Consider the following 456,831-nt stretch of genomic DNA (forward strand, 5'->3'; position numbering starts at 1 on the left):
CGATGGACAGGGTGTAGTTCTGCCGTACGACGCGCAGGGTGTGCCGGCTGAGTTCCACGACGGCGGCGACATTGCGCAGGTCGTTGCCGGCCAGGGCGATGTCGGCGGTCTCCAGGGCGACGTGGGAGGAGTGGGCGCCCATGACGATGCCGACGTCGGCGAGCGCCAGGGCGGGGGCGTCGTTGGTGCCGTCGCCGACCATCGCCACGCTGTGCCCCTCGGCCTGGAGGTCGCGGATCAGCTGGAGTTTGGCCTCGGGCAGGGCGTGGGCGTGCACCTCCGTGATGCCGAGTGCGTCGGCCACGGCCTGGGCGGTCTCGGGCGCGTCGCCGGTCAGCAGCACGATGCGGGTCACTCCGAGGTCCGTGAGCTGGCGGACGACGGTGTCGGCGCCACCGCGAACCGCGTCGGACAGGCCGAGCATGCCGATCAGCTTGTCGTCGTGGGCGAGGCAGATGACGGTCTCGCCGCCGGCGCGCAGTCGGCTCGTCCACTCCAGGGCCACCTCGGACAGCTCCAGACCGTGGCGGCGCAGCAGGGCGGGACTGCCCACCAGCAGGCGGGTGCCGTCGAGTTCGGCGCGTACGCCCATACCGAGGACGACCTCGCAGGCTTGGTGGATGGGGATGTGCAGGTGCTGTTCCTCGGTGCGCCGGACGATGGCTTCGGCGAGCGGGTGGCGTGCGTGCAGCTCGCCGGAGGCGGCCAGGCTGAGCACCTCGTCGGCGGTGACCGTCTCGTCGAGCGTGACGACGCTGGTGACCAGGGGGCGGCCGAGGGTGAGGGTGCCGGTCTTGTCGAAGACGACGGCGGTGACGCGGCCGATTCCTTCCAGGTGGGTGCCGCCTTTGATGAGGGTGCCCCTGCGGGCGCCGTTGCCGATGGCGGCGCTGATCGCGGTCGGGGTGGCGAGGCCCGCGGCGCAGGGGCAGGCGATCAGCAGCATGGTCATCGCCCGCCTGGCGTCCCGGGTCAGCACATAGGTGATCCCGGCCAGCGCGAACGAGACGGGCACGAAGCGGCGGGTGAAGGCGGTGGCGACGGTCTGGATCGGGGCCCGGTCGGCCTGCGCCTCCTCGACCCGGGTGATGATCCGGCCGACGACCGTCTCCTGTCCGACCGAGGTGGCCCGGATGGTCAGGGATCCGTTGGTGATCAGGGTGCCCGCGTACACCTCGCTGCCGGGCTGGACGTACACCGGGAGCGCCTCGCCGGTGATCGCGGCCTGGTCCACGAGGGCCTCGCCGGAGGCGGCGGTGCCGTCGACGGGGACGCGGTGGTGTTCGTACACCGCGACGACGTCCCCGGCCCGGACCTCGGCGAGGTCGACCTCCACCTCGACGCCGTCGCGGACCAGCCAGACGCGCTCCTCGCCGATGGAGAGCAGTTCCTCGATGGCGCGCCGGGTCCGCCGCAGGGTGATGGCCTGCAGGAACTCACCGATGTTGAGCAGCCACAGCACCATGAGGGCGACCACGTTCTCGCGCAGCACGAGTGAGATCACGGTCGCTGTCGTCACCAGCAGATCGGTGCCCGCGTGGCGTCGGCCGCCGAGGGTGCGTGCGGCGCCACGGAAGAACGGCAACCCGGTGAAGACGGTGACCGCGCCGAGGAAGCCCGCCGAGCCGGCCGGCGTCCACGGGGGCCGGCCGAGCAGGCGCCGTACTCCCACCAGGGCGAGCACCGCACCGCCGACCACCAGCCGCGCGACCTCCCCCGTGGAGGAGTCGGGCACGGACCGGCTGGCCCTGGCGGGCACCCCGGGCGGCGGTGCCTCGTCGAGGGCGGCGACCAGCCGGTCCACGTCGAGCAGATCGGGCTGCACCCAGACGATCACGGCACCGGTGCGCGGGAAGATACGCAGGGCCCGGAAACCCGGAAGATCGGTGAACCGCTCATCGACGATCCCGGCGCAGCCGGGCCGCGCCCGCAGCCAGGGCACCGTCAGCCTGACGCGGCCCGCTGCGGCGGAGCGCACCACCACGCCGGAATCGGAGGCCGGGCCTGGAACCGGGCTACGTGCAGGACCTGCGGGGGAGCCGGAACCGGGCACGGGAACGTCGCCGGGTGCGGACATGGCGATCGCCTCTCAGCGCTCGTGACCTGTCAGTGCTCGTGATCGTGGTCGTGTCCCTCGACCCCGACCGCCGAGGGGGGCCGTGCCTCCTCGCCCAGCTGCTCCCTGGCCTCCGCCAGCAGGTCTCCGGCCTTCAGGCGGGCTTCCTCGGCGGCCTCCCCGAGCCGTCGCCCGGTCGTGATGCCACCAGCGATGCCGCTGACCAGAAGCCTGCGGGCGGCCGGTTTCGCCCTGGGCGCAGCTTTGGCGGCCCCGCGCAGAACCAGGACGCCGGCGGTTCCGGACAAGGCGTAGTGCGCGATACGGCCCACGACCGCACCTGCGAGAGCGGCGGGATGCATCGTGGTCTCCTTCCGCGGAGCGGATCAGCCGTCTTCGACGCGGTAAGTCCATTGTCGTCCCACGGCGGGCATGGTGCACCAGCCACGGGAGGCGGCTCGACTCCGAGGGCGGCCCGTCGGAGCGACGAACGGGCAAGACTCGGCAATGATTGTCATATGAAATGGCTGGAAGGTGTTATTGACATTCGTTTCCACCTAGCGTGATGCCGAGGCCGGGCAGGTCGAGCCCGGCGGACAACCCACCTCGTCGTGGAGGGATCCATGCGTGCGTCCTCGCGCCGACTTCCGGCGTCGCTTACAGTCGGTGTCTTCCTGGTCTTCCTTGCGGGGTGCGGCGACTCGTCCGACCCCGGAGGCGGCGGCGCTGCGCAGAACCCCGCCGCCTCGTCCACTGTTCCGGTGGTGGCCTCGACGAACGTCTACGGGGACATCGCCGAGCAGATAGGCGGCGGGAAGGTTCAGGTCACGTCGATCATCAGCAACCCCGACCAGGACCCGCACTCCTTCGAGGCCAACACCCAGAACCAGTTGGCGCTGTCCAAGGCGAAGGTCGTCATCGAAAACGGCGGCGGTTACGACGACTTCATCGGTCGGATGCTGAAGAGCAGCGACAACTCCTCCGCCGAGGTGATCAACGCCGTCGAGGTCTCCGGGAAGACCGCTCCGGCGGGCGGGGAGCTCAACGAGCACGTCTGGTACGACTTCCCCACCGCCGCCAAGCTTGCCGACCGGATCGCCACGGCCCTGGGCAAGGCGGCCCCCGACGACGCGGCCACCTTCACGAAGAACGCCGAGACCTTCAAGGCGAAGCTCGAACCGCTTCAGACGAAGGAAGCACGGATCAAGGCCGACCACGGAGGTGATCCGGTGGCCATCACCGAGCCCGTGCCGCTGTACATGACGGAGGCGAGTGGCCTGGTCAACAAGACACCGGAAGAGTTCAGCGAGGCCATCGAGGAAGGCGACGACGTCTCCCCGAGGGCCCTGCGCGAAACGCTGGCACTGTTCACCGGCAAGAAGGTCGACGCGCTGGTCTACAACGAGCAGACCTCCGGCCCGCAGACCGAGCAGGTCGAGCAGGCGGCCAGGACCGCCGGGATCCCTGTCGTCCCCGTCACCGAGACCCTGCCCGAGGGCAAGGACTACATCGGCTGGATGACCGCGAACGTCGACGCGCTCGCGAGCGCGCTGGGCAAGTGAGGCCACCGTGGCTTCCCTGCCCCGTGCCCGCGAGGTCGGCGTCGAGGATCGTGGCGCGGACGCTGCGGTGATCAGCCTGCGCGGCGCGGCGCTCGCCTACGGCGACCGTGTGCTGTGGCGGGACCTCGACCTCGACGTGCGGCCCGGGGAGTTCCTGGCCGTGCTCGGCCCGAACGGATCCGGCAAGACCAGCTTCGTCCGCGCCCTGCTGGGCCAACGGCAGCTGGCCACCGGCACCTTGACGGTTCTCGGACACCTGCCCCGCAAGGGCAGCCGGCACATCGGATACGTCCCCCAGCAGGCCACGCTGCCCGCCCACGCGATGCTGCGCGCCCGCGACCTGGTCCGGTTCGGCATCGACGGCCACGCCTTCGGACCCCGGCTGCGAACGAGCGCGGTACGCCGCCAGGTCGACGAAGTCCTCGAGTCCGTGGGAGCCGCCGCGTACGCGGACGTCCCCGTCGGCCTGCTCTCCGGCGGTGAGCAGCAGCGGGTGCGCATCGCGCAGGCCCTCGCGACCGACCCCCGGATCCTGCTCTGCGACGAACCGCTGCTCTCCCTCGACCTCCACCACCAGCGAGCCGTCACGGAACTCGTGGACGCACGGCGCCGCTCCCACGGCACCGCCGTGGTCTTCGTGACCCACGAGATCAACCCCGTCCTGGGACTGGTGGACCGCGTGCTCTACCTCGCCCGCGGCAGCTTCCGGGTCGGTACCCCGGACGAGGTACTGACCTCCGAATCGCTGTCCCAGCTGTACGGCACACAGGTCGACGTCGTCCGCGTACGGGACCGGATCACCGTCGTGGGCGTCCCCGACGAAGCGGCGGAGCCACCGCACCACCCCGAACCGCCGCACGGAGCACGGCCATGACTGTCGCCGAGGGGATCTGGCAGCAGATCTTCAACTTCGACAACTACGGAGAACTGCTCGCCCTGGTCCGCAACTCCCTCATCGCCGGCGCCGCGCTCGGCCTGGTCGGCGGCCTGGTAGGGGTCTTCGTGATCATGCGGGACCTGCCGTTCGCGGTGCACGGCATCAGCGAGCTGTCGTTCGCCGGCGCCTCGGCCGCGCTGCTGCTGGGCGCGAACATCGTGGCCGGCTCGATCGTCGGCTCGCTGATCGCGGCCGGGGCGATCGGCCTGCTCGGCTCCCGTGCCCGGGACCGCAATGCGGTGATCGGCACCCTCATGCCGTTCGGACTCGGGCTGGGCGTGCTGTTCCTCGCCCTGTACAAGGGCCGGGCGGCGAACAAGTTCGGCATCCTCACCGGACAGATCGTCGCCGTCGACACCCCGCAGATGTCCTGGCTGCTCGGCACGTCCGCCGTGGTGCTCGTGGCGCTGGCCGTCATGTGGCGGCCGCTCGCCTTCGCCAGCGCCGACCCGGAGGTGGCCGAGGCACGTGGCGTGCCGACACGGGCGTTGTCGTTCGCCTTCATGATCGTGCTGGGCCTCGCGGTCGCCCTGTCGGTGCAGATCGTCGGGGCACTGCTGGTCCTCACCCTGCTCGTCACCCCCGCGGCAGCGGCGGCCCGGATCACCGCATCCCCCGTGCTGCTGCCCGTACTGAGCATGATCTTCGCGATGGCCTCGATCGAGGGCGGGATACTGCTCGCCCTCGGCAGCAGCATCCCCATCAGCCCCTACGTCACCACCATCTCGTTCACGATCTACATCGTCTGCCGCCTGGCGGGCACACACCGGACCCGGCGGTGGAACGGCTACTCCTCGTCCGCAGTCGTGGGCCGCGTCCGACCGGGCTCCGGTGGTGCGCCGGCACGCAGGTGAAGGACGTCACCGATGAACAGGTCGTACACCAGCACTCCGATGACGCCGCCGACGAGCGGACCGACGATGGGGATCCAGAAATAGTTACTGAAGGCACCGGACGAGGTGCCCGGCATCGCCAGATCCTGCCAGCCCGCGGCCCAGGTGAGCAGGCGCGGGCCGAGGTCACGGGCGGGATTGATGGCGTAGCCGGCGTTCGCACCGTAGGACATGCCGATCGCGCCGACGGCGAACCCGATGATCAGTGGACCGAGGTTGGCTCTCACCGCGGTGTTGCGCAGGTCGATGACGGCAACCACGAACATCACCAGGAACGCGGTGCCGACGATCTGGTCGAACAGCGGTCCCCAGATGCCACCGTGGAAGTACGGCGCCGGGAATGTGGCGAAGATGGAGAAGGACGCGAGCGTGTGACCATTCGTCTTCGGGCCTTCCGCGGCGGCGTCGTACGTGTTGATCGCGTCGTGGTACACCCCGTACACCAGAGCGGCCCCGGCGAACGCTCCCACCACCTGCGACGCCATGTACGGGAGGACTTTGGCCCAGGGGAACTTCCGGCGTACCGCGAACGCCAGTGTCACGGCCGGGTTGATATGAGCCCCGCTGACCCCGCCGGCCACGTACACGCCGAAGACCACCGCCATGGCCCAGCCCCAGGTGATCAGCAGCCAGTCTCCGGCACCCAGGAAGAACGTGGTGGGCCCGGAGGTGCGACCCGAACCCGGCAGGCCCGCGACCGCCATCGCGACCACACCACACCCGAAGCTGATGAGAACGAAGGTTCCGAGAAACTCTGAGAGGCATTCACCCAACAGACCTGCCCGGCGCCTGAGCCGCGAGGGCTTGAGGAGGGGCTGGATTTCTACGGCCATCTGGTCCTCCCAGACTCTCGTCCGGCTGCGTCAAAGCGCAGTCGATACCGTCGTGACGCGAGCGAGGGCCTTGGCAAGCACCAAGAGAACCCTGGTTGTGGCCCTACTGTCCGGTCGGCCCGCCGCTGCACGTTCTCTCGGCCAGTGCTTGGCACGCTACCGTGACCAGTCGACTACCGCGCGTCACGTTCACCCTTCGAACCTGCCACAGGGAGATGGCGGCCGTGGCACTCACCGGGCGCCGCGGGCGAGTGGACGGCGCGCGAGAGCAACGGCCCAAGTACTCCATACGGGTCCGTCGCCGCGGGGCCGGCGACGACCGTGGCGCCATGCGGTGCTCATCCGGCCCCGTTCCTGCGCAGTCGGCGGCGCTGGGTGAGGCGGACGATGTCGTGTGCGGTGATGATGCCCGTGAGGTGGCGGCCGTCCAGGACGAGGATCGGCAGGCCGCCCGGTGGGCGGAGCTGCTTGAGGGCCTCCTCCAGGAGGTCGCCCGGCGCACAGGTGGTGCACTGGGACAGGGGAGTTGCCACGTCGCGCAGGCGCAGTGTCTCCCGTTGGGGCACCGGGATCCGGGTCAGCTGCGACAGCTGGAGCACGCCGCTGGGGCTGCCGTCGAAGTCCAGGAGGGGCAGCGCCGAGTGGCGGGCGTCGATCGCGGGGTCGTCGATGAAGCGCTGGACGGTGATCCAGTCGTGGGCGGTCTCGACGGGGCTGGACATGGCGTCGGCGGCTCGCAGCCCCCTCAGTGCGGAGGTCAGGGACGTCTGTTGCAGCTCGGCCTTGGCGGCGATCATGACGAAGAAGCCGATGAGGGCCAGCCACAGTCCGCTCCAGGCGCCGCGCAGGAACAGCAGCCAGCCGAGGACGATCAGCAGGATGCCGAGGATCTGTCCGCTGCGGCCGGCCGTCCGTTCGGCCCGCTCGCGGTCCCCGGTGCGCCACCACATCACGGCCTGCACGACCCGTCCGCCGTCGAGCGGGGCGGCGGGCAGGAGGTTGAAGACTCCCAGCAGAAGGTTTGCCCAGCCCAGCCACACCAGCACGGCCGCGGGCAGTTGCCAGCCCGGTCCCGCGCTCAGTCCCGCGCCTGCGCCGAGCGCCGCGCCACCGGCGATCAGGCTGGTGAGCGGTCCGCTCACGGCCACGAGGAAGGCCGCCCCCGGGGCGGCTGGTTTCTCCATCTCCGTCATGCCCCCGAGTGCCCAGAGCGTGACGCTGTGGACGGGGATGCCCTTGCGCCGGGCCGCGACGGCGTGCGCCGACTCGTGCGCCAGCAGGCTCAGCAGGAGCAACAGGGCGCCGACGAGCCCGGCGACCGTGTAGGCGGTCGTGGACCGTCCCGGGAGCCAGGCGGGCAGCGTCCCGCCCGCCAGGCCGTAGCCGAACAGGAACACCAGCAGCGGTACCGTCCAGTGGATCCGCAGAGGGACCCCGGAAACCCGTCCGACGGGTAGTGAGTTCTTCATGACTGTCTCCTGCCGACCTGTCATCCGTCGGCCTTTGAGGGACTGCCGGGTCTGCCGCTCCGGTGCGGGCGGTTCGCGTGCGGGTTTTCGGGAGAGGGGTCGCCGCCGTGCAGTGCGGCGTCTTCGGACTGGTAGATGTCGGGTATGCCGTCGGCGTCCTTGTCGGCGGTCTCCTCCTCGTACAGCCGCCGGTACTTGTTGTTCCGCAGCCTCAGCAGGAGGCATGCCACGAGGGCGGCGGTGAGTGATCCGAGCAGGACCGCGGTCTTGATCTGTTCCTGTTCCGCCGGGTCCGGGTAGGCCAGTTCGCCGATCAGCAGCGAGACGGTGAAGCCGATTCCGGCCAGCATGGCCAGGGCGAGTACGTCCGCCAACGCGAGGCCGGGACCGAGCTCGGCACGGGTGAAACGGATGGCGAGGTACGTACCGCCGAAGACGCCCAGGACCTTCCCCGCCGCCAGCCCCAGCGCCACACCCAGCGGCTCCGGGCTCATGATCACTGCTTCGAGCGTGTCGCCGGACACGCTCACTCCGGCCGCGAACAGAGCGAAGAGCGGCACGGCCACTCCCGCGGAGATCGGCCGGACCAGGTGGGCGATGTGTTCGGCCGGGCGGTGTCCCACCTCTCCGTCCTTGGCCACGCGCAGCAGCAGCCCCATCGCGACCCCGGCCACCGTGGCGTGGACGCCGCTGGCGTGGGTCAGGCCCCAGATGACCAGAGCCAATGGGACGTACCAGTACCAGCCGCGTATGTGTTTTCGCGTGTGCAGGAAGAAGAAGAGGCCGAGCCCGACGAGGGCGCCCAGAAGAGCCGGGAGGTTGATGGATGACGTGTAGAAGAGCGCGATGACGATGATGGCGCCCAGATCGTCGACGATCGCGAGGACAGCAGGAAGGCGCGCAGCGCGGAGGGCAGATGGGTGTCGATCACGGCGAGTACGCCCAGGGCGAAGGCGATGTCCGTGGCCATGGGGACGGCCCACCCGTTCCAGGTGCCGCCTCTGGCCGTGGCGACGATTCCGTAGAGGAGGGCGGGTACGGCCATACCGCTGAGTGCCGCGACGACCGGCACGGTCGCCGTCCTGGGATCGCGCAGTTCCCCGACGACCAGTTCACGTTTGAGCTCGGCCCCGGCCACGAAGAAGAAGAGCGCCAGGAGCCCGTCCGCCGTCCAGTGCGCCACGGAGAGGTCCAGGCCCAGCGCTCCGATGCCGAAGTGGAAGTCCCGCACCGCCTCGTAGGAGTTCCGCAACGGGGTGTTCACCCAGACCAGCGCCGCAGCCGCCGCAGCGAGCAACACGATGCCTCCGACGGTCTCCGTGCGGAGAGCGTCTGCCACGAAGGTGCGCTCCGGCAGCGGAAGACGGCCGAGGAATGTCCGGGGCTTGCCGTTGCGGTGGGGCATGCGGTCGCTTGCCTTTCGGGCGGTGCGTGCGGTCAGACGGTCTTGAGCAGGTGTTCGAGGAGGCTGGTGGCCGTGACGACGCCGAGGAGTCGTGCGGGCTCCCCGGTCGGCCGTTCGACCATCGCGACGAGGGGGCTTCGGCTGCGGGCCATCAACTCCGCGAGTTCGACGGCCGTCCAGTCGGGGTCGGCGGTCGGCAGGAAGGGCCGACCCACGAGGAGACAGTCGGCGACCGTACGCCCGCGAAGGGCGTGGCAGAGCCGGTCGGCGTGCGGCTCGTCGATCACGCCGGCGGGCAGGGCGGCGTACGGCTGCCCCGCGCAGTCCGTCACCACAAGCCCGGGCAGGCGCCGATCCACCGGCAGGCGTACCGCCTCGATGGCATCGGACTCCGTGCTGACCGAGACGTATGACTCTGCGAGATCACGTGCGCGCACGAGTTCCCCCTGGGTATGCCGCCGGTAGGTCGGTGGGCAGTCGTCCACCGCCCGGCTCCGGGCGGCACCGGCGGGGCGCTGTCCTCGTTGGGGCGCGGCGCTGGGTGTGTACCGAGCCCGGCACCAGGCCCTTCTGGGGCGGCGGGTCCTTGTCGACCGGTTGCGGATTGGTGCTGAGCACCGCGGTGAGCAAGAGACCCAGGAAGGCGATGACGGCGCAGACCGTGACGGCGGTTCGCCGCCAATGGCGCTGTTTCTCCCTCACCTCTTCGCTGTCGGCGGGCTGTGCTTCGGGCTCGTCGGGGAACTGCTCGTTGAGCGCGTCCATGGTCGCGGCCAGGACGGGATCGTCCTGGGCGAGGCGTCTTTCGAGCTGTGCGAGGACGCGCTCCTCGTCCATCTCGGGGTTCATGCCAACCTCCTCGAAGCCTTGAGGGAGCGGGCTGGGAACGGGCCGACGGGGTTCGAGGGCGCTACGACTTGTCCATGGCGAGCCTCTCTGCGTCCGTCTTCTCGGTGCCGGCGGGGGTCTGGGGTCGGCGGAGCATGTCCACGAGGCGGAAGATCTCCATCGGCAGCGGGAAGATCAGGGTGGAGTTCCGCTCGGCGGAGATCTCGGCCATGGTGGACAGGATCCGCAGGTGGAGAGCGGCGGGGTGGCCCTCCAGCCGGTCCGCGGCGTCCGCCAGTGTCTCGGCGGCCTCGTACTCGCCCTTGGCGTGGATGACCTTGGCGCGCCGATCGCGCTCGGCCTCGGCCTGGCGGGCCATGGCGCGTCGCATGGCCTCGGGCAGTTCGACGTCCTTGACCTCGACGAGGGTGACCTTGACGCCCCACGGGTTGGTGACCTCGTCGATGATGCGCTGGAGCCGCTGGTTGATCTCGTCGCGTTTGATGAGCAGTTCGTCGAGGTCGACCTGTCCGAGGATGCTGCGCAGCGTGGTCTGGGCGATCTGCGAGGTGCCCTTGATGTGGTCCTCGATGGCCACGACGGAGCGGTTGGGGTCGACGACGTTGAAGTAGGTCACGGCGTTGACCCGTACGGTGACGTTGTCCTTGGTGATGACGTCCTGCGGCGGGATGTCCATGGTCACGGTCCGCAGGGAGACGCGGATCATGCGGTCGACGACGGGAATGATGACGAACAGCCCCGGTCCCTTGGCGCCGATGATCCGGCCGAGACGGAAGATCACTCCGCGCTCGTACTCGGGCACGATCTTCACCGCGGCCATCAGGAGCATGAGCAGGACGGCTGCTCCGATGACGATGCCGATGAGTCCTGAATTCATGATCCGTCCTCCGGTGTGGTGTGCGGTCCGTCGTCGGCTGCCTCGGCGCTCTCGACGATCAGGTCGAGGCCGTCGAGGCCCACGACGCGGACGTGCTGTCCTTCGGCGACGAGGGCCGCGCGGCCGCGGACGGCCCACCACGCGCCGTCGAGCAGCACCTGGCCCCGCTCGCCGTCCACCCGGCGTACGACTGCCTCGCGGCCGAGCAGTCCTTCGTGCCCGGTGGTCGGTGGAGCCTTCCGGGCCCGCCAGGCAAGTCGCCCGGCGAGCACCGAGCCGCCGCCCACCACCACGGCGGTCGGCCACATCACCGCCGGATCGACGCCCAGCTCACCGCGGAAGAGCAGGATCCCGGCGAACACCAGGGCCACCGTCCCGCCCGCGGCGAAGACGCCGACCCCGGGCGTGAGCACCTCCGCGGCGAACAGGGCTCCGGCCAGGATCAGCAGGAGCAGACCGCCGACATGGAAGGGCAGCACGCTCAGCGCGACGAACCCGAGCACGAGCAGGACCACCCCGATGACGCCGCCGACGCCCACGCCCGGGGACGCGAGTTCGTAGATCACGGCGAGGGTTCCGACGGAGAGGAACAGGAACGCCAGCTCGGGGCTGGCCAGCAACTGCCGGACCTCTCCGAAGAAGCCGAGATCGTGCTCCACGAACCGGGCGCCCGCCGTGTGCAGGACGACCTCACGCGGCTCGCCCTGCGAGCCGACGACGACGCGGCGGCCGTCCACCTCGGTGAGCAGGGCCTCGCGCGACGGTGCCACGAGATCGACCACGTCGGCGCGCACGGCCTCCCGGTCGGACACCGACGTGCCCTCGCGCACCATGTCCCGGGCGAAGTCTGTGCTGCGGCCCCGCTGCTCGGCGATGGACACGGCGAACGCGACCGCGTCGTTGACCACCTTGTCGCCGGCTTCCTCTCCCTGACCGGTCACGGGCGTGCCGGCGCCGATGTGCGTGCCGGGCGCCATGGCGGCGACGTGCGCGGACATCGCGATGTAGGCGCCGGCCGACGCCGCTCGGGCGCCGGGCGGAGTGACGTACACGACGACGGGCACGTCGGAGGCCAGGAACTCCTGCACGATCTCCCGCGTCGACTGCAGCAGCCCGCCCGGGGTGTCCATCTCGATCACGTAGGCCGCGTGGCGTTCCTGCTCGGCGAGGCGCAGTCCGTCCTCCAGGTGGTCGGCGACGACCGGGGTGATGGTTCCGTCGACCCGCGTGAGCAGCACGCTCGGCGTCTGGGCCGCGCTCATCGCCGGGGCAGCGAGCAGGCAGCCGAGCGCTGTCAGGAGGACTGCGGCAAGCCTCCGGACGGGACCGGTGGAGCGGGTTCGGGGCACGGGTGTGGTACCCCCTGGTTCCTGACGCTGGGACCCTACATTGCGGATTACCCAGCTGACCTGCGCGGATACGGGTCCCACTGAGACATCGGCGGACATCTGGAGGTCCGCCACCTTGCCGGGGGTCGGCAAAGGGAAGGTAAGCTCGAAGCTCCGCGAGCGGACAAAAGGGGTGGACCCGATGGCTGCCGGCAGCGGTTTCTCCGCAGGGACACGGGGCGGACCGCCCCATGAGGAGCTGCTGGCCCGGACCCTGGTGCGGACAGGCGATCTGGACGCCGAGGACCGCGCCCGACTGATTGAAGCTGCGGCTCACGCCGCTGACAACGGCATCCCGCTGCGGGAACTCATCGACACGTACCTGGGCGCTTTGTGCCGTACCTGCTCACCGTCCGCGGCACGGGATCGCCCCGCCTCTGCGCCGATCCCCGCGGACGTACTACGGCCCATCCGGGACGTCGCGATCACGCTCACCGAGGGCTACGAGGCCGCTCACCGGGCGGCCATCCGGCGGGAAGAGGAGATCAGGCACGCTTTCCTCGACGAACTGTTGCACGGCGCCGGCGACCTCGGCCGGATGGCGGAGCAGGCCCACCGCATCGGCTTCCGGTTCGTCGGTCCGCACCGCGTCGTCGTGGCGCGGGCCGAGGCGCCCTTCCGCGCGGCAGACCCTGCCACCCGGTACGTCGAAGAGGCCATGGCCTCGGGGCGCGGCGCCTGGGAGAGCCTGGTCGCCGCCAAGGACGGAAGGCTGATCTGCATCTGTGCCGGAAGCAGCACGACTGCCGCCTACCACTTCGCTGAGCACGTTCAGCGTTCGGTCGCCCGGCAGCCACAGATCGCCGTCAGCCGCTCCCGGCCGGGAGCGAACGGTGTCGTCCGCTCCTACCGAGAAGCCCGCGAGACCCTCGACCTCGCCCACCGCCTCGCCGTCACCCGCCCCGTCATCCACGCGTCCGACCTGCTGGTGTTCCAGGTGCTCGGCCGGGACAGAGCGGCGATCACCGACCTGGTGGCCACGGTGCTCGGGGGTCTTGAGCAGGCCCGTGGCGGGCCGGACCCGCTCCTGCGCACCTTGACCACGTACTTCGACAGCGGCTGTACCAACACCGTCACCGCACGACGCCTCGGCATCAGCGTCCGGACCGTGGCCTACCGAATCGCCCGCGTCCGCGCCCTGACGGGTTACGACCCCACCATTCCCGACCAGCGCTACTCCCTGCAGACCGCCACGCTGGGAGCGCGCCTGCTCAACTGGCCCGCAGTCCCCTTGCAGCCTTCCGACTGAGGTGAGACGGACATGGAGTGGCCGAAGTGTCGGCGCTCGCCGTGACCGCCAGGCGTGGCTGAACCGCCTCAGAGTTTCTTGGCGGGCCAGTCAAGCAGACGGGCGCCGATTACTGCCGTCTGGAGCATGTACCGGTGCGCGGGGTCGGACGGATCGGCGCCGGTGAGCTTGTGGATGCGTTCGAGCCGGTAGGTCAGGGCGCGCACGCTGAGCGACAGGCGTCGGGCGGCCTCGGCAGCCACGCAGCCGGCATCAAAGTAGGCGGTGAGGGTGTCGAGGAGGGGCTGGGCGCCGCCGCGGGCCGTGGTGAGCGGGCCTAGGGTGTCGACGACCAGGTCGGCCATGGCCTGCCGGTCACGGGTGAGCACGGGGTAGACGAGCAGATCGGCGGCGCGCAGCACCGGGTCGCCCAGGCCCAGGCGTTCGGCCAGCTCCAGGGCGTTGAGTGCCTCTTCGTACGAGTGGACGACGCCGCCGGGGCCGGGCTGGGGTCGGCCGATGGCGACCCGGCCGCCGTCGGTGGCGGCGTGAGCCTGCTTGGCGAAGTGGGCGAGGACCTCGTCCTGGTGGCCGGGGGCGATGCACAACAGCCGGCCGTCCTTGGTGGTGAGCAGTATGCTGCGGTCGCCGAAACGGGCGATGAGAGCGCGCTCCACCTGCCGGGGCACCGGGTCGCCCTCGTCGTAGGCGGCCGGGCCCTGGGCGACGGCGACCGCGTGGGCGTGCGACAGGCGCAGGCCGAAGCGTTCGGCGCGCTCGGCCAGGCGGCCCAGGTCGCTGCGGCCGTAGAGGAGGTCGTCGATGAACTCCCGGCGCGCTGCCTCCTCCTGGCGCACCGCCAGGCGCTGGGCGCGCTCGTAGCCCTCGGCGAAGGCGTCGACGACCTGCTGCACGGCGGTGAGTGCGCCGTCGGCGGTGCCGGGGGTGGCCGGCCAGGCCGCGCGCGCCGCCGACAGATGCGCGCTGATCAGAGCACGCAGGCCGTAACCGGCGTCAGCGGCCTGTTCGCCCAGGACACGCCGGGAGGCGATCTCGTCACGGGTGAGACGCCTGCCGGTGACCGCGACCTCGGCCAGGATGCGGGCATATCCGTCCAGATACTGCTCCGGTATCTCCCGGTCCGTCATGTCGTCCCCCGCATTCTTGACGCGCCGGTGATGGTTTCTTAGCGGCCCACCGGCACGCAGACACTAGTAAACGCTGCCAGGTACCGGCAATGCGCGGGAGTGGCCTGTCCGTGCAGCATGGCTCGTGGGGAGCACGGCGGATGGTTCCGGTGCCGAACACCGGCAGGTGCCCGGCACCGGAACCTGTGGAGCGGTGCGTCACCGATCACGACTCGTGCAGGTCGATGACGAAAGAAGGGGGCCGGGTCATGCGGACGTTTCTGGACGCCGCCACCGGCCTGCCCACCTGCTGACGCTCGTGGCCTGGGCCCTGAGCGTGGGGGCGACGATCACGCCGGCGGCGTACCTGTCACCCGCGCCGTCGACCCGCTGCGGGCACGCCCCTTGTGATCCGCCGGGGCCACCGGCAGTCCTGTCCTTGCCGGGAACCGGCAACGACGGTTCGCCTCGAGTGCGCGTCAACGACCTGTCAAAGGCGCATCAAGAACATGTAAGGTGCCCAGCGGTGTGCCGGGAAGCCTGGTCGGCGAGCAGGGATTGATCTCTCTTACAATCGGGGGTTCCCGTCATGGTGCTGGTCGCGGTGTTCGGTGTCGCGCTGCTGGTGGCGGTGCTGTTGTCCGGCCTGGCGGCCCGGACCGTACTGTCCACCTCGTTCCTCTTCCTGGCCGGTGGCGCGCTCGTCAGTGACGGGTTCCTCGGCCTGATCCACATCACGCCGGACAGTGAACTGGTGTCCGTGACGGCCGACCTGGCGCTCTTCGCCGTGCTGTTCACCGACGGCATGCACGTCTCACTGCCCAAGCTGCGCGCCAACTGGCGCAACCCGACGCGCGCCCTGGGCCTGGGCATGCCGCTCGCGTTCGTGTTCATGGCGCTGGTGACCCACTTCCTGGTCGGTCTGGACTGGACGACGTCCTTCCTTGTCGGAGCCGTGTTGGCGCCGACCGACCCGGTGTTCGCCTCGGCCATCGTCGGTCGCAGGGAAGTCCCCGCGAAGCTGCGCCAGTTGCTGAATGTGGAGAGCGGCATCAACGACGGTCTCGCCCTCCCGGTGGTCCTCGTCCTGATCGCCGCCGCGGGCCCGGCCGCCGACAGTGCCGAAGCCTCCCCGGGGACGATCGCTCTGGAGCTGCTGCTCGGCCTGGTCTTCGGCATCGCCCTGCCGCTGCTGGTCAACTGGCTGGTGCGTTTCAAACTGCTGGGCGCGGAGCCGAAGTTGCAGCCCCTGCTGCCGCTGGCCACGGGCATCATCCTCTACGCGGCCTGCCACCTCACCCACGCCAACCCCTACCTGGCCGCCTTCTCGGCGGGCGCCGCCGTCGTGCACCTCTCGCCAGAGGCGAAGGCCGCCTTCGAGCCGCTGGGCGAGGCGCTCGCCGAGCTGGCGAAGTTCGCGGCGCTGCTGGTCTTCGGCGCCCTGCTGACTCCGCAGCTCTTCGGTGACCTGTCCTTCGGTGGCTATGCGGCGGTCGTCCTGGCGATCGTCCTGATCCGCCCGGCCTCTCTGCTGCTCTCCCTGGTCGGCACGTCGTTCTCCCGCAAGGAGAGGCTGGTGGCGGCCTGGTTCGGGCCCAAGGGCTTCGCCTCCGTGGTCTACGGCCTGCTGGTACTGCAGTCCGGCATCCCGCAGGCCGAGGAGGCGTTCACCCTGATCGCGGTGTGCATCGCCTTCTCGATCGTCGCCCACAGCTCCACCGACGTGCCCATCGCCCGCGCCTTCGACGTGGACGACCTCGCCGGCATCCCGGACAAGCAGCCGAGCTCGGTCCCGCAGCAGCGGGAGGACCACGTCGAGGCGCGCAGTTGACGGGGGCGACGACACAACGCACCGCACCCGCATCTTTTGCATAGTCTGGAAATGGGGAGGGGTGCCTGGGGAAGGCGGCTCTCAAGTGTTGCGACACCGTGGGAGCAGGCATGGCCGCAGAGAGACCGCAGACCAGTTTCGCGGTGCTGTCCTGGTTGCCGGTCGGGGTGATGGCGGTGGTGGCCGTCGTGGACGTCGTCGCCGGACCCGAGGTCGGCTTCGTGCCGCTGGTGTCGCTGGGACCCGCGTTCGCCGGACTGGTCGGCGGGTGGCGGCGTACGGCTCTGATCGGTCTGGCGGCGCTGGTGCTGTGCGTCGGACTCGGGCTGTACGACGGACTGTTCGACAGCCGCCGGGGCTTGACGGCGATGGCGTCCGTGGCCGGAGTGACGGCCGCGGGCGTCGCCGCCGCCGTGATGCGCGGCCGCCGGGAGGCCGAGCTGGCCAGCGTGCGCTCGATCGCGGAGGTGGCCCAGCGGGTCCTGCTCCGGCCGGTGCCACTGACCGCGGGGCCGCTGCAGGCCGCGGTGTCGTACACGTCGGCGGTCGCCGAAGCCCGGATCGGCGGCGATCTGTACGAGTTGGTCGCCTCACCGCACGGGATCCGGGTCATCGTGGGCGATGTGCAGGGCAAGGGGCTGGCCGCGGTGGAGACCGCGGCCGTGGTGCTCGGCGCGTTCCGGGAGGCCGCACACGACGAGCCCGACCTGGTGGCGCTCGGCGAACGACTGGAGCGCAGCGTCGCCCGGGAGTTGGAGGGCGAGAAGTTCGTGACCGCGATCCTCGTCGAGGTGGGTCGGGCCCATGAGACGGTCTTCCTCAACTACGGGCATCCAGCACCCATGTTGGTACGCCGCGACGGCACGGTCGAATTTCCCAAGCCCCCTGCCTACGCGCTGCCGTTGGGGCTGGCCGCGCACGGTGGCGAGGGGCCGAAGCCGTACCGGGTGCCGTTCGTGCCCGGGGAGCAGCTGCTGTTGTACACCGACGGTGTCACCGAGGCCCGGGACGCCAGTGGCGCCTTCTACCCGCTGGGTGAGCGGGCGCACCTGCTGAAGGACGTCGATGCCCGGAGCGCGCTGGACGCCCTGCGCGAGGACCTGGTCCGGCATGCCGCCGGGCCGCCCCACGACGATGCGGCGATGCTGCTGTTGCGGTACCACGGTCATGGGGACGGCGGCCCGGGGGCACCGGTATCGGCAGGGTGGTGACGGAGGAAGATCTGCGCCGGACATCTGCGGAGGCAGGTGGCCGCGATCCCCGCTCGCCCGCCGCCTGAGGGGTCATTGACCGCCGGACGCGTCCGGCGAGGACGCTGACACGCTCTGCGGGTTCCGGCGCTGATAGATGTCGGGGATGCCGTCGGCGTCCTCGTCGCGGGTCTCTTCCTCGTACAGCCGGCGGTAGATCCCGTTGCGGCGTCTGACGAGCAGCGCGGCGAGGCCGGCCGCGGCCACCGAGCCCACAAGGACGGCGGCCTTGATCCGTTCGGCGTCCGCCGGGCTGGGGAAGGCGAGTTCGCCGATGAGCAGGGCGACGGTGAAGCCGATGCCCGCCAGGACGGCGAGGGCGAAGACATCGGCCCAGGCCAGGTCCGGGTTGAGCCGAGCCTTGGTGAAGCGGGCCGCGAGGTAGGTGCCGGCGAAGATGCCGATGGTCTTGCCGACGACCAGCCCCAGCGTCACGCCAAGCGGTTCGGGGCGTGTCAGTACCTCGCCCAGGGCCGGGATCGACACGCTCACCCCGGCAGCGAAGAGAGCGAAGAGCGGGACGGCGACACCGGCCGAGACCGGCCGCAGCAGGTGCGCGGTGCGTTCGCCGGGCGGGGCGTCTTCTCCCTTGTCCCGGGTGGTCCGCAGGATCAGGCCCATCGCCACGCCCGCGACCGTCGCGTGGACACCGCCGTTGTACATCAGTGCCCAGATCGCGATGCCCAGGGGGACGTACCACCACCAGCCGCGCACCCGGAGCCGCTGAAGGACGTAGAAGACGATCAGTCCGGCGAAGGCGCCCGCGAGGGCCGCCAGGTTCAGGTCGCTGGTGAAGAAGATCGCGATGATGAGGATGGCACCGAGGTCGTCGACGACGGCGAGGGTCAGCAGGAAGGCCCGGAGTGCGGCGGGGAGATGCGTGCTCAGGACCGCGAGGACCGCGAGGGCGAAGGCGATGTCGGTGGCCATCGGCACGGCCCAGCCGTGGAAGCTGCCCGCTCCGGCCGCGTTCGTGGCCACGTAGACGAGCGCAGGCACTGCCATGCCACTCAGAGCGGCGACGACGGGGAGCGCGGCCGTCGCCGGAGTCTTCAACTCGCCCACGACCAGTTCGCGCTTGAGCTCGATTCCCGCGACGAGGAAGAAGATCGTGAGCAGCCCGTCCGCCGTCCAGTGCCGCACCGACAGATCCAGCCCCAGCGCGGATATCCCGAAGTGGAAGTCGCTGACCTGCTCGTACAGGCCGCGCCATGGACTGTTCGCCCACACCAGCGCGACCAGGGCTGCCGCCAGGAGCACCATGCCGCCCACGGTTTCGGTCCGCAGGGCCTCGGTCACGGCGGTGCGCTCGGGCAGGGGCAGCAGGCCGAGGAAGGTGCGGCGTTGACGCGGGGCGTCGGACATGGGGCCTCCGGGGCTTCGAACCGTGCGGACAGACGTGTCCCTTGATCGCCGACCAGACTTCCCGGCACACCTTGCGTTCGCCTTGGGGCGCTCGCCGCGCCGTAACTCGCCGCGCCGTAAGGGGCGTCCCGCGATGTCGCAGGAGCCCTTTCCCACCCGCTGGTTCGCAGGCGAGAGGGTCCGCATACGCAAGGCGCGGAGCGTATGCGGACCCTCACCCGGCCGTTGGCCGGGTTACCCCCGAGGAGCCGGACCGTGGGAGGCGGTCAGACGGTCGTCTTCACCGGCTCCGGGTCTTCGTCGGCCTCGCCGCTTTCACCGGTCTTGCGGGCGCGGACGAACTCCAGGAAGGAGTTCAGCTCGCGCTTGACGACCGGGGCGAGGAGGTAGAGGCCGATGATGTTGATGACGGCGAGCATGAAGAGCACGGCGTCGGCCATGTCGATCAGGGTCTGCAGCGTGAGCAGGGAGCCCGCGACGGCGAACAGCGTGTAGAAAACCTTGAAGGTCAGTTCGCTGGCCCTGCTGCGGCCGAACAGGTGCGTCCATGCCTTGAGGCAGTAGTAGCCCCACGTCAGCACCGTCGAGATGGCGAACAGCATCACCGCGACGGTGAGGATGTACGGGAACCAGGGCAGCACCGTGCCGAAGGCGTCGGAGGTGATCGTGACGCCGCCGATGGACTCGCCCGCGCGCGCCTCGGCCCAGCTGGCCGGGTTGGCGATCACGATCGTGAGGGCGGTCATGGTGCAGATGATGACGGTGTCGATGAACGGCTCCAGCAGGGCGACCAGGCCCTCGCTGGCGGGGTGCTTGGTCTTGACCGCGGAGTGCGCGATCGGCGCGGAGCCGAGACCGGCCTCGTTGGAGAACGCGGCCCGCTTGAAGCCGATGATCAGCGCGCCGAGGACACCACCGGCGACGCCCTCGGGGTTGAAGGCGCCCTCGACGATCGAGGCCACGGCGTCGGGCACGGCCGTGACGTTCGCCAGGATGACGACCAGGCAGGCGGCGATGTAGATGCCGGCCATGGCCGGGACCAGCCTGCTGGTGACGTTGGCGATGGAGCGGATGCCGCCCAGCAGCACGATGCCGACGAGCGCGGCGATCAGGATGCCGAAGAACAGGGCGCCGGTCGAGGAGCCGATCGCGCCGTCCTCACCGCCGGCCACGGAGACCAGCTGCGCGTAGGACTGGTTGACCTGGAAGAGGTTGCCGCCGAAGAGGCCGAAGAACAGGACCATGAAGGAGGCGAGGACCGCGAGGACCTTGCCGAGGGTCTTGCCGTTCTTGCCGAAGCGGTCGGCGAGGCCCTTGGGCAGGTAGTGCATCGGACCGCCGGAGACGGTGCCGTCGGCGTGCACCTCGCGGTACTTCACGCCGAGCGTGACCTCGACGAACTTGGTGGCCATGCCGAGCAGACCGCAGAGGATCATCCAGAAGGTCGCCCCGGGGCCACCGATGGAGACCGCGACGGCGACACCGGCGATGTTGCCGAGTCCGACGGTGCCGGAGACGGCCGCTGTCAGGGCCTGGAAGTGGTTGACCTCGCCGGCCGACCCCTTCTCGTCGTACTTGCCTCGCACCACGTCGACGGCGAGCCGGAACTTGCGGATCTGCACGAACCCGAACCAGCCGGTGAAGACCAGACCGGCGACGACGAGCCAGGCAACGATGAGGGGCAGATCCGTCCCACCGACGGGGACTGCGTAGAAGACGACTTCGCCGAGCCAGGTGGCTATGGGTTCGAAGAAGGAGCTGACTGCTTTGTCGACGGAGTCAGTGAATGCGTCGAGAGACACTATGGCTACCTCGGTGGCGCAGGACCGGCGCTCGGGGAGGATGCGCCGGTAGAGTGTGCGGTCTTTGAGCGAACGCCGTTGTCCGATCGGCGACCCGCGGTGGCACGGGCCGCGGACTCGGACCGTGATCACGTTGGTCGTGCTGCCGGCGCGTGCCGGCACTCCGCAGAGGGGCAGAGGGGCAAGCCCGTGCGGGGTTGCGCAGTTTTAACACGTCCTTTACGGATTCTTTGGTGACCCAGATCACATAACCGTGAGTGGCAGTGGAAAGTCCCAGCAGGCGTGACCAGACCGTTATCCGGAGTGGGGTCTCCGCTGAGCGGAACGATCGGAATTCGGCCATGTACGCCGACCGGGACGATGGCGCCGCGAACGGCCGGGGCAGACGGGGAGCAGTCAGGAGATGGTGCGATCCACGGCCCGGCTGGTGCCCTGCCGGTATGGGCCGTGACCGGCCCGCGCGATGAGCAGGGCTACGTCGTCCTGGTCACTTCCGGCGCGCAGGGTGCGCAGAAGCAGGTCGCATGTGGCGTCCAGTGAGCGATCGGGGTCGTCGAGGATGTCGAGGAGTGTGGCCAGACGCTCGTCGATCGGCTGGTCTCGGGTCTCGATGAGCCCGTCGGTGTAGAGGACGAGCTGGTCGCCCGGCTCGAAGTCGATGGAGGTGGAGTCGAAGGATATGCCGCAGCCGCCCAGGGGCGCGCCGGTGGGCAGGTCGAGGAGCTCGCTGGTGCCGTCGCGGTGGAGCAGGACGGGCGGCAGGTGCCCGGCGACGGAGACGTGGCATTGTGCGGTGTCGGGATCGAAGACGGCGTAGACGCAGGTCGCGATGGTGTCGAGCCCGTCGGTGATGTGGTCGAGGTGGTGCAGAACCTGGGCGGGATTCAGATCGAGTTCGGCCAGGGTTCTCGTGGCGGTGCGCAACTGTCCCATGGTCGCCGCGGCTGAGACGCCACTGCCCATGACGTCGCCGACGACGAGCGCAGTCCTGTTGCCGGTCAGGGGTACGACGTCGTACCAGTCGCCACCGATTTCAATGGTGTCCTGAGCGGGACGGTAGCGGAAGGCGATGTCGAGGCCGGGGCGCTGTCGAGGGGGTTGGGGCAGCAGGCTGCGCTGGAGGGTGAGGGCGGTGCGGCGTTGCTCTTCCACGGCACGGTGCCGGTCGGTGACGTCGACGCTGGAGGTGGCCACTCCCAGGACGTTCCCGTTGGGGGCTTCGAGCCGGTAGAAGGAGATCGACCAGGCGTGATCGTTGGCCGGGTCGGCCGCCGTGCGTCCCACGGTGTACTGGTCCAGGATCGGAGTTCCGGTTGCCAGGACCTTGCGCATGGCTGCTTCGAAGGACTGGTCCACGAACGGGAGCACCTCATGGACGTGCCGGCCGACATGCTCGTCAGCCGGCACGCCGTTCATCCGTTCCTCCGCGGGATTGACGGAGATGTACCGGAGATCGGTGTCCAGCATGGCGAGTCCGATCGGTGACTGGGACACCAGCTGGGCGGACAGGGACAGGTTCCGCTCGACCCCCCGCAGCGTCGCCTGGTCGGTCGCCAGACCCAGGGCCCAGTACTCGCGCTGGTCGTCCTGCAACCGCATGTTGCGGAACTCCACCAGGCGGGTGCTGCCGTCCTTGTGCCGCACCGGAAAGACCCCGGCCCAGCTCTCGCCGTCCTGCATGACCCGGGCGAACAGCTCCAGCACCGTCTCCAGGTGCTCCTCGTCGATCAGCAGGTGTCCGGCGTACTGTCCCAGGGCCTCCTCGGCGCTGTAGCCGAAGAGGATCTCGGCCTGCGGGCTCCAGAGATCGATCTTGCCGGCGGAGTCGAGCAGGACGGCGGCCACGTTCAGCACATCCAGCAGGCCACCCGGGCCGGACGGCACCGCACCCATCGTGCGGGGATCGCCGTGCCAGGGTTCGGTGGCACCCATACCGAGGCTCCTTCCGGCCGCCGATCGGCCACTCCATCGTCTCTCTTCGAGACCTACGCGGACACCCCACCGCTGGGCGAGGAGATGGCACGAAGAGCGACTGCGTTCCGAGTGCACCCCCCCCGGCGGGCCGATCGCTCTTGACCATGCCGTCGACGAGGCCTTCGGCCACGGCCGCTGTTGGTGACCACGCAGCCGGCCTCTTCCGGGGCGACCCTGGCGCCGTCGTCCTCGACGGTCGGGTGCTCGCCGATACGTTGTATCGTACGATGACTCGCATGCCCCGCCACTCTCCCTCACTGGACCGCGCAACCCCTGACCGCATCGCCGAAACCGCCCTCCTCCTGATCGACGAGGGCGGCCGTGAGGCGTTGACCTTCCGGGCGCTCGCCACGCGACTGGAGATCTCCCTGGCCTCGCTCCAACGCCGCTGCACCGACCTGGCCGGGTTGCTGGACCTCTGCCTCGACCACGTGGCGGCCCGGCTGCCCGAGGTGGGGCGGGAGACCGACTGGGCCACCGCCACCGAGGCCCGGTTCATCGGGCTCTACCGGCTTCTGGCGGCGCATCCGGGACTGCTCGCCCTGCGCGGCACCCGGCCCTGGCTCGGCCCGAACCTGCTGGCCCGCCTGGTCGAGCCGCAGCTCGCGGACAGCCTCGCCGCCGGAATGACCCCCGAGGAGGCCATCACCGCCTACCGGCGGATGTACCTGCTCACCCTCGGCAGCGCCGGCTTCGTCGACCACCGCGATCCCAGGGCCGCCCAGGCGGCCACCCGCTCCGCGCTCGCCGCCCTCGACCCGGAGGAGTACCCGGCACTGACCGGCAACCTGGCCGCGATCGTGCCCGCCGTGACCGACCACGAGGTCTACTACGGCGCGCTGCGCCAGCTCGTCCGAGCGGCGGCCCCGGCACCGGCGCCCGCCCCGCCCACGGGCGCCGCGGCACCGCCGGACCACCGCGACATCTGACCCGCCCCGACGCCGAACCAACCACGACAGGGACCCGATCATGAGCGTCACCACTCCCACCGCACGCATCTTCAGCAGCGACAACACCGCCGGCGCCTCACCGGAGATCGTCGACGCCGTGACCCGGGCGGCCGCCGGCCAGGCCCAGCCCTACGGTGCCGACAGCATCACCGGCGATGTCCGGCGCCGTCTGTGCGAGATCTTCGAGTGCGACGTCGACGTGCTGATCGTCTCCACCGGCTCCGCCGCCAACGCCCTGAGCCTGGCCGCGCTGACCCCGCCCTGGGGCAGCGTGCTGTGCCATCGCGACAGCCACATCAACAACGACGAGTGCGGGGCACCCGAGTTCTACACCGCGGGCGCGAAACTGGTCCCGCTCGGGGGAGACGACGCCAAGATCGACCCCGACGAACTGCGAGCCGCTGCACGGCACAAGGCCGGGGACGTGCACAGCGTGGAGCCGTCCGTGGTGAGCGTCACCCAGGCCACCGAGACCGGAGCCGTCTACACCCTCGACGAGATCCGCACCCTCGGGTCGATCGCCGAGGAGGCGGGCCTGCGCCTGCACATGGACGGCGCCCGGTTCGCCGGGGCCGTCGCCGCGCTCGGCCGCACCCCCGCCGAGCTGACCTGGCAGGCCGGGGTCGACCTGCTGTCCTTCGGTGCCACGAAGAACGGCACGATGACCGCCGACGCCATCGTCGTCTTCGACCGCTCGCTCACCGCCGAACTGGCCTTCCGTGCCAAGCGCGCCGGTCAACTCGCCGCCAAGATGCGCTTCCACGCCGCCCAGCTCGACGCCTACCTCGCCGACGGCCTGTGGCTGCGCAACGCCGCCCACGCCAACGCCATGGCCGCCCGCCTCCAGGAGGGGCTGAAGGCGATACCGGGGATCGGTCTGCTCGGCGCCGCCGACGCCAACATCCTCTTCTGCCGTCTGCCGCAGCAGGTGACCGACGGCCTGCTGGCCGACGGCTACGTCTTCTACCACGACCGCTGGGAGCCGGGCGTCGTCCGCTTCGTCACCTCCTTCGCCACCACGGAGCAGGACGTGGACGGTCTGCTCCACGCGGTCCGCCGACACTCCGCGTGAGCCCCCCGGCTCCTGCCCACCTGCTCCGGCCTGCGGATTCAAGGTTTACCGAAGGACGCCGCAAGGCCGGCCGCGCACAGTGGTCCCGGTTCGGACAACCGACCTCCAGAGAGGGGACAGTCATGCGTAACCGGATCGGAACGCTCTCCGATCGACTGCTGAACGCCGTGGCGCCGAAGCGGACCGCCTCGGCGATCAACTGCTGGCAGTTCGAAGCCTGCTACCAGAACGCCTGCTCCGGCGGACGCGACCTGCTGTACGAGGTCGACCCGTGCAACGACGGACAGCGGTACTCCTGCGTCCGCAGCTGCTGAGAAACCGGCACACGGGGTGTCCGCGGTGGCGGGCACCCCGTTGGCCGGCCAGGAGGGTCCGGTGGACTACGTCATCGAAAGTGGCCGGATATTCCTCGGCCTTGTCTTTCTCTGTTCGGTCATCGGCAAGTCGCGAGGCTCTTCCTTCCGAGCGTTTCGCGCAGCGGTGGCCCAGTTCGCTCCCGCGCTGCGGCGCAGGACGATGCCCGTGGCCATCGGGGTGGTCACCACGGAGGCGGTGATCGTCGTGGCCCTTGCCGTTCCGGCGACGGTGGCCGTGGGCTTCGGGATCGCCGTGCTGCTGCTGTCGGCGTTCACGGCCGGGCTCGTCGGGGTGCTGCGCCGGGGGACGCGGGAGTCCTGCCACTGCTTCGGCGGCGGGAGCAGCCCTGTCACACCTCGGCACGTCGTGCGCAACGCGATCCTCATCGCCGCCGCCCTCGTCGGCCTGCTGGCGCCGGACGGAGGGGATTCGGCGCCGGCGGGCCTGCTGCTGGCGGCGGGCGTGGCGGTGATCCTCGCCGCGGTCACCGTGGCTCTCGACGACCTCGCGGAGCTGTTCGCCACGGCTGACGCCCGGGTGCCGCGATGACGCCGGTGGCCGCGTCGCTGCTCATCGGCCTCGGCCTGGCCGGTGTGGCCGTCGTCGCGCTGATCCGCCGCACCTGTGTCGTGGTGACGGTCGAGGGCACGAGCATGATCCCCACCTTCCACCCCGGCGACCGGGTTCTCGTCCGCCGGGTCGGCCCGGCGGGTGTCAGCGCGGGCCGACTCGTGGTGACCGAACCGCCGGCGGAGGGGCGTTGGGACACTCGGCGCCGATCCGGGTGGCTCATCAAACGCGTGGCAGCGGTCCCCGGGGATCCGGTCCCCCGGGAGGGGGCGCCCGCACTGCGGTCCCGCCCCGAGGAACGCGTGCCCGACGGCCGGCTCGTGCTCCTGGGGGACAACCCGGCGGAGAGCCTCGACTCCCGCTTCCACGGCTACTTCCGCGCCGACCGCATCGTCGGCGTCGTCATCCGTCAGCTCCCGCATGCCGCGCGCCTGACCGGCCCGGCACCCTCCACCGGAAAGGACTTCCCAATCGTGATGTCAAGCCGCAGCCGTGATGGGAGGTGAACCTTGATAGCACTGTCCGTCACGGATCATCGCCCACAGCACGTTGAGCCTGCGGCGGGCGAGCGCGAGCAGAGCCTGCTTGTGCCCCTTCCCCTCACTCCTCTTGCGCTGGTAGTACGCCTTGGAGGCGGGGCAGGTTGTGATGCTGACCATCGCCGAGAGGTACATGCTCCGCAGCAGGCCGCGGTGATAGCGCCTGGGCCTGCGCAGGTTGCCGCTCACGCGGCCGGAGTCACGGGGTCTGGGGGCCAGGCCGGCGAAGCCGGCCAGCCGGTCCGCACTGCCGAAGGCGTCCATGTCACCGCCGGTCGCGGCGATGAACTCGGCGCCGAGCTTGGTGCCCATGCCGGGCATACTGCGGATCACCTCGGCGTGCGGGTGCTCGCGAAACTTGGCCTCGATCAGAGCGTCGAGCTCGGCGATTTCCTCATCGAGGGCCATCACCCCCTTCGCCAGGCGGGCCACCATGGCGGCAGCCAGCTTCTCGCCCGGCAGCGCGGTCTGCTGGGCCTGGGCGGCCTCCACGGCCGTCCTCGCGAGTGTGGCGGCGCCGCGCACCTTGCGGTTCTTCAGCCAGCTCTCGATCCTCTTGGCGCCCGCGCGGCGGATCGCGGCCGGGGTCTGGTAGCCGGTCAGCAGCATCACCGGGCCCTTGTTGACCAGGTCCAGCGACCGCTCCAACGCGGGGAAGATCTCCAGCAGCTGAGCCCGCAGGCGGTTGATCTGCCGGGTGCGGTCGAACACCACGTCCAAGCGGCGGGTGGTCAGGGTGCGCAGGTCGACGGCGATCTCGTCGCCCGGCCGCAGGAGGCCGAGGTCGCGGCGGACACGGGCCTGGTCGGCGATGACGAACGCGTCCCTGGCATCCGTCTTGCCTTCGCCCTTGTAGGTCGCCGAGGCGCGGTGGACCGCCAGGCCGGTGAGGTAGGCCATGGGCTGGCCATGACTGAGCAACAGGCCGATGAGCAGGGCGGCGCCACCGTGGTTGAGGTCGACGGCCCACAGCACGTCGGTGGATATCTCCAACACGTCGCCGATGAGCTGGAGCAGCTCGGTCTCGTCGTTCAGGACCCGGCGGGACAGCAGCCGCTGACCGTCCGCGTCGATCACCACGCAGTGGTGGTGTTCCTTGCCGATGTCCACCCCGGCCCAGATCTCGGGCACGTTCCCTCCGCCAGCTCGCCGTCACGTCCATCCCGCAGACGACCTCGCCGACGTTGTCCTACAGCAGCGATCAAGTCGCGTCTCCCAATTGGCGGTCGAGTCGTCGCGGGGCTCCGGGCGGCCAAGTCCTTTGAGCCATCGAGCGGTCTCTCCCGTGACAGCCATACCCAGAACCCCTGGGCCCTCCGATCTTACGAATGACCAGATCAGACCCACGACTTGAAAGGTAGGACTCACCGTGATGACGTACCTGACCGTGTCCGTCGTGCTCGTCGTACTGCTCTGCCTGCTCAACCTGACACTGACGATCGGTGTCATCCGCCGACTGCGGGAGCGGGCAGGGGACTTGGCCGGGAGCGGCCTGAGCGTCCCCGCCCTGGTGGTGGGTCCCGGCGGCTCCGTCGGCTCCTTCTCGGCCGTCGACACCGAGGGCGAGCGCCTGAGCCAGGACAGTCTGGCCGAAGGATCGATGGTCCTGTTCATGTCGCCCGGATGCCCGGCGTGCGAGGACCTCCTGCCGCTGGTCGCGGAACGGGCGGGTGAGTACGGCCGTGACCGGGTGCTGGCGGTCGTCACGCGGGACGAGGAGAAGGACGCCCTTCTCGGCGAGTACCTGAAGCGGCTGTCACCGGTGGCCCGAGTGGTCGTCACCGAGTTCGGCGACGAACTGACCGAGGCGTTCGCGCTCAAGGGCCTGCCCGCCTACGTCGAAATGGGCGCCGCGGGACGGGTCGCGAGCAGCGGCCGGACCCTCCCGCACCGGACGGAGCCGGCCAGGGCGGGGGCATGAAACCCGCCAAGGAGAAACTGTCCCTGCGGGAGGCGCTCGGGTCGACCCGCGTGGCCGTCGCGTACGCCTGCCGCGCGGCGCCCGGCAGCACTACCGTCCTGGTGTTGATCACGCTGGCCGCGGCCGGGGCGCCCGTCGCCGCGGCCTGGCTGACCAGGCTGGTGCTCGATCGGCTCGTCGGGGCCGGCAACGCGGCGCTGCTCAGCCTCGCACTCGGCCTCGCGGGCATCGGCCTGGTGTCGGCGCTGCTGCCGTCCCTCACCACGTACGCGGGGAACCAGCTCGGGCGACAGACCAGTTTCCACGCCGTGGGACGGCTGTACACGGTGGTCAATTCGTTCAGCGGGCTGGCCAGGCTGGAGAGCCCGCCCTTCCAGGACCGGCTGCGCATGGCACAGTCGGCCGGCAGCCAGGCCATCGGCGGCATCGTGCAGAGTGCTCTGCGCATCGCCGGTGGAACGCTCACCTCAGTCGGCTTCGTCGCTGCCCTCTGCGTGGTGAGCCCGGCGATGACGGCCCTGGTCGTGGCGTGCACGGCACCTGTCCTGGCAGCCCAACTGCGGCTCTCCCGCCACCGGGCGCTGAGCGACTGGCGCATCAGCTCGGTCCGGCGCAGGGAGCTGTTCTACCAGACGCTGCTGTCCAGCCTGGACGCCGCCAAGGAGATCCGGCTCTACGCCGCCGGTGACCACCTCCGGGACCGGATGCTCACCGAACGACGCACCGCCGACACCGAGCACCGTGCCATGGACCGGCGTCAGTTGGTGACGCAGGGCGGTCTGGCGCTGCTCGGCGCGCTCGTCGGCGGAGTCGGCCTCGTCTGGGCGGCACTCGCGGCCCGGCGTGGCGTGCTCACGGTCGGTGACGTGTCGATGTTCGTCGCCTCCGTCGCCGGAGTCCAGGCCGCCCTGGCCGGCCTGGTGAAGTCCCTCGCCGACCTGCACCACCTGCTGTTGATGATGCGGCACTATCTGGCGATCGTAGGGTCCACTTCGGACTCGGCACTGCCCGTGGACCACGACGAGCTGCCCCCGCTGCGCCGCGGCATCGAGTTCCGGGACGTGTGGTTCCGCTATGCCGAGGACCATCCGTGGGTGCTGCGCGGGGCGAACCTGTTCATCCCGCACGGCGAGGCCGTCGCTCTGGTCGGGGCCAACGGGGCGGGCAAGAGCACTCTGGTCAAACTGCTGTGCCGGTTCTACGAGCCGACGCGCGGCGCCGTGTTGTGGGACGGCGTCGACATCCGCCGGGTGCCCGCGCAGGAGCTGCGCCGTCGGCTCGGCGCGGTGTTCCAGGACTACATGCACTACGACCTCAGCGCGGCGGAGAACATCGCCATCGGTGACATACAGGCGCTCGGCGACCGCGCGAGGCTGGTGGCCGCGGCCCGGGAGGCAGGCATCGACAGGGAGCTGTCCGCACTGCCCGAGGGCTACGACACCATGCTGAGCAGGATCTTCACCAGCCACGAGGAGGCGGGACCGGGCGCGCTGCTGTCCGGTGGGCAGTGGCAACGCCTCGCACTGGCCAGGGCGTTCCTGCGGAGGGATCCGGATCTGCTGATCCTGGACGAGCCGAACTCCGGTCTGGACGCCGAGGCCGAGCACGACGTGCACCTGCGGCTCGTCCGGCATCGCAAGGGCCGGACCAGTCTGCTGATCTCCCATCGGCTCGGCGCCATCCGCGACGCCGACAGGATCGTCGTACTCGCCGACGGCCGGATCACGGAGGAGGGCGGCCACGAGGACCTGCTCGCAAGGAACGGTACCTACGCCCGGCTGTTCACCCTTCAGGCGAGCGGCTACCAGGCGGCCGACCGCTGACCACACCTTCCGGCCCTGGCAGTAAAAGCCGGGTGAGTCCGCGGACGGTCAGTAGTTCTGCCACTCGTGCCGCGTGTACTCCAGTACCGCGGGATCCATCAGGGTGCTCGCCCGGACGTCCAGGGGGCGGCGGTCGACGGGGAAGACGGAGGCGGCCTCCAGGACGGCGTCGTCCAGGAAGCGCAGCGGCGGGGCGTCCTCGGCCAGGCGTGGCGTCGGCGGCGGCCCGTCGGTGCCGGGGGTGGCGAGGACGTAACCCCAGTTGCCGAAGCTGGGGACATCGACCTGGTACTCGGTGGTGCGGTAGCCGGCCTGCCCGACCGTGGTGGCGATGGACCAGTACGACTTGGGGGCGAAGAACGGGGACCCGGCCTGCACCACGACCCGGCTCCCGGGGTTCAGGACGTGCCGGAGCAGATGGTAGAACTCGACGCTGTAGAGCTTGGCCAGCGTGGCGGTGTCCGGGTCCGGAAAGTCGATGACGACCGCGTCATGGCGTCGGCCGGCGTCCCGCAGCCAGTTGAAGGCGTCCGCGTGGACGACGTCGACCCGAGGGTCGTCGAACGCGTCGCCGTTGAGGTCGGCCAACGGCCCGAAGGTACGAGCGAGCCGTGTCATCGCCGGGTCGAGATCGACCAGCGTGACCTCCTCGACGTCGTCGTAGCGCAGCACCTCCCGCAGGGCGAGCCCGTCGCCGCCGCCCAGGATCAGCACGGAGGAACGCTTCCCCGACAGCGCCGGATGCACGAGGGCCTCGTGGTAGCGGTACTCGTCGACGGACGAGAACTGCAGGTCCCCGTTGAGGAACAACCGGGTGTCGGCACTGCCCGTGAACGCGGTGGACCGGGTGATGACGATGTCCTGGTACGGCGTCGTCTCGGCGTGGATGATCGGGTCCCGGTACAGCTGCTGACGTGCCGTCACCTCGATGTCGTCCGCCAGGACGTAGACCGTGCCCAGAACGGCCAGTACGGCGGCGGATCCGGCCAGCAGTGCCACGCGCACCGCGCGTCGCGTCTCCCGGCGGAAGATCCACAGGACGACGACGACACCGGCCACGGCATTGACCGCGCCCACCACCAGCGCTCCCTTGAGCTGCCCGAAGGTGGGCAGGAGCAGCAGCGGGAAGCACAGCCCGCCGACCAGCGCCCCCACGTAGTCCGCGGCGAACATGTCGGCGACCGCGCTGCCCGCCTCCTGCCGCCGGATCCGCTGGAGCAGCGTCATCAGCAGCGGTATCTCCGCCCCGATGAGGAGTCCGACGACGAACGACATCGCCACCATGGCCGGCATGTAGATCCGCAGCCAGGCGAACGTCACGTACAGGACGAGCACCGACAGGCCGCCGACGAGCGCCAGCACGCCCTCCAGCAGGGCGAAGGCCCCGACCGCGCGTCGCTGCAGCGGCTTCGCGGCCAGGGAACCGATGCCCATGGCGAACACCATGACGGAGATGACCACGGAGGTCTGTGTCACGGAGTTGCCGATGAGGTAACTGCCCAGCGCGGTCAGCGCCAGCTCGTAGACCAGACCGCAGGCCGCACACACGAACACCGCGAGCAGGAGCAGGAAACGCGCCGCCCGAGAGTGCCTCGCGGGCGGCACCGCGACGGTGGGATCGGTGCGATCCAGTGCGGTGGTACTCACTGCGCGGGTCTCAGGAGACCGCGGCGCCGACCATGAAGGCCGTACCGATGTAGATGGCCGCCTGGACCCAGGCGGCGGGGTGGGGACGGCCGTCCTGGTCGTCGAGGACGGCGTGACCGAGGCGCCCGGGGGTCAGCAGCCCCATGACGCACGCGATCAGGGTCATCACGACGACCCCGGCCAGGCCGTACAGCAGGGTGCTGAACAGGCCGTATCCCAGGCCCTGTTCGGACTCGCTGGCCCGGATGGACTGGTCGATGACGAGGCCGATCGCGACCGTCTGGCCGGCGAGGAGGACGGCCGCGCCCCGGTTGCGCTCCGTCCACACCACATGGACCAGCTTGCCGGGGTGACGAGGTCGAGGGCGATGAACCCGACCGCCATCACCACGAAGCCGACCAGGCCGTAGAGCAGGGCAGTGCCTGCCGACTCGAAGATCTCTGCCACGGGGTGCCTTTCGAGGACTTCGGATGGGTGTACTGCGGTGGGCAGTGGTGTGGTGGGTGGCGGTCGGTCACTTGCCGGAGCCCGGGCCGCCGCCACGGAACGAGTCGCTGTCGGGATCCGGCCACACCGAGCTCAGATGCGACCGCCAGCGGTAGTAGCCGCCGCGGTAGTCGTCGACCTCGATCCGGCTGCCGCCCTGGTAGGGGCTGACCGCGACGATGTCGTCCCCGTAGCGGAGGAAGACCATGGTGCCGCTGCTGGTGCGGTCCTGCGCCGAGGCGTGCTTGTCGATCTCGTTCGCGACCGTGGTCACCGGGTCGGTCCGGTCGACGTAGCCCCCGCCGCCGGGCCGGTACTCCTTGCGGATCCAGCTCGACGGTACGGCGTTGGTGCCGGAGCCACCGGAACAGGCGGCGAGCGCCGCCGTGGCGAGGAACAGGACGCCGATGCGTCGGGCGGTCTTCAACGGACCTCCAGCCGGGTGTGCGTCGCCACGATCGTGCGGCTCTGCGGATAGGTGTGCCAGGTACGCCAGCTCGGTCCGGTGTCGCGCCACTCGACGGTCAGCGCGGTGACCGCTTCCGGCGAGCCGGGGAAGACGCCGCACAGCGCCTGCGGGTGTGCCTCCGCTCGACCGCGTATCCCCGCCACCCGAGTGCTGAACTCGCCTGCGGGGAAACTCCGGACGCGGGCGCCGAAGCGGTAGTTCCAGCCGTCGACCTCGTGCTCCGCCGTGTCCGGCAGGCCTCCCTCGACGCCGGGCAGACAGGCCACGGTCTCCCGGACCGGCCCCGCGAAGACCTGATGCGAGGCACCCAGGAGCCGGAGCTGCACATCGAGCCCTCCGACGGTCAGATCCCGTACGGCCAGCGCGGTGTACGGGGGATGACCGAGCGCGAACGAGAGCTGGTCGGCGTCGGTGTCGAGATAGGGCGTGGCGAGTGCTATGCCGCTCATCCGGCGCGGCCCCAGCACATCCCCCGCGCGCCCACGACGGAACGCGCACACCGCAGCTTCAACGAACTTCCCCCGAGTTGGACCATGCAGAACGCCGCTGAGTATGGCATACGGGTGATGGGCTGCGAGGCGGGGGCAGCGGCCCGGGGATTACGGCACGAGCGAGCGCGTGCGCGGGTTCTGCGGCGCGCTCGCGTCGCTCGTTCAGGAAACCGGTTCCGTGGCGGTGGCGGTGTCCGGTACGGGGTCAGGTGCGGTGGTGAGAGTCGTCAGCCGTCTCGCCGCTTCGGCGTTGAGGCGCCGGAAGTCCGCGGCCTGCGTGGGGTGGCGTTCGATCCAGTCGACGGTGGCCTGCTCATACAGACTTCGATGGGTTTCCGATCGGCCCACCTGACGGTCGCACACGGCCGTGGCGACGGCGAGCGCGATGGCCTGGTCCCGGGACAGGGCGCTCGCCCGGGCGCGGGCGTCCTCGGGAGTGGCGAAGGCGTGGCCCCGGCCCTTTACGCAAGTGCTCCAGCGGGCGGTGGCCTCCCTGTACTCGGGGCTCCCCGTGACCGCCTGCTCCACGGGGCGGAAGCGGGCGTGTACGAAGGTGTCGGCGCGGAGCCATTTCTCGTAGTCGCCGAACAGTCTGGTGCGGGCCTGCGCGAAGCACCCGGCCGTGGGGTGCTCCATGATGCCCACTCCGGGGACGTCGACCTTGATCCTGTCCTGTCCGGACGGCCCCATCAGGGCGTCGGCCCAGGCGGCTCGCCGCTGTGGGGGCAGTTGGGCGAGGTAGGCCTGCTCCTGGCGCTCCGCACGGGAGGCCGGCAGCGGGGCGGAGTCGGCGGCCGGGCCGAAGCCCTCCCGCCGGGAGCGGGGCACGTCATCCAGTGTCAGGTCCCAGTACCTCCTCGCAGTCTCGGCCCGCAGTTCGGCCGGGTCGGTGGAGTCGTAGAAGAAGGAGAAGCCCTGGCGGGCCATGCAGTCCTGCACCAGGGCCCGTTCCGCGTCGGCGAGCAGCGCCCTTGTCCCGGCGGGCAGTTCGAGGTCGCCCGGCCGCACGGACGCCTGGTCGGGGCTGGGCGCGGGGGCCGGCGGGGAGGAGCAGGCGACGGCCGTGAGGACGAGTGGGGCGGCTGCGAGGAGGCGGATCAGGGCTCGGGCGGTACCGCTGCGCGTCATGGGGTCCTTCCAGTACCCGTGGCGGACGTGCGGGCGGCGCGAAGACACGGCTCGCGCCGCCCGCATCTGAACACCGCGTCTCTCAGCAGGCGGACACCTTGCTGAGAGACGCCAGTTGCTCGGCCGGGCGGTGCTGGTACCACAGAGTGCCGGGCCGGGAGCAGGCGTAGACGGAGCTACTGGTCCGGTTGGGCTGGTAGTGGAGCTTCATGGCGTACGACGACATGCGGTTGAAGGAGGAGTTGTCGGCCTGGTACACGGTCCCGGGCACGAGGTTGGAGTGCCAGCTGAACTTCTCCCAGAACCCTGTGTGGTTGGGGCCGGTCCAGACGCAGTAGTTGCCGGACGGGCAGTCGTGCGGGACCGCCTGTGCGGGGGCGGCGGTGAGGACGCCGCCGGCGAGCAGCGCGGCGACGACGGACGCCACGGAAACAGCTTTCTTGATCATGGGTCACCTCGGTTGACGCAGAAACGGAAAGGCCCGGCGGCTGGGCGTCGGGCGAGATCGATGGTGGGACCCGTTCTTCCGGGGTGGCAACGGCCGCCGGCTGTCCCGGACAGGACTTTCGACGTCCGCGCTGTTCGGACGCGCGTCCGGACGCTGTCCCGGACAGGCCGACTGAGCCGCCACCCGGCAAAGACCCGCCCGGGTGGCGGCTGTCCGTGTGGGTCAGGCTGTCAGGCGGTGCTTGGCCGAGGGCTGTTGGCCGACGCGGTCGACCACCGCGCGCCGGAGGACCGCGCTGGTGTGGAAGAGGACGCCGGGCCGGCCGTTGCGATCGGCAGGTACTACCGCCCGGTTCCGTGCGCATCCGCCTCCTCGCTCGGCGCGCGCAGCCGGGCACGGGCCCGGGGCAGGCGGGAGCGCACGGTGCCGACCGACACGCCCAGGGCCTTGGCCGCCTGACGGTGATCCAGGCCCTCGCACCCGCACAGCGCCGGCACCTCGCGGTCCTGCCGCCGCAGCCGCCGGGCGTCGTCCACGCGGGTGGCGGCCGTCACATGTGGCGCTTCCCCGCCGAGTATGTTGAGGGCATGTACTCGACGCGGGTTTCAGGGCGGGTCAACGCCTCGCGTGCGGCGGTGTACCGGGCGCTGGTGGACGCGCAGGCCATCGCTCAGTGGCGGGTGCCGGACGGAATGCGCAGCGAGGTGCACGAGTTCGAGGCCCGTGAGGGTGGCAGGTTCCGTGTGTCGCTCACGTACGACATGCCGGGCGCGGCCGGCAAGACGAGCCGCCACACCGACACTTACCACGGCCACTTCGCGAAGCTCGTGCCCGATGAGCAGGTGGTGGAGGTCCTCGAGTTCGAGACGGCGGACCCCGCCCTGCGCGGCACGATGACGATGACCACCACGCTCACCGACGCGGACGGTGGCACGGACGTCGTCGTGGTGCACGAGGGGATTCCCGACGCCGTACCCGCCGCGGACAACGAGACGGGCACGCGCATGGCGCTGGCGAAGCTCGCCAGGCTGGTGGAGTCGGGCGAGCTTCGTGCGGGCTGAGGGATTCGGGCCGAGAGATTTGGGCTGAGAGGGATTGGGCTGAGGGATTCGGGCTGACGGACCGTCCGGCGGCTTGTCGGTCCTGCGGGACCGGTCCGGCGGCGCGTCGGTCCTCAGCGGGCCCCGGTCCAGTTGTGCGCCACGTCCACCACGATGCGGTCCGTCAGCACCAGTACCCGGAAGGGCAGCCGCGCCCGCACTCCGAGTCCGACCTGCGTCTCGCCCTCGAAGCTGGCCGCGAAGCGCGCGTCCCGGAAGGTGCGGTATCCCGTGAGATCCACGCCCGGCAGCGGGCGGCCCGCCCGACCGGGGTACGTCGGCTCGCCGGTTTCGGGGTCGTAGGCGGGTGCGGTCACCCGTACTTCGAGGATGGCTCCGCCGCTCACCGGAATCGGGTGGCCCGATCCGTCCTGGTGGAGCTGGTCGACGTACCTGACCGAGTAGCCGAGCCCGCTGGTGCCCGCGCCGGGGATGTCGACGACCATCCGGTCATAGCAGGCCTGGCGGCCGGTCCTGATGTTCGTGACCGGCTCGGTCGTGCTGACGGTGCGGGTCTTGGCCGTGCTGCCCCAGCCCGTCGGACACGCCGTGGCCGGCGCGGTGGCGGCGCGGGCCGAGGTGGCCTGTGCCGGGGCGGCCTGGGCCGGAGTGGCCGCGACCGCCGACGTGGCGCCCATGAGCGCGAGCGCCACCCACACCGTCCCCTTCACTGTTCCTTTTCGCGCCATTGCATCCCCAAGGTGTGCATGTTGGTGATATCTGCTGAGACAACCGGGATAGCCGAAAGGTTGCACTTGGTGATCACGCGTTGTCATGCCTCGGGGGCAGGCGCAAACCCCCGAGGATGCTCGCGCCGAGAGAGGGACGAGCTCTCGGGGGTTGTGCCGGTCGGGGTCAGGACGGTCCGGGCTTGATGCGTCCGCGCCACCCTCCGGTTTCGCCTCCACGCTGCTCGATGAAGTCCTTGAACCGCCGCATGTCGCCCTTGATGCGCCGGTCGATAACCCCTGCCATGTCCGCGGTCTTCTCCGCGGCGCCCGTGGGTTCGACGTCCATCACCAGTTCCACGCGGGTGTGCGTGTCGTCCACGCGCTGGAAGCGAACGGAGCCCTTCTGCTGGGTCTCACCCGAGGTGGTACGCCAGGTGATCCGCTCGTCGGGGAGCTGGTCGACGATCTCGGTGTCGAACTCCCGGCGTACTCCGCCGATCTTGGTGGTCCAGTGGTTGTGGCGGTCGTCGAGCTGCCTGACCTCCTCGACGCCCTCCATGAAGTTGGGGAACTCCTCGAACTGGGTCCACTGGTTGTAGGCGGTGTGCAGGGGGACCTCGACCTCTACTGCTTCCTTGACCGTGCTCATGTCCGACCTCCTTGGCGATCGAGTGCGGCGGGCCGCGGGCCCGCCGTGCGGATCTCGGAACAGTGCAGCGAGTACCCGGGGAGCGCGACTTGACAGCAGGGAACCTGAACGAGTCGCTGTACGTGGTGGCGGCCGCACCGGGCGTTGCGGTCGCCCTGCCCTTTCATGCGTGCGGTGCCATTTGGCTCGGCGTATCGGTGTGTACGACGCTGTATTCCGTGCGCACACCGCGCCACTCGTCGGCTCCGTGCCGACCGACGTCGTTCCGGGAGGGAATGTCCGCATGATCATCTTCGGCACCAAGGGATACCTGTACCAGATCGCGATACTGACGCTGCTGTGCGGCAGTTGCGGCAACCCCGCCGCACACACGCTCAGGAAGCGCGTCACGAAGTTCACGCTGTTCTTCGTGCCGCTGTTCCCCTTCTCGACGAAGTACTCGACCCAGTGCACCTTCTGCGGTGCGGAACAGAGGGTGACCAAGGAGCAGGCGGAGCAGTTGCAGGCGCAGGCGGCGGGCGGGCAGGGTGGTCGGCCGTACGGGCAGCCGCAGCAGCAGCCGTACCAGTCCTGAAGCCAGAGGCCTCCGCCCCGCCGGGAGGCACGGCGTCGGCCGAGGCGCCGCCGAGCGGGTCAGGCCCCGGTCGACTCCCGGGCGATGGCGTCGAAGCGGGCGCCCATCTGCTCGGCCAGGGCCTTGGCGGCCGACAGCGGGCGGACCATGACCATGAGCTCCGCGATCCTCCCGTCCTCGTTCATGCGCAGGAAGTCGCAGCCCTGGAGCTGCTTCCCGGCGACCGTCGCGGTGAAGACCAGGGCGTGGTCGCGGGCGTCGGGGGCGCCGATCTCCCGCTCGTAGGAGAAGTCCTCGAAGACCTCGGAGACGGCGCGCAGGATCGCCGTCGTGATGGCCTTGCCGGTGTACGGCTTGAAGACGACGGGGCTGGTGAAGACGACGTCGTCGGCCAGCAGGGCCTCCACGGCGTCGATGTCCTTGTTCTCGACCGCCTGACGGAACGGATGCATCCGGCTCACCTCGGGCATTCGGATAGTCAACGAATTGAATAGGTGCGAGGTTAGGGGTGGGGGTCCGGCATGTCCAGGGTTTGGTACTCAACTCGTTGAGTAGTCAACGCGGTGCTAGCGTGGCGCGATGGCATTGCGCAACGCGGTGATGGCCGCACTGCTGGAGGGCGAGGCGTCCGGGTACGACCTCGCGAAGGCGTTCGACGCCTCCGTCGCCAACTTCTGGACGGCCACCCCTCAGCAGCTCTACCGGGAGCTGGAACGCATGGAGGGCGAGGGCCTCGTCGCCGCCCGTGTGGTCGAGCAGGAGCGGCGGCCCAACAAGCGGCTGTTCTCCCTCACCGAGGCCGGCCTCGCGGCCGTACGGACCTACGTCGCCGAGCCGCCCGCCCGGCCGACCGCCATCCGGGACGAGCTGATGGTCAAGGTCCAGTGCGCCGATGTCGGCGACATCGAGGCCGTGCGCGCGGCGATCGCCGAGCGCGGGGAGTGGGCCGCCGCCAAGCTGGCCCGCTACGAACGGCTCCGGGAGCGGATGCTGGGCGGGCGCACGGAGGACGAGTACTTCGCGCAGGCCGAGCGGATCGGCCCGTATCTCACGCTGCTGCGGGGGATGTCCTTCGAGCGGGAGAACCTGCGCTGGTGCGAGCTGGCGTTGGTGCGGTTGGAGGAGCGCGCGGGCGTGCGCTAGACGTCGGCGTCCCCGGGGCGTCCGCACACGTGCGTGCCGTCGCTTGGAGCCTGTCGACGTACCTGCGCCCCCTCCTGCTGCACGACCTGCGCGAGGTCCACGTCAGGGCGTCTGAGGTCTCCCTGGACTGGGAGCTGGTCGCCCGGGCGGCCCAGGCGACCGCCGACGAACGGCTCCTGGACCTCGTACGCCAGTGCCACCCCGACACCCTGCGCCAGCTGCGCTGGGCGAACGCCAGCCTCAAGGGCAACGCGCCCCAGGTGCTGACGAGTTGAGGCCGACGCTCACCCCTGGTGCACCCGGTCCACCAGGATGTCGATCACCAGGGGGGTGCGCGGGCCGAAGCTCAGCAGGACGCCGTCTTCGAGGGTCACGACACGGCGGTTCAGGCCGGCCGGCGTCTCACGGATGCCCGGCACGTCGAGCAGGCCCTCGACGCCGCCGACCGACTCCAGGCCCTTGCTCATCATCAGGATCACGTCCGGCTGGGCCTTGATGAGGGCCTCGCTGGTCAGGGGCGTGAACGGCTTGTCCAGGCCGGACTCGACGCCCGCGTCCACCGCGCCGGCGGCGTCGATCAGCGAGTCGGCCCCGGAGCCCTTGCCGCCCATGAGGTACACGGCCGCACTGCCGCGCATGTAGAGGAAGGCCACCGTCGGCCGGCTGCCCTCGGGGACCGCCGCACGGGCCGCCGCGAGGTCCTTGTCGATCCGGGAGTTGAGGGCCCTGCCCGCCTCCGGGACGCCGAGGGCCTCGGCGACGCGGGTGGTGCGCGTCGAGACGTCGGCCAGTTCGGTGGCCGGATCGAGCACGACGACGGGGACACCGGCGGCACGGATCTGGTCGATCGCCTCCTTCGGGCCGGTGTCCGTGTCGGCGAGCACGACGGTGGGACGCAGGGACAGCACGCTCTCCGCGCTCACGTCGTGCGCCTTGGTGACCAGGGGGAGGTCCTTCGCCTCCTCGAACGTGGCCGTGATGTCGCGGCCGACGACCCGGTCGCCCAGTCCGAGGGTGAAGACGGTCTCCGCCACACCGCCGTTGAGCGGCAGGATCCGGGAGGCGTCCTCGACGGTCACCTCCCGTCCGTCGGAGGACTCGACCGTGACGGGCAACTCCGGTGTCGGCGGCTCCCCCTGGAGCGGCACGAGGGAGTTCTTCGCGAGCTGCTTCTGCGCCGCCACGGCACGCTCGCTCGCGGAGCCCGGGGACGTGTCCGCCCCCGTGGAACCGGCACCGCCCCCGCAGGCCGCCGTCAGCAGCGCGAGGGCCAGGGCGAGGACGACGGCGCCCCGCCGGTGCGACGGGCGGCGACGGGGTCTTCCGGAAGTGCGCATGGAATCGGCCTTTCCTCTCTGCCGGCTCTCTCAGTTGAGCAATAGTTTAGGTTAGGCTCTCCTAAGTTATCGTGTGGTGGGGGTGTTCCATGACATGGCCAAGTGACCTGCGGAATCGGCGAGTTGGGCGGTTCGGCGTGGCCGCCGCATCGGTCGCGGTGCTGACAGCGACCTCCCCGGCGGTCGCCGCCGGGACGTCGGCCACCGGGCCCGAGGGGCAGAAACTCACCGTCTCCAAGGCGTCCGGCCTCGATCCGGCGGGCGAGACGGTGACCGTGTCCGGCTCCGGCTACAACACCGAGAAGGGCATCTACGTCGCCTTCTGCGTGGACAACGGAGCCGGCAGGACCCCCACGCCCTGCGTGGGCGGAGTGGACATGTCCGGCGAGTCCGGGGCGTCCGCGTGGGTCTCCTCCAACCCGCCGTCGTACGGGGAGGGGCTCGCGAAGCCGTACCAGGGCAGCGGGCACAAGGGCTCGTTCTCCGTGCGGATCAAGGTGCGGGCGAAGGACGCGAACACCGACTGCACCAAGTCCGGCATCACCTGCGCGGTCATCACCCGCAACGACCACACGCGGGGCGGTGACCAGAGCCAGACGGTACGGGTTCCGGTCACGTTCGGCGGAAGTGGCGGGGGTGCGGCTGCCGGTGACGCGCCGTCGGCCACGCCGAGTGCGTCCACCACCACCGGCGGCGGCGAGAAGACGTCGAAGGGCCCGCTGGCCAGTACCGGCTCGGACCTCGCGGTGCCGCTCGGGCTCACCGCCGCCGGGCTGGTCGCCGCCGGGACCGGCACCTGGTTCTGGGCGCGGCGGCGGCGCACGGGACATGCGGGCTGACGTCGACATCAGCGGCGTACTGCACAGAGAGGCATGGATGTGAAGGCGAAGAGATCCGGTGCCGTCGTCCTGACCGGCGCTGCCCTGTTCGGGCTGCTGGGTCCGGGCGTGGCGGTCGCGCGGGACGGGGACGTGTTCTCGCGTACGGTGTCCGGCGGCTACGCGAGCTGGGCGACGACCGCCACCGCGCTCACGGACCACGGCGTGTCCCTGGTCGCCGGTGAGGGAGCGCGGGGTTCCGCGCACCGGACCTGGTTCCCGGCCGCCGGTGGGGGAGCGGACCCGGAAACCGGCGTCGCGGACGTCGAGTTCGACGGCACGGCCCGGCTCGCGCGATCGACGGATCCCGACGACCAGTTGGTTCTCGGAGGCCTGCGGCTGCGGCTGGCGGACGGTGGGGGAGCGCTGTACGCCCGTACCGAACTCGACGGCGAGAGGCGCGAGATCGCCCTGGCGGACGTGGAGCCGGGCGCCGCCGCACCCGCCGTACGTGACGGCGGCGTCACGTGGACCGGACTGCGGGCCGCCCTCACGGACGAGGGTGCCCGGCTGCTGGCCGCCTGGAGCGGGCGGGAGTTCGCGGCGGGGGACGCCTTGGGCCTGTTGGACCTGACGGTGGGTACGGGCGGCGGGGCCACGCCGTCACCCGCACGGCCGGACACCCCGGCGGAGAGCCCCGCGCCGCAGCCTGCCCCGACGGCCACCGCGACGCCCGTCGGCCCGGACGAGGGGCACCACAACCGGCCCACTGCGGCGGTGGCGCACCGGACGCTGACCGCCGGTGGCGAACAGGAGGTCACCGGTGAGGGCTTCGCGCCCGGTGCGGTGGTCCTCGTCGCGATCGACGGCGACACCCGGTACCAGGCGGTCGCCGACGAACGGGGCCGGGTCGGCCGGACCTTCCCCGTGTACGCCAGTGCCGCCGAGGGTGAGCACGCCGCCGAGCTGTACACCGTGACCGGCGAACAGGGCAGAGCTGTCGCTCGGTTCGACGTACGCGGAGTGGACTGACCGCGTGTTACCGGACTTACCCCCGCAAGGAGCGGGCCCGTGCACGGGTCCGCTCCTCGGCATGCCCAAATGCCCTGAGACAAGCGCGAGTTGGGTTTCTTTGCCGCCCATTGACAGAAGCCTGAACCGTCTACTTAGGTTTGCCTTGCCTAAGTTGGGCCTTCCCATCGAGAAAGGTGCTCGCACCCCATGAGATCTGTTCTCTCCGCCCGTACCACAGCCCGTGCCGGTCTCGCCGTCGCCGCCTCCGCCGCCCTCACCCTGGGCCTGGCCACCTCGGCCTCCGCCGCCACCGCCACCCGCACCGTCGTCGACGGCGGCACCACCTACAACCTGTCGCTGACCAGCCCCGGCACGGCCGCGGCCGCCGGTCAGGTCATCACCGTCTCCGGCTCCGGCTACAACACCGGCCAGGGCATCTACGTCGGCCTGTGCGTGGTCGACGGCGCGCCCGGCGTGAACAAGCCGACCCCGTGCCTGGGCGGCCAGGACGAGACCGGCTCGACGGGTGCCTCGCACTGGGTGAACAACACCTTCGGCGGCATGTTCGCCAACAGCTCCAAGTTCGGCACCGGCGGCACCTTCAGCGTGCAGATCTACGTCAAGGCCACCCTCGACGACGGCAGCGTCTGCGGCGAGGACGTCACGTGCGCCGTGGTCACCCGCGCCGACCACTTCGACAGCGGCGACCGCAAGTACGACGTCCACGTCCCCATCACCTTCCAGTAACCGCCGACCGGCCGGGCCCGCGGGCCCGGGCCCGGCCTTCGGCGTCCCCCGGGGTGCCGATCACGCCCCACACGCGAGGAACTCCCCATGACTGACGACACGACGGACCGGAACCGGGCGGACACACCGGCCAGACCCCGGCTCAGACGCCCCGCCGCGCTCCTCGGTGCCGCCGCCCTGGTGGCCGCCGGCGCGACGGCCGTGACGGTCGGCTCGCCCGCACAGGCCGCCGACACCCCGAGGACGGCCCTCGGCAAGGACGGCCAGAAGCTCACGGTCTCCGCCTCCGCGAACCTGGACCCGGACGGCGAGACGCTCCGCGTCACCGGCGAGGGCTACGACGCGACCAAGGGCATCTACGTCGCCCTGTGCAAGGACAACGGCGACAACCGCATCCCCACCCCCTGCCTCGGCGGCGCCGACCAGACCGGTGGCAGCGGCGCGTCGAAGTGGATCGTGCCCGAGGGCGACCCCAACGAGGGTGAGCTCACCGAGACCTACGGCGACGGCGGCACCTTCGACGTCGAGATCGAGGTCAAGGCCGAGGACGGCGGCCTCGACTGCACGCAGGTCGCCTGCTCGGTCGTCACCCGCGTCGACCACCGTGCCGCCGGCGACCGCTCCCAGGACGTCCGCGTTCCCGTCGCCTTCGAGGGCCAGGACCCCGGCGACGGCGACGGGGGCGACGGCGTGGACGTACCCGCCGGCACCGTCAGCTACGTACAGTCCGCCGAGTACACCACCGCGGGCCAGCCGCTCGACGTGCTGCTGCACCCCGACTCCGGGAAGCTGTACGTCGGTTCCGAGAACGTCCCCGACACCTCGGACGTCAACGAGGCGGGCCTGTACGTCCTCGACCCCGCCGACGGCACAGTGCGCGGCCACATCGCCCAGGCGCCGGGATCCACCGGCACGATGGCCGCCCGCCCGGTCCACCGGATCATCGCGCCGCTCGCCGGCGACGGCGTCGTCTTCCAGTACCCGGTGCGCGGCATCGGCACCGCCAAGGACGGCGACACCGCGGCGAAGGGCGTCTGGCCGCCCGGCGGCACCGTCACGGCCGTCGGCCCCGGCACCGAGGCGTCCACCGTGCTCATCGCCCAGGGCGCCGCCCTGTCCGAGGTCGAGTACGCCACCGGTACGGTCCGCCGCACCCTCACCCTCGACGGCGCGAGCGCCGGGCTCGGCGTGGACGGCGCCCGCGGTGTCGTCTGGTCCGGCGACGCGACGGGCGGTCAGCTGCGCCGCGTCGACACCCGCTCCTTCACCGTCACCGCCACCGCCGACCTCCCCGCGGACATCCTCACCTTCGTCGAGGTGGACCCGCAGACCGGCAACGTGTGGGTCGGCACCGGGTACGCCGTGCTCGTCTTCGACAAGGACGGCAAGCGGCTCGCCGAGTTGAAGGGCCGCGACCGGCCCATGGCGGTCGCCTTCGACGCGACCACCGGGGCGGCCTTCGTCCTGCGGGGCGACTACGGCTCCGGGGAGGACGGCTCGGACAACGTGGGCTCCCTCGACGTGTACGGCACCGCGACGTTCGAGCAGACCGCGCAGCCCGTCGCACTGCCCGGCACCCGCTACACCAACCGGGCGGGCGTCGCCGTCACCCCGGGAGCAGCCTCCGTCTATCTCACCAACTGGGCGGAGAGCGAGGTCGTCAGGCTCGACCGCCGGATGTCCCCGAAGCTGACCCAGGCCCCCACCGACCAGTCCGTCACCGCCGGTGACAAGGTGACGCTGGTCGCCGCAGCCGACGGCACGCCGAAGCCGACCCCGCGCTGGCAGGTCAGCCCCGACGGCGGCCAGACCTGGTCCACCGTCGAGGGGGCGACGGAGAACGCCTACTCCTTCACCGCCAAGGAAGCGCACGACGGCTACCGCTATCGCGCCGAGTTCACCAACTCCGTCGGCACGACCCGGACTTCGCCCATCACTCTGACGGTCGCGGCGGCCGGTGGCGGCGACGACGGCGGTGACGGCGGGCAGGAGACCAAGCCGTCCGGCACCAAGACCGTGACCGGCCCCGAGGGCCAGAAGCTCACCGTGACCCCGGTGAACAACCTGGCCACCGCGGACCAGACCCTGACGGTCACCGGCTCCGGCTACGACGTCGACAAGGGCATCTACGTCGCCCTGTGTGTCGACAACGGCGCCGGCGAACTGCCCACGCCGTGCGTCGGCGGCGTCGACATGACCGGCACCTCGCACTCCTCGGCATGGATCTCGTCCAACCCGCCGGACTACGGCGAGGACCTGGCGATCCCGTACGGCGAGGGCGGCACGTTCCAGGTGGAGCTGACCGTCGACGCGAAGGACGAGTTCACCGACTGCTTCAAGGCGAAGTGCGTGCTCGCCACCCGCGCCGACCACACTCTCTCCGGTGACCGCTCCCAGGACGTGAAGGTCCCGGTCAGCTTCGTCGGCCAGGACCCCGTCGACACCGACGACGGCACCGGCGACGGCGGCGGCACGGGCGGCACCGACTCCGGCGGTGGCGCGTCCGGCGGCAGCACCACCGGCGGGACGGGCACGGGCGGCACCGGCACGACCACCACCTCCGGCGGCAGCCTCGCCTCCACCGGTACGACGGTCGGCACCGCGGCCGCCCTCGCCGCGCTGCTCACGGCAACCGGCTGGTACGTGCACCGGCGCGCCCGGGGGAGGGGAGCGGCGGTCGAGTCACGGGCCGACTGACCGCGAGGCACATCGAGATGGCGCCCCGCACTCCGTTTCCGGCGGGGCGCCACCGCCGTCACCAGCTCTCGTAACCGGGCGAGGCCCCCTCCGGGACCCGCGCCTGCCCACGTGCCGTGCGCAACCGGAGCGCCAGCAGCGGAAAGGCCAGCACGGAGATCATCGCCGCGCCGACGAGCGCGGCCGCCTCGCCCGCCTCCACGACCCGCTCCTCCAGCCCGATGGTGGTGATGGCCACGACGAGGGGCAGACACGTCGAGGAGTACAAGGACAGCGCGGCACGCTCGCTCCGCCCCTGGTCGCGCGGCGCGAGCAGGTACACCGGCAGCCCGCGCACGACGAGAAACAGCAGCAGGAAGACCGGCAGCAGCGCCAGCGCCCGGCCGCCGTCGAGCAGCGAGGCGAGGTCGAACTCGACACCGGTGACGACGAAGAACAGCGGCACGAGGAAGCCAAAACCCATCGCCTCGACCCTGCCGAGGATCTCCTCGCCACTGTCGGGTGCCGCCCCCTGCAGAAACAGGCGGGTGAGCATCCCCGCCGCGAAGGCGCCGAGCAGGCTGTCCAGGCCGAACGCGTATGCCAGAGCGAGCATCGCGGCCAGCAGCAGCATCACGAAGCGCACCGCGAACTGACCGCTGCTGTGCAGGGTTGCCGCGATGACATGCGAGAACCACGGCGGCCGTGGCCGCAGCGCCCAGAACACCGCCGCGGCCGTGACGGCGGCGAAGCCCACGAGCAGCACGGCGGACTCACCGGGCCCGCTTCCGCCGAGCAGCAGCGCCATGGCGATCACGGGGCCGAACTCGCCGACCGCCCCGAACGCCATCACCACCGTGCCGAACCGGCCGTGCAGATCGCCGCTGTCACGCAGGATCGGCAGGATCGTGCCGAGCGCGGTGCTGGTCAGCGCCGTACCGATGACGAAGCTCTTGTCGGCGTCCGCGCCGCTGAGGGCGAACGCCAGGCCCAGGCCCAGCGCCAGCGAGACCACCCAGGCCCACATCGAGCGGCGCAGCGTGTCCCCGCGTACCGCCGCGAACTCGATCTCGTAGCCGGCCAGAAAGATCAGCATGCACAGGCCGAGATCCGCCAGCGTGTCGATCACCCGCTCCTCTTGGACCCAGCCGAGCAGGTCCGGTCCGATGAGGATGCCGAGCACGATCTCGAAGATGACCAGGGGCACGCGGATCCAGCGGCCCAGACCATAGGCGAGCAGCGGAGCGAGCACGGCGACGGCCATGATCAGGACGAGGGTCCCCGGGTGTGACATAACGGGCATTCTTTATGACGTGCCGTCGTCCTTTCGTGGCGACTCGCGCCCGCGCACGACCTGGGTGACGACGAAGGACACGACCGCAGAGGCGATGATCAGCGGCATCTGGTTGTACGCGTCGTCGCCCATCAGCAGGACGGTGAGCACCGCGCTGGACAGCGGCAGCCCCATGATCGCGGCCGACCCGGCCGCCATCCCGAGCGCCAGGGCCGGAGTCACGCCGAGCCCCGGCAGCCCGGAGCACGCCATCGCCGTCGCCGCGCCCAGCAGGACCGCCGGGAAGACCGGACCGCCGCGCAGGCTGCCCAACGCGATGCCCCACGCCAGCCCTTTGCACAGCACGAGCACGACGAGGCCGGCCACCGGAAAGTCGTGCGGCTGCGCGGCCAGTTGCCCGAGCTCGGCCTGGCCGGACAGCGCCGCCTCCTGCGGCGGGCGGCCGGTGATCAAGGCGTACGCGGTCAGACACACACCGACCGCGGTGGCGCACACGACGGTGCGCACGGCGGTGTGCCGGCCGGTCCAGCGCAGGGTCCGGTACCCCAGCCCGCGCGCCAGCGCGACGACCACGGCGACCAGCGCCGCCGCCGGCAGGCCCCACAGGAAGTCGCCCGCGTCCGGGTTGACGTCCGCCGGCACGGTGGGCAGGGAGAGCGCACCGGTCTCCAGACCGGTCCAGTGGCCGAAACCGGTGAAGACCAGCGCCCCCGCCGCGCTCGCGACCAGACAGGGCAGCAGCACCATCACCAGCCGGGGCCCGCCGAGCCCGGCCGCCTCGATCACGAGTACGGCGGCCACCACCGGCCCGCCCAGGATGGTGGAGATCGCGGCCGTGGAACCCGCGCCGGCGCATACCGCCGTCGACCTGGGATCCGTGACCTGGCCGGTCCACCGCAGGGTGAGCAGGGCGAGCCCGCTGCCGACCGCCATCAGCGGTGCCTCCGGGCCGAGGACCACACCGAGCGGGAGCGTCGTGAGCGTCGCCAGCACCACACCGGGCAGCGCGCGCGGACCGATCGGCGGGCCGCCGCCGAATCCGTGCACCGGAATGTGCCCACCCCCGCCCGGCAGCCGGGTCACGATCGGTGCCACGATCAACCCGGCGAGCAGCAGCGCGGGCAACGGCCACCACCACGGCGCACCGTCGTATCCGACCGCATCGGGCAGCGTCTCCCACACCCAGCGCTGGAGTTTGTGCTGAGCGGCGACGAAGAAGAAACAGGCGACCGAGACCGGAACACCGAGCACCGCGCTGCGCAGCAGCAGACTCAGGTAACCGCGGCTCAGCAGGGTCTGCCGGAGGTTGGGCTCGGCCTCGGCCGCGGCGGACGATGTCGAAGCGGAGCCGGGGCCGGAGGCCGGCTCGGGGGCCGCACCGTCAGACGCCACGACGCGCGGCACCTCGGTCGGCCATGGCGACCGGCGTATGGACGGCCGCCCTGATCCGCAGAGCGGGAGGGGCGGCGACCGGGGCCGGAACACCTACGGTCCCGTACGACATCTGCTCGGGGCCGGGGGACTGGTTCGGGGGCTGCACGATCGGCCTCCTCGGGGCTGGCGGCTGCGCTATCCGTACCCCCCGACGGATGCGCCGCTGCCGCGCACTGGCCCGTTCGGGGCACGACGGCCACAACCGGGTTGGTACCGTGCGCCCTTGGACGAGGGGGAGTGGGCGGCGTATGACAGCGGACGTGTTCCACATCGGCGGGGACCTGACCGTGGGACGGCTGGGCTTCGGGGCGATGCGGCTGCCGACGGAGCCGGCCGCCGAGCGGCAGACCGGCCTCGCGGTGGCCCGCCGGGCGGTCGAACTGGGCGTCACCCTCATCGACACCGCCCACCTCTACGGCGGCGGCGCCAACGAGGAACTCCTCGCCGAAGCGCTGCACCCCTACCCGGCCGACCTGCTGATCACCACGAAGGTCGGCGTCGCCCGCACCGGCCCCGACGGCGACTGGCGCCTCGACGGCCGTCCGGCCGTCCTGCGCGACCAGGTCGACCAGGCCCTGTGCCGACTGCGCGTCGAACGGCTCGAACTGCTCCAACTGCACCGCATCGACCCGGACACCCCACTGGCCGAACAGCTCGGCACACTGCGGGAGTTGCAGACCGAGGGCAAGATCGCCCGGATCGGCCTGTCGGAGGTCACCGTCGACCAGCTCGACCAGGCGCGCGCCGTCGTCGACGTCGTGAGCGTGCAGAACCGGTACAGCCTCCTCGACCGGGAGTACGAACCGGTGCTCCGGGCCTGCGCGGCGGCGGGCATCGCGTTCCTGCCCTGGCGGCCGGTCGCGCACGGCACGTCCGGCGCGCACACGGAGATCGCCGCCGTCGCGGACGAACTCGCCGCCACGCCGACCCAGGTGGCGCTCGCCTGGCTGCTCGCCCACTCCCCGGTGATCTGCCCCATCCCCGGCACCGCCCGCATCGACCACCTCGAAGAGAACGTCGCCGCGGCCGGCCTCGATCTGTCCCCGGCCCAGCTCGCCCGCCTGGACAGCCTGAGCGAAGCGGCCTGACGGAGTCGGTGGGCGTGCGGCCGACGGCCCCTGAGCATGCGGGTGCCCCCGAGGACTGGGATCCTGAATCTGGCAGCGCTGCACCCGACCGCCTGAGGAACGACGGTGGTGATCGCCGTGACAGTGAGCCACTCCGAAGAGCGGGAGCCCGCGTGTTCGGGCGTGGACCCCGCCGGGGTCCCGTTTCTGCGTACCCGGCTGGCCCTGCCGACGAGGCCGCCCACGTTCCTGCGCCGCGAGCGCCTGGTCAAGCGCCTTGACCAGGCGTCACCGATGCCGTTGACCATGGTCAACGGCCCGGCCGGCGCCGGCAAGACCCTGCTGGTGGCCGACTGGGCCGCCGGCCTGGAGCAGCCGCCCGCCTGGCTGACCTGCGACCCGGCGGACCGCAATCCCGGCGTGTTCTGGGCCTACGTGCTGGAGGCGCTGCGCGCCGCCGGGGTGCCGGTGCCGTCCGAGGTCGGCCGTCCCGCGGGGGCGAGCCGCTTGGATCCCGGGCTGCCGGCCCGCCTCGCGGCAGGCCTTGCCGGCTCCGACCGCCGTGTGGTCCTCGTCCTCGACGAGTACGACCGTGTGACCACCCCCGAGATCGCGGAACAGCTGCGCTTCGTCCTCGACCACGCAGGCGCCGGACTCAGGCTGGTGCTCGTCACCCGCACCGAGCCGCTGCTGCCGCTGCACCGGTACCGGGTGTCGGGCCGGATGACGGAGATACGGAACGCGGATCTCGCCTTCACGCCCGAGGAAGCCGCGGAACTTCTGACCCGGCACGGTCTGTCCCTACCCGCGGGCGCCGTGCCCGCGCTGGTGCGGCGCACCCAGGGCTGGGCCGCCGGTCTGCGGCTGTGCGCCCTGGCGGCCCGGCAGAGCCCGGACCCCGAGACGTATCTCAAGGAGTTCGAGGCCGGTCGCAGCACGGTGGCCGACTTCCTGCTCGCCGAGGTGCTGGACAGGCAGGCGCCCGAGAGACAGGACCTGCTGCTGCGCGTCAGCGTCCTGGACCGGTTCTGCCCCGACCTCGTGAACGCGCTGACGCTGCGGTCCGACGCGGAGCGGGCGCTGGCGGAGCTGCACCGAGAGAACGTGTTCCTTCAGCACCTGGGCCATTCCTGGTACTGCCTGCACCCGCTGTTCGCGGAAATCCTCCGGGCCCATCTGCGCGAGCGTGCGCCCGGCCTGGCGGTCGAAACGGCGTCCACCCGAGGAAGATGTCGCTGGACGTCTGGAGGCCGGTCGCGATGACGGCCCCCCGGAGGAACACCATCGCCGCCACCCGCCGACCGGGACGCGGCGACGTGCTCATCTTCGCTCCGTTCCGCCGCAACCGGTGAACCGATGCGAGACCACCTCAGCGCGACGGCGACGCCCGCGGATCACCCTTCGTGGGTGATCCGGAGCCGTGCGGCGGGCGCGACGCTGGCCCGGTGGGCAGCGGATGGGCACCGCACACCGTTTCCGCCGGCGGTCCGGAAACGCCCCGGCCGGACCGCGCGAGGAGGAGCCATGACCGTTCCGCGTGGTCCGGCACCACAGGCCGGACCGGGACCCCCGGCCGACGCAACGGGTCCCGCCCGGGGCAGCGACCCCGCGGAAGTGCTGGGGCGCCTGGGCGGCTCGTGGACGTGGCTGCTCGGCTCGGCGCTGGCGACCCTGGTGCCGGGCGTCATCGTGCTGGTCTGGCCGGACGGGACGCTGCACGTGCTGTCCGTTCTCATCGGGCTGTACCTGCTCGTGATCGGGGCCTTCCGGTTCGTCGCCGTCTTCGCCGCGGAGCGCGGCGAGCGGTTGCCGGGGCTGCTGCTCGCGGTGCTGTACGTGCTGGCCGGGGTGCTGTGCCTGAGGCATCCACTGCAGACCATCGCCGCTCTGTCGCTGATCGTCGGGATCGTCTGGCTCGTCACGGGACTGCTGACCGCCTACGCGGCCGTCGCCGCCGAGTTCCTGCCCCACCGCGGCGTCGTCCTCGGCGCCGGGGTGCTGGGCGTCGTCGCCGGCATCGTCGTGCCGGCCCTGCCGGCCGAGTCGGCCGTCGCGCTGACCCGGCTGCTCGGCCTGTGGCTGGTGCTGCTCGGTCTGACCGAGCTGGCGGTCGCCTTCGCCTGGCGGGCCGCTTCGCGCAAGGCGGCCGAAGACGCCCGCGCGGATACGCCCACGGCGGCATGAGGTCCCCGGCCGGCGGCGGGCGCCCCGTCCGCCACACGGAGCCCCCGTCATCAGTCCGGCGGCCGCCGACCATTGAGGAGACCCCATGGCTCCGACACAGCCACCAGCACCCGCGCCCTCGGGTGGTGACGCGGGCAGCCGGATCGGCGTGACCGCCGAGGAGCACGCCGAATACCGCCGGCTGCGCCGTGCCGCCGACATGCGCCACCGCAAGGCCCGCTACGTCGGTGCGTCCGTCCTGCTTCTGGTCGCCCTGCTGCTGTCCCCGCTCGCCGTGGTCGCGACCTGGGTGCACGACGAGGTCGCCGACACCGACAGGTACGTGCGGACCGTGGCGCCGCTGGGCGCGGACCCGGCGGTGCAGTCGGCCGTCACCGACCGGCTGACCAACCGTGTCGTTGCCAATGTCGACGTGGAGGCGGTGACGAGGTGGCTGGGCGAGGCACTCGCGGATGCCGGGGCTCCGCCGGCCGTCGTGGACCGCTCCGAGGCGCTCGCCGGGCCGCTGCGTGCCGCCGTGACCAATGTCGTGCACCGCGTCGTGAACCGCGTGGTCACCAGCGACGTCTTCGAGGACGCGTGGGTGGCCGCCAACCGGCGCGCCCACACGGCGGTGGTGAACGTACTGACCGGAAGCCGGAGCGGAGCTGTGCGCGCCGAGCAGGACAAGGTCGTCCTGGACCTCGGCACCGTGGTCGACGAGGTCAAGAAGCGGCTCGTCGACGCGGGCTTCGAGAAGGCCTCGGCCATCCCCGGCCCCGACCGGCAGATCACCCTGTTCGAGAGCGACGAACTGTCCAAGGCGCAGGCCGGCATGCGGCTGCTGGACATCGTCGGCACGTGGCTGCCGGCGCTGACCGTCGTGCTCGCCGCCCTCGCCGTGTGGACCGCCCCGGCACACCGTGTGATGCTGCTGGTCACGGCCGTCGGCATCGCCGTGATGATGGCGCTGCTGCTGGTCACGCTGGCCGTCGTGCGCCGGGTCTACCTGGACGCCGTGCCCGCGGCGACGCTGCCTGCCGATGCCGCGACGGCGATCTACGACACCCTCGTGCGCTTCCTGCGGGACAGCACCCGCACCCTCCTGGTCGTCGCCGTGATCACCGCGCTCGCCGCCTACTTGTACGGCCCCGGGACCGTGGCCCGCGGTGTACGCGGCCTCGCGGGGCGCGGCACCACCGTGGCCGGCCATGGACTGCGGCGCGTGGGGCTGCGCACCGGTGCGGCCGGGCAGTGGCTGGACGCCCACCGGTCGTGGACCACCGGCATTGTCATCGCGGGCGGGGTGCTCGCCCTCGTGCTGTGGAACTACCCCACGGTCGCGGCCGTGGCCCTGGTCCTGGGGCTGGTCCTGCTGGTTCTGGTCGTCCTGGCGGTCCTGGCCGCGGCGGGCGGGCCGGCCGCCCGGGACGGCCAACCGGGCCGGACCGGACCGTGAGACACGCGCCGGTCCGGTCGACTGTCTCACCCCCACCGGGTGAGGCCGCTCGGCGCCGACGTGCACAGCCTGAGATCAGCGGGCAAGCGCCCGTCGGGCCCTGCTCCGAACCCCGTCGGGCCCTGCTCCGAAGGGAGATGACAGATGAGTGCTCAGATGTATCTCGCCTACGACTATCCGCTGCTGAGCATGTTCTGGACCCTGCTCTGGTTCTTCCTGTGGATCATGTGGTTCATCCTGCTCTTCCGCATCATCGGCGACATCTTCCGGGACGACAGTCTCAGCGGCTGGGGCAAGACGGGCTGGGTGCTGCTCGTCATCGTGCTGCCGTTCCTCGGCGTGTTCATCTACCTCATCGCCCGGGGCAAGGAGATGGGCCGCCGGGAGGTGTCCCACGCCCGGGCGCAGCAGGAGGTCTTCGACGCCTACATCCGTGAGACGGCAGGCGGCACCGGCCGTTCCAGCAGCGCCGACGAACTCGCCAAGCTGTCCGAGATCCGCGCCCGCGGTGACATCACGGACGAGGAGTTCCGCCGCGCGAAGGAACTCGTCCTGAGCGACTACGGCCCGCCGGCTCGTCCCGGCGCCGCCACTGATCCCAACCGCCACTGAGTGCAGGACCTGAGAACGAGGCACGAACATGACCGCCACACACCCGCCCCGAACACATACGGCACGGCACGAGTGGGCCGCGGGCCTGATGGTCTTCGGCGCCATCATGCTCATGCTGGCCGGAGTGCTCGCCATCTTCCGCGGCATCATGGCCATCGCCGAGGACGACGTCTTCGTCACCACACCCAACTACGTCTTCGAGTTCGACCTCACCGGCTGGGGCTGGATCCATCTCGTCCTCGGCGCGGTCGCCGTGCTCGTCAGCGTGGGGCTGTTCCAGGCGGCGACGTGGGCGCGCGTCGCCGGCGTGGCGATCGCCGGGCTCATCATCATCGCCAACTTCCTCTCGCTGCCGTACTACCCGGTGTGGTCGGTGCTCATGATCGCGTTCTCCGGGTTCATCATCCGGGCCCTGTGCGTGGCACGGAAGGAAGACCTGGGCGGCTCGTTCGACAGCGCGCCGCGTGATATGTGAGGACCGACAACTCCACATCGACCTCCGGTGGTTACGGGGAACCGGCCCCGCCGCCCCGACAGCCCGCAAGGCGCACGCGAGGGGGCGGACGGCGCAGAGGCGGGAGCAGGCGGCGGGCGTGTGTGCGCCCTGTTATGGCGTTCCGCCGTGCGCCTACAGTGTGGCGCCCCGGTCCGCGCCGGGCGTTCGGCACGGCTCAGCCCCGCAGCGGCGGCCGCCGACGACCGCCCGCGCGACCGACACCACCTTGTGAGTTCGCTCGGGCCGCGCGACCGAGGGTGCGCGGCACCGTTGCGCGTCGAGAACCGCTGGAGGTCGACGTGTCCCGACCGTGCATCGCCCTGATCACCGACCCCACCTCGCCCGAGGGCTGCGCCGAGTTCCTCGCCCGGGCGGTGGAACTGCTCACCGGCGCCGCGCCGGTCCCCATCGACTCCCGGCACTTCGCGACCGGCGGCACCGGGCGCGGCCTCCCGGCCGGGGACGGCTTACGGCTGCACGTCCCCGACGAGCAACTGGACCTCGTACCCGACGTCGTCGTGCTCTACGAGATCCCCCCGCACCACCGCCACGAACTCGCCGCCTTCCAGCGCCTCCTGGAACACCACGACGTGGTGACCCTCGCCACCGGCGTCGCCGCCTGGCGCACCGCCACCGAGAAGGACCTCACCGTCGAGCGCTTCCGGCGGGACGGCATCGCGCACATGGAGACCGTCGTGCTGTCCCGGCCCGCCGTCGCCGAGGCACTGGCCGCCTTCGACAAGCTCGGCCGGGACACCTGGGCCAGGCCCGTCATCGGCACCGGCGGCGGCGACACCTTCCACGTCACCACCGAGGACGGCGTTGAGCGGGCCACCGCCTTCTACGCCGAACGCGGCACCGACTGGCTGCTGTCCCGGGACGCCGGCAACGTCACCGCCGACGGCTCCCGCCACCAGTTCCGCGTCTTCGTCCTCGGCGGCCGGGTCATCCACGCCCGTGAACACCTCCAGCCCGAGCCCGACACCCCCTGCAACACCTGCCAGGGCGCCACACCCGTCCCCATCGCCCCGCCCGACCTGCCGCCGCGCCTCGCCCAGCTGGCGATCGCGGCCACCGCGTCGGTCGGGCTGCCCTTCGCCGGCGTCGACCTCGCCATCGAGAACGGCGGAGTCGTCTTCGAGGTGAACGTGCAGCCCGCCTTCGTCGACGGCGAGGTCGAGACGGTCGCCGTGCCGTACATCGAGGCCCATCTCAACGCCCTGGCGGCGGCGCGCAGGGCGCGCCCGGTACGGCGGTTGCCCGCGTGAGGATCCTCACGCCTGGGTTACGAAACGCTCAACCACTGGTATCGGTGGGGTGATGCGGTGACGATGGAGACATGACTCTGGCCCAGCGCGCCCTGGAGCAACTGCAGGCCTGGCCCGACCTCACGGCGGGACCGGCCAGTTGCGGCACGGGGCGGGCAGTTCGCTCCGCCCGCAGCGAGATCGCCCACTTCCACACGGCCCACGACGTGGACCTGCACCTGACCAGCCGGGCCATCCGGCGGTTCGCCCAGGACCTCACCGTCTCCACGGCGATCCGACTGGTGCCCGGCTCCCGGTGGGTGACCGTCCACCTCGACTGCGACACGGACGTCGACCTGCTGCTGAGCCTGGTGAGCGTGGCCCTGCAGGCCCACCAGGACGAGCCCCCGGCGGAGCCCGCCCCGCCCGGCGGCTGCAACTTCCACCGGGTCACGGTGCTGCGCCCCGACCCGGCCGGCGTGGCACCCTTGGCCCCGTAGGGCCGCTCCGGCGCGGTTCCCGCTCGTCACCGGCGTGGGCCGCACCCCCCGGCAGGGCGTCGGGGAGAGACTGCTTCCGCACGGGTGCCGAGCGAGCCGTACCGGAACTCGGCGAGCCGCCTGCGGCGGGAGGAGCACCGAGGTGACGGGCTGGACCTGGGAGTACGAGGGCTACGAGCCGGCCGACGAGCGGCTGCGCGAGTCGCTGTGCACGCTCGGCAACGGTTACTTCGCCACCCGCGGCGCACTGCCGGAGTGCTCCGCGGACGACGTGCACTACCCCGGGACCTATGTGGCCGGCTGCTACAACCGGCTCACCTCCGACGTGGCCGGCCGCAGGGTCGAGAACGAGGACATGGTCAACATGCCCAACTGGCTGCCGCTGCGCTTCCGGCTGCGCGGCCGCCCCTGGCTCACCCCCGACACCGCGACCGTCCTCGAACACCGCCTGGTGCTGCACCTGTCCTCGGGCGTGCTGGAGCGGCTGACCAGCTACGCGCTGGGCAACGGGCGGGCGCTGACGGTACGCCAGCAGCGGCTGGTGCACATGGCCGACCCGCACCTGGCGGCGCTGCGCACCGAGTTCACCGCCGACGGCTTCTCCGGCGAACTGCACGTCGAGGCCGCCCTCGACGGCGGCGTCACCAACGCCGGAGTGGAGCGCTACCGGGACCTGGACGGCCATCACCTCACCCACGAGCACGCGGGAACCGCCGAGCACGACACGGTGTGGCTGCGCTGCCGCACCCGCACCTCCGACATCCGCGTCGGCATGGCGTCCCGCCTCACCGCCGACGCGCCCGTCACCATCCGGCACGCCCGCCCCCGCACCACCCAGCGCACCCGGCTGCAGCTGGTGCCCGGCCGCTCCGCCACCGTCGACAAGACCGTCGCCGTGCACACCTCGCGCGACCCCGCGATCAGCGACCCGCTGTACGCCGCCGTCGCCCGCGTCGGCCGCGCCCCCGGCTTTGACGAGCTGCTGCGCAGCCACCGCACCGCCTGGGCCCAGCTGTGGCGCCGCTCCGACCTCGACGTCGCCGGAGAGGCCGGCAGCATCCTGCGGCTGCACCTGTTCCACGTGCTGCAGACGCTCTCCCCGCACACCGCCGACCTCGACGTCGGCGTACCCGCCCGTGGACTGCACGGGGAGGCCTACCGCGGCCATGTCTTCTGGGACGAGCTGTTCGTCCTGCCCTTCCTCAACATGCACTTCCCCGAGGTCTCCCGGGCCCTGCTGCGCTACCGCCACCGCCGCCTCGAACAGGCCTGCACCGCCGCCCTGCACGCCGGCCGCCGGGGCGCGATGTACCCCTGGCAGAGCGGCAGCGACGGCCGTGAGGAGACCCAGCAGCTGCACCTCAACCCGCGCTCGGGCCGCTGGCTGCCGGACCACTCCCACCTCCAGCACCACGTCGGCTCGGCGATCGCGTACAACGTGTGGCAGTACTGCGAGGCCAGCGGCGACACCGAGTTCCGGCACACCAAGGCCGCCGAGATGCTGCTCCAGATCGCCCGCTTCTGGGCCGACGCGGCCAGGTACGACGAGGCCCTCGGCCGGTACCGCATCCGGGGCGTGGTCGGCCCCGACGAGTACCACGACGCCTACCCCGGCGCCCAGCAGCCCGGCCTGAACGACAACGCCTACACCAACGTCACCGCCTCCTGGGTGCTCTCCCGCACCCTGGAGCTGCTGCACGGCCTGCCCGAGCCGCGGCGCCGCGAACTTGCCGAGCGCACCGGCCTGGACGACGACGAACTCGGCCAGTGGGAGGAGACCTCCCGCACCCTGCACGTGCCCTTCCACGAGGGCGTCATCAGCCAGTTCGACGGCTACGGCGACCTCGCCGAACTCGACTGGCACCGCTACCGGCAGGAGTACGGAGACATCCGCCGACTGGACCGGATCCTGGAGGCCGAGGGCGACACTGTCAACCGCTATCAGGCCTCCAAGCAGGCCGACGTCCTGATGCTCGGCTACCTGTTCTCACCGGCCGAACTACAGGGCCTGTTCGCCCGATTGGGGCTGCGGCTGGACGAGGAGACCTGGCGGCGCACCGTCGACTACTACCTCCATCGCACCAGCCACGGCTCCACCCTCAGCGGCCTGGTGCACGGCTGGATCCTCACCCGGGCCCGGCGCGCCGAGGCCTGGCAGTTCGTGCAGGAGGCGCTGCGCGGCGACATCGCCGACGTGCAGGGCGGCACCACAGGCGAGGGCATCCACCTCGGCGCCATGGCCGGCACCCTCGACCTCGTCCAGCGCGGCCTCACCGGCCTGGAGACCCGGGACGGCGCCCTCTGGCTGGACCCGGTCCCGCTGCCGGAGCTGTCCTCGTACGGCTTCTCCCTGCGCTACCAGGGCAACTGGGGGGTCCGCCTGCGCCTGCGCCACGGCCGCATGGAGATCACCGTGCCGTCGTCCGACGAGACCCCCATCGACGTCCGCCTGCCGGACCGGGCCGTGCGCCTGGAGCCGGGGGAGACGGGGCGACTGGTGCTGCCCGAGTGAGCGGCCCGAACGTACCTCCGCGCGCGGGATGTGACCGAGGAGTGGCATCGTCGAAACCGACGGTCCGAACTGAGCAGCGATCACCGTATCGATCAGGAAGTTGACGCATGAGCGACACACTCACCGTGAGTGTCCTGGGCACCGGCATCATGGGCGCCGCGATGGCCCGCAACCTCGCCCGCGCCGGACACACCGTCCGCGCCTGGAACCGAAGCCGCGACAAGGCCGAGCCGCTCGCCACCGACGGCGTACACATCGCCGGCACGCCGGCCGAGGCCGTCGAGGGCTCCGACGTCGTCCTCACCATGCTCTACGACGGGCCCGCCGCCATGGACGTCATGCGCCGGGCCGCGCCCGCCCTGCGCCCCGGCACCGCCTGGGCCCAGTCGACGACCGCGGGCCTGGACTCGGTCGCCGAACTGGCCGCCTTCGCCGAGGAACAGGGCCTGGTCTTCTACGACGCTCCCGTGCTCGGCACCCGCCAGCCCGCCGAGGCCGGACAACTGCTCGTGCTCGCCGCCGGTCCGAGCCGGGGCCGGGAAGCGGTCACGCCCGTCTTCGACGCGGTCGGCAACCGCACGGTGTGGACCGGCGAGGACGGGGCCGCCGGCACCGCGACCCGGCTGAAGCTGGTCGCCAACAGCTGGGTCCTCGCCGCCACCAACGCGGCCGGTGAGGCCCTCGCCCTGGCGCAGGCGCTCGGGGCGGACCCGCAGAGCTTCTTCGACGCCATCGCCGGCGGCCCCCTCGACATGGGCTACCTGCACGTCAAGAGCGGGCTCATCCTCGACGGCCGGCTCTCCCCGCCCCAGTTCGCGGTGACCACGGCCGCGAAGGACGCCCGGCTGATCGTCGAGGCGGGCGAGCACCACGGCGTACGGCTCGACGTCGCCGCCGCGGGCGCCCAGCGGCTGGCCCGGGCGGCCGCGCAGGGCCACGGCGACGAGGACATGGCCGCCGCGTACTTCGCCAGCTTCGACGAGACTCCGCCCGCCTGACCCCCTGCACCGCGACCCAGGAGACATCCCCATGTCCAAGCCCCCGCTTCCGCCCGAGGCCGACGCACTGCTGGCCCGCCCCAACCCCTGCGTGATGGCCACGCTGCGCCCCGACGGCACGCCCGTCTCCACGCCCACCTGGTACCTGTGGGAGGACGGGCGCGTGCTGATCAGCCTGGACGAGGGCCGGGTCCGGCTGAAGCACCTGCGGCGCGACCCGCGCGTCACCCTGACCGTCCTGGACGAGGACGACTGGTACACCCACGCCACCCTCATCGGGCGCGTCACGAAGATGTACGACGACAAGGATCTGGCCGACATCGACCGGCTCGCCCAGCAGTACACCGGCAACCCCTACCCGCAACGGGGGCGCGCCCGGGTCAGCGCCTGGATCGAGGTCGAGCGCTGGCACGGCTGGGGCGCCCTGAAGGACAGCGACCAGTCCTCCACCTGAACCGGCGCTGACGTAGGCTCCGAGGCATGCGCATCTCCGTTTCCTCGGACATGGACGAACCCGTCGCCCGCCTGCTCGTCACGGAACTGCGCGACCGCGGCCACGAGGTGCTCACCCATGGCGCGCTGCGCACCGGTGACGACCCGCAGTGGGCGGCGTGCTCGTCGGCGGCCGCCCGGGACGTGGCCGACGGCACGTCGGCGATGGCGGTCGTGTGCTGCTGGACCGGCACCGGCGCGTCAATCGCCGCGAACAAGGTGCCGGGCGTACGGGCGGCCCTGTGCGCCGACGCCTACACGGCCGACGGCGCCCGCCGCTGGAACGACGCCAACGTGCTGGCGCTGAGCCTGCGGCTGACCTCCGAGCCGGTCCTGAAGGAGATCCTCGACGCCTGGTTCGCGGGGGAGGCCAGCGAGGACCCCGAGGATCGCGGCAACGTGACCCGCATCGAACAGCTGGACGACAGTCGGGCCATGCCCTGAGGGCGACACCGGGGCTCAGTGTGCGCCGAGCCCACCGCCGCCGAACGAACCCGTGGTGCCCTTGCCCCAGCGGGGCCGGTCCTTCGACGCGCTCGGCCGGGTCCGCATGTTGGTCAGCTCGTACGGCGTGAGCGGGCGACCGCCCTTGGGGATCCTGGGCACCTCGTCGGGCTCCCGGTTCTCCCTGACCTCGTGCACCGCGCCGCCGGGCGGCAGGTGCGGCTGATCCTCGGGGCGCGGGCGCGGCGGTTCACCGAGCTTGATGCGGTTGCCCATCCAGAAGCTCCCCCACAGCACCACGAGAACGGCGACGGCGACCACGATCGGTATGAGCAGGAGCAGTCCGCTCGGCGCGGCCAGCTGCATGGATGCGGTGTTCATAATCGGACGAATACCCCCTAAATCGACAGTGAACCGGGTTGCTCGTCGCGGGCGGCGCGCGTCCTGGACCGGTTGGCCTTGCGGATCGAGTCGAGCATTCCGGGTGCCCGCGAGCGATGGCGGAAAACGGACCGTACCCTTCCTCTCCGGGGTTTGACGGGGGCTGCCATGGCTACCCGCGCGGTGTGACTTCGACGAGTTCGCAGCAGGACGTCTTCCGGTTCCTGGAAGACCGCTTCGCCTGCGCGCAGGCGTGCACGGAATGTGCGCGGGCGTGCGCGCTGCGCGCGAGCCTGGTCGATCCGGACGGAACCGAGGACCAGGAGCTGCTGCGTCGCAAAGGGATCATGTGTGCGGAGGTCTGCGACGCGACCTGTCGGATGCTGTCCGAGCAGACCCTCGTCGAGGAGGACGGACTGCGCGTCCAGCTGGAGTGGTGCCGCACCGTGTGCCTGGAGTCCGCGCACATCTTCGACGGCCACCCCGGCGCCGAGGACGCCGCGGGGGCCTGCCGTGCCTCCGCCCGGGCCTGCACGGAATTCCTGGGGACGCTGGGCTGAGCCACCGGCACTGCGCCGGGCTGACCCGCGCGCGACTTCCGCCACCGCCGCCATTCCCAATTTCTGGAACACGTTCTACGGTGTGCGCCGTCAGGCAGGACCGGCCCTGGGGAGCCTGGAGGCGCCGTGCACCTCGAATACACGCCCGAGCAGCAGCGGCTGCGCACCGAACTGCGCGCCTACTTCGCCGAGTTGGTGCCGAACGACGCCCATCAGCGGCACGCCGAACCGGCCGCGCAGAAGCGGTTCTACCGCGACACCATCCGGCGGCTCGGCGCCGACGGCCGGCTCGGCGTGGGCTGGCCCGAGGAGTACGGCGGGCGCGGGCTGACCGCGATGGAGCAGTTCATCTTCTTCGACGAGGCCGCCCAGGCCGGCGTACCGCTGCCGCTGATGGCGCTGAACACCGTCGGCCCGACGATCATGCAGTACGGCACCGAGGAGCAGAAGGCGTACTTCCTGCCGCGCATCCTCTCCGGCGAGATCGACTTCGCGATCGGCTACAGCGAGCCCGACGCGGGCACCGACCTGGCCTCCCTCAAGACCCGCGCAGTGCGGGAGGGCGACGAGTACGTCGTCAACGGCCACAAGATCTGGACCACCAACGGCGACACCGCCGACTGGGTCTGGCTGGCCGTGCGCACCGACCCCGACGCCCCACCGCACCGGGGCATCACCATGCTCCTGGTGCCGACCTCCGACCCCGGCTACTCCTGCACCCTCATCAACACCCTCGCCGGGCACGACACCACCGCAAGCTACTACGAGAACATCCGCGTCCCCGTCTCCCGCCGGGTCGGCGAGGAGAACCAGGGCTGGCGGCTGATCACCAACCAGCTCAACCACGAACGCGTCACCCTCGCCGCGCACGGCACCATGGCGATCCGCGCCCTGCACGACGTCCGGCGCTGGGCGAGCCGCACCAAGCTGACCGACGGCCGCCGCGTCATCGACCTGCCCTGGGTACGCCGCCGCCTCGCGCAGACCCACACCCGCCTGGACGCCCTGAAACTCCTCAACTGGCAGATGGTCAGCGCCGTCCAGCACGGCACGCTCACCCCGCAGGACGCCTCCGCCGTCAAGGTCTACGGCTCCGAGGCGCGCCGCGACGCCTACGCCTGGCTCATGGAAGTCGTGGGCGCGACGGGCGCGTTGCAGGAGGGCTCGGCCGGTGCGGTGCTGCACGGCGAACTGGAGCGCGGCTACCGCTCCGCGGTGATCTTCACCTTCGGCGGCGGCAACAACGAGATCCAGCGCGAGATCATCTCGTGGATCGGCCTGGGCATGCCCCGGGTGCGGCGTTAGCCTGCCCGCATGGCAGGTGATCCGGGGCTGTTCACCCCACGGTCCGTGACCTGGCAGCTGCACGGCGACCCGATGATGTGGGTCGCCGGCATCCGCGCGCTGCACCTCCAGGCCCTGCACCCGCGCGCGGTGCGCGGCGTGATGCAGAACAGCGACTTCCGGCGCGACGCCTGGGGCCGGCTGATGCGCACCGCGAACTTCGTCGGCACCACGACGTACGGCACCACCGAGGCCGCCGAGCGCGCGGGCGCCCGCGTCCGCAAGATCCACAGCATGCTGCGGGCCACCGACCCGCAGACCGGCGAGGAGTACCGGATCGACGATCCCGACCTGCTGCTGTGGGTGCACTGCGCCGAGATCGACTCCTATCTGCACGTGCTGCGCCGCTCCGGCTACCCGCTCACCGACGCCCAGGCCGACCGCTACGTACGCGAACAGCGCACCAGCGCCCGCCTGGTCGGCCTCGACCCGGACGCCGTACCCGCCGACCGGGCCGAACTGGCCGCCTACTTCGAGAAGGTACGGCCGGAACTCGACGCCGGACCCGAGGCCAGGGACGTCGACGACTTCCTGCGCCGCCCGCCGACACCCCCGGCGCTGGCCCCCCTGCGCGAGCTGCTGTGGCGCCGGGTCGCCGCCTTGTCGTACGCCTCCCTGCCGTCGTACGCCCACGACTTGTACGGCCGTCCCGCGCCCGAACCCGACGTCGTCACCCGCCGCCTGCGCCGCACCGGCGCTGTCCTGCGGGCCGTCCCCGCACATGTGCGCCGGCAACTTCCGCCCAAGCACATCCTGCGCGCGATGGCCCGACTCGGTCCGGCCGCCCGCCCGGCACCGTACAAACTCGAACCGTAGGTCGCCATACTGGACGGGCCAGGGGAGGGCGCGGTTCACAGCGACGGGGGCGACGGCACGCGATGGGCGAGACCAGGCTGATCCAGGGCCGGTACCGGCTGCTGGACCTGATCGGGCGCGGCGGCATGGGCGAGGTGTGGCGGGCCCGCGACGAGTCGCTCGGCCGGCACGTCGCCGTGAAGTGCCTCAGGCCCCTCGGCCCGCACCACGACCAGTCCTTCACCCGCGTGCTGCGGGAAAGGTTTCGCCGCGAGGCCCGGGTGGCCGCCGCGCTGCAGCACCGCGGGGTGACCGTCGTCCACGACTTCGGCGAGTCCGACGGGGTGCTGTTCCTGGTGATGGAGCTGCTCCAGGGCCGCAACCTCAGTCAGGTGCTGGAGGACAACAAGCACCATCCGCTGCCGGTCCCGGACATAGTCGACATCGCCGAGCAGGTCTCCGCGGCCCTCGCCTACACCCACCGGCAGGGCATCGTGCACCGGGACCTGAAGCCCGCCAACATCGTGCGGCTGACCGACGGCACGGTGAAGATCTGCGACTTCGGCATCGCCCGCCTCGGCGCCGACATCGGCTTCACCTCCCGGCTGACCGGAACCGGCGTCGCCATGGGCACCCCGCACTACATGTCGCCCGAGCAGATCGGCGGGGACGAGGTCGACCAGCGCAGCGACCTGTACTCGCTCGGGTGCGTGCTGTACGAACTCGCCACCGGGGTGCCGCCGTTCGACCTGGGCGACGCGTGGGCGATCCTCGTCGGCCACCGCGACACCCCGCCCGAGCCGCCGCGCAGCCACCGCGCCGACCTGCCCGCCTACCTGGAGCAGATCATCCTGGACCTGCTCGCCAAGCTGCCCGACCAACGGCCGCGCGACGCCACCGAGCTGGGCCGCAGAATCGGCGCGGGCCGGATCGCGCCGGCGTATGTGCCGACCGTGATCGGCGCCGAGCCGACCGCCCGTGAGGAGCGGCTGCCGTCCTGGACCCACGGCATGACCACCGGCCACAAGGCGGCCGGCGCCGCGCTGCGCACTCCGCCGCCGGAGGTCGGCGCCGGACTCACCGGTGAGTGGATCGCCCGCCCCACCACCGGCCCCGAGCCCCTCCCGGTGCCCGACACCCCTCCCGCCCCGCCCGAGGAGGCGCTCACCACTCTCGCCGGACGCCACAACGCCGGCCTCAGCCTGGGGCGCCTCGGCCGCTGGGCGGAGGCGGGCGAGGTGCACCGCGCGGTCGCCGCCGAACGCGAGCACCTCCTCGGCCCCGACCATCCCGACACCCTCGCCAGCCGCTACGAAATCGCCTTCACCCTCAGCCGCACCGGCCGCGCCGCCGACGCGCTGCGCGAGTACACGCACGTCGCCCGCGTCCGCGAGCAGGTGCTGGGCGCCGAGCACCCGGACGCCCTCGCCGCCCGGCAGGAGACGGCGTACGTGCTGGGCCAGTTGGGCCGTCCCCTCGAGGCGCACCAGGTCTACAGCTCGGTGCTCGCCGTGCGGGAACGCACCATGGGCGCCGACCACCCCGACACGTTGCGCTGCCGCCACAACCTCGCCTTCAACCTCAGCAGACTCGGCCGCCTGGAGGACTCGTACCGCCTGGCCTCCGACGTGGCCGAGGCCCGCGCCCGGGTGCTCGGGCCCACTCATCCCGACACCCTGGTCACGCGGTACGAAGTCGCCTACGCGCTCGGTCAGCTGGGCCGCTGGCCGGAGGCGCTGGACACCTACCGTGAGGTCGCCGAGGCCCGCGCCCGGGCGCTCGGCCCCGACCACCCCGACACCCTCGCCGCCCGCTACGAGATCGGCATCAGCCTCGGCCGGCTCGGCTGCGGCGCCGAGGCGCTCAAGCTGTACCGGGACCTGATCGACGACCGCACCCGCGTCCACGGCGCCGACCATCCCGAGACCCTGCGCGCCCGGCACGGCCTCGGCGTCAACCTCGGCCGCCTCGGCCGCTGGGAGGAGGCCCTCGTCGAGTCCCGTGACGTGTGCGCGATCCGCGAGCGTGTCCTCGGCCCCGACCACCCCGACACCCTGGTCAGCCGCCGCGAGGTCGCCGTCGGCCTCGGCTGGCTCGGCCGCTGGACCGACGCGCTCACCGAGTACCGCACGGTCGCCGGCACCCGCGAACGCGTCCTGGGCGCCGACCACCCCGACACCCTCGCCGCCCGCAACGACGAGGCCCACTGCCTGGAGCAACTCGGCCGCGGCCAGGAGGCCGCGGAGCTGCACCGCAGGCTCGCGGAACTGCGCCGACAGCGGGACGCGCACAGGGACTGAACGGGCCGGGGCGTGCGTCTCACGGGGGCTGACCGGGCCGGGGCGTCGGAGTCCCACGGGCCTGCCCCCGGGCAGGGTGCGCGCGACACTCACGCGGGCTGGGACGGGCGGGGTGCCTGGGACTGTCACGGCGGCGGACCCTGGGCGGGGTGCGTGGGACTGTCACGGCAGCGGACCCGGGCGGGTGCCTGGGACTCCCACAGAGCCTGACCGGCGGGGCCCGCTCTGGCCGACCCGGAACACCGCGTGTTACCAAGAACCATGCCTGCACACGAGGGATCCCGCGCGTACGACGCCGTCATCGTCGGCGGCGGCCACAACGGCCTGGTCGCCGCCGCCTACCTGGCCCGCGCCGGACGGTCGGTACTGGTGCTGGAACGGCTGGACCACACCGGCGGCGCCGCCGTCTCCACCCGCCCCTTCCCCGGCGTCGACGCCCGCCTCTCGCGCTACTCCTACCTGGTCAGCCTGCTGCCGCAGAAGATCGTGCGCGACCTCGGCCTGGACTTCCGCCTGCGCACCCGCACCATCTCGTCGTACACCCCCGTCGAACGCGACGGCCGGCCGACCGGACTGCTCGTCGGCGGTGGCGAGCAGCGCACCAGGGAGGCCTTCGCGCGGCTGACGGGCGGGGAACGCGAGTACGAGGCCTGGCAGCGCTTCTACGGCATGACCGGCCGGGTCGCCCAGCGGGTGTTCCCGACGCTGACGGAGCCGCTCCCCACGCGCGACGAGCTGCGCCGCCGCGTCGACGACGAGGACGCCTGGCGGATGCTCTTCGAGGAACCGATCGGCGTCGCCGTGGAGGACCGGTTCGCCGACGACCTGGTGCGGGGTGTGGTCCTGACCGACGCGCTGATCGGGACGTTCGCCGACGCGCACGACGCGGATCTGCGCCAGAACCGCTGCTTCCTCTACCACGTGATCGGCGGCGGCACCGGCGCCTGGGACGTCCCCGTCGGCGGCATGGGCGCCCTGACCGGCGCGCTCACCACCGCGGCCCGCGAGGCGGGCGCCGCCATCGCCACCGGCCACGAGGCCCTGCGGATCGACACCGACGGCCGTACCGCCGAGGTCGCCTACCGCACCCACGAGGGCGAGGGCGTCGCCGTCGCCCGGCACGTCCTCGTGGGCGCCTCCCCACAGGCGCTGGCCGCCCTCACCGGCGACACCCCGCCCGCACCCGCCGAGGGCGCCCAACTCAAGGTCAACATGCTGCTCAAGCGGCTGCCGAGGCTGCGCGACAGCTCGGTCGACCCGCGCGAGGCGTTCGCCGGCACCTTCCACATCGCCGAGGGGTACGAGCAGCTCGCCACCGCCTACGCGCAGGCCGCCGCCGGCGACCTGCCCAGCGCCCCGCCGTCCGAGATCTACTGCCACTCCCTGACCGACCCGTCGATCCTCGCCCCCGACCTGGTCGAGCGGGGCTACCAGACCCTCACCCTGTTCGGCCTGCACACCCCCGCCCGGCTCTTCGCACCGGACAACGACGCCGCCCGCGACGCCCTGCTGAAACCGACCCTCGCCCAGCTCGACGCCCACCTCGCCGAACCCCTCGCCGACTGCCTGGCCACCGACGCCGAGGGACGGCCCTGCATCGAGGCCAGGACGCCGCTCGACCTGGAGCGCGACCTGCGGCTGCCCGGCGGCAACATCTTCCACCGCGAGCTGTCCTGGCCGTACGCCCAGGACGGCACCGGCCGCTGGGGCGTGGAGACCCGGCACGCCAACGTGCTGCTGTGCGGGGCGGGCGCCGTGCGCGGCGGCGGGGTGAGCGGGGTGCCGGGGCACAACGCGGCGATGGCGGTCCTGGAGGGGGACGACAGCTCGTCCCGGTGACCCCACCCCCCGGGGGCGACCCGGCTTGATGCCGGTCGAAGGGCGCGCGATCCTCGTACACATGGTGACGTCGCCGCCCGACGACGCGGCACGAGCGACCACAGCCGGGGACGCCATGGCCGTGGTTGACGCGCGCGGCGTCGTCACGGGCTGGAGCGACGGGGCGCGCCTGCTCACCGGCCACCCGGCCGAGGAGGTGACCGGCCGCCCGGCCGCCGGCCTGGTGGACGGCGACGCCGACACCGCCTGGCGTGCCCTGCGGGAGACGGGCGCCGCCGTGGTGCCCGTACGGCGGCGGGACGGGCGCCGCGCCGACCTGGCCCTGCGCGCCTGCCCGCTGGCGGGCGCCGACGGGCGGGCACAGGCCTACGTGGTCACCGCGAGCCACGACGCCCGGACGCGGACGCTGGGCGAGCTGGCGTTCCAGCAGGCGTCGATGTCGATGTCCGTCTTCGACACCGGGCAGCGCTATCTGCGGATGAACGAGGCGAGCTGCCAGGTCATGGGCCGCCCCGAAGCGGAGTTCCTGCACCGCCACTACCCGGACACCGTGGAGGACGCCGAGCACAGCCGCGGCTTCCTGCGCCATCTGCAGAAGGTCGTGGAGACCGGGCGGCCGGTGCACTACGAGAGCTGGACCCGCTCCCCGTCCGGCCGCCGCATGCACGCCTGGAACGTCGAGATGTGGCCGGTGCGGGATCCGTCCGGCGAGCTGATCGGCACCGCGCTGGCCGCGTTCGACAGCAGCGAGCAGCACTGGGCCCGGCAGCGGCTGGCGATGCTGAACGAGGCCGCCGAGGGCATCGGCACCAAACTCGACGTCGCCCACACGGCCCGCGAACTGGCCGAGCTGGTGGTACCGCGGCTGGCCGACTTCGCCAGCGTGGACCTGCTGGAATCGGTCCTCCTCGGCGAGGAGCCGGGCTTCGGCGCGGCGGAGGCCGACGTGACGCTGCGCCGGGCCGCCCACCACTCCCTCACCCCAGGCGTGCCGGAAGCCGCGATCACCCTCGGCGCGGCGGACGTCTACCCACCCGAGTCGCCGCCCGCCCGCGCCCTGGCCACCGGCACTCCCGTGATCACCCGCACCGGCGAGACCGACCTCGACACCTGGCTCGCCGGCCACGAGGCCCGCACCGCCGTGCTGGCCGACGCCGAGCGGCCGGAGTTCGCACTGATGGCCGTCCCCCTGATCGCCCGGGGCACGACACTGGGCGTGGCCGTCTTCGTCCGCAACCTCACTCCCGCGGCCCCCGACGCCTTCGACCGCGACGACGTCGCCCTGGCCCAGGAGCTGGCCAGCCGCGCCGCCGTGTGCGTCGACAACGCCCGCCGCTACACCCGCGAACGGACCACCGCCCTCGCCCTGCAACGCAGTCTGCTGCCGCAGGCGGTGACCGCACAGGCCGCGGTCGAGTGTGCCTCCCGCTACCTGCCGGCGCTGTCCCAGGCGGGCGTCGGCGGCGACTGGTTCGACGTGATCCCGCTGTCCGGGACGCGGGTGGCGCTCGTCGTCGGTGACGTCGTCGGCCACGGCATCCACGCCTCCGTGACCATGGGGCGGCTCCGTACGGCGGTGTGGACGCTGGCCGACGTCGACCTGCCGCCCGACGAACTCCTCACCCACCTGGACGACCTGGTCGGCCACCTCGCCGGCGACGACACCCAGTCGGTCGGCGAGTTCGGCGCGACCTGCCTGTACGCGGTGTACGACCCCGTGTCCCGGCATTGCACCATGGCCGCGGCCGGCCATCCGCCGCCCGCCGTGCTGCTGCCGGACGGAACGGCCGAGGCGGTCGCGATGACCCCCGGACCGATGCTCGGCGTCGGCGGACTGCCGTTCGAGGCCACCGACCTGGAGCTGCCGGAAGGCGCCGTGCTGGCCCTCTACACGGACGGTCTGATCGAGGCCCGCGACTACGACGTGGACGCGGGAACGCAGGCCCTGCGCACGGCCCTCGCCGCACCCGCGGAGAGCCTGGAGGACATGTGCGACACGGTCCTCAAGTCCCTGCTCCCCGACAACCCGGCCGACGACGTGGCCCTCCTGATCGCCCGCACCCGCGCCCTGGACGCCGGCCAGGTGGCCGTGTGGGACCTGCCCGCCGACCCTGCGATGGTCGCCACCGCGCGGCAGTACGCCACCGAGCAGCTGACCCGCTGGGGGCTCGACGAGGCCGCCTTCGTCACCGAACTCGTGGTCAGCGAACTGGTCACCAACGCCATCCGCTACGGCGGCGCCCCCATCCAGCTCCGGCTCATCCGCGACCGCACCCTGATCTGCGAGGTCTCCGACGCCAGCAGCACCTCACCCCATCTGCGCCGGGCCCGCACCTACGACGAGGGCGGCCGCGGCCTGCTGCTGGTCGCCCAGCTGACCGAGCGGTGGGGGACGCGGCCGAGCGGGACGGGGAAGACCATCTGGGCGGAACAGCCGCTGCCGGTGACGTGAGGTACCGGATCGCCGGTCAGTCGGCCGAAACCGCCCACCCCGTCGCCGTGATCCGCGCCGCGTCGGCGGGCCGCGCCTCGTCGAAGAGGACGGTACGGCCCGCCTCGACGCGCAGGCCGTCGACGTACGCCCCACGGCCGACGTACAGCCGGTCGGTGGTGTACCGCCAGCGCAGGGTGAGCCCAGGGTCCGCCGGGAGAGCCGCCGTCAGCCGGTGCCAGGTGCGGCCCGACCAGCCGGTGACCCGGCCGGACGGGTGCTCCTCCGGGGCGTCGCCACGCCGGTCGGTGGTGAACGGGACCGGCTGCCAGGTCGCGCCGCCGTCCGTCGAGGACTCCAGGACCAGGCCGTCGGCCGCCGGTTCGGTGTCCCACCACAGCGCGCAGCGCAGCCGCGCAGCGCCGGACGTCGTGTCGAGCGGGGGCAGCGCGAGCGTCGCGGTCGCCGAGCTCGCCATCCCGGAGAACCAGGCGGTGCGACCGCGCGCGGGCCGTACGGGTACGGCCCGCGCCAGATGGTTCGCGGCGGCGACCCGGGGCGCGGAACCGGAGCGCCAACTGCGCATCGGGTGGACGGAGTTGCCGAGCACGACGAGGAAGGAGTCGGTGGTCGGGTCGAGGACCAGGGAGGTGCCGGTGAAGCCGGTGTGCCCGGCGGTGCGCGGGGTGGCCATCGCGCCCATGTACCAGTGCTGGTAGAGCTCGAAACCGAGGCCGTGCTCGTCGCCGGGGAAGGCGGTGTTGAAGTCGGTGAACATCAGCTCCACCGACTCCGGCCGCAGGATGCGCGCCCGGCCGTAGTCGCCGCCGTTGAGCAGCGTGCGGCCGAGCACGGCGAGGTCCCACGCGCAGGAGAACACACCGGCGTGCCCGGCGACGCCGCCGAGGCTGTACGCGTTCTCGTCGTGCACCTCGCCCCACACCAGCCCCCGCTCCAGCCCCGACCACGGCTTGCGGGCGTCCTCGGTGGCCGCGATCCTCGGCCGCCAGGAGGCCGGCGGATTGAAACGAGTGCGGTGCATCCCGAGTGGAGCGGTGATCTCCTTCCGGAGCAGGGCATCCAAACGGAGAGCGGTGATCTTCTCCAGCACCAGCTGAAGCGAGATCAGATTGAGGTCCGAGTACAGATACCTGCTCCCCGGCGCGCCGACCGGCGCCTCGTCCCAGATGAGCCGCAGCTTCTCCTCGTACGTCGGCGCGTTGTACAGCGGAATCCACGCCCGGAACCCCGAGGTGTGCGTCAGCAGCTGCCGCACCGTGATGCCCTGCTTGCCCGCGCCCCCGAACTCCGGCAGGTACGAGGCGACCGTCGCCTCCAGCTCCAGCGCCCCCCGCTCGATCTGCTGCACGGCCAGGATCGAGGTGAACAGCTTGGACACCGAGGCCAGGTCGAAGACGGTGTCCTCGGCCATCGGGATCTGCTCCTCGGCGGGCAGCTCGACGCCGGTGTCGCTCTTCTCGTCGTACGCCGCGTACCGCACCGCCATCCCGATCGGCTCGTGCAACGCCACGGTCCCGCCCCGCCCGGCCAGCAGCACGGCCCCCGCGTACCACGGGTACTTGGGGGAGGGCCCGAGGAAGGCCTTCGCGTCGATGACGAGTTGGCGCAGATGCGGGGCGAGCAGCCCGGCGCGCTCCGGGGAGCCGTGGCGCAGCGTGGGGTGTCCGTGTCCGGGGGTGGCGGCCGCGGCCGGTCCCGCGGGCAAGGGGGCGAGGGTCAGGGCGCCGCCCAGGGCCACCGCCGCCCTGCCGAGCTGACGACGCGTCATCGCTCTGTCTGCCATGCCGTCGGTCATCGAGGATCCTCCCGAACGTGGGTCGGTCGCGGCCGTACCCGAAAGCATGTCCAGCACGCCCACCCGATAAATCTGACGCTCTGTCAGGAAACCTCTTCCGTCGTCCGGAGTACTGCGGCATCCTGCGCCCATGCAGACGGAGCTGAGCAAGCAACTGGGAATCGAGCACGCCCTCTTCGGCTTCACGCCGTTCCCCGCCGTCGCCGCGGCCATCAGCCGGGCCGGCGGCTTCGGAGTGCTCGGCGCGGTCCGCTACACCGCCCCCGACGACCTCAAGCGCGACCTCGACTGGATCGAGGCGCACGCCGAGGGCCGACCCTACGGCCTGGACGTCGTGATGCCCGCGAAGAAGGTGGAGGGCGTCACGGAGGCCGACGTGGAGGCGATGATCCCCGACGGGCACCGGCAGTTCGTCCAGGACACCCTCGCCAAGTACGGCGTACCCGAACTCCCCGAGGGCGAGGCGTCCGGGTGGCGTATCACCGGCTGGATGGAGCAGGTCGCCCGCACCCAGCTCGACGTCGCCTTCGACTACCCGATCCGGCTGCTGGCGAACGCCCTCGGCTCACCGCCCGCCGATGTCGTTCAGCGCGCCCACGACCGGGGCGTCCTGGTCGCCGCGCTCGCGGGCAGCGCCCGGCATGCGAAGAAGCACAAGGACGCCGGGATCGACATCGTCGTGGCCCAGGGCTACGAGGCGGGCGGACACACCGGCGAGATCGCCTCCATGGTGCTCACCCCCGAGGTCGTCGAGGCCGTCGACCCGCTGCCTGTGCTGGCCGCCGGAGGTATCGGCAGCGGACAGCAGGTGGCCGCCGCGCTGGCCCTCGGCGCGCAGGGCGTGTGGACGGGCTCCATCTGGCTGACCACCACCGAGGCCGACCTCCACTCCCCGGCCCTGACCCGCAGACTCCTCGCGGCCGGTTCCGGCGACACCGTCCGCTCCCGCGCCCTGACCGGCAAGCCCGCCCGCCAGCTGCGCACCGAGTGGACCGACGCCTGGGACGACCCCGCCGGACCGGGCACCCTCCCCATGCCCCTGCAGGGCCTCCTCGTCGCCGAGGCCGTCTCGCGCATCCAGAAGTACGAGGTCGAACCCCTGCTCGGCACGCCCGTCGGCCAGATCGTCGGCCGGATGACCAGCGAACGCAGCGTGCGGGCCGTCTTCGACGACCTCACACGCGGCTTCGAGCGGGCCGTCGACCGCATCAACCGCATCGCCGGAAGGAGCGGCCAGTCATGAACCACCCCACCGGCTTCTGGGCCCAGGCCACCGCCGACCCCGACCGCCCGGTCCTCGTCGCACCCGATGGAGAGGAGTGGACCGCCGGACGCCTGCACGGTGCCGCCAACCGCCTCGTGCACGGCCTGCGCGCGGCGGGCCTGGAGCGCGGCGACGCCTTCGCGGTCGTGCTGCCCAACGGGCCCGAGTTCCTCACGGCGTATCTGGCCGCCACCCAGGCCGGGTTCTACCTGGTCCCGGTCAACCACCACCTCGTCGGCCCCGAGATCGCCTGGATCGTCGCCGACTCCGGTGCCAAGGTGCTCGTCGCCCATGGACGGTTCGCCGACGCGGCCCGCCAAGCCGCCGACGAGGCGGGCCTTGCGGCCACGCACCGGTACGCGGTCGGCACAGCCGAGGGCTTCCGGCCGTACGCCGAACTCCTCGACGGGCAACCGGAGTCACCGCCCGCCGACCGCACCCTGGGCTGGGTCATGAACTACACCTCGGGCACCACCGGCCGCCCCCGCGGCATCCGCCGCCCCCTGCCCGGCAAGCTCCCGGAGGAGTCCTACCTCGGCGGCTTCCTCGGCATCTTCGGCATCAAGCCGTACGACGACAACGTCCACCTCGTCTGCTCGCCGCTCTACCACACGGCCGTACTCCAGTTCGCCGGCGCCTCGCTCCACATCGGCCACCGACTGGTCGTGATGGACAAGTGGACGCCCGAGGAGATGCTCCGGCTGATCGACCGGCACAGGTGCACACACACCCACATGGTCCCGACCCAGTTCCACCGGCTGCTGGCCCTCCCGGAGGACGTCCGGCGGTCGTACGACGTCTCCGCCATGCGGCACGCCATCCACGGCGCCGCCCCCTGCCCCGACCACGTCAAACGCGCCATGATCGACTGGTGGGGCCACTGTGTCGAGGAGTACTACGCGGCCAGCGAGGGCGGCGGCGCCTTCGCCACCGCCGAGGACTGGCTGAAGAAACCCGGCACCGTCGGCAAGGCCTGGCCCATCAGCGAACTCGCGATCTTCGACGACGACGGCAACCGGCTGCCGCCCGGCGAACTCGGCACCGTCTACATGAAGATGAGCACCGGCGGCTTCGCCTACCACAAGGACGACGACAAGACCCGGAAGAACCGCATCGGCGACTTCTTCACCGTCGGCGACCTCGGCTGTCTCGACGAGGACGGCTATCTGTTCCTCCGGGACCGCAAGATCGACCTGATCATCTCCGGCGGCGTCAACATCTACCCGGCCGAGATCGAGTCCGTGCTGCTCGCCCACCCCGCCGTCGCCGACGCCGCCGCCTTCGGCATCCCGCACGACGACTGGGGCGAGGAGGTGAAGGCGGTCGTCGAACCGGCCCCCGGCCACGAACCCGGCCCCCACCTCGCCGCCGCCCTCCTCGCCCACTGCGCCGACCGGCTCGCCGGCTACAAGCGCCCCAAGAGCGTCGACTTCACCGCCGAGATGCCCCGCGACCCCAACGGCAAGCTGTACAAACGGCGGCTGCGGGAGCCGTACTGGGAGGGGCGGACCCGGGCGATGTGACGCGGCGCCTTTGGTCAGGCCCGTGCAGCGGACGTCATCCTTTGGTCGGCGTCCGCGCGACCTTCGGCCGATGCCCGGCGATGCCCCGCCTTTCTAACGTGGCCGTATGACGACCACGACCACGCAGGGCCGCCTGCGGCGCGGGGGCGTACAGCCCGGGGAACGCGCGCTCGCCCCCGATCTCGCCCGCGGCATCATGCTGCTGGGCATCGTCCTGTCCAACACCGCCTTCCATCTCTGGGCGGCCCGGCGCGGCCCCTCCGGATGGCAGCCCGTCGACGGCTCGTGGCTCGACCACGCGGTGCAGTTCACCATGATCACCGTGCTCGACCTGCGGGTCTACCCGCTCTTCGCGTTCCTCTTCGGCTACGGCATGATGCAGCTCTACCTCCGGCAGACCACCGCCGGCACGGCGGAGCGCGACGCCGTGAGGATTCTGCGCCGGCGCAGTCTGTGGCTGATCGTCATCGGCCTGGCCCATTCCGGTCTGCTCATGGCCGGCGACATCATCGGCTTCTACGGGGTGCTGAGCCTCGTCCTGGGCCTGGCCTTCCTCCGGCGCGGCGAACGCGCCCTGAAATGGTGGATCGGGATCGGCGTCGCCCTGCTGCTGTTCAGCTCCGCCGAGCCCGTCGTGTCGGCGTTGCTGCGGGGCGAGTTGGGCACGCTCGGCAACGCGGGCGCCGAGCCCGGCTTCAAGGCGTACGCGCCGGACGAGGAGAGCTGGCTCACCGCCGCGGGCATCCGGCTGGAGACCGGCCTGTTCGTCACCTTCGTCGCCGCGCCGCTGTCCCTCGTCGGCGGTGGGTTCGTGCTCTTCCTGCTCGGTTTCCTGGCCGCGCGGCACCGCGTCCTGGAGGAGCCCGGCCGCCGTCGCACCCTGCTGCGGTGGACCGCCGTCATCGGCATCGCGGTCGGCTGGCTCGGCGCGCTGCCGGCAGCGCTCGCCCACGTCGGCGCCCTGGACGTACCGGCCGACGCGCAGAGCGAGTCCGGGGCGCTCACCATCCTCAGGGACGCCACCGGCAACGCCGCCGGACTCGGCTACGTCGCCGCCGTCGCCCTCTTCGCGCACTGGTGGACCACCCGTGAGCCCCGACGCGGCGCCACGGCGGTCAAGGCGGTCACCGCCGTGGGGAAGCGCTCGTTGTCCTGCTACCTCGCCCACTCGCTGCTCTTCGCCCCCGTGCTGGCCGCATGGGGCCTCGGACTCGGCGAACATCTCGGCAGCGCCACCATGGCCCTGTTCGCGGTCGCCGTCTGGCTGGTCACCGTGGCCGGAGCACACGCCCTGGAGCGCGCGGGCCGCCGCGGCCCCGCCGAAGCGGTGCTGCGGCGGCTGATGTACGGGTCGGTCGCAGGCCGCGCGCGATGAGCGTTGCCGCAGCCCACTTCGAGAGGTTCACCGACGAGCCCACCGGACCATGCACCCTCGACCCGCCCAGATGCTGATGGGGTCCGCGCCGGTCCCCGCGTGGTAGTCGGCGGCTCTGCCGTCCTCCGGCCAGGACGCGCGGTCTGCTTGTATCGAACCCACATTCTGCAGCCGTTCTTCGCTGTCCTCCGGGCAGCTCCCGTTACCGTACTCGTCGCTGTCGAGGCGACGGGACGCTGACGCCATACTGAGCAGGGCGACGGCCGTGAGGGTGAACCGTCTCAGGCGGATGCGCATCGTGCCTTCCAACGTCATTGAGGGAAGGAGCGGTTGAGCGTACCAACGGGTATGTCCGTTGCGGCCGGGTCACTTGACCTCGTCCGGACACGGACCGAGGATCAACAGTCATGACGCCCGGACATGGCAGCACAGTTGACGGCGTGCTGCGGCGCAGCGCCCGCCGCACCCCGGCGCGCGTCGCGGTCGAGTACCGCGACCGCCGCTGGACGTACGAGGAACTCGACGACGCCGTCTCCCGGGCGGCGAGCCTCCTGCTCGGCGAGGGCCTCGCCCCCGGCGACCGCGTCGGCGCCTACGGTCACAACTCCGACGCCTACCTCATCGGCTTCCTCGCCTGCGCCCGAGCGGGCCTGGTGCACGTGCCGGTCAACCAGAACCTGACGGGCGACGACCTGACGTACATCATCGAGCAGTCGGGCAGCGGGCTGGTCCTCGCCGACCCGGATCTGGCCGATCGACTGCCGGACGGCGTAAGGGTGTTGCCGTTGCGCGACGACCACGACTCGCTGCTCGCGCGGCTGCCGTCCTTCGACCCGTACGACGGTCCGGAGCCGCGTGCCGAGGACCTGACGCAGCTGCTCTACACCTCGGGCACGACGGCCCTGCCCAAGGGCGCGATGATGACGCACCGGGCGCTGGTGCACGAGTACCTCAGCGCGATCACCGCCCTCGACCTCGGCGCGGGCGACCGGCCGGTGCACGCGCTGCCGCTGTACCACTCGGCCCAGATGCATGTCTTCCTGCTGCCGTACCTCGCGGTCGGGGCGACGAACATCATCCTCGACGCACCGGACGGCGACCGGCTCTTCGACCTGATCGAGGCCGGGCGCGTGGACAGCCTGTTCGCACCGCCCACCGTGTGGATCGGCCTGTCGAACCGGGCCGACTTCGCGACCCGCGACCTGAGCGGACTGCGCAAGGCGTACTACGGGGCGTCGATCATGCCGGTGCCGGTCCTGGAACGGCTGCGGGAGCGGTTGCCGAAACTGGCGTTCTACAACTGCTTCGGCCAGAGCGAGATCGGCCCCCTGGCCACCGTCCTCGCACCCGACGAGCACAAGGGCCGGATGGACTCCTGCGGCCGGCCGGTGCTGTTCGTGGACGCCCGGGTCGTCGACGCCGACGGCAAGGACGCGCCCGACGGCACACCCGGCGAGATCGTCTACCGTTCCCCGCAGCTGTGCGAGGGCTACTGGAACAAGCCCGAGGAGACCGCCGAGGCCTTCCGCGACGGCTGGTTCCACTCCGGCGACCTCGCGGTGCGGGACGCGCACGGCTACTTCACGATCGTCGACCGGGTGAAGGACGTCATCAACTCCGGTGCTGTGCTGGTGGCCTCACGGCAGGTCGAGGACGCCCTCTACACCCACGAGTCCGTCGCCGAGGTCGCCGTCGTCGGGCTGCCCGACGAGAAGTGGATCGAGGTCATCACCGCCGTCGTCGTCCCGCGCGGCGAGGTGACGGAGGCGGAGTTGATCGCCCACGCGCGGGAGAAACTGCCCCACTTCAAGGCGCCGAAGCGGGTGGTGTTCGTGGACGCGCTGCCCCGCAACGCCAGCGGCAAGATCCTCAAGCGGGAGCTGCGGGACCGGTTCGGCGACGGCTGAAGTCAGCTCGGACGCAGGTCCACGATCCGCCTGATCTTCCCCACGGACCGCTCCAGCGACTCCGGTTCGACGATCTCCACCGCCACCGACACGCCGATGCCGTCCTTCACGGCCGCCGCGATGGCCCGCGCCGCGTCGTCCCGCGTCTCGGCCGTCGCGTCGGGGCGGGCCTCGGCCCGGACGGTGAGAGCGTCCAGCCGGCCCTCGCGGGTCAGACGCAGCTGGAAGTGCGGGGCCACGCCGGGGGTACGGAGCACGATCTCCTCGATCTGGGTGGGGAACAGGTTCACGCCGCGCAGGATCACCATGTCGTCGCTGCGGCCGGTGATCTTCTCCATCCGGCGGAAGGTGCGGGCCGTGCCCGGCAACAGCCGTGTCAGGTCCCGCGTCCGGTACCGGATCACGGGCATGGCCTCCTTGGTGAGCGAGGTGAACACCAGCTCGCCCCGCTCGCCGTCGGGCAGCACCTCACCGGTGATCGGGTCGACGATCTCCGGGTAGAAGTGGTCCTCGTACACATGCAGACCGTCCTTGGTCTCCACGCACTCCTGGGCGACACCCGGGCCGATCACCTCCGACAGGCCGTATATGTCCACCGCGTCGATCGCGAACCGCTCCTCGATCTCCCGCCGCATGCCCTCCGTCCAGGGCTCGGCCCCGAAGATCCCCACCCGCAGCGAGGTGCTCCTCGGATCGACGCCCTGGCGTTCGAACTCGTCGAGCAGCGTGAGCATGTAGGACGGCGTCACCATGATGATGCCGGGCTTGAGGTCCTGGATCAGCTGCACCTGACGGGCTGTCATGCCGCCGGACGCGGGGATCACCGTACAGCCGAGGCGCTCGGCGCCGTAGTGGGCGCCCAGGCCGCCGGTGAACAGCCCGTACCTGTACGCCACATGCACCGTGTCGCCGGGCCGCCCGCCCGCCGCCCGGATCGAACGCGCCACCATGTCGGCCCACATCGACAGGTCGTCGTCCGTGTATCCGACGACCGTCGGGCGCCCGGTGGTGCCGCTCGACGCGTGGATCCGGCGGATGCGCTCCCGGGGCACGGCGAACATCCCGTACGGGTAGTGCTCGCGCAGGTCGGCCTTGGTGGTGAAGGGGAAGCGGGCGAGATCGGCGAGGGAGCGGCAGTCGTCCGGGTGGACTCCGGCCTTGTCGAAGGACTCCCGGTAGAAGGGCACGTTGGCGTAGGCGTGCCCCAGCTGTGCCCGTAGCCGCTCCAGCTGCAGTGCCCGCAGCTCCTGCGCGCCCAGCCGTTCCCCCGCGTCCAGCAGGTCCGTCGTCTCCGCCATGAGACCTCTCCCTCACCAACCGCGGCAATCCGGGCGACCGATCATTCGGTCGAGGTGTTGTGGATCAGTAATCCAGCCCGGCGCGGTGGAGGCAAGTGGTCTGCCCGCACTTTCTGCGGCGGCCGGAACTCCGTTGCGCGGGGGCTCCCGGTCGTTGAGGATGACCGCCATGCCCACCTTCAGCGCCCCCGACGGAACCCGGCTCGCCTACCATCTGCGCGGCGACGGCGACCCCCTGCTCGTCCTGCCCGGCGGCCCCATGCGGCCCTCCGCCTACCTCGGTGACCTGGGCGGACTCTCCGCCCGCCGCCGACTGGTCCTGCTCGACCTGCGCGGCACCGGCGACTCCGCGGTGCCGGCGGATCCGGCGACGTACCGCTGCGACCGGCTCGTGGACGACGTGGAGGCGCTGCGGGCCCACCTGGGCCTGGAGCGGATGGACCTGCTCGGCCACTCGGCGGGCGGCAGCCTGGCCATGCTGTACGCCGCCCGCCATCCCGAACGGGTGGCGCGGCTCGCGCTGATCACCGCGACGCCCTGGGCCCTGGGTATGCCGGCGACGACCGAGGACCGGCTGGCCGCCGCCCGGCTGCGGGAGGGCGAGTCGTGGTTCGCGGAGGCGTTCCCGGCGTTCGAGCGGTGGCTGCGGGAGGGCGGCGAATTCGATCCGCGGTTCATCCCGTTCTTCTACGGGCGCTGGGACGAGGCGGCCGCAGCGCATGCCAGGCGGGACGAGGAGGAGGGCAACGCGGAGGCCGCCGAACGGTACGGCTCCGAGGGCGCCTACGACCCGCCCGCGACCCGCGCCGCACTGGCCGCGCTGGCCGCCCCGGTCCTCGTGTACGCCGGCGAACTCGACGGCGGGCCCCGCCCCGACCTCGCCCGCCGCACGGCCGAGGCCTTCCCCAACGCCGAGGTGGCCGTGCAGCCGGGCGCGGGGCACTACCCGTGGGTGGACGACCCCGAGTGGTTCGTGGGACGCACCGCGGACTTCTTCGCAGGGAAAGGGAAGGGGACGGGCGAGTAGCCGGCGGTCTACTTCAGGGCCTGTCGGCCGCGGCGGCCACTTCCCTGGCCCACCGGTAGTCCGCCTTGCCGCTCGGGGAGCGGCGGATGGACTCGGTGATGACGAGCTGGCGCGGGATCTTGTACCCCGCCAGCCGGTCCCGGCAGTGGGTCTGGAGGTCCGCCAAAGTCAGCTTTCGGGCGCCCTCCCGCACCTGCACGACCGCCGCGACATGGTTGCCCCACTTCGCGTCCGGCACCCCGGCCACCAGCGCGTCGTACACGTCCGGATGGGACTTCAGGGCCTGCTCGACCTCCTCCGGGTACACCTTCTCGCCCCCGGTGTTGATGCACTGCGAGCCACGGCCGAGGACGGTGACCACGCCCTGCTCGTCGACGGTGGCCATGTCGCCGAGCAGCACCCACCGCTCGTCGTCCCGCTCGAAGAAGGTCTCGGCGGTCTTCGCCGGGTCGTTGTAGTAGCCGAGCGGTACGTGGCCGCACTGGGCGATCCGGCCCACCTCGCCGACGGCCACCGGCTCGCGCGTCGCCGGATCCACCACCCGCGTACGGGAGTTGACGCGTATGCGGAAGCCCCGCTCGGGGCCGGAGTCGTCCGTCGCCGTGCCGTTGAAGCCGGACTCGGAGGAGCCGAAGTTGTTCAGCAGCATCACATGCGGGACGAGCGCGAGGAACTGCTCCCGCACCGTCTCCGACATGATCGCGCCGGACGAGGACACGCTGAACATCGAGGAGCAGTCCGTGCCCTTCAGCGGCCCGGAGAGGGCGTCGATCAGCGGGCGCAGCATCGCGTCGCCGACCAGCGACATGCTGGTGACCTTCTCCTTCTCGACGGTCCGCAGCACCTCCTCGGGCACGAACTTGCGGTGCAGTACGACGCGTTGCCCGAAGTTGAAGCCGATGAACGCCGTGAGCGTGGACGTGCCGTGCATCAGCGGGGGAGTGGGGAAGAAGGTGATGCCCGATCCGCCCGCCGCGACCCGCTCGGCCAGCTCCTCGGGCTTCCTCACCGGCTCACCGGTCGGCGCCCCACCGCCCAGCCCGGAGAAGAACAGATCCTCCTGCCGCCACATCACGCCCTTGGGCATCCCGGTCGTACCGCCGGTGTAGATGATGAACTGGTCGTCCCCGGAACGGGCCGGGAATCCGCGCTCCGGAGAGCCACCGTTCTCGGCCTCCGTGAACGGCACCCCCAGCGAGCCCCGCGCCCCCACCCGCACCAGATGCCGCACCTTCTCCGCCCGGGGAAGCGCCGCCGCCACCCGGTCCGTGAACTCCGCGTCGAACGCCACGGCCACCAGATCGGCGTCCCGGTAGAGATAGACCAGCTCCTCCTCGACATAGCGGTAGTTGACGTTCACCGGCACGATCCGCGCCTTCAGGCAGCCGAGCACCGTCTGGAGGTACTCGACGCCGTTGTACAGGTGCAGCCCGAGGTGCTCACCGGGGCGGATGTCGCTGTCGAGCAGGTGGTGACCGATGCGGTTGGCGGCCGCGTCCAACTCGGCGTACGTCAGCCGGCGCTCCGCGCCCGTGCCCGGGTGGTCGAGGTACACCAGCGCCTCACGGTCCGGCACCACGTCCACGACCGACTCGAACAGGTCGGCAAGGTTGTACTCCACCGCTCCTCCTGACCTCGCTGTCCCTCGGGTTGCCGGTCATCAGAGCAAAGGGCGACACAACTGTGAAGGGTCCGCGCAGCAGAAATCTGACTGACTGTCAGAAAACTCTTGAAGTGCCCACCCTCCTCCTGCAACCTGTTCTCGTTCCCGCGGACGGAGGACACCCATGGGTGGCACCGAACACCTCACCGTGCAGCGCGAAGGCGCCACACTGGTGCTCACGCTCAACCGGCCCGAGGCCAAGAACGCGCTCTCGCTGCCGATGCTCGTAGGCCTGTACGACGGCTGGATCGAGGCCGACGAGGACGAGGCGATCCGCTCGATCGTGCTGACCGGCGCGGGCGGCGCCTTCTGCGCGGGCATGGACCTGAAGGCCCTGGCGGGCAAGGGGATGGCCGGTGAGCAGTACCGGGACCGGCTCAAGGCCGACCCCGACCTGCACTGGAAGGCCATGCTGCGCCACCACCGCCCACGCAAACCCGTGATCGCCGCCGTCGAGGGCCCGTGCGTCGCGGGCGGCACCGAGATCCTCCAGGGCACCGACATCCGCGTCGCGGCCGAGTCCGCGACCTTCGGGCTGTTCGAGGTCCGGCGCGGACTCTTCCCCATCGGCGGCTCGACCGTCCGGCTGCAACGCCAGATCCCCCGCACCCACGCCCTCGAAATGCTGCTCACCGGACGGCCGTACGGCGCCCGGGAGGCGGCGGACATCGGCCTGGTCGGCCATGTCGTCCCCGACGGCACCGCGCTCGCCGAGGCGCTGAAGATCGCCGAACGGATCAACGCCTGCGGCCCGCTCGCCGTCGAGGCCGTCAAGGCGTCGGTGTACGAGACCGCCGAGATGACCGAGACCGACGGCCTGGCCGCCGAACTCGCCCGTGGCTGGCCGATCTTCGACACCGCGGACGCCAAGGAGGGCGCCCGCGCCTTCGCGGAGAAGCGACCGTCTCACTACAAGCGCGCCTGACCTCCAAGGAGTTCCCGCGATGCCCGAAGTCCTCAAAGCCCCCCTCGTCGTCGAGTTCCCCTTCACCCGCTCCCTCGGCCCCGTCCAGAGCGCCTTCCTCACCGGCCTGCGCGAACGCGTCGTCCTGGGCGTGCACACCGGCGACGGCCGCACCCTCGTCCCACCGGTCGAGTACGACCCCGTCACCGCCGAGGAGATCCGCGACCTCGTCGAGATCGCCCCCACCGGCACCGTCACCACCTGGGCCTGGAACCACGCCCCCCGCCGCGGTCAGCCCCTCGACACCCCCTTCGCCTGGGCCCTGGTCCGCCTCGACGGCGCCGACACGGCCCTGCTGCACGCCCTGGACGCCCCGGGACCGGAGGCGGTCCACACCGGCATGCGGGTCCGCGTCCGCTGGGCGGAGCAACGCACCGGCGCCATCACCGACATCGCCTGCTTCGAGCCGTACGACGGCGAAGACGCCCAACCGACCGGCCACACCGGCGAGTTCGAGGACCCGGTCACCGGCATCGTCGCGCACGCCCGGCTCGACTACTCCTACAGCCCCGGCCGCGCCCAGTCCGCCTACATCAGGGCGCTCTCCGACCGGCGGACCGTCGGCGAACGCTGCCCGTCCTGCCGCAAGGTGTACGTGCCGCCCCGGGGCGCCTGCCCCACCTGCGGCATCGCCACCGGCGAACAGGTCGAGGTCGGCCCGCGCGGCACGGTCACCACGTTCTGCATCGTCAACATCAAAGCGAAGAACCTGGACATCGAAGTCCCGTACGTCTACGCCCACATCGCCCTCGACGGAGCCGGCCTCGCCCTGCACGGACGCATCGGCGGCATCCCGTACGACCAGGTCCGGATGGGCCTGCGGGTCGAACCCGTGTGGACCGAGGACAGCCGCTACCCCGACCACTACCGGCCGACCGGCGAACCCGACGCGGACTACGACACGTACAAGGAGCTGCTGTGACCCGCGACATCGCCGTCGTCGCCTTCGCCCAGACCGACCATCGGCGCACCAGCGACGAGCTCTCCGAGGTCGAGATGCTCATGCCGGTCCTGCACGAGGTGCTGGACCGCACCGGCCTGAAGACCGCCGACATCGGCTTCACCTGCTCCGGCTCCAGCGACTACCTCGCCGGCCGCGCCTTCTCCTTCACCCTCGCCCTGGACGGCGTGGGCGCCTGGCCGCCGATCTCCGAGTCGCACGTCGAGATGGACGGCGCCTGGGCGCTGTACGAGGCGTGGACCAAGCTGCTCACGGGGGAGGCGGACACCGCCCTCGTGTACGCGTACGGCAAGTCCTCGCCGGGCTCGGTGCGGGACGTCCTCACCCGCCAGCTCGACCCGTACTACGTCGCCCCGCTGTGGCCCGACTCCGTCGCCCTCGCCGCCCTCCAGGCCCAGGCGCTCATCGACGCGGGCGAGACCGACGAGCCCGCCCTCGCCGCCGTCGCCGCCCGCAGCCGCGCGGCGGCCGAGGACAACCCCCACGCCCAACTGCGGGGTCCGGTGCCGCACGGGGAGTACGTGGTACGGCCCCTGCGCACCGGCGACTGCCCGCCCATCGGCGACGGCGCCGCAGCCGTGATCCTCGCCGCCGGGGAACGCGCCCGCGAGCTGTGCGCACGCCCCGCCTGGATCCGCGGCATCGACCACCGCATCGAGGCGCACGGCCTCGGCGTCCGCGACCTCACCGACTCGCCCTCCACCCGCCTGGCCGCCGAGCGCGCCGGAGCCTTCGAACGGCCCGTCGACACCGCCGAGCTGCACGCGCCGTTCACCGCCCAGGAGGTCGTCCTGCGCAAGGCCCTGCGCTTCGACGACACGGTGTCCGTCAACCCGTCCGGCGGGGCGCTCGCCGCCCACCCGATCATGGCCGCCGGCCTGATCCGTATCGGTGAGGCGGCGGCACGCATCCACCGGGGCGAGTCCGACCGGGCCCTCGCCCACGCCACGTCCGGCCCCTGTCTGCAACAGAACCTGGTCGCCGTACTCGAAGGGGATCCCCGATGAGCAAGGAGCCCGTGGCCGTCGTAGGCGTCGGCCAGACCAAGCACGTGGCGGCACGCCGGGACGTCTCCCTCGCCGGGCTCGTCCGGGAGGCGGCCCGACGCGCCCTCGACGACGCCGAGCTGACCTGGGCCGACATCGACGCCGTCGTCATCGGCAAGGCGCCCGACTTCTTCGAGGGCGTGATGATGCCGGAGCTGTACCTGGCGGACGCGCTCGGCGCGGTCGGCAAGCCGATGCTGCGCGTGCACACCGCCGGCTCCGTCGGCGGCTCCACCGCCCTGGTCGCGGCCCAGCTCGTCGCCGCCCGCGTGCACGCCACCGTCCTCACCCTCGCCTTCGAAAAGCAGTCCGAGTCCAACGCCATGTGGGGCTTGTCCCTGCCGATCCCGTTCCAGCAGCCGCTGCTGGCCGGGGCGGGCGGCTTCTTCGCCCCGCACGTGCGGGCGTACATGCGCCGCAGCGGCGCGCCCGACACGATCGGCTCGCTCGTGGCGTACAAGGACCGGCGCAACGCCCTGAAGAACCCCTACGCCCACCTCCACGAGCACGACATCACCCTGGAGAAGGTCCAGGCCTCGCCCATGCTCTGGGACCCGATCCGCTACTCGGAGACCTGCCCGTCCTCCGACGGCGCCTGCGCCATGATCCTCACCGACCGCGCCGGAGCCGCCCGGGCGCCCCGCCCGCCCGCCTGGATGCTCGGCGGCGCGATGCGCAGCGAACCCACCCTCTTCGCCGGGAAGGACTTCGTCTCGCCACGGGCCGGCCGGGACTGCGCCGCCGACGTGTACCGGCAGGCGGGGATCGCCGACCCGCGCCGGGACATCGACGCCGCCGAGATCTACGTACCGTTCTCCTGGTACGAGCCGATGTGGCTGGAGAACCTCGGCTTCGCCGCCGAGGGCGAGGGCTGGAAGCTCACCGAGTCCGGGGTGACCGAACTGGACGGGGACCTGCCGGTCAACATGTCGGGCGGCGTGCTGTCCACCAACCCCATCGGCGCCTCCGGCATGATCCGCTTCGCGGAGGCGGCCCTCCAGGTGCGCGGGCTGGCGGGAGACCATCAGGTCGACGGCGCCCGGAAGGTGCTCGGACACGCCTACGGCGGCGGCTCGCAGTTCTTCTCGATGTGGCTCGTGGGAGCGCGTCCGCCGGACGCCTGAAAGGTCCTCCTCACGTGGCCTGTTGGCTCCGGGGACCGATCGCTAGGCTGGCCGCGGACGACGAGTCGGGAGGAGCACGGACGTGGCCGAGACCACCACCCAGCAGCAGCCGCTCAAGGGCTGGGACAAGCCGGAACTGGACCTGAGCAACGCCGAATGGCAGTCCAGCAGCCGCGGCCTGGGGGATGTGCAGATCGCCTTTGTCGAGGGTTTCATCGCCATGCGCAACAGCGGCCGCCCGGAGAGCCCCTCCCTGATCTTCACCCCCGCCGAGTGGGGAGCGTTCGTGTCGGGCGCCCGGGAGGGTGAGTTCGACCTGACCTGAGGCCACCCGGGTGAACCGGGGTGGACGGGCCGATCCGGGGGTGTTCCGCCCGGTTTTCGGGACACGCGATCCTGTGAGACCTCCCGGGGCGGAGGCCTGAGCGAGGCTGGCCCCGGGAAGTAGGTCGGTCGCCACTTCCGGAGGTGAGGAACATGAGCACCCTGCCGGTCATCGCCGCGTTCGACGGTTCGGACGACAGTCTGCGGGCCCTGGACTGGGCCCTCGACGCCGCCCGCAGGCGCAGCGCGCCGCTGCGGGTGGTGCATGTGCGGCAGTACGCCGTGCGGGTGCCCGCCGGTGTGGAGGTCGCCCGGCTGCCGGAGCCGGAGGACGATCCGGTACTCGTCCGGGCCCGCACGTACCTCGCCGAGCGCGCCGAGGGACTGGTCGTGGACTACCTCGGCCCGGAGGGCACCCCGGCCGCCGTACTCCCCGAAATGGGCGCCGAAGCGCAGCTGTTGGTGCTCGGCTCCCGGGGGCGCGGCGGTTTCGCGAGGCTCCTGCTCGGCTCCAACGGCCTCGCGGCGGCCCGGGACGCCGAGTGCCCGGTCGTCGTGGTGCCCCGGCCCGGCCGCGAGGTCGACGACGCCCCGCCGCAGGAACCGGGACCCCGGGTGGTCGTCGGCCTCAACGTGGACGGCCCGGACGACGCCGCCCTCGCCTTCGCCTTCGAGGAGGCCGCGCGGCGCGACGCCCGCCTCCAGGTGGTCGCCGCGTACCCGTGGCCCGTGCAGCTCTGGGCGGGCTCCACGGGCGAGCTGCTGACGACCGGTATCGACCAGGACGCCGTCGAGAGCGAGACCCGTGCCCTCGCGGAGGGCTTCCTCGCCCCGCACCGCCGCCGTCACCCCGACGTCCGGGCGGAGGTGTACCTGGCCCCCGGAGACGCCGCCGCCCAGCTGGTCGCGAACTCGCGGGACGCCGACCTGGTCGTCGTCGGCCGTCACCGACGCCGCCTGCTCGCCCCCGCCCGCATGATGGGCTCGGTCACCCACGCCGTACTGCTGCACGCGGCGAGCCCGGTGGCGGTGGTGCCGCCCGCGCCGCCGGAGGAGTGAAACGCGCTGACGGTCGCTCCCCGCCTTCATCGTCAGCGCCATACAGGACCCGACCAGCACGGACGCTCGACTTGCGCTCGACCTCGCCCTGACCGTCCGGCACGACGGACACGGCGGTGTCGCCGACGACCTGAGCGATCCCGAAGGGCTCACCGCGTGGGTGCGCTCCCACCCCGGCGCCCTGCCCGATGCCGGCGCCCACACCGCTGACGCGGAGGCCCTCACCGCCGTCCGCGAGCTGCGCGCGGCCGTCCGCGCCCTCTTCGCCCGAGCGGTACGGCCGGCCGCCCCGAGCCCCGCCGACGCCTCCCGTCCGCTGCCCGTCCCCGAAGCCCTGACCTGCCTCAACGCCGCGACCGCCCGGACCCCCACCGTCCCCGTCCTGCACGGGCCCGACGACGCCGAACCCGTCGTACACCACCGGTCCGCGCACGGGGACGAAGAACTCACCGCGGTGCTCGCGCCGGCCGCCATCGCCTTCCTCGCGAGCCCCGACCGCGACCGGCTCCGTGCCTGCCACGCACCGCGCCGCGCGCGCTACTTCCTCAAGGAGCACCCCCGGCAGGAGTGGTGCACACCGTCCTGCGGCAACCGCGCCCGAGTGGCCCGCCACCACGAACGGCACAAGAAGCCCACCCGGGGCCCGTCGTCGCCGCAACGGAGACCGCCCGCCCGGCGCCGACGACCTGCGGGCACGTACCATTGGCGGCATGTCGTTCCTCCGCCGCCGCAGTGCCACCCCCGCCGGGCCCGACTTCGACGTGCTGGCCATGGACCCGGGCGACTGGCCCGGCAATCTGGGCGCGGGCCTGCTGCCCGCCCCCGACGGCACCTGCCAGGGCGTCTTCCTGCGCTACGACCTGTTCGGCGGCCGCGGCCCCGCGATGATCATCGGCAACCTGCCCGAGGGCTCCCCGGCCCGCGAGGTCGCCGAGGGGCAGATCCCGTTCGAGGTGGCCCAGCTGCTGCTGGCCCTGGAGAACGACGAGGAAGTGACGGTCGTCGGCACCGAGGACGTGCCGGTGATGCAGGGCGACAACCTGCTCATCGTGCGCCGCCTGAAGCTCTCCGAGAGCCGGATCTCCTGCGTGCAGTTCGACCGCAGCGACAACGTCCTGGTCACCATCGCCGCCTGGGACCGTCCCATCACCGACGACCTGTACGCCCTGCTGAAGCCGCTCCCGGCGGAGCTGTTCCAGCAGGGCTGAGGCGCTACGACGACACCTTCACGTCGGCCGCCCGGACGAACGCGACGCGGTGGCCGAACTGGATCTCGTAGTACAGGTCCTTGCCCACCACAACCTTGTGCCCGTCGGTGGCGAAGGTGACGGCGTAGTAGTACTCGCCGGGCACCTTGTCACCGACGACGTACTTCTGGCCCCTGAGCAGCTCGTACGGCAGCGGGGACACCGGCTGGGCGGGTACCCCCACCGGGTAGGCGGACGCCTCCGGGTAGGCGCGGCCGTACACCGGAACGCTGTCCAGGCCGTTCTTCGGCGTGACGACCAGGCCTTTCGCGGGCACCGCGGTCGGGGCTTTCGCCGGGTTGCGGAACCAGGCCTTCTGCCCCAGGTACCAGATCGCCGTCCAGTCGCCCTGGCGTCCGGCCACCGCGTACTGCTGACCCGTGGAGACCCGCGAGCCGATGTCGTTGACGCCGGTCGTCGAGTCCCCGCCGCCCGGGCGCAGACCGATGTCCTTGATCAGCGGGTACGTCTCACCGGGCCCGGAGTACAGCCGTACCGCGCTCGAACCGTGCACCGCGCACGGCTCGCCAGGGGAGGTGCAGCCCGTGTACTCCGGCCGGTTCGAGGCGTAGTCCGGCAGGATCGTCACCATGGCGCTGCCCGCGCGGGCGGTGGGACCGAAGGGGCGGCCGAGCAGGGTGAAGTAGTGCTGCCAGTCCCAGTACGGGCCAGGGTCCGTGTGCATGCCACTGACCGTCGACGTGGTCGGGCCGGGCACGTTGTCGTGGCCGAGGATGTGCTGCCGGTCCAGCGGGACCCCGTACTTCTTGGCGAGGTACCGCACCAGACGCGCCGACGAGCGGTACATCGCCTCCGTGTACCAGGCGTCGGGCGCGGCCAGGAAACCCTCGTGCTCCAGGCCGATCGACTTGGCGTTGACGTACCAGTTGCCCGCGTGCCAGGCCACGTCCTTCGCCTTGACGTGCTGGGCGATGTGGCCGTCCGTGGAGCGCAGCGAGTAGTTCCAGGACACGTACGTCGGGTCCTGCACCATGTCGAGGACGCCCTCCCAGGCGCCCTCCGTGTCGTGCACGACGATGTACTCGATGCTCTGCGACACCGGGCGCCCGCCCAGATCGTGGTTGCCGTAGTCGCTGTCGCCGAACTCCTCGTACGGCGCCGGGATCCACTCGCAGGAGACGGTGGCCGGGCATTCGGTGCCCTCCGCCTCGGGCGTGCGCCGGAGCCGGTCCGCGGCCGGGGTGAGGTGCGGCTGCGGCGCCAGGGAGATGCGCTGCCCGGCGTCCGTGAACCGCTCCTCGCCGGTGCGGATCACCTCGAACACGTCGTTCGCGTACGCCACCCCGGTCGCCGCGTCGTCGGCGCCCGGGAAACGGGCCACCGCCCCGTACCAGTCCGCCGGATCGTCGCTCAGCGGCCTGCCCAGCTCCCGCTGCGCGGCCGCGAGCAGCGCGGCACCGCCCGCCACGTTGGCAGCGGGGTCTTCGCGGAGTTGCTCGGGGCTGAGGCCAGTCAGCTCGGCGGCCCTCGTCAAGGTCTTGAGGCGGGCCGGGAGTTCGGCGTCCTGAGGGAGCTGCACGTCGGGGAGCAGCGGCGGACGGGCGTCGTCGCCGCGCGGGTCCTCCGTGCCGTCACTGTGGTGCGGGGCCGTGGCCAGCGCGGTACGGGCGTCGGTGAGGTGCATCGGGCCGTAGCCGCCGGTCACGCTCGGCGCGCCGCCGTGCCCGTCCCAGCGGGACTGGAGGTAGGAGACCCCGAGCAGCACGCTCTGCGGTACGTCGTACTCCGCGGCGGCCTGCTCGAACGCCTGCCGCAGCTCACTGTCCGACAGGGCGTCGGACGGGGCCGCGCCGAGCAACGGCAGCAGCAGCGCCGCGGAGGCCACGGCGCCGGCGGTCCGGCGTGCGCGTCTCGGCCCGGCGGCTCGCTGGGGGTCGGTGGCGGGTCCTCGCAAAGCAGCCTCCTGGGACGGTTGGGCGCGATGGGCCTGCGGGGCCGGGCGTGTCAGTGGTACCGGCTCGCCGACAATCCGTCAATCATGCGGTCCAGGAGGCGATTTCCCCGGTCAGGGCAGGGTTGTGGGAGTTTCGTGGCGGCGGCCGACGGGCCTGCGGGGCGTCAGTGGCGTACACCAATGGACCCGGTTCTCACGGCGGCACGACGAGGTCCGCGGTGCGCCGCTGTCCCTGGCGCGCCGCGGACCGTCATCCCCCTTCAGCGAGTGCCGACCGCCGCGCGCACGGCCCGCCGGGCCAGTTGGCAGTCGTCGTGCAGCCGCCGCAGCAGCAGCCGCTGTTCCTCGCCGGACGGCGCAGCACCCGGGTGGGCCACTCCCGTTGCCGCCGGGGTCGCGTCGTGCATCGAGCGCTGCACGGCCGTCTCGTACGTACGGATCTCACGGGTCAGTACGAGCATCAGGTTGACCAGGAACGCGTCCCGCGAGGCCGGTCCCGCGTTCTGGGCGATCTGGCTGATGTGCCGCCGCGCTGCCGGGGCGTCGCCGAGCACCGACCACAAAGTGGCCAGGTCGTACCCCGGCAGGTACCAGCCGGCGTGCTCCCAGTCCACCAGGACCGGGCCCGCGGGCGACAGCAGGATGTTCGACAGCAGCGCGTCGCCGTGACAGAACTGGCCCATGCCCTGCCGGCCCGCGGCGAGCGCGATGCCGTGCAGCAGCTTCTGCAGGTCGCCCAGGTCCCGGTCGGTGAGCAGCCCCAGCTCGTGGTACCGGGAGATCCGGGCCGCGTAGTCCAGCGGCGCGTCGAACGTGCCCGCGGGGGGCCGCCAGGCGTTCAGCCGGCAGATCGCGCTGAGCGCCTGCCGGATGTCCGTGCGCGGCGGTGCCTCCGCCGGGTGCCGCTGGAGCGCCGCCGCCCGTCCCGGCATCCGCTCGATGACCAGTGTGCAGTTGTCCGGGTCCGCCGCGATCAGCCGGGGCGCCCGCACGGGCGGGCGGTGCCGGACGAACGAGCGGTATGCCGCTATTTCGTGGCGGATCCGCTCGGCCCACGCCGGGGACTGGTCCAGTAAACACTTGGCGACGGCCGTACTGCGTCCTGTGGTGCCGACCAGCAGCACCGACCGTCCGCTGCGCCGCAGTACCTGCACCGGGGCGAACTCCGGGCAGATCCGGTGCACCGAGGCGATCACCGAGCGCAGCTGGGCGCCCTGGGGGCCGGACAAGTCGAGTCTCCCGCTGAGCGGTTGGGTGCCGAGCCCCGCGGGGCGCCGCGTCCGGCCCGCGCCGAGCACGGGGGCCGTCGGGCGCGCGGGAGCGAGGTAGGGGCCGCCACCACCCGGCAGGGGGGGCTCTCCCGGCCTCGGGGAGGCGGGAGCCGCGGGGCGCGGGCGCAGCGGCCGGGGCGGGGCGGACACGGAGGACGATGCTGCGTACATGGGCGAGACAGATCCCTTCGTGTGCCTGCGACGTCATTGCGCCACCCGAACCGACCGCCCAGGTGCACCCTGGGGAGTGCACCAGCCGTATCAGGAAGGCGACCGGGTCGGGGTGGCGCGTTCCTACCTGACACCCGATGCCCCGTGGCACACCATCTGGCGCACCCTGGCGAACCCTGGCGAATAGTCGCCCGGCAACTCGCCCCGGGCTACTGTCAACTCAGCCGAGAACCTGGGGGCTTGACGTGAGCGGACAACCCAACACCCGCCTTGCGGACCTGTTCGGCCTGGCCGGCTGGTCCAAGGGGGAGCTCGCGAGGCTGGTCAACAAGCAGGCGGCGGCCATGGGCCACCCCCAGCTGGCGACCGACACCTCACGGGTGCGGCGTTGGATCGACATGGGAGAGATCCCGCGCGATCCGGTGCCGCGGGTGCTGGCGGCTCTGTTCACCGAGCGTCTCGGCCGTGTCGTGACCATCGAGGACCTCGGTCTGGTCCGGCACGGGCGTACGGGGAAGCGGCAGGGCGACGGGAGTGTGGAACATCCCGACGGCGTGCCGTGGGCGCCCGAACGGACCGCTGCGGTCCTCACCGAATTCACGGGAATGGACCTCATGCTCAACCGACGCGGCTTGGTGGGCGCGGGTGCCGTGCTCGCCGCGGGATCCGCACTCAGCAGCGCCATGTACGACTGGCTGCACACCGATCCGGCCCTGGCGGCCGACGCTCCCCATCTCGACGACCCCCTGCACGCCGACTCCGCCGGGTTCGACCGCTACGAGGCCGCCCCCATCGGGTCGCAGGAGATCGAGGAACTGGAGCGCTCGGTCGAGGTGTTCCGCGCCTGGGACGCGGCCCGCGGCGGCGGGCTCCAGCGCAAGGCGGTCGTGGGCCAGCTCAACGAGGTGGGCGGCATGCTCGCCTACCGTCACCCACCCCATCTCCAGCGGCGCCTGTGGGGCGTCGCGGCCAACCTCGCCGTCCTCGCGGGCTGGATGTCGCACGACGTCGGCCTGGAGCCCACGGCCCAGAAGTACTTCGTCATCGCCGCCCATGCCGCGAGAGAGGGCGGCGACCGGCCCCGCGCCGGCGAGGCGCTCTCCCGAGCGGCCCGCCAGATGGTGCACCTGGGCCGGCCCGACGACGCGCTGGACCTGATGAAGCTCGCCCAGTCCGGCTCCGGGGAGGAGGTACTGCCCCGTACGCGGGCGATGTTCCACACCGTCGAGGCGTGGGCCCAGGCGTCCATGGGCAAGGGCCAGGCGATGCGCCGGACCCTCGGTCAGGCGGAGGACCTGTTCGTCTCCGACAAGGCGGACGTACCGCCGCCCAGCTGGATGCAACTGTTCAACGAGGCGGACCTGTACGGCATGCAGGCCCTGGCCTACCGCACGCTCGCGGAGTTCGAGCCGGGCGCGGCGGCGCACGCCCAGCACTACGCTGACAAGGCGCTGGCCCTGCGGATCGACGCACAGCAGCGGTCGAAGATCTTCGACTTCCTGTCCATGGCATCCGCGTGCTTCATCGCGGACGACCCCGAACAGGCAGACCGGTTCGCCCGCCTCGCCCTGATGTCGATGGGGCAGAACTCCTCGCGCCGCACCTGGGACCGGCTGCGCCAGATGTACCGGCTCACCGCCGAGTACGCCGAGTACCCGAGGATCCAGCAACTGCGAGAGGAGATCAGGCTGGCGCTGCCCAAGCCGAAGGGGAGGGGCGGCAACAGCTCACAGGTGTAGTCCGACGTCCCCATCCATCGACTGCCCGTCCATCAGCTGTCCCCTATGCCGACTGTCGCCTAGGACGTGACCCTGGCGATCAGTACACAGGCGTCGTCCTCGCGTTCGGCCCCGCCGAACTCCTCCACGACCGTCCGCACGCAGTCCTGTGCGGTCCGTGCCTCGGTGAGGCGCGGGGCCAGGTCGGTGAGGCGGTGCGCGGCCGTTCCGTTGTCGCCGGGCACCAGCCCGTCGGTGTGCAGCAGGATCAGGTCGCCCTCCTCAAGGGGCTCCTCGGCCTCGCCGTAGGCGGCACCCGAGGTCGCGCCGAGCAGGACGCCGTCCGGTGCGTTCAACCTGCGCCCCGTCCCGTTGCGGAACAGCAGCGGGGCGGGGTGTCCTGCCTGCGCCCACACCAGCGTGCGGGTTTGGGGGTCGTAGCGGCAGCAGACGGCGCTGCCGAGGGCCGGCTGGACGGTGGTGTCCAGCAGCTGGTTGAGCAAGGCCAGCAGCCGGCCCGGCCGGGTGCCCGCCATCGCCATGCCGCGCACCGCGCCGAGCAGCATCGCCATGCCCGACGTCACCGTGACGCCGTGGCCGGTGAGCTCGCCGACGCTCAGCAGGGTCTCGCCGTCGGGCAGTTCCAGCGCGTCGTACCAGTCGCCGCCGATCAGCGCGCCGGTCGGGGAGGGCAGACAGCGGGCCGCCAGATCGAGGCTGCGCGGGCCCTGGCGCGGGAGCCGCAGGGCGCCGTGCCACGGCGGCAGCACGGCCTCCTGCAACTCGACCGCAAGCCGGTGCTCGGTCTGTGCGACGTGCCGTCGGCGCTCGAGCGAGTCACGGGTCTCGCTCACCGCCTGCTGGCTGCGGCGCAGTTCGCTGACGTCCCGCAGCACGGCCCACATGGAGGCGGTGCCGCCGTCAGTGTCGAGCACGGGCTCGCCCATCATGTGCACGGTCCGCACTTCGCCGTCCGGCCGTACGATCCGGAACTCGCCGTCGATGCGCTTGGCGTCGACCAGGCAGTCCGTGACCATCGCGGTCAGCATCGGCCGGTCCGCGTCCAGCACCAGCGAGGGCAGCTCGTCCAGCGTGAGCGGGGGAGCGGCGGGGTCGCGGCCGAGGATCTCGTACAGCTCGCCGGACCAACTGGCCTGGTCCGTCAGCAGGTTCCACTCCGCGCTGCCGACCCTGCTGAGCAGCGACTCGCCCCGGGGAGCGGGCGGTGGCGTCGGGACCGGCTCCGGCTCGGCCGCCGAGGTCACCGGCGGTGGGCCGTCGCGCAGTTGGGCCAGGTGCTCGTCGAGATCGTTGAGCTGGTGCAGCGCGAGGTCGTAGAGTGCGCGCTGCCAACGATCCTGTGGGTCCGAACCGTCACTCTGCGCGTCCCGCCGTACGGCGTCCACGTCGCCCTTGAGTCGCCGCGTCTGCGATATCAGCGCGTCGACCGAGCCGCGTCCTGGCGGCTGGGCGGCTGGGCGGTCCGCAGAGAGATGGGACGGCATGACGCACTCCGATGCGGGGGACGGTACGACAAGGCTGACGGTGGGACCGTTACGACTGTTGCACAGCCCGCGACGCCCTGTAAGGGATTTGGCAACACACGATACGGTGGTGCTTCTGGCATATGCCACCGTCTTCACGGAGTGCTTGTGGCGTAGGTGCTGAGTACATCGCGTGCGAGGGCAAGTCGTAGCCTGCGTACGCGAATTGACGGACCGTCGGGTTCGGCGTACCACGCTCATTCGGGTGTTCGACGTACACGCGTTCAAGGTGTACGTGAGACGCCGGAACGAGCTCGTAAGAGCATGGACATCACTCTCCAGCAGCCCGCCCGCGCCCGGCTGATCACGGCGGAGGAGCGGGAAGTCCCCGTCCCCGTCACGCTCCGCTACCTCTCCACCGACCCACTGGCCGTGCACTTCGACTTCCCGCCCGATGCGTGCCTCGACGGCGAGGCCCTCAGCTGGACCTTCGCCCGGTCCCTGCTCCAGGAGGGCGTGTGCGGTCCGGCCGGGAGCGGTGACGTGCACATCTGGCCGTGCGGACGGGCCCGTACGGTGCTGGAGTTCCACTCGCCGTGCGGGCTGGCGCTGCTCCAGTTCGACACCGCGGCCCTGCGCCGCTTCCTGCTGCGCACGTACGCGGTCGTCGCGCCCGGCGAGGAGGACGTGGCCGGAGCCGTCGAGCGCGGGCTCAACAGTCTGTTCGACGGTGCCTGACGTCGGCGTCAGCCGCTGACGTCCGCGTACAGCTCCGGGCGCGCCGCGAGGTCGACGGTCACCCGGCCGCCGCTCTCCAGCGCCCGGACCCCGGCCTCGGCCACGGCGGAGGCGGCGTACCCGTCCCAGGCGCTCGGGCCGGTGACCCGGCCCCGCCGGGTGGCGTCGACCCAGGACTGCACCTCGCGGTCGTAGGCGTCCGCGAACCGCACGAGGTAGTCCTGCGCCACCTCCTCGCGGGCGCCGCCCTCCGCCGTGACGACCATCGTGTGACCCTCGCCGATCCGGGCGCTGCCCGCCTCGCAGACGGCCTCGCACCGTACTTGGTAGCCGAAGCCGCAGTTGACGAAGACCTCCACGTCGACCAGGGCGCCGCCGCCGGTCTCGAAGAGCACGAACTGCGGGTCGAGCAGGCCCTCGGGGGCGTTCGCCGAGGACCGGGGGCGCAGCACGGTCACGGCGGTCAGCTCCTGGCCGAGCAGCCAGCGCGCCGCGTCGATCTCGTGCGAGACCGAGCTGTTGACCAGCATCGCGCTGGTGAAGTCGGGCGGGGAGGAGACGTTGCGGTGGACGCAGTGCAGCATCAGCGGCCGCCCCAGACGGCCGCTGTCCAGCAGCGACTTGAGGTGCCGGTACTCGGCGTCGTAGCGCCGCATGAAGCCGACCTGCGCCAGCCGTCGGCCGAGCCGCGCCTCGGCCTGCACCACGCGCAGCGCCCCTGCCGACTCCGGCACCATGGGCTTCTCGCACAGCACCGGAAGTCCGCGCGCGAAGGCCGCGAGCAGCGCCTCCTCGTGGGCGGGGCCGGGGGAGGCGATCAGTACGGCGTCGACGCCGGGCGCGTCCAGGGCGGCCTCCGGCTCCGCGCGCACCGCGACGCCGTCGATACCGGCCGCCGCCTCCTTCGCCCGCGCCGGGTCCGGGTCGGCCACGGCGGCCACCCTGGCGCCGCTCACCAGCCGATCGAGTCGCCGTATGTGGTCGGCTCCCATGTGTCCCGCGCCCAGCACCGCCACGCCCAGCAGCTCACCCACGTGCACCCTCCCGCTACGCCGACTGTCTCGGCGTAGCCTAGGCGGAGGGGCGCGGGTGCCGTCAGTAGCGCAGGACCCCCGCGATGCCGTTGGCGTCGGCCAGCGTGCCGTCGGGGACGAAGCGGACGTCGGCGCCGGTCTCCAGGCACTGCTCCACGATCTCGTCCACGATGTCCTCGCGGGCGTCGAGATCGTCGGTGGAGGCCGGGACGAGGTGGTCGCCGTCGTCGCGCACGGTCACGCGGTAGTTCTCCTCGACGGCGAGCAGCCGCACCCGGGCCTCCCGGGCGTTCTGCCAGACCTCGTCCACGCCGGCCACGAACTCCTTACGGCCGCGCGCCGATTCGAGTTCCTTCGTCACGGTGTCGATGGTTCTCATGTCCTCGGCCTCGACCACCGGGCGCACGGCCTGCCACACGGTGTCCGGAGTGCCGTGGGAGAGTCCGCCGTGCGGGATGTGCACGGCACGCCGGGTGACGTCCCCGATCTCGTCCAGGCAGGACAGCGCCGCCTGCTCACCGCTCACGTACAGCGGTCGCGGGTTGTCCCGCAGCACCGCGCCCATCGCCGTGTCCATCTCGCGCAGGAAGTGCCGGGTGCCCTCGTCGCGGAAGGTGCTCGGCATGTCGCCGAACCGCTCCAGGCGCTCGGGGTCGAAGTTCTCGTTCCTGCGAGTCAGCGGGAAGCCGCCGGTGCGCTCCTCGGTGACCCGGCCCCCGCCGCCGTTCCAGAGGGTGGCGCGGTCGGCCGAGACCGACAGCACCCAGAACGGCCGTTCGGAGACCTGCGCGGAGACGAGATTGCGGGTGAGGAAGGTGTCGGAGAGCACCACCCGCTCGGGCACGGAACGGGCGAGTGACCACACCTGGTGCTCCCCCGGGGCGGCGAAGATCACCAGGCCGTCCTCGACGTATGTCAGATCGACCTCCCGAGTGCCTGGTCGAGCTGGGCCGCCACTTCGACACGCCGCTCCCGGGTCACCGCGGGATCGGTCTCCAGCTGCTTCTTGGCCTCGGCCACCACATTGCGCAGACGGACCCGGTCCTGCGCGTTGTACGGCTCCCTGCGGTGCGTCGGCGTCAGCACGGACACCGCGGGGTAAGGGCGCGGTCGGCGCAGCTCGGCCAGGGTCGTGGGACTGAGTGCGTGCTCCATGACAGCACCATAGGGCCGATTCACGTATCGGGCATTTGGGGCGCGATGATCGTCATGGTGCCGCCCCTTCGCCGTTCTCGGGGCCGCAGGAGCTGCCGCTCGCGGGCAGGGTGCCGTACAGCAGGAAGGCGTCGATCTTGCTGTGCACGCACTTGGACGAGGGGTAAGCGGTGTGGCCTTCGCCCTTGTTGTCGAGCACCACGGCCGACGGCCCCAGCCGTTTCGCCGTCTGCACCGTCCAGCGGTACGGCGTCGCCGGGTCGCCGCGGGTGCCGACCAGCAGCATCTTGGGCGTGTCGACGTCCTTCACCTTCTCGCGGATGAAGTCGGTGCCCTTGGGGCGGCCGTAGCAGAGCAGGACCTGGGTGAGGCGGAACCGGCCGAAGACCGGGGACGCCTCCTCGTACAGGGCGCGCAGCCGGCCCAGGTTCCTGGTGATCTGCCGGGCCGTGGGGCGGTCGGGGTCGTCGGCGCAGTTGATCGCCATCAGCGCGGCCGGGAGGTTGTCCAGGGGGACGTCCTCCTGATCCACGAGCCCACCGTCGGCGGACGGCGACGGCTTCTGCGTGCCCTGTCGCAGGCCGGGGAGCGCGATACCGCCGGTGGCGAAGGCCTCCACCCCGCGCGTGTCCCCGTCCTCGACCAGCGAGGCCAGGGCGCGCTCCAGCGAGGGCCACATGTCCTTGCTGTAGAGCGCCTGGCTCAGCGCGCCTACCAGGTCCTGACCGGTGAACTCGCCGCTGAACGCGGTCGGGACCGGATCCTCGTCCATTGACCGGACCAGCCGTGCGACCTCCTCCCGGGCGGTCCGGGCGTCCTGACCGAACGGGCAGGAGACGTCCTTCACGCACCAGTCGAGGAAGTCATCCAGTGCGACCTGCTGCCCCGCGGCGCCCGCCACACCCTGCTCGGCGAGCGACTCCGTCAGCGTGTCCACTCCGTCGAGAGCCACCCGGCCCACTTTGTCCGGGAACTGGGCCGCGTACACGGCGCCGAGACGGGATCCGTAGGAGAAACCGAGGTAGTTGAGCTTGTCGTCGCCGAGCGCCTGGCGGATGACGTCCATGTCGCGGGAGACGTTGACCGTGCCTATGTGCGGCAGGACCGGCCCGGAGTGTTTGGCGCACTGCTCGGCCGCCGTCCTCAACTGCCGCAGCACCGCGTTCGGATCGCGCAGCGTCTCGTCGGTCCCGGCGATCACGGGAGCGCCACCGTACGGGTTGTTGCCGCAGCTGACCGGGGAGGACCGCCCGACGCCGCGCGGATCGAAGCTCACCACGTCGTAGGCGTCGGTCAGGCCCATGAAGTCGTCGCCGCCGTACGTCAGCTCGGTGACGCCGGAGCCGCCCGGGCCGCCGAAGTTGAGCAGCAGCGAGCCGCGCTTCTCGCCGCTCGCCCGGTACCGGGCCAGGGCCAGATCGAGCGTTCCGGCGCCGGGGCGCGCGTAGTCCAGCGGCACGGTGACCTTGCCGCACTGCGGGCCGTCATGGGGGTCCGCGCCCTCGCACGTCTTCCATGCGACCTTCTGCCGGTAGAACCGGGTCAGGTCGGGCTGCGGATCGTCCGCGGACGTCGTCGGCAGACCGGCGCCCAGCATCGCCAGGCCGATGGCTCCGGCGACCGTGTGGCGTCGTGCCGCGCGTCGTACCGTGCGCCGCGGGGACAGCTTGGCCAGCATCGATGCCTCCAGGGCGCCCCACTGGGGACCGGTGAACGGCGCCCTCGCTCACGATAAGCGTCGCTCGCAGGGGTCGCCTCCGGGCCAGCGGGACGCCTGGAGCAGCCGTACCCTGCCCGCTCACATGTCCGGTACGGGCGATTACAGAGTGTGTTGGGTGGTTCGGACGGCTTTACTGCCAGTTCGACAAACGTGCCACTCGATGGGGTGAAAGGCGGATAAGCCATAACTCGGATGGTTCACCTGCGTTTTACCCGGCGCGGGTGAGTGCCCGCGATTACGTCTGGAAGGCAGGGACCCTATGAAACGGGTTACCCGAAACGGTGTGATCGCCGTCGCCGCCGCCTCGGGCGCGATGGCTGTGACGTTTCCGGCGCACGCGGACTCCGCGGCCGACGGAGCCGCGGTCGGCTCGCCGGGTCTGATCTCCGGCAACACCATCCAGGTCCCGGTGCATGTCCCGGTGAACGTGTGCGGGAACACCGTGAACGTGGTGGGGCTCCTCAACCCCGCCGCCGGCAACCGATGCGCCAACGTGAGCGACAACGACGACCAGGGCCCCGAGCCGGGGTCGGGGTCGGGCGGGGGAGCGGTCGCCGAGGGCAGCGGAAAGGATTCGCCGGGTGTGATCTCCGGCAACGGAGTGCAGCTCCCGGTGCATCTGCCGGTGAACGTCAGCGGCAACAGCGTGAACGTCGTCGGCATCGGCAACGGGGCCGTCGGCAACGAGTCCGTGAACACCCCCGGTGACCGCCCGGTCCGACCCGAGCGTCCTGTGTCACCGCCACCGAGGCCCGAGCCGTCCATCCCGCCGAAGGCCCGCCCGGCGCCGCACATCGCGCCGCCCACCACGTCCGGCCTCGCGGATACGGGCGCGGACACCACCCTGCCCGCCGCGCTCGGCGCCACGGCGATGGTGCTGGGCGGCGCGTTGCTGTACCGGCGCTTCCGTCCCCGGGCGGTGCGCTGAGCCCACGCCGCTCACGGCACGCACGAGGGAGGCCCCATCGGCGGGTGATCACCGGTGGGGCCAGGACGGGGGCCCAAGGGCCTTATGCGGCCGGGGGTAGGGGTCTATGGCTTGGGGCATGGGCTAGAGGCCTGTTGTCTGTGGCCTGGGGCTGGGGCTGGGGCTGGGGCTGGGGCCAGGGCCTGTGGCTTGGGGTCAGGGGTCTGCGACGTGGGCCAGACGCTCGCGGCCCGCGCCTGCGGCTTATGGTCTGTGGGCTGCACCTGCGGCCGAGCACCTACGGCCGAGCGCCTGCGGCCGGCGGTCCGGGTCCGGACGTCTGGGGCCAGGGGTCTCGCGGGCCTGGGCCTGTTGCCTGTTGCCTGTTGCCTGTTGCCTGTTGCCAGGGATTAGGCCTGCGGCCTGTGGTGGTGGCCAGGGTTACGGGGCCCCGGCACGTGGTTGTGGCCTGGGGTCTGGGATCCATGCCCGAGGACCCGAAGGCTGGCGCCTCGTGGTGGTGGCCTGGGGCCTGCGGCCGGGTGTTCGGCGGTCCGAAGCCGGAGGCTTGGTCCTGGTGTGCAGGGGCCCGAAACCAGGGCCCGCGGTCTGGTGCCCGAGGCCCGATAAACAGGGACTGCCACCTGAAATCACAGACCTGCAGCTGGCGGCCAAGTGGGGCGGCTCAGCGGCGACCTTGGTAGAAGCGGCGGTGCAGTTCCCGTACCTCTTCCGCGAGCTCCGGGACCGGACCCGCGACGGACACTCCCGGCGCGACCTCGTTGACCGGCAGTGTCCGCACCGGAGGCGGTGGTACGCCCAACTCCGCCAGCCATGAGGCGAGCTGCTCGGACGACGCCACGTACACGATGCGGCCGAGGCCCACCCAGGCGTGCGCCGCCGCACACATCGGGCAGTGCTCGCCGGACGTGTACACGGTCGCCGCCGCGCGCTGCTCCGGCGACAGGTGCCCCGCCGACCAGCGCGCCAGCTCGAACTCCGGGTGCCGGGTGCGGTCGCCGGAGGCCACCCGGTTGTGGTCCTCGGCGAGCACCGCGCCGTCCGCGCCGACCAGCACCGACCCGAACGGCTCGTCCCCGGCGTCCAGCGCCTGTGCGGCCAGCTCGACACACCGGCGCAGATACCGCAGCTCGGCGTCGCTCACCATGCTCTACGTCCTCCTTGTCCCCGTCAGTGACGCCCGCGCGCCCGGTCCAGGGCCGCGACGCCGAGTGCTGCGAGGCCGATCTGGATGAGCCACTCGATCACCTCTATGTGAGGACCCTGCTGCTTGGTGTGTGCCCGCCGAGACCGAGGACAGTCCGATTCCAGGTTTCTTCGGAGTGAGTGGGGCCTGCCCGCGTGGGCCCTGTCCGCGGTTGACATGCAAGTAATTGCCTGCATAACGTTGAGTGTGCGATCAGAGGACGACGACTTCGGGATGGACAAGGTCTTCAAGGCCCTGGCCGACGACACGCGCAGGCGCCTGCTGGACCGGCTGCACCAGGAGAACGGGCAGTCGCTCGGCGAGCTGTGCGAGCACATCGAGATGACCCGCCAGTCGGTGACCCAGCACCTGGCCGTCCTGGAGGCCGCCAATCTGGTCAGCACGGTGCGACGGGGGCGGACGAAGTTGCACTACCTCAACCCGGTGCCGCTCCACGAGATCCAGGAGCGGTGGATCGACAAGTTCGAGCGCCCGCGCCTGCGTGTGCTCGGCGCCGTGAAGCGACTAGCCGAGGAAGCCATGACCGACAAGCCGACCTTCGTGTACGTCACCTACATCGCGAGCACTCCCGAGAAGGTCTGGGACGCGCTCACCGACGCGGACCTCACCGGCACCTACTGGGGTCACCGCAACGAGTCCGACTGGCAGCCGGGGTCCCGCTGGGCCCACGTCCGCACGGACGGTTCCGGCATCGCCGACGTCGTCGGCACCGTCGCCGAGAGCGAGCGGCCGACCCGGCTGGTCACCACCTGGGCCGCGCCCGAGGACGAGGGCGACGAGACCAGGCACTCCCGTGTCACCTTCGACATCGAGCCGTACGGCGACATCGTCCGCCTCACCGTCACCCACGAGGACCTCGCCGACGAGGGCGAGCGTGCCGACGTGGCGTCGGGCTGGGCCGCGGTGCTGTCCAACCTCAAGTCGCTCCTGGAGACCGGCAGCCCGCTGCCGCAGGAGCCCTGGCTGGTACCCGGCCGCTGAGACGCGGCGTACGCGGCAGACGCGGCAGACGCGGCGGACACGGAAGGGGCCGGTCCGCGACAGTCGCGGACCGGCCTCGCTGTGACTCATCGACTCCCTTCCTGTCGGGGTTTCCTACGGCTTGGGGGCGCTCTTCGCCGCCGTACCGGCGCACACCAGGCCCAGGATCAAGGCCAGAGCGCCGATGATGACGTTGTTCCAGACGACGCCGGCATCCGGGCTGGCGCCGACGATCCACGGGGAGATGATCATCCACGCACCCAGCGCGCACATGGCCCAGCTGAGGCCGTACATGCGTTCGGGTGCCCGGGTGAACCCGAGTGCCAGCAGGCCGATCGCGATGCCGATGATCAGGTTGTGGGTCGCGAGTGAGGGCTGGCTGGCGCTGTAGTGGACCACCCAGGGGGACACCGCACAGTACAGACCGAGCAGGAACACCGGTCCGTCCACGAGTGCCACATCACGACCGCCGAGCATACGGGCGTACCGATCCCTCATTTCGAGTGCATCGGGGTGGGTGGTTATGTCACCTCTGGTGGGCTGGACGTTGGCCATGACTCGTCTCCTTTGGCTTTGCCGGCCTGACCGCGTCTGGTGCGGTATGCGGTAAGCGCCGCGCATGTCCATTCTGCTCTTATTTCGCCTTTATGTGTAGAGCTCACTACCCTGATCACCGTGGACAGAACCGATCACGTGAACGGCATGCGCGAGCGGCGGCCCGCCGGGAGCGCCGACCTGCGCTTCCTCTCCGTGCAGCTGCGGCGGATGAACGCCGAGATCAACCGTGTGGTCCACGGTTTCGCGGGCGGCAACGGCCTGAACTCCACCGACGTACAGGCGCTCGCGGCCATCCTGGACGCCGACGGGCCGATGACCCCGGGGCGGTTGCGTGAACACCTCGGGCTCACCTCCGGTTCCGTCTCCGCCTGCGTGGAGCGGCTGGAGCGCGCGGGCCTCGTCCGCCGGGTCCGGGGCGGCGACGACCGCCGGGTGGTGCATCTGCGGTACGCCTCCGCCGCCCGTTCGACGGCCGGTACGTACTACCGGCCGCTCGCCGAGGCCACCGCGGCCGCCCGGGCCCGCTTCTCCGAGGCCGAACTCGCGGTCGCGCTGCGCTTCCTCGCGGCCCTGAACGAGGAACTCGCCCTGCACCGGGCCTCCGACGGCTGAGGAAAGGCCGCCGAGGTCGAACGGCGACACCTGCTCGTCACCTGATGTCGGCGACCGGTCGCGCGCAGTTCACGCGGGTGTACATGTTCGCGTGGATCGAGGGCAGGCGAAGGGTACGGGAGTTGTCCGCATCGGTCGAGGGTGCGACGTTGGAGGTGGCTGCGGCTATGGGTGCGAAGGTGCTGGAGCGTTTTCCCGCCGGGGCTCCGCGAGGATCGTGGCCGGCGGAGGAGTACGCCGCCGCACTGCGGGCCGAGGGCGAGCCGGCGACGGTCGTGATGGACCTGAAGTCGGACGCGTTCCTTGTGGTGGTTCCGGCGCGCGATGAGGACTGACCACCTGCTGCCCAATCCGGTGGGGTTTCCTTTTCACCGCTGTCGTAGGGCAGTTGGGCTTTCCCAAACCAACTCTGCCGCTTTCGGCCTGGAATACCGAGCATTCCGCGCCGTTTTCCGCGGCAGAGGTTCCGCATGCCTTTCGGCACCTTGATACTCGCCTACTGGGTCCGCGCCCGAACCTCGCGCCGGGCGGCGCCGAGGCGCTCGGGCAGGTGGTCGACCAGTTCTCGGCTGCCCTCGGCCGCACTCCGCCGCCTCCGGCCGGGACCGGCCGCCGGCGGTCGCCTGTCTGAGCCAGATCTTCGTCGACCACCCCGCAGGCGCCGTTCGCCTCATGAGGCCAGCACGCCGAGATGCGCTCGCCGTGACTCGGCGGTCTGCCCTTGGACCAGCAGGAACATGGCCTCGCGGGCGAGTCGTTGGGCTTTGCTGGTCAGGGCCATCGAACGCCCGCCGCCGGACACCACCGCCGCCGTGGTCGCCGCGCGCATCACCTCGTACGAGCGCAGCCTGAGCGCCAGCCGCTCGTCCAGGTGCTCGTTCGGCCCGGCCTCGTCGGCCAGCGTGTAGGCACGGTCGCGGATCTCGGCGAGGCGGGTGCGCAGCGGCCCGGCGGTGTCGTCGTCGAGGAGGCCGAGGGCGGCCTCGGTGACACCGAAGACCGCGGGGGAGGCGGTCACCGTCTTCGGACGGTCCTCGGCGGCCCACTGCTCAAACGGCGTCCGCAGCGTCACCGCCTCCTCCGCGAGCCACAGCCCGTCCAGCTCCAGCGACACCGTGCGCGCGGCGGTCAGCGCCGCGAGCCGCATCGGCGGCGAGGCGCGCAGCCCCGGCTGCTCCCGCGCCTCCGTGAACGCGAACAGCGCCTCGCCGCTGTCGGTCACCCCGGCCAGCAGCATCACGTCGTTGAGCCCCCACCCGGTGTACCAGGGCACGGTCCCGTCGAACCGCCACCCGCCCCGCTCCCGCACCACACGCACCGGAGTCCGGGGATACGCCCGCAGATGCGCGTATGCCACCCCCGACAGCAGCTCACCTCGGGCCATCGGGCCCAGCAGCCGCTCCCGCACCGGCGGCGCGCCCTTCACCAGCGTCGCGACCGGCGTGTGGTGCTGCGTCTGCACGAACCACGTCGAGCAGCACGCCCCGGACAGGACCTCCGCCGTCTGCCGGACCACCGAGGCGGGCGCGGCCGCACCCCCGAACTCCTCTGGCGCGCCGATGCCCAGCAGCCCGGACCGCTTGATGGCCGCGATGTGGCCTGCGGGCACCTCGGACTGGTCCACCGTTTCGGCGTTCGGGGCGAGGAGGTCGTCCGCGAGCTGCCGGGCGCGGGTGACGAGCGGGTGCGGTGTGGTGGTCATGGGAAAGATCTTCCGATGTCCTGGCGCGAGGTGTCGATTCCGGCGGACGTCGTTCGTGTAGGAGGTGAGAGAAGCCTCTGGAAACCCTCAGAAACCCTCGGAACCCCTCAGAACAGCCCTCGACGCCCAGGAGGACGTCATGAAGTACTACCTGCTCAGCGTGATGCAGCCGGTCGGCGAACCGCCCGCCCCCGAGGTGCTCGCCGAGATCGGGAAGAACCTCGACCGGTTCCACCAGGAGCTGCGCGAGGCCGGCGCCTGGGTCTTCGCCGGCGGACTGCACGGACCGGAATCGTCCACGGTCCTGCGGCCCCGTGACGGCGACGTCCTGGTCACCGACGGCCCGTACGCCGAGGGCAAGGAGCACCTCGGCGGGATCTGCCTCGTCAGGGCGCCCGACCTCGACGCGGCCCTCGACTGGGGCCGCAGGGCGGCCCTGGCGACCACTCTGCCGATCGAGGTCCGCCCGTTCATGGGCGAGGCAGCCGACTGATGACGGTGGACGTCGAGGCCGTCTTCCGGGCCGAGTACGGTCGCGCGGTCTCCGTCCTGGTCCGCTTCCTCGGCGACATCGACCTCGCCGAGGAAGCCGTCCAGGACGCGTTCACGACCGCCGTGCGGCGCTGGCCGGAGACCGGTGTGCCGCCGAGCCCGGCCGGCTGGATCATCACCACGGCCCGCAACCGCGCCGTCGACCGGCTGCGCCGGGAGTCCTCCCGCGACGCCCGGCACGCCGAGGCGGCGTTGCTGTACGCCGCCGAGCCGCCGGCCGAGGAGGGCCCCGTGCGCGACGACCGGCTCCGGCTGATCTTCACCTGCTGCCATCCCGCGCTCGCCCCACAGGCCCGGGTCGCGCTCACCCTGCGGCTGCTCGCCGGCCTGACCACGGAGCAGATCGCCCGGGCGTTCCTGGTATCGGAGCCGACGATGGCCCAGCGGCTGGTGCGGGCCAAGGCGAAGATCCGCGACGCGCGCATCCCGTACCGCGTCCCCGGCGACGCCGACCTCCCGGACCGGCTCGGCACCGTCCTCGCCGTCGTCTACCTGATCTTCAACGAGGGGTACACCGGCGCGCCCGAGCTGTGCGCGGAGGCCGTACGCCTCGGTCGGCTGCTGGCCGAGCTGATGCCGGACGAGCCCGAAGTCACCGGCCTGCTGGCGCTCATGCTGCTCACCGAGTCCCGCAGGCCCGCCCGGCAGGACGCGGCGGGGGAGCTCGTGCCGCTGCCGGAGCAGGACCGCACGCTGTGGGACCGCACGCTGATCGCCGAGGGCCAGTCGCTGGTCCGCCGGTGCCTGCGCCGGGGCAGTCCGGGGCCCTACCAGATCCAGGCCGCGATCAACGCCGTGCACAGCGACGCACCGACCGCCCAGGCCACGGACTGGGGGCAGATCCTCGCCCTGTACGACCAGCTCATGGCCCTCGCGCCCAGCCCGGTGGTGGCGCTGAACCGGGCCGTCGCGGTCGCCGAGGCCGAAGGCCCGCGCGCCGCCCTCGACCTGGTGGATGCGCTCGACCTCGACGGCTACCACGTCTTCCACGCCGTGCGCGCGGACCTGCTCCGCCGCCTCGGCCACCCCACCGAGGCCGCACGGGCGTACGAGAGGGCCGTGGCGCTGACCGGGAGCGCGGCGGAGCGCGCCTTCCTGGAACGCCGCCGGGCCGACCTCACCCGCTGAGCCCTGCCCCACCGGCCCGACACGGAGGTCGTGCTTACCCTGGAGGCGTGGCTCGTTCCAACGATGAGGTCGCCGCGCTGTTCGCCGAGTACGCGGACCTGATCTCGATCACCGGAGGAGACGCGTTCCGGGCACGCGTGTACGAGAAGGCCGCCCGGGCGATCGGCGGCCACCACGCCGACGTGTCGAAGCTCGACGTCAAGGGTCTTCAGGAGATCCCCAACGTCGGCAAGTCGATCGCGGAGAAGATCGTCGAGTACTTCGGCACGGGCCAGGTGTCCGCGGTCGAGGAGCTTCGGGCGAAGATCCCCGCCGGGGTTCGGCGGCTGACGGCCATCCCCACGCTCGGCCCGAAGAAGGCCATGGCGATCTACCAGGAGCTGGGCATCTCCTCGATCGAGGAACTGGCCGACGCCATCCACGAGGAACGGCTGCGCGACCTGAAGGGCTTCGGCCCCAAGACGGAGGAGAACATCCTGCACGGCATCACGCTGCTGCAGTCCTCCGGTGACCGGGTGCTGCTCGACGCCGCGACGGACGTCGCCGAGGGCATCGTCGCCCAGCTGTCGAAGGTGACCGGCTGCAGGCGGTGCGCGTACGCCGGCTCGCTGCGCCGCGTCCGGGAGACCATCGGGGACATCGACATCCTCGCGGCGGCAGAGGACTCGGAGCCGCTGATGCGGGCCTTCACCGAACTGCCGGAGACCAGCGAGGTCATCGCGCACGGCACGACCAAGACATCGATCCGCACCACCAAGGGCCTCGCCGTCGACCTGCGGGTCGTACCGCCGGACTCCTGGGGAGCGGCGCTGCAGTACTTCACCGGCTCCAAGGCGCACAACATCCGCACCCGGGAACGGGCCGTGCACCAGGGGCTCAAGCTCTCCGAGTACGGGCTGTTCGACGTCGAGAGCGGCGAGAAGATCGTCTCCGAGACGGAGGAGGACGTCTACGCCCGGCTCGGCCTGCCCTGGATCCCGCCGACCCTGCGCGAAGACCGCGGCGAGATCGAGGCGGGGCTGCGCGACGAACTGCCCGAGCTGGTCCAGGAGTCCGACATCCGGGGCGACCTGCACACCCACACCGACCTCACCGACGGTCTCGCCCCGCTGGAGGAGATGGTCGCCGCGGCGGCCGAACGCGGCTACGCCTACTACGCCATCACCGACCACGCGCCCAACCTCTACATGCAGCGCATGACGGACGAGCGGATGCTGGCCCAGCGCGAGCGCGTGAGGGAGCTCGACGAGGAGTACGGGCGGCGCGGCAGGCGCGCCGGGATGCGGCTGCTGCACGGCGTGGAGCTGAACATCGACCCCGACGGCGGCGTGGACTGGCCGGACGAGTTCCTGGCCGACTTCGACCTGTGCGTGGCCTCGGTGCACTCGCACTTCAACCAGGGGCAGGACGCGATGACCCAGCGGTTCCTGCGGGCCTGCGAGAACCCGTACATCAACATCATCGGCCACCCCACCACCCGCATCATCGGCAAGCGCCCCGGCGTCGACGCCGACCTCGACGCGCTCTTCGCCGCCTGCGCCCGCACCGGCACGGCCCTGGAGATCAACTCCCACCCCGACCGGCTCGACCTCAACGACGAGCACATCCTGCGGGCCAAGCGGTACGGGGTGAAGTTCGCCATCGACAGCGACGCCCACTCCACCCTCCACCTGGCCCACCTGCGCTACGGCGTGGGCACGGCACAGCGGGGCTGGCTCACCAAGGACGACGTGATCAACACCTGGCCACTGACCCGCCTGCGGCGCTTCCTGCGCAAGGGGCGGACGGACTAGGTGTGCTGTCCGGGACGTTGGTGACGGGCGACACGCCTTGAGTGGTCCTTGAACGGGGCGAGGGCCTCTGGGTTCGGTGTGGATTGCGGAAGGCCCGTCCCGTCGAGCAGCGCCCGCGCCGTGTACGCCACCAGGCCGGTGACCCGGCTCTGCTCCCGCCCCGTGAGCGCGTAGGCCGCCTGCCGCCACGCCAGGCGTCGACACGCACCACGAACCGGTCCCTACCGAGATGGACGCCTCCGAAGGCACGGGCGAGCCGCCGCCGCACGTCCGGCCGGTCCATCAGCCGCTCAAGTCCCGTACGGCGCGGTGAGAACAGCGCTGCGGTCCGCGGCCGGGAGTCCAGACACAGCCGGGTCGTGACATCCGGGACCTCAAGGGTGCGGGGGAGCGTGTGCTGGTCGGAGAAGGGGAAGGGGTACGCCGTCCTGGTGCCGAATCCGGGGAGCGCGACCCGGCGAGGGGCGGCCCGCACCGGCGTGGCCGGACCGGCGATCGTCCAGCGCAGGGCGTCCACGCCATGGTGCTCGCCGGTGCCGAAGAGCAGCGCGACGTCGATGCGCCGGGCTCCGCCGACGTCCCGATGGGCGCGCTGGGCGAGCAGGTTCGTGAGCCCGGTGCCACGCCCACGCTGAGCACCGCCGTCGCGCCCCGTCCCCGCCCGATCGGCCCCAACGTCACGATGTCATCCAGGAGTTGGGCGCTGGCGCCGACATCGACGCGATGGATCCCGCGCTCCAGGCAGCCCCGGGCGATCGACGCGTCCGGCGGCTCCACGCACAGCACCACGACGGCCACATCACCGAGCGTCCCAACTGCCGACCGAAGCCGTCGGGGTCGATCCGCCCGTCGAGGAGCGCCCTGGCAGAAGCATCCCTGGTCATGCCCCCGGAACACCGCGGGCGTCCCGGAGTGCGCGTCAACTCGTCCGAAATCCCGGACGGTTTGACTGGTCTACACCCTTGACTGGTACAGACCAATGCGGTTGAGTGTCGGTCCAACCCCCCACCACGGCCGCCCCCACCGTCCCTCCTCTGGGAGCGGCCGTGCACCGCAAAGGAGCTGAACCTGTGTCGAGGCGTCGTTTTCGCATCTCCGCACTCTTGAGCTCGCTCGCCCTCGCGGGTGCCGCCCTGGCCCTCCAGCCCGCCCCCACCGCGACCGCCGCCGGATTCGTGGTCAGCGAGGCGCAGTTCAACCAGATGTTCCCGAGCCGGAACTCCTTCTACACGTACAGCGGGCTCACCGCCGCGCTCAGCGCGTACCCCGGCTTCGCCAACACGGGCAGCGACACGGTGAAGAAGCAGGAGGCAGCGGCCTTCCTCGCCAATGTCAGCCACGAGACCGGCGGCCTGGTGCACATCGTCGAGCAGAACCAGGCCAACTACCCGCACTACTGCGACTGGAGCCAGCCGTACGGCTGCCCGGCCGGTCAGTCCGCCTACTACGGCCGCGGCCCCATCCAGCTGAGCTGGAACTTCAACTACAAGGCCGCGGGCGACGCGCTGGGCCTGAACCTCCTCAACAACCCGTGGATGGTCCAGAACGACGCCTCCGTCGCCTGGAAGACCGGCCTGTGGTACTGGAACACCCAGAGCGGCCCCGGCTCCATGACCGGCCACAACGCCATGGTCAACCAGGCCGGCTTCGGGCACACCATCCGCTCCATCAACGGCTCCTTGGAGTGCGACGGCAAGAACCCCGCGCAGGTGCAGAGCCGAGTGAACAACTACCAGCGGTTCACGCAGATCCTCGGCGTTTCACCGGGCGGCAACCTCTACTGCTGACGCCGGTTCGCGGGGCATGGTGTCATGCACCTGACTACTAGCCCCTGAAAGGCATTCAGCATGCGTCGCACCCCCCACGCCCTGCTCGCCACGACCGCCGCGCTGGCCGCCGCGGTCGTGGCGCCCTCGCCCCCGGCCGGGGCCCTGTCCGCGGCCCCGGCCTCCGGCACGTACTACCTGCAGAGCGCCGTCACCGGCCTCAACGCGGCCGACAACCAAGGCGCGGTCGAACAGCGCAGACCCAAGGGCAACGAGGACCGCCAGCAGTGGAACCTGCGGCCGAGCGGAACCTCGTACGTCCTCGAAAGCACCGACGCCGCGGGCAACTGCCTCGGCCGCTCCGGCGACCAGGCGCGGACCGTCGCCTGCACGAGCACCGACGCGGTCTGGGAGATCACGTCCACCGGCGCCGACCAGTACACGCTCAAGGCGCCCGGCACCGACCGCCACCTCACGCTCGCCCCCCGCCCCTCCGGCGCCAACTACCCCGCCCAGCTGGCGATCGGCGCCTCCGGCTCCCTCGCCTCCTGGTACCTCACCCCCGTCACCCCGGCCACCACCCCCATGCCGCCTCAGGGCCAACGCACCCTGGACCAGGTCACGTTCCTCACCTCGCACAACGCCTACGCCAACGGCGTCGACGGCGGCTTCGCCCCGCCGTTCGTGAACCTCGTCCCGAACCAGTCGCGCGGCATCAACCAGCAACTCACCGACGGCGTACGGGGATTCATGCTGGACATCCACCAGACCCCCGACGGCGCGATCCTCTGCCACAACAGCTGCACCCTGGTCAGCAGGCCGGTCGCCCTGTGGGTCGACCTCCAGCGGATCGTGGACTTCCTCAAGGCCCACCCCGACCAGTTCGTCACCGTCTTCCTGGAGGACTACGTCGACCCGAGCGTCCTGCGCGCCGAACTCGCCCGCGTGAACGGCCTGGACGACATCCTGTACCGCCCCGACCGGACGGGCGTCCGCCAGAACGGCTGGCCCAAGCTCGCCGACCTGATCGCCGCCAACGACCGGTTGCTGATCTTCACCGACCACAGCCGGGCCGCCGACCAGTCCGCGGGCCTGACCCGGGACAGCTTCGGCGTGATGTACCAGCGGGAGTGGACCGTCGAGAACTACTGGTCCATGGGCTCCGGCCTCGGCTCCTCGGACTGGTCCTGCTACAGCCGCTGGTACGACGCGAACACCAACATCCCGCTGACCCACACCGAGCCCGGCTTCCGCCCGCTGTTCGTGATGAACCACTTCCGCGACGTTCCGATCACCGCCACGGTCCGCACGGACAACACCAAACTCGCCGACCGCGCCCGCCGCTTCTGCCAGCCGGCCGCCCGCAAGAAGCCCAACTTCCTCGCGGTGGACCACTACGAGCTCGGCGACACCGCGTCGGCGGTGAACGCCCTGAACACCTACACCTACCCGTAACGCCGACGGGGACGGGCCCCGGTCACCCGGGGCCCGTCCCGTCGTTCAGTGCCCGATCACCGGGTAGTGGTCCGACAGGTTGGTGTACGTGTAGTCGGTGCCCCAGCTGGTCACCGTCCAGGGCGCGCTCTGCTCCTTGACGACGTCGTTCTTCCAGACCGCCGGCCGCGCGTGCCCCGCCCGGTGGAGCACGTAGTCGAGGTCCTCACGCGGGTCGTCGGGGTAGCGGTCCCGGGCGATGGAGTTCTCCGCGGTGTCGAAGGAGTACGGGTGCCCGGTACGCGCGTCGCTGTCCACCAGCCCCGCGTCCGTGAGCATCGAGGCGTGCTCGGCAGTGCGGGAGTCGACGTTCAGATCACCGGCGACCAGTACCTGCTCGCTCGCCGGGATGTTCTTGCCGTCCAGGAACGCGTCGATCGTCCTGAACTGCCGGCTGCGCATCGCGGCCGCCTCGCCCGCGTCACAGCCCGGGTCGGTCGACTGGGCGTGCGTGCCGAGGACGTGCACCTTGGTGCCGTTCACGTTCAGGACGACGTACGCGAAGCCCTTGTTGGACCACCAGTCCGCCCCGCACGCGTCCTTGTAGACCCACTGCTCCTTGCGCACGATCGGCCACTTGCTGAGGATCGTGACCCCGCCGTCCTCGGGCGTCGTCGCCGAGTACGCCCCACCGGTGGCGTCCCAGCCGCTCTTGCTCCGCCCGACCACGGGCGTCTGGTACGGGTACTCGCCCGCCACGGCGCTCCGCAGCGCGTCGGAGGAGGAGTTGTCGAACGCCTCCTGGACCACCACGACGTCGTTCCCCCGGAAGAAGGGCGCCCTGGCGATCTCCGAAGCCCGGTGGTCCTGGCCCCAGTTCGGGTAGAGGCTCTTGCTGAACAGGAAGACGTTGTACGACAGCACCTTGAGCGACGGCGCCTGCTCGGCGGCCACCGCGGCGGGCGCCGAGCCCGCGAGGCCGACGGCGGCGAGCGAGAACGCGAGCACGACTGCCCCGTGAGTGCGGCGCGGTGCGGAGAGCGTCACTGGATCTCCCTGTGGGTGAAGGGGTGAGTGGCGCCGCACATCAAACCACCTGGAGTTACTCCTAGGTAACACCCGTGCGCGGTACGGATGTCGGGAGGGCGTAGGTCAGGGGCCGAGGGCTGTTCTAGACCGTCCAGACCCCGTCCGACATCACATGCCGATGGGGCAGCTCGCGCTCCTCGTGCCACGCCTGCACCGCGCGCGGCCGCACCCGGTAGTAGGCGTACGTCGCCTTGTCCGCGCGTGGATCCCAGCCCGTCTTGGCGTGGAACGCCTCCGCCGCCGCGTCCGGCACCTCCTCGGCCGAGAAGGCCTCGGCGTCGCCGTCGATGAGGACCACGTCCCGCGTGTCCCCGAGCGCCAGCCGGGTCCGGCGGACCGCGCGCAGATTGCGGCCGGTGGGATTGCCCGGGCGGGTGGCCAGCCACACGGACTCGCCGTCCCACACGAACCACAGCGGGACCAGGCACGGCACCCCGTCGGTGTCCGCCGAGGCCACCCAGATGTCCATCTCCCGTTCGAGCCGGGCCAGTACATCCTGCTTGCGGCGGGCGGCACTGCGCGGGGGTTCGGTGATCGTCATGGCCCCGGACGCTAGCCGCTCGACTGCCGGAGCACCTCGGGCCCGAGGCGTAGGACTCCGGTCCCGGTGACGACTGGCGTCCGCGAGGTTTTACGTATAACCTCTTCCGTCAATCAGCCCTCCCGAAAGGCCCCGATGAGACGCATCGCCCTGGTCACCCTCGTCGTCGACGACTACGACGAGGCGATCCGCTTCTACACCGAGGCGCTCGGATTCCGACTCGCCGAGGACACGCCGCGCGAGGACGGCTCCCGCTGGGTCGTGGTCGAGCCCGGGACGGAAGGCGCCGGCTCCGCCCTGCTGCTCGCCCGCGCCAAGGGTGAGGCCCAGCGCGCCCGAGTGGGTGACCAGACCGGCGGCCGCGTCGGCTTCTTCCTGCACACCGACGACTTCGCCCGCGATCACGCCCGGATGCTGGCCGCGGGCGTGAGCTTCCTGGAGGAGCCGCGGCACGAGCCGTACGGCACGGTCGCCGTCTTCCAGGACCTGTACGGCAACCGGTGGGACCTGCTGCAGCCCGCCCCCTGACCGCCGCGGCCCGCAAGCCCGCCAGCTTCCGCCGTCTCCGCTCCGGACCCGCCGTCCGCTCCGTCGCCTCCGCTGCGGAACCCTAGTCTGCTCCGCCGTCTCCGCTTCCGCTCCGCCGTCTCCGCTCCGGATCCGCCGTACGCTCCCGCCGTCTCCGCTGCGGAACGCCCGTCCGCTCCGCCGTCCCTGCTCCCGACCCGTCGTCCTCCGTCGCCTCCGCTGCGGAAAACGCCGGTCCGCTCCCGCCGTCTCCGCTCCGGGACGCCAGTCCGCTCCGCCGTCCCCGCTTCCGACCCGTCGTCCGCTCCGTCGCCTCCGCTGCGGAACTCCAGTCCGCTCCCGCCGTCTCCGCTCCGGAACGCCCATCCGATCCGCCGTCCCTGCTCCCGACCCGCCGTCTCCGCTCCGGAACGCCAGTCCCCTCCGCCGTCCCCGCTTCGGGACGCCGTCCGCTCCGCCCCCTCCCCTGCGGACCCCCCGTCCGCTCCGCCGCCTCCCTTCCGCACCCTCACTTCGAACAACCCGCCCGAGAAAGACGCACCATGACTGCTACGCGCGTAGACATCGAAACCCTCCGCCGCCTCCCGAAGGCCGTCCTGCACGACCACCTCGACGGCGGCCTGCGCCCCGCCACCGTCGTCGAGCTCGCGGAGACGGTCGGCCACACCCTGCCCACCACCGACCCCGACGCGCTGGCCGCCTGGTACTACGACGCCGCGAACTCCGGCGACCTGGTGCGCTACATCGCCACCTTCGAGCACACCCTCGCCGTGATGCAGACCCGCGAGGGCCTGCTGCGCACCGCCGAGGAGTACGTCCTCGATCTCGCGGCGGACGGTGTCGTCTACGGCGAGGTGCGTTACGCGCCGGAGCTGATGATCAGGGGCGGGCTGACCCTGCCCGAGGTCGTCGAGACCGTGCAGGAGGGGCTCGCGGCGGGCATGGCCAAGGCGGCCGCCGCCGGCACGCCGGTACGGGTCGGGACGCTGCTGTGCGGCATGCGGATGTTCGACCGCAGCCGGGAGATCGCCGACCTCGCCGTCGCCTTCCGGGACGCCGGCGTCGTCGGTTTCGACATAGCCGGCGCCGAGGACGGCTTCCCGCCCGCCGACCACCTGGCCGCCTTCGAGCACCTGCGCCACGAGAACGTGCCGTTCACCATCCACGCCGGTGAGGCGCACGGTCTGCCCAGCATCCACCAGGCGCTCCAGGTGTGCGGCGCCCAGCGCATCGGGCACGGCGTGCGGATCACCGACGACATCGTGGACGGCAAGCTCGGCCGTCTCGCCGGGTGGGTCCGCGACCGCCGGATCGCGCTGGAGATGTGCCCGACCTCCAACCTCCAGACCGGCGCCGCCACCTCGATCGCCGAGCACCCCATCACGGCGCTCAAGGACCTCGGCTTCCGGGTCACGCTCAACACCGACAACCGCCTGGTCTCCGGCACGACCATGACCCGTGAGATGTCCCTGCTGGTCGAGGAGGCGGGCTGGACGGTCGAGGATCTGCGCACGGTGACCGTGAACGCCGTCAAGAGCGCGTTCATCCCGTTCGACGAGCGGGGCGCCCTCATCCGGGACGTGATCCTGCCCGGCTACGAGGCCTGAAGCAGTCCCCGTACGAAAGCGGCCTGTCCGACGTGCTGAAGGTCGTCGGACAGGACGCTCACCAGCCGTACGCCGAGGCTGACCGGCGGATCCCAGCGGTCGTCGACGATTTCTTCGAGGTCCTTGGCGGTCAGCCCGCGCACGAAGCCGAGCGTCTGCTCGTGCACGGCGTCGTAGTAGCCGGTGAGCAGGTCGGGGGAGTCGACGCGCACCTTGGCGACCTTCGCCGAACTGTGCCCGTACCCGGTGTCATGGCGCGGCAGCCCGAGCCCGAAGCGCTTCTCCCAGTCCTGCGCCAGCCAGACCTGGTCGAGCCCGGAGGCGTCGGCGATGTGGTCGTCCTGGACGCGGCTGAGGTGCCAGACCAGCCAGGCGACGGAGTTGGCGGCGGGGCCGGGACGGGCGTTGAGGTCGTCGGCCGAGAGGCCTTCGACGACGGCGTGGACTTCTTCCTGGATGCGGCTGTAGCCGTCGGTGAGGATGTCCTTGGCGTGCATACGTCCCACCATGGCGCATCGCCGGGATTCCCACGACGGCACATCGCCGCGCGTCAGGGGTCGATTCAGCAGCCGCTTCAGGAGTCGCTTCAGTGGTCGCTTCAGGAGTCGAGGAGCGTCATCAGTGCCCGCGCCGCCGGGCTCGTCGCCTCCCGGGGCGGCAGCAGGGCGACCGTCTCGTACACCGCCTCGCCGGTGCCCTTGAGGGGCAGCGCGGTGAGTGAGGCACGCTTGTGGCGGAAGTGGTGCGGTACGACGGCGATGCCCAGGTTCTCGTCCAGCAGGTCGAGCAGGCTGTGCACGTCGTTCACCTCCAGCGCCACTGTCCGCCGTACGCCCGCCCCGGCGAACGCGGCGTCGGTGGCGCGGCGCGGCCCCCAGTCGGGGTGGAAGTCCACGAACACCTCGCCGCCCAGCTCCTGAGGCGTCACGGCCGCCCCGGCGGTGGCGAGGCGGTGGGTGGGATGGCACAGGACCGTCATCGGCTCGCTGGTCAGCGGTACGGAGCGCAGCTGGTCGGTGTCCTCCTGGGTGCGCACCGCGAAGGCCAGGTCCAGGCGCCCCGCGGCGACCTCCTCCGCCAGCGCGCCCGAGCCCGCCTGCCGCAGGCAGATCTCCACATCCGGGTGCCGGTGCCGGAACGCGGCGAGCAGCCGCGCCACGTTCACCCCCGCGATGCACTGCTCGGTGCCCAGCGCGAGCATGCCGCGCAGTACGCCCTGCACCGCGGCCACCGCCTCATGGGCGGCCCGCACCTGCGCCAGGATCCGCTCGGCCTCATCCAGCAGCGCCCGCCCGGCCGGGGTGAGCGTCACCCGGCGGGTGGTCCGCACGAACAGCGGGGTCTGCAACTCCCGCTCCAGCGACCGGATCGAGGCCGACAGGCCCGACTGGGACACCATCAGCCGTTCGGCCGCCCGGGTGAAGTGCTGGTCCTCGGCGACCGCGACGAAGTGCTGGAGATGACGCAGTTCCATGACTGAGAAGCGTAGTCGCTGAATTTCATCGGATTCTTCTGTTGGACCACTGCCCGCAGGTCACGAAAGAGTGAGGGCCACACTGTTCCATCCGTGCCAACCCCTCTGGAGTCGCGTTGTACACGGCACACCCCGACCGCTACGCGGACATGCCCTACCGGCGCACCGGACGCAGCGGCCTCAAGCTCCCCGCGTTGTCGCTCGGCCTGTGGCACAACTTCGGCCCCGACCGCCCCGTCGAGACCCAGCGGGCCATCCTGCGCCGGGCCTTCGACCTCGGTGTCACCCACTTCGACCTGGCCAACAACTACGGCCCGCCGCCCGGCGCCGCCGAGACCGCGTTCGGCGAGGCGCTCAGGGCCGACTTCGCGCCGTACCGCGACGAGCTGGTGATCTCCACGAAGGCCGGCTACCTGATGTGGCCCGGCCCGTACGGCGAGTGGGGCTCGCGCAAGTACCTGCTGTCCTCGCTGGACCAGAGCCTGAAGCGGATGGGCCTGGACTACGTCGACATCTTCTACTCGCACCGCCCGGACCCCGAGACTCCGCTGGAGGAGACGATGGGCGCCCTGCACTCGGCGGTCCAGCAGGGCAAGGCGCTCTACGTCGGCGTCTCGAACTACTCCCCGGAGCAGACCCGCGAGGCCGCCCGCATCCTGGGCGAGCTGGGCACCCCGCTCCTGATCCACCAGCCGCGCTACTCCATGCTCGACCGCCGCCCCGAGGAGGGCCTGCTGGACGCGCTGGACGAGCTGCAGGTCGGCTCCATCGCCTACTCGCCGCTGGACCAGGGGCTGCTCACCGGCCGCTACCTCGACGGCATCCCGGAGGACTCGCGGGCCGCGAGCGACAGCCCGTTCCTGAACTCCGAGGCGCTGACCGAGGAGCTGGTCGGTCGGCTGCGGGCCCTCGACGACATCGCCAAGTCCCGCGGCCAGTCGCTGGCCCAGATGGCCCTCGCCTGGGTGCTGCGTGGCGGCCGGGTGACCTCCGCCCTGGTCGGCGCGAGCAGCCCGGAGCAGCTTCAGGACAGCGTCGCCGCGATCGGCAACCTCGACTTCGACGCGGAGGAGCTGTCCCGCATCGACGCCATCGCGCTGGCCTGATCCGCGTGGTCCGCGGCCGTGTCCGCAGCGGCACGGCCGCGGCCAGGTCTGCCGACGGTTCGGTCAGTCGGCCGCGGCCTCGATGAGGGAGAACGGTGCGGCCTCCGCGAGCGGGGTGACCGAGGTGACGGACAGGCCCGCCCGGTGGCACACGTCCTCGAAGTCCGTGCGGGTGCGCTCCCTGCCGCCCACGTTCACCAGCATGTTGAGGTCGCTGAGATAGGTGAGTCCGGCCTCGGTGACATGGGTATCGTCGGTGGTGTCGACGACCTCGGGAAGCACCGGCTCCACGATCAGCACGCGGCCGCCGGGCGGCAGGACGTCTCGGCAGTGGCTCAGGATCGTGACCGCCTGTTCGTCCGCCCAGTCGTGCAGGACGCTCTTGATCAGGTAGAGGTCCGAGCCCTCGGGGACCCGACGGAAGAAGTCTCCCGCGACCAGCGAGCAGCGTTCCGTGAGGCCGTGCCGCTCCAGTGTCTTCGGCGCCTGGGCCAGGCCCTCCTTCGTGTCGTAGACGACGCCGGTGAGATCCGGATGTGCGCCGAGCACGCGGGCCAGGAGCGTTCCGTCTCCGCCGCCGACGTCCGTGACCCGGGTGAACCGGCCGAAGTCGAAGGCGTGCGGCAGTACCGCGGCGGTCTCCCCGGTGGCCTGACTCATCGCCGCGTTGAACTCCGCGGAAAGGTCGGGGTCCTTCGCGAGGTGGCTGAAGAAGTCCGTACCGAAGACGGCGTCGAACGCGGTGTCGCCGGTGCGGACGCTGCCGTCCAGGTGCTCCCAGGCGCGCATCACTTCCGGCTCGGTGAACACCCGCACGAACGATGTGAGCGCGTCCGGGTGGTGGGGATCGAGGAGTGCGCCCGCCGGGGCCACCGAGAATGAGCCGGGTGTGTGTTCCTCCAGCAGACCGAGGCCGGTCAGGGCGCGCAGCAGCCGGGTCATGGGCTGGGGCTCGGCCCCGGCGTCGGCGGCCACTTCGGCGGCCCGGCGTCGCTTGTCGCCGATCAGCTCGACCACCCGCAACCGGACCGCCGCGCGCACGGTCTGCGCGGCCATGCTCCCGAAGACGAGCCGGACGATCAGGCCGCGCTCTGCCATGCCTGCTGCCCGCGCATCGGTGTTCGCCACAGGTTTCTTCCTTCCGTGGTCGGTTCGGCACGTACTTGAATTCGTTCGGCACGTACTTGAAAAGGGGACGGTCCCTGATCGGCAGGTCCTGGCTAGCCGGCGGACGTCGCACCACCCGCCAGGGCGCCCGGTGTGCACCCCGCGAAGGCCAGCACGTCGCGGTGGAGATGGGCCTGGTCGACGTATCCGCACGCCAGGGCGACGCCGGCGGCGTTCTCGCCCGCGCACAGGGCCCGGGCGGCGTGGTCGAAGCGGACCAGCATGGCGGCGCGCTTGGGGGTGAGGCCGATCTGAGCGGTGAACCTGGACCACAGCCGCTTGCGGCTCCATCCGCAGGACGCGGCGAGGTCGTCGACCCGTACCCGGCCTCGACGGGCCACGATGTGGTCCCAGGCGGCGGCGACCTCCGGCGTCGTCGACGGAGCCCGCGCAGCCCGCCGCGTGAGGAACTCGTCCATCAGCGTGAGGCGTTCTTGCCACGTCGAGGCGTCGGTCAGCCGCTCGCGCAGGCGTCGCTCGTGCCGCCCCCACAGGTCCTCGAGACTGGTGACGGAGCCGTCCAGCTCGCGCGGGGAGACGCCCAGCAGCGCATGGGCGGCCGCGGGTGACAGGCCCATCTCAAGGCACTCGACGCGCTCGCCGAGGATGCGGGTCGGACCGGGCGACAACGCGGCGACGAGGCTTCTGAAGGGCCGGCGCCCAGCGGTGCCCTCGACCGTGAACGGTTCCTCCCCGAGCCCGATGACGACGATCACGGCAGGCTGGGGCAGTACCCGCATATCCAGCCCGGCATCGACACGGTCGCGGAATCCGGCCATCCGGACGCCGTCGAGGGACGTGCCGCCGAGTGGACGGGCGACCTCCCAGCCGTCCTCGGTGTCGCGGTGCACGGGGGCGGACCCCACTGCGTAGCTGCCCATGCCCCTACGGTCGCCGACTTCGGCGGCCCTGTCTTGGACGAATGTTCCGCGGGCCCAGGCCCTAGGTGCCGAGGCGCTCCTCCAGGTGCACGGTCACCGTGTCGCCCTCCTTCTTGCCGATCGCCCTGCGCACATCCGCCTTGACGGGCAGCTTGTGCGTGCCGTCGCCCAGGGCCATGAAAGAGCTCTGGAATGGGTGCCCGTCGATGGTGCCGCGGATCTTGACCAGTCCGCGGGTGCCGAAGAATGCGACGGATTCGGGCCAGACGACATACGTCCATCCGCCTTTGCTCGGGCTCTTGCGCAGGACGGCCGTGAATTCCGCGTCCACGTTTCCGGTGATCCCCATGGCGGCCTCCGCTGGCAGCGATCTCGAAGGGTTTCGGTCATCAGACCCCGGAAAGGCGAAAAACTCATCGCGGAAGATCTCACTCCGGTCCAGTCCGAAGATCCACCCCGCGCGGCCTGGGCACCTCACCCGCCGCATTCCGGCCAATACGCCCGGTGAATATGCCAGGAGACTGGCCGGAAAGACATGGTGACAGTGATTCAAGAGTGAAGATACTCGAACCTCAGGGACTGTTTCACACGCACAGGAGCCGCACCGAAAGCGAGGCATACCGCAAGCGGGCGACGCGACGGGGGAGGCGAACGTGCACGACGAATTCCTGTGCCATGTCACGGCGTACGGCATCTGCGGCGGCCGGCGCATCGGCGTACCGCTCGGCACCTACCGGGCGCCCACCCTGGCCCTCGCCCTGTGGTGGCTGCGCGACCGTGCCACCTGGATCGCGGAGCGGCTCGACCCGCAGCCCGGCGACCCGCCGTTCCCGCCGAACGCGCTGATCCCGGTCGGCGACGGGGTGGCCGATGTGCCGTCGGTGCTGCGCGCCTGGTGTGCGGACGTGGACCAGCAGGAGCTGATCGCAGACCAGTTGGCGGCCGGGCGGCTGGTCAGGATCGCCACCAGTGACGACACCACGGAGTACGAGCTGCTCGCCGAGTCGGTCGACGCCCTGCGGATGCAGCGCACCATCCCGGCGCTCGTCGTTCCCGTCGCCTGACACGTGCCATCGGGGCCACCGGGCCGCCGCCGACCAGAACATATGTGCACGAATCGGTAGCATTTTGGATATGGCGGAGCGGTCGGTCGCGTCGACGGCACCGGAACTCGTAGTGGAGACCGAGACGGGCTCCACCGTGATGAGACCGGTCCGCGACTACCGCATCGGACGCGACCCGCTCAGCGACATCGTCCTCGACGATCCCCGCGTCTCGTGGCACCACGCGGTGCTGCGCCCCGTGGACGGCCACTGGACGGTCGAGGACGAGCACAGCACCAACGGCACCTACGCCGAGGGCCACCGGGTCCACGCGTGGAACGTCGGCCCCGGCAGCGTGATCCGTTTCGGCAACCCCACCGACGGACCCCGCGCCGTCCTCCTGGGCCCCGCCCCGGAGCGCCCCTCGGCGGTCTCCCGGCCGGCCCTCACCCACACCTTCCGGCACCCGACCTCGGTACGGCCACTGCCCACCCGTACCATCCGGATCGGCCGTGCCGAGGACAACGACCTGATCGTCGCCGACCTGATCGTCTCTCGCCGGCACGCGGAACTGCGCACCCACGCCGACGGGACGTACGAGATCGTCGACCTCGACAGCCACAACGGCACTTACCTCAACGGGCAGCGCGTCACCGGCGCCCTGATCGGCCCCGGTGACATCGTCGGCATCGGCCACTCGGCGTTCTGCCTGGTCGGCGACCAGTTGCAGGAGTACGTCGACACCGGCGAGGTCTGTCTCGACGTGCAGGACCTCACGGTGGCCGTCGAGCGGGGGCGCAGGACGCTGCTGGACGGCGTGTCGTTCCCGGTGGGGGAGAAGTGCCTGCTCGCCATCGTCGGACCGAGCGGCGCGGGCAAGTCCACGCTGCTGGGCGCCCTGACCGGCCAGCGCCCCGCGGCCCACGGCACCGTCCTGTACGACGGCCGCGACCTCTACCACGACTACGCCGAGCTGCGGCAGCGCATCGGACTGGTCCCGCAGGAGGACATCCTGCACGTCCAGCTGACCGTCCGCGCCGCCCTGTCCTACGCCGCCGAACTGCGCTTCCCCCAGGACACCGCCGAGGCCGAGCGGCTCGCCCGGGTCGACGAGGTGATCCGCGAACTCGGCCTGGAGCAGCGTGCCCAGCAGCCCGTGCACAGTCTCTCCGGCGGCCAGCGCAAGCGGGTCAGCGTGGCCCTGGAACTGCTGACCAAGCCGTCTCTGCTGTTCCTCGACGAGCCGACCTCCGGCCTCGACCCCGGCATGGACCGCTCGGTGATGCACATGCTGCGCGGCTTCGCCGACGACGGCCGGACCGTCATCGTCGTCACGCACAGCGTCCTCAGCCTCGACGTCTGTGACCGGCTGCTCGTCCTCGCCCCGGGCGGCAGGGTCGCCTACTACGGCCCGCCCGGCGACGCCCTCGCCTTCTTCGGCTTCACCCAGTGGCCGGAGGCCTTCGAGGCCTTCGAACGCGAGCAGGACCGGGACTGGGCGGGGGAGTACCGCGCCTCGCCCTTCCACCGGCAGTACATCGCCGACGCCAGTGCCCAGCCCGCGCAGTCCGGTGAGGGCCCGGTCGCCGTGGGCCCGCCGCCCAGGCCCCGCGACTGGAGGGCGCAGCTCGGCACGCTGGTCCGCCGCTACCTGGCCGTGCTCGGCGCCGACCGCACCTTCCTCGTCGTGATGATCGCGCTGCCCTTCGTCATGGGCGCCATGGCCCGCGCCCTCGCCGGTGGCGCGCTGGACCGCGGTTCGGCGATGAACACGCTGCTCATCCTCTGCGTCGGCGGTGTGCTCACCGGCGCGGCCAACGCGGTGCGCGAGATCGTCAAGGAACGCGTGATCTACCAGCGGGAGCGGGCCGTGGGCCTGTCCAGATCGGCGTACCTGACGTCCAAGGTCGTCGTGCTCGGCGCGGTCACCGTGCTGCAGGCCGTCGTGCTGACCCTGGTCGCCCTGTACGGCGTCGATCTCGGCGCGCCCGGCGGGCAGGGGGTGTTGATGCCGCCCCTGATCGAGATCGCGGTCGCCGTCGCCCTGCTGGCGTTCACGGCAGTGATGCTCGGCCTGCTGATCTCCGCGCTGGTGCGCAAGGAAGAGGTGACGATGCCGCTGCTGGTGCTGCTCGCCATCGTTCAGGTCGTCTTCTGCGGCGCCCTGTTGCAGCTGGACGGAGTGCCGGGGCTCGAACAGCTGAGCTGGCTGGTGCCCGCGCGCTGGGCGCTGGCCGCGATGGCCGCCACCGTCGACCTGGGCCGGCTGTCGCTCGGCGAGGTGAGCGGCGACCCGCTGTTCGGCCACACGGCCGGTGTGTGGCTGCTCGACATCGGCATGCTCGTCGTGCTGTCGCTGGTCTACGGGTACGTCGTCCACCGGCTGCTGCGCCACCGCGAGCCGGTCGTGATGCGGAAGTAGGCGCCACACCGCCCTGGCGACCCCCGGCCCGCCGCCGGCGGTTCCACTCGCCGAGCGCGCGGCGACCGGGGCCCGACCCGCGCTCCAACGGCTGGCCCGTCCGCGCCGACGGCCGTCGGCGCGGACGGCAGGACCCACCCACCGAGGACGACCCGCTCCGGCGACCGTCGCCCCCGCCCCGCCACGCCGGATCCCGGCCGCGCCGGCCCTGCGCCGTCGTGTCCCCGGAGTGCGAACCCTGATGGCGGCCGCCATCACGCTCCCTCGGGCAGCGCTCCGGGCTGCTGGACCCGGCATGCTCCGTCCTCCGTCCTCCGTCCTCCGTCTGCCGTCTGCCGTCTGCCGTCTGCCGTCTGCCGCCCGCCGTCTGCCGCCTGCCGCCCGCCGTCTGCCGCCCGCCGCGGCCCGAGCGGAGCGTGATGGCGGCCGACATCACCCTCTTCTCCGCCGCCGGTCCGCGCTCAGGCTGCTTGCCGCCGGCCTCGCCCCCCATGACACCCTCGGGCAGCGCTCCGGGCTGCCGGACCCGGCATGCCCCGTCGCCGCCCGCCGCGGCCGGGCGGATCGCCGCGTAGGTCGTCTCCGCGCTGGACACCGCCCGCCGATGAACCCGACGCCGTTCAGGACTGGACCAGTGGCACGCCGTCCCCCATGATGACGCTGGCATGACAAACCCAGGGATGGTGACCGTGCGCGCAGCCTTCGTCAGGGCCACACTGGCCGCCGTACTCCTCCTGCTGCCGCTGGTGCACGCCCCTCAGGCCGCCGCCCGGGCCGAGGCCGCCGCCGACTGGACGGCGCCGCTCAGCACGCGGGGCCGTTGGATCGTCGACGCCGACGGCGACCGCTTCAAGCTGCGCTCCGGCAACTGGCACGGCGCCAGCGGCACCTGGAACGGCTCCGGGAGCACGGCCGACGACGCGAACCACCACGCCGGCGAGAACTCCGGCCGGATCCCGCTCGGCCTGGACCGCGCCCCCATGGCCGAGATCATCGCCGGATTCCGGGAGATCGGGATCAACAGCATCCGGCTGCCCTTCTCCAACGAGATGATCCACGACACCGTTCCCGTCACGGACGACGCCGTCGCCGCCAATCCCGCCCTGCGCGGCATGACCCCGCTCCAGGTGTACGACGTCGTGGTCCGCGAACTCACCGCCGCCGGACTCGCGGTGATCCTCAACAACCACACCAACACCACCCGTTGGTGCTGCGGAGTCGACGGCAACGAACGCTGGAACGCGAGCCGGTCCACCGAAACCTGGGAGAACGACTGGCTGCTCATGGCCCGCCGCTACAAGGACAACAAGCGGGTCGTCGGCGCCGACCTGTACAACGAGGTGCGGCGCAACGTCTGGGACGACCCCAACTGGGGCCTCGGCGACAACCACGACTGGTTCGCCGCCTCGCAGCACGTCGGTGACCGCATCCTCACGGAGGCCAACCCAGACCTCCTGATCATCGTCGAGGGCATCAACTGGACCGGCATCCCCGTCGACGGCCTCCCGCACGAACGCCCCACCCTGGAGCCCGTACGCCGCCTCTCGCACACCCTCGTCGACTCCGGCAAACTCGTGTACTCGGCCCACTTCTACGACTACACCGGCCCCCACCACAGCGGCGCCACCGGAACGGGCGAGACCAGCGACCCCCGCTACCGCGACCTGAGCCCGACCGAACTGGTCGACGTACTGAACCGCCAAGCCTTCCACGTCACCGCCGAACAGGACCGGCACTTCACCGCCCCCGTCTGGATCAGCGAGTTCGGCATCGGCGGCCGCGACGAGACCGGCGCCAAGCAACGGGCCTGGTTCGAGAACTTCGTCGACCATCTGATCCGCACCGACGCCGACTTCGCGTACTGGCCGCTCGTCGGCTGGCACGACGACCGCAAGGGCAACGGCTGGGCGCTGTTGCACTGGGACACCGCGGGGAGCCGCATGGGGGTGTACGACGGTGACGACTGGCGGGCGGCCGCCTGGACGCGGCTCGTCGACGCCGCCGGCCGCACCGGTCCGGTCACGCCGGTGACGGAATGGTCCATGCTCAGCCCTGACCACGGCGACTTCGTCCAGTCGCGGCGGATACGCGCCCTGCCCGACTGGGACCCCGGCGCCCGCAAGGCCGTCTGCCCCGACGGCCAGCGGCTGCTGGGCCTCAGCCACACCGGCAACCGGGGCCTGTGCTCGGACGTGTCCGCCTCCTGGGCCCCGGTCCACGGACACGAGGTGGTCGTCGACGAGCGGCACGTCACGGCGGGCCACGACTGGGCGAACGGTTACACCAAGCTCCAGTGCGCGCCCGGCCACCACCTGACCGGCTACAGCGTCCGCGGCTCCGCCGTCTCCGCCGCCCTGTGCGCGGCCGCCCCGGCGGGTGAGCTCGGCACCAGCGGCCGTACCGTCTGGTTCGACCGCGGCGACAACCGGGGAACCGCGCCCAAGGGCGGCGACTTCGCGGTCGGCCACTACAAGGGGCAGTGCGCGGACGACGAGTACGCGGCCGGGATCGCGTACACAGGGCGCGTGGGTTCGTCGCGGACACCGGACGCGCTCTACTGCCGGAAACTGGGCTGATCGGGGACCGGGCTAGGACGTCGTGCGGCGTCGCCGTACGCCCTTCGCCAGCAGGCCGCCGAGGAAGCCCGTCACCAGCCCCCACAACACGGCGAGCCCCAGCGCGCCCCAGATACGCGGCCGCAGCAACAGTTCACCGGCGAGGTCGCCGCCCAGGTCGCCGATGCCGAGGACGGACAGGCCGTAGGACGCGGAGACGCGGCCGAGCAGGCAGATCATGAGCACGGTGAGCGTCAGCGCGACGGCCATGCGCACCGCGTGCTGCCAGAGCCGCACCTGGGCCGGTGAACGCGCCGCCATCACGAACGCGGCCCCGAGCACCAGCACCGCCGCCGCGACGACCAGCCACCACCACCGGCCGTCGTGCTCGGTGAGCGTGCCGACGTTCAGGGCCTCGACGTCCTGGGAGCGCAGCACCTGGTCGAGCGCGTGCGGCATCGGCAGCTGGAACGGCCCCTCCACGCGTCCGTCCCAGGTGGCGCCCAGGCCGAGGGTGAGCCCGAGCCACGCCAGGTTCGGCAGCCCGAGCAGCAGCGCGGCGAAGGTGTCGGCGGGATGCTCACGGTTCGCCGCGATGTCCAGGCCGATGGCCAACCCCACCACGACAGACGCGAGCAGCAGGGCGACCATCGCGTACGCGGCCGGGCGCACCGACTCCTGAAAGCGCGACAGCCGACCCGGCAGCGGGGCGTCCCGCGAGACGAGCAGGGCCAGCACCAGCACACCCGCCAGCCACAGCAGACCGAAGAACAGCGACAGCGGCACGTCCGTGGTGAAGCCGATCTCCGGCGTGACACCGAACAGATCGGTGATGTCGCTGATCGCGTCATCATCGAGCGAGATCCGGAAGGTCTGCCGGGCCCAGAGAGCCGGACCGAGCAGCCCCAGCAGCCACAGGACGGCCACCTTGCCGGCCCACGCGCCCAGCTCCCCGGCATCGGCCACCGCCCGGCGTCGGAGCGGACGCAGGAAACCCGCGGCGATCACCAGCGCACCGACCAGCGTCACGGACAGCGGGATCACGGTCAGCTCCGCCGCTGTCTCGGCGAGGCCTCCGGCAGCCCCGGACATCTCGACGACACCGCCCACCGAGGTGACGACGGTCGCCGCGACCACCCGGGGAAACGCCCCGTCCGGCAGCTCCGCCGCCCCGGCCGCCCACAGGCCCAGCGCGGCGGTGCCCCCCATGGCGACCAGCGCGGCCAGCACCGTAACCAGGGCCTGTACCCAGCCGGGGCGGGACAGTGCCTGGTCGGAGGGGGACCGCGCGCTCACGCTGCCACGCTAAGCAGCACCGGCACCGGGCGCGCGCCGAGAGGTCCGTCCGCGTCCGCTTGCGGGCCGTGCGGAACCCGGGCACACAATGAGCACATTGCGGAAATAACGGGAAAGCGGCAACGGGATGTGAGGGCCAAGGTGGATTCGACCGGCCGCCCCACAGACCCACCCCCCGGCCCCACAGACCCACCCCCCGGTCCCACCGGCCCACCCCCCGGTCCCACCGGCCCACCCCCCGGTCCCACCGGTCCAGGCTCAGGCCGCCGCCCCGCGGGCCCTCCCACCGCCCCCGCAGGCCCTGCCACCTCTCCCGCCAGCCCTCCCTCCGGCCCCGCCGGACCCCCCTCCGGCCCCCTGCCACCACCCCCGCAACCGCCGCCGGGCCCGCCGGAAGGAGGTCGACCGTGGTGGCGGTCCGTACTCGGCATCGCGGTCCTCGCCGCGGTCGTCGCGGCCGCGGTGGCGGCTGTCGTCCTCACCCGGATCGGCCGCGACGACGCCTCCGACGCCGAGGACGGGAACGTCCTGCTTCAGGCCGTGAACGCCACCGGGCCCAACCCCTTCACCGAGTCCACGGCGAGGGCCGGCTCCGCCCCTTCCGTCACGCCCACCCCGACCGGGTCGGTGCCGCCGCACACCGTACGGGGCGTGAGCGGCAGCGCGCCCGGCCTCTACGGCGGCACGCGCAACGTCGCCGACTGCGATGTGGAGAAGCAGATCCGCTTGCTGGGGGAGGCGGAGGCGAGGAACCGGGCGTTCGCGTCCGTCGCCGAGGTCGAGCCGTCCGGCGTCCCCGCGTACCTGCGCTCCCTGACCCCCGTACAGCTCCGCGTGGACACCCGCGTCACCAACCACGGCTTCCGCGACGGCGCCGCCACCGGCTACCAGGCCATCCTCCAGGCCGGTACGGCCGTCCTGGTCGACGGGCGGGGACTGCCCCGCGTCCGCTGCGCCTGCGGCAACCCGCTGACCCCGCCGGTCGCCCGGCGCACCACACCGAAGCCGACCGGCGAGGCCTGGCCGGGGTTCCGCTTCTCCCATGTCGTCGCGGTGAAGGAGGCGCGGCGGGACATCGACGCCTTCGTCCTCTACGACTCCGACCACGACGTCTGGATCTACCGGTCCCGGGGCGACACGGGAGAGAAGGACAAGCAGATCGGCTGAGGGGCAACCATCTGCCGCTGTGGACGCGCACCGTTCGTCCTCCGCGTACACCGCCCCGGAATCGTCCACAAACGCTCCGGCAATGTGACGAGTCCGGCACTATGGACTGCGGCGCCCGGCTCGGGGTACGAGGACTGGTGCAGCAGCGTCCGGCATGGCCGGCTTCGGAGAGAGACACGCATGATCGAGCACGGGGACGGGGCCGTCGTACCGACTGGTTTCGACGTGCCCGTGGAACCACTGCGGCGGGCGGCGCACTACACGGGCGAGCCGGGATGCATCGCCGAGGCGCGCTCCCTGGCCGCGTTCTTCCTCGAACAGCTCAGGAACGAGTGGTGCGCCGAGATCGACGCCCGCACCGAGGGAGCGGTGCTCCTCGTGGTGAGGGAACTAGTCACCAACGCGGACCGGCACAGCAACGGGCCGTACATCCTGGAGCTGGAGGGAACGGACAGCGCCCTCGCGGTGTCCGTCTACGACAGCAGTGCCGCCCTGCCCAGGCGGTTCCCGCGCGACCCGGCCCGCATCGGCCGGCACGGTCTGGAGATCGTGTACGCGCTCGCGACCGACGTGACCGTCGAGCGGGTTCCGGTGGGCAAGCGGGTGCGTGCGGTGGTGCGGCTGGACGGGGAGTGAGCCCCCTGGAGATTCCGGGGGCTCACCTTGTGGGCTTGTGGTGCGCTGCTGTGCCGTCAGGCGCAGCCCAGTTCCCCGAGCATGCCCTTGCGGAGCCGTACGATGATCCGCTTGAGCAGTCGGGACACATGCATCTGCGAGCAGCCGAGCCGTTCGCCGATCTCGGCCTGGGTGGCCTCCTCCACGAACCTCAGATGCAGGATCTGCCGGTCGCGTTCGTCGAGTTCGGCCATGAGCGGGGCGAGCGACTGGAAGTCCTCGACGAGCCGCAGTCCTTGCTCCTCGACGCCGATGAAGTCCGCGAGGACCGCCTCGCCGTTCTCCGGGCCGTCTCCGGTGAGGGCGGCGTCCAGGGAGGCGGAGTTGTAGCCGTTGGCGGCGATCTGGGCCTCCGTCACCTCGTTCTCCGAGATGTTCATCAGCGTGGCGAGTTCCGCGACCGTGGGATCCCGGTCCAGCCGGCTGGCCAGTTCCTCGCGGGCCTTGGCCAGTTCGACGCGGAGTTCCTGAAGACGGCGGGGGACGTGTACGGCCCAGGTGGTGTCGCGGAAGAACCGCTTGATCTCACCGACGATGTAGGGCAGCGCGAACGACGTGAACTCGACCTCGCGGGAGAGTTCGAACCGGTCGATGGCCTTGATGAGGCCGATCATCCCGGTCTGGACGATGTCCTCCATGTCGTCCCCGCGGTTGCGGAACCGGCCGGCGGCGAACCGCACCAACGACATGTTCATCTCGATGAGGGTGTTGCGCGCGTACTGGTACTCGTGCGTGCCTTCCTCGAGTTCGGTCATGCGTGCGAAGAACTGGCGGGACAACTCGCGCGCGTCGCGCGGAGCCACGGTCCGGGGATCCCCGACGTCCGGTGTTGGCCCCTGACCCGTCCTGGCCACGGGGCTGTCCTTGACGACCTCTGCCTCCGACCCGGTCACGGCGGTGTCCATTACCTCTCCCACGAATGTCATGGCGCGACGTCTGCCTCTTCGGCCTCTGTTGTCCTCGGTCCTGACGGCGTCACGTCCCGGGCCACCGGAACCTGACGGCGTACTGGTGCGGGTACCCGGCCCTCGCCATCACATGCCCTCCTGTTGCGGGGTGGCCCGAATTGGGTACTTCGGGCTACGAGTTCACCGGCCGGGTCGCCAGGGCGTTTCGTCCGATTCCACCGAGGGCGGAACGTCGCGGCCTTCCCCTGACGGCTCGCGAACCTAGGCTGAAGAGGTGAGCAACCAAGCGCCGAACACGCAGATGACGCCCAATGAGGCCCGTGTCATCCCGTTGCGTCCGCAGCCCGCGCGCCCCGGGACGGCCCGCCCGGTGTCCGACCGGCCCGCCGCTGTGCCGTCCCAACCCGCCGTCAAGGAGCCGCTCTGGCGGGACCTCGTGGGGGACGTGCTGCGGCGGGAACGGCTCGCACAGGAGCGGACGTTGAAGGACGTCGCCGACGCCGCTCGGATCTCGATGCCGTATCTGTCGGAGGTGGAGCGCGGCCGCAAGGAGGCCTCCTCGGAGGTGCTCGCGGCCGCCGCCCACGCCCTGGGCCTCGGCCTCGGCGATCTGCTGGCGCGGGCGCACAGTGACCTCACCCGGCACACGCACGCACGCGGCCGCGCCATGTCCACCGCGCCACACAACGGGCTCTGCCTGGCCGCCTGACCACGCGCCGGCGCCTCAGACCTGCACTCAGACCTTACCGAGGCGCCGGCTCAGCACCTCGTCGGCCAGCCCGTACGCCATCGCCTCCCGAGCGGTGAACACCTTGTCGCGGTCCATGTCGGCGCGCAGGGTCGCGATGTCGTGGTGGGTGTGCCGGGCCAGCACCTCCTCGACCTGGGAGCGGATCCGCACCATCTCCTTGGCCTGGAGGGCCAGATCGGAGACCGTGCCCTGCCGCCCACCGCTGGCGGGCTGCCCGAGCAGCACGCGCGCGTGCTCCAGCACGAACCGCCGCCCCGGATCCCCGCCCGCCAGCAGCACGGCCGCCGTGGACGCCGCCTGCCCGACACAGAACGTCGAGATCGGCGCCTGCACGAACGTCATCGTGTCGTAGATCGCCATCAGCGAGGTGAAGGATCCGCCGGGGGAGTTGATGTAGATCGCGATCTCGTTCTCCGGCGCCGCCGACTCCAGATGCAGCAGTTGCGCGATGACGACATTGGCCACGCCGTCGTCGATCTCGGTGCCGAGGAAGATGATCCGCTCCGACAGCAGCCGGCTGAACACGTCGTACGACCGCTCGCCCTGCGGGGTGCGCTCGACCACGTTCGGAATCGTGTACGTCCCCATGACTACAGCCCCATCCGTCGCCGTGCGGCGGCCGGGCGGACGTCGGCGAACGACTCCACCACCCGGTCCACCATGCCGTACTCCCTGGCCTGCTCGGCCGTGAACCAGCGGTCCCGGTCGCCGTCCCGGGAGATGGTCTCCGGGCTCTGCCCGGTGTGCTCCGCGGTGATCCGCTCGATGGTCCGCTTGGTGAACTCCAGGTTGTCCGCCTGGATTTCGATATCGGCGGTCGTGCCGCCGATCCCGGCGGACGGCTGGTGCATCATGATCCGCGCGTTGGGCAGCGAGTACCGCTTGCCCGGCGCGCCCACGCTCAGCAGGAACTGGCCCATGCTGGCGGCGAACCCCATCGCGAGCGTGGAGACGTCGTTGGGGATCAGCCGCATGGTGTCGTAGATGGCGAGCCCCGCGTGCACCGAGCCGCCGGGGCTGTTGATGAACAGGCTGATGTCGGTGCGGGGGTCCTCCGCCGACAGGATCAGCAACTGGGTGCAGACCCGGTTGGCGGAGACCTCGTCGACCTGGGTGCCCAGCAGGACGATCCGCTGTCCGAGCAGCTGGGCTGCCAGGTGGTCGTCGAACCGGGTGGGCGGGGTGTCGCCCTCCTCGGCGCGAGGCAACAGGGCGGTGCGTGGAGACATGCGGGCTCCTCGGGTCGTGGGAGTGGAAGCGGGTGGTGCGATCGCGATGTCCACTCTCGGCCCGGGACCCCGCCCGTGGCGGAACCCTCTGCCCGCGGCAGATTCGCCAAGGGCAGAGCACGCGCGGCCCGCCGCCTGCCGCACGGGCGGCGAACCCGTGGGGTCACCCGCCCCGCTTCTCCCGCAACTGCCGGAAGAACGCCCGCACATCCCCCACCAGAAGGTCCGGCTCCTCCATCGCCGCGAAGTGCCCGCCCCGGTCGAACTCCGTCCAGCGCACGATGTTCTCGGTGCGCTCGGCCTTGTGCCGCAGCGGAATCTGCAGCTCCGCCGGGAACAGGGCCACGGCGGTGGGCGTGGCCGACGGCTCCTGGGGCCGGGCGATCCGGCCGGAGGCGTGCGCCCGCTCGAAGTAGATCCGGGCTGACGAACCGGCGGTCCCGGTCAGCCAGTACAGCATCACGTTGGTCAGCAGCCGGTCCCGGTCGACGGCCTCCTCGGGCAGCTCCTCGGAGTCCGTCCACTCCCTGAACTTCTCGACGATCCAGGCGAGTTGCCCAACAGGCGAGTCGGTCAGCGCGTACGACAGGGTCTGCGGCCGGGTCGACTGCAGCACGGCGTACCCCGTGCCCTCCCGCGACCACGCGCTCCACCCACGCCACGAGGCGAGCGTCCGCTCCCGCTCCTCGGAGCTCAGCCCCGCCAGCTCCTCACCGGTCGGCTCGGTGGCCGCCTGCGCGCCCGGCAGCAGGTTCAGATGGACGCCGATCACCCGGCCGGGATGGGCGCGGCCCAGCTCGCGGGAGATCGCCGCGCCCCAGTCACCGCCCTGTGCCCCGAACCGCTCGTAGCCGAGCCGGCTCATCAGCTCGGCCCACGCGTCGGCGACCCGCCCCGCCTCCCAGCCGGTGTCCGGCGTCGGCCCGGACAGCCCGAAGCCGGGGATGCTCGGCAGCACGACGTGGAACGCGTCGGCCGGATCCCCGCCGTGCGCGGCCGGGTCGGTCAACGGCCCCACCACGTCGAGGAACTCCACGATCGATCCGGGCCAGCCGTGCGTGACGACCAGCGGGGTGGCGTCCGGTTCGGGGGAGCGGACGTGCGCGAAGTGCACGTTCGCCCCGTCGATCGTGGTGGTGAACTGCGGCCACTCATTGAGCCGTGCCTCGGCCGCACGCCAGTCGTACGAGTGCCGCCAGTACCGCACGAGCTCGCGCAGGTAGTCGCCGGGTACGCCGTACGCCCACCCGACGCCGGGCAGCTCGTCCGGCCAGCGGGTCCGGTCGAGGCGGTCGTACAGGTCGTCGAGGTCGCGCCGCGGGATGTCGAGGCGGAAGGGCCGGATGCCGTCGGCGGGCGGTGACGTCGTCATGGTCGCGATGCTAGGGCCTGTTGCGAAAGTGGCCTCTGCCGCGCGACGCCCGGCACGCACTCTCGGCGCACCGCCCGAAAGCCCGAGTACCCCAGTACGAGGGCTTCCGGGCGGCACGCCGAGAGCACGCACCGGACGCCGCGCGGCCGCCCTCCGGGCGACGAGGCCACTTTCGCAACAGGCCCTAGTTCCGGCGGCCGCCCCCGGATGGATTCCGGACGCGGCCGATGAGTTTCGCGGGCCCCGCCGGTCGATACAGATGACCGCGTTCCACGCCGCAGGAGGTGCCCATGGCGACCGACGGATTCACCACGTGTCTCTGGTTCGACAACGAGGCAGAGGAAGCCGCCCACTACTACGTCTCGATCTTCAAGAACTCCAGCATCGGCAGGGTCGCCCGCTACCCCGAGGACGCCCCCCGCCCGGCCGGCACCGTGATGACCGTGGAGTTCACGGCCAACGGCCAGAAGTTCCTCGCGCTCAACGGCGGCCCCGAGTTCAAGTTCAACGAGGCGATCTCCTTGGTGATCTACTGCGAGAACCAGGAGGAGATCGACTACTACTGGACCAAGCTCACCGAGAACGGCGGCGAGCCCGGCCCCTGCGGCTGGCTGAAGGACAAGTACGGGGTGTCCTGGCAGGTCACGCCCACCGACCTCGACGACATGGTCAGCGACCCGGACCCGGCGAAGGCGGCACGCGCGATGCAGGCGATGCTGTCGATGCACAAGCTCGACATCGCCGCCCTGAAGAAGGCGTACGCGGGGGAGTGACGCACCGCCGGAGCAGGGCCGGCCCCGCGGCCGGCCCTGCCGCTATCCGGCCTCGGCCAGGATCTCCCCGATGACATGCCGGGAGTTCGCCGCCAGCGGCGGATTGGTCTCCCAGTAGTACGGCAGCTGGATCAGCGAGATCGACAACGCCCAGGCGCGCCCGCGCGCCCACTCGGCGTCGTCCGCGCCCACGGCCTGACGGAAGGTCTCCCGTGCCCCGGCGGGCAGCAGGTTCCACGCGACGATCAGGTCGACGGCGGGATCCCCCACCCCCGCCACGCCGAAGTCGATCACACCGGTCAGTCGTCCTTCGCTGACCAGCACGTTCCCGGGAGAGAGGTCTCCGTGCGCCCACACGGCGGGCCCGGCGTACTCCGGTGCCCGCAGGGCCTCCTCCCACAGCGCCGTCATCGCGTCCGTGTCCACCCGGCCCTCCAACTGCGCGATGGCCTCCCGCGTCGGCTCGTCCCGGGTGGCCGGCGGCACGCCCCGGTGGTTCGGCGGACCGCCGTCGGCGTCGACCCGGCGCAGTGCGACGACGAACTCCGCCAGGTCCTCGGCCAGCCGCTCCGGCTCGTCGAGCGCCCCGGCGACGGGATTGCTCCCCTCCAGCCACCCGTACACCGACCAGGGAAACGGGAACCCCGCACCCGGCTCGCCCCGCCCGACCGGCCGCGGTGTGTCCAGGGGCAACCGTGGCCCCAGCTCGGGCAGCCACCGCAGCTCGTGCTCCACGTCCCCGACGGCCCCGGGATGCCGAGGCAGCCGCACCACCAGTTCGCCCCCCAGCCGGAACATCGCGTTCTCGGTCCCCGACGACTCCAGCCGGCGCACGGGCAGCTCCGCCCACTGCGGGAACTGCCCGGCGATCAGCCGCCGCACCAGCTGGGCGTCCAGGTCGACTTCGTCCGCATGCATCTTGACGGCACACATGGGGCCATCCCAGTGGAACGGCCTGCGCCCTGTCGAACGATTTTGAGGAGACGTCAGCCGGGTGACGCCTCGTCAGTCGGACCCGGCCGTCGCACCGACCACCCGTGTGATCTCCCGCGCGATCCGCAGGATCCCCGGCGAGCGCACCGGGCACGGCTTGGGGGTGGACGTGGTGGGCGCCAGACAGAAGTGCAGGTAGTCGTCGTCGCGGTGGAGCGCGGTGCGGTCGCTGCCCGGCTGGGTGCAGTAGTCGGGGTGGGCGCGCTCGTACGCGGTGCAGGGCAGGAACTGGGTCCAGGTGTAGCGAGCCCCTTCGGGACTCACCGCCCGGCCCGCGTCGGCGACCAGGTCGCCGGTGGCCGCGGCCCGCTCCTCGTAGACGGCGTTCACGCGCCGCACCCGGTCGGGGCTGATCGGGTCCGGGCCCTGCAGCACCCACACGATGCGCGGCCGCCGCTCGCGCCCCGCCGCGTCGATCTGCTCGGCGAGGCGTCGCGCGTCGGCGGCGTACCGTTCCAGATAGCGGGTCCGAGAGGCGTCGTACGTGATGCCGTCCATGCACGGCGTGTAGCCCCAGGCATTTCCCCAGAACTGCAGCACCACGAAGTCCGGCCGCACCGACCGCACCAGGGCCGCCGCCTTGTCCGCGTCCGGCACGAGCGACCGCTTGCCGGTGCCCTCCAGGTAGTCGCACAGGGTGGTGCCGGAATAGGGGGCGCTCGTGTACGTGGCCCGCAGGTCCCGGCGGAGTTCCTCGCCGAGGACTTTCTGGTTCTCCATCGCCAGCGAGTCGCCGATGTAGAGGACAGTCGGCGCCTTCGCGGGGAGGCGCGGCGCCCGCTGCTGGGTGGTGGCCGCCGACGCCTCGGGGACGCTGGGCGCGGGCGGCGCCGCCTCCGGCCCGGACGCCGGATCCCCGCAGCCGCCGAGCAGCACGGCTCCGGCCAGCAGTACCCCGACCACTGACCGCCTGCCCATACGGCAACTCCCGCCCCACCACCGACAAGGCCACCCAGGCAAGCACAGCCCGACGGCCGGGGGAAGACACGCGTCGGACACGGAAGCCGTGACCGCACACGCGTCCGGTTTTGTCTTCCCGTGTTGGCGTGTTGGTCATACGGTGTCCCTACGGTGCCCGCCATGAGAAGACCTTCGATCTTGCTCAGCGCCGCCGTTCTGACCGTGGCGCTGGCCTCTCCCGCTGTGGCCGGAAACGGCTCCAGGGACAGCGACTTCGGTCGTGCCACGCTCACCGGATTCGCCTCCCTGCCGGCCGAGACGTTCGTGCCGGACAGCGAGCCGTCCGGCGCGCTCATCGGCGCCGGCCCGTTCAACGGCATCGCGGCACCCTTCGCCGACCAGCCCGTCCAGGGCTTCAGCGGCATCGTCAACCGCCACGACGGCACCTTCGACGTGCTGTCCGACAACGGGTACGGCAACAAGGCCAACAGCGCCGACTACCTGCTTCGCGTCCACCGCATCAAGCCGGACGTGCGGACCGGCAAGGTCCGGGTGCTCGGCGGATTCAACCTGAGCGACCCCTACCGCAAGGTGCCGTTCGCGCTCACCCGCGCCGACCGGATGCTGACCGGCGCCGACTTCGACGTCGAGTCGATCGTGCGGGTCGCCGACGGCACGTACTGGATGGGCGACGAGTTCGGCCCGTTCCTGCTGCACTTCGACGCCAGGGGACAGCTCCTGGAGGCCCCCATCGCGCTGGACGGCGTACAGGCGCCGGAGAACCCCTACCTCGACGGGGCCCAGCCGACCATCGGCGGCAGCAAGGGCTTCGAGGGCCTGGTCCGCTCCGTCGACGGCCGCCGCCTCTACCCGCTGCTGGAAGGCACCGTCACCGGTGACACGCCGGGCGACCTGCGGTTCAGCGAGTTCGACCTGCGGGGGCGGGCCTACACTGGCAAGCGGTTCGTCTACCGCCTGGAGTCGACCGCGAACGCCATCGGCGACGCCATCGCCGTCGACCGGCACCGCTTCCTGGTCATCGAGCGCGACGGCGGCCAGGGCGACGACGCGAAGTTCAAGCGGATCTACCTCGCCGACACCCGCGACCGCGACGACGACGGCGTGATGGACAAGACGCTGGTCGCCGACCTGCTGGACATCGCCAACCCCAAGGGCCTCGGCGGCTTCGGCGAGACCTTCCGCTTCCCGTTCACCACGATCGAGGACGTCGTCCTGCTCGACGACCGGACCCTGGCCGTGCTGAACGACAACAACTTCCCGTTCTCGTCCGGCCGTACGCCGGGCAAGGCCGACAACAACGAGTTCATCACCATCCGGCTGACGGACCGCCTGCACGCCGACCGGCGCGCGTTGCGCTGACCCACGCCCGGCCCGGACCGGTCGCCCCGCGCGGCCGGTCTACCAGTCGTTCACCAGCACCGCCGCCCCGTCGAACCGCCCCGCCTTCAGATCCGCCAGCGCCCGGGCCGCCCCCGCCATCGGATACGGGTGCGTCGTCGCCCGTACGCCGTGCCGCGCGGCCAGCGCCAGGAACTCCCGCGCGTCCTCGCGCGTGTTGGAGGTGACGCTGCGCACCTCCTTCTCGTAGAACAGCTCGCTCGCGTAGCGCAGCGGCGGGACGTCGGTCAGATGGATACCGGCGATGGACAGCACCCCGCCCCGATCCAGCGCCCGCAGCGCCACCGGGACCAGCTCCCCGGCCGGGGCGAACAGGATCGCGCTGTCCAGCGGCTCCGGCGGCATCTCCAGCACGTCCCGCGCCGACGCCGCCCCCAGCTCCAGCGCCAGCCGCCGCGCCGCCGCACCCCGGGTCAGGACATGCACCCTGGCCCCCTCGGCGAGCGCGACCTGCGCACACAGATGGGCGCTGCCGCCGAAGCCGTACAGACCGAGCCGCCCGCCCGGCGGCAGCGAAGCCCGCTTCAGGGCCCGGTAGCCGATGATCCCGGCGCACAGCAGCGGCGCCACCGCAACGTCGTCGAGACCGGCCGGCAGCCGGTGCGCGAACGCCGCCGGTACGGTCGTGTACTCGGCGTATCCGCCGTCGGCGTCCCAGCCCGTGTACCGCGATGCCGGGCACAGGTTCTCGGCGCCGCGCGCGCAGTAGGCGCAGCTGCCGTCGGTGCGGCGCAGCCAGGCCACGCCCACCCGTTCGCCGGCCACGAAGCCGCGCACCGCCGCCCCGAACCCGGCCACCACGCCCACCACCTCGTGCCCCGGCGTGACCCCGACCCGGTGCACGGGCAGGTCCCCCTCGGCGACATGCAGGTCGGTACGGCACACCCCGCACGCCCGCACCCGCACCAGCAACTCGTCCTCGCCGGGCACCGGCACCGGCTTGTCCACCAGCCGCAGCCCGCCCGCCTCCACCAACCCCGGCGTCGCCACCGACCACGCCCGCATCGTCCCGTCCGGCACCGCCATGGCGCGCCCCGCTTTCCCCGACGAGCCCTCGCGTCCGCCGTATCCGACCCCGTGCGCCCGGATCCCCTTCCAGTCTGGGTCGCAACCGCGCGTTCGGCGCGCGGGCGGCCTTCCGGATGACTAGCGTGAGGAATCGGACAACCCCACCGATCGGGAAGGGCCGCGGCCATGGCTGTGCAACCAGAGGGAACCCCCATTTGGGCCGACGCGATGTTCGGCGACGTCGAGGGGGCCAAGACGTTCTACGGCGACGTCCTCGGTTGGACCTTCGGCGAGGCGTCGTCGGAGTTCGGCAACTACACCCAGGCCTACTCGAGCGGCAAGGCGGTCGCCGCCGTCGTACCGCCGATGCCCGGTCAGGAGGGCCAGTCGCAGTGGTGTCTGTACTTCGCGTCCCGGGACGCGGCCGCCACCGCCGTGAGGATCCGCGAGAACGGCGGCCAGGTGCTGATGGAGCCGATGGAGGTCGGCGACTTCGGCAGCATGTGCCTGGCCAGCGACCCGAGCGGGGTCGTCTTCGGCGTCTGGCAGCCCGGCACCCACCGGGGGTTCGAGGCGCCCATGGACCAGCCGGGCGCCTACTGCTGGGCCGAGGTCTTCACCCGCGAGCCCGAGAAGTCGGACACCTTCTTCTCCGCCGTGTTCCCGTACACGGCACAGCAGATGGAGGACGACGACATCGACTTCCGGATCTTCAACCTGGAGGGCAATCCCGTCCTGGGCCGGATGAAGATGACCGACGAGTTCCCGCCCGACGTGCCGCACTACATCAACGTCTACTTCAGCGTCGCCAACTGCGACGACGCCGTCGCGCGTGCCACCAAGCTGGGCGGCGTGCTGCGGTTCGGGCCTATGGACAGCCCCTTCGGGCGGTTCGCCGCGATCAGCGACCCGCAGGGCGCGAACTTCTCGGTGATCGACACCACGACCACCGTGGGCGAGATGCCGAGCCTGAGCGACGTGTCCTGACCGGCCGAGGCCGGTGATCGACCGGCTCCGCGATCAGGGGCCCGGCCCGTTCATGGCATGATCGGACACATGCGTGAACGTGTGGTGGCCGCGTGCGACGGGGCTTCGAAGGGAAACCCCGGACCGGCGGGCTGGGCCTGGGTCGTCGCCGACGAGGGCGAGACCCCCACCCGGTGGGAGGCCGGCCCGCTGGGCACGGCCACCAACAACGTCGCCGAACTCACCGCCCTGGAGCGACTGTTGGCGGCGACGGACCCGGGCGTGCCGCTGGAGATCCGGATGGACTCGCAGTACGCCATCAAGGCCGTCACCACCTGGTTGCCCGGCTGGAAGCGCAACGGCTGGAAGACCTCCGCCGGCAAGCCGGTCGCCAACCAGGACCTGGTCGTGCGCATCGACGAGCTGCTCGACGGCCGCACCGTCGAGTTCCGCTACGTCCCCGCCCACCAGGTCGACGGCGACCCGCTGAACGACTTCGCCGACCGCGCCGCCAGCCAGGCCGCCTTCGTCCAGCAGTCCGCGGGCAGCGACCTCGGCTCACCGGAGCCGCCGCCCGCCCCGGACACCCCGCCGACCGCCCCGCGCCGCAGGGCGGCCACGGCCAAACCGGCCCGGAAGGGCGGCGGGTCCGCCCGCACGATCAAGGCGAAGTTCCCCGGCCGTTGCGTGTGCGGCCGCCCCTACGCGGCCGGCGACCCTATCGCCAAGAACGCCCAGGGCTGGGGTCACCCGGAGTGTCGAACCGTCGACTCCAAGTGATCCACTCCGAGTGATCGACTCCGGGCGAGGCTGAGGCCCGCCGCAGAGCGCGAGCTTCCGCCGAGCCGTCGGCCCGGAACGCCGCAATGCGCGGCTCCCGTGCGGGAGTCGCGCATCGCGTGGTGATCGCTGCGACTGTCAGTGGCCGCCGCCACCGCCGCCGCCACCGTGGCCGCCACCACCGTTGCCGTGGCCGCCGCCACCGTTGCCGTGGCCGCCGCCACCGTTGCCGTGGCCGCCATTGCCGTGGCCATTGCCGTGGCCGTTGCCGTGGCCGTTGCCGCCCCAACCGTCGTGGCCGTTGTCATGACCGTTGTCATGACCGTTGTCGTAGTCCTTGTCGTAACCGTTGCCCCAACCGTCGTGGTCGTCGTCGTCATCGCGGTCGTGGTGGCCGCGGTAGTCGCTGTTGCTGTAACTCTTGTCGTGGCCGGTCGGGACACCGGCCGAGGCCGTGCCCGCTGTGCCGATCGCCGCACCTCCCGCCATCAGAACGGTGGTCGCAGACGCGGCGATGAGACGCCTCGCGCGAAGTGATCGCATGGCAATACCTATCCTTCCATCGTCTCGCGCGATTTCCCCCGCACGAGATGGATGGCCGCAGCCGCAGCTGGTGAGAGTGCGGCGCGGTCTTGGGCGTCGCCGCAAGAATTGAGAAGCACCTCTCGGCCGCCGACGCCACTTGTCAGCCGCGTTGTGTCACGCGGGCGAGTACGGTCGCGGTCCTCGCTGTGCAGGAACCTTGCCGGCCGGGGCGTGCCCCGGTTTGCGGCTTTCATCACTAGACGTTAGTCCCGCAGGCCTGACGCGGCATCTTGAAACAGGCTGATTTCAGAAATTGTTGAAATTGACTGCATACCCGTACAAGTCCCTGTATCAGGCTGCATTTACCGGCCTGACGGCATGTCGGACGAGGTGGCGAGTCGGCCTCGCCGTCCGGGTCGGACGGTCCGAGTGCGGTCAGTGCCCGAAGTGGCACAAAGGGTGGTTCCTCATGCCGCTGCCGCCCCGGGGACGAGTCCCTGAGGCGGCAGCGGATGGTGGGGTCGGTGCTTCAGCGGGCGGTGCCGAAGTCCTGTGTCCAGTAGTTGCCGGGCTGTGCCAGGCCGACACCTATTTCCTTGAAGGCGCAGTTCAGAATGTTGCGCTTGTGGCCGGGGCTGGACATCCAGCCAGCCATGACCTGCTCGGGGGTGCGGTATCCGTAGGCGACGTTCTCGCCGTACGTCCGCCACTGGTACCCGGCCTTCGTGATCCGCTGGCCCGGGTTCGAACCGTCGGAGCCCGTGTGGGACATGTTCCGGTGGCTCGCCATGTCGGCGCTGTGGTCCTGGGCGGCTGCCGTGAGCTTGGCGTTCAGCTTCACGGGGGAGCAACCGGCCTTGCCGCGCTCACTGTTCACCAGGTCCACGACGCGCTTCGTGGCGCTGGACGCCGAGGCTGACGGGGCGGAGGTGCCCGGTGAGGTGGCGGCGGGCGCGTCGGAGGTGCCCGGTGAGGTGGCGGCGGGCGCGCCGCTGTCAGGGGCTGCCGGCGAGTTCGGCACGGTGGTGCCCGGTGGAACGGTGGTCTGCTGCGAATCGGACGCGTTCATCCAGTTCTGCCACTGGCCGTAGGGCCGGGCGGCCTCGGTGGCCTCGGCGCCGTCGTCGTTCAGACAGGCCATGGCGGCGGACGGTACTGCCAGCGCAGTGAGGGCGACGGCGGCGACGGCTATGTGCCGATGGCGCGTCTTCCTGCGGTGCTTCCTCATGGGACCTCGCTCGGTCGTAGCGGGTCGCCTCCGGGGTCGGCACAGCATGGACGCCGTGCCTGACCTGCGGTGACGCATTCTGGGGTCGTCATTGTTAAAAGGGGCGTGAGTAGGGGGCAACGAGGACCACTACTACCCGGCCTCGTAGTCGCCGAAGGCCCTTGAAGCGGGCGCGTGGGTGTGCACACCCGGCTCGCCGGAATCGGGGCAACGCCTGACGCCCCGTCAATGGTTCGCGTGCGCCGGGTCAGTGGAGAGAAGGGCGCAAGTCGGTCGCATGCCGCCGGATCGGGCGCGTCGTTTGTCTGGTTCCAGGTGGCAATTCGGGCTTTATCGCCCAGGCGTCAAGTACTACCGAGCCACGTTGATGCCTCACAGGTGCGTGATGGATGTCACTGTGGGCCGCTGCAACCTTTTTCGACGGAGGTGTAGCCCGCACGGATGGAAGCGGCGCGCATATAAGCCGATTTACGGACATCTTGCTGGCATAGTGCGGCCATGATGATCACGACTGCCGGCCGCCGAGCCCCCCACCGGTTGCTCCGATGAAGGCGCCATCCACGCGCCCCCCGGAAGAACCGGCTGAGCAGCAGCGCCCCCGCCGCAGAGCGCGTGCCCTCGCTCTCGCCGCTGCCGCCGTCCTCACTGGCGCCGCTGTCCTCACCGGCACGTTGATCATCATGGACCCCCGGCCCACCGGACGCCTCGGTGCCCCCGCCTCCGGCCCGTCCGGCGCCGCTCCCGGCCCGGCCCCGTCCCCCGGCGCCCGGGGCATCGGCGACCCGTTGCTGCCGCTCGACGGCAACGGCGGCTACACGGTCCGCCGTTACGCGCTCGACTTCGACTGGCGCGCCCCGCGCACGCCCTTCGCCGCCCGCGCCACCATCAGCGCCACCGCCACGCAGCCGCTGTCCCGCTTCAACCTCGACTTCGCGGGCAACACCCTGCGCGAGGTCACCGTCGCAGGCGCCCCGGCGACCGCCGTACGCGACGGCGACGAACTCGTGGTCACCCCCGCGAAGCCGATCCCCCAGGGCAGAGCCTTCACCGTGCGGGTCTCCTACACCGCCGATCCGACCCAGCAGCGAGAGCGCGACGACGCGATCCAGACGTACGGCTGGGTGCCCACACCCGACGGGACCGTGGTCTGCGCGCAGCCCAACGGCGCCAAGATGATCTTCCCGGTGAACGACCACCCCAGCCTGCGGTCCCCGATCACCTTCCGCATCACCACGCCACCGGGCCTCAGCGCGGTGGCCAACGGCCGGCTCGTCGAACGCGTCCGGCGACCCGACGGACGGGTCCGGTGGACGTACGACTCCGAGCATCCGGTCGCGGCCCAGCTGATCCAGCTGGCCATCGGGAAGTTCACGTTCGTCGACGGCACCGGCCCGCGCGGGCTGCCCGTCCGTGACGTGGTCCCGGACGACCTGGTCACCGACACCGAGGCCCATCGCTCGCTCACCTCCGAGCACCTGACCTGGCTGGAACGCCGGCTCGGCCCGTACCCCTTCCGCCGCTACGGCGTACTGGTCGGGGACACCGACCTGCCGGTCGCGCTGGAGACGCAGTCACTGTCCGTGGTGCCCAGGGCCATCCTGCTGGGTGACCGGGTCCAGGCCGAGCGCGACCTCGTGCACGAGCTGACGCACCAGTGGGCCGGCAACAGCGTCGCCATCCGGCGGTGGTCCGACCTGTGGCTGAGCGAGGGGCATGCCCGCTTCTACGAGCGGCTCTACTCCGACGCGCACGGCGGCGTCGGCATCGAGGACGCGATGCGGGCGGCGTACGAGCAGCACGACCAGTGGCGGCACGACGACGGGGCGCCCGCCGAACCCACCGAGCCGACCCTGTTCAAGCGGATGCGGTACGACGGCTCGGCGCTGGTGCTCTACGCCCTGCGGGAGAAGGTCGGCGAGGAGACCTTCGACAGGATCGAGCGGTCCTGGGTGACGCGGTACCGGGGCCGGGTGGCCGGCACCCGGGACTTCGTCCGGCTCGCGTCCGAGGTGGCCGGTGAGGACCTGACGCCGTTTCTGACTCCGTGGCTGTACGGGGAGCGGACCCCGCCCATGCCGGGGCATCCCGACTGGGAGGTGGAGCCGGTCGAGGGCTGAGCCGGAACCGGAACATACCGGTCGGTAAGGGCAACCGAGGAGGACTCCCGCCCGGGCGGATGTACTGCCGCTGACCGGGTGGCCTGTGGCGGGCGGCTGGTCCAGCCCGGTGACGCTTGGCGCGACGTGGCGCTGCGGGCACGGAAGCGTACGAGGGGTGACGTGGAGGGCAGCTCTGCTGTCCTTGTTGCGCCGAGCATCGCCGGAGGCCCTTGCAATGACAGATCCCGCCGCCCCCCGTGTCCCCGATGCCGTACGCCGGCGCCGCCGCCGGGTCGTCTGCGTGACCGCGTCGCTGGCGCTCCAGGTCCCGCTGCTGGTCACACTGCTGAACGTGCCACCTGCCCAGAACGGCCCGGCGGCCGAGAGCAGCGCCGCTGACGAGCGGCGCCTGGAGGATGTCTTCACGGCCGCCGCGGCCGAGTACGGCGTACCGCGCAGCGTGCTCATGGGCGTGTCCTACCAGCAGTCCCGATGGGACTCCCATCGGGGGAAGCCGAGCGTCGTGGGCGGCTACGGGCCGATGCATCTCGTGGACGTGCCTTATGCCCAGGGGATGCTGCCCGGCGCGGGTACTCAGCCGCTCGCGGGTCCGCACACCTCGCCGCGCCAGGGGAACTCCCTGGGCACCCGCTCCGCGCAGCCGGCCGACCTGCAGCGCGCCGCCCGCCTCATCGGTGTCCCGGTCGAGCAGCTGCGAACCGACCCCGCCGCCAACGTGCGCGGCGGCGCGGCCCTCCTGGCGGCGACGCAACGGGAGCTCGGCAAGCCCCTCAGCGCCGACCCCGCCGACTGGTGGGAGGCGGTGGCGCGTTTCCCGGGCATGAGTGACACCGTGTCGGCGAACACGTACGCGAACGACGTCTTCAACGTGATCCGGCGTGGCGCCCACCGCACCACCGACGCGGGGCAGCACATCACCCTTCCCGCCAACCCCGGGGTGCGCGCCCAGCCGCGCGACTCCCTGCGGCCGAAGGACATCGAGTGTCCGCCGGAGCTGTCCTGCTCCTGGATCAGGGCCCCGTACGTGGAGATCGGCGACGGCGAGTACGGCAACTACGACCCGGCCGACCGGCCGAAGGACCAGAAGATCGAGTACATCGTCATCCACGACACCGAGGGGCCCCTGCCGTCCATGTTCCAGACGGTCCAGGACCCGAACGAGGTGTCGTGGCACTACTCGATCCGCTCCAGCGACGGCCACGTCACCCAGCACGTCAGGACGAAGGACGCGGCCCGGCACTCCGGCAGCCAGTACATCAACGCCCGCTCGATCGGCATCGAGCACGAAGGGATCCTCAGCCAGCCCGACACCTGGTACACCGAGCAGATGTACCAGGCCTCGGCCCGCCTGGTGCGCTACCTGGCCAAGAAGTACGACATCCCGCTCGACCGGCAGCACATCTTCGGCCACGACAACGTGCCGTCCCCGATGGGCGTGACCATTCCCCACATGCACGACGATCCCGGCCCCTTCTGGGACTGGGAGCACTACTTCGACCTGCTCGGCGCGCCGCTGCGCGGCACGGCCGGACGGCACAGCGAGATGGTGATGATGCTGCCCGACTACACCACTCACAAGCCGCTCTTCACCGGGTGCAGGACCAGCGGTGTGCCGTGCACGCCGCACGGCTCCAGCGCCGTCCGCCTGCACACCGAGCCGCGCGACGACGCCCCGCTGATCCAGGACCCGGGCCGCCGCCCGGAGGGCGATCCCTCCACGGAGGACGTCAACGACCTGGGGTCGAGAGTCTCCGCCGGCCAGGTCTTCGCGGTCGCCGGGCGCAGCGGCGACTGGACGGCGATCTGGTACCAGGGCAGCAAGGCGTGGTTCAAGAACCCCAAGGTCCGCCCGACGGCCGTCGGCACGACCGGCCGGATGGTGACCCCGAAGGAGGGCCTGAGCGAGATCGCGGTGTACGGGCGTGCCCTCCCCGAGTCGGACGCCTATCCGGACGACATTCCGGTGAAGGACGAGTCGCCGCTCCCGTACACCTTCCGCGCGGGCCAGCGCTATGTGACACAGGACCGGGTCGTCGGGTCCTTCGTCGACAAGTCGGGCACCGACGGCACCTTCCGGGTGGTGCAGGGCGACGACGAGTTCTACGAGATCCAGTTCGGCCACCGGCTCGCGTACGTCCGCGTCGACGACGTGGACGTGGTGGACGTGTCCACCACGGCGGGAACGCCGTCAGACTGATCCGCCGGACAGCACGCCTAGGCGTCGGTGTCGAACGTGTAGTGGGCGGTGTGGTCCAGCAGGTCCGCCGGAGCCATGTCGTTCCACGGCTTCATCGTCTCGTTCAGGTCCACCACGTTCGGCGTACCCGCCGCCGGGACATAGCCGGAGTCCGGGTGCCGGCGCCGCCACTCGGCCCACAGCTTGTCGATGAAGGCGTGGTGCAGCCAGAACACCGGGTCGTTGGGGGAGACCCCGGTGGCCATCTGGCCGCCGACCCAGACATGCACCCGGTTGTGCAGGTTGACCCCGCGCCAGCCCTCCAGATGGTTGCGGAAGCCCTCCGAGGCGCTGTTCCAGGGCGCCATGTCGTACGTCGCCATGGCGAGCACGGAGTCCACCTCGGCCCGCGTCGGCAGCTCCCGCGCCGCGCTGCCCAGCGACCGGCGCAGGAACGTCCGCCCGTCGACCCGCACGTTGATCGGCCAGTTGCCGCTCGCCTCGGAGAACGCCCCGTCCGACACCCGCCCGTCCCGAGCCCGCCCGTTGCCGCCGAGGAAGTCCGGACCCCACAGCGAGGACCGCACCGAGCGGTCGGCGGTCCAGTCCCAGTACGGCAGCGCCACCGACGCGTCCACCGACTGCAACGCCCGCTCGAACTCCAGCAGGAATCTGCGATGCCAGGGCAGGAAGGACGGTGAACGGTGCCCGGTGCGTTCGCCGTTGTCGGTGTCACCGAGGATGAAGGCGTTGTGCGTCGTGACGAACTCGTCGTAACGGCCGCTGCGCTTGAGCTCCAGGAGCGCGGCGACGAAACGCCGCTTCTCGTCGGTGGTCAGGCTCGCCTGGTTCTTGCGGACAGTCATGTGCGAAAGCTCCAAGTGTGGTGCGGGGAAGGTCAGTTGGCGGCGAAGGGGACGAGCTTGGCGCCCTGCAGCTCGTCGACCGCGGCACGCGCGGCGGCACGCGGCGTGGCCACCGGGTCGTAGTGGGTGACCACGCTGATCCAGGTGCCGTCGGCGTTGCGCATCACGTGCAGCTCCGCGCCGTCGACGAACACGGCGTATCCGCCGCCGTGATGCTGGTGACCGCCCCCGGTGACCGGGCGGCCCTGTATGCGGCGGCCCTTGTAGACCTCGTCGAACGGTGCGGGGGAGGCGTGACCGTGGTCGTGCCCGGCCGCGTCCGGCGTAGTGGCCGCGACGGATGCGGCGTTGGCGTCGGCCGCCGCGCCGGAGGCGACGACAGTGGCGGCGCCGGCGGTCGCGGCGAGGGCGGCCGCGGCGGTGAGCGCACGGCGACGGCTGAGTTCCGGCATGCGGACCTCCAGGTTCAGTGGACGCTGCTTTCGGCAGGTCGTTCGATTGACGACCTGGCATGCCTATCGGTCCGGTGGAGAGCGGGAGAAATCGCCCGTGCGCGGTTGGCTGCGATCCGGACAAGTGCCCACATGTCGTGCAAGGTTGAACCAGGATGATCTTGTCGACCTGGCAGCCGGGCGGACCCCGGAAGGGGGAATTCCTTCCTCTGGGAGCGATCTCTCCGGTGATCCTTCGCCGACCGCCGTGACCCCCGTGGCCTGGCTCACTCCCTGAAACTGACGCGATTTGAGAGGTCGGTTGCGGCGACCCCCGGCCTGCTACTCTGCGTGGCGAAATGATCGCTTGGAGTGATTCCTAGGGGTGTGCGTGAAGGTCGCCTGCGTCGGTGGCGGGCCCGCCGGCCTGTATCTCTCGATCCTGCTCAAGCGGCAGGACCCGTCCATCACATCACCGTCCACGAACGCAACCCGGAGGGCTCGACCTACGGCTGGGGCGTGACGTACTGGCGCGGACTGCTCGACCGACTCCACGAGCACGACCCCGAGTCGGCCCGCGCCCTCGACGCGCACTCCGTCCGCTGGAACGAGGGCGTCGCGCACGTCCGGGATCTGACCACCCGCCACCGCGGCGACCAGGGCTTCGGCATCGGCCGCCACCGGCTCCTGGAAATCCTCGCCGACCGTGCCCGCGCCCTCGGCGTCCGCGTGGAGTACGAGCACGAGATCGGCCCCGGCCGGCTGCCCGACGCCGAGCTCGTCGTGGCCGCCGACGGAGTCCACAGCGCCCTGCGCACCCGGCACGCCGACCACTTCGGCACGGAGTTCAGGGCGGGCCGGAACTTCTACATCTGGCTCGGCACCACCAAGGTCTTCGACTCCTTCACCTTCGCCTTCGTCGAGACCGAGCACGGCTGGATCTGGTGCTACGGCTACCCCTTCGACGGCGAGCGCAGTACCTGTGTCGTCGAGTGCGCCCCCGAGACCTGGACCGGCCTCGGCCTCGACCGCGCGGGCGAGGCCGACGGACTGACCCTGTTGGAGAAGCTCTTCGCCGTCGTCCTGGACGGTCAACGGCTGATCGGCCGCTCCTCGGCCCAGGGCAGCGCCCAATGGCTGAACTTCCGCACCCTCACCAACCGCACCTGGTACCGCGACAACCTCGTCCTCATCGGCGACGCCGCCCACACCACGCACTACTCCATCGGCGCCGGCACCACCCTCGCCCTGGAGGACGCCATCGCCCTGGCGGCCGCCCTTCGCGAGCACACGGCCCTCCCGCAGGCCCTCGCCCGCTACGAGCAGGAACGCAGGTCGGCCCTGCTGCCCACGCAGAGCGCCGCCCGCTACAGCGCCCAGTGGTACGAGAACCTGCCCCGCTACATCCACCTGCCCCCCGAGCGCATGTTCGCCCTGCTGGGCCAGCGCCACTCACCCCTGCTGCCGTATGTCCCGCCGCAGCTCTACTACCGGCTCGACCGCGCGGCCGGACAACTGGAGGGGCTGCGCCGGCTGAAGCGCTGGCTGGGCCCGAAACTCGCCCGCACGGCCCAGGGGCGCACACTGAAGTAACGTCGGCTCAGCCCAGCAACCGCCGTAGAAACGCGTTGCTGAACACATGGTGCGGGTCGAGCCGGTTCAGCGCGTCGGCCGCCCGCCCCCACACTCCGTCGCCGAACGAGGCGGGCACCGTCGTGCCGATGACGTCCTCGTCGCGCCACACGTCCGAGTCCGTGTACGCCCAGCCCTTGGACCACTCGACCCGGGCGAGCGCGTACCCGCCGTCGTACCCGCCGTCGTACCGCCCGAGCAGGAACCGCTCCAGCTCGCGCAGGAACGCCTCCGCGTACGGCGTCCCGGGCAGCGTCAGCACGTCCAGCCACACCGCCGAGTCCCACTCGGGGCGGCCCTCGACCGGCCGCACCGCCGACAGCAACGGGGCGTGCGCGCCGGCCAGTTCGGCGTCGGCGGGGTGGTCGAGGCCGGTCACCCGGATCTCCACGGAGCCGTTGACCGGGAACCGGCCCGGGCGGCGTACGCCGTCAGCCGCTCCCGGTAGAAACCGGTGAACTCACTGATCACCCGCTGCACCTGCCCCCGCGAGGTGAGCACCGCGTACCCGTTGGCGTGCACCCGCAGCGTGGTCGGCCGCAGATACAGCAGCGTGTTCTTCGACGGCCCCCAGATGTCGCCGGACAGCGTCGCCACTAGCCCGAGAGCCGCCACGTCGTACTGGAGATTCCCCAGCACCGGCGCCAGCGACCACGCGCCCTCCGCCACGATCCGCCCGACCAGATCCGCGACCGGCGTCGGAACGCTGTCGGAGAACGGGTAGTTGTACGGCGACGACACTCGCCGCGAGGCCGGCGGCCGCGTCGGTGACACGCTCCACACCTTCAGCCACGGATGCTCGGTGAAGGCGAACCAGATCGCCTCCACCCGCCCGGACGCGTCGAGGAAGCTCTCGAACGTCCGCCCGCCGGAGCCGGGCGCCGCGAACAACTCGCCCGCCGGAATGTCGACGCGGCTGACGCACCGCAGATTGGTGTTCGCCCCCACCCGCAGTACCACCTCCGTCACCAGCGCCCGCCCGAGATGCGTGAGCAGCGCCGCGCAGTCGGCCTCGTCGCGCCGGAACGTGCGCAGCACATAGGCGTCGCTGCTCTCGTCCCACACGACGGCGGTGAGCGACAGCACCAGATTGCTCAGCGAGCCGTACGTGCGCCCCGGCAGCCGCCGTTCGCCCCGTGCCGGTACGGCCGTGCCGTGCCCGTCGACGGCCAGGGCGCCGCCCAGCGTGAGGTTGCCGGGAGCGGGCACGGCGGTGAGACCGAGGCCGTGTTCCTCCAGGTACGTCAGCAGGGCCTCCATCGTCACACCGGTACCGGCGCGGACCGCCGAGCGGCCGTCGAGGGCGAGGCCGGTGAGGTGCCGGGTGGTGTCGACGAGGAGGACGGGGGAGTCGGGGCGCGTCCCCTCCGGGATCGTCAGCGGGGACCAGCCGTGCGAGGCGCCCCGGGCGCGGACCGTCCAGCCGTGTCGCCGGGCCCAGTTGACGACGGCGACCACCTGCCGCGGGTCCGCCGGAGCGCAGGCCCACAGGCCGGTGGCGGTGATCGCGCCGGTCCAGTTCCGGTACGCCGTCCGGTACAGGTCGACGTCGGCGGGGAAGTCGGGCAGCTCCTGAGCGGCGGCCGCCGGATCGGGCACCAGCACGGCGGGTACGGCGGCCAGGGCGGCGGCCGTGCGCAGGAAGCCGCGGCGGGTCCGGGGAGTGGGCTCTTCGGCCATACCGTCGGTCATGCGCTCACGCTAGGGGCGGCTCGGCCGGAATCCGTTCGCCGCCGCGTTCGCTCACTCGCGTGAGTGAGCAACGCGCAGCTTCCGGGACGTGGCGACCGCTTCCGCGCACGCCGGTGACAGGTGACAGACTGGCGACCATGGAAGAGCGCGAATTCGGCAGGTCGGGTCAGCATGCGTCGGTCGTCGGTCTCGGCACCTGGCAACTGGGCGCCGACTGGGGAGACGTCGACGACAAGGAAGCCCTCACGGTGCTGGAGGCGGCGGCCGAGTCGGGGGTGACCTTCTTCGACACCGCCGACGTCTACGGCGACGGGCGCAGCGAGCAGACCATCGCCACGTTCCTGAGCAGCCGACCGGACCTGCATGTGCTGGTCGCGACCAAGATGGGCCGCCGGGTCGAGCAGATCCCCGCGAACTACGTGCTGGACAACTTCCGCGCCTGGAACGACCGGTCCCGCCGCAACCTCGGCGTCGACCGCATCGACCTGGTGCAGCTGCACTGCCCGCCCACGCCCGTCTACTCCTCCGACGAGGTCTTCGACGCCCTCGACACGCTGGTCGAGGAGGAGCGGATCGCCGCGTACGGCGTCAGCGTGGAGACCTGCGCCGAGGCGCTCACCGCGATCGCCCGGCCGAACGTGGCCAGTGTGCAGATCATCCTCAACCCGTTCCGGATGAAGCCGCTGCGCGAGGTGCTGCCCGCCGCCCGCGAGGCCGGCGTCGGCATCATCGCCCGGGTGCCGCTGGCCTCGGGCCTGCTGTCCGGCAAGTACACCAAGGACACCGTCTTTCCCGAGAACGACCACCGCACCTACAACCGGCACGGCGAGGCGTTCGACCAGGGCGAGACCTTCTCCGGCGTCGACTACACCACCGGCGTCGAGGCCGCCGCCGAGTTCGCCGCACTCGCCCCCGAGGGGTACACCCCGGCCCAGCTCGCCCTGCGCTGGATCATCCAGCAGCCCGGCGTCACCACCGTGATCCCCGGCGCCCGCTCCGCGGAGCAGGCCCGCGCCAACGCGGCCGCGGCCCGGCTGCCCGCCCTGCCCGACGCCACCCTCACCGCGATCCAGGACCTCTACCACGGGCGTATCAAGGACCAGGTGGAAGCTCGCTGGTAGCGGTGCCGCTCACGGGGAACCCGGTTGGGAAGACTTTTTGGACCTTCTCAACCGGGAGGAACCGTGTCGACCGCGGAAGGCAGTGTGCACAGGCCCAGGGGACGCAACGAGACCGAGGAGGAGAGAGCCGACCGCATGTGGGGCGAGCTCATCCAGGAGGTCCGTGTCGCGCAGATGGGCGTCCAGATCCTGTTCGGCTTCCTGCTGACCGTCGTCTTCACCCCGACCTTCGCGGACCTCTCCGACACGGACCGGAGGCTGTACATCGTGACCGTGGTCATCGGCGCCGCGGCCACCGGCGCGCTGATAGGTCCGGTGTCGCTGCACCGCCTGGTGTCCGGCCGCCGTGTGAAGCCGCAGGCGGTGACCTGGGCCTCCCGGCTCACCTTCGTGGGCCTGATCCTGCTGCTCGCCACCATGATCTGCGCGCTGCTGCTGATCCTGCGCGTGGCGACCCACGACCCCTATGTGCCGTACCTGGTGGCCGGAGTCGTCGTCTGGTACGTGCTGTGCTGGTTCGCGCTGCCGCTGTGGACGCGGCGCCGCCACACGAGTCAGTAGCGGGGCAGATCGTTCAGCTGCCGGTCGTGGATCCGGCTGAGGAGCAGCAGCGAGGCGGTGGCGCCGATGAGGGCACAGAACATGTCCCACTGTGTGTCCCAGACGTCGCCCTGCGTGGCCAGGAACGCGTCCGCCGCCTCGCCTCCGATCACGGCCGCCGCCCACTCCAGCATCTCGAAGACCGCGCTGAAGGCGAGGCACGCGCACACGGTCAGCGGCGCCAGCCAGCGGCTGCCGCGCAGCGGTGAGGTGCGCACGAGCAACTCCCGTACCAGGATGGCCGGTACGAAGCCCTGCATGAGGTGACCGAAGCGGTCGTACGGGTTGCGGTCCAGGCCGAAGGTGTCGCGCACCCAGTCGCCGAGGGGGACCTGCGCGTACGTGTAGTGGCCGCCCAGCACCAGGACGAGCGCGTGTGCGGCCAGCAGGATGCACAGCAGGCCGGTCATCGGGAACCGCCGCCAGGTCAGGAACAGCAGCGGCAGTCCGACGATCACCCACACCGTCTCCAGGAACCAGGTCGCCCGGTCGTGCGGCTCCCAGGCGGAGACCGCCAGCGCCACGGCCACCAGCCCGGCGAGCAGCAGGGGCAGGCGCCTGCCGGTGCGGGCGGCGGACAGGGCCGGCATCGGGCGTGGGTCGGGACTGACAGCGGACATGGGCGCACTCCTCTTCGTGGGAGCCCCATCGTGTCGGCGCGCCGTCACCGCGACATGAGTACGGCTACTCAACTCCCGCCACACGGACCCGGGTAGCTCAGCCCTCGGCGATGACCTCGGCCAGGAAGTCGTCCACCTGGATCCGTTCCTGCCCGGGCGCGACGATCTCGTGGGTCCGGCGCAGGAACGACTCGACGGCCGGGGCCCAGGCGAACACCACCGCGTGATGACGTTCGCCGTCGGACCGGGCGTCGCCGAGGAACTCCATGCGCAGCTCCTCCCACACGCCCGTCGACACCGGGCGGAACCGCACATCGCCCACGCCGACGGGCCGCCGCAGCCCGTCGAGAAGCATCTCCCGGTCCAGCCGCCACCGGGCCAGCACATGGCCGTCGTGACTGAACACCGCGGTGACGGCGAACGGGTCGTCGGCGTCGTAGCCGAGGTGGGCGAGCACGGGGAAGCGGTCCGTGGCGCCCGCCTGGAGCTGCATGACCAAGGTCTTGTGCACGTTGGGGTTCACGAGAGGGCCTCCGAGGAGAACGGTCGTAGAGACCTCTAGTACCCCGGTCGTGCGCGTGATGCTCAGCCTTGAGAGTGATTCTCCGGTGTCCCGCGCGACGCCGTGAGGCAGGTGGTCAGCCGAGGGCGTCGCGCAGCGCCGGCAGCAGGGTCTTCGCCGACCAGTCCAGGTACTCCGGCTGCGACTCGCCGCCGATCTGCACCAGGGCGATCTCCGTGAACCCGGCCTCGGCGTACGGGCGTACGGCCGCCACGAAGTCCTCCGGGTCGTCGCCGCACGGAATCGACTCGGCGACGTCGTCCTGGGACACGTACTGGGTGGCCGACTCGAAGGAATCAGGGTGCGGCAGCTCGGAGTTGACCTTCCAGCCGCTGCCGAACCAGCGGAACTGCGCGTGCGCCCGCTTCACCGCCGCCTCGCGGTCGGTGTCGTAGCAGACCGGCAGCTGGCCCACACGTGGCTTGCCCGTACCGCCGTGCCGGTCGAAGGCCTCCAGCAGGCCCGGTTTCGGCTCCGTCGCGATGACGAGGTCGGCGAGCCGCCCCGCCAGCTTGCAGGAGCGCTCGCCGGAGACGGCGATGCCGATCTGCGGCGGCTCGTCGGGCAGGTCCCACAGCCGGGCCGACTCCACGTCGAAGTGCGTGCCGCGGTGGTTCACATGACCGCCCGCGAACAGCGCCCGGATGATCTCGACCGCTTCCTCCAGCATCTCGTGCCGCACGTCGACGGACGGCCAACCGCCGCCCACCACATGCTCGTTGAGGTTCTCGCCGGACCCGAGGCCCAGCCGGAAGCGGCCCTGCGACAGCAGCTGCATGGTCGCCGCCTTCTGCGCCACCACCGCCGGGTGATAGCGGAAGGTCGGACAGGTCACGTAGGTCATCAGCGGGATGCGGTCCGTCGCCTGCGCCGCCGCGCCCAGCACACTCCACACGTACGGGGAGTGACCCTGGGAGCGCAGCCACGGAAAGTAGTGGTCCGAGGCCACGGAGAAGTCGAATCCGGCTTCCTCGGCCCGCACCACGTGGTCCACGAGATCACGGGGGCCGGCCTGTTCGGTCATCATCGTGTATCCGATTTGCGCCATAGGGGGCGAGTTTCCGTGTGGGGCGAGCGGAAACGACACAGCGACGAGCGATGCGGATCACGGGGTCGGCGACTGTCAGTCCTCGGCGGGCCGGAAGGTGCGCAGGAAGGCGTTCAGGGCCTGGCGGTTCTCGGCGTCGTCCCAGTCCACGGCCGGGGTCGTCCAGCGCAGTGAGTAGCCGCGGCCGCCGCCGATGAGGAAGCCACGGCCGAGGGTGCGGATCCGGGTGCCGTCGACGTCGGCGAGCCACTCCATGTCGGCGGCCTGCTGCCCCCGGTAGGTCGTCGCCTGGATCTCCCCGAGCCGCCGGTAATCGTCGGCGGCCTGCTTCAGTCCCGGTTCGACGTCGTCGCGCCAGACGGCGACCGGGTCCGGTCCGACGCGTTCGCTGTACGTCACCGCCAGCGTGCGCGAATCACCGGGCGCGCCGAGCACCACGCGGTACGCCAGGTCGGCCGCGCGTGTCGTGCTCAGTGGCTTCCAGCCCTCGGGGAGGGCGATGGAGAAGCCCTCGGGGGAGCGGTAGGTGCGGAAGCCCGGCGGCAGAGCGGGGGCCGAGGGGGACGGGGGCGCGCTGGTGGGCGGGGCGCTCGGAGTGGTCGGGGCCGGTGATGTCGGAGTCGGCGCGGGGGTGGTCGGGCGGTCCGGTTCCGGCGTCCCGGCGGAGGCCGACGGGCGGGGCTCGGTGCCGGACGCGGAGGTGCTCGTACCAGGCAGCTCACGTGTCACCGCGAGGACGGCCACCGCGACCGTGACCACGGCCAGGGCCGTCCCGGCGATCATGGTTCGTCTGCTCCACCCCGGGTCGGCGGCGTGCAGGGCGGTGGCGTACGCGCGGCGCAGCCGGGGGACCGGTGCGCTGGGCAGGGCCGCCTCGGGGTCCTCGTTGACCACGCGGGTGAGCGCCTCGCGGACCACGGGCCGGGTGAGGCGCTCCCGGCAGTCCTTGCGCAGCAGCCCCTGAACGACCTGGGTGAGCGGTCCGGCGCGCAGCGGCGTGCGCAGCGGGAGCCGGTCCACGCCCTTCAGCGTGGCCTCGGGCCGGTCCCGGTCCCGGAACGGCGGGCGCCCCTCGACCATCGCGTAGAGCATCGCGCCCAGCGCCCACAGGTCGGCGGCGGGGCCGATGCGCTCGTCGCGGGCCTGCTCCGGGGAGGCGTACGACAGTGCCGTCAGCCTTGGGGCCAGGGTCGCGCCCGCCAGCCCGAAGCCCGACACCACGACCGGACCGTCCTCGCGGACGAGGACCTGGCCGGGACTGAGCTCGCCGTGCGTGATGCCCTGGCCGTGCGCGGCCTCCAGCACGTCGAGCAGCTCCAGGCCGATCCTGGCCGCCCGCACGTAGTTGAACGAACCGTGTTCCGCAAGGAGTTCCCCGAGCGGCGTACCGCCGATCCACTCGGTGACCGTCCACAGCGCGCCCTCCTCCGCGACCGCGTCGACGACGGTCGCGACCCGGCCGGGGCACAGCCGTCCCATCGTCTCCGAAGCGCGCATGATGCGGCCGACGGTCCGGCGCGCGGCGTCCCCGTCCGGCTCGCCCGGCAGCCCGACCTGGGTCAGCAGACAGGGGCGCCCGGCCTCGACGTCCTCCCCGTACCAGCAGACGCGGTTCGTTTCGCGATGGACGACCTCAAGGAGCCGGTACCGCCCGGCGACCAACTCGTGTGCGGAGACGTACGTCTTGCTCATGGTCATCCCTCGCTGAACGCCTGGCTCTCACCTTTCCCAGAGGTACGCGGGGCGCCACGGAGTGTGTTCAACGAGCGGGGCGCATATTCGCGAGACACCGCAGTTTTGACGTTCCGTCAGTGCGCCGCGATGCGCCTCGCCCGGGTCGTCATGGATTGTCCGCGGCCGTCACAGGTCCCGCCGCACCAGGAAGTCCAGCAGCGACCTCAGCTCCGCGTCCGCCCGGGCGTCGAGTGGGACGCCCGCGAGCGCGGCCCGCCCCGCGTCGATCTGCCGACGCGCCTCGGCCAGCGCCGCCGTACGTCCTCCCGCCGCCGCGACCAGCGCCGCGGCCTCGGCCGGGTCGCCGACGGACTTTAGGAGTTCGGCGAGGCGTCGGGCGGCCGGGTCGGCGGAGTCCAGTGCGAGCAGCACCGGGAACGTCTTCTTCCGCTCCCGCAGATCGGCGAGGACGGGCTTGCCGGTCACGGCCGGCTCGCCCCAGATGCCGAGTACGTCGTCGACGACCTGGAAGGCGACGCCGAGATGACGTCCGGCGCGGTCGAGGGCGGTGACCGTGGCCGGGGGAGCGCCGCCGAGCAGGGCGCCCAGGGCGAGCGCGGCGCCGAGCAGCGAGCCCGTCTTGTGCTCGGCCATCGCCCGGTACTCCTCGGGCCGGACGCGCTCCGGGCCGCTCCAGGGCCGGGTGGCGAACAGCAGGTCGTCGGCCTGCCCGCACACCAGGTCGCCCAGCGCCACGGACAGCAGCCGTACGGCGTCCGGTCCCGCCCCGGCGAGGGTGCCGACGGCCAGCGCGAACAGCGCGTCGCCCGCCAGGACGGCCGGACCCGTGCCGTAGGCCTTCCACACGGTGGGGCGGCGGCGCCGGGTCGGGTCGCCGTCCATGATGTCGTCGTGCAGGAGGGAGAAGGCGTGCACCAACTCCACCGCGACCGCCGCCGGTACGCCACTCCGACCGGGCGCGCCGGCCGCCTCCGCGCCGAGCACGGCCAGCGCCTGCCGGACCCCCTTGCCACCCGGTGCGACGGCCGGTCCGCCGCCGACCTCGCACCAGCCGAAGGAGTACGCGGCCATCTCACCAACCCAGGGGTGCATCCCCGCGACGGCCTCCCGGAGCGCGGGCCGCACCAACTCCCGGCAGCGGACGAGCACGTCGGGAGCGCCGGCCGGGGGCAGGGCCTGGTCGGCGCAGGCCGGGCTCGGGGCTTCGGGGGTGGCTGCCGGGGCCCGGACGCCCGAGTCCAGCGCCGTCACCGTACGACCTCCATGGCCCGCTCCGTGTCGAGACCGAACTCCCGCTGCGCCCGTGCCACCATCTCCCGCGCGTGCCGCAGCCCTATGCGATCCAGCTCCCGGGCCAGTTCGTCCAGCTCGGCGGCGGTCTCGGCGCGGTCGCGGCCCAGCTGGGCGCGCGACTTGGCCAGACCGAGCCGGGCGAGTGCCTCGCCGCGCGGTTCGCTCATGCCGCGGAACTCCGCCAGCGCCTGCTCGTAGAGGTCGCGGGCCTGCGCGTAGCGACCGGCGCGGTAGAGGACGTTGCCGCGCATCTTGTGGTTGTAGGCCAGCGCGCTCGTCAGGTTCATCGCCCGGCACGTGGCCTCCGCCTCGCTCAGCAGGGCGAGCGCCCGGTCCGTGTCGCCGTCGCGGACGGAGACGACGTCGGCGAGGCCGCGCAGCGCCCAGGCGTGACCGCGCCGGTCGTCGGCGCGCGCCGCGATCCCGGCCGCCTCCTCGAACAGGGCGTACGCCCGGTCGTACGACCCGGTGTTGCGGTGCATCTGCGCGATGCCCTCCAGCGCCCACACCGTGTGCCGCGCCTCGCCGCGCCGGCGGGCCTCGGCCAGCAGTTGCTCGTGCAGCCTGCCGACGGCCTCGTAGTCGCCCTGGATGCGGCCGGTCTCGGCCAGGCCCGCCAGCGAGTAGCCGCGCACGACGATGTCGCCGCCGCGTTCGCCGAGTTCGGCGGCGAGCCCCAGCAGCCGCCGGGCCAGGGCGAACGAGCCGCGCTGCCGGGCCAGCGTGCCGCCGCTCCACAGTGCCCACGCCATCGCGGCCGTGTCGCCGGCGTCCCGGGCCGCTCGGTAACTCGCCTTCCACGCCTGCTCCGCCTCGCGCACCTGCCCCAGTCGCCGGTGCGCCTCGGCGACGGCGAGCCCGCAGCGAGCCGCCTCGCCGGGCTGCCCGGCCCGTTCGGCGGCCTTCAACTGCTCGGTGCCGGTGGCCAGTACGTCGACCAGCGAGGAGTTCACGGACAGGGTGGTGAGGGCGCCCTGGTACTCCGGGGCGACTGCCTTGCCGTACATGTATGCCCTTCATGTATACATGGTGCGTATACATGGCGTGTATAGCACCCCGAAAACCCGCCCTGGCCACCCGAGGGGCCAGGGCGTCACTGTTGTCGATCAAGACGTCGGTATGGTCCGCGGGGTTGCTCGTGCGGCGTAGATCACTTCACGAAGGTGCTCGGCGGCACCGTGCGCTCAGCGCTGCTGGGCTCTCTGCGGGGTCGCCTCGCTCGGCCGTACGACGACGTGTCCCTCACCCTGGAACATGAGTTGGACGGCCTCCCCGGACCCACCGCGCAGCATCGAGCCGAGGGACTGCGAGCGATGCAGGGACGTCTGCAGGCCGGCGGTCCAGCCGACGACCGCGTCCGTGTCGACGTACACCGGATACTGCGCCGAGACCGGGATGACCAGCGGATTGCCGTCACACACCAGCCCGAGCCTGCCCTGTCCGCTGAAGACACTGTTGAACAGCCCGCCGCCGGTGATGCCCGCCCCCTTCACCGTGGCGATCCGGTACGACAACGAGGCGTCGAAACACAGGACGTTGCGGCCGTTGACCGTGAACTCCTCGCCCGGGTCGACGTCGACGACGAAGCAGTTCTGCGCCTCGTGCGCGAACCAGGCCTCGCCCTGGCCGCGCACCGCCATCAGGGGCAGGCCCTCGCCCGTGACCGCGCGCTTGAGCAGGCCGCCCACCCCCTGGCCCTTGCGTTCGAACGCGAGGCTGCCGCGGTAGGCGATCATCGCGCCCTGCCGGGCCAGCATCTCGCCGTTGACCGCGTACTTGATGCACTTGGCGTTCTCGATCGTCATGCCCGGCGCCTGGGCGGGCTGGACCATGTGCTCGCTGGAAAAGAGGTCACCCTTCATGCGGGCATCCTGTCCGGTGTATGGCGTTCTGCCAACATTGCCTGACGAACCGTGGGCGGTGTGCCGGATTCGTCGCCGTTCATCCGCCGCTCATCAGTGCCGTTCATCGGTGCCGTTCATCCGCCGCCGAAGAGCTGGGTCCAGTACGTCCCCGCCCGGCCGCCGCCGGCGAAGCCGATGCCGATGTGTGTGAAGCCGGGCTTGAGGATGTTGGCGCGATGGCCGGGGCTGTTCATCCAGCCGGTGACGACCTCGGCGGGGGAGCGCTGGCCGCAGGCTATGTTCTCGCCGATCGAGCGGCGGGTGGAACCCGCGGCGGCGGCCCGGTCCCAGGGTTGGCTGCCGTCGGGGGCGGTGTGGGAGTAGAAGTCGCGGGCCACCATGTCGGCGCTGTGCGCCTGCGCGGCCCTGGCCAGCGCCGGATCGGAGGACAGCGGCGGCAGTCCGGCGCGGGTGCGCTCGCGGTTGGTGAGGTCGATGACGTCGGCGGCGGTGCGGGTGAGGTCGGCAGGGGCGAGCGGTCTGGCCCACACCGCGGTCCAGTAGACGTCCCCGGAGCGGCCGCCGTTGGCGTGCGCGAGTCCGGCGTGTGTGAAGGCCGGGTCGAGGAGAGTGCGGCGGGGGCCGTCCGAGCGCAGGCAGTAGTCGATGAACTCGGTGGGCGTGCGCGGTCCGGAGACCAGGTGTTCGCCGATGGTGATGTATGTGAACCCGGTGGCGGTGACGCGCTGGTACACGGCGACGCCGTCCCGGCTCTCCACGCCGAGTTGGCCTGCGGCGGCCATGGCGGAGGCGTGCTGATGGGCGGCGGTGGTGAGGCGGGGGTCGAGCGAGACGGGTGGGGAACCGGCTTGGGCGCGGGCGGGGTTGATGAGGGGGAGGTAGCCGTGGGTGTCGGGGGCAGGCGTGGCGGTGGGGGGTGTGGCGTTCACCCGTCCGGTGGCCGAGGTGCGGGCCGTGGCCGTGTGGGTGCCGACCGGGCCGCCGGGCGGTGTGTCGTCGTCCAGGACGTCCACGCCGAAGTCGCGCGCCAGGCCCGCCAGTCCGTCGGCGTACCCCTGCCCCAGGGCGCGCACCTTCCAGCCCGCGCCGCGCCGGTACAGCTCGGCGAGCAGCAGGACCGTCTCCTGGCCGGGACGCGGGGGAGTGAACCGGGCGAGGTGGCGACCGCCGGGATCGGTGACGAACAGCGTGGGCACGGGCAGTCGGCCCAGGGGCGTGCCGGGGTCGGCGGGGCTGACGACGACCGTGACACGGGTGGCTCCGGCGCGCAGTCGCGTCGGGTCGACGGTGAGCGTGTCCCCGCGCAGGACGGCTCCCGGCGCGGACGGCTGGTTGTAGAACACGAAGTCGCTGTCGCCGCGCACCTTGCCGTCGTCGTCGGTGATGAGCGCGGACATGTCGAAAGGGCCGGGAACCCGCACGGTCAGGGCGCCGCCCGGGAGCGGCAGATTGCCGCCGGGGAGCAACTCGCTCATGGTGCCGCCCTGCCGGTGTGGTCGTCGTGGTCGGAGATCCGGGGTGTTGACCGGACAACGCGCACCGGCGAGCGGCGGTTCCCCGACCCCGACCCAGACCCAGACTCAGACCCGGACCCCGGCCCTTGGCACGACCCGGACCCACTGGACACGCGCTCTCAGCGTCGCAGCGTCCGAGCCCAATCCTCGGGCACCCGCCCGGCCGGCCCCGGCGACGGCTGGTCGGTGGGATGGCTCACCGGTGGCGCGAGCTCGGGCCCCGACCGGTACGTCTGCTGTGTGGCGAAGTTCCAGAACCACTCCTCGCCCGGCTCGAAACTCCGCATCACCGGATGCCCCGTGGCCTCGTAGTGCGCGGTGGCGTGCTGGGCGGGGGAGGAGTCGCAGCAGCCGATGTGCCCGCACTGGGCGCAGCGGCGCAGGTGGAACCACCACCCCCCGACCTCGTCGCACTCCGCGCATCCGGTGCCGCTGGGCGGGACGCTCGGGTCGATGCCGCTGATGTCGCTGGTCATGCCGACTCCTCGGGGGCCGTCTCGTCCTCGGTGGCGGTGAGCGGAAGCAGCACCTGGAACCGCGTGTCGCCCGGCACGGACTCCACCAGGAGGCTGCCGTGATGCTTGTTGACCACGATCCGCCAGGAGATGTCCAGGCCGAGCCCGGTGCCCTCGCCCACCGGCTTGGTGGTGAAGAAGGGGTCGAAGATACGGTCCCGGATCTCCGGTGCCACCCCGGGACCGGTGTCGCGGAACTCCACCAGCAGCCGGTCGTGGTCGAGTCCCGTCCGAACCGTCAACGCCCCCTCGCCGCCCGCGCTGTTGATCGCGGCGACCGCGTTGTCGATCAGGTTGGTCCACACCTGGTTGAGCTCCGCCGGGTAGGCGGGGATCTTCGGGATCGTACGGTCGTAGTCCTTGACGACCTCGATCCGCGGTCCGATCTTGCCCGACAGCATCAGCAGCGTGCTGTCGAGGAGTTCGTGCACGTCGGCCATCCGGTAGGGGGCGCGGTCGAGCTGCGAGTACTGCTTCGCCGCGTCCACCAGGTGCGAGATCCGGATCGTGGAGTCCTGGATCTCGTCCATCAACAGCTCGGTCTCGACCGTGTAGTTGAGCCAGCCGATGGCGCTCGCCAGAATCTCCTCGTCCACGGCCGCCGCGACCTGGTCCAGCCAGTCGGGGTCGAGACCGGCCTGCACGAAGGTCGGCGCGAGCCGCCAGCCGTCGGAGATGCCGTGGTCGTCGAGCCAGTCGCTGACGGCGTCCTCTCGGTCCGAGGCCTCCAGCGGGCTCAACGCGGGCGCCTTGGCGACGCGTTCGGCCGTGCGCTCCTGGATCTCGATCAGCTCCGCCAGGGCCTCACGGGTGAACGTGCCCGCGGAGATGATGCTGAGCTTGTGCCGCATCTTCGCCACGCGCTCACGCAGCGACGCGGTCGCCCGTACGGCCGCGGCCGCCGGGTTGTTCAGCTCGTGCGTGAGCCCGGCCGACAACGAACCGAGCGCCAGCAGCCGTTCGCGCTGGCCGATCATCCGCTGGGTGGCCTTCGAACCGAAGAACAGCCCCTCCAGCAGGTGGACCGCCATCGGGAACCACTCCCGCATGATGCTCGCGAACGTGTCGGCGGGCAGCACGAAGAACCGGGTCGGCTCGGTGACCCGCATCGAGTTGTTGTAGACCTGCCGGACCCGGTCGCCGATGTACGCCTGCATGGCCCCGGCGTACACGCCGCGCTGCGAGGTGCGGGTGACCTCCACGTCGTCCGCGCCGACCCGCCGGTACAGCGCGACCGTGCCCTCGACCAGCACGTAGAAGCAGGTGGCGGGATCGCCCTCGGTGTACACCGGCCCGGGCTCGAACCGCTCCACCCGCCCCTCCGCGCACAGCCGTCCGAGCTGCTCGGGTGCGAGCTTCTCGAACAGGAACAGGGAGCCGATCTCCTCCGGGTTGCACGGCATCTGCCGACCGCTCATGACTGCTCCAGATAACGGTGGACGAGCATGACGGCCATGGCTCCCTCCCCGACGGCGGACGCGACCCGCTTGGCCGACTCCGCGCGCGCGTCGCCCGCCACGAACACGCCGGGAACGTTGGTCTCCAGGTGGTACGGCGGCCGGTCCAGCTCCCAGTCCGCCGGTGGCCGCCCGTCGGGCGTGAGGTCGGGCCCGGCCAGGATGAACCCGCGCTCGTCGCGCAGCACCGTGCCGTCCAGCCAGTCGGTCAGCGGGGCCGCGCCGATGAACACGAACAGCCACTGCGCGTCGACCAGTTCGGTGTGCCCGCTCGCCGCGTCGCGCAGCGTCAGCTGCTCCAGGTGGTCGGAGCCGTGCGCGGCCTCCACGACCGTGCCGCAGCGCACCGAGATGTTGGGAGCCTGCTCGATCTGCTGGATGAGGTAGTAGGACATCGACGCGGACAGCGAAGCCCCGCGCACCAGCAGGGTGACCGACTTCGCGCCCCGGGCCAGGTACATCGCCGCCTGCCCGGCCGAGTTGGCGCCGCCCACGATGTACACGTCGTGGCCCTGGCAGGCCGACGCCTCGGTCAGCGACGAGCCGTAGTACACCCCGCAGCCGTTCAGTTCGTCGCAGCCCTGGGCGGCCAGCTGCCGGTACTGCACGCCGGTCGCCAGGATCACGCTGTGCGCGGCGATCGCCGAGCCGTCCGAGAACCGTACGACCCGCGCCGCCCCGTTGATCTCCAGTGCCGTCACCTCGCGCGCGGTGAGGATCTCGGCGCCGAACTTCGTGGCCTGCCGCCGCGCCCGGTCGGTGAGCTGCGCGCCCGACACGCCGTCCGGGAAGCCCAGGTAGTTCTCGATCCGCGAGCTCTGCCCGGCCTGCCCGCCGGTCGCCGACCGCTCCACCAGCACCGTCCGCAGCCCCTCCGACGCCCCGTACACGGCCGCGCCGAGCCCGGCCGGGCCGCCGCCGATGACGACCAGGTCGTAGAAGTCGGCGTTCGGCGTCGTCGCCAGTCCCACGTGCGCGGCGAGTTCGGGGGCGTCCGGCTCGACCAGGGGCGTGCCGTCCGGGGTGATCAACAGCGGCAGCCGCTGCCCGTCGGCTCCGGCCGCGGCCAGCAGGCGTCGGCCCTCGGGCTCGTCCGCCGAGTACCAGCGGTACGGCACCTGGTTGCGGGCCAGGAACTCCCGTACGTCCGTGGAGCGCGCCGACCAGCGGTGCCCCACGACCTTGGTGCTGGGCACGGGCCGGTAGTCGCTGCGCCGCCACGCGTCCAGCAGGTCGTCGAGGACCGGGTAGAGCTTCTCCTCGGGCGGGTCCCACGGCTTGAGGAGGTAGTGGTCGAGATCGACGACGTTGATCGCGTCGATCGCCGCGTTGGTGTCCGCGTACGCGGTCAGCAGCACCCGCCGGGCGCCCGGATACACGTCCAGGGCCTGCTCCAGGAACTCGATGCCGTTCATCTGCGGCATGCGGTAGTCGGCCAGGACCACCGCCACCAGGTCGCCGCGCAGCTTCAGCTCACGCAGCGCCTCGAGCGCGGACTCGCCGGACTCCGCGCGCACGATCCGGTACGACGCGCCGTAGCGCCGCCTGAGGTCCCGGGCGACGGCACGGGAGACTCCCGGATCGTCGTCCACGGTCATGATGACGGTCCGCGCTGCCTCGGCGGCCTGTGCCATACGTCTCCCACCCCGAGCGGTCGGTGTCAGGGCACGGCGGCCCCGTCGTCACCGCGCCGGTCCGGCCATCGTATGTTCGTTCGCCCCGTTTCGCTCAGGTGAGGCGGATGAGCAGCACGGTTCAGTGGTGCCGCGACCGCAGGACGCAGAACTCGTTGCCCTCCGGATCCGCGAGCACCACCCACGTCTGCTCGCCCTGGCCGATGTCCGCGTACCGCGCGCCGAGGGCGAGGAGGCGGGTGACCTCGGCCTCCTGGTCGTCGGGGCGGAAGTCGAGGTGGAGGCGGTTCTTGCCGGACTTGCCCTCCGGCACCGGTTCGAAGATCATCCCCGGCAGCCGGTCCGCGGCCGGCCGGATCTCGAAGTCCTCGGTCGTCTCGTTGATCACGACCCAGCCGAGCGCCTCCGCCCACCAGTTCCCCAGGGCGACCGGATCGGCGGCGTCCATGACTACTTGCTCCCATTCGAGGCTCATGTCAGCAGGGTAGGGAAGACTGATCGGTGACGGATGTGACGCGACACGAGGAGGCAGCCGGATGACGCGCCCGATCACCGCAGGGGTCGACGGATCGCAGGAGAGCCTCGCCGCGCTGGCCTGGGCGGGCCGCGAGGCCGTCCGGCGCGGACGGGCGCTGCGGGTGGTGCACGCCTGGCGGTACGAGCCGCACGAGGCCGTCGAGGGCGACCGCCAGACGCAGGCCGGGTGGGTGCGGGACGCCGTGGACGCGGGCGTGCGGACCGTCAGCGGGCGGTACGCCGACCTTGAGGTGACCACCGACATCGTGGAGGGCGACGTCGTCGACACCCTCACCGCTGCGGCGGCCGAGTCCGAGATGCTGGTGCTGGGCTCGCGCGGGCACGGCCGGGTCGTGGGCTTTCTGCTCGGCTCGGTGGGTCAGCAGGTGATCGCCGAGACCGCGCGCCCGGTCGTCCTGGTGCGGTCCGGGGACCGCGCCGCGACCGAGGTGGACGGCCGCGAGATCGTCGTCGGGCAGGAGGGCGAGGCGGAGGACAGCGCGGCCGCGCTGGGGTTCGCGTTCGAGACGGCCGCCGCGCGCGGGGCGACCGTGCGGGCGGTGCGGGCCTGGACGCTGCCGCCGGTGTTCGCCTACAGCCCCGGCTCGCTGAAGCTGCTCGACGAGGCGGGCGGGCCTGAGCCGTACGAGAAGAAGGCGCTGGCCGACGCGTTGCAGCCGTGGCGGGAGCGGTTCCCGGACGTGCCGGTGGTCGAGCAGGTGGAGATGGGCAGCGCGGGGCAGGTGCTGCTGTCGGTGTCCGGGCGGGCCCAGCTGATGGTCGTCGGCCGCCGGGCCCGCCGTACGGCCGTGGGCGCGCGGATCGGGTCGGTGGCGCACGGCGTGCTGCATCACGCGGAGTGCCCGGTGGCGGTCGTACCGCCCGCGTGAGTCAGTCGGACACCGGTGCCTGCAGAGTCTCCCGCGCCCGGGGCAGGATGTTCTCGACGTAGTCCGTGACAGCCGTGTCGAGACCGATGTCGTGCTGCGCCCGCTCGGACAGGTACCAGCGGTGTTCGAGGAGCTGGTGGTAGATCTCGGCCGGGTCCATCGCGCCGCGCAGCTCCGGTGGCACGGCGCGCACGGTCGGCCGGAACACCTCCCGCACCCAGCGGTGCGCGAGCACCTCCGGGCGGGCGGCGAGGGGGTCGCCCGGCGCGTAGTCGTCCTGGGTGGCCATCCAGCTCTCCAGGTCGTTCAGCAGCCGCCGGGCCTGGTTCTCCTCGGTGTCCAGCCCGGTCAGCCGCAGCAACTGCCGCTGGTGGTGGCCCGCGTCGACGACCTTCGGCACAAAGGTGACGGTGTCGCCGTTCGAGGAGTGCTGGATCTGCATCTCGGCCACGTCGAAACCGAGGTCGTTCAGGCGGCGTATCCGGCGCTCTATGTAGTGGTACTTGCCCGCCGGGTAGACCGAGGTGCGGGTCAGCTCCTGCCACAGGTCGTGGTAGCGGGCGCAGATCTCCGTGCCGAACTCGATCGGGTCGACCGACGGGTGCAGCGCGCCGGACGCCTCCAGGTCGAGCAGCTCCCCGCTGATGTTGACGCGGGCGAGGTCGAGGTCGTAGTCGCGCTGGCCGTCGCTGAGGCGGGAGTGCAGCTCACCGGTCTCGGCGTCGACGAGGTAGGCGGCGTAGGCGCCGGCGTCCCGGCGGAACAGGGTGTTGGACAGCGAGCAGTCGCCCCACGCGAACCCGGCCAGGTGCAGCCGCACCAGCAGCACCGCCAGCGCGTCCATCAGCCGGTGCATGGTCGTCGGGCGCATGGTCGTCTCGAACATCGACCGGTACGGCATCGAGCCGCCCAGATGCCGGGTGATCAGCACCGACTCCAGCGGGCCGCCGTCCGCGTCCGTGCGGCCGGTGACCACGGCGAGGGCGTCCACCGCGGGGATGCCGAGCCGGTCCAGGTCGCGCAGCAGCTCGTACTCGCGCAGGGCGGGCCGCTGCGCGAGCTCCTTGACGGCGACGACCTCGCCGCCCGCGCGGGCGTAGCGCACCACGTGCCGGGAGATACCGCGGGGCAGCGGCACGAGGTGCTCCTCGGGCCACTTCTCCAGCGGCACGTCCCAGGGCAGCTCCAGCAGGAGCGTGGGGTGTTCCGGGTTGGTGGCGCTGATCTGCAAAGCCATGGCGGTGAGCCTAGAGGGCCCGTTCCCGCGCCTGGCGGGCGGCGTCGGGCACGGAACCCCGGTGGACCGGCCCGTGCCCGGGCAGCAGGACGTCTGCCGCCAGCTCCTCGATCAGCCGCAGCGAGGCCAGGGCCCGGGCGCGCTCGTGGTGGAACATCTCGGGCAGCAGCTGCGGGCCCTTGATCCGCGACGTCGCGTGCCCGCTGACCAGTGCGTCACCGGAGATCACGACCCCGGCCCGAGGCAGATGGAACACCGAGTGCCCGGCGGTGTGGCCGGGGGTGTGCACGGGCACCGGACGCCCCGGCAGATCCAGCGGCCCCGCCGCCGGGAACGGCTCGGGCGAGGTCACCGGCACGTGCGCGGTGCCGCCCGACCGGATGGCGTGCACCGCCCACGGCAGCACACCCGGACGCCAGCCGTTGCGCAGTACCCGGCCCACGGACACCTGGTGCAGGAACTCCCGGCGCGCGTGCGGCACTTCCGCCTCGTGCAGGTACACCGGCGTGCCGTACGTCTCGCGCAGGTACTCCGCCGAGCCGAGGTGATCGTTGTGGGCGTGGGTGATCAGCACCGCCGCGACCGCCTCCGGCGAACTCCCCACCGCCGCGAGGGAGTCGAGGAGCTGCCGCCGGTCCCCGAGATAGCCGGTGTCGACCAGTGTGACGGCGTCCCCGTCCTTGAGGATCACCCAGTTGGTGTTGCTGCCGTGCACCAGATAGGCGCCGTCGGCGACTTGCTGCACATCTGCCCGCATGATCGTCCCGCATGGTGAGGTCCGCGCCCGACGTGGGTCAGCACAGCAGATCAGGAAACCGGTTTCACCGGAAGGGCCGTCCGCATTCCGAACAGGAACCGTGTCACCCGCGTCCGCCGCACCCCGAACTCGTACACCAGCAGGATCACCGCGAGCGAGGCGGCCACGATCACGACGTACTTGACCGCCATCGGCGCGTCCCACCCCACCACGCCGTACGCGAAGGCGACCACGACCGGCTGGTGCAGCACGTACAGCGGCAGCGCGGCGAAGGCGAAGTACGCCCACGCCCCGGACCCGCGGCCGGACCGCGCCGCACGCTTGCGGGGCCGGTCCAGCAGCCCCAGGATCGCCACCACCCAGCACCACCCCGCCGCCCCGAACAGCGCCCGCGTGAACAGCGCGAACGGGGTCCACGCGGTGAACGGGTCGTCGATCGTGACGAACCCCGGCGCGGTCCCCGCGAACAGCGCCAACCCGAGCACGCCGACCGGCACGGCGAGACGGCGCGTCGCCGCGCGGGCCCGCTCGTCGTCGGCGAGGGCGAAGCCGTAGAGGAAGAACAGCAGATAGGCCCATCGGTGCCAGCCCGCGAAGCTCTCCTCCATGCCGAGCAGGGCGTTGATCGCGGCGAGCGGCAGGGCGGGCAACAGCAGCATCAGCGGCCGGCGCGCCACCGCCGCCCCCGCCCGATCGGCGCTCGCCGCGAACGGCGCGGCGACCGGGGCGAGGAGCAGGCAGAAGACGAGCAGCAGGACCACGAACCACAGGTGGCCGGTCTCGAAGTGCTCGCCCTCCAGGACGAAGGGGAAGTCGGCGGGATCGGGACGGACGTCGAAGAAGCGCGGCCAGAAGTGCCAGTACGACTCGTCGTAACCGGGGTCGGCGGCGCGCAGCCGCAGCCACTGCGGGACCGGGACGAGCGCCAGGGTCGCGAAGACCAGCGGCACGCCGAGGCGGACCAGACGTTCGCGGGCGAAGCCGCCGGGGCCGCGCCGGCGGATGGAGTGCCGGGCGCCGAGCCCCGCGACCAGGAACAGCATGGGCATCGCCCACACCACGCCGAACCCGGCGACGACGGTCACGACGTCGGTGGTCCGCGCGTTCTTGACGTAGAAGTCGTCGTCGGGGGAGAAGACCAGCGCGGCGTGGAAGAACACCAGGCCGAGCACGACGAGCGCCCGCAGGATGTCCAGCTCACCGCGCCGCGGCCGTTCCGATTCCGTCGTGGCCATCGAGACCCCCGCCCCAGTGTGGGGGGAGGCCGCGCGGGGACGACATGGTTCCGCGGGCTCAGTTCACGCCGTGCGGGCGGAACTGGATGCTGATCCGTGGCCCCGCCGCCCGCGTGGACTTCGGTACGCAGTGCTCCCACGTCCGCTGGCAGGAGCCGCCCATCACGATCAGGTCGCCGTGCCCGAGCGGGCGGCGGACGGTCTCGCCGCCGCCGTGCATCGGACGCAGCAGCAGGTAACGGGGTGCGCCGACGGAGAGGATCGCGACCATCGTGTCCTCGCGGGCGCCGCGCCCGATCCGGTCGCCGTGCCAGGCGACGCTGTCCCGTCCGTCGCGGTAGTAGCACAGCCCCGCCGTGGCGAACGGCTCGCCCAACTCCTTGGCGTAGTGCGCGGACAGCGCGTCCCGCGCCTCGGCCAGCACCGGGTGCGGCAGCGGGTCGTCCGCGTGGTAGTACGCCAGCAGCCGAGGCACGTCGACGACGTGGTCGTACATCTTGCGGCGCTCGGCCCGCCACGGCACCTCGGCCGCCAGCTGTTCGAACAGCGCGTCGGACCCGCTCAGCCACCCCGGCAGTACGTCGATCCAGGCGCCGGAGCCGAGCGCGGTGCGGCGCAGCCCGTCCAGCGGGCCGAGCCGGACCTCGTCGGTCTGGTCGAAGAGCGAGCCCTGGAGGTGCGTGGTCATGCCCTCAGCGTAACGCTCATTCGAATATGTGTTCCATGTGATGGTCGAGTCGCCGGCATCCGATGTGTCACGGCCCTTTGGATACATTGCTGTATCGGATACATTCGCGTATCGAACGGAGGGCCGGACATGGAGCGAACAGCCGGGCGGGTGACCAGGCGCCGGGTCCGCACCCGCGCCAACCTCCTGGACGCCGCGTTCGAGGTGTTCGCGGCCAAGGGCTTCGGGCGGGTGTCGATCGAGGAGGTCTGCGAGGCCGCCGGGTACAGCCGGGGCGCCTTCTACTCCAACTTCGCCAGCCTGGACGAGCTGTTCTTCGCCCTCTACCGGCAGCGGGCCGAGCTGATCGCCGAGCAGGTCTCCGGGGCGCTCGCCCAGGACGGACCGGACCTCGACGTGCCCGCCGCCGTCGACCGGGTCACCGAGGTGCTGCTCCTCGACCTGGACTGGCTGTTGGTCAAGACCGACTTCCTGGTGCACGCCGCCCGCGACCCGGCGGTGGCGCAGACCCTGCTGGAACACCGGGCCCGGCTGCGCGGCGCGATCGCCGAACGGCTCGCCCGGGCAGTCCCGAGCCGCACCGAACTGCCCGCCGTACTGGGCGACATCGACGCCGCCGCCCACGCGGTGGTCGCCGCGTACGACGGAGTCACCACCCAACTGCTGCTGGACAAGGACGTCGAGCACGCGCGCGTGTGGCTCAAGCAACTGCTCACCGCGCTGCTGACCGACGGCAGCCGCACCCCCGAATGAGTGAGGAAGGGACGATCGCCATGGATGCCGACGTCATCGTCGTCGGAGCGGGCCTGGCCGGACTGGTCGCCGCGCACGAACTCACCAGCCGGGGCCGCCGCGTCGCACTGGTCGACCAGGAGAACGCCGCCAACCTCGGCGGGCAGGCCTTCTGGTCCTTCGGCGGGCTGTTCCTCGTCGACTCGCCGGAGCAGCGGCGCCTCGGCGTGAAGGACTCCCTCGACCTCGCCTGGAACGACTGGCAGGGCAGCGCCGGGTTCGACCGGCTGGACGACGAGGACTCCTGGGCGGTGCGCTGGGCGCGCGCCTACGTCGAGTTCGCGGCCGGGGAGAAGCGGTCCTGGCTGGAGGGGCACGGCATCAAGTTCCTGCCCACGGTCGGCTGGGCCGAGCGCGGCGACCTGCGCGCCCACGGGCACGGAAACTCCGTGCCCCGCTTCCACATCGCCTGGGGCACGGGCACGGGAGTCGTGGAGCCGTTCGTGCGGTACGCCAGACAGGCCGCCCGCGACGGGCTGCTGACCTTCCACCACCGCCATCGGGTCGACCGGCTCGTCATCGAGGACGGCACCGCCCGCGGCGTGGGCGGCACAGTGCTGGCCGACGACAACTCCCCGCGCGGCGTCGCCTCCAACCGCGACCCGATCGGAGACTTCGAACTCACCGCCCAGGCGGTGATCGTCACCACCGGCGGCATCGGCGCCAACCACGAGATCGTCCGCCGCTACTGGCCCGAACGGCTCGGCACCCCGCCCGCCGAGATGGTCACGGGCGTCCCGGCGTACGTCGACGGCCGCATGCTCGACATCAGCGCCGAGGCGGGGGTACGGCTGGTCAACCGCGACCGCATGTGGCACTACACCGAGGGCCTGCGCAACTGGGACCCGATCTGGCCCGGCCACGGCATCCGCATCCTGCCCGGCCCGTCCTCGATGTGGTTCGACGCCCTCGGCCGCCGGCTGCCCGACCCCTGCCTGCCCGGCTACGACACCCTCAACACGCTCAAGCACCTGCGCGCCACCGAGGACATCGCCGGCCACGACCACTCCTGGTTCATCCTCACCCAGCGGATCATCGAGAAGGAGTTCGCGCTGTCGGGCTCCGAGCAGAACCCCGACATCACCGCCAAGGACCGCAAGGCGTTCCTGCGTGAACGCGTCCTCGGCAAGGGCGCGCCCGGCCCGGTGGCGGCCTTCCTGCGCAACGGCGCCGACTTCGTGACCGCCCCCACCCTCGAACAACTCGTCGAGAAGATGAACGGCCTGACCGACAAGCCGCTCCTCGACGCCGAGGTGATCCGACGCCAGATCGAGGGCCGCGACCTGCAGATCGTCAACCCCTACAGCAAGGACGCCCAGGTGCAGGGCATTCGCAACGCCCGCCGCTACATCGGCGACCGCCTCGGCCGCGTCGCCACCCCGCACCGCATCCTCGACCCGGCGGCCGGGCCCCTGATCGGCGTCAAGCTGCACGTCCTGACCCGCAAGACGCTCGGCGGCATCCAGACCGACCTCGACTCGCGAGCCCTCGGCGTCGACGGGCAGCCCGTCGACGGGCTGTACGCGGCGGGCGAGGTGGCCGGCTTCGGCGGGGGCGGCGTGCACGGCTACAACGCCCTGGAGGGCACCTTCCTCGGCGGCTGCCTCTTCTCCGGGCGTGCGGCGGGGCGGGCGGCCGCACGGCAGAGCGGCTGAGGCACTGAGCGGCTGAGCGCAGCCGAGGGCGGGCCCGCTTCCTCAGGACTGAAGGAGGCGGGCCAGCACCGTCGCGTGGCCGGATTCCAGGTTCTTCGAGGCCGTCACCAGCGTCACCGTGCCCTTGTCCGCCAACTCCCTTACGTATTCCAGGAGTTCGGCCGCCTCGGGTTCGGCCAGCTCCGCCTCGTACCGGCGCGCGAACTCCTCCTGCGACCCCTCGCCCGCGTGGTACCAGCGGCGCAGCTCGGTGGACGGCGTGATCTCCTTGGGCCACTCGTCCACACGGGCCTCGTCCTTGGCCAGGCCGCGCGGCCACAGCCGGTCGACCAGGACTCGCACGCCGTCCTCGGATTCCGGGGGTTCGTAGACTCGGCGGACACGAACACTCATCGGGAAGCCTTTCGAATGGGGAGAGGTGTGACGGGAGCGTACGCCGGGCGGGTGGACGGAGCCGTGGAACCCGACGGGTTCCTCACCTGTGTCGGCCAAGGTCGACACATGATCAGACGCACCTGCTGGTTCCTGCTGCCCGCCGCCCTGTTCCTCACCGCGTGCGGCGCCCAGGGCACGGACAAGGCACCCGCGAACGGGCCGGTCGCCTCCGAGGCCAAGGCGCCCGGGCCCGGCCCCGAGCACTCCCTCGGCACCGGCCCTCGGCAACTGCCCGGGCTCGGCCCCGTCACCCGGGCCCAGGTGCCCGCCGACGCACGTCAGGCCGTCGTGGTGACCGGCCACGACAGGAACTCCCCGGACTCCAAGGCCGTCCTGTACGAGCGCACGCCGGCCGGCTGGCAGATGCGCAGAAGCTGGCCCGCGCACAACGCGCTCCACGGCTGGACCGAGCACCACCGGCTCGGTGACCTGCGCTCACCCATCGGCGTGTACACCCTCACCGACGCCGGCGGGCTGCTTCCCGATCCCGGGACCCGGATGCCGTACGACCACTCGACCGCGTTCACGGCGACGGGTTCCGGTTTCGAGGGCGAGCCGCTAACCGGCTCCTTCGACTACGTGGTCGCCATCGACTACAACCGCCGACCCGGCACCTCGCCCCTCGACTGGACCCGGCCGCTCGGCTCCGAACGCGGCGGCGGCATCTGGTTCCACGTCGACCACGGCGGGCCCACCCAGGCCTGCGTCAGCCTCGGCCGGGCCCACATGAGGGAGCTGCTGCGGTCGCTGGACCCCGACCGGCACCCCGTGGTGGTCATGGGAGACGCCGCCTCGCTGGCCCGCTGAACGCCGGCGCCGATTCCGTTTGCCGCACTGGGGTACTGCGGTCGCCGGACGCCGAGGAGGGAGGCCCCGCCATGAGCGCACCGGACGACCTGCCGGTCGTACGCACCCTCGCCGAGCTCGCCGGGCTGGTCGAACGGCACCAGGGCCTGTACGTCCGCTGGTCACGCGGCCCCGAGACCGACCTTCCGTCGGTCTCCAGCACCGACGACCTCACCGGCGTTCCGATGACAGGCCTGTCGGCCAACCCGCTGGACGTCGAGGAGTGGTGGCAGGGGCGGCCGGTGGAGCTGTGGGTGGCACGCAGGCTGTACGACTACGCCCACCTGCCGCACGAGAAGGGCCCCGGCGTCCGCCCCTGGGTGCTCAAGGGGCGGGAGCGGGGCCGCGGGCCGGACAACGAGCCGCTGGTGGCGGACGTCCGACCGCTGCGCTGGGTGGAGGACCGGGTGATCGAGGAGGCCCGGGCGCAGGTGCAACGCCAGGAAAACACCTGGGGCCCACTACGGCGGACGGGGCGCTGACGCCGGGGGTGCCCCGGCCGGAGTGCCTCGGGGTGGGGGTGGTGATGCTGCGGGGTCGCGCCTGGCGGGTGTGGTTGGGGGTGGGGTGGTGATGGTGCGGGGGCGCGCCAGCGGGTGTGGTTGGGGGTGGGGGTGGTGATGGTGTGGGGCTCCACCGGCGGGTGTGGTTGGGGGTGGGGTGGCGATGCTGCGGGGTCGCGCCAGCGGGTGTGGTTGGGGTGGGGGTGGTGATGGTGTGGGGCTCCACCGGCGGGTGTGCTTCGGGGGCGGGGGTGGTGATGCTGCGGGGTCGCGCCTGGCGGGTGTGGTTGGGGGTGGGGGTGGTGATGCTGCGGGGGTCGCGCCTGGCGGGTGTGCTTCGGGGCGGGGGTGTGATGGTGCGGGGCCCCCACCGGCGGTTGTGTTTCGGGGGAGGGGGCGGTGATGCTGCGAGGGCCGCGCCCGGTGGCTGTGCTTCGAGCCGGGGTGGTGGTGCGGGGTCGTCCCTGGCGGTTGTGCTTCGGGGGCGGTGGCGGTGACGCTGCGGGCCCCACCGGAGGGTGTGCTTCGAGGGAGGGGCGGTGATGCTGCGGGTCGCCTGGGCCGGTGTGTTTCGGGGGAGGGGCTGGTGATGCCTCTGGGTCACCCCGGGCGGAGTGCCCGCGCGGCCGCCGTCGTCACTGCCTGCGCCACCGCCGCCAGCGCGGGCGAGTCCAGCTTCCACTGCTGCCAATACAGCGGCACGTCCACCGCGCGGTCGGGCGCCAGGTGCACCAGGCGGCCCGAGGCCAGCAGCGGCTCGGCCTGGACCTCCGGGACCACGCCCCAGCCGAGGCCTGCCGCGACGGCCTCGACGAAGCCGTCCGAGGTGGGCACGAAGTGCCGTACGGTGCTCGCACCGCCACTGCCGCGCCGCAGCCGGCGTACGAACGCGTCCTGGAGGTCGTCGCGGCGGTCGAAGACCACGACCGGCGCGTCCGGGAGCCTCTCGCGCAGCGGTCCGTCCAGATGCCGCTCGGCGAAGTCGGGGCGGGCCGCGGCAAGGTACCGCATGACGCCGAGCGAACGCACCGAGCAGCCCGGCACGGGCATCGACGACGACGTCACCGCGGCCATCACCCGGCCCTCGCGCAACAGCGCAGCCGTGTGGTCCTGGTCCTCGCGGCGCAGTTCGAAGCAGAGCCGCAGCTCCTCGGGGACCCGGGTGAGCGCCGGAAGGAACCAGGTCGCCAGCGAGTCGGAGTTCACCGCGACGGACACCCGGGTCGCCTCCCCGGCACCACTCATGCCGAGGTCGGCGCGCGCGTCCAGCTCCAGCCGGGCCAGCTGACGCGCCAGCCGCACCACGACCTCGCCCGACTCCGTCGGCCGCACCGGCTTCGTCCGCATCAGCAGAATCCGCCCGGTGCGCTGCTCCAGGGCCTTGACCCGCTGACTGACCGCCGAGGGCGTCACGTGCAGCGCCACGGCGGCCGCCTCGAAGGTGCCCTCGTCGACGACCGCCAGCAGGGTACGCACCTGGTCGAGAGGAAGCTCCGTCACCACTGCACCCCGTTCCGCGCCGCATTAGTTGTGCTAAGGGTACGTAAGAATCTTTAGCTGTACGCCCACTGATCGTTTCCGTAGCGTCAATGGCATGTCCCACGCTCTCTCCGCCGCGGCCGCAGGATTCGGCACCGGCCTCTCCCTCATCGTCGCCATCGGCGCCCAGAACGCCTTCGTCCTGCGTCAGGGCATCCGCCGCGAGGCCGTCCTCGCCGTGGTCGGCATCTGCGCGCTCTCCGACGCCGCCCTGATCGCCCTCGGTGTCGGCGGGGTCGGCGCGGTGGTGGTGGCCTGGCCGGGCGCGCTGACCGTGGTGGGCTGGATCGGCGGCGCCTTCCTGCTCTGCTACGGCGCCCTGGCCGCCCGGCGGGTCGTGAAACCCCAGGGGGCGCTGCGCGCCGAGGGGGAGACCGCCGGGTCGCGCCGGCGGGCGGTGCTCACCTGTCTGGCGATGACCTGGCTCAACCCGCACGTCTACCTCGACACCGTCTTCCTGCTGGGCTCGCTCGCCGCCGACCAGGGCGCGCTGCGCTGGACGTTCGGGATCGGTGCCGTGACGGCCAGCCTGTGCTGGTTCGCAGCGCTCGGCTTCGGCGCCCGGCTGCTCAGCCGCTGGCTGGCCAAACCGGCCGCCTGGCGGGTGCTGGACGGACTGGTCGCGGCAACCATGATCGTCCTCGGTGTCACGCTCATCGCCGGGAGCTGAGCGGAGGCACTCGAACGGAGCTGCGATAGTGATCCACGGTTCCGAAAAGATGTAACGAGCAACCGGGAAGCGCGTGGACACCAGCGAGAGCAGCACCGAGCACCCCACGGACGATCCCGCCCCCGCCGAGCCGCCCCGGCGCGGCTGGCGGCGCTGGGCGATGGACACCCGCCCCCTGCGCCGCCCGGCCTACCGTCGGCTGTGGGCCTCGACCGTCGTCACCGCCGTCGGCAGCCAGCTGACCGCCGTCGCGGTGCCCAAGCAGATCTACGACATCACGGGCTCCTCGGCCTGGGTCGGCTACGCGAGCCTCGCCGGTCTGCTGCCGCTGGTCGTGTTCGCGCTGTGGGGCGGCGCGGTCGCCGACAGCATGGACCGGCGCAAGCTGCTGCTGATCACCAACAGCGGCATCGCCGTCACCTCGGTGCTGTTCTGGCTCCAGGCCGCCACCGGCCTCGACTCGGTCGTCGTCCTGATGGTCCTGCTCGCCGCCCAGCAGGCCTTCTTCGGCCTGAACGCCCCGGCCCGCAGCGCCTCCATCGCCCGGCTGGTCCCTGCCCACGAACTGTCCGCCGCGAGCGCCCTCGGCTCGACGGTGATGCAGACCGGCCTGGTCGCGGGTCCGCTGCTCGCCGGTGCCCTCATCCCGGTCATCGGCCTGCCCGAGCTGTATCTCATCGACGCCCTGGCCCTGTGCGTCGCCGTCTGGGCGGTGCTGCGGCTGCCCGCGCTGCCGCCGAGCGCGGCTACGGTGGCGCGGCGCGCCGGGGTGCGGGAGATCGTGGCGGGCTTCCGCTACATCGCGCTGCACAAGGTGCTGCTGCTGTCCTTCCTCGCCGACATCGTGGCGATGGTCCTCGGCATGCCCCGGGCCCTGTTCCCGCAGCTTGCGGCCGAGACATACGCCCCGTACGGCGAGGGTCTCGCGCTCGGTCTGCTGTTCGCGGCGATCCCGATCGGCGCGGTGGCGGGCGGGCTGTTCTCCGGCACCTTCTCCAGGGCCCGGCGGCACGGCTGGATGGTGATCGGCGCGGTCGCCGCCTGGGGCGTCGCGATCACCGGCTTCGGGCTGAGCACCAGCCTCTGGGTCGCGGTGGCGTTCCTGGCCGCCGCCGGTGTCGCCGACATGGTCTCGATGGTGTTCCGGGGCGCGATCCTGCTGTCCGCCGCGACCGACGAGATGCGCGGCCGGATGCAGGGCGTCTTCACGGTCGTCGTCGCGGGCGGCCCCCGGCTCGCCGACGTCCTGCACGGCACGGCCGGCTCGGCCTTCGGCCCGCGCACGGCGGTCGTGGGCGGCGGCGTACTGGTCATCGCCACGATGCTGACCCTGGCAGCGGCGGTACCGGACCTGCGGCGCTATCGCGTGTGACGGCCGCGGCGGTACCGGACCTGCGGCGCTATCGCGTGTGACGGCCGCGGCGGTACCGGACCCCGCGCCGCTATCGCGTCCGACGGCCGATCCGGCCTGGAATGTGCGGCTCCGCGGCAATGGGGGTCCTCCGCCCGAGCGGATTCGAGAGCCGGGGGAGGGACCAGCCACGACGCGCCCGAGTTGGTGTACCGGACTGCCGGCGGAGCGCTCAGCGGGTGCCGCCGCGCCGGTGCATCGTGTACTGCTCCATCAGCTGGCCGCGGGTCATCTCGAGCCGGTACGCGAGGATCTCCGCGACGATCCGGACCAGCGACATGCCGAGCTGCGGATCCTGCTCGCACAGCGCGAGCACCGGCTCGGCCTCGAACTCGTAGGCGCGCACGGGGCTGAACGCCTCCGCGCCGAAGTCCCACTGGTGCGGCGGGAACAGCCACGACCAGCCCAGCAGATCGCCCGCGCCGAGGCTGGCCACGGTCACCCGCTGGACGGACGTCACCTGCTGGTCGAGGGAGACCGCACCCGAGCGGATCACCCAGAAGCGGTCGGCAGCGCCGCCCGCCTCGAAGATCCGGCTGTCCTCGGGGAACGACACCTCCCGCGCCAGCGTCATCAGGCGCTCTCGCTGCGGCGGGGGCAGGGCGGTCAGCAGTTTCGTCGCTTTGGTCATGGCGCAAAGCTCCTCGCCGGCGGTCGGACCCGGTCCTGTTCCTATGCCCATTTCAGCGGCTGGGGCCGCACGGAGCACCTCGGCGCATGGAAAAGCCCTGGCTGGACGGGGGAAGCCAGCCAGGGCCGTTGGGGGTGGTGTACGGAGGAGGAGGCCATCGACCCCGTCACCACGTATGCATGAACGATAAACCATCTCGGCGTGTGTTACCCACCCGTAAGCCGGTCACGTGACCGGTTTCACTTCGCCGTCCGCACCACTGTGAGGTCATCGCCGCACCGCCACCCGGACGGTGTCCAGCCGGGAGTTGCTGGGGAGGGCTTCCAGCACGGGTGCTCCGGTGTGATCGACGACCATGGGCGCCGGGTTCCCGGCACCCCGGCCGCCAGTCCGGCCGCCCGGGGGAGCCGGTCAGCCCACCTCGGCGTGCCGGCCGGGCGTCAGGATCTCGTCCAGCACCCTGAGCACCGCCTCGTAGGCCAGCCGCCGTACCGCGGCCTCGCGGGCCCCGGCCGGGTCGGTCGGCTCCAGGGCCTCACTGCGGGCCCGCCACGCGCGTTCCTCCTGTTCCGCGCACGCCCGGCCGCGCTGGATGCGCCGCAACAGCTCGTCTGAGTCCACGACATCGGTCATGTTCTCCACCTACCCCCGTGTTCGGCATCGATGGCCGGGCGCGGGTTTGGTGTGCCCCAAGGGGGTGAGCCGACTAATACGGGCAGCGCCGGACAGACCCGTTTCTTTCCACTCCGTGGTTGCTCTGCCAGTCGATACGGACAGGGAGCTGAGAAGTGAGCGCGCAACAGTGGACCGAGCCCGGAGGCGAACCGGCCGACCAGGTCCGCCCCGGCCGAAGTGGAGTGTGCCGTCCGGCCGATGTCCGCCGGGCGGTGCGGCACGCGGTGGCGTGCCGGTGCCGGGCCACCGGCACCCCGTGCGACGAGGAGGGACTCTCGGACGCGCTCCTCGTCGCCTCGGAACTGACCACCAACGCCATCCTGCACGGCGGCGGAGTCACCGGCGTCGACGTCGACGTCGTCGGGCACGAGGTGCGGGTCTCCGTGAGCGACCGAAGCGACCGGCTGCCCGTGGTCATGTCGCCGGTCGACGAGCAGGGGCGACGGCGGACCGGGGGACGCGGCTGGCCGATCGTCTGCCGGCTGGCGTGTGACGTCCGGGTGGCCGATCTGCCCACGGGCGGCAAGCGCATCACCGCGGCCGTGCCCGTTTTCTGAGTGACTTTCGGATGCCCGGAGTTTGTACCTCCGGGGCCAGGGCAGACGCAGTTCCGTGCTTCGGACCGGAGGCGCGCCAGCGGGGAGCGGTATGCGCTCCGGGGCCTCCGGGTGATCGGGGCGGGCACCCTTCCCGCGGACAGTCCCTGAAGTCCCTGAAAAGACAGTTCAGGAGCGATTCCGCATGCTCATCGACATGTCGACAAGCCGTTCCGGCACGCCCGACACCTCCGCCGCGCCCGCGCACGCCCGACGGCGCCACGACGACGCTCCCGAGACCGCCGACCTCTTCGCCCGTCTGCACACCCTTCCGGACGGGGCCGAGCGCGACGCCGTGCGGGACGAACTCGTCACCGCCTGGCTGCCCATGGCCCACCGCATCGCCGGTCGGTTCCGCGACCGGGGCGAGTCCCTGGAGGACCTCAAGCAGGTGGCGGCACTCGGGCTGGTGAAGGCGATCGACCGGTACGACCCCTCCCGTGGCGCCTTCGAGAGCTACGCGGTGCCCACCATCACCGGGGAGGTCAAGCGGCACTTCCGGGACCGGATGTGGGCGTTGCGCGTGCCGCGGCGGGTCCAGGAACTGCGCAACAAGGTGCGGCTGGCCCGCCGGGAACTGACCCAGAACCCGGGCGCGCCGGAGCCCACCGTCACCGAGCTCGCCGCGCACACGGGGCTGACCGAGGACGAGGTGAGCACGGGCGTGGAGGCCCTGGAGAGCTTCAGCACGCTGTCCCTGGACGCCGAGCTCTCCGGCGGCGACGACGGATACAGCCTCGCGGACACCCTCGGCGCGCCGGACGGCTCGTACGACGTCGTGGTCGACCGCGAGTCCGCCAAGCAGAGCCTGCGCAACCTGCCGGAACGTGAGCGGGCCATCCTCTACATGCGTTTCTTCGAGGACATGACGCAGAGCCGTATCGCCGACCGGCTCGGCATCTCCCAGATGCACGTCTCCCGCCTCATCAGCCGCAGCTGCGCCCGCGTCCGCGACGAGGCCCTCGGCCACCGCCCGGCCCGCCCCGGCACGCACGGCTCCACAGCGGCCTGACGCCCCGACCACACCGACCGGGCCTCGCACCGAAGCGAGGCCCGGTCGGACACCCTCACACAGCGGGCATCACCGCTCGACCGGCGGACCCGCGCCACACGTCGGGCGGTAGGCCCGCCCCGGTCACCCCGTCGCCGGTCCCTTCCCCTCCACATGGGCTCGGACCTGCTCCGGCGTCAGGTAATGGTCGGTGTACTCGAAGTCCTTGAGCTTCGCCGGGCGGCGGGCCTGGAAGCCGGTGCGGACGAAATCGTCGCCGGCGGCCGCGTTGAGCAGCCAGTTGGTCATGACGCGGGTCTTGGCGACGTTGGTGCGCAGCGCCCCCCAGTGGTAGCCGCGGGCGACGACCTGGGCGGGCAGGCCGTGCAGTTCGATGCCGAGTGGCTTGGAGACCGCGTCCTTGCCACCGAGGTCGACGACCAGGCCGAGGTCCTTGTGGACGTACGGCTGCATCGGCTGGTTCCGCAGTGTCGCGATGACGTTGTCGGCGACCCTCTTGGCCTGCCGCATCGCATGCTGCGCCGTCGGCGGGCAGATCGCCCCCTCCTCGTCCTTGGCCTGGTCGGGCACCGCCGCGGCGTCACCCAGCGCGAACACCCCGTCGTAGCCCGGCAGGTTCATCTCGGCGTTGACCGCGAGCCGCCCCCGCACCGTCTCCGCGCCCAGCGTGGCGATGAGCGGGCTGGCGGCGACGCCGGCCGTCCAGATCAGGGTGCGCGTGGGCACCACCCGGCCGTCCGTGAAGGTCACCTCGTGCGGGCCCGCCTTCTCGATGGACACGCCGAGCGAGACCTCGATGCCGCGCCGGCGCAGCACCTCCTGGGCGCTGCGCCCCAGCTTCTCGCCCAGTTCGGGCATCAGCTTGGGCGCGATGTCGATCAGATGCCACCTGATGAGGCGCGGGTCCAGCCGGGGGTAGCGCTTGACCGCGTTGTGCGTCAGGCGCTGCAGACAGGCCGCCGTCTCGGTGCCCGCGTATCCCCCGCCCACCACCACGAACTGCAGCCGCGAGGCCCGCTCGGCCGGGTCCTGGCTGGCGTCGGCGAGGTCCAGCTGCGAGATGACGTGGTCGCGGATGTAGGCGGCCTCGGCCAGGGTCTTCAACCCGAAGGCGTTGTCGACCAGCCCAGGGATGTCGAAGGTCCGCGTGATGCTCCCCGGCGCCAGCACGATGTAGTCGTACCGCTCGTTGACGATCTCGTCGGTGATCGTGCGGATCACACAGACCTTGGCCTTGAGATCCACGCCGATCGCTCCGCCCGGGATGATCCGCGTGCGGTACCGGCGGCTGCGGCGCAGGGACAGCGCGATCGACTGGGGCGTGAGGACGCCGGAGGCGACCTGGGGGAGCAGCGGAAGGTAGAGCTGGTAGGAGTACGGCGTCACCAGAGTGACCGAGGCCTCGTCGGCGGAGAGACGGCGCTCCAGGCGCCGTACGCACCCCACTCCCGCGAAGCCCGCGCCCACCACCAGGATCCTGGGTCGTGTCACGATGTCCATCCCTTCCGCGGTTCCGGGCGGTCTGCCTCGACGCCTTGCGCGTGCCCCGGGATCGTGGCTTCGCACCTCATCGATCCCACCGTGCCCGGAGCCGCTGCGCCAGTCGGACGCGGCAGGCAGACGAAACGGGTGGACCACCAGCATGCACGCCCCGCCCGGGATCCGCGCCGGTCGGAAGGGAAGGCGGGCTTCAGGCCTCCGGGGCCGGCGTCGCCTGCTCGTCGATCAGGGCCAGCGCCTCGTCGAAGCTCCCCGACACCGGAACCGTGATGCTGACCCCGGTGAGGTCCAGGACGCGCTGGACGGGAGGCGTGGGGGACAGGACGTGGACGCTGCCGCCGCTACGGCGGGTCTCCTGGTAGATGCGCAGGATGATGTTCATGCCGGACGAGTCCATGAACGGCACCTCGGAGACGTCGAGCACGAAATGACGCCGGCCGTGATGCAGCTGGTTGGCCAGGTGATGCTGGAACTCCGTAGCGGTGTCGACGTCCAGATACCCTTCGACCCGGACCAGGGCGACGTCCTCGCGCGGCAGGCTGACCTCGACGGACAGCGGGTTCTGGGCAAGAGTCACGAGTACCTCCAACAAGGCTGACGGACCGGGCTGGTTACCCCGCTCGGCGCATTCGATGCACGCCCACCGAGCCGGCCGACGTCGTTGATCCGTTACGTCGATCAATCCGGGTCGCGTGTACCCCCGGCTCGGCCTTTCCATGCGGCCCGCGGCCCGCCGAATGCCACCGGGGGACGGGGGTAGTTGGTGCTGTGGAACACAGGCGCGAAGGAGGAGCCATCAGCGTGACCATCGACAGAATCTGGTCGTACGCATCGGGCACCGGCCATGTCGAGGGCCAGGACCTCACGGGGTTCACCGTCGACGGCACGGACGGCACGCTCGGTCACGTGGACCGGCTGGCCGCCCCGCACGGCATGAGCCATCTGGTCGTGGACACGGGCGTCTGGGTGTTCGGCAGGAGTGTCCTGGTCCCCGTGGGCCTGGTCACCGGGATCGACACCGAGCAACGTACGGTCTCGCTCGCCTGCACCAAGTCGGAGGTCAAGGACGCCCCGCGCTTCCGCACCGACAGCGAGACCCTCGACCCGCACTACCTGACGACAGTCGGTGACTACTACACCAATCTGCCGCCCCGGGAGCCGACCACCACCTGACCGACAGCCCCGAGCAGCGGGCGCGGAGCCGAGGAAAGACGACACCGTATGGACCGAACAGACGTCGCGGCCCCGGTGCACAGCGCGGCCGAGGCGCGGGCGTGTGCCCGCTCGGTGGTCCTCGACGAGTGGAACTCGGCCTCCCGTACCGCGCGCGAGCAGGACGTCATCGATCTGCAACTGGTCGTCTCGGAGCTGGTCAGCAACGCCATCCGGCACGGCGGCGGACTGGCCGGCTTCGAGGCGATGCCCACCCCGCAGGGCGTGCGCCTGGCCGTACAGGACCACAGCACGGCCGTCCCCGCCGCCGCCTTCGGGCCCGGCGACCTGCCGCGCGGCCACCACGGCAGCGGCTACGGCTGGCCCCTGATCATCCGCCTGGCCCGCGACATCGGCGTCGAGCGGCGACCCGAGGGCGGCAAGACGATCCGCGTGCTGGTCCCCCTGCGGGGCGAGGAGGACCGGGCGCCCGAGTGACCCGGTTCACCAGGGCAGGAACACATGGATGTCCTTGCCGTGATCGTCGTTCACCACGCTGACCTGGTCGCACAACGTCTGGATCAGATGCCACCCGATGCCGCCACCGCCGGTGTTCGGATGGAAGGGGCGAGGTGCCGGGGGCGTGCTGCTGGTGTCGTGCACGGTGATGTGCACCCCGTCGTAGGTCCGCCGAATCCGCAGGTGGAAGGGCCCGGGCGCGTACTGGACCGCGTTCGCGGCCAGCTCCGTCACGACCAGCAGGATGTCGTGCCAGGACTCCGGTGTCGCGGGCGGTGCGGTGCGGGCCAGGTCACGCAGGAAACCCTCCGCGGCCAGGCGGGCACCGGTCACGTCGTGCGGTTCACCCGCGAAGCCGGCCGTCCGGCTCGGGATTCCTTGGCCAGCCAGTGTCTCGTCCCAACGCGGCTCGGTTGCCATGTCGCCTTTCCAGCCCCTCGTTCGCATGGCTGCGCTTGTGTCTCTCGGGTCGCACTCTGCGGGTTCCCGTACCCGTGGGGCCTACGCGTCCCACCACCCGGGAGCACCCGATTCGCCGGGCCCGAGCCCTTGCCTGCGCGAACCCCGGACGGCCTCCCGGAGCAGGGGACGACACCGCGAGCGCAAAGAGAATTCACGCCCCGGAAGGAGCCCCGCGAAGCACGTTCCTCACCGGAACACGTTGTCCGAGTCGTCCCAGCCGGCCGGCTCCTCCGATGCGGCGAGCCGGGGCGGGCGCGAGCGTGCCTGGTACATGGCGTCGATCTCCGCGGCGTAGTACCGCACGATCGCGTCCCGCCGCAGCTTCATGGACGGCGTCAGCAACCCGTTCGACACGTCGAACGGCTCCGGCAGCACCCGGAAGACCCTGATCGACTCCGGCCGCGAGACCGCGCTGTTGGCCGCGGCGACCGCCCGCGCGACCTCCTCGCGCAGCGCGTTCTCCTCGCGTGCCTCCCGCAGCGGCGCGTCACCCTGCAGCGCCAGCGCCGCCCGCCAGTGGGTGAGGAAGTCCGGGTCCAGGGTGATCAGCGCCCCCACGCAGGGCCGGTCGTCGCCCACGACCACCGCCTGGTGGACCAGCGGATGCATCCGCAGCCGCTGCTCCAGCGCGGCCGGGGCGACGCTCTTGCCGCTGCTGGTGACGATGACGTCCTTCTTGCGGCCGGTGATCGTCAGATAGCCCTCGGAGTCCAGCCGCCCGAGGTCCCCGGTGGCGAGCCAGCCACCCCACAGCGCGGCCCGCGTCGCTCCCTCGTCGTTGATGTAGCCCTGGAACACGGCGGGCCCGCGCACCAGGATCTCCCCGTCCTCCGCGAGACGGATCTCCATGCCCGGCAAGGCCTGCCCGACCGTCCCGGACTTCTCCCGGCCCAGCGGCTGCATGGTCAGGCCACCGCTGGTCTCCGTGAGGCCGTAGCCGTCGTGCACATAGATGCCGATGCCCTCGTAGAAGAGGGACAGCTCGCGGTGGAGCGATGAGCCGCCCGAGGTGCCCCGGCAGACCCGACCGCCCAGTGCGGCCCGCAGCCGGCGGTACACCGTCCGCTCGTACAGCGCGTGTTGCAGCCGCAGCTCGAACCCGGGCCCGGACCCCCGGCCGAGCCGCTGCCGCTCGGTGGCCGCGGCGAAGGCCCGTGCCGTCTCGGCGGCCCGCTCGAACAGGGCGCCGCGGCCCGCCTGCTGGGCCGCCCGCAGGAAGTTCTTGTAGATCTTCTCGAAGACCGACGGCACGGCGTAGAAGTACGTTGGGCGGAAGGAGCGCAGCGCCGATGCCAGCGCCTCCTGGCCGGGGTCCGGCTCGTGGGCCATCAGCAGCCCGCCGCGGATGCACAGGCCCTGGATCATCAGGCCGTACACATGGGAGAAGGGCAGGAAGACGAGGACCCGGGCCTGCTCGCCGGGCGGTGCGGCCGTGTGGCCCCAGCCCGCCAGCAGGGTGTCGCACGGGCTCGCCAGGCCCCGGTGGCTCAGCGCGCAGCCCAGGGGGCGGCCGGACGTGCCCGAGGTGTAGGCGATGACGGCGGTGGAGTCGGGCAGCACGATGCGGCGCAGCGAGTCGACCGTGAGCGCCGGGAGGACGTCGCCGCGTACCGCCAGCTCGCGCAGCGCGCCCGCGTCCAGCTGCCAGACATGGCGCAGCGCGGGCAGCCGCGCGCACACGGGGCCGACGGTCATCACACCCTGCTCGTCCTCGACGACCACCGCGACACAGGCGGCGTCCCGGAGGATCCATTCGACCTGGTCGCGTGAGGACGTCGGATAGATCGGCACGACCTCCGCGCCCACCGCCCACAGCGCGTGGCTGAGGACGGTCCACTCGTAGCGGGTACGGGCCATGATCGCCACGCGGTGGCCCGGCGAGATGCCGGAGGCGACCAGCCCCTTGGCCACGTCGACCACCTCGTCGCGCAGCTCGATCGCCGTGACCTCCTCCCATTCGGTCGAGGAGGGGTCGGGGCGGCGCGCGACCAACGGCAGGGTCGGGTTGTCCGCCGCCGTCTCGAAGAGGCTGTCGGCGAGCCCGCCGGTCAGGGGCGAGACGGCGGGGGGAGCGAGGGCGAAGTCGCGCATGCGCTGCTCCTGACGTGTACGGGCTGTGACCTCGCCGACGAGGACTGTTATCGACGGTGGTCGAATCTAGCCCAGGTCAGACCGTTTCGTGCCGGGAACGGAGAACTGGCCTCCGTCTTGATGATCTCGGCGCGTTCGGGGGACTCGGACGGCATGAGTCACACCAACCCCGATCCCGAACCCGACCGCTCGACAGGGCTGGAACCGGGCGGCGCAGTACCCCCCGGAGAGACCCCGCCCGCGGAGAGCAGCATGCCGGGAGCCCTGCCCCGGGAGACGCACAACCCGCCCAAGGGCTGGGCGAAGGCACCGCTGACACTGATCATCGTCCTCGCCGTGCTGGTCGCGGCCTTCTTCCTGGCGTACGGCCTGATGTTGATGGTCTAGCGGCACACGAACCCGTGACGCCACCTCAGCACCTGGCGTCACCCCCGGCGCGCGGCGTCACCCCCGGGTGTGCCGCGCGCACTGCAGGACGACGTCCCGCAGGCTCCCCGTCCGCTCCAGCAGCTCCCGCTGCACCCGCGCCCCGTTCCCGCGCCGCAGCAGTTCGGCGCAGGAGTCCCGCGCCCGGTCCAGGTCCCCACTGTCCTTGAGCGCGCCGCCGACGTGTTCCAGCAGAGCACGTACGACCGTCTCGGCGGGCGCCGGCCGCATCACCGCCGGGTGCAGCAGCTCCCCAGTGAGCCCCGAGCGGGCCGCCCGCCAGGCAGCGAGACGCAGCACGCTCACACTGTGCCCGGCCGGCTCCCGGCCCGCCTGCCAGTCGCGCGCGGCCGTCTCGACGAGCCCGCGGACGAGGGAGGCGATGAGGACGGCGGTGTCCGCGTGCAGACAGACGTCGGCGACCCGGACCTCGACCGTGGGGTAGTTCCGGGACAGCCGGGCGTCGAAGTAGACCATGGCCTCGTCGAGGAGGGCCCCGGTGGCCATCATGTCCGCGACCCGTCGGCGATAGCGCTCGGCCGAGCCGAACAGCTCGGTCGGTCCGGCCGACGGCCAGCGCTGCCACACCCGGCTGCGGTAACTGCTGTAACTGGTGTCCTTGCCCTGCCAGAAGGGCGAGTTGGCGCTCAGCGCCGACAGCACCGCGAGCCACGGCCGCACCCGGTCGACGACCGCGACGCCCTCCTCGTCGGATGCGACGGCAACATGGACATGGCAGCCGAGGACGAGCTGCTCCTGCGTGGCGATCCCGTACTCCTCCGCCATCCACTGGTAGCGGTAGTGCGCGCCGACCGCCGGCTTCACCGGCAGCGGTGACGTGGCCAGTGCCGCCACCGAGCACCCGATCTCCCCGGCGGTGCGGGCCGCCTCCCGGCGGCAGCGGACGATCTCCGCGCCCAGTTCCGCCATGTCCGTCTGCGGATGCGTGTTGAACTCCAGCATCTGCTCGTGGAGTTCCTTCTCGAAGACAAAACCGTCGGCCTTGTCGTGCGCGGCACGCGCCAGCACGGCGGCCGACCGCGCCCGCGGGTCCCCGCTCTCCGGGTCCACCAGGAGGAGTTCCTCCTCCACTCCGACGGTGCGCACGTCACGCGGCCTTTCTTCGACCCTCTACGACGGCGGGGCCCGCCGTACGTCTCCGAATGCCCCCGGAACGCCACTCGGACACCTGAAGGCCGCGGGCGGCCGCCGTCAGACCGGGCGCAGCCAGACCGTGGCCAGGGGCGGCAGGGTCAGCCGGATACTGGCGGGACGGCCGTGCGACTCCTGCGCCTCGGCCTTGACGGGGTCGGGATGGGTGATGTCGCTGCCGCCGTACCGCGCCGCGTCGGTGTTGAGGACCTCCTGCCAGGCCGGGACGTCGCCGGGGACGCCGAGCCGGTAGTCGTGCCGGACGGCCGGGGAGAAGTGGGAGATCGCCAGCAGGGGGGTGCCCTGCTCGTCGTACCGCAGGAAGGCGAAGACGTTGTCGTCGGCCGCGTCGCACTCCACCCACTGGAAGCCGCCGGGGTCGGTGTCGCGCTGCCAGAGCGCCGGCGTGCCCAGGTAGTGGGTGTTGAGGTCGCGGACCAGGTCCTGCACCCCGCGGTGATCGCCCGCCGCGCAGTAGCCGGGGTCGAGCAGCCACCACTCGGGACCGTGCTCCACGGACCACTCGCCGCCCTGGGCGAACTCCTGGCCCATGAACAGCAGCTGCTTGCCCGGGTGGGCCCACATGAAGCCGAGATACGCGCGGTGGTTGGCGCGGCGCTGCCACCAGTCGCCGGGCATCTTCGTGACCAGCGCCTGCTTGCCGTGGACGACCTCGTCGTGCGAGATGGGCAGCACGTAGTTCTCGCTGTACGCGTAGATCATCGAGAAGGTCATCTCGTGGTGGTGGTACTTGCGGTGGATCGGCTCCTTGCTCATGTACTCGAGCGAGTCGTGCATCCAGCCCATGTTCCACTTCAGCCCGAACCCGAGGCCGCCGCTGTCGGTCGGCCGGGTCACCCCGCCCCAGGCCGTGGACTCCTCGGCGATCGTCACCACGCCGGGCGCCCGCCGGTACACCGTCGCGTTCATCTCCTGCAGGAACGCCATCGCGTCCAGGTCCTCCCGCCCGCCGAAGGCGTTCGGCGTCCACTGGCCGGAGTCCCGGGAGTAGTCGAGGTAGAGCATCGAGGCGACGGCGTCCACGCGCAGGCCGTCGATGTGGAACTCCTCGCACCAGTACACCGCGTTGGCGACCAGGAAGTTGCGTACCTCGGTCCGCCCGAAGTCGAACTCGTACGTGCCCCAGTCCGGATGCTCCGCCCGCTGCGCGTTCCCGGGCTCGTACAGCGGGTCCCCGTCGAACCGGGCCAGCGCCCAGTCGTCCTTCGGGAAGTGCGCCGGCACCCAGTCCATGATCACGCCGAGGCCGGCCCGGTGGCAGGCGTCGACGAAGTACCGGAAGTCGTCCGGGGTGCCGAGGCGGGCCGTGGGCGCGTAGAAGCCGGTGACCTGGTAGCCCCAGGAGCCGCCGAAGGGGTGCTCGGCGACCGGCATCAGCTCGATGTGCGTGAAGCCGAGGTCCTTCACATACGCGGGGAGCTGCTCGGCGAGCTGTCGATACGTCAGCCCCGGTCGCCAGGAGGGGAGGTGGACCTCGTACACCGAGAACGGCGCCTGGTGCACCGGTGTGTCCCCGCGGTGCGCCATCCACTCCTGGTCGCCCCACTCGTAGTGCGAGGCGGTCACGATCGACGCCGTGTCCGGCGGCACCTCCGTGCGGCGCGCCATCGGGTCGGCCTTCAGGAACCGGTGGCCGTACTGGGAGGTGATCTCGAACTTGTACCGGGTGCCCTCGCCGATCCCCGGCAGGAACAGTTCCCACACGCCGGAGGCGCCCATCGACCGCATCGGGAACGCCGTGCCGTCCCAGTGGCAGAAGTCCGCGGCGACCCGCACCCCGCGCGCGTTCGGCGCCCACACCGTGAACCGGGTGCCGGCCACGCCCTGGTGGGTCATCGGCTCGGCGCCCAGTGCCCGCCACAGCTGCTCGTGCCGGCCCTCCCTGATCAGATGCAGGTCGAGCTCACCGAGGGCGGGCAGGAAGCGGTACGGGTCATGGACCTCGTACTCGTCCTCCCCGTACGTCACGAGCAGCGTGTACTCGGGGACCGTTCTCGTCGGCAGTACGGTCGAGAACAGGCCGTCGCCCTCCGAGGTGAGCGCCACGCGCTCCCCGCCGACCAGCACGCCGACCGCGTCGGCGAACGGCCGCAGCGCCCGCACCGCGATCCCGCCGGGGACGGGATGCGCGCCGAGCAGCGCGTGCGGGTCGTGATGGGCGCCCGCCAACAGGCGCTCCCGGTCGGCCGGGTCCAGTTCGGGCGCGCTGTCGCCGGGCGTTCGAGCCGACGGGAGCGGGCCGGAGGCTTTCCGGGATGAGATGTCGCGCAGCGCCACGGCTTTTCAGTCTCCTCTCACGGCGAGTCGTTCGATCGCCGCCATGGGTACGGGGAGCCAGTCCGGGCGGTGCCTGGCCTCGTACAGCACCTCGTACACCGCCCGATCCGTCTCATAAGCACGCAGCAGGCCGTGCTTCTTACGGGGATCCCAGCCCGCGCGGGCCGCATAGCCCGCGCAGTAGGCCTCCCGGCAGCGGCGCGCCCACTGCGGACGCCAGGGCCGGCGCTGCCGGGCCGCGTAGTCGAAGGAGCGCAGCATGCCCGCGATGTCCCGGACGGGGGACTGGGCGCTGCGCCGTTCGGCGAGCGGACGGGACGGCTCGCCCTCGAAGTCGATCACGAACCACTCCCGGCCCGCCCAGAGCACCTGCCCCAGATGCAGATCGCCGTGGATGCGCTGGGCCGGCGGCCCGGCGTCGCACGTCAGCAGCGCGCTGAACGCCGACCGCAGCCCTGGCACGAACGGCCGGAGGGCGGGAACGCTGTGCGCGGCGGCATCCAGGCGCTCCGTCATCGCCGCCGCCATACGCCCGTTCTCGCACCGCCCGCCGGCGGCGAACGCCGCGGCCAGCGCCAGGTGCACATCGGCCGTGGCCCACCCCAGCGCATGCGCCTCGGCCGTGAAGTCGTTGCCGGTGGCCAGCGCGTGCAGGGCCAGGGTCCAGCCGTCGGAGGCGTCGCGCAGGAAGGGCTGGAGCACACCGAGCGTGGCCTCCTGCGGCTGGGTCGTGCAGAACCAGGCCACCGGTGCGGGCACCCGGCCGCAGCCCTGTCCGGCCAGCGCGTCCGGAACCTCCAGGTCGGGGTTGACGCCGGGCTGGATGCGCCGGAAGACCTTCAGGATGAACTCGTCGCCGTACACCAGCGAGGAGTTCGACTGCTCGGCGTCCAGCACCCGCGGCACCAGTCCGGCGGGGACCGGCTTGCCCGGGTCGGCCTCGAAGCGCAGCGGACCGGCGGTGCCCGGGCGCCGCAGACGTTCCAGCAGCAGTTGCGCCGAACGGAGGTCCTGGAGGGCGTCGTACACCGTCAGCCCCGCCAGCGGGCCGTCCTGAGCCTGGCCGATCAGGGCCCGGCCCAGGCGCGGCGACGGGTGTTCCCGGACGCCGAGGAACAGTTGGTAGCAGTCCCCCGGCGGGGGAGTGCCCCAGGGCGAGGGCACCCCGGCGAGACCGCTGTGGCCGCCCGCGTGACCGGCGTGCACCAGCAGATGCAGACAGCCCGGGAACAGCTCCGTCAGCGACAGCAGGCGCAGGTCCGTGACGGGCCGGTCCTTGCCGGCGAACCAGCGCTGCCGGGGCAGCCACTCGCGCAGCAGCCCGTCGAGCGAGGCCATGGACGCGGTGAGCCCACTCTCGCTCGGCAGGAGGGATGCGGTCTTCGTCATGGTGACGCCTCCTTTCGTCGGCGCACGCTCACAGTCGTCGGCCGATACGAGATGCGACTCGGACGAGCCGGAACCAGTAGAAGCCGTGACCCCCCAGGGTCAGCAGGTACGGAAGCTCACCGATGGCGGGGAAGCGGACCCCGCCGAACAACTCGACCGGATGCCGGCCGGCGAACTCGCGCAGGTCCAGCTCGGTCGGCTGGGCGAACCGGGCGAAGTTGCTGACACACAGCACCAGGTCGTCCTCGTACGCGCGCAGGAAGGCGAGCACCGCGGGGTTCGACGACTGCAGTTCGGTGTACGAGCCGAGGCCGAAGGCGGGGTTCTGCTTGCGGATCTCGATCATCCGGCGGGTCCAGTGCAGCAGCGACGACGGCGACGCCATGGAGGCCTCGACGTTGGTGACCTGGTAGCCGTAGACCGGGTCCATGATCGTCGGGAGGGTGAGCCGGCCGGGGTCGCAGGTGGAGAAGCCCGCGTTGCGGTCGGGGGTCCACTGCATGGGGGTGCGGACGGCGTCGCGGTCGCCGAGCCAGATGTTGTCGCCCATGCCGATCTCGTCGCCGTAGTAGAGGATCGGGCTGCCGGGGAGGGACAGCAGCAGGGCGGTGAACAGTTCGATCGTGTGGCGGTCGTTGTCCAGGAGGGGCGCCAGCCTGCGGCGGATGCCGATGTTGGCGCGCATGCGCGGGTCCTTGGCGTACTCCGCGTACATGTAGTCGCGCTCTTCGTCGGTGACCATTTCGAGGGTGAGCTCGTCGTGGTTGCGCAGGAAGATGCCCCACTGGCAGCCGGAGGGAATGGCCGGGGTCTTGGCGAGGATTTCGGAGACCGGATATCTCGATTCCCTGCGCACCGCCATGAAGATGCGCGGCATGACCGGGAAGTGGAACGCCATGTGGCATTCGTCGCCGCCGGAGGTGTAGTCGCCGAAGTAGTCGACGACGTCCTCGGGCCACTGGTTGGCCTCGGCGAGCAGCACCGTGTCCGGGTAGAGCGCGTCGATCTCGCGGCGGACGCGTTTGAGGAACTCGTGCGTGGCCGGGAGGTTCTCGCAGTTGGTCTCCTCCTCGGCGTAGAGGTAGGGCACGGCGTCCAGCCGGTAGCCGTCGATGCCGAGGTCCAGCCAGAAGCGGAGGGCGGCCAGGATCTCCTCCTGGACGGCCGGGTTCTCGTAGTTGAGGTCGGGCTGGTGGGAGAAGAACCGGTGGAAGAAGTACTGCTTGCGCACCGGGTCGAAGGTCCAGTTGGACACTTCCGTGTCGACGAAGATGATCCGGGCGTCCTGGTACTGCTTGTCGTCGTCGGCCCACATGTAGTAGTCGCCGTAGGGGCCGTCGGGGTCTCGTCTCGACTCCTGGAACCACGGGTGCTGGTCGCTGGTGTGGTTCATGACGAAGTCGATGATGACGCGCATGCCGCGCTGGTGGGCGGCGTCGACGAACTCCACGAAGTCGGCGAGGTCACCGAATTCCGGCAGGACGGCGGTGTAGTCGGAGACGTCGTAGCCGCCGTCGCGCAGCGGGGACTTGAAGAAGGGCGGGAGCCAGAGGCAGTCGACGCCGAGCCACTGCAGATAGTCGAGTTTGGCGGTGAGGCCCTTGAGGTCGCCGACGCCGTCGCCGTCGCTGTCCTGGAAGGACCGGACGAGGACCTCGTAGAAGACGGCGCGCTTGAACCACTGAGGGTCCCGGTCCTTGGCGGGTGTGTCCTCGAAGGTGTCCGGGACGGGCTCGTTGACGGTCATGACGCTGCTGACCCTCCGTTCTGCGGCGAGACGGGCGACCCCTGGACGTGGAGCACGTGGGCGGGGGCCCGGCCGGGCTCCAGGCGCACGTAGTTGGTGCTGCCCCACTGATAGGTCTCACCCGTCAGTTCGTCGTGCACGGACACGGAGGAGTGCCAGTCCAGGCCGAGTTGCGGCATGTCCAACGAGACCGTGGCCTCCTGGGTGTGGTGGGGGTCGAGGTTCACAACGACCAGGACGGTGTCGGAGCCGGTGCGTTTGCTGTACGCGATGAGCGCGTCGTTGTCCGTGTGGTGGAAGCGCAGGTTGCGGAGTCGGCGCAGGGCGGGGTGGTCGCGCCGGATCGTGTTCAGCCGAGTGATGAGGGGGGCGATGCTGTTCGGGTTGTCCCAGTCGCGGGCCTTGAGCTGGTACTTCTCCGAGTCGAGGTACTCCTCGCTGCCCTCGCGCAGCGGGGTGTTCTCGCACAGCTCGTAGCCGCTGTAGACGCCCCAGGTGGGGGAGAGGGTCGCGGCGAGGACCGCGCGGGCCTCGAAGGCGGGACGGCCGCCGCGCTGGAGGTAGGCGTGCAGGATGTCGGGCGTGTTGACGAAGAAGTTCGGCCGCATGTAGCTCGCGGCCTCACCCGACAGCTCGGTCAGATACTCCGTCAGCTCCTGCTTGGTGTTGCGCCAGGTGAAGTACGTGTACGACTGCTGGAACCCGATCTGGGCGAGGGTGTGCATCATCGCGGGACGGGTGAAAGCCTCCGCCAGGAAGATCACGTCCGGGTCGGTGCGGTTGATGTCGGCGATGACCCGCTCCCAGAACATCACCGGCTTGGTGTGCGGGTTGTCCACGCGGAAGATGCGCACGCCGTGGGCCATCCAGTGCCGCAGCACCCGCAGGGTCTCGGCGACCAGGCCGTCCATGTCCCGGTCGAAGGCGATGGGGTAGATGTCCTGGTACTTCTTCGGCGGGTTCTCGGCGTGGGCGATCGTGCCGTCGGGGCGGTGGTGGAACCACTGGGGATGCTTGTCCACCCAGGGGTGGTCCGGGGAGCACTGCAGGGCGAAGTCGAGGGCGACCTCCAGGCCGTGAGCTGCGGCCTGGGTAACGAACCAGTCGAAGTCCTCCAGGGTGCCCAGGCCGGGGTGGACGGCGTCGTGGCCGCCCTCGGGGGAGCCGATGGCCCAGGGCACGCCGACGTCGTCGGAGCCGGCGGACAGGGTGTTGTTGCGGCCCTTGCGGAAGGTGGTGCCGATCGGGTGAATCGGCGGCAGGTAGACCACGTCGAAGCCCATCGCGGCGATGTCCGCAAGCCGGCGGGCGGCCGTGCGGAACGTGCCGTGGGGGCGCTCGGCCGTGCCCTCGGAACGCGGGAAGAACTCGTACCAGGATCCGAACAGTGCCCGCTCCCGCTCCACCAGCAGCGGCAACGGCTCGGACGCGGTCACCAACTCCCGCAGCGGATACCGGGCGAGAACCGCGTCCACCTCCGGCGTCAACGCCGCCGCGAGGCGGGTGGCGACCGGCAGTGAGTCGTCCCGGAGGCTCCGCGCTGCCGCCAACACGACCTCGCGGGCGGCCCGTTCGGGTACGTCGTCGGCGGCCCGCTCGTACAGCCCTCCGCCCTCTTCGAGGACCAGGCCGGTGTCGATGCCCGCCGGCACCTTGATCCCGGCGATGTGCCGCCAGGTCGTGATCGGGTCGCTCCACGCCTCGACGGAGTACGTCCACAGGCCTTCGGCGTCCGGTGTGACCTCGGCGCCCCATCGGTCGGTGCCGGAGGCGAGTTCGCGCATCGGTGTCCAGGGGCCGGGACGGCCCTGGGGATCCCTGAGTACGACATTGGCGGCGACCGCGTCGTGGCCCTCGCGGAACACAGTGGCCGTGACCTGGAACGTCTCTCCAGGGACGGCCTTCGCCGGGCGCCTGCCGCACTCCACCGCCGGACGGACGTCCCGGACCGGGATGCGGCCGATGGCCTCAGTCGTACTCATGGGTCTCACCTCCGTCGTACTCAAAGCCGGGCCCCTCGGCCCGGCTCGGGATCCTGCACCTGAAGGGGGCTGGCGCACCTGAAGGGGGCTAGCGCCGCCTGAAGGGTGCTAGCGCCCCGCCCGGGAGCGCCGGCTCTTCGGCGGTCCGCGCCGGGGGACGCGGCCCGGACGCGGACGGCAGGTCTCGTCCCGCAGGTAGGTGGCCAGCGTGGTGCGCAGATAGCGCTCGGCCGCCTCGGCGGCCTCGCGCGCGCAACGCTTCCCCATCAGCACGCAGAGGGTGTAGCCCGAGTCCTCGAAGCCGGTCCGCACCGCGCTGTCGGCGGGGGCCGCGAGCATCGCGCGCTCCCAGGCCCGGTACCGCCGCAGCTGCCGGGTGACTTCGGCTCTGGCGGGTAGCAGCATGGCGCCGTTCACCTTCCGGGCGCTCGATGGGCACGTTCCCGACGGTCGGGCCGGCGGCCGTGCCCGCGAGGGGGCGCGGATCCGTTACGGCGATCGAGGCCTTCACTCATGGTGCACGCACTGCGACTCAGCGTCTTGTTAGAGCTTCAACCACCTCGGTGGTTCGCTCGTGTTGCACGAATGGGCTAGCACCCGCACTGTTGATGTGACTCAGAAGCGATTGTCACTCACGCTTCGTGTTCGGGGGTCGGCCCACTAGGGCGAGGGAGCGAGAGCCTCGCCGGTGAGGAGCCACGACGATGAAGACCGCAGTGCCCTGCTACTACCACCTCGATGTGGAAGTGAGCCCGGAACGCGTCGGACAGGTCAGCCGTATCCTCGCGGCCCACCTGAAGTACTGGGACCTCGAACCGCTCGTCAAGCCGGTCTGCCGCAGCGCCGAGCTGCTGCTGAAGGCCATCGACGAGCACGCGACGGACAAGAACACGTCGATCGAGATGTGGTGGAACGGCCAGCACCTGATCACCGCCGTCGGTGACAACGACCAGGACCTCCGCCCCGACCAGGACCTGCGAGCGTGCCTGGAGCACATCGCCGCGGTGAGCGACGGCTGGGGCTGCTGCGCCACCGACACCGGCAGCAAGGTCATCTGGTTCTCGCAGCGGGCCCGCGCCGGCCAGCGCGTCCCGCTGGTGCCGAAGGCCCCCGCGCCCAGCCTGCGCGAGGGACTGCAGGTACCCCGCGAGCTCCCGGTCGCAGCCCTGGCCGCCCCCGCGAAGCCGACCGACGGCGCCCTGGAGGACGCGCGGTGACGAAGCAGCCGAACCGGAAGGACGGGGTGCCCGCGTGGAGCGGGCACCCCTACCCCTTGGGCGCCGCCTACGACGGCAAGGGCACGAACTTCGCGCTGTTCAGCGAGGTCGCCGACCGCGTCGAACTCGTCCTGGTCGACGACCGGGGCCGCCACCGCGACGTCCCCTGACCGAGGTCGACGGCTTCGTCTGGCACGGCTACCTGCCCGACGTCGGGCCCGGCCAGCGCTACGGCTACCGGGTGCACGGCCCCTGGCACCCGGCCGCCGGCCAGCGCTGCAACCCCGCCAAGCTGCTGCTCGACCCGTACGCCACCGCCGTGGACGGGCAGATCGACAACCACCCCTCGCTGTACGAGCGCTCGGCGTCCGGCCCCGACCCGGCCGACAGCGCCGGGCACACCATGCTGGGCGTGGTGACCGACCCGGCGTTCGACTGGGGCGACGACCGCCCGATCGGACGGCCGTACGCCGACACCGTGATCTACGAGGCGCATGTCCGCGGACTGAGCCGTACGCACCCGGACGTGCCACCCGAACTGCGCGGCACCTACGCCGGACTCGCCCACCCCGCGGTCGTCGACCACCTCGCGTCGCTGGGCGTGACCGCCGTCGAGCTGATGCCGGTGCACCAGTTCGTGCAGGACGGCGTGCTCCAGGACCGCGGCCTGTCCAACTACTGGGGCTACAACACGATCGGCTTCTTCGCGCCGCACAACGCCTACGCCGCGCACGGCACCCGCGGCGAGCAGGTCGCCGAGTTCAAGTCGATGGTCAGGGCGCTGCACGCGGCCGGGCTCGAAGTGATCCTCGACGTGGTCTACAACCACACCGCCGAGGGCAACGAGAAGGGCCCCACGCTCTCCTTCCGCGGCATCGACAACTCCTCGTACTACCGCCTGGTCGACGGCGACTTCAGGCACTACTACGACACCACCGGCACCGGCAACAGCCTGCTCATGCGGCATCCCTACGTCCTTCAGCTGATCATGGACTCGCTGCGGTACTGGGTCACCGAGATGCACGTCGACGGCTTCCGCTTCGACCTCGCGGCCACGCTGGCCCGGCAGTTCCACGAGGTGGACCGGCTGTCGGCGTTCTTCGACCTGATCCAGCAGGACCCCGTGATCAGCAGGGTCAAACTCATCGCCGAGCCGTGGGACGTCGGGGAGGGCGGCTACCAGGTGGGCAACTTCCCGCCGCTGTGGTCGGAGTGGAACGGCAAGTACCGGGACGCCGTACGGGACTTCTGGCGCGGCGAGGAACACACGCTGGGCGAGTTCGCGTCCCGGCTGACCGGCTCCTCCGACCTGTACCAGCACAGTCGGCGCCGGCCGCGCGCCAGCGTCAACTTCGTCACCGCGCACGACGGATTCACCCTGCGCGACCTGGTGTCGTACAACGACAAGCACAACGAGGCCAACGGCGAGGGCAACCGGGACGGCGAGAGCGACAACCGGTCCTGGAACTGCGGCGCCGAGGGCGACACCGACGACCCGGCCGTGCTTCAGCTGCGCGCCCGCCAGCAGCGCAACTTCCTCGCCACCCTGCTGCTGTCCCAGGGCATCCCGATGCTCTGCCACGGCGACGAACTCGGCCGCACCCAGGGCGGCAACAACAACGCCTACTGCCAGGACAACGCGATCTCCTGGGTCGACTGGCGGCTGACCGAGGCGCAGCGGGACCTGAGGGACTTCACGCGGTACGTCATCGCGCTGCGCTCCGCCCACCCGGTGCTGCGCCGCCGGCGCTTCTTCCGGGGCGAGACCGTGACGCACGCCGGGCAGCCGCTGCCCGACCTGGTGTGGCTGCAGCCGGACGCGACCGAGATGTCGGACGAGGACTGGGAACGCTCCGACGCGCACTCCGTGGGCGTCTTCCTCAACGGCGACGCCATCGCCGAACCCGACGCCCACGGGCGCCGCGTCATCGACGACTCCTTCCTGCTGCTGCTCAACAGCTACTGGGAACCGGTGGACTTCCGGTTGCCGGACAGCACGTACGGCGAACGCTGGACCACCCTCATCGACACCGCCGACCCGCAGGGCCCACCGGACGAGACCGAGCACAAGGCGGGGACCGGCCTCACGGTGGAGGCACGCAGCCTCGTCCTGCTGTCCCGGCCGTCACGGAACCAGCCGTCGGGCAAGGGGAGATGAGAACGGAACGCGAGTGGCGGCTCCGACGCGGGACGCCCTCACCGCTCCCGGCGCGCCGTCACCGTGAACTGCGCGCCGTCGGGATCCCGCAGGATCGCCTCGTCCGCGTCCAGGCGCAGCACGCTGCCTCCGTGGTGTTCCGCCGCCCGGGCGCAGGCCTCCACGTCGCGGACCGAGAAGTGGATCTGCCAGTGCGGCCGGATGGTGGGATCGGGTGCCGCCTCCAGGGCGCCGGACTCGATGCGGGCCACCACCTCGCCGCCGCTGCGCAGCACGACCTCCTCGCCCTCGTAATTGACCTCGCAGCAACCGGGGCTCGCCGAGGCCCACTCCAGGACCTCGCCGTAGAAGATCGCGGCGTCGAAGGCGTCCCGGGTGTGCAGCCGGATGAAGGCCGGCGCGGCACGGCGCCAGGCCTCCCAGTCGGTGACCAGTTCCCCCTCCCAGATGCCGAAGGTCGCTCCGTCCCGGTCGGCGAGCAGCGCCGCCCGGCCGGGCGGCAGGGAGATCGGCCCGACCGCCGCCGTACCGCCGCGCTCCTGCACCCGGCTCGCCGCCTCGTCCGCGCTGCGCACGGCGAAGTACGGCGTCCAGGCGACCGCCACCTGCCACATGGCGGTGACCGCGGCGATCCCGGCGACCGGCGTGCCGTCCACCACCGCGACCCGAAAGTGGTCGCCGAGCTTGCCCGTGCGCCACTCCCAGCCCAGTACGGCGGTGTAGAACTCCTCGGTGGCCCGCATGTCGCGACTGGTGAGGCTCACCCAGCAGGGCGCACCGAAGGCGGTGTGCGCGGAGACGACGTCCGTCGTACGGGTCGTGGGTGTCGAGTCATGTTGCATGGCAGTCGTCCTGGTCTCGTCGACCGGCAGCCACCGGTTCGACACCAGTGTCCAACCGGAACCGGTCATGGCGCCTGCCGAGTACCCCGGTGGCACGCGTCAGTCGCGGTGGGAGGATGTAAGCGTGGCACGAGTTCCGCACGAGTCCGCGGGCGACACGGACCGGCTCCGGGCGCTGGAGGACGAGGTCGCCCAGCTCAAGGAGGCCGTCAGTTCGCACGCCGTGGTCGACCAGGCCATCGGCATGATGGTGGCGCTCGGCAGGGTGACCCCGGACGAGGGGTGGGCGGTGCTGAAGGAGGTCTCCCAGCACACGAACATCAAGCTGCGCACGATCGCGGAGCTGGTTCTCATCTGGGGCCGCGACGGGAGGATGCCCCCGGAGATCCGCGCCGAACTGGAGGACGCCCTCGACCGTTACGGTCCGACGCAGATCCCCGGTGCACCTCCCGAGTGACCGTCAGCGTGGGGTGCCCGAGAGCAGTTCCTCGCGCAGCCGGGCGAAGCAGGCGCTGAGGAGCCGGGAGACGTGCATCTGCGAGATGCCGAGCTGCTGCGCGATGCAGCTCTGCGTCATGCCCCGGAAGAAGCGCAGGTAGAGGATGGTCCGCTCGCGCTCCGGCAGGGCCTGGAGACAGGGGGCAACGGCCACCCGGTCGACGACCACGTCGTAGCGCGGGTCGAGGCCGCCGATCGCGTCCGCGAGGGCGTAGCCGTCGGTCCCCGGCATCTCCGCCTCCAACGACAGCGCGGTGAAGCACTCCAGGGCCTCCATCCCGGTGCGCACCTCGCTCTCGCTCAGCTCCGCGTACGCGGCGATCTCGGCGATGGTGGGGGGTCGTCCGGGCGTCGTCTGCGCGAGCTCCTTCGCGGCGCGCCGCACCCGGTTGCGCAGGTCCTGGACGCGGCGCGGGACGTGCAGCGTCCACATGTGGTCACGGAAGTGGCGCTTGATCTCGCCCGTGACGGTCGGCACGGCGTACGCCTCGAAGGCGCGGCCGCGTGCGGGGTCGTAGTGGTCGACGGCCTTGACCAGGCCGAGGGCGGCCACCTGGTAGAGATCCTCCAGAGCCTCTCCGCGGCCCCGGAACCGCACCGCGATCCGCTCCGCCATGGGCAACCAGACCCGCACCAGCTCATCGCGCAGAGCCTTGCGTTCCGGGCCGTCGGGGAGCTGCCGCAGGCGTTCGAAGTCCGCGGCCGTGTCGGGGGCGTCGTCGTGGGGGTGTTGCTTCGTTCTGCTGGCGGTACGCATGATGCGCGCCTCCCTCAGCAGGTGCCGGGTGGACAGACACCGTGGGTGGCACGCCCGGACCGCTCGGAGGAGTCGTGCGGGGTCGGCGTACCTGGTCCCACGGACGTGCCTCCTGTCCGAAGCACTCACATAGGGATTCCCCAGACAAAATAGTACGAAACGCACTTCAGGTCAGCGAACCAGCGCACCTTTGGTGCGCGCCGGGGGCGTGGTAAATCCCGTGGCGTGCGCCGAAGGTGCTTCCGTCTGCCCTGACGTGGGGTGATGCCGGTCCGGGACGCTGGAGGGGTTCGTTCCGGCCGAAGCCGATGTCTCTGTGATGCCGGTGAGCTCGCAGGTCAGCGTGGCACTGAGGGCCGTCCACGGGAACCGTGGAGTGTTGCTGTGAGCACGTGCGTCAGAATTCCTGTTTCGCCCTGGCCCTCCCGGAACGGTGTACCGGTTGCCGGCTGGGAGGGAGCAGAGCTGTGGACGTGCTGCACGAACGCTGCGCTGGTGTGGACATCAGCAAGAAGGACGCCAAGGTGTGCGTTCGGACGCCGACTGCGAAACGGCGGGGGTCGTTCACCACCGAGACCACGACGTGGGGTTCGACGACGAACGCGGTCCTTGCGCTGCGGGATCACCTGCTCGCCGCCGAGGTCACCCTGGTGGTGATCGAGGCAACCAGCGACTACTGGAAGCCGTTCTACTACCTGCTGTCCGAGGACTTGGCCGTGATCCTGGTCAACGCCCGGCAGGTCAAGAACCTGCCCGGCCGCAAGACCGACGTCTCCGATGCGGCCTGGCTGGCCCAGCTCGGCGCCCACGGCCTGGTCAGGCCGTCGTTCGTGCCCGACCAGCCCGTGCGTGAACTGCGGGACCTGACCCGCGCCCGCACCCAGCTCACCCGCGAGCGCGGCCAGATCGTCCAGCGCCTGGAGAAGCTGCTGGAGGACACCGGGATCAAACTTGCCGCGGTTGCCTCCGACATCATGGGCGTCTCCGGCCGGGCCATGCTGGAGGCTCTCGTCTCGGGCGAACGCGAACCACAGACCCTCGCGGAGCTGGCCAAACGCAAGCTCCGCAACAAGATTCCCGAACTCACCGAGGCCCTGACCGGCCGCTTCCGCGACCATCATGCCTTCCTGGTCCGGCTGCACCTGGACCACTACGACCAGCTCACGGATGCGGTCGGGCAGCTGGATGCGCGGATCGAGGAGGCGATGGCCCCCTTTCGAGGCGCCCTCGACCTGCTCGACACCATCCCCGGGATCAACCGCGCGGTCGCCGAGGTGATCGTCGCGGAGACCGGCGGCGACATGGCCCGCTTCGCCTCCGCCCGGCACCTCGCCTCCTGGGCCGGGGTCTGCCCCGGCCACCACGAGTCCGCCGGCCGCACCAAGAACACCAAGGTCCGCCCCGGCAATCCCTACCTGAAGGGAGCACTCGGGCTCGCGGCGTTCGGCGCGGTGAGAACCAAAGACACCTACCTGCAAGCCCGTTACAAGCGGCTCACCGCCCGCCGCGGCCCGCTCAGGGCCCTGGTCGCCGTCGAGCACTCGATCATCACCGCGATCTGGCACATGCTCACCGACCACGTCACCTACCGCGAGCTCGGCGGCGCCTACTTCACCCAGCGCGACCCCGAACGCGCCACCCGCCGCGCGATCAACGCCCTCAACCAGCTCGGCTACACCGTCACCCTCAACCCGCTGGGAACCACAGCCTGACCACCCCACGACCGCCCGGCAGCCCCGGCAGCCCCTGCGGCCACCGGACGCTCAGCCCTGCCCAAACAACCCCTGACCTGGACCTATTTACGCGTCAGAGCTTGACGATCCCTTGGAGCATTTAGCTCTGACACAGAGGTAATGTCGGTCGCGTGGAGCAGGAGACCTTCCCGGAAGAACTGGCCGACGCGCTCGTCGGAGTGCAGCGGTTGATCCGGCGCGGGGTGCGCGCCGAGATGCCGGTGCCGCCCCTGCGCGGCGCGGAGGTGGAACTGCTGCGCCTGGTCGCGGCCCGCCCCGGCATCGGCATCTCGGACGCGGCCAGGGAGCTGTGTCTGGCGAGCAACTCGGTGTCGACGCTCGTCAACCAGCTGGTCCGGCAGGGATATCTGCTCCGCGAGACCGACCCCGCCGACCGCCGGGCCGCCCGCCTGCTGCCCACCCCCGCGGCCGAGGACCGGCTCGGCGAGTGGCGACGGCGGCGCGCCGCCCTCGTACGCAGGCAGCTCGCCCTGCTCGACGAGGCGGACCGCGCCGCGCTGCACGCCGCCGTCCCGGCCCTGCGGAAGCTGGCCGTCACCCTGCGAGAGGAGGCCGATCAGCCATGACCGGCGAAGCCGCCGAGGCCCTCACCTGCACCGGGCTCACCTACGCGTTCGGGGACACGAACGCCGTCGACGGACTCGACCTCACGGTCCGGGAAGGAGAGGTCTTCGGGCTGCTCGGCCCCAACGGCGCCGGCAAGACCACCGCGATCCGCTGCATCACCACACTGCTGCCGGTACCCGCCGGGATGGTCCGGGTCTTCGGCCGTGACACGGCCAGGGAACAGATGGCGGTACGGCGGCTGCTCGGCTACGTCCCGCAGCAGCTGTCCGCCGACGCCGCCCTCACCGGACGGCAGAACGTCGCCCTGTTCGCCCGCGTCTTCGACGTGCCCCGCCGCGAACGCGCCGAACGCGTCCGGCAGGCACTGATCGCCGTCGGTCTCGCCGACGCCGCCGACCGACTGGCCGGCATCTACTCCGGTGGCATGGTGCGCCGGCTCGAACTCGCCCAGGCCCTCGTCAGCGCCCCACGGCTGCTGATACTCGACGAGCCGACGATCGGCCTCGACCCGATCGCCCGTACGGGTGTCTGGGAGCACATCAACGCCGTCCGCGCGGCCACCGGCATGACCGTGCTGGTCACCACCCACTACATGGACGAGGCCGACCAGTACTGCGACCGGGTCGGCCTGATGCACCGGGGGCGGGTCAGGGCCCTCGGCACGCCGGCCGGGCTGCGCGAAGGCCTCCGGGAGCGGCTGCGGGCCGACGCGCTGCCCACGCTGGAGGACGTCTTCCGTGCCGTGGCCGGCAGCGGCCTCGACGAGAAGTCAGGAGGGTTCCGCGATGTCCGAAGCACCCGCCGCACCGCCCGCCGCGTCGGCTGACAGCGACCACGACCTCGGGCTGCTGCTGCGCCCGCCCGGGGCGAGGCCCGGCTGGCGGGTGCTGCCTGCCCGGGTCGCGGCGATGTGCGCGGTCGAACTGCAAAAGCTCAGCCACGACCGCACCGAGCTGTACACCCGCGCGGTCCAGCCCGCGCTCTGGCTGCTGATCTTCGGCCAGACCTTCACCCGCATCAAGGCGATCCCGACCGGTGGCATCCCCTACGTGGACTATCTGGCGCCCGGCATCATCGCCCAGTCGGCGATGTTCATCGCGATCTTCTACGGCATCCAGATCATCTGGGAGCGCGACGCCGGCGTCCTCAACAAGCTGCTCGTCACCCCCACGCCACGCTCGGCCCTGATCACCGGCAAGGCGTTCGCGTCCGGTGTGAAGGCGCTGATCCAGGCCGTCGTCGTGATCGTCATCGCGGCCGCGCTGGGCGTGGCACTGACGTGGAACCCGCTGCGGCTGCTCGGCGTCGCGGCCGCCGTCGTCCTCGGCTCGGCCTTCTTCTCCTGCCTGTCGATGACCATCGCGGGCATCGTGCTCAGCCGGGACCGGCTGATGGGCTTCGGCCAGGCGATCACCATGCCGCTGTTCTTCGGCTCCAACGCCCTGTACCCGCTGTCCGTCATGCCGGGCTGGCTGCAGGCGGTCAGCAAGGTGAACCCGCTCAGCTATCAGGTCGACGCGCTGCGTGGGCTGCTGCTCGGCACGCCCGCCCGTCTCGGGACGGACTTCGCGGTGCTGGCCGTGGCCGCCGTGCTCGGTGTCGCCGCCGCCTCCTCACTGCTGGGCCGGCTCGCGCGTTGATCGCGGCCCGGACGTGATGTGCGGCACGCCCGCGAAGGGGTCGGCGCGGATTCTCCCTGCGCACGGCTTGATCAGCGATCAAGTCCGGGAAATCCCTGGCCACAGCCCATTCCGCTCATTTGACACTGCGCTGACCCCACGGATAGGAAGCACCTTCGAGAGGTCGAGAGGTGGAGCGTGTACGAGCCGAACGTGGTCGGGGACTGGCAGGAGTACGACGAGCATGCCGGTCTGCGCGTTCGCGTCCACGGTCTGGAGCGGGCGGAGCCGCCGCGCGGACGTGACGACGCCGCCGAGGGCCTCGCGTACTTCCGGCTGCGGATGACCGTCGAGAACCGCGGCGACCGGCGCTTCGGCATCCACCTGGAGGACGGCCAGATCGACGTGCGGATCGGCCCCGACGGGGAGAGCGCGTTCCTGGACTGGCGCAACTCGCAGTTCATCGAGGGCTACGACGTCTACCCGCTGCGCCGGGCCACCGCCGTGGTGTACGCGGCGGGACCGGAGGACGCCCTGGGACAGGTGGACGTCCAGATCCAGCTGCGGGTGGACGACGACTGGGCCGACCGCCGGCTGTGGGCGGGCGGCATCGGGCTGCACGAGGGCACCGCCTGCGCCCCCGCCGGAGCCGGCCGGGAGAGCCTGGCCCACCAGGTGAGCAACTTCCTGCGCGACCAGGCCGAGGAGGGCACCGCCTGACGCCGGTCAGTGCGGGATGCCGTCGATGATCTCGCGGGCGCCCTGCCGCAGCAACGCCACGGCGACCGACGTGCCCAGGGTGGCCGGGTCGAGGCGGCCCGCCCACTCGTGGGCATTGAGGCGCGTCTTGCCGTCCGGGGTGAACACGCATGCGCGCAGCGACAGTTCGCCGTGGTCGACGCGCGCGAACCCGGCGATCGGGCTGTTGCAGTGCCCCTGCAGCACATGCAGGAACATCCGCTCCGCGGTCGCCTCCCGGTGCGTGTCCGGGTCGCCGAGCGCGCTGACGGCGTCGATGAGGTCGGTGTCGCCCTCGCGGCACTGCAGGGCGAGGATGCCCGCGCCGATGGGCGGCATCATCGCCTCGGTGGAGAGGACCTCGCTGATCACGTCCCGGCGGCCGATGCGCTCCAGACCGGAGGCGGCCAGCAGCAGCGCGTCCGCGTCACCCGCGGCGAGCTTGGCCAGCCGCCGGTTGGCATTGCCACGGAACGGCACACACTCCAGGTGGGGGTGAGTGGCGGCCAGCTGGGCGACCCGGCGCACCGAGGAGGTGCCGATCCTGGTGCCGGCCGGGAGTTCGTCGAGGGTGAGCCCGCCGGGATGCACCAGGGCGTCACGGATGTCGTCCCGCTTCAGGAACGCCGCGAACACCGTGCCCGCCGGGAGTGGCCGGTCGGCGGGCACGTCCTTGACGCAGTGCACCGCGAGATCGGCCGCACCGGCCAGCAGCGCCGCGTCGACCTCCTTGGTGAACGCGCCCTTGCCCTCGACCTTGGCGAGATCGCCGAGCCACTTGTCGCCGGTGGTCTTCACCGGCACGACCTCGGTTCTCACCCCGGGATACCGGGCCGCCAACTCGGCCTGTACCCGGGCGACTTGGGCGAGCGCCATGGGGGAGTCGCGGGAGACGACGCGGATCAGTTCGGGGACCGGCATGCGGACACGATAGACCGCCGCCGGCCCCCGCCGCTCACGCGCCGGTCAGGCGTTCGGGTCGAACGCGATGCCCGACGGCTTCGCCGAGGCCAGGTGGGAGTTGAAGCTGCCGTCCTTCAGACCGAAGTTGGCACTGCCGAAGTTGTACGACGTCAGCTTGTCCCGCACGCCCGCCGGGTAGCCGTTCCAGCCGACCAGCGGAGGGTACTGCCAGGTCCCCTTGTGGTTCTCCGGCGGCTCGTCGTTCGCGTTCGCCGCACGGAAGCAGTGGGTGCTGATGCCGTCCTTGTGGTACACGATCTTCGCGTGCGTGCCGTCGAAGCGGATCGCCGAGGCGTTGTGCACCGTGAACGAGCCGTGGTTCGACGTCGAGACGTACTTGACCTGGTTGTCCTGAACCCACACCACGACGTGCTCCCAGTCGTGGCGGTGCCCGCCGATGCTGCTGCCCGGCACGGCCTGGTCCTTCTCGAAGTACAGGCCGTACAGGAAGCCGCACCAGCCGTTGTTGCACTTGTAGCGCGAGTAGCTGTTGGTGTTGTCCAGGTCCGAGGCGTCCCGGCAGTTGCCGTTGAGCGCCCCGGTCGGGTTGAGGCCGCCGTTGACGGTGCCGTCGGCGCTGATGGCGGGCGTCGAGTAGCAGCCGTCCGTGTCGTAGTCGAAGGCCGGCTGGTACGTGCGCTCCAGGCTGTCGGCGTTGGCCGGCAGCGCGGGCGGCGGGGCGGCGAAGGCGGTGGCGGGGAAGGCCACGACGAGCGCGACGGCGCCACCGAGGCCGGTGAGCCATCTCCTGCGGTGTAGGGCGGACTTCTGCGACGACACTGCGTCCTCCTCCTGGTTCGGGCGCAGCCCAACGGCTGTGGGGGGAAAGGGCAGTTCAGCTTGCCGGGGATCCCCGTCCGGGCCAAGAGGTCACAGGCGTCCCGTTGGTGAAGGACAGCCCAATACTTGTCTGCCGACCCGCCTGATATGCCGTCAGGCGAGATGGTCCGGCAGGTGGGCCGTGGACTCCTCGGGCGTGAGGTCGGGCCGCAGCCGCAGCCAGGACGGCTGGCGCAGCAGCCCGGCCCGGGTCCGGGTGCTGTAGCGGACCTCGCCGACCAGCCGGGGCAGCACCCAGTGCGCCCCCGGCGCCGGCGGCGCCGGATCGAAGGGGCACACGTCACTCGCGTGCTCCCGCAGCAGCGCCGCGAGTTGCGTGCGTTCGGCCTCGCTCCAGCCGGTGCCCACGCTGCCGACGTACCGCAGCCGCCCTGCGGCGTCGTGCTGGCCGACCAGCACCGCGCCGGGCAGGCCGGTCAGCCGGCCCTTGCCGGGCTGCCAGCCGCCCACGACGACGTCCTCGCCGCGCATGTTGCGGATCTTGATCCAGGCGCGGGAACGCACACCCGGCTCGTAGACCGAGTCCAGCCGTTTGCAGATCAGGCCCTCCAGACCGTGGTCGAGGGTGGCCTGCAGGGCCTGGGCGCCATGGCCCACCAGCGCACCCGGCGTGGACCAGAACGGTCCGGCGAGGCCCAGTCGCTCCAGCTGGGCACGCCGGCGGGCGTAGGACTGCCCGATCAGGGAGCGCCCGGCCAGGTGCATCACGTCGAACACCACCAGGTGGACCGGCACCTGGGCCGCCCGGCGCGCCGCCCGCGCCGGCGCGTGCGCCAGACCCATCCGGGACTGGAGCAACTGGAAGTCGGCACGCCCCTGTTCGTCCAGGGCCAGCACCTCCCCGTCCAGCACCGCGGCCGTGCTGCCGAGGGCGTCGCCTAGAGGCAGCAGTTCCGGGTAGGCGGCGGTGATCTCGTCACCGGACCTGGCGCGCAGCACCACGCTTCCGTCGCCGGGGAGATACACCACCGCGCGCTGGCCGTCCTGCTTGGTCTCGTACGCCCACCGCGGGTCCTGGGCGGCGGGCGGCAGCGTGCCGGGCGTGGCGAGCATGGGGGCGATCAGCGGCAGGGTCACGGCTTGAGATGTCGACGGGGCAGGGCGGCGCCACGCGCCCCGCCCGCAGGTTTCCCCTGAACGGAGGGCGGGATCAGAGGGCCCCGGACGGCGGCGGCACGGCCCGTACCAGCCCCGACTGGTAGGCGACGACGACCAGTTGGGCCCGCTCCCGGGCCCCCAGCTTCGTCATCGCCTCGTGGACGTGGGAGCGGACGGCCGACGGGCTGACGGAGAGCTTCTGCGCGATCTCTTCGTCGGAGTGACCCTCGGCCACCCGGCCCATCACCTCGCGCTCCTGGGCGGTCAGCGCGGCGAGGTCCTCGGGAGCCGCGAGCCGGGAGCCCTCGGCGGGGGTGACCAGGAAGCGCGTGATCAGGGCGCGGGTGGCCAGCGGGGAGAGCAGGGACTCGCCGGCCGCCACGGTCCGGATGCCGTCGAGCAGCACATCGGCGGTGACGTCCTTGCCGAGGAACCCGCTCGCCCCGGCCCGCAGCGCCTCGGCGACGTCCTCGTCGAGCTCGGAGGAGGCGAGGACCAGCACGCGGGTCGCCGAGAGTTCCGGATCCGCGCAGATGGCGGACGTGGCGGCCAGGCCGTCGCTGCCGGGCAGGCGGATGTCCATCAGGACGAGGTCGGGCCGGTGGGCCCGGGCGAGCTCGATCGCGCAGGCACCGTCGATGGCCTCGCCCACCACCTCCATGTCGTCGCAGGAGTCGATCAGGATCCGGCAGGCGGCCCGCAGCAGGGCCTGGTCGTCGGCGAGCAGCACACGGATGGTCATGGGCGCGTTCTTCCCTTGCCTGGGGGTCTGGTCCCATGGTGGGCGATCTCCCCGGGAAAGACGGGCGGCGGCCGCCCGTGTCACGGGACAACGCGGATCGAGCCGTGTAAATTACTTGAGTTAGGCAACAAGATGGTAAAGTGGGTCGCATGCCCACACCACCGCTCCCCACGGGCCCCGTGTCCCCCGAGATCGTCGAGATCGAGCGGGCCCTGACCCGAATCACCTACCTCAGCACCCGCGCCCGGCAGCACGACCGTCTGATGGCCCTGGCCGAGGTGCCGCTGGACCGCGCCGCCGTGGCGCTGCTGCGGCAGGTCGCGGACTCCGAGCCGCTGCGCCCCGGGGAGCTCGCGGGCCGCCTCGGCGTGGAGGCCTCGCACGTCACGCGGACCGTGCAGCAGTTGCAGCGCGCCGGGTACGTCAGCCGCGTCCCCGACCCCGACGACCGGCGCGCCCAGCGCATCGAACTCACCGAGGCCGGGCGCAGGGCCATCGAGCGGATCCGGGACGTCGGGGCGCGCGGCATGCAGCTGGCCCTGGCCGACTGGTCGCCCGAGGAGCTGGGTCAGCTCGCGACGCTGTTCCACCGTATGGTCGACGACTTCCTCGCGATGGCGATCGACGACGACTCCGAACAGCGGGCCACCGCCCAGGCAGGCACGTCCTGAAAGCCCACGCGGGCGCGTCCTGAAAGCCAGGGCACCCACTGGGTGCCGCCCCGCCGTACCGCCGAGTAGGATCGCGCGGCAGGCGACTTCGAGGAGGAACCGTGGCCCCGTCCCAGCCGCTCGTCGGCGACAAGATCGAGGACTTCGAGCTGCCGGACGAGACGGGCACATCCCGCCGGCTCTCCGAACTGCTCGCCGACGGACCGGTGGTGCTGTTCTTCTACCCCGCCGCCCTCACCGCCGGCTGCACCGCCGAGGCCTGCCACTTCCGTGACCTGGCCGCGGAGTTCGCCGCGGTCGGCGCACAGCCCGTCGGTATCAGCGGGGACCCGGTCGAGCGGCAGGCGGAGTTCGTCGGGCGGCACACGCTCGGCATGCCCCTGCTGTCCGACGTGGACGGCGCGATCCGTGAACGGTTCGGGGTGAAGCGGGGCTTCCAGCTGGCGCCCACCAAGCGGGTCACCTTCGTCATCGCCCAGGACCGCACCGTCCTGGAGGTCGTCCGCAGCGAACTGCGCATGAACACCCACGCCGACCGGGCCCTGGCCGCCCTGCGCGCCCAGGAACCCGGGAGCCACTGACCGACGCGGCCGCGTCCGCGATACTGACCCCATGCGGCTGCGAGGCAAGGCCTGCGTCACCGTCTGTCTGGTGCTGACGGCCGCGATCGGCTGCACGAACGGCGACGGCGACGCCACCCGCACCGACCCGCCCACCCCGGCCCCGACCCGCACCGAGCGCCCCAGCACCGCCGCCCCGACGCCGAAACCGCCCAACCCGTGTCCCTCCCGGGCCTCATCGCCCGCGAGCACAAAGGCTCCGACCTCCGCCTGGGCGCCGTACGCACCCGAACCGACGCCTACACCCAGTACGCCGTCACCTACGAGGCCAACGGCCTCACCATCTCCGGCATCATGAACGTGCCCGACGGCAAGGGCCCTTTCCCGGCGCTGGTGCTCGCGCACGGCTACATCGACCCCGCCGTCTACACCACCGGCCGGGGCCTGGCCCGCGAGCAGGACCTGCTCGCCCGTAACGGCTACGTCGTCCTGCACACCGACTACCGCAACCACGCCGGCTCCGACGACGACCCCGACAACGACGTCAACCTCCGCCTCGGCTACACCGAGGACGTCATCGCCGCCGTCAAGGCCCTGCGCGCCTTTGGCCGCCCGGAGATCGACGGCGACCGGATCGGCCTGCTGGGCCGCTCCATGGGCGGCGGCGTCGTGTACAACACGCTGGTGGTGGCGCCGGGCCTGGTGGACGCGGCCGTCGTCTACGCCCCGGTCAGCTCCCGTCCCGAGGAGAACATCGACCAGTTCCAGCGGCCCGACGGCGACCCGATCGTCGCCGAGATCGAGGCCGAGCACGGCACCCCGAGGAGAACCCGGCCTTCTGGCGTGAGGTCTCACCGATCACCTACGCCGACCGGGTGACCGAGCCGCTGCTCATCCAGCACGGCACCGCCGACGACACCTGCCCCTGACGTGGTCCGAGCGGACCACGGCCGCGTTCGAGGCGGCGGGCAAGGACGTCCGCCTGGTGAAGCAGCCGGGGGAGGGACACACGTTCTACGCCCGCTGGCGGGCCTCCATGGACACCACCATGGACTTCTTCGACCGCCATCTGCGCTGACGGCCCGCGGCGCCGGTCAGTCCGGGCCGTCAGCCGCGACCTGGGCGAGCGTACGGCCGCTGCGTACCGAGCGCGCCCGGCGCGGATCCGGCGTACTCCGGCCCGCACGCCTGTGCCCGCCCTTCACCAGCAGCCAGGCCTCAGCCTCGCCCGCACTGCCACGGAACCGGGTGAGCGCGTACTCGCCGTGCAGCTTCGACCCGTTGAGCCGGAACGTGGCGTGCCCGCGCTCCAGCGACTCCCCGAAGTCCACCGGCCGCCCCTTGCGGTCATGGCTCAGCGGCTCGTACGTACCGTGATCCCAGACGATCACCGTGCCGCCCCCGTACTCGCCCGCCGGGATCACGCCCTCGAACTCCTCGTACTCCAGCGGGTGGTCCTCCGTCGGCACGGCGAGCCGCTTGTCCTTCGGGTCGGCGGACGGGCCCTTCGGGACCGACCAGGACTTCAGTACGTCGTCGACCTGCAACCGGAAGTCGAAGTGCAGGGTGCTCGCGTCATGGATCTGCACCACGAACCGCGGTTCGTCGCCCGAGGTGCCCGCACGCCCCTCGGGCTCACCGGTCCGCCCGAAATCGCGTTTGCCGCGGTAGGTCCGCAGCCGGTCGTCGTCACCCACCCCGCGACTCCTTCCGTGCGCCCGGCACACCGGGTACCCCGGCCCGCCGGGATCAGAACTCCTCGTGCACCTCCGGGTCCCCGCCCGTGCGCTGCGGCACGCGGTCGGCGATGGCCTGCATCTGCGCGGGAGCCAGGGTGAAACCGAAGATGTCGAGGTTCTGCCGCTGCCGCTCGGCGTCCGCCGACTTGGGAATGGGCAGCGCGCCCAGCTGGGTGTGCCAGCGCAGCACGACCTGACCGGGCGTCACCCCGTGGGCCTCGGCGATCGTGACCACGACCGGGTCCTGGAGCAGCCCGGTGCCACGGCCGAGCGGTGTCCAGCTCTCCGTGACGATGCCCTTCTCGGCGTGGAAGGCCCGCAGCTCCTCCTGCGGGAGGTGCGGGTGCAGCTCGATCTGGTTCACGGCGGGCAGCACGCCCGTTTCCTTCCCCAGCCGCTCGATGTGCTCGATCGTGAAGTTGGAGACCCCGATCGACCCCACCAGGCCGTCCTCGCGGAGTTTGATCATGGCCCGCCAGGAGTCGACGTACCGGCCGACGCGGGGGAGCGGCCAGTGGATCAGATACAGGTCCACCCGCTCCAGCCCCAGCCGGCGCCGGGACTCCTCGAAGGAGGCGAGGGTCTCCGCGTAGCCGTGGTCCCGGCCCGGGAGCTTCGTCGTCACCACGATCTCCTCGCGCGGGACACCGCTGCGGGCGATCGCGCGGCCCACACCCGTCTCGTTGCGGTAGTTCGTCGCCGTGTCGATCAGGCGATAGCCCAGATCCAGGGCGGTGAGCACCGCCCGCTCCGCGTGCGCGTCGTCCAGCGGCCAGGTGCCCAGGCCGATGGCGGGGAGCGTCGTGCCGTCGTTGAGCGTGTGCGCGGGAATGCTGCCGCTCACGGTCCACCCTTCCGCTCGACTGTGCCGTACCGACAGTATGGGCGGGCCCGGCCACGCTCGCCGCCGCGGATAGGCTGAGGAGTGATCAACCGGACCGGCGGGGAAGAGGGCAGCGGACGCCATGGCCAGGGCCGAGGACCAGCACACGACGGGACGCGCCACGTCACGGGACGTCGCCCGGCTCGCCGGCGTGTCGCACACCGCCGTCTCCTTCGTCTTCAACGGGCGCGCCGAGGGCAACCTCTCGCCCGCCACCCAGGAACGCATCCGCCAGGCCGCTGCCCAGCTGGGCTACCGGCCCGACCCCGTCGCGCGCGGCCTGCGCCGCCGCCGTACGGCCGTCATCGGCCTGGTCACGGACGAGATCGCCTCCTCGCCGTTCGCCGGCCGGCTGCTGCGCGGCGCCATGGAGACCGCCTGGGACCACGAGCACCTCGTCCTCACCGTCGACTCCGGCGGTGACCCGGCCAAGGAGGACGCGGCCGTCGCCGAACTCCTCGACCGGCGCGTCGACGGCATCATCTACGCGGCCATGTCCCTGCGCCGCGTCCGCGTCCCCGAAGGCCTGCACCGCACCCACTCCGTGCTTGCCAACTGCCTGCCCGAGGACGACTCGCTGCCCGCCGTCATCCCCGCCGAGCGCGCGGGCGGCCGTACGGCGGCCCGGCTGCTCCTCGACCAGGGGCACCGCCGGGTCGCGCACATCGGCGGGCTGGACGACATCGCGTCGGTCGAACGGCTGCGCGGCTTCCGTGACGCGCTGCGCGCCGAGGGGATCACCGTGCCCAAGGAGTGGCTGGTACGCGCCGGGGGCGAGATCTCCGGCGGCTACGAGGGCGCGCTGCGGCTGCTGGACGGCGTCGCCCCGGACCGCCGCCCCACCGGGATCTTCTGCTACAACGACCGGGTCGCGGCGGGCGTCCTGCACGCCGCGGCCCGGCTCGGCGTCACCGTACCCGGCGACCTGTCGGTGGTCGGCTACGACGACCAGGAGCACATGGCGGCCTTCCTCGCCCCGCCGCTCACCTCGGTCGCCCTGCCGCACCGCGCGATGGGCGAGGCCGCCGCCCGGCTGCTCCTGGACGCCATCGACACCGGCCGCACCCCACCGGCGACCACCAGGCGCCTGGCCTGTCCGGTCGTCAGCCGTGCTTCGGTGGGGCCGGCTCCCACCCGGTGACGGCCGCCCCGGCGCCCGTCACGACCAGCTCCGGAACGTCCCCCGGACGCCGGTAGAGACGCTGGGTCATCGTGGCCCGGTCGCCGACGAACACCTCGTACAGCGAGCCGTCGACGAGGATCCGCACGGTCGGTTCCTCGCCGTGCGGCAGCGACACCGCGACCGGGGCGGAATCCTCGAAGCGCACGGTCACCTCGCGGCTCTCCGGGTCCAGACCGACCGTCAGCCGCTCGCCCGACACGCTCACGGTCGCCAGCCCTCGGGCCGCCGTGACCAGCAGGTCGTACGCCTGCGGCAGCCGCGCCCGGCCCGGTGCGGTGACGAACGGCTCGGCCGCGCGCAGCAGTTCGAGCTCCAGGGCGGGTACGACGCGCAGCGCGCCGTCGGGACGGACGTCGACGACCCTCGGCGCGGTGAGGACACCGGCCCAGCCGGCCGGACGCGGGTCACGCGCCTCCCAGGACCAGCCCCACATGAGAGTGCGGTCCGCCTCCTGGAGCAGGGCGGGAGCGTAGAAGTCGCGGCCGTGGTCGAGCCGGCCACCGGCGCGGGCCTCGAACGCCAGGCCGTCGTCGTCGACGGGAAGCAGACGTCCCGTCAGATATCCCGTGGAGCAGGGATCTCCGTCCCACAGCGACACCACCAGCAGCCACTCCCCGCCGGGCGTCACGCACAGCTGCGGGCACTCCCAGCCGACGGCCTTGTCGCCGAACGCGTCCACCGCCACCGGGTCGTTGCCGTCCACGAGGACCCCGGCGAACCGCCAGTCGGCCAGGTCCTGGCAGTCGTACAGCAGCACCGACGGCGTACCGTCGGCGTGCGCCGCCCCCACCAGCGCCCAGCGCCGGCCCGCGTGCCGGAAGACGAACGGGTCGCGGAACATCGTCACGTCCAGACCCGCGGGCGGACCGGACACCACGGGCGTGGGCAGCGGCTGCCACCCGGTCAGCAGCTCAGGGTCCGTGGCCCTGGCCAGGCAGATGCTGCCGAGGCCGGTGTGGTGGCGGTCGACGCCGGTGTACACGGCGGTCGGCACGCCGTCGTCGTCGACCACACAGCCCGACCAGCACCCCGCCTCGTCCGGACCGCCCGTCGTCGGCGTGAGCGCGATCGGATGGTGCTCCCAGTGGACGAGGTCCGGACTGGAGACATGGCCCCAGTGGATGTCGGCGTGCACGGGCGCGTCGGGGTTGTGCTGGTAGAAGAGGTGGTAGCGGCCCCGCCAACGGAACGGGCCGTTGGGGTCGTTGATCCAGTTGGCGGGCGGGCGGACCCGGAAGCGCGGCGCGTCGGGATCCTGGACGGGAGCGGCGAGGCTCAACGGTTGACTCCTGCGGAGGTGATGCCCTCGCGGAGAGGGCGCTGGCCGACGACGAACACGGCGACGGCGGGGATCATGGAGAGCACGACACCGGCGAGGACCACGGAGATGGAGCCGGTGCCGAGATTGCCCTGAAGTGAGACCAGGCCCAGCGGCAGCGTGTAGTTCTGGCTGGAGGTCTCCAGGATCAGCGGGCGGAAGAACTCGTTCCAGTGGTAGTTGAAGGCCAGTACGCCGACGATCGCGAGCCCGGGCGCGGCCAGCGGGGCGTACACGGACCGGAAGATCCGCCACGGCCCGGCCCCGTCCAGCATCGCCGCCTCGCCCAGGTCCTTGGGCATGCCCAGGAAGTACTGGCGCATCAGGAAGGTGCCGAACGCGGTCGGGAACGCCGGGACGATCAGCCCGAGCAGGGTGTCGGTGAGGCTCATCGACTTCAGCACCAGGAACACCGGCACGATGGTGACCTGCAACGGCACCATCATGGTCGCCAGGACCAGCGCGAACAGCGGCTTCTTGAACCGGAACTCCAGGCGCGCGAAGGCGTACCCGGCCAGGCCCGCGGTGATCATCTGGCCGACCGCGATCAGCGCTGTCACCAGCGTCGAGTTCAGCGCGAGCAGCCATACGTCGATCTGGTCGAAGACCCCGCGGTACGACTCGGCGGTCGGGTCCGTCGGGATGATCCTCGGCGGCAGCTCGAAGGACTCGGCGGGGGTGCGCAGCGAGGTGGAGACCGTCCAGATGACCGGGCCGAGGGTCAGCAGGGCGCAGACGGCAAGGGCGGTGATCCGCGCCCACGGTCCCAGGGAGTACCGCAGGCGGCTGGGGGTGAGGGTCGCTTGGCTCATGGGACTTCCCGGCTCACTGGTAGTGGACGAAACGCCGGCTGAGCCGGAACTGGAGGGCGGTGACCGCCATGATCAGCACGAACAGCAGCACGCCCACCGCGGAGGCGGTGCCGAAGCGGAGCTGCTCGAAGGCGGTCTCGTAGATGACCATCACGACCGTGCGGGTGGAGTCACCGGGCCCGCCGTCGGTGAGGACGTACGGCTGCTCGAAGACCTGGAGCGCGTTGATGATGCCGACCACCGACGCGACCAGCAGCGTGGGGGAGAGCAGCGGCAGTGTGATGTGGAGGTGCTTGCGCAGACCGGTCGCGCCGTCGAGGGCGGCGGCCTCGTGGACCTCCTTGGGGACGTTGTTCAGCCCGCCCACGAACAGCAGGAACGAGAAGCCGAACTGCTGCCAGACGTAGACCAGGATCACCGTGGCCATCGCCCCGTTCTCCGAGGTCAGCCATGGCACCGGGGCGACGCCGACCAGCCCGAGCAGCCAGTTCACGACCCCGAAGTCCTGGTTGAACAGGTACTTCATCACCACCGAGATGGACGCGGCGGACAGCACCAGCGGGAAGAAGAACGCCGAGCGGAACACCGACCGCAGCCACACCGGCATCCGCCCGTTCACCGCGAGCGCCAGCACCAGCGCCACGAGCAGTTGCAGCGCGACCGCGAGCACCATGAAGACCAGGGTGTTGCGGAAGGACACCAGGACGGTCGAATCGCCCGCCAGCTCACGGTAGTTGGCGGCCCCGGCGAAACGCGGGGAGTCGATCACGTTCCAGTGGAACAGGCTCAGCACCACCGACCCGACGATCGGGACGACCGTGAACACGACGATGCCGACGACGGTCGGGGCCAGGAACAGGGCGGCCAGCAGCCGGGTGCGGCGGTCGCGGGTGGCGGGCCGATCGGCGGGCGCGGACGGGGGTGCCGGGCGCGGTCGTACGGCCGGTATCCGGGTGTTCGTCATACGTCACGCTCCATGGCCTTCTCCAGGTCGCCCTGCATCCGGCGCAGCGCGGGGCGCACCGAGCGCGGCGAGGACAGCGCGGTGCCGGTGTGCTTGAGCAGCACCTGCTCGACCTCGGCGACCTGCGGCGGCGCCGGGATCGGCGCGGTGTCGGGGAACCGGTCGAGGGTGTCGTAGAAGACCCGCCAGTGCGCCGGACCGGACTCGGCGTAGCGGTCGGCCGTGAGCATCGAGCGGCGGGCCGGGGTCGTCTGGTTGGTCTCGAACAGCCGGGTCAGGGTGTCCCGGCGGGCGGCGTACTTGATGAACTCCCAGGCCTCGTCCTGTCTCCTGGACGTGCGCAGCAGCGCGTAGCCCGCCGCGCCGAACTGCATGCGCTGGGTGCGCCAACGCGGGAAGAACTGCACGTCGAACGTCCCGGGCCGCATGCCCGCCAGATGCAGGCCGCCCGCCCAGAAGCCGCCCGCCGGGGTGACACCGACGCGGCCGGTGGAGAACACGCCGATGAGGTTCTGCCCGTTGCCGCCCTCGGGCCGGGTGCACAGGCCCTCCTGGATGAGGGAGGCGAGATAGTCGTACGCCTCCTCCACACGGGGCTGGTCGGCCTGCGGAGTCGTCCACCGGAAGCCGCCCCCGCGTCCGGCCCGCCGGTCGGCCGGGTAGAAGGTGTCCCACAGCCAGGAGCCGCCGGGCGCCTTGGACTCGGCGAGCAGGTTGGTGTCGTTGGCGAACAGCCACGGCACCACACCGCCCCACAGCCGGTTGGTCCAGAAGTACGGCGTGAACCGGGAGCCGCTGGACTGCTTCATGTCCCGCAGCAGCGCGGTGAAGTCGTCGCGGGTCCAGTCGGCCGCCGGGAAGCCGGCGCCCGCCCGCCGCAGCACCTGGTTGTTGAGGTAGATGTCGGCGGCGTTGAACTCGACCGGCAGCTGGTACAGGCTGCCCTCGTACATCATCGACTCCACCAGCGCGGGATGGACGTCGGCGAAGTACTCGCGAAGCTCGGCCGCGTCCCGCTTCACCCACCGGTCCAGCGGCACGCCGAGCCGCCGCGCGAACAACTGCACGCCCTCGGTGGCCACATAGACGAGGTCGGGGGCGGTGCCCGCCGCGATCTGGGTGAGGATCTTCGCGAAGAAGTCCGACCAGTCGACGGCCTGCACCGCGTTGATCCGGACCTTGATGTCGGGGTGCACCCGCCGGAAGCCCTCGGTGAGGGTGCGGATCGCGGCCGGGCCGTAGGCGGGGCCGAGGGTGGCGACGACGAGGGAGCCGTCGTCGCGGCCGGGGATGTCGGCTCCGGTGAGCCGGTCCCAGCTCGCGGCGGTACCGGCCAGCGCGGCGGCTCCCGCGCCGTAGGCGCCGTACCGCAACAGCGCGCGGCGGTTGAGATGCGAGTCGGTCATCGATGGGCCTAACTCGTGTTAGATCAGGGTTGATGCCCCAGATGATGGGAACCGCCCCGCGCCGGTGTCAAGAGACGCGACGCCTTGACCTTTAACGAGTTAGGTCTACAGTCCTGGTCCACATGAGCCGCCCTTCGCACGAGAGGGAACGATGTGTGATGCGTGGAATGTCCAGGAGATCGCTGTTCGCCGGTACGGCCGTGGGGGCGACGGCCGCGCTGCTGCCCGCACCGCCCGCCGCCGCGCGGGCCGCGGCCTGCGCCCGGTACCGCGCGGCGTACCACTTCACGGTCCCCGACCAGTGGAAGAACGACCCGCAGCGCCCGGTCTGGATCGACGGCGAGTACCACTACTACTACCTGTACAACCCGGACTACTTCACCGGCGGCACCACCGCCGGCACCGCCTGGCGCCTGGCCACCAGCACCGACCTGGTGAGCTTCCGGGACCGGGGGATCGCCGTGCCGAAGGACACCACGCCCAACGGCGACGTCTGGTCGGGCTGTGCGGTGGTCGACACGGAGGGCACGGCCGGGTTCGGCAGGGGCGCGGTCGTCGTACTGGCCACCATGGAGCCGGTGGAGGGCGCCAACACCCAGGCCCAGTACCTGTACTACTCCACCGACGGGGGCCACACCTTCACCCACCACGGCACCGACCCGGTGCTGGCCAACCCCGGCGTGCGCGACTTCCGCGACCCCAAGGTGATCCGCGACGAGGAACGCGGCCGGTGGGTGATGGTGCTCGCCGAGCAGTACAAGGTCGGCTTCTACCACTCCACGAACCTCAGGTCCTGGACGTACGTGGGAGGTTTCGTCAAGGAGGGCATCGGGGTGCTGGAGTGCCCCGACCTGTTCCGCATCACGGCCGGCGACGGGACCGTGAGGTGGGTGCTCGGCGTCAGCGCCAACGGCAAGGGCTCCGGGCTGCCGAACACGTACGCGTACTGGACCGGCGCCTTCGACGGCACCACCTTCACGCCCGACGCGTCCGAGCCGCAGTGGCTGGACCACGGCTGGGACTGGTACGGGGCGGTGACCTTCGAGAAGCGGGACCGGGGCGGACGGCTCGACGAGGGGACGCGGTACGCGATCGGCTGGCTGAACAACTGGGACTATCCCAACACCACGCCCACGATCGACAGCGACGGCTTCAACGGCACCGACTCGATCGTCCGCGAGGTCACGCTGAAGCGGGCCGCGTCCGGCGCGTACCACCTCGCCTCACGGCCCGTCGCCGCCCTCGACTCGTACGTCTCCCGGACGGTGCGTCTGGGTGACCTGGAAGTCGACGGCACCCGGCTCCTCGACTACCGGGGCCTGTCCTACGAGGTCAGCTGCGAGATCACCTGGGACGCGCTCACCGGCGCCGGCCTCCAGCTGCGCCGGTCACCGGACGGGGTCCGCCACATCGACGCCGGGGTCTACGGCGACTACGCGTTCCTCAACCGCCGGACCACCGTGAACCCGGACGCCTCGGGCCGGTGGCAGGAGAGCACGAGCCCGTTCGACCCGTCCGGGCGGCGGGTGCGGCTGCGGATCCTGGTCGACCGGACGTCGGTGGAGATGTTCGTGGACGACGGCCGGTACGTGCACTCCTCGGAGGTCTTCCCCTACCTCATCGACAACCGGCTGGCGCTGTTCACGATCGGCGGGCGGGCGGTGTTCCGGGACACGGTGATCCGGGAGTTCGCGGTCTGAGGCGGGGAGACCTCGGCCGCGCGGTGCGAGGCGCTGTCGCCACGGAGGCGGATCGCTGTCACGATCTTCCAAAGAGCCTTTCTCGGCTCCGACAGAGCCTTTCTCGGCTCCGACGAGGACAGGAGCGCGCATGACGACGGACAGGGCCACGGCGGGGGAGCGGGTCGCGGGCGTCGAGGTGAACCCCGTCGCCGGGCACATCGGAGCCGAGATCACGGGTGTCGACCTGGCCGGTGAGCTGGACGACGCCCAGGTGGCCGCGATCCGGGAGGCGGTGCTGCGCTGGAAGGTGGTGTTCTTCCGGGGGCAGCGGCTGGACCACGCCGCGCACGTGGCGTTCGCGCGGCGGTTCGGTGAGCCGGTGGTGCTGGGGCGGCGGGGCAGCGCCTCGCCGCCCGACTTCCCTCAGATCGAGACGACCGCCGACCGGCTGGAGCTGGGCGGACGGTTCGGCATGGAGCACGACGAGTGGCTGCAGCGCCGCCGGCACACCCTGCTGCGCGGCTGGCACTGCGACCACGGTGCCCGCATCGACCCGCCCGCCGCGACCATCCTGCGGGCTCAGACCGTCCCGCCGTACGGCGGAGACACCACCTGGTCGAATCTGGCGGCGGCGTACGCCGGACTGTCCGCGCCGGTCCGGGAGTTCGTGGCCGGGCTGCGCGCCGAGCACCGGCTCGGCGTCGGCTACCAGCCCCGGCCCGGCGACGACGCCTACCTCCGCCACCTGCTGGACCACCAGGTCGCCTCGGTGCACCCGCTGGTGCGCGTCCACCCGGAGACGGGCGAGCGGGTGCTGTACGTCAACGGCTATTACGTCGAGCAGATCGCCGACGTCTCCCGCGCCGAGAGCAGGCTGCTGCTGGAGATGCTGCTGGAGCAGGCCGTCCGCCCCGAGTACACGGTCCGTTTCCGCTGGGAGCCGGGCAGCGTGGCCTTCTGGGACAACCGCGCCACCATCCACCTGGCCCCCAGCGACAACGCCCACCTCGCACACCCCCGGATCATGCACCGGGTGATGCTCGCCGGTGACGTCCCGGTCGGCGTGGACGGCAAGCCGTCGGAGCCGATCACCGGCACCGAGCCGGGACGCTGGTGAAGCCCCTGGCGCGGGTCAGTCGAACGGATCCAGCGTCAGAGAGGCCTGCTGGGGGTTGCCGTCGTGGACCAGGGACTCGTGGTGGCCGACGTCGTCGAAGGCGAACGCGTACGCCTTTCCGTCGGCCATCCGGTCATGGATGATCCGGGCGTAGTGGTTGGTCACCGCGTCCTTGTAGAAGTTCGCCGACGAGGTGTCCGGCTGGTTCGGGTTGGTGAGCAGCGTCGAGCGGTTGAAGCCCGCGCACAGCGTGCGGGAGATCGGGCCGCGCACCTGGTCGTTGGGGGCGTCGAGGAGCCGGTGGCAGCCGAAGACGCTGCTTGCGTCGGGCTTGTGGAAGCTGGTGACGACCGCGCCGGAGCTGTTGGTGAAGTTCATGACGCCGCCGGAGACCCGCCCGAAGTACTTGGTGTTCGGCTGGTCCCCGAACGGCGTGACGGTGAGCGTCGTCGTGGCGTACTTCTGCCAGACCCGGTCGATGTAATCGTTCATGACCGACGCCGGAAGGGCCCCGGTCTCCACCCCGTACAGCGGTGACAACGCCCGCAGCACGGTGCCGTCCGGCCGGGTCTGGATCAGCCCGCCCCAGCCGCCCGACTGGGCCCGCAGCGTGTTGAACACCGCGCTGTAGCCGCCCGACTTCAGTCGGCCGGTGCTGCTGACGCTGCCGTCGGCGCGCTGCACCCCGACCGAGTAGGGCGCCGAGAACATGTCGACCTGCGTGCTGTTGAGCCACAGACCGGAGTCGTTGAGCGTGTACTCGGACCAGTTGAAGAGGATGTTGCGGTTCGGATCGCTCGGGTTCTGCACGGCCGGCTGCACCAGACCGCCCGTGGTGAGACGGAAGTCGAGCTTCTGGCCGTACGAGAAGTAGATCCGGCCGGATAGCTTGGGGATCTGGATCGTCTTGGACTGCCCGGCGGCCGGGCCGGGGATGGACGCGTCCGGTGCCGGGGTCGGCGGGTTGCCACCGGCCGGCCAGGCGTGGAAGGTGCCGCCCGCGTCGGCCCAGCCCTGCTGACCGGTCGTCAGCGAGGTGCCGAGTGTGTAGATGTACACCGGTTCGCCGCGGCCGGAGCTGTTGGTGATCTTCAGGGGGATGGTGGCGGGCACCGCGGCGTCCGCGGGGGGCGAGGAGCCGAACGTGAGCAGGGCGCCGAGCAGGGTGGCCGCCGCGGCCGCCGTGAGGAGCCGGTGTTTGAGGCTGGCGAGCACTCTCCACCTCCGTGCGGTGTGTGGGGGGAGTTGGTCCGTACCTGTTTTTGAGAGCGCTCTCAGGGTTGCGTCGGGGCGCGTGCATGTCAATGCGCGCGGCAACGAAAAGGCGGCGCCCGCCGGTTGAGGGGCGCCGCCCTTCGAGGTCGGTCCTCGGGAGGGGCCGCTCGTCAGAAGGGGACGGTCAGAACGTGCGGTCCAGGAGGTCCAGTAGTGCCGCCCAGTGCCGCTTGTCGCCCTCCGCCTGGTACGACTCGGTGTCGGCCTGGGTGAAACCGTGCGGTGCGTCCGGGTAGACCTCGCAGCGGTGCCGTACTCCCGCCGCCGTCAGCGCGTCCTCGAGGCGCTCGATCTGCTCGGGCGGCATGGCCGGGTCGTGGTCGGCGTGGCCGAAGTACAGTTCCGCGGTGATCCGGTCGGCCAGCAGGTGCGCACTGTCCGGCGCCTCGGTCGCCAACTGGGCCCCGTGGAAACCGGCCGCCGCCGCGACGCGATCGGGATATGTGCCGGCGGTGAGCAGGGACAGCCGCGCGCCGAAGCAGTAGCCGGTCACCGCGATCGGGCGGTCCGTCACCTCGGGGCGCTCGGTCAGCCAGCGCAGATACGCGCCGGCGTCGCGCATCGCGAGCTCCGGTGTCAGCGCCTGCACCATCGGCATGATCCGCTGGAACAGCCCGCCGCGGGCCTCGGCGTCGATGAAGTCGGGCAACTCCACGACCGGGGCGCGTCCGTGACGGTAGAAGACGTTCGGCACCAGGACGACGTACCCGGCCTCGGCCAGCCGGTCGGCCATCGACTTCAGCTGCGGGCGCAGCCCCAAGGCGTCCATGTAGAACAGGACGGCCGGACGCGGGCCGCCGTCGCCCGGGTGGGTCAGATAGGCGTCGGCGGTGCCGTCCTCGGTGGGGATGTCGACGTCCGTTCCCTGTGCGGTGGTCATGGCTGGACTGCCTTTCTGAGCCGAGAGGTCCTGTAAGCCCACTGTATGACTGTCTCTCAAGTTTGGCGGAGGTGACGCCGATGTAGCCGTTGAAAGCCTGGCCGGTATCCCTGGTGAACGGGAGGTTTTTTTGGGCCCGCATATGCATCTGCGCATGCTAGCAGTCGCGATCTTGGCGGCACTTGCTTTTACTACCCCAATATTCCTGGACGAGCGGAACATTGCTGCGAGCGCAAGCGGAGAGTGGCCTGCGGGGACATGTCGATTTTCCGACGGGGTATCCAATCGCAATCCATCCCCAGGTGTGATGGCCGGTAAAGTGGATGTTTACGGGCAGCCTCAACTTATTGCGCCACAGGGCGACGTGAATTGGCGTTACGACCCGACGAATCATCCTTCCGCGCGATTGAACCTGTTCTCGCTGAAATGGTTCGAGAGATTGGTCACGGAAGGGATGAAGCCCAGCGGCGGGAAGCTGCTGAAGCGCGCCGGTCTCATCGCCGAGGACTTCGTGAGAGACAACATGGGAGAGGCTGGTCCGGTCCACCCGGATGTCTGGGGCCACCATGCGGCCGGATTGCGCACCAGCGCCCTGCTCTGCCTGCGCGCGGCGATCGGTGGCCGGCCCTGGCTGGATCAGGCGCTGCGTGTCCATGCCGCACGCCTCGCCGAGGACTATGCGGGCCACTGGAACCACGGCACCGTGCAGAACATCGCCCTTCTGGTCACGGGGTGCCGGCTCGGACTCGCCGACGCACGGAACCTCGCAGTGCGGAGACTGACCTCGGGAATCGACGTGCAGGTCGACGAACAGGGCGTCAGCAATGAGCAGGCAGTCGAGTACCAGGGCTATTCGTTGGGGTTGTGGCAAACTGCCCATACCGCCCTGCGGGAGTGCGCAATCGTCCCGCCGCGAGTAATGGCTGAACGCATCCGTCTCATGCCGACCTTCCTGGAGAACGCCACGCAACCGAATGGGCTGATCGTGCCGCTCGGCGACAGTCATTCTGTTCCCACTCCGAATGTCAGAACTCCGGTCACGCGCTATCTCACCTCTGGCGGCCGGGAAGGGAAGCCTGGGCGAGACAAGTCCGCGACTTATGACCAGGGCTTCGTTTTCGCGCGGACGGGCTGGGGTACCGCCGGCCGTCTGCTGAAGGACGAGCACTTCATGTCCCTGCGGTTCGGTCCAGCACGTATCATCCACGGCCACAACGACCACATGTCACTCACCTACTACGGAAATGGCCGCGACCTGATCGTTGACGGTGGACATGATGGGTATCGAGCCGACGCCTACCGGGACTACCTTCGATCACCCGCCGCCCACAACGTTGTCGAAACTGTTGGTGTCAGGCATCGGTGGAACGCTCCAACACTGCTCACGCGAAAGACCGTGGGTCCGCGACATCAGTTCTACGAAACCACCGACAGGGCGTACGGCGGAATCTCCCGCACCCGCGGAGTGCTCCTGGTCGAGGATCCAGGATTCCTGGTCGTGTACGACCGTGGTCACGACCAGCAGCCACGTACCTGGAGAGCACTGTGGCACCTCGCCCCCGACTTCACACCCGGACAGACCTCACGCTCCCACGTCCGTGCGCTGAGTTCCGACGGTATGAGTCGGCTGTATGTCAGCCAGGTGCCGCTGCCCGGCCAGTCCGTGCCCTCTGGAAGTACTCGTGTCGTACGTGGCGCCAAGGATCCCTACCAGGGCTGGGTCTCCCCCGTCGAAGGCCAACGGCTGCCGGCGAGCACGGTCATGATGGAACGCCGCGGGAAGGAACTTCGAATGCTCACCTTGATCGTTCCGGCAACGGCCGATCAATCCGTCTCCGCGTCGGTGACCAAGGATTCCGATGATTGGTACCGGGTGATCGTGCGCATCGGATTGTACGAACACACCATCCGGGTCAGCCCCGACGGCTATATGACCAGGGCTGATGGGCTTTCATGTTGCAAGGAGAAGTAGTTCCAGTACTCGCGGATGAGCACGGCGGGCGTGGGAGGGGGGTAAGAGCCGGCGGCGTGTAGATCTTGGGTAGGGTGCGGAGCACTCCGGCTGCCAGAGCTGAACCGTGCTCGCAGGTGTCTGCCGGTGCACCAGGTGCGGCCGCGCGCCGCGATCCGAATGGGGTGGGGAATGAGCAGTCACCGGCTGTCCAAGAGAGGCCGTTACATCGCGTGGGCCACGACAGGTGTCGTCGTGGTCGCCGGCGCCGGGATCGCGGCGCAGACCTCCATGGCCGCAACGAGCTGGCCGGCGCAGAAGACGTACACGGGCCGGGCGTTCGACACCTGCACGGCGCCCTCCCTCGCCGCGATGAAGGCCTGGAACAACGGCTTCTACGGCGCCGCCGCGGTCTACATCGGCGGCAAGAACCGTGGCTGCGCCCAGCCCAACCTCACCGCGTCCTGGGTGAAGTCGGTCAGCGCCGCCGGCTGGAAGCTGATCCCGCTCTACGTCGGCGCCCAGCCGCCCTGCCAGACCAGCAGGAACCCGGAGAGGTTCACCGCCTCCACGGCAGCGTCTCTCGGGGCGAGCAACGCCAAGGACGCGATCGCGAAGGCGTCCGCACTCGGCATGAAGCCCGGCAGCGCCATCTACCTCAACATGGAGTCGTACGACATCACGAACAAGGCGTGCAACGACGCGACCCTGACGTACGTGCGCTCCTTCACCAAGACCCTGCGGGCGAAGACGTATCGCGCCGGGTACTACGGCTTCAGCAGTTCCAGCGCCAAGGCCATCGCCACCGCCAAGGACCGGACCGACCTCCCGGGCAACCTGTGGTACGCGCTGTGGAACAACAAGTACACCACCACCGCCGACTGGCCCTGGGATCCCAAGCTGTACACCAACCACAGCCGCGCCCACCAGTACATGGTCAACAGCAAGGAGACCCGCGGCGGCCACACCATCACCGTCGACCGCAACGCCTGGGACGCCCCGGTCGCCATCGTCGGATAACGGCTCCAAGAGCCCTGTTGGCCGCCTCGCCCGGCGCTTGCCCGGGCTACTCGAACCGCGTCGTGTCGCCCGCCCCGCGCCGTACGATCTCGGCCTCGCCCGCAGAGAAGTCGATCACCGTCGTGGGTTCCGTCCCGCAGTCCCCGGAGTCGACCACGCCGTCCAGCACATGGTCGAGCCGGTCCTCGATCTCCCAGCCCTGTGTCATCGGCTCCTCCTCGTCGGGCAGGAGCAGGGTGCTGGACAGCAGCGGCTCACCGAGTTCCGTGAGCAGCGCCTGGGTGACCACGTGGTCGGGGATGCGCACGCCGACCGTCTTCTTCTTGGGGTGTTGGAGCATGCGCGGCACCTCCTTCGTCGCGGGCAGGATGAAGGTGTAGCTCCCCGGCGTGGACGCCTTGACCGCGCGGAACACGTCGTTGTCGACCCGAACGAACTGGCCGAGCTGCGCGAAGTCCTGACACACGAGGGTGAAGTGGTGCCGGTCGTCCAGTCGGCGGATGGACCGGATCCGGTCGATGCCGTCCTTGCTGCCCAGGCGGCAGCCGAGCGCGTAGCAGGAGTCGGTGGGGTATGCGATGAGCGCCCCCGACCGGACACTGTCGGCGATCTGGGCGATGGTGCGCGGCTGGGGGTTGTCGGGGTGCACGTCGTAGTACTTCGCCATCTGCCGAGCTTATGCCGGGGGAGCGGGGGTGGCCGAGCAGACGGGCGGGGCCGTGGTGCCGGATGTCCGGGAATCTCAGTGAGGCGCTGCTCTCCCTCACCGACGGTGAGATGGACGCGCTCGGCTCGGTCCTCGGCGCGCTGACGCGCACCCTGCACGCCGCCGCCCACCGACGGGCGCGGCGCGGCGTGCATCCGCCGCTCACCGGCCGCGCGACACTGACACATCCGCCCGCCGTCCCACCCGGCCCCGGACGCTCGCTGCCCCGGACAGCCGTAGACGCTCGCTGTCCCAGGCAGCCGTAGACGCTCGCTGCCCCGGACAGTCGTAGACGCTCGCCGCCCCACCCGGCTGCACACGCTCGCCGCCCCAGGCAGCCGTAGACGCCTGCTGTCCCGGACAGCCGTAGACGCTCGCCGCCCCACCCGGCTGCACACGCTCGCCGCCCCACCCGGCTGCACACGCCCGCCGCCCCGGACAGCCGCAGACGGCGGGCGCCTTCGCGGCAGCCGTTGCCGGGACCGTCCAGGAGGCGGTCACCTGCCCGTTTGTCGACCGTTTCCCGCCCGCGTCGCCTGGTCCACTCCGCGAAAGTCCCGGCCCGCCACCGCTGACCTTGGGTAAGGTCCCCGACCGATGTGTCCGACGCGGGCGCGCGGCAGACGAGGGAGGCAGGGAGACGACGTGGCCGGCCGAGAGGGCGAGGGCCGTCGCGCTGACGGGGCGGACGGCGTGGACGCGACGTGGGCGCAGGAGTTGCTCGACCATCTGCGGCCGTCCGGGCGTGACGTGCGCAAGGTCGTCGCCTGGCTCGCCGCCGCCGCGCACGCCGACGTGGCGCTCCAGGACGACGCCGGCACCCTCCTCGCCGGTACCCGCACGCCCCTCGACGAGGCCCTCGTCGCCGACATCACCACCGGCCGGATCGCCTCCGCGGCGCTCCAGGACCACGGACGCCACCTGAGGCTGGTCAGGGTCGAACTCCCGCACCCCGCGACGGCGGGTGTCCTGGCCGTCTCCCGGCCCGCCCCCTTCGACCGGCGCACCGCCGACATCGTCACCCACACCGCCGGCGTGCTCGAACTCCTGCTGCGCGCCCGCGAGAGCGCGGCGGCCGGACACCGCCTGCGACGCGCCACCTCGGATCTGCGGCTGGCGATCCTGCAACTGCTCATGGTCGAGGACACCGTCTCCGCCCGCCGGGTCGCAGCCGGACTCTGGCCCGGCCTCCTCGACACGGACACGGCCTGCGTCTACGTCGCCGAGAGCCGCCCCGAGGACCGCGACCGGCTCGCCGAGGAGTGCCTCGCCGCCACCTCCGAGCAGGCCCTCGTCGTACGCTGCCCGGCCGTCGACGCGCATGTGATCGTCGTGACGCCCGGCGAGGCCGCCGCCGCGGAACTGCGCGCGCTGGTCGGCGGCCGCCCCCACACCTTCCTCGGCGGCAGCGCATGGCAGAGCCTCGCCCAGACCGCCACCGCGTACGGCCAGGCGGTCAGCGCCCTCGCCGTCGCGCACTTCCGCCCGGACAAGGCGGCGGTGTACGCCGAACGCACGCACCCCGAACGCCTCATGGACCCGGCGGCGCTCCGCGGCTGGACGGCCCGTGTCCTGCGCCCCCTGGACGCGCTGGCGCACCACACGCGCGCCGAACTCCTCGCCACCACCCGCCTCGGCCTGGAGTTCACCGCCGTCAACGCGGCCGCGGTCCTCGGCGTCAGCCGCAACACCGTCCGCGCCCGCATGGAACGCGTCGAGGGCCTGCTCGGCACCGACCTGTCCGACCTCACCGTCCGGGCCGCCGTCCACCTGGCACTGAACACCCAGGCCGGGCTCGCCCAGCAACCCGACGGTCAGGGCGGCGCGGACACCCGGCTGGCCGATCTGCTGGCCGGGCCCGCCGTGCACACCTGGGCCGGTGAACTCCTGCGCCGCCTGGACGGCGACTCCCGGAACGTGCGCCGGACCCTGCGCACCTGGATCGCGGCCGGCGGCAACGCCGAACGAGCCGCTCACCTGCTCGGCGTGCACGCGCAGACCGTGCGCGAACACGTACGCAGCGCCGAGCCCGTCCTCGAACGGCAGCTCCTCGCCGGGGGCAGCGACCTCTACGAGGTGGTCCTCGCCCACCTGGCGCTCGGGGACCTCGACCAGCCCGCCCTGCACGGGGCGAATTCGGGCCATCCGGACGCACCTGTGCACGGTTGAGTCCTCCCGGCGCCCGAACGGGCACGGACGCGATTCACAATGAGCCGACCGTGCACGTAGGTTCGAGGCGGGCCGCAGGGGCACGACCGGAACGGGGGACCGGTCGCGCCCCGGGCGGTTCCCGGCCTCACCCCCGCAGCCGCACCGGCACTTCCTGCCAGCCGAACGCGATGAACGACGGCACCTGCCGCAACTCGCCCTCGGCCAGCCGTATCTCCGGGAAGCGGTCGAACAGCGCGGGCAGCGCGGTGAGCGCCTCCATCCGGGCCAGCGGCGCGCCGATGCACCGGTGCACACCGATCCCGAACGCCAGATGGTCGTCCGCGCCGCGCGTGGCGTCGAAGACATCCGCGTCCGGCCCGTAGTGCGCGGGGTCCAGACCGGCGGCGGCGTACGTCGTGATGATGGCGTCCCCGGCCGGAATGGTGACGTTTCCGACCTTGAGGTCCGTGACCGCGAACCGCAGCGGCAGCGAGGCGATGGACGGGTGCACCCGCAGCGTCTCGTCCACCACCGCGTCCCAGCCGATCTCCTCGGCCCGTACCGCGGCCAGTTGCTCGGGCCGCCGCAGCAGGGCGACCACCGCGTTGCCGATCAGGTTGACGGTCGTCTCGAACCCGGCGCCGATCACCAGCAGCAGCGTGTACAGCAGCTCCTCGTCGCTGAGCCGGTCGCCGTCCTCGTCGCGCACCCGGATCAGCTCGGTGGTGAGATCGTCGCCGGGGTGCTCGCTGCGGTGGGCGATCAGCGCGGGCAGCACCGTACCGATCTGCTGCTGCACGAACGCCGCGTGCTCCGGACTCGGGTCGGACGTGTCCATGATCGCCGCGATCAGCCGCCCGGTGTCGTCCCGCATCTCGTCCGGCACGCCGAACAGATCGCAGATGATCCGCATCGGCAGCGGATGGGCGAACCCGGCCTTCACATCCACCACTTCACCGCCTGCCCCGGCCGTCTCCAACTCGGCGAGCAGCTCGGCGGTGATCGCCTCGACGCGCGGGCGCATCGCCTCGGTGCGCCGGTGGGTGAAGCTCGGCGAGACCAGCTTGCGCAGCCGGGCGTGGTCGGCACCGTACGTGGAGAGCATGTTGACCACGCCGACCCAGCCCAGGATCCAGCCCCAGGAGGGGTGTTCGCCGATCTCGGGCCACAGTTTCCAGTGCAGGCGTGGATCCCTGCTGACCTGCGGGTCGAGGATCAGTTCCTTGAGCACGTCGTAACCGGTGGGCGCCCAGGCGGGTATGCCGCCGGGCAGCTCCACGGGCACCACGGGGCCGAGGGCACGCAGCCGGGCGCTCTCGGCGGGGATGTCGGCGCCGAACGGGTCGAGAGCGATGCGGTCGGTCGGGGTCACGGGCGGTCTCCTGGCTGGTCGGGGGAGCGGGGGGTGAAACGCACGGGCAGCGCGGTGAGCGACCGGTGGAAGGGACCCGGCCGCCAGGTCAGGCGTTCACGGGGCAGGACGGGGTCGAGGTCGGGCAGCCACTGGGTGAGCCGCTCGATCGCCTCGGTGGCGATGAGCAGCGTGTGCTGCTTGACCGGGCAGGCATGCGGGCCCGCCGACCACGACAGGTGCCAGGCGTCGCCGGGGCGGCGGGCGTCGCCGTGCTCCTGCTCGGCGAAGTGCGCCAGCGCGCCGTAGGAGACGACCACCGGCACCGCCGCCCTGATCCACACACCGTGGAAGGAGACGGGTCTGCGGGCGAAGTGGATGCCGTAGTTGGCGAGCGGCGTCTCGTGGTGCAGCACCTCCACCACCGCGTCCATGACCGGCCGGGCCCCGCTGGTGAGCGTCGAGTAGTAGTCCGGGTTGCCGAGGATCCGCGACAGCGCGTTGGACACCAGGTTCGCGGTCGGTTCGTGCCCGGCGCCCAGGGTGAGGAACACCTGCCAGGTGACCTCCTCCGGGGTGAGCCCCGCCGGATGGTCCAGGAGCCGGCTCGGCAGGTCGTCGCCGCGCTGCTCGGCCTTGGCCGCGATCAGTTCCAGGACGTAACCGCCGAACTCCGCCTCACCCTCGGCGGCCTCGGCACCGCCCTCCATCATCTTGCCGAGGGCCGCGTTGAGCCGTTCGCTCTGGCTGTCCGGCAGCCCGAACAGGCTGTTGAACACCAGCGCCATCAGCGGCCGGGCGAAGTCGGCCACCAGATCGGCCTCGCCGCGCGGCCCGAACCGGCTCACCAGCACATGCACCGCCCGGTGCACCCGCGCCCGCAGATCGTGCGGTTCGACCAGGTCGAACGTGTCGATGAGCGTGGTGCGGTAGCGCACGTGGTCGGCGCCGTCGGCGAACAGGGTGTTGGGCCGCCAGCGCATCATGCCGAGGACGGGCGAGTCGTCGGCGACGGTCGCCTCCCACGGCCGGGGGTCGTGCGAGAACGTCTCCGTGTCGTGCAGCAGGTCCAGCGCGGCCCGCCGGTCGACGACGACGTACGCCGGTACGCCCGGCGCCAGTTCGGCCCAGCCGATCGGACCCTGGGCGCGCAGGTCGGCGTAGTAGCGGTACGGGTCCAGCGCGAAGCCGTCCTCCCACAGCCGCACGGGCACCGAACGGGAGAAGGCCTGCTGGGCAGGGGGATTTGTCGTCACCGGGGCTCCGGAGGGTGGCGGTCGATCAGATGCTGGACCAGGGCGAGCAGCGCGTCGATGGAGGAGTCGCGGTCCCGGGCGTCGCACGTCACCATCGGTGTGCCCGCATCCAGGTCGAGGGCGGTGCGCAGCTGTTCCTCGGTGTAGTGGCGGGGCGCGTCCGGGAAGGCGTTGAAGGCGACCGCGTACGGCAGTCCGCTCTCCTCCACCAGCCCGAGCACGTCGAACGAGGCGTCGATCCGGCGGCTGTCCACCAGCACGAGCGCGCCCAGCGCCCCGTAGGCGATGTCGTCCCACAGCGAGCGGAACCGCTCCTGTCCGGGTGTGCCGAACAGGTAGAGCACGATCCCGCCGGGCAGGCTGATCCGGCCGAAGTCGATCGCGACGGTCGTCGTCGACTTCTCCCGCACCCCGGCCAGGTCGTCCACGGTCGCGGACAACTCGGTGAGGTGCTCCTCCGTGTGCAGCGGCCGGATCTCGGACACGGAGTCGATCAAGGTCGTCTTGCCCACCCCGAACGGGCCCGCGACCAGGATCTTCACCAGTTCGCGGGCGCTGTCGGGCAGGTGGATGCCGCTAGTTGTGCTTGAGGGCGCGGAGGCCATCGGCCACTCTCTTCAGCAGGTCGGGGTCGAACCGTTCGGCGGGCGGGATCGGCGCGCGGGCGTACGCCAGGTTCCGGTCGACGAGCCCGGCCGCCAGCACCCGCACCGCGGAGACCGGCAGCCGCAGCAGCGCCGCGGCCTCCACCACCGTCAGCGCGCCGTCGGCCAGCTCGTCCAGCAGGGCCAGCTGAGCCGCCGGGAGATCGGCGGGCGGCGGCTCGCCGGTGCCGGTGAGCACCGAGAGCCGCTCCAGCTGCGGACGGCTCGGCCGGGCCACGCCGCCCGTCGACAGATACGCGGGAACCAGGGGGCGGCCGCCTGGGCGGCCGGTCATGCCGACGGGCCGCCGTCGGCTCCTCGGGGCGCCGCGGCCATCGCCTTCTCGCCGAGCCGCGCCACCTGCGAGTGCACCCGGTGCGCCAGCAGGTCCAGACGCACCTCGGCGTCCCCGTACGCGGCGACTACGGTGCCGTGGTCCGTCGGCACGATCAGCACGTAGCCGTGGTCGGACTCGATGACGACCTGGCGCACCTCGGCCCGCTCCCGGTCGGCGAACGCCGCCGCGGCCGTCCGGCACGCGCCCTGCACGGTGCTGGTGATGGCGGCCACCCGCTCGGCCGACGGCCGCGACAGCGCGTCGGTGTACCCGGTGACGAGGCCGTCCCGGGTGAGCAGGACGGCGGCCACGACGTGCGGTACCTGCAGGATCGGTTCGAGCACCCACGCCGTGTCGCCCGCATCGCGGCTGGTCATCGAGCCGCTCCCCCTTCGTAGTCGGTCTCTTCGTAGTCGGTCTGTTCGGTGTCGCCGGCCGCTGCGTCGGCCCGCTCGGGCGCGTCGTCCCGGGCGACGGCCCGTGCCGCCGCCGTACCGGACTGCAGCGCGCCCAGCGCGGCCGCGGCCTCCTCGGGCCGCCTCGCCGGTCCGCGGGTCGCGGACTCGACGGTGGTGGTGGCCCGGGTACGGCGCCGCCGCTGCGGCAGCCCCCCGGAGTCCCGCGGCCCGTCGTGCGGGGCTACGGCGCCGGCGGCGTCGTCCGGTTCGGTGCCGTACGCGTGTGCCGGGGCGGGCGTGTCCGGTTCGGCCCGGCGGGTCGAGCGCGGGGCGCTGACCGCGGGCGGCCGCTCCTCGGAGTCGATCCGGCTCAACAGGTGGCTGTCCACCAGTAGCACCGCGCGGACCCCGCCGTACGGGGAAGGCGAGGAGAGATCCACGCTCAGGTCGAACTGCCGGGTGAGCTGGCCGATCGCGGCGAGGCCCATGCGCGGCGGATCACCGAGGTCGGTCAGCAGGATCGGCTCGGACCCGGCCACCAGCCGCTGGGCGCGGGACCGTTCTTCCTGAGTCATGCCGAGCCCGGCGTCGTCGATCGTGACGCACACCCCGTGGTGCACATGCTCCAGGTTGACCGTCACGTCGGTGTCCGGCGCGGAGTGCCGCAGCGCGTTGTCCAGCAGTTCGGCGGCGATGATCGCGACCGGTTCGACGGCGTGCGACACCAGGGCGGTGCCCGGCTGAAGATGGTTGTGCATCCGCACCCGGTGGTAACCCGCGAGCCGGGCCTGGCCACCCGTCACCGCGTCCACCAGGTGGGACTCCTCGCGGGCCAGTCCGACCCACGCCCCGCACACCACCGCCGCGACCTGCGCCCGGCGCAGCGACTGCTCGTTCTCGTGGTCGAGCTCGAACAGGGTCTGCGCCAACTCAGGGTCGTCGTAGCGCTGTTGCAGCGCCCGCAGGGCGTCCTGCAGTCGGTACAGGGCCGCCTGGATCTCCCGGGTGGCGCCCCGCATCCCGGCCTGCGCGGCCGCGTCGATGCGGGTGCGCTGCGAGGTCAGCTCCACGCGCAGCGCGGCCAGGACGTCCTCCAGCGCACCGCCCAGCGGGGTGCCGGTGAGGTGCGGCTGGCGTGGGCCGGGCACGGTGACGTGCGGACGGTCCAGTCGGCGGGCGGTGGCCGGCATGCGTTGCGCGGCGAGATGCCCGACCTCCGCCGTGAACGCGTGCACAGTGCCTTCGAGTTGGCGGCGCAATGCGGCGATCTCGGCCTGTTGCCGGGCCTGTTGCCGGCGGGACCGCACCAGCTCGCCACCGAGGGCGAGCGCGGACAGTGTGCCGACGGCGAGCGCGCCGGCGACCAGGTCCGGTAATTCGATCATCGAGACGGTTCCAGGGGAGGTCGGGCAGGACGGAATCCGAAGCCCCGGTGGCGAGGCACTCGCAGCACAGTACAACCGACAGCGACCGATCTCGCACGGTGAGCTGGGACTTGGCTTCGAATCTGCCCGCTCTCTGTTCGCTTCTGTGGAAACTGTCTGAATTGCCCTGCGGGTGAGGCGAGTTGACGTGGGGCCTGCGGCCCCTGTGCCGCCGTTCTTCGGTACGGCCGGTACGCCCGTCGGCGACCGGTTCCTCGTACGGCCCGGCGAGCGGATCGCCACCGACGGCGTGGTCGTCGAGGCCACCCGGGTGGGGCGCCGACGCCCGGCTCGCCGCACGGCCGAGCCGGAGGGGGACGCGCAGAACGGCAAGGCCGCCGCCCCGCGGCTCGCCGAACAAGATCTTCGCCGTGATCGTCCCCGTCGTGATCGCCGTCGCGTTCGGCACATCGACGTCCCATTTCCCCTAAATCCATTGGTGTTATTTCCAGCCGCCCCTCCCGTGAGGGCATTTAGGAACTTATGCTGGCGATATGGGGCGTTATGCCCTATAGGTCTGCCGAGCAGCCAGTGTGCTGTGCGACCGCCTGGGCGGCCGGACGGCGGATCCTCACGCGCCGGTGACGCGCGATTCCCCGGTGCGTACGGGCACCGGTCACTGCTTGCCGGGCCCACAGCCCCAATATCCGACCCCCTAAGGGGGCGCCCAATGCGCGTGAACATCTCCAGGATCCGGCGTGCGGCGGTTGTCATCGGCTCCGCACCCCTCCTGGCCATTGCCGCTGGAGCCGGCGTTGCACAGGCGGCTGCCACTTCGTCGCCTCCCACCTCCGTGGTCCACCACGACAGCGGCTGGGGCTGGGGGGAGTGCAAGGACGACGGCTGGGGGTGGGGTGATCGCCACGACCGATGTGACCACGACCATGGACGTCATGTTGACCACGGCAAGGACCGCGATCACGGGCACGACCGCGACCACGGCAAGGACCGCGATCACGGGCGCGACCATGACCACGGCAAGGACCGCGATCACGGGCGCGACCATGACAACGGGCGCGACCGCGATCACGGGCGTGACCACGACAACGGACGGGACCATGGCAACGGGCGCGACCATGACAACGGAAAGGACCGCGACCACGGCCGTGACCACTGATCCAGTGCGGTGAACGACTCCATGGGAGGACCCATGTGAATCGGGGTGTCCGGGACAACCGGGCACCCTGTCCGATTGCTTTCACCGGATGACCGAGGTGGGAACGGGTGAAGATCGCGTGCGTGGGTGGCGGGCCGGCGGGACTCTACTTCGCGATCTCGGCGAAGCTGCGGGACGTCGGGCACCGGATCACCGTCCTGGAGCGCGACCCGCCCGGGGCGGGCTACGGCTGGGGTGTCGTCTACTGGGACGATCTACTGGACGTCCTCTATCGCAATGACCCGGAAAGCGCCCGTGAAGTGAGCGCGCGCTCCGTGCTGTGGCAGGACCAGCAGATCCAGGTCCGCTCCCGGCGCGGTGGCGGAACGGCGTTCTTCGGCGGCTATGGGTACAGCGTGAGCAGAGCGGCCCTGCTGGACGTGCTGACCCGGCGCGCGTCCGAGCTCGGGGTGGAACTCGACTACGGTCGTCGGATTCTGGACCCCTGCGAGCTGGCCGAGGCCGATCTCGTCGTGGCGGCCGACGGCGCCGGCAGCCGGATCCGCACGGTCGGCCGTGAACACTTCGGAACCCATGTCGCCGCAGGCCGCAATTCCTACCTGTGGCTGGGCACGGACCAGCCGCTCACCCACTTCGCCTTCTGCTTCGAGCAGACCCCCGCCGGGTGGATCTGGTTCCACGCCTACCCCTCCACGAAGACGGTGAGCACCTGCATCGTGGAGTGCCCCCCGGAGACCTGGCACGGTCTGGGGCTCGACCGGCTCGACGACGAGGAAGGGGTGCGACTGCTCGAAGGGATCTTCCGGCGCGCACTCGACGGGCATCGCCTGATCAGCAGGTCGCGCGGCCGGCCGGCACGGTGGCAGACGTTTCCCCATGTCACCAACCAGTGCTGGTACCACGGCCGGACCGTGCTGGTCGGCGACGCCGCCCACACCACGCACTTCACACTCGGCTCGGGCACACGGCTTGCGATGATCGACGCCGTCGTCCTGGCCCACAGTTTGACGGAGTACGTGGAGCTGGACGAGGCTCTGCACGAGTACGACCGGCACCGGCGCGCCGAACTGCACCCCGTCCAAGCGGCAGCGCGCTCCAGCATGGCCTGGTTCGAGCACCCCGACCGTTACCTGGCCCGCGACCCGGTGTCCTTCGCGTATGCCATGTCCGTCCGCCGGGGCAACCAGACGCCCTGGCGGTACCAGCTCCACCTCGCCACCCAGGCCGCCGCGGTGCGCAGCGTGCGCCGCGCCTACGACTCCGGTCGGCGCTGGTACCGCGCCCGCCGCCGTGGGGAAACACTTTGATGTGTGAGGGCGCGCGAAGTGTGAGGGCCGCCGATGTCTGACGGCCGCCTCTACGGCTATCGTCCGCAGGCCGCGTCGCCCTGGGCGGGCCGGTCCTGGTGGCCCACCCCGCGCAGTTCCACACAGCACATTCCCGGGGTCGGGGCGAGGACCGCGGTGGTGTTGTCGCTGCCCAGGCCCTCCAGGTAGCCGGCGAGAAAGGCACAGTTGATCCCGCACACCAGTTCCGGTGCCTTGGCCGCCAGCGGATGGAAGGGGCAGTTGCGCAGCCGCACCAGCATGGCTGCCGCGCGCTGCGGCTCGTACCCGAACCTCTCCAGCGTTTCGGCGGCCAGGCTGAGCCCGCGCTCGGCACCGAGCCGTCCCGGCCGCATCCGCTCTCGTTCGGCCGTCCCCACCGCTCGGCCCCGGTCGGCGGCGATGCGCAACGCCGACTGGTGGGCCCGCTCGCCGGGGGCTTCCGTCACCACGGCCTCGGTGAGAATGTCGGCCAGCATCTCGTAGCGCCGCTCGGGGATGCTGACGGTGATGCCGCACACCGCCGGCACGTATGTCTTCGGCCAGCGGCCGACCTTGCGGATACCGGCCGGAGGCGCGTAGTGGGCCTGCAGCAGGCCCGCCGTGACGAGCTTGTCCAGGTGGAAGGCCGCCAGCTTCCGGGAGATGCCGACCTGAGCCGCCACCTCTTCACGTGTGACCGGTCGGTGCTCGGTCCTCACGAACTCGAACATGCGTCGGCGCAGCTCGTCCCCGAGGGCGGCGAGAGCGGTCAGCGACGCTTCGTCGAGGGTCACACACGTAATTTTAGTCGTCGAGTCCTCAGGTGCCGCAGAGCGGCGCCAGCACCGAGAGACTGCTGTTCGCCTGACGCAGCGCCAATTCCAGGGCGGTCGGCGAGTGCAGCGCGCCCGTGCCGTCGGGCGGGATCAGCCACTCCAGGTATCGGGCGGACCGGTACGGAGGCGGCGCCGCCACCCATGCCCCCCGGCCCGCGTGCCGCAGACCGGCGCCGATCCACTTGCTGTCGGGGTCCGGCGGCAGGAAGAAGCCGACCCGGTGGGCGGCGGTGTCCACCAGCGTCGGGCCCGGCACCGGCAGCGTGGGCCGCCACAGCAGGTCCAGGGTGAGCAGGCCCAACTGGTCGGGGACGCTCAGCATGTCCCAGAAGCGGCCGGCCTCCAGCAGGACGACGCCCTCGCCCCGGTCCCAGTCCCGCTTGCACACCCTGGGGTCGGGCGCCGCGGCGGCGAGCCACTCCACTCCGCGCGTCCAGACGAGATCGCTCATGTTCCGCTCCGGGGGGACGTCCGCTCGGCCCCGGTGTGGGCCGATGCGGCATATGCATGCTGGTAGATATTTCTATCCGGCGGAAGGGGTGGCGCGGGCTGGCGTTTGCGGCGATTGCGTTCGAGACCCGCCCGCGTGCTCGACGCACGCCGTCGTGACCTGGCTGTGCGCCGGGCGGTCCGAGCTGTGTGCCCGGCGGTCAGCGGGGTACCCGTGCCGCGCTGAGGGGTCCGCGCCCGAAGGGCCCCGCCCGACCGGCGAAGGAGGAGGCCCGGATGACCAGTGGCACGGAGACCGGCGGCGTGACCGGCACGCCGGACAAGGACTACAACCTGATCTGGTATGTGGAGGCGTGTCTGAACAACGCGCTGCGCCTGGAGACGTACATCCAGGACGCGGAGCGCGACAAGGACACGGAGGTCGCGGAGCTGTTCCGCAAGGCCCAGGCGGACAGCCGCAAGGGCGCCGAACTGGGCAAGGCCCTCCTGCGCTCCCGGCTCGACGGCGGCTGATCCGGCCTGCTGGACGGCCCGGGGCCCGGACACCGACGCGACGCCGGTGCCCGGGCCCTCATGTGTGCGGGCCCGCCGTCAGTCGATGCGGTAACCGTCCCGGTACACCTTTCAGCGGCGGGGGTACGCCGCTATGGCAGCGGCTGTTCGGCCCAGATCACCTTGCCGCCGGGCAGATAGCGGGTGCCCCAGCGGTCGGCGAGCTGCGCCACCAGGAACAGGCCGCGGCCGCCCTCGTCGGTCATCGCCGCGTACCGCAGATGCGGGGCGGTGTTGCTGCTGTCGAACACCTCGCAGATCAGGCTCCGGTCCCGCAGCACCCGCACCCGGATCGGCGTACCGCCGTAGCGGATCGCGTTGGTGACCAGCTCGCTCATGATCAGTTCCGTGGTGAACGCCATGTCCTCCAGGCCCCACTCCGTCAGACGCCGGGTGAGCGCGGCGCGCACCTCGGCGACGGCGGCCGGATCGGACGGCACCTCGCAGGCGGCCACCCGGTCCGGCCCCAGGGCCTGGGTGCGGGCGACGATCAGGGCGATGTCGTCGCTCGGCCGGGCCGCCAGCCGCGAGTCCAGCACCGCCCGGCAGGTGTCCTCCGGCGACGGCCCGGCCTGCTCCAGCGAGGTGCGCAGCAGGTCGAGGCCGACGTCGATGTCCTGCTCCCGGGACTCCACCAGCCCGTCGGTGTACAGGACCAGCCGACTGCCCTCCGCCACCTCCACGTCCGCCGTCTCGAACGGCAGACCGCCCAGACCCAGCGGGGGACCGGCGGACACATCGAGGAACTCCACGCCGCCGTCGGGCCGGATCAGCGCCGGCGGCGGATGACCGGCGCGGGCGATCGAGCAGCGCTGCACCACCGGGTCGTAGATCGCGTACAGACAGGTCGCCCCGGTGATGTGCGCGCCGCCGCCCTCGGCGGCCTCGTCCTGGATCTGGGCGACCAGTTCGTCGAGCAGCCCGAGCAGCTCGTCGGGCGCGAGGTCCAGGGAGGAGAAGTTGTGCACCGCCGTGCGCAGCCGTCCCATCGTGGCCGCGGCGTGCAGCCCGTGGCCCACCACGTCCCCGACGACCAGGGCGACCCGGGCCCCGGACAGCGGCAGTACGTCGAACCAGTCGCCGCCGACCCCGGCCTGGGCCGGCAGATAGCGGTAGGCGATCTCCAGGGCGTCCTGGTCGGGAAGCCGGCGCGGCAGCAGACTGCGCTGCAGCGTCACCGCCATGGTGTGCTCGCGCGTATAGCGGCGGGCGTTGTCGATGGACACGGCGGCGCGGGCGACCAGCTCCTCGGCGAGAGCCAGGTCCTCCGTGTCGAAGGGCTCGGCGTTCTCCGAGCGCCAGAAGGTGACCATCCCGAGGATCAGGGAGCCCGCCCGCAGCGGCGCGGTGATCAGCGAGTGGATCCCGTAGTTCAGGGCCTGTGAGGTGAGTTCGTAGTCCTGCGCCTGCCAGCCGGGCGCATCCCGCAGGCTGGGCTCCAGGGTCGCCCGCCCCTCCCGCAGACTGCGGGCCTGCGGAGACGTGGGCACGAACCGGATCCGCTCGCCCACCGGATACAGCGGCGGATCCCTGCGGATCCCGGCCAGAGCCGTCCGGCGCAGCTCGGCCCCGGCCGTCGGCTGCTCACCGCTCAGTACGGCGCCGAACAGGTCCACGGTCACGAAGTCCGCGACCCGGGGCACGGCCAGCTCCGCCAGCTCCTCGGCGGTCCGGGTGACGTCCAGGCTGGTGCCGATGCCCGCGCCGGCCGCGTACAGCATGTCGAGACGCTCCCGCGCCACCTCGGCCCGGCCCGACAGGGCCCGCAGCTCGGTCGAGTCGCGCAGGGTCGCGACGCTGCCGTGCGGGCCGCCCCGCAGATGGGTGGGCCGCTGGTTGATCGCCAGCAGCCGGTCCTTGACCAGCCGCACCTCGTCCGTGGCGACCCGCCCCGACGCCAGCAACTCGGCGGTGTCCGCCGGCAGGCCGAGGTCGCCGACCCGGCGGCCCTCGGCGTCGTCGGGCAGGGCGAGCAGCCGACGGGCCTCGTCGTTGGCGAGCAGCAGGTCTCCGTCGCCGTCGACGATGAGCACGCCCTCCCGCACGGCGTGCAGGACCGCGTCGTGGTGCTCGTACATCCGGGTCATCTCACGCGGCCCGAGGCCCCGCGTCTGCCGCAGCAACCGGCGGCTCACCAGCGCCGTGCCCGCAGTGGCGAGGACCAGCCCGCCCGCCGCGGTGAACAGCACCAGCGGCAACTGCCGGTTGGCCGCGCCACCCACGTGCTCGGTGGTGATGCCGGCCGACACCAGGCCGACCACCTTTCCGTCCGGCGCCTTGATCGGCACCACGGCCTGCACCAGCGGCCCTATCGTCCCCGTGATCTCCTCGACGACGGTCCCGCCGGCCAGCGCGGGCCCCACCGTGCCGACGAACCGCTTGCCGATCCGGTCCGGGATGGGGTGCGTGTAACGGACCCCCTCGGTGTTCATCACGACGATGAAGTCGACCTTCGTCGCCGCACGGGCCGCCTCCGCCCGGGGCTGCAGGATGGCCGAGGGATCCGGACTGCTCAGCGCCTCGCGGGTGCCCGGCGCGTTGGCGAAGGTCTCGGCGACCGCCAGGGACCGGTTGCGGGCCTCCATCGTGCTGTCGTGACGGCTCTGCAACACCAGCGCCACCACGGCCACCACGACCAGCAGCAGAACGATGACGACCTGGAAGACGAACACCTGTCCGGCCACGCTGCGCCCGCTGAGCGCCGACCGTATGGCCGCGGCGGGACTCCACCGTGATCGGCGGCCGTGCCGTCGCCCGTCCGGCCCGCCGTCGACGGCCGACCCCGCCCGCCGCTCGCCCGGCGCGGAGGCAGGCGGACGCGCGGCGTGCGCTGCTACGGGGGGACGGGTGGGCCGAGTCCGGGATCGGCCCAATTGGCGGACCATGTGCCCTGTCTACACTCCCGAGCCCGAGGAGGCGAGGGAAGTCACGCCGTGTGGCGAGGGACGTGGGTCATGTGACGACGGCCTGGGTACGGTGCTCAGCCCGCGTTCCCGATCCGGCGGGCGGCGAGCAGCAGCGCGATGTCGTCGGGCCGGTCCACGGCATGCCGGGCCATCGCCGTGAGCCGGTCGGCCACGGTCACCAGGGAGCGGCCGCCCGGCCGGCCCACCGAGGCACCGGCCTTGGCCAGCGCCACCCGCAGGGCGCTGATCCCCTCGTCGATGTCGCCGCCCGGCCGCTCGACGAGCCCGTCCGTGTACAGGGCGAGCACGGCACCGGGATCCAGCACCAGTTCGGTCACCGGGTACTGGGCCAGCGGATCCACCCCGAGCACCACACCGCCGGGAATGTCCAGCACGAGCGTGCGCCCGCCCGGCCGGCGCAGCAGCGGCGGCAGATGACCCGCGCGGGCCACCATGGCCCGGCCGGTGACGGGGTCGAGCCGGACGTAGCAGCAGCTCGCGAACTGGCCGGGGTCGAGATCGATGAGCAGATGGTTGGTGCCGCTCAGCACCTCGTCCGGCCGCCGGTCGTCGAGCGCGAACGCGCGCACCGCGCTGCGCAGCTGCCCCATGGTCGCCGCCGCCTGCGCCCCGTGCCCCTGTACGTCGCCGATCACCAACGCGAGCCCGTCCCCGGCCTCGACGACGTCGTACCAGTCGCCCCCCACGTCCATGCCCTGCGTGCCGGGCAGGTACCGGCCCGCCGTCTCCACCCGGGGATGGACCGGCAGTCGCCGGGGGAGCAGGGCACGCTGCAGCCCGCGAGCGAGCGCGGCCTCGGTCTCGTAGCGCTGCGCCTTCTCCATGGCGTGCGCGATCAGCCCGGCGAGCGCGGTGAGGACCGTGCGTTCCTTGGTGCTGAAGCTGCGGGGCCGGTCGAAGCCGAGGATGCAGGAGCCGACCGGCCGCCCCGACGCGATCAGCGGCAGAAAGGCGCGGGCCCCCTCGGTGGCGTCCAGCGGGATACCGGGGTAGGCCTGCGCCAACTGCTGCATCGAGTCGAAGAACAGCGGCTGGCCCGTGGTCAGCGTCTCCACGCCGGGCAGCCGGGCGTCGAGGCCCACGCCCTCGAACGGCGCGAGGAAGCCCGGTGGGAAGCCGGTCTCCCAGGCCAGGTACAGGTGCCGTTCCTGGAGCAGATAGATGGCGAGACGGCGGCCACCGAACGCCGGCAGCAGCTCCTGCATGACCACGGCGGAGACCTGCCGCGCGGTGGTCGCCTCGGTCAGCGCGATGGCGAGGACGATCGGCCGGTGCACCGGTGAGGTCGCCGCCACGTCGGTGCCCGAGGCGTCGTCCGCGGCCTCGGGCGCGACCGGGGGCTGCGAGCCGCGGTGGGCGGGGCCGATGGTGCAGGTCAGAAGGTCCGGGCCGGGATGGACGGAGATGGCCAGCCAGTCCCCGTCGTACGGCTCGAACCGCTGGGCGCCGCTCTCCCGCCCGCCCGGCGGCGGGCGCCTGACGTGGAAGTGCACGGGCTCGGGGGACAGCAGCGCCGCCCGCAGATGGTCCTCGCACGACGGCTGGCCCAGCCACGGCACGCCCTCCCACAGCGCACGCCCGAGGAAACGTGCCCGCGGCTCGCCCAGCAGCTCGGCGGCGCACGGATTGGCGTACACGATCAGCCCCAGCCGGTCCAGGGCGAACACTCCCTGGGGCAGCTGGTCGGCGGCCGCGTCCCCCACCGCGGCCGCGTCGAGCACCACCCCGTCGACCGGCTGGTCCGGGCCGTACACGACGACGTCCGGGCTCCACAGCTCCAGCAGCCGGGGCGCGCCCTCGGCGGTCCGCAGGTGCAGCGGCCCGGACGGCTGCTTGCCGGCGGCCGCCTCCCGCAGCAGGTCCACGAGCCGGTCCCTGTCCTCCGCGGCCACGGCCCGGACCAGCGCGTCCGCACCCCAGGGCCGATCCCCGACGGCCGGCCGCAGCAACTGCCTCGCGTTGTCGTCCGCCGTGACGACGTCGGTCGTGGGTTGCCAGGCGAACCGCCCGACCCGCAGCACCGTCGGGCGGGTGCCGGGCGGTCGCAGGCACAGCGGCTCGTCGTCCCAGACGAGCGGCACCCCCGCCGCCTCCAGCCGCCGCACGGCCGCCCCCAGCTCCTCGGCGATCCGGGCCACCCGGTCCCGCTCGACGAGCACCTCGGTGATGTCGGAGGCGGGCGGCAGCAGCACGGTCAGGACACCGAAGGGCGCCGACGTCCCCATGACGGGCACGTTGATCGTCCCCACCGGGAACGGCAGCCCGGCCGCGAACTGCGGATAGCGGCGCATGCTCTCGGTGTTGTTCGGCAACACCACCTGCACGCCGAGCCGGTAGGCGTCGGCGACCGGGAAACGGCGGTCCACGTGCAGCCGCCACCAGGGCCGGTACAGCCGGCCGGGCAGCCCCACCAGGACGGCGAGCCGCAGGACGCCGGGTGTGCCGGACGGCATGTAGACGCCCCCGGCGCGGCCACTGGTGGCGCGGACCGCCTCGGCCGCGGCGTCGGCCAGCAGCGTGGCCAGCCCGCCGGGCGTCCCGTTCCGGCCCTCGGCGCTCCCAGTCATCGGTCCTACCTCGTCCATGCGCGCCGTTGCGCAGGCGACACAGCAAGAATGCGCCTCGACGCCCCTAGCCCGCACCCGGGGCGGGCGCGATTCCGGAGCGTACGCCGTGGGTCGGCCCAGGGGACCCGCCCGGACATCGCCGATGTGCCGAAACGGGGGCCGAGTCCCGGGGCAGGTGCCGGGGTGCCTCGGGTCATCCGCGACGTGGGTTCCGGGCGGGTGCCGGGGTGTCTCGGGTGATCCGCGACGTGGGTTCCGGGCGGGTGCCGGGGTGTCTCGGGTGATCCGCGACGTCCGTTCCGGGCGGGTGCCGGGGGTGTCTCGGGTGATCCGCGACGTCCGTTCCGGGCGGGTGCCGGGGGTGCCTCGGGTCATCCGCGACGTCCGTTGCGAGCAGGTGCCGGGGTGCCTCAGGACGCCCGCAACGTTCGCTTCGCGAGTTCGTACGCCGGGAGCATCGCCTCGTGCTCCGCCGTGTTCAGCCCGCCGAGGTGCAGAACGACCGGTCCGTCCGGCGTGGTGACGGCGAGCGCGCGCTCCGTCTTGGTCTCGTCCATCAGCTCGCTCTCGTACAGGTACTCCACCTCGGCACCGGAGAGGTCACCCGCCTCGAACGGCTGGTACTTCTCCTCGCTGACCCCCTTCTCGGCGGCCAGGAACCCCTCCAGTACGGCCCGCGCGTCGGCGTCGCCCGGCTCGCCGGTCCAGACCCGCAGGAAGCCGATGTGCCCGGCGGGCTTGGCGTCCACCTCACAGGCGGCGGTCACCGGACCCTGCCGCCACATCATGTCGGCGACCTCCTCCGGCAGGTCCTGCGAGGTGCCGAGGGTGGACTCCGCCTCCCACTTCGCGGCGATGTCGAAGGTCACGGGCAGCTCGCAGGCGGACCCCGCCGCCCCGATCGTGCCGCCGCCCCCGACGCCCTCGGCCGCCTTCTCCGGCGCCGAAGCGCTCGCGGCCGCCCTGGCGTCGTCCTCCGCCGCTGCCCCGCAGCCGGTCAACAGCCCCGCCACCACTGCCACGTGGACCAGCCCCCGCCACGCGTTCCCCGCCCCGACCTGCACCGCGGTGTCTCCTCTCGGTTGAGGCGGGCACTGTATCCCGGGCGCTCCACCGAGCCGCGCGCAGGTACGGCGCCTCAGCCGGCCAGAGTGACCCGCGCCGCCTGAAGCGCCCGCACGGCGTAGGACCGGCCGAACAGCACGGCGTGCACGAGCAGCGGGAAGAGCTGGTGCAGCGCGACGCGGTCCCGCCAGCCGTCGGCGAGCGGGGCGGCCTCCTGGTAGCCGTCGAGCACGTCGTCGAGGTGGGGGCAGCCGAAGAGACGCAGCATGGCGAGGTCGGTCTCGCGGTGCCCGCCGTGCGCGGCCGGGTCGATGAGCCAGGCGTGCCCGTCGGCGCCCCACAGCACATTGCCGTTCCAGAGGTCGCCGTGCAGCCGGGCGGGCGGCTCGGCGGGCCCCGCCAGTTCCGGCAGCCGCTCGCAGACGCGTTCGAAGACTTCGGCCTCGGCGGCACGCACGGTGCCGTCGTCCACGGCACGCCGCAGATACGGCAGCACGCGGTGCTCGGCGTACCAGGTGGGCCAGTCGGTGCCGGTGACGTTGCGCATGGGGGCGAGCCCGATCGACGCGTCCGTCGGGCCGCCCGGCGGCGGAGCCCCGAACGCCTCCGCCCCGGAGGCGTGCAGCGCGGCCAGGTCCCGCCCGAACCGCACCGCCGCCCGCCCGCCGGGCCGCCCGTCCGCCACCCGGTCGGTCACCAGCCACCGCCCGTCATGGCCGTGCACGGCCGGCACCCGCACCGCGCCCGCCGCGCCCAGCCACCGCAGTCCCGCCGCCTCGGCCCGCACCCCACCCGGCGCGTCCTGGCGTTTCACCATCACCACCCGCCCGTCGTCGAGGGTGACCTCGGCGAGCGTGCCGGACACCGGTCGTACACCGGTCACCGCCCGCCCCGTGAACCGGGCCGCCGCGGCCTCGGGCCCCTGGTCGCTGCTCTGCACGGCCCCACCGTACGACAGGCCGGAACCGGCCATTTGCGGTATCGGCAAAGGCATTTGTCCCCAGAGCCCGGTCGCACGAGGCTCGGTCCCAGGACGCCGACCGGCACCGACAGCCCCGAGGAGACGCCATGACCGAACTCCCCGCACCCACCGAGCCCGCCGCCTTCTGGGAGGCCCGCTACCGCGACACCGACCGCGTCTGGAGCGGCCGCCCCAACGCCCTGCTCGTCCGAGAGGCGGCCGACCTGAAGCCCGGCACCGCCCTCGACCTGGGCTGCGGAGAGGGCGCCGACGCGGTGTGGCTGGCGTCCCGCGGCTGGCAGGTCACCGGCGTCGACATCTCGGCCACCGCCCTGGAACGCGCCGCCCTGCACGCCGCCGAAGCCGGGGTCGGCGACCGCACGGCCTGGGAACGGCACGAACTCGGCCACAGCTTCCCCAAGGGCAGCTTCGACCTGGTGAACGCCCAGTACCTGCAGTCCCCGGTGGGCCTCGACCAGCAGGGGGTGCTGCGGCGCGCCGCCGAGGCCGTCGCCGAACAGGGCACGCTCCTGATCGTGATGCACGCGGGCTGGCCGTCCTGGCAGACGAGGCCGCCCTTCGAGGCCGTCTTCCCCACGCTGGAGAGCGTCCTGGCCGAACTGTCGCTGCCCGAGTCGGGCTGGACCGTCGAGACGGCGGAGACGATACGGCGCTCGAGCGTCTCACCCGACGGGGAGGAGGGCTTCCGCGAGGACAACGTGTGGCGCATCCGGCGCCTGTGAGAGCGGCTCCGTGTGACCGGCACCCGCCACGGGAACTCGGCGGCCATGACCGAGCAGGCAGCACTCCACGCGTCGTACTGGCTCGACACCCTCCCGCCCGGCGACCCGGCACCCCCGCCGGCCGGCGACTTCCAGGTCGACGTCGCCGTCATCGGGGCGGGCATGGCCGGGCTGAGCACGGCGTGGGAACTGACCCGGCGCGGGCACGGGGTCGCCGTGCTGGAGGCCGACCGGATCGCCGCCGGCGTCACCGGGCACACCACCGCCAAGCTCAGCGCCCAGCACACCCTGATCTACGACCGGCTGCGGCGCACCCGGGGCACCGACGGGGCGCGCCTGTACGCGCGCTCTCAGACGGAGGCCATCCACCACGCCGCCGAGATCGTCCACGAACTGGGCATCGAGTGCGACTGGGAGGACACCGCCGCCTACACCTTCGCGCAGGGCCGCCGCCGGATCCCCGAGCTGCGCGCAGAGGCGGAGGCGGCCAAGGAGGCGGGACTGACCGCCGAGTTCGTCACGGAGACGGACCTGCCGTTCCCGGTCGCCGGCGCGGTACGGGTCGCGGACCAGGCCCAGTTCCATCCGCGCAAGTACCTGCTGGCGCTGACCGACGCCATCCGCAGCGGGGGAGGGCAGCTGTACGAGGGGACACGCGTCCTCGGGCTCACCGAGGGGGAGCCGTGCGTGCTGACCACGGAGGAGGGCACCCGGGTGACCGCCCGGGCGGTCGTGGTCGCCACGCACTACCCGGTCTTCGACCGTGCCCTGCTCTTCACCCGCCTCGCACCGCGCCGGGAGGTCGTCGTCGCCGCCCCCGTCGACACGGCCAAGGCCCCCGAGGGGATGTACATCACGCCCGAGCACCACACCCGCTCGGTGCGCACGGCACCGTACGCGGACGGCAAACGGCTGCTCATCGTGACCGGCGAGCACTTCACCCCCGGCAGCGGCCGGGACTCCGGGGAGCCGTTCGCGACGCTCACCAGCTGGGCCGAACGCCACTTCGGCACGCTGCACCTCAGCCACCGGTGGGCCACCCAGGACAACGACTCCACCGACCACGTGCCGCTCGTCGGCCTGCTGCACCCCGCGAGCCGCCATGTCTACGTCGCCACCGGCTTCGGCGGCTGGGGTCTGAGCGGCGGCATCATGGCCGGCCGTCTGCTCTGCGACGAGATCACCGGCCGTCAGGCGCCGCCGTGGAGCGAGCTGTACGACCCGCGCCGCATCACCCCTGTGCTGCGCGAGGGCGGCCAGTTCATCCGCCACCAGGCCAATGTCGCCCGCCACTTCATCGGCGACCGGCTGCCGGCCCTGACCCGGCCGGGCCTGGAGGACCTGGCCCCCGGCGACGGCGCCGTCGTGCACATCGGCGGCCGCCGCTGCGCGGTCCACCGCGACGAGGACGGACGGCTGCACGCCGTGTCCGCCCGCTGCACCCACCTGGGCTGCCTCGTGGCGTTCAACCGCGCCGAACAGGCCTGGGAGTGCCCCTGCCACGGCTCCCGCTTCGCCCCCGACGGCCACGTCCTCCAAGGCCCGGCGGTACGACCACTGGAACAGCGGGACATCTGAGGGTCAACGGCCGTCTCGTAGCGCCCGCGCATGGCTCATGAACGCCGCCAACCCCACCTCGAACGCCCGGTCCGCCCGCCCCTCGCCCACCGCCGCGAGCACCCGGCCGAGGCGGGGCGTGGGGGCCTGGTCCGTCAGTTCCCACATCGTCTCCGGCGCCGCGAGGTCGAGCGCCGAGCCCAGCACCAGGTTCTCCAGCGCGATCAGCAGCGGCATCACCTCGGTGTCGGTGAAACCGGCGTCGAGCAGCAGGCCCACCGCCCGCTCGTACTGCTCCAGCACCCGAGGCGCCCGCACCGGTGACGTCATCAGCAGCGGGATCGCCTTCGGGTGCGCGGCGAACGCGGCGCGATAGGACCGAGCCCAGGCCTCCAGCGCCTCGTCCCAGGGCGTGCGATCCAGGGTCCCGGGGTCGATCGCGGACGTGACCCGCTCGCGCAGCAGCTCGACGATGCCGTCCCGGCCGTCCACATGGTGGTACACCGACCCCGTCTGCGCCCCCAGCCGCCGGGCTATCTGCGGCACGCTGAAGTCGCCCTGTTCATCGATCAGTTGGAGCGCGGTCGTGGTGATGCGTTCACGATCGAGCAGCGGTGTGCGCGGCCGTCCCATGGTCAGTGTGCTCCCTGAGGTCTTCCCGGATGCCCAACGGGGAGGCTACATTGCGGAAACCGAAAGCCTTTAGGTTTACGTGCTCAGGGCGCTCCGGGGCACGTCATCCATGGTGCGCCGGAGCAACCCCCCGCGCCCCCTCCCGGCCACCCGCACCCCATCACGTGCCGCCCCCTCCAGTCCCGCCGCTCGAAGGGCCAGACGCGCATGACCCCGACCACCCCCGACGCCCCCGCCGACAGAGCACCGGCTCCCACGCCCACCCTCCGCTCCGGCTCCCTCGGCACCGCCGACATCGCCTTCTTCGTCGTCTCGGCCGCCGCCCCGCTCACCGTGATGGCGGGCGTCGCCCCGCTGGCGATCCTGCTCGGCGGCATAGGCGCCCCCGTCGGCTACCTCCTCGCCGGCATCACTCTCGCCGTCTTCGCCGTCGGCTTCACCACGATGAGCCGGCACGTCCGTGGCGGCGGCGCCTTCTACGCCTTCATCACCCGCGGCCTCGGCCGCCGCGTCGGCATCGGCGCCGCCCTGCTCGCCCTGGTCGGCTACAACGGCATGGAGATCGGCGTCTACGGCCTCCTCGGCACGGCCACCCAGGACACCGCACAGGCCCTCTTCGGCACCGACCTCCCCTGGCTGCCGATCTCGCTGGCGGGCCTGCTGCTCATCGGCTACGGCGGCTACCGCTCCATCGACTTCGGCGCCAAGGTCCTCGGCGTCCTGCTGGTCGCCGAGACCGGCATCCTCGTCCTGCTGGCGGCGGGCGTGCTGCTCAAGGGCGGCGCCCACGGACTGTCCGCCGCCTCCCTCGCCCCCGGCAACGTCCTCGTCCCCGGCACCGCCGCCGTACTCGCCTTCGCCTTCGCCGCGTTCACCGGCTTCGAGTCGACCGTCATCTACCGCCGCGAGGCCCGCGACCCGCACCGCACGGTCCCGCGCGCCACCTACCTCGCCGTCGGCTTCCTCGGCGTCTTCTACGCGTTCACCGTCTGGATCGTCATCCAGGCATTCGGCAACGCGGAGGTCGTACGGGCGGCGGGCGAGGACCCGGGCGCCCTCTTCTTCACCGCCATCACCACCTACGTCGGCGGCTGGGCGGCGGACCTGATGCACGTCTTCATCGTCACCAGCGTTCTCGCCTCCCTCCTCGCCTTCCACAACGCCATCAACCGCTACGCCCTCGCCCTCGCCGAAGAAGGCGTCCTGCCGCGCCCGTTGGCCCGCATCCACCCCCGCCACCGCTCTCCGTACGTGGCCGGAATCACCCAGACCGTCCTCGGCGCCCTCGTCGTGCTCGCCTTCTGGGCGGCGGGCGCCGACCCGTACGGCCAGCTGCTGCTGTGGGTCAACACCCCAGGCATGATCGGCCTGATGGTGCTGCAACTGCTCGCCGCGATCGCCGTCCCCTGCTACTTCCGCCGCGTCCGCCATCAGGAGGGCGCCCTGCGCACGCTCGTGGCACCGGTCCTCGCCACCGTCCTGCTCGCCACGGCGATCGCACTGGTGGTGACCCACGTCGACCACTTCACGGGCGCGTCCCCGACCGTGAACACCCTCCTGGTCGCCGTCGCCCCCACCGCCTTCGCCGCCGGGCTCCCGCTGGCGTGGTGGCTGCGCCGCAGGCGCCCCGAGGTCTACGAGGCGTTCGCCGCCGAGCCCGTGGAAGGCACCGCCGACGCCCCACCTGCCAGGGACACCACAGCGTCCGCCTCCGCCGAATGACCCTCCACGACAAGGGAGTTGTCGACATGCCCACGGCCGACCTCGTCCTCACCGGCGCCCAGGTCCGCACCCTCGACCCCGCCCGCCCCCGCGCCACCGCCGTCGCCGTCCGTGACGGGGTCGTCGTGGCGGTCGGCGAGGAGAGCGACGTACGCGACTGGCGCGGCCCGGGCACGGAGGCCGTACCGCTGGAAGGCGCCCACCTCGTGCCCGGTCTGGTGGACGCCCACAGCCACCCCGTGTGGGGCCTGGACATGGCGACCGGGACGGACCTGTCCGCCGTGCGGGACCTGGCCGGACTGCGTGCCGCTCTCGCGTCGGCGGCGCGCGTCGACGGCTGGGTGATCGGTTTCGGGCTGGACCACAACGCCTTCGAGGGCCGCCCCGTCGACCGTGCTCTCATCGAGGACGCCCTCGGCGGAGCCCCGGCCTTCCTGCGGCTGTACGACGGTCACTCCGCCCTCGCCAGTGGTACGGCGCTAGGCGCGGCGGGCGTGACCGGGCCGCGCGCCTTCGCGCAGCGCTCGGAGGTCGTCTGCGACGCCACCGGTCGCCCCACCGGCCATCTCGTCGAGCACGCCGCGATCGACCTGGTGGCCCAGGTGATGCCCCGCCCGTCGTACGCCGAACGCCGCGCCCGCCTGGTGGAGCTGCTCTCGGCGATGGCGGCGACCGGCCTGACCGGCGCCCATGTGATGGACGGCGGGGACCTGGACCTCGTCGAGTCCGTGGCCCGCGAGACGGTGCTGCCGGTGCGGCTGCGGTTCGCACCCTGGTGCATGCCCGGCGCGGAGAAGGACGACCTGGACGAGCTGGTCGCCGCACAGGGGCGGGGTGGGCGGCACTGGCTGGTCGGCGGGGTGAAGTTCTTCATCGACGGCACCGTCGAGGGCGGCACCGCCTGGCTGGAGCACCCGGACTGCCACGGCCGGGGCACGGAGGCGTTCTGGCCGGACCCCGAGGCGTACGCCGCCGCCGTACGGCAGCTGCACGCTGCCGGTGTCCGCACGGCCACGCACGCCATCGGCGACGCGGCGGTACGCCACGTCCTCGACGTGGTGGCCGCCCTCGGCCCCGGCGCCCGCGGGGCGCACCGCGTCGAGCACATCGAGACGGCACCGGACGACCTGCTGCCGCGCTTCGCCGAACTGGGCGTGACGGCGTCCATGCAGCCGCCGCACACCGCCTACACCCGCCCCGACGGCACCGACGAGTGGTCCCGTCGCCTGGGCGCTGACCGTGCCGCCCACGCCTGGCGGCTGCGCGACCTGCGGGACGCCGGAGCGACGGTCGCCCTCGGCTCGGACTGGCCGATCGCCCACTACGACGCCCGGGCCGTGCTGGCCACGGCCCGCCACCCCAAGGGCGCCGCATCGCACCGCGCGGGCCTCACCGGTCTTCAGGCCCTGGAGGGCTGCACGACCCACGCGGCGTACGCCGCCGGCGAGTCCGGCACGGCGGGCCGGATCGCCCCCGGCCTCCGCGCCGACCTCACGGCCCTCGCCGTGGACCCGGTCGAGGCCCCCGCCGACGAGCTGGCTCAGGCACCGGTGCGCCTGACCGTGACCGGCGGGCACGTGGTCCACCGGGCGGGCTGAGCGACGGGCGTTTGTGCCTCGCGGATCGGATCACCCGGGGAGCGACAGCGAACGCCTCCAACGCTTGGAGTGAACGATCGTGGCGCGAGAGAAGAAGGCCAAGGCCAAGATGGAACAGGCCAAGGGCAAGGCCAAGGAGGCGGTCGGCCGCGCGGTCGGCAACGAGCGGATGACCGCCGAGGGCAAGATGGAACAGGCCAAGGGTGACGCTCGCCAGTCGAAGGAGAAGGCCAAGGACACGTTCAAGCACTGACCGGCGACGTACGAGGAGCGGGCCCCCTGGCTGCGCCGGGGAACCCGCTCCTCGTTCTCGAAGTGCGTACGGCGGCTCAGATCCCGCAGGAGGACGCGGACCAGAACCGGCTGTCGCGGTGGTCGAGGTGCGTGTGGTCGCCGTGGCCGGGGTAGCCCGGGCCCAGGATGCCCCGGAAGCCGTGGTTGCGGGCCTGCTTGGCCAGCGTGCACAGCGAGTGCGGGCCGGACCCGAGGTCGGCGGCGTCACCGTACAGATGACGGCTGTTGCTCGCGCCGCCCACCGCGTCGTTGCAGGCGTGCGAGCGGAAGCCGCTGGTCACCCGGATCGGCTGGTCGCCGAGGGCGTGCCGCATGGCCTCCAGCTTCCACATGGTGCGCAGCGCGTTGGACTTGGCGATCGCGGCACTGACCGCACCGCCGGCCCAGGTGCTGTTGCAGTCGTTCAACTCGCTGTACGAGAAGTGGACCGGCGTGCAGTCGTCGTCCTGCAGGGCGTAGAGCTTGCTGAAGGTGTTCGGACCGGCGACGCCGTCCGCGGCCAGGCCGTACGCCGACTGGAAGCGCTTGAGGGCGGCCTCGGTGGCCGGCCCGAAGGCGCCGTCGACGGCCAGTACGGCGCCGTGGCCCGGGTAGCCGCCGAGCCGGATCTGCAGCTGGGTGACGTCGGCTCCCGAGGAGCCCTGCGAGAGGGTGCGGTTCCAGGTGTAGCAGCCGTCGGCGTGGGCGGTGCCGGCGGTGGCGAGCGTGCCCGCCCAAGCGCCAGCCATGACCATGACAAGTGCGACGAGGAGTCGAACGGTTCGTCTGAACATCTGAGCTCCATGTCGGGGGAGAGATGTGGTGTTGCCGGGCGTGGGGGGCGTGTGACGCGCGTCAACGATGGGGCACGCCGCCGTGGGCGCGCAAGGGCGGGGCCGTCCGGTTGCCCGGACGGTCACCGCCCCTTGGCGCGTCATTCACGGCCGCGCACGCCATGGGTCAGGAGAACAGCAGCCGCCAGGTCAGCGGACCCGGGTGACCGTCCGCGTCACCGCGCAGCTCCGCGCGCGACTTCTGGAAGTCCCGCACGTTCAGCCGGTCCGCCTCGCCCCACGTCCGGCTCGGACCGACCCGGTAGTGGTCGCCGAAGCCCCGCTTCACGAGCTGCTTGCCGAGCCGGAGCACGTACTCGTTCGACGCCCCGTCCCGGAAGTACTTGCGGCCCGGGAACGCGGGAACCTTCGGCTTGCTCGGCGTCGGCGGCTTGCTGTCACCGGTGTCGTCGTCCCCCAGGTCGAGTTCGGCCTTGGCGTACTTCACGATCCGGGCGAAGTCGATCGCGCCCGGGTCGCCGTGCGAGTTCTCCGGCACGTGCATGTGCCCGCACACGCCCCTGAAGTCCGACCACTTGCCCCCCGACATCCGCTGGCCGGCGCCGTTGGCGTACGACGACGGATACGCCGGCCACTGCTTCGGCCCCGACAGCGACACGCCGTGCTCCTCGTGCGCCCACGCCAGGAACCGGGCGACGCCGCGCAGCGCCCAGTCCGGCGCGTCCGGCCAGTAGACGTGGCTCTGTCCGGCGGCCTTCCACTTCGCGTGCGTCTTGGGGTCGCAGGTGCCGACCAGCTCGACCTGGCACACGTTGAGAGTGTTGGTCTCGACGCCGCCCCTGAGGTTCTGCAGCGCTCTGGACGAGCTCTCGATGTCGAAGTGCTGGTACCACTTCAGCTTCTTCGCCCCCAGGTCCGGCACCGCGGTGAGGTTCGGCGCCGAGGAACCCCCGCCGTAACCGGGCAGGGAGCGGCCCTCGGTGGTGTGCAGGACGACGACGTTGACCTCCATCGGTGTCCCGCCGAAGTCGTCCTGGTACCAGTTGGCCCGGCTCGCGCCCGGGAATCGCTGCGGTCCTGTCTTCGTGCTCAACTCGTCCTCCCCCGTGGAAGTTGACTTGCCATCAGGCCGTGACTACTGATCAGGAACGAGGAACGCGTACGAACGGTTCCGCCCTCCGATCGCAGGATCCGGACGCTTGACCGTTGATACGAGTGTTTTCAGCCAAACTCACAGCGTGACTAGGCGGGCACGTCCCGTGCGGATAGCGTGAGCCCGCCGCGTCGCCACACCGGGGGCACAGGGCCCCGCAGGGACTTGCGAGCGGCGGAGGGTTACCCCCTTGACCACAGCATCCGTGCTGATGGCCGACGTCTTCCAGGTTCAGCCCTACACATCCCACTGCGAGGTGATCCACGCCGAGGGCGCGCATGCCGTCATCGGCGTGTCGCCGGGCAACAGCTACTTTTCCGCCCGGCGTCTGCACGACCTCGCCCGCTGGGGGCTGGACCACTTCGAGAAGGTCGACTTCGTCTACACCGACCTGTACCTGGCCGAGATGTACGAGGCGTCCGGCTACACCCCCGACGACGCCCGCAGAAAGGCGGTGAAGAACCTCAGAGGCGTCCGCGCGAAAGTCCGGGACGCGGTGACCGTCGCCGACCCGGAGGGGGCGCGGCTGCGCTGGCAGCCGATGTCCGACTTCCGGTCCAACCCGTCGTACCAGGAGATCCACCGGCATCTGGAGTCCCGGCTGGCCACCGACGACGACTTCCGCGCGGTGTGCGAGGCCCTCGTGAGCCGGTTCCTGGCCGCCCGCGGGGAGGCGCCGAGCGAGCGGCAGCGCGCGGTGTGCGTGGAGTACGTGTGCGCGGAGGCCCCGCTGTTCCTGGACACCCCGGCGATCCTCGGCGTGCCGTCCTCGCTCAACTGCTACCACCAGCTCCTGCCGATGGCGGAACTGCTCTACTCGCGCGGCGCCGGGCTGCGCGCCTCCCGCAACCAGGGCCACGCCGTGGTCACCCCCGCCACCGCCGAAGGAGTCACCGCATGACCACCGCCCTGGACGCCGCCCGCGCCACGGACATCCTCGACTTCCCGTTCTCGTGGGACGGGACGCGGGTGCCCACCGAGGTGGAGCAGCTGCGCGCCACGACCCCGGTGCGGCGGGTCCGCACCATCGCCGGCGACGAGGCCTGGCTGGTGTCCTCGCACAGCCTGTGCCGGCAGGTCCTGGAGGACGACCGGTTCTCCCTGAAGGACACCTCCGCCCCGGGCGTTCCGCGCCAGTACGCCCTGACGATCCCGCCCGAGGTCGTGAACAACATGGGCAACATCACCGGCGCCGGCCTGCGCAGGGCGGTGATGAAGGCGCTCAACCCCAAGGCGTCGGGCCTGACCGAGTGGATGCGCGCGGAGGCCGAACGCCTCGTCGACGCCCTCGTCGAGTCCGGACCCACCGCGGATCTGCGGGCCGCGTTCTGCGATCCGTACTCGGCCGCGATGCACTGCCGGATCCTCGGCATCCCGCAGAGCGAGGCACCTCGCTTCCTGCGCAGCCTCGACATCGCGTTCATGAACTCGCCGTGCCCCGTCACCGGCGCGAAGATCAACTGGGACCGGGACATCAGCCGCATGAGCGCGCTGCTGAACGATCCCGCGACCCAGGGCCTGATGGGTGAGCTGGCCGCCCTGCGCGACAACCCCGAGTACGCGCACCTGACCGACGAGATGCTGGCCACCGTCGGCGTCACCATGTTCGGCGCGGGCGTCATCTCCACGTCCGGCTTCCTGGCCATGGCGCTGGTCCACCTGCTCGTCCACCGCGCCACCTGGGACCTGCTCCGGGACCACCCGGAGCTGCTCGACCGCGGGGTGGAGGAGCTGCTGCGGGTCAACCTCTCCATCGGTGACGCCCTGCCCCGCCTGGCCCTCGCGGACGTCCGGCTGGGTGACGTGGAGATCAAGCGGGGCGAGCTCGTCCTGGTCCTGGTCGAGGGCGCCAACCTCGACCCGGAGAAGTTCCCCAACCCGCACCGCTTCGACGTGCACCGCGAGAACGCCGGCGACCACCTCTCCTTCGGCGGCGGTTCGCACTACTGCCCGGCGACCGCGCTGGGCCGAGCCCACGCCCGGATCGCCCTGGAGGTGCTCCAGCGGCGCCTGCCCGACCTGAGCCTCGCCGTGCCGGTGGAGCAGCTCGTGTGGCGCACCGGCTTCATGAAGCGCCTCCCCGAGCGGCTGCCGGTGGCCTGGTAGCACGGCGTCGTCCCCGTCCCGCCACCCCTGGGACGGGGACGCCCGCTTGTCAGCCCTCGGCTCGTCGCCCCTCGGCTCGTCAGTCCTGCGCGACCAGTGCCGGCGTCGACCGCGTCAGCACCTCACCCCGGAAGAAGGCCGGGCTGCGCCACCGCATCACGGACATGATCACCAGGCCCAGGGCCAGCAGCCCCACACCGATCACGAACACCGACCCCACCCCCAGCACGGACGACCCGCTGCCGTACGCCGGGTCCCACATGTCGACCAGCGTCTTGGCGAAGACCGCCGCCAGCAGCACCCCGCCGACCACCGGGAACAGTCCCTTGAACACCAGGTCGCGGCCGGAGCGCAGCAGCTCCGCCCGGAAGTACCAGGCACAGGCGAAGGCCGTCAGGGCGTAGTAGAAGCAGATCATCAGGCCGAGCGCGTAGATGGTGTCGACCAGCACGTGCTCGCTGACCAGCGTCATCACCGTGTAGAACACGCCGGTCGCGATGCCCGCGGTGACCGTGGCGCGCCCCGGCGTCCTGAATCGGGGGTGCACCCGGGCGTACGAGGCAGGCAGCGCCTCGTACGTCGACATCGCCAGCACCGTACGGGCCACCGGGATGAACGTGGTCTGCAGGCTGGCCGCGGCCGACGCGAGCACCGCAACGAAGAGCAGGATGCCGAGGGCCGGGCCCATCACCGGGCCGGCCAGCGCGGCGAAGACGTTGTCGGAGGTCTCCGGGTTGGCGAGGCCGAGCCCCTGGTCACCGGAGCCGACGACCATCTGCGCCGCCACACCGGTGGCCAGGTACGAGCCGACCAGCACCACCATGGCGACCAGTGCCGCGCGGCCGGGGGTGCGACCGCTGCCGCTGGTCTCCTCGTTGGCGGTCAGGCAGGCGTCCCAGCCCCAGTACATGAAGATCGACAGCGACAGACCGGCGGTGAACGCGGCGAACGACTGCACGGCGAACGGATTCAGCCACGACCACGAGAACTCCGCCGAGGTCGGGAACCCGGCGTCCCCCGCCTTCCCGAAGGCCATCGCCACGAACACGGCCAGCACCACCAGCTGCAACGCCACCAGCGCGTACTGCACACCCTTGGTCGCGGTCATCCCGCGGTAGCTGATCACCGTCGCGACCGCGATCAGTGCGAGGCAGGTGACGATGTGGACGGCCTTGTTGTCGTCCAGGGCGGCGACGGACTCACTGCCCGTGACCTCGCCCGCGAGCAGCCAGAAGTACGAGGTGGCCACGCCGGCCAGATTCGACAGCACGATGATCGTGGCGATCACCAGCCCCCAGCCGCACATCCAGCCCAGCCGCGGCCCGAACGCCTTCACCGTCCAGGTGAACGAGGTGCCGCAGTCCGGCATCGCCTTGTTCAGCTCGCGATAGGCGAAGGCGACCAGCAGCATCGGCAGGAAGCCCGCGAGGAACACGGCGGGCATCTGCACGCCCACCTCGCCCGCCGTGGAACCGAGCGTCGAGGTGAGGCAGTACACCGGCGCCACGGTGGACACACCGATGACCGCGCTGCCCAGCAGGCCGACGGAGTTCCCGCTCAGGCCCTTGGCGCGCATGCCCCCGACGGGGGCCGCGTCCGTGTCTCCGGCCTGCGGCCGTACGTCCAGCTGAGTCATGAACAGGACGTTAAATCCTGCGGTTTCCGTGCCAACTCGACGTGACGTCGGCCTGGCCGGACACTCAAAATCCGATCATTCGACGGCGCAGCGTCCATATGACCTGCGATTGAAAGGGTGATTGCGATTGCTGTACCGGACTTCCAAAGTCGACTTCCGGGCGTCCGATATTCGGTAATCGCAGCGAGGCCCGATGTGGCGCGTCGCAATCTTTCCGCGTGATCCGCGCCACACCGGGCCTCGCGCCCGTTCACACGCGTGCGGCGAACCGCTCCCACACGCGGTGGCTCCTCAACAGCCCCGTGATCTCCTCCAGCACCCCGGTGCCGGTCTCGCCGGTCACCACCCCGGGCGCGTCGGCGGGGACGCCCGCGGCCTCCAGCGCGGACCGCGCGCCTGCCCAGCCGCCGATCGCCTTGCCGTGCCGGAACACCTCGGCCAGCATCAGCAGCACCCGTGGGTCGGTGGGCCGCGCGCCGTTCGGCTCGCCGTTGCCCGCCTTGGCGTCCCGGGCACCGTAGGCGTCGCCGCCGGGACCCGGCACGCCCGCCAGCAGCAGGGCGTCGAACTCGATCGAGCGGGCCGTGGCGAACGTCCGCTGCACGGTGATCGGCTCGCCCTCCGAGTCGAGCTTGCCGCCGGACGGCGCGATCACCAGGGGCACCATCCCGCCCCTCAGGACGGTCTCGCGCACTACGCGCACCCCGTCCAAGTCGCCCGCTCCGTCGGTGACGATCCCGACGATCCGGCCGTCCAGCGGCCAGGTCCGGCCGAGCTGCGACAGCGCGGGGGAGGGCTCGACGGCCTCGATCGGCACCGTCGGCTCGGGAGCCGGCAGCCCCAGCCCGGCGGCCACCGGCTCGCACAGCTCGGGGTCGATGTTGGCCAGCACCCGCAGACCCCGCTCCTTGATGGCCTGCTCGTAGCACTTGCCCAGCTCGAAGGTGTACGCCGCGACGATGTGCTCCCGCTCCACCGGGCTCATGCTCCGCCAGAACCGCCGGGGCTGGCTGAAGTGGTCCGCGAACGACGTCGGCGCCTCACGGACCTTCTGCGCCTCGGGCACCGTCACCGGCGCCTCGATGTACGCGTGGGTGTCCGCACCCGCCAGGAACGGGCAGCCGCCGTCGAGCGAGTTCGGCCGGTAGGGCGCCGCGCCGCTGTGCACAGCCGTCTGGTGCATGCCGTCGCGCAGCATGTCGTTGATCGGCGCGTGCGGGCGGTTGACCGGGATCTGCGCGAAGTTCGGCCCGCCCAGGCGGGTGATCTGCGTGTCCAGGTACGAGAAGAGTCGTCCCGCCAGCAGTGGGTCGTCGGTGATGTCGATACCGGGCACGAGATGGCCGGGGTGGAAGGCCACCTGCTCGGTCTCGGCGAAGAAGTTGGTCGGATTGGCGTTCAGGGTCAGAAGCCCGATCGGCTGCACCGGCGCCAGCTCCTCGGGAACGATGTTCGTCGGATCGAGCAGATCGATGCCCTCGAACGTCTGCTCGGGCGTGTCCGGGAATGTCTGGATGCCCAGCTCCCACTGCGGGTACGCCCCCGCCTCGATGGCGTCGGCGAGGTCGCGGCGGTGGAAGTCGGGGTCGACACCGCTCGCGATCTGGGCCTCCTCCCACACCAGGGAGTGCACGCCCAGCTTCGGCTTCCAGTGGAACTTCACCAGCGTGGTCCCACCCTCGGCGTTCACCAGCCGGAAGGTGTGCACGCCGAAGCCCTCCATCATGCGGAACGACCTGGGGATGCCCCGGTCGGACATGTTCCACAGCGTGTGGTGGGTGGCCTCGGTGTGCAGGGTGACGAAGTCCCAGAACGTGTCGTGCGCGCTCTGCGCCTGCGGGATCTCCCGGTCCGGGTGGGGCTTGCCGGCGTGGATGACGTCGGGGAACTTGACCGCGTCCTGGATGAAGAACACCGGAATGTTGTTGCCCACCAGGTCGAACGTGCCCTCGCTGGTGTAGAACTTCGTCGCGAAGCCCCGGGTGTCACGGACCGTGTCGGCCGAGCCGCGCGAGCCGAGCACGGTCGAGAACCGCACGAACACCGGCGTCTCGACGTCCTTCCGCAGGAAGGCCGCCTTGGTGACGCTCGCCGCGCTGCCGTAGCCCTGGAAGATCCCGTGGGCGGCGGCGCCACGCGCGTGCACGACCCGCTCGGGGATGCGCTCGTGGTCGAAGTGGGTGATCTTCTCCCGCAGGTGGTGGTCCTGTAGCAGGACCGGCCCGCGGGAGCCCGCCTTGAGGGAGTGGTCGGTGTCGTACAGCCGGTTGCCCTGGGCGGTGGTCAGGTAGGGGTCGCGCTGCCCCTGTGTCGTCGGGTCGGCGCCGGTCGGCGTGCCCGTGGGGCTCACCGTCGCGGGAGCGGCCTGGTCGGGCTTCGGCGGCAGCGGCCCCCTCGGCTCGGTGGGTTCGTGCACGGGCGGCGACTCGGCTCCGGGCCGGCCCGGGACGCCCTCCGCGGGCCCGTCGTCACCCAGGGCGGCAGCGGCCTTGTCGGCCACGGCTTTGATGGGGTTCTTGTCGCTCATGGCACTCCCTGGAGAAGTAAGGGTCGAAATCCGATTCGCGCCGGTCAGGCCCGCAGCGACACCGCACGCGAGGCCCTGAGTACCCGAAGCCCCCGCACCGAACCGTCCGCATTTCGGCCGGTTGGAGAGTCCCGCCTGCGTGGCACCTGGGTCGTATGCAAGGGATACGAGCGACGGCGCGCACGGTCCGACGCCGCCACGGCGCGGCTGTGGCGGCGGTACGGCGGGCCTTCTCCGCCCCCGGCCGGGAGCGCGACCTGGCGGTGCAGGCGGTGAAGGCGGCGCTAGGGCCTGTCGTTTGGATCAGGTCGGCTGTGAGGCTCGGCGCCTTCCGGCCGGCCCGAGCGGGGCCTGGTGCGTGCAGCTGCAAGGCGGAGGAGGGCGGCGACGCGGAGCGTCGCCAACCGACGACAACGCGGCAGATGGGCGTGCCAGGCCCCGCGACGCCGGCATGATCCAAACGACAGGCCCTAGCCGCGTGGGTGGCCTGGGCGGTGGTGGGGTGGTGGCTGCGCGCGCCCATGGCGTTCGTGGCGCCCTGGGTGGCGGTCGTCCTGGTGGAGTCCACCGTGTACCGGTCGGTGGCGCACGGACTGCAGCAGCTGGCGGCCATCGCGGTCGGCACGGTGGCGGCCACCGCGGGCGTGCTGGCGCTCGGGAACGCGATGGCCGCGATGGCCCTGGTCCTGCCGGTGGCGGTGCTCCTGGGCAGCTGGCGGCAACTGGGCAGCCAGGGCGTCTACGCCGCCACCGGAGCACTGTTCGTCCTCACCGACCCGAACGTCGGTGTCATCGGCTCGGGTGCCCGGATCGCCGAGGCCGTCTTCGGCGCGCTGGTGGGCATCGCGGTCAACGCGCTGATCCGCCCGCCGGTGTATCTGCGCGACACCCGGGCCGCCCTCGAGGACGCGGCGGGCGAGTCGCACGACATCCTGACCTCCGTCGCCGAAGGGATCCGCGAGGAGGAATGGGAGGCGCGGCGCGCCGAGTTGCTGCACGAACGGGCGTTGCGCCTGAGCCGACTGGTCGACCAGGCCCGCTCCTCCCTGGGCTGGAGCCGGGAGAGCCTGCGCGTCAACCCGCTCCACCGGCGCTCGCGCCCCTCGCCCGGCCAGGCCTACGACGACGCCGTCGCCGTCCTCGACTACGTCGCCGTCCACACCTCCGGCGTGACCCGCACCGTCATGGAGGCCGCCGAGCGGAAACGCGGCGCGACCCGGCCCGATCCCGGAATCGCCGGCCCGTACGCGGACTTCCTGCAGCGCGCCGCCAAAGCCATCCATCTGTACGCCCGGACCCGCTTCGGCGACGGATCCGAGGACGAACTGCGCGAGGCCGTCGGGAAACTCGACCGGGCCCTGAACGCGCTGCGGGAACAGCTGCCGGGGTCGGTTCCGTACGACGCCGAGGCGCTGGCCATCCATGGCGCGCTGCTGGCACAGGCGAGCCGCCTGGCCGAGCAGTTGCCCCGGGACGAGCGACCGCGGGAGTGACGCCCTGTCATCCGCACAGAAGTTGAATTCCCTAACTATGCGAATTTTGAAGGCTTTCGCATCATTTGGGCGGAACCAGTCAACCCGAAGGCCGAAGGTACTGCCTTACACCCTGAGGGAGATGGTGTTCATGCCTTCCACCGAAAAGGTCACCAAGGAAGTCCTCGGCATCCAGAGCACCGACATCGACGCGGTGCTCGACCCCGCCGAGCCGGACGGCGTCTACCGCGACAGCCGCGAGTGCGCAGCGCTCGCGCTGAACGAAGGTGGCGGCTCCCTGCTGCTGTCGCCGCCGACCCCGCGGCCGAAGAAGGGCTGACCGGATCGACGGGAGCAGCGAAATGAAGCAGTCAGGCACTTCCGCCCTCCTGGAGGGCGCGGTGCAGGATCTCGCTTCCGATGTGGTCTCCGCCCTCCGGGGCGGGGGCCACATGCGAGCGGAGAGCACCGCGATGACGGACGACGCGGAGCGAAGCGTCGCGCGCGCGGCGGTCCGGGTGGTGGGAGCCGACGTACTCCTCCCGCACGTACTGCTGCACACCTCGCCCACCCCCGACGAACTCACCTTGTTCCGGGAGTCCGTGGCGGCCTACCCGCCCCGGCCGGACGCCACCGGTACCGTCGTGTGGAGCCACTGGGCCATGACCAGTGCCCTGCGCCGGTTCGATCCGGTCGGCGCACCGTTCCCCATGGAACCCGACGCCACCTGGCTCGACGGCACGAGCTGGCAGCATCTGACCCACCAGCTCGCGGTGCTGGCCCCGCTGGCCCGGCCCGGCGAGGACTGCGCGGTGGCCCGAGCAACCCGGAACCGCCCGGTGGATGTCGCCCGGGGCTTCGTCCGGGCGGTGCGCCGCAGGGACTGGCGGCAGGCCGCGGGCGCCGGGCGCTGGCTGACCCTGCTGCCAGGGGTGCCGGACACCCTGGGGCTGGATGCCGGGCTGGACTTCGTGGACCTGATGGGCGGCCAGGACCCGCGCGTGGCCCTGCACCTGCAGGCGGCGCGGCTGACGCGGCAGGGAGCGTTGGCGTGACCGCCACGACGGTGCGGCGGAGTCGGCGCGTCGAGCAGGTCGCCGAGGCCGCGCTCGCCTGGGTCTCGGCACATCGCGACCAGTTCGCCCTGGGTGAGGACGCGTTGGCCGTCGACGGACAGGTCAACGCCAGCTGGAAGCCGCTCGGCGAACTGGCCCAGGTCTGCGCCACCGTGACCCGCACCACCCCGCGCACGGACCCGCTGCACGCGTGCGCCCGCGACCTGCTGACGTTCGCCTGGCAACAGACCGGGCACGGCGAGCTGTTCCTCCGGCTCCAACGACTGGAACCCTTCGCGACCTACCCGCTGGAGGTGTACGCCGCCCTGGCCTCGGCGGGCCTGCGGCACGAGGCCTACGAAGCGGCCACGGCCGTCGTGGCCCGCACCCGGAGCTGGCAACTCACCGAACAGCGACCCACCCGACGCCTCGGCGTGCTCAACGCCGAGCGGCACAGCGGCATCCCGGCGCACGACCAGTGGTCCCGGGCGCTCGGCCGCACCTGGCTGGGCGGACTGCCGGAACCCTGGACCTTCGAACGCGCCACCGGATACGCCCTCACCCACGTCGTCTTCCACCTCACCGACTGGGGACGCGCCGACGGCGGCCTGCCGCCGCAACTGGCGTCCTACCTCACCGACTGGCTCCCCGCCTGGCTCGACACCTGCGTGGAGGCCCGGATGTGGGACCTGAGCTGCGAACTCCTCGCCGTGGCCGGAAGCATGCCCGAACCACCGCCCGGCACGCGCGACGCCTGGCCCCACATCGCGGCGGCGCAGCTCCCCACGGGCGCCCTCCCGGAGGAGGACGGCCACGACAGGGACGACTTCGCCCACTGCTACCACTCCACCCTCATGGCCGCTTTCGCCGCCGCCCTGACCCTCCGGCACACCGGCCGAGACCAGCAGGAGGTGCTCCGATGACCGACACCCGCCTGATGCACCACGTCGGAGTCGCCGCCATCGAGTGGCTGTGGACCCACCGCGACGGCTTCCGGCTGGAAACCGACGTCGACCCCGAAGTGGGTTTCCTGGACCGCTTCAAGCCCATCGGTGAACTCGCCCTGATCTGCAAGGTGCTGTTCCGCGAGGGTGTGGCCGGTTCACAACAGGCACAGATGGCACGTCAGTTGCTCGACCACACCTGGCGCGACACCCTGGACGGCGGCCGCATGCTCGTACGCGGCCAGCGGATCGAACCGATCTCGCCCATCCCGTTCGAGGTGTACCTGCCGTTCCGGGAACTCGGCTACAGCCAGCCCGACGTGGAGCGGGCCGCCGTACTGAACCACCGCCTCAACAGCTGGTCCACGGCCCCCATGACCGCGACCCGCCGGCTCGGCCTGTCCGCCTTCCAGCGCCGCTTCGGCCTGCCGCCGCGCCCGCCCGAGGCCGACGTCGCCGGCACCACCTGGCTGTCGCGCACCCCGGAACCGTGGACCGTCGAGGGCCACATCGCGTACGACGTCACCCACACCGTGTTCCACCTCACCGACTGGGGAGAGCACCCCGACCGGCTGCCGCCCCGCATCGCCGACTACCTGGCCACCTGGCTGCCGGTGTGGCTCGACGACTGGCTGGACCTGCGGCGCTGGGACCTGCTCGGCGAACTTCTCGTCGTCGACGCCTGCCTGCCCCGCCCCACCCTGGACCCGCGCGCGTGGGCCGGATTCGCCGCCGCCCAGCAGCCGGACGGGGCGATGCCCGCGCTGCGGACGATGCCCGACGGCCGCCCCGACGAGGTGTTCGACCTCGTGTACCACCCCACACTGGTAGCCGCGTTCGCCTCCGTACTGGCCACCTCCCGGGCCCTGAGCGAACTGGCGCACGCGTCATGAGCGGGGCCCGCACACCGTGGCCCGGGGCACCGTACGACACGGAGCCACGGCTCGCCACGCTGGACCCGCCACTGGACGTGCCGACGGTCACGGCGCACGACGACGAACGGCTCACGCGGCAACTGGAGGCCGCGGTCACCGCCTCCGACGCACCCGACGTCGTCTTCGCCGCCTCCCGCCACGGCCGCCGCATCCTCCGCTCCGGCGGCACCGCCCCGACCCCGCCCCAGCTCCGCGAGGACCTGCGCTACGAGATCGGCTCGGCGACCAAGACCTACACCGGCCTACTGCTCACCCACCTGGTCGACAGCGGCCGACTGACCGGCGGCGAGCCCGCCGTCACCCTCCTCGACCCCGGCCGGGACGCCGGCACAGCCCCGGTGACACTCGCCCACCTGATGACGCACACGTCCGGTCTCCCGGCCCTGCCACGGGATTTCTACGTCCGCGCCCTGCCCGCCTGGCACACCAACCCCTACGCCCGCTACCCGGCCGCCCGGGTCGTCGACGCGTTCCTGCGCCACCACCCCCGGCACCGGCCCGGCGTCCGCTGGCACTACTCCAACTTCGGCGTCGCCGTCCTCGGCCACGCCCTCGCCCCGGCCACGGGCGCCTCCTGGCAGGACCTGCTCACCGAGCACGTCCTGCGCCCCCTGCGCCTGCACGCCACCGCCCTGCGGCCCGACGGCCCCCAGCTGGACGCCGTCGGTCACACCAAGGACGGCTCCTCCACGGTCCCCGCCTTCGACGCGGGTGGCTTCCCCGCGGCGGGCGCCGTCCGGGCCACCCCGCACGACCTGCTCACCTTCCTGGAAGCCCACCTCGACCCCGGCGACGCCCCGCCGGCAGGTGCCCTGCGCGCGGTCCGCACGCCCGTGCTGCGGCGCGGGCTGGGTCACCGGCACGTCCACACCGTGGCGTGGTTTCGCCACCCCACCGCCGAGGGCGGCCCGATGTACTTCCACAGCGGCGCGACCCTCGGCCAGCAGGCCTTCCTCGGCTTCCGGCCGGACACCGCGACAGCGGTCGCGGCACTGTGCACCCGCCGCTTCCGCGCCGGGGACCCGTTCGTGTCCGCGGCGTACGCACTGCTCGCCGAGGACTAGCGCCGAGGACCAGCGCCGAAGACCAGCGCCGGGGCGGCATCGGAGGCGGCGTCGTGCCGCGTCCGATGCCGCCGAGTCCCGTAGGACCGTCACACGCGCTGCCACAGCGCCGGCGTGGCGGCCGGCGTCCAGGCACCCTGCGCCTGGTGGGACTGCAGGCACTGGTAACGGACACCGCCGTGGGTCACGGTGGCCCCGACGGGGTAGACGCGGCCGGTGGCCCAGCCGTCGGTTTCGCCGCCGTCCTGCTGGTCCGGCGCCCCGGACCCGGCGGACGCCGTCTTCAGGGTCAGCCCGAAGTCGCTGAGGACCGCGTTGATCGGCTGGTAGAACGTGGTGCCACCGCTCGTGCAGTCACCGGTGCCGCCGGAGGTCAGGCCCTGCGCCTGGGAGCCCGAGACGTACGGGCCACCGGAGTCGCCCGGCTCGGCGCACACCGTCGTCCGGGTCAGCCCGTTGACGACGCCCTCGGCGTAGCTGACGCTCGTGCCGTGCTGCTGGATCGTGCCGCAGTGCCAGCCCGTGGTGGAGCCGGAACGGCACACCGACGCCCCGACCAGCGCCTCGACCGAACCGCCCATCTGCACGGTCTCGCCGCTCTCACCCTTGACGTCGGCGGTGGCGGTCCAGTTGTCGTTCACGGCGACCCACGCCATGTCCTTGCCGGGGAACGTGGAGGCCTGGAAGGTGCCCTGATCGGCCTGGTTGTAGCCGGTGGTCCGGCTGCCCGGATCGCCGCAGTGACCGGCGGTCGCGAAGCCCTGCTCCTCGCCCTTGGTGACCGAGAAGCCGACCGAGCAGCGGGCCGAGCCGTTGATGTAGTAGGCGTCGCCGCCGGTGACGTCCTCCAACAGCTGCGGCCGGTTCGCCGTCACCCTCACGTGCACCCGCTCGGCGTCGACTCCGGCGGCCCTGACGAAGGCGGCGGCGGCGGTCCTGCTCGCGGCCTCGACCACGACCCGGTTCCTCGGCACGTCGACGTACCACAACGGCGCGTTGCGCGTGTTGACGCGGGACGCGGCCTTGTCCAGCTTGCCCGTGACGGCCGCGAGGTCGGCCAGGGACGCCTTGACGACCGTGGCCTTCGCGCCCTGCCCCTGGATGGTGGCCATGTCCGTCGTGCTGGTGGTCGCGACCGTCAGCGTGTCCGAGGTGGCACCGCTCAGCCAGGCCCCGGCGAAGCGCTCGCCCAGCGCGAGGCGGAGACGACCCGCACGCGTGCCCGCCTCCGCCTCGTTCACCAGCCGCGCCGCCGCCTGCTGCCCGGTCAGACCGAGGTCGCGCTGCATCGCGCGCAGCACCTGCGCCGACGGTCTGTCGGCCCCGAGCGTCTGCGTCGCCGAGGGCGGCGGTCCCGCCGCGGGAGGGGGCTCGGCCGCCGCGGTCGAACAGATCCCGCTCAGCAACAACGTGCCGACCGCGATCAGGGCCGAACGGCGCCCGGTCGCGGCATGTCTGTGCACCATGCGAATGGTCTCCTTCCAGTCAGGTACGGGGAGAAACCGTCCCGAAGCCCTAGGGCTTGCCTGGAAGCGACCACAGAATGTCCGTCGCGCGGGTGTTTCGCGCTTTGGTGACGCGAAGGGGCGCCAAGTGCAGTACGCCGCACCCCCGCAGGGGCGTCGACCGGCCCCCGCCTACACCAGCCGCGCGCCCACCGGCACGTGGTAGACGTGGAACGCCCGGCCGATCACCGGCTGCGCCACATTGCGTACGCGAACGCCGCCGCTTGTCATGCCGTGCTCCGTGCCGGCGTGCGCGTGCCCGTGCACGGCGAGGTCGGCGCCCGCGGTGTCGATCGCCTCGGCCAGCAGATAGCTGCCGAGGAACGGATAGATCTCCAGCGGCTCACCGGCCAGCGTCTCCGGCACGGGGGAGAAGTGCGTCAGCGCCACCCGCACGTCACAGTCCTCGCCGGCCAGCTGCTCCAACGCCGAACGCAGCCCGTCGGCGCACCGGCGCGAGTACCGCACGAACTCCTTCATCAGCGGCTCACCGAACTCACCGGCGCTGCGCCCCACGAAGCCGCCCCCGAACCCCTTCGTGCCGGCCACCCCGATGCGGCTCCCGTCGGCGGCGACGACCGTGGCCTGCCCCTCCAGCACGCGGGCGCCGGCGTCCTCCAGGATCGCCGTGACCTCCTGCGGACGGTCGTCGTGGTGGTCGTGGTTGCCCAGCACGGCGACGACGGGCACGCCGAGGTCCGTGATCTCCCGGGCCACCACCCGGGCCTCCTCCGCGGTGCCGTGCCGGGTGAGGTCCCCGGCCAGCAGCAGGACGTCGGCACAGTCGGGCAGCGTTTCGAACGCCGGGCGCAGCACGCCCTGGCTGTCAGGACCCATGTGGATGTCCCCGACGGCGGCGATCCGGATCATGCGAGTTCCTCCGCGTGATCGGGCGAGGACGAGTCGGTGACCACGAGGTCGTAGTGCACGGGCAGCCCGGCCAGCGCCTCCTCGGCGAGTCGGCGTACGTCGTCACGGCAGCGGGCGGAGGGCACGGCGCCGGTGAGCAGCACCGCCTCGCCGCGCACCTCGATCCGCACGCCCAGCTCACCGAGGTCCCCGGCGGCGAGCCGGTCACGGAGGTGGGCGACGCGGTACTCCAGGTGCTCGGGGGCCGCGGCGCCGGGGGTGCCCTGTGCGTCGGGACCGGTCATGGCTGCTCCTCCCGTGGAGTGATCACGTTCAGCCGTTCGAGCAGGAACAGGAAGGCGGCGGCCATCGGCTCGTCCCCGATGTCCCTCCGGATCCGCTCCCAGTCGACCTTCTCGCGCAGCGCGCGGGCGATCGGCAGGACCGCGCCGAAGTCGCAGTGGTGCTCGGAGAACGCGGCGATCAGGCTGGCCAGCAGGTCGGTGGGCGCCAGCACCGGCATCCGCACCGAATCCACCGGGATCTCCTGCGCCCGGTCCAGCATGCCCGTCGAGACCGGCCGGTGCGCCAGCTCGAAGATGATGTCGATGTCCTGCCCGAAGCACGTCGACTTCAGCAGCCAGTCCTCCGGCGGCGTGCGCACCGGCAGCCCGGCGTCGCGCAGCGTGGCCGCGACCGCGTCGGCGTCCCCGGGCCGGATGCAGAAGTCGGCGTCGTGCTGGAGGTTCTCGCTGGCCCCGTGTGCGTAGGCGGCCACACTGCCCGCCAGCGCGAAGTCGTGCCCGCCCCGCTTGAGCAGGGTGCCGACCTGCTTGGCGGCTTCGAGAATCGCCTGGTTGCGATCCCGGGGCAGCTCACGCCCCTCTTCCGGCCCGGGCCGGCTCTCGGACGGCTGCGCCGCCAACCGGAGACCGGGTCCCTGGGCACGTGGGGCGAGCGTCGCGTCATCGCCGTTCTGCACCATGCCGACCACTCCCTCCGCGCTAGCCCTGTGTACCCGCCCCACGGGGTTCGACACGGGCCCGTATCGGCGCGCGGCCCTTGTGCTCCACCGCCGTTCATCTCGTACGGCCGACCCTTCACACCATCCCCATGAAATCCGGTGATCGGGCCGTCCCCCGTACTGGAAAATGCTGCGGTGCAGCCGCTGAGGCCAGATGATCCGGAACGAGTGGGCGGCCATCGGCTGCTGGCCCGGCTCGGCGCGGGCGGGATGGGCGTCGTGTACCTGGGGCGAACGCCGGGCGGACGACTCGCCGCGGTCAAGCTGGTGCACGAGCACTTCGGCGCCGACGCCCACTACCGTGCCCGCTTCCGCCGCGAGGTGGCCGCCGCCCGCACGGTGACGGGCACGTTCACCGCCCCGGTGCTGGACGCCGACCCGGACGCCGCCGTGCCGTGGCTGGCCATGGAGTACCTGCCGGGGCTGTCCCTGCGGGAGGCCGTCGAGTCCTTCGGCGCACTGCCCTCACCCGCGCTGCGCCTACTGGCCGCCGCCCTCGCCGAGGCGCTCGCCGGCATCCACCGCGCGGGCCTCGCCCACCGGGACCTCAAGCCCCGCAACGTCATGCTGACCGCGAGCGGCCCCCGCCTCATCGACTTCGGGATCGCCCGGCCGCTCGACGCCACCGCGATCACTCAACCCGGCGCCTTGCTCGGCACCCCCGGCTTCATGTCGCCCGAACAGGCATCAGGCGGCCTCGCCGGTCCCGCCGGTGACGTTTTCTCCCTCGGCGCGGTCCTGGCGTACACGGCGACGGGGCGGCCCCCCTTCGACGCCGCCGACAGGGCGGCCACCCTCGAACGCGTCCGGCTCGCGCGCGCGGATCTCGACGGCATCAAGGATCGCCGTCTGCGTTCCCTCGTCGCGGCCTGCCTGCGTCGCGAACCGGAGCACCGCCTGTCCGCCGTCGCGCTGCTGGACCGGCTGGGCGAGCCCGCCGACATGGTGTACGGCACCGGGTGGCTCCCGGCACCGCTGGCGGAGGCGATCGACCGGCGCTCGGCACGCGCCCGACCCGAGCCGCACGCCCCCGCACCGCCGGCGGAGGCGATCGACCGGCGCTCGACACGCCCCCAACCGGAGCCGCACGCCGCCGCCCCGGTGGCGGAGGCGCTGCACAGTGAGACGACCGCCGATCCCGACGCCGTCACGGCAGACGCCCCCGAGGCCCGCACGACCGGGCCCTCCCGCCCCCCGGACCGCCGCAAGCTGCTCATGGCCGTGGCCGCCGTCCCCGTGGCGATTGGGGCCGCCGTCGTGCTGGCGGAGAAGCTGCTGCCGGAGGAAGGGCACCCGGCGTCGCGTCCCTCGGGCCGGGCGTCACCGTCCCGCTCGGCCACCGTCCGCCCCCCCGTGGCCACCCGGCGGTGGCGGAGGAAGGCCCTCGACGACACGAGCTACCCGGACCTCTACCCGGCCGGTGACGTCGTCCTCGCCGCGAACAGCGGCCGGAGCGACGTCCACGCCCTCGATGCACGCACCGGCAGAATCCTGTGGTCACGCGCCGCCACCACCTCCGGCCCCGCCGACCACATCGCGACCGGCCCGGAAGCGGTGTACCTGTTCGACGCCCGCGACGGGGACAGCACGGAGGAATACGTCCTTCGCGCCGTCAATCCGGTCTCCGGATCCGTCCGGTGGACGTCCCGCGTGCCCTTCTTCCCCTGGGGCACGGCGGCCACCGCCTCGGTCCTCTGCGTCGCGGTGCACAACGAGGTGCGAGCCCTGGACGTCAAGGACGGCCGACGGCGCTGGACAGCCCAGGCCACCGGGATGTCCCTCACGGCCCGCGCCGAACTCGCGGTGGCTTCGGGTGAGCGCGTCATGACCGGCCTCGACGCGGGCAGCGGCCGGATCCGGTGGAGGTACGAAATGCCGGAGTCCCCGTTGTCCACGCTCGTCAGTGACGGCATGGTCTTCACCAGCGACACCCTCGGCACCCTGTACGCGGTCCACGCGGACGACGGGAAGGCCGCCTGGAAACACGCGTTCGACTACCGCAGTTCGGCGCGTCACGCGGGGAGCGGCATGGTCTACGTGAGCGAGCCGGACGGCCGGATCCGCGCCTTCCAGGCACGGACGGGCAAGCAGGCCTGGTCACGTCGGCCCGGCCGGGACGGCACGTCGTCCGGCGAGTCGCAGACGCTCGGCGTGTCCGACGGCACGCTCTGGATCCAGGGCCCCGACCAGACGGTGTACGCCCTCGACACCGCCGACGGCAGCACCCTGTGGACGTACGGTGCCCTCGCGACCGTCGGCTCGGTCACCGACCACGGCTCCGGAGCGCTCGCCGTCGCCGGTCTCGTACTCCTCGGCACCGACGGCGGACACGTCGAGGCCGTGAGCCCACCCAGCCCTACGAAGGGAACCGCACGTGGAACGGCTTGACCGGGGCGACCCCCGCGCGATCGGGCGCTACCGGATCCTGGCGCGCATCGGCACGGGCGGCATGGCCACCGTGTACCTGGGCCGGTCCGGGGGTGGCAGGGCGGTGGCGGTCAAGGTGCTGCGGGCCGACTTCGCCCACGAGCCGGAATTCCGGGCCAGGTTCCGGCGCGAGGTGGAGGCCGCCACGGCGGTCGGCGGCGTGTACAGCCCGCCCGTGCTCGACGCCGACCCCGATGCCGCGCGGCCCTGGATGGCGACCGAGTTCCTGCCCTCGGTGACCCTGCGCGACGCGGTGGAGCAGTACGGCCCGCTGCCCGCCCCCTCCGTGCGGCGGCTGGCCGCCGGTCTCGCCGAGGCACTCGCCGCGATCCACCGCACCGGCATCGTCCATCTGGACGTCAAACCGGCGAACGTGCTGCTGACCGCCGACGGCCCACGCCTGATCGACTTCGGCATCGCCGCCCGCGCCCGATCCACCGTCCCCTCGGGCTCCCGCGGCTTCATGTCCCCGGAGCAGATGGCCGGTTCCGCCGGACCGCCCAGCGACGTCTACTCGCTCGGCGCCACGCTCGCCTACGCCTGCGGTGAGCAGGACGCAGGCCATGTCGCCACCGACGAGACCCTGCGCACCCTCATCGCCGACTGCCGGCGTCCCGACCCGGCCACCCGCCCCACCGCCGCCGAACTGACCGCGCTGCTCGCCTCCGTGACACCCCGTCCGGAGGCCACGGACACCGCCTGGCTACCGACACCGGTGACGGCGGCGATCGACCGGCAGGCGAGCACCGCCGCCAACCCACCGCCGCCCGCGTCCGCGCCACCGAGCCGGCGCTCGCTGCTGATCGGGGGCGCCACCGTCCTGGCCGCGGCCGGAGGCGGGACGGCGGCCGTACTCGCCGGCACCGGAAGCGAGACCACGGACGAGGCGAAGAAATCCGACAAGCCCCGGAACGCCGCCGACCCTGCGGCCTCCCCGTCGCCCTCGCCGCAACCCCCGGTCAAGCTGGAGTTCGTCATCACCGGCGACGGCCCGCTGAGCACGTTCACCTACTGGGTCAACGGCCGCCCCACCACGTTGAACGACGTCCCGCTGACCTGGCGGCGGACCGTGGAGGTGCCGCGCGAGCCGGGCAGCGTCGAGTGGCGGCTGCGCTTCACCTTCCCCTCGGGCAAGGTCAGGGTCCGCGTGTACCGGGACGGCAGCCAGACCACCGACGCGAGCCACCCGCTCGATTCCGTCCTCGGCTTCCCCGACCTCTACCCGTACGACGTGGACATGAGCGGCGCCAGCGCCATCTCGGGACCCCTCCCCGGCGCCGACGTCTAACGTCACCACCAACGACTGTGAAGAGGGCGGACACCATGGCGAGTCGCGTGAGCAAGGTCAGCCTCCTGCCGAAGGACATCGGCAGCCTGAGCCGCACTGTTCTCCCCGGCCTGCCGGGCACGCTCTTCGTCCTGGGCGCGAACGGCGGTATGAGCGTGGCGCCGGACGCGGACTTCCGGGTGCTGTTCGGGCGCAACGAGCCCGAGGTGCACGTCTGTGTCGGAGCGGGCGACACCTGCGTCAGCCGACGGCAGGGGCTCATCACCCGCGACTCCTCACGCTGGGTGCTGCGCAACACGGGGAAGCTCCCCATCCGTTTCCCCGGGTCACGCCTCGTGCTCCGCGGGGATCACGCCCAACTGCCCACCGGATACACCCCGTTGTTCGTCGTCTCGCCCCGGCAGGAGCACCTGCTGGAGGTCCGCATCGCCGCCTCGGCGTCGTCCGGCTCGGGGAGCGGCGTCGAGGCGTGCGAGGACGAGACGTACGAACAAGGGCGCAGAAAGATCAGCGCGGAGGAGAGGCTGGTGCTCGTCTGCCTCGCCAAGCGCTACCTCCGCAACGACCCGCAGCCGCAGCCCCAGACCTGGGCCCAGGTCGCCTTCGAACTGGGCGAGCTGCGCAAGGGGGAGCGATGGGGGCCGAAGCGGGCCGCCCACATCGTCGCGAACGTACGCAAGCGGCTCAGCAAGGAGGACGGCGTCCCCGGGCTGCTGGAGGACGAGGTCCCGCAGCCGGTCGGCAACGCCCTCAACCACAACCTCATCACCGACCTCCTGGTCACCACGACGATCACCAAGTCGGACCTGGGCAAGCTGGGGGAGTGACACACCGTCGACCCGTCTGCCGGGGCCGCCCCGGCCGCGACCGGGGGATGAACGTCGTTCGCTGAAGTGTCAGTCAGCTGGGCGGGGTTCAGCGCCGGCCGCGGTCGAGGGCGGCGGCCTCGCGTACGGCCTCGGTGACGGCGCGGTAGTCCTTGCGCAGGATCGCTCCGTGGTTGCCGGCGACCTTCGCGTGGATCTGGATGTTCGGGTTGCCGGAGGTGACCCTGTCGAGGCCCGCGCGTATCTGTTCCTGCTCGTCACCACGGCTTCCGAGGGACGTCCCCGAGGCAACGACATACCGCACCGGGACGGTGATGTTGTTCAGCACGGGGCCCAGCTCGCGCTCGCGGGAGAGCCTGCCGAGCTCGATGTTGCTGGTCGCCTGCTGTTCGGCGGTCATCCGCGGGGTCAGGCCGGTCGGGCGCAGCAGCGGCATGAACCAGCCCATCCGCCGAAACAGCTTGCGGATCCGCTGCTCCATGGCCTCGTCCAGCCAGTCGTACGGGAACGCGCCGTCGACCAGGACCGCGCCGACGGCACGGTCCGGATTCCGGTCGGCCCAGTGCGCCGCGACGACCGCTCCATAGGACCAGCCCACCAGCAGCGCCCGGTCCACACCTCTGGCCGCGAGAACGGCATCGACATCCCGGACGGCGGCCTCGAAGGAATAGTCCGCCGAACGCTTCGATTTCCTGCCGCGAGCCCGCTCGTCGTAGGTGATGTGCCGCCAGCCCGTGCCCAGTTCGGCGATGACTCGCCGCCAGTAGCCCTGCGTGGCGAACTGGCCGTTGAGGTAGACCACGGGGATGCCGGGACCGCCGGTGTCGGTGACGGCCAGGGCCGTGTCGTCGACCGGCACCATGCCGGCCCACTTCGAATTGGTCGGTGACGTGCTGCTGTTCGTCATGGCTCCTCCTGGTCGCGTGAGCTCTACAGGCTGCGGGCGGTGATGTCGCCGTGGTCGGTGGTCGCGTGGATGTTCAGACCGGCCGCGGCGCCTTCGGTGTTGCTCAGGGAGTTGTGGATCCGGCCGTAGCCGGTGCCGGCGTCCAGGGAGGCGGAGACTCCGTGGGCGGCGCCGACGGTCACGTTGCCCATCCGGGTGCGCAGTACGACCGTGCCGGAGGTGGCCTCGGCGATGTGGATGTCGCCCTTCTGGGTGCTGATCTCGGCGGGGCCGGTCAGGCGGCCGACCGTGACGTCACCGGCGTGGGCGGTCACGCGCACGCCCGCGGCCTCGTCGATCTTGACGGCGCCGTAGGCGCCCTCGCAGGCGACGTCGCCGAGCCGTCCGACGCCCCGGAACTCGGCGGCGGCGGCCTGCGCCTCGATGCGGGAACCGGCGGGCAGTTGGACCGTCACCTCGATGGATCCGGACGCGCCGAGGATCTGGTTCTTCTCCGCCGGGGCCTTGATCCGCAGGACGCCGTCGTCGAATTCGACCTTCGTCTGCTCAGCCGCCTTCACGTCGCGGCCCTTTGAGGCGTTGGCGGGCAGGACCTCGACGACGGTGTCGGCCCGGTCGGCGGCGATGACCTGGATGCGCCCGGCGGGGATGTCCAGGACGGCGGAGATCGCGGCGGGGGTGTCGAACTTCTGCATCATGCTCTCCTCGTGCGTTCGTGGTTTCTGACATTGGAAACGCTACGTTGCATTTGAGGATCCTGCAATGAGTTCGTTGCGCGAAACTCGTATATGCGCAGCTAGAAGCAGAGTTTTCATTGCAATGGCCGTAAATCTAACGCAATGAAAGATGCTGCGGCCGTTGCAATCGTGCTGCGAATGAACGCTACGCCGGGCGCCAGAAGCGCGAAGCCCGGGTGCGGCCGCGGCCGGCGGCGGCACCCGGGCATGACGTACCCGCTGGTCTCCTCGGGGTCTACTGAGCGGACGTGCGACGCGGCCGCACGGTCATGAGCAGCGTTCGGGGCCGTACGGTGGCCCGGGCGACGGGGCGTACGGTCTGGCCCGGGGCCAGTTCGAACCGTATGCGCCGGACGATCGTGGCGATCGCGGTGATCAGCTCGGTGAGCGCGAACCTGTCACCGATGCACTTGTGCTTGCCTGCCCCGAACGGCAGGAACGCCCCGTCGGGGAGGGCCTGTTCCTCGTCCAGCCAGCGGTCCGGGTCGAAGGTGAGCGGGTCGGGGAACAGCGCGGGGTCGCGGTGCAGCGCGTGCTGGCAGTACGCCAGCTCGGTGCCAGCGGGCACCGTCCAGGGGCCGAGACTGGTCTCCTTGAGGGTGCGGCGGGTGACGAGCCATCCGGTGTGGTGCAGCCGCAGGGCCTCCTGGATGACGCGGTTGAGGTAGGGGAGCCGGGGGACGGACTCGAACGTGACCGGGGCGTCGCCGAGGACCTCCTCCAGCTCGGCCAGGACGCGGTCCTCGATGTCGGGGTCGCGAGTGAGCTCGTACAGCACCCAGGACAGCACAGAGGCGGTGGTCTCGGTGCCGGCCACGGCGAGGGTGAGGATCTCGGAGCAGATCTGGTGACCGGTCAGCGGTTCGCCGGTCTCCTCGTCCTTGGCGCGCAGCAGCAGGGACAGCATGTCGCCGGTGTCGTGCCCGGAGGCCTGCAGATCGGTGACGGCCTGGCTGATGGTGGCCCGTACGGCGTCGCGGGCGGCGGTGAAGCGGCGGTTGAAGGGCAGCGGCAGCCGTTCGACCCAGTCGGGCAGCATGATGCGTGCGCCGACACCGTTCATGACCACCGACAGGTCCTGGCGCAGCCTGCGGAAGGTGCGCTCGTCGAGGCTGCCGGAGAAGACGGTCTTGGCGAGCATGTCGAGGGAGAGCTTGACCATCGCCTCGCGCACGTCGAGGGTCCGGCCGGGCGTCCAGGAGTCGACGGCGGCCGTCGCTTCGGCGCGCATGATGTCGACGTAGCGGGTGATCTCGGGGCGGGCGAAGGCCGGTTGGAGCTGTCGCCGCTTGCGGACGTGCTCCTGACCGGCGGCTGTCACCACGGAGTCGCCCAGCAGCTGCCCCATCTTCTCGAAGAAGCGGCCCTTGTCGAGGGCGGGGCCGAGGTCGACGAGCATGGTGCGGATGAGCTCGGGGTCCTGCACGATCACCGTGCGGGTGCCGGGCTGGAGGGTGATCTCCACGAGTGGACCGTAGTTCTCGCGGAGCGAGGCGATGAAAGCGAGGTTGTCGCGCATGAGCTGTACCGCGTGACCCAGCAGCGGAACTGATCCTGCTGCCCGGGGTATCGGGGGAGGAGCTACGAGCGTCACGGGGGCGTGCTCCCTTCGGGAGTGATCAAGAGCGCCGTATCACTTCCCTGCTCATGGGGTTGCGCAATCGGAAGCGGAACGTGGCTTTCACCACGGTCGGCAGGGCGCTTCCCGCGGCTCGTACTGAGCGGGAGGGGTCACGCCGACTCCGTGCGAGTGTTCCCGGACGGACGGATCGCCGACGGCGCGCCACAGAGACGGGGTCACCGGATGAGGGTCTCCAAGCTGCTGACCGACTCGACCACAGAGGCCAGGCTCGGCCCCGAAGCGCTGGCCGAGCTCCGCGCCACCCTCTGGGCGGTGGACTGCCAGACGTGCGGGAGACGGTTCGGGCGCTGGGAGAAGCCGGCCCTGACCGTGCAGGCGGTGGCCGAAACAGCCGACGCGTCGCTGCATCACCGCGGCTGCCGGTCGCCGCGATGGCTCGAGTACGAGACCGGAGACGAAGTGGAGTTCACCGCCTTCCCGCACGTCACGTGGCGGGCGAAGCTCATCCTGCTTCCGACGGGCAACACGCTGGTGTTCCTGGTCAATCCGTACTACGAGATCGCGGCGCTGCACAGGGACGGTGGGCGATGGCGTGTGGCCACGCTGGACCGGTTCGCCGCCTACGGAATGGGCACGGACCTGTTCGACGGGGTGATCGCGCAGCCCTCGCTGTCGGTTGTGGTCGACGAGGATCGCATCTCCGCGCACATCACCGACGACGGGACGGTCGCTCACAGCTGGCATCTCTCGCCGCTGCCGCCGGAACTTCGGGAAGTGGTGGATACGAAGGAGTGGCTCACGATCGGACTGACCTCATCCCTGGATCTGGGCCGTCGGCTGTCGGGCAACCCGCTGCCGACGCTGATCAACGCACGACAGGTGCGGCTCGGCGCGGCGAGGACCAGCTACACCGAGCAGGCGCAACTGCTGAGCGAATCGGACTTCGCCAGAAAGGTACGGCTGGAGCTGATCGGTCTGAGCTGCGAAATGATCAGAAGAACGCTGGGGATCGAGATCGACGACGATCTGCTGGTGGCCACGCTGGCGTGCAGCGCCGGGAACAGCGCGTGGATCATGCGGCTCGAAGGCCGCGACAAGCTGGCGTCGGCGCTGCCGATCGTCCTGCTCTACGCGACCAAGTCACGGACGGCGTCCCAGCGGCCGGCACCCGGCGGTGGCGTGCACCTGATGGCAGCCGATGCGGCCGCAGTGGCCGCCTGCTTCGAGATGGTCGCGCCCGTGGCCGAAGCCACCGGCAACACCGTCCTCAGGCTGGCCGACGAGCCGACCGTCGAGCAGCGCGGGACCGAGTACCTGGCCGACATGGTCATCGGCACGCCCGAGCAGTTCCGTGCCGCCTACGCGTTCTACCGGGACGACGAAGGGGACTGGAGCCTGCACGAAACCCGCGGGCACCTCGCCATGACCATCGGCCTCGATGTCAGGCACAGAGCGGCAGAGCTGATCCACCGCTATCCCAAGGTTGCCGTCATCTAGCGTTGTGATCGCGCCCCTGACGCAGGCGGCGGACGGCCTGGGCCTCGGCGCGCTCCACGGCGCCGCGACCGTGGGTGTGCACCAGGGCCAGGTGGAACAGCGCCGGGGTGACCGGTGCCCACCGACGGACGCGGTCCGGGCGCAGGAGGTGGCGCATCACATCCGCCGGGCGGAACGGCACGTACTCGACGCTCTGGTGCTCCCACCGGTCGGCGACACCGCGCGAGATGCGGGTCCGCAGGGCGTCTCCGGTCAGGCCGGTGAGGTGCGCGGTGAAGTGGGCGCTCCACTGCCGCCGTTCCACGTCCAGCACGAAGGCCAGCATCGTGAGCGTGTACTCGTGCGGCTCCAGGGAGAGCTCCTCGCGCATGCCGCGTCGCGCGACCTCGTACAGGTCGGGCGCGTTGCGGCCGGCCGAGTCGATGTGCCGGGACAGCCCCTCGTTCACCGAGGAGCCCCACAGTCCCGGCCCGGAGCGCACGTTGTCGGCTCGTCGGCTGACGACGAGCAGATGGTCGGCGGTGACAACGGCCACGTTCACGCCGAAGCTGCACTGCAGGAAGGCAGGGGCGTCCAGGGGATGGTCGGGGTCGAGATAGCGCCCGCGCGGCGTGGTTCCGTCGGGCAGCCGGCGGTCGAGCTGCTGTGCGGCGAGGAAGGTGAAGTAGTCGGTGGGGCGCAGCCGCAGTCGGACGGTGGCCTGCTCGTCGAGCGCGGTTCGGGAGAACTCCAGGCCCTCCACGGCGTACCGGGGGCCGTTCCAGACGCGCACCCGGGTGCCGGAAGCCTCCACCTGCGCCTCCGCCGCCTCGATCTCCGCCCGCCACGGCGCCATCTCCTCGGGGAGGGCCACCTCTGCGTCCAGGACCTGGACCCGGACCGCCTCCGGCGCGATGGCCTGCTCGCCGTCGCCCTCGACGATCAGCGCCGACGTGTGGAGCGGCCCGATCGAGAAGGTCGACCAGGTGGAGAGCGAGGCGTCATCCTGGCGGTACGTCAGGCTGCGCACCGCGGTGGCGGATCGGCGACGGACCCTGAACCAGGCCTCCTGGAGCGGCTGTTGGAACAGGATGGCGAAGATGATGCCGAGGACGGCCCCGACTATCCCGTTGGCAAGATCGATTCCGGTCACAGGCCCGCAGCGTATAGCCTCGCCGCGACGGAGCACCTGTCTCGCCCCGGTCAGCAGCGGGTGAGGACCAGGGCCGCGTTCTGGCCTCCGAAGCCGTAGGAGGCGCTCACCGCTGCCTCGACCCGTGTGCCGCGGGCGGTCTTGGCCACCACGTCGAGGTCGATGTCGAGGTCGGGATCCTCGTGATTGACGGTGGGCGGGATGACTTGGTGCTGAAGCGTCATCACGGTGATGGCCGCCTCGATCGCGCCGGCGGCGCCGATGGCGTGACCGATGGCGCCCTTCAGCGAGGTGACCGGCGGAGGCGTGGCGAACACCGAGCGCAGCGCCCTGGCCTCGGCGAGGTCGTTGAGGCGGGTACCGGTGCCGTGGGCGTTGACATGGTCGACGTCGCGGGGGTCCAGGTCCGCGTCGGCGAGTGCGGCGCCGAGCGCGGCGGCGGCGCCCCGGCCGTCGGGCTCGGGAGCGGCGTAGTGGTGAGCGTCGCAGCCGGCGGCGTAGCCCGTCAGGAGGGCCCGTGGCCGCACTCCGCGGGCGCGGGCGTGGCCGGGGCGCTCGAGGACGAGGACGCCCGCGCCTTCGGCGAGCACGAATCCGCTGCGCCCGGAGTCGAACGGGCGGCAGGCGCCGGCGGGGTCGTCCCCCCGTGGGGCGAGGGCGCCCATGCGGTGGAAGCACACGGCGGGGATGTGACAGCACGCGGATTCGGCACCGCCGGCCAGCACGATGTCGCACGTTCCCGCCCGCAGCAGGTCGCGGGCGACTCCGATGGCGGTGGAGCCCGAGGCGCAGGCCGTGGCCACGGTGAAGCTCGGCCCTGTGGCACCGGTGTCGAGGGAGATCTCGGCGGCGGACATGTTCGGCACGCTGCGCGTGATGGCCAGCGGGGAGACCTGCTGCGGGCGCCCGGCGGCGATCTTGCGGAACTCGTTCATGTAGCGGTCCATGCCGGCGGTGCCGGTCCCCATCACCACCCCTACGCGGGAAGGTTCCCATTCCGCAGGCTCCAGATGAGCGTCGGCCAGGGCCTGGCGGGCGGCGGCGACGGCCATGACGGTGAAGCGGTCCAGCCGCCATGCGGCGCCGCCCACCAACTGCCGCGCGTCGAAGTCCGGGACGCGGCAGGAGATGTCGACGGGCAGGCCGGCCAGTTGCGGGTCGCGTGCCGCGGTGGGCGTACCGGCGAGCAGGCCCCGCCAGGTGGGTTCCAGCCCGATCCCGGCCGGGCTGATGACGCCCATGCCGGTGACAGCCGCGACGCCACTCATGCGGTGACCGTCGTGCTGCCGTCGGCCTGAGCGGCCTCCAGCAGGACGACGAGCTCGCCGACGGTCTTGGGCAGGTCACCTTCGTCGAGCGTGACGCCGGTCCGCTCCTGCAGGATCAGTCCCATCTCCACCAGAGCCAGGGAGTCCAGCCCCAGATCCTCGAAAGACCGGTCGGGAGTGATCATCGACGCGTCGATGGGGAAGGTCTCGGTCAGGGCGGCGGTGATGGCGGCGAGGGTGTTCGGCACGGCGGACAAACCTCCAAAGGGTGCGATCCGGCTGATGGCGGGTCAGGGCGTCAGACACGCTGGACGTTCTCGGCCGGCAGTGGACCGGCTTTCGATCGTGACAGGGGCGTCACAGGCCGGCCGGCGACGAGCCAGCGGGCAGCGGCCGCGGCCGTCAGCAGCGTGACCGTCCCGGCGACGGCCGCGGTCAGCGTCATGGCCTGGACGAACGCGTGCCGGGCCTCGCCCAGCACCGCCAGGCGCTGTGCGGCGGGCAGCGCGGCGGCCCGGTCGGGCACGGCGATCAGGCTGTGCCGCGCGGCATCGGCGATCTGCGAGGGAACCCGCAGATCGGCGAGGGCGTCGAGGAACGAGGAGGTGAAAACGGAGCTGAGCAGGCTGCCTTGGACGGCGACACCGAGCGCGGAGCCGACTTGGCGGGTGGCGTCGTTGATGGCCGAGCCCAGCCCGGCCTGCTCGGTCGGCACCGACTCCATGACGGACTCGGTGCCCGCGGCCGCGACCAGCCCCGCGCCCAGCCCGGCGATCGCCTGGAACATCGCGCACCGGCCGTACCCCGAGGTGTCGGTGGTGGTCGCGCAGACGACGAAGGCCGCGGACACGACGAGCAGGCCGGTGACGACGGTGGCCTTGCTTCCCCACGTGCGCTGCGCGGCCACGGCCAGGGCCGCGCCGACAGCCAGCCCGGCGGGCAGCGGCAGCGTACGCAGGCCTGCCGCCAGAGGGCTGTAGCCGAGCACTCCCTGCAGATACAGGGTCAGCACGAACAACGCGCCGAACAGCGCGAACGACATCAGCGCCAGCGACAGTGCGGCCCACCCCACACCTGGGCGCAGCAGCAGCGGCAGGGGGAGCATGGGAGATCCGGTACGCCGCTCCCAGCCGACGAACCCGATCAGCAACAGCCCGGCCGCGCTGAAACCCGCCACGACGGGCAGGCTCGTCCAGCCGTCGTGCGGGCCCTGGATGATGGCCCACACCAGCGCCAGCAGTCCACCCGTCGACAGCGCGGCACCCGCGAGGTCGAAACCGGCGTCGCGGTGACCGCGGGACTCGGGCACCACGAGCAGCGCCGCGCAGACGATCAGCGCGGCCAGCGGCAGGTTGATCCAGAAGGCGGCGCGCCAGGAGGAGTGCTCGACCAGCCAGCCGCCGACGACGGGCCCGCTCAGCCCGCCCAGGCCACCCACCGCGGCCCATGCGGCGACGGCCCTGGCGCGCAGCGCCGCCTCGGGGAACAGGTGGTGGAGCACTCCGAGGGTGGCGGGCATCAGCAGGGACGCGCCCGCTCCCATCCCGCATCGCGCCAGAACGACCTCCCACGGCTGCCCGGCCAGCGCTCCGCCGACCGAGGCCGCCGCGCAGAGGGTGACGCCCAGGACGAAGCAGCGTCTGCGGCCCCACCGGTCGGTGAGCGCCCCCACGGCCAGCACGGTGCCGCCCAGCACCAGCGCGTAGGCGTCCACGATCCACTGCACCTGCGAGGTCGTGGCGCCCAGGCCGTCGCGCAGTTGCGGCACAGCGACGTTGAGAACGGTCAGGTCCATCCCGAGCAGAAAGATGCCCAGACACATCACGCCCGCTGCCCAGCCCCGCCCCGCGCGGGTGGCCGGCGTCCGTGCCGTGTCCGCAGCGCTCATACGGCCGGCACCGCGCTGTCGCTGGCCACGGTGAGGTCGGCGACCACCGCGAGGTCGGCGATCACCTGCTTCACCAACGCTTCGGTCTGCTCGTTCGGGTACATGTGCGCGCCGTCGAAGAGCCGTGGCTCGGCCGGTGCGGCGAACAGGCTGTTCCAGGTGGAGAGTTGTGCCGCGCTGGTGGTCGGATCCTGCGTGCCGCCGTACAGCGCCAGGGGAACCTCCAGTGGCGGCTCGGCACGATGGCGGTGGTGCAACAGCAGCAGGCAGTCGGCCAGCAGCGGCGTGCCCACCGCGGCCATCAACGGCGCGTCATCGAGCATCCACTGCGGCACCGGGCCGCCGATCAGCATGGCCAGCCCGTCCGTCCCCGCCGTCAGCAGGGGTACGAGGCCCTTGGCATAGGCGTCGTCCTGCGGTCCGCTCAGCCCCGACAGACCCGCCCAGATCGGCAGGCGTCCGCCGTCCTGCCGGAGTCGGCGCAGCGTCTCGAACGCCATCAGCGCGCCCACGCTGTGCCCGAACACCGCGAACGGCCGCACGTCGGCCGGGTCATCGACGATTCCGGCCAGACGCGCGGCGAGGTCGACCGGATCGGTCAGTGACGGCTCCTCCGCCCGGGGACCACGACCCGGCAGCCGCACCGAGCACACCTCCACCCACGCCGGCACGTGCTCCAGCCAGGGGTGGAAGAAATCGGCCCCGGCGCCGGCGGGCGGCAGGCAGTACAGCCGCACCGCCGCCCGGGGACGCTCGCCCAGAACAATCCGCTCAGGTCCGTCCAACTCCCGGCTCAGCACCCAGCACGCTCCCAGCTCGGTTCGGCATCCCACGAAGGCCCAGCCAGGCGGACACCGAAGGTCCAGGGGCCGGACGCCCGGCAGGGCACACAGTCCTCACCGTGCCGGGCACGGACGACCGAAGGGAACGAGCAGCGCCGAGGCTCGCGCCCCTTTCACTGAAACGCCGCACGGGCGGGCGATGCGCCGGATCCGCCTGCTAACGAGACGTGTGAGCAGGGGCCGTCGTCCGCTGCCCGTCGAGCCTCTCCATGACGCGGTCGCGGAGAAGCTCGTACTCCTCTCGGAGCCGGCGCCACTCGGTTATGGGCGGGCGGGGAACGACGACGCCTTCGGTGACGACCTCCTCCGGCCGGAACTGCTCCCGGGTGAGGTCGATCTCGATCCCCATGCCCAGGCGGTTCCACCAGTGGTAGTCCACTCGTTCCCCGTTGACGTGGACCTCTCCGCGGAGCAGTTCCCCTCCCAGCAGGTCGTTGAGCACCATGGCCGTCACACCGCACTGGTCCCGGGCCGGGTTGTCCGGGCTCCAGCGCGATCTGAACTCAGGCGTGCACGTCTCGGCACTCCAACTGTTGCGGACGGCTTGCTCGATGTCGGTGAGAAGCAGCACTGTCATGTCGCTGATGCTCTCAGTCGGCACTGACAACGGCCCCGAACCGGCGTCACCCAGCGGACGGACCGGGTCACGGGCCCACGTGCAGGTGCGCGGCCCACAGGGACGGGGAGAGGCGGGTCCGCTCCCGCAGGGTGCGTACCGCCGTGTGCAGGGCGTGCGCGGAGTGTTCGAAGGCGAGCGTGCCGTGATCGGTGCTCAGGCCCGCGTAGAAGGCGTCGGCGATCTCTACGGACGTGTCGTCGGCGGTATCCCACAGCGTGCCGACGACATGCGGGAAACCCGCGAGCTGGAAGGCGGAGCCGAGATGGATCGCCTCGTCCACCAGTTGCTCGGCGTCGACGGCGGCCGTCCGGCACGCCGACAGGAACGCGAGTCGGACCTCGTCCAGACTCAGCGGCGTGAGGCTCGCGACGGTGAGCGGCGCGCCGGCGTGGTCGGCCAGCAGCAGCCGGCTCCTGGAGGGGTCCGCCGGATCCGTCTCCCCGTGGCAGGCGAAATGGGCGAGGTGGCAGCCGGGCAGGTGGGCCAGGACCTGGTCGCGGGTGGGCGTGAGGGCACCGGAGCCGCCGGGTTCCAGCAGAACGTGCCGGGGCAGGCGGTCGAGGAGCATCTCCCGTTCCATCTCCACGTGGGCGAGGTCCCGGTCGGGGAGTCCCGGAGTGGTCGGCATCGCGACGATCAGGGCACGGTGACCCTGCGGCGGGGTGGTCGTCGGCGCGCCGTCGCGCCGCTGGGCGTGGCGCAACGCCCGTACCGTGGGCGCGTACGAGGAGACGACCCGGTCGATGACGGCTCGCCGCAGCGGGTCCGGCTCCGTGCGGGTGCCGTGGTAGCCGGCGGCGTGCAGCGGGAGCAGGTTCAGCAGGCCGCCCGGCACCCACCACACCCGGGGCCAGTCCGCTCCGGCCGGGGGCTCCCGGTCGTGTCCCAGCCGCAGCAGCACGGGTTCCGCGACCACGTCCCACAGCCATTCGAGCAGCCCGCTCAGCTTCTTCTGCGCCTCCCGGCGCCGGTCGCCGTCGGGATCGGTGGTGGCCTCCCGCAGCGCCTGCTGGAAAGTGTCCACGGCCCAGTGGAGGTCGTCGTTGCGCAGCCGGGGCAGTGCCATGGCGCTCACCCCGTCCGTGGTGAGCAGCAGCGCGCTGCTGCCGTAGCCGCTGACGTTGACCACGACGACCGGCCCGTGCTCCGCTCCGCACAGCAGTTCCGGGGCGGAGGGCGGCAGCCCGAAGGACTCGAATCCGTCGCCGAGGGAGCGGATCTCGTCGAGTACGGCCGCGAAGTCACGCGCCGTCATGTCGCGCGGCCGGTGCGCGGGACCGTCCGCGACGCCCGTGCCCCCGGCGAGCGGGGGGAGCGCGGAATCCTGCGACGGTACGTCGAGTGCCTCGCGCAACGCGACGAAACGGGCGGCCAGTTCGGGGTGCTTCACACGGAGTTCGGTGAGGTCGCTGCGCGTGTCGAGGGCCTGGCTGAGCAGCACCCCGCGGCCCGTCTCCAGCAGCTGGAGCGCGCGCAGCGCCCGGTTTTGGTCGTCCCCGCGGGCGAGGGTGCACGCGACGGCGTCCGCGGCCAGCCCGGCGAACTCGCCGAGCGTGTACTGCTGGTCGTGGCGCTCCAGGTGGCGCGGGGCCACCGAGGGCAGCAGCTCGACGGCGGCCCGGAGCAGGTCTGCGGCTCGTACGTCCGCGGCCTCGGCCAGGAGCCGGGAGCCGTGCCGGGCCGCCGTCACACGAGTGGAAGGCGGCGCCGTCTCCTCGGCGGCGGCCCGCCCGTACGAGGCGATCGCCTCCTGCCGGTCCTGTGGGTCTCCGGTCTGCCGGAACCTGGTCCGGCACGCGTGGCCCAGGACGACGAGCCGGTGCCCCAATTCCGAGTCCCCGGGCGAGGTGGCCGTCACCGAGGCGCGGGCCACCGCCACGGCCTCCTGAAGGTCCGCCGGTGCGGCGTCCTTCGTGCGGGCCCGGTTGCCGAGTGCCCCCGCCAGGTGAGCCAGACAGGTGGTCCGCTGGGTGTGGCCGGGCGGAACGGCGTCGACCGCCGCGCGGAAGGCGGAGATCACCGGGCCCCAGTCCCGGGCCGGTTCGCCGCTCAGGACCCCGCACATGAGCCGGACGTGGAGGGCGACGCCGAGCTGGAGCAGCACCCGCCAGCGGTGGGCATGACCGGCCGGGATCAGCCGGACCGCGGTCCGCTGGACGGCGACCGCGGCGTCGGCGTCGTCCAGGTCCTTCGTCCGGTGCACCCGGACGGTCAGCGCGTACCCCAGGGCCGTCTGCACCGACCAGCGTTCGGGGTGGTCCGCGGGGATCGCGTCGAGGGCTTCGCGCAGCGCCGTGACGGCCGTGTCAAGATCCGACATGGCCTGAAAACGGACGAACCGGCCCAGGAGCGTGTCGGCGAGGTTGTTCAGGCGGTACATCCGTCGGGGGTCGTCCGGGGCGCTGGCCTGGACCGCCTGCCGGCCGACCGCGATCGCGTCGTCCAGATCCGCCGGATTCGCGCCCCGCTGGAACCGGTATCTCAGCGCCATGCCCAGGTTGGACAGCGCCATGGGGCGACGCGGATCGCCCGGGGGAACGCAGTCCACCGCCCTGCGCATGACCACGATCGCCTCGTCCAGATCCGCCAGGTCGCCGCCGTACTGCTCGTACCGGCTGCGCAGGGCACCCGCCAGACCGTTCAGCCGGAGCACCAGATCGGGGTCGTCCGGACCGGTCGCATCGACGGCCGCGCGGTAGGCCTCGATCGCGGCGGCCAGGTCCTCGTGCGTCGACCGGCGTTCGAACCGGGTGTCCAGGGCGATCCCCAGGTTGGCGAGCCGCTGCGGCAGGCCGGGATGACCGGCGGGCGTCGCCTTGAGCAGGTACCGACACTGCTCGACGACCGTGTCGAGGAGGACCGGGTCGGAGGAGACGAGCGTCTGCTTCAGCCGGGGAACGACGAGGTCCTCGGCGGCGTTGGCGATGTACCGCAGCAGGTCGCGCGGCAGGTCGTCGATGCCCGCGAGAAGGCACGGGGCGAACTGGTCCACCACGGCCTCGAGCGCGGCAGGGGTGCGGTCGTCGTCCCATGGCTGCGCCATCTCCTGGAGGAAGGCCAGCCAGCCGAGCCGGTACGCGGCCTCGACGTCCCCGGGGTTCTCGGCGAGCAGCGCTCGCAGTGCCCCCGCCTCGGCGTGCGCCTGCGCCGACCGCACGACGACGGCGTCCCCGCTCGACCTCACCTGCCGTAATCGCACCCGCACGGCGGCCAGGAGCCGGTCACGGGCGGGCGGCTGCGATTCACTGTTCATCGCGCGCCGACAGTAGCTCAAAACACGGAAGAGCGGCCCGAGTTGACAGACCGTCCCCGATCTCGTCACTGTGCGGTTTCCGCCGACCATCACGCATCGCGCCGCACGAGCAGGTCGCACCGCCACCGGAGAGACGTATGACCGACCGACCCCCCTGGCAGGCCAGGCGCACGGCCGAGGCCCTGGCCCACTTCTTCACCCATCTGGACGACATCCGCGACGAACTGCGCCGAGGGGCGAGCGGGGACGACGGCCCCGTGGACCGGCTGCTGGCGGCCGTACGGGACGACGGCGACGTCGACGACGCGGTGCGCCTGCTGCACGAGCACATCCAGGCCGACGGCGACCCGCGCGGCCTGTACGGACGAACGCGCGGTACGGGGGCCCGGCTCGCGGGTTTCAGCGCCGCCGACCGCCCGATGAAGGTCTATCTCTGTCCCCATCGCCGATGCACCCGCTACCACTGGCCCGAGACGGCGTCGGACGGACCGCCCACCTGCGACCTCGACGGCACCCCCCTGCTGCTGAAGAGCGTGTGACACGGTGAACGGACTGCTGGCCGAACTCGGCAAACGGCTCGCCGAACGCTGGTTGTCCCTCCTGGTGCTGCCCGGCGCCCTGTTCCTGGCCGTACTGCTCGCCGGAGCGAGCCTCGGGCACGGCCACTGGTACGTCATCGCCGCACTGCCCGGCCGGCTCGACCGCCGAACCGGCACCCTGACCGGTTCCACCGCGAACCTGCTCGTCCTGCTCCTGGCGTTCCTGCTCGCCGCCGCGGCCTGCGGAGTGGTCGCCCAGGCGCTGGGCTCCCTCCTGGAACGCCTCTGGCTGGCCGCCGACTGGCCGGGCTGGCCCGTCCCCACGCACCGGCTCGTGCGACGACGGATCGCGCGCCGCCGGGGCCGCTACGACCGCTGGCGCGACCGGGTCGGACGGGCCAGGGCAGCACAGCACCTGGACGGTGCCGATCCCGACGCGGCCGCACTGGAGGTGGCCGTCGCCCGCCACCGGCTGCACCGGGTCGCCGACGACCGGCCCGACCGGCCCACCTGGACCGGTGACCGGCTGCGCGGCGTGGAGTCCCGGCTGCGCGAGAACCTCGGCGTCGACGTCACCGTCGTCTGGCCGCACCTGTGGCTGCACGTCCCCGACCCCACCCGGGCCGAGGTCACCGCCGCCCGGGAAGCGATGGCCCGGGCCGCCACCCTGACCGGCTGGGGCCTGCTGTACGTCTGCGTCGCCGCCGTGTGGTGGCCGGGCACCCTCATCCCCCTCGTGGTGACAGCCACGGGCTGGGTGCGCTTCCGCGCCGCGACCGACGCGTACGCCACGCTGGTCGAGGCCGCCACCCGGCTGCACTGCCGTGACCTCGCCCTGCAACTGGGCATGGGGCGCGGCGGCCCGCTCACCAGGGAGACGGGCACCGCACTGACGGCCTATCTCGCCGAGGGCACACCCCCGACACCGGACCTGCGTCTGCCGCTTCCGCAGTGACGGCGGCGGCGTCCGACTCCGTGTCAGGTCAGGTTCTTCTGCAGTGCCGTGACGTACTGCTTGATGGTGTGGTCGCGGATGCCGTCGCCGGCGGGCGCGAGCGCGTCCGCGGTCAGTCCCTTGGCCCGGTCGGCCAGGGCGCCCAGCAGGGGCATGGAACTGCGGATCCTGCCGGAGGAGTCGATGTAGCGCAGGGTCTCGACGTGGGTGTAGGCGGGCTCGGGCGGTAGTTGGGGGACGATGTCGTTGTTGTTGACGAAGCGGTGCAGCCGGTCCTTGAAGCCCTTGTTGCAGGCGGCGGCGAGCAGCCGGTCACAGGTGCGGGGCTGGCCGTAGGTGTAGATGCCGTCCGCCTGCAGCCGGGGCTCCTCCAGATACAGCCGACAGCCGGCGAGCATGGCGAGCGCCCCGCCGAGGCTGTGACCGGTGAACCACACCGTCTGCCCGTTGCTGCGCAGCTCCGCGAGCGCGTCGCGCACGGAGGGGAAGACGGAGTCCAGGGCCTCGCCGAAACCGTAGTGGATGTAGCCGGTGTTGCCGGGGCCGGGCCAGGGCGGGGTGGTGGCGTCGGAGAGCCAGTCGCGGATCTGTGCCGGTTCCGTGCCGCGGAACCCGGTGATGATCATGTGGTCGCTGGCGATGGTGTACGCCTGGGTGTCTTCCAGGGGGAACGGCGGGGTGAACCGGGTGTGGTGGTGGCGTACTTCGTCGAAGCCCCACTGGCGGGCGGTCTGCTCGACGGCGGCTTCGTCCTGGTAGGCGAGGGCGGCTGCCTGAGCCATCCAGTAGGCGAGTCGGACGCTGTATCCGCGGGCGTGGTGGTCGATGGTCGACGGTGCGGACATGGGATGACTGGGCCCCTTCTCGGTCGACGGCTTCGGTCACCCCGTGGTACCGCTCTCGCATCCATCTGCTTCTGTGACGCGTGCCTGTTTCATTCTTCCGCGCCCGTCGTGTCGCTGGAATGGTCCGGCCCGCGCGGCGTGTTCGCATGGTGACCGCCCGACCCGAAGCCCACCGGAAAGGAACCCGCGCAGTGACAAACGACCAGCGCACCATCACCAACCCGGCCACGCTGCACGACCCCACCCCCTTCGGCTACAGCCACGCCGTCTCCGCCCCCGGCGAACTCGTCTTCATCGCGGGCCAGTACGCCTCCCACCCGGAGACGGGAGCGCCCGTGCCCGGGGACTTCGCCGCACAGGTCGAGCTGTCTCTGACCAACCTGCGACGCGCCCTCGAAGGCGTCGGGCTCGGCTTCGAGCACGTGGTCCGGCTCGGCTCGTACGTCGTCGACCACGACCTCGCCAAGCTGGAGGTCCTCGGCAAGGCGCTGCACGCGGCGTTCGGGGAGCGGCTGCCCGCGCAGACGCTGAGTGGCGTGGCCGCGCTGGCACTGCCCGGGATGCTCTTCGAAATCGACGCGGTGGCGGTGCGCCCCGAAGACCACACCGCGGAGTAGGCCTCGCCCGGCACTTGACCCCTGCCGCCCGGGGAGCTTCGCCCGATCGACCATCCGCAGAGCGACGGCCCCGCAACGCCGACACGATCCAATCGTCAGGCCTCGGGGCCCGTCCGACAATTCCCGGCTGCCGGGCGACGCCTGGCACGCACTCCCCCCACTCTCGGCTTCGCTCGAGCGGGAGGACCCCCATGCCGCGTTGCCGGAGCGCCCACGTGATCCTCCCGCACGCTCGGACCGAGCTTCGCCCGGCTCGCCCGGGGGCACCCCCATCGCGGGCGGCTCCGGCGCCTTGCGATCGCACGCGCCCCCACGCTCGAACGACCTCGCGTGGGGGACCCCCTTGACGCCGCCCGGCCCGCCCTTCGGGCGGACGACGGGAATTGTCAGACAGGCCCTACGGGCCGCCGTTGCTCCCTCGCGACCCGAGCCCCTCCGGGGCACCCCTACGCTCCAGCAGCGCCTGGTACACCGACCACACCACGGCGACCAGCGGTACGGCCACCACCGCGCCGATCACCCCCGCCGCGACCGCGCCCCCGACGACCGACAGTGCGACCACCACCGGGTGCAGCCGGACCGCCCAGCTCATCACGAGCGGGTGCAGGAGGTGCCCCTCGATCTGTCCGATGACCACGATCAGGGCCACGACCACCAGGGCGATCAACGGCCCCTTCGACGCCAGCGCGACGACCGCCGCGACCGCGAGGGCGATCGGCGAGCCGATCAACGGGATGAAGGCGGCGAAGAACTCCAGCAGCGCCAACGGCACGGCGAGCGGCACGCCCAGGGCGAACAGGGCGATGCCCACGAGGACCGCGTTGGTCACGGCCACGAGCAGGATGCCGTGCGTGTAACCGGTGAAGGTCCGCCAGGCGGCCCCGCCCGCGACCGTGAAGCGGTCCCGGGCCGCGGCGGGGAGCTGGTCGCACACCCACCGCCACTGCCGGTCGCCGGAGTGCGTGAAGAACACGGCGCAGAACAGCGCCAGGGCGAGGACGGTCAGCACTTCGAGCAGTCGACTCGCTCCGCTGAGCGCCGTACTGATGATGGTGGAGCGGTGGCTCGACAGGGCCTCGCCGATCCGGGACTGCAGGTCGTCGAACACACCTGGGGCAAGCCGGAACGGTGGTTCCTCCAGCCGACGCTCGATCCGGTCGATCCCCGCTACGAACTCCCGTTCCAGCCCGGTCCGCTGATCTGCCACGGTTTCGCCGATCAGGGTCAGCACCCCGAGGATGAGGACGATGCCGCCGACGAGTGCGGCCGCGACAGCGAGCGGCCGTGGCATGACACGGGCGAAGAGTTCCGCCACGGGCCGGAGCAGGGCGGTGACGACGAGGCCGAGGAAGACGGCCACGGCGATGCGATGAAACTGCCCCAACACGGAGAACGAGGCCTGGACGACAACGCCGACGGCAAGGATCCGCCATGCGTACGCCGCCGCGGTCCGCAGCACGCGCGGCACACGGGGTTCCGCGCCGCTCAGGCGTCCGAGCGGTGATGCGGGCGGATCCGGCGGCGTGGACATCTCATGCTCGTACCACTCACCGACCACAGGGCCACACGGGCGGCCCCGGATTCCCTCGAAGGCATGTGCGGACGGTTGGGCAGGCTGGTTCAGCGCGTACTCGGCGCCGGTCACGTCGTCCTACGGATGTCGTCCGCGGCCGGTACTCAGGGGCGACGAACGACGCCGGGCCCGGCCGGTTCACGTCGCGCGGGTTCGCGCCCACGTGGCTGCCGAGGCTCCGGTCGTGAGGGTGCGGGCGGGATGGAGTGCTCGGCCGGTTCGCCCGGCGTGACGGTGAACGGTTCGCCGTGGTGGCGGAGGTCCAGAGGCTCGCCCTCCACAAGGACGTAGCGTGCCGTGTCGGCGCGGATCTCGACCCGCAGCCTGCGGCCCCGGATCAGCACGGTGAAAGCGAGCCCGGCCAGCTGCTCGGGGAGGCGGGGCGCGAACCCCACCAGCGACTCGCCGTCGCCGCCGTACTGGCGCATGCCGCCCAGTCCCAGCACCAGCGCGATCCACGTGCCCGCGAGGGAGGCGATGTGCAGCCCGTCGCGGGTGTTGTGCTCCAGGTCCTGCAGGTCCATCAGAGCGGCCTCGCCCAGGTAGTCCCAGGCGAGCCGGAGATGTCCGGTCTCGGCGGCGAGGACGGACTGGCAGCAGGCGGAAAGGGAGGAGTCCCGGACGGTGAGGGCCTCGTAGTAGGCGAAGTTCCGGGCCTTCTCCTCGTCGGTGAAGGCGTCGGGGCAGGTCAGCATGGCCAGGACGAGGTCGGCCTGCTTGACCACCTGCTTGCGGTACAGGTCGAAGTACGGGAAGTGCAGCAGCAGCGGGTACTGCTCCGGTGCCGTCGCCTCGAAGTCCCACTGCTCAAGGGTGGTGAAGCCCGCCGCCTGCTCGTGCACGCCGAGCCGGTCGTTGTACGGCACGGCCATGCGGGCCGCGGTGTCCTGCCAGGCGGACGCCTCATCGGCCGAAACTCCCAGCTCTGCCGCCTCATCGGGGTATCGCAGCACGCAGGCCGCGGCCGCCCTCAGGTTCCGCCGGGCCATCACGTTGGTGTAGAGGTTGTCGCGGGCGATGGCGCTGTACTCGTCCGGTCCGGTGATCCCGTCGATGTGGAAGACGCCCTCGGCGTCCCGGCAGCCCAGCGAGTGCCACAGCCGGGCGGTGTGCACCAGGAGCTCCAGACCCGGACCTCGCTCGAACAGTTCGTCGCCCGTGGCGGACACATACCGCACCACCGCGTCGGCGATGTCCGCGTTGACATGGAAGGCGGCCGTGCCGGCGGGCCAGTAGGCGGAGCACTCCGCGCCGCTGATGGTCCGCCAGGGGAAGGCCGCCCCGGACAGACCGAGCTGGCGGGCCCGCTCCAGCGCCGCCGGCAGGCTCTCCTGCCGCCAGCGCAGGGCCGAGGCGACGCTGTGCGGGGCCGTGAAGGTGAGGACGGGCAGGACGAACGACTCCGAGTCCCAGAACGCGTGTCCGTCATAGCCGGTGCCCGTCAGGCCCTTGGCCGGTACGGCGCGCCGCTCGGCCCGAGCTGCCGCCTGCAGCACATGGAACAGGGCGAAGCGGACGGCCTGCTGGATCTCCTCGTCACCGTCCACCTCGACGTCCGCCCGGGACCAGAAGTCGTCGAGGTAGGCCCGCTGTTCGGCGAGCAGGCCCTCCCACCCGGAACTGCGGGCGGCGGCGACCGCGCCCTCCACCTGGTCCCGGACGGCCGGCAGCGACCGCTGCGCCGACCAGCCGTACGCCACGAACTTGACCAGCCTCAGCCGTCGGCCGGGTGCCAGGGCGGCGGTGACGGTGAGGCGGCTGACGTCGGGTTCGCTCTCGGCCGACCAGGACGTGCCGTCGGGCCCCTCGACGAGATGGTCGGCGGCGGCACCCACCCGCTGGACGCTGCGGCCGGTGCAGTGCAGCAGGCGCAGCCGGGTGCCCTGCGCGAAGTCCTCCTCCGCGCGCAGCGGTGCGTCGATCACGGCGGAGACCCGGGGATCGCCCGAAGTACGCGGAAGCTGCTCGTTGGCGACCAGCTCCGACTGGACGGCCACGGTGACCGGGGTGTCGAGCGGCTCCACCACGTACTCCACGGCGGCGATCGCCCGCTGGGTGAAGGACACCAGGCGGCGCGATACCACCCGGACCCCGGTCCCGGCCGGGCTGATCCACTCAACGGTCCTGCTCAGCACACCGGTGCGGAAGTCCAGCACCCGCTCATGGGCGACGAGTTCGCCGTAGCGCAGGTCGAACGGCTCGTCGTCGACCAGCAGCCGGATGATCTTGCCGTCGGTGATGTTGACGGCGGTCTGGCCGGACTCCGGGTAGCCGTAGCCCGCCTCGGCGTACGGCAGCGGATGGACCTCGTGGACCCCGTTGAGGTAGGCGCCGGGCAGCCCGTGCGGTTCGCCCTCGTCGAGGTTGCCGCGCCAGCCGATGTGCCCGTTGGCCAGGGCGAACACGGACTCGCTCTGGGCGAGGACGTCGAGGCTCAGCTCGGTCTCGCGCAGGCACCAGGACTCACAGGCGAAGGACGGGTGGGTGATCACCGTGCTTCCTCCAGCAGCTGGGCGAGGTCGGTCACGACGAGGTCCGCCCCGTGCCGGCGCAGCTCGGCCGCCTGGCCGACCCGGTCGACGCCCACGACGACACCGAAGTTTCCGGCACGCCCTGCCTCCACACCGGCCAGGGCGTCCTCGAACACCGCCGCCGCACCGGGATCGACGCCGAGGAGACGGGCCCCGGCGAGATAGGTGTCGGGCGCGGGCTTGCCGTGCAGGCCCTGCTCGCGCGTGGTGATGCCGTCCACGCGTCCTTCGAACAGGCCCTCGATACCGGCCGCGACCAGCACGTCACGACAGTTGGCGCTGGAGGAGACGACGGCGCGCCGCAGACCGGCGTCCCGGGCCGCCCGCACGAAGGCCACCGAGCCCTCGTACGGCTCCACGCCCTGCTCACGGATCATGCGGAGCACCAGCTGGTTCTTGCGGTTGCCCACGCCCTGCACGGTCTCCTGGTCCGGCCCGTCGTCGGGTGAGCCGTCGGGCAGTTCGATGCCGCGCGAGGCGAGAAAGGTGCGTACCCCGTCCTCGCGGGGGCGTCCGTCGACATAGTCGTCGTAGTCCTTGACGGCGTCGAAGGGCACGAAGGTGTCGCCCTCCCGTTCGGCGCGCTGCCGCAGGTAGGCGTCGAACGTCTCCTTCCAGGCGGCGGCGTGGACCTTCGCGGTCTGCGTCAGGACGCCGTCGAGGTCGAACAGACAGGCACGGATGTGATCGGGAAGGCCCAGCATGACTCACCGTCCGTCCGGCAGATACCAGTGGTGGGGCCGTACGAGCCGCTGGATGCTCTCCGGCCCCCAGGAACCCTTGGGATACGGCTCGACCGGCGGCGGGTCCTTCAGCAGGGGCTCGGAGATTTCCCACAGGCGATTGATGCCGTCGGCGCTGGTGAACAGGGACTGATCGCCCAGCATGGCCTCCAGGATGAGGTGCTCGTAGGCCTCCAGGGCATGGTCCTGGGTGAAGGAGCCCGCATAGTCGAAGGTCAGCTCGGCCGTGCTGAGCCGCAGGTCGGGGCCGGGTTCCTTGGCCAGGAAGCGCACGGTGATCCGGCCGGGGTCGTCGAAGTCGATGGCGAGCGTGTCGCAGCGGGCCGTCGCGCTGTCGTGGGCGGCCGCCGGGAACATGCGCAGGGGCGGCCGCCGGAACGTGAGGGTGACCATGTGACGTCCCTCGGCCAGCGCCTTGCCGGAGCGGAGGTGGAAGGGCACCCCGGCCCAGCGCCAGTTGTCGATCTCGACCCGGAGCGCGGCGAAGGTCTCGGTGTCGGACGTGGGGGCGACACCGGGCTCGTCGCGGTACCCCTCGTACTGGCCGCGCACCACATGCGCCGGGTCCACGGGCCGCAGACTGCGGAAGACCTTGCTCTTCTCCTCCCGCAGGGATCGCGCGTCGAGCGTCGGCGGAGGCTCCATCGCCACGAAGCCGAGCAGCTGGAAGAGATGGGTGACGATCATGTCCCGGAAGGTGCCGGTGCCCTCGAAGAACCGGGCGCGGCCCTGGATGTCGATGCTCTCCGGTACGTCGATCTGGACATGGCTGATGTGCTCGCGGTTCCACACCGGCTCGAACATCCCGTTGGCGAAGCGCAGCGCCAGGATGTTGTCGACGGACTCCTTGCCGAGGAAGTGGTCGATGCGGAAGACGCGGGACTCGTCGAAGACGGCATGGAGGGTGTCGTTGAGGGCGCGGGCCGAGGCGAGGTCTGTGCCGAAGGGTTTCTCCACGATCACTCGGCCGTCCTCGGCCAGCCCTGTCGCGCCGAGCATCTCGACGACCGAGCCGAAGGCCACCGGCGGTACAGCCAGATGGAACAGCCGCCGAGGACTGCCGCCGACGGCGCGCTCGGCCTCGCGCACGGCGGCCAGGAGCGGGCCCGGGTCCCCGGGGTCGGCGGCCCCGAACGACAGCGCCTGTTCGAACGCCTGCCACGGGGGTCCCTCGGGCGCCGCCCGGCCGAACCGGGCGACGGCCTGCCGGGCATGCTCGCGGAACTCCTCGTCGCCGAGGGCGTCGGCGGCGGGTGCCGAGCCGATGATGCGGTACCGCCTGGGCAGCAGTCCGGCCTTGGCCAGATGGAACAGACCGGGCAGCAGCTTGCGCCGCGCCAGGTCGCCGGTCGCTCCGCAGATGACGATGACGTGATCGTCGGGGAGCCGGCCTTTCGGGGCGCCGGAGAGGGTGACGTCGTGCCGGTCGTCAGTGGCCATGGTCTGCTTCCCCGTCCTCGGGTGACCCAGGGTCCTAAGGGCACCGTAGTGGCGACGGCGAGCGTCGGCTGAGCGGGCGTGCTCCAGGTGGGGGCCGGTGGCATGAGCCGACCGTGGCAGGTCCGTGCGTGGCATGCCGCGGGTTTCGCTGATCCACTTGATGACACGCCTGGTCATGCGCCGCCGAGCGGCTTGGGGAGCGCGCTCGACGCCGGAGAGGGGGCCGACGTCGGAATGCGCGGATGGGCCGGGGGCTGTACGGGTAGCGCGGCGCCTCGCCGGTCCACGCGTCAGTCGGGTCCCACGCCGGCAGCCAGTTCGGCCACCAGCCGTGTCGCTGTCGGGACATCGATGCCGTGCCGACCGGCGGATCGCAGCAGCGCCCCGCCGATGGCGTCGAGCTCCAGAGGGCGGCCCGCCTCGGCGTCGCGCTGCATGGACGACTTGGCGTCAGCCGGGAACGCGTCGTAGAGCGCCAGGGCCTTGGCGGGGTCCGCGGGTGCGCCGCAGGCCTGGCTGACAGCGGCGGCCTCCTCGACCAGCGCGGTCAGTTCCGCGCGGCGTTCGGTCCGAACGCGGCCGATGGTGATCCCGTACCGGGTGGTGAGCAGAGCGAACGGCGCGAGGAAGGCCAGCTTGGCCCAGAGCACCGTGGTCTCGTCCTCGGCCACTCGGGTGCGCACTCCGGCGGCCCGGAGCAAGGCGGCCGGCGCGGCGAGCCGGTCCGCCGGCCCGGCCAGATCGATCTCGGTGAACGGGCTGCCGTGTTCGACGGTGCCCGGCGCGACGCGGGTCGACTCGACCCGGATGACGCCCGGCGCGACCCGCTGCGGGCCGAAGTACCGGCGCAACGCGTCCGGATGCTCGATGCCGTTGAGCAGCGGCACGACCAGACCGTCCTCGACCATCCTCGGCGGGATCCGCTCCAGCGCCGCGTTCAGGCTGGTGTGCTTGACCGTGACCAGGCACAGATCGACCGGTTCACGCAGCTCGGTGTCCGCCTCCACGGACGCCGTGAAGTCCCCGAACTGCGCGCTGCGCACACGCAGGCCCTCCTCACGCAGGGCGCGTGCCGTCGTCTCGCCCGCCACGCAGATCACTTGATGTCCGGCTCGGGACAGCAGTGCGCCCAGCAGGCCGCCGATGCCCCCGGGACCGAGCACCGCCACCGTCCATCGCCGGCCGGCGGCGGTGTCCTCGGTACTGGGTGAGGTGGCCAGTACGGCCTGACAGGCAGCCCAGGCGGGTGCGCTCAGCAGTGGACGCAGACGGGTGAACAGGGCGAGGAGGTCGGGGCCCCACTGCTCGCGGAAGGTGGGGTCGAGGCGTGCGATGTCGAGTTCGTTGGCGGCGGACAGTTCGGCGAAGTCGCGCAGCAGGGCACGATCCGGGGTGAACGTGCGGCTCGTGAAGCGGTCGCGGAAGGCAGCGTTCGGATCGGCCAGGGCGGGGTAGGAGGCGCCGCGGTCACAGCTGCCGTAGAAGTACACCAGGGCTTCGGCCTCCGGGCCGATCACCGCGGCCAGCTCCTCTCGGCTGGCGAGGGGCAGCAGGGCGGTGGGGAATCCGTCGGTTCCGTAGCAGGCGTGGCACAGTCCGGCGAGCTGGAGGGCGGGGCGTGCGCCCCACGTGGCGAGCTGCTGCTGGACGCGTTCCAGGTGGGCGAGAAGGGTGCCTCCGGGGTGGTCGATCTCGGCTGCGCCGAGTCGGCGTAGCAGCGAGACGGCCTGGGTGGTGGCGCCTGTCGGACTGGACAAGTGGTTATTCCTTTCGGTCCGTTCCGGGTCGGCACCCGCCGTGCCCTCGCCAATGCGTCCGGATCGCCGCGAAGGCAGCGGGCGGGTTGCCGCCCTGGGCCCTGCAAGGATGATCAACCCTCCCCATATCCAAGTCAATCCACTGATTCGCTGGGGAACACCCAAGCATTACCTTGGAGATGTGACTCTTGACGATCTCCGCATCTTCGCCGCGGTGTGCCACGCGGGCTCCTTGAGCGCCGTTGCCCGCGATCTGTCCTGCACGCAGTCCGCGGTCAGCCAGCATGTGAAACGGCTTGAGCGGGAACTGGGCATCAGCCTGATCGAGCGGCACTCACGAGGAGTTGTGCCCACCCAGGCAGGGCACCTCCTCCAGGCCGCGGTCGCCGACGGCCTGGGCGGAATCGACCACGCGCTGCGCAGAATCGAGGAACTGGCCCGCGGAGAAGGAGGCTCCGTACGGATCACCACCGGCGCCACCACCGTCCGGCACTTCATGTCCGCCGCCGTCGTCGACTTCCGCCGACGCTTCCCTCAGGCCAGTCTCGAATTCCAGACCGAGACGTCAAGTCGTAGTTGCTCCGACGCACTCGCCGCCGGCCGCGTCGACCTCGCCTGGATCACCCTCGGCTCCCCGGTCCAGGGCATCGAGCAGCGCACGGTCGTCGAACTGCCCTGGGCGCTCGCCGTCGCGGCCGGTGACCCCTTTGCGGCCAGACCCTTCATCGAACCGGCCGACCTGCAGAACGCCCGGCTCATCGGGCTGCCGGAGAACTCGATCTCCCGTTCCCAACTCGACTCCTGGCTCACGGAATCGGGGATACGGCCGGTCTTCGACACCAGCGTCGCCGACTGGGACACCGCGATCCTGCTGGCCGAACTGGGACTCGGACACGCCGTCGTCCCCGCCTTGCCCGACTGGCAGGGGCCCGGGCACCCGGACCTGCGCCTGGTCCCCATCCCCGCGCTCCCTGTCCTCACCGCCGGATGGGCGGTCCGCCGCTGGGACACCCTCTCCCCGCTGGCCCGCGCGTTCGCCGACACCGTCGCCCAGCACTGCGGGCAACAGCCCCACCTCTCGGCGTCCGGCACCGACGACGTCCGGACAACGACCTGACGCCGACCGGCTCTACTCGACGGGCTGGGCCACCACTCACAACGCCGGTGCGTCATAGGGCGGTTCGACGCCGACCTCGCTTCGCGCTGCCTGGCATAGGCTCGTTGTGTGCGGTGGCATCAAATACTCGGCTTCGTGGCCGCGGTCATACCCCTCACATTGATTCCCGGCATCTGTCTCACGTTGCTACCGCAGTTCCTCACGTCCAGCCGCCCCGTCGCGCCACAGGTTGCGATCCTCGCGTTCGCACCGCGACGGCGTGCTGAGTCGCATGCTGCAGGTCGGGGTACGTGCCGCGGCGGGCGGCTACGTCCGCTCCACAGGATGGCCGGGCTCGATGCGGCGGGCGTCGCTGAGCCGTAGCAGCGGTTCGCCGGAGCCCTCCCGCGCGCCCCACTCGACCGGGTCGAGGATGAACCCGATGTGGTCGCTGCCGCCGGCGTGCCCCACGACCCGGCCGACGAAGTACGCCTCGCTGTCCTGAAGGACGACGGCGCCGCCGTATCCCTGTCGCCAACGGACGTCCCGGAACTTGTCGACCCCGTCGTCGCCGGTCCGCCCGCCGAAGAGCTCGGCCAGTCCCAGCTGTTCCCGGGCCAGCAGATGGACGGCCAGGAACCGCGCCGAGCGCGCCACCCGGAAGGTCTGGTTGGCCTCGGACAGCCACACCACGAACCGCACGGGCCGCAGGGAGCACTGTGAGGCGAACCCGACCAGGCACCCGGCGCGTTCCCCGCCCGACGCGGCCGTCACCACGCACATGTCGGGATCGAGTCGGCCGGTGAAGGCGTCCATGTCCGCCATGCCTGCGCTCCTCCTGTTCTCTCCCGCCGCGGTCGGCCGAGCCACGGCATCACCTCACCACGTCATCGGCCCGTATGCCATGGGATGGGAGGTACCTCTCCGGAGCCGGTGGGTCTGTCAGCACGGTGCGGTGGTGCCGGGCACCAGCCGAACCCCCAGCCGGTCACGGGCAGAGGGGCTCCTCACCGCCGTCCCGGTCGGACCGTGGCCAGACGTAGGGCAGGTCGTCGGGCACGCCCGGGAAGGCGGCCGCGTACGCCTCCGGGTCCTTGCGTACGAGTGCGGAGCGGTGACTGCGGTGGAAGGCCTCGTCGCCGAGCCAGGGCGGCAGTTCCCCGGCGGCCGCGAGAGCGGACTGACCGCGCACGCGAGCACCCGGACGGCACGCGCCGAATCCGGCGACCAGGGAGGCCGCACAGCTGTCCTGGTGCCCCTGCTCACGCCATACCCGGCAGACCTCCAGCCCGTACCGGACAAGTGCCTCCTCGTACCCGCTCCACATGCGCACGGCCGGGTGCCGGCGCCAGCCGTAGCCCGGCACGGTCAGCCCCCGCAGAATTTGCAGCGCCTCGACGCGCTGCTTGCCCAGACGGCGGCGGTCGAGCAGCAGGGCGGAGCGCCGGAAGTCCGGATCGGGCAGGAACGTCTGCATGATCGCTGTCCTGACGTGCGGTGGGGGAGGAACTAGTGCCCTGGGGCGGCAGGCCTTCCGGTGCGGGCTGTGGCGGTGGAGCCGGCACATCGGTGCGGCGGCGTACCGTTCAGGGAGAGCGCGAGGACCGCCCGATCGTCGTTGTCGGATCGCGCGGACCAGCGTTCCGAGTCGGTCCGGACGAACGACACGACGGCGTCGGGGCGCGGTGGCTGCTCACCGCGGAACCGTTCGGTGAGCCGCTCCAGGACCGGGTAGAAGACGCCGTCGGCGTCGCGGGCCTCGCTCACTCCGTCCGTGTACACGACGAGAACCTCCCCGGGCCCGAGCGGGTGCACGGTCGTGTCGTCGCCGTCCGCCGCCAGTTTGCCCAGACCCAGGGGCAATCCCGGCGCGGTGATCAACCGTCGGGCGCCCTGAGGGCCGATCACCAGCGGCGAGGGGTGGCCGCGGTCGACGATGCGCACCTCGTTGGCGTCCGGCGGGAATTCCAGGACCAGGGCGGTGACGAACAACTCGGGGTCGCCTTCGTCGGCGGCGGGGCTGTTGCGGGCGATGCTGAGTTCCAGCCGGTCGGCCAGACTGCTGAGGCTCCGCCACTCATGGGCCGACACCCGGAAACTGCCCAGTACCGCCGCGACCGTCTGGACCGCGCCCAGGCCCTTGCCGCGGACGTCGCCGATGATCGCACGTACGCCGAAGGGCGTCTCGCACACGTCGTACAAGTCCCCGCCGACGAGCGTCCCGCCCTCTCCGGCCTCGTAGAACCCGGCGGCGTGCACGGGGCCGAGGCGGCGCGGTACGGGCCGTAGCAGGGCCCGCTGCATGGCTTCGGCGACCGAGTTCGCCCGGATGAGGTGTTGCCGGGTCCGCTCCCGCTGCCAGGACAGTGCGACGCCGGCGATGCCGATGAGGAACGTGGCGATGTACATGGCGATGTGGTGCTGCTCGTCGAAGTGGCCGGGGCGGCGGGCTGCCATCCACATCTGCAGGCCCAGGCAGACCACGGCCGACAGCGCCGTGCCCCGTGGGCCGCGTGTCGCAGCGGCCAGCGGCGGGACGGCGACGAGCATGAAGCTCACCGGCTCACGGCCCCGGACGAGCACTTCCGCGAGCACGTCGAGGGCCACCGCGATCAGCGGCAACCACCACACCCACCCCCGGCGCACGGACGGGGGCCGCAGCGCGGCGAGCAGGTTGCGGACGGACACGGCGCGCCCCCTAGCTTCCGTGCTCGCCGGGGCCGGACACGGAGCCCGCGGATCCGGCCGGCGTCGTGCCGCGTGACGCGCGGTCGGCCGCGTCGGACAGGCCGGCCTCGATACGGGAGAGCTGGCGGGCGAGGCTGTGCAGCCACAGATCGAGGTCGACCAGCACGGGCACCGGCATTCCGCCCGGCTGCGTGGCTCCCGCCCACGACCCCGCCTCCCGCGCCCGGTCCAGTCGCGGCCGTTCGCCCGTGCACAGGGCGGCGAGCCGGTCGGTGGTCTCCGCCAGTGTCCGGGCGCCGTCGCGTGCCCGGTCGGCGGCATCCCGGGGCAGAGCGCTGGTGGGCAGGTCGACCCGGGGCAGCCATTGGGCGCCGAGCAGGATCTGGTTGGCCGCGATGAGCACGGCGTGCCAGTCGGCGTGAGGGGGCGCGCTGCCCGCCGGTTCGCTGCGGAACTGGGCGTAGGCGGACTCGGCGAGGCGCAACCGGTGCAGAGCGGGGAACGTCGGCGGGGCAGCGGCCGAGCCCGGGGGCACGGCCGTCAGCACCTCGACGGTTCCCTTGATCAGTGGGCCGCACTCCCGCAACAGGCCCGCCATGGTCCGGCGCACCTCCCGCCGGGCGCCGGCCGGCCAGGCCAGCATCGCGCACAGCAGACCGATGGCACTGCCGGTCACCACGTCCACGATCCGCTCCTCGGCCAGTTGCCAGGACGCCGGGGCGATCTGGGCGAACGCGGTGGCCACCACGAGGGTGAACAGTCCCTGCGCCCAGGCGATGCCGAACAGGGGCCCGAGCGCGAAGGCGATCAGCATGCCCGGCGCGAGGATCGCGGCGTACGCCTCGGTGTGCCGGCCGAGGCCGATGAGCAGGGCGCCCGCCACGACGGCACCCACGAGATTGCCGACGACGGCCTGGCGGATGGCCGACCAGGTCGCCCCCACGGTGGTGCGGCTCAGTGTCAGCACCGCCATAAGCACCCAGAAGCCGTGGGCCAGGTCGAGCGAACCGGCGACGAGTCGTGCGGCGGCGAGCGCCAGCGCGATCCGCAGGGCGTTCTGGAACTGGACCGAGCGGAGCGTCATGTTGCCGGTGATCCGGCGCACCCACAGGCAGGGCGTGGAGGCCGCCGTGTACCAGAACAGCTCCCGCGGCTCGATCGGCGGGGTGCGCCGCCCGTCGAGGCCGACGCGTACGGAGATCTCCAGGACCCGCACCGACTCGGCGACGGCGAGCAGCGCCGCCTGCCGACTCAGCACCGGCATCGGCGGAACCTCGGCGGCGGGCCCTGTCACCTGCCGCATGCGCGTCCGCTGAAAGCCGTCGATCGCCTCGTTCATCCGCTGCGGGCCGGGGGCGGGTCGGCCCTCCCGCAGGGCGGCGGCGGTCTCGTGGCACAAGGTCGCCACCTGGGGCAGCAGCGCCCCGGACGCCGTGTCGGGACGAGCCCGGCCGCGTTCGCCGCCGCCCACGTCGTCCCGGACGAGCTCGCGAAGTTCCCCGGTCTCGGTCAGATGGGCCAGCTGTTCGAGCAACCGGCGGGTGGCGGACCCCGCCTGCGAGAGGCCGCGGACCGCGCGGCCCGGGCCGGAGGGGCGTTCGGCGGGCGGCGTCCCGGACAGTCGCAGCCGCGCGCCGGCCGCCCGCAGGGCCTCGGGGGAGAGACGGGTACGCCCGGCGATGGTGTCGCCCGCCGTCGCGAGGGCCTCCGCGAGGGTCGTCCGGTACGCCTGGCCCGGCGGCTGCGGCAGCACGAACAGCTCGCACAGCGCCAGCACCACCACGCCGAAGGTGAGCCCGGCCAGCCGCAGCCACAGGGTCTGGGGTTCGTACGGCGGGAAGCAGGCCAGGATGTAGAAGAGCTGGAGTCCCGGTGCCGCCCCGGCCGGCCGTGGCCCCGCGATCGCCGCGAAGGCGAGGGCGAAGCCCACGACGAGCATCCCGAGCACCGCCGCCCAGGTCGCCACCGCCAGCACGGTCCCCAGCGCCACCAGCACCAGGCCCACCGGCAGCGCCTTCAGCATCACCTCGGCCCGCTGCCGCCCCGACCCGGGGATCGAGGACAGCAGCCCCAGGGCGATCGGCGCGAACAGCCCGTACAGCGCCGACACCGGCTCCTGGAGCCCGTACAGGAAGGGATAGAAGCCCGCGGACGCGGCGAGCGTCACCCGCACCGACCGGTGCAGGATCTCGGTCCGCTGCGCTCCGCCCTTCACGGCACACGCTCGCCACGACGCGCGTCCGAGCGGAGCGGCGGCACCCCGCCGAGGACCACGAGCGGCCGGTGGCGTACTGCCATGACGACGAAGGAAGCCGCCAGGATCACCCCCGGCGCGACACCGCCCAGCGGGCATGCCGTGACATGGCCGAGCGCGATCACGGCCGTACCCGCGACCGCGCCGGCGAGCAGGGCGTCCCTGCGCCCGAAGAAGCCGAGCTGGATGCGGAACAGAGCGACCGCGATGAAGGCCCCCCTCCGCGCGGCCGGCGAAGCCTCAGCGCGCATGAGCACGTTCCTCTCGGGCGGCGCCGCGGTGTCGTGGGCGGGGCGGACATGCACGACCCGATGCCATTGTCGGCCGCCCCTGAACGGACCGCAGCCCGGGAACACGTCCGCACCTCGGGCCCCGGCCCAGGGCCGGGACCCGAGGTCGAGGTCCACCGAGCACCTATGTCCTGCGAAGCGCGGGCATCGTCACTTCCGGTAGCCGAGGATCGTCATCATGCCGGACTCGGAGTGGTACTGGTTGTGGCAGTGCAGCATCCACAGGCCCGGGTTGTCGGCGTAGAAGTCGATGACGATCTTGCGGTGGGGCAGTACGTGGGCGGTGTCCTTGCGGGCTCCGGCGGCGTCGATGCCCGTGAGGGAGAACGTGTGCCCGTGCAGATGCACCGGGTGCCACATGTTGGTGGCGTTGATGAGGGAGATGCGGACCCGTTCACCTTCCCGGATCGGGATGCGATCTTCGATCGAATAGGGCTTGTGGTCGAAGCTCCAGTTGAACTTCTTCATCCCACCGGTCAGCTTGATGCGCATCTCGCGGTCCGGGTCGTCGTCGTTGAGGGCCACGGATTCGTGCGGCACGAGCCGCCTGGCGGGTACGACCCGGCCGTCGAGTTCGTCCGGGTGGGCGGTGGGCCGGGGGTTCGACCCGCTGCTGGTGCGCAGGACCGCCAGGGCCCGCGCGCCCTTGCCCTCGGCGAGCGCCACCAGCGGGAACACCCCGTCCTGGGCGGTGATGAGCACGTCGTAGCGCTCGGCCATGCCGAGCAGCAGCGCGTCCGTCGTCGTGTGCTCGACCGGGTAGCCGTCCGTGTGCGTCACCGTCATCTCGTGACCGCCCAGTGCCACCCGGAAGGCCGTGTCGCCCCCGGCGTTGATGATGCGCAGTCGAATGCGGTCCCCCGGACGGGCCCTGAAGACCGAAGGGGCCTGTGGGAGACGGCCGTTGACCAGGTAGTGCGGGTAGTCGACGTTGCCTCCCTCGCTGTGCAGCATGCGGCTGTGGGACCCGTGCAGGATGCGGGAGGGACCGGCGGACCTGCGGGAGGCCGACTCGTGCGCGCCGGCGGACTTGTCGCGGTCCGGACCGTGGTGTGCGGCGCCCTCGCCCATGTCCATCGGCGGCTTGCCACCCCGCAACTGCGCCAGTACGCCGTCCGGAGTGGAGCCGGACACGCCGTCCAGCCAGTCGTCCAGGACGACGACCCACTCCTTGTCGTAGGACAACGGCTCCTTGGGGTCCTCGACGATCATCGGGGCGTACAGGCCGCGGTCGAGCTGCATGCCCGAGTGCGAATGCAGCCAGTAGGTGCCCGGGTGCGCCACGGCGTAGCGGTAGGTGAACTCCGCGCCGGGTTTGATGGAGTACTGGGTCAGACCTGGCACGCCGTCCATGTCGCAGCGCATCCGGATACCGTGCGAGTGCAGCGTCGTCGACTCGCTCAGATGGTTGGCGAGCGTGAGGTCGAGTACGTCGCCCGCGGTGATCCGCACCTCCTTGCCGGGCAGCGTGTCGCCGTACGCCCATGACCTGACGGTCCGCCCGCCGAGGTCCAGGGACGTCTCGGTGGCGGTGAGCTTGAACTTGCGGACGGGACCGGACCCGCGTTTCTTCTCCGCGGCGAGGACCTCGGGATCTGACGGGTTGACGAATCCCCTGGGTCCCCTCGGGACGAAGCCGCCGCTGGTGTGCCTGCCGCCCCTGTGGCCGGTGGCTCCGGCCTCGGGGCGCTTGTCGGACCCGGAGCAGGCGGTCAGGGTTGCCGAGCCGACGGCCACGATGGAGGCACCGAGCAAGGTGCGCCGCGTATGTTTCTGCATGAATGAATAAGACCCGTTTTGTGGTCATATTTGTGAGAACCGAGGCGGCGCGTCTTGTGAATCGCGGGCATCGCCCGAGGGGAGCATCGGCCACGCCGTCCAGCCGCCGGCAGGCCACGCCGCGCCCCCGAACGGCGTACGAACACTATGAACAGAAGAGGTCAGGCCATGGCTCGGCGTCCCGCCCGTTCCTAGCATCGCAGCGCGCGGCGCGAGGAAGCGCCGGCGGAGGCAGGGAGCGGAACCTTGATCAGACGCACCCCGACACGGCAGTCAGGCAGTCGTCTCCCCAGGAGGCTTCGCACGGCGCTGGCCCTCGGCGCCGCGAGCGTGCTCGTCGGTACGCTCACCGGCGCGACGCCCGCCGGCACGGACGCCCGGCGCCCCACAACAACCACCTGCCCCGGCGACCTTGCCGGAAAGGCCACGTGCTACACCGGGCAGGACGAAAACGGCGCCCACTACGCGATCGCCGTGCCCGAACGCTGGAACGGCTCGCTCGTCGTGCACGCCCACGGCGGCCCCGACCTGGGCGACGCCTCCGACCCCGAGCGCAGCCTCGACGACCTGGGGCGGTGGTCGGTGATGGTGGAGCAGGGCTATGCCTGGGCCGGTTCGTCGTACCGCCGCGGGGGCTACGGCACGCGGATGGCCGCCGCCGACACGGAGAACGTGCGTCGGCTGTTCGTCTCGGAATTCGGCGGGCCGCGGCGGACGTACGTGCACGGCCAGTCCTGGGGCGGGAACGTCGCGGCCAAGGTCGTGGAGGTCTACGGCAGGAAGAACGGCCCCTACGACGGGGCGCTGCTCACCAACGGCGTACTCGCCGGCGGCTCCCGCGGCTACGACTACCGCGTCGACCTGCGGGTGGTCTACCAGTACTACTGCCACAACCACCCCCGGCCCACCGAACCTCGGTACCCGCTGTGGCAGGGGCTGCGTGCCGACTCCACCATGACGGCGGGCGGCCTGCGCGCCCGCCTCCAGGAGTGCACCGGCTACGCCTCCGCCCCGCAGGACCGCACCGCGCCGCAGCAGCGCAACCTCGACGACATCCTCGCCGTGACGAGGATTCCGGAACGCACCCTCGAGTCGCATCTGCGATTCGCCACCTTCACGTTCCGCGACATCGTCCACGAACGCCTCGGCGGCCGTAACCCGTTCAGCAACCGGGGCGTGTGGTACTCCGGATCGCACGACGACAAGGCCCTCAACGCCGGAGTCGAACGCTTCTGGGCCGACCCGGCCGCCGTGCGGGACCTGTCCTACGACAGCGATCTCACGGGCAAGGTCGCCATCCCCGTCCTCACCCTCCACGCGATCGACGACCCGACGGCGTTCGTCGAGCACGAGGCGGCATACCGCGCCACTCTGCGGGGCGCCCACCGCGACCGCCATCTCGTACAGACGTTCACCGAGGAGCACGACCACAGCGAGCTGAGCGCCTCCGAGTACGCCAACTCCGTCTCCGCCCTGGATACGTGGGTACGCACCGGAAGGAAGCCGACTCCGCGGTCGATCGCGGCGTCCTGCGCGACGTTCGACCGCACCTACGGCACCGGGTGCTTCTACGACCCGGACTTCCGTCCCTCGCCCTACGCCGCGCGTGTGACACCGCGCCCGGGGGGTCTGAACTGGCCTGCCATGACCGCGAGGCAGGAGAAGGCCTGGAGCCGCATCGAGGGCGTCGGTATAGCCCCCTAGGGGGCGCGGTGTCTCATCCCGAGATCGAGTCGAGCTGTTCGGCGGCCGGCCGCAGTGGCCACAGGTCCCCTCCCGGCGGTGCCTCCAGCCGCGGGACGGCTTTCCTCGCCGCCGCGTCGCCCGCGTCCGCGGCCGCGCGGACCACGTCGCCGGCCGCGTACCGGTGGAACTCCAGCTCCGGATGCGGCCAGTCGGCCGCGCCGGTCGCGGCGGGCAGCAGATACCGCACGGCTTGGGCCAGACTCTGGCCGTCGGGGCCGCGGTGCGCCCACAGGTCCACGCCGACATGGTGGCCGACTGCGGCCAGGCGGGTGTGGGCGACGAGGGCGAAGGCCGAGTAGTGCCAGCTCCTGGTGCGCGCCAGCTCCAGGGGCTGGCCGCTGTCGGCCGCGATCTGGGTGTCGATCCGCTTGGCGGCCGCCTCCCGCACGGTCCTGCGGGCCAGCCCTTCGTCACCGGTCGAGAAGGCGAGGGCGCCGACCAGCATGTCGTAGAAGGTGCCGTGGTTGTTGGTGGCCGCGGCCTCCTGCCTGCCGAACGCGCTGGTGGTCAGCCAGGTGAGGAACGCGGTGTTCCACCGCCTCATGCCGACGCGGTCGCCCTTCGTCCAGCCGGGAGCGCCGGCGTCCAGGATCGCCAGGGCGTCGACGACACTCGTGTACGACTGCGAGAAGTCGATGATGCCGATCGCTCGTCCGTCGCACTTGCACGGGATGAACTGGGCGTGGCTCAGGTTCGGGTTCATCCGCGTGGCCGGGTCCAGGAACCAGGTGCGCAGGATCTGCGCGGCCTTCTGCGCGTACCGCCGGTGGCCCGTGTAGTACCAGGCGAGCGCGAGGTCGTACGTCGAGTCGAAGACCTTCTCGACGTCCTGACGGTCGGTGCCCGAGTCGACCTCGGGGTTGCGTTCCCCGTCACGCTGAACGTACGGGCAGCCCCACGGGTTGTCGGGTGAGGGCGTCGTGGTCGGCCACCAGTAGGGCGCCTGACTCAGATAGTCGTGCACGTCGCCGCTCGGCGCGGGGCGGGCTTGTCCACGACCGTCCACGGGCCCCGGTCCAGCCACCCGTCGGCGCGCCGCGTCAGGATCGCGACGGATCGACGCAGTTCGGGGTCGCCGCGCTGGAGGTCGGCCTTCGCCTGCCGGAGCCGGGCGCCGTCGAGGACGGCGGTCCTGGGTGTCACCAGTGCCGCGCTCGCGGAGGTGGAGGGCACCAACGCGGCCAGGAGGGTCGTGATCAGGGCCAGCACCACGGCCCGCGCAGATGGTCCAGCCATCGCGCCTCAATTCATGTGAGTGAACGAGATTCACGTTCAAGGCTGTGTGAGCGTAGGCCCAGAGGGTATGCAGGGCAACGGGTCGCGTCCAAGAGGCTGATCTGAGTCGGGGTTCCGTCTGTGGGGTTGACGTGGCCGGGGTGAAGGTCCACGTTATAGCTCGCCCGTTGGGAAACTTTCCTAACTCGCAACTCGGCACGCCTGGTTGTTCATATAGGTGAACCACCGGATGCGAAGGGAGTCGGCCCGTGACGGCAGAACAGCGCCGGGGGAGCGACGCACATGCCGCCAGAGGCATCACCAGGCGGGGGCTGCTCGCCGGTGCGGCGCTCGCGGCGGCCGGCGGCACGGCTGAGGCCGCGCCCGGAGAGCCGGGGCAAGTCCCCGCCCTCTGGCGGGAATTCCTGCGCAATCCCTACACCCACCGGCAGATCCCCTACGTCGGCCGCGCGGGCTGCCGCGGGGGAGTCGTGCGCCTGCCCCGCCGCCCGGTCGTGGCCGACGTCCGCGACCACGGAGCCGTGGCGGACGGCACGGCCGACTCCGCCCCCGCCATCAACCGTGCCATCGCCGCCGCCGCACGGGCCGGCGGTGGCACGGTCACCATTCCGCCCGGCACCTTCCGCATCGACGACCTGATCCACATCGGCCACTCGAACGTCGTGCTGCGGGGCGCCGGCAGCGGCCGCACCACCCTGTACGCGACACGGCACCTCACCGAGCTGATCGGTGCCTACGGGTCCCGGTACGGCGGCGACAAGTCGTCCTGGTCCTGGGCGGGCGGTCTCATCTGGCTGGCTCCGCAGGCCCGTTGGACCTCGTTGGTGGCGGCGATCAGAGCGAGGGAGTGGCCCTTCGAGGGCTGGACCGGCAACCGGCGGGACGAGTGGCGTCCCCTCACCCCCGTCGAGCCCGCCCGGCAGGGCTCCTGGACGGTGCGCGTGGCCGACCCTTCACAACTCCGCCCCGGCGGCCTCGTCCTGCTCCGGCTCTCCGACGACGCCGACCACACACTGCTGGAACACATGGCAGGAGGCGGCCCCGGCCCGGAGGCGTACTTCTGGGACGACAAGACGAAACTGACCTCGTACGTGCCCTACGAGTGGCCGGTCCGTGTCACCCGCGTCCGCGGCCGTGACATCACCCTCGAACGTCCCCTGCCGCTCGACGTGCGGCCCGAGTGGCAACCGCAGCTGACCACTCTCGTCACCCCGCTGACAGGGGCGGGCGTCGAGGGCCTGACGCTGGAGGCGGTGGAGACACCCCAGTCCCCGCATCTGCTCGACAAGGGCTACAACGGCGTCGTCCTGCAGTGTGCCTACGACTGCTGGGTCGACGACGTGACGGTGCGGCACGTCGACAACGGATTCGGCCTGGTCGCCGCCTCGGCGTGCACCCTGCGCCGCACCCGGGTGGCGGGACGCGGCACCCACCACCCGTACTTCTGCCGGGAGGGATCGCACGACAACCTCGTCGAGGACTTCACCATCGAGCAGCGCACCACTCCCGCGCCGTCCAACACACAACTGCACGGCATCAACGTCGAAGGCCTGTCCTCCTACAACGTCTGGTCGCGCGGCCGCATGGAGATGGGCACCTTCGACAGCCATCGCGGCATGCCCTTCGCCAACGTCCGCACCGACATCACGGTCAACAACAACGGCCGCCACGGCGGCGACGCGAGCGCCGGCCCGCTGTTCGGCGCACGCTTCACCCACTGGAACATCCGCGTCACCAACGGCCGTGCCGGGCTGATGAAGATCGACCGCCTGGCGCCCTGTTCCGCCACGGTCGGCATCAACAAGGTCGCCGAATTCGACCAGATCGACGTACCGGACTTCACGGGCGAGCTGCACTCCCGCCTGGAGCTGTACGGCACCACGGACGCGGTGCGCCCACGCAACCTGTACAGCGCCCAACGGGACCTGCCCGCCGTTTGACCACCAGTTGAGGGAGAAGACAGCCATGAGTCCTACCCGGCGTACTGTCCTTGCCACAGCGATCGGTACCGCGGCTGCGGTCGGCGCCCCAGTACAGGCCGCCGCCGCTGAAGAAACCCGATCCGAGGCGTCGACCCCGAGCGAACTGCGCGCGGCGGCCGACTACGCGGTGGAGAAGATCTCCGCGGTCGCGCCGGGCATACGGTCCTTCCCGGTCGGGACGAAGTTCGAGAAGTGGGTGTACTCCCAGAACGGCGACTGGGTGGGCGGATTCTGGCCGGGAACGCTGTGGATGGCCCACCTGCACAGCGGAGACGACGCACTGCGCACCCTGGCGCTCGACTCGGCACGGCGGCTCGCTCCTCGCCAGTACGACACCACCACCCACGACCTCGGCTTCCTCTTCTATCCGTCCTGGGTCACCGCATGGCGTCTGACGGGTGACGAGAGCTGGCGGGCGGGCGCCATCCGGGCCGCCGACACCCTGATCCGGCGGTACAACCCACGGGGCCGCTTCATCCGGGCGTGGGGTGCGCTGGACGATCCGAACAACGCCGGCCGGGTCATCATCGACACCATGATGAACCTCGATCTGCTCGACTTCGCCAGTCGGCAGACGGGCGACGCGAAGTACCTCGACATCGCCGTACAGCACGCGACGACGACCCAGCGGGTCTTCCTGCGCCCGGACGGCTCGACTCCGCACGTCTTCGACTTCGACGCGGCCACCGGCGCGCCGATCGGTCCGAACACCGTTCAGGGCTACAGCGCCACATCGTGCTGGGCTCGTGGACAGGCATGGGGCCTGTACGGGTTCACCACCATGTACCGGCGCACGGGCAACGCCGAGTTCCTGACCACCGCACGCAGGCTCGCCGACTTCGCGATCGGAGCGTTGAGCGCGGACCACGTACCGGTCTGGGACTACCGCGCGCCCCAGCAGCCCCACGACATCAAGGACGCGTCCGCCGGCGCGATCATGGCATGCGGTCTGCTCGACCTGGCCGCCGCGACGGGCCGGCCCCACTACCGGGACGTGGCGCTACGACTGCTCTCCGCACTGTCGCGGACCTGCCTGACCAGGAAGTCGCCCCGCGCCGAGGCCGTGGTGGCCCGCTGCACTCGCAACCGACCGGCCGAAGACGGGGTCGAGATCTCGCTGCCGTACGCCGACTACTACCTGCTGGAGGGCATCCTGCGCGTACTGCGACCCCAGGACGTCGACCGCGCGATCGACCTGTCGACGACCTGACACGTACGCCGACGTCCACTGCCTCTGAAGGACAACAGACACAAGGGACGTAAGTCTGCCGAGGACGGCCTCGAAGCGAACTCCGGCGCGGCGACCTCGTCCGCGCCGGAGACGACAGCCGGTGCCGAGGTGACCCCCTCCGCGGCGCAGGCGATGGCGAAGGGCGCGCCTTGCGAGTTGCCCACCACAGCCGGGAAACCGAGCCACCGGCTCATGGCCGCACCCGGACACATCAGAACCGGCACCCCGTCCACCGGGCCCCACTCCGCCCAGCCGAGCAACCGCCCGTCATGATCACAATCATGACCGCGGACAGGACCTCTCGCCCCCGACTTTCAACCGAAGATGGGAAGGTGTGAAGGTTCCCCGCTGCTCACAGGAAGAGAATTCTCGGCATGGCCGTTATCCACCGCACCGTCCTCAAGCCGACCAAGCTTGAACTGCTCGCCTCCTGGCTCCCCTCCCGGCCGTGGTACCACGGCGCGGGCGAACCGCAGTTGGCCAAGGCCGGCGGCTTCCGGTTGGACGATCCGCAGGGCGAGGTCGGGATCGAGTTCATGGTGGTCACCGACACCTCCGGCGCCCGCCCGGCCACCTACCTGGTGCCGCTGACCTATCGCGGAGCCCCGCTCGACGGGGCGGACCACGGTCTCGTCGGCACCATGGAGCACGGAGTGCTGGGACGGCGCTGGGCCTACGACGGCTGCCACGACCCGGTGCTGGTCGCCCAGTTGCTCGCCCTGATCGAGGGCGACGCCCAGGCCCAGGACCAGAACGCCAGCGACACCCCCGACCGGGAAGTCGCCCGCTCCTACACCGGTGACGACCCCATCCGCGCGGACCTCGTCGCCACCGCCACCGACGACCGAGAGGGCACCGAACTGCCTGTCGCACACGACACGACCCTGCGCCTGCACCGGGTCCTGCGGCCCGCCCCGGACAGCGACTTCGTCGTTCCGCAGGGCGCGACCGGCCATGTCGCCGGGGCCTGGCAGATGCCGGACGGCACGCGTGCCCGGGGGTTGCTCGCCGTCCTGCACAACGGGCCTCGGTCCTGAGCCCTAGTTCCCCGGCACAGCGTCGCCGGCGGGTGCGCCGCCTCGGCCGTAGTGGTGGGTGGTGAACATGTAGAGCAGACCGGTGACCACCACCACCGCGCCGCACAGCAGCACGATCCAGTTCTCGTACCACGGGTCCTGCGGGTTGCGGGCCCACGAGATGTTGACGATGGCGAAGATGCCGTAGGCCAGCGCCGCGGCGTTCACCACGAGCCCCCAGCGGCCCAGGGTGAACTCTCCCTGCGGCTGCCACCCCTTGAGCCGGGCACGCAGTGCGGCCAGGACCACCATCTGGAACGAGCCGTAGATACCGAGGATGGCGAACGAGACGATGTTGGTGAGGGCGTCCTCGGAGACCAGCGAGCCGACTGCGATGAGCAGCGGCACCACGGCGGCCACCAGCAGCGCGTAGCCGGGTACCGCGCGTGCGTGGGAGAACTGCCGCAGCAGCCGGTGACCGGCGATCATCTCGTCGCGGGCGTAGGAGTAGATGAGCCGCCCGGCGGCGGCCTGGAGGCTGATGGTGCAGGACAGGAAGGAGATCAGCACCACGGCCATCACCAGCCGCGCGCCGACCTCGCCCATCGCCTGGTACAGCAGGTTCACCACCGGGTCGGTGTCCTCACCGGAGATGATCGCTTCGTAGTCCGTGACCGACAGCAGCAGCGACAGGCAGGTGAACGTGGCCGCCGCGCCGCCGATGTAGATGGTGCGGCGCATCGCGCGGGGGATGACGCGGCCGGGATGGGGGACCTCCTCGGCGGTGTCGCCGCACGCCTCGAAGCCGTAGTACTGGTAGAAGCCGATGATGGCCGCCGCGAGGAACACCGGCAGGTAGGAGCCGTCTCCTTCGGTGCCGTAGGTGTCGAAGACAACGCCGAGGCCGTGGTGGCGGTGCGTGGCCAGCAGGTAGATGCCGACGACGAGGGCGCCGATGAGTTCGCCGGCGAAGCCGATGACCGCTGCCGCCGAAAGTGCCTTGGTGCCCGCGTAGTTGATGATGATGGCGACGACGATGAGCGCCGCGGTGCACAGCACGGTGGTGTGCACGGTGGGGGCGAAGCCGAAGAGGATGGCGATGTAGGGGCCGGCGCCGTAGGCGACGGAGGTGATGGTCACCAGCAGCGCCCACATGTACACCCAGCCGGTCATCCACGCCCAGCGCTTGCCCCACAGCCGCCGGGCCCAGGGGTAGACACCGCCGGCGATGGGGTACTGGGCGACGACTTCGCCGAACACCAGCGCGACGAGGAACTGGCCGCAGCCGGCGAGCACGAACGCCCAGATCATCGGCGGTCCGCCGGTGGCGAGCGCGGTGGCGAAGAGGGTGTAGGTGCTCACCACCGGCGAGAGGTAGGTGAAGCCGAGGGCGAAGTTGGCCCAGGGCCCCATCTCCTTGCGGAACTCCGAGCCGGGCTCCCCTCCGGGGGCGCCGGCTGCCGGTGCGGGAGGTTGCGGACCGGTCACCGCCCGGCCTCCGGGCCCTCGGGTCCGGGGCGGCCGGTGATCAGGTCGGCGGCGCGTTCGGCGGCGAGCAGGACGGTCACCATGGGGTTGATGGTGGGCATCGTCGGGAACACCGACGCGTCGACGATCCGCACGCCCTCGACGCCGCGCAGCCTCAACCGGTGGTCGCACACGGCCATCGGGTCGTCCGGGGCGCCCATGCGGCAGGTGCCCGCCGGGTGGTAGACGGTGTGCGCCGCCCGGCGCCCGTACTCCGACAGGTCGGCGTCGGAGACGACGTCCGGGCCGGGCGCGACCTCGCGGACGAGCCAGCCGCGCAGCGGGTCGGTGGCGGCGACCTCGCGGGCGACCTTCAGACCCTCCACGATGGTGCGTTCGTCGTGCCCGTCGGGGTCGGTGAAGTACCTGAAGTCCAGGGCGGGATGTTCGTCGGGGTCGGCGCTGCGCAGCCACATGCGGCCGGTGGAGCGGGCGCGCGGCACGTTCGGCGTCATGCACACGCCGTACGTCGGCGCCGGGTAGCCCAGACGCTCGGTGTTGACGGTGAACGGCACCTGGTAGAAGTGGAACATCAGGTCCGGGCGCGGCTGGCCGGTGTCGAGGCGCAGGAACAGGCCGGCGTCGGAGTCCATCGCGGAGTTGGGCGGCAGCGGTTCGGCGATCTCCCAGACCATCACGGACTCGGGGTGGTCCAGCAGGTTCTCTCCTACGCCGGGCAGGTCGGCCCGCACGTCGATGCCCAGCTCGCGCAGGTCGTCGGCCGGTCCGATGCCGGAGAGCAGCAGCAGGCGCGGGGTGTCGATGGCGCCGGCGCACAGCAGGAGTTCACGCTCGGCGCGCACGGTGGCTGGCTCGCCGTCGGCGCCGCGGACGGCGACGCGGGTCAGCCGACCCGACTCGTCGGGGAGCAGCTGGTGGGCCCAGGTCTCCAGCAGCAGGGTGAGGTTGGGCCGGTCCAGGACGGGGTGGAGATAGGCGACGGACGCGGAGGAGCGCAGGTTGCCCTCCGGCTGGTACGCCAGCGAGAAGAAGCCGGTGCCGTCGGCGAAGGGTTCGGCGTTGAAGTCGTCGATGACGGGGACGCCGCATGCCCGGGCGGCCGCGGTGACGAAGTCCTTGGCGATGGGATTGCGGTCGGCCTCGGCCACCGGGACGATCTCGGTGCGCAGCCGGTCGCGGTAGGGGAGGATCGTCGCCGGGTCCCAGCCGTCGCAGCCCCGGCCGACCCAGTCGTCCAGGTCCTGCGGCAGCGGCAGGAAGCTGATCAGCGTGTTGTGCGAGGAGCAGCCGCCGAGCACGCGGGCCCGCGAGTGCAGGATGTGGGAGTTGCCGTGCGGCTGCTCGGCGGTGGTGTAGCCGTAGTCGAACTCCGAACCGAGCAGGTTGATCCAGTTGCGCAGGCGCAGGATGCGCTCGTCGCCGACATCGCTGGGGCCGCCCTCGATGACGCAGACACGGCAGTCGGGGTCCTCGCTGAGGCGGGCGGCGAGCACGCAGCCGGCCGTGCCGCCGCCGACGATGACGTAGTCGTGGGCGGACTCGGCGCCGTGCGCGGTGGTGGAGGCCATGCGGTGCCTTTCTTCGGTGGCCGTGTGCGCCACGGGCGGGTGGTGTGCTGCCGCTGATCAGCCCTTGAACCAGCCGGAGGGGGCGGGGGAGAGGTTCTGGTAGATGTGCTTGGCCTCCTGGTACTCGCGCAGCCCGGTGGGGCCGAGCTCCCGGCCGACGCCGGAGCGGCCGAAGCCGCCCCACTCGGCCTGCGGCACATAGGGGTGGAAGTCGTTGATCCACACGGTGCCGTGCCGCAGCCGGTGAGCGACGCGCTGGGCGCGGCTCGCGTCGGAGGTCCACACGCCGCCGGCCAGGCCGTAACGGGTGTCGTTGGCCAGCTCCACCGCCTCGTCCTCGGTGTGGAAGCGCTCGACGGTGACCACCGGACCGAAGACCTCCTCCTGGACGATCCGCATGGTCCGGTCGCAGTCGGCGAAGATCGTCGGCAGCAGGAAGAAGCCGCGGCTCAGGGCCGGTTCGTCGGGCCGGGTGCCCCCGGTGACGAGCCGGGCGCCCTCCTCCTGGGCGACGGCGATGTAGCGCTCGACCTTCTCGCGGTGCTCGGCGGAACTGAGCGGGCCGCTCTCGGTGCCCTCCTCCATCCCGTTGCCGAGCCGGATCGCCCGCGCGCGACGGGCGAGCGCGTCGACGAACCGGTCGTGCAGCGAGTCCTGGACCAGCAGCCGCGAACCGGCCGAGCAGACCTGCCCCGAGTGCAGGAAGGCGGCGTCCAGCGCGTAGTCCACGGCGGCGGCGAAGTCGGCGTCCTCGAAGACGATGTTGGGGTTCTTGCCGCCCAGTTCCAGGGCGATGTTCTTCGGCCCCTCGGAGGCGCTCGACATGATGGCCCGCCCCGTCGTCAGCCCACCGGTGAACGACACCAGGTCGACCTCGGGGTGGCTGGTCAGGGCCGCCCCGACGCTCGCCCCGGACCCCAGCACCAGGTTGGCGACGCCGCGCGGTGCGCCGGCCTCCTCGATGAGCCGGATCATGGCGATCGTGGTCAGGGGTGTGGTCTCGCTGGGCTTGAGCACGAAGGTGTTGCCGGCGGCCAGCGCCGGCGCCACCTTCCACGAGGCCTGCAACAGCGGATAGTTCCAGGGGGCGATGAGCGCGCACACCCCGACCGGCTGGTAGACGACGCGGCTGAGGACATCCGGGCCGACGTCCACGACCCGGCCGCCGTCCTTGCCGGCGAGTTCGGCGAAGTAGCGGAAGGCGTTCGCCACGTCCTCCACGTCGATACGGGCCTCGGTCAGCGTCTTCCCGGTGTCGAGCGTCTCGGTGCGGGCGATCTCCTCCTTGTCGCGCAGCAGCAGATCGTGGACGCGCAGCAGCAGGTCGGCCCGGCGGCGCGTGGGAGTGAACGCCCAGTCCTCCTCGACGAACGCACGCCGGGCGGCGCGCACGGCACGGTCCACGTCGGCGGCGTCGGCCTCGTCGACGGTGGTGATGACGGAGGCGTCGAACGGGTTGATCACATCCCGCCGGCCACCGGCCGCCGCCTGCGTCCACTCACCGTCGATGTACAGCTCACCCACTTCGGGCCTCCTTCGCATCCGGCCGGTGCCGATCGGCTCGACGGTCAGCAACATGGCCCATCGGGCGGACGGCGGCCACGGGGCACACCGCCGCGCTCGCGTCCAAGTGGCCCAGAGGACCCGGGTGGTCTAGGGAGGTTGGTCCGGGCTGTCGGGTGACTGCTCAGGACAGCGTTGTTGTGCCGGATACCGGGTGCGGGAAGCGGCGGCGGGTCCGGGCACCCATGTGCCCGGACCCTTGTCTCACGCGGCGAGAGCGTGGCCGGGGTGCAGAACCACCTTGGTGTAGCCCTCGATGCGCTTGTCGAACTTCTCGTACGCCTGCGGCGCCTGGTCCAGCGGCAGCTCGTGGGAGACCACAAAGCTGGGCTTGGCGCGCTCGGCGATGATCAGATCGCGCAGCTGGCGGTTGTACCGCTTGACGTTGCACTGGCCGGTGCCCATCTTCTGACCCTTCTCGAACATCCTGCCGATCGAGACCAGAAGTTGGCCGTGCTTGGCGTGCTCGTCGGGGCCGCCCGGGTCGGACGGCACATACAGGCCCGGTACACCGAGCCTGCCGGTTGCCCGCACCGTCTCGACGAGCTCGTTGAGGACGATGGCCGGCTCCTCGTGGCTGGCGTCGTGCGCCTGGGCCTGGTACCCGACGGCGTCGACGCCCTTGTCGGTTCCCTCGCCGTTCGTCTGTTGCTTGATCTGCTCGGCCGGGTCGCCCTTGGTGAAGTCGATCGGGATGGCCCCGATCTCCTCCGCCTTGGCGAGTCGCTCCGGTACCCGGTCGACGGAGAACACCTTCGCGGCACCGCGCAGCAGCGCCGAGTAGGCGGCCATCAGTCCCACTGGTCCGGCGCCGTAGACGGCCACGGACTCGCCGGGGATGACCTGTGCGAGCTCGCAGCCGTGGTACCCGGTCGGGAAGATGTCGGCGAGCAGGATGAAGTCGGTTTCGAACTCCTCTCCTTGCGGCAGCTTCAGGCAGTTGAAGTCCGCGTACGGAACCCGCAGCCGCTCGGCCTGACCGCCCTTGTACGGGCCCATGGCCACATATCCGTAGGCACCGCCCGCGAATCCGGGATTGACCGTCAGGCAGAATCCCGTCTCGCCGGCGAGGCAGTTCTTGCAGAATCCGCACGCGACGTTGAAGGGCATCACGACGCGGTCACCCTCGGACAAGGAGGTCACGCCGCTGCCGACCTCCTCGATGACACCGAGGTTCTCGTGCCCGAAGACGATGCCCGGCTCGGCCGCCGTGCGGCCCTCATACATGTGCAGGTCGGAGCCGCATATCGCGGACGACGTGACCCGTACGAGCACGTCGTTGGGGTGCTGGATCTGCGGATCGTCGACGTCCCTCACCGTGACGCTGAAGGGCTTCTCGTAGACAACGGCTTTCACGTCCGTGACCTCCCGTCGAGCGCTGGAAGGCGGCAACGAGGACGGACCGCTGCCGGGGACGCACACGAGGGCGCGGCCCTGGAATACGCCGTGGCCCATGGGCTCGCCTCACCGCCGGTACTTCCAGGTAACGCCCCCGGATGAGGGGGTGCAACCCGCCCATCCTGACGTTGCCGGAGGCAGGTCGCTGCGGTGCTGGGCGGGCAGGTGTGGCCGGTGATGTTTGTGATCGGTATCGGTAGGTGGATGCCGGGGGTGCCGCGCCCGCACGGCGGTGGCGAACGGGGGCCCACGCGCTCGCTGCGGCGAGACGGTCTGGGTAAAGGAATTGCTCTCAGGCGGGCCGTTGACGATCATCACAGACGGCTTGCGAACTTTATTCTGCGAGGGGTCTGCGGTGACGATCGTGGCGAGGGCTGACGGCTTCGATCCGGCTTGTCTGGAGGAGGCCGTATCCGGAGTGGCGGAAGGAAAGGGCTTCTCCGGCACTGTCCGCGTCACGCGACACGGGGAGCCGGTATTCACCCGCGCGTTTGGGATGGCGTCACGGCGGTGGTCCATACCGAACACGTGCGACACGCGCTTCCGGGTGGCGTCGGTGTCCAAGACGTTCACGGCGGTAGCCGTCCTGCAGCTCGTCGAGCGGAAGCAGGTCCGCCTGGACGACGCGCTGGTGGGCTTCGTGAAAGATCACATGCCCCAGCTCGATCCGCGTGTCACGGTCCACCACGCCCTGACGATGACGGCGGGGATCGGCGACTGGTTCGAGGAGGGCAGCGACGACTGGGAGGCCGAATGGACCGCCCTGACCTCCTCCCACCCGCTCTACCTGCTGCGGAGCAACAAGGACTACCTGCCGCTGTTCGCCGAGAAGCAGCCCCACTTCCCGCCGGGAGAGCGCCATCTCTACAACGGCGCCGGTTACATCCTGCTCGGCCTGCTCGTCGAATCGGTGACCGGCCGCCCCTTCGAGCAGGTCGTCGCCGACGACGTCTTCGCCCGAGCCGGGATGAGCGCGGCCGGATTCCCGGCCCTGGACGACCTGGGGCCGGACATCGCGGAGGGCTACCTCACCACCGCCGACGGCCTCACGCCGTACCGGACCAATCACTACGCGACCACCCCCGGAGCCGCCGCCGACGGCGGGGCTACCTGTACCGCCGCCGATCTGACGGCCTTCGCCCACGCACTGCGCCACGGGCGGCTGCTGAACGAGGAGACCACCCGCCTGGCGTTGACCCCGCAGGTCGACGAGCGTGAGGAGAAGGTCCGCGGCTACCGGTGGATGTACGGCTTCGGCCTCACCCACATCCTCGACGACGAAGGAACCGTCGTCCGCTGGGGCCACACGGGCGAGGAGGACGGGGTCAGTGCCCGCCTCTACCACTACCCGCAGCAGGACCTGGACGTCGCCGTCCTCGGCAACATCAGCTGGTGCGCCGGCGACATGGGGTGGGCCATCCACGACGCCCTCGTCGACACCTGAGACAGCCGCGTGGCGCGGCGGTGCCGAGCTGCCTTCGAGCGGGTCCGGCGCCGCTGTCTGATGCGTCGGTCTCGGTGCTGCCGGTGCGGAACCGTCGATCACTCCTTCGAACTGCTCGCACGGCGGTCCGTCACCCGGCAGGGGCCTTGCAGCGCGGTTCTGATCACGATCACGGGGGCCGCCACACCGCCAGTAGGTTTATCGGCGCCTCTTAGCCCACCTGGCTGTATGTGACAGCGCCGATCACCTGTCCGTGCGCCCTGTCGTGCTTCCATCGCGTCAGGAGGCACACGACATGGCTGACCACCGACAGCAGAACATCCGTTCCGCGCTCACCGGGTGCACAGCCATGCCGCGCCGAGACCCCACGCTCGGGTGCCCGTGGCTTCCGGATCCATCCCGCGCTCGCCGTGCGCACCCCACAAAGGCAGGACCCGGTCGTCGGCGTCCGCGGCCCGCGCGCGGCGTTCGACTGCCCCGGCACCCCGCCCGCGCCGCCACGCGACGCGCCGGAATCGATCTCGTCGAACCGCACCGCCACGCCCTGACCGACGAACACGCCTGCCTTTCGTCCACCACCCGGCCGGCGGCGATGCCGTGAGTCTCGCCGAGGGCCGTCGCCGGACCGTGGACGCCACCACCGTCGTACCCATGCCGGAGGAGACAGCTGATGACTGAGGACAACGAAGCGATCACCTGCCCTTTCGACTTCAGTGAAGCCCTGGAGTTCGACCCCGCGCTCGCCGATCTGATGCGTCGCGGTTCCCCCACACGGATCCGGCTTCGCTACGGCGACGCCGACGCCTGGTTGGTCACGGGCTTCGAGGCCGTCAAGCAGGTGACCACCGACCACCGGCTCAGTCGGGCGGGCATCATCGGCCAGGACTATCCGCGGATGACTCCGGAGCCCATCGTTTCCCCCGAGTCGGTCAATGTCATGGACCCGCCGCACAGCACCCGCGTCCGCCGCCTGGCCTCGCAGGCATTCTCCCAGCAGCACGTCGAGGCCATGCGGCCCCGGATCATCCGCCTCACGGACCTCCTGCTGGACGAGATGGAGCGGGAGGGCCCGCCCGCGGATCTGGTTCGGCACCTGTCCAACACGCTTCCCAAGCACACCATCCTGGACCTGCTCGGCATCGAACGGCAGGAATGGCCGCGGATCGAGGAGTCCGTGCGCCAGTTGCTGGTCGTCGGTGCGGACAGCAAGCAGGCCGCCGCCAGCGCCAAGGCCGATCTGACGGCCTACTTCGCCAAACTCGTTGAACAGCGCCGGAATTCACCCGGTCCGGACCTCATCAGTGCGATGGCCGCGGCGCGCGACGGTGAGGAGCAACTGGACGACAGGGAACTGGCCGTCATGACGCTGACGCTGGCGCTCAGCGGCCAGGACACGGCGACCTGCCAGATCAGCGATATCGCCTACCTGCTTCTGACACGTCCCGAGCTCATGGAGCACCTGAGGCGTCGGCCCGAGACCCTGACTGACGTCCTGCACGAGATGCTTCGCTACATCCCGTTCCGCAAGGGGGTCGGCATCCCCCGGGTGGCCCTGGAGGACGTGGAACTGGACGGAGTGCGCATCCGGGCGGGCGAGTTCGTCCACGTGTCGTACCTGACGGCCAACCGCGACCCGGAACGCTACCCGGACCCGCATGTCATCGACGTCGACCGGCCGAACAGTCCGCACATGACGTTCGGCTGGGGCGGGCACCGCTGCATCGCCATGTCCTTGGCCATGGCAGAGCTCGAAGTCGCCATCGGGCGGCTCATTGAACGCTTCCCCGGGCTGCGGCTCGTGGTGCCGCCCGAGGAAGTGCGGTGGGACACCGACACGATCAGGCGGTTCCCGCTGGAGCTGCCAGTGGCCTGGTAGGGGGTTCGCCCGGCCACTACGACGCGGGCGGGGACCCTGCGGCCGGTCCCCGCCCCACACCGCTGCCCAGCCAGAGTTGGTCACGGAGTTCATTGCCGCGAGGTGTGCTTGGCGCTTCGCTCGTCCGTCGAGGTCATGACCGCGTGTGTCTGCTCTCGGCTGAACCGCAGCGTAGGGGAGGCGTGTCCGGGAGCACGGCGGAGCCCGCGCTCCCGGCCCCATGTCGTGCCGTGGCCCGCCCCGGTCCCCCGCTCACCTGGTCAAAGTGCCCTGGTGGAAGTACATCCGCCAGCCCGTCTCCGTCAGCCGCCAAAGAGAGCTCCGCCATGCCCGACGGCCCTGGTTGTCGGCGCAGTACGTCAGATGAACGATGCCCGGGGGAAAGCACGCACCTCGGGATCGAGTAGCCGCATCTCCCGATCGATGGCCGCCTGCAGCGTCCCGGGCGGCCCCTTGCCCCGGTTGACGACCCTGCCGGCTCAGTGGACTGATGACACGTCAGAGACGGGTGCGCAACCTTTCGTTGTCTTCGGTGGTCGATCAGTTGGCTTTCGACACATACGAAGAACAGGGAGCATCATGAGTACGTCTTCCGTCGTCCGGGCCGCGGCGCGGTTCGGCGTGTGCGCCGCCGCGGCGGGTCTGGTCACGGTCGGGATGTCGGCACCGGCCGTCGCCGCCAGTGACACGCTGTGGATCCAGGCGCCCTACGAGTCCGTGCTGCCCAAGGCGGCAGACGGCGGGCAGGGCCCGGCGACCACCCTCGGCCTCGGGCTGTACCACGACAACGCCGACTACACCGTCACCGACGGCCGGCTCACCGTCGACGTCTCCGGACTGACCGGCGTCGCCGACGTCACCTGGCCCGCGAACTGCGCCCCGACCGGCACCACCGCCGTGTGCAGCATCCCCGAGGTGCCCACGAACAGCGCCACCCAGGTCCAGCTCCAGGTGCGCGCGGCGGCCGGCGCGGACATCGACGTCACCGGCAAGATCACCTACCAGGCGACGGCCACCACCACGATGGGCGGCGAGCTCAGATCGCCCGAGGGCTTCGAGACCACGGTGCGCATCGCTTCGGGCCCCGACCTGGTCCTCACCGGCCCCGCGCCGGTCGAGGGTGTCATGCCGGGTGCCTCCGTGCCCGTGCCGTTCTCCGTCGTCAACAACGGCAACGAGCCGGCCCAGGGCGTCCAGGTCACCCTGTATGTCACCCGCGGCCTGCGCCTGGACGGGCTCGCGCCACAGTGCACCAGCACCCCGATCGGTGAGGGCGCCATCAAGCCCGTCACCAAGGTGGACTGCGCTTTCGACGACGTCGTCCAGCCGGGCGGCTCGTTCACGCTGCCGCAGCCGCTGCAGGCGACTGTGGCGTCCTACGCCCTGAACGAGCGCATCGACATCGGCGTCGCGCCGAGCGGAGGCGAGGACATCTCGCCCGGCGACAACGGCACGGTCGCCGGGATCGAGGCCGTCAACACTGCTGACTTCGCGGTGCGCGGTGCGAGGGTGAGCGGCGCTGCCGGCGAGACCGTGCAGGCCGCGCTGACGTTCCGCAACCGTGGTCCGGCGTGGATCGCGAACCTCGGCTCCGGCGACCCCGTCGGCCACATCGACTTCATCGTGCCCAAGGGCGCCACGGTCACCGGCGTGCCGGAGAACTGCTCGGGCCGCACACTGCAGGGCGACTGGTACGAGGGCACCACCGGGGCCCCGCGCTATGTGTGCGACCTGCCGATCTGGGTGGCCGAGAAGCAGACCGTGACCTTCCCGTTCCAGCTGCGCATCGACACCGTCATCGCGCGTTCCACCGGCGAGGTGACGCTGAAGCCTCCGTACGGTGACGGGTTCGCGTTCGACCCGATCGCCGCCAACAACACAGCGAAGCTGGTCCTCAACCCGGCCGTCTGACGGCCCGGTTCCGGGGCCCGGGGCTGCTGTCATGCCCCGGGTCCCGGGCCACCAGTTCCACGTCGGCGACCGAGCCGCAGAGAGTCCACTCCCATCGGAGATTGACTCGCCGAAGTGTTCAACGGGCTGCCTTGGACGGCACGTGCGGTCGGACTGTCAGAGGGCCGGCCCGCCCAGCAACTGCCGCCGCGCACGCGGCCTCAGCCGATGGTGAAGCTCGCCGCCTTCTTGTCGAAGGTGGTCGTGCCGTCCTTGGCGGTGGTGAGGGTGGCGACGTGCCAGGGGCCGCGCGGGGACTCGGCGGCCTCGGCGGCGGTCACGGGAATCTTGTAGGTGCAGCGGGCGGTGTCGTCGCCAGCGGGCTTGCAGGTGGCCGAATCCGCCTCGGCCATGTCCTTCTCGGTCAGTTCGTCCTTGGCGAAGGTGTCGTCGGCCGGCCAGGCCAGGACCTTCAGGCTCTTGACGCCGGAAGACGCCGTGACCTCGGTGGTGAAGGTGAACGAGCCGTCCCGGTCCCCGTCGGGGGCCGCGTAGCGGGCGTCGCTGTTGTCCAGGGCGGGCTGCTGGTCCTCGGCGTAGGCGAAGGCGAAGGCTCCGGCGCCGCCGAGGACGACGATTGCGGCGGCGGCGGACAGGGCGATACGTCGGGACATGGCAGGTCTCCCCGTGACTGTGTCAACTCGTTCTGGAGCCGGCGCTCTTGGCCGCGCCGCTGCCTCGATGCTCGCGGCGCAGGGCGGCCCGGGCCTGAGCAGAGATACTCAATCGCGCCTAGGCGGTTTCGCCCGGCTCGGCGTACCGCACCCCTCCCCGTCCCGCCGATTACCTGGCAGGTCATCGACCCCTGCGCGGGCTGGGTGCCACGATCGTCCCTGTACGGAACCGACCGGCCAGGTCCAGGAGGACGCCATGCCCGCGTACGCCATCGCCCACCTGCGAGACGCCGCCTTGCACCCAGAGGTCGCCGAGTACATCGAGCGTATCCCGGGCACCTTCGAGCCATACGGCGGCCGGTTCCTCGTGCACGTCACGCCGCACGAGGTGAAGGAGGGGAGCTGGCCCGGGGCCGTGGTGGTGATCGGATTCCCGGGGATCGCCGAGGCGCGTGCCTGGTGGGACTCGCCCGCCTACCAGGAGATCGCCCCGCTGCGCTCACGGCACATCGAGGGCGACATCATCCTCGTCGAGGGCGTACCCGAGGACTACGACCCGGCCGTCACCGCGAAAAAGCTGCGCGAGGCCATGGCGGCCGAATAGGGCCTGTCCGGCGGATCAGGTCGCAGGAAATCGGCGGTGATTCGTGGACGCAGGTGAGCGGGGGCGATGGGGGCCCCGCGCGAGCGCGTTCGAGCGTGGGGGAGCGTCGAGCTGCAAGGACGAGGAGGGAGGGACCACACGTCAGGCCTCCAGCCCCTTCCGCAGGCGGTCGGCGAACTCGGCGGGGTGCGTGGTCAGGCCGGTGTGCCCGCCTGGAAAGTGCTGAAGTTCCGTGCCGAGACGCTCGGCCAGGAAGGCGGCTGGACGGTAGGGGAGCTCGCCGCTCGAGTCCTGGCCACAGGCGAGCACAAGTCGGTCTGACAGTGCCTCCAGTCGGTGGATGTCCGGGGCGTAGGACATGAAACTGGGCACGATGCGTCCAATGAAGTACGGCAAGTTGGCCATCGTCCGCTCAGCCCGCTCCGCTGCTTGCGGCGGAAGCTCGACCTCGGCCTTCGGGCCGGCATTGTCGCCGTCCTTCTTCAGCCCCGCGGCGAATACAGCCATCGCCGGCATGAGCCCTTGGATGCGGAACGTCTCCTGCACGCGCGCGATGAGCACCCGGTGTTCGGGGGCGTCCGGCAGGACTTCCACCACCGGTGGCTCGTGCGCCACGACGCGTTCGATGCGCTCCGGATGCGCAGCGAGCAGGTGCAGGGCGGCGATCGCGCCCGCGCTGGCGCCGAACACGCGAGCGGGCTCGCCCGGCGACAGCAGTTCCAACATCCGGAACGCGTCATCGGCGTGCTCGGCCACTCGCTGCTCAGCCTCGGGGTCGTCCAACGTGCTGCGCGACATGCCGCGCGGGTCGTAGGTGGCGACGGTGTATTCCGTGGCCAGGGCGTCGGCGATGCCGTCGAAGGAGGCTGCGCCCCCCGTCCCACCGGGGATCAGCAGCAGGAGCGGGCCCTGACCGCGCGTTTCGTAGTGCAGTGTCGCGCCGTCCACACGCAGGCTGCCGACGGTCTGACCGGTCATGAGGAGTCTCCTTCTCGGGGCGATGGCCAGTGCTCCAGGAGGGTGTGCAGGGCGTCGAGCGCGCGGATCCAGGACTGCTGCGACGAACGCTCGTGCGCGAATCCGCCCGCGGCCTCCAGGGCGACGAACCCGTGGAACGTGCTGCGCAGCAACCGGACCGCGTCGGTCAGGTCTGGCTCGGTCAGTCCGTAGCCGCGCAGCATGCCGTAGGTCAGCTCGACCGCGCGCCGCGGTCCGGTTGCCTTGGCAGCCAGATCGGGGTCGATCCGGATCGGGGTCTGGGTCGCCGTGTAGCGGCCAGGATGCGTGCGGGCGTACTCCCGCCAGGCGTTCGCGAACGCGACCAGGGCGTCCTTGCCCGCCCGCCCGACGGTCGCCTCCGCGATGCGAATGGTCTTCTCGTCCGCCGCCAGCAGCGCGATCCGACCGCGCAGATCCTCCAGGCCGCGGACGTGCGTGTAGAGGCTCGCGTCCTTCACGCCCAGCCGCCGCGCCACCTGCGACATGGTCACCTGCTCGAATCCGATCTCGTCCGCCAGTTCGGCGCCCGCGATCGTCACCCGCTCCGCCGTCAGCCCTGCGCGCGCCATGCGTCCTCCCCAAGATCCTTGACCCTCTAGTTTTAGCCTAGGGGTCCTAGGAAGGTCGAAGGGGGGCTGAAGGTGACGCGCCGTGCAGCCAGATCCGCAGCGGTCCGACCGGCTCGAAGCCATGGCGGACGGCGGCCGCCAGGTCGTCGCCCCGCTCGTAGCCGACCACCGGCATGGTGGGGAACAGCCGGTTCACTGCGCCCAGGACGACTGGCCAGACCGCGTCAGGGCCGCCGTCCAGCGCGAAGACATTGGAGATGCCGACCACGTCGTCGCTTTGGTTCGCCACCGCTCCGGCGACAGTTCGGCCATCGGCGGACTGTCCGGCGAGCACGAAGGTGGCGGGGTCGTCGAGCAGTTCAGGCCGGAAGAGGTCCGCGTTGCCGTCTCCGTCGTCCCAGGCGAGCGCCCATGCGCGCAGCTTGTCCGGGTCGCCCGCCACGTCCCAGACGAGATCGGACGCGGGGGTGGGCTTACTCGGTGGGCGGTAGATCCACTGCGCTTCGAACAGCACACGAAAGCCGACCTCTGTCAGGTTGAGGTCGGCGAAGCTGTCCTTGACGGTGGCGCCGGGTGCGGTGGTGTCGATCCGGGCCGCAAGCGCGGTCCGGTCGGCGCCCGGCACCAGCGTCACCGCGTCGGGGTAGAACTGCGGCGTTCGGGATGCGGCGGCCCAAGCCTGTGCCCCGAACTCGCCCGCCAGGCCATGCGACCGGCTCATCGCTGCGCACCACTCGGCGTTGTTTCGGGCGGCTGCCCGGACCAGATGTTGCTTCGGAAGCGTCACGAGTGCGGATCATGACGGCTGGGACCCAGCCAGTCGAACGGTTTTCCGCTGACTACGAGAGCGTGGCTTTGCTGACGGTATCCGTCGCGCCGCACTGCACTGCACTGCTGCGTCTGCGGCGTGATCCAAACGACGGACCCTCGGGCTGCCGGCTCAGGTCGTGACGGCGGCCGCGGTTCCCGCGGAGACCGCCGCGACGGTCCGCATCACCGCGCCGTTCACCGCTTCGGCGCCCCAACTCTCCTGCTCCAGCTTCTTCGCACGCTTGTAGACCGTGCCCGACCACGGGATCACGCGGTGCAGGCTCGGCAGCGTGCCGCTTGCGGACAGCAGACCGATCAACGCCGCGGTACGGGCATCGGGCTCCGCCCCGTCCACCAGGGCCGCACGTACTCGCGCGACAACGGCTTCCTTGTGCCGGGTGTCGGCGGCCCGCGTGGACGTCGTACGGAACAGGCCGAGTGTCCTGTTGCTCTCCCGGCGCAGCAGGCCCCGTTCGACGAGTCAGTCGAGCACGGTCTTTCGCAGCCCGGTGCCGATCTCGATGATCAGGGTCTGGACGTCCCGCACCACCCCGGGTGTAGTACAGCGTGCCGGCACCCGTGCGTGGCCTCGCCCCCCGACTTGCCTGACGGGAAAGTCAAGGGTAGCTTTCCCGGTAGGAAAGTAAAGTTGGAACGGGGAGGCGGTGGCCGTGAGCACACCAGTGGATGCCGAACAGGCATGGAAGGACCTGCAGCGCATCCGAGTGCCACAGGAGCGGGTGTACGACGAGGTCGAGCGGAGCGCGTCCGGCGGCCCCGGCGCGACATACGCCACGGCCGCGATCATGTGGGTCTTCCTGGCCGGCCTGGGCCTGGACCCGCCCAAGTGGGGCGTCTGGCTGGCCCTCGCCGTCTATCTCACGGTGCTGGGCGCGCTGGCCCGGACCTACAACCGCAGGAGCCGGATGCGACTGCACCACTCCCGTTGCAGCTGGCGGATGTTCGCCACCTTCGTCGCGGGCGCGGTGGTGACCGGCGGGACCATCGTCCTGTCCGGCCGTATGGTCGAGTCCCTGAAGCCGATGTCCGGCAGCCTGATCCAGGCCACGGTCTCGGCGGCCGTGTTCGTGCTGTTCGTCGGACCTGCCGGCCGCTGGGCGGTCGGCTCGTTGCGCGGCCGCGGCGAACCGGCGGCCCGCGTGGGGGCGGGCAGATGAGCACACCCACCGGCTTCGACGAGCTGATCCATCCCGCCACCCGGCTGTCGGTGGTCGCACTGCTCGCCGCCACCGAATGGGCGGACTTCGCGTTCGTCCGCGACAGCCTCTCGCTCAGCGACTCCGCACTCTCCAAACAACTGCACACCCTGGAAGAGGCCGGATACCTGGAGCTCCACAAGGAGGGCGGCGGCCGCAAGCGGCGCACGAAGGTGCGGTTGACGGACCGCGGCCGCACCGCCTTCGAGGGGCACGTGGCGGCGCTCCGGGCAATCGTCGAGGGCGCCGGGCCGCCGGCGACGACCGGGGAGGAAGCCCGCCGGCAGCACCCCACGAAGGCAGGACGATGACGCAGCAGATCGAGCACGCACCCGCCCAACCCGTGATCCAGGCCCGCGATGTGACCATGGCGTACGGCGACACCAGCGTCCTGCGCGGCATCGATCTGGACGTCCACCGCGGCGAGGTCTTCGCGCTGCTCGGCCCCAACGGCGCCGGGAAGACCACCACCGTCGAGATCCTGGAGGGCTTCCGGCAGCGCTCCGGCGGGGAGGTCCGCGTCCTCGGTGTGGACCCCGAGCGGGGCGACGACGCCTGGCGCGGCCGCATCGGGCTGGTCCTGCAGTCCTGGCGCGACCACCCCCGCTGGCGGGTCTGCGAACTTCTGACGCACTTCGCGACGTACTACTCCGACCCGCGCGACCCCGCCGGGCTGCTGGCCCTGGTCGGCCTCACCGACCAGGCCGACCAGCAGGTGAACCGGCTGTCCGGCGGCCAGCGCCGGCGGCTGGATGTCGCGCTCGGCATCGTCGGCCGCCCCGAACTCCTCTTCCTGGACGAGCCGACCACCGGTTTCGACCCTCAGGCACGGCACGAGTTCCACCTCCTGGTCGAACGGCTGGCCCGCGATGAAGGCGTCACCGTCCTGCTCACCACACACGACCTGGTGGAGGCCGAGCGGCTCGCCGACCGGATCGCGATGCTGGTCGGCGGCCGGATCCGGGCCTGCGGCACCCCGGCGGAGCTGGCTCGTCGGGCCGCCGCTCAGGCCGAGGTCCGCTGGACGGCCGACGACGGTACGTCCCGCCGCGTACGCACCGAGGACCCCTCACGGCTGGTCTGGGACCTCCACCAGGACGCGGTCGGCCCGATCGCCGACCTGGAGGTCCGCCGCCCGACGCTGGAGGACACCTATCTGCACATGGTGCATTGGCAGGACGACGGCACGGACGCAGTCATGGACGGGGAGGCACGGGCCGCATGAGGGAAACGCACGTGACGAACGAGAGGGCCAGGACCGACAAGGCGGAGAAGCCTCGCCGCCCCACCCGCCACCACTGGCGTGCCGGCGTTCTCCGAGGCGGCATCGAGCTACGGCAGCTCCTCCGCAATCCCAAAGAGATGTCCGGCCATCTGACCAACGTGGTCGTCGCACTCCTGGTCGCCGCCTACGTCGGCGACGACGTTCCCGGCACCCACACCCCCATGGCCCATCTGGTGCTTGCGGGCTTCGCCGCGTATCTGCTGTTCCAGATCGGGCTGATCAATCTGCCGCAGATGCTCGTGACCGAGCGGGAGGAAGGCGCCCTGCTGCGGCTGCGTGCGACGCCCGGGGGATACCCGCCTACCTCGTCGCCAAGTGCCTGCTGGTGGTCGTCACGGCGGTCGGCACCCTTGCTCTGCTCCTGGTCACCGCAGCGGTGCTGGTGGACGGGCCACTGCCGCACGGGCCGGGCGACTGGCTGACACTGCTGTGGGTCACCACCCTCGGCCTGCTCGCCGTCGTTCCGCTGGGCGCGGCCATCGGCGCCGTGCTGCCCAACCCCCGCGAGGCGCTGGCATTGATCATGCTGCCCACGATGGGCCTGCTGGTCACCTCCGGAGCGGTGTTCCCGATCACCTCGCTGCCCGTGCCGGTGCAGCAGGTGGCCGCCGTCTTCCCGCTCAAGTGGATGGCACAGGGCCTGCGTTCGGCGCTGCTGCCGGACTCCGCACGGACCGCAGAGGCGGCCGGCTCCTGGGAGTTGCCCATGGTCGCCCTGGTGCTGACCGCCTGGGCGGTCCTCGGGTTCCTCCTGGCCATCCCTCTCCTGCGCCGAGCCGCCCGCCGCGAGTCCGGCTCCCGCCTGACCGCGCGCCACCGCCGGGCGGCCCAGAGCGGGGCGATGCCCGCGTAGGAGGGCTCATGCCTGTCCGGCAGGGGTCGATGCCGACCGCGAGAGTCTGGTGGTCAGACCGTCAGGAGACAGATCCCCAGCGCGAGAAGGGCGAGGACCTTGAGCGCCTCGGTGACCACGTAGAGCAGGTGGGCGTGGGAGCGGGGCAAGGTCTCACCGGCGAGCACCCGGTCGGAGCGGCGGTTGAGGCGGGGTCGGATCAGCAGGAGCTGTACGGCCAGCAGCAGTGCGGCAATACCGGTGAGCAGGCCGACGGGCAGGGGAGGGTCACCGACGGCCACCGAAGCGACCGCGGCGGTGGCGAGCACGAGTTCGGCCCGGTTGAGCGCGCGGAAGACGATCCGGCCGATGCCGAGCCCGATGGGTACGGTCACACCGGGAGCCCGGAACTTCAACGGCGCCTCGAGAAAGGAGATGGCCAGGACCATCCCCAGCCAGACGAAGATGACGGCGGTAGCTACGGCGGCCGACGTGGCGTTCATGGGGTGCGCGCTCCTTACTCGCGGCCGAGCCAGAGATCAGGGCCGAAGACTTCGTAGTGAATGGCGTGTGCGGGCAATCCGAGGCGGAGCAGGTCGCCGCGTACCGCCCGCATGAACGGCAGCGGGCCGCACAGGTATGCGGCGTTCAGCCCCTCCGGGAGTTCGAGCGCGGTCACGTCGGCCTGGCCGGCGGACGCCCCCGGGGCATCGTCGCCCGGCTCTTCGTACCAGAGGTGCAACGTGGCATGCGGCAGCGCTTGGACCAGGCGGCGGAGTTCGTCGCGGTGCGCATGGTCGGCGGGGGTGCGGTCGGCGTGAACCACCGTCACCTCCCGGGACGTACGCCCGGCGGCCAGGTGGTGGAGCATGGACAGCATCGGTGTGCAGCCGATCCCGGCCGACGCCAGCAGCAGCGGGCCGTCGCCTTCGGGTAGGACGAGGTCGCCGAAGGGGGCGGAGACGGTGAGCACGTCTCCGACGCGCACGTTCTCATGCAGCCAGGAGGAGACCTCGCCCTCCGGTCCTGCCATGCCGTTGACGCGCTTGACGGTGATGCGCCACGGGTCGCTGCCCGGGGCGGCGGACAGGCTGTACTGGCGTATCTGGCGGGCGCCGTCGGGCAGTTCGACCTGGACACTGACGTACTGGCCCGGGCGGAACGCGCCCGCGGGGCTGCCGTCGATGCGGCCCAGCACGAAGGACACCGCGTCAGGGGTCTCCTCTCGCCGGTCGATCACCTTCATCTGCCGCCAGACCCGGCCGTCGGCCACGTCGGCCTCCTGGTAGAGCCGGGCCTCAACAGCGATCAGCGCGTTGGCCATCAGCCAGTAGACCTCGTCCCAGACGGCGGCTACGTCGCCGGTGACGGCATCGCCCAGGACCTCGCCGACGGCGGCGAGGAGGTGTTGGTGGACGAGCTTGTACTGGTCGGAGGTGACGCCGAGGGAGGCGTGCTTGTGGGCGATCCTGGCGAGCATCGCGTCGGGCCGGGCGTCGGGGTGTTCGAGCAGCATGCCCGCGAACGCCGCGATGGAGCCGGCCAGCGCCTTCTTCTGCTCCCCGTTGGCCTGGTTCCCGCGGTTGAACAGGTCGCGCAGCAGTTCGGGAAGGTCGTCGAAGAGCTTGGCGTAGAACAGCTCGGCGATCTCGTCGATGGCGGCGCCGACGAGGGGCAGGGTGGCCCGGACGATCGGGATGGATTGCTCGGAGAGCACAGCGGCCCCTTTATTGGTAGATGATCTGCGCATTTAAACGGATGGGTGTGTGCAGGCGCGCGCGAGTACGCGCGCACCGACGGATGAGGCTCACTCGGGGCGGTGGCCGGCCAGTCCCACGAGAACCGGCCCGGTGGGTGAGGCCACCAGGTCGGTCACGGTCAGCGGATCGAGGGTGGCGTAGAAGGCTTCCTGTGCGTCGCGCAGTGCGCGTCGGAGTCGGCACGCCGCGCGGAGTGGGCAGGGTTGATCGCCCTCACACGCGACGACCTCGTCCTGACCTTCCAGTTCCCGCACCAGCCAGCCCACCGACGCCCGGCGGCCGAGGGCGGTGAGTGCCAGTCCGCCGCCGCGACCGCGTCGGGCCTCCAGTACGCCCAGGTGCTGCAGGCGCGTGACCGCCTTCGCCATGTGCGCGGAGGGTACCGCCATAGCCTCCGCCACCTCCTGGGTGGTCAGAGGGCCGTCCTGCTCGGAGACCGCCAGGCGCATCACGGCACGCAGCGCCAGGTCGGTGAACTTCGTCAACCGCACGCCCTGACACTAACAAACACGCATCCAGGATTCCTGTTTGAGTGGGCTGATCAACGGTGTGGAGCCCATCACGGAGTCCGGCGCCCGCATCGTCAGGTGACGCTGGTCAGTTCGAACCCCGCTCCGGCATGGGCCGGTAGCGGGTGGGCCCCGGCGTCCTGCCCTGCGGTGGGTACTCGCAGTCGAGGCTGGTGACCTCGTAGTCGTTACCCTCGTTCTGCTCCTGGTCGACGACCACCGTCGCGGTGCAGGCGCGGCCGTGCTCGTCGGTGAACGTGACGACCTCGCTGTAGTCCGTCGGCGGGGTGGTGCACCCCGCGAGCACCAGCACCGCAGCCCCGGCGGCCGCCACCGCGCCAAACCCCCACGGCCGTCCCATGCCACATCCCTCCCCGTCCGACCTTGTCCGGCGACTCCGTCACCGGCCACGAGAACAATGCCCGGAGTGTAAGGAGTCCCTTCCGGGAGGGGTCCCGCGCCGACGCACGCTGTAGAGAGCATGAGACCGGCTAGGAGCGGGGGTCGGTGATCGCCGTCGCGTCGGTCCAGGCGATCTCGAAGTACCTCACGTGTTCGTCTTCTCCGGTCGGCCGCATGCCGACTGCCAGCATGACGTGCTGGGACGCGATGTTGTCGTGGTCCGCGTCGCCTTTCACGCAGGTGACGCCGTGGGCCCGCGCGAGCAGCAGCAGTCCGCGGAGGGCTTCGGTGGCGTACCCCTTGCCTCGCGCTGACGGGACGAGGCCGTAGCCGATCGTGACGCTGCCGTTCTCGTCCGCGGGTCCGTGGAAGCCCACACCGCCGATCGCCTGACTGTCCTCGCGGCGGCGGATCTCATAGTTTCCGAATGGCTGGGGATCACCGGTGTCCGCGCAGGTGCTCAGGAAGCGCCTGGCGGCGGACACATCCCCGTCTGTGGGGTATTCGGGCGCCCATCGGGCACCACTGTCCGGCTCGCCCGCCACTACTCGCTCAGCCTCACTCACGGTCATCGGATGAATCACGAGCCGCGCCGTCACAAGATCACCCACAGCAGGGAGGGGTATCACGCGGGGCGACCAGAGCGCACGTGGATTTTCCCACCAGGCAGCGCCTCGCCCCGACGGGCTGCGCGAGGAGGCCGATCGCCAGCGGGCGGGACTTGGGCATTCCGCAACCACTGGGTGTTCCATGCAGTTATGTCCGACTTGGGTGGCAGCCTCACTCCAGGTACGCCGTCCCTCGCGACGCCCGGCCTCCAGCAGGCCGTTCGCTTCCTCGGCGCCGTGCTGCGCATCCGGGTGGGAGGCGAAGCGAGCGGCGGGCAACTGGCGGTCGTCGAGCACGAGGGGGAGCGCGGCTACTGCGCCCCCTTGCACAGGCGTGACGCCGAGGAGGAGACCTTCCTGGTCCTCGACGGCGAGCTGCGCGTCGAGGTGGACGGCCAGGCGCAGGCGGCCGGCGCCGGCGCCGCAGCGTTCCTGCCGCGCAAGGTTCCGCACGCCTTCGTGGTGACCAGCCCGCAGGCCCGGTTCCTCACCCTCCACGTTCCGGCGGGCTTCGAGCGGTTCGTTCTCGCGGGCGGACTCCTCCTCACCCCCGTCGGCACGCCGACGAGCGACGAGCCGGCGCGTTGCAGCAGGCGGCCGCTCGCCACTCACCTGCCGCCACTGAGCGACCAAGCGAACAGTGTCGAACTGCGCCCGCTGCACTTCACGCAGCACACCAGGAGGAATACGGCGGTCACGACGGCTGGGCAACCCGTAGGTGTCGTCGTTCGGCCAGTTCCTCCGCGCTGACCACGGTCAGAACCGGCGTACCCGGCGGCGCGAACATGGTCACCACCAGCTGCGACTGCGCGTCCGGGAGGTTGTTGGCGCCCTGGTAGTGGATCACCTCGCCCCCGGGCTCGAACAGGGCGTCACCGGCCTTGAGGACCCGGGGCGGCTGCCCCTCCAGCTCGAAGAGGATCTCGCCCTCGGTCACGTAGCCGAAGAGCGGTCCGGGGTGCCGGTGCGGGGGCGCGCCGGGGTCGCCGGGCGGCAGGGTGACCCGGATGGTCCTGGCCTCGGCGCCGTCCGGTATCCGGGCCGCCGCCTCCGGCAGGGTCGTGATCACCTCAACGCCTGGGGGCAGGTGGGCGTGCTCAGCGCTCATGTGTTCCTCCAAAACAAGGGACTGTCCACAGCAAGGACAAGACGGCCTCCCCGTTTGTGACAGCCCTGTCCGGCGAACCGGCCCAGGGACGCCGACTGTCTGCAGGGCGCACATGCGCCGCCCGGCGCCCCCGCGCCACGCGCCTTTCGTGCAACGGCACGCCCCGATCGTGCAGGAGTTGACCCCCGGGCAACCCCCACACTCGGTGGCCAGGCACAACGGCGATGAGGCCGACACACGGAGGCGATGGATCATGCGGACGTTCGTGCACACTTCCCATCCGGCACGGGTGCTCTTCGGCTCCGGCTCTGTCGGCGACCTCGCCGACGAGGTGCGGCGGCTCGGCGGTTCCCGGGTGCTGCTGCTGTCCAGCCCGCCGCTCGCGGAGGCATCCGCGCGGGTCCGGGACGCCCTGGGCGGCCTGCTGGCGGCGGAGTTCGACGGCGCCGCCATGCACACGCCGACCGAGGTGACGGAAGCGGCGCTCGCCGTACTGAGGGAGGCGGGCGCCGACTGTCTCGTGTCTGTCGGCGGGGGCTCGACCACGGGCCTGTCCAAGGCGCTCGCTGTGCGCACGGACCTGCCCCAGGTGGTCGTACCGACCACGTACGCCGGATCCGAGGTGACCCCCGTGCTCGGGGAGACGCGAGACGGACACAAGGTCACCCGGTCCTCGGCCGCGATCCTGCCCGAGACAGTCGTCTACGACGTCGACTTCACCCTCTCCCTGCCCCTGCCCATGTCGATCACCAGCGGTGTGAACGCCATGGCGCATGCCGTGGAGGCGCTGTACTCCGCCGACGCCGACCCGGTCACGGACCGCCGGGCCCTCGACGCGATCTCCCTCATCGGGCGGGCGCTGCCCCGGCTGGCCGCCGACCCCGCCGACCGGGAGGCGCGGGCCGACCTGCTGCAGGCCGCCTGGCTCGCCGGTACGTGCCTGGCCACGGTGGGCATGGGCCTGCACCACAAGCTCTGCCACACCCTGGGCGGCAGCTTCGGCCTGCCGCACGCCGAGACGCACACCGTGATCCTGCCGCACGCGATGGCCTACAACGCGCCCGCCGCCCCCGACGCCATGCGCCGGATCGCCCGGGCGCTGGACGTGCCCGACGCTGCGAGCGGCGTGTACGACCTGATCGCCGCGCTGGGCGGGCCGACGTCGCTGCGCGATCTGGGCATGCCCGAGTCGGAGCTGGGTCGCGCGGCCCGGCTGGCCGTGGCGACGCCGTACCCGAACCCCCGGGAACTGACCTCCGAGGGCATCGAGGGCCTGCTGGCCGACGCCTGGCACGGCCGCCGTCCCCAGGAGCTCGCCAGCACCGACTCCTTGCCGGCCCGACTCACCGAGCAGGTGGTGGCGAGCTTCGCGCACGCGCCGGACGCCCGTGTCCGCACCCTGCTCACCGCCCTCGTACGGCACCTGCACTCCTTCGTGGCCGAACAGGACGTCACCGAAGCGGAATGGCAGTACGCGATCGACTTCCTGACCCGGACGGGACAGCTGTGCGGCCCGACCCGGCAGGAGTTCGTGCTGCTCTCGGACGTGCTGGGCGTCTCCAGCGCTGTGGATCTGCTGACCAACTCCCGCACCCCGGACACCACCCCGTCCGCCGTCCTCGGCCCCTTCTACGTGGAAGGGCCCCCTGAGGCCGCGCACGGCAGCGACATCTCCGGCGGCCTGCCCGGAACGCCCCTGTGGGTGGACGTCCGCATCACCGACACGTCCGGGGTGCCGGTCAAGGACGCGGTCGTCGACGTATGGCAGTCCAACAAGGACGGCTTCTACGACGTTCAACTGCCGGAGCTGGACGGGCCCGTGCTGCGGGCCCGGCTGCGCAGCGACGCCGAGGGACGGCTGACGTTCTGGTCGATCCTGCCCTCGGAGTATCCGATCCCGCAGGACGGCCCCGTGGGGCAGATGCTCTCGGCGGTCGGCCGCCATCCCTACCGGGCGCCGCACCTGCACTTCATGATCGACGCGCCCGGCCACCGCCGGCTCGTCACGCAGCTGTTCGTGGCCGGCGGCTCGTACCTCGACAGCGACACCGTCTTCGGCGTGAAGGACCAGCTCGTCGTCGACTTCGACCCCCAGACCGGCCCCACCCCGGACGGCCGGAGCGTCGACGGGGAGTGGCGCCGTCTGGACCACTCCTTCCGCATCGCCCCCCTGACCGACTGACCGAGGAGAAGGCCCCTCATGACCCGCACCGACAGCTACGACATCGACGTCCTCGTCGTCGGCAGCGGCCCCGCCGGGGGCTCCGCCGCCCTGCTGCTGGCCACCTACGGCATCCGCACCCTCCTTGTCACCAAGTACGGCTGGCTCGCCAACACCCCCCGGGCGCACATCACCAATCAGCGCACGATGGAAGTGCTGCGCGACCTGGGCGTCGAAACCGAGGCGCTGGCGCACGGCAGCCCGTCCCACCTCATGGGGGACACCGTGCTCTGCACCGCGCTCACGGGCGAGGAGATAGGCCGGATCCGCAGCTGGGGCACGGGGCCCGGCTCCCTGACCGAGTACGCGTCGACCAGCCCCTGCCAGATGATCGACCTGCCGCAGACCTACCTGGAGCCGATCCTCACCACCAACGCGGCGGCCCGTGGCGCCAAGGTCCGCTTCGACACCGAGTTCCTGAGCCTCACGCAGGACGAGGACGGCGTCACGGCCCTGCTGCGCGACCGGGTCCGCGGCGACGAGTTCACCGTACGGGCCCGCTACCTGATCGGCGCCGACGGCGGGCGCAGCACCGTCGCCGAGCAGATCGGCCTCCCCATGGACGGGCGCATGGGCAAGGCCGGCAGCATGAACATCGTCTTCAAGGCCGACCTCGCCCGGCACTGCGCCCACCGTCCCAGCGTCCTGTACTGGGTGCTGCGGCCCGGCGCGGCGACCGGCGGCATCGGCATGGGCCTGGTCCGCATGGTGCGGCCGTGGAACGAGTGGCTGCTGGTGTGGGGCTACGACATCGAGCAGCCCCCGCCCTCGGTCGACGAGGAGGAGGCGCGCCGGATCGTACGCGATCTCATCGGCGACCCGGACCTGCCCGTGGAGATCACGTCCACCTCCCTGTGGACCGTCAACCACACCTACGCTTCGGCCTATGCGTCCGGGCGGGTGTTCTGCATGGGCGACGCCGTGCACCGCCACCCCCGTCCAACGGGCTCGGCTCCAACACCTCGGTCCAGGACGCGTACAACCTGGCCTGGAAGCTCGCCATGGTCGTCCGTGGCGAGGCGGGACCGGTACTGCTGGACAGCTACTCGGCCGAACGCGCCCCGGTGGGACGGCAGATCGTCGAACGCGCGAACCTCAGCCGGGACCAGTTCGGACCGGTCTTCGAGACACTCGGTGTCGGTACCGACAGCGACGAGCGGGCCATCGCCGAGGGGATCGCGGCACTGCGCGCGGGCACCGCCGAGGGCGCCAAGCGACGTCGGCTGCTGGAGGACGCGATCCAGCTCAAGAACTACGAGTTCAACGCGCACGGCGTCGAGATGAACCAGCGCTACGTCTCCGGCGCGGTCGTCGCCGACGACTCTCCCGTCGAGCACGGGGAGGACGACCCCGAGCTGGTGGCCCGGCCGACGACCCGCCCGGGCGCCAAGCTGCCGCACGCGTGGCTCGTGGACAGCGCCGGCGAGCGGGCCTCCACCCTCGACGTCGTCGGCAAGGGTGTGTTCACCGTGCTGACCGGGCTTTCGGGCGGGGTGTGGGACGCGGCGGCGGCCGCCTGCAGCGAGGAGCTAGGCATATCGCTGCGTTGCGTGCGCGTCGGCGACGACGACTCCCGTGACGCCTACGGCGAATGGAGCAGGGTGAGCGAGATGGCCGAGGACGGGGTGCTGCTGGTGCGCCCGGACGGCTACGTGGCCTGGCGCCGCCGCACCGCACCCGAAACATCGTCGGAGGCACGAAACGAGCTGCTCGCCGCCCTGCGCCGGGTACTGGGGCGGTGACCATGGACAAGCAGGTGGCCACGGCCGCGCAGGCCTTGGCGGACGTCACGGACGGCAGGTCCTTCGCCGTCGGCGGGTTCGGACTGAGCGGTGTGCCGGAGGTACTCATCGAAGCGCTGTACGAGTCCGGCGCGGGAGATCTCACCGTCGTGTCGAACAACTGCGGTGTCGACGGGCGCGGTCTCGGCGTGTTGCTGGCGGCGGGCCGCATCAGCCGGGTCACCGGTTCCTACATCGGTGACAACAAGGAGTTCGCCCGCCAGTACCTCGCAGGTGAGCTGGAGGTCGAGCTGATCCCCCAGGGCACGCTCGCCGAGCGGCTGCGGGCAGGGGGCAGCGGCATCCCCGCCTTCTTCACCCCGGCCGGTGTCGGCACACCGGTGGCGGAGGGCGGCCTGCCGTGGCGGTACGCCGCCGACGGCTCCGTCGCGGTCGCCTCGCCGACCAAGGAGATACGCGTGTTCGACGGCGTGGAGCACGTCCTGGAGCACGCCGTCACCACGGACTACGCCCTCGTCCGGGCCGCCCGCGGCGACCGGCACGGCAACCTCGTCTTCCACCGGGCGGCGCGCAACTTCAACCCGCTCGCCGCCATGGCCGGACGTATCACCGTGGCCGAGGTGGAGGAGCTTGTCGAACCGGGCGAACTCGACCCCGACGACGTGCACCTGCCGGGCGTCTTCGTCCAGCGCGTCGTCGCACTGACCCCGGAGCAGGCGGCCGACAAGGGCATCGAGAAGAGGACGGTACGCGAGCGATGAGCTGGAGCAGACAGCAGATGGCGGCACGAGCCGCACGCGAACTGCGCGACGGCGACTACGTCAACCTCGGCATCGGGCTGCCCACGCTGGTGGCGGACTTCCTGCCGGCGGGCGTGGACGTCGTCCTGCACTCCGAGAACGGCCTGCTCGGCGTCGGCCCGTACCCGGCGCCGGACGAGGTCGACGCCGACCTCATCAACGCGGGCAAGGAGACGGTGACCGTACGACCGGGGGCGTCGTTCTTCGACTCCGCGCTGTCCTTCAGCATGATCCGCGGCGGCCACATCGACACCGCCGTCCTCGGTGCGCTGCAGGTCTCGGCACGCGGCGACCTGGCCAACTGGGCCGTCCCGGGAAAGATGATCAGAGGCATGGGCGGTGCCATGGATCTCGTGCACGGCGTGGGACGGGTCGTCGTGCTGATGGAGCACACCGCCAAGGACGGCAGCTCGAAGATCGTCGAGGAGTGCACGCTTCCGCTGACCGGACGCGCCTGCGCCGACCGCATCATCACCGACCTCTGCGTGCTCGACGTCACCCCGCAGGGACTCGCACTCGTCGAAACAGCGCCGGACGTGACGGCGGAGCAAGTGGTTGCCCGCACGCCCGTATCACGCATCGTGAGGAGCCCCCGATGATCGAACAACCGCGTGACGTGTACATAGTCGACGCCGTACGCACCCCCTTCGGCCGTTACGGCGGCGCGCTGTCCGGCGTACGCCCGGACGACCTGGCCGCCGGCGTGCTGCGCGCCCTCGTTCAGCGCAGTCCCGGCCTCGACCCGGCCCGCATCGACGACGTCCTGTTCGGCAACGCCAACGGAGCCGGGGAGGACAACCGGAACGTGGCGCGTATGGCCGTCCTGCTGGCCGGGCTGCCCGTCGGCGTGCCCGGCGCCACGGTCAACCGGCTCTGCGGTTCCGGCATGGAGGCCGTCGTCCAGGCGGCCCGCGCCATCGCCCTCGGCGACGCCTCCGTGGCGATCGCGGGCGGCGTGGAGTCCATGAGCCGCGCCCCGTGGGTGCTGCCGAAACCGGACCGGGCCTTCCCTGCGAAGGACCAGCAGCTCCACTCGACCACCCTGGGCTGGCGGATGGTCAATCCGAGGATGCCGGGGGAGTGGACCATCCCCTCGGTGAGAGCGCGGAGCTCGTGGGCGCGAAGTACGGCGTGACGCGGGCGGAGCAGGACGCCTTCGCGCTGGCCAGCCACCGCAACGCCGCGGCCGCCTGGCGCGACGGCCTCTACAGTCGCGAGGTCGTCGCCGTCGACGGCGTGGACCTGCCGCGCGACGAGAACATCCGCGACACCACCTCCCTCGAAGCCCTGGCGAAGCTGAAACCGGCGTTTCTGCCCGACGGCACCATCACGGCCGGCAACGCCTCACCGCTGAACGACGGGGCGTCCGCGCTGCTGCTCGCCGACGAGGAGGGGCTCGCGGCGATCGGCCGCGAGCCGCTGGCGCGGGTGCGGGCGGCGGCGGTCACGGCAATCGAGCCGCAGTACTTCGGACTGGGCCCGGTGGACGCCATCCGCAAGGTCCTGACCAAGGCGGGGGTCGATGCGGCCGACCTGCGCACGGTCGAGCTCAACGAGGCCTACGCCGCCCAGGTGCTGGCCTGTCTGGCGGCGCTCCCGGAGCTGGACCCGTCCCTGGTCAACCAGCGCGGTGGTGCCATCGCCATCGGACACCCGCTGGGCGCCTCCGGTGCGCGCGTCGCGGGCGCGGTCGCCCATCAGCTGGCCGAAGCCGGGACGGGCACGGGCCTGGCCGCGCTCTGCATCGGAGTGGGGCAAGCGCTGGCACTGGTGCTGGAGCGCTGACCAGGGTGAGGGGGCGCCGCCCTCACCCCTCGCGGCGTACGACGGCCGGGGTGGTGCCCAGGCGGGCACGCATCACCCTGGTCAAGTGCTCCTGATGGGAGAACCCGCACTCGACGGCCACCTGCCCGATCGGCGCGGACCCGGTACGCAGCAGCCGGCACGCGTGTTCCAGGCGCAGGCCCAGCAGGTACTGGTGCGGAGACTGGCCGGTGCTCGCGCGGAACTGGCGGGTGAACTGACTGACGCTGAGCGAGGCGGCAGCGGCCAGGTCCGCGATCGGCAGCGGCTCCGCCAGGCGCTCCCCGATGAGGTCCCGTACGGCGGTCAGCTGCCGGGCGGAGAGCCCGGAGCGGACAGGCGCCGGGCCGGCGGGGCGTGCCGCGTGCCGCCGGGTCAGCTGCGCGGCGAGCATGCCGGTCAGATGGTCCACGTACGTGCGGGCCGACGGTTCCCAGCGGCGCACCGCGACGTCCAGCGCGATCATGAGCTGTTCGGCGAGCGGATCGGTGGCGCCCAGTTCTTCGGACAGCTCGACGGGCCGTCCCTCGTTGGCCTCGCGCAGCGCCTGATCCGTGAGATAGGCGTGCACGGTGTCCAGGGGGCCGCCCAGTTCGACGCTGAGTTCCCGGCCTACCGGCTGCAGGAACAGGCCGCCGGCCGGCACGGTCCTCGACAGCGCCGCGGTGCCCTCACCTCGGCGCACGGTGACCGGTCCGCTGAGATGCAGGATGAGCAGATGGGTGGGAGCGGGGTCGAACGTCGCCCGGTAGGACTGCTCCTTCTGCGCGGAGAGGTAGAGGTTCTCCCAGCCGAGCCCGGCGCTGGTGTACCTGGGTCGCACGCCGGGCAGGCGCAGCATCCCCACCGTGTCGGCCAGTCCGAGCTCTGCCACGGTGCGACCTCCTGGGGCGCCGTCGAGTTAGTTTAATGCTCAATTATACGCGGGGTCTGGCGGGAATGCCCGGTGCCGGCGCAGCGCGCGATCAGGCCGGAGGACCCGTGCCGGGGCCGGGAAGCGCGGCACAAGCGGCAGGGGCAGGCTGGGAAGCGGAGGTGGTTGCCGTGACCGGCGATGATCCGCTGATGGTCGTGGATGGGGCGGGCATCGTCGTGCGGCTGAGCAGGCAGGCGGAGGGGCTCATCGGACGCGGCGCGGAGGAGGTGCTCGGCCTGCCCGCGACGCCCTGGCTGACGCGGACGGCGGCTCCGGGTGACCGTAAGGCGGAGTCGGATACGGAGGTGACGCTGTACGACGCGAGCGGGCACGTCGCCGCTACGGGCCTTCAGGTGCGGCCGCTGGCCAATCGTGACGGATCCCTGGCATGGGCCGTGCACCAGGCACCGGCGACCGGCACCCGCGCACCGGATGCGGGTGGCGAAATGCTGCGTGCCCTGTTCACCCGGGCACCGGTCGGCCTGCACATCCTCGACACCGAACTCCGCATAGTGTCGGCCAACGTCGCCGCACAGAAGATGTGCGACGCGCCGCCCGACCGCGTGCTGGGGCGCCACTTCACCGACGTGCACAGCTTCACGTCCGCCGGCGAGGTGGAGACGATGTTGCGCGCGGTCCTGGACAGCGGCGAACCCTCCCCGGAGCGCGCGGTGCGCATGGCGCCCGGGGACACCACGAGCCGGTCACGTGTGAAGGGCCTCTCGGCGTTCCGCCTGGAGGACTCGCAAGGAGCGGTTCTCGGGGTCGTGGCGGCGCTCCTCGACGTCGGTGAGCGCGCGGCGGAAGAGGCGAAGGCGCGGCAAGGCCTGCGCGTACTGAACTCGGTGCGCAAGTGTGTGGGACGGTCCCTGGACGTGGTGGTGACCTGCCAGGAGCTTGCCGACGCACTGGTGCCGGCGTTCGCGGACGGCGCGGTGGTGGAAGTGGTGGACGCCGTGGTGCGTGGTGAAGAGCCGCCACTCGGTCCGCTCGACCGGAGAGTGCCACTGCGTCGTGCCGCCTTCCGGTACGAAGGAGGCCGGGAGCATCTTGCGGCACATCCCGTGGGAGACGTACGCGCCTTGCCGTTCCCCACTCCCTATGCACAGGCGTTGGCCGACCTCAAGCCTCGTACCGTCGTCCTGGGCGCCGACACACCGTGGCTGTCGACCGACCCCGCTCGCGCCCGGGCCGTCCGCGCCTCCGGCGCCCAGCTGCTGCTCGCCGTGCCCCTGACGTTGCGTGGCGCCGTGGTCGGGCTGATGAGTCTGTACCGCAATGAGCAGCGAGGTCTCTTCGACGAAGGTGACCTCGGCGTCGCCCTCGAAGTGGCCGCGCACACCTCCCTGTGCATCGACAACGCGCGCCGCTACATCCACGAGCACACCATCGCCACGACCATCCAGCGCTACGTGCTGGCACCGAGCCCTCCCGTGCAGCCGGCCGTCGAAACCGCGTCGCTGTTCGTACCCGGCAGCGAGGGGGCCGGCGGCTTCGTGGACGTTCTCGCGCTGCCCGGTGCCCGCACGGCACTGGTGGTCGGCGAGGTGGCGGGACGGGGCGTCCACACCGCCACCACCATGGGCCAGTTGCGGACCGCACTGCACGCTCTGGCCGCTCTGGACCTGGAGCCCGACGAACTCCTCGCGCGCCTCAACGACACCGTGACTCGACTGGCGGAGGAACGCGCCGATCTCCCCGCCGGTGACCCGCTGCGCCGGCAAGGTCTCGCCGCCACCTGCGCGTACGCGGTCTACGATCCGCTGAGCCGACTCTGCACCATCGCGCGAGCCGGTGCAGCGCCACCCGTGATCGCACATCCCGATGGCAGTACCGAGATCTTGGACCATCCCAGCGGACCTCCGCTGGGCAGCGACGAGCGGGAGCCCTTCGCGGCCACCACTCTCCGCCTCGAAGAGGGCAGCATCGTCGCCCTGCGCACCGCGTCGCTCCTTCGTCCCCAGTCAGCGGGAGCCCCTGGCGGGATGGACGCGCTCCAGGCTGTGTTCGCCGACCATGATCGCCCCCTGCAGGACATGTGCGACGACGTTCTGTACCGGCTACGCGGCGACACCGGCTCCGCCGACGCCATCCTGCTCCTCGCCCGCACGCACGAGTTTCCGCCGAACCGCACCGCCACCTGGAACGTCGACCATCGTCCGGAAGCCGTTCGTACGGCGCGGGCCAGGGCCCGCGATCAGCTCACCCGGTGGGGAGTCGACGACGGGACCGCACACGCCGCCGAACTTGTCGTGAGTGAACTGGTCACCAACGCCATCCGATACGGTGCCCCACCCGTCCGGCTGCGCCTCATCAAAGACCGCACCCTCACCTGCGAAGTCCATGACGCCAGCGCCGTCGCACCACGTCTGCGCCATGCCCGGACGGTCGACGAGGGCGGACGCGGCCTTTTCATCTGCGCCCAACTCACCCATAACTGGGGCATCCGCTACACCGCCGACGGCAAGACCGTCTGGACGGAACAAGCCCTACAGGAAGTTGACGCGCACTCAGCTGAGTGACGACAGGGGTGCGAACCGGTCTTTTCTGGCAGGTTCGCGTCAGGGAGAGTGCAAGCGACCGCGCAGAGGCGATGAAGAGGGGGACGGTGTCGATGCTGGAGAAGGTGTTCGACAGCGAGAGCCTGCCGGTGCCGGACCGGGTCGAGGCCTGGCGGGACGTCACGGCAAGCGCCCTGATACCCAACGAGTTCACCATCGACCCCGCAGCTGAGTTCCGGGCCTCGCTCAGAGCCGCGGACCTGGGCGGGGCGCAGGTGACCGGCCTGACCTACGCGTCCATGACGTCACGACGGACACCGCGGCTGATCCGCCAGTCCGATCCCGAAATGTACGCCGTGGGGCTCATCCTCCGCGGACAGCAAGTCATGGTCCAGGACGGGTGCGAAGCGCGGCTGGGGGCAGGCGATCTCGTGGTGTACTCCACCTCCCGCCCCTACACGGCGGTCGTGGAGGCCGGGCGGGACCCGGCGGGCTCCGTAGTGGTACAGATCCCCCGGGTCATGGTCCCGGTGTCGTCGAGCCGCGTGGACCGGATACTGGCGGCCCGCATGTCAGGACGCGAAGGTGTCGGCGGCCTGCTCGCCGGCTTCCTCACCCACGCGGCCACCGACACCGTGCCCTGCCGGCCCGCCGACAGCCGGCGGCTCGGCAACGTCCTCGTCGGCCTGATCACCGCATGGCTGGCCCACCACCTGGACGCCGCGGACCAGACACCCGCCGAAACCCGCCGGCACATCCAGTTCCTGGAGATCGAGGACTTCATCAGCCGACATCTGGGCGACGCCGAACTCTCTCCCGCCACCGTCGCTGCCGCTCACCACATCTCGCTGCGGACCCTGCACCGCCTCTTCCACAACCATGCCCACGGTGCCACGGTCGCCTCCTACATCCGCCGGCAGCGGCTCGCACGCGCGCGACGCGACCTGGGCGACCCGCGCCTGTCCGGGCGACCTGTCCACGCGATCGCCGCCCGCTGGGGTTTTCCCCGCCCCGCCGACTTCACCCGGGCCTTCCGCACCATGTACGGCTGCACCCCCACCGAATACCGACACGGAGTGTTGCGCGCAGATGCCGGCGTCCATCGCCAAGCGCGTGGCACGCACTGCTATCCACACGCCGGCAGCACCTCGGAATGATCGGGCAAGGAAGAGATGCGCCGTGCACGGCGCATGCCCGTGACCCAGCCGCCCGCACTCGGCGGGCGGCACCGACAGCAGCAGGGGGAGAACATGAGACACGCACGCTGGAAGGCCGCCCTCGTCGCCGTATCCGCGGCCGGGATCCTCGCCTCGGGCGTCGCGCTGGCGCCCGCGGCCATCGCCGCACCCGCCCAGCAGGTCCCCACCCGGACCGTCGCCATCCAGGCCGTCAACAACCTCGGCCTCACCACCACCGAAGCCAAGAGTGTTCAGTGCTACGTCCGCGACGCCGGGTTCAGCCCCGGCGCGATCGACGGCCAGCTCGGCTACAACAGCTGGAGAGCCTGGCAGCTCTTCCTCAATGACCGCGGATTCAACGCCGGAAGGGTCGATGGCGACGTCGGCCCCAACACCATCCGCGGCCTCCAGCGCTTCCTCACCTACGTCGGCTACGACACCGGCGGCATCGACGGCATCGCCGGAACCAAGACCAGGGCCGCCTGGAAGGCCTTCTCCCACCTCGGCGGGGGCTGGTGCTGACCACCCGTCGCGCCGTACGACGGTAATCCGCGGCGTTCTCAAGGAAATGGCGCCGGCCGCTTCATGGCCGGCGTGGCCGGGTGTCCCCACCGTGCTCGAAGCTCGCGTCGCCGACCGGCAGTCTGCGGTTCCCGGTTCCGGTGACAGTGGTGGCGGCGGCTTCGAGCCGGCCGACGGCCCTGCCGTACGGTGACGGCGAGCGCGCCCCAGGCGGCGGGCCCCACGATGCCGTGCGCGGACAGCAGGTGTGCAGCGCGACGCGTCGGTGCCCCGGTTGCCGTTGCTCGTCAGCGGGAACGCGGCCTGGGGGAAGCGCACGTGAGTTGGCTCATGGCTCCTGGTTCACCTTCCTGACTGGAGGGCGCCCCAGGTGGCGGGGCCGGCGATGCCGTCGACGCTCAGTCCTCGCGAGGACTGGTAGTCGCGTACGGCCTGCGTGGTGCCCGAGCCGAAGACGCCGTCGATGGCCACCGTCCGGCCGAGCGCGGCGGTCAGGGCGCGCTGCAGACGGGTGACGGCCTCGCCCGTGGAGCCGCTCTGGAGGGTCGGGGTGGTGCCACGGGACAGCAGCGCGGTCCACGTCCTGGGCCCGACCGCGCCGTCCGCCGACAGACCTGTGCTGGACTGGAAGTTCCTCGCGGCGGCGGCGGTGTCGGGGCCGAAGGTGCCGTCCGGCGTGCCCGGGTCGTGACCGGCGGCCTTCAACAGGCACTGCGCCGCCTTGACCAGGTTTCCGGTCGAGCCGCTCTGAACGGTGGTGTACGCGATGAAGTCGAGGTTCACCCCGGTGCAGTTGGGCGGTTGCGGGGTGCCGGTGCCCACGTCGAGGTAGTCGCGGTCGATGTTGATCGAGTAGCCGCCGTAGGACTCGCTGACCTCGCCCGCGTACTGGTGGATGCGCTGGTGGTCGGACCAGTGGGTGGACGGCACGTAGGAACCGGTGTTGGTGTCGGCGGCGCCGTTCCACCACGCGTAGAAGATGTGGTCGACCCGCGTGTAGGCGCTGTTGCCGTACTCGCTCGCCGCGTCCCTGATGCCGGAGGCGGCGCTGGAGTAGAAGCCGGAAAGGTAACCGCTGCTGTGCAGCCGCTCCGTCCAGCCGGACAGGTAGGACAGCACGGCCGCCTTGCAGGAGGCCGTCGAGCTGTACGCCTCGATGTCGCTGTAGATGGCGCTGCCCGCCGGGATGCCGAGGTTCGACGCGGCGGTGATGGCACCGGCGGCCGCGGTGACGCCCTGGGACCTGGCCGTGGCGGGATCGGAGGACATCTTCAGGGAGTAACTGGTGCACGGCGCCTGGCGGCCGACGTCGATGGGGATCAGACGCCATCCGTTGTTCGTCTGGTTGGTCACCCAGCTCGCGGTGAGGTTCGGCTGGGCGCAGGCGCGGAAGGAACCGCTGATGTAGACGCCCACCGCGCTGTACGGCGAGCTGGACTGCCAGGCGTTCATGGCGGCTTGCGAAGGCGCGGCGCAGGCGTCGAATCCCTTGCCCAGGTAGCTGCCCGGTTGGGGTCCGGCCGCAGCCAGGGGAGCGGCGGCGTCTGACCGTTGTCCTGAACGAGGAAGTTCAGTGCGCTTGGCGCCTGCGGTGAGCTCGGCCGAGGCGAGCACGTCGCGCACCAGGCTCTCCGTGTTCGGGGTGTGGGCGGCGGTGACGAGGACCCCGGCGTCCTCGACCGCGATCTGGATGGTGTCGTTGTTCGACGCGGCGGAGGGGGCGGTGGCCTCGCCCCGCGGAGTCCGCGCGGTCGCCGCCGTCGCCTGGCCGGCCGAGCGGGCGGTGATGGGCTCGACGACGATGCCTGCCGTACGGCCGACGACTCGGGCGGGGCAGTCGTTCTGGTCGGCGGGCTCGCCCACGTAGACGGCGGGTCTGTCGAAGCGGAGGCAGGCGCGCGGGTTCTCGGCCAGATCGACCACCCGCCAGTGGGCGGGCACTTCGATGCGGTAGCCGTGGTAGGTCACGGTCTGCCGGTTCTCGGGTGCGGTATCCGCTGAGGCGGGGGCGGGGACGGCGAGCGCGCCGATACCGGCGAGCAGCGCCAGCAAGGCCGTGCCGGCGCGGGCGCGCCAGAGGGTGCGGGACGACATCAGGGCACTCCTACTCGGTGCGGGGAGAGGGAGGAAGAGTGGAGCGGCAGTGCTGCTCCGTGCCGGGGTGAAGTGGTGCGTGGCCAGGTACGGAAGGGCTGCTCCGTGGCCGGGAGAGAGCGGTGCGCGTGCCGGCGTGAAAGGCTTGCTCCGTGCCGGGACACGCGGTGTGCGTCGGATTCGCCGGTCAGACGCCGCTACTGGACGCGGACCAGGAGCGGCTGGTGCGCCTGTCCACGTGGGTGGGCTCGTCGTGGCGGGGGTAGCCCGGGCCGAAGATGCCGCCGAAGCCGTGGTGGCGGGCCCGCTGGGCGAGCTGGCAGAACGACGGGTCGCCGACCAGATCGGCGGCGTCACCGTACAAGTGCCGACTGTTCGAGGCGCCGCCCACCGCGCTGTTGCAGGCGTAGGACTTGGACTTGGCCGTTGCCGCACTGGCCGCGCCGCCGGAACAGGTGGAGTTGCACCCGTTGAGCTTGGTCCGCGGGCCGGGCCGACCCTGGCCGGCACACCACCCGCCATGGCAGACATGGGCATGACAATCACGCATGAGTCGAACCGTGCGTCTCAGCATCGCGCCTCCGCCTGAATCCTGGTGCCCCCCAAAGGGGTTGAGGCGAGTGTGGCGCCGTAGCCGGGTCGGCGTCCACACCGTCACCATCTGCCACAGGACCAGACCTCCGGCACAGACCGTGGACAGGCCCCCGGGGGAGGTGCTCCGGGTTGGGTGGGTGGTGTGTCGTGGGACCGTGGGGCCGGTTGGCCTCAGGCCCCGGCCGCCGCCTGCCTGTCGACGGAGAGACCCAGTCGGTCGGCCACGGTGGTCAGGGCCGTTCCGAGTCGGAGCGCGATGCGGGTGACGGCGTGCCGGTCGCCCCGGGTCGGGTCCCGGTTGACGATCAGTACCGGCTTTCCGGCCTGGGCCGCCTGACGGACGAACCGGAGCCCGGACATCACCGTCAGCGAGGAACCCAGGACCAGTAGCGAGGTTGCCTCGCCGACCAGCTCGCGGCAGTGCTCGACCCGCCGTGGCGGAACGTTCTCGCCGAAGAACACCACGTCCGGTTTGAGAATGCCGCCGCATGTCGTGCAGGGCACCACGCGGAAGTCCCCGACCTGCTCGTCGGTGAGGTCGGCGTCACCGTCCGGGTTGATTCCGGCGGCCACCGGCTCGAAGCCCACGTTGGCGTCCTCCAGCCGCCGGGCGAGTTCGCGGCGCGGGCTGAAGGCACGACAGGAAAGGCAGACGACCCGGTCCAGGCTGCCGTGGAGTTCCACGACGCCCTCGCTGCCGGCGGCCTGGTGCAGACCGTCGACGTTCTGAGTGATCACGCCCGAGAGCAGGCCCTGCCGCCCGAACGCGGCCACGGCCCGGTGCCCGGCGTTCGGGCGGGCGCGGCCGAAGGTGCGCCAGCCGAGGTGGCTGCGCGCCCAGTACCGGCGCCGGGCCTGGGTGCCGGCGGTGAAGTCCTGGTAGGTCATCGGGGTGTGCCGGCTCAGGCTCCCGCCCTCGCCCCGGTAGTCGGGGATGCCCGACTCCGTGGAGATGCCCGCCCCGCTGAGCACCAGCACACCGCCGGCCTTCAGCGCATCGACGACCGGCTCGAGATCCGTGGTGCCCGGCGGCAGGTCCTCGGCAGGGGTCCAGCTCAAGGTGGGGCGCATGCGCATGCCGTAAGGGTACGGAACAGGCTGCCTGCACTGGGTCCCCGTTTTTAAGTTAATTAGCAATTAATATTGACAGGTTTCGGGAGCCCGGCCACAGTTTCCGCCGTGGCACCGCCGCCCGCGCAATGACGGCGGGGTTGCCTTGTGGACCCCAACTCTCGGGAGAACTCAGTGACTTCGCATCGTGCAGGATTGGCGCGAGTGCGGCGTACCACGGTGGTGCTCGGCGCCGTGGTGCTGGTCGGGTCGGTAGTTCCCGCGGCACACGCCGGGGACGACCAGGGTGCGCCGCAGTACTACGACAGCGGCCTCGCCCCCACGCCGTACATGGGATGGAACACCTACTACGGGCTCGGCGCCCCGACGGAGGAACAGGTCAGAAAGGTCGCCGACCACCTCGTCAGCAGCGGTCTGCGCGACAGCGGCTACGACATCGTCTGGCTCGACGGCGGTTGGCAGGCCGACCAGCCGCGGGACCCGGAGACGGGCCGGCTCGTGGCCCATCCGACCCGCTTCCCCTCCGGCATACCTGCCCTGGTGACGTACCTTCACCAGCGGGGTCTCAAGGCCGGCATCTACACCGACGCGGGCGAGTACGACGGCGGCAAGTGGTGCGGCCTGGGCAGCCGTGGCCACTACGAGGAGGACGCCCGCCAGTTCGCCGGGTGGAAGGTCGACGCGATCAAGGTGGACTTCCTCTGCGGCATCGGCGCCGGGCTCGACCCGGAGCCGGCGTTCAAGGAGTTCAGCGAGGCCGTCGCCAAGTCCGGCCGCAAGATGCTGCTCAACCTGTGCAACCCGCTCACCGACGACTGGGGACTGCCGCACACCCCCGAGCAGGACGCGCACAACACGTTCGTCTACGGCCCCACCACCGCCGACTCCTGGCGCACCGGCACCGACATCGCCTTCGGCATCCCGAGCGCCGGGGAGTGGCCCAACGTCCTGCGCAACATGGACGCCAACGCCTGGCACCCCGAGGCGCAGGGGCCGGGCCACTGGAACGACCCGGACTACCTGATCCCGATGCGCAAGCTCGCCGACGGCGGCTACGAGCTGACGGAGGAGGAGTCCACCACGCAGTTCGTGATGTGGGCCGAGATGGCCTCGCCGCTGATCATCGGCAGCGACCCGCGCACCCTGCCGCAGTCGATGATCGACACCCTGCGCAATCCCGAGATCATCGCCGTGAACCAGGACCCGCTCGGCATCCAGGGCGCCCGGGTGGCGACCGACTCGGTCGGCGACGTGTACAGCAAGGTCCTGAAGGGCGCGGGCAAGCGGGCCGTGGTCCTGCTCAACCGCTCCGACCAGGCCCAGGAGCGCACCGTCCGGTTCTCCCACGCGGGGCTGACCGGCCCGGTCGCGGTGCGGGACCTGCGGGCCCGCGAGTCGCGCGGCACGCACACCGGCTCGTACACGGTGCGGGTCCCCGCGCACGGAACCGCCTTCCTCAAGCTGACCGGCACGGACGACGCCCCCGGTACGCGGCTGCCGGGACGCGCCTCCGCGAGTCCGGCGCTGGTGCGCGACGGTGACCGGCTGACGGTGTTCACCCGTGGCACCGACGGCGCGCTGCGCGCTCAGACCGCGCGCGGCGGTGACTGGTCCCGGGCCAGGACCACCGAGCTGGGCGGCCCGACGCGCGGCCGCATCCTCGGTCAGCCCGCCGCGTACGCCTCGTCCGGCGGCCGGATCGACGTCTTCGTCCGCGGCACCGACAACACCGCCTACCGGCGGGTCTACACGGACGGGCACTGGGGGCGCTGGCAGCGCCTGGGCGGAACGCTGACGGACGCGCCGACCGCGGCCTTCGCCGGCCCCGACGACTGGACGCTGTTCGCGCGCGGTGCGGACGGCAGCGTGCGGACGCGCGGCCCCGCCTCCGACTGGACCTCGCTGGGCGCACCGCAGGACCGGGCCTTCTACGGACGTCCGTCGGCCGTGGTCGACGACGCCGGACGGCTGCACGTGGCCGTGCGTACCCCCGACGACGCCGTGTGGTCGCGGACCCGGGACACCTCGGGCACCTGGTCCGACTGGACGGCGCTCGGCGGCACCATCAGCGGCAGTCCGACCCTGGTGGCCTCGGGCGGCACGGTCCATCTGTACGCGCGGGCCGGTGACTACACGCTCTGGCAGCGCAGTTGGACCGCGGTGGACGGCTGGGCCGGCTGGACCAAGAACCACGGCTTCGTCAGCGGAGTGTTCGACGGTGCGCTCGGTGCCGTAGCCGGGCCGGACGGTGGCGTGCTGGCCGCCTTCCGTGGAGTGGACGGCCGCGTCCACCAGACCGAGCTCTGACCTCCGTCGGTGTGCCTCCGGGCCTTGGAGTCGTCCGGGGGCACACCGACCGAAGAATAAATTAGTAATTAATCTTGACGGCGCCGGGGCCTCCGGGACAGGCTGTGCCTGCCGCACCCGGAGCCGGGCCGTCACAGGGCCTCAACTCCGTTTCATGGGCACAAGGGAGTGCACAGATGACCGCCTTCAACGCCACTCGCCGCCGGTTTCTCGTAGGAGCAGGTGCAGTCGGCGCCGGCGCGCTGCTCAGCGGCTGCGTCACCCAGAGCCCGTCCGCCTCCGGAGGAAAGTCCGGCGGACCGGTGACCCTGCAGTCCAACCTCTCCTCCCCGCAGGCGAAGACCGCGATGCAGGCCGTCGTCGCCGCCTACGCCGAGCGCGGCGGCGACGGGGCGCGGCTCAACACCGTCGCGGCGGAGACCTTCCGCACCCAGCTGCCGACCTACCTCACCTCGGCCAACCCGCCGGACGTCTACACCTGGTACCCCGGCTCCGTCGCCGAGTCGTACGCGAAGAAGGACCTGCTCCTCGACCTCGACGACATCTGGGAGCAGCCGGAGCTCGCCGGCTACTCCGACGCCCTGAAGAAGCTGTGCACCTCCGCGTCCAGCGGCAAGAAGGTCTTCGTGCCCACCAGTTACTACTGGTGGGGCATGTTCTACCGGAAGTCCAACTTCGCCAAGTGGGGCGTCCAGGAGCCCAGGACCTGGGACGAATTCCTCGACCTGTGCGACAAGCTCAAGAGCAAGGGCGTCGCCCCGATCGGGCTCGGCGCCGGCGGCGACACCCCCTGGGTCGCCTCCGCCTGGTTCGACTACCTCGACATCCGCGTCAACGGCGCCACGTACCACCGCGAACTCCTTGCCGGGAAGCACCGCTTCGACGACCCCGAGGTCCGCAAGGTCTTCGACCGCTGGGACGAGGCCCGCCCGTACTTCGACCCCAACGGCACGGCGATACCGTTCCAGGACGCCACCACCGCCCTCCTCCAGGGCCGCACGGGCATGATGCTCATCGGCACCTTCTTCGCCGACGCCGCACCCAAGGACGCCCTGGACGACCTGGACTTCTTCCAGTTCCCGATCATCGACCCCAAGGTGCCGGTCGCCGAGGAGGCGCCCACCGACGGCTACTTCGCCAGCGCCCGCACCAAGCGCGCCGACGGCGTCAAGGAGCTGCTGCGCTACCTGGCCGGCGCCGAGTCCCAGGAGCTCTACCTCAAGAACTCGTCCGGCACGGCGCTGCCCACACACCCGGACGCCAAGGACGCCGGCACCCCGCTGGTGCTCAAGGGCCGCAAGCTCATCGAGAGCGCCGAGGACGTCACCCAGTTCTTCAACCGGGACTCCAGCGACGCCCTCCAGCCCACCGCCGACACGGCGCTCGTGCACTACCTGGCCAAGCCCAAGGAGATCGGCTCCATCCTCACCACGTGGCAGCGCGGCGCCCAGAAGATCTGGAGCCAGTGACGATGGCGCTGATCGGCTCCGCACGACGGTCCAGGGCCACGCGGGTGCCCCCGGTGGTCCTGGCCTTCGTCCTCGTCCCGCTGCTCGCCGAGGCGTTCTGGGTCTTCTGGCCCGCGATGCAGGGCTTCTACCTGTCGCTGACCTCGTGGGACGGCCTGGCGGCGCCGACGTTCGTCGGCCTCGGCAACTTCAGCGAGATGCTGCACGACGCGGTCTTCCGCACCGCCGCGATCAACACGGTGCTGTGGCTGCTGCTCTTCGGCGGGCTCTCCGCCGTCCTCGGCCTCGGTGCCGCGCTGCTGCTCCAGCAGGAGCGGCGCGGCATCGGGTTCTACCGGGCGGCGCTCTTCCTGCCGGTGGTCTTCTCGCTGGTCGCCACCGCGCTGGTGTGGCAGGCCATGTACCAGCCGGAGGGCCTGATCAACAACGTGCTGTCGGCGGTCGGCCTCGACGGCTGGCGGCACGCCTGGCTCGCCGACCAGGACACCGCCTTCTACGCGGTGATCGTGCCCGCCCTGTGGCGCCAGGTCGGCTACGTCATGGTGCTCTACCTCGCCGGCCTCAAGGGCATCGACCCCGTGCTGTACGAGGCGGCCAAGGTCGACGGCGCGAGCCGCCTGCAGCAGTTCCGTCACATCACCCTGCCGCAGCTGCGCAGCGTCAACGCGGTCGTCCTGTCGGTCATCGTCATCGACTCGCTGCGCTCGTTCGACGTCGTGTGGGCGCTCACCCGCGGCGGCCCGTACCACTCCTCCGAACTGCTCAGCACCTACATGTACTCCACCGCGTTCCAGTCCCTGCGCCTGGGATACGGCTCCGCGCTCGCCGTCGTCATCTTCGTGCTCGCCTTCGGCGTCATCGCGAGCTACCTCGTGCGCGCCTTCCGGGAGGCCGACTGATGACCGCCACCCACACCTCCGCACACGCCGGCAAGGACCCCGGCACGGATCGCGCGGCCGCGCGGCCCGCACCCCGCCGGCCCGCCGCCCGCGGCCGCGCCCTGCGCACCACCGGCTTCCACGTCTCGGCGGGCCTGCTGTCCGCCCTGTGGCTGCTGCCGATCGCACTCGTCCTGGTCACGAGCACCCGCACCTTCGACGACATCGCCGCCCACGGCGTCGGCAGTTGGCCGCGCTCCTTCACCATGGACGGCTTCCGCCAGGCCTGGGTGGACGGCGGCCTGCAGCAGGCCCTGACCAACAGCATGCTCGTCACCGTCACCACCGTGCTGCTCTCGCTCGGCCTCGCCTCCATGGCGGCGTTCGCGCTCAGCCGCTACGACCTGCCCTTCCGCCGCGTGCTGCTGCTGCTCATGCTCGGCGGCAACCTGCTGCCCCCGCAGATCCTGCTGATCCCGGTGTCCAAGCTCAGCGAAGTGCTCGGGATCTACGACCGGCTGTACGCGCTCGTCGGCGTGCAGGTCGGCTTCGGCGTCGGCTTCTACGTCTTCGTCCTGCACGGCTTCATGCGGGCGATCCCCGGCGAGATCCAGCAGGCCGCCGTCATCGACGGCGCCAGTCCCTGGCAGATCTACTGGCGGATCATCCTGCCGCTGGCCCGCCCCGCGCTCGCCGCGCTGAGCGCGCTGTCGTTCACCTGGATCTTCAACGACCTGTTGTGGGCCATCACGGTGCTGCGCACCGACACCCAGATGCCCATCACCGCCTCCCTCATCGGACTGCAGGGCCAGTACGTGTCCATGTGGAACATCATCGCCGCCGGCTCCGTGATCGCCGCCGCCCCCACCGTGGCCGTCTTCCTCGCCTTCCAGCGCCACTTCGTGGCCGGACTGAACCTCGGAGCCGTCAAGTGACCGCGCACGACCGGTGGCTGCTGCGCACCGACACCACCACCTACGCCGTCACCCTCGGCGGCGACGGCCGCTGGGCCGAGCTCGCCGCCTGGGGCCCGCACGGCGCCGAAGAGGGCCCGTCGCCGATGGACTGGTCGCGCCGCACGCACTTCCTGACCCCCGCCGACGCCAGCCCGGCCGAGTACATCCCGTACGGGCTGCGGCCGTTCACCGGCGCCGACCTGATCGCCCAGCGAACGGGCGGCGAACGCGGCAGCTGGTGGCGGTTCACCGGCGCCACGCAGGACGGCGTCCACGCACTGCGTCTGGACTTCACCGACTCCGTCCTCGGCCTGCGGGCGACGCTGTGCTACGAGACGGTGCCCGGCACCGATGTCCTCCTGCGCTGGACGGAGCTGACCTGCACCGGGGACAGCGAACTGCGCCTGGAGCGCTTCGACTCGGCCGCCGTCAACGTGCCGGTCCAGGGCGGCGCCCGTCTGACGTACCTGGCCGGCCAGTGGTCGCAGGAGTTCCAGCTCCATCACCTTCAGCTGGACCGGGGGCGCTTCGAGATGGAGAGCATCCAGGGCTCCGCCGGGCACGCGTACCACCCCTGGCTCGCGATCCAGGACGCCGCCGCCCCGGCAGAAGGTTCCACCCCCACCTACGGCATCGCCCTGGAGTGGTCCGGAAACTGGCGGATCACCGCCGACGCCGAGCCCGGCGGCTCCGTGCGGGTGCGCGCCGGCCGGGTGCCGCACGAGGGCGCGGTCCGGCTCGCCCCCGGCGCCACCCTCGTCACGCCACGGCTGGCCTGCGCGTTCAGCCCCGACGGCCTCGACGGGCTGGCCCGCGTGTGGCACCGCTACGAACGCCGGCTCGCCGGCGAGCGCATGGACCGGCCCCGCAAGGTGCTCTACAACTCCTGGGAGGCGACCGGCTTCGACGTCGACGCCGACGGACAGCTGGAGCTCGCCAAGACAGCCGCCGAGCTGGGTGCCGAACTCTTCGTCGTCGACGACGGCTGGTTCACCGGGCGCCACGACGACACCGGTGGCCTCGGCGACTGGGAGCCGGACCCGGCCGAATTCCCCGGCGGATTCGACCACTTCATCGACCAGGTCAGGGCTCTCGGCATGGACTTCGGCCTCTGGGTCGAGCCCGAGGGCATCAGCCCCGGCTCGCGGCTCCACGCCGAACACCCCGAGTGGGTCTACCGGATCGACGGCCGCCCCGCCACGCTCGTGCGCAACCAGCTCCTGCTCGACCTCGGCCGCCCGGACGTCCAGGACTTCGTCATCGGCACCCTCGACCGGCTGCTCGGCTCCCACGCCATCAGCTATCTGAAGTGGGACATGAACCGGCCGCCCACCGAGCGCGGCCGCCCCGGCCGTCCGCCGGGCGACGACCCGGAGCGGCAGGATCTCGACGCCGCCCACGTCGCCGGCTACCTGCGCGTCCTGGACCACCTGCGCGCCGCCCACCCCCACGTCACCGTCGAAGGCTGCGCCGGTGGCGGCGCACGCATCGAGCACGCCACCCTCGCCCGCACCGACGTGGTGTGGCCCAGCGACAACACCGCCCCCATGGACCGGCTGCGCATCCAGTACGGCTACCTCCACGCCCACGCCCCGCACACCATGAGCTCCTGGGTCACCGACGCCCCCGGCGTCTTCGACCCGCGGCCGCGCTCGCTCGCCTTCCGGTTCGTCACCTCTCTCACCGGCGTCCTCGGCATCGGCGCGGACATCCGCGCATGGACCCCGGAGCAGCGTGCCGAGGCCGCCGAGTGGATCGCCCGCTACAAGGGGATCCGCGACGTCGTCCACCACGGCGAGCTCCACCTCCTGGGCGGCCCGGCGGATCCGACCTGCGGCGTCCAGTACGAGGAACCCGGTGGTGGCCGTCTGGTGGTGGCCGCCTGGAACACCGGCCCGCTCGACGGTGCGCCACTCGTGCCCGGTCGGGCCGCCCGGCTGCGGCTGCGCGGCCTCGATCCCGGTGCGGTCTACACCGACGAGGACTCCGGCACCCGCTACAGCGGCGCCTATCTGCTTCACTCGGGCCTGCCGTTCGCCTGGACCGCCGCACACGACGCGGAGTTGGTCGTCATGGCCAGGCAGTGACGTCAGGGCAAGAATCGAAGCCCCCACCTCTCGACAGGAGACGACCCACCCCATGAACCCAGCGGCCCGCTTCACCAACCGCGTCGCCGTCGTCACCGGCGCCGCCTCGGGCATCGGTGCGGCCACAGCGGCACGCCTCGCAGCCGAGGGCGCGGCCGTGGTCCTCGCCGACGTCGCCGCCGACCGCGGCGAGGAGACCGCCGCACGGCTGCGCAAGGACGGTGCGCGCGCCCTCTTCGTCACCGCCGACGTCGCGCGCGAGGACGACTGGCAGCGGGTGATGACCGCCGCCCGCACCTTCGGGCCCGTGGGCGTCCTGGTCAGCAACGCGTTCACGGTGGAGGTCGCGCCCGCCCACGAGACGAGCCTCGCCTCCTGGGAGCGGCAGCTGTCGGTCAACCTCACCGGCGCCTTCCTCGGCTTCAAGGCGGCACTGCCCGACCTGCGCGAACACCGGGGCGCCGTCGTGCTCGTCTCCTCCGTCCACGCCCACCGGGGCATTCCCGGCCACCCCGCGTACGCGGCGAGCAAGGGCGCCCTGCTGTCACTGTGCGGCCAGCTCGCCGCCGAGTACGGACCGGATGTACGCGTGAACGCCGTGCTGCCCGGGCCGATCCTCACCGCCGCATGGGACCGGGTGCCGCAGCACGACCGCGAACAGAGCATCGCCGAAACCGCGGCCCGCCGCTTCGGCACCCCCGAGGAGGCCGCAGCGGCCGTCGCCTTCCTCGCCGCCGACGAAGCCTCCTACATCACCGGATCGAGCCTGCTCGTGGACGGCGGCTGGAGCGTGGTGAAGGCATCCGCCTGACGGCACCACCCCTTCAGTCACCGACCGACCAGCAAGAAAGGCAACACACATGACGCCATACGCGCGCCGCGGAGTGCACGGGCAGACCGTGGAAACGCTCGCCCGCCGGGTGCTCAGCGGCGAGATCCCCGAGGGAGCGACGCTCGACATGGCGGCCCTGCAGAGCGAACTCGACGTCAGCCTGACAGCCCTGCGCGAATCGCTGAAGGTCCTCGCGGCCAAGGGCATGGTCGACGCCCGGCAGAAGCGCGGCACCTTCGTCCGGCCCCGCTCCGACTGGAACCTGCTCGACGCCGACGTCCTGCGCTGGCAGTTCGCCGAGAGCAGCGACACCGGCGCCGACCCCGCCCTGCTGCGCAACCTCGGCGAGGTGCGCGGCATCATCGAACCCGCCGCCGTGCGGCTGGCCGCGGCCCGCCGCACCGACGTCGACCTGGCGGCACTGGAGGCGGCGCTGGAGGCCATGGGCCAGGAGGGCGGCGCGAGCCACGCCGTCGAGTCCGACCTCGCCTTCCACCGGGCCCTGCTCGCGGCCACCCACAACGAACTGCTGGAACGCATGGAGATGGTCATCGAGTCGGGCCTCGCCCAGCGCGACCGGCTCGTGCACAGCGCCCCGCACAGCGAGGACCCCGTACCCAGCCACCGCGCCGTCCTCGACGCCGTACGGGACCGGGATCCGGACGCCGCCGAGCGCGCCATGCGTGCCCTGCTCGACCAGGCGACGCGCGACCTCGACAAGGTCAGCGGCCCGCAGGGGCCGGAGGGTGCGGACGGCTTCGCCGAGGAGAAGGACGGCCGGACAAAGTGAAGATCGAGCGTGTCGAGACCTTCCTCGTCCCGCCCCGCTGGCTGTTCTGCCGGATCGAGACCGACGACGGCGTCGTCGGCTGGGGCGAACCGGTGGTCGAGGGCCGGGCAGAGGTGGTGCGGGCCGCCGTCGACGTCCTGGCGGAACATCTGATCGGCCAGGATCCGCTGCGCATCCAGGACCACTGGCAGGTGCTGAGCAAGGGCGGCTTCTACCGGGGCGGGCCGGTGCTCTCCAGCGCCGTGGCCGGCATCGACCAGGCCCTGTGGGACATCGCGGGCCGCACCCTCGGCGTACCGGTGCACACCCTGCTCGGCGGGCCCGTCCGCGACACGGTCCGGGTGTACGCCTGGGTCGGCGGCGACGAACCCGCCCACCTCAAGGACGAGGTCGCCGCCCAGGTCGCGGCGGGCTTCACCGCCGTCAAGATGAACGCCGCCGGGCGCACGCCACCGCTCACCAGCCCCGCCGAGACGGCCGCCGTCGTCGAACGGGTCGCGGCGGCCCGTGAGGCCCTCGGCCCGCACCGCGACGTCGCCGTCGACTTCCACGGCAGGTTCAGCGCCGCGAACGCGCGCCGCGTGCTCCACGAGATCGCCCCGCTGCACCCGCTGTTCGTCGAGGAACCCGTCCTTCCCGACCAGGCACACCTGCTCCCGGGGCTGGTCGCCTCCTCGTCCGTCCCTCTCGCCACCGGCGAACGGCTCTACGGACGCGGCGACTTCCTCCCGGTGCTCACCGCGGGTATCGCCGTGGCCCAGCCGGACCTGTCGCATGCCGGCGGGATATCGGAGGTCACCAGGATCGCCTCGCTCGCCGAGACCTTCGGGGCCCATCTGGCACCGCACTGCCCGCTCGGGCCGATCGCACTGGCCGCAAGCCTCCAGGTCGCCTTCGCCACGCCCAACTTCCTGATCCAGGAGCAGAGCCGCGGCATCCACTACAACAAGGAGGCCGACCTCCTGTCCTACGTGGTCGACACCGAGCCCTTCCGCTTCGTCGACGGCCAGGCGCACCGCACCCCAACGCCCGGACTCGGCATCACCGTCGACGAGGACGCCGTCCGCGCCGTCGACCGGGCAGGCCACGCCTGGCGCAACCCCGTCTGGCGGCACGCCGACGGCTCCTTCGCCGAATGGTGAGCGGGACCCGGCTGCCGGTGTCCGTCGTCACCGACCCGGAACTGGGCGGCCGCTGGACCTCGCTGACCGCCGGCGACCGCGAGTGGCTCTGGCACCGCGACGAGCCCCGCCGCGCCCACGTCCGGCCCGCCGACGCCTTCGCCGACGCCGGGGGACTGGAGGAGTGCGTGCCCACGGTGCGCGGGTTCCCCGACCACGGGGACGCCTGGTCGCGGCCGTGGCGGCGGTACGGGGACCTGGACGTCGTGGACTGCCCCGACTTCCGCCTGACCCGCCGTATCCGCGACGACGCGGGATCGGCCGTCGCCGACTACACGCTCACCGCCGAGCCGGGTTACCGCTTCGTGTGGGCCGCACACGCCCTGCTGGACCTGTCCCCGGCCGCCCGGATCGGCATCGGCGAACCGGCGGTGGCCCGGCTCTACCCGGACGAGGGTGCGGGCTGGGTCACCGGTACCTGGCCGCGCGTCGACGGCATCCCGCTGGACCGGCTCGGCCCGGACGACGGGACCGCCGTGGGCGCGGTGGTGCTCACCCCGCGGGTGTCCGTGCACGACGGCACCGACACGCTGCACCTGTCCGTCGAGGCCGAGGGGCAGCCGGTCGCGGTCGCCCTGTGGCGCAACCTGGGCGGCTTCCCGCAGGACGAGCCGTACCGCTCGATCGGCGTCGAGCCGATGCTCGGCCGCGTCTTCGACCGAGCGGTGGCCGACCACGGCGACACGGCCGTCGTGCCCGCATCCGGCGAGGTCACCTGGCGCCTCACCGTCACCGCGACCCGATACGCCTGACGCACCCGCCAGCAGACCCGATATGCCTGACGCACCGGCCAGCAGACCCGATATGCCTGACGCACCGGCCAGCAGACCCGATATGCCTGACGCACCGGCCAGCAGACCCGAACGCCTGACGCACCGGCCAGCAGACCCGAACGCCTGACGCACCGGCCAGCAGACCCGAACGCCTGACGCACCGGCCAGCAGACCCGATATGCCTGACGCACCGGCCAGCAGACCCGAACGCCTGACGCACCGGCCAGCAGACCCGAACGCCTGACGCACCGGCCAGCAGACCCGATACGCCTGACGCACCCGCCAGCAGACCCGAACGCCTGACACACCCGCCACCAGACCCAGTACGCCTGACACACCCGCCACCAGACCCAGTACGCCTGACGCACTCACCACCAGACCCGACACACCTGACACACCCGCCACCAGAAGGGATGCCGGATGGACCCGCTCGCCGCGCTGCGCGACCGCCGACTGCTCGCCATCGTCCGCGGCAACGACCCGGACGCCGCGCTGACCACCGTGCTCACCCTCGCCGACGAGGGCATCGACCTCGTCGAGGTCTCCCTCACCGGGCGCGACGCGCTCGACGTCATCGCCCGGGCCCGCGCCGCGCTCGGTCCTGACGCGCCCCTCGGCGCCGGCACCGTCCTCACCGCCGACGACGCGCGGGCCGCCCACAAGGCGGGTGCCGCCTTCCTCGTCACCCCGGCGGTCAGCGACGGCATAGCCACCGGCCGGGAGCTCGGACTCCCGGTGCTCGCCGGTGTGATGACCCCCACCGAGGTCCTCCAGGCACTGCGGCTCGGCGCCGACGCCCTCAAGCTCTTCCCGGCCGGCAGCGCCGGCGGCCCCGGCTACGTGCGCGACCTGCGCGGCCCCTTCCCCGACCTGCCCTTCGTGCCCGTCGGGGGAGTGGACGCCCGTGCCGCCGCCGACTATCTGCGGGCCGGCGCCACCGCCGTCGGCGTCGGCTCGCCCCTGATCGGCGACGCCGCCGAGGGCGGCAGCGTCGACGCCCTGCGTGAGCGGGCTCGTGCCTTCCTGGACGTCGTACATGGGGAGGCCCGCCCGTGACCGCGCCCGCCCCGGGGGTTCTAGGGACCGACCGCCTCGAACTCGGCGAGGGCATCCGCTGGACGGACGGCCGCGCCGTGCTGACCGACATCCTCACCGGTCGGCTCCTCTCCGCCCCCGCCGACCCGGCCGAGCCCTTCACCCTGATCGCCCAACTGCCGTGCCCTCTGGGCGCGGTGGCCCCCATCGAGGGCAGTCCCGGCCACTGGATCGCGGCGGCGGGCACCGGCATCTGCCGCATCGACCCCACCGGTCACGTCGACTGGATCGCCCGCCCCGAGGACGACGCCCCGGTGCCGATGCGGATGAACGACGGCGTCGCCGACCCCCACGGCCGCTTCTGGGCGGGCAGCATGGCCTACGAGGCCACCGAGGACGCGGGCTCCCTCTACCGCGTGGACCGTGACGGCCGTGTCACCCGCGTCCTGCGCGACATCACGATCCCCAACGGGCCGGCCTTCACGGCCGACGGCACCCTCATGTACCTCACGGACAGCGCCCGCGGCGCCATCCGGCGGTATCCCGTCGACCCGGTGAGCGGCGAACTGGGCCCGCCCGAACCCTTCGTCACCCTCCGCTCCGGCAGCCCCGACGGCATGACCACCGACGCCGAGGGCGGCCTGTGGACCGCCGTCTGGGGCACCGGGCAGCTCCACCGCTACCACCCCGACGGCAGCCTCGACCGGATTGTGGACCTGCCCGCCGACCAGCCCGCCGGACTCTGCCTCGGCGGACCGGACGGCCGCACCCTCCTGGTCACCAGCGCGTACATCGGCCTGCCCGCCCCCGGCCCCTTCGACGGCGCCGTCTTCGCCGTCCGCGTGGACGTGCCCGGCCCACCGGCCGCCCCCTACCGCCCGGCGCATTCCGCGGGCCTCGCCGACACACCCTAGGAACCCTGGACGTGCCCGGCGCACGGGCCGCCCCCCGATCGCCCGCACCTCGCCGCCCCCGCCAACACCCCTAGGAACCCACCATGAACACCCCCCGGCCGCTGCGCCCCGGCCCCGTGGTCTGCGTCGGCGAGACCATGGCCGCCCTCGCGCCCGACCCCCTCGGGCCGCTGGACGATGCCGAGTTGCTGCGCGTCGACATCGCGGGCGCCGAGTCGAATGTCGCCCTCTACCTCGCCGACCACGGCATCCCCGCCCGATGGGTCTCCGCGGTCGGCGACGACCCCTTCGGACGGCGCGTCCGCGCGCGGATCGCCGCGGGCGGCGTCGACGTCAGCGGTGTCCGAACCGACCCGGACCGTCCCACCGGGCTGCTCCTCAAGGACCCGGGCGAGCGCGGCACCCGCGTGCACTACCACCGCCGAGGATCCGCCGCCTCGGCCCTCACCCCCGACCTGCTCGACGACCCGGCCGTGAGCGGCGCCGCGCTGCTCCACCTCAGCGGCATCACCCCCGCCCTGTCGCCCGGCTGCCACGCCCTCGTCGAACGGGCGCTGCGCCCCGCCCGCCCGTGGCCCGTCAGCTTCGACGTCAACCACCGCCCCGCGCTGTGGACCGGCCGCTCCGCCGCCGACGTCCTGCGGCCGCTCGCCGACCGGGCCGACATCGTGCTGGTCGGCCTCGACGAGGCCCAGGCCCTGTGGGGAGAGGCCCTGACCGGCGCCCGCGCGGTCCGCGATCTCCTGCCGGGTCCCCATGTGCTCGTCGTCAAGGACGGTGCCCGTGCGGCCACCGCATTCGTCGGGGCGGACGCCCACAGCGTGCCGGCCCTCGCCGTCCGCGTGGCCGAACCGGTCGGCGCCGGCGACGCCTTCGCCGCCGGATTCCTCACCGGCCTGCTGCGGGACCTTCCCGTGGAACGGGCCCTGCGGCTGGGCCACCTGACCGCGGCTTCGGCCCTCCGGGTCGCCGGTGACCACGGCCCCCTGCTCGCCCCCGACGTCATCGCCACGCTGCTCGCCGCCGACGACGAGACATGGCGCGCGGCCGACATCGACTGAATCCCCGCCGAGCCGACGGCGGTGACTGCGGTTCCTTCCGCGCGTCGACGCCGAGCTCGGACTCCAAGCCGTACCGGAGGCGGCCCAAGCGGCCCCCTTTCGACGGCGTGCAGGAGCCGTCATCCGGGTTGCGGCAACACCCGAGGGTCTTGGAATTACTCCTCCCCGCGCTCCCCGGTTGCTGCGATCGGGCGACGCGCGGCATGTGGAGCGTCGGCTGTCAAAGCTTCGGCACCATGCTGAACGGCATGCCTCAACAGCTGGGCCGGGTGTCGCCGTGCCGCCGTGGTTACCCCTTCCCGTCCACCCCGGTCGGCGGCCCGTCACGCCGCCGGGCCCGGGTACCCGGCCGGGCAGTCGTCGTCTCCGCCCTCCTCGGCCTGCTTGCCTTCCTGGCCCCCGCCCTCACCCCGGTCGGCTTCACCGGCCGGGCGGCGACCGGTCCGCAGGCCGCCGCCGCGGCCACCGTCGGCCATGACTCCGGCACGGCCCTGGCCGGGTTCATGATCCAGTCGACCGCCCGCGTGAAGGACCCGGCGGCCGAGGTGTCCCACCCCGGCTATCCGACGAAGGGCTGGTACCAGGCCGGCCCTCGCTCCACCGTCCTCGCCGCCCTGCTGGCGGCCGGCGTCTACCCCGACCCGTTCCACTCCACCAACCAGAAGCTGATCCCCGCCGCCGAGTTCACGGTCCCGTGGTGGTACCGGTCCGACTTCTCGGTCGACGACAGCCGGGCAGGTCGTACGTATCTCGACTTCAGCGGGGTGACCTCTGCCGCCGATGTCTTCGTCAACGGCCGGCAGGTCTCGACGGCGAAGAAGGTGGCGGGCACCTACACCCACCACGAGCTGGACATCACTGCTCTGATCCGGCCGGGCACCAACACGGTCGCCTTCCGCGTCCAGCCCAACGACCCGCGCAAGCACCTCACCGTGGGCTGGCTCGACTGGCTGCAGCCGCCACCGGACCGGAACATGGGCATCCTCCGCGACGTCGTCGTCCGCCGCGGCGGCCCGGTGGTCCTCCGCGACGCCCACGTCGTCACCGACCTGGCCGTGCCGTCGCTGGCCTCCGCCGACCTGACCGTCAAGGCCCGCCTGCGCAACGACTCACCCGACACCGTCACGGCGCGCCTCTCCGGCACCGCCGGACCCGCAGCCCTCGGCCGACAGGTGAGGCTGGCGCCCGGCGAGAGCCGGACCGTGGTCTTCTCCCCGGCCGACCACGCCGACCTCCATGTGCCTTCGCCACGCGTATGGTGGCCCGCCGGGATGGGCGAGCAGCCCCTGTACGACCTCGACCTGGCCGTTACGGTCGACGGGGTCACCTCCGACACCGCACACACCGCCTTCGGCATCCGTGACGTGCAGGCACCGATCAATGCCGACGGTGCGCGCCAGTACCGGATCAACGGCCGTCCGCTGCTGATCAAGGGCGCGGGCTGGTCCCCCGACGAGTTCCTGCGCTGGGACCCCGTCTACGCCGAGGACCGCATGCGCTACGTCCGTGACCTGGGCCTGAACACACTGCGCCTGGAAGGCCACCTCGAGCCCGACGAGTTCTTCGACCTCGCCGACCGGTACGGAATCCTCACGATCGCCGGCTGGGAGTGCTGCAACAAATGGGAAGGTGAGGTCAACCCGGCGGAGTCCGGGGAGAAGTGGGACGCGGCCGACCACGCGGTCGCCCAGGCGTCGATGGCCGCCGAGGCGGCCCGGCTGCGCCACCACCCCAGCGTGATCTCGTTCCTGATCGGCAGCGACGCGGCGCCCAACGCCAAGATCGAGTCGGGATACCTCAAAGCGCTGCAGGCGGCCGACTGGAAGGTGCCCGTGATCCCTTCCGCCTCCGGGAAGTCGACCCCCGTCATCGGCCGCTCCGGGATGCGGATGACCGGCCCCTACGACTGGGTGCCGCCCGGCTACTGGTACGACAAGCGTGAAGGAGGAGCCACCGGCTTCAACTCCGAGACCAGCGCCGGCCCCAGCATCCCCACCCTCGACACACTGCGGCGGATGATGACCCCGGCCGAGCTGGAGACTCTCTGGAAGCAGCCCTCCGCTCCCCAGTACCACCGCTCTCCCTCATCCACGTTCTCGACGCTCAAGCTGTACAACGCCGCGCTCGCCGGCCGCTACGGACGCCCGACCGACCTCGGCGACTACGTGCGCAAGGCCCAGCTCGCCCAGTACGAGAACGTCCGGGCGCAGTTCGAGGCGTACTCCCGCAACGCCAAGGACAAGACCAGGCCCGCGACCGGCTTCATCTACTGGATGCTCAACAGCGGCTGGACCTCCCTCCACTGGCAGCTCATCGACCGCTACCTCGATCAGAACGGGGCCTACTTCGGCGCGAAGAAGGCCAACGAGCCCCTCCACATCCAGTACGGCTACGACAACCGCTCTGTGAGCATCGTCAACAACCGCCCCACGGCCGCCTCCGGGTTGAACGCCCGGGTCACGCTCTTCAACACCGACGGGACCAAGAAGTACGACCGCACGGTGACCGGTGTCGACGTCGAAGCCCGCGGCGTGACCACCACCTCGCTGACCCTCCCCGCCACGGTCCCCGGCCTGGGCCGGACATACCTGGCCCGGCTGCTGCTCACCGACACCACCGGCCGGGAACTGGGCCGCAACGTCTACTGGCTCTCCACCCGCAACGACGTCCTCGACTACGCGAAGACCGACTGGTACTACACCCCCACCACCTCCTACGCCGACCTGACGGGACTGAACTCGATGCCGCAGGTCGCCTTGGACGTGACGGCCACAACGAAGGCGACCAGGGCCGGTACATCGACGACGACCGTGACCCTGCGCCACCCGGGCACCACGAACGCCCCCGTTCTGCTCGCCGACGTCGACCTGGTCTCCGCGGACGGGACGACCCCCATGCTGCCCGTCCGCTGGAGCGACAACCAGATCAGCCTGTGGCCGGGCGAATCGTCGACTCTGGTGGCCTCCCACAGGACAGTCGACCCGAACCACACCCCACGCGTACGTGTCTCCGGATGGAACGCCCGGGCCGTCACCGTCCCGTCCAGCTGACGATGCGGCATCACACACCAGTCAGCCTCGGGAGGCCGTGCCGACTCGTCGAGCAACTCGCTCACTTGAGGCCGCTGAGCATCACGCCGCGGATGTAGTACTTCTGCAGCAGCAGGAAGGGGATCAGGACCGGCAGGACGCTCAGGACGAGACCGGCCATGACGATCGGCATCGTGCGGGTGGGGTCCACGTAGTCCTGAAGGAACTGGATGCCGACGGGCAGGGTCATCACGTCCGGGTTGGCGGTCGAGATGAGCAGCGCCCAGATGTACTCGTTCCAGGCGTGGACGAAGGTCAGCAGACCGAGCGTCAGCACGACCGGCCTGGTCTGCGGCACGACGATCCGCCACCACACGGCGAACTCGCCGGCACCGTCGATGCGCGCGGCCTCCAGGACCTCGTCCGGGATCGAGACCATGAACTGGCGCATCAGGAAGATTCCGAAGCCGTTGACGAGGAACGGCATGGCGAGCGCCGCGATGCTGACCGTCAGGCCCGCACCGCCGCGCCCGAACAGGTCGTTGCCGCCCGCCAGTGGCCAGTGCACCAGGATCAGGAAGTGCGGGATGAAGAAGAGGAACGGGGGGAACATCATCGTCGACAGCACGAGCCGGAAGATCAAGTTCCGTCCGGGGAAGCGGAGTTTGGCGAGCGCGTAGCCGGCGAGCGACGACGTCAGCAGCACCGACCCGGTGATCACGGCGGTTGCGATGACGCTGTTGCGGAAGAGCACCGGCAGATCCAGCTGGTCGATCGCCGCCCGGTAGTTCGAGAGGTCGAACGCCTCGGGCAGGAACCGGTACGGCAGCGTGCCGGCCTCACCGGCCCCCTTGAACGACGTCATCACCATGTCGAGGAACGGCACCACCGTGAGCACGGCGCCGGTCACGACCACCAGATACGACCACCACGGGAAACGGCGGCGGATCATGCGTCCTCCCCCTTGCGCCGGAAGATCCACAACTGCACCAGCGTGATCACGAGGACCACCACGAACAGGACGAAGGCGGCGGCGCTCGCAGGGCCCCAGTGGCCGTACGAGAAGGCCTGCCGGTACATCTCCAGGGCAGCCACGTTGGTCGCGTCACCCGGCCCGCCCTTGGTCATCACGATGATCAGCGCGAACGACTGCAGGCCGCTGATGAGCTGGGTGACGCACACGAGCAGCAGGGACGGCCGCAGCAGCGGCAGTGTGATCTTCCAGAAGACGGTGACCGGCCCGGCGCCGTCGAGCGCCGCGGCCTCGTAGTACGACTCGGGAATGGACTTAAGCCCGGCGGTCAGCACGAGGATCGCCGAGCCGACCGAGGCCCAGGCATGGACGACCACGACCGAGGGCAGCGCGGTGGCCGGGTCCTGGAGGAAGGCCACCGAGGCGAATCCGAGGGCGTTGAGGACGCCGTTGACGAGGCCGCCCGGCTCGTACATGTACTTCCACACGTTGCCGACGGCGACGACGGTCGTCACGATCGGCAGGAAGTACAGGGTGCGCCACAGCCCCTGGAACCGCAGGTTGTCGATGCAGGTGGTGACCACCACGGAGCCGGCGAGCGCGAGGACCACGGTGCCCAGGGCGAACAGCAGCGTGTTGGTGAGGATCGGCGCCAGGAACGTCGATCCGTCCGCGAACAGGCCCGTGAAGTTGTCCAGGCCGACCGGTTGGATGCCGCCGAGGTCGAACCCTGCCCAGCGGGACATCGACAGCAGCAGCGCGAAACCGAGCGGCAGGATCAGGAAGACGGCGAAGAACAGCAACGACGGCGCCAGGAAGAGATAGGCGACGACGGCCTGGCGGCGCCGGGCCCGGGCGCGGCCGTCGACGGCGGTCCCGGCGGAGCGCGTGCCCGGTGCCGCCCGCTCGGTCGTAGCCGGTGTCAGCGCGTCTACGTTCACCATGAGCGCGCCACCTCTCGATCGACCTGGCGGCGGGTCGTGCGCAGTGCCTGGTCGACCGACTGCTGGCCGGTCCAGAGCGCCTCGATGTTCTTGCGCAGCAGCGATTTGGCCTGCTGTGCGCCGGGCACGTTCGGTTCCGGCACCGAGTACGCCAGCGCGTCCAGGAAGGGGCCCAGGTTCGCGTCGCTGTGCGAGCCCAGGAGCGTGCGCATGTCGTCGGCGCGGCCGGTGAGGGACCCGGCCGAGACCTGTAGGGAACTCATCCGGGTCGCTGTCCCGCCCTTCATGGCCCTTTTGACGATCACTTTCTCGGCGTTGAGCCAGCGCAGGAACTCCCAGGCCGCGCGCGGGTGCTTGCTGGCCGCGTTGACCCCCAGCATGAAGCCGGTGGAGAGCGTGGCGCGCTTGCCGTCCGCCTCGGGGAGGGGCAGCGGCGCGACGCCGACGTCGCGGTAGTCCTTGCCCATCAGGGCCTTCAGGCTCCCTGTCCACCAGCCGCCGCTGACCACCATGGCCACCTGCCCGGACCGGAACGCCTTGTAGACGTTGACGCCGGGGGCGCTCGCACCTCTGTCGACGAGGCGGTGCTCCAGCTCGAACACGGCTCGTCCGGCCGGTGAGTCGATGGTGGTGCTCCTGCCGTCCTCGGAGACGAACCTGCCGCCGGCGGCGTTGAGCAGGGCGAGTGTCTGTCCGACGGTGGTGGAGTCGTCGGCGGTCGACAGCCCGAAGCCCTGGACCAGTGTGTTGCCGTATCGGTCACGCCTGGCGGTGCGGTAGGCGGTCTCCTCCAGCTCCCGCCAGGTGCGTGGCGGGCCGTCGATACCGGCTTCGCGCAGCAGCCGCTTGTTGTAGTAGAGGGCGTACGTCTGCACCTCGGTGGGGTAGCCGTAGACCTTGCCGCCCACCGAGGCGGCGTCGACCGCGGCTTCGCTGTAGCCGCGGGTGATCTCCTCGGCGTGCTCCCGCGGAGCGGGCCGCAGAACGCCGGCCTGCACCAGCTGGCCGTTCCACAAGCAGTACGGGTGGAGGATGTCGGCGCCCTGGCCCGCGGCCTGCCGGACCATGAACGTGGTCAGCAGGTCGGTGAACTCGACGGCCTTGGTCCGCACTTTGACCCGGTCGTGGCTGTCGTTCCACTCGTCGACCGGGGCCTGTAGGGCCTCCTTGAGGACCCCGCTCGCGTAGTGGGAGAGCAGGGTGAGGACGATCGGGTCCCCGGGCCGCCCGGTGCCCTGATGCGGCGCGGCGCATCCGGAGGTGAGCAGCGCCGAGGGGAGGCCAAGCGCGAAGTGACGGCGGCTCAGGCCGCTGGTGCGGTGTGCCGGCGTCATCCGGCGACTTCCCGGCGCATCACGCGGAACACGCGGGTCGTGGTGAAGCCGGTCTTGCGGTACATGTGGCCCGCCGGGGACTGCGCGCCGGTCCACAGGAACCACGCGGAGTGCGCGCGGCGCGCCCGCATCCTCTGAAGGACGAGGTGCAACAGGACCTCGCCGAGCCCGAGGCCGCGCATCTCCTCCAGCACGCCGATCGGACCGAACCGCTCGTCCACCGCGTCGAACGCGCCGTGCATCGCCCAGCCGACCATGCGGCCCGAAGGGTCCCGGACGACGACGATCCGGTCGAGCGGCGTGCCCGTGGCCAGACATGCCCGGATCGTGCACGCCCAGTCCGGACCGAAGTGGCTCCCGGCGAGCGCGAACAGATCCACCAGGTCGTCGTCGGACGGGGTGGCGAACCGGTAGCCCCGCGCCGTCAGTTCCTCCACGCGGCGCGCGACGTCCTGCGGGAACCGATAGCCCACCAGGCCACGATCCATGGCCTCCGCCTCGTACAGCGTGCGAAAGCCCACGGACTCCAGGAGCCGGGCCGCTTCCGGGTACGTCCCGGCGTCCAGGCCGGGCAGGACGTAGTTCGGGGTGTACGAGGAGAAGTCCACCCGGGTGCGGCCGTGGCCGTGCAGCCAGTCGAGGGCGTCGGCCAGCAGCCGGCGGCCGAGACCGCGCCCGCGGGCGGCCGGGTCGACGAAGAAGAACGGGATCCAGCCCTGCTCCGGCTCCAGGTCGGTGCCGGTCATCGGCGTCAGACGGCGCACCGCGTAGGCCGCACCGACGACACAGTCCCCCTCGACGGCGACCCGAAGACCCTCCGGATCGAAGTTGGCGTCGAGCAGCACCAGGGAGCGGAAGCGGTCCGCGGTGACGGGGTCGGCCGGCGCACTGCGCCGCCACACCTCCACCACCTGTGGTCCGTCGCCCGCGCGAAAGCCGCGGATGTCGGCCCGGGATGTCGTCGTGCGATCGGTCATCGGCGAGGTTGTCCTTCCATACGCCGGTCAGGGACGGCGTCGCGCTTCGCCTGCGCAAGTGCTGCGGTCTGGCATGGGATGCGCTGAGCCACGGCGATCGGGGTTCGGTTCATGAGGGCGCCGCTTCCGTCAGGGGCACAGCAGGAGGTCGCGCGGTGCGGCAGCAGGTCTCAGGGCAGAACGCCCGGGTGGTTGGTCATCGGCCCGAGTTGGCCTGGCCAAGCGCGTCCGGGCGAGGCGTGCGGTCGCGCGATCCCGGTTGTCACTGCGACGCGGTCGTTTGTGCTCATCCTTTGCCCCGTCTGCCGGTGACATCTCGAAGCTACGGCGCGAAATTTACTGGTATGTCCCGTAATTAAGCAATTACTTACCACCGGGTCGTGCCGAGGACGGCCGGGACGCTTCCGAGGCGGCCCGGCAGCAAGCTGGTCGGCGTTGCGGACGCCGCGGTTGCGGAGCCGGCTCTGCTCGCCCGTAGTGCGTCTCCGCGGTCCATCTCAGGGCAGCCCCCGGCGGGCAGACAGCTGGCCGGGCTGCCCTGAGGGCCGGTCACATTCGCCAGAACAGGTGGTGTGTCACACCGCTCGGGCTGGGCACGACTTCCAGGTGGAACCGGTCGAGCAGCTCGTCGGGGGAGTCCCGGAGCCGCAGTCCGGACCCGAGCTTCAGCGGCGAGACCGCTACATGCGGGGTGTCGACGAGGTCGGCGTCGAGGAACTGCCGGATGGTGGTAACCCCGCCGCCGAGTCGGACGTCCTTGCCCTGCGCCGCTTTCCGCGCCTGCTCGAGGACCGTGGCCGGGTCGCCGTCGACGAAGTGGAACGTGGTGCCGGAGAGCGTGAACGACGGGCGCTTGTGGTGGGTCATGACGAACACCGGGGTGCCGAACGGGGGCTCGTCGCCCCACCAGCCGCGCCACTGGTAGTCGTGCCAGGGCCCCGCTGGGGCCCGAACTTGTTGCGGCCCCGATTCCGCCAGTCGAGACGTTGAAGTTCTGGACCCTCAATAGTTGTCGGAACGACGTCCCGCGGCTCAGCGGCGGGTAAGACGGGTGAGGGTGACGCCGTTGGGGAAGGCGGTGCGCTCGGCGACGTCGAAGGCGGTGGGGTCGAAGGCGCCGTCGAAAGCCGGGATCCCGGCGCCGGCGACCACCGGGTAGTTCTTGACCACCATTTCGTCGAGCTCGGGCAGGAGGGCACCCGCGAGCCGGCCGCCGCCGCAGAGCCAGATGTCCGGGCCGGTACCCTCTTCCCGCTTGAGCTCGCGGACGAGGCCGACCGGATCGCCCGGGACGACGGTGACGGCCGGGTCGACGTCGGGCTTTAGGGTGCTGGACACCACGTACTGGCGCAGGTGCGCGTAGGGGCTGGTGATCCCTGCGTCGAGGGCCGGACGATAGGCGCCCAGGCCCATGAGGACTGTGTCGAAGCGCCGGTTGGGCGCGTCGGTGAGGCCGGTGGCGGCGCGTAGCGCGGTCGGGACGGTCTCGGGGTACAGGGCGTTGGTCCAGGCCGAGTAGGAGGCGGTCTGCTGTTCGTCGCCGGTGGGAAAGAAGTCGTACTCGCCGCCGGGGCCCGCGATGCGGCCGTCCAGCGTGACACCGAAGTAGTACACGAGCTTTCGCATCACAACTCCACACGTAGTACTCTGGCTGAAGTGGTTTGAAGTTAGTACTACGGTTGGAGTGGTGTCAATGGTGAGACGGAACGACCAGCGGCGCGCCGCTCTCGTGGACGCCGCGATCGAGGTGCTCGCAAGGGAAGGCGCACGGGGCCTGACGTTCCGGGCGGTGGACACCGAGGCCGCCGTCCCCACCGGCACCGCGTCCAACTACTTCACCAGCCGCGACGACCTACTCACCCACGCCGGCGCCCGTGTCTACGAGCGGCTCCAGCCCGACGAGGCGACGATCGCCCGGCAGCAGACGGCCGGCCGAGACCGGGAAACGTACAAGGAACTGATGCGGGAACTGGTCAACCGTGTCGCCTCCTTCCGCACCGGCTACCTCGCACTGCTCGAACTCCGCCTCGAGGCCACCCGCCGCCCCGAACTGCGCAAGGTCCTCACCGAGCGGGTTCGGGCCGACGTCGATGCGAACGTCGCGTATCACGAGGCCTCGGGCCTTCCCGGCGACGCCACGGCCGTCAAACTGCTCATACTGGCTTTGAACTGGCTGATCGTCGAGCAACTCACCCTGCCGGATGTCTTCACGGAGGCAGAGCGCGAAGAACTGGTGACGGCTGCGGTCGAGCGCATCGTGGCGGCAGAGTGAGGGCTGTCCCCCGGGTGACCCGTCAGGAGCCCTGGTACACCCGCATCAGGATGTCCAGCACCTCCGGCTCACTCGGCAACCGCGGCGCGTTCTTCGTCACCGCGTCCGCCACCGCGCCCGCCGCGATGGACGGGAGCATGGCGCGGTCGGCGCCCAGGGCGCGCAGGGGCCGCTTGATGTCCAGGCCGGCGGAGATCTCCCGCACGGCCTCCACGGCCGCCCCGGCCCAGTCGCCGTCCGGCGGCTCGCTCAGGCGCATCGCCCGGGCCACCTGCTCGTACGCGGGCCGGGCCGCTTGAGCGGTGAATTCCATGACCTCCTCCAGTACGGCGGCCAGGGCGACGCCGTGCGCCGTGCCGGTGTGGGCGGTGAGGGCATGGCCGATGCCGTGCACGAGGCCGAGGCCGGAGAGGGTCAGGGCCTGGCCCGCGAGATGGGCACCCATCATCAGTTCGGCGCGGGCGTCGAGGTCCGAGCCGTCCCGGTGGGCGGCGGGCAGCGCCCGGCTGACCATGGTCACGGCCTGGGTGGCGTACGCGACGGAGAAGGGGTTCGCGCCGCGCGAGGCCAGTGACTCGATGCCGTGGACGAGCGCGTCGATGCCGGTGGCCGCGGTGGCGGGGGCGGGCAGGCCGAGCGTCAACTCCGGGTCGAGCAGGGCCACCCGGGGCCTGACGGACGGGTGGCCCATGTACACCTTGCGGCAGGCGGCGGTGTCCTCGATGACGCCGAAGCCGTTCGTCTCGGCGCCGGTGCCCGAGGTGGTCGGGATCGCGATCAGGGGAAGACCGTCGGCGGCCTCCCACAGGGTGTCGGCGTCGGCCGCCACCGCGTCGGGGTTGCCGACGAGCAGGGCGATGCCCTTGGCCGCGTCCAGCACCGAGCCGCCGCCCAGTGCGACGACCGCGGCCGGACCGAAGGCGCGGGCCCGCGCGGCGCCCGCGTCGACGTTGCCCGTGGACGGGTTGGGCGCCACCTCGTCGTAGACGGCGTGCTCGACGTCCGCGGCGTCCAGGATCTTCAGGACGCGTTCCGCGACGCCTGCCGCACGCAGTCCCCGATCGGTGACGACGAAGGCACGGTGGTGGCCGGTCGTCGCGAGCAGCTCGGGGAGCAGGTCGACGCGGCCGGCGCCGAACTCGACACGGCAGACGGTGTCGACGCTCAGTGGGGCGAGGTCCGCGCGCTGGGGAGGGGTGTTCATGGGACGGCTCCAGGATGTGGGACGGCTCCGGGATGTGGGACGGCTCCGGGAGGTGTCGTACGGGGCTTCAGAGCGTGACGGGCACGCCGTCCAGGGAGACGGCCGGGTTCGGCAGCCGGAACTCACGCCCCGCGAGGGACTCGTAGAGGCGTACCGGACTCATCTCGCCCGCGAGATCGCCGTGCTGCGCCTTCGAACGCCGGTAGATCTGCTCGACCAGCGCCGACAGCTCGGTGGACACGCCCAGATCGCGGCCGAGGTCGACGGCCAGACCGAGGTCCTTGCAGGCGAGGGCCATGGCGAACGAGTCGTCGTAGTCGCCGTCGGCGAGCACGCACATGATGTCGTGCTGCAGAAAGTTCGACGCGGCCGGGCTGGCCAGCAGGGAGCTGCGCAGCACGCCCAGGTCGACGCCTGCCTTGACGCCCATCGCGAGCACCTCGGACGTGGCGACCAGGTGGCTGAACCACAACAGGTTGATCATCAGCTTGACCGTGTAGCCGGCGCCGAGCGGGCCGACGTGAAGGATGCGGTCCGGGTCGCCCATGGCCTCGAAGGCGGGCAGCGCGATACGGAAATCGTCGTCCGCGCCACCGACGAAGATCTGCAGAGCCCCGGCCTCGGCGCCCCGGGCCATCCCGCTGACCGGCGCGTCGAGACGGCGCACCCCCCGCGCGTCCAGCACTTCGGCGCTCACGCGGTCGGCGGTGGCGGGCGTCGACGTCGACATGTCGATCCACAGCGCGCCCTGCGGCAGCGCCTCGGCCGCTCCGCCCCGCAGCAGCACCTCCTCGACGACTCGCGGGGTGGGCAGCATCGTGATCAGGAACTCCGCGTCCCGGGCGCAGTCCGCCGGCGTGTCGGCCCAGCGGGCGCCGAACGCGAGATGCTCGACGGCTGCCTCGGGCCGGGCGTCGTGCACGGTGACCAGATGTCCGGCGTGGATCAGGTGGCGGGCCATGTGCCGTCCCATGTTGCCCAGGCCGATGAAACCGATCCTCATTGGTGTCCTCGCTGCTGTTGAGAAGAGAAAGGGGTCGAAGGGCGCCTGCGTCAGGCGAGGTTGATCCAGGTGGTCTTGAGTGCCGTGTACGCGTCCAGCGCGTGCAGGGACTTGTCGCGGCCCGCGCCCGTCGCCTTGAAGCCGCCGAAGGGCGTGATGACGTCACTGGCGTCGAAGGTGTTGATCCAGACGGTGCCCGCGCGCAGCCGCCGGGCCGTGCGATGGGCCATCGTCACGTCCCGTGTCCAGACGGAGGCGACAAGCCCGAAGTCGGTCTGGTTCGCGATCCGTACGCCCTCGTCGACGTCACCGTCGTACGACACCACGGCGAGGACCGGACCGAAGATCTCCTCCTGACCGACCACGGAGGTGTTGTCGACCCCGTCGAGCACCGTGGGCGCGACGAAACTGCCGCCGGTCTCGGTGAGGGTCCGGCCACCGCCCATCAGCACCCTCGCCCCGTCCCGCGTGCCGCGCTCGACGTAGCCGAGGACCTTGGTGAGTTGGGCCTCGTCGACGATCGGACCCATCACGGTGGCCGGGTCGAGCGGGTCGCCGACGCGGAAGGTGTCGGCGGTGATCCGGCGTACGGCGTCGAGCAGTTCGCCCTTGACGGACTCGTGCACAACGACCCTCGATCCCGCGTTGCAGGTCTGTCCGGCGTTGTAGAAGATGCCCCACGCCACGGCCGAGGCGGCGGCCTCGATGTCGGCGTCGGCGAGGACCAGCTGCGGCGACTTGCCGCCGGCCTCGACAGCGACCTGCTTCCCGTTGGACTCGCCGGCGTACACCTGGAAGAGACGGGCCACCTCCGCCGAGCCGGTGAAGGCGATCTTGTCGACGTCGGGGTGCCGCCCGAGCGCCTGCCCGGCGATCTCGCCCCGGCCGGGGACGACGTTGAGGACGCCGTCGGGCAGCCCCGCCTCGGTGGCGAGCGCGGCCAGCCGCAGTGCGGCGAGCGAGGTCTGTTCGGCGGGCTTCAGCACGACGCTGTTACCGGTGGCGAGCGCCGGGCCCAGCTTCCAACTCGCGATCAGCAGGGCGTAGTTCCACGGCACGACCGCGCCGACGACTCCGAGCGGCTCGCGGGTGATCAACGCGAGCGCGTCGCCCGGCGTGGGCGCGATCTCGTCGTACGTCTTGTCGACGGCCTCCGCGTACCAGGCGATCGTCTCGGCGGTCTTGGCCACGTCGACGCGCAGCGACTCGGTGATGGGCTTGCCCATCTCCAGCGTGTCGAGCAGCGCCAGCTCCTCGGCGTTCGCACGGATCAGCTCCGCCCAGCGCAGCAGAATCCGCTTGCGCTCCTTGGGCGCGAGATCACGCCAGCGGCCGTCCTCGAAGGCGGTACGCGCCGACCGTACGGCCCGGTCGACGTCCCCGGCGGACGACGCCCGCACCTCGCACAGCACTGAGCCGTCGCGCGGCGAGACGCTCGGGAAGGTGTCGCCGGAGGTGGCGTCGGTGAAGGTGCCGTCGATGAACGGGCGGGTCTCGAAGGCGAGTTTGTCCGCCGCGGCACGCCACTCGTCGTAGGAGCGGCTCAACAGTTCCTCGATGGTGTACGTCACTTGATCCTCCAGCGTTCGATCGCGTCCTCGTCCAGCTCGACGCCGAGCCCGGGCCGGTCCGGCACTTCGAGACAGCCGTCGGCGTCGACCCGCACCGGCTCGGCGAGCATGAAGTCGCGGCGCTCGGGAGTCCAGCCGGGCGGATCGTAGGGGAACTCGAAGTAGGGTCCGCCGCCGACGCCCGCCGCGACATGCAGGTTGGCGAGCACGCCGATGCCGTTCGTCCAGCTGTGCGGGGTGAACTGACGGTGCTTCAGCTGGGCCAGTTCGGCGAGTGTGCGGGCCCGGTGCATGCCGATCGCGAGCACCACGTCCATCTGGTAGATGTCGAGCGCGTCCTCTTCGAGGTAGCGCAGCAGCTCGGTGAGGGAGGGGTGCATCTCGCCGGCCGCGATGCGCACACCGGGGTTCTCGGCACGCAGCCGCTTGAAGCCGTCCAGGTCGGCGTACGGCAGCGGCTCCTCGACCCAGAACACGTCCAGCTCGGCGAGCCGGGCGATGATCGCGCGGGTCTTGGCGAGGTCGGAGGCGTTGGCGGTGTCGCCCGCCATGCGCCAGGACTGGTTGAGATCGACCATGATCTGAAAGTCGTCCCCCAGCTCCGCGCGCACGGCCCGCACGGCGGCGACCCCCTCGTCGACCCGGTCCCGGTCGATACGGATCTTCAGCGCCCGGAAACCGGCCTCGCGCACCTTCAGCGCCGTAGCCACCCGCTCCTCGGGGGACTTCAGCTCACCGGAGGAGGCGTAGGCGGGCAGCTTCTTCGCCGCGTTGCCGAACAGTTCGGCGACCGGGCGGCCGTGCACCTGGCCGATGACGTCCCACAGGGCCGCCTCCAGGGGCCAGTAGCGGGCGCCGTGGAAGTTGGCGGTCTCGATCGCCTTCACATGCCGGGTGATCGCAAGTGGGTCCTCGCCGACGAACAGGTGTTTGTAGGTCTCGAAGCCGTCCATGAGGTCGCCGGAGCCGATGCCGGTGATCCCCTCGTCGGTGTGGACACGCACGATCGTCGCGTCGAAGTGGCGGCGCGGCTCGGGATCCCAGGCGGCCCGGAACGGCGGGTCGAGCTCCAGGCGGAGGCGGTCCAGCGTGATGTCGGTGATCTTCATCGGGCGAGTACCTCGGCGGTGGGCGTGTAGAAGGGATTCGCCGGTCCGTGCTCGGCCGCCGCCAGCACGTCCTGGACGGTGGGTGTGGCCGTGACGGCGGCCCGGACCGCGCCGTAGGCGGCGGCGCGCTGGTTGCGGAAGGAGGCGTCGAGGTCGTCGACCGCCGGGTCGACCCACACAGCGGCGATGATCAGCACGTCGTCGGCCTCCGCGGCGGGGACGAGGCCGTCCGAGACGGCGTCCGCGACCCCCTGCGCCAGGCCCGCCTGCGCGGAACCCCAAGTGGCACGCTGGTGCAGCTCGCCTTCCGCCGCCGCCTTGTTCACGAACAGCGTCAGCGGCCGCACCGGCACCGAGGGCCGCAGGACCGTCATGAACGGCACGTGCCCGGCGCTCGGCGTGGCCAGCGCGGTCGCCCAGGCCGTCTCGACCGGACCGCCCTTGCGGCCGATCACGACGTTGGTGTGCGCGGCGTTGGCGCCCGCACCGACGAAGGATTCGCCGATGAGCGCGGCCGGGGCAAAGGGGGAGGGCATCGCGGCTCCTGGACCTCGGGAAGCGGGATTCAACGGGTGCACGCACGGTGTGCAGGGGATGAACCTCGCAATCGGCGCAGTTCATCCGGCCCGATGCGGCGAATCTAGGTCGGCGGCCACCCCCTCGCAAGGCGCCGAGGGGAATCGAAACGCCGGTTGCTCTCCTGACAACTCCATGCCTGACCTGGGGGTTCCTCCACCTCCGGCCATGCCTACGATGGCGCCCGTGACGGACGACTCCACACCCCCTCGCGGTCATGGGCTGCGGCGTGACATCGACCTGCTGGAGGCGCTCGCCTCGGACGAGGCGCAGCACGCGGGAGGCCTCGGCGTGGTACGCCTGGCACAGCTGGTGGGCCGCGAGAAGACCCAGGTCTCGCGGGCCCTGAAGGCCCTCTCGGTCGAGGGGATCGTGGAACGCGACCCGGACACGCTGGAGTACCGGCTGGGCTGGCGGCTGTTCTCCCTGGTGGCCCGCACCTCACAGAGCCGCCTGGTACGGGTCGCCGAGCCGGTCATGCACGCGCTGTCGGCCGACGTGGAGGAGACCAGCCACCTGTGCGTGCTCAGCGACCGCGACGTCCTCACCCTGCTGTCGGTCTCCGGGCACTCCTTCCGCGTCCACGGCTGGGAGGGGCGCGGGGTGCCCGCCTGGCAGACCTCGGCCGGCCGGGTCCTGCTGGCCGACGCCACACCCGACGAGCTGTACGTCCGCTTCGGCACCACCGGCGAGATGCCCGTGCAGGAACTGTGGGCGCTGATCCAGGAGGCGAAGCGGCTGGGCTACGCCCGGGTCAGCGAAGAGTTCGAGGCCGGGCTGGTCGGTGTGTCGGCGCCCGTGCGTGACTTCCGGGGGCGGGTGGTCGCCGCCCTCAACATCTCCGCGCCCAAGTCCCGGCTCGGCGACCGCCTGGAGGTGGCGGGACGTACGACGGCCAGGGCGGCGCTGCGCGTGTCGACGCTGCTGGGATGGGAGCCCCGGCGGACCCGGACGCCCTGACCGCCGCGGTGATCGCCGAGTTGCCCTGAGAGCAACCCCCGTTGCGATCCGGGGAAGTGGCCTTGTCGGTCGTGGGACGCGCTCGTAAATTCGCCGCGCACCGGACAAGCCACCGTCCGGGAACGGAGAAAAGAGCAGCTCATGAACCTCGTCGGCATCGACACCCTCGCCAAGGCCCCGCTCGCCGACGGCGATGTGTTCATCGGCGGCCGCTGGCTCACGGCCGCCGACGGACGCACCTACCCCGTGGCCGATCCGGCCACCGCGACCCTGGTCCGTGAGGTGTCCGCGGCGGGTCCGGACGACGCCCGCGCGGCGCTCGACGCGGCCCACTCGGCGGCCGCCGGCTGGCGCGCCACCCCGCCCCGCCGTCGCTCGGAGATCCTGCACGAGGCGTTCCGGCTGATGATCGAGCACACCGACACCCTCGCCCGTCTCATCGTGCTGGAGAACGGCAAGGCCTACCGCGACGCGGCGGCGGAGGTCGGCTACGCGGCCGAGTTCTTCCGCTGGTTCGCCGAGGAGGCCGTACGCGTCGGCTCCGCCTTCGGTGACGCGCCCGGCGGCGGCTTCCGCCACGTCGTACGCAAACACCCCGTCGGTGTCACCGCCTTCGTCACGCCCTGGAACTTCCCGGCCGCCATGGCCACCCGCAAGATCGCGCCCGCGCTGGCCGCCGGCTGCCCGGTGCTGCTCAAACCCGCCCCGGAGACCCCGCTCACCGCCCTCGCCGTGGCGGCGCTGCTCACCGAGGCCGGACTGCCCGACGGACTGCTGAACGTCCTGCCCACCGACCGCGCCCCCGAGGTCGTCTCGGCCTGGCTCGGCGACGAGCGGGTCCGCAAGTTCTCCTTCACCGGCTCCACGGCCACCGGTCGGCTGCTCCTGGAACAGGCCGCCGCGAACGTGGTCAACGTGACCATGGAGCTCGGCGGGAACGCGCCGTTCGTCGTCTGCGCGGACGCCGACGTCGACGCGGCCGTGCGCGGTGCGATGGACGCCAAGATGCGCGGCGGCGGCGAGGTCTGCATCGCCGCCAACCGGTTCTACGTGCACGCCTCGGTCGCCGACGAGTTCACCGAGAAGTTCGGCGCCGCCATGGCCGCCGTACGCACCGGACCCGGCCTGGCGGACGGCGTCACCCTCGGCCCGATGATCAACCGCGCGGCCGTCGACAAGATCCGCTCCCTCGTCGACGACGCACTCGCCCGCGGCGCCCGCGTCGCCGCACAGGGGACCGTTCCCGACGGCCCTGGCCACTTTCACCCGGCGACCGTCCTCACCGGAGTCCCGGACGACGCCCGCATTCTGCACGAGGAGGTCTTCGGCCCCGTCGCGCCGGTGACCACCTTCACCGACGAGGACGAGATGCTGGCCCGCGCCAACGCCGCCGTCCACGGCCTGGCCTCGTACGTCTACTCCCGCGACGTCGCCCGTGCCCTGCGCATCGCCGAACGCCTGGAGGCCGGCATGGTCGGCCTGAACCGGGGTCTGCTCTCCGACCCCGCCGCGCCGTTCGGCGGCGTCAAGCAGTCCGGCCTCGGCCGGGAGGGCGGGCGCGAGGGCATCGAGGCGTTCTTGGAGACGCAGTACATCGCCCTCGACTGGCCTGCTTGATCCCCTTCACACGTCCCGCGCAAGCCCCTGCCCGGAGACAGAAAGACAAGGACCGCTCATGGCAATGACGCCTGCGACCGAGCACAATCAGCCCGCCACCCCGCCGACCTCCGCCACCACCGAGCGCGAGCGCCGCCGTCTGCACACCAAGCTGAAGTTCGCCACGCAGATCGGGCAGGGCATCGACGGCTACATCATCGGCGGCATCGGCATGGCGATGGCCGCGCTCACCACCGACCTGCACCTGTCCACCCTCATGGAGGGCCTGGTCGGCGCCTCGCCGCTGATCGGTATCTTCATCGGCGGTCCGCTCTTCGGCCGGCTCGCCGACCGGTTCGGGCGGCGCCCGGTGTTCCTCGTCGACATGATGATCTTCCTGATCGGTTCGATCCTGCAGTTCTTCGTCACCGACGGGCTGCAACTCTTCCTCATCCGCCTGCTGATGGGCGTCGCGATCGGCGGCGAGTACGCCATCGGCGCACCGCTGCTGTCGGAGTACGCGCCCCGGCACGGCCGCGGTCGGCTGCTGGCCAGCCTGGAGATCAGCTGGTACGTCGGCTACGCGCTGGCCACCGTCGTAGGTGCCCTGTTCGCCGACGTCGAGGGCGGCTGGCGCTGGTCCCTGGCCAGCAGCGCCGTCATCGCGGTGGTCTGCGTGTCCCTGCGCGGCGGCATCCCCGAGTCGGCGCGCTGGCTGCTGAGCAAGGGACGCCGCGAGGAGGCCGAGGCCCTGATCGACAAGTACGGCATCGAAGTCGACGTCACGGCCGAACTGGACGAGCGCAGCCAGAGCCAACGCGAGGGATTCCGGGCCCTGTTCGGCCGCCGTCACCTGCGCAGCACGGTGTTCGCCAGCGTCTTCTGGGCCGCGCTGGTGCTGCCGTACTTCGCGATCGGCACCTTCTGGACCCAGGTCTTCGAGGCCCTGAACATGGGCGACAACGCGGTCGCGGCGCTGCTCGTCTACTCCTTCACCGCCGTGGCCGGCGTGACGGTGGGCTGTCTGGTCGTCGACCGCATCGGCCGCCGCAGGCTGCTGATCCCGCCGTTCTGGATCACGGCCGGGTGCCTGGCACTGGTCGCCGTCTTCCCCACGTCCACGCCGGTCATCGTCTGCGGCTTCCTCTTCTTCATCTTCCTCAACGCCGCCTCCAGCGCGCTGACCGCGATCTATCCGCTGGAGGTCTTCCCGACCTCCCTGCGCACCACGGGCGTCGGCTTCGCGACCGCGATGAGCCGGGTCGGTGCCGCCATCGGCACCTTCCTGCTGCCGATGGGCCTCGACCGCTACGGGGCGCAGTTCGTCCTCCTCATCGGCGCCGGTGTACTCGCCCTCGGGGACTGGTGTCGCAGTTCCTGGCCCCGGAGACCACGAACCTGGACCTGGCGCGCGCCGCCCGCGCGGCCCGCGAGGACACCGCCTGACCGGGCCCTGGTGAAGGAGTCGTGTGCCCCCGGTCACCGGGGGCACATCCGACGGGCCCTCCGGGACGTCGATGCCATTCGATCGGTGCCGCGGCACCCTTGCTGACCCGCGCATTTTTGACAGGGCCTTGACAAATAAGCTCGATGCCGCCAGTGTGCAAATATCTCGCAGAGTTGCGCAATCTTCGATACGAACCACGCAATAACTCTGCACAAGAGCACCGCTGATCCATGCGGCAAGCGCGGCCGGCGCGCGCCTTGCCTGACTTCCCCCACCGTCAGGAAGGAAAGCTCTGTCATGTCCCAGCGCCCTCGCGCAGGGCTGCGATGGCTCACCGCACTGGCCCTGGTCGTGTCCGGGGCCGCGTTGACCGCACCCCAACGCGCGGCAGCCGCCCCCGCAGACCTCCCGCCCTCCGACTACCAGCAGGTGCAACTCGCCACCGGCGCTGCCGAGATGGGTGAACCCATGTCGCTGGCCGTGCTGCCCGACCGCTCCGTGCTGCACACCGCGCGCGACGGCACGATCCGCCTCACCGACGCCGCGGGCAACACCAAGCAGGCCGGGAAGCTGGACGTCTACACGCACGACGAGGAAGGCCTCCAGGGCATCGCCGTCGACCCCGCCTTCGCAACGAACCGCTATGTCTACGCCTTCTACTCCCCGAAGTTGAACACCCCGGCGGGTGACGCCCCCACCACGGGCAGCGCCGCCGACTTCGAGCCCTGGAAAGGGCACCTCAACCTGTCGCGGTTCACGCTGCGCAGCGACGGCACCCTGGACATGGCCGGTGAGAAGGTCCTCCTCGAAGTGCCCACCGACCGCGGTCAGTGCTGCCACGTCGGCGGCGACATCGACTTCGACGCGGCCGGGAACCTCTACCTGACCACCGGCGACGACACCAACCCGTTCGACTCCTCCGGGTACGCGCCGATCGACGAACGCACCAACCGCAACCCGCAGTTCGACGCCCAGCGCAGCTCCGGCAACACCAACGACCTGCGCGGCAAGGTGCTGCGGATCAAGCCGACCGCCGACGGCGGCTACACCATCCCCTCGGGCAACCTCTTCGCCCCCGGCACCGCGAACACCCGGCCCGAGATCTACGCGATGGGCTTCCGCAACCCGTTCCGGATGTCCGTCGACCGCGCCACCGGCACGGTCTACCTCGGCGACTACGGTCCCGACGCCGGCGGCACCGACCCGGGCCGGGGACCCGGCGGCCAGGTGGAGTTCAACCGCATCACCTCGCCCGGCAACTACGGCTGGCCGTACTGCACCGGCACCAACACCACGAACGAGACGTACAACGAGTACACCTTCCCGAGCGGCCCCTCCGGCGCCAAGTACAACTGCGCGGGCGGTCCCACGAACAACTCCTTCCGCAACACCGGCCAGTCCCAGCTGCCGGCCGCCAGGCCCAGCTGGATCAAGTACGGCCTGGACGGCTCACCGCCCGAGTTCGGCGGCGGCTCGGAGTCCCCGATGGGCGGCGAGGTCTACCGCTACGACCCCAACTCGACCTCCACGGTGAAGTTCCCGCAGTCCCTCGACGGCCGCTACTTCGCCGCCGAGTACGGCCGCCAGTGGATCAAGGCGATCGAGGTCAAGAGCGACGGCACGTACGGCACCATCGAGGACGTCCCCTGGAACGGCACCCAGGTGATGGACACCGACTTCGGCCCCGACGGCGCGCTGTACGTCCTGGACTACGGCACCGGGAGCAACAACGCGGGCCTGTACCGCATCGAGTACATCGGGGGCAGCAACCGCAACCCGATCGCCCAGGCCTCCGCGGACCGCACCTCCGGCGCCCTGCCGCTGACCGTGCGGTTCTCCTCCCAGGGCAGCTCCGACCCCGAGGGCGGGGCACTCAGCTACTCCTGGAACTTCGGCGACGGCACGACATCCACACAGGCCAACCCCAGCCACACGTACACCACCGCGGGCACCTATCGCCCCACGCTCACGGTCCGGGACCCGGAGGGCCTGAGCGGCACGGCCAGCCTGGTGGTCACCGCGGGCAACACCGCGCCGACGGTGACCCTGCAACAGCCACCGGACGGGCAGCTGTTCTCCTTCGGTGACACCGTGCCCTTCAGGGTGCAGGTCAGCGACCCCGAGGACGGCACGATCGACTGCTCCAAGGTGAAGGTCACCTATCTCCTCGGCCATGACAGCCACACCCACGCCATCACCTCCACCAACGGCTGCGAGGGCAACCTCACCGTCCCGGCCGACGGCGAACACGACAGCGCCGCCAACCTCTACGGCGTCTTCGACGCCGAGTACACCGACAAGAGCGGCCTGACCACGCACTCGGTGCGCACCCTGCAGCCCCGCCACCGCCAGGGCGAGCACTTCGGCGCCCAGTCCGGCATCCAGACCGCCGACCACGCCACCGCCGAGGGCGGCAGGACGGTCGGCTTCACCGACGACGGCGACTGGATCTCCTTCAAGCCGTACGTCCTCGCGGGCGCCACGAAGTTCACCGCCCGGGTGGCCTCCGGCGGAGCGGGCGGCAGGATCGAGGTGCGCGCGGGTTCCACCACCGGGACCCTGCTCGGCACCGCGACCGTGCCGGTGACCGGCGGCTGGGAGAACTACACCGACGTCTCCGCCAACCTCTCCGGCGCGCCCTCCGGCACCACCGAGCTGTTCCTGGTGTTCCGCGGCCCGACCGGGCAGGGCAACCTGTTCGACCTCGACGCCTTCACCCTCGGCACCGGCTCCACCACGACCACGCCGTGGGAGGCGGAGTCGTACAGCTCCGCCTCGGGCGTTCAGCCCGCCGCGCACGGCGCGGCCAGCGGAGGGCTGACCCTCGGCTACATCGACAACGGCGACTGGGCCGGCTACGCCTCCGTCTCCACCGCGGGCGCGACCTCGGCCTCCGCGCGGGTCTCCTCGGCCGGCGCCGGCGGCACCCTCCAGTTCCGCTCCGGTTCACAGACCGGGCCTCTGCTCGGCTCGGTGACGGTGCCGGTGACCGGCAGCTGGGACACCTTCACCACCGTCAACACCACGCTCAACGGCACCGGAACGGGCCCGCTGTTCCTCACCTTCACCGGAGGGACCGGCAGCCTCTTCGACGTCGACACCTTCACGCTCGCCTCCTCTACGACACGAAAGGGGTGATGACATGACCACCCTCATGCGGCGCCTGCGCCGTGGCGGCGCGGCCCTGATCCTGGCCCTGCTGGGCGCCCTGATCGTCCCGGCGGGCACGGCGCACGCGGCCTCGTTCGAGATCCTGGTGTTCTCCAAGACCGCCGGATTCCGGCACGACGCGATTCCGGCCGGCATCGACGCCCTGCGTACCCTCGGCCAGCAGAACGACTTCACGGTCACGGCCACCGAGGACGCCGGCGCCTTCACCACCGGCAATCTCGCGAACTACGAGGCGGTGGTGTTCCTCAACACCACCGGCGACGTCCTCAACTCCACCCAGCAGACCGCCCTGCAGTCCTACGTCGACTCCGGCGGCGGCTACCTCGGCGTGCACGCGGCGGCCGACACCGAGTACGACTGGCCGTACTACGGGCAGCTCGTCGGCGCCTGGTTCCAGAGCCACCCCGCGATCCAGCAGGCCACGATCAGGAACGAGGACCGGACCCATCCGGCCACCTCGCATCTGGGCGCGACCTGGACCCGCAGCGACGAGTGGTACAACTACCGGGCCAACCCGCGTCCCAACGTGCACGTCCTGCAGACCCTGGACGAAAGCACCTACAGCGGCGGCTCGATGGGCGCCGACCACCCCATCACCTGGTGCCACAGCCAGGGCCAGGGCCGTTCCTTCTACACCGGGCTCGGACACACCATCGAGTCCTACGCCGACCCGGCCTTCCGTTCCCTGCTGCTGGGCGGGGTGCGGTACGCGGCCGGGCAGGTCGCGGCCAACTGCTCGGTCCCGGCCGGCACCGTACAGGTCGAGGCCGAGTCGTACACCTCCGGCTCCGGAGTCCAGGTGGCCGCGCACGCCCCCGCCAGCGGCGGCCAGACCCTCGGCTACATCGACAACGGCGACTGGGCGGGCTACTCCTCCGTCTCCACCGCCGGGGCGAGGACCTTCACGGCGAAGGTGTCGTCCGCGGGCGCGGGCGGCACCATCGAGATCCGCTCGGGCTCGGCCACCGGCACCCTGCTCGGCTCGGTGGCCGTGCCGGTGACAGGAGGCTGGGAGACGTTCACCACTGTCACGACGACCCTGACGGGATCCGCCTCCGGACCGCTCTTCCTGAGATTCACCGGCGGTGGCGGTGCCCTGTTCGACATCGACACCTTCAGCCTCGGCGCCGAGCCCGTCTCCGGCACCCTGGCCGACGACGTCCACCTCTTCTACTACCCCTGGTACGGCAGCCCGGCGGTCAACGGCGGCTGGCGGCACTGGCAGCAGGGCGGCCGCACCCCGCCCGACGACGTCGGCGCCGACTTCTACCCGGCGCTCGGCCCGTACGACTCGGCCGACTACGAGGGCGCCGTCGCCCAGCACATGGAGTGGGTCGCCCGGTCGGGCGCCGGCGTGATCGTCTACAGCTGGTGGGGCCGGGACAGCTATGAGGACCGGCTCGTGCGGGGCGTGCTCGACGCGGCGCACGAGCAGGGCATCCAGGTGGCCTGGCACCTGGAGCCGTACGCGGGCCGCACCGCGGCATCGACGGTCGCCGACATCGAGTACATCAACAGCACCTACGGAAGCCACCCGGCCTTCCACCGCTCGTCGGACCACGGCGGCAGAAGCGCGTTCTACGTGTTCCAGAGCCTGCACATCACCGACTGGACGGCGCTGGACCAGGTCACCGACACCAGCATCGTCCTCGCCCAGACCACCGACACCACCAAGATCGCGCACTTCTCCGGCATGTACACCTACGACGGCATCGCGGGGGCAACCGCCCCCGGCTGGAAGCAGGCCGGCGACGACGCCCGCGCCAACGGCCTGATCTGGGCCCCGTCCGTCGCGCCGGGCTACATCGACGACCGGGCTGTGCCGGGCAACTCCACGCCCACCGTGGAACGGGCGAACGGCGCGGCCTACGACCGGCAGTGGACCAACGCCCTCGACCCGGCGATCGGCGGCTCACCGACGTGGGTGTCGGTGACTTCTTTCAACGAATGGCATGAGGGCAGTTCCATCGAACCCGCCGACTCGACACCACCCGGCGGTCATGGCTACCGGACGTACGACGGGGCCTACGGAATGACGGGCCAGGCGGCGGAGACGGCCTACCTGGACCGAACCGCGTACTGGGCGAGCCGTTTCGGGGCGGCAGCCCCGCGGTGACCCGGCCCGGCCTCGTGCACCCATGAGGGCGTCCGGCCGGCGCGGCCCGGCCGGACGCCCGACCGCCCAGACGAACTGTCCAGCCGCGGAGACGCTGCCGGGTCACCGGGACGGCGGGGGAGCGGCGGCGAATAGGGTGATCGCATGTCTGCCTCTTTGAGCCCTGCGAGAACCCGTGCCGGACTCCGTGCCTCGGCGCGCATATCGGCGGAGCTGCTGTTGGTCCTTGCGGGGACCGCGGTGGTGCTCTGGCTTCTCGGCCGTATGTGGTCAGTCGTCTGGCCCTTGGTCATCGGCTTGCTACTCACCACACTGACCTGGCCCTTCGCCCGGCTCCTGCGCCGTCACGGCTGGCCGCCCGCCCTTGCCGCGTCGGTGGTGACCGTGCTTTTCCTCGTAGTGGCCGTCGGCGCCGTCGCGCTCATCGCCGTCCCGGTGGCCTCTCAGTCCGGTGAGCTGACCGACGGAGTGGTGGAAGGCATCCAGCGGGTGCGGGAGTGGGCGGCGGGCCCGCCGCTGAACATCGGCGACGACCAGATCACCACCGCCCTGGACACCGCGACCGACCGTCTCCAGAGCAGCGTGGGCAGCATGCTCACCACCCTCGCCACCGGCGTGGGCACCGTCGTCAACGGAGTGGTGACGGCCGTCCTCGCCCTTTTCCTGATGTTCTTCTTCCTCAAGGACGGGCCGCGGTTCCTGCCCTGGCTCGCGCGCCAGTTGCCGGGGCGCCTCGCCGTCGACGTGCCGGCCGTGGCCGAGCGCGGGTGGCACACCCTCGGGGCCTTCGTGCGCTCCCAAGCGGCGGTCGGCCTGCTGGACGCCGTCCTCATCGGCGTCGGACTGTGGGTCCTGGACGTCCCGTTGGTCCTGCCGCTGGCCGTGCTCACCTTCGTGTGCGCGTTCGTGCCGATCGTCGGCGCCCTGTTCGCGGGTTTCGTCGCCGTACTCATCGCCCTGGTGTCCAACGGGCTGACGGACGCCTTGATCGTGCTGGCCGTCATCGTGGTGGTCCAACAACTGGAGGGCAATGTCTTCCAGCCCATGATCCAGAGCCGGGGACTCGGCCTGCACGCGGCGGTCGTCCTGCTGGCGGTGACCCTGGGCGGTAGCCTGGCCGGCATCGTGGGCAGCCTGCTCGCAGTACCGGCCGCCGCACTGATCGCGGTCGTCTGGGGCTACGTGCGCGAGCAGCTCTCCGAGCCGCCGTCGGCCCCGGAGGGCACCCCGGGCCCCGGGCACGGGACCGATCCGGAGCCCGCGACCGCCCCGCTCGCGTCCTGACGGGCCTCGCCGGGCACGTCCGCCGCACGTCCACCCGGGTCCCGCCTCGGGCGTTCCCGGCCTCCCGGCCGGCACATCCTGCGGGGCGCTCCCCGCACCGATGAGGTGAGCATCGCGGGCAGCCGCGGTTCGCGGCCCTTCCGACCCGGGGCAGGGACGGTCCGGCGGGAAGGACGACAACTGCGGCCCTGGCGCGGCACGTTCGGGGCCCGTCGCGCACGACTGGACGGTCCCGCCCCGTCGACACCCGCTGCGGCCAGTCCCCGCATGCGCTCGGCGTGCGTCAGTCTCGGGCGCCGACGGAATGCCTCACAGCCGCCGGACGCGCAGTACGCCGGTCAGCATCGGCAGAGTGAACTCGCCGTGGGCTGTCTCCGCTCTGCTCACGAGGAACGCGCGGATCCGGCCCAGCGTGGCCTGCTGTTCGCGTTCCGGCATGACCAGCACGCCCGCGCGTGTCGCGAGGGTCGCGACGAGAGAGTCGGCGGTGCGACGCTGCCCGTGCGGGAACTCGGCCTGCGCCAGCTGGTGGACGTGTCGCGCGGGCCGATGACCGCACTTCCGCTGACTTGTGCGAGCCGGCCACCACCCACTCGACCTGGTCGTCCAGGACGTTCCACAGGCCCACGGAGGCGTCCGGCAGCGGTATCGCCTCGGCGCTGCCCGGCAGGGCGTGGACAGCCGGCAGGCAGCGGCGCAGTTCGGTCAGCATGGCCGGGTCGGGCTCGACTGCGATATCGCGGTCCGGCCGGCGCGCCACGGGGATGCCGAGGGATGGCGGCGGTGTCGACGAGACCCTTGCGGCCACTGGGATCTGCTGCTTCCATCAGGTTAGTAAACCTTCCTGTCGATTATCGGCGATGGCCCGAGAAACGGAGTCCAGGTGAAACTGAGGCTCAATCTGTTACGTCCGGCCGCGGTGGCAGCCGCACTCGGCGGTGCCCTGCTCCTGACCACCGCCGTCCCCAATGGCCCCGCTCACGCGAGGCCCGACCAGCGGTCCGCGACGGCCGGCCGGTCGGCCGCGGCAGACACACCGGTCGGCATCAACGGACAGCTCAAGGTCTGCGGCACCAAGCTCTGCAACAGCCGAGGGAACCCCATCCAGTTGCGCGGCATGAGCACCCACGGCACCCAGTGGTATCCGCACTGTCTGACCAGCGGTTCACTCGACGCCCTGGCCCAGGACTGGAAGGCCGACGTCCTGCGCGTCTCGACCTATGTGCAGGAGGGAGGGTACGAGACGAATCCCCGGCACTTCACCAACCTCGCCAACTCCCTGATCCAGCAGGCGACCGACCGCGGCATGTACGTGATCGTCGACTGGCACATGCTCACCCCCGGTGATCCGCACGCCAACCTGAGCAAGGCCCGGCAGTTCTTCACCGACATCGCGAACCGCAACAAGGACAAGAACAACATCCTCTACGAGATCGCCAACGAGCCCAGCGGCGTGAGCTGGTCGCGGATCAAGAGTTACGCGGAACAGATCATCCCGACCATCCGGGCGATCGACTCCGACGCCCCGGTACTGGTCGGCACCCGCGCATGGTCCTCGTTCGGAGTCTCCGAAGGCGCCAACGAGTCCGAGGTCGTGAACAACCCCGTCAGGGCCTCCAACATCATGTACACCTTCCACTTCTACGCCGACTCGCACCGCGACGAGTACCTCGCGACCCTCTCCCGTGCCGCTGACGCGCTCCCCGTCTTCGTCACCGAGTTCGGCACCCAGAACTACGCCGGTGAAGGCGAGAACGACTTCGCCATGTCGCAGCGTTATCTCGACCTCATGGCGAGCAAGAAGATCAGCTGGGCGAACTGGAACTTCTCCGACGATCACCGCACCGGAGCCGTCTTCAAAACCGGGACCTGCGACAACCCCGGCTCCTGGGTCGGCACAGCACCTCTGAAGCCCGCCGGCGTGTGGATCCGGGACCGCATCAGGACTCCCGACACCTTCCCGGTCGGCTGACTCCGGCAGCGCGCGAGTCGGAGACGCCGCACAGGCCGACGGCGGCGCGCCCGGGGACCGGCCACGAAACTGCCGGACTGCCGGGCGCGACCGCCGGGTTCGCTTGTCCCGTCGGGAACTACACCATGTCGTTCGTTCCGCTCCGCCCTGCCGCCAGGCGAAGCCTGATGGAACGTGCCTCGGGCCGAAGCGCGAACTCGGGCGCCACGTCCGGGCCGCAGGCCCGCGAGCCGAGGCCGTGCTGGGCCGCGTCGATGATCAGGTGGCTCGCTGTCGAGTCGGCAAGCTCGAAGGGGTGTCCGGCTCGGGCGATCTGCTGAGGGGTGTGCCGGCTGAGGGTGAAGCCGGGTCGACGGCCGTGTACGTCGGGGATGGCCGCGACGTACAGCACTCCGGTGTCCCCACTCGTCAGCCTCAGCCATCGCAGTCGGGAGCGGTGGCCGGTCTCCTGGGGGCGTGCGTAGTCGACCCGGAGGCCATCGATGGTCGAGGAGAATCGACCGACCTGGGCCGCGCGCAAGCTGTCCGGGTAGGACTCGTGAGGGCCCAGACCGAACCATTCGGCGCCGTCGACGGCGGCCGTGCCATCGGGCAGTTCGAAGCGGATACCGATCCGGGGCCACACCGTCCGCCAGCCGCTGGACGGTTCGATCTCGACGCGCAGTTCCAGTTCGCCGTCCTCAAGTGACCAGGTGGCCTCAACCATCACCGACAGACCGGAGTTCGCCGCGGCGACCCTGTCGACGGTACGCAGGGCGCCGGCGGAGTGTTCCACCGAAATCCGTCGGGACGACAGCCGGTGAAGACCGTCACGACGCCACAGGTCAGCGTGGGAGACACCGGCGACGGCGGCATCGCTGTTCTCGACGTCGTCCGAGGCGCTCTCGTCGTTGTCGGTCGGCGCCCGGAACAGCTCCAGCCGCGGTCCTGTCACGGCTCGGCCGGCCAGCCGGGTCAGGGATCCGTCGACGAACTCGGCGATGCCGAGCGTCAGCGTTCCGCCGTGCGGTTGCCAGCCGGTTCGGGGCCGGACCGCGGGGAGCGCACGAGGCAGGGAGCAGTCCAGTTGGGCGGTCGCGGTCACGTGCCCCTCAGGCGCCCAGTCGGTTGCGGCTGCCAGGACGGCGTCGATCGTGAGCCACGTTTCCGCGTCGGGGGACGCCACGATCTTCGGCAGCCGTACCCCGCGCGACTCACCCGCCGGGACGACGGGGACCTCCAGTTCCCCGCGATCCACCAGCGTTCCGTCGTGTTCGACGCGCCAGTGGAACCGCAGGTCCGATGTGTCGGCCGAGTGACGCAGGTTGGTGATCGTGACGTGGCCGGCGTCGAAGACGAAACGGATCGGCTGTACGACCGCCTTGAACTCGTGCAGGCTCGGCGTCGGCACGTCGTTGCTCAACAGCATGCCGTCCATGACGAAGTTGCCGTCGTGCACGACCTCTCCGAAGTCGCCGCCGTAGGCGTAGTACGGCGTGCCGTCGGGCGCCGAGGCCAGGATGCCGTGGTCCCGCCATTCCCAGACGAAGCCGCCGTGGAGCCGAGGACGAGCGTGCACCAGCGCTTCGTACTGGTCGAGGCCTCCTGGCCCGTTGCCCATCGCGTGGGCGTACTCGCACAGCAGGAACGGCTTGGCACGCTGCCGGGCGCTCTGTGCGGGAGTGCAGTGGAGCAGCGCCGAACCTGTGCCGTCGGTACCGATCCGCTCGGTCTCCGGGACCGACGCGTACATGCGCGAGTAGATGTCGGTGTACTCGCCGGTGTAGTCACCCTCGTAGTGGACGGGCCGCTCGGTGTCGCGGGCGTGCACCCATGCCGACATGGCCGCGAGGTTGTTGCCGGTCCCCGCCTCGTTGCCGAGCGACCAGATCACCACGCTGGGATGGTTCTTGTCGCGTTCGACGGTGCGCTGGATGCGGTCGAGATATGCCTCACGCCACGCAGGGTCGTCGCTCGGATTGCCGGCCCAGTCGACCGTGTCGAAGCCGTGCGTTTCGAGATCGCATTCGAGGACGACCCAGAAGCCCAGCTCGTCGGCGAGGTCGAGCAGCCGTGGGTGGGGTGGGTAATGGCTGGTGCGGATCGCGTTGACGTTGAACCGCTTCATCCGCGCCAGGTCCTCGCGGGCGTGTTCCTCGTCGAAGACGCGGCCGCGCAGGGGATGGGTCTCATGACGGTTCACTCCGTGGAACACGACACGGCGGCCGTTCACCAGGAATCGGTCGCCGCGGATCTCGACCGTGCGGAAGCCGAGCCGCAGAGCGATGCTCTCCGCGGCCGACGACACGGTGGCGTCGTACAGGCGGGGCCGCTCGGCCGACCAGGGCTCCACCTCGGCGATGTCCAGGGGGACCACGTCGTCCGCCGTCGTCCAGATCTCCTCGACGCCGAGTTCGGGGACGCGCAGTGTGAGGGGAAACGCCGCCGCGTCGGCGGTGACCTCCGGGACGATGCGTCCGCGGCCGTCGTCGAAGCCGGTCCGCAGCCAGACGTCGTCGACGCCTCCGGACGGCCGGGCCAGCAGGGTGACGTCACGGAAGATGCCCGGCAGCCACCACTGGTCCTGGTCCTCGACGTAACTCGCCGCCGACCACTGGTGCACCCGCACGGCGACGACGTTGTCGCCCGGGCGTACGGCGGAGGTGACGTCGAATTCGTGAGCCAGTCGGCTGCCGCTTGCACTGCCGATCTCGACTCCGTTGACCCACACCTTGAAGAGGGACTCGACACCGTCGAAGCGCAGCACCGTGCGCCCGGAGTCCGACCAGTCGGCGGGGATGTCGAAGTGACGGCGGTAGTCGCCGGTGGGGTTCTCGTCCGGGATGTGCGGGGGCTCGATCGGGAACGGGAACTGGATGTTCGTGTAGATCGGCCGGCCGTAGGCTCCGTCGCCCTGGAACACCCAGTGCGACGGCACCGGAACGTGGTCCCAGCCGCGGTCGTCGAAGTCCTCGGCCGCGAAGTCCTCCGCCGTCGAGGCCGTGGGCGACAGACGAAAGCGCCAGGGCCCGTTCAGTGAGCGTGAGGGTGCGTCGGAGTGGAGCCAGGAGCGCGCCGGGAGCAGCGCACCACGCCCGGGTGTGGTGTCCAAAACATACGTGGAGAGCTCGGAGGGCAAGGAGTCACAACTTTCGTGTAGCGCGGCAGGGCGGTCGTTGTGTTCGTGCGGGGCCGGGCTTACCGGAGTACGACGGTTCGGATCTCCCAGGGGCCGAGTGCCAGGTCGAGCCCGTCCTGCATGGGCGTCTGGGACAGGGGTCGGCCCAGCAGGTCGACGGTGGTGGCTTCGGTGAACGAGCCGGTCACGCGGACGGCTGTGGCGGTGTCGCTCATCGCGGCCATGCGGATCTCGGTGCCGGGTCCGCGATCGTCGTCGGCGACACGGCGGATGCTGGAGACGAGGACGTTCCTGCCGTCCACCCGTGGGCCGCTCGCGTCAGAGGGCAGCGGGCCTGCGGCGGGCGCGGTCCCGCGGGTGACGAGCAGGTCGTTGCGGAACTCCTCGGCGAGTGCGACCGCGTCGCTTTCCTGCCAGCCGGCTGCCGACGGGGCGACGGCGAGACGGTTCTCGATCCGCATGCCGAGGTCCTGCGCCCCCGGTGCGGGTATCTCGCTCGCCGCGGGCTCGTCGCGCAGAGGGTGGATGTTGACGCTGATCGATCCGATCGCGCGCAGCAGGGTGATGGCGAGCGCGGAGCCCTCGTCGACGAGTTCGTACTCGCTGGAGTGGTCGAGCAGGACATGGGCGGCGCCGGCCGACACGAACGAACTCGCCGGGAAGGTGGGGAGCGGGTACTCGCCCCAGCCGCCCTCGGCGGTGAGTCCCCGTTCGGTGACGGCGAACTGCCCGGCGGAGGCGGAGGTGGTCACGGGCTCGGGCAGTGGCACATGGAAGCGCAGCCGGTGATCGGCGCACTGGTTCAGGAACGACGTGGAGATCCGCACGAACGGCTCGCCCGCGCGTACTTCGACCAGCATGTCCACCGGCGTCGGCACTCTCCGGTCACTGCGCACATCACGGTCGTCACCGAGTCCGGCGGGCCACGCGTAGAGGCGGGTGACGCGCAGGCGGGAACGCAGCGGGCCGCACTCCAGAAGGTCGACGGTGACGTGCGCCGGCTCCGACACGAGTACGTCCTGAGCCGGGGGAGCGTAGTTGTAGCTGTCACCGCGGTCGCCGCCGTCGACGAGGCGGCCGATGCCACGCAGGGTGGTGCCGTCGGCCCCTGTCACGTCCAGGGTCCCGTCGGCTGCCACGGCGACCTCGACCAGTCCGTTCGACAGCGTGTCGGCCGTCGCCGTCGCGGGCGCGAGCCGCAGCTCGGGGGCCGCGTGCCGGGCCTGCGCCTCGACGCGGAAACTGCTCAGCCCCGAGGCCGGGACGTGCACGGGCACCAGTGCGGTGGCCCGGGCCTGCGCCAGCGTCCGCACCTGCCATTCACCAGGGTGCGCGGCGGCCGCGGCGGCGACCTCGCGACGCAGGATCAGCAGGTCGAACGGCCCGGCGGCCGGGACCTCGGCGAGATGGAACACCAGCGAGCCCGGCGTGAGTTCATAACGGTCGATCAGCAGACCGAACAGCTCGCGGCGGTGGATACGGCGCAGTACGCGTTCGAGCTGCGAGGCGTCCATGCGCTCGTCGCTGAGCACGGTCGGGTCCTCGGAGATCAGCTGCACGGGATACGCCGTCCCGTCGGCATCGGTGGCGACAAGCGCGGTCCCCTCCGGCGGGGCCACGACGTCCACCTCGACCAGCGCCGTACGCGGCGACGGCAGCGGATTGGCCACCAGGTAGGCGTCGCTCGGCACCCGGGCGGCGGGCTCGGCGAGCGCCGCGTCCCGTACGGCACGGGCGGTCTGCGCGGCCTCGGCGAGCCGCGCCGCGACCTGGTCGCAGGTCTCGTCGGTGCCGGAGCCGACCACCGAGTCGTGCGCGGTCGACTCGATGATCTTGTGCCAGGCCAGTGAGAGGAAGGCCGAGTCGTCGCGCCGCGACCACAGGGCGTTCACCCGCTCGGCATGGTCGACGGTCCGCTCGGCGACGGCCATCCGCTGCTTCAGCCCGAGCCGCACGGACAGCACGCCGGGCAGGATGTTGCCCCGCACATGGCTGCGCAGCTCACCGGTGACGACGGACGTCACCTCGTCGCGCACATGCCCCCGGATGTACTCGTCGAGCGTCGCGACGCTGATCGGCAGCTCCGCGCCGGACGCCTTGCGCAGCCAGTCCGCCAGCTGCGGGTCGGGCGCGTTGTGGTCGGTGCCCGCCATGGCCAGCACGGGGTCGCCGCCCCACCGCCCGGCGGTCATCTCCGCGTACTCCCCGAGGGCGCGGCCGATCTGGTCGGGCACCAGCAGGACGTCGAGGCCGTTGTCGTAGCCGTCGAAGAGGAACTCGGTGCGCACCTCGGAGCCGTCCGGGGCGCGCCAGCGGAAGGCGTGCCCCTCGACCGAGCCGGGGACGCCGCGCCACAGCGCCGCGTGCTCGATCCCGGCGCGTGCCAGGATCTGCGGCATCTGCGCGACGTGGCCGAACATGTCCGGCAGATAGCCGATGGGCATGGCGCCGCCGAGCCGCTCCGCGGCCGCCCAGCCCATCTGGAGGTTGCGCACGATGGTCTCGCCGGAACACAGGAACTCGTCGAGCAGGATCAGCCACGGGCCGATCGCGAGCCGGCCCTCATGGACCAGGGCCATAACGCGGTCACGGTTCTCCGGACGCATCTCCAGGTAGTCCTCGACCGCGGCCATCTGACCGTCGACGGTGAACCGGAAGTCCGGGTTGGCCTCCGCCGTCTCCAGCACGGTGTCGAGCGCGGTGACGAGCCGGTGCCGGAACACCTGGAAGGGCTCGTACCACTCCCGGTCCCAGTGGAAGTGGGGCACGAATACTGCGGAGTTGGGCATGGCGAGACGGACCTTCTGTACGGAACTGGGAGCGGTCACTTGAGGGAACCGGCGGCGAGCCCGGAGCGCCAGAACCGCTGGAGGACGATGAACACGATGATCACGGGCACGATCGACACCAGCGAACCGGCGATCACGGACTCCTGGAGGAGCGGGGTGCGGGCGGTCTGCCCGTTCCAGCTGAACAGGCCGAGCGTGATCGGGAACAGCGACTCCTTCTGGAGCATCACCATCGGGAGGAAGAAGTTGTTCCAGATGCCGACGAACTGGAACAGGAAGATGGTCACCAGCGCCGGCGACATCAGCCGGAACGACACCGAGAAGAACGTACGGAACTCGCCGGCCCCGTCGAGGCGCGCGGACTCGATGAGTTCCTGGGGCACGGCGGCATTCGCGAAGATCCTCGCGAGGTAGACGCCGAACGGGCTGACGATGCTGGGCAGGAACACCGCGAAGTAGGTGTTGACGACCCCGACTTCGGAGAACAGCAGGAACAGCGGCAGCGCCAGCGCGGTGCTGGGGACCAGCACTCCGCCGAGAATGACGGAGAACAGGAACTCCCGGCCGCGGAAGCGGAACTTGGCGAGCGCGTAGCCGCACAGCGCCGAGATCAGGGTGCCCACGGCCGCGCCCAGCACCGCGTAGACGACGGTGTTGAGGATCCATCGGCCGAAGATGCCGCCGTTGAAGGTGAACAGGGTGTGCAGGTTGTCGAACAGCTGGAAGTTCGAGAACGTCAGGCCGTTGGTGGAGGCGAGATCGCCCTGCGGTTTGGTCGCCGCGACGATCAGGAAGTACAGCGGCAGCAGGAAGTAGATCGCCAGCACGAGCATCAGGGCCATGACGGCCGTACGGCTCGCCCCGCCTTCCCGGACAGGGGGTCGCTTGTTCACAGTCCCGCCCTCTTGGAGGTCAGTCGCATGAACCCGAAGCTCAACACGAACGTGATGACGGCGATGACCACCGAAATGGCCGCGGCCTGCTGGTAGTTGTTTCCGACGGCCACGGTGTACGCCAGCATGTTCGGGGTGAACGTGCTGGAGATGTTCGAGGAGATCTGGCGCAGCACGGCCGGCTCGGAGTACAGCTGAAGTGTGCCGATGATCGAGAACACCGTGGTCATGACGATGGACGGGGCGATGATCGGGACCTTGATGCGCCAGGCGATGGTCCAGTTTCCGGCCCCGTCGATCCTCGCCGCCTCGTAGAGCTCCTGCGGGATGGACTGCAGCGCCGAGAACATGATCAGCATGTTGTAGCCGGTCCACAGCCAGGTCGACACGTTCGCCGCCGACCACAGCACGGCACCCGGGCCGAGGAAGTCGGGATGCAGACCGATGGCGTTCAACAGGTCCACGACCGGGCTGAGTTGCGGCGAGTAGAGGTACGACCACATGATCGCGGCGATGACACCGGGCACCGCGTACGGCATGAACGCGGTGATGCGGAAGAACCCCTTGAGCTTCAGCAGCGGGGAGTCCAGCAGCAGTGCCATGACCAGCGCGGTGAACAGCATCACAGGCACCTGCACGACCCCGAACAGGCCGATACGGCCGATGCTGGACCAGAACTCCTGGTTCTGGAACACCTCCACGTACTGCTCGAAACCGCCGAACGTCGTGTACGAGGTGCCGTACTGCCCGCCGGAGCGGCGCACCACGCGGAAGCTCTGCCACAGCGCGTAGCCGATGGGCACCAGGTAGAACAGGACGAACGGCAGGAAGAAGGGCGTCAGGAACGCGGCGATGGTCCCGGCCCGGGGGCCGCCGACGTCCAGACGCGGACGGCGGCGGCGACCCCGGGGCGGTGGTGACACCGCGTCGGCCGGTCGGGTGGCGATGTCGGTCATGCTGCGGTCACTTGCCCGCCGTGGCCGGGATGGCCAGGTCCTTCATCGACTTCAGCGCGGCGGACTGGGCGGCCGCGAGCGCGTCGGTCAGCTTGCCGTCACCGGCGGCCGCCTTGGCCATCGCGTCCTGCAGCGCGAGGTTCACCGTCTTCTGGGTGGGGCCCCAGGCGAAGTCGGTGTCGACCTTCTTGGACGACTCGGCGAAGACGTCGAAGATCTTCTCGTTGTTGTAGTACGGCACGCCCTTGGACAGCGCCGGCAGCTCCAGTCCGTCGTTGGACGCCGGGTATAGGCCGCCCAGCTCGTTCGACATCGCGAGCGCCTCGGGGTCGGTGTTCAGCCACGTGTTGAACTCGGCCGCCTCGTAGAGGTGCTCGCCGCCCTTCATGAACGCGACGGTCGAGCCGCCCCAGTCGCCGGAGTTGCCATTGGGGCCCCAGGTCGGCAACGGCACGATCGACCACTTGCCGGCCTGGTCGGGCAGGTTGTCCCGGATGCCGCTGTAACCCCAGGCGGCACCGACCTGGGTGGCCATCTGGTCGTTCTGGTAGGCGGCGAACATCTGCGTCGACCCGTTGGCGATGTCGGTGCGCACGAGCTTGTCGTCGATCAGCTTCTGCCAGTAGTCGGCGACCTGCTTGCTCTTGTCCGACTCCACGGTGACGTGCCACTTGTCGTCGGAGTAGCTGTACATCGTCGCGTTGTTCTGCCAGAGGAGCCCGTTGAACCACTCGGCGTTGTTCGGGTCGAAGAACGTGATGGTGAGCTTCGGGTCCGCCTTGTGCAGCTTCGCCGCGGCGTCCGCGTACTCGTCCCAGGTCGTCGGGATCGGGACGTCGTACTTCTTGAAGATGTCGGTGCGCACGTACAGGGCCATCGGGCCCGTGTCCTGCGGCAGCGCGAACACCCCGGAATCGTTGAAGCTGGCCTGCGACCAGGTCCACGGAACGAACTTCGACTTGGCGTCGGCGGCCGTCTTGCAGGCCGAGGCGTCCACGAAGGCGTCCTGGGTGCGCAGCGTGGGCAGCTGGTCGTAGCCGACCTGGGCGAGGTCCGGCGCCTTACCGGCCTTCAGGGCGTTGCCGATCGCGCCGTACTGGTCGTTGGAGATGTTCTTCGACTCGACCTGGATGTCGGGGTGTTCCTTGTTCCACAGGTCGACGACCTTGTCCATGCCGTTGACGGTGTTCCAGTACTGGAGAGTGACCTTGCCCTTCGCGGGCTCACAGGAGGCGGCGGAGGCGGTGTCCGTCGAGTCGGACGACGAGCATCCGGCGAGAACCACCATGCCGGCGGTCGCGGCTGCGATGACGAGGCGGGTGCGGGTGACTGTGCGGCTCATATCTTCCGTTCCAGAGAGCGACTAGCGGCGAGGGCTAGGCGGGTCGACGTTGACACCTGAGGCGGATGCCTTCTGGTTGGAATCACGATGTGTGAGCGGTACCGTGAGCGCTCACGGGAGCGGTAACGGGAGCGGTAACGAGGGGTGGTGGTGGGAAGTGATTGGGAGTGTGCGCTTCGGCCCAGCCGGGTGTCAAGGAATCGTCGCGGCGTTCGGTGTCTGGGGCAGAATCGTCAAACGCTCACGACGGAGCGTGACTTCGGTCGAGGGCGTACTCGGTGTTCCCGTGGCGCGCACGCGCCGGCATCTACGCGGAGGTGAGTGATGGCGTCGTCGGGGACCGGTCCTCGCAGGGTGACGATCGACGATGTGGCCCGGACCGCCGGGGTGTCCCGGCAGACCGTGTCACGGGCGCTCAACGACAAGAGCGAGATCGGAGACGCCACCAAGCAGCGCGTCCTGGACGCGGCCACCGCCCTCGGATACCGGCCGAGCCGGTTCGCCCGGGGACTCGTCCGGCAGGACACGAACAGTGTCGGGCTCGTCATTCCCGATCTGCTCAACCCGTTCTTCACCGAAGTCGCCGCGGCCGCCCTGGACGCGGCGCGGGCGCGTGGCTGGCACGTCGTCGTGTACGACACCGGCGACCGCATGGAGGAGGAGCGGGGCACGCTGGAGGTGATCGCCTCGCAGGTGGACGCCGTCGTCGGGTACTTGAGCCACCCGGAGGAGGAGATCGCGAAGCTGACCCGCGGGCTCCCGGTGGTGCTCATCGACCGCGAGCACCACACCGAGCGGTTCAGCGCGATCCGGATCGACGGCGAGGAAGGCGTCCACGCCGCGATCCGGTATCTGGTCGAGTCGGGGCACCGGCGCATCGGCATGCTTGATCACGCGGGCCGGTCCGAGCCCAGCGTCCGGCACGAGTGGTTCGTCGGCGCGATGACCGCCTGCGGGCTGGACGCCGGATCGGTGAGCCGCGCGGACCAGAGCGTCGACGGCGGCGAGAACGCTCTGAACGAACTACTCGCCGCTCATCCCGACGTGACCGCCGTGTTCACCTTCAACGACATCATCGCCATCGGTGCGTTGCGTGCCGCACGAAGGCTCGGACGCGAGGTTCCGAAAGACCTTGCCGTGATCGGCTTCGACGGGCTCCGGCTCGGAGAGCTGGTGGAACCGCCCCTGACCACCGTGGCCCTGGACACGCCGTCGCTGGGTGCGCTGGCCGTGGATCAGGCGGCCCGGCTGCTGACCGGAAGCGGTTCGCTCAGCCCCGACGAACTGGTGGTCACGGCACAACTGCGACGGCGCGCATCGGCGTAGGCGGAAGCTGCCCGACGTCCAGGCAGACGCCGACGCTGTTCCAGTCCGCGCGCGGCGGCGCCGACCGGTTTCGACCGTGGCTGCACGGTCATGTTCGCGCTGATGCCGGCCGCAGCCGAGGGAGGTCCTCGCGGGGCCGACAGCGGTGGCCGAGGCGGAACTGCGCGCCCAACTGCGCAGCAGCGCGCGCTGCTGCACGCTCACGCTTCAGTCACTCCGAAGGGGCGTCCACCTGCTGACGCTTGTCGGGCGCCTCTTCGCAGACGATCTCGTCACGCGGGGTGTAGTGCGTGTGGAACGGTTCCCGCTTCACTTCCCGGCCGCCGTCGCGGAAGACGCGCTCCACGGTGACGTCGAAACCTTCGAGCGGGGTCTGCGGCACGCACTCCTTGTCGTTGCTCACCTTCCGGGCGGGCTGCTGCACATTGGTGCGCGGTCCCTTGACCGACGTGACCTCGTCGTACTTCTTCGTGCCGAGGAAGGTGACGGTCACCGAGGTGTCGGTGGACTCGGCCTTGATGTAGATGGCCCTGCCGGAGTCGTTGGTGAACCGCAGGTCGAGGCTGCCCCACGCGACCGTCGCCTCGCGGCCCTCGGGGTAGCGCTCGATGTAGAAGGAGTGGGCGCCGTGCTCGACGGGCTTGACGCCCGCGAAGAACATCGCGTTGTAGACGGTGGTGGCCACGGAGGAGACACCGCCGCCGGGTGCCTTGGTGTACAGGTCGTCGAAAATCATGATGCCCTCGACGAAGCCGTTGGCCTCGGTGCGCTCGCCGACGGTGCGGTTGAGGCTCCAGGTCTCGTTCGGCATGACGACGGAGCCGTTGATGAGTTCCGCGGCCCGGCCGATGTTGGTCGTGCGGTATGCGGCCGGTTCGAAGTTGACGGTGAAGGAGGACATCTTCTCGGTCAGCCCCAGGCGCGCCGCGTTCTCACGGGTCACCTCCGGCTGGATCTGCCGCGTGTCCACCACACCGGTGCGGGCAGCGCCCGACTTGGTGAGCAGGGGCAGAACGGCCTTGCCCAGGGCCTTGTCGGTGACCTGAACGCCGGGGCTGGCGTCGGCAGCCACCACGACCTTGTCGCCCGCCAGCCCCAGCCGGGCGTTGCGGGGCGTGGCGGGGAGGCTGTTCAGGGCGCCGGCCACCGTGGGCGTGGCCCGCAGGCCCTTGCTGTCGAGATTCGGCGTGAGCGTGCCGGAGTCGTCCGGCCGCATCGTCAGGTACTGGCCCAGCTCGGCCGGGGCGATCGTGAACCGCTTGTCGCGCGCCGTGAGCGTGACAGGTGCCGACATCGCCGGCCGCGCGAACTCGCGCACCGCCCGCCGTACCTCTTCCGCGCTGACCTTCGGCTTGGTCTCGCGGGCGGGCAGCACCGTGACCGAGTCCGCCGCGCCGCGCAGGAACGGAGCGCGCAGGGCGCCGATCGCGGCGTCCACGTCCAGCGCGTACCCGGTGCGTGGCGCGACCTGCTCGACGCGGCCGTCGTCGAAGGAGACGGCGCCGTCGCGGGCCTGCTGGTCGAGCGACCTCGCCAGCTTCCCGAGGGCGGCACGGGCCTTGTCGTCGTCGACCCGTACGACCGGCTCGACGTCACCGCCCGAGCGGAACAGTCCGCCGATCGCGCCGACGGGGTCAGCGCCGGTGGTCTCCGCCTGTTCGAGGGTTGCCTGGATGTCGAAGGTGAGTCCCGCCTGCCGCGGATCGATCGTGCCCTTGCGGTCGCCGACCTTCACCGCCAGCTTCCGCGGGCCAGTCGCCGCCAGGTGCTGCTCCAGCTTGGTGGTGGCTTCCGCGCGAGTGAGACCCCCGATGTCCACGCCGCGCACCGTCGTACCCGCCTCGATCTCACCGCCGGTGACCAGCAGCGCTGCGAGATACAGGCCGCCGACACCGACGGTCAGCGCACCGCTGGCCAGGGCGAAGGGCGGGAGCGCGGGTATTCGGGGGTGCATGGGTCTCCTGAACGATCGAGATGCCGTGCCTCTGTGCCACGACGCGATGTGCGAGAGCAGTCAGGCAGCTTACGCACAAGTGGGTGCTAATTGGTGTATCCCCGGTCACGTCGGGCATTGTGGATCACGGCCTGATCGATGAGCGCGACGGCCTCTTGATCAGGCGGCTGGCCCCAATCGATGAACTGCGCGCTAGTAGGGCTTGGTCAGGTGCGTATTGGTGCTGGTATGTCGCGGTGGCAGGTGGGGCAGGCGCCGGTCCAGAGGGCGAGGAGTGTCTGTAGCTCGCGGACGACTTGGTAGAGGCTCAGGCCGGCGCCGCGTCTTTTGGGGCCTGGGCCAGTCGTTGCAGGGTGCAGAAGGCGTGCGCGACGGAGACGAGGGTGACGTGGTGGTGCCAGCCGTTCCAGGTGCGGCCTTCGAAGTGGGCAAGTCCCAGGGCCTGCTTCATCTCCCGGTAGTCGTGCTCGATGCGCCAGCGGAGCTTGGCGAGGCGGACCAGTGTGGTCAGGGGCATGCCGGAGGGCAGGTCGGACAGCCAGTACTGCACCGGCTCGCTCTCACCGGCGGGCCATTCGGCCAGCAGCCAGCACACGGGCAGTTCCGGGCCGTCGGCGTGCTGGCGAACCTCGCGTCCGGCGGGCCGGATGCGCAGGGCCACGAAGCGGGAGTACATCCGCTTGCGGCCCGAGCGGCCGGTGCCGGGCCGGGAGCCCTCCCGCCACTGCACCGGCCGGGCCGCCTTCCGGCCCACCGCGATGACCAGCTCCTTCACCGAGCGCGGCTTGTCGGGATACTTCGCCACCGGCGGGCGTCCCGTCCCGGAGTACGGCTCGGCCACCACCACCGCGTCGGCGGGCTGGGCCGACAGCGTGGTGGAGATCCCCACCACGTAGTTCAGGCCGCGGGCCTGCAGTCCGTGCCGGAAGGCCGCGGCGTCGCCGTATCCGGCGTCCGCAACGGCCAGCGGCACCTCGATGCCCCAGGAGCGGGTCTCATCGAGCATGTCCAGGGCCAGCTGCCACTTCTCCACATGCCCGACATCGTTCGGGATACCGCACGCGGTGCGGCGGGCAACCTTGTCCGCATCGGCCTTCGGCGAGGCGGCATCCCAGGTCTCAGGCAGGAACAGCCGCCAGTTGACTGCCGCCGAGGCATGGTCGGACGCGAGGTGGAGGGAGACGCCGACCTGGCAGTTGGTGACCTTGCCCGCGGTGCCGGTGTACTGCCGCGACACACACGCCGAGGCACTCCCGTCTTTCAGGAACCCGGTGTCGTCGAAGACCAGGGCCTCGGGCCCGATCGCCTCCTCCATCCGCCAGGCGAGCTGGGCCCGGATGTGGGCCGGATCCCAGGGGCTGGTCGTGATGAAGTTGGCCAGTGCCTGCCGGTTGCCGTCCGCCCCGAGCCGGGCGGCCATCGGCTCGATGGACTTGCGCTGCCCGTCGGTCAGCAGACCCCGCAGATACACCTGCCCCCAGCGGCGCTGATCCTTGCGCGCGAACGGCTCGAACACCTCCGCCGCGAACGTCTCCAACTCACCACGCACCACAGCAATCTCGTCCGGAGTCACACACCCTCAACGCCGCACCCGTCCCGAAGGACACGCACCACCACAACCGACCTGACCAAGCCCTACTAGGCGACCACCTGGAAAACCAGGGTCGCTTCGGCACCAGTCACCCGGCACCGGCCACGACTCCGGCCGAAGCGGGACGGCCGTCTTCCTCGCCTGCGAGGCCGATGTGCAGCGCAGCTTGGCGGAGCGCGGTCAGGGCTGTCGGTGCGTCGAGGGGGCACCGGCGGCTCGGGCCCCTGCTTCGGCCTCGTCACCCAGCCGGTCGACGACGAGCATCGCGACGTCGTCCCCCAGGCTGCCCCCGGTGTGGCGGATGAGTTCCAGGTGCAGTTCTTCGAGGAACTCCGGCGGAGTGCAGGACATCCGCACCGATTCCGCGATTTCGGTCAGGGGGAAGAACCTGTTGTCGGCGTCGCGGGCTTCGTTCACGCCGTCCGTGTGCAGCAGCAGACGGTCACCGGGTTCAAAGGCGTAGCTCTCGGGTTCGGCAGGAGGAAGGGTGATGAAGTCCTCAAGGCCAAGGGGCGGCAGGGGGCAGGCGGGCACCAGTTCCTGAGCCCTGCCCCGGTGCAGTCGCAGCGGAGGCAGGTGGCCGCGGTTGACCACGTGGACCAAGTGAGTGTCCGGCACCTCGACCAACAGAGCGGTGACGAAGCTCTCCGCCAGGTCCTCGGCGCCGTCCTTGCGATCGCCGCCCTCCTGACCGGGTCCGGCGGAGTCCGCCACGGCGCCTTCCCGCCGCAGTGCCGCCGCGCAGTGGTTCATGACCTGCACGAGGTCGTCCTCGTAGTGCACGGCTTCGCGGAACGCGCCCAGCACCACTGCGGCCGCGCGCACGGCGGGCAGCCCCTTGCCCCGGACGTCCCCGACGATCATCCGGACGCCGTAGCGGGTCGGCACCGCGTCGTACAGGTCGCCGCCGATCCGCGCACCGGCCTCGGCCGCGAGGTACATGCTGGCTGCCCGCACGGGGCCCAGCCGGGCGGGTACGGGCCTCAGGATGACCTCCTGTGCCGCCACGGCGATCCGGCGAACCTGTTTGAACTCACTCTCCCTGCGCGTGCGCACGGCATTGCTCATGGTGATGCTCGCGACGGACACGACGAGCAGGCCCAGGATGTTGCTGTACGTCTGCCCGTCCTCCCAGGAGCGGTGGAGCGTGGCGCTTGTCACGGTGACGGCCAGGGCTCCGGCCGCCGCCGAAAGGGTGGCCAGGGGACCCAGCGTCAGCGCCGCGAGCGCCGGCATCGCTGTGAGGAGTGGGCCGGTGTACATGACGTGTGCGGGTGAGAGCTCGATCCCGAGCCCGACCAGGATGATCACGAAAGGCACACATTGCGCGAGCCCGCAGAGAAACCGGCTGTGACCGTCCGCTCCTGGTAGGTGAGCGCAGCGGAAGAGCGACCGCATGCGTACAGCCTGCCTCGCCGACCTCAGCGCTTCCACCTGTCGCGCTTGACCGGGGGGCTGCCGCAGCGGTTCGTGGTCCAGGAGGTGATGCGGCGAGGCACGGCTCTGCGGCCCCCATGGTTCGCCGGACATCGCCCCAGCAGGCGCCCGCACCCGGCGATCAGTACCGGAAAGCCGCCGCCAGACAAAGGGGAGGCGGGCCAGGGGAGGCCTCGCCCGCCACCGGCCCCCGAGAGGCATGAGACCGCGCGGCCTCCTCGCTCGCGTACAGAGCGCTCCAGGAGCACGGAGGCGCCGGCGCCTCACCCCCAAGCGAACACGGTCAAGGCCGGGTGGATCGCCGAGGTCCGTCCGTTCCACTGGGACACGCGGGCTATCGCCGACGCCTGCGCCGTGCCGACACCTCCAGACTGAGGCCGACGGTAAATCCGCTGGTCACAGCCACTCGCCGAGGATTGCCACCAGCACGGTTGCCTCGCATGGAACGGGGCCGGCTTGTCGTATCTCGTTGCAACGGCCTGGCGACGCTTGAGGCGGTTGATGCCGCACCCGACCGCGTGGCGCTGGCGGTGGTCGGTCTTGCCGAACTTCGGCGGCCGACCACCTCGGGAGCCGAGTTTCTGTCGGTTACGGACTCGGTCCGCCGGGACCGAAATGGTCGCCTCGATACCACGTCTTCGCAGGTAGGACCGGTGTACGGCGGGAGTCGTACGCCTTGTCGGCCCGTACCCGGTCCGGTCTCCTGCGGGGCCGATCAGACACGATCCGCGGCACCCGGATCGCGTCCAGATCTGACTCGAACTGCGGAGCGTCGCCTCGCTGTCCGGCCGTGATCAGCGCCGACAGAGGCTTCTGCCCCTGCCCGACGGCAAGGTGGATCTTGGTCGTCAGCCCGCCTCGGGAGCGTCCAAGGCCGTGGTCGGCCGGCTCGACGGTGATGCCGCCGGGCGGCTCCTTCTGCAGGGCCCCCTTCTCGCCGCCCCGCCCTCGTGCTGGTGGGCCCGGCAAACGGTGGAGTCGACGTTCACGTCCCAGGTGATCAGGCCCTTCGCATCCGCCTCGGCCTGGAGCCGGGTGATGACGATCCCCGCTCAGGTGCCATCTCGCTGCCAGCGGTGGAACAGCTCATGGACCCGGTCCCAGGGCCCGCAGTGTTCCCGCACCTCGCGCCAGGGGGCACCGGTCCGGGGCCGCCACCGTATGCCGCCTATCACCTACCGACGCGTCCACACCGACGGAGGGCCCGGCCCCGGCCGAGCAGCTCGAACAACGTGTCCGCGCCTCCGAGGACGAGGGCGGCTCGCTGGTGGCGCCTCCGTCGGCCGACCTGTCGGAGCAACCTCACCCCGCCCGGAGGGAATTGATGGGTGCATGACTGTTCCCGAGTGAACATCACGCCCTTTAAGGTCCGATGTGTGTGAAGCATGGGGGAGAAGAATCAGCTTTCCAGGCGCGGATCATGCACCTGGCGCGTGGATAGATCGGAGGGGTGGCGGGATGTGGAGATCGTTCTGGAAACTCGCAGCCGCATTACTCGTTGCTGCGGGGCTACTTGTGACTCCTGGCTATGAGGCAACGGCCCATGAGTCGGCGCCTCCGCGCCCCGCCGTGCGGGGCATACCCGGTGAAGTCGAGCTGAGCGCCGATGACGATGTCGCGGCTTGGCAGCGCCTGCAGTTCGGGCTGTTCATCCACTGGGGTCTGTACTCGGAACTCGGCGGGGTATGGCAGGGCCGGCCCGTCACATCGGGATACAGCGAGCAGATCCAGATGTGGGCGAACATCCCCGAGGCCCAGTACCTCGAGGTGGCCAAGCGCTTCCAGCCCGATCACTTCGACCCCGCGCAGATCTGCTCCCTGGCCAAGGCGGCCGGCATGCGCTACGTCGTGATCACCAGCAAACATCACGACGGCTTCTCCATGTTCAACACCCGGACCACGGAGTACGACGTCGTCGACGCCACCCCGTACGGCAAGGACCCCCTCAAGCAGCTCGCGGATGCCTGCCGGTCCCAGGGGCTGAAGTTCGGGGTCTATTTCTCCCTGGTGGACTGGCATCAGGGACACTCCTTCGACGGCGGTAACGAGAACCCGATCCCGCCATCCATGGAGCCGGTCATCAAGGCGCAGCTGCGCGAGCTGATGACGCACTACGGCGACATCGCCGAAGTGTGGTTCGACATGTCCGCGCCCACGTCGTCGCAGAGCGAGGACTTCGCGAACGTCGTGCGTGAACTGCAGCCTCACGCGGCGATCAACAGCCGGGTGTGGAACAACAAGGGCGACTTCCGCACGCTGGGGGACAACGAAGTCCCCTCCGTCCCTCTCGACGGGCCATGGCAGACTCCCGCCTCGATCTACCACGAGACCTGGGGATACCGCAGCTGGCAGAAACGCGATGATCTGCCCGGCAAGATCCGCGATCTCGTGACGGGACTGACCAGCGTGCGAGCGCGCGGCGGGAACTATCTGCTCAACATAGGCCCCCGCGGCGACGGTTCGGTCGTGGAATTCGAGGCCGATGTCCTGCGCGGCATCGGACGCTGGCTCAAGCAGCATCCCAAGGCTGTCCTGGGGGCGTCCGCCACGCGCTTCGGCGGTCAGCCGTGGGGCGAAGTCACGGTCAACGACCGAGATCTGTTCCTGCACGTCACCCGCTGGCCTGCGTCCGGTGAAATACGGCTGCCCGGCCTGGTGACCGGTGTACGGCAGGTGACGGAAGACGGCTCGGCGGAGCAACTCCAGTGGCGCCGGGACGGAGACGACCTGGTCGTCACCCTCCCCGAAACGCCACGGGACGACGTGCTCCCCGTCCTTCGCGTGGAACTGGAAGGACAGTTGCGGATCATTCCGCAGAGCACGCAGTCGCTGTCCGCCACCAGCCGTGCCGCAGTGGTGGATGCGAACGCTCTCACACACGGCTACAGCTATGCCGACGCGGGCAGGTACTCGCGCACGACACGCACGGTGGTGCGGCACACGGCGTACCTGACCACCGATCACTCCCGGGACGTCAAAATGGTCCTGCGTGGTACGGCTGAGCCGGACCGACTGTATCGGCTGACGGTGGGCCACCGGTCACGGCTGCTGACCGGTGCACAACTGACCCAGGAGGCGGTCGGCCCGTTCACGCTCCCGCGCGGCCGGGTGACCGAGGTATCGGTGACGCCGGCGCGGCCGCAACACGTCGGCGAGGACCTGGGGTTCACGCTGGACAACCTTCTGGTCGGTCCTTCGGATGCGGTCGTGGCGTGGGCGGAACTCCCCAACCAACTGGTTGTGGGATCCCGTGGGGAAGCCCGGGTCCATGTGTCCAACCTCAGCCGCCGCACGGTCGACGGCACCATGACGCTGAGGGTGCCCGCCGGGTGGGGCGACGTCGCCCCGGTCGCTTTCAGCAAACTCTCTCCAGGGGCAACGTCCACCGTCGTCGTTCCGCTCCGCGTCCCCCCGGACGCGTCACCGGGACGCCGTACTTTCCAGGCCGTGGCGACGGGCGGCAAGCACACCGTCAACCTGCAAGCCACTGCCGAAGTCGTACTCCCCAACGTGGCGCAGGGCAAAGCAGCCACGCAGTCCTCCACGGCGTGGGAGGGTGTTGCTGCCCGCGCCGTCGACGGGAACACGGGTGGCAGCTACTTCGGGGACAACTCCACGACACACACGGCAGAGCCGTCAACGGAAGCGTGGTGGCAAGTAGACCTCGGCCAGGGCTACGACCTGGACAGCATTGAGGTGTGGAACCGGTCCGACTGCTGTACCGAGCGTTTGTCGAACTACTGGGTGCTCGTGTCGCAGACACCGATCACGATGCACTCACTTCAGGAAGCGCGCGCCATGCCGGGAATCGTCGCCATACGCATGGGCGACCCCGCCGCGCGGCCCACGCACATTCCGCTCAGCGGGACTCATGGCCGCTACGTCCGTGTACAGCTTGAGTCCGCGACTGATCCACTGTCCTTGAGTGAATTCGTGGTTCGAGGACTGCCGAAGTGAACGTACTGTGCGTCCACTCGGGACAGACGGCATCCGCCTCGTAAGCCGGAATACCTTCAGGCCGGCGGTGCCGTTCTTCCTGCCCTGAGCAGCCGCGGGTGCCGGACGACCGGCAGGCACGGTGCGGGATCCTGTTCGTGCTCCGCACCGGCACCCAGTGCGAGTACCTCCCGAAGGAACTCGGCTTCGGTTCGGGGACGACCTGCTGGCGACGCCTGACGACCTGGAACGAGGCCGCGTGTGGGACGAGCTGCATGCGGTGCTGCTGAAGAAGCTGTGGGCAGCGAGGAAGCTGGACTGGTCTCGGGTGGTGATCGACTCCTCCCACGTGCGCCCCGCTCGACCGCGCACGGCCGGGCAGCAAACACCACGTCGTCACCGATGCTCAGGTGCTCGACAGTGAAACCCGCTCGACCTGCTTACCTCCGTGAAGAGATCCTTGGGCATGGAGTTCCTCTGTTACCACCGCGACCGGCCCGGCTCCCTGCCACTGCGCTACGAGCTGCTGGAAGAGCATTGGTCATATATGGACACGTACGCGAAGGAGATGATCGCCCGGGGCCCGACCTTCGCCGACGACGGCGACACACCCACCGGTAGCGTGCACATCGTCGACCTGCCCGATCCCGCCGCCGCCCGCACGTTCGCCTTCGACGAGCCGAACTACCAGGCCGGCGTATACCGGGATGTGCTGCTGCGACGTTGGCACAACACCCTGGGGCGCACCATGTGGGACTTGCCCGGCGGTCGGACCGGCGGCAACCGATACCTGGTGCTCGGCCTCGGCACGGGGCAGGCCGCCGACACCGCGGTGCCGCCCGACAGGGACGAGCTGATCGCCTACGGGCCGCTGCTGTCCGACAACGGCGCCACCTGGCTGGGCACCGCGGCGTTGGTCCGGGCGCCGGACCCCGACACGGCACGCGCCATCCTGACCCCAGACCGGTATGACGACATCGAGGTGCACAACTGGCAGTTCGGCGGGCGGCGGTGATGACCGAGGACGTCCAGGCCGGCGTCACATCCATGTCAGATCGTGCGCCAAGCCGACGTCGGCCCTGGTGGACGGCTGACGAAGCGCCGGCGACCCGTCTGAAGTCCTCCCACGGATAACACCTCAATATCTGCGGTAAGGGGAAGCGGTGCCCATCGTCGTGCAACTGCCCACCGGCAAGGCGTTGACCGTCCGCGCGGCGGCGGACGTGTTCCTCGACTCACTCGGAAACCCGAACGCGGTCTGCGACTACGTGATTGGCGAGGCTCTGAAACTGCTGTGGGGCAGCGCGGCGGTGAACCCGTGGAACTCCCGCCGGGCGGGGTGCTGTCCTGGCTCGGTTGATGCCGGGAGCGCGGTTACGAGGGGCCGACGGTCCCGTCCCGGGCGAAGCGGCTGGCGGTAGCGGACTCCGAGCCCCCGGCCCGCTGGTAGATGGCCGTCGACCGGCTGGTTGCTCGGTGCGAGGTACGCCCGCGGGAGAAGACACTGTGGCGGATGCTGTACGAGCCCGCCGGCCGTGCGGAGGAGATCCTCGGCGTGAACATCGAGGACCTGGACTTCGCCGGGCGTCGCTGCCTGGTCCAGGCGAAGGGTGCACGGAGCAAGGCTCGCAGTCGGGCTAGGCGCGCGAGGACTTCGTGCTGGAGACGCCGTACTGGAACGCCGGCACCGCACGGTCCCTGCCTCGGCTGCTGCAGGGCCGCTCCCGCGGGCCGGTGTTCGTCACCCACGGCCGCCCCGGGGCCGGGCGGCAGGCCCTGATCGCGACGCTGCTATGAGGCGGCGCCGGCCCACAGGTCGGTGCTGTGGGCCCCGATGAGAGCGCTGACGTGGGTGAGTACATCATTGACCGGCAGCGGGGCCAGTCGGCGTCCGTCACGCAAGCGCAGTGCGACGTGCTCGTCAGCGGCCTCCTTGGCGCCGATGACGGCTTGGTAGGGAACCAGGCGGGCCTCTCGGATACGGGCACCCAGGCTGCCGCGTTCCGGTCCCGCGATCTCGGCACGCAGTCCGAGACGGGTGCAGCGTTGGGCGAGGGCTGCGGCGTTCGGCAGTTCGGTGTCGGAGATCGGGAGAACGACCAGCTGAGTCGGGGCGAGCCAGGCGGGAAAGGCACCGCCGTGCTGTTCGATGAGATGGGCGACGGCACGTTCCACGCTGCCGATGATGCTGCGGTGGACCATGACCGGGCGGTGTTTGGCGCCGTCCGCGCCGATGTAGTGCAGGTCGAACTGGTCGGGCTGGTGGAAGTCGACCTGCACGGTGGACAGGGTGGACTCCCGGCCGGCGCCGCCGGTGACCTGGACATCGATCTTGGGGCCGTAGAACGCGGCCTCGCCCTCGGCCGCCTCGTAGGGCAGGCCGGAGCGGTCGAGGACGTCGGTCAGCAGGGCGGCGGATCGCTGCCACTTCTCGGGTGCGGCAACGTACTTGCCACCGGAACCCGGGAGGGAGAGCCGGTAACGGGTCGGGGTGATGCCGAGGGCCTCGTACGCCTGGCGGATCATCTCCAGCGCCGCCTGCGCTTCCTCGGTGACCTGGTCCAGGGTGCAGAAGATGTGCGCGTCGTTGAGTTGGATGGCCCGCACCCGGGTCAGTCCGCCGACCACGCCCGAGAGTTCGGAGCGGTACATGCCGCCCAGTTCGGCCATCCGCAGGGGCAGTTCGCGGTAGCTGTGGGAGCGGGAGCGGTAGATCACCGCGTGATGGGGGCACAGGCTCGGCCGCAGGACGACCTGCTCGCCGCCGAGTTCCATCGGGGGGAACATGTCGTCGCTGTAGTGCGCCCAGTGCCCGGAGATCTCGTACAGCTCCCGCTTGCCGAGTACCGGTGAGTACACGTGGCGGTACCCCGCTCGCCGCTCGGCGGCACGGATGTACTCCTCCAGGGTGTGCCGTACGGTGGCGCCGTCGGGCAGCCAGTACGGCAGGCCTGCGCCGATGAGCGGGTCGGTGTCGAACAGGCCCAGTTCACGGCCGAGCTTGCGGTGGTCATGCATGGCGGTCTCCTCGCGGACATCGGGCGAGTGACCGCAAGGCGAAGCCCCGGGGCACTCGCCCCGGGGCTTCGACTAAGACATCTGTCAGCGCGCCGGGACACTCTCCGGCGTCGTCGTCATAGCAGCGCGCTTCATGTCGGTGACGTTAGCAGGACGTAGCGATGTCCACACGGCTATTCCTCATAGGGAACGTAGCTGGACAGCCGTAACGAGAAACGTCGCAACCTATCTTGCTCTGCACATCGCGCGCCGCTCGACGTACGGCCGCCCGCGAACGTCCCCCGACGGCAGGGCGAGGACATCGCACACGACGAGCAAGGCGGGGTTGCTGCTCCGCCAGCCGCCGCGCCCGTGCCGGCGACGACGCTGCCCGGGACTGCGCCGCCCCGAAGCTGATCCGTCCGTCCACGACGATCACAGCCTCACCGTCCAGCGCCACACCCCAGCTGCGGGTGCTGTCCGGCGGCCTGTTCACCGGCTCGCGCGCACTGCCGGTGTCGGCCTACCCGCACATCCCGGGCGCCAACGAGCGCATCGCCCAGCTGACCGGCGTCACCTTCGGCGACGGCTACCGTGCCGCGCTGGCGGACGGCACGGTCGTAATGGACGCCGCGGATGCCGCCACGGGCCTGGTCGCCCTGCGCAGCCGGCCGGGCGCGAACGCCCTGGATGCCGCCGCCGCGATGCAGCGTGCCTGGTACGTCGACGGCCGCAGCCTCTCCGACGCCTCGGTCCACCGGGACATAGCTGCCGAGCTGGGACTGGACGCCGACGCGCTCACGGTTGTCGATCTTGACGCCCTTGTCGGTCACCATCAGCCGTTTGAACGGCAGCAGCTTGCGGTTTTGGTGGGGAGTCAGCGGCATCGGCACGTGGCCCCTCGGCGGCCACCAGCGTCGCGTACATCCGGTTCGGGCTGATCGTCAGGCCCGGCAGGGACGGGCGGCGCAGCCCGGCGTGCGGTTTTTGTTGCCGGTCCTGGACGATCCATTCATCGAGCAGGTCCTGCAGCCGATTCAGGCTCCACAGTGGCCCGTCTGCGCCGTGCTTGCCGCGCCGCTTCAGGTCATGAAGGTGCTCTCGATGATGGCCTTGTCGGTGGCGGTGCGCTCCATGGCCGGGGCGGCCGTTGATGCCCAGCATCCGGCACACGTCGTCGAAGTGCTCGCTGTTGAAGACCTTGCCGTGGTCTACGACGCCCATCCGCGGGCGGATCACCGGCCGTGCGGACGCGCCGAACATACGCGGATCACAGGCCACCGGATCGGTATAGGGGCATCTCGGAGTGCTCCGCCGGCGCCGGCGGCGACCAGCCTGGTCGGCCCAGCATCGGAGCCAGGGCCTGCGCCGGCATCAGCACCGCGTCGAAGGAACGGGTGGCGCGCCCGCCCAGCCGCCGCCCCCGCGGGCCGCGGCCCGGCACCTTCGGCACGATCATCGCGCCGAGAAGTCGATCTGCACCTGCTCACCCAGCCGCAGCGCGTTCATCGGCGTGTACGGGGGCACCGCCCCGTTGGCGGCGTCCATCCGCCGCTGGGTGGGCCACCGCAGCGACTCCACCTTGATGCCCAGCCGGTCCAGCAGCCGGTAGAAGGTGGCCTGGCAGATCATCAAGTCGTCGTACTCCCAGGGACGTTCCCGCCTCACGGCAGCCTGCAGCCGCTCATACAGCCGGCTGCCGTCCCCGTCGGACTCTGCCTTCTGCGCCTCTCGCCGATCAGGCCGCAAACGCCGGCGCGCGACAAGGATCAAGAGCACGCTACCGTCGCCCAGCTTGCCGAGCAGGCAAAGGAAGCGGGGCCGCAGGCCGCCAAGGAGACGGAGTCCGCCAAGGCGGAGTCCGCTAAGGTTCCCCGGCAGCAAGTCCCGGAACAACGCCCTGCGGCACTTCATCTGGCAGGCCGCGCTGACCTACTTCTTCGGCTGGCGTGCCGCCAAGCGGCTCGGTGACGCCCACGAGTACGGGCAGACAAGCCCCGATTCCCGGAAGGACCAGTACAACAACCGGTGGCAACCGTGTGCCAGGGCTGGTCCCCTCGAGGGCCGGTCCCGGCACCGCCGTAGCCCTCTCTCCTCGCTCAGGCTGCTATTGCCCCCCACCAGACCGTGCAGCCCGCCCACCCACGACCCTCGGAGACCCCATGCAACCCCGGACGCACACCCGGGCGCTCGCCCTGGCCGGCGCACTGCTCCTGGCCACCGCACTGCTCGCCGCCGGCTTGACCGGTTGCTCGGCGCTCTCCCCGTTCAACACCTGCGACGACACGGCGACTCGCGTGGAGGAACTGCGATCCCAGCCGATCCTGCAGTCCGCCCCGGCGGGGGCGATCGTGCCGAAGGACCTGGCTTCGGTGCGCGCGGGCTGCCTCGACGACAGCGGCGACGCCTGGCTGTACGCCGAACGCATCTACGCCTTCCCCGGCTCCCGGCAGGAGGTCGTCGACTTCTACCGCACTACAGCCAAGGCGGACAGCTGGCGAGTGCAGTCCGACCCTGTAGACCTGAGCACCCCCGAGACAGTAGCGGGACTGTGCTTCACCAAAGGCGGGGACGGCAACGCCCTCCTGCTGACCGTGCAGTTCACCACAGCCGGCGAGCTGAAATTTGAGCACGGCTACGAGGCCGGGCCGGAGTTCGACTCGGGCTCCGGATTCGAGATAGAGGTCGGCTCCGAGACGGACGGGGCGAAGACCGGCTGCTTCGACTGACACCCACGAACTGGAAGCCCGTGGTGTCGTCGGAGCGTTTGACGATGTCGAGGTGAGCTGCAGGTTCTCGGCCCGCCCCGTCGACGAGCCGACCCGCATAGCCGCCGTCCGCCCAGACGAGACGGACGGAGAAGTGCCGCTTACGCAGCTGTTCCAGCAGCGGTACTGCGGCGTCGCGGTCCTGCACACCTGCCGCGGTCACCGCGACGGCCAGGAGCAGGCGGAGGCAGTCGACCACCAGATGCCGCTTGCGCCCCGAGACCTTCTTCCCGCCGTCCCAGCCGGACGTCTCTGCGGGGATGGTCACTGCCGCCCGCAGGGACTGCGACTCTACGATCGCCGCACGGGTCCGGTGAGCGGCCCTCTTGTCCCGGACCGGTCACGCAGCCGGTCGTGCAGCTCCGCAAGCAGACCCCTCACCTGCCGGCGGCGGGCGAAGGCGTGCATGCGCCGATACGGTGGGCAAGCCCGTGGGCAGGTTGGCCCACTTCACTCCGTTGTCGACGACGTGGCGGACCGTGTCGAGCATCACGCGGTGGCAGTAGCTCTCGGGGCGGCCGCCCCGCCCCTCCAGCCAGGCCGGGATCGACAGCGATGCCCTAACGACCTGCCACTGCGTCTCCGTCGTATCCGAGCCATAGCACGGGAGACGCTGCGGACCATCCACCGCCTTGCCTACCCTGTGTCCGAAGCAGTCACCACAGGTGACGACGTGGCGCGCTCCGGCACCTGCACGACGAACGTCGTGCGGGAACAGCTCCTGCGGTCGCAGAAGGGCGGAGTGGGGTCGGCGTTCTGGTCGTGCAGGACCTCGCCCATACGGCGATCGTCAGCGACGTTCGTTGACACGCCGGGGTCATAGCCGCGGCGGGGAGCACGTGCGCTGGTGCTGGTCCGTGTCCTCGACCGGGGGTCCATCCGCGCTTGCGCGGGGAGCAGCCGACCGATATCCCGGCCGGCACCAACCCCCAGTGGCTGCAAGCGCAGCCCGCGGTCTACCAGTGCGAGTGCATCGACCAGGGACCATCCCCGCGGGTGGGCATCCCCGGACGGCCCGCTGGTGCCGCCTGTGGTTCGAGTACCCCGGTCAGCCGCCGGGGTGCACGCCACGGAAGGGGGCATGGCATCCGGCTTGCGCTTTCGCATGATCCGGACCACGCCGCGCGGAGCATACGCGGGCTACCCTGGAAAGAGGCTTTTCAACGCTCGCCGGGTGACCCCTACTGGGCCGTTCTGGAAGAGGGAGCGCCATGACGGGAGCGTACGAGGCCGCCGGGCGCGTGATCGCCGGGCGCTACCAGCTCCTACGTCGGCTCGGCGCCGGCGGCAGGGGACGAGTGTGGCAGGCGTATGACCAGCGACTGGCGTGCGAGGTCGCGCTCAAGGAGATCGTCCTGCCGCCGGACATCCCAGAAGAAGAAGTGAGCGCCCGGATCAAGAGGGCCCGCGGCGAAGCGCAGCACGCTGCACGGCTGCGCAACCACCCCCATGTGGTCACGGTGTACGACATCGTGGAGGCCGACGGTCTGCCGTGGATCGTCATGGAATTCGTCCCCGGCGCCATGGACCTGAACGCGGTGGTGCGCGAGCGGGGGCCGCTGCCGCCCGCCGACGTCGCCCGGATCGGGCTGGCGGTCCTCGACGCCCTGCAGGAGGGGCACCGGCTCGGCATCCTGCACCGGGACGTCAAACCGGCCAACGTCCTGCTGACCCACCCCGGCCCGCAGCCCTCCCACTCTACGGAGGGCGGCCAGGTGCTGCTGATCGACTACGGCATCTCGCTGGAGCCGAGCTCCGGAGAGACCCGCCTGACCGCCACCTTGGATCTCATCGGGACCCCGGGCTTCATGGCCCCGGAACGGGCCCATGGCGAACCCACCCCGGCCGGCGACCTGTTCTCACTCGGTGCCACCCTGTACTTCGCGCTCGAGGGGACCGGCCCCTTCGACCGCGACTCCGCCATCACCACCCTGAGCGCCGTGCTGTCCGAGTTCCCCCTCCCGCCGCGCCGGGCGGCGGAGCTGACCCCCGTCCTCCTCGGGCTGCTGGCCAAGGACCCGGAGCAGCGGATGAGCGGCGACGAGGCCGCCCGGCGGCTCATCCCCATCGCCGCCCAGCCCCACCCATCCCCTTCGCAGTCACCGGCTCTTCCCCCGGTCATACCGTCGCCCGAGCCGGAGCAACCGACCGGCCGGAAGCCGCCGTGCTCCCCGGAGCCAACCGCGCCGACCGAGATCCTGCCGCCGGCCGAGCCGCGGGAACCGTCCGGCCCGCCCCCGGAATCGCCGCCGCCCAAAGGTGACGAGGCCCGGCCGCGGCCCCGCCTGCCGCGATCCAGGCACCGACGGGCCAGGCTCATTGCGGGGGTGGTGGCGGTGGCGCTGGCCGCTGGGGGTGTCGGCATCTACCTGGCGCAGTCCAGCCCCTCTGGTCCTGAACCAGCACCCTCGATCCCGGTCGGCGACTCCCCGCAGGGGGTGGCGATGTCCCTGGATGGGCGCCGGGGCTACGTGGCCAACTTGGGCTCGGGATCGGTGTCGGTGATCGACACCCTCACGAACCGCACCGAGGACCACCCCATCCGCGTCGGCAAAAACCCTCGGGACGTGGCAGTGTCACCGGACAAGCGCCAGGTCTACGTGACCAACTACGGCTCGGACTCGGTGTCGGTGATCGACACCCTCACGAACCGCGTGGACCGCACCATCCCCGTCGGCTCCACCCCGGCGGGGGTGACGGTGTCCCGGGACGGGCGCTGGGTCTACGTGACCTTGAGCCGCTCGGGCTCGGTGCCGGGCTCGGTGTCGGTGATCGACACCACGACGAACCGTGTGGACCGCAGCATCCCCGTCGGTAAAGACCCGCAGGGGGTCGCGGTGGCCCCGGACAAGCGCCGGGTCTACGTGACCAACTTCGGCTCGGACTCGGTGTCGGTGATCGACACCGCGACGAATCGCGTGGACCGCACCATCCCCGTGGGCAAGGTCCCGGTGGGGGTAGCGGTGTCCCCGGATGAGCGCCGGGTCTACGTGACCAACCTCTACTCGGACTCGGTGTCGGTGATCGACACCGCGACGAACCGTGTGGACCGCACCATCCCTGTCGGCCGCGGCCCGCGGGGTGTGGCGGTGTCGCCGGACAGGCGCTGGGTCTACGTGGCCAACAACTACGAAGGCTCGGTGTCGGTGATCGACACCGCGACGAACCGTGTGGACCGCACCTTCGCCGTGGGCCGCGGCCCGCTGGGGGTAGCGGTGTCGCCGGACAGCAATCGGCGCCAGGTCTACGTGTCCAACTTCGTCTCGGACTCGGTGTCGGTGATCCCGTTCGGGAAGGCGTCTGACAGCTCAGGACTGGGCCCGGCCGATTCCGCGGGACCAGCAGTATGGGCCGTCCGCCCGGAAAGGAAACGTCTCCCTCAGAAGCGCGCATGACCCACGTAGGCGTTGGCGCGATCTTTGACCGGTGGCCTGCTCGGCGGCGGTCCCAGACGGCGTTCGGCCGGATGCAGGCCGAGGCGGTGATGGCCTGAGTAGTTCGCTGTTCGCGGGCAGGGGCCGGTGTTCGGCGATGTCGGTATGCAAGAGGTGCGCCAGGACCTTGGCGTCCAGGCGGTCGGACGTTCTTGCGGCTCAGTGATCAAACCTTGGGCGGCACCTCTCGTGACAGTGTGAGAGCACTGGTCGGACCACACCAGGCCTGGTGAAAATGGTTGCCGCACGTCACGGCGGGGTGCAGCCCGGCGGATCCCAGACGAGCATGCCGTCCTCGATGTGGTTGCCCGTACAGGGCTCGTGTGGTGCCGCGTTCGACGGTTCCGGCGTGGCCTTCGTTGTCCGAGGCACTGCCTCGGCGCTTGCCACCCCCACCGTTCCGGCGAGCAGCGCAGCCGCGCAAGACGCGCCGACGAGATGCCGGAGGCGCCGCCAGGCGTTTGTCTCCATGATGATCTCCTGGGGGTGGATGGGCTGCTTACCGACCAGCGTGGGAGGTCGGCGATGATGGCGTCAACGCCCATAGAGGACCTGTCACGATATTGGGACATTCCAAGACATTGGTGACTTTCCATAGATCTTGCCCGTCGCCTTGGAGGCCCCTCCCAGCCCGGTCGCCGACCGCGTGCAGCAGTCGATGGCGGAGCTTCTTCGGCTCGGCAGTGGCCAGTTCTCCCTTCAGCAGCAGGACACGCATCCAGGCCGGCAGGTCGATCGCCGCGAGGCTGTGTTCGAGCCATGCGGCGGTTGCACCGCCCGCTGACCCCGCTCCCCGCATTCCCTCACCTCGGGAGCCGCATTTCGCCGGGCCCCACCATCCCCGCGGGTGCGGGAGTAGGTCCGGGTTGCGGTCTGAGAAGTGGTGTACGGGCACCTACCTGATCCGGGTGTTTGTCCTGGCGTCGGAGTGAGTGTCCGGATACAAGAACGGCCACCGGCTGATCTTCGAGATGCCCAGGCTCGAAGGAGATCAGCACGATGACGGCATCAGACCGTCTGCCCCTGCACGCCCTCACGGAAGACAACCTCGCCGGGGCGAGTTCCGATTTGCTGCGCGCGATGGTCAAGACGTTCGCCGACGCGCTCATGTCCGCGGGCCGACGCCCTCCGCAAGTCCGAATACGGGCAGGTCGGTGACGAGAGGGTCAACCACCGCAACGGCTATCGCAAAACGAGATCACCGAGTGGCCGTCGATACACCACACCAGCGGACGTGACCGGGGATGGGGCTCGTCGTCCTTGGCTGCCAGTGCAGACAGGAGGAGTCGGAGACGCTCCTTGAGCTGGATGGGTTCTGTGTGGGTTCGGGCGAGCTTGCCGGTGAGCCGCTGACTGAGGTCCCGCAGCCGTGCGATGCGGGCCTCGCGCGGATCGGGCCGCTGGCCCGCTGCCCAGGCGGCTGCCCGTCGCTTCTCGAAGTCTTGGGAATGTCCCGGAATCGGCTGGTAATCGTTAACCGATCGCTGGATCCGGTGAAGACTTTCAACGATGTCGAACAGCCCGCCATTGCCAACTCTGCGACGACTGAAAAGCCGCTTGATGAATGGGCTACGAATGACTGATACGGCAGGAGAACGCCCACAAGGCACCTGTATCGAAACGGCGCCAAAAGTATCCAGCTTGGCCGCTTGATCCTTATTTGGGTTCGTGGGCGAGAGTCGAGCGCCCATAAGGAAGCCGCAGTTTCTGCAGCAGTTGGCGGCCTGAGGCGTAGGTCGGCCGCCTCGCTCCGGGTCTGCAGTGCAGCAGGGGACTACCGAGTTCCCTGGCTCGTCGGGGCCGACGTAGAGGGGGCCACGGGGCGGGCGGCGTCGGCGCGTTGAAGGCGCGAGGGACACGGAAGACGCGGAGACGGCGGTGGTGAGGGCGAAGACGCATGCGCGTGAGCCCTGTCTCACCGGTGCAGTGGCCCTTGGCTATGCAACGAGTTGCATAGCAGGATCGAGTGATGGCGCTCGAGCACGCGATCCTCGTCTCCCTGCTGGAGAAGCCGGGTTCCGGCTATGAGCTGGCCCGGCGGTTCGAACGGTCCATCGGCTACTTCTGGACCGCCACGCACCAGCAGATCTACCGCGTTCTCAAGCGCATGGAGAGCGATGGCCTGCTCTCCGTCCGCTCGTTGCCGCAGCAGAGTCGGCCGGACAAGAAGGAGTACTCCGTCGTGGGCGCCGGCCGCGCCGCCCTCTCCCAGTGGCTGCACGAACCGATCGAACCCGAGAGCATCCGGCACGACCTCGCGGTGAAGATCCGCGGCGCGGCCTTCGACGACCCGTCCGTGCTGGTCCGTGAGGTCGAACGGCATCGCCAGGTGCACAGCGACCGGCTCGCGCACTATCTCGCCGGGGAGCTGCGTGACTTCACCGGCCCGACGGCCCCCACCCTGCTCGACGCGGGTCAGGAGCTGCAGCATGTTGTGTTGCGCGGTGGCATCGCGTACGAGCGGATGACGATCGCCTGGCTCGACGACGTGCTCGCCACCCTCAGTTGGCTCGGCAGCCCACACCCGCATGGCTGAACTGCCGGTCAACCCAGCCCGGCTCCGCGACCTTCGTTCCCGCACCGTTCACCCTCAACCCTCGTAAGGCGGACCCCCATGGCCGACCCCCTCCTCTTCAACCCACGCACGTACGACCCGGCGCAGTTCGACCCCGAGACCCGCAGGTTGCTGCGTGCCACCGTCGACTGGTTCGAGGACCGCGGCAAGCGCAGGCTCATCGAGGACTACCGCTCCCGCGCCTGGCTGGCCGACTTCCTCGCCTTCGCCGCCAAGGAGGGGCTGTTCGCCACCTTCCTCACTCCGGCGTCCGCCGCCGGCCACAAGGACCAGCGCTGGGACACGGCCCGGATCGCCGCCCTCAACGAGATCTTCGGGTTCTACGGTCTCGACTACTGGTACGCGTGGCAGGTGACCATCCTCGGTCTCGGACCGGTCTGGCAGAGCGACAACGCCGAGGCCCGCACCCGCGCCGCGGAACTCCTCACCCAGGGCGAGGTGTTCGCCTTCGGCCTCTCCGAGAAGACCCACGGCGCCGACATCTACTCCACCGACATGCTGCTGGCGCCGGACGGCAACGGCGGCTTCAGGGCGTCGGGTTCCAAGTACTACATCGGCAACGGCAACGCCGCCGGGCTCGTCTCGGTCTTCGGCCGACGCACCGACATCGAGGGCCCCGACGGCTACGTCTTCTTCGCAGCCGACAGCCGTCACCCGGCCTATCACCTCGTGAAGAACGTCGTCGACTCCTCCAAGTACGTCAGCGAGTTCCGCCTCGAGGACTACCCGGTCGGCCCGGACGACGTCCTGCACACCGGCCGCGCGGCCTTCGACGCCGCCCTCAACACCGTCAACGTCGGCAAGTTCAACCTCTGCACCGCCTCCATCGGCATCTGCGAGCACGCGATGTACGAGGCGGTCACCCACGCGCACAACCGCATCCTGTACGGCCGCCCCGTCACCGCCTTCCCGCACGTACGCCGCGAGCTGGCCGACGCGTACGTCCGCCTCGTCGGCATGAAGCTGTTCAGCGACCGCGCCGTCGACTACTTCCGCTCCGCCTCGCCGGACGACCGCCGCTACCTGCTCTTCAACCCGATGACGAAGATGAAGGTGACCACCGAGGGCGAGAAGGTCATCGACCTGATGTGGGACGTGATCGCCGCCAAGGGCTTCGAGAAGGACACCTACTTCGCCCAGGCCGCCGTCGAGATCCGGGGGCTGCCCAAGCTCGAGGGCACGGTCCACGTCAACCTCGCGCTGATCCTCAAGTTCATGCGCAACCACCTGCTGAATCCGGCGGAGTTCGCCGACGTGCCGACCCGCCTCGACGCGGCCGACGACACGTTCCTCTTCGAGCAGGGACCGGCCCGTGGCCTCGGCTCCGTGCGCTTCCACGACTGGCGCCCCGCCTACGACGGATACGCCGGGGTGCCGAACGTCGCCCGCTTCAGGGAGCAGGCCGACGCCCTGTGCGAGTTCGTCGCCACCGCGGCCCCCGACGAGGAGCAGAGCCGCGACCTCGATCTCCTGCTCGCCGTCGGCCAGCTGTTCGCGCTGGTGGTGCACGGCCAGCTGATCCTGGAGCAGGCCCGCCTGACGGACCTCGACGAGGACGTGCTCGACGAGCTGTTCTCCGTCCTCGTCCGCGACTTCTCCGCCTTCGCCGTCGAACTGCACGGGAAGGACTCCGCCACCGCGGATCAGCAACGCTGGGCGCTCGGTGCGGTCCGGCGTCCCGTCGTCGACGCAGCGCGTTCGCAGCGCGTATGGGAGCGTGTCGAGGCCTTGTCTGGGGCCTACGAGATGGCGCCCTGACAGCGCGCACAGGGGCTCGTCGACACACACGTGACGGTCATGGTCTCCCGGAGCAGTGACGCCCCTACCGTGGCCGTCCGCGCGTTCTGCCGCGCGGAGGCCCCGGTACATGGTGCCGACTTCGCCACGTACCCACCATAGCCACCGCAACGACGGGAATGCTGCGGTGGAATCCGTCGGTCCGTCGCCACTCCGTTCGTGGCCGTGACGGCCGCGGGGGAGTGGTCGCAGAAGCCCGGCGGCGACGGGCGCCTCGAAGACCCCGGGGCCCGCCCTGCGTGCGGCACCGGCTCCCTCACGGGTCAGCCCCGGCCCGGTAGCAATCCGTTGTGAGTTCCCGCGGTCTGCTCGCCCTCGTGCGGCGGGAACTGGTGCTCGGCGCGCGGGACGAAGTAATCGGCATCCTTTGGCCGCTGGGCCCCCGGGCGTGGACGCGGTGCCGGCTCGAGATGGGGAATGTGCTTGGAGCAGTGCACGTACGCCTCCTCCACCGTGATGTGCACCCAGAATTCGGGCCTGCGTCCTGGAGCGGTGTCGACAGGAAGGCCGGGGTAGGCCCGCCGCTGCTCCTCGTCCCGGTGGAGCCGAGCTCCGCCGTTGACGTGCAGCCCGATGTGATCATGGGCGAAGTCAACGAAGAGCAGGCCTATATGGGGGTTCTCGGTGATGTTTCCAGCGCTGGCGAGGACACCGTTCCCACGGTACTCAGGGTAGGTGAGGGTGCTGTCGTCCAGCACGGTGACGAATCCCGGCGGACCGGCACGGAATGTGACGTCACAGGCTCCGCCGGCGTCCGACGTGGACAGGAACGCCATGGTTTGCCGCCCTATGAAGTCCACCATCCGCGGGGTCAGACGGGGCCGCACTTGGCGGTCGTAGAAGGTGGCTGCCTGGTCCACCGTACCGAGAAGGTGTTGCAGGCGGCGCTCGCCGGGGGAGCCGGTGGACTCGTGTGTGTGGTTCACGGAACGCGCTGCCTTCCTATGGCCTTGTGCTGGGCGTGGGGAGCGACGGCACTCTAACGTTCGATGGAGCACAGTGTCGTGGTCGGTACAGATGAGCGACTCGTGATCTCTTCACGGCCATGCGCAGCGACAGAGTGCGACGGACAATCGTGCGGACCGAACGCCAGGACGGGACGGCAACTGCCACGAGCACACCGGCAGCGACATCAACTGCCCCAGGCTGCTGACCGATACGGCCCGCAGACCCGTGCGGTGCCGATGAGGGGTCCGCGAGCCAGCTGCATGTCCACCGGGCCCGCGTCCGGACCGCCGCCGAGCGCCGCGGCGGCGACGAGGTGGCCCCCGCGCCCGTCGACCAGCGCCTCCAGTCCTAGGGGCCGGGCAGCAGCAAGTCACCCCGACGTCTACGCCGCCGGTGAGTGTGCGTACGCGATCGGTGAGAACGGCCGGCCCTGGCAGTCATGCGCCGGCCGCGGGCCGATTCCCGGTCCGTACTCGATGCTGAGCCTGGGCGCGGCGGGGGCTGGGGTGCAGGACACTGACGGGTTTACGGCGGTGGCCGATGCGACGCGGGAGACGTTTTATCGAAAACTGCGGCCGATCAGTGAGGAATTCGTGCCGGGCGCCCGCGCCCGCGCCTGCGGCCTCGGCGAGGAGGTGAGCTGTACTGAGATTTGTGGAGTCCCTGATGCCAGGGTTACGGTCCTGGCGAAGGAGATCCACCAGCACCATGGCAGCACCCCGTAAATATCCGGACGAACTGCGCGAGCGCGCGATTCGCGAGGTCCGCACCACCGGCCGCCCGATCGCGCACGTCGCGAAGGACCTCGGCATCCACAAGGAAGCCCTGCGAGGCTGGGTCCGCCAGGCCGAGGCCGACCGCGGCGAGCGGGACGACCGGCTCACCACCGCCGAGCTGGACGAGTTGAAGCAACTCCGGAAAGAGGTAGCGGAGTTGCGGCGGGCGAACGAGATCTTGAAAGCCGCCTCGGTGTTTTTTGCCCAGGAGATCGACCGTCCCCGGACGAGGCCGAGCAGGTGATCGACCACCTGCGCGAGAGGGGCCTTGGGGTCGATCCCGTCTGCCGGGTGCTGGAGCTGTCGCCGTCGACGTACTTCGCCCGCAAGAAGCGGCCGAAGTCGGCCCGCCGGCTCCGGGACGAGCAGCTCATGCCGCTGATCGAGGAGGTCCACGCGGAGTCGGGCGGCACCTATGGCGCCCGCCGGATCACCCGCGCGCTTCGGCGCAAGGGCCACGGGGTGGCCCGCTGCACCGTCGAGAGGCTGATGGCCGAGCTGGGCCTGGAGGGCGTCATCCGTGGCCGGCGGCGTCGGACCACGATTCCGGAACCGTCGGCGCCGCGTCCGCCGGACCTGGTCGACCGCGACTTCACCGCCTCCCGGCCCGATCAGCTGTGGGTCGCGGACATGACGTATGTCCGCACCTGGTCGGGATGGGCGTATGTGGCGTTCGTCCTGGATGTGTACTCGCGGATGATCGTCGGCTGGCAGGTCGCGAACCACATGCGGACCGAACTCCCTCTGGACGCCCTGGAGATGGCGCTCTGGCGGCGTCGGATCAAGAAGGACTCCGGACTGATACACCACAGCGATCGCGGGTCGCAATACGTATCAATTCGGTATACCGACCGGCTCGCCGACATCGGCGCCTCAGCCTCCGTCGGCTCCGTCGCGGACTCGTATGACAACGCGATGGCCGAGGCGCTGAACGGCACCTTCAAGGCCGAGCTGATCGAGATGCAGGGACCCTGGAAGGACGTCGACCAGGTCGAGCGGGCGATCTTCCAGTGGATCACCTGGTACAACGAAGAGCGTCTTCACTCCGCGCTCGACTACGTGCCGCCGGCCGAGTACGAGGAAGCCTTCTGGCGCAGCCAGGAGCAAACCCCGCAGTCCGCCTGAACCAATCAAGATCGGACTCTACGAAACTCGGGGCAGCTCAGAGGAGACACGTCAGTGGCTCCAGGCACACCGCCGTATTGCCGCCGGTGAGCCCGCACCCACCCATGACCATGACGGCGACAAGGGTGAAGCCTCCGCGGGCAGTGAGTCCGTCCCGATGCACGCCCCGCGATGGTGGCGCCGGGCGGTCGGCCTGCTCAGCGCCGCTGGCATCGGTGCCGTCGGCACCCTTGGGGCTTGCAGTCTGGTTCGCGACGTGTCTCCGTCGCCCGATCTGCCCGCCGTCCCGGTGACCGGGTTGCGCATGCTGGCCGTGGGCAGTTGGGCCCGAATCCACCCCGCACGTACACCCGAGCTGTGCGTGACCGAAGGCAGGGATCGCACCGGCCGCTACGAGACCGCCGTGGCCGCTCAACGACCCTGCGCCCATGCCGTCGTACCCGGGGTTTTCCTCGAACCCGTGGGCAAGGACCTCGTACAGATCCAGTGGCACCACCCGAAGCACGGCATCGGCTGCCTGACGGTCCTGCTGACAGGCCCGGGCCGGAACCTGGTTGAGCCCCGAGACGACTGCGCCAACACCAACCAGGCCCAGCAGTTCCGCATCGAGCCCTTCGGCCCGTCGGCGGTCAGCCACTTCCGCATCCGTCCGATCAGCACCGACTGGTGTCTGAGCCTGCGCGACCAGGACACCACGAGCGGAACGGAAGTCGTCCAGGGCCGCTGCTCCGGCGCCGCCGACCAGGACTTCCTGATCGAACTGACCCCTCCCCCAGCAACCGCTGCCGCCGGACGCGGCCACGCGGTGCCGTCAGCTTGAGCTCCACAACGCGCTGGACGCCGTGGAACAGGTGGAGCGGAGATCCGCGCCGGGCGGTGGGCCTCGGTGCGAGTGGGTGCGGGCGATCTCGTCCTCGTCGGCGGTAAGGAGGCGGCCGTCGGCGACGATCTGTTCGCCGTTGACGAAAGACGCGGTGACCGGGGCGGCGGCGCCGAAGACCAGGGCTGGTGACCGGGTCGGCGATGGAGGCGTGGGCGAGGGTGTCCAGTTTCCACAGCACGAGGTCGACGGGCTTGCCGGGCTCCAGGGAGCCGGTCTGGTCGGCGCAGCCGAGGACTTGGGCGCCGCCGTGGGTGCCGAGGCGCAGCGCCTGACGGGCGTTCAGGGCGGTCTCGCGGTGGGCGCGGAGGTGGTTGATGAGGAGGGCGTTGCGCAGTTCGGTGTGGAGTTCGCCGGACTCGTTGGACGCGGTGCCGTCGACGCCGAGGCCGACGGGGACACCGGCGGCGAGCATGTCGGGGGACGCGGGCGATACCGGCCGCGAGGCGGGCGTTGGAGGAGGGGCAGTGGGCGCCACCGGTCGCCGCGACGGCCCACGCAGGCTTCTTCGCTTGGCAACTCGCCGCCGGCGCCGGCCACCGCGCCGCCGCGTACTGCCTGTACCTGCATCACCTGGCCCTGGGTGAAACGGTGAGGCACGGCACTGGCTGCACGAGGTCACCGACGACGTCCTCGACACCGGGGCGCCCGACGAAGCCTTCCTCGCGGTCCTGGAGACCGTCGCCCTGTACGTACGAAGGAACGGTTCCACCCTGACCAGCCCCCCCGACTAAAGGCCTCGAGATGGATGTCGACCGCCTGGCCACCATCAAGAGCGGCTCATGCATCATCGTCCAGCGCCCCGACCAGCGCCTCGCCGACCGGCTGCACCACTTCACCCGCCGCTGACGCGATGCTCGCGCTTGCTGCCGCCCTTTACGAGCGTTACCCCGTTGGACGCCCCCCAAGGCGGTCGGCCGGGATCCGCGTGGACGACCAGTTGCTGAACACGGTCGCCCTGCCGAGCGGAGGCGGATGCGCCCTTCTTTGATCGATTCGCCCCGGAAGGGATCACCAGTGTGCGTGAAAGATCAGGGGTGCGCAGAACGGGCATGTCGTGCGCCGGCGACATCAATCACAGCTGCTCGTCCCTGGGTCAACCCGGCCGTCGGTTGTTCAGAGATGACCGCTGAGGGCCGCGAGGCGGGACGGTGGCCCTAGTTGGGGCGGTCATGTTTTAGGCCCCTGCAAAGGCGGGGGCGTCGACCGCCGCCAGCTCTCCTCGATGCCCCGCATCAGCGGCGGATACACGATCAGGTGCCGCAGCGGTCCGATCGCCGCCATGTACGCCTTGCCGATCAGGCCGTTGGGCTTGACCAGGACGGCCATCTGGCCGCGGTGTCCGCCGTGGCCGTCCGGCACCCAGGCGAGATGCATCACGGCCTGCACGGTCCGGTTGGCCATCTCGGCCGCCCACTCGTGCTCCAGCAGATAGACCGAGTTGAACGGCAGCCGGTCGAACTCCGGCCCGGGGGGCAGGCTGCGCAGGTCCTCCGGCAGCCGCTCGCGCAACGTCGGCACGCGCGTGCCGACGCCGGTGTCGCTCTGGTCCCAGCGCAGTAGCGCGCCGAGCTTCCACCGGAGGGCGAAGAGTGCGCGGGCGAGTCGGGAGGGGTTGTTCATCGTGTCGCCCTCGGCGGTGTTCTGGACGAGGCGCGCGAAGTCGCCGGGGCCGCCGGGTGTCGGCAGGGCCCAGACGTCGTAGAGCCGGAAGTCCGGCGTGATCTCGTGGATCCGCCAGGGCCGGGAGGTGTGTGCGGTGTCCGGGAGCCTCATGGTTGTGCCTCCTTCGAGGGGGAGGGGTAGGTGGTGCCCGGGTCGAGTCCGAGGGTGCCGGCCGCAGCGGAGGCCACGAGCGCCCCGTCCTCGGGAACGTGGCCGGCCAGCGCGATCGAGGCGCCCTCGACCGTGCCGACGAAGGCGAGTGCGACGGCCCTTACCGGGGGACCGTCGGGAATCGAGCCCTCGCGTCGGCCGGCTTCGATCAGGCCCTCGCAGCGGGCGAGCAGCACCTCGTAGGCCTGCTCCACCTCACGCCCGATCGGATGGTCCTGCCCGGCGAACTCCAGCCGCAGCGCCATCGCCACCCGCGCGATGTCGCGTCGGCAGAACGCGGTGTGCGCCCGCGCGAGCGTCAGCAGCGCCGCGACCGGATCCGGCTCCTTCGCGATCTGGGCACCGACCTCCTGGCGCCAGGTGTCCAGGACCCAGTCGGACACGGCCAGGGTCAGCTCCTGCTTGTCCTTGAACAGGTGGTAGAGCGCGCCGCGCGTGTAACCGGCCTCCTTGGCCACCTGCTCCAGCACGAGATTGCGGTAGCCGTACCGCGACAGCCCTCGTGCGGCCGACTCCAGCAGCGCGCTCCGCGTACGCGCCCGCCGCTCGGCCTGCGTCGACCGGCGGGGGGCACCCTCCGAGGCGCCCTCTGGCTGACCTTGGCCGACGTTACGTACATGCATGTATGTATGTTAAGCATGAGGGATCGGTTCTTCGCAAGAGGCGAGTCCATGGACTGAGCGCTGTAGGGGCACGGGCAATGGAGGGCTGGTGGTGGACCAGGCTGCGTGAACGCGGCTTCGGCGGTCTTCCGGGCGGGGAGCGCTGTACGGGCTTCGCGTTCCAGGCGGACGGGTTCGGCCTGGTGGGGAAGCGCGGCAGGCCGGGGAAGTCGAGCTGTCGGGATGTCTCCGCGAGGATCGTGGGCAGGTCGGCGCGCTGCTCGATGTGCTCGGCGTGCCCGCGCAGGGCGGCGGTGTGTACCGTGGCCGTTTTCTGCGACGGCGGTGATCGGCGGCGGAGGACAGCGGGTTCACCGAGACTTCCGGGTGGTCGAAGCTGTCGCGGTAGGGGATGAGGCTGCCGTGGTAGCCGGTGCGGCTCCTGGAGTTGCGGTGACGGGGGTTCTTGAAAGCGGCTCTGACCGCAGTTTCGTGAAGCCTCGGTTTTGCCCAGCCTTGGCCACGACTGTGGCCCGGTTCGGATCACCGATACACCTATCCGAGCCCTCTCCCGACGTCCCGTGAGCGCGAGACGCGGGATGGGGGTATGCCATTTCCCGCAAGGTGATCTTGGGGTCCATGAGGAGGGCAGCTGTGTACGCAGTAGTTCGGCGCTACGAAGGGGTGACCGACCCTGCCGAGGCGGGACGCCGAGTGAACGAGGGATTCGTGCCTATCCTGCGCCAGGTCCCCGGATTCGTGGCCTACTACTGGGTCGACGCCGGGGAGGGGGTGATGGTCTCTACCGGCGTCTTCGAAGACCAAGCCGGGGCCGAGGAGTCGACCATGAGGGCGGCGGACTTCGTCCGGGCCAACCTCGCCTCGCTGCTCCCCAACCCTCCCCAAGTCGCGGCCGGCCAGGTTGTGGCTGCTGGGTAGGGACCTGCGCAGTGACGCTGGACCCCACCTACCCCCGATCGAATGATCTGGCCTTTCACGAAACTCCGGCCAGGGCGGGGCCGTGCTGCTCAGCGGGGAGGCCTCTCCCCGAGCGCACCGAACCTTTATCGTTTCCTGCGATTTCTGTATGTGTTCGAAGTGAAGAAGGCGGAGCGCTGTGCAGCATGCGCACCGTGTCTCGGGTCGTCGATGCTGTACCCCATCGCGTCAGCCCGGTGTGTCTGCCGGGGTTTCCGCAGGCCCGACGGCTGCTGCCGCCCTCGTTAGAACACCGGGCGGGCGTCTACCGATTCCGCGGCGAGTTTTGGAGGCTGCGCCGGGGCATTCGTTGATCGATCCGGCTGTTTTGTCAGTGCCCGCTCCTACGGCCGCTGATGCCGGGCCGTTCGCGCCGGCTGCGGCCGCCCCGGGGCGTCAGCGAACAGGCCGCCGCCGCGGCTGTCGCCTGCGCCGCACTGTGGCTGCTGCCAAGCTCGCTACAGCCACCTGGCAGGCGGCCGTCCGCCTCTGGCCCCTGCTCGCCCTCCTTGCGGCGCTCGCTCTTGGCTACGCGGCCTGGCGGTTCCTGCGTGAGGTACGGGCCAAGAAGGTTCGAGCCCAGATGGTGGCCGGCTGCGGATCACGCTCGCTCAGCTTGCCGCCATGGACGACAGGGCCTTCGAATGCGCACTTCGTGACCTGCTCCTGCGGGATGGCTGGAACGCCCGGCAGGTCGGCCGGCAAGGAGACCAAGCCGCAGACGTCATCGGCGAGGACCGCCGGCGCGGCAGAATCGCTGGCCCGCCCGGACCGGCGGGCTCTCGACGACGTTTTTGGCAAAGACCTGGCGGGGGCAGCCGACGCCTCACTCGGTCTGCCGAAGGGCACCGCCGAGGCGGTCATCAAGCACATTTTGGAGATCTCGTACGGCAACTTCGGAATCCTCGACCGGGTGCTCTCTCGAGCGGCCGGCATCCTTCCCAGCAAGCCGTACCCCTCCTACCGCACGTGGACCGGACCCATGGTGGCCATCACTCAGGGCATCGTGGAGACGCTGTACGCGTCCGGCCTGGTGACGGGCCCAGAGGAGCCGCCGCCAGACGCCGAGGCCAACGCACGGAACCTCTGGGGGTGAGACCTCGAGCGCATCAAGAGGTTCGCGGACGACTGATGCATCCCGTCAGCCGGTGTAGTCGGGCGTGCGGCTACCGCACCTCCGCGCGCTGTGCGGAACGCCTGCCCGGCGGGGACGACTACTTCTGGATCGTCTTCGCCTCCGCTGCGACGGCTTCGGCCTGCCGCTGGCGGCGCATCGCGCGGGTCCCGTTACCGCTGACTAGGTGTTTTTGAACCCTGGCCATGAGATGCGTACGGCCGGATGATCTGGAGCGTGGGAGCTGGCGGGAAGGCCCGGCGGAACTGCCGGGAGTGCGGTCATCCGCTGCCCTCGGGTAAGGCGGCGGAGGCATCAGCGGACCCGGCAGCGGGTGATCGCGATGCAGCAGGGCGAACAGGCGGAGTGCCCGATGTGTGGCCGGTCGTGGACCGTGGGGGTGGATCGGTCGAAGTCAGCGGTGTACTGCTCCAACCGCTGCCGGGTACGGGCCTGCCGCCAGCGGCAGGCGTCACGGAACGCTGTTACGGAAACGCCGTAGTGCGACGCCTCGCGTTTCTCACCAACACCCCTTGCTATGCATGAGAGTTGATGCCATTCGGTGGATGCTTCGAGCGCCCCTGGTTTGCGCTCTGTCTCTGCATGTCGCGCCCGCGTCACCGTGGTCGATGGCCGGGGCGGGCTGGCCTTGCCGGTCACATTGTGGGTGGCCGGGCCGGACCTGGGGCACGGGATGGTGGCCATCATGGCTGACCGGATCGGGAACGTCACGCGGCAGCGTTACGACCAGCTCGTCACTCAGGCCAAAGAGCTGATCGCGCAGGTCACGAAGGCACAGTTCGCTCTCGGTGACATGGCCCTGGAGATCGAGCCCATGCGTCCGGTGGGCGGGTCGATGCCGAATGGTACGGACGACCTGTTCACTGTCACGGAGTCGTTGCAGATGTTCGCGGACGACGTCGGCGTCGCCCGGACGACCGTGGAGGACTGGCGGTGGACGGCGAACCGCTGGCCTGCGGACAAGCGCAAGGAGGGCGTGTCGTTCACTGTTCACCGCATTCTGGCGTCGGTCTCGGACGACGCCGAACGGTGGGCGGCGGCCGAGGACGCCCCGTTCAACCCGCGCACCGGCAAGCGGCAGTGGACGCCGGACGGCCCAAAGCGGCTGGTCGGGCGGCGGGTGGAGCGTCCGGTCACGGTCGATGAGAAGGTCCAGGCCGTCGCCGACCTCACCCGGGACGACGACGTCGCCGCTCAGGTGGCGGCCGACCTGTTCAAGCGTCCGGAGGTCACCGAGCACGTCACTCCGGCGGACCGGATGCGGGTGGTGACGGAGCTGACGAGGGATGACACGGTCGCCCAGCAGGTAACGACCGATCTGCTGCGCAGGCCGACGGTGGCCCGGACGGTGATGCGGGACGACACCGCACGGATGCTGGTCAACCGGGCCCAGTTCGACAACTCCGCCGAGACACGGGAGCGGATCCGGGAGACCACCCCGGCCGTGCGCAAGATCGAGCACACCATTGAGTACCTGGACCTGGTGGGCTCCTGCCATGGCTTCGTGGCCACCCTGGGCCGACTGGTCCCCCGGCTGCGGGGACAGGAGTTCACCGAGGACGAGCACGACACCGTCAGGCGGCAGATCGCCCGGGTTCGCGCCGCGGCGGACTGGTTGGAAGGCGCCGTCGACAACGGCGAGCTCACCCTGGACGAGCAGCTCGCCCAGTTCCTTCGGGGCGAATAGGCCATGGCCCGCCGCCAGGAGCCGCGACCGCTGGACGAGCACTACGGCGACCTGGTCCGTGTCGCCCTGATGGAGGCAAGACCGGCCGGCCTGCACACCGTCCAACTCGTTGCCGCGACCTGTTTGAAGAAGTCCCAGGTCCAGCGCGGTATCCGGCACCTTCGCGACGTCGGCGCCGCGGAGAACCTCACGCCCATCATCTGGCCACGCAGGGACGGCTACATGTTCGCCGACGAGCCCGCGGACTGGATCGAGTACGAGAAGAAGCAGCTCGCCCAGGTCCTCGGCCTCCTCACCCGGATGATCACGCGCACGCTCGCCCCGCACCTGATCCGATGCCCCGACGACGAATGGGCACAGCTGGTATCCGCCCAGCTCACCGGCGTGTCCGCGACCCTCGCCCAGCTCGCGAAGCAATCCTGCACGTCCCCTTCAGCCTTCGATCCTCGACGAGTCCCGCCATGCCGAGTCCTGTACGCCGTCGCCGCTACCCGTCCGACACCACCGTTGCCGAGTGGGCCCTCCTCGAACCGCTCCTGCCCGTCCCGGCCTGCCAGACCAAGACCGGCGGGCACCCCGAGGCCCCGGCGTCAGATCGTCGATGCCATCCGCTACATCGTCGACGACGGCGCCAAGTGGAGGGCCCTGCCCTCTGACTTCCCTCCGTGGGAGACGGTTTACGGCTTCTTCTGGCGCTGGAACCGCCGCGGCGTAGTGACCTACATCCGGGACCAGCTCCGCCGCCGTCTCCGCACTGGCCTGGGACGATGCCCCTATCCGGTCACGCTGATCGTCGACTCGCAGTCGGTCAAGGGCGCATCCACGGTGAGCCGGGCGACTCGCGGATTCGATCCCGCGAAGATGATCAACGGCCGGAAGAGACACGTCGCGGTGGACATGAAGGGCTTCCCCGTGATGATCACGGTGACGCCAGCCGACATGCAGGACCGGGACGCCGCCCGCGCACTGCTCTGGCGCCTTCGCCTCACCCATCCGCAGATCACTCAGGTCTGGGCCGACTCCGCCTACGCCGGCCAACTCGTCACCTGGGCCGAAGACTTCCTCCACATCACCCTCAAGACCGTCTCCCGCCCCAAGCGTGCAAAGGGGTCCGTCGTGCTCCCGCGCCGCTGGCGTGTCGAACGCACCCTGGGATGGATCATGAACGCCCGCCGTAACGCGCGCGACTACGAACGCCTTCCACAGCACAGCGAAGCACACCTGAACTGGGCACTCATCACCCTCATGGCCAGGCGACTGACTCGGAAGAAGCCCGTCCCCGGCTGGACGAAGAAGCAGGCACCCACCGGCTGTTCTATCGCTGCACGCTCTTGGACAGGTACATCGACGCCACTTGAAGAACAAGCTCAGCTCTTTGCATGGGAGAGGGCGCGGACCGGGGTGACCTCTTGCGTGTGGAGGATGGCGTCGAACCAGTCTGCGAGCGATCCACCGGAAAGGTGGTAAGCGGCATTGTCAGTGGGGTCGTAGTGAGGGCCGATCAGGCGCGTCTTGGCTGGCGTATCGAGCCAGGTCCGCACAGGAGCTGGGACATCGGTGTGCAGGTCCAGCAGGTAGGCGTCCAGCCCAGTGCCTCCGAGGACGGCGTCGGCGAACTCCGCCGGAGGGGGCAGGACAGGGTAGGGAGCCATGCCGTGGTGGAAGGTAAGACCGATGGAGACATAACCGGCCCCGAAATACTCGCGTAGGTAACTGCCCGCGTTCCGGTGTGTCAGCGGCGGGGAAGAGGGAGAGACAGTCCGCGGATTGCCGTTGACGGTGTGTGCGAGGCCACCCCAGTAGACGATCCTGTCGGCGGTGTGTTCATGCCACCGGATGGCGCCCTCGGCCAGACCCCGCTCGATGCCGGCCAGGCCGTCGAGCGGGGAGGTCTGGCCCTGGGGAGAGCGGGCGGCCCCGGCGAACCGAACCGGGTCATCGGGGTGCCGACGGTTGAAGGCGCGCATCCAGCGGATGACGTCGAGGATCTCCTCGGTCTGCCAGAAGGACCTGGCCTCGGACAGCATCACCCGCGGGTCCCCCGTTCCGGTCCTGATGTACTCGTCGAGTCCGACCCGTGACGCGTCGTCCCCTTCCAGCGCAAGTGAACGGAATCCCAGTTCCTCGACCAGCAACCGGACGAGCCTGTGCGAAAGAGCGGACAGTTCGTGGGCCTGGCGGGTCGAGGCACCGACAGCTACGACCTGGGCATCACGCACGATGTCGGCCACCGGTAGGAGGTCGGTCAACGGGGCTTCGGAATCGAGCGTGGTGAGGCGATGGGCGTGCTGCCCGATCCACTCGATCACCGTCTCGGACATGGCCAGACCTCCTTGTTCAGAGCGATCAGTTTCGGCATGCGTCCCCGGTCGCGGTGGCGCCGCACAAGCGGCCTCAGACATGAACCAAGGTTGAGCTCGACGACACATGCAGCGGCATGGGTCCAAGCCGCCAACCGCCACAGCCACAATCGGGATACGTACGCAGCTTGCGGACCCTTGAGATGTTCTTGATGACAACAAGCGCGCGAAGTGACGACGTTCGTCTCTGAATTCACATGACCAACCAGATCGCCACCTGCGGCTCCTGTTCAGGCCTCCATTCGAAAGCACCGCATGCCCCCGGCGGCGCGTCCCGACCTCCCCTTCCGACATACGGCAAGCACTCAGGCAGCGGTGCGTCACGCAACCGGCATCGGCTGGATCTCCGGGGGGAGCACGGGCGGCTCACCCGTAGTCCATATCGCCCGAACGGACATGCGACTGATGCGCCAGCCCTCGCGCATGCGCCGCAGTTCGGCCTCGTAGTAGCCGCCCACTGTGAAGAGAGGGTTGGCGTCTTGGCCGCGCTGTTGAAGGGTGGCGTCGTGGTGAACATGCGTCATCAGCGCATTCCAGGACGCTGTGGCTCTTCCCGAGACGGCCTCGACGTCAACCAGGACATCGGAGGCGATGTGCTGTGTGCGGGCGTACCTCTCGAGTGCCTCGTTGGTGTGCTCCATTGCTTCGATGCCGTCGGACGCGCCGATAGGAGTCACCGTTCGCACGTCGTCGGTGAAGTAGCTGCGGGCCCAATCGCCCTCGAACTTCCGCTCGTCCAGGGCTCGGAAGAAGCGGCTGATGAGCATGCTGATCTCGGTGTGATCCGTCTGCGTGGTCATGGCCAAAGCTTCCGTCCTCAACCGCACTTGAGGTCAAGATCGGAGCACGTCTGCCTCAGCGGAGTTTCGTCGTCACCGTGACGCCTTCGCGGAATGACCTATCCTGCCGCATGAGCAGTAATCGGCACCCTGACCTGCGCTTTGGACGTTAGAAACAGCTTCTGAGCTTGTTCTGCTCGTCCCAGTCAGGCTCTGGCCCGGGTCCTTCGCGGGCACCTTTGTGACCTCCAGACCAGCCGACCGGCCGCGGGTGTGCTGCCCGGTATCGCACGTCAGTAGCCGTACGTCGCGGGCGGCGAGAGCCTGGATAGCCACCGCGCGGTCAATGATCTCGTCATCAGTGATGGAGAGGCGTACGTGTCCGGGCTGGTCGAGAACGATCTCCACGCTGACTTCGCCGCGCCACTGATCGGTCTGCGCGCCAAAGTCCGCCTGGCGCAGGATGCCGAAGGCGGAACCGTTGAGCACCGCGTCCATGAGTCCGAGGGTGTGCGACGCCCGATAGCGCGCCCGGTGCTTTCCGGAGTCCTTCAGACCATCCAGTTCGTCGACCACGGCGATGGGAAACAGCAGACGGATAGCTTCCGGGCCTCTTACGTCAACTACTTTGTGCAGGTCTGCGTCGGCCGGCCCGACGGCAGGCTGGATGTAGAAGCTGGAGTCAGCGACCACAAAGCACTCCTGGCCGTTTCACCGCGCTATCTGCTTTTCCAGGGCTTCATCTGCCGCCTCGAAGGCCTGGAGACGCTCAGTGGCTTCTGGCTGGATTGGACCGTTCACGAGGCGTTCCTGCGCGCTGCCGGCCAGTGTTCCGCAGCTGCTGGGGAGGGACTGGTAGCGGCGAGTGAGAACCAGGCGGTCAATGTCGGCGTCGCTGATCTGGCAGCGGAGGCCGCCAGCCGTGACGGTTGCCCAGTTTAGGTAGCGCATCAGCCAGGAGAAGGCGGTCTCCGGTCCGGCTCCTAGCAGGTTTCCGACCGAGGTAGGGCATGGCGCAGTGCTTCACGGATGTTCCTGCGGTCGGTGCCCGGTCGAGGTGTGATGAGCATGCCGCAGATCCTGCGCCCTTGCGTGCGTCCCGCCACGCGCCACGCGCCCGCGCCGCTGGGCTGTTACTGGGGCCGTCCCGGCTCCCGCCTGCGAGCAGCCCGGATACAACCTTCGCGGCCCGTCGTGAGTCAGAGTCGCCGCGATGAGTGAGGGGCCTGACGCAACCGGGCCACAGCAATGGCATACGATGCGCGCGACCCTCATAAAGATCACATAAGAGGATGTGCACGTCATGGCATTCCGTGCCCCGTACCGTTCCCGTCGCGGCATATCCGCCGTTGCCGCCCTGCTCGCGATCGGCGCGGTGGGATGCTCGGACGTCTCCGACGCCGTCGACGGCGCCAAGGACAGCGCGAAGAAGGTGGCTCGCCAGCGCTCGGTGTTCTCACTGGACATCGGCGACTGCTACAACCCGAACGGCAAGGCCGAGGGGACGGCGTACGCCGTCGAGATCGTGCCCTGCGATGAGGCCCACGAGGGCCAGGTCGTCGGCGAGTTCACGATCGACGAGGGCAAGGAGTACCCCGGCGACGACGGGATCTCGACGATCGCGGACAACCGCTGCCCGGCCGAGGCACAGAAGTACGCCCCGGACACCTGGGCGCTGCCCAAGGGCGTCGCCCTGTTCTACTACACCCCGACCAAGGAGAGCTGGGCGACGGGTGACCGCGCGGTGAGCTGCACCTACACCGCGGAGAAGGGCACGTTCGCCGGTTCGCTGGACACTGCGAAGTCCCTCAAGCCCGAGCAGAGCACCTACCTCAAGGGTTCGAACGCGGTGTACGAGGCCCTGTGGGCGAACCAGCCTGAGAAGGACACCGTCGAGGACGACCTGCCCGGCTACAAGGCGCAGGCCAAGGCCGTCGCGGCCGCCCTCGACGCACACGTCAAGGGCCTGGACGGCATCGAGGGCACCGAGGTCGGCAAGCTCCGCGCGACGCTTGCGAAGGCGGCCGGGAACTGGAAGAAGGCCGCGAACGCCGCCGACGCCGACGCGTTCTACATCGCCTACGACCCGGCGTTCACCGACATCGACCCGAACAAGTCGGTCGCTGCCCGCAAGGAACTGGGCCTGGCCACCACCGTCCCGGCCGACGAGGCGGAGGTCTGGGCGGGCTGACGATCCGTCGGATCAGCGGGGCGGTGTCCGTCAAGGACCGGCCCCGCTGTGGCGTAGCTGTCGTGGTTGCTTAATGATCTTGGTTGTGACCTGCTGTTGCTCAGTTGTTCTGAGTGGTGGTCTGTTGGGTGGGTGGGGGTTTACGCGGAGTTGAGTGTCCGGCGCCGAGGGGATACGCGGGCTGAGCTGGTGTTTGGGGCTGCGCAGTGAGCTGGGTGGGGCGGCGGTTTTTACGCAGTGTGGTTGGCGCGCCTGTAGGTACGGGGACTTGTCGGCCGGTCTGCTGAGGTCAGGGCGGCGAGGGTATGTGGGTTGGTTCAGCGGGTTGCCAGGCGTTGCCAGAGCAGGTCGTGGTCGGCGGGTGCGAGGCGGGGCAGGTGGAGGCGGCCGGCGAGGTCGTGGAGGAAGGCGGTCTGCTGGGTGCGGGTCAGGGGGTACGGCGGCAGGCGGTCGAGGGCTGCGGCGAGGGTGAGGGTCTCGGGGTAGGTGATCAGGCTGCGGCAGGTCAGGGCGGGGGAAACCGGGCCTGGGGTGAGGTGGGGGTTGGCGGCGCGGAGCCGACGCAGGCGGGTGTGCCAGCGCTGGTGGAGGTGTTGGTGGTGGTCGTACCAGCGCGTGGTGATCGTCGATGCCCAGCTCAGGGAGACCGCCGTGGGTGGGCGGCGGGCGGTGCGGCGGGCTCGGGTGAGTTCGGGGACGGGGCGGATGCCGAGGGGGGTGCGCTGTCTGGGATCGCTTGAGGCTTGCTGGTGGCGGGTGCAGATGAGGGCCCGGGGCAGGTCGTGTGCCGGGTGGATCCACGCGGGAGTTGCCGTGTGCGGGCTGCGGCGGATGATGCAGGCGGTGCATGCCGGCAGCGGCTGCATTGCGGGCTCGACCGTGTGCCAGCGAGCGGTGGCGGCGTGAGCTGTGCCGATGGCGGCGGGCGGGGGCCGGCGGGCCAGGGCGCGGGCGAGGTGTGCGGGCGGGATGCGGGTGAAGAGGGACAGGCGGCGGGCGGCTTCGCTGCTGAGGTGGATATCGGTGGCGGGCGGGCCCGTTGGGGTGCCGGTGGCGGTGATGTGCAGGCCGTCGAGGAGCTGGGCGGCACTGAGGTGGTAGGCGGTGGCGAGGCGGGTGAGGTAGGAGGCGGTGGCCTCGCGGGGCAGCGGCGTCACGCGCAGTGCGCCGGGCGGGGCCGGCCACATGGTGCTGGCTCGCACGGCGGGGCGGCTCGCGGTGGAGGTGGTCACCGGCTGCCGAGCCGGGTGCGGCGGGCGGGGGTGCGGGGCCGGTATTGCTCCTCGGCGAGGTGGTCCAGCGCGATGGTGTCCAGCAGCGTCTTGGTGATGCGTTCGCTGCTGTCCAGGATGGCTTCGATGGCGGCCTGGCGGATCAGGCGGGCCAGGCTGCCGATCCTGCCCGCGGTCCGCTCGTGCAGGTAGGGCGCCAGCCTGGGCAGGCTGCCCGGCCGGTGCGCGTTCAGGTCAAGGGCAGCTGTGAGTGGGCGCATTGGTGGCAGTGGGTGGGTGTCAGCGGGGGCGGGATGCTGGGTGCCTGCTCATGGGGATAGCTGCGGGCAGGTCCGCTGTTATGAGGTGACCAAGCGGCTGCTGTTTTTCGACCAGTGTGGGGTAGGTCGGCTGTCGTGGAGGTGGCTGTTCCTATCGTTTGAAGGACAACCGCGGCGACGCCCGTGAGACTCGGACGCGGCAGTGGACTGGCGAAGGAGCTCCGGTGAGGACACCTGACGGGCTGGATGAGTTTCGCTGGCGGTGGATGCTTCTTCGCCGTCCGAGGACCGAGTGGTTCTTCCTGCTGCACGCCGCGACGCGGCCTGCAGGTTTCCAGGACATTCGCGTCTACGGGCGTGACGGGATATCCGATGCGCGGCTCGTGTGGAAGGTCTGTCACGAGTGCGAGCGGGGCGTCATCTCGAAAATCTCGCTCTCTCCAGAGGTGCAGCGGCAAGGTCTTGGCACACGCCTCGTCGACAGGGCACTCCTGGACGGTCCCGGCTATCGCTGGACTACCAGCAGCCAGTCCCCGGATGGTCGGGCGTTCTTCCGGGCGATGACGGCACGCACCGGCACCGAGTTCGCGGCAGGAGCCCGAACATGCGAGCACATCCTGGAGAGTCGACCCGGACGCCACAAGCCAATACTGGACCGACGCCTCCACCGGGTACGTCGCTGACTGCCGGCGCCCCACCCCGACGGGGGAAGAGTCGCTGGGACGTCTTCTTGTCGCAGGCGCTGTTTGAGGGGGCGAACGTCACCCCCGGCGACGAACCGGACGCGACGTAATCTCGCCACCGGTCGCGCCTGGCCTCTCCCGTACAGGCAGCTACCACCGAGTTGGCAGCTCGTAGAGACTTGCTGAGCTGCGATGGCAGTTGCCACCACTGCTGGCGTGCAGGTGCTTCCGTAGGTGGGCCAGGTCAGTACAGGGCGATGTCAGCGGGGTGGGGTGCTGACACCAGTCCATGGGGCCGGGGCGTGGAACTGGTTGCTGTCATGGGGTGACCAGGTGGCTGTCACGGTGTGGCTAGCAGATTGCGGTTCAGCCGTGTTGGGTTTGCCGGTTTTTGTGTGGATGGGTGGCCGGGGCGGGTGGGGTTGACTGTGTGACGGGTTCGGGAACCCCGGTGGGGGAGACGGTGCCGGGTCCGGCTGCTTCGGCGGATGCCGGGCGGGTGGAGCGGGCTGTGGTGGTGCGGCGGCTCCTGGCGGTGGACCGGGAGGGCGGGTTGTCGGCTCTGCACGTGCGGATCACGGCCGGTTTGGCGGGTGTGTCGGAGCGGACGGTGTGGCGGTGGCTGGAGCAGGGGCGCCGCGGCCGGGTTGAGGCGCGTCCGCGGCAGGGCGGGTTCGTGGTGGGTGACGCCTTGTGGGAGGTGCTCACGCAGGCCGGTGGGAACGTCGCCGAGTTGCGTCGCAGGATGCTCCGGGCGCAGGACGAGGGCGTGCTTCAGCGGTGGGGTGTGGAGGTGGTGCCGTCCTTGGCGACGCTGCACCGCGCGATCAAGGACGAGCTGCGTGCGGGTCGGGTGCTTCCAGTCGCGCGTGCGGCGTCGGGCCGGGTCGAGCCGAGCCGGTACGACCGGGCTCTGGCCGAGCTTGGTTTCGCGGACGGGAAGGACGGTCCGCCTGTCGTGGACGGCCCGGCTGCCGGGTCGTCCGGCACGAGCGGTGAGGGTCGGACCGACGCGGCTGGGGTCGGCGTCCGTTCTGGTGGGGTGCGGTTGTACGCGCCGGGAGCCCGCCTGGTGTCCACACGGCAGGCGGCCGGGGTGGTGGAGGCGGTGGGGCATACGGTCGCGGCCCGGGGGATCGGCTGTGTGTACGGGGATACGGGACTGGGGAAGACGGTCGCGGTCGAGCAGGCTCTGCATCTGCTGCCCGGCCGGGTGCCGGTGTGGCGGGCTGTCGTCGGGGTCAGGCCCGGTCTGCCGCAGGTGCGGGCCGCGTTGTGCGAGGCGCTGGGGCTGCCGTCGGGGGCGCTGACGCACCGGGCCGGGCCGGCGGACCAGGCTTTGGCGGGTGCGCTGGCCGAGCCGGGAGTGCTGTTCCTCGACGACGCGCAGCGTCTGACGACGCCGGTGCTGGACTACCTGCGGCAACTGTGGGATTCGCCGGGCTGCGCGGCCGCCCTGGTGCTGTGCGGGGCGGGTAGTGAGCGGGCGCTGGCCCGGGCGGCGGCCATGCGTTCCCGGGTTCTGACCTGGCATCAGGTCACCCGGCTCGATGCGAGCCAAGTGCCGCAGACGCTGAGCCTGTTCCACCCGGTGTGGGAGGACGCGGATCCGGCCGATCTGGTGCGAGCGGACGAGCAGACCGCCCGCGGCAACTTCCGCACCTGGGCGAAGATCACCTCGCATGTCTGCGCCGCCCGGGGCCATGACCCCGGCACGCGGGTGGGACGGGACGCGATCGACCAGGCCTGCGCCCGGCTCGGTCCGTACCCGTGACTGACCCGTCTCGCGGGCTTGGGCACACCAGGGCCGAAGACAATCCCTCACCTCGCTCGAACAAAGAGAAGGCACGATGACGGACAGCAGAACGGAGAACACCGGCGCCAGTCGCGGCCTTGACGGTCCGGGCGGGCAGGCGCTGCCACCGCCGGGGGACCCGGCAGGTGTACTCGGGGAACAGCCGCTGGTCGCGCTGCGGGCACCTGCGGTACGCCGCCTGCTGGCGCTACGGGCCCAGGGAGGCCTTTCGCGGCAGCACGTGCGGCTGGCGGGGGAGTGCCTGGGGGCATCGGAGCGCACCGTGTGGCGGTGGCTGGCCGAGGCATCCCAGAGTCCGGCAGCGGCCGCGCACCCTGGAGCCCGCCACACCGGCCGCTTCGAGATCACCTCGGAGATCCGGGTGTTGCTGGCGTACTGGCACGGCAACGCCTCCGCAGTCCACCGCCAGCTCCTGGCGCGCGCCCAGGCCGAGGCGGGAGGCGTACGCCCGCCGGTGTCCGGCGCTGCCGCGTCTGTGCCGCCGGACCCGGTGGCTGTTCCGGGCGGGGCGGACCTGCCGCAGGTGCCATTGCTGGATCCGGTCCCGTCGTTGTCGACGTTCCTGCGTGCGCTGCGCCGTGATCTGACGGCGGGGGAGCGCGCCGGCCTTGCCGTGGGACTGGAGGCAGCGCGGGCCCATGACGTGTTCGGCAAGCGGCCGGCGTCCTGGCGCAACTACGCCTGGGAGACCGACCACGTCCAGGCCCCGCTGCTGGTCGACGCCGACGGCGACCTGGTGCGCCCGTGGATCACCTGGTTCATCGACACCTCCACCAAAGTCATCACCGGTACCGCGGTCACCCCGGGCCATCCCTCCCGCGCGTCGGTACTGGCCGGCTTGCGCGCCGCAGTGGTGCGGGACGAGCCCTACGGCCCGGCCGGGGGAGTGCCGGAGCAGGTGAGGATGGACCGGGGCAAGGACTTCCTGTCGGCCGCCGTCATCACCGCGCTCGGCGCGATGGGCGTGACGGTCAAGGACCTGCCCGCCTACAGTCCGCACCTGAAAGGAACGGTGGAAAACCTCAACCGCGCCGCGGACCGGATGCTGTTCGCCGCCCTGCCCGGCTACACCGCCGGTCCCACCGGGCCCCGCTCGGGCCGCCGCGGACGCGCCGCCGGTTTCCAAAAGGCGGCATCCCCTCTGTCGTTCCAGGACTTCACCGCGGAGGTCCTGGAGTGGACAAACTGGTGGAACACCGCGCACCGCCCGAAATCTCTGTCAGGCCGTACACCGCTGGAGGCGTGGCAGGCCGATCCGACGCCTGTGACCGACATCCCCGCCGCCGACCTGTGGGCCTTCACCCTCGAGGACGACGGTCGACCTCGGAAACTGACCAGCCACGGCGTGAGCTGGCGTGGCCGCACCTACATCGCCGCGTGGATGACCGGCCAGGCCGGCCGCCAGGTCCGCGTGCGCTACATGCCGCACCACGACCACGAGATTGAGGTCTGCGACGCCAAGGGCCGCCACCTCGGTCCGGCGCACCTCGCGGACGCGGCCACCCCCGAGCAACTGCAGGCGCTGCGCGAAGCACGGGCGGAGCGCGCCCGGCGCCTGCGAGCCGATACGAAGGCCGCCGAACGCCTGCGCCGCCAGCGACTCGCCCCCACCACCAGCGCGAAGCCCGCCCAGCGGCTGGGAGCCGTCACGGCCGGCCAGGCCGACCGTGAACTCGCCGCCGATGACTACACCGACGTGGCACGGCTCGCACTGCCGGATCTGATCCCGCCCGCCCCACCCCCGGCGCACTGGCGCACCCCGCCCGCCCTGGCGGCCGGCACAAAGCCACCCCCGCCTGCTCCCGCTCCCGTCGACCCGCCGGTGGACGCTCCGCTGGCATCTGGCACCGACCCCGCAGGAGACACCTGGTGACCGCGGCCGCCTACCAGTACGTTGACCTGCCCGACGCGGCCGTCGTCACCACCCGGGCCCTGCTGGCCGCGCGGGAGAACATCACGGACACCGTCGCCGCGCGCGCGATGATGTGCATCCACGGCGGCGCCGGCTTCGGCAAGACCCTCGCGGTCAACACCTGCCTGCACGAACTCGAACCCGGCGAGGACGTCCGCCGGGTCACTTTCCGCGCCCGCCCCACCGCCCGCGCCGTGCGCTACGAACTGTTCACCGCCCTCGACCTGCCCGGCGAACCACCGCGCCATCCCAGCGAGTTCGACCGCCTGCTGAAGAACGCCCTGGCCGAACACCCCCGCACCTTCCTCGTCGACGAGGCCCAGTGGCTCAACGGCGAGGCCTTCGAATACTTCCGCTACCTCTGGGACGAACCCACCACCCGCTTCGCGGTCGTCTTCGTCGGCGGCGAGGGCTGCCACACCGTGCTGCGCCGCGAACCGATGCTCTCCTCCCGCGTCTTCATCTGGCAGCACTTCACCCGCCTCACCCCCGACGAAGTCCAGCAGGTCATCCCCCTGTTCCACCCGGTCTGGGCCGACGCCGACCCCGACGACATCGCTTTCGCCGACAGCCACGCCGCACACGGCAACTTCCGCGCCTGGGCCCAGCTGACCGCCCACACCCGCACCGCGCTCGCCCGCACTGGCCGGCCCCGGGCGGACCGGGAACTGCTGCGCTGGGCCTTCAGCCGCCTGGCATGACCACCACCCGCCGCACCCCGCCGCCCGTCACCGTCGTCATCGACCGCAACGATGACGCACTCCACACCCACACCGCCCTGGCAGCCCACGATCCCGCCGCCGGCCGGATCACCCTGCACCCCGGGCCGGGCACCACCAGCGACACCGCTCTCGCCCACGACCTCCTCGCAGCCCTGGGCAAACCGCCGTTACTGCCAGGCCGCTTCCCCGCAGGCCGACAGCCAGCATGGGAGGCCGCCATCGCTTGGATCGCGGCCCTGCCCATCACCCGGCTGACCGTCCTGCGCGCCCACCGGCTCACCTCTCGCCGCGCCGAACGTCTCCTGCACTTGCGCGCCTTCACCGCATCGGCCTGACTCTGGTCTGCCACCGCCCCCACCTGCCCGCGGCCCTGCATCAGGCCCTGCAGAGGGTCGACCACACCGTCACCACCGACTTCCAGGCCGCCCGCCGCCACTGCTACGGCACCCCGGCCGCCGTACCCCCGCCCGCGGACGAACCCGGCCAGTTGGCAGATCGGTGGCTTACCCTGCCCGCGCTGGACCGCCTCGTCTCCTACGACAGCCCCGTCTCCTGCACTGCCCCGTGCACACCGCCACCGATCACCTTCCGGCACCGCCCGCCACCCACACCCCTCACCCAGCAGACAGCCCGGGGAGCCGTCCGACGTCTGGCCGCCGCGACCGCCCACCCCCGCCTGGCCGCAGCCCTTGCCGCCACGCTATTCACCGGCGCCTCCTTCCAGCAGCTCGCCACCGCCCGCCCCGGCGACTACGACGACGCCGCGGCTACCCTGGCCCTGCATGACCGCGCCCGCTACACCGACGGCTGCGCCACCCACCCCGTGCCCCCGTGGGCACGCTTCTTCCTGAAGGCCGCCGTGCGCTTCGCCCGGCTCGCGCCCGGCCAGGACCAGCATCTGCTGGCCGCCCCCCATGACCGCACTCACCTGCTGCGCGTGGCGGAGACAGCCAGGCTGCGCCCGCCGCAGCCGCCCGTCGGCCAGCGCATCGGCCCTGCCGGCCGCATCCAGTGGGACTGGCGCGAGTGTAAGGAAGCACAGCGCTACGACGCGATGCTGACACGGCGCCGGGCCTCGTCCCCGCCTTGAGGCCGGACCATGGCCCCGATCCCTCACGGGGGAAGGGAGTGGTGCTGCGCGCTACGGCGGGCCGGGGGAGCGATCAGCAGATGGTGAACTCGGCGAACTCCACGTCGGTGAAGGCGATCCCCAGGCCGTGGCCACGCCGGCCTCCGTCCCGGAAGTAGGCGTGCCCCAGCGCGCGGGCGAGGATCACCATCTGCTGTTGCTCGCCCGCGCCGGCATCGCGGGCGGCGAACAGTTCGCGGGCCACCTCTCCCGACAGGTACTGGGTGATCAGCCTTACCCGCGGGTCGTCCGACGAGCCTGCCGGAGCGGCGAATCCGAACCGCGCCCTGGTGTAGAGGACAAAGCCGTCGGTCTGGGCCCGGACCCGCTGGCGGGCCCGCACCCGAGGCTGCCAGCGTGCCCTGACGGCCTCATCGATCATCCCCGCGTGCACTGGACTGGGTTGGCGGCGCATTCCCGATCTGGTGGTGGTCCACCGCTGCACCGTGCGCTGGGAGATCCCCAGAAGGACGGCCACCTTCTTCGTGGAGCCCTTTTCCGTCCTGAGCAGGAAACGGACAGCGGCGTCGCCAGTAGGCACGGGACGGCTCAGCAACGCTCGCTCAAGCCCCTGACGATCTCACCCATGCCTGCCTCCCGAGCGTTCTACCACCGCGATGGCTGCCGCACACCGGCCGTCTGTACTCCCAGATTTCTCACGCCAAGCCGCTCCCTCCGGCCAGTTCGGGCATCGCCAGGACACCACTGCGGATCCTCGGATAAAGGATCTGCAGCAACCCGAGCTCCAGGACCTCTTCCGGCGGTCACCGTGCACTCCAACCGATGTTTACGCTATCCGTACGCATTTGGTACGCGAAACGTGCGCCTATAGTTAGGGTTGCGGAGCAGGAGGTGCTCCATGCCTGAGCTGTTCGACGCGGTCGATGCGCTGGTCGCGTCCCGCTCTGCACTGCCGCCACCGGCGGAGCGCAAGCGGCTGCGCGCCGCGCATGGCCTGACCCTGGATGAGGTGGCCGAAGCACTGCAGGTGCGGCGCGCAACGGTCAGCGGCTGGGAGGCCGGTAAGACCGAGCCCAGGCCGCCGGAGCGTGACGCGTACGCGCGCCTGCTCGCCAAGCTCGCGGAGCTCTACCCCGCCGACTCCAACTCTGCGGCGGCCGCTGAGGACACGGCTGTTCCGAAGACCTTCGCGCATGTTCCCGCCCCGGTTCCGGAAGCGCGGCTCGTATCCACAGCTCCGGCCTCCGAGGCTGCGGACATGACCGCCGAACACAACACCCAGACCCGCTTCACCACCAACGCTGCTGCTCCGGAGGGCGCGTCGCGTCCGGTGGCCATGCCCAGGCCATCGTCGACGTCGCGCCGCCCGGCCGGGCGGAAGGCCGCCCCGGCGAACACTCCGGCCGGCAGCGCGGACCCGCGCTTCGTCAACGGTCCGCTCGCGGTCGTCGACGTGGATGACGACGGCCAGGTCCTCGCGCACTGCGTCGGCGGCTTGGTCCTGGACGTGCCCGCCAAGTCCCTTCCGTCTCTGGTCGACTGGACCTTGAAAGAGGCCCGGCTCGGGCAGCCGAAACTGTCCGGCCCGGGCAAGGACGCCGACCCGCTGCTCGTCCTCACCCAAGCCGCGGTGGAGCGCTATGGCTTGCCGGTCGCCCTCACCGAAGAAGAGCGGCTCGCCGGGCGGATCCCGGAGGGCCACAAGGCCGTCAAGCAGCTGGCCCGCGCGGAGTGGAAGCTGACCAAGAGGGGTTTCGGGCCGTGGGCGCGGATCTACCGCCCGGCCAAGGGCTCGGAGCGGGCCTGCGTGCAGCTGTGCATTCCGTCGTGGCACGCGCTGGACTCCCGTCACTGGGCGGGGCCGGGCAGCTGGCCCCGGCGGAACTGGCCCGGATCCTGGGCGTGTTCGCGTCCCGGGTGATGACGCCGCGCGGCTCCACCGCCGTCACGGGCCTGGAGCTGATGACCGCGCTGCACCCGCCGACCCACGCCGTGCGTGACGAGGCCACCGGCGGCTTCAGGAAGTCGGAGACTAAGACGCCGGGCTCGCTGGGCGAAGATCCGGTCGACTGCGCGCCGTGCGAGGCCCCCGACGGGCACCCGCTGCTCAAGGACTTGCCCCGCTTCCACGTCCGCGGCCCGGGCGAGAAGCTGTTCGAGGAGGCCTTCGACTGGGCGCGCCCGCTCACCGACGCCGAATGCATGCGCCGCAACCTGGTCGGCCTGGACGTCAACATGGCGTTCGCGGCCGGGGCCAACGGCCTGGTCGTCGGCCTGGGCGAGCCAACCCGTGTGAAGGCGCCGGTGTTCGATGCGAAGCTCCCGGGGAGCTGGCTGGTCGACCTGTCCCACGTCGACCTGTCGAGGGTGAAGGTCGCCAAGGACAAGTGGGCGGAGCTGGACGCGAGTCTGCTGCCCAGCCCGTTCACGCCGAAGGGCGAGCGCCCTGAGGGGTCGGCCTGGTACGCGACGCCGACGGTGGCGTACGCGGTGGAGCTGGGCTACGAGGTGCGCCCGATGGAGGCGTGGGTGCGCTACGAGAACGGCCGTTACCTGGACGGCTGGTACAACCGGCTGCGGGACGCGTTCCTCGCCACGATGGCCGACCTCGGCGTGCACGCCGACATGGCGCCGGCCGACTTCCTGGCGGCGATGGACGGCTGGCGCGGGCGGGACCCGCAGCTGGCGATCGTCGTGGACGCGGTCAAGGCGACGGTCAAGGGCGGCCTGGGCAAGCTGCGCGAGCGCCCGCGCGGGGAGGGCTGGAAGCCCGGCGAGCCGTGGCGGGCCCTGTCCCGCCCGACCTGGCGGCCGGACATCCGCGCGGCGGTCATCTCCCGCACGCGGACCAATCTCCACCGCAAGATCGTCAAGCATGCGGCATTCACCGGCCAGTACCCAGTAGCGATCCTGTCCGACTGCGTTGTGTACGCGGCCGACGGCGAGAGCCCGCTGGACTTCCTGCCCTACCGGGACGGCAAGCCGCTGCCCGGCGGCTTCAAGCTCGGTATCAACCCGGGCCTGGTCAAGCACGAGGGCACCCAGACTGTCCTGTGGGGCGAAGAGGTCCGCGAGCGCTTCAACGCTCCGGAGCTCAACCTCGCCCGGTACATCAAGGACGGCACCGTCACCGACCAGGACACCGGAGAGTAGGCAGACCGCGATGAGCCTGTTCGGCAACGGCCTGGACGCCGCGGTGCAGAAGGCGTTCACCCGCCCGGCGCCCAAGAGCGCGGGCGCACAGATGCGCTACCTGGTCAAGCAGCTCAAGGGCACCAAGGCCGTCGCCCAGATACTGCGCATCTCCCAGCGCACCGTCGAGCGGTACGTGAAGGACCAGTTCAAGAAGCCGCGCCCTGACCTCGCCGCCCGCCTGGAGACCGAGGTGAAGAAGCGGTGGCAGCCACAGATCCGCGCCAAAGCCCGGCTGCAGGCGGCCACCACCGGCGGCATCGTCATCGACACCCGCGCCCGCATCGGCTACACCGCGCCGATCGGGTCGACGGACGAGGACCGGCTCCGGCACCTGACCCGTCGCCCTGCCGCCGCAGTACGCCGCCCGCCTCTTCGACGCCCAGGAGCAGGGCGCCACCGACCAGCAGCTCCAGCAGATCGCCGCCGAAGCACTCAAGGAGGTGTACTTCCAGGACCACGGCCGCCGCGCCGGCCAGCTGGAGGATGTCCGCTTCACCGACATCGCGCACTTGGAGTTCGACCTTTGACCCACCGTCGCCTGGAAATCCGGGGCAGGTTGCTGTGGTCGGGACCACGGCGTACGGGCTTCGGCGGGGCTTCCGTGCCGTGCTGCCATCAGTGCGGCGGCGTCAGGCGAGGGACGTCGGCGAGGGAGAGGTCGGGTCGGGGGCGATGCCAGCGTGCAGGGTGGCGCCACCGGCCGGAGGCACACCCGGTCCTCATCGACGGAGGCCAGGGCCCTGAACCCGTCCCATTTGGGTTATGCGCTGTTGAGCTGTCCACGGCTATCGGCCAGCGTCATGTCGATCACAGGGTGGCGGGTGCACTTCACCCGGCGAGACCTCGCGTGGCCGGGAAGTGAGCCCATTCATACGGGAGTTCAATGCGCTGTTCGACGGTCTGGATCAGCGGCTGGATGACCTGGGCGTGCCCGAAGGTCAGCCGTTCCTGATCAGTCCGGCGGCCGAGTACGACCTCGCCTTGCGGCCCGGCCGGCGTGGTCGCGGGCCGGCCGCTGTGAAGGGACGGGAGACCGGGTGGTCAGAAGGAATAGGGCCCGAACCGGCCCCACATGATGACCGCGGCGACGATGAGCAGGATCGCGTTGAACCCGATGGCCTGCGGCTCCTTGCGGCGGGCGTGGAGGCCCATGGCCAGGACCATGATCACAGCCAGGCCGGTGGCGGCCAGCGGGGTGAGCACGGTGGCGATGTCGAAAGCGCCCGGCAGGATCAGCCCGAGGGCGCCGGCGAGTTCGGCGACGCCGATCAGACGCACCACGGGTGTCGAGACGTCACTGACCCACGGCAGCTGGGACATGAGCTTTTCGCGGGGCTGGGTGGACTTGGTGACGCCGGCCGCGACGAACAACGCGGCGAGGACGCCCTGCAGGATCCACACGAACACGTTCATCGGAGCGGAGACCTTCTTCTTCGGATCCGCCGCGGCGGATGAGGAGTGATCGGGTCAGGCTTCCACGGGGGAGAGCTGGGAGGCGTCAGCCGGTGAAGACGCGCTCGGCTTCGTCGCGCTGGGTGTGCAGGTCCCAGTAGAGAGGGGCGATGTCCTCGGCCTCGGCGGTCGGGATTTCGGGAGGGCCGCCCGCGCCGATCCACACGCCGATGGCGACGTGCGCGGCCTGGATACCGGTGCCGGCCAGCTCCTTGTGCAGGTTGAGCGCCCAGTTGCGCAGCGCCGCCTGGGCGGGTTGACGTTGCCGAGCATCGGGATGGGGTCGACCGAGCCGGCGCCGTTGGTGAAGAGCAGGGTGCCCGCGCCGGCCTCACGCATCGCGGGCAGGACGGCCTGGGTGGCGGTGATGGCGCTGTTGAGCAGGAAGTCGATCCATCCCTGTACATCGGAGGGGCTGGTCTGGGACGGGGAGGTGAGGTTCACGGAGGCGATGCTGGGAGCGGGGGAGTGCTCCAGGACGTCGATGCCGCCGAAGCGGGTGGCGGCGTCCTTGAGGGCCTGGGTCAGCGCGTCGTGGTCGCGCACGTCCGCCGG

The 456,831-nt window shown here is 71.2% G+C and carries 389 protein-coding genes and 26 pseudogenes; 204 read left to right on the top strand and 211 right to left on the bottom strand.

Annotation, left to right across the window (positions count from 1 at the left end; genetic code table 11):
* Window positions 1-1,984 (bottom strand): heavy metal translocating P-type ATPase (locus I2W78_RS37510; protein ID WP_307784036.1); only part of this gene is annotated, 1,984 nt, incomplete at its 3' end.
* Window positions 1,985-2,106: 122 nt separating this feature from the next.
* Complete coding sequence (locus I2W78_RS37515; protein ID WP_196465233.1) at window positions 2,107-2,418, bottom strand: DUF1490 family protein; 312 nt, start codon at window positions 2,416-2,418, stop codon at window positions 2,107-2,109.
* A gap of 261 nt (window positions 2,419-2,679) precedes the next feature.
* On the opposite strand from I2W78_RS37515, the gene I2W78_RS37520 reads away from it, so the two are divergent.
* From I2W78_RS37520 to I2W78_RS37530, 3 genes are read left to right on the top strand one after another with little or no spacing between them, the layout of a single operon-like run.
* A complete protein-coding gene (locus I2W78_RS37520; RefSeq protein WP_196465234.1) occupies window positions 2,680-3,618 on the top strand; it encodes a metal ABC transporter solute-binding protein, Zn/Mn family in 939 nt (312 codons plus the stop codon).
* A 7-nt stretch (window positions 3,619-3,625) separates the two neighbouring features.
* A complete protein-coding gene (locus I2W78_RS37525) occupies window positions 3,626-4,492 on the top strand; it encodes a metal ABC transporter ATP-binding protein (protein WP_374222750.1) in 867 nt (288 codons plus the stop codon).
* Window positions 4,489-5,409, top strand: a complete 921-nt coding sequence (locus I2W78_RS37530) for a metal ABC transporter permease (protein WP_230887081.1) — start codon at window positions 4,489-4,491, stop codon at window positions 5,407-5,409. The genes I2W78_RS37525 and I2W78_RS37530 overlap by 4 nt, the downstream gene beginning before the upstream one ends.
* On the opposite strand, the gene I2W78_RS37535 is transcribed toward I2W78_RS37530, so the two are convergent.
* The 7 genes and pseudogenes from I2W78_RS37535 to I2W78_RS37565 form a co-directional block, all read right to left on the bottom strand.
* Entirely contained in the window at window positions 5,343-6,281 is a 939-nt protein-coding gene (locus I2W78_RS37535) for an MIP/aquaporin family protein (RefSeq protein WP_196465235.1), read from the bottom strand. The genes I2W78_RS37530 and I2W78_RS37535 overlap by 67 nt on opposite strands.
* A 338-nt stretch (window positions 6,282-6,619) precedes the next feature.
* Window positions 6,620-7,750, bottom strand: a complete 1,131-nt coding sequence (locus I2W78_RS37540) for a site-2 protease family protein (RefSeq protein WP_196465236.1) — start codon at window positions 7,748-7,750, stop codon at window positions 6,620-6,622.
* A gap of 20 nt (window positions 7,751-7,770) precedes the next feature.
* Window positions 7,771-9,155 (bottom strand): annotated as a pseudogene (nhaA, locus tag I2W78_RS37545) (Na+/H+ antiporter NhaA).
* Window positions 9,156-9,187: 32 nt separating this feature from the next.
* Window positions 9,188-9,592 (bottom strand): CBS domain-containing protein, encoded by a 405-nt coding sequence (locus I2W78_RS37550; protein ID WP_196465237.1) that lies wholly within the window; start codon window positions 9,590-9,592, stop codon window positions 9,188-9,190.
* On the bottom strand, window positions 9,579-10,004 hold the full coding sequence (locus I2W78_RS37555; RefSeq protein ID WP_196465238.1) for a DUF3040 domain-containing protein: 426 nt from the start codon (window positions 10,002-10,004) through the stop codon (window positions 9,579-9,581). Before I2W78_RS37555 ends, I2W78_RS37550 begins: the two co-directional genes overlap by 14 nt.
* Before the next feature lie 61 nt (window positions 10,005-10,065).
* Window positions 10,066-10,881, bottom strand: a complete 816-nt coding sequence (locus I2W78_RS37560) for a slipin family protein (RefSeq protein WP_230887082.1) — start codon at window positions 10,879-10,881, stop codon at window positions 10,066-10,068.
* Window positions 10,878-12,230: an NfeD family protein gene (locus tag I2W78_RS37565; RefSeq protein WP_307784037.1), complete on the bottom strand. Its 1,353-nt coding sequence runs from the start codon at window positions 12,228-12,230 to the stop codon at window positions 10,878-10,880. Before I2W78_RS37565 ends, I2W78_RS37560 begins: the two co-directional genes overlap by 4 nt.
* A 181-nt stretch (window positions 12,231-12,411) precedes the next feature.
* On the opposite strand from I2W78_RS37565, the gene I2W78_RS37570 reads away from it, so the two are divergent.
* The gene (locus I2W78_RS37570; protein WP_196465239.1) at window positions 12,412-13,518 is read left to right on the top strand and encodes a PucR family transcriptional regulator; all 1,107 of its coding nucleotides are present in this window, start codon (window positions 12,412-12,414) and stop codon (window positions 13,516-13,518) included.
* Between the two features lie 68 nt (window positions 13,519-13,586).
* Here I2W78_RS37570 and I2W78_RS37575 read toward each other — a convergent pair whose 3' ends face one another.
* Window positions 13,587-14,645 carry a PucR family transcriptional regulator gene (locus tag I2W78_RS37575; protein WP_196465240.1) on the bottom strand — a complete coding sequence of 353 codons (1,059 nt, stop codon included), beginning with the start codon at window positions 14,643-14,645 and terminating at the stop codon, window positions 13,587-13,589.
* 568 nt (window positions 14,646-15,213) lie between these two features.
* Between I2W78_RS37575 and I2W78_RS37580 the strand changes: the two genes are divergently transcribed.
* Both I2W78_RS37580 and I2W78_RS37585 read left to right on the top strand, forming a co-directional pair.
* Window positions 15,214-16,455: a cation:proton antiporter gene (locus tag I2W78_RS37580; protein WP_196465241.1), complete on the top strand. Its 1,242-nt coding sequence runs from the start codon at window positions 15,214-15,216 to the stop codon at window positions 16,453-16,455.
* 110 nt (window positions 16,456-16,565) lie between these two features.
* Window positions 16,566-17,666 carry a PP2C family protein-serine/threonine phosphatase gene (locus I2W78_RS37585; protein WP_196465242.1) on the top strand — a complete coding sequence of 367 codons (1,101 nt, stop codon included), beginning with the start codon at window positions 16,566-16,568 and terminating at the stop codon, window positions 17,664-17,666.
* A gap of 72 nt (window positions 17,667-17,738) precedes the next feature.
* Here I2W78_RS37585 and nhaA (I2W78_RS37590) read toward each other — a convergent pair whose 3' ends face one another.
* The 3 genes from nhaA (I2W78_RS37590) to I2W78_RS37600 form a co-directional block, all read right to left on the bottom strand.
* Window positions 17,739-19,070 carry a Na+/H+ antiporter NhaA gene (nhaA, locus tag I2W78_RS37590; protein ID WP_196465243.1) on the bottom strand — a complete coding sequence of 444 codons (1,332 nt, stop codon included), beginning with the start codon at window positions 19,068-19,070 and terminating at the stop codon, window positions 17,739-17,741.
* A gap of 266 nt (window positions 19,071-19,336) precedes the next feature.
* Window positions 19,337-20,872 (bottom strand): alanine/glycine:cation symporter family protein, encoded by a 1,536-nt coding sequence (locus tag I2W78_RS37595; protein WP_196465244.1) that lies wholly within the window; start codon window positions 20,870-20,872, stop codon window positions 19,337-19,339.
* A 396-nt stretch (window positions 20,873-21,268) separates the two neighbouring features.
* On the bottom strand, window positions 21,269-22,804 hold the full coding sequence (locus tag I2W78_RS37600) for a SpoIIE family protein phosphatase (RefSeq protein ID WP_196465245.1): 1,536 nt from the start codon (window positions 22,802-22,804) through the stop codon (window positions 21,269-21,271).
* Window positions 22,805-23,082: 278 nt separating this feature from the next.
* Here I2W78_RS37600 and I2W78_RS37605 point away from each other — a divergent pair, with 278 nt between their 5' ends.
* From I2W78_RS37605 to I2W78_RS37625, 5 genes are all read left to right on the top strand, one after another.
* Window positions 23,083-23,775, top strand: coding sequence for a TetR/AcrR family transcriptional regulator C-terminal domain-containing protein (locus tag I2W78_RS37605; RefSeq protein ID WP_196465246.1), 693 nt, complete (start codon window positions 23,083-23,085; stop codon window positions 23,773-23,775).
* Window positions 23,776-23,815: 40 nt separating this feature from the next.
* A complete protein-coding gene (locus I2W78_RS37610) occupies window positions 23,816-24,868 on the top strand; it encodes a threonine aldolase family protein (RefSeq protein WP_196465247.1) in 1,053 nt (350 codons plus the stop codon).
* 122 nt (window positions 24,869-24,990) lie between these two features.
* Window positions 24,991-25,182: a hypothetical protein gene (locus I2W78_RS37615; protein WP_196465248.1), complete on the top strand. Its 192-nt coding sequence runs from the start codon at window positions 24,991-24,993 to the stop codon at window positions 25,180-25,182.
* A gap of 61 nt (window positions 25,183-25,243) precedes the next feature.
* Entirely contained in the window at window positions 25,244-25,774 is a 531-nt protein-coding gene (locus I2W78_RS37620) for a MauE/DoxX family redox-associated membrane protein (RefSeq protein WP_196465249.1), read from the top strand.
* Entirely contained in the window at window positions 25,771-26,301 is a 531-nt protein-coding gene (locus I2W78_RS37625; protein WP_196465250.1) for a S26 family signal peptidase, read from the top strand. The genes I2W78_RS37620 and I2W78_RS37625 overlap by 4 nt, the downstream gene beginning before the upstream one ends.
* Here the strand turns inward: I2W78_RS37625 and I2W78_RS37630 are convergent.
* Window positions 26,275-27,465 carry an IS110 family transposase gene (locus I2W78_RS37630; protein WP_307783691.1) on the bottom strand — a complete coding sequence of 397 codons (1,191 nt, stop codon included), beginning with the start codon at window positions 27,463-27,465 and terminating at the stop codon, window positions 26,275-26,277. The genes I2W78_RS37625 and I2W78_RS37630 overlap by 27 nt on opposite strands.
* 241 nt (window positions 27,466-27,706) lie before the next feature.
* On the opposite strand from I2W78_RS37630, the gene I2W78_RS37635 reads away from it, so the two are divergent.
* Together I2W78_RS37635 and I2W78_RS37640 are read left to right on the top strand one after the other, a co-directional pair.
* Window positions 27,707-28,255 (top strand): TlpA family protein disulfide reductase, encoded by a 549-nt coding sequence (locus I2W78_RS37635; RefSeq protein ID WP_196465251.1) that lies wholly within the window; start codon window positions 27,707-27,709, stop codon window positions 28,253-28,255.
* Window positions 28,252-30,078, top strand: a complete 1,827-nt coding sequence (locus tag I2W78_RS37640; protein ID WP_196465252.1) for an ABC transporter ATP-binding protein — start codon at window positions 28,252-28,254, stop codon at window positions 30,076-30,078. Before I2W78_RS37635 ends, I2W78_RS37640 begins: the two co-directional genes overlap by 4 nt.
* Window positions 30,079-30,126: 48 nt before the next feature.
* On the opposite strand, the gene I2W78_RS37645 is transcribed toward I2W78_RS37640, so the two are convergent.
* The 7 genes from I2W78_RS37645 to I2W78_RS37675 form a co-directional block, all read right to left on the bottom strand.
* The gene (locus I2W78_RS37645) at window positions 30,127-31,725 is read right to left on the bottom strand and encodes a polyamine aminopropyltransferase (protein ID WP_196465253.1); all 1,599 of its coding nucleotides are present in this window, start codon (window positions 31,723-31,725) and stop codon (window positions 30,127-30,129) included.
* 10 nt (window positions 31,726-31,735) lie between these two features.
* Window positions 31,736-32,056: a DUF350 domain-containing protein gene (locus I2W78_RS41520; RefSeq protein WP_307784038.1), complete on the bottom strand. Its 321-nt coding sequence runs from the start codon at window positions 32,054-32,056 to the stop codon at window positions 31,736-31,738.
* Between the two features lie 183 nt (window positions 32,057-32,239).
* The gene (locus I2W78_RS37655; protein WP_196465254.1) at window positions 32,240-32,638 is read right to left on the bottom strand and encodes a DUF4247 domain-containing protein; all 399 of its coding nucleotides are present in this window, start codon (window positions 32,636-32,638) and stop codon (window positions 32,240-32,242) included.
* Window positions 32,635-33,129, bottom strand: a complete 495-nt coding sequence (locus tag I2W78_RS37660; protein WP_196465255.1) for a DUF2617 family protein — start codon at window positions 33,127-33,129, stop codon at window positions 32,635-32,637. The genes I2W78_RS37655 and I2W78_RS37660 overlap by 4 nt, the downstream gene beginning before the upstream one ends.
* A gap of 204 nt (window positions 33,130-33,333) precedes the next feature.
* A complete protein-coding gene (locus I2W78_RS37665) occupies window positions 33,334-34,299 on the bottom strand; it encodes a hypothetical protein (protein WP_196465256.1) in 966 nt (321 codons plus the stop codon).
* A gap of 82 nt (window positions 34,300-34,381) precedes the next feature.
* Window positions 34,382-34,747, bottom strand: a complete 366-nt coding sequence (locus I2W78_RS37670) for a peptidase inhibitor family I36 protein (RefSeq protein WP_196465257.1) — start codon at window positions 34,745-34,747, stop codon at window positions 34,382-34,384.
* Between the two features lie 341 nt (window positions 34,748-35,088).
* Window positions 35,089-35,301 (bottom strand): sigma factor-like helix-turn-helix DNA-binding protein, encoded by a 213-nt coding sequence (locus I2W78_RS37675; RefSeq protein WP_374222751.1) that lies wholly within the window; start codon window positions 35,299-35,301, stop codon window positions 35,089-35,091.
* 33 nt (window positions 35,302-35,334) lie between these two features.
* On the opposite strand from I2W78_RS37675, the gene I2W78_RS37680 reads away from it, so the two are divergent.
* A complete protein-coding gene (locus I2W78_RS37680) occupies window positions 35,335-35,808 on the top strand; it encodes an SRPBCC domain-containing protein (RefSeq protein WP_196465258.1) in 474 nt (157 codons plus the stop codon).
* Between the two features lie 113 nt (window positions 35,809-35,921).
* Here I2W78_RS37680 and I2W78_RS37685 read toward each other — a convergent pair whose 3' ends face one another.
* Both I2W78_RS37685 and I2W78_RS37690 read right to left on the bottom strand, forming a co-directional pair.
* A complete protein-coding gene (locus tag I2W78_RS37685; protein ID WP_196465573.1) occupies window positions 35,922-36,485 on the bottom strand; it encodes an AMIN-like domain-containing (lipo)protein in 564 nt (187 codons plus the stop codon).
* Window positions 36,486-36,702: 217 nt separating this feature from the next.
* Window positions 36,703-37,167 (bottom strand): SRPBCC family protein, encoded by a 465-nt coding sequence (locus tag I2W78_RS37690; protein WP_196465259.1) that lies wholly within the window; start codon window positions 37,165-37,167, stop codon window positions 36,703-36,705.
* Between the two features lie 283 nt (window positions 37,168-37,450).
* Between I2W78_RS37690 and I2W78_RS37695 the strand changes: the two genes are divergently transcribed.
* Window positions 37,451-37,741: a zinc-ribbon domain-containing protein gene (locus I2W78_RS37695; RefSeq protein WP_196465260.1), complete on the top strand. Its 291-nt coding sequence runs from the start codon at window positions 37,451-37,453 to the stop codon at window positions 37,739-37,741.
* A 59-nt stretch (window positions 37,742-37,800) separates the two neighbouring features.
* Here the strand turns inward: I2W78_RS37695 and I2W78_RS37700 are convergent, their stop codons facing one another.
* Complete coding sequence (locus tag I2W78_RS37700) at window positions 37,801-38,193, bottom strand: nuclear transport factor 2 family protein (RefSeq protein WP_196465261.1); 393 nt, start codon at window positions 38,191-38,193, stop codon at window positions 37,801-37,803.
* Window positions 38,194-38,320: 127 nt separating this feature from the next.
* On the opposite strand from I2W78_RS37700, the gene I2W78_RS37705 reads away from it, so the two are divergent.
* Together I2W78_RS37705 and I2W78_RS37710 are read left to right on the top strand one after the other, a co-directional pair.
* Complete coding sequence (locus I2W78_RS37705; protein ID WP_196465262.1) at window positions 38,321-38,884, top strand: PadR family transcriptional regulator; 564 nt, start codon at window positions 38,321-38,323, stop codon at window positions 38,882-38,884.
* Between the two features lie 29 nt (window positions 38,885-38,913).
* The gene (locus I2W78_RS37710; protein ID WP_196465263.1) at window positions 38,914-39,159 is read left to right on the top strand and encodes a hypothetical protein; all 246 of its coding nucleotides are present in this window, start codon (window positions 38,914-38,916) and stop codon (window positions 39,157-39,159) included.
* A gap of 9 nt (window positions 39,160-39,168) precedes the next feature.
* On the opposite strand, the gene I2W78_RS37715 is transcribed toward I2W78_RS37710, so the two are convergent.
* Window positions 39,169-40,221 (bottom strand): heme/hemin ABC transporter substrate-binding protein, encoded by a 1,053-nt coding sequence (locus tag I2W78_RS37715; RefSeq protein WP_196465264.1) that lies wholly within the window; start codon window positions 40,219-40,221, stop codon window positions 39,169-39,171.
* Window positions 40,222-40,358: 137 nt separating this feature from the next.
* Here I2W78_RS37715 and I2W78_RS37720 point away from each other — a divergent pair, with 137 nt between their 5' ends.
* From I2W78_RS37720 to I2W78_RS37735, 4 genes are all read left to right on the top strand, one after another.
* A complete protein-coding gene (locus I2W78_RS37720) occupies window positions 40,359-41,060 on the top strand; it encodes a hypothetical protein (protein ID WP_307784039.1) in 702 nt (233 codons plus the stop codon).
* A gap of 39 nt (window positions 41,061-41,099) precedes the next feature.
* A complete protein-coding gene (locus I2W78_RS37725; protein WP_196465266.1) occupies window positions 41,100-42,071 on the top strand; it encodes an HtaA domain-containing protein in 972 nt (323 codons plus the stop codon).
* A 189-nt stretch (window positions 42,072-42,260) separates the two neighbouring features.
* Window positions 42,261-42,800 (top strand): hypothetical protein, encoded by a 540-nt coding sequence (locus I2W78_RS37730; RefSeq protein WP_196465267.1) that lies wholly within the window; start codon window positions 42,261-42,263, stop codon window positions 42,798-42,800.
* Window positions 42,801-42,887: 87 nt separating this feature from the next.
* On the top strand, window positions 42,888-45,497 hold the full coding sequence (locus I2W78_RS37735; protein WP_196465268.1) for an immunoglobulin I-set domain protein: 2,610 nt from the start codon (window positions 42,888-42,890) through the stop codon (window positions 45,495-45,497).
* 58 nt (window positions 45,498-45,555) lie between these two features.
* On the opposite strand, the gene I2W78_RS37740 is transcribed toward I2W78_RS37735, so the two are convergent.
* The 3 genes from I2W78_RS37740 to I2W78_RS37750 form a co-directional block, all read right to left on the bottom strand.
* Window positions 45,556-46,770, bottom strand: coding sequence for a cation:proton antiporter (locus tag I2W78_RS37740; RefSeq protein ID WP_196465269.1), 1,215 nt, complete (start codon window positions 46,768-46,770; stop codon window positions 45,556-45,558).
* Between the two features lie 12 nt (window positions 46,771-46,782).
* Window positions 46,783-48,063, bottom strand: a complete 1,281-nt coding sequence (locus tag I2W78_RS37745) for a chloride channel protein (RefSeq protein WP_230887114.1) — start codon at window positions 48,061-48,063, stop codon at window positions 46,783-46,785.
* Between the two features lie 88 nt (window positions 48,064-48,151).
* The gene (locus I2W78_RS37750; protein WP_196465271.1) at window positions 48,152-48,310 is read right to left on the bottom strand and encodes a hypothetical protein; all 159 of its coding nucleotides are present in this window, start codon (window positions 48,308-48,310) and stop codon (window positions 48,152-48,154) included.
* 142 nt (window positions 48,311-48,452) lie between these two features.
* On the opposite strand from I2W78_RS37750, the gene I2W78_RS37755 reads away from it, so the two are divergent.
* The 12 genes and pseudogenes from I2W78_RS37755 to I2W78_RS37810 all read left to right on the top strand — a co-directional run bounded on the left by I2W78_RS37755 (window position 48,453) and on the right by I2W78_RS37810 (window position 60,194).
* Window positions 48,453-49,292: an aldo/keto reductase gene (locus tag I2W78_RS37755; RefSeq protein ID WP_196465272.1), complete on the top strand. Its 840-nt coding sequence runs from the start codon at window positions 48,453-48,455 to the stop codon at window positions 49,290-49,292.
* Window positions 49,293-49,409: 117 nt separating this feature from the next.
* Window positions 49,410-50,480, top strand: a pseudogene (locus I2W78_RS37760) (AAA family ATPase); the annotation flags it as partial.
* A 315-nt stretch (window positions 50,481-50,795) separates the two neighbouring features.
* Window positions 50,796-51,455: an HdeD family acid-resistance protein gene (locus I2W78_RS37765; protein ID WP_196465273.1), complete on the top strand. Its 660-nt coding sequence runs from the start codon at window positions 50,796-50,798 to the stop codon at window positions 51,453-51,455.
* Window positions 51,456-51,540: 85 nt separating this feature from the next.
* Window positions 51,541-52,893, top strand: a complete 1,353-nt coding sequence (locus I2W78_RS37770; protein ID WP_196465274.1) for a hypothetical protein — start codon at window positions 51,541-51,543, stop codon at window positions 52,891-52,893.
* Window positions 52,894-53,037: 144 nt separating this feature from the next.
* Window positions 53,038-53,505, top strand: coding sequence for an SHOCT domain-containing protein (locus I2W78_RS37775; protein ID WP_196465275.1), 468 nt, complete (start codon window positions 53,038-53,040; stop codon window positions 53,503-53,505).
* A gap of 28 nt (window positions 53,506-53,533) precedes the next feature.
* Window positions 53,534-53,980, top strand: coding sequence for a DUF7144 family membrane protein (locus I2W78_RS37780; RefSeq protein ID WP_196465276.1), 447 nt, complete (start codon window positions 53,534-53,536; stop codon window positions 53,978-53,980).
* A gap of 320 nt (window positions 53,981-54,300) precedes the next feature.
* Window positions 54,301-55,269, top strand: coding sequence for an ATP-grasp domain-containing protein (locus tag I2W78_RS37785; RefSeq protein WP_196465277.1), 969 nt, complete (start codon window positions 54,301-54,303; stop codon window positions 55,267-55,269).
* 71 nt (window positions 55,270-55,340) lie between these two features.
* Window positions 55,341-55,748, top strand: coding sequence for a luciferase domain-containing protein (locus I2W78_RS37790; protein ID WP_196465278.1), 408 nt, complete (start codon window positions 55,341-55,343; stop codon window positions 55,746-55,748).
* 142 nt (window positions 55,749-55,890) lie between these two features.
* On the top strand, window positions 55,891-58,260 hold the full coding sequence (locus I2W78_RS37795) for a glycoside hydrolase family 65 protein (protein WP_196465279.1): 2,370 nt from the start codon (window positions 55,891-55,893) through the stop codon (window positions 58,258-58,260).
* A gap of 107 nt (window positions 58,261-58,367) precedes the next feature.
* Complete coding sequence (locus tag I2W78_RS37800) at window positions 58,368-59,258, top strand: NAD(P)-dependent oxidoreductase (RefSeq protein WP_196465280.1); 891 nt, start codon at window positions 58,368-58,370, stop codon at window positions 59,256-59,258.
* Between the two features lie 31 nt (window positions 59,259-59,289).
* Window positions 59,290-59,712 carry a PPOX class F420-dependent oxidoreductase gene (locus tag I2W78_RS37805; protein ID WP_196465281.1) on the top strand — a complete coding sequence of 141 codons (423 nt, stop codon included), beginning with the start codon at window positions 59,290-59,292 and terminating at the stop codon, window positions 59,710-59,712.
* 26 nt (window positions 59,713-59,738) lie between these two features.
* Window positions 59,739-60,194: an RpiB/LacA/LacB family sugar-phosphate isomerase gene (locus tag I2W78_RS37810; RefSeq protein WP_196465282.1), complete on the top strand. Its 456-nt coding sequence runs from the start codon at window positions 59,739-59,741 to the stop codon at window positions 60,192-60,194.
* Window positions 60,195-60,209: 15 nt separating this feature from the next.
* On the opposite strand, the gene I2W78_RS37815 is transcribed toward I2W78_RS37810, so the two are convergent.
* Window positions 60,210-60,575: a DUF6479 family protein gene (locus I2W78_RS37815; protein WP_196465283.1), complete on the bottom strand. Its 366-nt coding sequence runs from the start codon at window positions 60,573-60,575 to the stop codon at window positions 60,210-60,212.
* Window positions 60,576-60,760: 185 nt separating this feature from the next.
* Between I2W78_RS37815 and I2W78_RS37820 the strand changes: the two genes are divergently transcribed.
* The 6 genes from I2W78_RS37820 to I2W78_RS37845 all read left to right on the top strand — a co-directional run bounded on the left by I2W78_RS37820 (window position 60,761) and on the right by I2W78_RS37845 (window position 69,865).
* On the top strand, window positions 60,761-61,135 hold the full coding sequence (locus I2W78_RS37820) for a ferredoxin (RefSeq protein WP_196465284.1): 375 nt from the start codon (window positions 60,761-60,763) through the stop codon (window positions 61,133-61,135).
* 126 nt (window positions 61,136-61,261) lie between these two features.
* Window positions 61,262-62,440, top strand: coding sequence for an acyl-CoA dehydrogenase family protein (locus I2W78_RS37825; protein ID WP_196465285.1), 1,179 nt, complete (start codon window positions 61,262-61,264; stop codon window positions 62,438-62,440).
* A gap of 9 nt (window positions 62,441-62,449) precedes the next feature.
* Window positions 62,450-63,295 (top strand): oxygenase MpaB family protein, encoded by an 846-nt coding sequence (locus tag I2W78_RS37830; RefSeq protein WP_196465286.1) that lies wholly within the window; start codon window positions 62,450-62,452, stop codon window positions 63,293-63,295.
* A gap of 62 nt (window positions 63,296-63,357) precedes the next feature.
* The gene (locus I2W78_RS37835; RefSeq protein ID WP_196465287.1) at window positions 63,358-65,574 is read left to right on the top strand and encodes a serine/threonine-protein kinase; all 2,217 of its coding nucleotides are present in this window, start codon (window positions 63,358-63,360) and stop codon (window positions 65,572-65,574) included.
* A 261-nt stretch (window positions 65,575-65,835) separates the two neighbouring features.
* The gene (locus I2W78_RS37840) at window positions 65,836-67,413 is read left to right on the top strand and encodes a phytoene desaturase family protein (RefSeq protein WP_196465288.1); all 1,578 of its coding nucleotides are present in this window, start codon (window positions 65,836-65,838) and stop codon (window positions 67,411-67,413) included.
* 61 nt (window positions 67,414-67,474) lie between these two features.
* A complete protein-coding gene (locus tag I2W78_RS37845; RefSeq protein WP_196465289.1) occupies window positions 67,475-69,865 on the top strand; it encodes a SpoIIE family protein phosphatase in 2,391 nt (796 codons plus the stop codon).
* A 16-nt stretch (window positions 69,866-69,881) separates the two neighbouring features.
* Here the strand turns inward: I2W78_RS37845 and I2W78_RS37850 are convergent, their stop codons facing one another.
* Window positions 69,882-71,660, bottom strand: a complete 1,779-nt coding sequence (locus I2W78_RS37850; RefSeq protein ID WP_196465290.1) for a serine hydrolase domain-containing protein — start codon at window positions 71,658-71,660, stop codon at window positions 69,882-69,884.
* Window positions 71,661-71,790: 130 nt separating this feature from the next.
* Between I2W78_RS37850 and I2W78_RS37855 the strand changes: the two genes are divergently transcribed.
* The 4 genes from I2W78_RS37855 to I2W78_RS37870 all read left to right on the top strand — a co-directional run bounded on the left by I2W78_RS37855 (window position 71,791) and on the right by I2W78_RS37870 (window position 77,729).
* Window positions 71,791-72,903 (top strand): nitronate monooxygenase, encoded by a 1,113-nt coding sequence (locus I2W78_RS37855; protein ID WP_196465291.1) that lies wholly within the window; start codon window positions 71,791-71,793, stop codon window positions 72,901-72,903.
* Window positions 72,900-74,447 (top strand): acyl-CoA synthetase, encoded by a 1,548-nt coding sequence (locus I2W78_RS37860; RefSeq protein WP_196465292.1) that lies wholly within the window; start codon window positions 72,900-72,902, stop codon window positions 74,445-74,447. The genes I2W78_RS37855 and I2W78_RS37860 overlap by 4 nt, the downstream gene beginning before the upstream one ends.
* 106 nt (window positions 74,448-74,553) lie before the next feature.
* Window positions 74,554-75,822 (top strand): DUF418 domain-containing protein, encoded by a 1,269-nt coding sequence (locus tag I2W78_RS37865; protein WP_196465293.1) that lies wholly within the window; start codon window positions 74,554-74,556, stop codon window positions 75,820-75,822.
* 407 nt (window positions 75,823-76,229) lie between these two features.
* A complete protein-coding gene (locus I2W78_RS37870; protein WP_196465294.1) occupies window positions 76,230-77,729 on the top strand; it encodes an acyl-CoA synthetase in 1,500 nt (499 codons plus the stop codon).
* A 2-nt stretch (window positions 77,730-77,731) separates the two neighbouring features.
* On the opposite strand, the gene paaK is transcribed toward I2W78_RS37870, so the two are convergent.
* Complete coding sequence (gene paaK, locus I2W78_RS37875; protein ID WP_196465295.1) at window positions 77,732-79,027, bottom strand: phenylacetate--CoA ligase PaaK; 1,296 nt, start codon at window positions 79,025-79,027, stop codon at window positions 77,732-77,734.
* Between the two features lie 169 nt (window positions 79,028-79,196).
* Here paaK and I2W78_RS37880 point away from each other — a divergent pair, with 169 nt between their 5' ends.
* Entirely contained in the window at window positions 79,197-80,054 is an 858-nt protein-coding gene (locus I2W78_RS37880) for an alpha/beta fold hydrolase (RefSeq protein WP_196465296.1), read from the top strand.
* 13 nt (window positions 80,055-80,067) lie between these two features.
* On the opposite strand, the gene I2W78_RS37885 is transcribed toward I2W78_RS37880, so the two are convergent.
* The gene (locus I2W78_RS37885) at window positions 80,068-81,675 is read right to left on the bottom strand and encodes an acyl-CoA synthetase (protein WP_196465297.1); all 1,608 of its coding nucleotides are present in this window, start codon (window positions 81,673-81,675) and stop codon (window positions 80,068-80,070) included.
* A 166-nt stretch (window positions 81,676-81,841) separates the two neighbouring features.
* Here I2W78_RS37885 and I2W78_RS37890 point away from each other — a divergent pair, with 166 nt between their 5' ends.
* The 8 genes and pseudogenes from I2W78_RS37890 to I2W78_RS37925 all read left to right on the top strand — a co-directional run bounded on the left by I2W78_RS37890 (window position 81,842) and on the right by I2W78_RS37925 (window position 88,403).
* Entirely contained in the window at window positions 81,842-82,642 is an 801-nt protein-coding gene (locus I2W78_RS37890) for a crotonase/enoyl-CoA hydratase family protein (RefSeq protein ID WP_196465298.1), read from the top strand.
* 19 nt (window positions 82,643-82,661) lie between these two features.
* A complete protein-coding gene (locus I2W78_RS37895; RefSeq protein WP_196465299.1) occupies window positions 82,662-83,603 on the top strand; it encodes a Zn-ribbon domain-containing OB-fold protein in 942 nt (313 codons plus the stop codon).
* Complete coding sequence (locus tag I2W78_RS37900; RefSeq protein WP_196465300.1) at window positions 83,600-84,649, top strand: thiolase domain-containing protein; 1,050 nt, start codon at window positions 83,600-83,602, stop codon at window positions 84,647-84,649. Before I2W78_RS37895 ends, I2W78_RS37900 begins: the two co-directional genes overlap by 4 nt.
* Window positions 84,646-85,812, top strand: a complete 1,167-nt coding sequence (locus I2W78_RS37905; protein ID WP_196465301.1) for a thiolase domain-containing protein — start codon at window positions 84,646-84,648, stop codon at window positions 85,810-85,812. Before I2W78_RS37900 ends, I2W78_RS37905 begins: the two co-directional genes overlap by 4 nt.
* Window positions 85,813-85,894: 82 nt before the next feature.
* Window positions 85,895-86,137 carry a DUF397 domain-containing protein gene (locus I2W78_RS37910; RefSeq protein WP_196465302.1) on the top strand — a complete coding sequence of 81 codons (243 nt, stop codon included), beginning with the start codon at window positions 85,895-85,897 and terminating at the stop codon, window positions 86,135-86,137.
* Window positions 86,138-86,289: 152 nt separating this feature from the next.
* A complete protein-coding gene (locus I2W78_RS37915) occupies window positions 86,290-87,195 on the top strand; it encodes a universal stress protein (protein ID WP_196465303.1) in 906 nt (301 codons plus the stop codon).
* A 40-nt stretch (window positions 87,196-87,235) separates the two neighbouring features.
* Window positions 87,236-87,826: pseudogene (locus I2W78_RS37920) on the top strand (CGNR zinc finger domain-containing protein); the annotation flags it as partial.
* Window positions 87,827-87,905: 79 nt separating this feature from the next.
* Window positions 87,906-88,403: a hypothetical protein gene (locus I2W78_RS37925; protein ID WP_189700669.1), complete on the top strand. Its 498-nt coding sequence runs from the start codon at window positions 87,906-87,908 to the stop codon at window positions 88,401-88,403.
* A 4-nt stretch (window positions 88,404-88,407) separates the two neighbouring features.
* Here the strand turns inward: I2W78_RS37925 and I2W78_RS37930 are convergent, their stop codons facing one another.
* A complete protein-coding gene (locus I2W78_RS37930; RefSeq protein WP_196465304.1) occupies window positions 88,408-90,357 on the bottom strand; it encodes an N-acetylmuramoyl-L-alanine amidase in 1,950 nt (649 codons plus the stop codon).
* Window positions 90,358-90,617: 260 nt separating this feature from the next.
* Entirely contained in the window at window positions 90,618-91,799 is a 1,182-nt protein-coding gene (locus I2W78_RS37935) for an aminoglycoside phosphotransferase family protein (protein ID WP_196465305.1), read from the bottom strand.
* A 245-nt stretch (window positions 91,800-92,044) separates the two neighbouring features.
* On the opposite strand from I2W78_RS37935, the gene I2W78_RS37940 reads away from it, so the two are divergent.
* The gene (locus I2W78_RS37940) at window positions 92,045-93,538 is read left to right on the top strand and encodes a DNA-binding protein NsdB (RefSeq protein WP_196465306.1); all 1,494 of its coding nucleotides are present in this window, start codon (window positions 92,045-92,047) and stop codon (window positions 93,536-93,538) included.
* A gap of 59 nt (window positions 93,539-93,597) precedes the next feature.
* Here the strand turns inward: I2W78_RS37940 and I2W78_RS37945 are convergent, their stop codons facing one another.
* Window positions 93,598-95,022, bottom strand: coding sequence for a PP2C family protein-serine/threonine phosphatase (locus I2W78_RS37945; RefSeq protein ID WP_196465307.1), 1,425 nt, complete (start codon window positions 95,020-95,022; stop codon window positions 93,598-93,600).
* A 303-nt stretch (window positions 95,023-95,325) separates the two neighbouring features.
* On the opposite strand from I2W78_RS37945, the gene I2W78_RS37950 reads away from it, so the two are divergent.
* Complete coding sequence (locus I2W78_RS37950) at window positions 95,326-95,739, top strand: SsgA family sporulation/cell division regulator (RefSeq protein WP_196465308.1); 414 nt, start codon at window positions 95,326-95,328, stop codon at window positions 95,737-95,739.
* 8 nt (window positions 95,740-95,747) lie between these two features.
* Here the strand turns inward: I2W78_RS37950 and I2W78_RS37955 are convergent, their stop codons facing one another.
* The 3 genes and pseudogenes from I2W78_RS37955 to I2W78_RS37965 form a co-directional block, all read right to left on the bottom strand.
* Window positions 95,748-96,773, bottom strand: coding sequence for a Gfo/Idh/MocA family protein (locus tag I2W78_RS37955; protein ID WP_196465309.1), 1,026 nt, complete (start codon window positions 96,771-96,773; stop codon window positions 95,748-95,750).
* A gap of 61 nt (window positions 96,774-96,834) precedes the next feature.
* Window positions 96,835-97,928: pseudogene (locus I2W78_RS37960) on the bottom strand (baeRF3 domain-containing protein).
* Between the two features lie 52 nt (window positions 97,929-97,980).
* A complete protein-coding gene (locus I2W78_RS37965) occupies window positions 97,981-99,606 on the bottom strand; it encodes an alpha/beta hydrolase (protein ID WP_196465310.1) in 1,626 nt (541 codons plus the stop codon).
* 301 nt (window positions 99,607-99,907) lie between these two features.
* On the opposite strand from I2W78_RS37965, the gene I2W78_RS41525 reads away from it, so the two are divergent.
* Window positions 99,908-100,576, top strand: a complete 669-nt coding sequence (locus I2W78_RS41525; protein WP_196465311.1) for a chaplin — start codon at window positions 99,908-99,910, stop codon at window positions 100,574-100,576.
* A gap of 664 nt (window positions 100,577-101,240) precedes the next feature.
* On the opposite strand, the gene I2W78_RS37975 is transcribed toward I2W78_RS41525, so the two are convergent.
* The gene (locus tag I2W78_RS37975; protein WP_196465312.1) at window positions 101,241-101,723 is read right to left on the bottom strand and encodes a nucleoside deaminase; all 483 of its coding nucleotides are present in this window, start codon (window positions 101,721-101,723) and stop codon (window positions 101,241-101,243) included.
* A 273-nt stretch (window positions 101,724-101,996) separates the two neighbouring features.
* On the opposite strand from I2W78_RS37975, the gene I2W78_RS37980 reads away from it, so the two are divergent.
* Window positions 101,997-102,764, top strand: a complete 768-nt coding sequence (locus I2W78_RS37980) for an ArsR/SmtB family transcription factor (RefSeq protein WP_196465575.1) — start codon at window positions 101,997-101,999, stop codon at window positions 102,762-102,764.
* A gap of 114 nt (window positions 102,765-102,878) precedes the next feature.
* Here the strand turns inward: I2W78_RS37980 and I2W78_RS37985 are convergent, their stop codons facing one another.
* The gene (locus I2W78_RS37985; RefSeq protein WP_196465313.1) at window positions 102,879-103,319 is read right to left on the bottom strand and encodes an SPW repeat protein; all 441 of its coding nucleotides are present in this window, start codon (window positions 103,317-103,319) and stop codon (window positions 102,879-102,881) included.
* Window positions 103,320-103,466: 147 nt separating this feature from the next.
* Between I2W78_RS37985 and I2W78_RS37990 the strand changes: the two genes are divergently transcribed.
* Entirely contained in the window at window positions 103,467-103,934 is a 468-nt protein-coding gene (locus tag I2W78_RS37990; RefSeq protein ID WP_196465576.1) for a MarR family transcriptional regulator, read from the top strand.
* Between the two features lie 167 nt (window positions 103,935-104,101).
* On the top strand, window positions 104,102-104,269 hold the full coding sequence (locus I2W78_RS37995; RefSeq protein ID WP_179382542.1) for a hypothetical protein: 168 nt from the start codon (window positions 104,102-104,104) through the stop codon (window positions 104,267-104,269).
* A 335-nt stretch (window positions 104,270-104,604) separates the two neighbouring features.
* Here I2W78_RS37995 and I2W78_RS38000 read toward each other — a convergent pair whose 3' ends face one another.
* Window positions 104,605-105,636: an acyl-CoA dehydrogenase family protein gene (locus tag I2W78_RS38000; protein ID WP_196465314.1), complete on the bottom strand. Its 1,032-nt coding sequence runs from the start codon at window positions 105,634-105,636 to the stop codon at window positions 104,605-104,607.
* A gap of 139 nt (window positions 105,637-105,775) precedes the next feature.
* Here I2W78_RS38000 and I2W78_RS38005 point away from each other — a divergent pair, with 139 nt between their 5' ends.
* From I2W78_RS38005 to I2W78_RS38025, 5 genes are all read left to right on the top strand, one after another.
* Window positions 105,776-106,129: a YciI family protein gene (locus I2W78_RS38005; RefSeq protein ID WP_196465315.1), complete on the top strand. Its 354-nt coding sequence runs from the start codon at window positions 105,776-105,778 to the stop codon at window positions 106,127-106,129.
* Window positions 106,129-107,316, top strand: a complete 1,188-nt coding sequence (locus I2W78_RS38010) for an RNA polymerase sigma factor (RefSeq protein ID WP_196465316.1) — start codon at window positions 106,129-106,131, stop codon at window positions 107,314-107,316. Before I2W78_RS38005 ends, I2W78_RS38010 begins: the two co-directional genes overlap by 1 nt.
* 47 nt (window positions 107,317-107,363) lie before the next feature.
* On the top strand, window positions 107,364-109,109 hold the full coding sequence (polX, locus tag I2W78_RS38015) for a DNA polymerase/3'-5' exonuclease PolX (protein ID WP_196465317.1): 1,746 nt from the start codon (window positions 107,364-107,366) through the stop codon (window positions 109,107-109,109).
* A gap of 1,133 nt (window positions 109,110-110,242) precedes the next feature.
* Window positions 110,243-110,896 (top strand): chitinase, encoded by a 654-nt coding sequence (locus I2W78_RS38020; protein ID WP_374222761.1) that lies wholly within the window; start codon window positions 110,243-110,245, stop codon window positions 110,894-110,896.
* A 60-nt stretch (window positions 110,897-110,956) separates the two neighbouring features.
* Window positions 110,957-112,330, top strand: a complete 1,374-nt coding sequence (locus I2W78_RS38025) for a PI-PLC domain-containing protein (RefSeq protein WP_196465319.1) — start codon at window positions 110,957-110,959, stop codon at window positions 112,328-112,330.
* A 45-nt stretch (window positions 112,331-112,375) separates the two neighbouring features.
* Here I2W78_RS38025 and sph read toward each other — a convergent pair whose 3' ends face one another.
* Window positions 112,376-113,356 carry a sphingomyelin phosphodiesterase gene (sph, locus tag I2W78_RS38030; RefSeq protein WP_196465320.1) on the bottom strand — a complete coding sequence of 327 codons (981 nt, stop codon included), beginning with the start codon at window positions 113,354-113,356 and terminating at the stop codon, window positions 112,376-112,378.
* A gap of 124 nt (window positions 113,357-113,480) precedes the next feature.
* The gene (locus I2W78_RS38035; RefSeq protein ID WP_196465321.1) at window positions 113,481-113,939 is read right to left on the bottom strand and encodes a pyridoxamine 5'-phosphate oxidase family protein; all 459 of its coding nucleotides are present in this window, start codon (window positions 113,937-113,939) and stop codon (window positions 113,481-113,483) included.
* A 135-nt stretch (window positions 113,940-114,074) separates the two neighbouring features.
* On the opposite strand from I2W78_RS38035, the gene I2W78_RS38040 reads away from it, so the two are divergent.
* Window positions 114,075-114,467, top strand: coding sequence for a VOC family protein (locus I2W78_RS38040; RefSeq protein ID WP_196465322.1), 393 nt, complete (start codon window positions 114,075-114,077; stop codon window positions 114,465-114,467).
* Between the two features lie 542 nt (window positions 114,468-115,009).
* On the top strand, window positions 115,010-116,074 hold the full coding sequence (locus I2W78_RS38045) for an adenosine deaminase (RefSeq protein ID WP_196465323.1): 1,065 nt from the start codon (window positions 115,010-115,012) through the stop codon (window positions 116,072-116,074).
* Here I2W78_RS38045 and I2W78_RS38050 read toward each other — a convergent pair.
* Window positions 116,062-116,571, bottom strand: coding sequence for a mycothiol transferase (locus tag I2W78_RS38050; protein WP_196465324.1), 510 nt, complete (start codon window positions 116,569-116,571; stop codon window positions 116,062-116,064). The genes I2W78_RS38045 and I2W78_RS38050 overlap by 13 nt on opposite strands.
* A 101-nt stretch (window positions 116,572-116,672) precedes the next feature.
* A complete protein-coding gene (locus I2W78_RS38055) occupies window positions 116,673-117,548 on the bottom strand; it encodes a LysR substrate-binding domain-containing protein (RefSeq protein ID WP_196465325.1) in 876 nt (291 codons plus the stop codon).
* A 116-nt stretch (window positions 117,549-117,664) separates the two neighbouring features.
* On the opposite strand from I2W78_RS38055, the gene mgrA reads away from it, so the two are divergent.
* The gene (mgrA, locus tag I2W78_RS38060) at window positions 117,665-118,654 is read left to right on the top strand and encodes an L-glyceraldehyde 3-phosphate reductase (protein ID WP_196465326.1); all 990 of its coding nucleotides are present in this window, start codon (window positions 117,665-117,667) and stop codon (window positions 118,652-118,654) included.
* Between the two features lie 63 nt (window positions 118,655-118,717).
* Here mgrA and I2W78_RS38065 read toward each other — a convergent pair whose 3' ends face one another.
* The 3 genes from I2W78_RS38065 to I2W78_RS38075 all read right to left on the bottom strand — a co-directional run bounded on the left by I2W78_RS38065 (window position 118,718) and on the right by I2W78_RS38075 (window position 121,051).
* The gene (locus I2W78_RS38065) at window positions 118,718-119,782 is read right to left on the bottom strand and encodes a methyltransferase (protein WP_196465327.1); all 1,065 of its coding nucleotides are present in this window, start codon (window positions 119,780-119,782) and stop codon (window positions 118,718-118,720) included.
* Between the two features lie 92 nt (window positions 119,783-119,874).
* The gene (locus I2W78_RS38070; RefSeq protein ID WP_196465328.1) at window positions 119,875-120,702 is read right to left on the bottom strand and encodes a helix-turn-helix domain-containing protein; all 828 of its coding nucleotides are present in this window, start codon (window positions 120,700-120,702) and stop codon (window positions 119,875-119,877) included.
* Window positions 120,703-120,763: 61 nt separating this feature from the next.
* The gene (locus I2W78_RS38075; RefSeq protein WP_196465329.1) at window positions 120,764-121,051 is read right to left on the bottom strand and encodes a DUF1905 domain-containing protein; all 288 of its coding nucleotides are present in this window, start codon (window positions 121,049-121,051) and stop codon (window positions 120,764-120,766) included.
* Between the two features lie 304 nt (window positions 121,052-121,355).
* On the opposite strand from I2W78_RS38075, the gene I2W78_RS38080 reads away from it, so the two are divergent.
* The 3 genes from I2W78_RS38080 to I2W78_RS38090 all read left to right on the top strand — a co-directional run bounded on the left by I2W78_RS38080 (window position 121,356) and on the right by I2W78_RS38090 (window position 126,743).
* Window positions 121,356-121,766, top strand: a complete 411-nt coding sequence (locus I2W78_RS38080) for a hypothetical protein (RefSeq protein WP_196465330.1) — start codon at window positions 121,356-121,358, stop codon at window positions 121,764-121,766.
* Between the two features lie 70 nt (window positions 121,767-121,836).
* Window positions 121,837-124,167 (top strand): ABC transporter ATP-binding protein/permease, encoded by a 2,331-nt coding sequence (locus tag I2W78_RS38085; protein WP_196465331.1) that lies wholly within the window; start codon window positions 121,837-121,839, stop codon window positions 124,165-124,167.
* A 680-nt stretch (window positions 124,168-124,847) separates the two neighbouring features.
* Window positions 124,848-126,743, top strand: coding sequence for a glycoside hydrolase family 5 protein (locus tag I2W78_RS38090; RefSeq protein WP_196465577.1), 1,896 nt, complete (start codon window positions 124,848-124,850; stop codon window positions 126,741-126,743).
* 12 nt (window positions 126,744-126,755) lie between these two features.
* Here I2W78_RS38090 and I2W78_RS38095 read toward each other — a convergent pair whose 3' ends face one another.
* Complete coding sequence (locus I2W78_RS38095) at window positions 126,756-128,018, bottom strand: streptophobe family protein (protein WP_196465332.1); 1,263 nt, start codon at window positions 128,016-128,018, stop codon at window positions 126,756-126,758.
* Between the two features lie 462 nt (window positions 128,019-128,480).
* On the opposite strand from I2W78_RS38095, the gene I2W78_RS38100 reads away from it, so the two are divergent.
* Both I2W78_RS38100 and I2W78_RS38105 read left to right on the top strand, forming a co-directional pair.
* Window positions 128,481-129,185, top strand: coding sequence for a DUF6777 domain-containing protein (locus I2W78_RS38100; protein ID WP_196465333.1), 705 nt, complete (start codon window positions 128,481-128,483; stop codon window positions 129,183-129,185).
* Between the two features lie 180 nt (window positions 129,186-129,365).
* Complete coding sequence (locus I2W78_RS38105; RefSeq protein WP_196465334.1) at window positions 129,366-129,821, top strand: ATP-binding protein; 456 nt, start codon at window positions 129,366-129,368, stop codon at window positions 129,819-129,821.
* Window positions 129,822-129,877: 56 nt separating this feature from the next.
* Here I2W78_RS38105 and I2W78_RS38110 read toward each other — a convergent pair whose 3' ends face one another.
* Window positions 129,878-130,765 (bottom strand): RNA polymerase sigma factor SigF, encoded by an 888-nt coding sequence (locus I2W78_RS38110; protein ID WP_196465335.1) that lies wholly within the window; start codon window positions 130,763-130,765, stop codon window positions 129,878-129,880.
* A gap of 277 nt (window positions 130,766-131,042) precedes the next feature.
* Here I2W78_RS38110 and I2W78_RS38115 point away from each other — a divergent pair, with 277 nt between their 5' ends.
* Window positions 131,043-131,477 (top strand): helix-turn-helix domain-containing protein, encoded by a 435-nt coding sequence (locus I2W78_RS38115; RefSeq protein ID WP_374222752.1) that lies wholly within the window; start codon window positions 131,043-131,045, stop codon window positions 131,475-131,477.
* A gap of 27 nt (window positions 131,478-131,504) precedes the next feature.
* Here I2W78_RS38115 and I2W78_RS38120 read toward each other — a convergent pair whose 3' ends face one another.
* The 3 genes from I2W78_RS38120 to I2W78_RS38130 all read right to left on the bottom strand — a co-directional run bounded on the left by I2W78_RS38120 (window position 131,505) and on the right by I2W78_RS38130 (window position 134,120).
* On the bottom strand, window positions 131,505-132,107 hold the full coding sequence (locus I2W78_RS38120) for a ClpP family protease (protein WP_196465336.1): 603 nt from the start codon (window positions 132,105-132,107) through the stop codon (window positions 131,505-131,507).
* Window positions 132,108-132,109: 2 nt separating this feature from the next.
* A complete protein-coding gene (locus I2W78_RS38125) occupies window positions 132,110-132,748 on the bottom strand; it encodes an ATP-dependent Clp protease proteolytic subunit (protein WP_196465337.1) in 639 nt (212 codons plus the stop codon).
* Window positions 132,749-132,911: 163 nt separating this feature from the next.
* Window positions 132,912-134,120: an epoxide hydrolase family protein gene (locus I2W78_RS38130; protein ID WP_196465338.1), complete on the bottom strand. Its 1,209-nt coding sequence runs from the start codon at window positions 134,118-134,120 to the stop codon at window positions 132,912-132,914.
* A gap of 290 nt (window positions 134,121-134,410) precedes the next feature.
* Here I2W78_RS38130 and I2W78_RS38135 point away from each other — a divergent pair, with 290 nt between their 5' ends.
* Complete coding sequence (locus I2W78_RS38135) at window positions 134,411-134,893, top strand: VOC family protein (RefSeq protein ID WP_196465339.1); 483 nt, start codon at window positions 134,411-134,413, stop codon at window positions 134,891-134,893.
* Window positions 134,894-134,935: 42 nt separating this feature from the next.
* Here I2W78_RS38135 and I2W78_RS38140 read toward each other — a convergent pair whose 3' ends face one another.
* Window positions 134,936-135,811 carry an aminoglycoside phosphotransferase family protein gene (locus I2W78_RS38140; RefSeq protein WP_196465340.1) on the bottom strand — a complete coding sequence of 292 codons (876 nt, stop codon included), beginning with the start codon at window positions 135,809-135,811 and terminating at the stop codon, window positions 134,936-134,938.
* Window positions 135,812-135,898: 87 nt separating this feature from the next.
* Complete coding sequence (locus I2W78_RS38145; protein WP_196465341.1) at window positions 135,899-136,804, bottom strand: SGNH/GDSL hydrolase family protein; 906 nt, start codon at window positions 136,802-136,804, stop codon at window positions 135,899-135,901.
* Between the two features lie 162 nt (window positions 136,805-136,966).
* Between I2W78_RS38145 and I2W78_RS38150 the strand changes: the two genes are divergently transcribed.
* Window positions 136,967-138,166, top strand: a complete 1,200-nt coding sequence (locus I2W78_RS38150; protein ID WP_230887085.1) for an esterase-like activity of phytase family protein — start codon at window positions 136,967-136,969, stop codon at window positions 138,164-138,166.
* A gap of 39 nt (window positions 138,167-138,205) precedes the next feature.
* On the opposite strand, the gene I2W78_RS38155 is transcribed toward I2W78_RS38150, so the two are convergent.
* Window positions 138,206-139,210, bottom strand: coding sequence for a zinc-binding alcohol dehydrogenase family protein (locus I2W78_RS38155; protein WP_196465580.1), 1,005 nt, complete (start codon window positions 139,208-139,210; stop codon window positions 138,206-138,208).
* Between the two features lie 189 nt (window positions 139,211-139,399).
* On the opposite strand from I2W78_RS38155, the gene I2W78_RS38160 reads away from it, so the two are divergent.
* Together I2W78_RS38160 and I2W78_RS38165 are read left to right on the top strand one after the other, a co-directional pair.
* On the top strand, window positions 139,400-140,200 hold the full coding sequence (locus tag I2W78_RS38160) for a VOC family protein (RefSeq protein ID WP_196465342.1): 801 nt from the start codon (window positions 139,400-139,402) through the stop codon (window positions 140,198-140,200).
* A 57-nt stretch (window positions 140,201-140,257) separates the two neighbouring features.
* Entirely contained in the window at window positions 140,258-140,959 is a 702-nt protein-coding gene (locus tag I2W78_RS38165) for a ribonuclease H family protein (protein ID WP_196465343.1), read from the top strand.
* A gap of 138 nt (window positions 140,960-141,097) precedes the next feature.
* Here the strand turns inward: I2W78_RS38165 and I2W78_RS38170 are convergent, their stop codons facing one another.
* Both I2W78_RS38170 and I2W78_RS38175 read right to left on the bottom strand, forming a co-directional pair.
* Complete coding sequence (locus I2W78_RS38170; RefSeq protein WP_196465344.1) at window positions 141,098-141,502, bottom strand: hypothetical protein; 405 nt, start codon at window positions 141,500-141,502, stop codon at window positions 141,098-141,100.
* A 511-nt stretch (window positions 141,503-142,013) separates the two neighbouring features.
* On the bottom strand, window positions 142,014-142,712 hold the full coding sequence (locus I2W78_RS38175; protein ID WP_196465345.1) for a CAP domain-containing protein: 699 nt from the start codon (window positions 142,710-142,712) through the stop codon (window positions 142,014-142,016).
* Window positions 142,713-143,392: 680 nt separating this feature from the next.
* Here I2W78_RS38175 and I2W78_RS38180 point away from each other — a divergent pair.
* Both I2W78_RS38180 and I2W78_RS38185 read left to right on the top strand, forming a co-directional pair.
* A complete protein-coding gene (locus I2W78_RS38180; RefSeq protein ID WP_230887086.1) occupies window positions 143,393-144,829 on the top strand; it encodes a M1 family metallopeptidase in 1,437 nt (478 codons plus the stop codon).
* A 217-nt stretch (window positions 144,830-145,046) separates the two neighbouring features.
* On the top strand, window positions 145,047-147,029 hold the full coding sequence (locus I2W78_RS38185) for an N-acetylmuramoyl-L-alanine amidase (protein ID WP_196465346.1): 1,983 nt from the start codon (window positions 145,047-145,049) through the stop codon (window positions 147,027-147,029).
* A 17-nt stretch (window positions 147,030-147,046) separates the two neighbouring features.
* Here I2W78_RS38185 and melC2 read toward each other — a convergent pair whose 3' ends face one another.
* Together melC2 and melC1 are read right to left on the bottom strand one after the other, a co-directional pair.
* Window positions 147,047-147,874 carry a tyrosinase MelC2 gene (gene melC2, locus I2W78_RS38190; protein ID WP_196465347.1) on the bottom strand — a complete coding sequence of 276 codons (828 nt, stop codon included), beginning with the start codon at window positions 147,872-147,874 and terminating at the stop codon, window positions 147,047-147,049.
* 32 nt (window positions 147,875-147,906) lie between these two features.
* Entirely contained in the window at window positions 147,907-148,326 is a 420-nt protein-coding gene (melC1, locus tag I2W78_RS38195; protein WP_196465348.1) for an apotyrosinase chaperone MelC1, read from the bottom strand.
* 364 nt (window positions 148,327-148,690) lie between these two features.
* Here melC1 and I2W78_RS38200 point away from each other — a divergent pair.
* Window positions 148,691-149,898: pseudogene (locus tag I2W78_RS38200) on the top strand (FAD-dependent monooxygenase).
* 7 nt (window positions 149,899-149,905) lie between these two features.
* Here the strand turns inward: I2W78_RS38200 and I2W78_RS38205 are convergent.
* Window positions 149,906-151,629: pseudogene (locus I2W78_RS38205) on the bottom strand (cholesterol oxidase substrate-binding domain-containing protein).
* 137 nt (window positions 151,630-151,766) lie between these two features.
* On the opposite strand from I2W78_RS38205, the gene I2W78_RS38210 reads away from it, so the two are divergent.
* Window positions 151,767-152,750, top strand: coding sequence for an aldo/keto reductase (locus I2W78_RS38210; protein ID WP_196465349.1), 984 nt, complete (start codon window positions 151,767-151,769; stop codon window positions 152,748-152,750).
* A gap of 63 nt (window positions 152,751-152,813) precedes the next feature.
* Entirely contained in the window at window positions 152,814-153,311 is a 498-nt protein-coding gene (locus I2W78_RS38215; RefSeq protein WP_196465350.1) for a DUF6328 family protein, read from the top strand.
* Here the strand turns inward: I2W78_RS38215 and I2W78_RS38220 are convergent.
* The 12 genes from I2W78_RS38220 to I2W78_RS38275 all read right to left on the bottom strand — a co-directional run bounded on the left by I2W78_RS38220 (window position 153,305) and on the right by I2W78_RS38275 (window position 166,028).
* On the bottom strand, window positions 153,305-153,970 hold the full coding sequence (locus I2W78_RS38220) for a DUF2238 domain-containing protein (RefSeq protein WP_196465351.1): 666 nt from the start codon (window positions 153,968-153,970) through the stop codon (window positions 153,305-153,307). The two genes, I2W78_RS38215 and I2W78_RS38220, sit on opposite strands and share 7 nt — an antisense overlap.
* Before the next feature lie 97 nt (window positions 153,971-154,067).
* Complete coding sequence (locus I2W78_RS38225; RefSeq protein ID WP_196465352.1) at window positions 154,068-154,493, bottom strand: SsgA family sporulation/cell division regulator; 426 nt, start codon at window positions 154,491-154,493, stop codon at window positions 154,068-154,070.
* A 115-nt stretch (window positions 154,494-154,608) separates the two neighbouring features.
* Window positions 154,609-155,580: an LLM class F420-dependent oxidoreductase gene (locus I2W78_RS38230; protein WP_196465353.1), complete on the bottom strand. Its 972-nt coding sequence runs from the start codon at window positions 155,578-155,580 to the stop codon at window positions 154,609-154,611.
* Between the two features lie 75 nt (window positions 155,581-155,655).
* Window positions 155,656-157,272 (bottom strand): serine/threonine-protein kinase, encoded by a 1,617-nt coding sequence (locus tag I2W78_RS38235; RefSeq protein WP_196465354.1) that lies wholly within the window; start codon window positions 157,270-157,272, stop codon window positions 155,656-155,658.
* Between the two features lie 168 nt (window positions 157,273-157,440).
* Window positions 157,441-158,526 (bottom strand): polyprenyl synthetase family protein, encoded by a 1,086-nt coding sequence (locus tag I2W78_RS38240; RefSeq protein ID WP_374222753.1) that lies wholly within the window; start codon window positions 158,524-158,526, stop codon window positions 157,441-157,443.
* Window positions 158,523-159,575, bottom strand: coding sequence for a tetratricopeptide repeat protein (locus I2W78_RS38245; RefSeq protein ID WP_196465355.1), 1,053 nt, complete (start codon window positions 159,573-159,575; stop codon window positions 158,523-158,525). The genes I2W78_RS38240 and I2W78_RS38245 overlap by 4 nt, the downstream gene beginning before the upstream one ends.
* Before the next feature lie 177 nt (window positions 159,576-159,752).
* On the bottom strand, window positions 159,753-160,430 hold the full coding sequence (locus I2W78_RS38250) for an AIM24 family protein (protein WP_196465356.1): 678 nt from the start codon (window positions 160,428-160,430) through the stop codon (window positions 159,753-159,755).
* Between the two features lie 116 nt (window positions 160,431-160,546).
* Window positions 160,547-161,908, bottom strand: a complete 1,362-nt coding sequence (locus I2W78_RS38255) for a CAP domain-containing protein (RefSeq protein WP_196465357.1) — start codon at window positions 161,906-161,908, stop codon at window positions 160,547-160,549.
* Window positions 161,909-162,066: 158 nt separating this feature from the next.
* Window positions 162,067-162,423, bottom strand: a complete 357-nt coding sequence (locus I2W78_RS38260) for a UBP-type zinc finger domain-containing protein (protein ID WP_196465358.1) — start codon at window positions 162,421-162,423, stop codon at window positions 162,067-162,069.
* On the bottom strand, window positions 162,420-163,880 hold the full coding sequence (locus I2W78_RS38265) for an ATP-binding protein (RefSeq protein WP_230887088.1): 1,461 nt from the start codon (window positions 163,878-163,880) through the stop codon (window positions 162,420-162,422). The genes I2W78_RS38260 and I2W78_RS38265 overlap by 4 nt, the downstream gene beginning before the upstream one ends.
* Window positions 163,877-165,553, bottom strand: coding sequence for an FAD-dependent oxidoreductase (locus tag I2W78_RS38270; protein WP_196465359.1), 1,677 nt, complete (start codon window positions 165,551-165,553; stop codon window positions 163,877-163,879). The genes I2W78_RS38265 and I2W78_RS38270 overlap by 4 nt, the downstream gene beginning before the upstream one ends.
* A gap of 121 nt (window positions 165,554-165,674) precedes the next feature.
* Window positions 165,675-166,028 (bottom strand): VOC family protein, encoded by a 354-nt coding sequence (locus I2W78_RS38275; protein ID WP_196465360.1) that lies wholly within the window; start codon window positions 166,026-166,028, stop codon window positions 165,675-165,677.
* 61 nt (window positions 166,029-166,089) lie between these two features.
* Here I2W78_RS38275 and I2W78_RS38280 point away from each other — a divergent pair, with 61 nt between their 5' ends.
* Window positions 166,090-166,959: a universal stress protein gene (locus tag I2W78_RS38280; protein WP_196465361.1), complete on the top strand. Its 870-nt coding sequence runs from the start codon at window positions 166,090-166,092 to the stop codon at window positions 166,957-166,959.
* Window position 166,960: 1 nt separating this feature from the next.
* On the opposite strand, the gene I2W78_RS38285 is transcribed toward I2W78_RS38280, so the two are convergent.
* The 4 genes from I2W78_RS38285 to I2W78_RS38300 are packed head-to-tail and all read right to left on the bottom strand — an operon-like array spanning window position 166,961 to window position 170,876.
* Window positions 166,961-168,196, bottom strand: coding sequence for a DUF4032 domain-containing protein (locus I2W78_RS38285; RefSeq protein ID WP_196465362.1), 1,236 nt, complete (start codon window positions 168,194-168,196; stop codon window positions 166,961-166,963).
* 10 nt (window positions 168,197-168,206) lie between these two features.
* Window positions 168,207-168,953, bottom strand: a complete 747-nt coding sequence (locus I2W78_RS38290) for an MBL fold metallo-hydrolase (RefSeq protein WP_196465363.1) — start codon at window positions 168,951-168,953, stop codon at window positions 168,207-168,209.
* Window positions 168,954-169,003: 50 nt separating this feature from the next.
* Window positions 169,004-170,188: an acyltransferase family protein gene (locus tag I2W78_RS38295; protein ID WP_196465364.1), complete on the bottom strand. Its 1,185-nt coding sequence runs from the start codon at window positions 170,186-170,188 to the stop codon at window positions 169,004-169,006.
* A 58-nt stretch (window positions 170,189-170,246) separates the two neighbouring features.
* Window positions 170,247-170,876, bottom strand: a complete 630-nt coding sequence (locus I2W78_RS38300; RefSeq protein WP_196465365.1) for an alpha-ketoglutarate-dependent dioxygenase AlkB — start codon at window positions 170,874-170,876, stop codon at window positions 170,247-170,249.
* Window positions 170,877-171,005: 129 nt separating this feature from the next.
* On the opposite strand from I2W78_RS38300, the gene I2W78_RS38305 reads away from it, so the two are divergent.
* Together I2W78_RS38305 and I2W78_RS38310 are read left to right on the top strand one after the other, a co-directional pair.
* On the top strand, window positions 171,006-171,629 hold the full coding sequence (locus I2W78_RS38305) for a TetR/AcrR family transcriptional regulator (protein ID WP_196465366.1): 624 nt from the start codon (window positions 171,006-171,008) through the stop codon (window positions 171,627-171,629).
* 20 nt (window positions 171,630-171,649) lie between these two features.
* Window positions 171,650-173,323 carry an FAD-binding dehydrogenase gene (locus tag I2W78_RS38310; RefSeq protein ID WP_196465367.1) on the top strand — a complete coding sequence of 558 codons (1,674 nt, stop codon included), beginning with the start codon at window positions 171,650-171,652 and terminating at the stop codon, window positions 173,321-173,323.
* 42 nt (window positions 173,324-173,365) lie between these two features.
* Here the strand turns inward: I2W78_RS38310 and I2W78_RS38315 are convergent, their stop codons facing one another.
* Window positions 173,366-173,716 carry a DUF488 domain-containing protein gene (locus I2W78_RS38315; RefSeq protein WP_196465368.1) on the bottom strand — a complete coding sequence of 117 codons (351 nt, stop codon included), beginning with the start codon at window positions 173,714-173,716 and terminating at the stop codon, window positions 173,366-173,368.
* A 108-nt stretch (window positions 173,717-173,824) separates the two neighbouring features.
* Here I2W78_RS38315 and I2W78_RS38320 point away from each other — a divergent pair, with 108 nt between their 5' ends.
* Together I2W78_RS38320 and I2W78_RS38325 are read left to right on the top strand one after the other, a co-directional pair.
* Window positions 173,825-174,565 (top strand): hypothetical protein, encoded by a 741-nt coding sequence (locus tag I2W78_RS38320; RefSeq protein WP_196465369.1) that lies wholly within the window; start codon window positions 173,825-173,827, stop codon window positions 174,563-174,565.
* Window positions 174,566-174,636: 71 nt separating this feature from the next.
* On the top strand, window positions 174,637-175,086 hold the full coding sequence (locus I2W78_RS38325) for a DUF6098 family protein (protein ID WP_196465370.1): 450 nt from the start codon (window positions 174,637-174,639) through the stop codon (window positions 175,084-175,086).
* Window positions 175,087-175,707: 621 nt separating this feature from the next.
* Here the strand turns inward: I2W78_RS38325 and I2W78_RS38330 are convergent.
* Window positions 175,708-176,610, bottom strand: a complete 903-nt coding sequence (locus I2W78_RS38330; protein ID WP_196465371.1) for a LysR family transcriptional regulator ArgP — start codon at window positions 176,608-176,610, stop codon at window positions 175,708-175,710.
* A 91-nt stretch (window positions 176,611-176,701) separates the two neighbouring features.
* Between I2W78_RS38330 and I2W78_RS38335 the strand changes: the two genes are divergently transcribed.
* Window positions 176,702-177,316 (top strand): LysE/ArgO family amino acid transporter, encoded by a 615-nt coding sequence (locus I2W78_RS38335; RefSeq protein WP_196465372.1) that lies wholly within the window; start codon window positions 176,702-176,704, stop codon window positions 177,314-177,316.
* Window positions 177,317-177,389: 73 nt separating this feature from the next.
* Window positions 177,390-178,688, top strand: coding sequence for an MFS transporter (locus I2W78_RS38340; RefSeq protein WP_196465373.1), 1,299 nt, complete (start codon window positions 177,390-177,392; stop codon window positions 178,686-178,688).
* A gap of 211 nt (window positions 178,689-178,899) precedes the next feature.
* On the opposite strand, the gene I2W78_RS38345 is transcribed toward I2W78_RS38340, so the two are convergent.
* A complete protein-coding gene (locus I2W78_RS38345; protein WP_196465374.1) occupies window positions 178,900-179,358 on the bottom strand; it encodes a cyclic nucleotide-binding domain-containing protein in 459 nt (152 codons plus the stop codon).
* Window positions 179,359-179,769: 411 nt separating this feature from the next.
* The gene (locus I2W78_RS38350; RefSeq protein ID WP_141310841.1) at window positions 179,770-179,991 is read right to left on the bottom strand and encodes a hypothetical protein; all 222 of its coding nucleotides are present in this window, start codon (window positions 179,989-179,991) and stop codon (window positions 179,770-179,772) included.
* 155 nt (window positions 179,992-180,146) lie between these two features.
* On the opposite strand from I2W78_RS38350, the gene I2W78_RS38355 reads away from it, so the two are divergent.
* Window positions 180,147-180,590, top strand: coding sequence for an ATP-binding protein (locus tag I2W78_RS38355; protein ID WP_196465375.1), 444 nt, complete (start codon window positions 180,147-180,149; stop codon window positions 180,588-180,590).
* 184 nt (window positions 180,591-180,774) lie between these two features.
* On the top strand, window positions 180,775-181,641 hold the full coding sequence (locus tag I2W78_RS38360) for a SigB/SigF/SigG family RNA polymerase sigma factor (RefSeq protein ID WP_196465376.1): 867 nt from the start codon (window positions 180,775-180,777) through the stop codon (window positions 181,639-181,641).
* A gap of 123 nt (window positions 181,642-181,764) precedes the next feature.
* Here I2W78_RS38360 and I2W78_RS38365 read toward each other — a convergent pair whose 3' ends face one another.
* Window positions 181,765-183,141 carry an NAD(P)/FAD-dependent oxidoreductase gene (locus I2W78_RS38365; RefSeq protein WP_196465377.1) on the bottom strand — a complete coding sequence of 459 codons (1,377 nt, stop codon included), beginning with the start codon at window positions 183,139-183,141 and terminating at the stop codon, window positions 181,765-181,767.
* A gap of 190 nt (window positions 183,142-183,331) precedes the next feature.
* On the bottom strand, window positions 183,332-183,718 hold the full coding sequence (locus I2W78_RS38370; RefSeq protein WP_196465378.1) for an STAS domain-containing protein: 387 nt from the start codon (window positions 183,716-183,718) through the stop codon (window positions 183,332-183,334).
* Window positions 183,719-183,942: 224 nt separating this feature from the next.
* Here I2W78_RS38370 and I2W78_RS38375 point away from each other — a divergent pair, with 224 nt between their 5' ends.
* Window positions 183,943-184,314, top strand: coding sequence for a PRC-barrel domain containing protein (locus I2W78_RS38375; RefSeq protein ID WP_196465379.1), 372 nt, complete (start codon window positions 183,943-183,945; stop codon window positions 184,312-184,314).
* Window positions 184,315-184,362: 48 nt separating this feature from the next.
* Window positions 184,363-184,791: an ATP-binding protein gene (locus tag I2W78_RS38380; protein WP_196465380.1), complete on the top strand. Its 429-nt coding sequence runs from the start codon at window positions 184,363-184,365 to the stop codon at window positions 184,789-184,791.
* Window positions 184,792-184,797: 6 nt separating this feature from the next.
* Here the strand turns inward: I2W78_RS38380 and I2W78_RS38385 are convergent, their stop codons facing one another.
* Together I2W78_RS38385 and I2W78_RS38390 are read right to left on the bottom strand one after the other, a co-directional pair.
* Complete coding sequence (locus I2W78_RS38385; protein WP_196465381.1) at window positions 184,798-185,232, bottom strand: ATP-binding protein; 435 nt, start codon at window positions 185,230-185,232, stop codon at window positions 184,798-184,800.
* Between the two features lie 228 nt (window positions 185,233-185,460).
* Entirely contained in the window at window positions 185,461-187,365 is a 1,905-nt protein-coding gene (locus I2W78_RS38390) for an AMP-dependent synthetase/ligase (RefSeq protein ID WP_196465382.1), read from the bottom strand.
* A 153-nt stretch (window positions 187,366-187,518) separates the two neighbouring features.
* Here I2W78_RS38390 and I2W78_RS38395 point away from each other — a divergent pair, with 153 nt between their 5' ends.
* Entirely contained in the window at window positions 187,519-187,752 is a 234-nt protein-coding gene (locus I2W78_RS38395; RefSeq protein WP_196465383.1) for a DUF6480 family protein, read from the top strand.
* A 57-nt stretch (window positions 187,753-187,809) separates the two neighbouring features.
* Here I2W78_RS38395 and I2W78_RS38400 read toward each other — a convergent pair whose 3' ends face one another.
* The 6 genes from I2W78_RS38400 to I2W78_RS38425 all read right to left on the bottom strand — a co-directional run bounded on the left by I2W78_RS38400 (window position 187,810) and on the right by I2W78_RS38425 (window position 196,764).
* A complete protein-coding gene (locus tag I2W78_RS38400) occupies window positions 187,810-188,898 on the bottom strand; it encodes a glutamate--cysteine ligase 2 (protein WP_196465384.1) in 1,089 nt (362 codons plus the stop codon).
* A gap of 105 nt (window positions 188,899-189,003) precedes the next feature.
* Window positions 189,004-191,241 (bottom strand): 1,4-alpha-glucan branching enzyme, encoded by a 2,238-nt coding sequence (glgB, locus tag I2W78_RS38405; protein ID WP_196465385.1) that lies wholly within the window; start codon window positions 191,239-191,241, stop codon window positions 189,004-189,006.
* A 6-nt stretch (window positions 191,242-191,247) separates the two neighbouring features.
* Window positions 191,248-192,630, bottom strand: coding sequence for a maltokinase N-terminal cap-like domain-containing protein (locus I2W78_RS38410; RefSeq protein WP_196465386.1), 1,383 nt, complete (start codon window positions 192,628-192,630; stop codon window positions 191,248-191,250).
* 28 nt (window positions 192,631-192,658) lie between these two features.
* Window positions 192,659-194,377: a maltose alpha-D-glucosyltransferase gene (treS, locus tag I2W78_RS38415; protein ID WP_196465387.1), complete on the bottom strand. Its 1,719-nt coding sequence runs from the start codon at window positions 194,375-194,377 to the stop codon at window positions 192,659-192,661.
* Window positions 194,374-196,359, bottom strand: coding sequence for an alpha-1,4-glucan--maltose-1-phosphate maltosyltransferase (locus tag I2W78_RS38420; RefSeq protein ID WP_196465388.1), 1,986 nt, complete (start codon window positions 196,357-196,359; stop codon window positions 194,374-194,376). The genes treS and I2W78_RS38420 overlap by 4 nt, the downstream gene beginning before the upstream one ends.
* 108 nt (window positions 196,360-196,467) lie before the next feature.
* Window positions 196,468-196,764, bottom strand: coding sequence for a DUF5133 domain-containing protein (locus I2W78_RS38425; RefSeq protein ID WP_196465389.1), 297 nt, complete (start codon window positions 196,762-196,764; stop codon window positions 196,468-196,470).
* Between the two features lie 299 nt (window positions 196,765-197,063).
* Here I2W78_RS38425 and I2W78_RS38430 point away from each other — a divergent pair, with 299 nt between their 5' ends.
* Both I2W78_RS38430 and glgX read left to right on the top strand, forming a co-directional pair.
* Window positions 197,064-197,576, top strand: coding sequence for a pep a2 (locus tag I2W78_RS38430; RefSeq protein ID WP_196465390.1), 513 nt, complete (start codon window positions 197,064-197,066; stop codon window positions 197,574-197,576).
* A 26-nt stretch (window positions 197,577-197,602) separates the two neighbouring features.
* Window positions 197,603-199,734 (top strand): annotated as a pseudogene (gene glgX / locus I2W78_RS38435) (glycogen debranching protein GlgX).
* Between the two features lie 38 nt (window positions 199,735-199,772).
* On the opposite strand, the gene I2W78_RS38440 reads toward glgX, so the two are convergent.
* Window positions 199,773-200,576: a VOC family protein gene (locus I2W78_RS38440; RefSeq protein WP_196465391.1), complete on the bottom strand. Its 804-nt coding sequence runs from the start codon at window positions 200,574-200,576 to the stop codon at window positions 199,773-199,775.
* 124 nt (window positions 200,577-200,700) lie between these two features.
* On the opposite strand from I2W78_RS38440, the gene I2W78_RS38445 reads away from it, so the two are divergent.
* Window positions 200,701-201,033, top strand: coding sequence for an ANTAR domain-containing protein (locus I2W78_RS38445; RefSeq protein WP_307784040.1), 333 nt, complete (start codon window positions 200,701-200,703; stop codon window positions 201,031-201,033).
* 3 nt (window positions 201,034-201,036) lie between these two features.
* Here the strand turns inward: I2W78_RS38445 and I2W78_RS38450 are convergent, their stop codons facing one another.
* Window positions 201,037-201,831, bottom strand: a complete 795-nt coding sequence (locus I2W78_RS38450) for a SigB/SigF/SigG family RNA polymerase sigma factor (protein ID WP_196465392.1) — start codon at window positions 201,829-201,831, stop codon at window positions 201,037-201,039.
* Between the two features lie 467 nt (window positions 201,832-202,298).
* Between I2W78_RS38450 and I2W78_RS38455 the strand changes: the two genes are divergently transcribed.
* The 5 genes from I2W78_RS38455 (at window position 202,299) to I2W78_RS38475 (ending at window position 206,491) form a co-directional block, all read left to right on the top strand.
* Entirely contained in the window at window positions 202,299-203,543 is a 1,245-nt protein-coding gene (locus I2W78_RS38455; RefSeq protein ID WP_196460104.1) for an IS110 family transposase, read from the top strand.
* Between the two features lie 152 nt (window positions 203,544-203,695).
* Window positions 203,696-204,151 (top strand): MarR family winged helix-turn-helix transcriptional regulator, encoded by a 456-nt coding sequence (locus I2W78_RS38460; RefSeq protein ID WP_196465393.1) that lies wholly within the window; start codon window positions 203,696-203,698, stop codon window positions 204,149-204,151.
* The gene (locus I2W78_RS38465; RefSeq protein ID WP_196465394.1) at window positions 204,148-204,978 is read left to right on the top strand and encodes an ABC transporter ATP-binding protein; all 831 of its coding nucleotides are present in this window, start codon (window positions 204,148-204,150) and stop codon (window positions 204,976-204,978) included. The genes I2W78_RS38460 and I2W78_RS38465 overlap by 4 nt, the downstream gene beginning before the upstream one ends.
* Window positions 204,938-205,792 carry an ABC transporter permease gene (locus I2W78_RS38470; protein ID WP_196465395.1) on the top strand — a complete coding sequence of 285 codons (855 nt, stop codon included), beginning with the start codon at window positions 204,938-204,940 and terminating at the stop codon, window positions 205,790-205,792. Before I2W78_RS38465 ends, I2W78_RS38470 begins: the two co-directional genes overlap by 41 nt.
* Before the next feature lie 177 nt (window positions 205,793-205,969).
* Window positions 205,970-206,491 (top strand): hypothetical protein, encoded by a 522-nt coding sequence (locus I2W78_RS38475; protein ID WP_196465396.1) that lies wholly within the window; start codon window positions 205,970-205,972, stop codon window positions 206,489-206,491.
* Between the two features lie 6 nt (window positions 206,492-206,497).
* On the opposite strand, the gene hemC is transcribed toward I2W78_RS38475, so the two are convergent.
* The 4 genes from hemC to I2W78_RS38495 all read right to left on the bottom strand — a co-directional run bounded on the left by hemC (window position 206,498) and on the right by I2W78_RS38495 (window position 210,152).
* Entirely contained in the window at window positions 206,498-207,430 is a 933-nt protein-coding gene (gene hemC / locus I2W78_RS38480; protein WP_196465397.1) for a hydroxymethylbilane synthase, read from the bottom strand.
* 45 nt (window positions 207,431-207,475) lie between these two features.
* Window positions 207,476-208,252: an NPP1 family protein gene (locus tag I2W78_RS38485; protein ID WP_196465398.1), complete on the bottom strand. Its 777-nt coding sequence runs from the start codon at window positions 208,250-208,252 to the stop codon at window positions 207,476-207,478.
* Window positions 208,253-208,405: 153 nt separating this feature from the next.
* On the bottom strand, window positions 208,406-209,389 hold the full coding sequence (locus I2W78_RS38490) for an ATP-dependent DNA ligase (RefSeq protein WP_196465399.1): 984 nt from the start codon (window positions 209,387-209,389) through the stop codon (window positions 208,406-208,408).
* Window positions 209,390-209,462: 73 nt separating this feature from the next.
* Window positions 209,463-210,152, bottom strand: a complete 690-nt coding sequence (locus tag I2W78_RS38495; RefSeq protein ID WP_196465400.1) for a response regulator — start codon at window positions 210,150-210,152, stop codon at window positions 209,463-209,465.
* 149 nt (window positions 210,153-210,301) lie between these two features.
* Here I2W78_RS38495 and I2W78_RS38500 point away from each other — a divergent pair, with 149 nt between their 5' ends.
* From I2W78_RS38500 to I2W78_RS40910, 3 genes are all read left to right on the top strand, one after another.
* Entirely contained in the window at window positions 210,302-210,823 is a 522-nt protein-coding gene (locus I2W78_RS38500) for a MarR family winged helix-turn-helix transcriptional regulator (RefSeq protein WP_196465401.1), read from the top strand.
* A gap of 101 nt (window positions 210,824-210,924) precedes the next feature.
* Window positions 210,925-211,404 (top strand): peroxiredoxin, encoded by a 480-nt coding sequence (locus tag I2W78_RS38505; RefSeq protein ID WP_196465402.1) that lies wholly within the window; start codon window positions 210,925-210,927, stop codon window positions 211,402-211,404.
* Window positions 211,405-211,602: 198 nt separating this feature from the next.
* Entirely contained in the window at window positions 211,603-212,262 is a 660-nt protein-coding gene (locus I2W78_RS40910; RefSeq protein WP_307784041.1) for an alpha/beta hydrolase family protein, read from the top strand.
* A gap of 215 nt (window positions 212,263-212,477) precedes the next feature.
* Here the strand turns inward: I2W78_RS40910 and I2W78_RS38515 are convergent, their stop codons facing one another.
* Both I2W78_RS38515 and I2W78_RS38520 read right to left on the bottom strand, forming a co-directional pair.
* Entirely contained in the window at window positions 212,478-213,080 is a 603-nt protein-coding gene (locus I2W78_RS38515) for a DNA polymerase ligase N-terminal domain-containing protein (protein ID WP_196465403.1), read from the bottom strand.
* 52 nt (window positions 213,081-213,132) lie between these two features.
* On the bottom strand, window positions 213,133-213,966 hold the full coding sequence (locus I2W78_RS38520; protein WP_307784042.1) for an aldo/keto reductase: 834 nt from the start codon (window positions 213,964-213,966) through the stop codon (window positions 213,133-213,135).
* 121 nt (window positions 213,967-214,087) lie between these two features.
* Here I2W78_RS38520 and I2W78_RS38525 point away from each other — a divergent pair, with 121 nt between their 5' ends.
* Window positions 214,088-215,146 (top strand): LacI family DNA-binding transcriptional regulator, encoded by a 1,059-nt coding sequence (locus I2W78_RS38525; RefSeq protein WP_196465405.1) that lies wholly within the window; start codon window positions 214,088-214,090, stop codon window positions 215,144-215,146.
* On the opposite strand, the gene I2W78_RS38530 is transcribed toward I2W78_RS38525, so the two are convergent.
* The 4 genes from I2W78_RS38530 to I2W78_RS38545 are packed head-to-tail and all read right to left on the bottom strand — an operon-like array spanning window position 215,109 to window position 219,688.
* Entirely contained in the window at window positions 215,109-216,467 is a 1,359-nt protein-coding gene (locus I2W78_RS38530) for a glycoside hydrolase family 32 protein (RefSeq protein ID WP_196465406.1), read from the bottom strand. The genes I2W78_RS38525 and I2W78_RS38530 overlap by 38 nt on opposite strands.
* Window positions 216,464-217,318 (bottom strand): carbohydrate ABC transporter permease, encoded by an 855-nt coding sequence (locus I2W78_RS38535; RefSeq protein WP_196465407.1) that lies wholly within the window; start codon window positions 217,316-217,318, stop codon window positions 216,464-216,466. Before I2W78_RS38535 ends, I2W78_RS38530 begins: the two co-directional genes overlap by 4 nt.
* Window positions 217,319-217,331: 13 nt before the next feature.
* Entirely contained in the window at window positions 217,332-218,282 is a 951-nt protein-coding gene (locus I2W78_RS38540) for a carbohydrate ABC transporter permease (RefSeq protein WP_196465408.1), read from the bottom strand.
* A complete protein-coding gene (locus I2W78_RS38545; protein ID WP_196465409.1) occupies window positions 218,279-219,688 on the bottom strand; it encodes an extracellular solute-binding protein in 1,410 nt (469 codons plus the stop codon). The genes I2W78_RS38540 and I2W78_RS38545 overlap by 4 nt, the downstream gene beginning before the upstream one ends.
* A 158-nt stretch (window positions 219,689-219,846) precedes the next feature.
* Here I2W78_RS38545 and I2W78_RS38550 point away from each other — a divergent pair, with 158 nt between their 5' ends.
* On the top strand, window positions 219,847-221,388 hold the full coding sequence (locus tag I2W78_RS38550) for a glycoside hydrolase family 32 protein (RefSeq protein WP_196465410.1): 1,542 nt from the start codon (window positions 219,847-219,849) through the stop codon (window positions 221,386-221,388).
* A 130-nt stretch (window positions 221,389-221,518) separates the two neighbouring features.
* Window positions 221,519-222,487, top strand: coding sequence for a TauD/TfdA dioxygenase family protein (locus I2W78_RS38555; RefSeq protein WP_196465411.1), 969 nt, complete (start codon window positions 221,519-221,521; stop codon window positions 222,485-222,487).
* 15 nt (window positions 222,488-222,502) lie between these two features.
* Here I2W78_RS38555 and I2W78_RS38560 read toward each other — a convergent pair whose 3' ends face one another.
* Together I2W78_RS38560 and I2W78_RS38565 are read right to left on the bottom strand one after the other, a co-directional pair.
* Window positions 222,503-223,702 carry a glycoside hydrolase family 64 protein gene (locus I2W78_RS38560; protein ID WP_196465412.1) on the bottom strand — a complete coding sequence of 400 codons (1,200 nt, stop codon included), beginning with the start codon at window positions 223,700-223,702 and terminating at the stop codon, window positions 222,503-222,505.
* Between the two features lie 184 nt (window positions 223,703-223,886).
* Window positions 223,887-224,642 (bottom strand): dienelactone hydrolase family protein, encoded by a 756-nt coding sequence (locus I2W78_RS38565; protein WP_196465413.1) that lies wholly within the window; start codon window positions 224,640-224,642, stop codon window positions 223,887-223,889.
* 307 nt (window positions 224,643-224,949) lie between these two features.
* On the opposite strand from I2W78_RS38565, the gene I2W78_RS38570 reads away from it, so the two are divergent.
* Window positions 224,950-226,614 (top strand): heparinase II/III domain-containing protein, encoded by a 1,665-nt coding sequence (locus I2W78_RS38570; RefSeq protein WP_196465414.1) that lies wholly within the window; start codon window positions 224,950-224,952, stop codon window positions 226,612-226,614.
* A gap of 171 nt (window positions 226,615-226,785) precedes the next feature.
* A complete protein-coding gene (locus I2W78_RS38575) occupies window positions 226,786-227,613 on the top strand; it encodes a glycoside hydrolase domain-containing protein (protein ID WP_196465415.1) in 828 nt (275 codons plus the stop codon).
* Between the two features lie 46 nt (window positions 227,614-227,659).
* Here I2W78_RS38575 and I2W78_RS38580 read toward each other — a convergent pair whose 3' ends face one another.
* On the bottom strand, window positions 227,660-228,280 hold the full coding sequence (locus tag I2W78_RS38580) for an L-threonylcarbamoyladenylate synthase (protein ID WP_196465416.1): 621 nt from the start codon (window positions 228,278-228,280) through the stop codon (window positions 227,660-227,662).
* 62 nt (window positions 228,281-228,342) lie between these two features.
* Here I2W78_RS38580 and I2W78_RS40915 point away from each other — a divergent pair, with 62 nt between their 5' ends.
* Both I2W78_RS40915 and I2W78_RS38590 read left to right on the top strand, forming a co-directional pair.
* Window positions 228,343-228,585 carry a hypothetical protein gene (locus I2W78_RS40915; protein WP_230887090.1) on the top strand — a complete coding sequence of 81 codons (243 nt, stop codon included), beginning with the start codon at window positions 228,343-228,345 and terminating at the stop codon, window positions 228,583-228,585.
* A 379-nt stretch (window positions 228,586-228,964) separates the two neighbouring features.
* Complete coding sequence (locus I2W78_RS38590) at window positions 228,965-230,488, top strand: helix-turn-helix domain-containing protein (RefSeq protein ID WP_307784043.1); 1,524 nt, start codon at window positions 228,965-228,967, stop codon at window positions 230,486-230,488.
* 127 nt (window positions 230,489-230,615) lie between these two features.
* Here I2W78_RS38590 and I2W78_RS38595 read toward each other — a convergent pair whose 3' ends face one another.
* Genes I2W78_RS38595 through I2W78_RS38620 form a run of 6 tightly spaced genes read right to left on the bottom strand, consistent with a single transcriptional unit; the run spans window position 230,616 to window position 235,841 of the window.
* The gene (locus I2W78_RS38595) at window positions 230,616-231,842 is read right to left on the bottom strand and encodes a cytochrome P450 family protein (RefSeq protein ID WP_196465418.1); all 1,227 of its coding nucleotides are present in this window, start codon (window positions 231,840-231,842) and stop codon (window positions 230,616-230,618) included.
* Entirely contained in the window at window positions 231,839-233,077 is a 1,239-nt protein-coding gene (locus tag I2W78_RS38600; RefSeq protein WP_196465419.1) for a cytochrome P450, read from the bottom strand. The genes I2W78_RS38595 and I2W78_RS38600 overlap by 4 nt, the downstream gene beginning before the upstream one ends.
* A complete protein-coding gene (locus tag I2W78_RS38605) occupies window positions 233,074-233,682 on the bottom strand; it encodes a GTP-binding protein (protein ID WP_196465420.1) in 609 nt (202 codons plus the stop codon). The genes I2W78_RS38600 and I2W78_RS38605 overlap by 4 nt, the downstream gene beginning before the upstream one ends.
* Window positions 233,654-234,016: a DUF742 domain-containing protein gene (locus tag I2W78_RS38610; RefSeq protein ID WP_196465421.1), complete on the bottom strand. Its 363-nt coding sequence runs from the start codon at window positions 234,014-234,016 to the stop codon at window positions 233,654-233,656. Before I2W78_RS38610 ends, I2W78_RS38605 begins: the two co-directional genes overlap by 29 nt.
* Complete coding sequence (locus I2W78_RS38615) at window positions 234,013-234,435, bottom strand: roadblock/LC7 domain-containing protein (protein WP_196465422.1); 423 nt, start codon at window positions 234,433-234,435, stop codon at window positions 234,013-234,015. The genes I2W78_RS38610 and I2W78_RS38615 overlap by 4 nt, the downstream gene beginning before the upstream one ends.
* Complete coding sequence (locus I2W78_RS38620) at window positions 234,432-235,841, bottom strand: ATP-binding protein (RefSeq protein WP_196465423.1); 1,410 nt, start codon at window positions 235,839-235,841, stop codon at window positions 234,432-234,434. The genes I2W78_RS38615 and I2W78_RS38620 overlap by 4 nt, the downstream gene beginning before the upstream one ends.
* A gap of 223 nt (window positions 235,842-236,064) precedes the next feature.
* On the opposite strand from I2W78_RS38620, the pseudogene I2W78_RS40920 reads away from it, so the two are divergent.
* The 3 genes and pseudogenes from I2W78_RS40920 to I2W78_RS38630 form a co-directional block, all read left to right on the top strand.
* Window positions 236,065-236,290 (top strand): annotated as a pseudogene (locus I2W78_RS40920) (hypothetical protein); the annotation flags it as partial.
* A gap of 260 nt (window positions 236,291-236,550) precedes the next feature.
* On the top strand, window positions 236,551-236,997 hold the full coding sequence (locus I2W78_RS38625; RefSeq protein WP_196465424.1) for a hypothetical protein: 447 nt from the start codon (window positions 236,551-236,553) through the stop codon (window positions 236,995-236,997).
* A gap of 107 nt (window positions 236,998-237,104) precedes the next feature.
* Complete coding sequence (locus I2W78_RS38630) at window positions 237,105-238,304, top strand: FAD-dependent monooxygenase (RefSeq protein WP_196465425.1); 1,200 nt, start codon at window positions 237,105-237,107, stop codon at window positions 238,302-238,304.
* Between the two features lie 56 nt (window positions 238,305-238,360).
* On the opposite strand, the gene I2W78_RS38635 is transcribed toward I2W78_RS38630, so the two are convergent.
* Together I2W78_RS38635 and I2W78_RS38640 are read right to left on the bottom strand one after the other, a co-directional pair.
* Window positions 238,361-239,098 (bottom strand): helix-turn-helix transcriptional regulator, encoded by a 738-nt coding sequence (locus I2W78_RS38635; protein WP_196465426.1) that lies wholly within the window; start codon window positions 239,096-239,098, stop codon window positions 238,361-238,363.
* A gap of 25 nt (window positions 239,099-239,123) precedes the next feature.
* The gene (locus I2W78_RS38640; protein WP_196465427.1) at window positions 239,124-239,591 is read right to left on the bottom strand and encodes a hypothetical protein; all 468 of its coding nucleotides are present in this window, start codon (window positions 239,589-239,591) and stop codon (window positions 239,124-239,126) included.
* Window positions 239,592-239,866: 275 nt separating this feature from the next.
* Between I2W78_RS38640 and I2W78_RS38645 the strand changes: the two genes are divergently transcribed.
* Window positions 239,867-240,103, top strand: a complete 237-nt coding sequence (locus tag I2W78_RS38645) for a hypothetical protein (protein WP_196465428.1) — start codon at window positions 239,867-239,869, stop codon at window positions 240,101-240,103.
* Window positions 240,104-240,234: 131 nt separating this feature from the next.
* Here I2W78_RS38645 and I2W78_RS38650 read toward each other — a convergent pair whose 3' ends face one another.
* From I2W78_RS38650 to I2W78_RS38665, 4 genes are all read right to left on the bottom strand, one after another.
* Entirely contained in the window at window positions 240,235-243,027 is a 2,793-nt protein-coding gene (locus I2W78_RS38650) for a SpoIIE family protein phosphatase (RefSeq protein ID WP_196465429.1), read from the bottom strand.
* A 95-nt stretch (window positions 243,028-243,122) separates the two neighbouring features.
* On the bottom strand, window positions 243,123-245,636 hold the full coding sequence (locus I2W78_RS38655) for a SpoIIE family protein phosphatase (RefSeq protein WP_196465430.1): 2,514 nt from the start codon (window positions 245,634-245,636) through the stop codon (window positions 243,123-243,125).
* Between the two features lie 410 nt (window positions 245,637-246,046).
* The gene (locus I2W78_RS38660; RefSeq protein ID WP_196465431.1) at window positions 246,047-246,700 is read right to left on the bottom strand and encodes a lipoprotein; all 654 of its coding nucleotides are present in this window, start codon (window positions 246,698-246,700) and stop codon (window positions 246,047-246,049) included.
* 74 nt (window positions 246,701-246,774) lie between these two features.
* The gene (locus I2W78_RS38665; protein ID WP_307784045.1) at window positions 246,775-247,641 is read right to left on the bottom strand and encodes a fructosamine kinase family protein; all 867 of its coding nucleotides are present in this window, start codon (window positions 247,639-247,641) and stop codon (window positions 246,775-246,777) included.
* Window positions 247,642-247,769: 128 nt separating this feature from the next.
* Between I2W78_RS38665 and I2W78_RS38670 the strand changes: the two genes are divergently transcribed.
* Complete coding sequence (locus tag I2W78_RS38670) at window positions 247,770-248,405, top strand: class I SAM-dependent methyltransferase (protein WP_196465433.1); 636 nt, start codon at window positions 247,770-247,772, stop codon at window positions 248,403-248,405.
* A gap of 45 nt (window positions 248,406-248,450) precedes the next feature.
* Complete coding sequence (locus I2W78_RS38675; RefSeq protein WP_196465434.1) at window positions 248,451-249,983, top strand: FAD-dependent oxidoreductase; 1,533 nt, start codon at window positions 248,451-248,453, stop codon at window positions 249,981-249,983.
* Window positions 249,984-249,986: 3 nt separating this feature from the next.
* On the opposite strand, the gene I2W78_RS38680 is transcribed toward I2W78_RS38675, so the two are convergent.
* Window positions 249,987-250,595, bottom strand: coding sequence for a TetR/AcrR family transcriptional regulator (locus tag I2W78_RS38680; protein WP_196465435.1), 609 nt, complete (start codon window positions 250,593-250,595; stop codon window positions 249,987-249,989).
* Window positions 250,596-250,802: 207 nt separating this feature from the next.
* Between I2W78_RS38680 and I2W78_RS38685 the strand changes: the two genes are divergently transcribed.
* The 3 genes from I2W78_RS38685 (at window position 250,803) to I2W78_RS38695 (ending at window position 254,168) form a co-directional block, all read left to right on the top strand.
* Window positions 250,803-252,317, top strand: coding sequence for an APC family permease (locus I2W78_RS38685; RefSeq protein ID WP_196465436.1), 1,515 nt, complete (start codon window positions 250,803-250,805; stop codon window positions 252,315-252,317).
* 26 nt (window positions 252,318-252,343) lie between these two features.
* Window positions 252,344-253,915, top strand: a complete 1,572-nt coding sequence (locus tag I2W78_RS38690; protein WP_196465437.1) for an amidohydrolase — start codon at window positions 252,344-252,346, stop codon at window positions 253,913-253,915.
* 79 nt (window positions 253,916-253,994) lie between these two features.
* Window positions 253,995-254,168: a CsbD family protein gene (locus I2W78_RS38695; RefSeq protein ID WP_196465438.1), complete on the top strand. Its 174-nt coding sequence runs from the start codon at window positions 253,995-253,997 to the stop codon at window positions 254,166-254,168.
* A 76-nt stretch (window positions 254,169-254,244) separates the two neighbouring features.
* Here the strand turns inward: I2W78_RS38695 and I2W78_RS38700 are convergent, their stop codons facing one another.
* Window positions 254,245-254,982 (bottom strand): D-Ala-D-Ala carboxypeptidase family metallohydrolase, encoded by a 738-nt coding sequence (locus I2W78_RS38700; RefSeq protein ID WP_196465439.1) that lies wholly within the window; start codon window positions 254,980-254,982, stop codon window positions 254,245-254,247.
* Between the two features lie 166 nt (window positions 254,983-255,148).
* Window positions 255,149-256,075, bottom strand: coding sequence for a peptidoglycan-binding protein (locus I2W78_RS38705; RefSeq protein WP_196465440.1), 927 nt, complete (start codon window positions 256,073-256,075; stop codon window positions 255,149-255,151).
* 250 nt (window positions 256,076-256,325) lie between these two features.
* On the opposite strand from I2W78_RS38705, the gene I2W78_RS38710 reads away from it, so the two are divergent.
* A complete protein-coding gene (locus I2W78_RS38710) occupies window positions 256,326-257,036 on the top strand; it encodes a tRNA-dependent cyclodipeptide synthase (RefSeq protein WP_230887091.1) in 711 nt (236 codons plus the stop codon).
* Window positions 257,033-258,241: a cytochrome P450 gene (locus I2W78_RS38715; protein ID WP_196465441.1), complete on the top strand. Its 1,209-nt coding sequence runs from the start codon at window positions 257,033-257,035 to the stop codon at window positions 258,239-258,241. The genes I2W78_RS38710 and I2W78_RS38715 overlap by 4 nt, the downstream gene beginning before the upstream one ends.
* A gap of 79 nt (window positions 258,242-258,320) precedes the next feature.
* Here the strand turns inward: I2W78_RS38715 and I2W78_RS38720 are convergent, their stop codons facing one another.
* Complete coding sequence (locus tag I2W78_RS38720) at window positions 258,321-259,877, bottom strand: APC family permease (RefSeq protein WP_196465442.1); 1,557 nt, start codon at window positions 259,875-259,877, stop codon at window positions 258,321-258,323.
* 250 nt (window positions 259,878-260,127) lie between these two features.
* Entirely contained in the window at window positions 260,128-262,404 is a 2,277-nt protein-coding gene (locus I2W78_RS38725; protein ID WP_196465443.1) for a catalase, read from the bottom strand.
* A 521-nt stretch (window positions 262,405-262,925) separates the two neighbouring features.
* Between I2W78_RS38725 and I2W78_RS38730 the strand changes: the two genes are divergently transcribed.
* The 6 genes from I2W78_RS38730 to I2W78_RS38755 all read left to right on the top strand — a co-directional run bounded on the left by I2W78_RS38730 (window position 262,926) and on the right by I2W78_RS38755 (window position 267,874).
* Window positions 262,926-263,897, top strand: a complete 972-nt coding sequence (locus I2W78_RS38730; RefSeq protein WP_307784046.1) for an FUSC family protein — start codon at window positions 262,926-262,928, stop codon at window positions 263,895-263,897.
* A gap of 130 nt (window positions 263,898-264,027) precedes the next feature.
* Window positions 264,028-264,216 carry a hypothetical protein gene (locus I2W78_RS38735; RefSeq protein ID WP_196465445.1) on the top strand — a complete coding sequence of 63 codons (189 nt, stop codon included), beginning with the start codon at window positions 264,028-264,030 and terminating at the stop codon, window positions 264,214-264,216.
* A gap of 22 nt (window positions 264,217-264,238) precedes the next feature.
* The gene (locus I2W78_RS38740; RefSeq protein WP_196465446.1) at window positions 264,239-264,931 is read left to right on the top strand and encodes a hypothetical protein; all 693 of its coding nucleotides are present in this window, start codon (window positions 264,239-264,241) and stop codon (window positions 264,929-264,931) included.
* Window positions 264,928-265,854, top strand: a complete 927-nt coding sequence (locus tag I2W78_RS38745) for a DUF6895 family protein (protein ID WP_307784047.1) — start codon at window positions 264,928-264,930, stop codon at window positions 265,852-265,854. Before I2W78_RS38740 ends, I2W78_RS38745 begins: the two co-directional genes overlap by 4 nt.
* The gene (locus tag I2W78_RS38750; RefSeq protein WP_196465447.1) at window positions 265,851-266,768 is read left to right on the top strand and encodes a DUF6895 family protein; all 918 of its coding nucleotides are present in this window, start codon (window positions 265,851-265,853) and stop codon (window positions 266,766-266,768) included. Before I2W78_RS38745 ends, I2W78_RS38750 begins: the two co-directional genes overlap by 4 nt.
* Window positions 266,765-267,874, top strand: a complete 1,110-nt coding sequence (locus I2W78_RS38755) for a serine hydrolase domain-containing protein (RefSeq protein WP_196465448.1) — start codon at window positions 266,765-266,767, stop codon at window positions 267,872-267,874. Before I2W78_RS38750 ends, I2W78_RS38755 begins: the two co-directional genes overlap by 4 nt.
* Before the next feature lie 89 nt (window positions 267,875-267,963).
* On the opposite strand, the gene I2W78_RS38760 is transcribed toward I2W78_RS38755, so the two are convergent.
* The 4 genes from I2W78_RS38760 to I2W78_RS38775 all read right to left on the bottom strand — a co-directional run bounded on the left by I2W78_RS38760 (window position 267,964) and on the right by I2W78_RS38775 (window position 271,213).
* A complete protein-coding gene (locus I2W78_RS38760; RefSeq protein WP_196465449.1) occupies window positions 267,964-269,340 on the bottom strand; it encodes a carbohydrate-binding protein in 1,377 nt (458 codons plus the stop codon).
* Window positions 269,341-269,511: 171 nt separating this feature from the next.
* On the bottom strand, window positions 269,512-270,249 hold the full coding sequence (locus tag I2W78_RS38765; protein ID WP_196465450.1) for a metallophosphoesterase family protein: 738 nt from the start codon (window positions 270,247-270,249) through the stop codon (window positions 269,512-269,514).
* Complete coding sequence (locus I2W78_RS38770; protein WP_196465451.1) at window positions 270,246-270,533, bottom strand: BON domain-containing protein; 288 nt, start codon at window positions 270,531-270,533, stop codon at window positions 270,246-270,248. The genes I2W78_RS38765 and I2W78_RS38770 overlap by 4 nt, the downstream gene beginning before the upstream one ends.
* A complete protein-coding gene (locus tag I2W78_RS38775) occupies window positions 270,530-271,213 on the bottom strand; it encodes a nucleotidyltransferase family protein (RefSeq protein WP_196465452.1) in 684 nt (227 codons plus the stop codon). Before I2W78_RS38775 ends, I2W78_RS38770 begins: the two co-directional genes overlap by 4 nt.
* A gap of 174 nt (window positions 271,214-271,387) precedes the next feature.
* On the opposite strand from I2W78_RS38775, the gene I2W78_RS38780 reads away from it, so the two are divergent.
* From I2W78_RS38780 to I2W78_RS38790, 3 genes are read left to right on the top strand one after another with little or no spacing between them, the layout of a single operon-like run.
* Complete coding sequence (locus I2W78_RS38780) at window positions 271,388-273,640, top strand: outer membrane protein assembly factor BamB family protein (protein WP_196465453.1); 2,253 nt, start codon at window positions 271,388-271,390, stop codon at window positions 273,638-273,640.
* Entirely contained in the window at window positions 273,627-274,967 is a 1,341-nt protein-coding gene (locus tag I2W78_RS38785; protein ID WP_196465454.1) for a serine/threonine-protein kinase, read from the top strand. Before I2W78_RS38780 ends, I2W78_RS38785 begins: the two co-directional genes overlap by 14 nt.
* Window positions 274,968-275,002: 35 nt before the next feature.
* On the top strand, window positions 275,003-275,794 hold the full coding sequence (locus I2W78_RS38790; RefSeq protein ID WP_196465455.1) for a hypothetical protein: 792 nt from the start codon (window positions 275,003-275,005) through the stop codon (window positions 275,792-275,794).
* An 88-nt stretch (window positions 275,795-275,882) separates the two neighbouring features.
* Here the strand turns inward: I2W78_RS38790 and I2W78_RS38795 are convergent, their stop codons facing one another.
* The 3 genes from I2W78_RS38795 to I2W78_RS38805 form a co-directional block, all read right to left on the bottom strand.
* Entirely contained in the window at window positions 275,883-276,701 is an 819-nt protein-coding gene (locus tag I2W78_RS38795; protein ID WP_196465456.1) for an alpha/beta fold hydrolase, read from the bottom strand.
* Window positions 276,702-276,724: 23 nt separating this feature from the next.
* Window positions 276,725-277,396, bottom strand: coding sequence for a DUF4097 family beta strand repeat-containing protein (locus I2W78_RS38800; RefSeq protein WP_196465587.1), 672 nt, complete (start codon window positions 277,394-277,396; stop codon window positions 276,725-276,727).
* A 277-nt stretch (window positions 277,397-277,673) separates the two neighbouring features.
* Window positions 277,674-279,032 carry a cytochrome P450 gene (locus I2W78_RS38805; RefSeq protein WP_196465457.1) on the bottom strand — a complete coding sequence of 453 codons (1,359 nt, stop codon included), beginning with the start codon at window positions 279,030-279,032 and terminating at the stop codon, window positions 277,674-277,676.
* 366 nt (window positions 279,033-279,398) lie between these two features.
* On the opposite strand from I2W78_RS38805, the gene I2W78_RS38810 reads away from it, so the two are divergent.
* The gene (locus I2W78_RS38810) at window positions 279,399-280,517 is read left to right on the top strand and encodes a hypothetical protein (RefSeq protein WP_196465458.1); all 1,119 of its coding nucleotides are present in this window, start codon (window positions 279,399-279,401) and stop codon (window positions 280,515-280,517) included.
* On the opposite strand, the gene I2W78_RS38815 is transcribed toward I2W78_RS38810, so the two are convergent.
* The 7 genes from I2W78_RS38815 to I2W78_RS38845 all read right to left on the bottom strand — a co-directional run bounded on the left by I2W78_RS38815 (window position 280,510) and on the right by I2W78_RS38845 (window position 289,519).
* Window positions 280,510-281,649: a hypothetical protein gene (locus I2W78_RS38815; RefSeq protein ID WP_196465459.1), complete on the bottom strand. Its 1,140-nt coding sequence runs from the start codon at window positions 281,647-281,649 to the stop codon at window positions 280,510-280,512. The two genes, I2W78_RS38810 and I2W78_RS38815, sit on opposite strands and share 8 nt — an antisense overlap.
* A 50-nt stretch (window positions 281,650-281,699) precedes the next feature.
* The gene (locus I2W78_RS38820; RefSeq protein WP_196465460.1) at window positions 281,700-282,917 is read right to left on the bottom strand and encodes a beta-ketoacyl-[acyl-carrier-protein] synthase family protein; all 1,218 of its coding nucleotides are present in this window, start codon (window positions 282,915-282,917) and stop codon (window positions 281,700-281,702) included.
* Complete coding sequence (locus tag I2W78_RS38825) at window positions 282,914-283,165, bottom strand: acyl carrier protein (RefSeq protein WP_307784048.1); 252 nt, start codon at window positions 283,163-283,165, stop codon at window positions 282,914-282,916. The genes I2W78_RS38820 and I2W78_RS38825 overlap by 4 nt, the downstream gene beginning before the upstream one ends.
* 50 nt (window positions 283,166-283,215) lie before the next feature.
* Complete coding sequence (locus I2W78_RS38830) at window positions 283,216-284,805, bottom strand: MFS transporter (protein ID WP_230887093.1); 1,590 nt, start codon at window positions 284,803-284,805, stop codon at window positions 283,216-283,218.
* Window positions 284,802-285,605, bottom strand: a complete 804-nt coding sequence (locus I2W78_RS38835; RefSeq protein WP_196465461.1) for a thioesterase II family protein — start codon at window positions 285,603-285,605, stop codon at window positions 284,802-284,804. Before I2W78_RS38835 ends, I2W78_RS38830 begins: the two co-directional genes overlap by 4 nt.
* Window positions 285,606-285,804: 199 nt before the next feature.
* The gene (locus tag I2W78_RS38840) at window positions 285,805-286,224 is read right to left on the bottom strand and encodes a YunG family protein (protein WP_196465462.1); all 420 of its coding nucleotides are present in this window, start codon (window positions 286,222-286,224) and stop codon (window positions 285,805-285,807) included.
* A gap of 67 nt (window positions 286,225-286,291) precedes the next feature.
* A complete protein-coding gene (locus I2W78_RS38845) occupies window positions 286,292-289,519 on the bottom strand; it encodes a CHAT domain-containing tetratricopeptide repeat protein (protein ID WP_196465463.1) in 3,228 nt (1,075 codons plus the stop codon).
* Between the two features lie 137 nt (window positions 289,520-289,656).
* Here I2W78_RS38845 and I2W78_RS38850 point away from each other — a divergent pair, with 137 nt between their 5' ends.
* Together I2W78_RS38850 and I2W78_RS38855 are read left to right on the top strand one after the other, a co-directional pair.
* Window positions 289,657-290,058: a hypothetical protein gene (locus I2W78_RS38850; protein ID WP_196465464.1), complete on the top strand. Its 402-nt coding sequence runs from the start codon at window positions 289,657-289,659 to the stop codon at window positions 290,056-290,058.
* A 4-nt stretch (window positions 290,059-290,062) separates the two neighbouring features.
* Window positions 290,063-291,013, top strand: a complete 951-nt coding sequence (locus tag I2W78_RS38855; RefSeq protein ID WP_196465465.1) for a hypothetical protein — start codon at window positions 290,063-290,065, stop codon at window positions 291,011-291,013.
* 23 nt (window positions 291,014-291,036) lie between these two features.
* Here I2W78_RS38855 and I2W78_RS38860 read toward each other — a convergent pair whose 3' ends face one another.
* Window positions 291,037-291,858 carry a lipase family protein gene (locus tag I2W78_RS38860; RefSeq protein WP_196465466.1) on the bottom strand — a complete coding sequence of 274 codons (822 nt, stop codon included), beginning with the start codon at window positions 291,856-291,858 and terminating at the stop codon, window positions 291,037-291,039.
* A 191-nt stretch (window positions 291,859-292,049) separates the two neighbouring features.
* On the opposite strand from I2W78_RS38860, the gene I2W78_RS38865 reads away from it, so the two are divergent.
* Window positions 292,050-292,475 carry a RidA family protein gene (locus tag I2W78_RS38865; protein ID WP_196465467.1) on the top strand — a complete coding sequence of 142 codons (426 nt, stop codon included), beginning with the start codon at window positions 292,050-292,052 and terminating at the stop codon, window positions 292,473-292,475.
* A 397-nt stretch (window positions 292,476-292,872) separates the two neighbouring features.
* Here I2W78_RS38865 and I2W78_RS38870 read toward each other — a convergent pair whose 3' ends face one another.
* The 6 genes and pseudogenes from I2W78_RS38870 to I2W78_RS41800 all read right to left on the bottom strand — a co-directional run.
* A complete protein-coding gene (locus I2W78_RS38870) occupies window positions 292,873-294,006 on the bottom strand; it encodes an AI-2E family transporter (protein WP_196465468.1) in 1,134 nt (377 codons plus the stop codon).
* Window positions 294,007-294,152: 146 nt separating this feature from the next.
* The gene (locus I2W78_RS38875) at window positions 294,153-296,540 is read right to left on the bottom strand and encodes a glycoside hydrolase family 65 protein (RefSeq protein ID WP_196465469.1); all 2,388 of its coding nucleotides are present in this window, start codon (window positions 296,538-296,540) and stop codon (window positions 294,153-294,155) included.
* A complete protein-coding gene (locus I2W78_RS38880) occupies window positions 296,537-297,283 on the bottom strand; it encodes an HAD family hydrolase (RefSeq protein WP_196465470.1) in 747 nt (248 codons plus the stop codon). Before I2W78_RS38880 ends, I2W78_RS38875 begins: the two co-directional genes overlap by 4 nt.
* Window positions 297,284-297,286: 3 nt before the next feature.
* Window positions 297,287-298,762, bottom strand: a complete 1,476-nt coding sequence (gene zwf, locus I2W78_RS38885) for a glucose-6-phosphate dehydrogenase (RefSeq protein WP_196465471.1) — start codon at window positions 298,760-298,762, stop codon at window positions 297,287-297,289.
* Window positions 298,763-299,052: 290 nt separating this feature from the next.
* Window positions 299,053-299,982, bottom strand: coding sequence for a ketopantoate reductase family protein (locus I2W78_RS38890; RefSeq protein WP_196465590.1), 930 nt, complete (start codon window positions 299,980-299,982; stop codon window positions 299,053-299,055).
* A gap of 303 nt (window positions 299,983-300,285) precedes the next feature.
* A pseudogene (locus I2W78_RS41800) lies at window positions 300,286-300,684 on the bottom strand (DUF6817 domain-containing protein); the annotation flags it as partial.
* Window positions 300,685-300,700: 16 nt separating this feature from the next.
* Here I2W78_RS41800 and I2W78_RS38900 point away from each other — a divergent pair.
* Window positions 300,701-301,636 (top strand): LysR family transcriptional regulator, encoded by a 936-nt coding sequence (locus I2W78_RS38900; protein ID WP_196465472.1) that lies wholly within the window; start codon window positions 300,701-300,703, stop codon window positions 301,634-301,636.
* A 306-nt stretch (window positions 301,637-301,942) separates the two neighbouring features.
* On the opposite strand, the gene I2W78_RS38905 is transcribed toward I2W78_RS38900, so the two are convergent.
* The 6 genes from I2W78_RS38905 to I2W78_RS38930 all read right to left on the bottom strand — a co-directional run bounded on the left by I2W78_RS38905 (window position 301,943) and on the right by I2W78_RS38930 (window position 308,626).
* Window positions 301,943-302,440 carry a flavin reductase family protein gene (locus I2W78_RS38905; protein ID WP_196465473.1) on the bottom strand — a complete coding sequence of 166 codons (498 nt, stop codon included), beginning with the start codon at window positions 302,438-302,440 and terminating at the stop codon, window positions 301,943-301,945.
* Window positions 302,441-302,603: 163 nt separating this feature from the next.
* A complete protein-coding gene (locus tag I2W78_RS38910) occupies window positions 302,604-303,092 on the bottom strand; it encodes an MSMEG_6728 family protein (protein ID WP_196465474.1) in 489 nt (162 codons plus the stop codon).
* Between the two features lie 32 nt (window positions 303,093-303,124).
* Entirely contained in the window at window positions 303,125-304,303 is a 1,179-nt protein-coding gene (locus I2W78_RS38915; RefSeq protein WP_307784049.1) for a PP2C family protein-serine/threonine phosphatase, read from the bottom strand.
* 10 nt (window positions 304,304-304,313) lie between these two features.
* A complete protein-coding gene (locus I2W78_RS38920) occupies window positions 304,314-306,518 on the bottom strand; it encodes an FUSC family protein (RefSeq protein WP_196465475.1) in 2,205 nt (734 codons plus the stop codon).
* Entirely contained in the window at window positions 306,515-306,808 is a 294-nt protein-coding gene (locus I2W78_RS38925) for a hypothetical protein (RefSeq protein ID WP_196465476.1), read from the bottom strand. Before I2W78_RS38925 ends, I2W78_RS38920 begins: the two co-directional genes overlap by 4 nt.
* A gap of 189 nt (window positions 306,809-306,997) precedes the next feature.
* Entirely contained in the window at window positions 306,998-308,626 is a 1,629-nt protein-coding gene (locus I2W78_RS38930; protein WP_196465477.1) for a multicopper oxidase family protein, read from the bottom strand.
* 246 nt (window positions 308,627-308,872) lie between these two features.
* On the opposite strand from I2W78_RS38930, the gene I2W78_RS38935 reads away from it, so the two are divergent.
* Window positions 308,873-310,330, top strand: coding sequence for a hypothetical protein (locus I2W78_RS38935; protein ID WP_196465478.1), 1,458 nt, complete (start codon window positions 308,873-308,875; stop codon window positions 310,328-310,330).
* Window positions 310,331-310,343: 13 nt separating this feature from the next.
* On the opposite strand, the pseudogene I2W78_RS38940 reads toward I2W78_RS38935, so the two are convergent.
* Window positions 310,344-311,608, bottom strand: a pseudogene (locus I2W78_RS38940) (alginate lyase family protein).
* 248 nt (window positions 311,609-311,856) lie between these two features.
* Here I2W78_RS38940 and I2W78_RS38945 point away from each other — a divergent pair.
* From I2W78_RS38945 to I2W78_RS38955, 3 genes are all read left to right on the top strand, one after another.
* Window positions 311,857-313,548, top strand: a complete 1,692-nt coding sequence (locus tag I2W78_RS38945) for a glycosyl hydrolase family 28-related protein (RefSeq protein ID WP_196465479.1) — start codon at window positions 311,857-311,859, stop codon at window positions 313,546-313,548.
* 25 nt (window positions 313,549-313,573) lie between these two features.
* Window positions 313,574-314,800, top strand: coding sequence for a glycoside hydrolase family 88 protein (locus I2W78_RS38950; protein ID WP_196465480.1), 1,227 nt, complete (start codon window positions 313,574-313,576; stop codon window positions 314,798-314,800).
* Between the two features lie 395 nt (window positions 314,801-315,195).
* Window positions 315,196-315,858, top strand: coding sequence for a maltokinase N-terminal cap-like domain-containing protein (locus tag I2W78_RS38955; protein ID WP_196465481.1), 663 nt, complete (start codon window positions 315,196-315,198; stop codon window positions 315,856-315,858).
* Window positions 315,859-315,861: 3 nt separating this feature from the next.
* Here I2W78_RS38955 and I2W78_RS38960 read toward each other — a convergent pair whose 3' ends face one another.
* The 4 genes from I2W78_RS38960 to I2W78_RS38975 all read right to left on the bottom strand — a co-directional run bounded on the left by I2W78_RS38960 (window position 315,862) and on the right by I2W78_RS38975 (window position 321,812).
* Window positions 315,862-317,325: an APC family permease gene (locus tag I2W78_RS38960; RefSeq protein ID WP_307784050.1), complete on the bottom strand. Its 1,464-nt coding sequence runs from the start codon at window positions 317,323-317,325 to the stop codon at window positions 315,862-315,864.
* Window positions 317,322-318,893, bottom strand: a complete 1,572-nt coding sequence (locus tag I2W78_RS38965; protein ID WP_196465482.1) for a GMC family oxidoreductase — start codon at window positions 318,891-318,893, stop codon at window positions 317,322-317,324. Before I2W78_RS38965 ends, I2W78_RS38960 begins: the two co-directional genes overlap by 4 nt.
* Before the next feature lie 57 nt (window positions 318,894-318,950).
* Entirely contained in the window at window positions 318,951-320,417 is a 1,467-nt protein-coding gene (locus I2W78_RS38970) for an aldehyde dehydrogenase family protein (protein WP_196465483.1), read from the bottom strand.
* Between the two features lie 243 nt (window positions 320,418-320,660).
* Entirely contained in the window at window positions 320,661-321,812 is a 1,152-nt protein-coding gene (locus I2W78_RS38975) for a glutathione-independent formaldehyde dehydrogenase (protein ID WP_196465484.1), read from the bottom strand.
* Window positions 321,813-322,272: 460 nt separating this feature from the next.
* Between I2W78_RS38975 and I2W78_RS38980 the strand changes: the two genes are divergently transcribed.
* From I2W78_RS38980 to I2W78_RS38990, 3 genes are all read left to right on the top strand, one after another.
* Entirely contained in the window at window positions 322,273-323,298 is a 1,026-nt protein-coding gene (locus I2W78_RS38980; RefSeq protein ID WP_307784059.1) for a serine hydrolase domain-containing protein, read from the top strand.
* A gap of 670 nt (window positions 323,299-323,968) precedes the next feature.
* The gene (locus tag I2W78_RS38985; RefSeq protein WP_196465486.1) at window positions 323,969-325,174 is read left to right on the top strand and encodes a cytochrome P450; all 1,206 of its coding nucleotides are present in this window, start codon (window positions 323,969-323,971) and stop codon (window positions 325,172-325,174) included.
* Window positions 325,175-325,753: 579 nt separating this feature from the next.
* Window positions 325,754-327,085 carry a hypothetical protein gene (locus tag I2W78_RS38990; protein ID WP_196465487.1) on the top strand — a complete coding sequence of 444 codons (1,332 nt, stop codon included), beginning with the start codon at window positions 325,754-325,756 and terminating at the stop codon, window positions 327,083-327,085.
* 200 nt (window positions 327,086-327,285) lie between these two features.
* Here the strand turns inward: I2W78_RS38990 and I2W78_RS38995 are convergent, their stop codons facing one another.
* Window positions 327,286-327,738: a DUF5707 domain-containing protein gene (locus tag I2W78_RS38995; protein ID WP_196465488.1), complete on the bottom strand. Its 453-nt coding sequence runs from the start codon at window positions 327,736-327,738 to the stop codon at window positions 327,286-327,288.
* Window positions 327,739-327,994: 256 nt separating this feature from the next.
* Between I2W78_RS38995 and I2W78_RS39000 the strand changes: the two genes are divergently transcribed.
* On the top strand, window positions 327,995-328,342 hold the full coding sequence (locus tag I2W78_RS39000; protein WP_196465489.1) for a DUF1330 domain-containing protein: 348 nt from the start codon (window positions 327,995-327,997) through the stop codon (window positions 328,340-328,342).
* A 141-nt stretch (window positions 328,343-328,483) separates the two neighbouring features.
* Here I2W78_RS39000 and I2W78_RS39005 read toward each other — a convergent pair whose 3' ends face one another.
* The 4 genes and pseudogenes from I2W78_RS39005 to I2W78_RS40930 form a co-directional block, all read right to left on the bottom strand.
* On the bottom strand, window positions 328,484-329,320 hold the full coding sequence (locus I2W78_RS39005) for an alpha/beta fold hydrolase (RefSeq protein ID WP_196465490.1): 837 nt from the start codon (window positions 329,318-329,320) through the stop codon (window positions 328,484-328,486).
* Window positions 329,317-329,910 carry a TetR/AcrR family transcriptional regulator gene (locus tag I2W78_RS39010; protein WP_196465491.1) on the bottom strand — a complete coding sequence of 198 codons (594 nt, stop codon included), beginning with the start codon at window positions 329,908-329,910 and terminating at the stop codon, window positions 329,317-329,319. Before I2W78_RS39010 ends, I2W78_RS39005 begins: the two co-directional genes overlap by 4 nt.
* A gap of 46 nt (window positions 329,911-329,956) precedes the next feature.
* The gene (locus I2W78_RS39015; RefSeq protein ID WP_196465492.1) at window positions 329,957-330,697 is read right to left on the bottom strand and encodes a hypothetical protein; all 741 of its coding nucleotides are present in this window, start codon (window positions 330,695-330,697) and stop codon (window positions 329,957-329,959) included.
* A 153-nt stretch (window positions 330,698-330,850) separates the two neighbouring features.
* Window positions 330,851-331,189, bottom strand: a pseudogene (locus tag I2W78_RS40930) (GOLPH3/VPS74 family protein); the annotation flags it as partial.
* 202 nt (window positions 331,190-331,391) lie between these two features.
* Here I2W78_RS40930 and I2W78_RS39025 point away from each other — a divergent pair.
* From I2W78_RS39025 to I2W78_RS39040, 4 genes and pseudogenes are all read left to right on the top strand, one after another.
* Window positions 331,392-331,898, top strand: a complete 507-nt coding sequence (locus I2W78_RS39025) for a hypothetical protein (protein WP_196465493.1) — start codon at window positions 331,392-331,394, stop codon at window positions 331,896-331,898.
* Entirely contained in the window at window positions 331,895-332,248 is a 354-nt protein-coding gene (locus I2W78_RS39030) for a transcriptional regulator (RefSeq protein WP_196465494.1), read from the top strand. The genes I2W78_RS39025 and I2W78_RS39030 overlap by 4 nt, the downstream gene beginning before the upstream one ends.
* Window positions 332,245-333,162: an ABC transporter ATP-binding protein gene (locus I2W78_RS39035; RefSeq protein WP_230887097.1), complete on the top strand. Its 918-nt coding sequence runs from the start codon at window positions 332,245-332,247 to the stop codon at window positions 333,160-333,162. Before I2W78_RS39030 ends, I2W78_RS39035 begins: the two co-directional genes overlap by 4 nt.
* Window positions 333,159-334,075, top strand: a pseudogene (locus I2W78_RS39040) (ABC transporter permease). Before I2W78_RS39035 ends, I2W78_RS39040 begins: the two are co-directional and overlap by 4 nt.
* Before the next feature lie 53 nt (window positions 334,076-334,128).
* On the opposite strand, the gene I2W78_RS39045 reads toward I2W78_RS39040, so the two are convergent.
* The 5 genes from I2W78_RS39045 to I2W78_RS39065 all read right to left on the bottom strand — a co-directional run bounded on the left by I2W78_RS39045 (window position 334,129) and on the right by I2W78_RS39065 (window position 337,336).
* On the bottom strand, window positions 334,129-334,557 hold the full coding sequence (locus I2W78_RS39045; protein ID WP_196465495.1) for a hypothetical protein: 429 nt from the start codon (window positions 334,555-334,557) through the stop codon (window positions 334,129-334,131).
* A gap of 14 nt (window positions 334,558-334,571) precedes the next feature.
* The gene (locus I2W78_RS39050; protein ID WP_196465496.1) at window positions 334,572-335,771 is read right to left on the bottom strand and encodes a globin domain-containing protein; all 1,200 of its coding nucleotides are present in this window, start codon (window positions 335,769-335,771) and stop codon (window positions 334,572-334,574) included.
* A 90-nt stretch (window positions 335,772-335,861) separates the two neighbouring features.
* On the bottom strand, window positions 335,862-336,305 hold the full coding sequence (nsrR, locus tag I2W78_RS39055) for a nitric oxide-sensing transcriptional repressor NsrR (protein ID WP_196465497.1): 444 nt from the start codon (window positions 336,303-336,305) through the stop codon (window positions 335,862-335,864).
* Window positions 336,306-336,411: 106 nt separating this feature from the next.
* Window positions 336,412-336,684 carry a hypothetical protein gene (locus tag I2W78_RS39060; RefSeq protein WP_230887099.1) on the bottom strand — a complete coding sequence of 91 codons (273 nt, stop codon included), beginning with the start codon at window positions 336,682-336,684 and terminating at the stop codon, window positions 336,412-336,414.
* A gap of 130 nt (window positions 336,685-336,814) precedes the next feature.
* Window positions 336,815-337,336 (bottom strand): GNAT family N-acetyltransferase, encoded by a 522-nt coding sequence (locus I2W78_RS39065; protein ID WP_196465498.1) that lies wholly within the window; start codon window positions 337,334-337,336, stop codon window positions 336,815-336,817.
* A 147-nt stretch (window positions 337,337-337,483) separates the two neighbouring features.
* Here I2W78_RS39065 and I2W78_RS39070 point away from each other — a divergent pair, with 147 nt between their 5' ends.
* Window positions 337,484-338,083, top strand: coding sequence for a cupin domain-containing protein (locus tag I2W78_RS39070; protein WP_196465499.1), 600 nt, complete (start codon window positions 337,484-337,486; stop codon window positions 338,081-338,083).
* Here I2W78_RS39070 and I2W78_RS39075 read toward each other — a convergent pair.
* Window positions 338,028-338,441 carry a cupin domain-containing protein gene (locus tag I2W78_RS39075; protein WP_196465500.1) on the bottom strand — a complete coding sequence of 138 codons (414 nt, stop codon included), beginning with the start codon at window positions 338,439-338,441 and terminating at the stop codon, window positions 338,028-338,030. The genes I2W78_RS39070 and I2W78_RS39075 overlap by 56 nt on opposite strands.
* Window positions 338,442-338,694: 253 nt before the next feature.
* Between I2W78_RS39075 and I2W78_RS39080 the strand changes: the two genes are divergently transcribed.
* The 5 genes and pseudogenes from I2W78_RS39080 to I2W78_RS39100 all read left to right on the top strand — a co-directional run bounded on the left by I2W78_RS39080 (window position 338,695) and on the right by I2W78_RS39100 (window position 344,989).
* Window positions 338,695-340,623 (top strand): maleylacetate reductase and hydroxyquinol 1,2-dioxygenase domain-containing protein, encoded by a 1,929-nt coding sequence (locus I2W78_RS39080; protein WP_196465501.1) that lies wholly within the window; start codon window positions 338,695-338,697, stop codon window positions 340,621-340,623.
* 18 nt (window positions 340,624-340,641) lie between these two features.
* Window positions 340,642-342,404, top strand: a pseudogene (locus tag I2W78_RS39085) (FAD-dependent oxidoreductase).
* Window positions 342,405-342,406: 2 nt separating this feature from the next.
* Entirely contained in the window at window positions 342,407-343,165 is a 759-nt protein-coding gene (locus I2W78_RS39090; RefSeq protein ID WP_196465502.1) for a CoA transferase subunit A, read from the top strand.
* The gene (locus tag I2W78_RS39095) at window positions 343,162-343,803 is read left to right on the top strand and encodes a CoA transferase subunit B (RefSeq protein WP_196465503.1); all 642 of its coding nucleotides are present in this window, start codon (window positions 343,162-343,164) and stop codon (window positions 343,801-343,803) included. The genes I2W78_RS39090 and I2W78_RS39095 overlap by 4 nt, the downstream gene beginning before the upstream one ends.
* Window positions 343,800-344,989 (top strand): annotated as a pseudogene (locus I2W78_RS39100) (thiolase family protein). Before I2W78_RS39095 ends, I2W78_RS39100 begins: the two are co-directional and overlap by 4 nt.
* A gap of 22 nt (window positions 344,990-345,011) precedes the next feature.
* On the opposite strand, the gene I2W78_RS39105 reads toward I2W78_RS39100, so the two are convergent.
* Window positions 345,012-345,881: a helix-turn-helix domain-containing protein gene (locus I2W78_RS39105; protein ID WP_196465504.1), complete on the bottom strand. Its 870-nt coding sequence runs from the start codon at window positions 345,879-345,881 to the stop codon at window positions 345,012-345,014.
* A 170-nt stretch (window positions 345,882-346,051) separates the two neighbouring features.
* Between I2W78_RS39105 and I2W78_RS39110 the strand changes: the two genes are divergently transcribed.
* The 3 genes from I2W78_RS39110 to I2W78_RS39120 all read left to right on the top strand — a co-directional run bounded on the left by I2W78_RS39110 (window position 346,052) and on the right by I2W78_RS39120 (window position 350,124).
* Window positions 346,052-348,445: a SpoIIE family protein phosphatase gene (locus I2W78_RS39110; RefSeq protein ID WP_307784051.1), complete on the top strand. Its 2,394-nt coding sequence runs from the start codon at window positions 346,052-346,054 to the stop codon at window positions 348,443-348,445.
* A 92-nt stretch (window positions 348,446-348,537) separates the two neighbouring features.
* Window positions 348,538-349,581 carry an AraC family transcriptional regulator gene (locus I2W78_RS39115; RefSeq protein ID WP_196465505.1) on the top strand — a complete coding sequence of 348 codons (1,044 nt, stop codon included), beginning with the start codon at window positions 348,538-348,540 and terminating at the stop codon, window positions 349,579-349,581.
* A gap of 93 nt (window positions 349,582-349,674) precedes the next feature.
* Window positions 349,675-350,124: a peptidoglycan-binding domain-containing protein gene (locus I2W78_RS39120; protein ID WP_196465506.1), complete on the top strand. Its 450-nt coding sequence runs from the start codon at window positions 349,675-349,677 to the stop codon at window positions 350,122-350,124.
* A 342-nt stretch (window positions 350,125-350,466) separates the two neighbouring features.
* On the opposite strand, the gene I2W78_RS39125 is transcribed toward I2W78_RS39120, so the two are convergent.
* From I2W78_RS39125 to I2W78_RS39135, 3 genes and pseudogenes are all read right to left on the bottom strand, one after another.
* Window positions 350,467-352,218 (bottom strand): glycoside hydrolase domain-containing protein, encoded by a 1,752-nt coding sequence (locus I2W78_RS39125; protein ID WP_196465507.1) that lies wholly within the window; start codon window positions 352,216-352,218, stop codon window positions 350,467-350,469.
* A 187-nt stretch (window positions 352,219-352,405) separates the two neighbouring features.
* Window positions 352,406-352,696: pseudogene (locus I2W78_RS40935) on the bottom strand (D-Ala-D-Ala carboxypeptidase family metallohydrolase); the annotation flags it as partial.
* 287 nt (window positions 352,697-352,983) lie between these two features.
* Window positions 352,984-353,889, bottom strand: a complete 906-nt coding sequence (locus I2W78_RS39135) for an NAD-dependent protein deacetylase (protein WP_196465509.1) — start codon at window positions 353,887-353,889, stop codon at window positions 352,984-352,986.
* A gap of 198 nt (window positions 353,890-354,087) precedes the next feature.
* Here I2W78_RS39135 and I2W78_RS39140 point away from each other — a divergent pair, with 198 nt between their 5' ends.
* The 13 genes from I2W78_RS39140 to I2W78_RS39200 all read left to right on the top strand — a co-directional run bounded on the left by I2W78_RS39140 (window position 354,088) and on the right by I2W78_RS39200 (window position 371,216).
* A complete protein-coding gene (locus tag I2W78_RS39140) occupies window positions 354,088-356,190 on the top strand; it encodes a glycoside hydrolase family 27 protein (RefSeq protein WP_307784052.1) in 2,103 nt (700 codons plus the stop codon).
* A gap of 176 nt (window positions 356,191-356,366) precedes the next feature.
* Window positions 356,367-357,659 (top strand): ABC transporter substrate-binding protein, encoded by a 1,293-nt coding sequence (locus I2W78_RS39145; RefSeq protein ID WP_196465511.1) that lies wholly within the window; start codon window positions 356,367-356,369, stop codon window positions 357,657-357,659.
* 2 nt (window positions 357,660-357,661) lie between these two features.
* Window positions 357,662-358,558, top strand: a complete 897-nt coding sequence (locus I2W78_RS39150) for a carbohydrate ABC transporter permease (protein WP_196465512.1) — start codon at window positions 357,662-357,664, stop codon at window positions 358,556-358,558.
* A complete protein-coding gene (locus I2W78_RS39155; RefSeq protein ID WP_230887100.1) occupies window positions 358,558-359,472 on the top strand; it encodes a carbohydrate ABC transporter permease in 915 nt (304 codons plus the stop codon). The genes I2W78_RS39150 and I2W78_RS39155 overlap by 1 nt, the downstream gene beginning before the upstream one ends.
* Complete coding sequence (locus I2W78_RS39160) at window positions 359,469-361,580, top strand: alpha-galactosidase (protein WP_196465513.1); 2,112 nt, start codon at window positions 359,469-359,471, stop codon at window positions 361,578-361,580. The genes I2W78_RS39155 and I2W78_RS39160 overlap by 4 nt, the downstream gene beginning before the upstream one ends.
* A 52-nt stretch (window positions 361,581-361,632) precedes the next feature.
* Window positions 361,633-362,391: an SDR family NAD(P)-dependent oxidoreductase gene (locus I2W78_RS39165; protein ID WP_196465514.1), complete on the top strand. Its 759-nt coding sequence runs from the start codon at window positions 361,633-361,635 to the stop codon at window positions 362,389-362,391.
* Between the two features lie 49 nt (window positions 362,392-362,440).
* Window positions 362,441-363,202: a FadR/GntR family transcriptional regulator gene (locus tag I2W78_RS39170; protein WP_196465515.1), complete on the top strand. Its 762-nt coding sequence runs from the start codon at window positions 362,441-362,443 to the stop codon at window positions 363,200-363,202.
* Window positions 363,199-364,344 (top strand): galactonate dehydratase, encoded by a 1,146-nt coding sequence (dgoD, locus tag I2W78_RS39175; protein ID WP_196465516.1) that lies wholly within the window; start codon window positions 363,199-363,201, stop codon window positions 364,342-364,344. The genes I2W78_RS39170 and dgoD overlap by 4 nt, the downstream gene beginning before the upstream one ends.
* Window positions 364,338-365,135 (top strand): hypothetical protein, encoded by a 798-nt coding sequence (locus tag I2W78_RS39180; RefSeq protein ID WP_196465517.1) that lies wholly within the window; start codon window positions 364,338-364,340, stop codon window positions 365,133-365,135. The genes dgoD and I2W78_RS39180 overlap by 7 nt, the downstream gene beginning before the upstream one ends.
* 441 nt (window positions 365,136-365,576) lie before the next feature.
* On the top strand, window positions 365,577-366,212 hold the full coding sequence (locus tag I2W78_RS39185; RefSeq protein WP_196465518.1) for a bifunctional 4-hydroxy-2-oxoglutarate aldolase/2-dehydro-3-deoxy-phosphogluconate aldolase: 636 nt from the start codon (window positions 365,577-365,579) through the stop codon (window positions 366,210-366,212).
* A complete protein-coding gene (locus I2W78_RS39190; RefSeq protein ID WP_196465519.1) occupies window positions 366,209-367,105 on the top strand; it encodes an SMP-30/gluconolactonase/LRE family protein in 897 nt (298 codons plus the stop codon). Before I2W78_RS39185 ends, I2W78_RS39190 begins: the two co-directional genes overlap by 4 nt.
* An 83-nt stretch (window positions 367,106-367,188) precedes the next feature.
* Window positions 367,189-368,166, top strand: a complete 978-nt coding sequence (locus tag I2W78_RS39195; protein ID WP_196465520.1) for a sugar kinase — start codon at window positions 367,189-367,191, stop codon at window positions 368,164-368,166.
* Window positions 368,167-368,414: 248 nt separating this feature from the next.
* The gene (locus I2W78_RS39200) at window positions 368,415-371,216 is read left to right on the top strand and encodes a glycoside hydrolase family 2 protein (RefSeq protein WP_196465521.1); all 2,802 of its coding nucleotides are present in this window, start codon (window positions 368,415-368,417) and stop codon (window positions 371,214-371,216) included.
* 61 nt (window positions 371,217-371,277) lie between these two features.
* On the opposite strand, the gene I2W78_RS39205 is transcribed toward I2W78_RS39200, so the two are convergent.
* The 6 genes and pseudogenes from I2W78_RS39205 to I2W78_RS39230 all read right to left on the bottom strand — a co-directional run bounded on the left by I2W78_RS39205 (window position 371,278) and on the right by I2W78_RS39230 (window position 377,049).
* On the bottom strand, window positions 371,278-372,147 hold the full coding sequence (locus I2W78_RS39205) for a carbohydrate ABC transporter permease (RefSeq protein ID WP_196465522.1): 870 nt from the start codon (window positions 372,145-372,147) through the stop codon (window positions 371,278-371,280).
* Window positions 372,144-373,112 carry a carbohydrate ABC transporter permease gene (locus I2W78_RS39210; RefSeq protein WP_196465523.1) on the bottom strand — a complete coding sequence of 323 codons (969 nt, stop codon included), beginning with the start codon at window positions 373,110-373,112 and terminating at the stop codon, window positions 372,144-372,146. Before I2W78_RS39210 ends, I2W78_RS39205 begins: the two co-directional genes overlap by 4 nt.
* Window positions 373,106-374,446, bottom strand: a complete 1,341-nt coding sequence (locus I2W78_RS39215) for an ABC transporter substrate-binding protein (protein WP_196465524.1) — start codon at window positions 374,444-374,446, stop codon at window positions 373,106-373,108. The genes I2W78_RS39210 and I2W78_RS39215 overlap by 7 nt, the downstream gene beginning before the upstream one ends.
* Window positions 374,443-375,423 (bottom strand): GNAT family N-acetyltransferase, encoded by a 981-nt coding sequence (locus tag I2W78_RS39220; RefSeq protein ID WP_196465525.1) that lies wholly within the window; start codon window positions 375,421-375,423, stop codon window positions 374,443-374,445. Before I2W78_RS39220 ends, I2W78_RS39215 begins: the two co-directional genes overlap by 4 nt.
* A gap of 549 nt (window positions 375,424-375,972) precedes the next feature.
* Window positions 375,973-376,388: pseudogene (locus tag I2W78_RS39225) on the bottom strand (dihydrofolate reductase family protein); the annotation flags it as partial.
* A gap of 67 nt (window positions 376,389-376,455) precedes the next feature.
* Window positions 376,456-377,049, bottom strand: coding sequence for a dihydrofolate reductase family protein (locus I2W78_RS39230; RefSeq protein WP_196465526.1), 594 nt, complete (start codon window positions 377,047-377,049; stop codon window positions 376,456-376,458).
* 67 nt (window positions 377,050-377,116) lie between these two features.
* Between I2W78_RS39230 and I2W78_RS39235 the strand changes: the two genes are divergently transcribed.
* On the top strand, window positions 377,117-377,695 hold the full coding sequence (locus I2W78_RS39235; RefSeq protein WP_196465597.1) for a TetR/AcrR family transcriptional regulator: 579 nt from the start codon (window positions 377,117-377,119) through the stop codon (window positions 377,693-377,695).
* A 22-nt stretch (window positions 377,696-377,717) separates the two neighbouring features.
* Here the strand turns inward: I2W78_RS39235 and I2W78_RS39240 are convergent, their stop codons facing one another.
* The 5 genes from I2W78_RS39240 to fae all read right to left on the bottom strand — a co-directional run bounded on the left by I2W78_RS39240 (window position 377,718) and on the right by fae (window position 383,118).
* Window positions 377,718-378,899, bottom strand: a complete 1,182-nt coding sequence (locus tag I2W78_RS39240) for an iron-containing alcohol dehydrogenase family protein (RefSeq protein WP_196465527.1) — start codon at window positions 378,897-378,899, stop codon at window positions 377,718-377,720.
* A gap of 67 nt (window positions 378,900-378,966) precedes the next feature.
* Window positions 378,967-379,902 carry an NAD(P)-dependent oxidoreductase gene (locus I2W78_RS39245; protein ID WP_196465528.1) on the bottom strand — a complete coding sequence of 312 codons (936 nt, stop codon included), beginning with the start codon at window positions 379,900-379,902 and terminating at the stop codon, window positions 378,967-378,969.
* 50 nt (window positions 379,903-379,952) lie between these two features.
* Window positions 379,953-381,473, bottom strand: coding sequence for an aldehyde dehydrogenase (locus tag I2W78_RS39250; RefSeq protein WP_196465529.1), 1,521 nt, complete (start codon window positions 381,471-381,473; stop codon window positions 379,953-379,955).
* Window positions 381,470-382,582 (bottom strand): mandelate racemase/muconate lactonizing enzyme family protein, encoded by a 1,113-nt coding sequence (locus I2W78_RS39255; RefSeq protein ID WP_196465530.1) that lies wholly within the window; start codon window positions 382,580-382,582, stop codon window positions 381,470-381,472. The genes I2W78_RS39250 and I2W78_RS39255 overlap by 4 nt, the downstream gene beginning before the upstream one ends.
* The gene (fae, locus tag I2W78_RS39260; RefSeq protein WP_196465531.1) at window positions 382,579-383,118 is read right to left on the bottom strand and encodes a formaldehyde-activating enzyme; all 540 of its coding nucleotides are present in this window, start codon (window positions 383,116-383,118) and stop codon (window positions 382,579-382,581) included. The genes I2W78_RS39255 and fae overlap by 4 nt, the downstream gene beginning before the upstream one ends.
* Window positions 383,119-383,335: 217 nt before the next feature.
* Between fae and I2W78_RS39265 the strand changes: the two genes are divergently transcribed.
* The 6 genes from I2W78_RS39265 (at window position 383,336) to I2W78_RS39290 (ending at window position 393,732) form a co-directional block, all read left to right on the top strand.
* Window positions 383,336-384,118: an IclR family transcriptional regulator gene (locus I2W78_RS39265; protein ID WP_196465598.1), complete on the top strand. Its 783-nt coding sequence runs from the start codon at window positions 383,336-383,338 to the stop codon at window positions 384,116-384,118.
* Between the two features lie 141 nt (window positions 384,119-384,259).
* Window positions 384,260-385,735 carry an NAD-dependent succinate-semialdehyde dehydrogenase gene (locus I2W78_RS39270; protein ID WP_196465532.1) on the top strand — a complete coding sequence of 492 codons (1,476 nt, stop codon included), beginning with the start codon at window positions 384,260-384,262 and terminating at the stop codon, window positions 385,733-385,735.
* 58 nt (window positions 385,736-385,793) lie between these two features.
* Window positions 385,794-387,266: an MFS transporter gene (locus I2W78_RS39275; RefSeq protein WP_230887101.1), complete on the top strand. Its 1,473-nt coding sequence runs from the start codon at window positions 385,794-385,796 to the stop codon at window positions 387,264-387,266.
* A 192-nt stretch (window positions 387,267-387,458) separates the two neighbouring features.
* Window positions 387,459-390,299, top strand: coding sequence for a carbohydrate-binding protein (locus I2W78_RS39280; RefSeq protein WP_196465533.1), 2,841 nt, complete (start codon window positions 387,459-387,461; stop codon window positions 390,297-390,299).
* Between the two features lie 4 nt (window positions 390,300-390,303).
* Entirely contained in the window at window positions 390,304-392,448 is a 2,145-nt protein-coding gene (locus I2W78_RS39285; protein WP_374222755.1) for a ThuA domain-containing protein, read from the top strand.
* Window positions 392,449-392,592: 144 nt separating this feature from the next.
* On the top strand, window positions 392,593-393,732 hold the full coding sequence (locus tag I2W78_RS39290; protein WP_196465534.1) for an AI-2E family transporter: 1,140 nt from the start codon (window positions 392,593-392,595) through the stop codon (window positions 393,730-393,732).
* A 309-nt stretch (window positions 393,733-394,041) separates the two neighbouring features.
* On the opposite strand, the gene I2W78_RS39295 is transcribed toward I2W78_RS39290, so the two are convergent.
* Complete coding sequence (locus I2W78_RS39295; RefSeq protein WP_196465535.1) at window positions 394,042-394,179, bottom strand: hypothetical protein; 138 nt, start codon at window positions 394,177-394,179, stop codon at window positions 394,042-394,044.
* Window positions 394,180-394,651: 472 nt separating this feature from the next.
* Here I2W78_RS39295 and I2W78_RS39300 point away from each other — a divergent pair, with 472 nt between their 5' ends.
* The gene (locus tag I2W78_RS39300; RefSeq protein ID WP_374222757.1) at window positions 394,652-395,704 is read left to right on the top strand and encodes a glycoside hydrolase family 5 protein; all 1,053 of its coding nucleotides are present in this window, start codon (window positions 394,652-394,654) and stop codon (window positions 395,702-395,704) included.
* Window positions 395,705-395,822: 118 nt separating this feature from the next.
* Here I2W78_RS39300 and I2W78_RS39305 read toward each other — a convergent pair whose 3' ends face one another.
* The 5 genes from I2W78_RS39305 to I2W78_RS39325 are packed head-to-tail and all read right to left on the bottom strand — an operon-like array spanning window position 395,823 to window position 404,802.
* On the bottom strand, window positions 395,823-398,822 hold the full coding sequence (locus I2W78_RS39305; RefSeq protein ID WP_196465536.1) for a glycoside hydrolase family 2 TIM barrel-domain containing protein: 3,000 nt from the start codon (window positions 398,820-398,822) through the stop codon (window positions 395,823-395,825).
* 59 nt (window positions 398,823-398,881) lie between these two features.
* Window positions 398,882-401,611 (bottom strand): glycoside hydrolase family 38 N-terminal domain-containing protein, encoded by a 2,730-nt coding sequence (locus I2W78_RS39310; RefSeq protein ID WP_196465537.1) that lies wholly within the window; start codon window positions 401,609-401,611, stop codon window positions 398,882-398,884.
* Window positions 401,612-401,646: 35 nt separating this feature from the next.
* Window positions 401,647-402,453, bottom strand: coding sequence for a carbohydrate ABC transporter permease (locus tag I2W78_RS39315; RefSeq protein ID WP_196465601.1), 807 nt, complete (start codon window positions 402,451-402,453; stop codon window positions 401,647-401,649).
* Between the two features lie 47 nt (window positions 402,454-402,500).
* Window positions 402,501-403,460: a carbohydrate ABC transporter permease gene (locus I2W78_RS39320; protein ID WP_196465538.1), complete on the bottom strand. Its 960-nt coding sequence runs from the start codon at window positions 403,458-403,460 to the stop codon at window positions 402,501-402,503.
* Between the two features lie 7 nt (window positions 403,461-403,467).
* Window positions 403,468-404,802 (bottom strand): ABC transporter substrate-binding protein, encoded by a 1,335-nt coding sequence (locus I2W78_RS39325; RefSeq protein WP_196465539.1) that lies wholly within the window; start codon window positions 404,800-404,802, stop codon window positions 403,468-403,470.
* A gap of 324 nt (window positions 404,803-405,126) precedes the next feature.
* Between I2W78_RS39325 and I2W78_RS39330 the strand changes: the two genes are divergently transcribed.
* Entirely contained in the window at window positions 405,127-406,128 is a 1,002-nt protein-coding gene (locus tag I2W78_RS39330; RefSeq protein WP_196465540.1) for a LacI family DNA-binding transcriptional regulator, read from the top strand.
* 211 nt (window positions 406,129-406,339) lie between these two features.
* Here the strand turns inward: I2W78_RS39330 and I2W78_RS39335 are convergent, their stop codons facing one another.
* From I2W78_RS39335 to I2W78_RS41535, 5 genes are all read right to left on the bottom strand, one after another.
* On the bottom strand, window positions 406,340-408,082 hold the full coding sequence (locus tag I2W78_RS39335) for a VanW family protein (RefSeq protein ID WP_196465541.1): 1,743 nt from the start codon (window positions 408,080-408,082) through the stop codon (window positions 406,340-406,342).
* Window positions 408,083-408,389: 307 nt separating this feature from the next.
* The gene (locus I2W78_RS39340) at window positions 408,390-409,655 is read right to left on the bottom strand and encodes an IS701 family transposase (RefSeq protein WP_196465542.1); all 1,266 of its coding nucleotides are present in this window, start codon (window positions 409,653-409,655) and stop codon (window positions 408,390-408,392) included.
* A 198-nt stretch (window positions 409,656-409,853) separates the two neighbouring features.
* Window positions 409,854-410,984 carry a PP2C family protein-serine/threonine phosphatase gene (locus I2W78_RS39345; protein WP_307784053.1) on the bottom strand — a complete coding sequence of 377 codons (1,131 nt, stop codon included), beginning with the start codon at window positions 410,982-410,984 and terminating at the stop codon, window positions 409,854-409,856.
* A 714-nt stretch (window positions 410,985-411,698) separates the two neighbouring features.
* A complete protein-coding gene (locus tag I2W78_RS40940; protein ID WP_374222759.1) occupies window positions 411,699-412,079 on the bottom strand; it encodes a transposase in 381 nt (126 codons plus the stop codon).
* 83 nt (window positions 412,080-412,162) lie between these two features.
* Complete coding sequence (locus tag I2W78_RS41535) at window positions 412,163-412,285, bottom strand: transposase (protein WP_196465544.1); 123 nt, start codon at window positions 412,283-412,285, stop codon at window positions 412,163-412,165.
* A gap of 394 nt (window positions 412,286-412,679) precedes the next feature.
* On the opposite strand from I2W78_RS41535, the gene I2W78_RS39360 reads away from it, so the two are divergent.
* The 4 genes and pseudogenes from I2W78_RS39360 to I2W78_RS39375 all read left to right on the top strand — a co-directional run.
* Window positions 412,680-415,067, top strand: coding sequence for an alpha-L-fucosidase (locus I2W78_RS39360; RefSeq protein WP_196465545.1), 2,388 nt, complete (start codon window positions 412,680-412,682; stop codon window positions 415,065-415,067).
* A gap of 95 nt (window positions 415,068-415,162) precedes the next feature.
* Window positions 415,163-415,453, top strand: a pseudogene (locus tag I2W78_RS40950) (transposase); the annotation flags it as partial.
* Between the two features lie 59 nt (window positions 415,454-415,512).
* A complete protein-coding gene (locus I2W78_RS39370; RefSeq protein ID WP_196465547.1) occupies window positions 415,513-416,061 on the top strand; it encodes a YciI family protein in 549 nt (182 codons plus the stop codon).
* Window positions 416,062-416,209: 148 nt separating this feature from the next.
* Window positions 416,210-416,816: pseudogene (locus I2W78_RS39375) on the top strand (site-specific integrase); the annotation flags it as partial.
* Between the two features lie 21 nt (window positions 416,817-416,837).
* On the opposite strand, the pseudogene thrS reads toward I2W78_RS39375, so the two are convergent.
* The 4 genes and pseudogenes from thrS to I2W78_RS39395 all read right to left on the bottom strand — a co-directional run.
* Window positions 416,838-418,070: pseudogene (gene thrS / locus I2W78_RS39380) on the bottom strand (threonine--tRNA ligase); the annotation flags it as partial.
* A gap of 416 nt (window positions 418,071-418,486) precedes the next feature.
* The gene (locus tag I2W78_RS39385) at window positions 418,487-418,879 is read right to left on the bottom strand and encodes a hypothetical protein (protein WP_196465549.1); all 393 of its coding nucleotides are present in this window, start codon (window positions 418,877-418,879) and stop codon (window positions 418,487-418,489) included.
* Complete coding sequence (locus tag I2W78_RS39390) at window positions 418,842-419,306, bottom strand: hypothetical protein (protein ID WP_196465550.1); 465 nt, start codon at window positions 419,304-419,306, stop codon at window positions 418,842-418,844. Before I2W78_RS39390 ends, I2W78_RS39385 begins: the two co-directional genes overlap by 38 nt.
* A 192-nt stretch (window positions 419,307-419,498) precedes the next feature.
* Complete coding sequence (locus tag I2W78_RS39395) at window positions 419,499-419,711, bottom strand: hypothetical protein (RefSeq protein WP_196465551.1); 213 nt, start codon at window positions 419,709-419,711, stop codon at window positions 419,499-419,501.
* A gap of 494 nt (window positions 419,712-420,205) precedes the next feature.
* Between I2W78_RS39395 and I2W78_RS40955 the strand changes: the two genes are divergently transcribed.
* Window positions 420,206-420,772, top strand: coding sequence for a hypothetical protein (locus I2W78_RS40955; RefSeq protein WP_230887103.1), 567 nt, complete (start codon window positions 420,206-420,208; stop codon window positions 420,770-420,772).
* A 73-nt stretch (window positions 420,773-420,845) separates the two neighbouring features.
* Here I2W78_RS40955 and I2W78_RS41805 read toward each other — a convergent pair.
* Together I2W78_RS41805 and I2W78_RS41810 are read right to left on the bottom strand one after the other, a co-directional pair.
* Window positions 420,846-421,079 (bottom strand): annotated as a pseudogene (locus I2W78_RS41805) (transposase); the annotation flags it as partial.
* Between the two features lie 72 nt (window positions 421,080-421,151).
* The gene (locus I2W78_RS41810; RefSeq protein ID WP_374222760.1) at window positions 421,152-421,439 is read right to left on the bottom strand and encodes a transposase; all 288 of its coding nucleotides are present in this window, start codon (window positions 421,437-421,439) and stop codon (window positions 421,152-421,154) included.
* Window positions 421,440-422,022: 583 nt separating this feature from the next.
* Between I2W78_RS41810 and I2W78_RS39405 the strand changes: the two genes are divergently transcribed.
* Entirely contained in the window at window positions 422,023-424,206 is a 2,184-nt protein-coding gene (locus I2W78_RS39405; protein WP_196465553.1) for a serine/threonine-protein kinase, read from the top strand.
* Between the two features lie 288 nt (window positions 424,207-424,494).
* On the opposite strand, the gene I2W78_RS39410 is transcribed toward I2W78_RS39405, so the two are convergent.
* The gene (locus tag I2W78_RS39410; protein ID WP_196465554.1) at window positions 424,495-424,716 is read right to left on the bottom strand and encodes a hypothetical protein; all 222 of its coding nucleotides are present in this window, start codon (window positions 424,714-424,716) and stop codon (window positions 424,495-424,497) included.
* Window positions 424,717-425,244: 528 nt separating this feature from the next.
* Here I2W78_RS39410 and I2W78_RS41890 point away from each other — a divergent pair.
* The 4 genes and pseudogenes from I2W78_RS41890 to I2W78_RS39425 form a co-directional block, all read left to right on the top strand.
* Window positions 425,245-425,434, top strand: a pseudogene (locus tag I2W78_RS41890) (transposase); the annotation flags it as partial.
* A 55-nt stretch (window positions 425,435-425,489) separates the two neighbouring features.
* Window positions 425,490-425,828 (top strand): hypothetical protein, encoded by a 339-nt coding sequence (locus I2W78_RS39415; protein ID WP_196465555.1) that lies wholly within the window; start codon window positions 425,490-425,492, stop codon window positions 425,826-425,828.
* Between the two features lie 386 nt (window positions 425,829-426,214).
* Complete coding sequence (locus tag I2W78_RS39420; RefSeq protein WP_196465556.1) at window positions 426,215-426,781, top strand: PadR family transcriptional regulator; 567 nt, start codon at window positions 426,215-426,217, stop codon at window positions 426,779-426,781.
* Window positions 426,782-426,859: 78 nt separating this feature from the next.
* Complete coding sequence (locus I2W78_RS39425) at window positions 426,860-428,578, top strand: acyl-CoA dehydrogenase family protein (protein WP_196465557.1); 1,719 nt, start codon at window positions 426,860-426,862, stop codon at window positions 428,576-428,578.
* A gap of 302 nt (window positions 428,579-428,880) precedes the next feature.
* Here the strand turns inward: I2W78_RS39425 and I2W78_RS39430 are convergent, their stop codons facing one another.
* Window positions 428,881-429,543 carry a pyridoxamine 5'-phosphate oxidase family protein gene (locus I2W78_RS39430; RefSeq protein WP_196465558.1) on the bottom strand — a complete coding sequence of 221 codons (663 nt, stop codon included), beginning with the start codon at window positions 429,541-429,543 and terminating at the stop codon, window positions 428,881-428,883.
* Between the two features lie 730 nt (window positions 429,544-430,273).
* Here I2W78_RS39430 and I2W78_RS39435 point away from each other — a divergent pair.
* Both I2W78_RS39435 and I2W78_RS39440 read left to right on the top strand, forming a co-directional pair.
* Window positions 430,274-431,466, top strand: a protein-coding gene (locus I2W78_RS39435; RefSeq protein WP_196455809.1) for an IS3 family transposase whose coding sequence is annotated in 2 segments (ribosomal slippage) — window positions 430,274-430,538 and window positions 430,538-431,466 — 1,194 coding nt in all. Because the reading frame shifts where the segments join, the coding sequence is not laid out codon by codon here.
* Between the two features lie 256 nt (window positions 431,467-431,722).
* Window positions 431,723-432,286 carry an RICIN domain-containing protein gene (locus I2W78_RS39440; RefSeq protein WP_307784054.1) on the top strand — a complete coding sequence of 188 codons (564 nt, stop codon included), beginning with the start codon at window positions 431,723-431,725 and terminating at the stop codon, window positions 432,284-432,286.
* A 35-nt stretch (window positions 432,287-432,321) separates the two neighbouring features.
* On the opposite strand, the pseudogene I2W78_RS39445 reads toward I2W78_RS39440, so the two are convergent.
* The 3 genes and pseudogenes from I2W78_RS39445 to I2W78_RS39460 form a co-directional block, all read right to left on the bottom strand.
* Window positions 432,322-432,846: pseudogene (locus I2W78_RS39445) on the bottom strand (amidohydrolase family protein); the annotation flags it as partial.
* 670 nt (window positions 432,847-433,516) lie between these two features.
* Entirely contained in the window at window positions 433,517-434,122 is a 606-nt protein-coding gene (locus I2W78_RS39455; RefSeq protein WP_196465560.1) for a DUF2867 domain-containing protein, read from the bottom strand.
* Window positions 434,119-434,805 (bottom strand): TetR/AcrR family transcriptional regulator, encoded by a 687-nt coding sequence (locus I2W78_RS39460; RefSeq protein WP_196465561.1) that lies wholly within the window; start codon window positions 434,803-434,805, stop codon window positions 434,119-434,121. The genes I2W78_RS39455 and I2W78_RS39460 overlap by 4 nt, the downstream gene beginning before the upstream one ends.
* Before the next feature lie 708 nt (window positions 434,806-435,513).
* Here I2W78_RS39460 and I2W78_RS39465 point away from each other — a divergent pair.
* From I2W78_RS39465 to I2W78_RS39485, 4 genes and pseudogenes are all read left to right on the top strand, one after another.
* Window positions 435,514-435,723 carry a hypothetical protein gene (locus I2W78_RS39465; RefSeq protein ID WP_307784055.1) on the top strand — a complete coding sequence of 70 codons (210 nt, stop codon included), beginning with the start codon at window positions 435,514-435,516 and terminating at the stop codon, window positions 435,721-435,723.
* 478 nt (window positions 435,724-436,201) lie between these two features.
* Window positions 436,202-436,858, top strand: coding sequence for a hypothetical protein (locus I2W78_RS41540; protein WP_196465563.1), 657 nt, complete (start codon window positions 436,202-436,204; stop codon window positions 436,856-436,858).
* 724 nt (window positions 436,859-437,582) lie between these two features.
* Window positions 437,583-438,584, top strand: coding sequence for a DUF6192 family protein (locus I2W78_RS39475; protein WP_196465564.1), 1,002 nt, complete (start codon window positions 437,583-437,585; stop codon window positions 438,582-438,584).
* 461 nt (window positions 438,585-439,045) lie between these two features.
* A pseudogene (locus I2W78_RS39485) lies at window positions 439,046-439,931 on the top strand (IS5 family transposase); the annotation flags it as partial.
* A 20-nt stretch (window positions 439,932-439,951) separates the two neighbouring features.
* On the opposite strand, the gene I2W78_RS39490 reads toward I2W78_RS39485, so the two are convergent.
* The 3 genes from I2W78_RS39490 to I2W78_RS41815 all read right to left on the bottom strand — a co-directional run bounded on the left by I2W78_RS39490 (window position 439,952) and on the right by I2W78_RS41815 (window position 442,416).
* Entirely contained in the window at window positions 439,952-440,905 is a 954-nt protein-coding gene (locus tag I2W78_RS39490; RefSeq protein WP_196465565.1) for an erythromycin esterase family protein, read from the bottom strand.
* A 359-nt stretch (window positions 440,906-441,264) separates the two neighbouring features.
* A complete protein-coding gene (locus I2W78_RS39495) occupies window positions 441,265-441,744 on the bottom strand; it encodes a nuclear transport factor 2 family protein (protein ID WP_196465566.1) in 480 nt (159 codons plus the stop codon).
* 72 nt (window positions 441,745-441,816) lie between these two features.
* Window positions 441,817-442,416 carry a PIN domain-containing protein gene (locus tag I2W78_RS41815; protein ID WP_196465567.1) on the bottom strand — a complete coding sequence of 200 codons (600 nt, stop codon included), beginning with the start codon at window positions 442,414-442,416 and terminating at the stop codon, window positions 441,817-441,819.
* A 610-nt stretch (window positions 442,417-443,026) separates the two neighbouring features.
* Here I2W78_RS41815 and I2W78_RS39505 point away from each other — a divergent pair.
* Entirely contained in the window at window positions 443,027-443,914 is an 888-nt protein-coding gene (locus I2W78_RS39505; protein WP_196465568.1) for a septum formation family protein, read from the top strand.
* 317 nt (window positions 443,915-444,231) lie between these two features.
* Here I2W78_RS39505 and I2W78_RS39510 read toward each other — a convergent pair whose 3' ends face one another.
* Both I2W78_RS39510 and I2W78_RS39515 read right to left on the bottom strand, forming a co-directional pair.
* A complete protein-coding gene (locus I2W78_RS39510; RefSeq protein WP_307784056.1) occupies window positions 444,232-445,116 on the bottom strand; it encodes a TniQ family protein in 885 nt (294 codons plus the stop codon).
* A gap of 26 nt (window positions 445,117-445,142) precedes the next feature.
* A pseudogene (locus I2W78_RS39515) lies at window positions 445,143-445,397 on the bottom strand (ATP/GTP-binding protein); the annotation flags it as partial.
* 233 nt (window positions 445,398-445,630) lie between these two features.
* Between I2W78_RS39515 and I2W78_RS39520 the strand changes: the two are divergent.
* The 6 genes from I2W78_RS39520 (at window position 445,631) to I2W78_RS40985 (ending at window position 451,629) form a co-directional block, all read left to right on the top strand.
* Entirely contained in the window at window positions 445,631-446,089 is a 459-nt protein-coding gene (locus tag I2W78_RS39520; RefSeq protein ID WP_196455831.1) for a hypothetical protein, read from the top strand.
* A gap of 451 nt (window positions 446,090-446,540) precedes the next feature.
* Entirely contained in the window at window positions 446,541-447,863 is a 1,323-nt protein-coding gene (locus tag I2W78_RS39525) for an ATP-binding protein (RefSeq protein ID WP_196455829.1), read from the top strand.
* A 76-nt stretch (window positions 447,864-447,939) separates the two neighbouring features.
* Window positions 447,940-449,778 (top strand): Mu transposase C-terminal domain-containing protein, encoded by a 1,839-nt coding sequence (locus I2W78_RS39530; RefSeq protein WP_196455827.1) that lies wholly within the window; start codon window positions 447,940-447,942, stop codon window positions 449,776-449,778.
* Window positions 449,775-450,518: an ATP-binding protein gene (locus I2W78_RS39535; RefSeq protein ID WP_196455825.1), complete on the top strand. Its 744-nt coding sequence runs from the start codon at window positions 449,775-449,777 to the stop codon at window positions 450,516-450,518. Before I2W78_RS39530 ends, I2W78_RS39535 begins: the two co-directional genes overlap by 4 nt.
* On the top strand, window positions 450,515-450,874 hold the full coding sequence (locus tag I2W78_RS40980) for a hypothetical protein (RefSeq protein ID WP_230887106.1): 360 nt from the start codon (window positions 450,515-450,517) through the stop codon (window positions 450,872-450,874). The genes I2W78_RS39535 and I2W78_RS40980 overlap by 4 nt, the downstream gene beginning before the upstream one ends.
* A 152-nt stretch (window positions 450,875-451,026) precedes the next feature.
* A complete protein-coding gene (locus I2W78_RS40985) occupies window positions 451,027-451,629 on the top strand; it encodes a hypothetical protein (RefSeq protein WP_230887107.1) in 603 nt (200 codons plus the stop codon).
* A gap of 73 nt (window positions 451,630-451,702) precedes the next feature.
* On the opposite strand, the gene tpg (I2W78_RS39545) is transcribed toward I2W78_RS40985, so the two are convergent.
* The gene (tpg, locus tag I2W78_RS39545) at window positions 451,703-452,224 is read right to left on the bottom strand and encodes a telomere-protecting terminal protein Tpg (RefSeq protein WP_196465569.1); all 522 of its coding nucleotides are present in this window, start codon (window positions 452,222-452,224) and stop codon (window positions 451,703-451,705) included.
* Between the two features lie 303 nt (window positions 452,225-452,527).
* Here tpg (I2W78_RS39545) and tap point away from each other — a divergent pair.
* Together tap and tpg (I2W78_RS39555) are read left to right on the top strand one after the other, a co-directional pair.
* Window positions 452,528-454,782, top strand: a pseudogene (gene tap / locus I2W78_RS39550) (telomere-associated protein Tap).
* A gap of 10 nt (window positions 454,783-454,792) precedes the next feature.
* Window positions 454,793-455,351, top strand: a pseudogene (tpg, locus tag I2W78_RS39555) (telomere-protecting terminal protein Tpg).
* 514 nt (window positions 455,352-455,865) lie between these two features.
* Here tpg (I2W78_RS39555) and I2W78_RS39560 read toward each other — a convergent pair.
* Window positions 455,866-456,237 (bottom strand): DoxX family protein, encoded by a 372-nt coding sequence (locus I2W78_RS39560; RefSeq protein ID WP_196455818.1) that lies wholly within the window; start codon window positions 456,235-456,237, stop codon window positions 455,866-455,868.
* 54 nt (window positions 456,238-456,291) lie between these two features.
* Window positions 456,292-456,831: SDR family NAD(P)-dependent oxidoreductase (locus tag I2W78_RS39565; protein WP_230887108.1), on the bottom strand; the 540-nt coding region annotated here is incomplete at its 5' end.

The organism is Streptomyces spinoverrucosus (genome assembly GCF_015712165.1).
GTDB lineage: Bacteria > Actinomycetota > Actinomycetes > Streptomycetales > Streptomycetaceae > Streptomyces > Streptomyces spinoverrucosus_A.

Excerpts from the sequence above, each read along its gene's own strand:
- I2W78_RS37515 (WP_196465233.1), bottom strand. The coding sequence starts at position 2,418 with ATGCATCCCGCCGCTCTCGCAGGTGCGGTCGTGGGCCGTATCGCGCAC.
- I2W78_RS37520 (WP_196465234.1), top strand. The coding sequence starts at position 2,680 with ATGCGTGCGTCCTCGCGCCGACTTCCGGCGTCGCTTACAGTCGGTGTC.
- I2W78_RS37530 (WP_230887081.1), top strand. The coding sequence starts at position 4,489 with ATGACTGTCGCCGAGGGGATCTGGCAGCAGATCTTCAACTTCGACAAC.
- I2W78_RS37535 (WP_196465235.1), bottom strand. The coding sequence starts at position 6,281 with ATGGCCGTAGAAATCCAGCCCCTCCTCAAGCCCTCGCGGCTCAGGCGC.
- I2W78_RS37540 (WP_196465236.1), bottom strand. The coding sequence starts at position 7,750 with ATGAAGAACTCACTACCCGTCGGACGGGTTTCCGGGGTCCCTCTGCGG.
- I2W78_RS37555 (WP_196465238.1), bottom strand. The coding sequence starts at position 10,004 with ATGAACCCCGAGATGGACGAGGAGCGCGTCCTCGCACAGCTCGAAAGA.
- I2W78_RS37560 (WP_230887082.1), bottom strand. The coding sequence starts at position 10,881 with ATGAATTCAGGACTCATCGGCATCGTCATCGGAGCAGCCGTCCTGCTC.
- I2W78_RS37570 (WP_196465239.1), top strand. The coding sequence starts at position 12,412 with ATGGCTGCCGGCAGCGGTTTCTCCGCAGGGACACGGGGCGGACCGCCC.
- I2W78_RS37575 (WP_196465240.1), bottom strand. The coding sequence starts at position 14,645 with ATGACGGACCGGGAGATACCGGAGCAGTATCTGGACGGATATGCCCGC.
- I2W78_RS37580 (WP_196465241.1), top strand. The coding sequence starts at position 15,214 with ATGGTGCTGGTCGCGGTGTTCGGTGTCGCGCTGCTGGTGGCGGTGCTG.
- I2W78_RS37585 (WP_196465242.1), top strand. The coding sequence starts at position 16,566 with ATGGCCGCAGAGAGACCGCAGACCAGTTTCGCGGTGCTGTCCTGGTTG.
- nhaA (WP_196465243.1), bottom strand. The coding sequence starts at position 19,070 with ATGTCCGACGCCCCGCGTCAACGCCGCACCTTCCTCGGCCTGCTGCCC.
- I2W78_RS37600 (WP_196465245.1), bottom strand. The coding sequence starts at position 22,804 with ATGGGTGCCACCGAACCCTGGCACGGCGATCCCCGCACGATGGGTGCG.
- I2W78_RS37605 (WP_196465246.1), top strand. The coding sequence starts at position 23,083 with ATGCCCCGCCACTCTCCCTCACTGGACCGCGCAACCCCTGACCGCATC.
- I2W78_RS37610 (WP_196465247.1), top strand. The coding sequence starts at position 23,816 with ATGAGCGTCACCACTCCCACCGCACGCATCTTCAGCAGCGACAACACC.
- I2W78_RS37615 (WP_196465248.1), top strand. The coding sequence starts at position 24,991 with ATGCGTAACCGGATCGGAACGCTCTCCGATCGACTGCTGAACGCCGTG.
- I2W78_RS37625 (WP_196465250.1), top strand. The coding sequence starts at position 25,771 with ATGACGCCGGTGGCCGCGTCGCTGCTCATCGGCCTCGGCCTGGCCGGT.
- I2W78_RS37635 (WP_196465251.1), top strand. The coding sequence starts at position 27,707 with ATGACGTACCTGACCGTGTCCGTCGTGCTCGTCGTACTGCTCTGCCTG.
- I2W78_RS37640 (WP_196465252.1), top strand. The coding sequence starts at position 28,252 with ATGAAACCCGCCAAGGAGAAACTGTCCCTGCGGGAGGCGCTCGGGTCG.
- I2W78_RS37660 (WP_196465255.1), bottom strand. The coding sequence starts at position 33,129 with ATGAGCGGCATAGCACTCGCCACGCCCTATCTCGACACCGACGCCGAC.
- I2W78_RS37665 (WP_196465256.1), bottom strand. The coding sequence starts at position 34,299 with ATGACGCGCAGCGGTACCGCCCGAGCCCTGATCCGCCTCCTCGCAGCC.
- I2W78_RS37670 (WP_196465257.1), bottom strand. The coding sequence starts at position 34,747 with ATGATCAAGAAAGCTGTTTCCGTGGCGTCCGTCGTCGCCGCGCTGCTC.
- I2W78_RS37680 (WP_196465258.1), top strand. The coding sequence starts at position 35,335 with ATGTACTCGACGCGGGTTTCAGGGCGGGTCAACGCCTCGCGTGCGGCG.
- I2W78_RS37685 (WP_196465573.1), bottom strand. The coding sequence starts at position 36,485 with ATGGGCGCCACGTCGGCGGTCGCGGCCACTCCGGCCCAGGCCGCCCCG.
- I2W78_RS37690 (WP_196465259.1), bottom strand. The coding sequence starts at position 37,167 with ATGAGCACGGTCAAGGAAGCAGTAGAGGTCGAGGTCCCCCTGCACACC.
- I2W78_RS37695 (WP_196465260.1), top strand. The coding sequence starts at position 37,451 with ATGATCATCTTCGGCACCAAGGGATACCTGTACCAGATCGCGATACTG.
- I2W78_RS37700 (WP_196465261.1), bottom strand. The coding sequence starts at position 38,193 with ATGCATCCGTTCCGTCAGGCGGTCGAGAACAAGGACATCGACGCCGTG.
- I2W78_RS37705 (WP_196465262.1), top strand. The coding sequence starts at position 38,321 with ATGGCATTGCGCAACGCGGTGATGGCCGCACTGCTGGAGGGCGAGGCG.
- I2W78_RS37715 (WP_196465264.1), bottom strand. The coding sequence starts at position 40,221 with ATGCGCACTTCCGGAAGACCCCGTCGCCGCCCGTCGCACCGGCGGGGC.
- I2W78_RS37730 (WP_196465267.1), top strand. The coding sequence starts at position 42,261 with ATGAGATCTGTTCTCTCCGCCCGTACCACAGCCCGTGCCGGTCTCGCC.
- I2W78_RS37735 (WP_196465268.1), top strand. The coding sequence starts at position 42,888 with ATGACTGACGACACGACGGACCGGAACCGGGCGGACACACCGGCCAGA.
- I2W78_RS37740 (WP_196465269.1), bottom strand. The coding sequence starts at position 46,770 with ATGTCACACCCGGGGACCCTCGTCCTGATCATGGCCGTCGCCGTGCTC.
- I2W78_RS37755 (WP_196465272.1), top strand. The coding sequence starts at position 48,453 with ATGACAGCGGACGTGTTCCACATCGGCGGGGACCTGACCGTGGGACGG.
- I2W78_RS37765 (WP_196465273.1), top strand. The coding sequence starts at position 50,796 with ATGACCGTTCCGCGTGGTCCGGCACCACAGGCCGGACCGGGACCCCCG.
- I2W78_RS37770 (WP_196465274.1), top strand. The coding sequence starts at position 51,541 with ATGGCTCCGACACAGCCACCAGCACCCGCGCCCTCGGGTGGTGACGCG.
- I2W78_RS37775 (WP_196465275.1), top strand. The coding sequence starts at position 53,038 with ATGAGTGCTCAGATGTATCTCGCCTACGACTATCCGCTGCTGAGCATG.
- I2W78_RS37780 (WP_196465276.1), top strand. The coding sequence starts at position 53,534 with ATGACCGCCACACACCCGCCCCGAACACATACGGCACGGCACGAGTGG.
- I2W78_RS37790 (WP_196465278.1), top strand. The coding sequence starts at position 55,341 with ATGACTCTGGCCCAGCGCGCCCTGGAGCAACTGCAGGCCTGGCCCGAC.
- I2W78_RS37800 (WP_196465280.1), top strand. The coding sequence starts at position 58,368 with ATGAGCGACACACTCACCGTGAGTGTCCTGGGCACCGGCATCATGGGC.
- I2W78_RS37805 (WP_196465281.1), top strand. The coding sequence starts at position 59,290 with ATGTCCAAGCCCCCGCTTCCGCCCGAGGCCGACGCACTGCTGGCCCGC.
- I2W78_RS37810 (WP_196465282.1), top strand. The coding sequence starts at position 59,739 with ATGCGCATCTCCGTTTCCTCGGACATGGACGAACCCGTCGCCCGCCTG.
- I2W78_RS37815 (WP_196465283.1), bottom strand. The coding sequence starts at position 60,575 with ATGAACACCGCATCCATGCAGCTGGCCGCGCCGAGCGGACTGCTCCTG.
- I2W78_RS37830 (WP_196465286.1), top strand. The coding sequence starts at position 62,450 with ATGGCAGGTGATCCGGGGCTGTTCACCCCACGGTCCGTGACCTGGCAG.
- I2W78_RS37835 (WP_196465287.1), top strand. The coding sequence starts at position 63,358 with ATGGGCGAGACCAGGCTGATCCAGGGCCGGTACCGGCTGCTGGACCTG.
- I2W78_RS37840 (WP_196465288.1), top strand. The coding sequence starts at position 65,836 with ATGCCTGCACACGAGGGATCCCGCGCGTACGACGCCGTCATCGTCGGC.
- I2W78_RS37845 (WP_196465289.1), top strand. The coding sequence starts at position 67,475 with ATGGTGACGTCGCCGCCCGACGACGCGGCACGAGCGACCACAGCCGGG.
- I2W78_RS37850 (WP_196465290.1), bottom strand. The coding sequence starts at position 71,660 with ATGACCGACGGCATGGCAGACAGAGCGATGACGCGTCGTCAGCTCGGC.
- I2W78_RS37855 (WP_196465291.1), top strand. The coding sequence starts at position 71,791 with ATGCAGACGGAGCTGAGCAAGCAACTGGGAATCGAGCACGCCCTCTTC.
- I2W78_RS37860 (WP_196465292.1), top strand. The coding sequence starts at position 72,900 with ATGAACCACCCCACCGGCTTCTGGGCCCAGGCCACCGCCGACCCCGAC.
- I2W78_RS37865 (WP_196465293.1), top strand. The coding sequence starts at position 74,554 with ATGACGACCACGACCACGCAGGGCCGCCTGCGGCGCGGGGGCGTACAG.
- I2W78_RS37870 (WP_196465294.1), top strand. The coding sequence starts at position 76,230 with ATGACGCCCGGACATGGCAGCACAGTTGACGGCGTGCTGCGGCGCAGC.
- paaK (WP_196465295.1), bottom strand. The coding sequence starts at position 79,027 with ATGGCGGAGACGACGGACCTGCTGGACGCGGGGGAACGGCTGGGCGCG.
- I2W78_RS37880 (WP_196465296.1), top strand. The coding sequence starts at position 79,197 with ATGCCCACCTTCAGCGCCCCCGACGGAACCCGGCTCGCCTACCATCTG.
- I2W78_RS37890 (WP_196465298.1), top strand. The coding sequence starts at position 81,842 with ATGGGTGGCACCGAACACCTCACCGTGCAGCGCGAAGGCGCCACACTG.
- I2W78_RS37895 (WP_196465299.1), top strand. The coding sequence starts at position 82,662 with ATGCCCGAAGTCCTCAAAGCCCCCCTCGTCGTCGAGTTCCCCTTCACC.
- I2W78_RS37905 (WP_196465301.1), top strand. The coding sequence starts at position 84,646 with ATGAGCAAGGAGCCCGTGGCCGTCGTAGGCGTCGGCCAGACCAAGCAC.
- I2W78_RS37915 (WP_196465303.1), top strand. The coding sequence starts at position 86,290 with ATGAGCACCCTGCCGGTCATCGCCGCGTTCGACGGTTCGGACGACAGT.
- I2W78_RS37925 (WP_189700669.1), top strand. The coding sequence starts at position 87,906 with ATGTCGTTCCTCCGCCGCCGCAGTGCCACCCCCGCCGGGCCCGACTTC.
- I2W78_RS37935 (WP_196465305.1), bottom strand. The coding sequence starts at position 91,799 with ATGTACGCAGCATCGTCCTCCGTGTCCGCCCCGCCCCGGCCGCTGCGC.
- I2W78_RS37945 (WP_196465307.1), bottom strand. The coding sequence starts at position 95,022 with ATGCCGTCCCATCTCTCTGCGGACCGCCCAGCCGCCCAGCCGCCAGGA.
- I2W78_RS37950 (WP_196465308.1), top strand. The coding sequence starts at position 95,326 with ATGGACATCACTCTCCAGCAGCCCGCCCGCGCCCGGCTGATCACGGCG.
- I2W78_RS37965 (WP_196465310.1), bottom strand. The coding sequence starts at position 99,606 with ATGCTGGCCAAGCTGTCCCCGCGGCGCACGGTACGACGCGCGGCACGA.
- I2W78_RS41525 (WP_196465311.1), top strand. The coding sequence starts at position 99,908 with ATGAAACGGGTTACCCGAAACGGTGTGATCGCCGTCGCCGCCGCCTCG.
- I2W78_RS37975 (WP_196465312.1), bottom strand. The coding sequence starts at position 101,723 with ATGGTGAGCGACGCCGAGCTGCGGTATCTGCGCCGGTGTGTCGAGCTG.
- I2W78_RS37980 (WP_196465575.1), top strand. The coding sequence starts at position 101,997 with ATGGACAAGGTCTTCAAGGCCCTGGCCGACGACACGCGCAGGCGCCTG.
- I2W78_RS37985 (WP_196465313.1), bottom strand. The coding sequence starts at position 103,319 with ATGGCCAACGTCCAGCCCACCAGAGGTGACATAACCACCCACCCCGAT.
- I2W78_RS37990 (WP_196465576.1), top strand. The coding sequence starts at position 103,467 with ATGCGCGAGCGGCGGCCCGCCGGGAGCGCCGACCTGCGCTTCCTCTCC.
- I2W78_RS37995 (WP_179382542.1), top strand. The coding sequence starts at position 104,102 with ATGGGTGCGAAGGTGCTGGAGCGTTTTCCCGCCGGGGCTCCGCGAGGA.
- I2W78_RS38000 (WP_196465314.1), bottom strand. The coding sequence starts at position 105,636 with ATGACCACCACACCGCACCCGCTCGTCACCCGCGCCCGGCAGCTCGCG.
- I2W78_RS38005 (WP_196465315.1), top strand. The coding sequence starts at position 105,776 with ATGAAGTACTACCTGCTCAGCGTGATGCAGCCGGTCGGCGAACCGCCC.
- I2W78_RS38010 (WP_196465316.1), top strand. The coding sequence starts at position 106,129 with ATGACGGTGGACGTCGAGGCCGTCTTCCGGGCCGAGTACGGTCGCGCG.
- I2W78_RS38025 (WP_196465319.1), top strand. The coding sequence starts at position 110,957 with ATGCGTCGCACCCCCCACGCCCTGCTCGCCACGACCGCCGCGCTGGCC.
- I2W78_RS38035 (WP_196465321.1), bottom strand. The coding sequence starts at position 113,939 with ATGACGATCACCGAACCCCCGCGCAGTGCCGCCCGCCGCAAGCAGGAT.
- I2W78_RS38040 (WP_196465322.1), top strand. The coding sequence starts at position 114,075 with ATGAGACGCATCGCCCTGGTCACCCTCGTCGTCGACGACTACGACGAG.
- I2W78_RS38045 (WP_196465323.1), top strand. The coding sequence starts at position 115,010 with ATGACTGCTACGCGCGTAGACATCGAAACCCTCCGCCGCCTCCCGAAG.
- I2W78_RS38050 (WP_196465324.1), bottom strand. The coding sequence starts at position 116,571 with ATGCACGCCAAGGACATCCTCACCGACGGCTACAGCCGCATCCAGGAA.
- I2W78_RS38055 (WP_196465325.1), bottom strand. The coding sequence starts at position 117,548 with ATGGAACTGCGTCATCTCCAGCACTTCGTCGCGGTCGCCGAGGACCAG.
- I2W78_RS38070 (WP_196465328.1), bottom strand. The coding sequence starts at position 120,702 with ATGGGCAGCTACGCAGTGGGGTCCGCCCCCGTGCACCGCGACACCGAG.
- I2W78_RS38075 (WP_196465329.1), bottom strand. The coding sequence starts at position 121,051 with ATGGGGATCACCGGAAACGTGGACGCGGAATTCACGGCCGTCCTGCGC.
- I2W78_RS38085 (WP_196465331.1), top strand. The coding sequence starts at position 121,837 with ATGGCGGAGCGGTCGGTCGCGTCGACGGCACCGGAACTCGTAGTGGAG.
- I2W78_RS38090 (WP_196465577.1), top strand. The coding sequence starts at position 124,848 with ATGGTGACCGTGCGCGCAGCCTTCGTCAGGGCCACACTGGCCGCCGTA.
- I2W78_RS38105 (WP_196465334.1), top strand. The coding sequence starts at position 129,366 with ATGATCGAGCACGGGGACGGGGCCGTCGTACCGACTGGTTTCGACGTG.
- I2W78_RS38110 (WP_196465335.1), bottom strand. The coding sequence starts at position 130,765 with ATGGACACCGCCGTGACCGGGTCGGAGGCAGAGGTCGTCAAGGACAGC.
- I2W78_RS38120 (WP_196465336.1), bottom strand. The coding sequence starts at position 132,107 with ATGGGGACGTACACGATTCCGAACGTGGTCGAGCGCACCCCGCAGGGC.
- I2W78_RS38125 (WP_196465337.1), bottom strand. The coding sequence starts at position 132,748 with ATGTCTCCACGCACCGCCCTGTTGCCTCGCGCCGAGGAGGGCGACACC.
- I2W78_RS38130 (WP_196465338.1), bottom strand. The coding sequence starts at position 134,120 with ATGACGACGTCACCGCCCGCCGACGGCATCCGGCCCTTCCGCCTCGAC.
- I2W78_RS38135 (WP_196465339.1), top strand. The coding sequence starts at position 134,411 with ATGGCGACCGACGGATTCACCACGTGTCTCTGGTTCGACAACGAGGCA.
- I2W78_RS38140 (WP_196465340.1), bottom strand. The coding sequence starts at position 135,811 with ATGCATGCGGACGAAGTCGACCTGGACGCCCAGCTGGTGCGGCGGCTG.
- I2W78_RS38145 (WP_196465341.1), bottom strand. The coding sequence starts at position 136,804 with ATGGGCAGGCGGTCAGTGGTCGGGGTACTGCTGGCCGGAGCCGTGCTG.
- I2W78_RS38150 (WP_230887085.1), top strand. The coding sequence starts at position 136,967 with ATGAGAAGACCTTCGATCTTGCTCAGCGCCGCCGTTCTGACCGTGGCG.
- I2W78_RS38155 (WP_196465580.1), bottom strand. The coding sequence starts at position 139,210 with ATGCGGGCGTGGTCGGTGGCGACGCCGGGGTTGGTGGAGGCGGGCGGG.
- I2W78_RS38160 (WP_196465342.1), top strand. The coding sequence starts at position 139,400 with ATGGCTGTGCAACCAGAGGGAACCCCCATTTGGGCCGACGCGATGTTC.
- I2W78_RS38165 (WP_196465343.1), top strand. The coding sequence starts at position 140,258 with ATGATCGGACACATGCGTGAACGTGTGGTGGCCGCGTGCGACGGGGCT.
- I2W78_RS38170 (WP_196465344.1), bottom strand. The coding sequence starts at position 141,502 with ATGCGATCACTTCGCGCGAGGCGTCTCATCGCCGCGTCTGCGACCACC.
- I2W78_RS38175 (WP_196465345.1), bottom strand. The coding sequence starts at position 142,712 with ATGAGGAAGCACCGCAGGAAGACGCGCCATCGGCACATAGCCGTCGCC.
- I2W78_RS38180 (WP_230887086.1), top strand. The coding sequence starts at position 143,393 with ATGGACCCCCGGCCCACCGGACGCCTCGGTGCCCCCGCCTCCGGCCCG.
- I2W78_RS38185 (WP_196465346.1), top strand. The coding sequence starts at position 145,047 with ATGACAGATCCCGCCGCCCCCCGTGTCCCCGATGCCGTACGCCGGCGC.
- melC2 (WP_196465347.1), bottom strand. The coding sequence starts at position 147,874 with ATGACTGTCCGCAAGAACCAGGCGAGCCTGACCACCGACGAGAAGCGG.
- melC1 (WP_196465348.1), bottom strand. The coding sequence starts at position 148,326 with ATGCCGGAACTCAGCCGTCGCCGTGCGCTCACCGCCGCGGCCGCCCTC.
- I2W78_RS38210 (WP_196465349.1), top strand. The coding sequence starts at position 151,767 with ATGGAAGAGCGCGAATTCGGCAGGTCGGGTCAGCATGCGTCGGTCGTC.
- I2W78_RS38220 (WP_196465351.1), bottom strand. The coding sequence starts at position 153,970 with ATGTCCGCTGTCAGTCCCGACCCACGCCCGATGCCGGCCCTGTCCGCC.
- I2W78_RS38230 (WP_196465353.1), bottom strand. The coding sequence starts at position 155,580 with ATGGCGCAAATCGGATACACGATGATGACCGAACAGGCCGGCCCCCGT.
- I2W78_RS38235 (WP_196465354.1), bottom strand. The coding sequence starts at position 157,272 with ATGAGCAAGACGTACGTCTCCGCACACGAGTTGGTCGCCGGGCGGTAC.
- I2W78_RS38245 (WP_196465355.1), bottom strand. The coding sequence starts at position 159,575 with ATGTACGGCAAGGCAGTCGCCCCGGAGTACCAGGGCGCCCTCACCACC.
- I2W78_RS38250 (WP_196465356.1), bottom strand. The coding sequence starts at position 160,430 with ATGAAGGGTGACCTCTTTTCCAGCGAGCACATGGTCCAGCCCGCCCAG.
- I2W78_RS38255 (WP_196465357.1), bottom strand. The coding sequence starts at position 161,908 with ATGAGCGAGTTGCTCCCCGGCGGCAATCTGCCGCTCCCGGGCGGCGCC.
- I2W78_RS38260 (WP_196465358.1), bottom strand. The coding sequence starts at position 162,423 with ATGACCAGCGACATCAGCGGCATCGACCCGAGCGTCCCGCCCAGCGGC.
- I2W78_RS38265 (WP_230887088.1), bottom strand. The coding sequence starts at position 163,880 with ATGAGCGGTCGGCAGATGCCGTGCAACCCGGAGGAGATCGGCTCCCTG.
- I2W78_RS38270 (WP_196465359.1), bottom strand. The coding sequence starts at position 165,553 with ATGGCACAGGCCGCCGAGGCAGCGCGGACCGTCATCATGACCGTGGAC.
- I2W78_RS38275 (WP_196465360.1), bottom strand. The coding sequence starts at position 166,028 with ATGAGCCTCGAATGGGAGCAAGTAGTCATGGACGCCGCCGATCCGGTC.
- I2W78_RS38280 (WP_196465361.1), top strand. The coding sequence starts at position 166,090 with ATGACGCGCCCGATCACCGCAGGGGTCGACGGATCGCAGGAGAGCCTC.
- I2W78_RS38285 (WP_196465362.1), bottom strand. The coding sequence starts at position 168,196 with ATGGCTTTGCAGATCAGCGCCACCAACCCGGAACACCCCACGCTCCTG.
- I2W78_RS38290 (WP_196465363.1), bottom strand. The coding sequence starts at position 168,953 with ATGCGGGCAGATGTGCAGCAAGTCGCCGACGGCGCCTATCTGGTGCAC.
- I2W78_RS38295 (WP_196465364.1), bottom strand. The coding sequence starts at position 170,188 with ATGGCCACGACGGAATCGGAACGGCCGCGGCGCGGTGAGCTGGACATC.
- I2W78_RS38300 (WP_196465365.1), bottom strand. The coding sequence starts at position 170,876 with ATGACCACGCACCTCCAGGGCTCGCTCTTCGACCAGACCGACGAGGTC.
- I2W78_RS38305 (WP_196465366.1), top strand. The coding sequence starts at position 171,006 with ATGGAGCGAACAGCCGGGCGGGTGACCAGGCGCCGGGTCCGCACCCGC.
- I2W78_RS38310 (WP_196465367.1), top strand. The coding sequence starts at position 171,650 with ATGGATGCCGACGTCATCGTCGTCGGAGCGGGCCTGGCCGGACTGGTC.
- I2W78_RS38315 (WP_196465368.1), bottom strand. The coding sequence starts at position 173,716 with ATGAGTGTTCGTGTCCGCCGAGTCTACGAACCCCCGGAATCCGAGGAC.
- I2W78_RS38320 (WP_196465369.1), top strand. The coding sequence starts at position 173,825 with ATGATCAGACGCACCTGCTGGTTCCTGCTGCCCGCCGCCCTGTTCCTC.
- I2W78_RS38325 (WP_196465370.1), top strand. The coding sequence starts at position 174,637 with ATGAGCGCACCGGACGACCTGCCGGTCGTACGCACCCTCGCCGAGCTC.
- I2W78_RS38335 (WP_196465372.1), top strand. The coding sequence starts at position 176,702 with ATGTCCCACGCTCTCTCCGCCGCGGCCGCAGGATTCGGCACCGGCCTC.
- I2W78_RS38345 (WP_196465374.1), bottom strand. The coding sequence starts at position 179,358 with ATGACCAAAGCGACGAAACTGCTGACCGCCCTGCCCCCGCCGCAGCGA.
- I2W78_RS38350 (WP_141310841.1), bottom strand. The coding sequence starts at position 179,991 with ATGACCGATGTCGTGGACTCAGACGAGCTGTTGCGGCGCATCCAGCGC.
- I2W78_RS38360 (WP_196465376.1), top strand. The coding sequence starts at position 180,775 with ATGCTCATCGACATGTCGACAAGCCGTTCCGGCACGCCCGACACCTCC.
- I2W78_RS38365 (WP_196465377.1), bottom strand. The coding sequence starts at position 183,141 with ATGGACATCGTGACACGACCCAGGATCCTGGTGGTGGGCGCGGGCTTC.
- I2W78_RS38380 (WP_196465380.1), top strand. The coding sequence starts at position 184,363 with ATGGACCGAACAGACGTCGCGGCCCCGGTGCACAGCGCGGCCGAGGCG.
- I2W78_RS38385 (WP_196465381.1), bottom strand. The coding sequence starts at position 185,232 with ATGGCAACCGAGCCGCGTTGGGACGAGACACTGGCTGGCCAAGGAATC.
- I2W78_RS38390 (WP_196465382.1), bottom strand. The coding sequence starts at position 187,365 with ATGCGCGACTTCGCCCTCGCTCCCCCCGCCGTCTCGCCCCTGACCGGC.
- I2W78_RS38395 (WP_196465383.1), top strand. The coding sequence starts at position 187,519 with ATGAGTCACACCAACCCCGATCCCGAACCCGACCGCTCGACAGGGCTG.
- I2W78_RS38410 (WP_196465386.1), bottom strand. The coding sequence starts at position 192,630 with ATGACGAAGACCGCATCCCTCCTGCCGAGCGAGAGTGGGCTCACCGCG.
- treS (WP_196465387.1), bottom strand. The coding sequence starts at position 194,377 with ATGACCGTCAACGAGCCCGTCCCGGACACCTTCGAGGACACACCCGCC.
- I2W78_RS38420 (WP_196465388.1), bottom strand. The coding sequence starts at position 196,359 with ATGAGTACGACTGAGGCCATCGGCCGCATCCCGGTCCGGGACGTCCGT.
- I2W78_RS38425 (WP_196465389.1), bottom strand. The coding sequence starts at position 196,764 with ATGCTGCTACCCGCCAGAGCCGAAGTCACCCGGCAGCTGCGGCGGTAC.
- I2W78_RS38430 (WP_196465390.1), top strand. The coding sequence starts at position 197,064 with ATGAAGACCGCAGTGCCCTGCTACTACCACCTCGATGTGGAAGTGAGC.
- I2W78_RS38440 (WP_196465391.1), bottom strand. The coding sequence starts at position 200,576 with ATGCAACATGACTCGACACCCACGACCCGTACGACGGACGTCGTCTCC.
- I2W78_RS38450 (WP_196465392.1), bottom strand. The coding sequence starts at position 201,831 with ATGCGTACCGCCAGCAGAACGAAGCAACACCCCCACGACGACGCCCCC.
- I2W78_RS38465 (WP_196465394.1), top strand. The coding sequence starts at position 204,148 with ATGACCGGCGAAGCCGCCGAGGCCCTCACCTGCACCGGGCTCACCTAC.
- I2W78_RS38470 (WP_196465395.1), top strand. The coding sequence starts at position 204,938 with ATGTCCGAAGCACCCGCCGCACCGCCCGCCGCGTCGGCTGACAGCGAC.
- hemC (WP_196465397.1), bottom strand. The coding sequence starts at position 207,430 with ATGCCGGTCCCCGAACTGATCCGCGTCGTCTCCCGCGACTCCCCCATG.
- I2W78_RS38495 (WP_196465400.1), bottom strand. The coding sequence starts at position 210,152 with ATGACCATCCGTGTGCTGCTCGCCGACGACCAGGCCCTGCTGCGGGCC.
- I2W78_RS38500 (WP_196465401.1), top strand. The coding sequence starts at position 210,302 with ATGCCCACACCACCGCTCCCCACGGGCCCCGTGTCCCCCGAGATCGTC.
- I2W78_RS38525 (WP_196465405.1), top strand. The coding sequence starts at position 214,088 with ATGGCCAGGGCCGAGGACCAGCACACGACGGGACGCGCCACGTCACGG.
- I2W78_RS38535 (WP_196465407.1), bottom strand. The coding sequence starts at position 217,318 with ATGAGCCAAGCGACCCTCACCCCCAGCCGCCTGCGGTACTCCCTGGGA.
- I2W78_RS38540 (WP_196465408.1), bottom strand. The coding sequence starts at position 218,282 with ATGACGAACACCCGGATACCGGCCGTACGACCGCGCCCGGCACCCCCG.
- I2W78_RS38545 (WP_196465409.1), bottom strand. The coding sequence starts at position 219,688 with ATGACCGACTCGCATCTCAACCGCCGCGCGCTGTTGCGGTACGGCGCC.
- I2W78_RS38550 (WP_196465410.1), top strand. The coding sequence starts at position 219,847 with ATGCGTGGAATGTCCAGGAGATCGCTGTTCGCCGGTACGGCCGTGGGG.
- I2W78_RS38555 (WP_196465411.1), top strand. The coding sequence starts at position 221,519 with ATGACGACGGACAGGGCCACGGCGGGGGAGCGGGTCGCGGGCGTCGAG.
- I2W78_RS38565 (WP_196465413.1), bottom strand. The coding sequence starts at position 224,642 with ATGACCACCGCACAGGGAACGGACGTCGACATCCCCACCGAGGACGGC.
- I2W78_RS38570 (WP_196465414.1), top strand. The coding sequence starts at position 224,950 with ATGGCCGGTAAAGTGGATGTTTACGGGCAGCCTCAACTTATTGCGCCA.
- I2W78_RS38575 (WP_196465415.1), top strand. The coding sequence starts at position 226,786 with ATGAGCAGTCACCGGCTGTCCAAGAGAGGCCGTTACATCGCGTGGGCC.
- I2W78_RS38580 (WP_196465416.1), bottom strand. The coding sequence starts at position 228,280 with ATGGCGAAGTACTACGACGTGCACCCCGACAACCCCCAGCCGCGCACC.
- I2W78_RS40915 (WP_230887090.1), top strand. The coding sequence starts at position 228,343 with ATGTCCGGGAATCTCAGTGAGGCGCTGCTCTCCCTCACCGACGGTGAG.
- I2W78_RS38605 (WP_196465420.1), bottom strand. The coding sequence starts at position 233,682 with ATGGCCTCCGCGCCCTCAAGCACAACTAGCGGCATCCACCTGCCCGAC.
- I2W78_RS38610 (WP_196465421.1), bottom strand. The coding sequence starts at position 234,016 with ATGACCGGCCGCCCAGGCGGCCGCCCCCTGGTTCCCGCGTATCTGTCG.
- I2W78_RS38615 (WP_196465422.1), bottom strand. The coding sequence starts at position 234,435 with ATGACCAGCCGCGATGCGGGCGACACGGCGTGGGTGCTCGAACCGATC.
- I2W78_RS38620 (WP_196465423.1), bottom strand. The coding sequence starts at position 235,841 with ATGATCGAATTACCGGACCTGGTCGCCGGCGCGCTCGCCGTCGGCACA.
- I2W78_RS38625 (WP_196465424.1), top strand. The coding sequence starts at position 236,551 with ATGCGCGTGAACATCTCCAGGATCCGGCGTGCGGCGGTTGTCATCGGC.
- I2W78_RS38640 (WP_196465427.1), bottom strand. The coding sequence starts at position 239,591 with ATGAGCGATCTCGTCTGGACGCGCGGAGTGGAGTGGCTCGCCGCCGCG.
- I2W78_RS38645 (WP_196465428.1), top strand. The coding sequence starts at position 239,867 with ATGACCAGTGGCACGGAGACCGGCGGCGTGACCGGCACGCCGGACAAG.
- I2W78_RS38650 (WP_196465429.1), bottom strand. The coding sequence starts at position 243,027 with ATGGTCCGCCAATTGGGCCGATCCCGGACTCGGCCCACCCGTCCCCCC.
- I2W78_RS38655 (WP_196465430.1), bottom strand. The coding sequence starts at position 245,636 with ATGACTGGGAGCGCCGAGGGCCGGAACGGGACGCCCGGCGGGCTGGCC.
- I2W78_RS38670 (WP_196465433.1), top strand. The coding sequence starts at position 247,770 with ATGACCGAACTCCCCGCACCCACCGAGCCCGCCGCCTTCTGGGAGGCC.
- I2W78_RS38675 (WP_196465434.1), top strand. The coding sequence starts at position 248,451 with ATGACCGAGCAGGCAGCACTCCACGCGTCGTACTGGCTCGACACCCTC.
- I2W78_RS38680 (WP_196465435.1), bottom strand. The coding sequence starts at position 250,595 with ATGGGACGGCCGCGCACACCGCTGCTCGATCGTGAACGCATCACCACG.
- I2W78_RS38685 (WP_196465436.1), top strand. The coding sequence starts at position 250,803 with ATGACCCCGACCACCCCCGACGCCCCCGCCGACAGAGCACCGGCTCCC.
- I2W78_RS38690 (WP_196465437.1), top strand. The coding sequence starts at position 252,344 with ATGCCCACGGCCGACCTCGTCCTCACCGGCGCCCAGGTCCGCACCCTC.
- I2W78_RS38700 (WP_196465439.1), bottom strand. The coding sequence starts at position 254,982 with ATGTTCAGACGAACCGTTCGACTCCTCGTCGCACTTGTCATGGTCATG.
- I2W78_RS38715 (WP_196465441.1), top strand. The coding sequence starts at position 257,033 with ATGACCACCGCCCTGGACGCCGCCCGCGCCACGGACATCCTCGACTTC.
- I2W78_RS38720 (WP_196465442.1), bottom strand. The coding sequence starts at position 259,877 with ATGACTCAGCTGGACGTACGGCCGCAGGCCGGAGACACGGACGCGGCC.
- I2W78_RS38725 (WP_196465443.1), bottom strand. The coding sequence starts at position 262,404 with ATGAGCGACAAGAACCCCATCAAAGCCGTGGCCGACAAGGCCGCTGCC.
- I2W78_RS38730 (WP_307784046.1), top strand. The coding sequence starts at position 262,926 with ATGGCGTTCGTGGCGCCCTGGGTGGCGGTCGTCCTGGTGGAGTCCACC.
- I2W78_RS38735 (WP_196465445.1), top strand. The coding sequence starts at position 264,028 with ATGCCTTCCACCGAAAAGGTCACCAAGGAAGTCCTCGGCATCCAGAGC.
- I2W78_RS38740 (WP_196465446.1), top strand. The coding sequence starts at position 264,239 with ATGAAGCAGTCAGGCACTTCCGCCCTCCTGGAGGGCGCGGTGCAGGAT.
- I2W78_RS38750 (WP_196465447.1), top strand. The coding sequence starts at position 265,851 with ATGACCGACACCCGCCTGATGCACCACGTCGGAGTCGCCGCCATCGAG.
- I2W78_RS38755 (WP_196465448.1), top strand. The coding sequence starts at position 266,765 with ATGAGCGGGGCCCGCACACCGTGGCCCGGGGCACCGTACGACACGGAG.
- I2W78_RS38760 (WP_196465449.1), bottom strand. The coding sequence starts at position 269,340 with ATGGTGCACAGACATGCCGCGACCGGGCGCCGTTCGGCCCTGATCGCG.
- I2W78_RS38765 (WP_196465450.1), bottom strand. The coding sequence starts at position 270,249 with ATGATCCGGATCGCCGCCGTCGGGGACATCCACATGGGTCCTGACAGC.
- I2W78_RS38770 (WP_196465451.1), bottom strand. The coding sequence starts at position 270,533 with ATGACCGGTCCCGACGCACAGGGCACCCCCGGCGCCGCGGCCCCCGAG.
- I2W78_RS38775 (WP_196465452.1), bottom strand. The coding sequence starts at position 271,213 with ATGGTGCAGAACGGCGATGACGCGACGCTCGCCCCACGTGCCCAGGGA.
- I2W78_RS38790 (WP_196465455.1), top strand. The coding sequence starts at position 275,003 with ATGGCGAGTCGCGTGAGCAAGGTCAGCCTCCTGCCGAAGGACATCGGC.
- I2W78_RS38795 (WP_196465456.1), bottom strand. The coding sequence starts at position 276,701 with ATGACGAACAGCAGCACGTCACCGACCAATTCGAAGTGGGCCGGCATG.
- I2W78_RS38800 (WP_196465587.1), bottom strand. The coding sequence starts at position 277,396 with ATGCAGAAGTTCGACACCCCCGCCGCGATCTCCGCCGTCCTGGACATC.
- I2W78_RS38820 (WP_196465460.1), bottom strand. The coding sequence starts at position 282,917 with ATGAGTGGCGTCGCGGCTGTCACCGGCATGGGCGTCATCAGCCCGGCC.
- I2W78_RS38830 (WP_230887093.1), bottom strand. The coding sequence starts at position 284,805 with ATGAGCGCTGCGGACACGGCACGGACGCCGGCCACCCGCGCGGGGCGG.
- I2W78_RS38840 (WP_196465462.1), bottom strand. The coding sequence starts at position 286,224 with ATGACAGTGCTGCTTCTCACCGACATCGAGCAAGCCGTCCGCAACAGT.
- I2W78_RS38845 (WP_196465463.1), bottom strand. The coding sequence starts at position 289,519 with ATGAACAGTGAATCGCAGCCGCCCGCCCGTGACCGGCTCCTGGCCGCC.
- I2W78_RS38850 (WP_196465464.1), top strand. The coding sequence starts at position 289,657 with ATGACCGACCGACCCCCCTGGCAGGCCAGGCGCACGGCCGAGGCCCTG.
- I2W78_RS38860 (WP_196465466.1), bottom strand. The coding sequence starts at position 291,858 with ATGTCCGCACCGTCGACCATCGACCACCACGCCCGCGGATACAGCGTC.
- I2W78_RS38870 (WP_196465468.1), bottom strand. The coding sequence starts at position 294,006 with ATGTCCACGCCGCCGGATCCGCCCGCATCACCGCTCGGACGCCTGAGC.
- I2W78_RS38880 (WP_196465470.1), bottom strand. The coding sequence starts at position 297,283 with ATGCTGGGCCTTCCCGATCACATCCGTGCCTGTCTGTTCGACCTCGAC.
- zwf (WP_196465471.1), bottom strand. The coding sequence starts at position 298,762 with ATGGCCACTGACGACCGGCACGACGTCACCCTCTCCGGCGCCCCGAAA.
- I2W78_RS38905 (WP_196465473.1), bottom strand. The coding sequence starts at position 302,440 with ATGGCGGACATGGACGCCTTCACCGGCCGACTCGATCCCGACATGTGC.
- I2W78_RS38910 (WP_196465474.1), bottom strand. The coding sequence starts at position 303,092 with ATGCAGACGTTCCTGCCCGATCCGGACTTCCGGCGCTCCGCCCTGCTG.
- I2W78_RS38925 (WP_196465476.1), bottom strand. The coding sequence starts at position 306,808 with ATGCGCGCTGAGGCTTCGCCGGCCGCGCGGAGGGGGGCCTTCATCGCG.
- I2W78_RS38930 (WP_196465477.1), bottom strand. The coding sequence starts at position 308,626 with ATGCAGAAACATACGCGGCGCACCTTGCTCGGTGCCTCCATCGTGGCC.
- I2W78_RS38950 (WP_196465480.1), top strand. The coding sequence starts at position 313,574 with ATGAGTCCTACCCGGCGTACTGTCCTTGCCACAGCGATCGGTACCGCG.
- I2W78_RS38955 (WP_196465481.1), top strand. The coding sequence starts at position 315,196 with ATGGCCGTTATCCACCGCACCGTCCTCAAGCCGACCAAGCTTGAACTG.
- I2W78_RS38965 (WP_196465482.1), bottom strand. The coding sequence starts at position 318,893 with ATGGCCTCCACCACCGCGCACGGCGCCGAGTCCGCCCACGACTACGTC.
- I2W78_RS38985 (WP_196465486.1), top strand. The coding sequence starts at position 323,969 with ATGACTGAGGACAACGAAGCGATCACCTGCCCTTTCGACTTCAGTGAA.
- I2W78_RS38990 (WP_196465487.1), top strand. The coding sequence starts at position 325,754 with ATGAGTACGTCTTCCGTCGTCCGGGCCGCGGCGCGGTTCGGCGTGTGC.
- I2W78_RS38995 (WP_196465488.1), bottom strand. The coding sequence starts at position 327,738 with ATGTCCCGACGTATCGCCCTGTCCGCCGCCGCCGCAATCGTCGTCCTC.
- I2W78_RS39000 (WP_196465489.1), top strand. The coding sequence starts at position 327,995 with ATGCCCGCGTACGCCATCGCCCACCTGCGAGACGCCGCCTTGCACCCA.
- I2W78_RS39005 (WP_196465490.1), bottom strand. The coding sequence starts at position 329,320 with ATGACCGGTCAGACCGTCGGCAGCCTGCGTGTGGACGGCGCGACACTG.
- I2W78_RS39010 (WP_196465491.1), bottom strand. The coding sequence starts at position 329,910 with ATGGCGCGCGCAGGGCTGACGGCGGAGCGGGTGACGATCGCGGGCGCC.
- I2W78_RS39030 (WP_196465494.1), top strand. The coding sequence starts at position 331,895 with ATGAGCACACCCACCGGCTTCGACGAGCTGATCCATCCCGCCACCCGG.
- I2W78_RS39035 (WP_230887097.1), top strand. The coding sequence starts at position 332,245 with ATGACGCAGCAGATCGAGCACGCACCCGCCCAACCCGTGATCCAGGCC.
- I2W78_RS39045 (WP_196465495.1), bottom strand. The coding sequence starts at position 334,557 with ATGAACGCCACGTCGGCCGCCGTAGCTACCGCCGTCATCTTCGTCTGG.
- I2W78_RS39060 (WP_230887099.1), bottom strand. The coding sequence starts at position 336,684 with ATGGGACGGCCGTGGGGGTTTGGCGCGGTGGCGGCCGCCGGGGCTGCG.
- I2W78_RS39070 (WP_196465499.1), top strand. The coding sequence starts at position 337,484 with ATGTCCGACTTGGGTGGCAGCCTCACTCCAGGTACGCCGTCCCTCGCG.
- I2W78_RS39075 (WP_196465500.1), bottom strand. The coding sequence starts at position 338,441 with ATGAGCGCTGAGCACGCCCACCTGCCCCCAGGCGTTGAGGTGATCACG.
- I2W78_RS39080 (WP_196465501.1), top strand. The coding sequence starts at position 338,695 with ATGCGGACGTTCGTGCACACTTCCCATCCGGCACGGGTGCTCTTCGGC.
- I2W78_RS39090 (WP_196465502.1), top strand. The coding sequence starts at position 342,407 with ATGGACAAGCAGGTGGCCACGGCCGCGCAGGCCTTGGCGGACGTCACG.
- I2W78_RS39095 (WP_196465503.1), top strand. The coding sequence starts at position 343,162 with ATGAGCTGGAGCAGACAGCAGATGGCGGCACGAGCCGCACGCGAACTG.
- I2W78_RS39115 (WP_196465505.1), top strand. The coding sequence starts at position 348,538 with ATGCTGGAGAAGGTGTTCGACAGCGAGAGCCTGCCGGTGCCGGACCGG.
- I2W78_RS39120 (WP_196465506.1), top strand. The coding sequence starts at position 349,675 with ATGAGACACGCACGCTGGAAGGCCGCCCTCGTCGCCGTATCCGCGGCC.
- I2W78_RS39125 (WP_196465507.1), bottom strand. The coding sequence starts at position 352,218 with ATGTCGTCCCGCACCCTCTGGCGCGCCCGCGCCGGCACGGCCTTGCTG.
- I2W78_RS39135 (WP_196465509.1), bottom strand. The coding sequence starts at position 353,889 with ATGCGCATGCGCCCCACCTTGAGCTGGACCCCTGCCGAGGACCTGCCG.
- I2W78_RS39145 (WP_196465511.1), top strand. The coding sequence starts at position 356,367 with ATGACCGCCTTCAACGCCACTCGCCGCCGGTTTCTCGTAGGAGCAGGT.
- I2W78_RS39150 (WP_196465512.1), top strand. The coding sequence starts at position 357,662 with ATGGCGCTGATCGGCTCCGCACGACGGTCCAGGGCCACGCGGGTGCCC.
- I2W78_RS39155 (WP_230887100.1), top strand. The coding sequence starts at position 358,558 with ATGACCGCCACCCACACCTCCGCACACGCCGGCAAGGACCCCGGCACG.
- I2W78_RS39165 (WP_196465514.1), top strand. The coding sequence starts at position 361,633 with ATGAACCCAGCGGCCCGCTTCACCAACCGCGTCGCCGTCGTCACCGGC.
- I2W78_RS39170 (WP_196465515.1), top strand. The coding sequence starts at position 362,441 with ATGACGCCATACGCGCGCCGCGGAGTGCACGGGCAGACCGTGGAAACG.
- I2W78_RS39180 (WP_196465517.1), top strand. The coding sequence starts at position 364,338 with ATGGTGAGCGGGACCCGGCTGCCGGTGTCCGTCGTCACCGACCCGGAA.
- I2W78_RS39185 (WP_196465518.1), top strand. The coding sequence starts at position 365,577 with ATGGACCCGCTCGCCGCGCTGCGCGACCGCCGACTGCTCGCCATCGTC.
- I2W78_RS39195 (WP_196465520.1), top strand. The coding sequence starts at position 367,189 with ATGAACACCCCCCGGCCGCTGCGCCCCGGCCCCGTGGTCTGCGTCGGC.
- I2W78_RS39200 (WP_196465521.1), top strand. The coding sequence starts at position 368,415 with ATGCCTCAACAGCTGGGCCGGGTGTCGCCGTGCCGCCGTGGTTACCCC.
- I2W78_RS39205 (WP_196465522.1), bottom strand. The coding sequence starts at position 372,147 with ATGATCCGCCGCCGTTTCCCGTGGTGGTCGTATCTGGTGGTCGTGACC.
- I2W78_RS39210 (WP_196465523.1), bottom strand. The coding sequence starts at position 373,112 with ATGGTGAACGTAGACGCGCTGACACCGGCTACGACCGAGCGGGCGGCA.
- I2W78_RS39215 (WP_196465524.1), bottom strand. The coding sequence starts at position 374,446 with ATGACGCCGGCACACCGCACCAGCGGCCTGAGCCGCCGTCACTTCGCG.
- I2W78_RS39220 (WP_196465525.1), bottom strand. The coding sequence starts at position 375,423 with ATGACCGATCGCACGACGACATCCCGGGCCGACATCCGCGGCTTTCGC.
- I2W78_RS39230 (WP_196465526.1), bottom strand. The coding sequence starts at position 377,049 with ATGCGAAAGCTCGTGTACTACTTCGGTGTCACGCTGGACGGCCGCATC.
- I2W78_RS39235 (WP_196465597.1), top strand. The coding sequence starts at position 377,117 with ATGGTGAGACGGAACGACCAGCGGCGCGCCGCTCTCGTGGACGCCGCG.
- I2W78_RS39240 (WP_196465527.1), bottom strand. The coding sequence starts at position 378,899 with ATGAACACCCCTCCCCAGCGCGCGGACCTCGCCCCACTGAGCGTCGAC.
- I2W78_RS39245 (WP_196465528.1), bottom strand. The coding sequence starts at position 379,902 with ATGAGGATCGGTTTCATCGGCCTGGGCAACATGGGACGGCACATGGCC.
- I2W78_RS39255 (WP_196465530.1), bottom strand. The coding sequence starts at position 382,582 with ATGAAGATCACCGACATCACGCTGGACCGCCTCCGCCTGGAGCTCGAC.
- fae (WP_196465531.1), bottom strand. The coding sequence starts at position 383,118 with ATGCCCTCCCCCTTTGCCCCGGCCGCGCTCATCGGCGAATCCTTCGTC.
- I2W78_RS39265 (WP_196465598.1), top strand. The coding sequence starts at position 383,336 with ATGGCGCCCGTGACGGACGACTCCACACCCCCTCGCGGTCATGGGCTG.
- I2W78_RS39270 (WP_196465532.1), top strand. The coding sequence starts at position 384,260 with ATGAACCTCGTCGGCATCGACACCCTCGCCAAGGCCCCGCTCGCCGAC.
- I2W78_RS39275 (WP_230887101.1), top strand. The coding sequence starts at position 385,794 with ATGGCAATGACGCCTGCGACCGAGCACAATCAGCCCGCCACCCCGCCG.
- I2W78_RS39280 (WP_196465533.1), top strand. The coding sequence starts at position 387,459 with ATGTCCCAGCGCCCTCGCGCAGGGCTGCGATGGCTCACCGCACTGGCC.
- I2W78_RS39285 (WP_374222755.1), top strand. The coding sequence starts at position 390,304 with ATGACCACCCTCATGCGGCGCCTGCGCCGTGGCGGCGCGGCCCTGATC.
- I2W78_RS39290 (WP_196465534.1), top strand. The coding sequence starts at position 392,593 with ATGTCTGCCTCTTTGAGCCCTGCGAGAACCCGTGCCGGACTCCGTGCC.
- I2W78_RS39310 (WP_196465537.1), bottom strand. The coding sequence starts at position 401,611 with ATGCCCAACTCCGCAGTATTCGTGCCCCACTTCCACTGGGACCGGGAG.
- I2W78_RS39315 (WP_196465601.1), bottom strand. The coding sequence starts at position 402,453 with ATGGCCCTGATGCTCGTGCTGGCGATCTACTTCCTGCTGCCGCTGTAC.
- I2W78_RS39320 (WP_196465538.1), bottom strand. The coding sequence starts at position 403,460 with ATGACCGACATCGCCACCCGACCGGCCGACGCGGTGTCACCACCGCCC.
- I2W78_RS39325 (WP_196465539.1), bottom strand. The coding sequence starts at position 404,802 with ATGAGCCGCACAGTCACCCGCACCCGCCTCGTCATCGCAGCCGCGACC.
- I2W78_RS39330 (WP_196465540.1), top strand. The coding sequence starts at position 405,127 with ATGGCGTCGTCGGGGACCGGTCCTCGCAGGGTGACGATCGACGATGTG.
- I2W78_RS39335 (WP_196465541.1), bottom strand. The coding sequence starts at position 408,082 with ATGCACCCCCGAATACCCGCGCTCCCGCCCTTCGCCCTGGCCAGCGGT.
- I2W78_RS39370 (WP_196465547.1), top strand. The coding sequence starts at position 415,513 with ATGGAGTTCCTCTGTTACCACCGCGACCGGCCCGGCTCCCTGCCACTG.
- I2W78_RS39385 (WP_196465549.1), bottom strand. The coding sequence starts at position 418,879 with ATGGTGACCGACAAGGGCGTCAAGATCGACAACCGTGAGCGCGTCGGC.
- I2W78_RS39390 (WP_196465550.1), bottom strand. The coding sequence starts at position 419,306 with ATGTTCGGCGCGTCCGCACGGCCGGTGATCCGCCCGCGGATGGGCGTC.
- I2W78_RS40955 (WP_230887103.1), top strand. The coding sequence starts at position 420,206 with ATGCAACCCCGGACGCACACCCGGGCGCTCGCCCTGGCCGGCGCACTG.
- I2W78_RS39405 (WP_196465553.1), top strand. The coding sequence starts at position 422,023 with ATGACGGGAGCGTACGAGGCCGCCGGGCGCGTGATCGCCGGGCGCTAC.
- I2W78_RS39410 (WP_196465554.1), bottom strand. The coding sequence starts at position 424,716 with ATGGAGACAAACGCCTGGCGGCGCCTCCGGCATCTCGTCGGCGCGTCT.
- I2W78_RS39415 (WP_196465555.1), top strand. The coding sequence starts at position 425,490 with ATGGGGCTCGTCGTCCTTGGCTGCCAGTGCAGACAGGAGGAGTCGGAG.
- I2W78_RS39420 (WP_196465556.1), top strand. The coding sequence starts at position 426,215 with ATGGCGCTCGAGCACGCGATCCTCGTCTCCCTGCTGGAGAAGCCGGGT.
- I2W78_RS39425 (WP_196465557.1), top strand. The coding sequence starts at position 426,860 with ATGGCCGACCCCCTCCTCTTCAACCCACGCACGTACGACCCGGCGCAG.
- I2W78_RS39455 (WP_196465560.1), bottom strand. The coding sequence starts at position 434,122 with ATGAGGCTCCCGGACACCGCACACACCTCCCGGCCCTGGCGGATCCAC.
- I2W78_RS39460 (WP_196465561.1), bottom strand. The coding sequence starts at position 434,805 with ATGCATGTACGTAACGTCGGCCAAGGTCAGCCAGAGGGCGCCTCGGAG.
- I2W78_RS39475 (WP_196465564.1), top strand. The coding sequence starts at position 437,583 with ATGGCTGACCGGATCGGGAACGTCACGCGGCAGCGTTACGACCAGCTC.
- I2W78_RS39490 (WP_196465565.1), bottom strand. The coding sequence starts at position 440,905 with ATGTCCGAGACGGTGATCGAGTGGATCGGGCAGCACGCCCATCGCCTC.
- I2W78_RS39495 (WP_196465566.1), bottom strand. The coding sequence starts at position 441,744 with ATGACCACGCAGACGGATCACACCGAGATCAGCATGCTCATCAGCCGC.
- I2W78_RS39505 (WP_196465568.1), top strand. The coding sequence starts at position 443,027 with ATGGCATTCCGTGCCCCGTACCGTTCCCGTCGCGGCATATCCGCCGTT.
- I2W78_RS39530 (WP_196455827.1), top strand. The coding sequence starts at position 447,940 with ATGACGGACAGCAGAACGGAGAACACCGGCGCCAGTCGCGGCCTTGAC.
- I2W78_RS40980 (WP_230887106.1), top strand. The coding sequence starts at position 450,515 with ATGACCACCACCCGCCGCACCCCGCCGCCCGTCACCGTCGTCATCGAC.
- I2W78_RS39560 (WP_196455818.1), bottom strand. The coding sequence starts at position 456,237 with ATGAACGTGTTCGTGTGGATCCTGCAGGGCGTCCTCGCCGCGTTGTTC.